The following is a 461,373-nucleotide window of genomic DNA, read 5'->3' on the forward strand; positions in this document are numbered from 1 at the left end:
CGATGAATTCCTCTACGCCTGTGAGCCGCTGTAAATCCAGCAACTGTTCACGAACTGTTTCTTTGGAACCGCGGGTGACTTCCGTCGTTTTCTCTTCAATGGTGTAGGGCTCATTCGCCTGTCTGCCGAATTCCTCCGCTTGCTCCAGCGTACCTACCGTCGCTTTCTTACCGCTGGCCAAATACACTTTGTAGTGCTTCTGCTCGAAAGCAAGCTCATGTGCTGCTTGATCTGTGTCGGCCACAATGACGGACAAAGCAAGTATAGCCTGCGGTGATCGATTGGACTTTCGCTGAAAGTTTGATTTATACACCTGTATAGCTTCAATTGCGGCTGATCTGTCCCCGTTAATCGATAAGGAAAAAACATAGGGAAGGCCCAACGAAGCGGCAAGCTGTGCGCTATCGAGGCTCGCTCCAAGCAAGTAAACATCAGCCGGAATGCCGGCAACAGGCGATACTTTAATCCCATACAGCGGATGACTTTCCGGAACTTGGTTGTTCACGTACGCCTCAAGCTCTATAAGCTTTTCCGTCAGCGTCTGCGGTTCCGTCACGCCACGCTGCAGCGCCTGTGTGCTGCGAGGCAAGCCGCCCGGCGCTCTCCCGACGCCCAAATCGACTCTTCCCGGTGCAAGGGAAGCCAATACATTGAAATTCTCAGCAACTTTATAAGGGCTGTAGTGCTGCAGCATGATGCCGCCTGATCCGATGCGGATTCGCTCTGTTTTAGCTAACAAGTGTGAGATCAGCACTTCCGGCGAAGATCCGGCGAGAGATTCGGAATCGTGATGCTCCGACACCCAAAATCGTTGGAAGCCGAGCTCCTCCGCTTTTTGAGCTAACCGAATGGTTTGGGCAAGCGCTTCAGACGCTGTACTCCCGGGGTAGATCGGACTTTGATCCAATATGCCTATCGATATCGTCATAGGGGTGCCTCCTAGATGGAATATGAGAGTTCTGGACGAATGCGGCTCAGAAACTGTTTGGTCCGCTCTTCTTTGGGACGGTTAAACAGCTCGTTCGGCTTCCCTTCCTCAACGATGGCGCCTTCGTCCATAAAAACCACGTGAGAAGCGACATCCTGCGCAAACGTCATTTCATGGGTAACAATAATCATCGTAATGCCTTCTTTGGCAATCTTCCGTATGACAGCGAGCACTTCGCCAACAAGTTCAGGATCTAGTGCCGACGTCGGCTCATCGAATAAAATAACTTCAGGATTTAGCGCTAATGCTCTTGCTATGCCGACTCGCTGCTGCTGTCCGCCGGACAGTTGAGAGGGATAGGCATCCAGCTTTTCCCCAAGGCCGACCTTTTGCAGGAGTTCAACGCTAATTCTCCGAGCTTCTTCTTTGGGAACCTTTTTGACAATCAGCAATCCTTCCATCACGTTCTCAAGCGCTGTCTTGTGGCGGAACAAATTGTATTGTTGAAACACCATCGCCGTCTTAAGGCGCAGCTGGTGAATGTCCTTTTTGGTTGCTTTTTTGCAGTCCACGCTAAAATTATCAATCATGATCGCGCCGTCATTCGGCTTTTCCAAATAATTCAAGCATCGAAGCAGTGTCGTTTTCCCTGAACCGCTCGGCCCCAAGATGGCGACGACTTCGCCTTTGTTAACCGTAAGATTGATACCTTTGAGCACCTGGTTGCGACCGAACGATTTGGTAATATTGGATAAATGAATCATGAGGGGCCTCCTTTCCCTGCGCGATCTCTTTTAAACATATAATTCCGATGTAATTACTAAGAATTTAACCTGATCTAACCTTATCATCCTTTTTAAGCTCTCGTCTAATAGAGTTCTTCTATACATCGATTCAACAATTCAATACACCTTTGCGAAATGCCGGGATCTTGCTTAGACGACACCATTGCGATTGTAGGTATTTAAACGTTTTTCCAATAAAGTGGAGATATTTTCGGCCAAAATGGTTAAAATCCAGTAAATCACAGCTGCTGCGATGTAGGCTTCAAGATACTTCCAATTCCTCATCGCTACGATGTGCGCAGTGCCGTTCAATTCCTGCAGCGATATCATAAAAGCAAGCGAAGAGCCATGCAGCAAACCGATGAATTTGCTCAGCAGGTTCGGAAGGCTTACGTGCAGCGCTTGGGGAAGTACAATACGCCTCATCCCCTGCCAGGTTGTCATGCCAACCGAGTAGCCGGCTTCGAGCTGGCCTTTGGAAACGGACAAAATACCCGAGCGGATGGTTTCCGACATATAGGCGCCGATGTTCAACGTGAACGCCACGAAAATGAACAGGATGAGCGGGATCACACTCGAGCGCACACTCCAGCCATATCGGACTGCGAGGTAATCAAAGATCATGGGAATAGCAAAATAAACAAGCATAATATGCAGCAGAAGCGGCGTGCCCCTGAAGAAGGAAACATAAAACTGCGCCAAGCGGTGAATATATTTAATTCTGTACATGCGGATAAAAGCGACAATCACACCGACAATGAACCCCGAAAACAAGGGGACAATCGAGATAACCAGCGTTAGCGGCAATGCCTTCAACATGGCTCTAAAAGCTTCAAACATAAACGTGAAATCGATATGAATGGCCGCCTCCTCCTTTTCCTTTAATCAAAAGCCGTGACAGCTTGCTCAAAACGTTGAACCCTGCGCTCGAAACGATGGTACAAAAATTCCATGAATAGGACGACGACATAGTAAATAATCGACAATGCGATCCAGATTTCAAGGAAATGATAGGTCGTACCCAGCATCTCCGCTCGCCCCACCAGATCCATAACGCCCAGCGTGTAAGCAAGCGAGGTATCCTTCAGTGTGCCGATCGTCAGATTGGCCACATTCGGCAGTGCTACTCTCCACGCCTGAGGCAAAACGATTCTCGTCAGCACGGCGTAGCCGCTCATGCCGATCGAATAGCCGGCTTCCGCCTGCCCGCGATCTATGGCGTTGACCGAAGAGCGGACAATTTCAGAGAAATAGGCTGCGAAATGAAGCGCATAAGTGAGGATGACAAAGACCAAGGGCTGAACATCGCTTACATCAATTCCGACGGCTTTAAGCAGTTCCGGCACACCGTAATAGACAAGAAAAAGCTGAATCAGTATAGGCGTGCCTCTTGTATAAGAAATATAAATAATTACGAGCCGATTAAGGAGGGGGATCCGGTATAGCCTTGGCAGTGCAATAACGAGGCCAAGCAGTACGCCGCATACAACGGAGGCCAGTACAATGAACAACGTGACATGCAAGTAAGACAGCAGCTTCGGCAAGTACACCCAAATCAGTGAAAAATCAAACGCTTTTCCCATTATTGTGTCACGGTGAAATCTTCACCTAACCATTTTTTGCTGAGGCTTGCTAATGTGCCGTCTTTTTTAATTTCTTTTATCGCCTCATCGATCTTGCTTTTCAGATCCGTTTCGTCTTTGCGCAGCACATAGTAAATCTTGGATGTGTAAAGGACTGGGCCAACAACTTTTTGCTGCGCATCCGCATCTTTATTGCGGCCTGCTACTTGGAACGGCGTCGATATGGTTGCGTCTACACGGCCTGTTTTTATCTGATTAATCACATCATTCGTTCCGCCGCTGCCGGAGAAGACCAGTTCAAAGGGGTTTCCTTTGCTCTTATTGTAATCCTGCAGCCAGACGGCGCCATTGCTCCCCGGAGAGGTGATCACTTTTTTACCCTTAAGGTCTTCAATCGAATTCACCGTGTTGTTGTCTTTATTCACAACGACTTTGCTCGGCCATACGTTATAGGCTTCGTCGTTGAACAAAAACTTGGCTTGCCGTTCGCTGTTCACTTCGTATTGATTTACGGCCAGATCGACTTTACCCGCTTCCAGGCTCAGGAGGATATTGGCGAATTCCATCGTTTTAAATTCAAACTCATAGTCAGGCAGACGCTTATCAATTTCCTTCGTCAATTCGATATCATAGCCGGTTAAAACGCCCTTATCATCGAGGAACGTCACGTCTTTAAAGGTGCCGCTCGTACCGACCACAATTTTTTTCACCTTCTGTGGCGCTGCGGCGGCTGGTGCTGCTGCCGGTGAGGCTGCTGGTGAAGCCCCGCCTGCTGCTGGAGAGGCTGCCTTTTCTTCTTTAGCTCCGCAACCTGCGAATAGCAACGCGGAAGCCAGGATAAAGCTCGTCGATTTCAATAATTTCATAGATACATCCTCCTATTTATTTATGAAGTTTGGACTGTAGCCAGCGCCAAACGATAGGCTTCAACCACCGTCGTTTGGTCAGCTGCGAAGAAATCGTACAGGGGCTCGCGCTCGAAGCCCAGCCTCAGATATAGCCGTACGGCGTCGGGCATGCGGCTCGACGTGTGCAAGCCAAGATAAGAGTACCCTCCTTGTTTGGCACGCCGGGCACATTCTGCGAGCAGCGAGGTAGCAACGCCTTTGCTTCTCGCAGAAGGATGTACGCCGAGCAGGCGGATTTCCGGATACGGAATCGTCTCGCTCAGCTTTTCATACAACCCCTCTTGAGGCGGGTACAAAAGCGCCGCCCCTACGAGCTTATCCTCCTGCTCGGCGACAAGACGCCAAGTAGGTTCCGTGCGCTCCCACTGCGCTTTAATATTGCTTATGTACTGTTCCCAGAACGCGGGACCAAAGCCTGACTCATACTGGCGGTATGCCTCCACAGTTAAAGCAACAGCCTTCTCCCGCTCATCCAGTCTGGCCTCCCTTACCGATACATCGATCGCGGTTGACATGTTAGTTCCCCCTTACCGCTTCAGCCTGCCGGATATAACGGTTCTCGGGAACATTCAACCCCAAGTTGCCCCGCAGCGTGTCACTTTCATATTCCTTGCGGAATATTCCGCGCTCCTGCAGCACTGGCACAACCAAATCTACAAAATCAGCGAGTCCGTTCGGTACGACCGTTCGAATGTTAAAGCCATCGGCAGCCCCTCCCTCGAACCATTGCTGGATGAGATCAGCCACCTTCTCCGGGGTCCCGATGAAATTGCTTCTCGGCGTGGATGCCCGCAGCGCAACCTGACGAAGTGTGAGTCCCTGCTCCTTGGCTTCCTGCTTAATGCGGTCTGTCGTACTGCGGAAGCTGTTGCTGCCGAAATCGCCAAGTTCCGGAAACGGCTCATCCAATGCATGCTGCGAGAAGTCATAATGCTCAAAATAACGCCCCAAATAGTTCAATGCCTGATCAATGGTGACAAGTTCAGCAATTTCCTGATATTTGCGCTCGGCTTCCTCTTCCGTTCTTCCGACAATAGGTCCGATACCCGGGAAAATCAAAATATCATCCGGCTGGCGGCCATAGGCAGCTGCTCGGTCTTTGACATCCTGATAAAAAGCTTGCGCTTGCTCGAATGTTTCGTGTCCCGTGTAGACGGCATCCGCCGACTTGGCTGCAAGATCTTTGCCGGAATCCGAGGATCCCGCTTGGAACACGACGGGGTATCCCTGTTTGGAGCGTGCGACATTCAGCGGACCTTGAACCGCAAAATGTTTGCCTTTATGGTTCAGGGTGTGAAGCTTGGCGGAATCGAAAAATACCCCGCTTGTTTTGTCTCGTACGAACGCATCGTCCTCCCAGGAGTCCCAAAGTCCTTTTACAACCTCAAGATGCTCCTCAGCAATCTCGTAACGCAGCGAATGATGGGGATGCTCGCCTTTGCCAAAGTTAAGCGCCGAACCTTCCAAAGGCGATGTGACAACATTCCAGCCCGCTCGGCCTCCGCTAAGATGGTCGATGGAAGCAAACTGTCTAGCAACCGTGAATGGCTCACTATAGGAAGTAGATAAAGTTGCAACCAGCCCGATATGGCTAGTCGCTTCGCTTAAGGCTGACAGCAGTGTCAGCGGTTCAAAACGGTTCAGAAAGTGCGGATTGGACTTTTCGTTAATGAATAAGCCATCGGCGATAAACAAGAGGTCGAATTTCCCCTGTTCCGCTTTGCGAGCCTGTTCTTTATAGAACGCTAAATTGACGCTCGCATTGGTTGGCACTTCAGGATGCCGCCAGAAGGATATACTGTTTCCGACTCCGTTCAAATTAGCTCCCAGCTTAAGTTGTCTCTTGGACATTGAAGTCACTCCCCTTTTAACCATTAATACCGATGTGTATAATCGGATTTAATTTCATAGGAATACTATATCCCAACAGATGGCCGCAGTGTATATCGCATTCTTCTATTCATCTATTCAAAAGTTCTATAGGAGAGAATAAAAAAGTCGTCAGATTCAATTTCTGAAGATCCGCAATTCAGCGAAATTACGGACTGTAGTTCCTTTTACTCCTCCCATTCTAGTGCAGCAACACCTGCTACTCCCCCATGAAGAAGCGGATCCTGTTCCAAGTCATACAGTTCCTCCGGAACGTTAGGTAGGTTACACGAATTTCATGAAAAAGGAGCCCGCTAAATGAGCTCGGCCCCGATTGAAACTTGCATTTATCACGCGCTGTACCAGTTCGTCTCTATCTTCGTCGAAACCGGAGTTACCGCAAACTGACTGCCGGGATACGGAAGCTCGTAGTGATCACGAAGGGTCGTACCCGTGTACTCCGTTCGGAACAATCCTCTGCGCTGCAGCTCGGGAACGACGAGGTCCAAGAAATCCTCCAACCCGCCTGCCATCAGCTGCGGCATAATATTGAAGCCGTCTGCAGCTCCGTTCTTGAACCAATGCTCCATCACATCGGCAATTTGCTGAGGCGTACCTGTTATTGTCCGATGACCGCGTCCTCCGGCCAGACGTTCCAGCACCTGGCGCAGCGTCAGATTCTCGCGATGAGCCATCTCGACGATCAAGCTGGTGCGGCTTTGATGGCCTCTCACTTCTTCAACCGGAAGCTGCGGCATCGGGCCGTCCAATGGATAACCCGTCAGATCAAAGCCGATCCGATTGGATAGCATCAACAAGCTGAGGGCCGGGTTAGAGAGCTCCACGAGCTTCGCTTCCTTCTCTTTGGCTTCCTCCTCGGTGCGCCCGATAATTGGGCATATTCCCGGCAGGATGACGATATGTTCCGGCAACCGATTCAGCTGAACCGCCCGCTGCTTCATATCTTTATAGAACGACTCCGCTTCCTCAAATGTTTGTTGAGCCGTGAAAATCGCCTCCGCATACTCCGCAGCGAAATGTCTGCCATTCTGCGAAGAACCGGCTTGGACGAGCAGCGGCCGCCCCTGTGGTCCACGGGATATGTTCAATGGCCCCTTCACGGAGAAGTGGTCCCCTTTATGGTTAAGCTCATGAACCTTGGAGCTATCGGCAAAAACGCCTGCTTCCTTGTCTCTGACAAGGGCATCGTCTTCCCAGCTATCCCACAACTTCGTAGCTACGTCCAAAAACTCCCTCGCTCGCTCATAACGCGCAGCATGTTCCGGGATTTGCTCATAATTGAAATTTTGCGCTTCCGCATCCGTTCCGGATGTAATGATGTTCCAACCGGCGCGGCCGCGGCTAAGATGGTCGAGAGAGGCAAACCTCCGAGCCAGATTAAACGGCTCGTTGAAGCTCGTGGACACGGTCGCGATCAGACCGATTCGCTGCGTGACCACGGCAAGTGCCGACAGAAGCGTCAGCGGTTCATACCCGCCGATCGCCCCATACTTGGCCGCGTTCGGACTGGTCGCTACCCGGTCCGCAAAAAACAGCGAATCCAGCTTCGCTGCTTCCGCTTTTGCAGCCAGACGCTGGTACAAAGAGAAATCAAGCAGCTGATCGAGGTTCGACTGCGGATGCCGCCAAGCAGCCTCATGGTGTCCCATTGGGGAAACGAACAAGTTCAGATGAAGTTGACGTTGTTTTTTGCTCATAACGATACCACCTTATGTGTGAAATTAGAAAAGGCTCCCGACTAAGGACAACCGCACATGGAACTTGTACGGAGGCCTTATGTTAGGGAGCCTTTGGTTAACCAATTGGCAGATAACGATAATTCTCATAATTTTACAACAGTTATTCCGATTATACAAGTGGGATAAATATGTTTTGGTTTGGGCATATAAATAGGGGAATAGTAAGTTAGTCGTACAGATCTCATACAAGCAATTAAATTAAAAAGGCTAGGTGTAATAGGTGGAAAATAAAAAGTGGGACCTTGTATCAATTGCTTCTATACCACTTATTATGACACTAGGAAATTCAATGCTCATCCCTGTGCTGCCTTCCATTCGCAGCAAATTAGGAATAACGTCTCTCCAGGTGAGCTTATTGATAACGATCTACTCCGCCGTAGCCATCCTGCTTATCCCTGTCGCCGGTTATCTCTCCGATCGCTTTGGCAGGAAGATCATTATTATCCCGAGTCTGATCATTACTGGAATTGGCGGGCTAATTTGTGGCTTAGGCGCTTGGTGGATCGAAAATCCTTACTTGGTTATCATGTTAGGCCGATTCTTGCAAGGCATAGGTGCCGCCGGTGCTTTTCCAATCGTACTGCCGCTTGTCGGCGATATTTTCAAAAAAGAAAGTGATGTAAGCAGCAGTCTGGGCGTCGTGGAGACCGCGAATACCTTTGGCAAAGTGCTTAGCCCCATACTGGGATCGGCTCTCGCCTTAATGGTATGGTTTGCTCCCTTTCTTGCGATTCCTGTTCTTTGTGTGATTTCCGCTATATTAGTGGCATTTCTGGTCAAATCGCCTGCTAAAAAGAAAGACGAAAAGATCACCTTTGCCCAATTTCGAACCCATTTGAAACAAATTTTCATCGATAACGGAAAATGGTTATTGGCCATTTTTGCTATCGGATGTATATGTATGCTCGCTATCTTCGGAACGTTGTTTTATTTGTCTGACACGCTGGAGGATGAATACCATGTGAAAGGGATCATCAAAGGCTGTATTTTAGCCATCCCATCGACTGCCTTGTGCATAGCCTCATTCATTACCGGCAAACGAATTGGTAAAAATAAAATGCTGATGAAATGGATCACATTTGGAGGAATCACCTTAGCCGCCGCTAGTTTTATCATAAGTGGTATGCTGCATGGCATTGCTTGGCTGATAGGTTTAATTAGTGTGGGAGGAATCGGAATCGGTGTAACGTTGCCATGCATGGATGCCATGATCACGGAAGGCATTGATAAGAGTGAGCGCGGAACCATCACTTCGCTTTATAGCTCCATGCGATTTATTGGTGTGGCGATTGGTCCTCCGCTTGCTGCCATCCTGGTGAAAATCTCACCTCACTTTATGTTCTATACAATTACCGGTTTTTGTGTACTTGCAGCTGTTTTGGCTCTATTAACGATAAAACCTGATCCGGATGGGAGCGCGGCTTAACTGAAAAAAGGCAGCCGATTTATCGTCGACTGCCTTCCTGCTTTAACTAAACTGCCAGCAGCTTAAGCTCAAATTGCCATATTGATAGCTGCGATGAAGCAGCTTTGCCTGCCGGTTGGAGTCACCGGTCCCCATCGCAAGCAGCAATGGAATAAAGTGTTCGCTCGTCGGCACGGCTTCCTGGGCGAAAGGCGCAAGTTCGCGATACTGAAACAACGCTTCCGTGTCCCATGCCTCGAGCTTGTTTTGGAGCCAGCTGTCGAACTGCTCTGCCCACTCATCAATACCAGCAAACCGCCAATTCAATTTTCTCAAATTGTGGACGGTGCCGCCGCTGCCGATAATGAGAACATCCTGCTCTCTGAGCGCTGCCAATGCTTTACCAATTTGATATTGCTGTTCGTTAGGCAAATTCCGGTTCACGGATAAAGCGACGACCGGAATGTCCGCATCAGGATACAGCAGCTTCAATACAGCCCAAGCCCCGTGGTCGAGTCCTCGCTGCTCGTTTCGAACATTTTGAATGCCTTGCTGCTCAAACAGCTTTTGAATCTGTTCAACCAGAGAGCGGTCACTTTTGGCCGGATAAGTCATTTGATAAAGTTCATCCTGGAACCCGCCAAAATCATAAATGGTTTCATACGTTTCAGCAGCACTTACACTCTGCACCGTTTCCTCCCAATGAGCGGAAAAAAGGACAATCGCTTTAGGTTTAGGTGTATGCTCCTTAAAGTGCTTTAACAGTTGTGTATATGCGTTATCCTCAAGCACAATCGACGGCGCGCCATGCGCGAAAAAATAGGAAGGCATCATGCTTCTTCACGCTCCTTCGTAGTTATTAAATCAAGATCTTGTTTAAGCCAATTTAGAAAATCAAGCTGGTTTTCTTCCGATACGCCATGGTCCGTAGGATATAAATGAAACGTTAAGCGAGGCGTCTGATCTTGGAAATACGCTGCCGATTCATGGCCAATCCGAACAGGAAAAATGGAGTCGTACTCGCCATGCGAGACAAATACGGATACTTCCTTCACGCTTTTCAAAGCATACTCAGTCTTCACAAAATCAGGAATGTACCCGTTCAGCGCAACGATCCCCTTCAACTGATCACCCATCGTAAGCGCAAGCGACATCGATAGGATCGCGCCTTGGCTAAAGCCCAGCAAATAACGCTTGCTCTGGTCGATCGGATACTTTTCTGTTGCATACTGAATGAATGCTTCAAGGTTTTTTATCGCTTCGTCAAACATCACCCGAATGGGATTTCCTAAACTTTTCAAACTATAGTACTGATAACCGGAGCCAAGAGGCAGATTCCCGCGAATGCCGATAATAATGAAGTCGTCAGCTAGCGGAGCGACCAGGCTAAACATATTTTTCTCGTTGGAGCCCTTGCCATGCAAAGTAAAGATGACCGGATATTTCTTGTCTGGGTCTATATTCGCCGGTAGATGCACATCATATGGGTACGCCGGATTCATCATAATCCTCCTCTGTTGTATGTTACGCGCTATGTTTTCTCATAATAAATCTGTCGACTGAAAGTGGAGACGTGTCTGCGACAACTAAATATAACGAAATCAACAGAAAGCCGAGATCAAGCTCGTAGCCTGGCGACTGTGCATTGCCAAGAAGTCCAACGGAAAGCTTCGCGGTAATAATTGCGCCGATCAGCATCACTACGAACAAGCCCGATACATAACGGGTAAACAATCCTGCAACGAGCATAATCCCGCCCACAAGCTCAAGCCCCGCTACCGCATAGGCCATAAATCCAGGGATACCGATTGAACTGAACCATCCTTCTACATTGCTTAGTCCCATTTGAAACTTGGCAATTCCGTGGGAGATAAAAATAATTCCCATTAACACACGCATAATCATCGAAACAAGATCTGTTTTTGTCATTCTAATTATCCTCTCCTTAAAATATAAGTAATATAAAATTAAAGTTTATATGAGTAATTTAAACTATCATCCCCTAGCATGTCAACAGAAATTTTGCTAATATGTAATTAAGTTTTGTATTACTAATATTTGATGCGAGGTGCTGTCGGGATGGACATCGGCTCAACGATACGGGCTATTCGAAAGCGCAAGAATATTACGATTGCCCAAATTTGTGAAGAAACCGGCTTATCACAAGGCTTCATGAGCCAGCTTGAAACGAACAAAACTTCCCCCTCCATTTCTACACTTGAAAATATCGCACAGGTTCTAAAGGTACCTTTGGCTTATTTGCTCTTGAAGAAAGAGGACCGTATGCATATTGTCCGCAAGGATGAACGAAGAATTACGACAAGTGGTTCTGACCACTTGAAGGTGGAGCATTTGAGCTCTACAAAAAATGTCAGGATGATGTTGGTAGAATTTCCTGTGGGTGCCTCAACGGGAGAGTTGCCTCATGCTCACGAAGGTGAGGAGGTTCATGTCGTTATCAAAGGAAGAGTGCACGCGGAGCAGGGTGAAGATGCGGCAGAATTCGGAGAAGGCGATTCGTTCAGTTGGAACGCCTGCACGCCCCATGTGGTGAGAAACATAGGAGATGACATCGCAATCGTGCTGATCTCTATTTATACAGAGACTGACGGTGGACGAGAGTTTATTTAAAAAAGCCCTCAAACCTAGCTTACGGCCAGGTTTGAGGGCTTTCTTTTTTAGGAGGTCAATGATGTTAGTACCGCCTTCGGCAATTTGCAGACTACACTGTAAGCGGGGTTGAACATGTTCGCAATTTCATATTCAACGGCTTGCCCCATCAACAAGCTGGCTTCCGAAGAGGTTAAGCCGCAATCTTCCTGCAGCAGCCGTAACATCTCGGTCGTTGCATGTTGAAGCGCCTGATCAAGCGGCCGGGCGTTGCCGATACAAAACCAAAACGTGTCGGTTTCGCCCCGCGGCCAGGTGATCGTTTTACCCTTTTGAACGCTGACTGTGAACCGAACATCCATGGATATTTCGAGACCTGTGCCGATGATTTCTCCATCACCTTGCAAAGCATGACCATCACCCAAATAAAACAACGCGCCTTCAGCCGACACTGGAAAATAGACGGTAGTGCCTGCGACCAGACCTTTGTAGTCCATGTTTCCGCCGTATTCGCCACTTGTAGCCGTTGAGATGAACTGCCCTTTGGAAGGCGCTACACCAAAACAACCTAAAAAAGGCCGCAGAGGCAGCTTCAATTGGGCCAGTCCCGGCGTTGGCTCCTTCAGATATGCAACTCCCTGAGCGACATCCACCGTCCAGTGCACGATATCCGATGCCGGCAATGTAGCCGCAACAGCTGGATCAATAACGGCTGGAGCAAGCATATTGGTTGTCCATGCCCACTCTCGGTTCGGTGTTATGGACTCGAATCGAATCGCTAGCGTATCGCCGGGCATCGCCCCTTCGACATAGAAAGGTCCTGTCATCGGATTCCCGCGATCAGCTGCGCTTTCACCATTTTTGTCCCAGCCTCTCGCATCGACTGTTGAGGTAATGACTGTATCCCCATCATGCACCGTCAATACAGGGGGATGATTGCCCATTGTATGATAATACAGCTGAGGGTTGAACGTATGAATCATGGCTACTCCTCCATCTCGATAGGATCAACTATTGATTCGACAGTTGTTATAAATTCCCTACTCGCGTATGGAACGATTTCGTCAGCAAGCTCGCTGTTTTTTGCGCAGGAAAGCCTTAGGGGAACTTTGTTCCCTTATTTAAGACAAAACGCGACATATCAGGGGTGTCTGGGGAACTACAGGGTTCTATTTCTTCTCAAACGTGCTACTTTCCTCCAAATTGGCGAAATAGCGGACCCTAGTTCCCTTTCCCTGTCCAAGTGGCAGATTTGGTTTAAATAGTGCCCCGTAGTTCCCCTCGCTCGCCAACGACACACCCTTGATGAACGACAGCCCCCGCCAGAGGCACCAGAGCACCAAAGTCAGCTCCTCACCAACGTGTTAGCTTCTAACAAATGCCACAACAAGCTTTTCTGAACATGCATTCTGTTCTCAGCCTGCTGATAAATAATAGAGTGCTCCGACTCAATCAAATTCTCTTCGATTTCATAGCCGGGATGAATGGGCATATCGTGCAGGATGTAAGGAGAATATCCGCTTAAATTTTGCTTATTAATTTGAAATGGCATCATGGTGCGAATCCTTCTATTTTTCTCCTCCTGATAGTCGGCATCATAAAAATGCTCCATATCAACCCAAGTGTCGGTATAAATAAAATCCGTTCTGCTAATAGCCTCAGACATACTGCTCAAAGTTTCAACGCACCCACTTGCATATGCCGTACGCATCAATTCCTCATCCCATGAAGCCTCATTCACGATCGGAGTTACTAAGAAAAGTTTAATACCTAATGTCACACAACCTGCTACCAAGGAATTGGCAACATTATTATGGATTCCTACATAGGTTAACGTTACGCCATCAAAGCTGCCTTTCACTTCGTAAATTGTCATCAAATCAGCTAATGCCTGACACGGGTGGTATTTATCACAGCATCCATTAATGACAGGGACACTCGAATATTTAGCTAACTCCAGTAAATCAGCATGCTTCTTTAAGCGTGCCATGATAACGTCACAGTTTCTTGAGGCATAACGAACTTCATACTGAATCGGGGACAGGCTAAAATTACTCGTATCCCAATCCATGGTTACAGCGTAACCGCCCATTTGGTTTATGCCAGACTGGAAGGACAAATTGGTTCGGGTCGACGTTTTCTGAAAAAGCATGAATAGCCCTTTTCTTTCGCATGAGTGGTAAAAATCCGTTGGATTGCGTTTGATCTCAATCCCTTTTTGAATGATGGCTAACAAAGCATCCTTATCGAGTTCTTTTAAAGACAATAAATGAGGAGTCACGTGATCACCGCCCTGTATATTAATACATAATAATGAATATAAATTCATTCTATTGTAGGAATAAACCGGTGTCAACGGTTGAATCATTACAAGCAATCCTAATCCCCCACCGTCGTCGGTGATTGCAAATTGAATCAACATCCCGCAGTCTCAAAAATCACTGGCTGATCTCCTCGCTTCATTTTAACCGAATAATAATGTTCTCCTAGCGGAGACCTCTGAATATGCTCGCCGGTAACTGTGCAGGTGCGCACCCAATCCGGCAGCTTGAGGACGGTATCCGTCTCCCGGTCAGCAGTTAGCTCCGCTCGGAACATCCCGGTTTCAGTGTCCCACTGGAGCGCGACTTTGCCCGTATGAAATCTCCAACGGGATAATTTCCCTCGCTTCAATCTTCCGGGCAGCGCAGGCAGCAGCTTGATAATTCCCGGCGATACCTGGAGCAGCATCTCTTGAATGGCATTCACCCAACCCAGATTGGCATCGAGCTGCACGGGCGCCGTCGGCATGTTCATCGACAGCCCCATCCCCCGCCAATCATTATGCAGCGTGAACAAGTTGGGCAGTAGGCTGGCTCTCGACATCATATCCAGGCAGTCCAGCGAGCCGTCACCATCGCCAAACCGAGCATAAATCGCAGCCATGTGTGCAAATGACCAACCGGTTTGCGCCCCAATTTCACGTTTTCTCACGGCCGTCTCAAAAGCTTGAAACAGGGCGGAATCCGTCTCCCTGGTCACTTCGTTCCCTGGAAACACAGGGTACAGATGTGACAAGTGCCTGTGAGCATACCGGTCCTCGAAGTCTGTATGCACCCACTCGCTCACCGCTCCGTCACCGTTCACCCGATAAGCAGGCAGACGATCCAACATCTCCTGCCATTCCTCAACTTCCTTCCGGTCATCCCCAACCGCTTGAACCGCCTCTATCAAATGCCGCAACAATTCCTTCAAAATGGCGATATCCATCGTCGCATTTATCGCTGTAGGCATCGGATGCGCCAGCGGCATGCCGTCCTTCGGCATGTAATTAAGCGGTGTATTTTCCGGTGATACAGAAGGGTAAATCTTATATTGGCCACTTTCGTCAAGGACAAGGAAATCTTTATAAAATTGCAGGGCTTCTCTCATGAACGGCAGCGCTCGCTTTTCCAGGAAGCCGGCTTCTTGCGTAAACTTAGCGTACTCAACATAATGTTGTGCCAACCATCCAGCCGCTCCCGTCCAGTTTAAAATAACCGGTACGATCTGACTGGGTACACCGACGCCTGCTGTCGTGCCTGCCGGTATGTAGATTCCACGGCAGCCGTACAGCTTGCTTGCATTATCGCGGAAATCCTCCATCAGCGACTCGTAATACCGGAATAGCGAGGGAACCAGCTCGCTTAATCCACCGACATGCGCATGCCAATACATCATCTGAATGTTCTCGTTAGCCATGTTATGGCTCCAGACCAGACGATAGTCTCCTCCCCATAATCCATACAAACCGAAGGGCTCAGCCTCCTCCGCCATTGAGGTGCCGCTAAGGAATAAATACCTGCCGTAAGCCCACATTTTCCGAATAAGAGTCTCAGAAGCTTCTCCTTCATAGGCATCGAGCAGCAACCGCTCGTTCGAGCGCGAATCCGGCTCTTCATCACCCAGAATAAGCTGCGCCGAGCGATAAAGCGGCCGATGCAGCGCGACATGCCGTTCCAGCAAGTGTTCGTAAACAGCGCCAGCGCCCATTTCCTCATCACGAAGCAGATCGGCAAGCTCCAACTTTAAACGAGGCCAGTCTTCCGCTCGCTTTCCATGTGTAAAAACTTTAACCAGCACGAGCACTCGACTTGCTCCCGTGAAACGGATTGCGCCCTCTGCTCCAGTGGCTTGTCCGGCATTCGTTTGTCCGCCTTCCTGCACAACTCTCAGCACAGCGCCAAAATCGGTTCCATCATCGTTAGCTGCCGAGTACCACGCATAAGCTTCATCCGCGCCTGTTTCCACGGAGCTCTCCAGCTCCTTGTACTCGGGCGTGTCCGCCCAGCGGTCGCTCGGATGAAGCTGCAAACCGATTTCGCCGGTTATGCCGCTCCCCCCTACTCCGTCAATCGCATATACGATGCAATCATCCGCACGGGAAACGAACAGCGTCCGCTTATACCGGCAATCCCCGTCCTTCCAAGCCACCGTTATTTCGCCGCTATCCATATCAAGCGTGCGGCTGTACCCGCGAAAAGCCCGCTTGCTGGGCATCGTCAGACGGATGGCGGCCAGCGGAAATCGGGAGGCCAACTTCGTCCCGTACCCCTGCTCCTTCAACGCATTCGCCAGCTGCCAACTCGCTTCTTGATAGCGCCCCTCATCCATCAACTTCCGCGTCCGCTCCAGCGTGAAGCTGACATCGGGAAGCTCATCTCGTTGTCCCCAGTGCCACAACTTCGCATGGTTCAGCAGCACCGTTTCCTCCTGAACACCACCGAATACGGACGCGCCAAGCACACCGTTGCCGGCAGGCAGCGCCTCGCGCCACATATTCCGCCACCAGGAGGCCGGGTAGCTCATCGTCAGCTTATCTTCGTTAGTATTTTCCAGTTGATCCGACATCTTATTCCGCACACGACTCACGCAGCTGCTCCATCTCAAGTGTGGCAAGCAGCAGCGGAGCAACCCCCATCAACACATCGCTTACGATCGTTTCGCTTAAATAATACGCGTAAGAGCCGTCCCGGTATTTACGGCCGCCAAGGCCCGCACCATGACAAATTTGATGCAGGTGCACACCCTGTTCATCTTCCGTCACGAAACGCTTCAAGATACCTTCATAAGCTCGCTCTACGACACTCCGGTCGATTTCCGCCAAATATTGCAGCCTGATTCCCTTCGCAATTGCATAAGTCAGCATACAGGAGCCCGACGACTCCAGATAATTCCCCTGCTGGCCATTACAATCCATGACCTGGTACCAAACGCCGCTTTCTTGATCCTGCGCACGTACAACGCTATTGACCATCCTTTCAAAAATACCCATGAGCTGCCCGCGTTTCGGGTGCCCAATTGGAAAATACTCAAGCGCGTCCACCAGCGCCATGGCGTACCAGCCCATGGCCCGTCCCCATACATGTCTCGATTGGCCTGTTCCGCTAGCGCACCATCGCTGCTCTTGGGTTTCGTCCCAAGCATGATGCAGCAGACCCGTCTGCGGATTGCGCGTATGTCGCTCGACCAGCAGCAACTGATGAGCGGCCTCATCGAACCAGCTGTTGTCTTGGAAGGTGTGGGCATATTCAGCCATAAAGGGCGAAGACATATATAAGCCGTCCAACCACATTTGGAAGGGATAGATTTTTTTATGCCAAAATCCACCTTCACTCGTACGGGGTTGACCAACAAGCTGCGTAATCAGCAAACGCGCTGCCGCCTCATATTTCGCTTCGCCTGTTTCCCTCCATAAACGGAAAAGGTTTTTTCCTTTATTAATATGATCAAGGTTGTAATCGTTAAGCTTGTAACCACGTATCGAGCCATCGTCTTGAATAAATACGTCCATATGCCGCTTGACGAAATCATGATATTTGGCCTCGCCCGTCCAATCCCCCAGCTTATCGATGGCTGCTAGCGCCATTCCTGCGACATATCCCCATTGGTTGGCCATTTTCGGGTGGTAACCGTCTTGACTATGCGACAAAATCGCTTCGCCGACCTTAACGGACATTCGTTCGATTTTCGTATCCAGCATGGAAGCCTTCATGGCTTATGCCCCCTCTCGCTTCATTTGTTATGGCGTGAATAACGGCAATACGGTAAAGTCCTCCGGAACATGGACTAAATACAAATTACCGTACCCGTTCTTGTCGCTCGTAAATAACACACGCTTGCCTTGCGCATCAAAACGCGGATGGGCATGTACTTTCTGCGAATGAAAGCTGCAGCGCAGCTCGCACAGCATACGAGGTCCGTCGTAAACCCCGTCCTGTTTTCGCCAAATGCTCAGCGTCTTCACCGCACTTTTGCCGTCAACGATGGCTTGCCCCAAACCGTCTGCATAACCATGCCACGTATCAAAATGAAACTCCGTTTCTTCCAGCTCTGTATTGTCATACCGGATGCTGCCGAAGAAATTCGTTCCGTTCGTACGGAACCCGTGGTAGCCAATCGTTACGCCGTCAGGATAAAAAAATTCGTGGCCGACCTTCTCCTCCGGCTCAAGACGCTCACGAATTTTCCACGCTTCGCCAGTGCGCAAATCCAGTCCCCAGATGCGGTGATCAACCAAATGCCATGGTCCCTCATGACAAAAAGTCATCAGCCAAGGCTCTTTGGGAGACGCATTGATATGCGTAATAAAACGATGTGCTTCATAAATGGTTTCTGCGCCGCCATTCACTGCGTCAATGCGTATGATCATGCTGTGGGGAGCCGCTTCCATAAGTTCTCGATGACCCACATAACCGTTGCCTAGGTCCAGTCGAATCCGGTGCGACAAGTCTTCTTGAACACAAGTACAGACATGCTGTCCGTCGGCGCTGGCGCTTACATTACCGAGGTGATATCCCTGTGGCGCTTCATAAACCACTTTTTCATCGAAATCTCCGAGTAAATCCAGGCGAATAATCCGCGTTCCGAGCTTAATGTATACAGCACTCCCATCCGGCAGCAAACAAGCATCGATATGATCATTTCCCGGGTAATTAGTCAGCTGCGTAATCTCTCCGCTCTCCACATGCATGCTGTACAAATTCGTGCTATTGCCACGATCCGAGACGAAAATAAGACGCTGTTCCTCGTCATACCAACCGTTTTCCGTAAAATATAAATGATGGCTGTGTGACTTATAATCCGTCAGCTGTATCACTTCAAGGCCAGTGAATCGATCCGTTGCCGATTTGCGTTCCGAGGGCCATATTGTTCCTTTTCCCATACGCTCTCCTCCTGATTATTCATTTCGTTCAACGTGCAAGGTGACTTACAACCAAGGCTTTAATCCATCCCATTTCACGTTCCAGCTGCCATCCTGTGGAAAACCCGGGTTATTCAAATTCGAGCCACCTTCCCAGCCGGCAGCCATCATCGCAACAGCCGTCAATAAACCTCCGTTACCTGGCAAATACGCAGACAAACCCGGCCGTTGATAGTTGTGACCATTGGTTAAATATGTATTTTTGGCAGCGTCCATCAGCAGGAAGTCGACTGCAAGATCCGGTTCACCCAGACGTGCCGCCGTCATGGCACACATCGGGAAGTCCCAGCCCCAGGCGGAGCCCCATTTCCATACTTCTTTCACCTTTAACAGGGTGTTAAGCATGACTTTGCGGTCAATCATCGTGCCAGGTAAAACGCCAAGCGCACCGAGCATGGATGGATGATCGTGATTCTTAGCTGTAAAGGTATCCGGACACAGCTCATGGGCCAGATATACCCCTTCAGCCTGTGGAGGAGTGGCCATCATTCCGGCAACCTGCACCCACTTCGCATGAGGCGTTTCCTGCAAAAGCTCCGCCCAGCGAATCGCAATCTCTAGGCCATATTTCCAGTACTCGAGCTCGTACGGAGGATTTTTACTGCCTGCAAGCGAGTGACACTCCTGCGCCGGGATTAATGGCGGGCCTAGATCAAAGACTTGCTTAGCTTCGTCCCAATGCACATAAGAAACCATGAAATCCGCCGATTCATAGACAATATCGCGGAAACGCTCCAGCAGCTCCCTCGTCGGCTGAGCTTTATAACATAGCTCCGCCAGCGTCATCGGGTGTGGCTGCTGCCAGATCAACCCTGGCGCGACAGGCGAAGGGCACGGTTTTCCTTCAAAGTCGACCATCTTGGGCCAGCGGGCGCCTTCATATCCTTGCGAATGAGCGAGCTCGCGAGCAACGGGTAAGATACGGCTGTACCAATCCATGCTTTTCAGCAAAATATTTTCCCTCCCCCACAATGGAAAATGCGCTCCGTGCCACCAGTGCATCTCCAAATGGGATTTGCCGAACCAGCTGTTGTACATAAGTCCCGTCTCTTGCGGCGGTAAAGAGCCACCACTGTGCATAGCGCACAGGAACTGTGACAGAACAACGCGTCGTTCAAGCTCGTAGGCTCTGGGATCGGAGCTGCCAGAGAAATCGATTGCCGCCCCGCCGAGCCAAAATGTCTCCCAGTGGAGCTTACTTGCTGCCATCGTCTCTTCAAATGACAGCGCAATTTGTGCCGATTCCGGAGCAAAAGTTGCAGAAAATTCAATCAATTCAACTTGCTCTGATGGAGGGAGCAATGTGAACTCATGTGCTCCTGTCCGCGTAAGGCTGCCGGCACTCCAAGCCCAACGCACCTCGTATTTATCTTCATCCATCGTACGTTCCAACAAGGCTTCGTTGCCGCTGCCTTCGCGCAGTTCTGTCCTGTGCCTATCGTCGTTCTCCCAGTCAGGAAATACCGCCTTCGCCCAACCTGTATTCGTCATATCGGGCGCCGGGAAACGCATGAACACCTGCAGTCGGCCTTGTGCAATTAAACCGGATTCCACTCGCACAGCAATCGCATCATTGGAAGGATGACAAGCCGTGGTCACATGAACCGAGACGCCTTGAATGGCATACGAGCTAGTCAATACGCCCGACCAGAGATCGAGCTGCTGGCTGATCGGCGTCACATCGGCCGCTTCTGCCACTTCACCCGATTCCAGCAGGAAGCGAAAAGAAACTCGGCCTAATTGCAGGCGATGCGGGTTCATCCTCAGCCAGTGATAAGCCTCCGCTGTACTCCCGGGTTTCATCGGGTAACCGACCAGTCTGCCGTGCGTTTCGAACATTTGGTATTCAACATCTTGATCCGTAAATCGATTTCGACCGCCCGTATAGTGCCAACCCCAATTGGACTGTGTGCCTAGCGGTACCTCATATTGATCCGGGAATGACTGTAGTCCAGTGATGTCCGCACTAAAGGCGAATTCACCGTTCCCTACGGAAAATGGGGACAAAGGGTCCCATTTGTTCAACTCGGGATTATGCCGTTGTACGATCTGTCGTCTGTCCATAGTTCCTCCTAGGTTCGCTTATCCAATACGACTGACGCCGCTTATCTATTCCAGCATCGCGTCCGTACGGGTTCTCATCATATCCCGGTATTTGCCCGGGGTTATATTCTTGAATTTGCGGAAACTTCGAATGAAGCTGTTCTCATGCTGGTAACCAACCATGACCGCAATGTCCGAAATCTTGTTTTCGGTCTTCAGCAGCAGGTCCGCCGCTCGTTCCAAACGCAGGCGCGTCAAATAGTTATAGATCGTTTCTCCCGTTTCTTGCTTGAAAATCTGACTTGCCAAGCTGCTGCTAATTCCCACATCGTCAGCAATCTCCGGGATGCCGATGGTCTCGCTCAAATGCTGCTTCATATAATCAATCATGCGGTGGCATGTAATAAAATCCTTGCTTTGAATAAGTTTGTGGAAGCGCTGAACCAACGGCTGAACCCGCTTACAGAGATCCTCTTGGATATCCCCTAGATGAAAGGTATCGTATCTCTCGACCGCGCTGCCCTCCGCACATTCGTCATCAGCTTGCCATAACTGCTCTATGCGTTCGAGCACGGCCCGTAAAAACGTTAAAGCCGCTGATGGATACCCGTATTGGCTACGCACATCGGAGATTAGACGTTCAACCGCTTCCAGCGATCCGGTCTCGTCCCCCGATTCAATCAATTGCGAAAGTTCTTCCAGCTTTCCTTCATCCACGACCGTCTCCCTAACTTCGTGCCCCGATACTTCATGAAACGGAATAACTTGCCCATATCCTTGATAAAGCCGATAATTCAGCGCATTCTCCGCTTCCAGCATCGCCTGACGCAGCCGGGCAACTTCCGTTTGAGGGGTGCTTACCCCCACCGAAACGCTGAACTTGAGCAATCTGGAAACAACCTCAATCGCTTCCTCCAGCTTGCGCTCAAGCACGATCCCCGCTTCAAGCGGTTGCAGCAATATCGCCATCTTGTCTTTGCCAAAATCGGCGCAAACAACCCGCCACCTTTGCTCGAACAGCTCGGCGACAATGTTCGCCATGGCGAATTTCAGCAACGATTGATCGTCGCCCGTATACTTCCGCGACCAATCCTCATATCGGTCGATTGAAATGACCGCTACCGTAACAGGCTCTGATGACCATTCGCCAAAATAACGATGCCACTTTTCCTCGATATCCCGCTTGCCGGTCAAATTCCCCGTGTACATATCGTAAAGCAGCTTGGAAGACGCCTCCGACATTGTCTCTCTGACGAGCTGAGACAGATGGGCATGGTTGCTAAGCAGTTCACCGGCCAATTTCTCCAAATCGATGCCTTCGGGATTCATGGACTTGCGGTCGTAGTTACTGAACAGCTGCATCAGCCTGCGAGCCGGTCGGAAAGCAGCGGCATTAATATAGAAAATCGTCGCGCAACCAAGCGCCAGTGCAGCCACGGAAACGGTCAACACGACATTGCGTACTTTCTTGGACTTGGCCAGCAAACTGTCCTGAACGACAATGGACACGTATTTCCAGCCCGTTACTGGCGAAACAAGCTGATTAACCAGCAGTTTGCGGTTCTGATGAGTAATGTCACTGCTGCCATCTTCCCGCAGTTGAGCAAGCGCCTGCCGAATGGACTCCTGATCGAAATCATAGTTGGAGACCGCGTACAGGATCTCATCATGCTCGTCGATGATGTAGCGCATCCGATTTAAATTATTGAGCACGGGAGGATTCAGCTTAGCAAACAATTCCTCATCCTTGAGATTGACAGTGACAATCCCCTTAAACTGGCCTTGAATCATAATTTTACGAAACAGCGTAACTTCGGAGCCCTTTCTACCCGCGCCTTCCGGCACCTGACGTTTTTTGATGACCGTCATCCCGTCGCCGAACTCGTCCACCACGTTAATCCAATCCGAATCGTCGAAGTTCAGCTTGTTCGAGCTGTAGCCCTGCGGAATCGCAATGAAGCTCCCTTTTGTCATGTCATACACATAGATGCTCTTGATATATTTCGAATTGCCTATTAGGGTTGACAGCAATTGATAAATGTCCGATATGTTGCCGTACGAATTCTGCACCTCACTGGTCAGAAACTTATAAATATTGGCGTTCAAAGCAACCTGAATGGCAGCCTTATCACTCTCTTTGATAGCGTCATCAATGACGTTCATATTCAATTGAAGCATTTGGCGCTGCGGCTCGCTGAGTTCTTCCTGCAGGACAGACTTTGACGTATAGTAGGATGTCAGGCTGACGGCCAGAATAATGAGAAACACCGATATGGTTAAAATGAGTACGAGTCGGGTCTGCGTATGGGCTAAATTGTATTTCAGCCATTTCTTCAAGGATTGCGTCACGTTAGGGTTCCCACCTTATTAGGAGATCTTACTATTATAACGCGATCTGTTCCCTCGCGACACGATCCTTTCCAATGATTCCCTCTCATCCTCACTCTGGAACACCTCAGCTTTTCATACCTAAGCTGTTCATCATGGCGTTCGCTTCGATGCCGGCCAAAAGCACAATGCCAATCCCGTGTGTGTCATTCAAGTTCCAGCCAAGCTCATGCTTATAATAAGCGTTCGAGTAGGACCAGCTGGAGCCTTTGCATACGCCGTACAAGTTCCCGTGCTTATCGATGACGCGAGCGCATAAACCATTCCAACCGGACATCACCGCCCGAGTGAATGCTTGTGGCTCCAGCAACCAACCGTGCCGCACGCCGAGTGCGAAGCCGTACATGAACATGGAGGTACACGATGCTTCCTCATATGACTCAGGATCAGTCAGCACCTGATGCCACAGGCCGTTTTTGCCCTGCAGACGGAGATACCCTTCCGCCAACTCCCGGTAAAAGCGGAGGATCTCCTTGTAGCTGGAATGCCCTTTCGGCAGCGCTTGCAATAACACGGAGAGCGAGAAAAAGACCCAGCCATTCCCCCGTCCCCAAGTCGTCAATGACGGCTTGCCGCTGCTTACGTCATACACATGAGACATGATTTGCTGCTCAGGCATATATAAATACTTTTTATACAAAAGCAGTTGACGGGAAGCTTCCTCTACATATCGCAAATCCCCGGATAGCTCGCTATAACGGCATAGGAACGGCACACTCATGTACATATCATCGCACCACATCGTATTATGCATACTCGGGGATACGCCGATACGGCGGTAAAGCGTTCCGTCTTCCAGACGGTCCTGTACATTCATGATGTAATGGGCGATGTCATCTGAAACCGCACGTGCTCCCTTCAGCTGCCGTAACCTGTTCGCTAGAATAGCAAGTGCTCCAAAGGACCCACAATCATCCAGGCTGTCAATATGCGATAACTGATTATTTAATCCTGCCGCTCCAAACTTCTTCCGATCCCAGAGGGAATACGTATAGGTTGACGTCGCAAATTCCACGTGGCGAGTTACGTAATCCGTCATGTCGCTGCGTGCTAGCAAACGGCTTGTCTCAAGCAACCCGAACAAGGTTACGCCAAGCGGATAGTTCCAACGGCCGAAGAGCTCATTCTCCAGAAAGGGTCTAACGAAAGCTTCAGGCTCATTCGTCGTCCAGAACACCTCACCTGAAGAGCCGGCCGCAACCGTATCCATCTTCATATAATCATTAGCGCGCAGCTCGGTATCAGCAGCGAACGGCCCCATATACAGCCATTTGCCTGCATAGCCATGGACTTTGACCGGCGAGTGCAGCACGGCATTCGTCAAATCCTCAAACAGCTGAAACCCCCAACTCTCCCCACTGCACGTGCTGTATGCCACGAGGCTTCCGCTTCGCCGGCACGATTCTAAATTAAAACTGAACGAGCCTTCTCCAGCAGCTTCATAAACCTTATGTCCATTCCAAATGAAGGTGACAGGTCCATAGGCGACCCCCGATACCGTTACAGGACCGGTCATCGCCGGGTCGACTCGGACGGACGTCCAAGAGATCGCCTTTAAACCCGGGGACAAACCGTAGAGTTGTTCCAACCTGCCTTGCCAGCCACTGATGTCTCTGCGCTTCGGCAGCCAAGACGCCGCACTTGCTACCTGTTCCCTCATCGTCGCAGCTGGCATTTGTGCAAGCGGACTATCCATCGGAGACGTATAGATCCAGCCCTCTTCCCCCTCACGCTCTAGTGAAGGTGCAAGAAAGGTATAAGGCTTATTCTTGCGATTGCCAGAGCCAAATTCCGCTCCGCATCGTCCATCTGCACGTTGGCCAAGCTCCAAAACAAAATGGTTCCAGCCCCGCACCATCCCAATCTTCAGTTTCAGCGGAGGTGCCCCTTCCGCTTCCTCCTCAGGGGCAGAGCCAAAACGCTGCTCCCCATTGTGATACAATCGGACAGGTCCGAGACAGCGAAGAAGAAAGATAAACTCTTGCGGCTCTTCGATCCACAGTTTCGCCCAGGCATACACACGTTGTCCCGCATGCATCTCCGGAAAAATACGTTCAATCGGAAACGAATACGTGTGATTTTCCAACTTGCGGATATCACTAGCGCGTGTCACTCTGTACACCGGACCGTGTGGCGGATGCTCGCCAATGTAACGCTGAGCCATTACGGTCAGAACATGGGGAATGTTGGTACCATCCGTTTGGGCGGCCATGCTTTCCTCTGGATCTATATAGCGGGTTAACGATGTCGTCATTGTCCTGCCACTCCTTTCCCGCTTAAACTGAGAGCCTTCTCAGAGAATCCACCGCTAAGCACTTCCTCGATGGTAACCGGACGGTGTTCCTTCACCGAGCGCCATACCGCTTCCCCAGTCGCCACGGAGAACGCGCCATCCACAGCTCCGGATAAAATTCGATAAGGCCGCCGGCGATCTTCGCCCATAAATAAATCCTCAAGCAATAGCGGGTCTCCCCCTCCATGCCCGCCTTCTCGGTGCACGACATGGATCGTTTCCTTAGAGCCAAACAGCGGGAAATAATCGATGGTCTGCACCGGTGTCGGAAATGGAGTGCGGCTCGGCATATGATACTCCACCGACTCAAGCCTCCCCTTCGTGCCGTTAATGGCCAATCGATACCCCTCGTACGGCAAAGAGAAGTTAACCGAATAACTAAGGAGTGCGCCACCGTTATATTTGACCGTTGCTGCATAGGTATCCTCAATATCAATTTGGGAATCGAAGATACATTGATCAGGCCGATAATCTGAGTAAGGAAACTTGCTTTTCACTGCACCAAGCGATCCGAGATGATCGTCCTGCACTTGAATATTTTTGCTCCGTGTGTTCCAACGTGAGTAGTAGTCGCATTCTGCCGTTAGCTCACAGGTCGTGCAGAAACGGCCATCCTCCTTCTTGGGGTTCGCTTCCCCTTCAGCTCCGTAATAATTCAAGGCGCCATATGCGAACACCTCGACAGGCTGCTGCCCAATCCACCAATTCACCAGATCGAAATGATGCGTGCATTTATGGATAGACAACCCTCCGGACAGCTCTCTAACTCGATTCCAACGTTTAAAATAACTTGAACCATGATAGGTATCGAGATACCAATTCAAGTCAATCGAGGTAATCCTGCCAAGCTTGCCTTCCAGTAGCATTTCCTTAATTTTCGTATGAATGGGCGCATATCGGTAATTAAAAGTAACGGTGACCGTCCCTTTACTTGCTGACTCCGCCTCCATTACACGCCTTGCATCCTCTCCTGTTGTCACCATCGGCTTCTCCGTGATCACGTCTAAATCATGCTCAAGGGCCGCTATAATATATTTCGCATGTGTGTCGTCACGCCCAGCGACAATGATAACGTCCGGGCGCGTCTCTTCCACCATCCGGTCAAATTCATGCTCGCCGTAAGTACGGACTTCCTGCTGCTCTGGAAATCTCGTTCGAAACAGCTCAAAGCGAGCTTGGTCGCGATCCAGTAAGCCGACGAGTTCGCTTCTAGCGGAGAATGTCGACGTAATGGGCTTGGCGAACATGCCGAGCGCTCGACCGCTTACCCCGCAGATTGCATATCGCTTTTTCATGAGCTACATCCCCTTCTATGGCTGCTGTCATTTATCTTCTCAGCGCGTTCGGGCCCGCAAGAGACTAAGACGTCTCTGCGGGCGGACCTTACGCCGGATACGTTATTACTTCTTCACTTTTGCGTACCACTCTTGGGCGCGCTGCGTGACCTTGTCGCCTCCCGATTTGTTCCAACGGTCCACAAACTCATCGAATTTCGCCATCGGCCATTCACCGATCACGATTTTGGTCAAATATTCTTGAAAAAGCTTATGCGATTGAATATCCGGGAAACCTTCGTATACCGTGTTCGGCAGTCCGTCTCCTGCGATTCGGCGGGCATCCGCTGTATTGACGGTGAAAATATCCTGCACCATCTTCTGCATGTTCTCTGGAATGGTTTCCTTGATCCGGATATCCATATCTTCTTTGGTCGTCAGGTTACGCATGCCGAGAGCAAGAGGGCGGCTGTCCTCCGGTGGCAACAGGACCTTTTTGCCATTCACGACTTGATGCTGAAGTCCTTCAATCCCAAACCGGATGAACTCATCGTTGCTTGTATCATAGAAGAAGTCGAGCAGCTTCAGAGATGCTTCGGCTTTGTTTTTTGCTGCTGCAGGAATGATCCATTCCGGCTCACCCATCGTTTTCATCGTAACAAATCCTTGGAAACCATCTACTTTAGGCACGGGCATGCCAACGATATAAGCATCAGGAGCTCCCTTCAGCATCGCTGTAAAGCGATCGCGCACACTTGCCGGGAGGTGGTACCAGCTGCCAACCAGATTATTGTTGATTTTGGCCTGCCATACGTCGCCTTTGTTAAGGAATGTCTCGTTATCGAGCAGCTTCTCTGCATACAACTCGCGGATATATCCGATGGCCGCCTTCATGTTAGGGGTAACGCCCGCATACTGAATTTTACCGTCATACAGATCCCACTCCGGACTTCCTTCCCACATGGCGACGCCGTACATGCCAAACAGGTGATCCATCCATTTGCCGAATTCCCGGCCCGAGGTTGGCAGCTCATCTTTTATTCCGTTGCCGTTTGGATCTTTGTCACGGAAAGCCTTCAGTACTTCCTTATAATCAGCTGCTGTCTTCGGCATAGGCAATCCGACCTTATCCAGCCAATCCTTCCGGATCATCGGTGCCCGCTCAGGGACGAGAAACACCTTCGGCACATAATAAATATGGCCATCGGACGAGGCCGAACGAACGACATCCCACGCCTCCTTGGGAATGTTTTTCCATACATTAGGTGCGTACTTTGGAAGAAGATCTTCCAATGGCAGCGCTCCGCCTTGTTTGATCAACGTCTGCTCAATGCCGCCAATCGGGCGTAGGATGTCCGGCAAATCGTTCGAAGCAATCATCAGATTGAGAAACTCTGTTGGTTCTGAGCCTGGAGGCGTGGTCGTCAGTTGGTATTCAACGCCTGTTTTCTCCGCTACATATTTGACGTGCGCGTTATTCGCATCCGGAATGGTGCCTACACCCATATGGCTTTTGAACACCTTTACCTGTACAAGCTTGTCGTTCTGGGCGCCGCCTTCTGCGACTGGGGTTTTGTCACCGGTTTGCGCACAACCCGCAAGGACTGTAACAGCAAGTAGCGAAACCGCCGCCGTAATCGCTCCCTTTTTCCCGAATAAACGTTTCTTCATGCATGTATCCTCCCTTTTTATAGCACATCATATGATGCAGCCAGCCGTATTGCGGTCTTTACTCCTTCAGCGAGCCTAGCATGGAACCCTTTACAAAATACTTCTGCAAGTACGGGTATACTAAAATAATCGGCACTGTTGCGAACAGTATTGTTGCCGCTTTCAATGTTGTCGTATTGAAATCGTAATCGCCAAGGAACAGATTCACAGCAGCCAATTCCTCCGGTGACTGCAAGTAAGCGCGCAGCTTCATTTGCAGCGGCCATTTGTTAGGATCACGGATGAACAGTACAGCCCTCTGGAAAGTATTCCAATATCCAACGGCATAAAATAAACTAACCGTCGCAAGCACCGGCTTGGATAAAGGCAGATAGATCCGGAACAAAATGCCTGCATCGGTGCAGCCGTCCATTCGCGCTGAATCATCGAGTTCCGCCGGGATGCCCATAAAAAACGTTCGAATAATAATCATGTTAAACGTTCCAATTAATCCTGGCAAAATAAGTGACCACAGGGAGTTCATCATGCCCAGCTCCCGAACGGTCAGGAAAAATGGGATCATCGGCGCATTAAAAATCATCGTAATGATTACAGCCAGCATAAATGGCTTGCGAATGAGAAATTCCTTGCGGGACAGCGGAAACGCTGTCAATACGGAGAACAGCATGCTCAGCAGGGTCCCAACTACCGTGATGTATAGCGTTACGCCGAATGCGCTCCATAATCCCTTATTTTGCAGGATATGCCCCCACGATGCCCAGGTAAATTCTACCGGTAGTAAGAATACTGTTTTCGAATCAGCCGCAAGGGGTGAACTGAGCGACACCGCCAACAGATGAACAAGCGGCATCAACATCGTGCCTGCAGCAGCGGCCAGGAACAAATAGTTGACTACTTGAAAAACCTTTTCTCCATACGTCTGTTTCATCACCACAACCCCTGTTCTGTCTTTCTGGCCATTCGGTTAAAAATCCACAGCAGCGCGAAACCAATGACGGACTGGAATAATCCAATAGCTGTCGTAACGCTGTACTGGCCCTGCAAAACCCCTGCCCGGTACACATACGTCTCAATGATATCACCCACGGAGTAGGTCATAGGCGTCAAGAGATTATAAATCTGGTCAAAACCGAGCTCAAGGAAATTGCCGATGTTCAGTAGGAATAACACCAGAATTGTAGGAAACAGGATCGGCAGCGTAATATGAAGCGTCTGCTTCCAGCGATTCGCCCCGTCCATCACGGCCGCCTCATACAAGTTCGGATTAATGCCGGCAATTGCGGCAAGGTAAATAATCGTGCCCCATCCGACTTCCTTCCAAATGCCCGACAAGACGACAATCGTACGAAAATAACTCTGCTGCTGCATGAACAAGATCGGCTCGAAACCGAACCATCCCCGGACCATGTTCGCCACGCCTTGCGTGGACAGTAGTTCAAAGACGATGCCTCCGACAACGACCCATGATAAGAAGTGCGGAAGATAGAACATGCTTTGTACAACCCGTTTGAACAGCATCAACCTCACTTCATTGAATAGAAGCGCTAGAATAATCGGTGCAGGAAATCCGAACACGAGGTGATACGTGGCGATCGTCGCCGTGTTTCTTAAAACATGATAGAAATCTTGATACGTGAAGATGAATTTGAAATTGTCCAATCCTACCCAAGAGCTTCCCAGCATGCCTTTGAAAATTTGATAATTCTGAAAGGCGATGACACTTCCCATGAGCGGCACGTATTTAAAAATAAGGTAATACACGAGCCCCGGGATGATCATGAGATAAAGCATCCAATGCTTTCGCATATTTAGGAGATATCGATTTTGCGCTAACCTCGCATGCTTCACATCGCTGTGTGTGATTCCGGGCTTAGCCTCCGTATACATCTTTGCCACTGTCGCAAGCCTCCTTCACGTCTAGTACCGCAATCTTACCTGCTGGGGAGATGCCGTGACAATCGTTCAATCCTCTATGGGATGAACCGATCCGCGATTCGCACATTTTTCCAGGATTTGAGAGCGGGAACAAGAAAGTGTTAATGCAAAAATGTCGCAATTCGAGGAATTGTGCATGCTTTGGAGCTTAGGTTCATTGCTAACCCTATCGCTAACCATATCGCTAACCATAAAATTCGCTCCTCGCGTGCTCTTTACAAGCTAAACTACGGAGGAGTAGTTAACTCCTCCAACAGTTTCTTCCTCCCAGCGATGGGCACAGCCAGCGTCGGTAGAAATTCGGCGATATTGAGACACTTGGCAGAGGGGGGGACCCCAGCGCTCAAGCGATAGCAGCAAACTAGCATTAGATTGCTCAGCGATGCATCCTTGAGGAACTACAGGGCGCTATTCTAGCAAATTTAGCCCGTTTCCGCGTTCAGCGGAACTACAAGGCGTTATTTGATCGACTAATCCCGTTTTCTTTAAGAAAACGGACAAATAGAGGCCTACAGTTCCCCTCCGCGCGAAAAAGAGCCTATTTCGATGAAATAGCGCCCTGCAGTTCCCTGCGGAGGAAAGGAGCGTTGGAGGAGTTAACTTCTCCTCCTTCGTTTAGCTTGTTAAGAGCCTGGTAGGAGCGAATTTTGGGGGTGGAGAAGATTCAGCGCCGCTAAATATTTAGCGTTACTGAGACAATTGGCGGAGGGGGTAACCTCATACTAGATGCGTTAAGTTGGTCAGCGATGCATCCTTGAGGAACTACAGGGCGCTATTCTAGCAAATTTAGCCCGTTTCCGCGTTCAGCGGAACTACAAGGCGTTATTTGATCGACTGATCCCGTTTTCTTTAAGAAAACGGACAAATAGCAGCCCACAGTTCCCCTCCGGCCGAAAAAGAGCCTATTTCTATGAAATAGCGCCCTGTAGTTCCCCTCGCTGGTGAATCGCCCGAGCGGTAGCAGCAAATGTCATGAGCCGGTGTGCAGGGAAGCTTCGCTTACCCCATACCCAAAAATAAAAGCCGCCGGATGATTCCGGCAGCTTTTGTTTTTGGGTATACGTCTATTCTAGTTTCCTATCACTTTGTCACCTTTACTTAAACAAATTAATTTTTCTGAGAATCTTATACATATCATCATAAATGATAATGTTACCTTTTGGATCAATAATAAATCGTTGCGGGGCAAGACCAAGCACAATCCGTTTGGGCTCAATTTTATCCTCTTCTTCAGGATGAACAAAAACATTTGGATTGGGTGTAGGATCAAACGTATTGGTCTTGAAATTATAAAGACCCTTATGATATTCGGCCTTGTCTAAATCAGCGTATTCTTCAAGTTTCCCTTTCACATCAACACGGTAGAATTGCTTGCCCCCCATTAAGTAGAAATTGCCTTCGTGCGCTATTGCAGATTTAATATCACCTACGTTAAGGGTTGCAACTACGCTCGCACCTACACCAGGAGTTACCAATTGAATCGTTTTGTTGTCCTGATCAAGTACGTACAATTGACCTTTATCCATGAGTGAAGTTAAGTGGTGCGTATGTATACTATCAATATTGGTATGGGTTGATAGAGCTTCTCCTTCATGTACCGTATAGATACTACCTTTGAAAGAGTTGCTGATATAATAGGTTTGCCCATCATCTGACGGTTGTATGAAGTCAAATTTACTTTTCAAATCACTAGATCTATCGTAGGCAATCAGTTTCACGCTAGGATAAACTTGATAAAATACCGTCAATTCTTGATTAAAGTCGTTTCCCATGACAAAGATTTTATCCGAATTGCGATCATAATATAAAGAGTTCGGGATGAATTGATCGTAATTAAAATCCCTCATTATTCCATTAGGGTCCTTATAATTAAAATTAAATTCTTTTTTACTGAAGGATACCAAAAATTGTACTTCTAATTCTTCGCCTTTATTTAAGCTCATTTTCTGAATGTTAAAACTTTGTGGAGAGCTTTCACCTAAAAGGTACAAATTGTTTTTGCCATCCGTAGTCATAACTACGCCTTCAGCGTAAGGGGCTTTAAATGAATACTTAGTACGATCAGTGAACTGAGGAATTCTTGTGATGGTTATGTTCGTCAAATTATCAACTGTTGGCTTTTCCAAACGCTCTGCAGCGGGCGCTACGTTATCTGGGATTGTTGACACCGCGGGTACGTTTACAATGCTTATCTCATGCGTTTGATCGTCAAAAGAAACGGTCTGATGGAAATTTTCCGCAATAAACCGAATTGGCACTAATGTCGTCTCATTTTGAATGACAGGCGGTTGTTCTAAATTGATAGAAGCATCATTAACTTTTGCTGCTGTACTTCCGATTTTCATGATAATGTGTTGTGAAGCAAATGTTAATTGCACACTCTGCGTGTTTCCATCCCATATGACCTCGGCGCCTAAAGCCTCCGTTACAAATCTCAGCGGAATCATCGTCGTGTTATTCACCAAGCGAGGAGCCATTCCAAGCACAACCGACTTGCCGTTAACTGAAGCTTGGGTATCATCTAATTTAAGCTTGATGACGATTTTGTCATTCGATACCGATGCCATAGTCGTTAAAGTGCCATAGTTCCAAACAAATACAGAAACTAAAGCAATCAAAACCATTTTTCGTAAGTAGATTCTAAACATGCTGTTCTTCCCCCAAATTCCACCATCCAGTAAATTACCATTATTATCTATTGAATCTAGTAAAAAGACAATAGATTTACAAAGTCTTTTATTACGCCCGTCTCTGTTTTTCTAAATACTTCAAATAAAACATAACTCCCGCCCTGTCTACACTGGAAAATTGATGGGGATCGTCCTTCATTAGTTGTCTTAATTCATCTACGGCAATCCATCTTGGGTTCTTAGTTTCATCACCTGATTGCACTAACTCCCCTTGCACTTTACAACGAAAGTAGACACCAACCGAATCAAAGGGTCCGTTAAGGGTCTGATAAGCCCCGAAGGGTTTTACACACTCCACTTCAAAACTCGGATCGATACCAACGGTATCAATTCTTGTATCTTCACCTTCAATTTCTACAATATCAAGGCCAGTCTCTTCCTTTACTTCTCTAATAAGCGCTGCTATTAACGATTCGTATTGCTCTATTCTCCCACCAGGTAGTTCAATCCGTTGAGGTTCACCAGGTTTATTTCGTGTCTGAACGACAATTTCGATTGTTCCTTCTTGCATTCTTTCAATGATCGCACGAGAATTAACTAAGAACATACGCCATCACTGCCCCTTTCTTTTTCCTCCACACTAATTTCTAGATTGCTCCAATAATCCCTTTACCTCACAGATGACCTTTGACAGCCTCATTTTTATCGATACGCATCCATTAACAGGAGAAAATCCATTTATTCATGCTATAGCCTGATTACGCCACTAAATTGCGGTAGTATTTCCCGCTAATCTTAGGCTAGGCTCTTAAAAGTTCAAATAGAAGGCGCTCCTTTGGGATGCAATCAGTCGGTTTGGGATTCAGCATGCCCTGCCAAATAAAAGCGACCTGCCACCCGCAGTTCCAAAGGAACACGCAGATTCACAGGCCGAGTACATTTTGGCCGTCAGGCCATTCCAAAAGCTCTAACCCCCAGTTCGCATGCGCTTCAGCTCACGCATTACCTTCCCCACTTGGCCGGAAGGTACTCCGAACGCCTCATGCATCGCACGATACTGGGCGTATAACCTGTCGTAAGCAGCCTTGTGCTCACGATTCGGTCGGATGGACTGCTCCTTCGTTTGTCCCATCGCGCGAATACCCTCACTCAGGCTGTCGTAGCCGCCTGCTTGGCTGCCCGCTGCAGCCGCTCCGCAGATAGCTGCGCCAAGCGCGACAGGTTGAGTCGACTTCGCCACCTTGATGTCCATCCCCAGAACATCGGCAAAAATTTGCATCAGCAGCTTATTTTTTTGAGGCAACCCGCCGCACGCATAGAGAGAAGCTATCTGCACTCCGCTCTCTTCAAAGGTTTCGATGATCCGTCTTGTACCGAAAGCTGCGGATTCCAGCAACGCGCGGTAGATCTCAGCGTGCGTTGTACTCAACGTCAGCCCGACAAGCAGCCCGGATAACGCTTCGTCCAGGATGGGCGAACGCCCTCCGTTCCACCAATCGAGCGCCAGCAGACCAGACTGCCCGGGACTTAACTGGCTGGCTTCACGCTCCAACCAGGTATGAACGCCGATTCCCTCGGCGGCAGCCTTACGCGTTATCTCTTCGGATACCGATGTGTTGACGAACCATGCAAACATGTCGCCAACGGCCGGCTGACCCGCTTCATAGCCGAACATGCCTGGCACAATGCCGTCCTCCACCACGCCGTTAACTCCTTGAATGAGATGTTCTTCGTCGCCGAGAACCATGTGGCACAGTGAAGTTCCCATAGCCAGAACCATACTGCCTGGGTCAGTGACACCACAGCCGAGTACGGCGGCATGTGCATCAATGATGGCAGTAGAAACAGCTGTGCCTGGGAGCAAGCCGAGCTCTTTGGCCATCCGCGGTTCCAATCCCCCTGCACGGGATCCCACAGGTACTACAGCTCCAGCCAACTTGGTTTGGTACAAACTTTCAAACCGCGGGTCCAGCTGCTTCAGGAACTCCGTGGACGGGTAACCTTCCAGCTTGTGCCACATTCCTTTGTAGCCCGCACAGCAACTGCTCCTGGCCAGCTCACCGCAAAGCTGCCAGACAACCCAGTCCGCCGCCTCCACGAAGCGATCGGCCGCCTCGAATACAGCCGGTGACTGTTCGGCCGTCTCCAGCAGTTTGGGCAGAAGCCATTCCGAAGAGATGCTGCCGCCGTAACGGGGAAGGAAATCTTCGCCTCTCTCTTTGGCCAAATGGTTTATACGTTCCGCTTGCGGGGCCGCCGCATGATGCTTCCAAAGCTTGGTCCAGCTGTGCGGATTGTTCCGATACTCCTCGAAGAAGCATATTGGAACGCCATCCGCATTCACGGGCAGCACCGTGCAAGCGGTGAAGTCAATACCGATGCCGATCACAGATTCCGGCGGAATTCCTGCCTGCTGAAGCACTGCGGGCACCGTTTGGCGAAGCACATCCAGATAATCCCCTGGATGCTGCAGAGCCCAATCTTTTGCAAGCATCACTTCCGAACCCGGCAGCTGGCGATCGATTACACCGTGTGCATAAGCGGTTACATGTGCCGCTATTTCCTCACCGGTCTGTACATCCACCAATACAGCCCGGCCGCTTTCCGTGCCATAATCGACGCCAATGGCGTACTTTTTGCCCCCACTCTCCATCATGATCTCCCCCTCGTTCAAAAAATACTTTTAGAGTATAATAAGTTAAAATTTGGATTTATCGCCCGCACTCAACTGTTACTCAACATCTCCATTGCAACAGATACACCTGCATAATCCCCAACTTGTTCCCCCAACCCGGCAGGTACGATCTCACAAACATCTAAGGAGAACGATAACGCCTCCTGCCTTAATGTTGCCATTACCAGGGGCTCCAGCAGCTTGTGCTGTCGTCCATAGATACTGCCAATTACAATTTTCTCCGGATTAAGCACATCAATTAACATAGCAATTCCTTGCCCCAAGCGGCGGCCTACCGTCTCATACACTTCAATCGCCATGGAATCCCCTGATTCCGCAGCCTTTCCTACCGTTTCCGCCGTCAAGCTGCTCAGATCGTTTATTGTTTGGCAATAAGAAGGTGGTTTGCCTTCCTGAATGGCTTGAAGCGACATTGTCCGAGCAAGCTTCGCAATACCGCCGCCACTGCAGAAGCCCTCAAATGAACCCGCCTTGCCATATCCCCAGGGGCCATTGGCTTCCAAACGAACATGCCCAACTTCACCTGCCATATCATTTTTACCTATATAAAGCTGGCCGTTAAGGATCAATCCTGCTCCCATGCCTGTGCCGAAAGTAAGGAATACCATATGGCGGCAGCCTTTTCCCGCTCCAAAACGCCATTCGGCTAAGGCGCAAGCATTCGCATCATTCTGTAATCCGACTGGAACACCGTAACGTACATACAAAGGAGATACGACATCAACATGATCCCAACCGGGAAGATTCGGAGGCGAGAGAATGACGCCCGCTTGACTGTTAAGCGGACCTCCACAACTGATACCTATGGCTTCAGGTGTCCGATCTGGATAACGCATTAACATCGTATCCAGAGATGTGCAGATTGCACCAATTGCCATCTCTGGCCCAGATGGGGTCGAAAAGCTTATTTTATCCACGAATACGACGCTATCCTTCTCGACAACAGCCAAACTTACTGCGCATTTTGTTCCACCAATATCGACTGCAGCAACAAGGGTCATTTTGGGAAAAACGCCTCCTCCAACATCAGGCATAACGCATGATAGATCGGCAGATGCCTCTCTTGAATGTCGAGGGTTTTCTCCCAAGGCACACATATCGTCACATCACATAAAGACTTCAATTTCCCGCCGCTATCCCCCGTGAAACCAATGGTTTTCAACCCTTGCACCTTGGCAACCTGCAGTGCCCGAAGGATATTCGTAGAGTTGCCAGATGTGCTGAATGCAATCAATACATCCCCTGAACGGCCGTAACCATACACTTGCTGGGCGAAAATCATTTCTGGATCAACATCATTGGCATAAGCACTTATCAAAGCTGAGTGACTTACGAGTGAAATCGCCGGCAGCGCCCCTTGGAGCTTAACAGCAAGATCCAACCCTTCTCCCGGAAATTCACGTTCAAAACGATCGCTTACAGATGCGGATAAAGGCCTTTTGGAGATAAATCCCTTCATCAGTTCGCCTACAACATGCTCACAATCTGCGGCACTTCCACCGTTACCACATAATAACAGCTTGTTTCCTTGATGAAACGAATGGTTTAGCAGCTCAAACCCCAATTCGATATCTGGTAAACAGCCTATTAATTCTGGATAACGTGTCGTCATTGAACTCAAAATAGCGTTCATTCCGTAGTACCCCCTTGATCAAGTTACTTTATTACTCGTGCAAGTGCTGTATTGTAAATCGTTTCAATCTCCGTTGCCCCTTTGTCTTTACATTGCTTGATAAAAGTATCCCAATCATTTAATGCCCCTTCACTGACAATGAATTTGTCCATATTTTGAGTTAAATAGGCATCCAATTGTGTGCGGAGTTGTTTAAGCCGATCTCGTTCTTGCTTATTAAATGGAGGATCATTGATCTCCCGGTAATTCATTCCGTCGGCCAGATCCTGGGTTGCCTTATCAGACCACTTAATTAGTTCCGGTGCAGAAGATAACAGAATCGGATGGTCGTCAGATTGAAACGCTAAGCCAAGATAACCGGTACCAAGGGCAGATTGCATCGAGCGGAAGGGATCTTGTTTATCTTTGAACTTCAGCTTCGTTGCATCCGATATCTGATATTCGCCGCCAACCAGCGTGTAATCCACATTTTCTACTCCGAAACTGGTTAGATTCGTCCCCTCTTCCCCATACATCCAGTCTATGAGCTTAATCACTTCTTCCGGATTCTTAACCTTAGCGCTTATTGCGTACATTTCACCAAGGTGATCCAGCTGATAAATGGTATTGCGTTTAACTCCTTTATTACTCGCCAGAGCAGGTAACAATTCGAACTTGGCTTCCGGTTCTTTCACCTGAAGTGTTTTATTAAAATTCGCTCCGAAACCATTGTTATCTTGAAAAAAGAACGATTTGCCAGAGCTTAATTTCTCCTGCCATATTTGTGAGGTTGCTACGGCATAATCTGGATCAAGCAGTTTTTCTTTGTAAAGTTTATGAAGATAGGCGATAGCCTCTTTGAATTCAGGGGCAAAAGGACCAAATTTATATTGCTGCGTCAGCGGTTCATAGTAAATTTTAGTTCCCGTAATATTCGTATAGCCACTTCCAAAGCCGAAAGCAATAGGATTGATCAAATTTTCTGTTCCTGTTTTACCATTCGCCGCTCTACTCGTAAAAGGATAAGACGCTGGATAAGCTTCTTTAAACTTCTTGAGTACCTGATATAGCTCTTCGTACGTCGTTGGCGCTTTTAAATGAAGTTTCGCTAACAAATCTGTGCGCATCATTGGCAACAAACCAGATTGAACGCTCCATTTCGTTACTAAAGGAAAACCGTACAGCTTGCCATCCACTTTCGTTTTATTGATTTCCGGCTTTTGCGCGATGAGCTTATGGAAATTCGGCATTTTATCCAAATACGGTGTGAGATCTAGAAAAATGTGGGTATCCGCGAAATCCGTAAGATCATTTTGATTGACCATCATGACATCGGGAATCGAATTTGTAGCCATTAAGGTTTTCTTTTTGTCCTCATAGTTACTCTGTGGAACGCTTTGTAAGGCAATCTTGACGTTTTTTCTTTTTTGAATTTCTTGAACAACGACCGAATTTGCATCTAACGCTTGGGAAGAATGCTCGTATCTCATCCATGAAAGCGTCATCGGATTGTCCGACGGTGAAGAGCTTACTCTCGCCGATGGCTTGACTGTACGATTTGGTATGTGATCACACCCCGCTACTAAACTCCCTACTACAACCAGCGAACAGCAGGCAGTTACCAATCTCCTGTTTCTGAAATCCATGGTGGTCCCCCTCCATAACCTGGATTTGTTCTGGCCATTTTTATTGTATAAGCGACTTGCCTCGCTTTAAAAGAACCAAATCAGCCTACGATGAACCATTCTTCCACTTGAGTCTCCATGATTCATTCTTCTACCTTGCCTGAATCGTCCATTTTCAAGCTATTTCTGCTTACCGCCGTGTATCTGCCGATATTCATTGGGTGAAATGCCTTCATGTTTTTTGAACAAACGCAAGAAGGTTGTGCGGCTGAAAATGCCGATCTGATCGGCAATATCACTAATCTTTATATCCGTATCGGCTAACAATTCTTTCGCTTTTGCAATCCGAATCAGGCTGATATAGTCCGAAATATTCGTCCCTGTCGTCTCTTTGAACATCCTGGACACATACTTGGCGGACAGACCGATCTCGTTTGCAATGACCTCCAGATATAAATCCTTTTCATAATGTTTCTCAATATAAGCTGTAATAAGCGATACGACCGTACCTGATTTGCTTTCGGGTTTATACAACGTTTCGGCGATCATTTTATCGTAGAACTCAAATATCATTTTCAACCTTGCATCAAACTCTGTCGGCAATATCTCCTTTTGACTCAAAAAATCATGCTCATTTGCCTCCAAAAAGTCATGCATACGAAGTCCTTTTTCGGTCAAATAACGGTTGCCTGTATGGAAAAACTCCACGAGCAAAGCCCCAAGAAAGTGATAAGAAACCCCTCTTGCTTTGTTCAAAGCAATAATTCCTTCCAATTCACCCCTTAAACCTTCCCGATCGCCTGATTTCAGTTTATTGACGATTTTGGTCTCATCCAGGAAAGAATAATAGTAGTTCTGATCGATATCCAAATGCGCTGCATCGACGATGACCGTCTTGGATGAATCTGTCCGCTTATCTATAGCCGTAATAGCATCACTATAAGATTTGGAATAATCCTCAATCTTGTCGTATCTTTTTCCTAAGCCAATAACTAATTCACAATACATGGTGTCGTAAGCAAAGGTCATTTTAATCATTTCCAAAGCTTGTTCCAGCTGTTCACGATCTGCCTCGCGCTTCAAATTGACCATGCAAACATATAAGTAGGGCTCATATTCCACCAAATAACAATTCACGTACTTTTTCATAATGCCCCATAGCACATTTTTCATCTTCTCGAAAATTAATAAGCGATCCGCTTCCAGAATGTCATGATAGAATTGATCCCTGAACATAAACACAAAACAGCAGCATAAATAGGTACCTGTATGAAAATCAATTTCTTTTAAAATCTGGTTAACCGCATACGGCTGTCCCCCTCGAACCCCTTTAATTAGATTCGTGAAAAACTGCTCAAGAATTTCCTCAGAGAAGGTATGAATTTTCATATTCGCGTCCTTATGCTGCTGGACCAATTGGCTGACGCTATTCCCAATCCGTTGAAGTTCGCCGCTGCGTGGTGTTTCTTGGTTGCCTTCTTCTATTCGTTCGGTTTTTTGTAAAATATCTCTGATATTTTTGATCGGGTTATACAGCCGAACGCTAAATATGGCAGAAAAGGCGATGCCAATGATGATTAAACTGATACAAATCCAGATGATCAAGCTAAAAATGCTCGAAGACTCCTGGTTAAAAGAGCTCACCGGCGTAATCGAATAATACTTCCATCCATATTCGGAGGTAGTTTGAACAATCCAATTCTGCTCTTGTCCGATGTTAAGCGCTCCGTTACTAGCTTTTTCCTTGGAAAAACCAGCAACAACTTGCTCCACATCCCTTGCTTCCAATTCGCTGCTTTGCAAAATGATCTGATTATCTTTATCCATAACAATATAGTGGGTGGTCGAGAAAATGGAGTTGTTTTGCAGCGTGGCTGCGATTGTAGGGATAGAAATGGTCGTCACCATCGTTGCCAAATGACCATTCAAATATTGGGTCGTAACACTCGGAATGACATCACGATTCGTGTTCATATTCGGATTCGCCACTCTCGTTGGCGTTAACAATTCGAACAGGCTGCTTTCGTGTAATTGTTTTCGCCAGAAATCTTTATTGTAACCATCAAATTTGTAAAAAGTGTCAAAGAAAACATCAAAGTCAACCATGCCATCACTAAAATAAACACGCTGATCATCCACAAATAGAAAGATATTGTCGACAAAGTGGCTTATCGTATTGCGATTCCCCGCAATGGATCTCACAATCGAAGGCAATTTAATTTTCTCTTCATCCGTTAGTAATGGATACGGTCGTAAGTATTGTTGAATGGTATCACTGAGCAGCAAGCTGTTGTTGGTTGACTGTGCCATACCTAAATAGATATCAATGGTTTTGGAGGAGGCAACCAAATTATCCGTAAGCTTTCCGGAGGCATCCTTCTTGATTAATTGATCCGCATTCAAATAGGCGATGACTCCGAGGATGACAATCGGGATCAGCAAAGAAAGGAAATAAAGCAGGATCTTAAAAAACAATCTATTTTTATTCAACGTTTGCTGCAAGTGTCTCCAATTCAAGTTTACTCCCCCAATATGAATGCTCTACCTTTTATAGTAAGCGGTTACAAATACTATTATTCTAATCTTTCTACATGAATCCTTCTTCTAAAGGGAAAATAAAAGGATAAGCAGGAAGCACGATAGTGTGCTTCCTGCTTATCTGTTAACGCTGGAATGAAAATTGCTGCGATAACTTCTTGGAGAGACGGTATAACTCATCCACTTCGAGTTTATTCGTGGCTGTGAACTCGTCATGATTTCTCGCGCGCGAGTGATAATTCGAACTGATGCCTTCCTTCATTTGATAATATTTCGCGTTAATCGGATATAACTGCCGCTCAATAAATGAAGCTACACTCAGCAAGTCGCTCAAATGCTGGGCTTCTTCAGGCTGCTCCTTCCAATGCTGCAGAAGCCAAGCATATAGATCCGGATGAAAGTTGGCCATAACCCCGCTGTAACCGTCAACGCCCAGCTTCAATGTTTCCAAGAGCGTAGCGGTATTGGCATTAAATAGCTTTAATGAAGTTCCTTTGATCACTTCCAGCTTTTCTTTGATCATCTCCACATCGCAAGAAGTATCCTTTAAGAAGAAAAACCTTCCGGTATCCGCACACCACTTCAATGTCGATGGCGTTAATAGTCGCTTATAAGGAAATGGACATTCATAAATCCCAAGCGCAATATGCTCCGGCAGTTGTTCAATCAGCTTCTGAGCATTAACCTTCCACACTTCATCCGACTCATCTTCGTCCGCCAATCGGTTCGAGATCAGGATAACCGCCTCAACGCCTGTTTCTGACATCGCCGTCACTTCTCGAACTTGGTCTTCAATCGAGTCTGCGGTGTGTCCCGACGCAATGACGGGAACCCTTCCCGCTGCCTTCTCCACGACAAAAGCGGCAAGCTTCACGCGCTCTTCCAAGCTCAAGAAAAACATCTCGCTGGACTGACAGACAGCAAATAATCCGTCCACTTTGTTTTGAATAAACCATTCAACCATACGTCCCATCGCATCAAAATCTATTTCGCCTGACTCCTTGTACAAAGTTATCATCGTCGGCCATACGCCGTTGGGGTTGTTAATCTTCATTGGATCTATCTCTCCTCCGTATGTTTCATTTCTATAAAATTCACTTCCTCAATCGGCTCATGCAGCTTGGAAGGCAGAAAGAACGTTTTGATCTCACATTTTCCAAATGTGCTTCGCCAGCTGCGATTCAAGGAAGGCAAGCTCAATTCCGTCTCTACTTCCCTTCCATAAATCTCTTGGCAGCGGAGAATCCATCCTTTCCTTTCCTCAGCCGGTTTGAAGGCTACTGCAATCACATGGTCTGAAGATATGGAAATTCCCTCCGAAATTTGCGGCAAATCTCCCTCGTGATACGTTTCCCACACTTGGAGCAGCGGATTATGTAATTCGTAGGCTTTACGTACAACTCCGCTATTTTGCCAAGAACCGCTATGAGCTGAAAGGACATACGAAAATTCCTGTACGCCTTGATCCATAAATTCCACTTCTTCATCGCGTTCGCCGAAATGGTCGGCATAAATCGGACTTCGTACCACCGTCATCCTCAGCTCATTGCCTTGTACATCGTATCCGTATTTTGCATTATTGATTAATGAAAGACCGAATGTCGTTGACTCCGTACTCTCCGTTATACCTGGCTTGTTGCCGGATAGATTCACCCACATCTGCCCAGGCACTTCATTCCCATTGGCAGGACGTTCGATATACCCATACGGAATTTCAAACACGGCTTTAGGCTGCTCCACGTTAACAGGGAAAGCCAGCTTCAGCATCTTATGCTGCTCTCTCCAGTCCAGCCTTACCTTCACATGCACATCAGAGCTGTCAGGCTGTATGCTGATATCCTGGCGAAGTACAGAACTCCCATAATAGCTGGTTACTCTGATCGTCGCTCGCAGCGGTCCATTCTCCAATACCTTTAATTCAGCGCCCCCGAATTGTCCGAGCTCATCGCGATAGTGTGTAAGACCGTGTCCCCAGGTATCGCTGTGACTCTCATCCAAGACAATTGGCACCGCTCCGTCGCCAGCTAGTACTTCTCTGCCGCCATTCAACTTGTCAATCCAACGACGGATATACCCCGTAGCCGGATCGAGTTCAAGGCATACTTGACTATTTTCCAGCAAGCATCCCTCTGCCCTGACGGCATCCGCTGGCTCTACAACGTTGAAGGCTTTATCCCGATAGACCCAAAATACTTGATAGCCAAAAGCCGGAACTTTCCCCTTAATGAAGGTATCCCATTTATCACTAGTATTAGTCCGAGAGGCCCTGACCGTTTGAAACGGCAGAGGAATGCCAGCAGCATCTGTCACACCAGCCACCTTCTTGTTCATGACAATGGGTGCCTCAACCTCCCACGATAAGGGGTTAAACACCACAAGAGGCGAGCCTAGATCATCTTGCTCCCAGAGCTGCCAGTCCTTCTCTTTACTTAATGATTTTATACCCGGTTTCATCGTATGAATGGACCAAGATATCTTTTGAAAAGCGGCGTTTATTGCTTTGGCTCCTATACTAGACGCTTCGCCGTAAAAATCCCGAACATCGTCAAAAGCTTCCTTAATACTGCAGCCGCCCATAATATCGTGAAAATGATTAAACATCACGTTTTCCCACGCGCGATTAAGCGCTTCCATTGGATACGGCAAACCTCGCATCAAATTAGCCAAGGAAGATATTTTCTCAGCCGTAAGCATCTGATGCTCGGCTCTGCGGTTAGCGGCCTTGGATTCCGAGTGCGTGGAATAACAGCCGACGGCATGCATTTGCATCTCATCCTTAATGACAGGAATATCCGGATTCATCTGCCTCATTTCTGAGAAATATCGATTCGGAGAACTTAACTGAATGCCGTCCATGTCAGGCCGTTCTTGGAGCTGGTGGATGAGCTCGAGATTCTGGATGGTCGGTCCTCCCCCATGATTACCAACTCCGTAGAAGGACATGAACGCATGCCCGCCTGCAACTGCCATAGCTCTGTGACTGCGAATCTTATCTTCCATGCCATTGCTCGCCCAATTGCCGTAACTGTCAGCTAGCCTGAACGTCATCACGCGGCTGCCATCTTCCGATTCCCACCAAAATAAATCGTGCGGCAGCGTCTTCTCATGAGCACCTGGACGCATAAATACATAGGAATCCATCCCGCCTAGCTTCAATAGCTGCGGCATCATGCCGTGGTGGCCAAACGAATCCACATTGTATCCGACCCGTGCCATCACGCCGAATTTTTCCATAAAATAGCGTTGTCCGTATAAACTGTGCCGCGCGAACGATTCGCCTGACGGCAAATTGCAGTCCGGTTGGATCCACCACCCGCCTGTAATGACCCATCTTCCTTCGGCAACACGCAGCTTAATTTCGGCAAACATCCCAGGGGCGTTCTCTTCCACCCATTTGTAGTACGCCGCGCAAGCACATGTAAATACAAAATCAGGATACTCATTCAATCGATCCAACGCAGAACGAAAAGTCGCCTTGATTTCCGCATATCCCTCTTGCCAGCGCCATAGCCAAACCGGGTCCAAATGAGCGTTTCCTATTAAATGAAGCTTCGTTTCGGCAGCCATGTTATCCCCCTAAATGAGTAGACTTTAACCTTTTACAGAACCAAGCATTGCTCCTTGTACAAAGTATTTTTGAACAAACGGGTATATAACAAGCACAGGCAAAATCGCAACGAACACGCAGGCATACTTAATGTTTTCCGTCATGACCGCCATCCCAGCCTCTGCTGCTCCAAGCTGTGCGGATTGAGTGGCCATATCTCCCGATATGACGATATTGCGCAAGATGATTTGCATCGGGTACAAACTTTTCTCATTTAAATAAATAAGGGCAGGAAAGAAGCTGTTCCAGTGAGCCACCGCGTAAAAAAGAAACATAGTGGCCATAACGGGCAAAGAAAGCGGAAGCACAATTTTGGTGAAAACTCGGAACTCTCCTGCGCCGTCCATGATGGCAGACTCGTGCAGCGCTTCTGGAATATCTTCAAAAAATGTTCTCATAAGAATCATATTGAAAACATTGATCGCAGTCGGAATTAATATCGCCCATACCGTATTGACCATTCCTAACGCATGAACCACCATATACCGCGGGATAAGACCACCATCGAAGAACATGGTGAATACCACGAACAAGGCAAGAACAGAACGTCCATACATATGCTTACGAGACAAAGGATAGGCGCAAAGAGCCGTCATCGCCAAGTTAATAAGCACACCGGCAGCCGTATAGAAAATGGTATTTCCGTAGGAACGTACAATCGCGGGATCATTAAAAATAACATTGTAAGCTTTAAAATTAATCTCTATAGGTCGCCAAAATACTTCGCCGCTGCTAACGGAAGATCCCGAACTTATGGAAATTATTCCCATATAGTAAAGTGGATAAAGCGTAATAAAGATCATAGCCAACATAAAAGCTAAGTTAATCGTATCGAAAACAGAAAAGTTTCGAAGTCGCATCTCAATTCCTCCTGCTAGAACAACCGGGATCCATTCAATTTTTTGGATATTTGATTCGCTGATATGACAAGCGCAAAAGCCAATACCGATTGGAAAATACCTACGGCTGCAGCGAAACTAAAGTCACTGTCGATCAACCCACGGCGATAAACAAATGTTTGGATAACGTCGGCCGTCTCATACGTGGGACCACTGTACAGTAATAAAATTTTCTCGAATCCAACGGAAAGCATTTTGCCCAACGTTAAAAGCAGCATGATCGTAACAACCGTTGAAATGCCAGGCAGTGTAATGTGCAGCAATTTACGCCAGCGGTTTGCTCCATCCATCGTTGCCGCCTCATAAAGTTGTGGATCGATCGTAGTCAAGGCCGCCAAATAAATAATGGAGTTCCAACCGATCCCTTGCCAGATTTCCGAGCCTACATAAATCGTTCGGAACCACTGCGGCATAGACATGAAGGTCTTCGCTTCTCCGCCAAAAAGCTTCACGACTTCATTAATAAGCCCGTCGATGGAGAGGAAGTTAACCAACATCCCTACGACTACAACAGTCGATAAAAAATGTGGGATATACGTTATGCTTTGGATAAACTTTTTGAAAACTTTTTGCTGCAGCTCGTTTAACAATAAAGCGAATATGAGCGATGACGGGAAATAAAAAATAAGAGAATACAAGTTAATAAGCACGGTATTGCGCACGACTTGCCAAAAATACGGATCCGTCAGAAATTGGCGGAAATACTTCGTCCCTGCCCACGGGCTATGAAAGAAGCCTTTGACGATCGAATAATCTTCAAATGCCATCAGATTCCCAACCATTGGCGCATAATGAAAAATGACAAAATAGGCAAACGGTAATAAAAACATGAGATATAAGGGCATGCTCTTGCGGATATTCTTTTTAATCTCAACAGCTGGTGTCAATCATTTCACTCCTTCCCGAAAAAGAAAGGGACAGGCCGCCAGGTATGCCTTAGCAACCTGCCCTCTCACGATATGAATTGAACTTTGAACTTTGAGCTTATTTCACGCGTGCTAAGGCATCGTTATAGATTTTGACAATATCGTCTGCACCCTTGGATTTGAGTTGTTTCACGAAGTTATCCCAATCCTTAAGCGCTCCATCTGTCACAATGAACTTATCCATGTTTTGAGCCAGGTAAGCGTCGAGCTGTGTACGGATTTGCTTCAGTTTCTCACGTTCGTCTTTGGTAAATGGCGGGTCGTTAACGAATTGCACATTCTCGCCTGCAGCCAAACCTTTGGATGCTTTGTTGTTCCAATCTACCCATTCCTTCGTATTGAACGGCAATCCGGCATGATCGTCATTGTTCAAACCAAGTCCCAGGTAGCCTGTGCCATACTCCGATTGCAGCGCATAGAATGCGCTCGGCTGTCTGTCCTTGTATTTATTCACGACAGCGTCCGTCAATTTGTAATCGCCATTTTCGCCAGTGAAATCTTCCCCTTTTACACCGAAGTTGGTAACTTCCATTCCCTCTTGGGAATAGAACCAATCCATGAATTGAACAACTTGTTCCGGATTCTTAACTTTCGCATTAATAACGTAGGATTCCGATAAGTGGCCAAGTGCGTAGATCAGGTTCCGTTTTGCACCGCTTGGCGTCGTCATAGTATCCAACATATCAAACTTCGCATTCGGGTCCTTCTTCTGCAGATTGATATTAAATGTGCTGGCGAAACCATTATTATCTTGGAAATAGAAGGATTTGCCCGAGTTTAGCTTTTCTTGCCAAATTTGCGATGTAGCCGTAGCATAATCCGGATCTAGAAGTTTTTCTTTGTAGAGTTTATTCAACCAAGTAATAGCCTCTTTGAACTCTGGCATCGCCGGACCGAATTTGTAAGTTTTATCTTTTGGCTCGTAGTACACCTTCGTGCCGTTAAACGTTGTGTATCCGCTACCAAATGCGAACGAAATGGGATTGATTAAATTTTCTGTGCCCGTAAGTCCATTGGCGGCACGAGCCGTGAACGGATAGGAATCCGGGTTCGCTTCTTTCATTTTCTTCATCACTTGATACAATTCATCGTAAGTTGTTGGCTTTTTCAAACCTAACTTGTCAAGCACATCCATACGGATCATCGAAAGCTGGCCGCCAACCCCCTGCCAATTGGCTACGAGAGGGAATCCATACAGCTTCCCGTCAATTTTGTTTTTATTGATTTCCGGCTGCTGGGAAATGACCTTTTTCAGATTAGGCATTTTGTCCAAATAAGGTGTCAAATCAAGGAAGGTTCCCGAGTCGGCAAAGTTCTGAATATCGTCTTGTTTGACGAGCATAATATCAGGCAGGGTATTCGTTGCGATCAATGTTTTCTTTTTATCATCGTAGTTGCTCTGAGGAACACTTTGGAGATTTAATTTGACATTTTTACGCTTGGCAATTTCCTGTACAGCTTTGGAATTCGCCACAATCGCTTGCGACGGGTGTTCGTACCTCATCCAGGTCAGCGATAGCGGTTGGGCCGCTGCCGGTGTGCTTGCCGCACCAGCTGTCGTTGCCGGAGCCGAAGTCGAAGCATTATTGGTTGAAGCTGGCGAAGTGGTTGAACTGCTTCCACAACCGCTAAGCACACTTGATAACAAAAGCAATGAGCCGGTTACTGTCATAATCCCCTTTTTTGCTTTCATCGAATATATCCTCCTATGTAATTGGATTGCCTTACACGAGGATCATAGCACACCATTTTTGCCCAAATGAACGTCCAATTCGGCGTTTAAAGTGCCGTTTTTCCGCTTATCCGGCAATGATTCATTTCTCCGCTATGATGCAAATAGTCAACATGGCGGGTGGGACGGATCAGGCCGGGGTGGGGCGGCAACTCCCCTCGGCCGGCTAACGGACACAGATGCTCTTATTTGGCGAAATATAGCCGTTTTGAAAATCTAACGGACTCCAGCGCTGTTATTTGCTTGTTTCTACCGTGATTTCGTCTCGAAATTGGCAAATAAGGACTCCTGTGTCCGTTAGAAATGAAACAGGGCGATATTTACGATAATAACGGCTGTGGAGTCCGTTAGAGTTTGCTGGCAAGTTCGAGCCCAAGGTGATTCCCTTAGATAGGAACGCATCGAAGCACGGGCGGCGCTAATGTCACTGAGGCACACGACGGTGCAGTACAAATGAGACCGAAGCGGACGCAAACGGGGTTTGCCCGGAGCTGGGCTACTTGGGTCGCAAGCTTGGCAACTCCCCCCGACTGATCTAACGGACACAGATGCTCTTATTCGGCGAAATATAGCCGTTTTGAAAATCTAACGGACTCCAGCGCTGTTATTTGCTTGTTTCTACCGTGATTTCGCCCCGAAATTGGCAAACAACGCTTCCTGTGTCCGTTAGAAATGAAACAGGGCGATATTTACGATAATAACGGCTGTGGAGTCCGTTAGAGTTGGCCGGCAAGTTCGCGCCCAAGGTAATTCCCATAGATCGGAACGCATCGAAGCACGGGCGGCGCTGATGCCACTGAGGGACGCGACGAATTAGGAAGGACGGGCGAGCGGGTCGGACTAGACGGGTCAGGCAGGATGAGACGGAACCGGATGCAATCAGGGGTTGCCCGGCAAACATGGCTTGCAACTCCCCACGGCTGGCTAACGGACACAGATGCTCTTATTCGACGAAATATAACCGTTTTGAAAATCTAACGGACTCCAGCGCTGTTATTTGCTTGTTTCTACCGCGATTTCGCCCCGAAATCGGCAAATAACGCTTCCTGTGTCCGTTAGAAATGAAACAGGGCGATATTTACGATAATAACGGCTGTGGAGTCCGTTAGAGTTGGCTGGCAAGTTCGCGCCCAAGGTAGTTCACCTTGGAACCGTACTTGGACTACCTGGGTTACTTGAGCTACTTGAGCTGCTTGGGTTACTCGGGCTGCTTGGACTACTTGGGTTACTTGAGTAACTTAGGCTACTTGAGCTACTTGGGCTACTTGGGCTACTGGGGGCTTCTCGGGCTGCTGTGGCTACTCGGCTACTTGGGATACTCGGGCTACTTAGGCTACTTGAGCTACTTGAGCTACTTGAGCTACTTGAGCTACTCGAGCTACTCGTGCTACTTGGGCTACTGGGGGCTACTTGGGCTTCTCGAGCAACTTGGGCTACTGGGGGCTACTTGGGCTTCTCGAGCTACTCGGGCTACTGTGGCTACTTGGGCTTCTCGAGCTACTCGGGCTACTGTGGCTACTTGGGCTTCTCGAGCAACTTGGGCTACTGGGGGCTTCTCGGGCTTCTCGGGCTTCTCGGGCTTCTCGGGCTTCTCGGGCTTCTCGGGCTGCTTTGGCTACTCGGCTACTTGGGCTACTCGGCTTCTGGGGTTAATAGGTTTACATGGTAAACAACCCCGCCACACAAAAAAGATGTCCCCAACTTACACGGGGACATCCTCTCGCAATTAGTTTAGCAATTTTAAAACGCGATAAACAATTGTTGCCACTTCAGCTCTTGTTGCTTTGCCTTCCGGATTGATTAGGTTGTCGCTGCCCTCAATGATTCCAGCCTCCACAAGTAAAGCGACGCTTTCTTTGGCATACTCCGCAACGCTGGATGCATCCTTGAAGGAATTTAGTTCATCAAGGTTGCCTTTAGACAGCAACTTTCCTGCTTTTTGAAGGGCTCTGGAAACAAGCACCATCAAGTCTTGTCTGCTAATTTCCCCTTGAGGATTAAAGGTATTACCGCCTACCCCATCCGCAATTCCCAAAGCTTTACTAATTGCCAGCGCTTCATAATAATAATCGCTTTTGTTCACATCATCGAAGTTACTGGAAATATCAGCTTTCAGATTAAGCGCTCTGACAACCATGGTCATAAAGTCAGCTCTCGAAATATTTTTCTCAGGCGAGAACGTCGTCTCCGAGGTACCGTTAACGATTCCTTTGCTGGCCAAAGCTTCTATAGCTTCTTGTGCCCATAAGTAGTTGTCATTTACATCTGTAAATACTGGCTTTGGCGTTGTGTCCGGCTGCTTCGTCGGTGGATTCACAGGAGGTTGCTCCGTTACAGGCGGCACTACAGGCGGAGTTGTTGAGTTGCTGCTGCCAGTGCCACTGCCCCCAGTGTTACCATTGTTACCATTGTTACCACCGTTACCGCTACCACCACCGCTGCTTCCCAGTACTTTAACCACCGCCGTTCCAGACGCTATGTTGCTTCCATCAACAACTTTTGCGGTAATAATTGCTTGACCAACACTCTTCGCTGTAACTTCCCCTTTGTCATTCACTACAACAACTTTCTCATCGCTTGAACTCCAGTTGATGGATTGAACCGTTGAGTCATCCGGCGTTACTGTTGCTGCCAAAACACTGGATTGTCCGCTATTTAGCGTAATTTCGCCCGGTGTGACTGTAACGCTTGCAGCAGGGATTCTTACTTCCACATTAGCTGTCGCAGTAAAGTTACCGTCAAGTGTTCTCGCCGTGATGACAGCCGCTCCTTTATTAACAGCCGTAACAATACCGTCCGTATCTACTGTAGCAACACTGGAATCGCTTGAACTCCACAGCACTGTCTTATTCGTGGTTTGACTTGGGAGTACTGTCGCAATTAATGCTTCAGACTGCCCCTTGAACAGAGCAAGGTCATTTTTATTTAACGCCAAACCTTGGGCCGCAACCGCATTAGGATCATTGTAGAGATATACCCTCAAAGGTGCTTTGAAAAATGGCAGCATATCGCTCGTTATCCCCTGCGGCAGCTTGCTCTCATCCACAACGCCGGTAAGGTTGCTAATCAAGGAATTAAGCTTATAGTTCGCTTTAATAGCAGCAACATCCCAAACCACCGGCAGATCGACGGAAGGAAGTACCGCATTTTCTGCACCAGTTTTATAAGAGGTATAAGCTTTAATGGTAGATGGGAAAAGGGCCTTAATCGCACTATCGGATGCCTTACTGATATTGAAAGAAGCAGGTACGGCAACTTCTCGATCGATGCTTTCATATTCTCTGATAACGGTTAAAGGGTCACCTTGCTTAATCCAGTCCTCTGTTATTCTGGAGAACGTAATGTTCTTGTAGCTGCCCAAAGATTGATTGGCAGAGTCTGTATCAAGCGACGAGAAAAACCGGCTGAAGCTGATCAGGATATCTCCGTTATGCGCTTGCGTAATGGCAGGGTAATGGTAGCTTCCCGTGCTGCTTCTTGTATCCAAGGCAAGATGTCTTCTGTATTTCCACGTTTTACCTTCGTCATCCGAAAGGGCGACAGCCAATGTGTTCCGGTTTGATTCCGTATCTACGTGAACGAAAGCCCAATTACCGTCCTTAAGCTGCAAAAGATCATGTCCTACACCCGGATCCTGCAGTTCCGGCACATCCTTGACCATTGACCATGTCAATCCTTTGTCTCTGGACTCGGAAGCCACCACACGATAAGGTCTTGGTCCGTTGTCACGCATATAAGCTACAATGGTGCCGTCTTTTCTTTGAGCCATCGTGGCCTGAATGTTGGCAATACCTACGATGGGCTCACTCATCTCCCACCGAACCGAGTTGTCCGCAAGAGGCTTGGAAGGGTCATACTCTGTAAAAGCCATAATGCTCATTTCCAACATGTCCGAATAGAGAGGCAGGATCAGACGAACTTTGCCGTTGCCTAAATCGACGGCAAAAGGCTTATCTTTGGTTTGCCAGCCGAGTCGGCGGGCGTACGGATAACCGGAACGGGGTTCCGTAATGGTGTCCGCAACTGTAGGAGCATACAAATATTTGGTTGGATCGCCGCCAATTAATTGCATGGTTTCCGTGACTAGACCGTCAAATTCAGCTTCATTAATTTTCCGGCTCATCCCTGCTCCGCCATCTGCAATCGGTTTGAACAAATACTCTTTTTGCTCATCAAGCTTGGCCTTTACCGTATTAACGAAACCTTTGGCCAACTCTGGACGCGCGACAACAGGCGCTGTAGCCCAAGAAGGTCTTGATGTGGCTCCTGCTCTATCATCGAGCGACTGGCTAATATTATCGTCTGCGCTGCTTGGATTGACTACACCGCCAATATTTTTACCAAGTTTAATGCCGACATTTTCTGAGAAAGTCCAGTTCGGCGCTTTGTTGCCAACCTCCTCAAGCTCATAACTGCCTTTTTCAGCATACGCATAGCGAGGTTGGGAAGTTTGCCATCTACCTGCCAAGACCGGATACCAGAAAAACCAGAGGCGATCCCCGGCATCAACGTAGACGACAGGATTAATGTCAGCGATGTCTTGAGCGTCGGTGACTACAAACGGCTTCAGCCATGTTTTTCCACCATCGGTTGAACGTGCTCCCATAATCCGTGTCGTAGTCGCATCCCGCTCGCCATTTCCTTGAAACCATACGCACAGCAACTCTCCGCTTGGTAATTCTACAATGCTGGAGCCATGTACGTGATCACCTGTAGCCCCATTATCCTTAATTGGTTTAAAAATACTTACCGTTTGATCGGAAATGGTGAATGTTCCCGGACTTGCAGCCAAGGCAGGAATTAGACTTGTTGCAGATATCGCGATACAAACCGTCATCGAAATTAATAGCTTGAATTTCCTGTTCATCTGCATGACTCCTTTCATTGGGTAACCTTAACGATGAATTTATAGATAGTTCCGTATTTATTGCTTACAGCCGTTACCATTGCCGTTCCTGGTTGAATGGCCGTGACGGTTCCGCTTGTGTTAATTGTAGCTACTGCAGACAGATCGGATGTCAAAGTAAGTGTATCCATTGTTGCATCAAACGATTGTCCACCTATTGCTAGGTTGTAGGTCGTTTGTGTACTTTGTCCTACGTTCAGTTCCATTGTCGGCAACTTGACAACACTATCAAAATTCAGCGAATTTCCAGCGCCATACGTTGCAGTTATTACCGAATCAAACAAACTCCCCATCTCGCTGCTTGCAATTTTGGAGAAGCCTATCGTAGCCCCAGCCGAAGGGATTTTGTACGTATAGTTCATCAAAGCGTTCCCAGCTCTGTCAACGAGAACCGATGGGTATTCGTAGCTCTCGCCATTATTCATGCCATCCTTGATCATGATCGGTTTCCAGTTCATTCCTTCATCGGTAGAGAGCAATAAGCTGAAAGAATTTCTATTTCCGTCCAGCGTTTTCTTAACTACACTGCGTGAAGTTTCTTGATTGGTAGCTATCAACCAGTCACCGTTCGGAAGCTTCGAAAGTTCAAAGCCGCCGTCATTTTTTAAATAAGGATCAACTTTCGGAACACTCCACGTTACGCCGAAATCCGTAGACTCCGAATAGGTCGTGTGCCAAGCCATGCGTCCGTTACGGCCATCTAACTTACCGCTTCTAAAATAACCACGAAGGGTGCCATCCTTCTTTTGAATCAGCGAGCCTTGGATCGTTCCTGATCCTACAATCGGGTCACTAAATTTCCAGGTGATGCCGTGATCATCGGTGTACGCGCAAACGGAATTCGCCAATGAATCGGAATACAACGGCAAAATTAGTCTTTTGGTGACGCCATCTGCAAGCGTAACTTCAATCGGCTTATTTTTGGTTTGCCATCCAAGCCTGCGGTAAATCGGCCCCCAAGTATTGACATCGTTATCTGCGCCGGATGAACGCTCAATTGAATTTTTAATAATGGAAGGCTCTTTTACGGAGACTCCCGTGATCAGCATCGTGATAATTTCATCCGTTCTGCCCGCATAGACATCATCGTATGGCTTGGCGGATTTCAAATAAGCGACATACTGATCATATTTATTTCTCATCGAAACAACGAAGCTGTCTGTAATAAAACGGGTAGCGCCGCCAAACCTTGTCGTGACCGGTACATATTGAGACGGATCCAAGTAAGTTGCTGCCGTCACAGAACTTGGATTTACAAACTTAATTTCAGCACCCTTGATGCCATAGTTCCACTGTCCATTGGAGTACTTCCCTTCGCCAAACATGCCTTCCCCTACGTTCGTGTACAAGGGCTGTGGATAGTGCCACTTTGCATTTCCGCCATTGCGAACGGCATACTCATAGTTGCCCATATCGGCATACATAAATTTAGTTTGCGTTGATACCCATTGGCCATTGTAGATAACGCCGTAGAACAACCATAATCTTTGTTGACTGTCGACGAAAAGAACCGGGTTATTATCGGGGAAATCCCATGTATCATAAACAACAAAAGGTTCAGTCCACGTTTTCCCGCCATCCTTCGAACGAGAACCGATAAGTTTGGTTAAATTCCCATCTCTTTCTCCAACTCCATTAAACCATACCGAGAAAAGCGTGCCATCTGGCAGTTCTACCATGGTGGAACCGTGATTGGCAATGCTGTCGACGGGCATCATTCTAGCATGACTAATGCCCTCTGGCGCTGCAGCATCCGCAACTACCGTATTAAACATGCTAAGAATTAACATTAAGGATACTAGCAGGGTTACTTGCTTCATCTTCTTCAAACAGGGTCACGTCCTTTCAATTGTTAATAAAACCTACCCTTTAAGTCTTGTTTTTCACAATTGTATACGTTTACAAATAATGAATGTAAATCAACATCACCCGTTTTATTTCATAGAATAAATCCTCCCATGTCATTGGTTTGTCTTACACGAGGAGCATAGCATACCATTTTTGACCATTTGAATAGCCAAAATGGCGTTCAAAGTTCCGTTTCTCCGCTATTTGGACCATGATTCATTTCTCCGCTATGATGCAAAAAGTCATATTGCCCTATAAATCCACTATGAAAGAAAAATAAAACAGCCTTCTGTGTTTACACACAGCCAGGCTGTTCAGGAATTAATTGATTTAAATTAAACTCTTCATACCGCGAAGCCAGTCATAAAACCCATCATCGAAAAAAAGATCCGGGATGTATGTCTGCGTGTAGTTGCAATTAGGGCATAGAAGCACCAACCCTTGTTCAAGCACTTTTGGGTATAATTTCTCGTGGCTGCTGTTGTTCCCACAAGTAAGAGATTTTACCCCTTCTGCCTGCTGGTAATCCTTAATACGCTGCTTAACGTCTTCTTCGTTCATTTCTATCTCCTTTAAATGCTGAGCTCATCACTAATGTAGATCATTTATGCATATTATTCTAGCTAAAATAATTAATTCCTTCCGAATGAAATCTCCTATTTCGCCACTTACAAATGAGAGCCTCCACTGGCGTCAATCAATTGCCCTGTTACCCAGCGGCTGTCGGAAGAGGCCAGAAAAGCTGCTATATCCGCGACATCCTCCGGTTGCCCCCATCTGCCAAAGATAGAAAAATCAGCGCCATATTGGTGTGAGGCAGGATCTTGCAGCATGGCGGCATTCATATCCGTAGCAACGAATCCAGGTTGGATGGCATTGATCGTAATTCCACGTGAGCCGAGTTGATTGGATAAAGCAAGCGTTAGCGTGTTGATTGCCCCCTTGCTCATACTATACGCAGGAATAGCAGGCAGTGAAATTCTTGTTATAGAGGACGACAAATTAATAATTCGACCTTCATTTCTCAAACGCGGCAAAGCATGTTGTGTTAGGAAAAATGGCATTTTTACATTTATTTGCATCATTTCTTCGTATGCCTCTTCTGTTGTATCCTCAATTGGGGCTACCAGGGCAATCCCTGCGTTATTCACCAGGATATCAAAATGGGTGTCACCTGTACGCTCCTTCAATAACTCATCCAATGTCTGAAAAAGGCTCTGGATGCTCTCGATCGTACCGAGTTTCGTGCCAATGGTAAATGCAGTCCCTCCATTTTGCTCAATATCTCGCACTACTTCTTCGGCTGCGTCCTGGTTTGTGCCATAATGAACAGCTACTAAGGCTCCTTCTTGTGCTAACCGTGTTGCAATGGCACGACCAATCCCCCGGCTTGCACCCGTAACCAAAGCAACTTTACCATGTAATCTACTCATATCTTAATCTCCTCCTGTGTCAAATAAGTACACGATAGTTATAACACAAGGGCAATTATGAAATGTTGCTCTCCCATTCGTAGAACTCAAAAGGAAAAAGACAGCCATTATTGGCCGCCTTAGTATGTTCATTTATTAAACTGTTGTACTGCGTTAATTTTGCTCCTCGATTACCTGTTCAATCCCCAACAGAATCAGCTTTAAGCCAAATTCAAACGACTTATCTGTCCCTATAAGCTCGAACAGCCCGCTTTTGTACATGCTCCGGAACAGCCCGGCATCCGCCTCGCTCATAGCGTCCAGAAGACGGATCATCTCACCTCCGAGTTCCTCTTCCTGCTCCTTACTGACCGTGGAGAAAAGACGCTGATGCTGATAATTATCCAGCACGAAGTAGAAGACATAGTTCACTAGCGTAAGAACCGCTTGTAATTTCTGCTCTTCTTCCAGGGGTGTCGACTCCACGCAGAGCAGCATACGGTTGCTAAACCGGACCATGTCCGGCTCGATGGGTATCGTTTGCATCATGAGCTGCGTTGAGCAAGGGTACCGACAGAGCACACTCCGCACGGTTACCGCAAACGCAGTCAGTTGCTTTTTCCAGTCCCCTTCGGAGTGGAACTCCTCCACGATCATTTTCGATACCTGATTGGCCAGACGCTGAAAGAGATTCTGCTTGCTCTTGAAGTACCAATACAGAGACGGAGCCTGAATCCCAAGACGTTCGGCTAATCGTCGCATGCTGAACTTCTCGATGCCATCCTCTCCAAGAAGCTCCCACGAGGTTTCCAAAATCTTATCCTCCGAAATCTGAGGCTGCTGCTTTTTCATCGGTATCCGCCCTTTATCTAACAGTGTAAGATTGTGCTTTACAGGTGCATACGCATATGATAACATCTAACACTGTAAGGTTCAATCTAACACTGTAAGATTGGATCGATCCCATCTAATAATACATCAGAAAGTGGTGACGCATATGGAGACAGAAAACCTTCATTATTTTGAAAAAGCACCCATCGCAAAAGCCGTAGCTCACTTTGCAGTACCCATGATGCTGGGCATGTCAATGAGTGTCATATATTCCATCTTGAACGCCTTTTTCCTTGGCACACTCGACAATACAGCCATGTTAACCGCACTCGCACTAACATTGCCGTTATTCGCGGCTATTATGGCCTTAGGCAACTTGATTGGCATGGGCAGCAGTGCATTCATTTCCCGTTTGCTGGGAGAGAAAAAATACGATGATGCCAAACATGTGTCTTCGTTCGCTTTTTACAGCAGTATAGTGCTTGGCCTTATCTTGATGGCCTTCGGTCTCCCATTCATCGATTCCATCGTTCATGGCTTGGGAGCGACGCCTGACTCTTTTGGCTTCACGAAGGATTATGTCACACTTATGATTGCAGGCTCCCCATTTATCGTCTTATTTTTCACCCTTGAGAATATCGTGCGCGCGGAAGGCTCAGCAATCACGTCCATGGTCGGTATGATTCTCAGTGTTGTCGTCAATATTATTCTTGATGCGCTAGCCATCTTCGTCTTCCAGTGGGGTGTAATCGGAGTAGCTTCTGCTACCGTCATTGCTAACTTGGTTGCGAGTGTATTCTATGCCTTCCATATCGGATATAAGAGCCAATTCTTAACTGTTTCCTTAAGATGGTTCAAGGCTTCCAAAGATATACTAAGCAATGTATTCAAAATCGGAGTTCCTGTCTTTATTATGAGTATCTTCTTGGGTGCAATGTCGCTTATCTTTAACCGTTATCTGGTCGAATATGGGGAGCAGGCCGTAGCGGCATTCGGAATTTCATCACGTTTATTGCAATTTCCTGAGGTTATTTTGATGGGCTTATGCGAGGGTGTCGTGCCGTTGATTGCCTTCTCTTTTGCAGCGAATAAATTACGCATGAAACATACCATTCAATTCACAATCAAAGCAATTGTGGCGTTAGCCGTCTTTTTCGGTATCATCGTTTTTCTAATTTCCGACCACTTGATTGGTCTTTTTACGAATGATCCGCAATTAATTCAAATGGGCAGTTATATTCTGCATGTGACGTTTTTGTCCTTGTTCATAACAGGAATAACCGCGTTGTTTACAGGAATTTTCCAAGCAACAGCGCAAGGAACCGCCGCATTTATTATGTCCATTATTCAAGGGGTTACGTTAATTCCTGTGTTATATATCGCCAATCAAATGAATGGTTTCCACGGAGTTGTCTGGTCGCTCGTCATCTCAGATGCCGCCGCGTTCCTTGTTGGTGCCGTCATGCTGTATATTCTGCAGAATAAATTGCAGCCGGACTTAGAGAGTCTGGCCCAGTAAACGTGTTTTTTGTTGTTTCAATGACCACATTGCGTTGAATAATAGCTTCCTATCTTTTTCCTTATTTAAAATATACTCAAGTGCTTCTGATGCTCTGATATCGTAGGGTTGATTGCCCAGCATATGAACAGCACTGCGTCTAACCGCAATACTTGTATCCTTCATCACACGTTCGATTAATAACGCGATGATGTCCAAGCATAACGTTTCATCTTTACAAGATTGACAACCAATGCTATGCACGGCATGCCTCCTGACATCCGCATAGGAATCAGTTAATCGGGCGACCAGGGGGGCTATGGAGCGTTGATCAGCATTGTGATCCAACAAAGCCGTGCACCATTTCCTTATTTTCCAGTTTTGATTTTCAAGACCTTCCAGAATATCATCTAAAGCTAATTTCCCGGCTTGGTCTAAAATGGCGTATGCTGCTTGCCAGCCTTCTTTTGTTGCTAATAGTGGAATGTACCGTTTGTAATCTCCCATAAGATCCCTCCACATAATAATCGTTAACCTTATTATATATATAAGTTCTAACCCTTTATAAGGTGGGGTCTGTAGATTATTTCCCGTCATAGTGACCGCTAACGCAATGAAGCTGCCGATCATATCGGCAGCTTCATTGTTTTAGCCAAAAACCCCAGCTCGCAGCAGCGCTCGCGTATACGCCGTCTTTGGCTCATCGAGCAGCGACCGTGTGTCGCCTATCTCCTGAATGACGCCGTCCTTCATCACGGCGACCCGATCGGCGAAGCCGGCAATCGTCTCCAGCCGATGCGTAATATACAGAATCGTCATGCCTTCCGATTGCTTAAGCGACAACAACAGCTGCTGCAGCTCATGCTCGGTGGAAGGATCCAGCGCCGATGTAATTTCATCGGCCACCAGCAGCTGCGGCGACATAGAGAGCGCTCTCGCCACGGCGATTCGCTGCTTTTGCCCGCCGGAGCACTCGAACGGGTACCGTTCCAGAAACTCGGCGGGCAGCTTCACCTTACCGAGCAGCGACTCTGCTCTGGCGTAGGCTTGCTTACGCGGCAATCCGCTCAAACGCAGCGGTTCGGTGACGATGTCTTTGACACGCCAGTAAGGATTCATGGAGCGGTCCGGATTCTGAAAGACGATCTGCATGCTTGAAACTGGCGAGTTCTTCTGCTCATTCGCCCACTTAATCGAGCCGCTAGTCGGGTGCTGCAGGCCCACGATCAGCTCGGCCAAAGTCGACTTACCCGAGCCGCTTTCTCCGATCAAGGCGAAAATTTCGTTCTCCTTCAGGCTGAACGTTACGTCATCCACTGCCTTGACAACCTGCTCCTTTCGGCTGCCTCCATACTGTTTGGACACCTTTTCTAAGTGTAACAAGGCGCTCGCCTCCTGCCAGTTATTAAACAGAAACAGCTTGCTGAAACAACTGCTTCCCGTTATGTAAATAGCGCTGTTTTTGCTCGCCCTGAAGCTGAACACCGTCTTGCAGCACGATGATTTCATCCGAAATATGCAGCGCCGCAGGCAAATCATGCGTGATGAGAAGCAGCGTCAACTGGTGCTCTTTCACTTTGCTCACCAGCAGGTCGAACACTTCCCTCTTCACAATCGGATCCAAAGCACCCGTCGGCTCGTCAGCAATGAGTACCTTCGGTTTATTCACCAGCGCCAGCGCGATCAAAGCTCTGCTAAGCATTCCGCCGCTTAATTGATGCGGATATAAAGCCAAAACATGCTCGCCAAGCTGAACTTCCGCCAACGCCGCAACAGCCGCTGCCCTCTTCTCACCTAAGCTCGTTTGCAGCCGCATAGTCTCATAGAACTGCGAGCCGAGCGTCATAATCGGATTAAAGCTGCTTCGCGGATCCTGAAAAATATAAGCGGCATCTCCCCATCGCTCCAGGGTACTTGGCTGCCCATCCGAAGGATACACGGCATGGCCATTCACCACAATGCTTCCACTCACCGATTCGGCAGGCGTCAACCCATAGAGGGTGCGCGCCATCGTTGTTTTACCCGAGCCAGACTCTCCTACCAAGGAAGTGATCTGACCCCTTTTTACCTCAAAAGAGATAGGATAAATGATCGTTTTCGCGCCATAATTTACCTGCAAATCACGAACGACCACCGCAGATGGATGATCTCCCGCAGGCTGCTGCGGCAATGACGTCCTCCGCTTGGCCCGGCGCTCTTTACCGGGAAGCTCTACACCGCTGCGATTCGCCGTCACGGCTTTTTCCCCAATCAGCGCAAGCGCAACAGTCACGAAAAGAATGACCAAAGCAGGCGGCACAATACTCCACTGCCAGGCATCGTTCAAAAAAGTTTGCGTGCGCGAGAAAGCGTCCTGAAGCATTTTACCTAAAGAGACTGTACTTGGATTCCCGACACCCAGAAATGACAGGCTGGCTTCCATCGCAACCGCTGTTTGGAAAGCGATAATGAATTTCGTACGCACCAGCGGCCAAATAAACGGCAGCAAATGATGGTACAGCACATACCAGGTTTTCCCCTGATAAAGTTGGGCGGCTTTGACAAACTCCCGTTCTTTTAACGAAAGCACCGAAGCTCGAATCAGCTTCATATAACCCGGCCACGTAAGCAAACTTAGGGTTAAAATCAGCTGCCAAGTCCCTCCTCCTGTAAAAGAAGCGACAATGAGGATAAGCAGCAGCGACGGCAGTACTAGCATCATATTCGCCAAACCGTTGATCGCCAGTCCCAGTCTGTTGGAATAGCCGGATAACAAGCCTAGACTTGCACTCAAGAAAGTGCTGATCAAGGCCACCATGAGGCCAATGTAGAGCGTTGTTCTCGACCCGTGCATGAGCTGGCTGAAAAGATCCTGTCCGATGGCGTTCGTCCCGAGCCAATATTGTTCGGACGGCGGCAGCAGCCGCTCTGCGTCAATGGCAAAAGGAGAAGCCGTGTGGATCAGAGGCCCCGCAAGGGCGAACACGACAATCAAACCGAACAATAGCATGCCCACGCGCTGAGACGCCGTAAGTTTTGCCAACCATGACTTCATCTCTGCACACCTCGATTCCCGGCAATTCGCGGATCCAGATAGGGGTAAATCAGATCAGCAATCCAGTTCAGTAACAACACAATCAGTGTCATCATCAAAAATAAACCGTGCAGCAGCGGATAATCACGCCCCAAAATGGCTTCCTGCAGCAGTTTCCCAACACCCGGGTAGGCAAACACAGTTTCCACCAAAATGGAGCCTGCCATCAGCGCACCCATACGAATAATGATCAGGGTGACAAGCGGTAAAGCGGCATTGCGGGCGATATGCCGGAAGAGGATGCCGGAGGTCCTTATCCCTTTAGCCGATGCGAATTCAATGTAGGGTTCATGCCGCACACGGACCGCCTCATTGCGCATGAGCAAGTAGATGCTCGCTACGCTTCCAAGCGTCAAAGTAAACGCGGGCAGTACGGCATGGCGAGCAATGTCCAGCGCATGATCAAGCCATAGATCCGAGCGCATAAAGGCGGTTTTGGCTCCGCTCAGCGGGAACCATTTGACTTTGACGGCCATGGCGATCAGCAGCACCATACCGATGAGAAACTCGGGAATTGTGCTTAGACCTAGCATTGACAAGAATAAGCTGCGGTCGGTTTTGCCAGGATAACGCCAGGCCGAATAGAGCCCAGCGAGCAACCCGATGACGATCGAGCACAAGCTGGCGATCCCTAGAATGAACAACGTCCAAGGCAAACGTTCCAGAATAATGTCGTACACAGGAGCTTTATACAAAATGGAGGAGCCGAAATCAAATGTAAAAAGACCTTTCATATAGGCAACAAACTGTGCGCCCAGGGAAGCGTCCAAATGATAATACTGCTGCATCGCTGTCTTTTGCGCCTCCGTCAAAAAGACAGCGCCGTCTTCGCCGCCGCCCGCAATAGACTCAATGGGCCCCCCAGGCAGCAACCGGGGGAGCCAGAAATTGAGTACAATCACAAATACCAGAACCAAGAGGTAGGAGCGGTATTTGCTATTTTTTGGCATCGATCAGGAACGCCTTGTTTTCCCACAGCGGCATGCCGTCTGCGATTCCGCCGAACGTGTTTTTCCAACCGTCAAACTTATCGGCTTTATGAATCTCATAGAACGGGCGGTGGTACAGGACAAGCGTAGGCAGCTCTTCCGCTAAAATATCCTGCATTTGGTTCACGATTTCATGCCGTTTCGTTTCATTCATTTCTTGCATTTGCTGATCGGCAAGCTTGTGGAACTCATCCAGCTTCAAGCTTTTACCGCGCGAGGAATACGCATTAGCCGCTTTGCCGGAGAACCATAAGCGCAGATAATCCGGATCTCCGCTTGCGCCAACATGGCCGGTTATCGCAATATCATACTTGTTCTCACCCATCGCAGTAGTGAATGCGGCGTTATCCAGCTGAACCAGCGTTAATTCGATGCCTACTTTCTTCAGCATCTCTTTCATCATCGTCGCATCCGGCATCGCCGAGGAAGTCATTAACTTCAGCTTCAGATCCTCGCGAATCCCGTTCGCATTTTTCTTATAGCCAAGCTCGTCCAGAATTTTCTCCGCTTGGGCCGTGTCATAGCCGTATTGCTTCACTTTCGGGTTATACCAAGGGGAATCGGTCGGAACGACACCGGCACTGCCAACCATCGGCTTCCCGCCTGTGACTTTGGCCGAAATTTCTTCACGGTTAAGCGCATAAGCCAGTGCTTGACGCAAGCGTTTGTCACCCAGCTGAGGGTGCTCTAAATTGAACGAAATCCGCACGACACTGCCGGTCGGCTCACTCTTGATCGTCTTGAGTCCCGCTTTCTCCGCAGTCTGAACATCGGCGTAGCTTACACTATAGGTCTCATCAATTTCACCGCTTTGCAGCGCCAACAGTTTATTCGATGCGGTGACATAAGCGATTTCCTTCACAAGCACCTGGCCTTTGAAAAACTTATCGTTCGCCGTATACAAATACTGGCCGGAAGCGGAGTCGTACTTGGTCAGCTTATACGGACCCGTTCCAATCAGTGCAGCCGGATCACGGTATTCTGCCGGTTTCGTCACCTTTTCCCAGACATGCTTTGGAATGATCGGCACAATACCGACTAAGTCACTAAGAAATGGGGCGTATTTATTATTCAGCGTAAATTTCACCGTCAAATCGTTAACTTTTTCTACGCTATTAATTTGGCCAATGTCGCCGTTCCAGTTAAATGGATACGTTTTGTAGTAGTTGAAGCTGAATACGACATCGTCCGCTGTAAACGGCTGATCGTCATGCCACTTCACATTCTCCTCCAGCTTAAACGTGTATGTCAGGCCATCGCTGGACACCTCCCACGATTTGCCCAACCACGGGATGACGCCTTTGTCATCTTTCCAAGTCAGCGTATCGAAAATAAATGAGTTGCGTAAATAGCCGAAAGGACCCGACGAGCTAAAAGCAAACGGAGACGGGTAACCGTTGTTGCTGCCTGCAATTTTAAGCAGATCCACCGTTTTTACCGCAGGAGCTGCAGCGCTGGCCGCTGGAGTTGCTTGAGCTGGGGAACTGCTCGGTGCAGCGCTTTCCTGTTTGCCTGTCGAACATCCGGACAGGAGTGCAAGTAAACTTGCCATCGTTAACGCCGTAAGTTTAATTTTTGTCTGTAACATCCTTCTTTTCTCCTCATCTATTATTAAATGCGACCCGTTGCCAGCCATGGCAAGAAACCGTCTAAAAACCGTTCCGTAGCCGGCATAAAATACGAACCGTAATGATACTCCGGATCTAGCGTCGTCACCACGAGAGTTCCTTGCGTGCTTTGCTTATCCACATAAAAGATGGAGCCGTCCCGCTCGATATCGATCAAGGACTCAACTTTTTGCTCCGGGAAAAAGACGCCGTGATAATGCCAAGTGGCATCCTCCAGCTGAATATGGCTGAACAGATCGTGACTTGGACTGCTCATCACTAAACCGCTTTTGGCGCCGGGCTCCAGCCACCACCAGAAATTCGTCGGTCGATGCTCCCAGTTGTGGCCGCTGAACCAGTCGTTAGGCTGCGCGCCCAAAGCCACTACCACTTTGCCGCTGTTCAGAAATTCATGAATTTGCGGCAGATGACGCGTCACCAAACCTTGATGAATCTGCGAAGGAATGATCAGCACGTCGTACGCATGGAGATCAATTTCAGCCAGCTTCGGCAAATACAAGAGATCGGCAATATACTGGCGATATTTCGGTTCTGTAAAAGAACGATGCTGATGCGAGCTGCCTGTGTAGAGTACTGCGATTTTTCTCATACGGAGGCCCTCCTTTGCTTTTGCTGGAGCCTCTCGTGCTCTTCATACAGGAAGCGATGGAACTGCTCCCCTATGCGGCCTGTACTCGTATCTGACTGGCGATAATTAAGCAGATTGCGGCCAGCATGGACGACGATGGTGCCTTCGCTGCTTTGGCGGTCGATATACGTAATCGGCTCTTCTCCGGCAAGCCTTAGCAGAATTTCCGCGCCTTCCGGCACTGGATGGTGACCACGGCTGAAAAAGCCCGCAACCCCTTTGTTATACGTAATGTCTTCGGAACGCACACCCTCAAAAATCGGATGATCCCCTACTGTAACCAGATAGTCATGGTGGCTATGTATTGTTTTCGGAATAAAAGCCGAGGCCCCCGGAATCCAGGAACGGAACAAATGCCCGCCAAAGGACAAAATATTGCCCTGGTCTAAAAAAGCGCGAATCCGTTCTCGTTGCTGGGCCATGAGCTCCTGATCGATAAACTCGTCGATGATGAGGAACTTGTGCCCCGCTCCAAGCAAATCGTACGAATGCAGGTCGTATTGGTCCAGCACCTTGGCACGAGGATTGCTTTCTCCTCCGCGAACCGTCTGCTCACTGAAAATGGCCCCCGAATCCAGCATTAAAAAGTCCATTGTCATGGTTGCAGGATTTGTCATGACAAACGTTTAACCTCGAATAGCTCATCTTGCGGCAGCGCAAGGGCTTTCTCGCATAAGTCTGCTTTCAGCTTTTCATTGGTCGCTTTGTCCTCAGGCGTCATGGTGCCTTCTCTTCCTTTTTTTAAATAGTCATAGAAAACTCCTGGCAGGAAATTCTCTTTCAGCGCCACTTCGACAGAAGCTCCTTGTGAATCGGAAATGACAAAGGCATACGACTGTGCCCGGTGCGGATCATATTGGGCTACGGGATAATCCACATCAACGATGTAAGCTCCCCGAGTCACGGCACGTGTCGTATATTCGAACGCATCGCGAAAGCCCGGTCCAGCATGACCGGAGCGAACGGTGAGCGAGCTTCGCTCCACAGACTCTTCTCCATATAATTCTTGCAATGCTGCCTTTACCGCGCGGAAGCCTACCCCAATCGCCATCAAGGCCAGATTTCCGTGATAGTTGCGAAGCTCAGCGAAGTTCAGGGTTAACGCTTCCCCGCGATCCATAATTACTAGTGGTGACATGTTTTCGTCCACCTTTTCTTTGATATTAGTGTTGTTGGTGCTGGTGCTAGTGATGCTAGTGCTGCTGGTGATGTTGGTGATGCTGATGGTGCTGGTGATGCTGGTGATGCTGGTGATGCTGGTGATGCTGGTGATGCTGGTGATGCTGGTGATGCTAGTACTGCTGATGGTGCTGGTGATGCTGGTGGTGCTAGTGATGCTAGTGCTGCTGGTGATGCTGTGGTGCTGATGGTGCTGTACGCGATAACACTTTCAATGATAATGATTATCATTATTACAATGTCTTTATTATACTACAGTGAAAATGATTATCAATGTCATTTAAAGGCAATTCACCTGATTTATATGTCGTTTCTATGAAGGGAATAATTGGGTTTCCACCCACTAGTTTCAGCCCAAGCGCTTCCAAGGGAACTGGCGTCCGCTATTTGGCGGAAAACATGCTTTTCCCCCTCCCAATGGGAACTACAGGGTCTTATTTGTCTGCAGTAGCGCGTTATCCAGATGAATTCAACAAAATAACGGCCCATAGTTCCGCTTCGACGTGGAGAGTGTGCCTTTTCAACTAAATAGCGGACGCCAGTTCCCTCCAAACCCATGAACCCTCTCAAGAGTAGAGGCGCTCCCCCACATCCTGAATGGATTGGATCTGAGCAGCTCTAAATGGGCAAGCCTTAAATTTCAAAGGGAAAAAGTACCGCTAATTCGCTCATTTTTGCCACTCTCAAGCTAATAGGTGGAAATCATGCAGCTAATTCCTCAAGTTTCTTCAGAATTGAGGCGAATCGTCTGAAATAACTGCACAACTTCCAGTTATTTCTTTAAATACTTACTCCGCGCCACTTTTAACAGTAGATATTCCAGTTAATCCGCCTACAGTCACTAATAAGGGTGAGAGTTAGAGTTAAGGTTAGCTATGCTTCCCCCTGGCATGAGCAAATTGGCATAGTACTCCTATATAACAAAAGACGCCTCCAATTAGAAGACGTCTCCTTCAAGCTATTTCAATTCCGCAATAAGCCTATCCACATCACCGGTCGGCGTAGGGATGGTTTCATAAACTTTAACGGATATATTGGATTGGACCTGGTCTTGCGTAAGGTTGCTGAAGGTCAATATTTGGGAACCGTTGACCAAACGATTTGCCCCGGTGAAAGGAAATGAATTCGAGCCCAGCGAACGTCCTGATGCATCCACCAATTCAAACTTCAACTTGGAAAAGGCATTATCCAGGACCACTTCGGATTCCCGCTGCATGTCCATATCCAAACTCAATTTATACGTGTAGGCAAATCCAGTGGTCCCCATCGCAGTCAACTGCGATAACGTCCAACTTTTCAAGTTTAGCTTGAATGGAAACAACGAGATGTTGTTATGATCGTTCTCACTCTGAACATTTACAGGATAGCTGGCAATTGTAGATTTGTAGGCAGAGTTTGATAACACTTCTTGTACATTCAATTGAAACTGTTCACTTTGCTCCGTCGTTGGAAGGGTGAAGCCGTAGCTAACGACGATTCCTGTCCCTGGCGCAATATCAGCAATGCTTACTGTCTGGCGTTTTCCTGCGTACGCGTTGCCATCTTTCCCCGCCAATTCGGCTCCAAAAGCCGGCACCGGAATAGGTTTATCGCTTTTATTGAAAAGCTTAAATTTAGCCACTCCCGTTTTATTTCCTGTTTCTTCGTTATCTGTGACATGCAGCTCTTCCAGCGAAATATTTAAGCTCGGATTAATGAAATCATTCCTTGGCGTGAATGCGATCGGCGTGCCAAAAACATAGCTACCTGCAGCTGTTCCTGAAACGTTACCTTCGTTCGCAGGGAGTCTGAATCCTAGGCGTCCTGTGAAATATTGAACCGGAACAGTCTGACCTTGTTTCAAGAAGCTCTCAGGTGAAAGCACATAGAAGGCTTGCAGTGTCGTATTCGTATCGGTTGTAATCGCAAAATGAAGGGACTTCTTGGCTCCAGCATCAAGACGAATTGGCGTCTCCTCCACCCTTTTGCCGACGAAGGATTGCCCCCCTGATTTCCCGCTCAAGGTAAAATCCGGGATAGTTTCCGCATAGCTTCCTTCGTTTTCCGCTTGAATTTCCACGATATAGCTCGGTGTTTGACCCGTAAACTGCTTCGACAGCTTCACCGCAGAATATTTCAAATCGGAATGGATGCCAGGAAGGGAGAATCTTGCGCCCCAATCGCCTAACCGGGAGGGATCGTCTATTTTGGCATCTTGACCACGCCATATGATAGAGCTGATATTAGCATCGGCTAGTACTCTCTCTACCTTAGGGTACACTTTTTGATCGACATCTACCCAAAGAAGATTCGTCAACTGGACATCCTTGTTCACACCGATTTCTGTCATATAGCTTAAAGTCACATTCCCCTGCGGAGGTATGGAACGAGTATTGCTTGCGCTCGCTTGAAGCGTATAAACGGTCCCTTCCGCCGTTTGGATGCGAAGCTCATAATCGGGAATTCGGTTTGTTGATCCGGATGTGTTAGTTAATGTAAGGACAACGCCGACTCTCCAGCCGTCTGCCGATTTTTCTTGGGTGACACTTTTCACTTGAGCTTGCGTATTTTCGGTCAGATAGTAAGCTTTCATCTCTTCTACGGGAAGCTCAGCTACAGCCGGTGTCACAGGGACATACAGGCGCTTAGCTTCATAAGAAGAGGTAACTAATAGTTCTCGCATGGCTGGCGTCATTCCGCCGAACTTACCGTCCGTTTGATTCCCCATCAAATTCATTTGCACAGCCAGTGCGACATACCCCTTAGCCCAGCTGGATACCGTGCTATCATTCGTTGCTGCATCCCGTTTCACTTCAGCCTCTTTATTCAAACCCCGGATCAAGAATGCGGCTAATTGCTCTTTGGTTACCTCACCAGCGGGATTATAGGTGCCTTCGCCAAACCCATCGGTCAGATTGGCTTTTTTCAATGCCTCAATATACGGAAGCGCATAGCCGTTAGCCGGATCCGCAGCGCTCACATCGCTAAAGCTGGAAGTGCTGCTTAAGGTGTCCACCTTCAAGTTGAAAATCATGGCAGCAGCTTTCGCGAACTGGGCACGGTTCATTTTGTCATGGAGACCAAATACCCCCTCGCTCACACCATCAAAAATCCCTGCGGCAATCATGGTATCAAATTTAGCTTTCGTACCCGCATCCAATTGGCCCAAATCATTGAAATCTACAGAGGATTTAGGCGAAGCGGCACCTTGTGCAGCCACAGATAACAGGCTAGAGGCCATGCACGCGCTGATTATAACAGTTAAACTCTTTTTCATTGACTTGTGCCTCCCGATGAATTCTTTCATGCTGTTACTCTTTTATTTCAACTGGTGTTTTTCTCTTAATAAAAAATAGAACGAAAGGAATACATATAAAAGCCGGAATGGCTGAGATGTAAAAGGTATCCGCAATAGACCTGACATAAGCTTCTTTCTGCATAAAACCGGCAAGGTAAGAACTCGCTGCACCGGCAGCCGTAGCCCTGTCTACCGCCCAAGCATAAATCTCCCCGGTGAGTGCGGATACGGTGTTATTTGCCATAACGGAATCCACAGCTACACTCTCCGAAATGTGCTGATAATGCACGATCTGACGGTTGCCCATGATAGCGGTAAATATCGCAATGCCTAGCGAACCCGCTACCTGCCTTAGAACGTTGGAAAGCGGCGAAGCGTTACTAATTTGTTCCGGAGCCACTGCGTTCATTCCGGCAGAGGTTAGCGGCATCAGGCAAACACCAATGCCAATCCCACGGATCGTTAATAGGGCATTCAGCCAATGATTCGGCGTATCAGCCGTCAACAGATGCAATTCCGCCGTCGTGATCCCGAGTACAGCCAGACCGGCAATACAGATGGGAACAACCCCGAATTTCTCAACCAGCTTCCCGCTAATCGCCATCATCACTGCCATGGCAATCGATTGCGGCATCAAGAGGATTCCCGTCTGCATGGCATTAAGCCCTTGAATACTTTGCAAATACACAGGGGCTAAAAATGTTCCGCCCATCATGGCCATCATGACCAAACTGCCTGAGATGACGCTAATCGTAAACTTAACATTTTTGAATAAATTCAAGTCCAGAACAGGCTGCTTGGCTCCTAGCTCCACCCAAATTAAGAGCATTAAACTGCAGATAGCAACAAATAGCAGGCTGACGATGAACAATGAAGTCCAACCTTCGGACTGCCCTTTGCTCAAAGCCAGCAGCAAGCTCCCGAAGAACGTCATGGATAAGATAGCCCCTGGCGTATCAAATTTTAATCCTGTTGTGCGAGGTGATTCCTTCATAAGTATCTTGCCCAGCACGACAGCCAGAATTCCGATCGGCACATTGATGAAGAATAGAAGCCGCCAGCTGAAATTCTGGATCAAATACCCGCCGAAAGTCGGCCCGAGCGCGGGAGCCACCATGGCTGCAATCCCCCATAGTCCCATGGCCGTACCTGTCTTTTCCTTCGGAAACGTGGTGAAAATAATCGACATCCCGACCGGCATGATGAAGCCGCCGGCAAACCCTTGAATAATTCGAAATATAATCATGGTATTGGCGCTCCACGCCAAACCGCATAATACAGAAAAAATCGTAAACCCAGCTACAGAGTAGATAAACAAATTCTTATTGCCGAATCTTCCGCCCAAATATCCACTCATCGGAATAACCATGGCGGAAGCCAGCGTATATCCGGTAATAATCCACTGCATGGTCGTGAGATCCGAGCCGAATACGGCAACGAATTTATTCATGGCTACGTTCATCAAGCTGCTATTCAATACAGCGACAAACGTACCTGTGACGATAGCAACCAGCGACAGCCACATCTGGCCATTGCCTTCTGATTTCTGTTGTGTAACCACCGATTCATCAGCCATTGTAGCGCCTCCTATTCGGCTTTGACCTTCGTGCCTTCAGCCAAGTTATCGGTAGGCTTCACGATGATTTGTTGATTGGCTTTGATCTTATCGTTAGGCATCACGTAGAGCCAATCCTGGTTTTTCTCTTCTGTTTTCACTTCAACGAGATGCGCTGTGCTGCCCTCTGCGGTGAACAGATATTCTTTTTGATCCTTTTTGACCACTGCGCTCTTCGGCACTTCCAGACGACTTATCTGTGCAGCATTCAGCTGGACTTCCGCCACCATGCCGGCAAATAACAAACCGTCTTTGTTATCGACTTTTACTTTAACTGGAAATGTGTTGCTGTTAGTGTTGGCTACCGGGCTGACGAATGAAATCACGCCTTGAAAACTTTTATCCGGCACATTCTGCACCTTCACTTCTACGGTCATGCCTTCTTTCACTTGTGTAATCTGGCTATCCATCACACTAAGCTCTACTTGGACTTGATCCATATTAACAAGCGAGAGGATCTGCACCCCGGCCTGTGCCAACTCACCTGGCGAAATACCTTTTTTCACAATGACTCCGTCGATTGGAGCTGTAATTGTCGCATTGCTTAGCCCGCTATTCGCAAGCTCAAGCGTAGCATTCAACCGCTCAACATCCGCTTGGAGCGCTTTAATCGTATTTTCTGTCGGGCCCACTTTGGCAAGCTCCAGCTTGGCTTCGGCCCCTCTCAATTGGGCTTCGGCAGATTTCTGTGCGCCTAAAGCCTGCTCGTAACCGGCTTTTGCCTTTTCATAGTCGAGCGTCCCTTTATCCAAATCATCTTGCGTTACACTGGAACTGCTCTCGAACGCATTACGAAGACGATTATAACTGCTCGTAGCAAGATCCAAGCCTGCTTTAGCTTGCTCTACGGCCGCTGTTGTCTGTTGGTAAGCCCCACCCGCTGCAAGAATAGAACTCTGGAGTCCTGTAATCTCTTGTGTACGGGCACCCGCTTGCGTATCAGCCAGCTTAGCCTGAGCTGCGGTGGAAGAGTATTCGGCTTGTTTAACCTGTTGGGTCAACTCGCTGGTCTCCAACTGAACAAGCACATCCCCCTTTTTCACCTTGCTGCCCTCTTGCACGCGAACTTCAGCTACTTTACCGGACGCCTTCGAAACGATATTAATGCTCTGATCAGGAATGATTTTGCCATTCAGGCCAGCCGTTGCTCCTTGCCCCAGCTTGATGACTTGAACAGGAACGCCTGACGCTCCAGATTCTTCTGCTTCAATCGCCCCGCATGCAGGTAGAACAGTAAGGGTAGCAAGCACGAAAACAGCGGGAACTATTAATTGATTTAATCGATTCATTTGAACTGGCTCCTCTTTGTTTAATTGCTCTTCAAGTGAATTTTGATGGTTGTGCTGATTCCCGGCAATAGGTCAAGCCCTTGATTGTCTTCAATCGATATTTTGATAGGAATACGCTGAGTGACCTTAGTGAAATTCCCGCTTGTGTTCGTTGAAGGCAGCAGCGAGAAGGTCGATGCGGTAGCTTTGCTTATTTCTTTTACCTTCCCTGTTAAGACCTTGCCTGGGAAATTATCCAGTTTAATATCAACTTTCTGTCCTTCATGAATCTTATTGATGGCCGTTTCCTCTATATTGGCTGACACAAATAGCTTGGTAGGGTCTACAATCATCGCGACAGCCTGGCCGACTGACGCCACTTCGCCAGTCTTAATCAAAGTCTTGATCACCGTGCCTTCGATCGGAGATCTTAATGCCGCTTGATCCAAGCTGCTCGTGGCCAAATTGTTACTATCCTGTTGTCCGACAATCTGATCGGCAAGCACATGCGCACCTTCATCGACCTGCAGGGACGTCACTTTCCCTGTAATACGTGGCATCACTTTATAGACATCGCCGGCCAGTCGGGAATCCTCGGTCGAGATGAAGTTCTGTCCTTCATACCAGAAATACCCGGCAATACTGCCTCCGCCAAGAACGATAACGGTTAAAATGACATACAGCATAATTTTTCGTTTCATGTTTTCTCCTCTTTCTTATTTTCCGTTTAACACTTGTTTTTAACATTCGTTTTTAACAAACGTTAAACTCTATGGTCGTTATTATATGACCTCGGGATTAGAGCCGTCAATGAAAATTTTTCCGACAATCGATTTCCCAAAAATGAAAGAACCCGCACTCCTTTTTAAGGAATCACAGGCGTTTGACTATTGTGATATTCTCCTATAAAATTCGTTAGAACAGGTGTTGCTAACAACTGTTATACGGAGGTGCAGTTGAATCCTACATGAACAAACAAGAAATCGATGTTAAACAAAAAATTATCATATCTGCCAAAAAGCTGTTCTCCGAACAAGGTTACGAAGGGACAAGCGTCAGAAAGATTTGTGACGAGGCCGGTGTATCATTGCCGCTGGTTTCGTATCATTTCGGAGGCAAGGAAAACGTATTTCTGGCTATTCTTGAACCGCTCGAGAAACTGCCCTTTTCTGCCGAAACCGGGGACCCCAAGCAAGATTTGCAGAAATATCTAGAGGTTATGATGGCTTTTTATCAACAGGATCGGGAAATTTCATTAATTGTTAGACAAGAACTTGCCATGAATAGCACAAGAGCGGACAAAATCATTACGTTTATTCAAAACTCTACAAATAAATTAAAGAGTATTCTGGAGAACGGACGGGATCAAGGTGTTTTTCAGTTTGAATCCATATCGAATGCTTTGCGTTTCATCCTTGGATGCATGAGCATGATTTCGGTCTCCAATACGGGGATGCTCGAAGTGATCATTGGTGAAAAAGAGGTCGGCGACTATCCGATTGAGAAAGAAGTCATTGAATTTATTTACAAGGGAATTCGAAGTTAATAGCTGAAACTACAACGAGAGCCTCTCCCATCTGTCAGGGTAAGGGGCTTTTTGTGCGCAATGAAAAAGGAAAAACACTGCTCTTTGTCCAATTCTTTTAATATGGATCTTACGTCATTTTAGGAGGATATATGGCAAAGAATTTGGATGTTTCACAGCCCGAACTGTTCTCTCAAGTATTCAAATACTCCCCGATTGGCATAGCTTTACTCTCCATGCAAGGAAAATGGCTGAAAGTGAATGCATCGTTATGCCGAATTACGGGTTATACGGAATCAGACTTCCTTGACATGACGATTCAAGACATCCTTCAAATGGATGATATAGACAAAACGTGGGATATAAGGGATCAAATTTTAGATGGCAAAATGGATAATTTCCAAATGGAGAAACGATTTATCCACAAAAATGGTTACACCGTATGGGTATTATTGGCTATCAATTGCATGAAGGACGAAAGTGGACAGCCCTTATATTTTATAACGCAAATTAAGGACATTACGGAAAGAAAGTTAGCCGAAGAGGATCTGAAAGCGAAAACCGAGCAATTGGAATCATTTATTGAAAATAATGCGGATGCCATTCTAATTTTTAATAACGAAGGTTTTGTTCAGCGGGTAAATGAAGCATTTGTCCATATTTTCGGGTGGTCGAAGGAAGAAGTCATTGGCGTTGAATTACATCTCCTCCCCTTCATTCCTCCTGAATGTTCAGAGGAGTTCAAGCATAGCCGTGAGCAAGTGCAGACCGGGCGGTCCGTCAATGGTGTCGAAACGAAACGGTTGCATAAAAATGGGAATCTGGTGAACGTGTTATTGACCGCTTCGCCTATTCTAGACGGGAAAGGGAAACAGATTGGTTGGTCCGTGATCTTCAGGGATATTACAGAGTGGAAAATTGCCCAAGAACACCTTCAAAATTCCGAGAAATTATCCGTAGCCGGGCAGTTAGCCGCTGGTATCGCTCATGAGATCAGGAATCCTATAACGTCCATTAAAGGGTTCATTCAATTGATGAAGTCAGGGTTTGGAGAAAAACCCATCTATTTCGATATCATGACGTCCGAAATCGAACGGATCGAATTGATTCTAAGCGAACTGTTAATACTGGCGAAGCCGCAATCAATTAAATTTGAGAGAAAAGATATTCGGGTGCTGCTGAGCCAGGTTATGACGCTTTTGGATTCACAAGCGATCCTGAACAATGTTGAATTTCTGGCTGAATTCAAGCCGGGAGCTACACATCTGTACTGCGATGAAAATCAGTTGAAGCAAGTATTTATCAATTTTATCAAAAATTCCATTGAATCCATGCGTGATGGCGGTAAAATAACGCTTGAAGTCAGTAGTGAAAATGATCAAGAGATGATGATTCGTCTAGCTGACCAAGGCTGCGGAATTCCCAAAGAAACTCTCTCCAAGCTAGGTCAACCTTTTTATACAACCAAAGAAAATGGAACCGGCCTGGGTTTTATGGTCAGCAAAAAAATCATAGAAAATCACGCCGGTAAAATCAAAGTTGAAAGTGAAGTCAACAAAGGCACTCTCATCGAAATAACGCTGCCTTTTTCCAATTAAATGAATCTACGAATAAAAGACCGCCTCATACCTGTGAGCCGGTCTTTTAGCAATGGACTATTCCTTACTTCTGATCTTCGGACCGTATAAATCGCTTCGTTACTTTCATCAACATGAACCCGACCCCTAAACCAATTGGCGCGCAAATCATAGGAAGCCATATAGGGCCTAGCAGCACATTTTTTATACGGAATGTTGTGGAATACATCACACCGACCGTAACCAAGTAGGCAGAGAAAGCGAACGGTATATACATGAATGGCCTTTTTTCACCAATCGCATCGCGATAAGCGTCCCACATAGCAAAGAAATAGAGACAAGGATAAAACATTAGCCATTGATAATTGGATAGCTGCGCTGCTTCCTCCATTTTCCCTTGAAAACTTAACATGATAGCTGTATTAAAATTGGATTGAACATTGATTAATATTTCTAATCCAATGAAAAGAACGCCTTTTGCAATCTTGCCATCCAAAAGTTGAGGGAATCCTGGCAGTGCGATGCTCCATAAAATTTTCTCAAGTTCATCTTTTGTCATAGGGGTCTCTTCTTTATTTGTTTTTACTGCTTGATCAGTTGTTTGCGGTCCTCCATTTGCGGCGGTTCCTCCAACCAACCATGTTTAATCATCAGCTTAATGCCATCGTGGGTATAGACATAGATATCCTTGGCAAGTAGTCCTGCCTTTAAATTCAAATCATTTCGCAACGTGAAAATAGTGCCAAAACTGCTGCTGACCATGCCGAACGTATTAAGCAGGTGAATGCAAAACATCATAAGTTTCTCTGAAAAAGGGGCCATTGTCGAAGTTGTTACGGTACTCCCAGAAGTGGCCGAGAGCTGAATATTGCTCTGAAGGAGGATATCTTCAAAGGTTGTAATTTGTTTCTTTGCAAGTTCCATGCCCTTCACAAAATATTCCTTTACTTCCGGGGTATTCGCACATTGGGCAAAGCCTGAAATGAGCTGCAACCCCACATTGTTTGTCTCAATCCCATGATGCAGAATGCCGACTTCGATTGTATTTAAAGCCCTTTTATCCCCAAAGAGATTGAATCCGCTTAAATAGTCTTTGCTCTCAATAAACTCATTGGCAATAGGCATCGTCACTTTGGGCGGCGTCGTGAGAATCCCTTTTTTCAGCAGATATTCGGTCGATCTTTTATAGATATTTTGAGTAATGACGGTTAACCCCTCATAAATATCCATCACCTCGCCTTGGTAGGACATATTTAAATTGAGCGTATACATGCCCATGCTTATTTCTTTCAAAATGCGAAGAAACATGATATCAAATCCATTGTCGTACAGTTTCGGCGCCTCTAAATTGACATCCCCTTTGGTAAAACCAACAGGTACGACAATGCCTTGATTTTCAAACAAGTTGATGATTTTATTCACATAATGATCGAGATCCTGCCATAAGCCACCCATAATATTTCTTGCTTCATGATCATCCGTTTTCGCTATGAAGTAATCCAACACTCGAAGAATGAGTGTCTTTTGCTGATAGGTAAGCCAAAGTGTCCCGAGCTCTGATGAGCTTATGGAGTCTGCTTGCTTTATCATAATGTCATCTCCAATTAAAGAGCAGTCTTGTGGAGCTCTCTATTCATCTTATTTTCTTTTTGTTCCTGGCATTAAAATTGATGACCAATTCCCGATCGACGTTAAAATGGAGCACGTTGCTCTGAGTCAGGTCAACGAATCCCTTTACCAGAATTGCAATGGGAACTAATACGATGAACGACTGCCAATAGGACCATCTCATAAGCTGATACATACCGAGGGATACGAAGAGGGGCTCACCGATATACGAAATGACTAGCGAAGCCACTACATCAGCAATCAGAAATGACTTCCAGCTGGAAAACCTCTGATACAAATAGGCAAAAATAGAGGGAACCACAAAAAAGTCGACGGCATTTAAGTTCTCAGTAAATGGGATTAGCTGATGCGGGTAACGCCACAAGTCGAAAAACTTGCCGATTTGGTCGACAGCCCCGACAATAATAAATGCCGTCATAAAAGCTAATACGGTGCTGAGTGTCCTTTTGCGATCTATTAAGATCAGCAGCAGCGCAAAAACTACCAGATTAACAATGACGATAACCCACCACTGGAATGAAAAAACGTCTTGTTGCAGCCAGTAGTCGAACTCCATTCGGCTCTCTTTAACGTTTAATTCCTCTATTTCATTAGGCATATCTTTCTCCCTGTTCGCTACAAACTTAAATTCTTGTTCTTTATTATTAAACAGGAAGACAAAAATATGTATCGTTGGGAAATGTTATTTTGGCCAAATAAAACTGTTCATGCCCTTATGCGCTTCATGTCTTGTCTAGGCGGAAAGCCAAACATGCGAGCATATTCGCGGCTGAATTGCGAAGGGCTTTCATAGCCTAACTTCTACATAAGTGCAGTAAGAGGATTAGGCAATAATCTGGCATGAATGAGATAACGGTCCCCTGTCCATCTGTTGCATAATAAGGGTATCCCCCTGGAACAAAGGAGCGAAACATGACATGGAATATGTGAAACTTGGAAATACTGGCTTGGATATATCTCGACTTAGCCTTGGCTGTATGAGCTTTGGTGATGCAGAGCGTTGGCATCATCCATGGATACTTGATGAGGAGCGCAGTCGCCCTATTATAAAAAAAGCCCTTGAATTAGGCATCACTTTTTTCGATACCGCGAATGTGTATGCAGATGGAACCAGCGAGGAAATCATTGGACGAGCTCTGAAGGATTACGCTAATCGGGATGAAATCGTCCTCGCGACCAAAGTGCATGGACGTATGCACAAGGGTCCCAACGGCGCCGGGCTTTCCCGTAAAGCTATTCTGAGTGAAATCGATAAAAGTCTGAAGCGGCTTGGAACGGATTATGTGGATCTATATCAAATTCACCGTTGGGATTACCAGACTCCCATTGAAGAAACGATGGAAGCGTTGCATGATGTGGTGAAAGCGGGTAAGTCCCGATATATTGGCGCTTCCGCCATGTACGCATGGCAATTTCTGAAGGCGCTGCATGTAGCCGAGAAAAATGGCTGGACCCGGTTTGTGTCGATGCAAAATCATTTGAATCTGATCTACCGTGAAGAGGAAAGAGAAATGATGCCGCTTTGCCAAGCCGAAAAAATCGGTGTGATTCCCTATAGTCCAGTTGCCTCAGGAAGGCTGGTACGTGATGAATCCGTTACCACGCTTCGTTCCCAAACCGATCACATGCAAAAGAAGAAATACGATGCGACAGCGAATACGGATCGCTACATTATAGAACGTGTAGCAGCCATAGCCGAAAAACGCGGTGTTCCCCGTATGCATATCGCACTTGCTTGGCTGCTGCAGAAAGAGCCCGTCTCGGCTCCTATCATCGGCGCTACGAATGTGTCTCAGCTCGAAGAAGCCGTAGGCGCTTTATCCCTGAAGTTAACGCCTGATGAAATTACATCATTGGAAGAATTGTATGTTCCCCATCCCGTAGTTGGAGCGATTTAAACCTGTAAACCTAGAGGATTTCATATGCAAAAAGTAAAGTTGAACAATGGCGTTGAGATGCCGATTCTCGGATTTGGTGTTTTCCAGATTGCAGCTCGACTATTTGGATTTGTATTTAATTCATCAGCCATATGGCGATGTGTATGGTTCATGGCGTGCTATGGAGGTATTGTATCGCGAAGGAAAGGTCCGTGCCATTGGCGTTAGCAACTTCCATGAAGATCGCCTGATCGATTTGATCATTCATAACGAAGTCGTTCCTTGTGTTAATCAGGTCGAAACGCACCCTTTTAACCAACATATTGAACATGCACAATTCATGAAAGAGAATCAGGTTCAGATCGAATCCTGGGCGCCTTGTTCGGAAAGAAAGAATCATCGAAAACTTCAACATTTTTGATTTTGAATTGAGCCAAAAGGATATGGATTTGATTTAGGATGAAGGCCAAATAGCCCGCGGAAACGAATCCCCGGGCTATTTGGCTTGCTATATGTTTAGATCGAAAAACCTTTCATTAACGGCATGATAAATGAAATGGCACCCATGCCAAGTTTCATAAAGCTGCCTATATTGCTAAACAAACCGCCAGATCCGCCTGCGCCTTTGGCAGCACCTTGACCGAGCCCTCCCAGTAATCCACCACCTGTGGAGCCTCCTCCAAATAAACCGCCAAGTCCTCCGCCGCCAAGAAGCCCAAGTATGTTACCTAAACCGCCAAAACTGGATATATGCGCTTTGGATCTAACTTTTTTTCGTGGAATCTTCTTGTCGCCTTTAAATCCTTGAAGGATAACTTGACTAACCTGCACTTCTTTCAGAACGCCATAATAGACAGAACCGTCCTTGAGTACTACGCATACAGGTGTTCCTAGATTAGCCGCAGCTTGAGCGGCGATCGTTGACGACGATGCCAATCGTCCTTTCTGTCCGACATTTACGCGGCCGTGCTTTCTTGTGGGGTGAGGATAAGTTTTCATGCTGCTCGCACATCCTTTTCATGGTATCCCTATCTTGTCATCATATGTTGAGAAGACAAGATCCGAATGTGCGCTTCACAAAATAAATGTCAAATTCGCTTAATGGCAACGGTTCTTTGTTCCAGTCGGGATTGATCGGCTGCGAATCCGATGAAGTGCCCGTGCAGCGACTTCTCCAGAGAGGTGGAGGAGATCGATGGCACGGCTCCCTTCAACACTTTGACGAAGTCGTCGACAAGCAGCAAGTCTCCTCCGCCGTGCATATCCTCTGACACGCCCACCTTGATCTGCTGCTCGGAGTAGATGTGGCCTTTGCGGGCATCGGGATGTCGGATGACATAGGAACCAGCCTCCATATCCCCTTGAATTTCGCCTTTAGTCCCCACAATGTGGATAGATCGGCCTGGCTTGGAAGTACCGCCGGTCATCACATGGGTCCCTGTACTGCCATCCTCGAACTCTACAATCACCGTCTGATGGTCGACCACATCGTTATCGCAATGCCAGACGCAGCGGCCGTACGGGCTGTCTTTTCGCAGGGATTCCGCCAATTCCTCATCGCTCATTGTAACGCCTAAATGGGTATTATAGGTTACATAAGCCGTCCACAAACGCTGCTCAATGTAATGTTTCCGTGCAGAATAAGGGCAAGATTCTTCAATAGAGCAATCGACCAGGCACCGCGTGCCTGCCCCTGAAGGCGCCTTCTCAGGCCGGAATTGCAGCAGGCTTCCGAAGCTGCTTACTTTCACCGGCTGGATATCTCCCTTCATCCAGGCCAAGACGTCCAGGTCGTGGCAGCTTTTGGCCATCAGCATGGAGGAACCGCCTTTATCGACACGCCCCCATTTTCCTCTGACATATGCCATGGCCATGTGGTGATAAGTGACGTTCTCGGTCGTCGCCAAACTAACAATATCACCGATGATGCCATCGGCTATCGTTTGGCGAATTGATTCGTAGAATGGTGCATAGCGCAGCACGTGACAAATCATGACTTTCCTGCCAAGGCGCTTTGCTTCTTCATACAGCTCCAAAACTTCCTCCCTACTGACGCCGATCGGTTTCTCCAGCATGATGTCATAACCAGCCCTTAACAACGGGATCGAAGAAGAGACATGCAGATGATCCATGGTTCCGTTAATTACGGCATCCGCAATCTTGGGTTTACTGACGAGTTCCGTTACATCGGCAAAACAGTTTTCCTCTGATAATCCGAAACGCTCTTTGGTTAAATGTCTGCGCTCGCTATCCGGCTCTACCACTCCGACAATTTTGAAACGTTTCGGATAAACCTCTGCAAAAGAAGCGTAAATTAAGCTGCGGTGGCCGGCCCCTACAATTATAGCCGTAACAGGAAGCTCGTGATGATGGTTATGCTGAAATTCAATATCTACTGATAATTGGTTGCTCATTCTACATTTCCCCCCAAGAATACGAAACGTTTATTTTTTATTTTTTTGATACCATTGGGTCGCCTCTTCAATTGCTTTGTTGCCGCCACGCGCTTGCCAGTCTGCAACGAATTTATCAAAGTAGTCGATACTTTCCTGGCCAACAATGATTTTCGCTGCCGTTTCCATAAACAATCCGTTTTTGGCGAGCTCAGGTTGCGACAACATAATGGAAGGAAGCGGCATATCAAGTCCATCATTCACCCGGCCTTCACTGTTTGCAACTTTCGCAGCGTTCGTAATCAGATCACCGTGTGGGCGGCCTTTCATGAAATCTTCGTTCGTGATATAGGGTTGGCCGGTAATTTGCAGGAACATCAAGTGCATATTTTCCTTGTTAATGCCATCCGCCGTTGTCTGATATTTATAGTCGATCTTCCCGTTGTTTACGGTATAGTCATCCCCCTCAATGCCATAAGTCAGGAATGTATTCGCTTCTTTCGAGTAAAACCAATTCAAAAATTTAATAACGTCCTCGGCTTTTTTACTGCTGGCAGGGATCGCATAAGCCGATCTGATCGGGGAAACAATGTCCGCTCCGCCTTTTCCGTCTGGACCAATGGGCGATGGGATGTTGATAATTTCAGCGGTAGGCTCCCCTTTCTGTACCTCGGCCAACCACTTGTCGGGATAACCCGGATCATGTATCCACATGCCTACACGTGCAGCGCCCTTAATCTTCGCATCCCAATCCTTGCCTTCTTGTACAAACACTTCATTATCAAGGAGCTTTTCTTTGTACATAGACTGATAAATTTTCAAAGCATCTTTCATTTCCGGCAAAATGAATTTAGGCACCAGTTTGTTATCTTTGTACTTCCAAGTACCCGCAGAGATTCCTTCGCCAGGATTGACATCATAGGCTCCAAAAAATGCCTCGGCAACTCTTAAATTTTTGCGTCCCGAAAATGGAATTTCATCCTTTTTACCGTTGCCATTCGGGTCCCTATCGCGAAATGCAGTCAATACATTGATGTATTCTTCTATCGTTTTGGGTACCTGTAAGCCAAGTTTATCCAGCCAGTCTTTCCGCATAAAGACAACCTGGTTACGCGTCGTGCCCGACATGGCCGGTATCGCATATATTTTTCCGTCCTTGCTTATTGTCGGGGAATCCCATACTTCTTTCGGGATATTACTTTTAAGATTAGGACCAAATTTATCGATCAGATCGTTCAGTTCCGTGAAAGCTCCATTATTTACAGCAGGTGAGGACACTTTCGTATTAATGGCTGATATTTCAAGAAGGTCTGGCAGTTTTTCATTGGCAGCAAGCAGTAAATTCAGTTTTTGATCAAAGTCCGTTGCCGGAATGATTTCGATATTGAGATTTGTTTTGGATAGTTCCTCCAGCTTTTTAACATAGATGTCTTCATTAATATTAGGAGAAGCTTCAACATAAGGAAGTGATCTGGAGTTCATTGTAATTTTTATGGAGGGAATCCCCTGTCCATCCGGCGAACTTTTGCCTTCCTCGGAATGATTACTACAAGCGGAAATCATGGCAGTAACCAAAAGTGTTCCAACTACTTTTTTGTTTGCTTTCATTCGGTCCCACTCCCCTGTTATCTTATTTGTTAACCTTTGACAGAACCAATCATGGCGCCTTGGATAAAATGTTTCTGGATCAAAGGATAAATCAATAAAATTGGCACAGTAGCAACAATAATCGTTGCCATTCGTATTCCTTCAATGGACATCAGCATACCTGATCCCATGCTGCCCGCATCATTCTCTACAAGTAGTTGGCGTAATTTCACTTGCAAAGTGAAAAGACCAGGATCTCTCAAGTACATAATGGCATTCATGTACCCGTTCCAATAACCAACGGCATAGAACAGGCCAATCGTCGTTAAAGAAGGTAAAGAAAGCGGCATAATGATTCTTCCAAAAGTATGAAATTCATCACATCCATCAATGGTTGCCGCATCTGTAAGTCCCTCCGGTATGCCTTTGAAAAAGGTTATCATGATGACCAGATTAAACGCGCTAATTAAGCCGGGAATAATGAGAGCGCTTAATGAATCCAATAGGCCGAATGACTTCACAACAAGGTAGGACGGAATCAGTGGAGCTGGAAAAATCATGGTGATAATAACCATAATCATGATGAAACCGCGGCCTTTTAAGTGGGACTTGGATAATCCATATCCCATCAGCGAAGTGAACAAAAGACTTAAGCAGGTGCCGGCAACCGTTACCCATACGGTGACACCAAAAGCTTTCCAAATCGCCTTATTATTCATCACAGCCAAGTAATGATCGAGTGTAAAGTTGACAGGAAAGATGGAGACCTTACCTTGCAGAATGGCCTGCCCGCTGCTGAAAGAGCCTGCCAATATGTTGAGGTAAGGAACAAGCATGAACAAGCTGATACCAGTCAGTAGGATCGCATTCATCATCGGGAATATAGATCGCCTTTTTCTCATCTCTTCACCCCTGTTTAATATAAGGTTTCTCCGGTCGTTCTTTTACTTATCTGGTTAAAACTGAGGATAAGCATCAAACCAACTACGGATTTAAAAATCCCGATTGCCGTTGTATAACTGTATTGCCCGCCTAGTAAACCAACGCTATAAATATACGTGTCGATAATCTGCCCTTTATCTGCAACGAGTGGATTGATCAGCATATAAATTTGTTCAAATCCTAAATCTAACAAATGTCCAATTCTTAGCAGGAACAAAATCATAATGGTTGGTAATAACGATGGCAATGTAATACTTATCATCTTGCGGAATCTGCCGGCACCATCTACGTCGGCTGCCTCATACATCTCGGTGTTGATGCTAGCCAGAGCGGCGAGATAAATAATGGCGTTCCAACCGACTTCCTTCCAAATACCTGAAGCAACGACGATAGATCGAAAAAATTCAGGCTGCTGCATAAAAAATTTTCGCTCCATCCCCAAAAATTCCAAAAGCTCATTGATAATGCCGTAATTTGGCGATAACACATTGATAACTAAGCCACCTACGATTACCCAAGACAAAAAGTGCGGGAGATAAACGATGGTTTGTACAGAACGTTTGAACCACATTTTCCTAACTTCATTCAAAAACAAAGCTAGTATAATCGGAGCAGGAAAACCAAACACAAGCTGATATATGCTAATGAGCACGGTGTTTTTGAGAATTTTCGCAAATTCAGGATACGTGAACAGCGTTTCGAAGTGCTTTAATCCAACAAACGGGCTTCCCATGATCCCTTTGTAAACATTGTAATCCTGAAAGGCAATCACACTTCCCAGAATCGGGACATACTTAAAGAGAAGGAAAAACACGATCCCAGGCATGATCATGCCGTATAATTGCCAATGTTTTAAATAATAAAGTCTGCTCCTTTTTCTTCTTGCTTCCATGTTAATCAAATGAATTGGGGGCGCTTTCGTATTCATGGGAACCTCCTGATGTCCTATTTGATAACTCCATACTAGAAGAAATCAGGAGGCACGTACATGGTATTCCTTCTGCTAGTTGTGTTTTTATAAGGTAATGTATGCGCTTTATTTTTGTGCCCGAAACTCACGTGGTGAAATACCGAAGTACTTTTTAAAGCTTTTCGTAAAATGGGGATAATCCGTATAGCCAATATGATCCGGGATTTCATAGGCCTTGCAATCAGGTTCGGATAATAGTTGCTTCGCCTTCTCCATACGCGTTTGAATGAGATATTGAGAAAAAGAGATGCCTGTACTCTGTTTAAATACCTGACTGAGGTAGGGGACGGATAATTTGACTTGGTCGGCGACCATCTGCAGGGAGAGTTCACTATTCTTATAATTATTTTCGATAAATGCGGTAACTTGTTTGATGCTCAGATGCGCGCCATAATTCCGGGTTTCACGCACCGCTTGAAGCCACGTGCTGATAATAAGCTTATTTAAAGCTTGTACTTCCTCCCTACTTTTTTCAAAAAGAATTGTTAATTTATTATCGTAATCAAATCTCTTGGCTCCGAAATCATTGCATAGACAGGAATAGATTCTGCTTAAAAGTTCAATGCTCCGCACTTTATACTGCGAATTCACTCCTTGGCGCTCTATCCATTTCTTATTAAAATCATCAATCGTCTTCATAACCTCGGTTTCATTCACATTCCATATGAAGTGTGCCATATTCTTCGCTTCCTCCGTACAATAAAGCAGCCACTCGCTATACTCGTTCAAATCAATCTGATGCTTTTCCACTTCGACTTTGACTTTATGTAAGGTTTGCCTGAGTTGTTCCGGCCGTATCGGTTTAAGCAAATAATCACTGACACCATAATGTATCGCTTCCTGAGCAAAACTAAAATCGCTGTAACCGGACAATATGATAAACTCGCAGTGAATTCCTAGTGATTTGATGTTTTTAATTAAGTCTAATCCATTCATCTGCGGCATTTTTATATCTGTAATCAGTAAGTCGGGACGAGCACTTTTAACCAGGTCAAAGCCTTCAACACCATTAGCCCCCTCGCCTATAACATCAAAGCCAAGAGAAGATTCCGAAACCAATTTACTTAAACTTTTCCGAATTAAAGCTTCGTCCTCAATAATGACGGTACGGATCATGCGGATTCATCCTTTCTTCCTTGTTCTAGAGGTATAACAACCTCCACGATGGTCCCGGTAGGATTCGATTTCGCGATGTGTAAACCGTAAGGGTAACCAAACGTCAATCGTAACCTGGAATGAACGTTCATCAAGCCGATATGACTATGTACGCCATCATTCCTATTGTCATGATCGTTGTATGGCTCTTTAAATGCCGAATTGAATCTGCCCCGTACGTCATCCGGCATCCCTCCACCGTGATCGGTAATCCTGATCACATATTTTCCATTCTGAATATCCCCTGTAAGCCTAATAAAATCAGGTGGAAGCATTTGATTCTCATAAGCATGAATAAAACAATTCTCGATTAAGGGCTGTATCGAAAGCCGGCAAATGGAAATCGATGAAGCAGCGGTCATGTCAAAAAGAAATTCACACGTTAATTCGGGAAATCTTTCCTTTTGAATTTCGAGATACGTACGGATATGTTCTAATTCCTCTGTCAAGTTGACAACTTGCATCGAATCTTTCATGCAATACCGAAACATATCGGCTAGTGCAGTAGCCATTCTACTAACAGGCATTACGCCTTGGAGAATAGCATGAGAATTAATAATCTCCAGCGTATTGTATAAAAAGTGCGGATTGATCTGGGACTGAAGCGCTCGTAACACAGACTCTTTTTGCCGCAGCAGCAAATCTTTCTCTCGCAATTGTCCGGCATGCACTTCCAGGATAAGGCGCCGAAGCTCCCCGATCATTTGGTTAAAGCCTACGAACAGGCTGCCTATTTCTTTTTCCCGGCGGTGCGGAGCTGCAAGGAGCAGATCCCCATCCTGTGCTTTGCGCATAAGCCTTTCCAAGATGCTTAGTGAATTGGTGAGATAAAAAGCATAGCCGCCAATAATGATACAGGCCACAAAAGTGATCATTAACAGAATCCAGATCGAATGGTCCCTTAGTACAATCAATCCTTTGCTAAACTCATGGATCGGGAATTCAGATACGATCGTCCAGCGAGTAGATTCAGAAGTATTGTAATTAACGATATTCGTTACCCCTTTTTCATCATGCAAAAAGGGTTCATCCGGTTTCAAGGCTTGTATCCCTTGGCTAAACCAATCCGGCATATTAGAGCCTAATTTGTCATAATGACCAGCGTCGTAAATAACACGATGGTTGGCATCGAGGATCCACAACTTTCCTTTCATACCGGTTTGAATGTTATTCACTTTATTCCATATTTCATTAAGCCTTATATTAAACACTAAAACCCCACTTGTCTGATACAGTGTGGTATCCGTAAACTTCCTCGTAATGGTAAGCAATGGAGTGTTATTCATCCATCGAATCCCCATGACATTGTAATTCCCCAAGTTTGTATTTCTTAGATAGCTTTCATAATCATCCTGACTTGGCAGCGCGACATGATTGGAGATTTGCAAACCATTAGCAGAGTAGATCGTTAGGGAATAAACTTCTGGACGACCAAATACAATTTGTTGGAGCAATTCATTTTGAATATCTCTAGTTAAAATAAACTGCTTGTAAGCTTGATCCGGTTGAAGAAGCATAAATTCTTTCACCAGCGGGTGAGCAATTAAAGGCATTGTGGATCGCTCCAAATCTTGAAAATAATCATTGATTTGATTATTTAGCTGCCTGACAAGCTGCTCATTAAATACTTTGGACACGTCCACGATGGTATCGGATGTTCGGTCAAACCAGATTTTTGAAAGTATCAGTGATGGCAGCAATAGAAATATAATAAATAAGGCAATCAATTTTTTCCTCACAAAAACTCACCGTCCACCGCCACATCATGGCTGAAATAGAAAGGAAAAATGACGACAATGACCCTTCCGCCCCCAATCGCTTGGGCAGAAGGGTCTTCTTTTTGTTGTCGCTACTTCGGTTATTAGCAAGCAATCAGAAATTATCGGCGTTCCAAAACACCGATGAAATTTCCGGGAAAAGTACACTTAGATATGGCATGCCCTCGGTAGACTGGTCTTCTAAGGTGCTGTATCCGTTCAAAAGCAGCATGATCCATTGAGCCTCGTCAAGCTGCAGCGAAATATTATACGCTGTAGACGCCAATGCCCTTACAACTTCCACCTCCTCCTCCCGCATGCGAATCATCAACTCCTGATCCCCAAGCCCCACCAGAAGCGCTGCAGGCAAAACCAAGTTGTCTTTTGCCTGGCCTTGCAGCATTCGTCGAGAAAATTCGGGAGCGAGCTTGCTAAGTAAACAGCCAAAATCAACAATTTTCCACATGCTATTGGTTTCTATTTGGAGATTGCCGTGTTGGCGGAAACATGCCTCTAGCGCGTGGCGATCAGGCAAATAAGCGCTTATGCTCGAATCTTCAGGATGCTCTGACACAGCTCGACATAGCAAAGAGCGCGCAGCCTCCTCATGTCCGGGCAAGCAGCAGCAATCCGCTAACTGCATCTGATTTCCATTGCTTTTTTTATATCGCAAAAAGGCTACTACAGTTCCCTCGGTTTCAGCCACCAGAAACTGATGGGGTTGGACCGTTTTCCATTGTTGCTGGCCGAGCCAATATGATTTCGGGCGGATAACGCTTCCGTACAGCTCTCTGTTCGCCTCTTCATACAACGCCATGATCGATTCAAGATCGGTATCTTCATACCTTCTTATCGCGTATAAGGTCAAATGATCAAGCTGCATGATGTTTTCAGCCTTGGCTCTCCATACTTTTTTCGAATAAGGAAACCAACCCACCTGCTCGTAAAAGGATAGAATATTGGTATTCAGAAGTGATAAATCGTAGCCATTTTGTTTCATATACTCCGATATCCTGCGTAGAATGCACTGTGCCAGACCTCGCTTTCTGTATGCAGGCAATGTGGCCACGCTGCCTATGCCACCAAGCTTTAATTCCAATGATCCGAAGCGTATGCGAAATGTGAACAACTGGATTGCCGCAGCTATTACGCCATCTACAACCGCAACCCACGTTGTATCTGTGGAATAGGTGCTATCAAACTCCAATCGATCTTGAAAGAAGCTTTTTCCTCGCGGAAAGACCGTATCCCATATCTCGTAGATTTCTTCCAATTCCTTATGTGAATGGACAGTTCGAACATGGATTTGTTCCATACTTCAGTACCTCCTTTCGTTTATGACATAACCTCCGTGTAGTCCTGTAGAAACCGGTCGTAGATTTGATTCGGCAATTCCAGCAGATCATTCGTAGCTTGCATATGCTCACTCAAATGCAGCAGCATTTGTTCAATTCGCTCGCGGTAACACTGCTCCTGAAAGGCAAGATTCTCTCTCTCCTGAGGGTCCTTGATTACGTTGTACAGTTCTATGTACGTTTCATTTTTAAACATATCGACGATCAGCTTGTAATCGCCTTCGACGATACAACGCCCAAAGTTGCCCCTTCCACCATTGCCATCGTATTGAATGAAGATTCTCTCGCGTCCTGTCGTATTGCCAGCAATTAATGGCATGAGTGATTGACCGGACATAGGAGAACTCAGCTGTATTTTTGCATAATCGCATAGGGTCGGCAGCACATCGATACTGCTGACCAATGAGCGGCAAGAGGTTACAGCCGGTTGGAAATCAGCTGGAAATTTCATAAACAGCGGTGTACGAACGGATTCTTCATACATGCACATTTTTTGCCACAATCCGTGAGAACCAAGCATTTCACCGTGGTCACTCGTAAAAATAATCAAACTTGTATCATAAAGATCTTCTCGCTTCAATTCCTCGATAATCTGGCCGACGCATTGATCCAGCAGCGAGACCAAACCCAAATAGACCTTCCATATTTGCTTCCAATCGTCCCTTGTGTATCGAGTTCCTATAGCGCCCGTCAAATTATATAACTGAAGCGGTGACTGAGTCCGGCACCACTCCCCGACATTCTCAGGCAAATCCACCGATTTGATCAAATCAAACCAAGGGGCGGGAATTTCTAAAGGGGGATGGGGAGCGTGGAACATCGCGTTAAGCAGAAACGGTTTACTGCGATCTCGATTTCGAATCGCTTCCACAGAGTCTCTGGCGATAAACTCGTCAATGAAGAATTCCTGACCTTCTTCGTACAAACCAACCGCAGGTATGGAATACGATCTAGGACGCGTTATCTTTCCATATGCCATTTCCGGCACGATCCCCCGATAATTCGGTCCACCAGGCACTCGTTTAAGATTTTCCTTCAAAAAAGCTTCGTACCTGCCCTCAAGTTTTCTCCAGTTCGTTTGGCTGTCAGGAGATTCATCCACGCCAGGTTTCATCCGCAGATGTTGTTTTCCGGTATGCCAGCTGTCCCACGTATGATCCATAAGCCTGTATAAATGGTCGATGTCAGGCCTTACCAGGGCGTACATATCCTCCCCCCGGTTAATTAAACAACCGTTTTCGTTAGGATACATGCCGGTAAAGAAGGCTCCGCGTGCAGGGACACAAATAGGAGAAGCGCAATATGCTCTTTCAAATACGATGCCGTCTTCCTTCAGGCGATTGATGTTTGGCGTATGGGCGCCGATGGCATCCAGTCTCAATTGATCCGCCATAATGAGGATGACATTCGGTTTTTCATTTCTCATCCGCGTAACCTCCATCTAAGCAAGTTTATGGATTCTATTTCCAACTTAGACCAAGCCCGACAAGTCAGCTATAAATACACGGCGGGTACCATCTACATATCCATTAAAAACAAGATGCTTATTGTCCGGCGCCCAAGCAGGGTGTGGATCAACGCGAAGCACGCCTGATACTTTCGTTCCCGGATTGCCGATAGGGATTCGTACGATAGTCGCTTCGCTTTTTTCCTGAAGATCGATAAGGCGCAAAGGAACGGTACCGTCACCGAAAGCCACTTTCTCGTGCTCATAGGAGTCGGTCACGATATGTCTTCCGTTAGGATGGACCGTCGGGTGCCCGGATCCTGGAATCGAGTCGATGATTTTGCCAATATTCGTGCCATCCTTATTCACTTGAACCAGATACAGCTGTTTGTCGCCATCGAGGCACAAATTCATCGAAAGCCGCTCGCCGTCAGGATACCAATTAATATGATGGCCTCCCTTATCCCATTGTTCTGGGCCTACTGCAACACGGATATCACTGCCATCCGCCTTCATCGTGATAACCCAGTACTTCAACCCTTGAGAAATCATGTTCCACGGCTGCTCCTGTTCCGTATGAAACCATCTCATCGTAAACAGGATGCGATCGCCTTGCGGATTAAATTTGCAATGAAATCCATAACATTCGCCATGCTCATACAAAGCCTTATCAATAGACGGTTCGGCACGATCGAATACATCCTTTATCGAAACCAGCAGCTTCCTCTCCCCGGTTTCCGTATCCAGGGCATAGAGACCATCGTCATCTCGAAAACCGTAGTTGCGCGGAATTTGCTCATCAGGAACGATAATGCCGTATCCTAATTGCGTTCGCCGCATCCTCTTCGGACAAGCGGAAATAATCGTTTTGCCATCCGGAGATATTCGGTATATACTTCCCGGCATCAACCGCTTTTCTCCGGTATGCGGATTTAAACGTACGCAAAGCGGTTCCCACGTCGTCGTATTCACATCATTGTAAAAAATGGAGTTGTCATCCGCTCCCCAGTTGATATTAGCTCCAAGCTGCGGCTCCCAGCCGCATGTTTGCGAGACAACCCGCTCTTCTGCCGTATGTAAATCGACGAGTACGATGTTGGCCGCTTCTCCCGGCTCAGGAAGACGATGCTCCTGAGGCATCTGCAGCAAGGCGACATAACGCCCGGACGGACTCACCGGCGATGTATCAAAAAACCGGTGAAAACAGCCCTCTGTTCGTGGCGTTATACATTTTACAGGGACAAGCGGACTAAAATCGGTGTATGCGGGAAAATGCTCAGAAATTTTCAAATAAACCACTCCTTTAATTAGCGTTTCGCTTGGCTAAATCGATATCGATATCCAGTGCAAGATGATCACCTGTTCGTTTCATATGTTCCTTCAGCATGGCGACAAGCTCGTTCAATTCATGGGCATGATCGCCGGAAACGGCCAAATTCGTTGTCTCCTGCGGATCGTTCACGACGTCGTATAGTTCCAGAAACGTTTCGTCCTTGAACAGATCGACGATCAGTTTATATTTCCCTTTGACGATACACCGTTGGAAATTTCCTAATGACCCGTTTCCGTCATATTGAATATAAATGGCTTCCCTGTCTTGTTGCCCACCATGAATCAGCGGCATTAAGGACTTGCCGGACAAAACTTCAGGCTTATCCAAACCGAGAAATTCGCATAATGTCGGTAAAACATCCATCGAGCTGACCGTCTCATTCACTTCACGGACCGCAGGATCAAACGTTTTTGGAAATTTTATCCATAATGGTGTTCGCACCGATTCCTCATACATACAAAATTTTTGCCATAAACGATGGGATCCCAACATTTCCCCATGATCGCTGGTGAAGATGATGAGCGAATTGTCGTAAAGGTTCTGCCTCTTCAACTCATCAATCACACGGCCGACGCCATCATCGAGCAAGTTGACCAAACCGAGATATTTGGCCCAGATGGACCGCCATTCCTCACGCGAGTAACGGGTTCCCAGCACGCCTGTCAAATTGTACATTTGCAAAGGCGATTGGTCCGGATACCAGACTCCGACATTGTCAGGCAGTTCGATCTCTTCCTCCCCGATCATGGAATACCATGGCTCTGGAAGGTGATACGGCGGGTGAGGAGCCAAATACATGGCGCTTAAAAACAATGGTTTCTCCGTGTTTCTAGAAGTAATAGCCTCTAATGAACGATTAGTAATGTATCCGTCAAAAAAATAGTCCAACCCTTCCGTATAGCGGTCCATTGCGGGAATGGAGTAGCTTTTGACCGTGGTACGCTGACCGCTTACCATTTCAGGAACAAGCCCCTTGAACCTCGGACCTCCTGGAGCTTGTTTCCCATGCTCCTTCAAGTACTCCGTGTAATTGTCTTCAGTATCCCAATGGGTTAGCGATTCAGCTTGCTGTTCAGGCTTAACCGAATAAAATAAATGCTGTTTCCCGGTATGCCAGCTGTCCCAATCTTGCTCCATCAGCTGATACAGATGGGGAGTCCCTTCCTTAACCATCCCGCTCATCCGATCCTGCTGCGCCCAAGGGTTGATCAAGCACCCGGTTTCGTTGGGATACCTCCCCGTAAAGAATGCTCCCCGGGCGGGGACGCATATCGGAGAAGCGCAGTAGGCTCTGTTGAAAACAACGGAATCCTTTTTTAAATCATTTAAGTTAGGCGTATATGTTCCTATGGCATCATATCTCAATTGATCAGCCATAATGATAATCACGTTAGGCTTTTGCTGCGTCATGGGATCTATTTCCCCCATTTCTTCGTATTTTGTTCGACGGCTGCAGTCAGCTTGCTTAACCCGGCATCATTCATCTCTTTCACATATTGAGCCCAGTTTGCGTTAATATCCTTGGCCCCCGTCACAAAATTGATCATCCATTCATTGTATTTTTTATCAATGGACGGCACTAAATCTTTCGAGGTTCCGTAAGTCAAGGCTGTAAACGGCGGTGCAATACCGGATTTCAAGGAGTATTCCACGTTTTCCTTCAATGCGCCTTCTACGTCTTGTGCCGCTAACGAATAATCTGTGGTCATGGCTGTTAAGTGCCCCAATGACGGAATGATGTCCCGTTCATAGAGCGCCGTTCTAACCATCTTGCCGTTTTCCATTTTATAATGGACCCCTTCTATTCCGTAGTTGAGTATCTTTATCCCTTCTTCAGAATGGGTATAGTCAATGATAGCGGCAACTCTTGCCAGAAAATCTTCATCCCTGTCTTTCTTAATGACAACAATAGGCTCCGTATTGCTAGCATCTACTCTCCCCGTATCTCCAGCCGGCCCTTTAGGCATCGGAATGAGCAGCGACAGTTTGGCATTTTTATTGGATTCTGCCAAATCCTTTTCAATCGCCACGTATCTTTCCGTAGGAGCGACGATGACCCCGGCACTTCCGGTGATAAATTTAGACTTGGCTTGAGCTTCATTCGAGGTAAACACTTCCCGGTCGATTAAACCTTCGCCATACAATTCACGAGCAAATTGCAGGAAGGATTGATACTGCGGCATAACAGCTTCATAGGACCATTTGCCGTCTACTTTCCCCCAGTTGTTAGCTCCGGTAAAGCCAGTAGATAAACCCAGAAATGCCCCATATCCGAGCGCAAACGTTACGGGCACAGTATTGGCGCCACCCATTTTATTGTCTTTGAAAGCCTTGAGCACCGATTTGAATTCGTCCATCGTCGTGGGCTTCTTCAATCCAAGTTGATCCAACCAATCTTGACGAATCACCATGACATTGGGAACGACGGAGGCTTTGCGAGACGGTAACTGAAATACCCCGTTCTCCTCACGGAATTCCTCTGTCCCGGGTCGGTCTATATAGGACTTCAATCCTTTCAAGTCATACTTATCGGCGTACTCTGTGAAATTCATCAAGAATCCGTCTTCCTTCAGCTGGCTGTAAATATGCGCTCCAGAGCTAAGCGAATATCGAAACACATCCGGCATATCACCTGCCGCAATTTTTAGCTCCAGGTTTTTCTGGTATTCTTTGGCCAAGATCCGTTCTACTTTAATATTCACATTAAATTTTTCGTTCAAATATTTGATAATGGCGTCATCGGGTTGAATATCGCGTGGTCCCCATTGGAACCACTTGATGTCATACTTCTTCGCTAAACTTATTTTACCGGTTCCTGCAGCGGAATCCGGATTCTTGGTACCAGTAGACTCCGGATTTGCAGAGTTATTCGAACACCCGAACAGAGAAATCGCCAATACGGGGATTAGCGTTAGAGCGGTTATTTTTCTTGCAATCATACATAAACACCCTTTCTTGTCTCTAAGTTTTGGAGAACTAACCTTTCAAAGACCCCATCATGATGCCATTTACGAAAAATTTTTGTAAAAAAGGATAGACCGTGATAATTGGCAACAAAACCATAACGATATTCGCAAAACGAATTGTCTCTGCACTAAAACCTTCTTCTCCCGATTCAGCCAGCATAATAGATTCCAAATCCTGTGTACTGGTAATCATTTTTTGCAAATATTCCTGAACTGTTTTTAACTCCTTGTCGGTAATAAAAAAGACCGATTGCATATAGGTGTTCCAGAAGGACACCATGAAAAACAATCCGATTGCCGCCAATATCGGCTTGGATAACGGTAAAACAATCGTAAAGAAGATACGGAAATCATTACAGCCGTCGATACGGGCTGCCTCCTCCAATTCTTTCGGGAACTCCATAAAAGTTGATCTCATAATAATTAAATAAAAGGTATTGATCATATAAGGGAGTATATATACGGCAAAATGATTGATTAGCCCTAGCTCCTTGTAATTCATATAATCAGGAATTAAGCCGGCATTCATGAACATCGTCATGACGATCAGAAACATAATGATTTTGGAACCTTTGAACGGCTTGGATAATCCGTAAGCGGAATATGCGGTCATAAATAACGCGACGACCGTACCTATTACCGTAATTAAGAACGTCACCCTGAGATGGATGAAGATTGTACCGTCTTGAAAAACCTGTTTATACGAAGCTAAAGTGGGCATAGTTACAATCATTTTGAAGCGCGAAGTTAAGTACTCGGATTCCGACATGAAGGAAGCAACTACGGTCTGCCAGAATGGATAAAGCATGATGGCGCACAACAATAACATGATGATGATGTTCAATGTATCCCCTGTTGAATGTTTACGAACCAGGCTCGTATTAGCCATCAGATAATCCCCCTCTGCCCAATAACTTTGGCCAACCGATCCGCCGAATAAACGAGAATAGCTGCCACCAATGTTTTGAAAAGCCCGGCCGCAGTGGCTAAACTATGTTTGCCTTCTTGAAGCCCTACCCGAAATACATAGGTATCGATAATATCTGCCACGCTTGTGACCATGGGATTACTCATCACCAGAATCTGCTCAAAACCTACATCAAGTAAATGACCGATATTGATGATGAACAGCACCACGATCGTTGTTGAGATGCCTGGCAGCGTAATATGCCACAACTGCTGTGAACGAGAGGCACCGTCAACACGGGCTGCTTCGTACAGCGACACATCGATGCGGGTCAAAGCAGCCAAATACAAGATGGTTCCCCAGCCCATCGTCTTCCATACCTCCGACGCAACCAGAATCGCGCGAAAATATTCCTTGCTCCCCATAAAGTAGATCGCCTCGTGACCGAACCCTTTCACAATTTCATTGACTAGCCCATCATGGACAGATAATAAACTGTAAATGATTCCTCCTAGGACCGACCAAGAAATAAAATGGGGAAGATACAAGATAGACTGGCTAACTCTTTTGAAAATTGCGTTTCTCAAACCGTTCAACATCAACGCTAAAATGATTGGCGCCGGAAAACCAAACAAGATCTTATAGAAACTGATAATCAATGTGTTGGCCAGCGCTTGTTGAAAATCGGTCGAATGGAATAAGGTCATAAAATGGTCAAATCCGACCCATGGACTTTGCTCCAAAGGACGTGTAATTCTATAGTCCCTGAAGGCGATCTGGATAAAGTACAAAGGTTTGTACCTGAAAACAAAGTAGTACAGGATAGCCGGGATAATAAAAAGAAAGATTTGATACTTAGCATACAGCCCCTGAATTTTATCCATTTTGTTTAGCTTCATCTTATCTCCCCTTTGGTTGTAACCGCATACATTTCATGATCCAAGTATACGTTTACCTACCAATGAAAAACAGAAGGTGAAAACCGGATAAAAGGTGGGTTATTTTACAATCCTATTACCCTCCATTGAATTTGTTATGCTTACGATACTCCCTTGGCCCCGTATTTTTTATTTGTGTGAACAGCTTGCTGAAATGCTTCTCATCCGAATATCCTACTTCATTGGCAATCTCGTAAACTTTCATTTCCGTTCCAACTAGCAATGTACATGCTGTCTCGATCCGTTTGGTCATTATATATTTGGAGAATGTCATGCCGGTGTACTCCTTGAACTTCGAGGATAAGTAGCCGGTGCTGAAATAAAACTGCTTGGCGACGTCCTCCAGGATCAAGTTGGTCCTATACATCTCATCCACGTATTCTTTTACAGCCGCTATGCTTTCGCTCTTCTGCAGCTGCATTCTATGACTAGCCGTAACGCATCTCTCTTTTATAAAAAGGATCATGTAAGCTTCCAGCTCCACGAGCGAATCAAATTCATGCAAAGAATTGAATGCCATCTCATGATCTTTCGTCATTTTTTCAAATTGTGCAGCGATTTGGACACATAAGTACTTCATATCCGATAGCGTTATTTGTTTGTTTACGCAGGCTTCGGCAAATACCATCTTCATCCAGCTGATCAGATTAATATCGTCTCCCGAATAGACCCAGTTGACCCAATGCATATCGGGAATCCTGCTAAAATTGAGGCTTATATCCTGTCCACGCCAATCTTCGTAAAACAATAGAGATCGTTCCGAGTTTTCCGGATCTCCGTGTCTCAGATAATCGATCGTCTTCATCGCTTCTCTGTACAATTGAGGAATCTCCGCTACTTGAGGCTTGAAACTGCTAATTCCGACTTTGTAGGCGGTGATCGCATTATCGTTTAACTGCGTCTCCAGTATGCGGATCGATGTAACCAATTTCTGATGAAAGAACTGTTTCTCTTCTTCGGCCATATACAATATAAGGTGAACATAACCGTTCCCCTGTTTCATCAAAAGCTTTAAAGGGAGCGAGATTCGGCTAATAACATCCGGGAGCACGGATGGAAGCGAAGGAAGCCAGATACTAGCTACATAATAATAAGATTCCTGCGCAGCTTGATTAAGCTCGATTGGTGTGATTCCCTTCATTAATTGCTGAAATAGATAGTCATTTTTCAGCAACAGAAGCTGATTATATTTCCTGGTCTCATCCAATCTGTGGGACAAAGCTTGATGCAGTTTCTTTAAAGATTCCTCCAGCTCCGGAAACATATAAAGTTTAATGATGTAGTCGAACGCGCCTTCCTGAATGCCCTTTTTGGCATATGCGAATTCGTCGTAGCCACTGAGGAGGATAACCTCGGTATCGGGATGCTCATACTTAAACTTCTCCAACACTTCAAGTCCGGACATGACAGGCATATGGATATCCATAATAACGGCTTGAGGCTTATGCGCTTGGAAAAGTTCTATGGCCTCTTCCCCGTCAGCAGCCGCCGCTACCACCTCGAATCCCAGTCCCTCCCAATTTATAGAGTTTTGCAACCCATCTCTGATTATTTTCTCATCATCTACGATCATCAGTGTAAACTTGTCCATCGCTCCAGCCTCTCCATTTACAAAATAATTTTCATTCTAACTTGTGTGCCTGCCCCGTATACGCTCTTGATTTCTAATCCGTAGGCCTCGCCAAATTCGAGGTTCAACCTTTCGTGGACATTGGATAAACCACAATGAACAGATTGTTTGTTATTGCGCATCATCTGAATGGTGTTTGCCAGCTGATCCGGATCCATTCCTTTGCCGTCATCTTCGATCATGATCATTAAGTTTCCACTTTCCATTTCGCTGGAGATTTTGATCGATAATAACTGGTTTTTCTCCATCGCATGATGAATAGCGTTTTCGACAATCGGCTGAAAAATAAACTTAGGAATTAAAACTTTATAGTAAACTTTGTCCACTTCAGCGTAAAAAAGCAGCTGCCGATCGAACCGAATGTTCTGAATTTGCACATAATGATGGACATGCTCGAGTTCCTCCTCAAGGGTTACCAAATCCCTTGACCCGGATAAGCCGGATTTCAAAAACTTGGCCGTTGCAACAAGCATGCTGCTCGCTTCCTCCGACTTCCCTGTTCTGAGCAGCAGCATGATGGATGTGAAAATATTTTGAAGAAAGTGCGGGTTAATTTGCGACTGCAACGCTTTAAACAAGAGCTTGTTGATTCTTTTCTCCATAGCCAGGTTTTCGTTTTCTTTCCTGACTAATTCCGTCGACAATCCCTCCAGCCTGCTTAACATCTTGTTGAACGTGACCGCCAGAACGGCGAATTCAAAATCATGTTCTGTTTCACGCAGCCGAATGGATTGATCTTGCGGATAGGTCTCCATCAGATGAATGGCCCTGCGTATAGGCGCAGTCATTCGCTTTCCTGCTAACATCGAGATGATAATAATGATGGCTAATACACAGCCAATCTCAAACGAGTATAACAGGATAAAAATATAATGCTGCTCTTCCCAAGACACCGGAACAAACAAACCCAAGTTCCATTCTTCCTTGTCAACAATAGGGATCGTAGAGAACAACGTTTGTACACCTTTTACGGTTATGTATTTATAATCAATCGGATCGCCTATCATTTCCTTAGCGTGATTGCGAATATATTCCGTATAGGGATGATCCATGGGTGAACTGATCATTTGGAGATTTTCGCTGCCAGTTTTACGGTTCATGAGAACTACGGCCGATGTACCGCTTGCATGCTGCTGGTTGTCCAGCACACTGTTAATTCCGAATTCAATATATCCCATATACTTGAACAGGTTCGACTTATCGACCTTACTGCCTAAGTATTTTATTTCCTTTTTCATCACGAATAAAGGTTGCTCAGGAGCAACCGACGGTGTATTTTTCGAATTCGAGAATACAAGCCGGTGATTGGCATCATAGATGGAAATGTAACTTAAGCTCTTATCGATGATACCTTTCCTGATTAAAATATCTGCAAATTCCTTAGTCCTTGGCAACGATTCTCCGTTTACTTTGACCATTAGCTCCTGTATCTCTCCGTTAAGAATCAAATACCTCATATAGGAGTGATACGATTGCAAGTTATTTTCAATGTTTTTAGCGGTTTGCTTGAAAAGTTGGATGTGATCCTGCCGGGTGTTCGCTTCAATAATTTGCACAAAATAATGATAGGAAATCAGTATGGTGCAAAGGGTAGGAATCATAATCATCGAGAAAAACAGAAACAGCTTTGTATAGGCGCTGGAATGCTCTTTGTAGGTCGTAATATAGCGGTGAATCGAATCACGCTCTTCAAATCCTTTGACCTGCTTGAGTTTCGATATGAAATCATAAACAGGTCTCAGAATTAACCCCGAGTTGATATGGGAAATGACTGCAAATAGGATGAAAATCATCAAACCGTAACCGACCAGCCGCCAAATGATTTGATTGATGCTGCGGTCAACTTGACTAATCTCCCTCCATAAAATGTACCTGTCCCCCTGTTTATTCATGATCGAGACAATATGATTTTCATACCGCGATGTATGAATAGCCCCCGAGTCCGGGAGCTCCATGAATGGTTTGTCAGGAACCGCTTCGAGCTTCGCTTGTTCCCCATAAACCACTTGATTTTTCGCGTTAATCTTGATTAATTTCAGATCGCTTTGCTCGAGCAGCTTCTGATAATCCAATATCGCAATGATGTAGGCGCCATCTTGTATCGGTGCAATGAGTAAGTTTTCTTCATAAAAATCGCTTTGTCCATATTTCCCATCTTCTTTCAATTGCGTCCATATGTATTCATTGATCGATTGAGAAGCCGCTTTTTCATCCATGTTGTCTGTATAGGAAATCACTTCATCCGCCAAGGAAGTTCCTATTAATACTTGATTCTGGTACAAAAAGAGACCTTTGAACTCTCTATTCGAATACAGAAACGTCCGCAGCTCGGAATTGAAGTCAAAGGCCTTTTTTATTAACATATTGTCGTCTGTGATAGCGTTATCATAATAAAAATGAAAGTCATCCATAAATAATTGGAATTTTTCCTTGCTTTTATAAATGGCATTGTCCATCGTTTCTAGATTAATAGACAGTTCGCTTTCGTTCGAAAGCATCATGTTGCTGATATTCAAATGTTTGGAAACAAGATAACTAATGAAGGAGGAAATTGCCATGAAAGCAAGCATAAATCCCAAAAACAGCGCATTTAACTTCTTTCTGAATGACATGGAATTCCTCCTTTAACTGCCTACCACAAAAATAAATCATTTCCTTTTAATTTGAAAATAGCTTCCATGAAATAGTAATCTCCGTATATGATTGCCGTATGACGCTCAGGGTGGTGATAGGCGGCCGAGCCGTGAGTCAGTATACAATCGGAATCCGTTGTCCAGTCGCAGCGCGAATTGTCCAGCGTTTTCAACAACTTCAATGCGGCGTTCATATAAAAATCTTTTTCGTGCTGACCGACGATCTTGGCAAGTTCAATTAATCCGCATGCGGCAATGGCTGCTGCCGTGGAATCTTCGTACTCAGGTTCTTTCGGCTGTCTGAAATCAATCGGAATGATGCCGTTCTCCGGAATGTTAGCCATAAAATAATGTGCGACGCGTTTGGCCGCATGCAAATATTCTTCCTTCTGCGTATGCATGTAGCTCAAGATGAAGCCATATAACGCCCACGTCTGCCCCCGCGTCCAAGAGGAACCTTCTTCGTAGCCTTGTCCGCCGTAAGTTTTCACTACTCCCCCATGAAAAGGGTCAAACTCAACGATATGGTTAACCGAACCGTCAGGTCTGATAAATGCGTTCATACAGGTATCGGCATGCTTCATGGCTATTTGTTTGAACCGCGGGTCGCCGGTTTCTTCCGTGGCCCAGTACAAGAGAGGTAAATTCATCATACAATCTACAATTGCCCAGCCGCGGGTATCTCGGCCGCCAGATTCAGATTCATTCCATGCCCGGATGAACCCGCCTGCCAGATTAAAGCGACCAGCAAGCAGATTGGCAGCATGCATCGCTCTCTTGCGAGATTCCTGATTCCCCGTTACCTTATAATTCGCTACGCTGGTAGGCAGCCACATAAATCCTACATCATGATGCAGCCCATAATATTGACGGAAACACTCGTCCAGCGCGTCTTCCGAGTAATTGGCAATTTCTTTATAGGTTTCATCGCCGGTTTGGTGATACATGAGCCACATCATACCACCCCAAAATCCATTCGTCCACCAGTTAATCCCATTCGAAACGATACCTAAAGGGTTGTCCACGATCCGATTGTCATGCGTGCCGTTCACCGTGGTATAGGGGATCTTATGTCTTGATTTTTCACTTACCCGGTCCATCTTCGTTGTCATTTTACTAATGACTTGTTCCAACCAAATTTGATCGCTTGTCTGCAACATGCTATCTCCCTACTTTCTTTGAGTTCTTGCTATACCCAGTTTACTTTGGAATCGATGCAATTTGTTTGCGATTATTGGGTGATTTATTGCGATTATTGAATTGTTAACGTATATTAAATATATGGCAACTGTGCAACTGGAAAGGGACCTCTTATGACGACGAATTCAAAATATTACCAGTCTTTAGAAGCCGATTTGTTGGCGCATTATTCGAATTCTACCTACGTCCCCACGAAAGACTTTCATTTTCATGACAGCTACGAGATTTTTTTGTTTTTGAACGGTGAAATCAATTTGTTTATCGATCAATTTTGCTATCCGCTGCAAAGAGGCAATCTGATAGTCATTAATAATCATGAGCTTCATAAAGTTCATAATCTCACATCACAACCGTATGAGCGCATGACGGTTCATTTTAAACCGCGAATTGTGCTGCCCTTTTGCTCATCCGAAACGAACTTGCTGTCTTGCTTCCAGAATCGCCAACCTGGCCTCAACAATATCATCCAGCTAAACGAAACGCAGATCGAAGCGTACCTGTCCATTGCATCGCGTTTATCCGATGTGCTCCATCAAAAGACATATGGCAGCGACGTGCTTTCCTTTGCTTATCTGACACAACTCCTCGTTTTTACGAACGATGTTTTCCGAAGAACGAACTTTGCTGAACCTGGCATCACCTCGACGTTGATTCAATCCGTCATGCATTATATCGACGATCATCTGCTTCATGAACTCACACTGGATCAAATCGCCAAAGCGTTATCCGTGGACAAATTTCATCTCAGCCGCACCTTTAAGCTTCAAACGGGCGGGACCATTTATCGTTATATTTTGTTAAAACGGGTGGCTCAGGCCAAACAACTGTTATCCACGGGGCATTCGGTCTCCGAAACATGCCATTTGTCTGGCTTTAATGACTATGCCAATTTTATTCGTACGTTTAAAAATATTACTGGAATTTCTCCTGGTCACTATGGGAAGCAATAAGCAAAAAAGACAACCACAAGGGTTGTCTTTTTCTTTTATCTATTTGCTTCTCTTGGCATCCAGCATTTTGCTAATCATGGCGGCTGCCTCTTCTCTAGTAATCTGTGCCTTCGGATGAAGCGAGCCGTCCGGGTATCCGCTAATGACGCCTAGCTTCACAAATATGGACACATACGGCTTTGCCCAGCCGGGGATAGCTTCAGCATCGGTGAAGGAATCCTCTGCACCACCCGCCGCAGCTGTATCCACCTTCATCATGCGGCCGATGATCGCAATGGCCTCCGCTCTGGATATCGGTACCGTAGGGTCCAGATATCGTTTCCCATCTCTCGTCGTACCTCCGAGCCATCCTTGTTCAATGGCCGCTGTGACATATGGCTTTGCCCACGTAGCGACAAACTCTTGATCCACGAACTCAGGTGAGATCTCGCGTGAGGTGGAGACGGACGTTGTGCCCTCGGCACCCACGGCGATTTTGGCAAACTCTTGCCGCGTAATGGAACGCTCTGGTTCAAAGGCTAAACCACTGCCGGAAGGCACGCCATTCACTACTCCCATTGAAGCTAATCTGTACACCATATCATGGGACCAATGCGCTTCAGGCATATCCTCGAACATCGGCAAATCACCGTTATACATCAAGGCATATTTGCTAAAATGCGGCAACGCAGCGGTTATCGTGCCTGCTGCCGGGTCTACGCGACCACCGACATATTCCCACTTATGCGTCTGTTCATTATACCAGTATATCGCCGCTCGACTTGGATCCTGAAGTTCTTCCAGACTATAGCGAACAGTCAGTTCCGCCGGCTTTTGAAGCACCGTAGGTTTATCGAACTTAAACTCATAAATGTCGCCAATCACTTTCAGACGACCCGCCTCATATTTCTTTGGATCTCGCACGGCGCCAATGCCCAGTCCAACGCTTTCCTGAAGCGGTTGAGCCGGTATGCGAATGACGGCACGATTGCGAATTTTAACCACACTTTCCTGATTGCTGGTAAGAATGGCAGAAGTAATGTAATCAACACCCTGCTCCTGCTCTATCAACCTTTGTAGAATTCTTTGCAGCGTATCTTTTACAGGTGAATCTGTGGACTCACTGCTACTGCCACCGCCATGCTCGGACTCACCGGACGTTGGCGGCACGTACCAATCATCGTATTGAACAGGAGGAGTCTCCGGCGCTCCACGCGGTTTGGTTACTTTTACAGCGATCGTATCCTCAAAAGCAAAATCTCCCGCCACCGAATAGGAAGCTTTGATGACCATGTCTCCTTCATATTCAGCCTGTAGGCGTCCCTGCTCTGTAATGTCCCCGTTCGTTTCACCCAAGAGGATGCTCCACTTCACACTGTTAGGATCAATGCTGAACGATTTTCCGTCTTTATCTGTCCCTATGAGTTCCAACGACTGTTCACTGCCCGCTTCTACCTGCAGCACACCGTCATTCATCAGTCCCTCTTTCGCACGCAGCTCCACTTTGGTTAGTGAGCTCAGTTGACGATTGACAACTTCGGCATTCAGCATGTTTTCATTCCCTGCGATATCCTTCGCCGTAACAACGACAGGCTTGGACAAGTAGCCCTCCATAAGTATCGATTTCTCAAAGGCGCCACTCGTTTGAACGTCAATTGGCTCCTCATTTATCGTTACCGTACTGCCCGGCTCCGCCATCCCTTTCACGACGACCGTTTGCTGGTCGGATGCGGTGCGTACACTTTCCACTTTTAAATCAGGCACAGTCGTATCGGAAATCACACGAACGCTGGAAGCTGTGATATCGCCTTGCGCATTCGTCGAGAATAGTTGGATGACGTTCTCCCCTTCATTTAACGAAATGGATCGTTCCCAATCGGCCCCTGATTGCGGCTCTTGCTTCACATTATTTACAATGACGTCGGAAGATACAGCTTGATCCGCATGCATTTGCAAGAGCGTACTGTTTTCATTCGTGATATAGGTTGTCGTTCCATCCTGCGAATACGTATTGGTAATGGGCTCATGATTGGCATGAAACACCGACAATTGTATATGGGCAGGCTGTGGTTCCGGTAAAAGGACTGCATCCGTAACCGCAGGCTCGCTGTAGACTTTGATGCCGCCAACTAATGTGTAAGCGCCGATGGACATTTTGTAAGAGGAGCCTGGCAGCATACCTATTTTTTCACCGGCTTCGTTACGCAATGTCCCTCCAATATTCGCCTTGTGAGCGTCGCCAGCCAGTTCAATGGCACCCAAGCTAGGGATGGCCTCCCCATTCTCATCCAGCACTTGTACGGTGTATCCATCTACCGCTTGCTCATTCCAGGAAAGCTCGAACAGTCCATTGCCTGCCGGGCGCAAGTGAACCTGACTTGGAGAAGCCGGTTGATGCGGATTCACCATGTGCAACGGTTGGCTGCTGTATTTGCTGGTTACATTCGTATCGCCCTGTGACAAAACTGCCTTCACATAATACGTACCGCTAGGCGTCGAGTTCGGCAAAACGATTTGCGCAGAACCTGCGGAAACGTCAAGGTCTTGAACAAGCAGACTGCCAGGGTCGTTCTCATTGTTGGTGCTAAGGAATAAAGAAACCTTTTCATTCGTCGTATGATCACTTTGCCAATTCACCGTTATCTGTTGCGGATTCGTGGCGTCCGGTTGTTGAACATCGACATCGGTGAATGTTGGAGGTACGGTCACATTTTCAAGTGTCCACTCCAGTTCACGATCTGTCGTTACACGCCAGGTGCCGGGCATGGGATGCTTCATCGAGATCAAAACGCTTTGCTCACGCTCTCCGGAAACAGCTTCTTCAGCCGGAACTTCCTGAATGTCGTAATTTTCGCCGGAGACAAGCGAGTACGGATTGCCGGCTGGATCCGTGACTTGAAGCTCAGCGGGATCCCCTGAGTACGTAATGTCCAGTAAGGCCATCTCTTGCTCCGAAGATACCGGAATGGAGTACACATTCGGACTTGCAGCTTTCAACAGTCTTCTCGTTGGCTGCTGCTGTACATTACTCCTTGGCCCTGAGCTGGCAACGGGCTTCATGTTTGTTCCGAAGCTCATCGTTCCGGAAACACTCCCTGACTCATCATAATACGTCTGTTCGATGAGGCTTTTAGCTGGCTGCTCAGGGGCCGTTGCTTCGTTGCTTGGTGACTCCACTCCAGCCATTAGGCTTCTGCTGCTCATTAAGTTACGCTTGCCCAACGTGATGGACGGCTTTTTGTCGCCCCATTCATACTCAAAGCCCCAAGGAATACCAATAAATTCTACGTTTCCTGCCACTTTCTCCGAGCTAATTTCGCCTTCGGCCGCTGCAAGCACCACCCCTCTCGGAAGCTTCACCTGCAAATTGCCGCCGCCAGCCAAATAAACAGGTCCGAGCTTGCCATGCTGTTCCGGATCATACCGGAAGACAACATAGACTTCGCCGGTGAGCAAGTTTTTGATATTAATTTTGGCTCCAGCCTTGAGTTCAACGCCAAACTGCGAAAAGGAGTCCTTGAGCAGTACGCTTCCGTATACTTCTTCCAGGAGCTGTATCCCGAGCACCTCGAATGCGCCGGAGAATTCAACACCTCGCATCGATAGCCCTACCGTGGCATCATCCGCTTTAAACACTTTGGCGATGCTCAAGCCGCCAGTCATTTCTAATTTAAGAGGAGGCAGAAATTGATAATTGCCCATTAACGTATCGTAGATGTTATAAATTCCGCCTCCACCCTTCGTAATATAGGCAACCGGAGCGATTGGAATCAGCGGAATACCCGGTTCCCCACCGACAACGAAGCGGAAATTATCGATAATCGGAAAATTCGTGTCGGTTAATCGTATGGTCAGCATTCCGTTCAACTCGACCACTTTAAATTGCACATTGGCTTCAATTTCATATTTCTTCTCGAACGTATCTACCCGAACAACACCGTCTACCCCCAGATCAAGTCCCGGGACCAGATTTTTCGGCAGCCCGGCTTCTCCTTCGGCTCGCAAACCCAGAAACCCGAATTTACCCGCGGGCCCAAAGGCATTGTCCAATTGCCGCACACCGAACTTGGCCTCATCCAAATCAACGGAGACCAACACTGAGCCTGCCCCGTCGTCTTCGCCGTCTACATTTTCCGTCACATCTGTCGGTGGATTCGACGGTGGATTCGACGGATTGCCTGAGTCCCCGTCTTTCCCTGTATCTTTCTTAGGGCCTGGCTCGAAGTCCAAGGCAAGCCGGCCACCGAAGGACACGCTTTCTGTTCCAATGACAGCGTTTTTGATATTGAGTTGAAACCAAGCAAGTCGTTGAATAATCGATAACCCTTTTAATACGTCCCACTTGATTTCAATCTTCTGTTCCTGCTCATCTTCCTTGGCTTCCAGCGCGTATTTTTTACCGTCCTCCAACTCAACGCTGAAAGGTCCATAGGCAAATTTGAAGTTCGGGATGGAAAGTGCCCCATTCCCTTTCAAATTGATATAATCCTGAGCGTGCGTGCTATCCTTGGCGCTCTTCTGAATGGTTATCTTTTGCGAAGCCTCTCCGAAGATAGCGGTCAACATATCTGTTGTGTCGTGATGAATGACAGAGTTGATCGTCGAACCTTTATCAATTTCATAAACAACTTTCCCGCCATCGCCGTTTTTCGCCAGGATGGAACCTCGAATTTCCAGCAGCGAAACTTGGCGGCCGCCTGATCGTTCGAACTCCATTTTATAATTCGCAAGCTCGGTTTCACTCTTAACAGGCAGCAAACTGTAGGTTTGCCCCGTCTCTTGCGTCATGTTATCGCCAACGACCAGCAGGATACCGTAATCTTTCGATTTAAAGCTTTTATCCAGCGTAAACTCGATTTTTTTCTCAAATATTTTGCTGCCTGCTGTCAACCTCACCGTATAGGAGCCCACTTCGAGCTTATGCTGCTTCCACAGGTCGCTGGTTAAATTCAACTTGGCCGTAATTTGCTTATCATCTTGAATGGATACGTCCGAGGCAGGAATCGCTACACTTGCTCCATCGCGATCCCGGATAACATCCAAGTTCCAACCTGACGATCCTTTCAAAATCTCAAACCCTGCTCCTTGCAGCGTTAGCGCAGGTTTCTCATCGAGCGTGTACAGTTTTCTCGGGAAAACCTCCATCAGCTGCATGCTGGGAATTTCCCCCGTTAAGGCAGGGAGAACAACATAAGAAGCTTGAATGCTTTCCTCTCCGCCTGCCGCTTGGGCGATAACTTGAAATTGCGCTGCTTTATACGCCAGCTGCACTTTAGGTTTTACGCGCCATGTAACGGATTGAGTCTCGCCGACCTTCATACGGCCTACTACTTTCGTTATTCCCTGTCCGGGTGTGAGCTCCAGCTCATCAGGCAATCCAAGAGTGACCTGTACGCCCTCCATATTTACCGAACGGTCAATGGCATTATCAATATCCACGCGTATCTCAAACTCATTTTCGTTGTAGCCGTTACGATTATCGTTAAGCGTCAGCTGCTTGGGCGCACCAATTTGCAACCGGTACGTGGCTTCTTTCTTTGATGTGAAAAAGCTGCCTAGACCGTAGTACGTCTCGAATACAGCCTCACCACCCGGGGCAATGGTAGCCGGGTCCCAATAAAGGGCAACTGCACTATCGGCAGAACCGTAAGCGTTCTGCTTATTCGTAAAATCGAGCAGCGGATTTACGGTGTAATCCCATTTAGTCTGGGAAATACCATTCCAATGGGCAATAATCATCTGATTGGGGGCTTTATTTCCCCAGCCTTGCATAAAGCCGTATGACATCACCTTTGGATTGATGGGATTATCCGTCGCACTCCAATAATAAGGGAGCTGCCCTGTGATAACCTTCTCATTGGAAATGTACGTATTCCCACCAGCTACCGAAATAGGGGAAGCGTCTTGCGGTCCGAGCATCGTATCCAGCAAGATCCGGGAGCCCACACTCTGATTCTGGTTGGTTTTATTTTTCACTTGATACGAAACTTTCATATTGCCTGCGTTAGGATTCGTCGGATCGTCGACGAGTGTTAGCGTCTGCGTGATGTCCAGACCTTCGATGTTCCATACCGACTTATTCGTCAACCCCTGATTTGCCGGGGAGGAGGTAAAACTTCCGTTCGATCCTAGGAAGCCATACCCGTTGCCGAAAATATAATCTTTCCCGTTAATGCGAAACGTCGTGAAAGAAGTCTCCGGCAGCTTTTCCTTGAAAAGCAGCGCCTTGTTATCGTCGCCGCTCTTTAACGGGGAGCCTTGCTTGGTATTGACACTGAACCTTCCGGTCTCTTTATTCACGCTTACTTCCATGAATGTATTGGAAACTGTAAGTGGTGTCAGCTCATCTTGTGCGGCCAACGCCAACCCGCTTCCAATAGGAAAGAGCAGGACAAACGCGGCTCCAATGAGCGCTATTTTTTTGCCTATCTGAAATCGATCCTTGATCATTGCTCACACTCCTAAGAAGCTTGTCTTGGTAAAATATACACACGAATGAGCTTCAACTGACGTTCTTGATTTTGAATGAGTAACGTGTAATAGCCATATTCCGTTATAGGTAAAATACCATTGGTTAGCAGATTGGCATTTGCCTTGAAATCTCCGATGCTCTTCGGTCCTTTCGCCCATTTCACAGAGCTCGCTCCTTGTATGCCGAACAACGAAAGTTGAATCGCATCGCCGTACACAACCACATCGGTATCCTGCACTTTCACGGAATTGACGTAAACGGTGAACTCCGTCGGTGCGATGACAATCGCTTTCCGAGTCACTACCGCTTCATTGCCTGCACGATCCTTCACTTTATACACGACCGCATATTCACCAGGTACTTGGGGATTGATCGTATTTTGAGTTAAGCTGATCATTGCTGTCATATCGCCGTCTACATTATCTGTCGCAGTGACATCTGCCAGTGGTTTCACCACGGCTCCCACTTCAAGCAGCAAGGGCTCGCCGCCGATAAAGGTAAACTTCGGTACTTCGCGATCAATATTGCTTACATCAATACGTAACGCATATTTATTCCCCAGCGTATCTACAGCGTCAAGCCAACGTGTGCCGTTGCTCGTAAAAGTGACTAGATTTCCACTCATACCTGTGAAAGTAAGTGCTTGATCGGATGTAATGGTTACATTCACATTATTTTTCGTTGGTGCTGTTTCACTATAGGTATAGGTCACTTTTGCCTTTGTTTTATTGATGTTATTTACCGTAGCTTGAATCTCCGTCAAATTTCCTACAACGTCCTGCAAATAGAAGGTGAACGTACCGTTATCCTTAAACACAACCTGCTTCGCACGGTTATTGTTCAATACATAGAACGGCTCGTCCGCATCTACCGTTACAATGACATCATCCTTTGTAGCTGCTGTCGTACTGTAAGATAATCGCGGTGTGGGTGGTGTTCGATCAATATAATTGACCGTCGCCTGAACAAAACCTTGATTGCCGGCCCGATCTACAACGACGAATGAATACGTTCCATTGCTTGTAAAATCATAAGCCGTGTTGCCATTATTGCCGATCACGGTGATGGGCTCATTCGCTAGAACGGTTGCCCGCACATCTGATCGCGTCTTTGTCGTTTCCGAATATTGAATGGAAGCGACAGGCGGCGTCTTGTCGATCCGATCAACGGTGGCGACCAACTCACGCTCGTTTCCAGCAATGTCTTGGAACACAAAAGTAAACGACCCATTTTGCGTAAACGTATGCGTGTTGCTCCCCGTACTAAGAATCTGTACAGGTACGCCCGAGTTATCTGTAGCGGTCAATGTTGCCACCACATCTTGATTCGTCCACCCTATATGGCTGTAGGTAACAATGGCCTCGGGAGCTTCTCGATCGATATAGGTAACTGTAGCGACCGTCTGTCCTTCATTGCCTGCAGCATCGCGATACTCAAACACGAACGTACCATTGTCTGTGAACGTATACCGCTTACTGCCCCCATTGTTCGTTATTGTCACGGGAGATTGATCCGTGAAGGAAATTTCTACGTCGACATTATCCTTGGTCCAAGTAGACTTGCTGAAACTGAGCTCTGCCTGAGGCGCCTCTTTATCTATCCAGCTCACCACTGCTGTCCGATGGCCGATGTTGCCTGCCTCATCTTCGTAATCAAATGTGAATTGCCCGTTCTCTGTAAAGGTATACCAAGGGCTTCCGCCATTATTGAGAATCGTAACTGTCCCGTTATTGTCATCATAGGTGATCAGCGTAACGGTAACATCCTGATTCGTCGGCCTTTCCGTGCTGTAGACCAACTCGCCCGTTGGCGGCTGCCGATCGATTTTGTCAACGATGACCTCATCATTGCTTACGATGCCTGTGCTCACATTACGTACTTTATAGTGGAGAGATCCGTTCGTCGTAAATTCATAAACAACCTTCGTCACCGTCTGGCTGATCACTTGCGCTTCACCTGTGAACGTCAAGTCCAGTAATTCACGCTCAGGACTTCCTGCCGCATCGATCGTGACGCGAACAGGTCCGTTCGTCCAGCCGCTCGGAGTGAGCGTGACATCGGAGGATGGCAAGCTGCGATCAATCCACCCAACCTCAGCCATAGCGACCCCAACATTCCCCGCTGCATCCTTAAATTCAAACTGAAACTGGCCGTTATCTGTAAATACATGCTCTTTTTTCCCAAGCTCCGTATTCGTTACGACGACAGGCTCGTTGGTGGTGAGCGTCGCCGTCACATTATTGGCGGTCAAGCCAGCAGGCTTGTAGGATATTGTACCGATCGGACTTGTGTTATCGAGCAGAAACGGATTGCTGCAGAATGTCGTCACATTCCCCGCTTTATCGGTTACTTTTACCCATAAATACCAAGTGCCGGTCACTTCACTTTTATCCGCTTTATGATCTGTGCCGAGCGGCGTCCACGTTGTTGGCTCCGTCGTATTGGACGTCGACCAGGCATGCGCATACGTGAGTTCACTCTGTGGAGCCCCCGAATCCGTCGCATAAACAATTGTGCTCACAGATTTCTGCTGGGATGATCCATTGGTGCTCAACGTGATGACCGGCTTGGTCTTATCAATCCAGGTTACGGTTGCTACAGCCGTATTCACGTTGCCAGCCTTATCTCGGAAATTGAACGTATAGGTGCCATTGGTCTGAAAAACATAGGTCAACCCTGTAAGCCCATCGACCGTTATGTCCGCAGATGGCGTCACATTATCGGTGGCTGACAATGTCGCAGAAACAGGCTGATTCGTCCATGCGGTTGTGCTATAAGCAATATTCGCCAATACAGGTTTCGTAGTATCAAAAGTTACCGTATCCGAATATGTCGTTGAGATGTTGCCCGCTGAATCCATAAACTGAACTGCTATCGTTCGCGTGCCTTGTGTGGCAGGGATCGTGATTGTTTTGTCAGTTGTAAACGTCTCCCAACTCCCCCATACACCGCTATCCACGGCGAATCTCATCTTATCCACCGTACCTTGCAAATCCGTGGCACTCAGCTGGATAGGCACTGTCGTAACGTTCGTGAACTTTTTCGGGATGCTTACAGCACCAGTTGGCATTTCATTATCCAGCTTATAGGGTCCACCGGTTGCCAACGTCCAGTTGCCTGCTTCGTCATAAACCTTGGTATGAATATAAAAAGTGCCGGTCTGATTCGTTATCGAAAGAGTCCTGATCGTAGACGTTGCCCATGTTGAATCGTTCCCATCCGTTGTTGATTGCGTTGTAACCGCATATTTGATCACAAAATTCGCCTGGTTTGTTGTCATGTTATCCGTCACATTCAAATCCGTTGACAGCGTCTTACTGTAGGCTGCAGTGCTAGGAAGCGTAAACGTTACAGTAGGTTTCGTATTGTCGAGAACAAAGCCCTGCGTTGTTTTCGCATATCCAATGTTGCCTGCACTGTCGATTGTCTTGATATGCAGATATTGCGTACCGTTAGCGCCTGCGGGCGAAGAGAGCGTTGTTGTTAACGTTGTTTTGCTGCCGGTTCCATCAAAAAACATCTGCCAACCGGAATCATTCGCTGCAGGTGTCGTTACACTGGTTCCCCACAAGTAGAAGGCTTGCCCTAACGTACCTTGCGAATCCAGCAATGTAACGCCAACTTGGCGGGCAGTTCCTGGCGCGCTATTGCCCTGCGCTGTAAAGGTAACATTCGGTGCTGTCTTATCAATGATAAAATTGAAGCTTTCCAATGTGCCAACGTTATTCAAATTGTCCGCAGCCGTTAGCTTCAGCTTGTAGCTTCCTTCCACACTGTTCGGTACATTGAGCGTACCACCGCTGATGCTCCCCGTCCCGGTTGAGTAAGAAACCCCATCTTTGAACCATTCGTAGTTGACTTGTTTCACTCCGGAATGCGGATCTACGACGGTATAGGTTAATGTATGGCTCGTCTTGGCTGTTCCCGATGTCGGATTCATGCTGATGGTTGGCGCTTGGTTATCGTAATTAAAAGGTCCCGCTGTTTTTATGACCGTATTCGCTGCAAGGTCTACCGCTTTTGCATGCAAATAATAAGCGCCTGTACCCGTCGGCTCAATGGGGGCGGCCCCGTTAATAAGACTTCCTGAAATACCTGATGCCGCTGGTGGCGTTGCGCTCTGGGACCACACATAGAAGAGACTCGTGTTCGCTGTTTCCGGTGTGTCGGAGGTCGTAACTGTCACACCATGGCTCTTTTTATATGTGGCATCCGATTGTTTGCCGAAAGCGAGCGTTGGAACGGTGTTATCCAAATAAAAAGGCCCTTTGGTTTGGATCACTTCATGACCTACTACGTCTACCGCTTTGGCGTATAAAAAGTAAATGCCAGGTACTGCAGGATCCACAGCTGCAGCACCGCTCGTGATAACCGTATTAATGTCTGCCGCAGCGGGTGTTGTCTGGCTTTGCGTCCACGTATACGTAAGCTTAACGTTTTCGTTCAACGGCAAGTCACTGGCGGTTACGGTTATTCCTAACGTTTTCTTATAGTTCGTATCTGCCGGCAGATTGCCGAACGTGATGGTAGGCAGCGCGTTGTCGATATAAATGGGCGTCTGAATTAAGCTTTTGAAATAAACCACATTATTCATGGACGTGCCATCGGTAAAATAAGTCGTCCCATTCGAGGTTGCGTTCCACATATTCGTAGGCATGTTCACGCCATCCGAAGGACCGCAGCCATCCGGGCCTCTTTGAATATCTACAAGCCCCGAAGGCATTTCCGCGGTAATCCCTATGGCATAGACTGGAGAGGAGTACCCCTCAAACACGGCATTATACAAACGAATCCAGTCTTGCGTACCGTTCATGGAAATGGGAATCGTTGATTCCATATCGCATTTCACAGAGGGGCTCGACGATTCGAAGGGAACACTGATCTTGATCGTCTGTCCTGCTGTAAAAAAATATTTGCCGTTTACCGGAGAAACCGTCGCTCCGATTGAACTGATCGTGGCAGCTGTAGGCTGCTTGACAGCCCCAGCAGGCGCTAAGGTTGCCGCCTTTACTGTTATCGGATAGGGTAAGACGACACCTGCCAATAGCATCATGCTTGTGAAGAGCCCCCAAATTTTTCTCATAAAGCCTCCTTTTAATCGAACCTGCTTACTTGGAACCCCCACATTCTACGCGAATTTCGACAAATATCGATAGTACCAAAGGTCATTTTCCCGAAATAAAAGATGAGAAAAGACCTAATATACACTGGGATTTCCTGGAAAATAAAATGAGCTAAGCAGATAAAGATCCGCCTAGCTCATTTATAAGTTACCGCTATCTTGTTACTCCCAAATATTCCAATCCTTCGCCTTTGCAACCGCCTGTGTACGGCGATTCACTTGTAGTTTGCCATAGATGGACAGCGTGATGTTTTTGACTGTGCCTACGGCGAGTTCAAGTCTTTGCGCAATCTCTGGATTCGATAAGCCTTTCACCATCAGCTGCATAACATCCTTCTCACGTTCGGTCAGCGATTGGGTGAGCAGACTGGTATCCAGCTTCGGCTTTCCTGTATCCATCACAAGCGGCTCCGTTTTCACAACGGTACCCTCACTCGCAAAGCGATTCAGCACAGCCAGTTGGGCAGACATCATCTGCATCAACTCCAACCGTTGGCTGGCTTGCGCCCCGGTCACCGCTTCATTTTCCAAATAGACGATTCCGGCTAGTCGATCCAGCTGCTGAACGGGCAAGCAAATCATCGATCGCGGGCGAACGCTGCGAATGTAAGGATCCCACGCGAATAAGTCGTCCAGATGCGCATCCTCCAGGACAAGCGGCTGCTTGGTTCTGGCTACGAAGCGGATCACGGAAATCGGTAAATCAAAGCAGCTTTCAAGCGAAGCGGAGTGACCGCTCTTGGATATGTTGCGATTAATGTCATGTTCGGCTTCGATCCACAAATCGCCGGCTTTATTCACGATCCAGAACCCTTTGGCTGCTCCCGCATTTTCCATGAGCGTCACTAAGTAGTGGCCGAGCAGCTGTTCGAAACCGTACGCTTGCGTTAGACGGGCTGCCGCTTTCTTGAACATATCCCGCTCCACTTCCACGGAAGGCTCCTCGCTTCCATCCTTGTAGTCCGTTTGCGTGGACTCGCGTGTGAGCTTCAAATCTTGCTCCCATACCCGGCCATCCTCACTCGACCGTTCAAATAATTCGGAATACTGCTCGCGAAGCTGCAAGCACTTTTCGTTAGCTCCCCACACCTTAAAGCCATGATACGCATCCAATAAGTATGTTTTGGCGAACTTCTTTTTACCGATGGCTAAAAGTAATTTACCGGCAAGCTCGCATGAAATAGCTTCCAGATGGGTATATCCATTCTCACTCGCCGCGTCTATCGCCTCATCGTAACAGGTTAAAGCTTGCTCCCATCGCCCTTTCAGACGGGCTGCTTCTCCCTTCATCAGTAAAAACTTAGGCAGGAAGTGACTTGGCCCTAATTCGGACCATTTTCGCATTTGCCCCAGCATGCTCCGCATCTTTCCGTCCGCCAACTCCTGTTGCTTCGCCGATTGGTCACAATACACACTGGACATGGCTAAAAAGCCGTACAACATGCCCTCAGGCAAATGCGAATGATACTTGTAGTATCGCTCGCTGTGCTCTGTCTGTTCCCAAAGCTCCGCAGCTTCTTGATAGCTTCCGAAGATGTACAGCAGTTGAATTTTGCAAATGTAATATTCAAACACAAGTCCAATACGGGTCTCTGCAGGACTCATCGATTGAAGAAAAGAATCCTCATCGAACGCATCATCATTCATCGTCAGACGGTCTGCCGTCTCTCCCTTTAGGCATTTGGCAAATTGCTGATATAACGTGAACGATTTCATGAGGAAAGGATCTTTTCTATGAAAAGCGCCGCCTTGGACTTGGCAAAACTCGTACAGTTCTTCCAGATGTCCACCGAAAAACAAACTGAACTTCATGCCGCGAAGCGAAAAACCGGCATAATACATATCGCCGCTCGCGAGACTAAGCCGATGAGCTTCTTTAAATAACGGCCACGTTTCCTGAGCGCTCATGCGCCAGAAGTGGGATAACCCATAAATAAACGCAAGCTTCGCCTTCACTGGCGAATGAGCCGCATCACCCAGATGCCGTGCTGCTTCCGAAAGCTCGCATCCTTCCTTATGCCTCCCTTCCTCACTGGAAATATACGAGGCAAAAATCGCAATGATTTCCGGAAATCGGTTCGCCGCATGGTGTTCAAGCATCAGACGTATACTTCGGCAAATGATCACGACGAATAGATTCATATCTACAAAAGAGGAAGCTCGCGCTACGAGCTGCAGCAGCTGCAGGATGGCCACTTGGAGCGGTGACGTTTCCTCCCTGCGTTCAGCATCCAGCTGTTTCACTATTCCTTCGCGAAGCAATCTGCGCGTTTGACTCAGTTCCTTTTGGCGCTTAGCAGCTCCAACTTGTTTGGGAAGCTCTATGCCCAATCTGCCCAGCAGCTGCACACCAGCGTGGAATGCCTCTCTGGCATTGCCGCGATTGATATCAAGCTCCAGTTTCACCGCATAAGTCCGCAGCTCCTCCAAACGGGTATGCGAGTGGGCCACGAGCTGCTCGAATAACAGCTCCCCTGTTTCCACGTGACCGCATAACACCTCAGCTTGCATGCGTTCCATAAACAGGTCATAAGTTAACGCATGATGCTCCTCCCAATTCATATCGGTCAGAAGCTCTGTACCGAAGGCAAGATACTTCGCTGCCGATAAGTACGCTGCCGACTTTCTAGCTTTACGGCTGGCCTGTAGCGCCATTTCGGCGACAAGTCGTTTTTCCTCACGGTCCGTCAATTGATTTTGCCCAAGCATAAAATGATTTAACGCCGTATACATGGGGTCATCCGACTTGTCATTCGATTGAAGTTCGCATTGATACCGGCCAATTCTCGCGTGAATTTTCTCTTTCTCTTCGGCCGTTACGGCATCATAGGCAGCCTGCCTAATCGTATCGTGAATAAATACGAACCATACATTAGGATCTGCCGAGTCCAATAACGAGAAATCCGAGAAATCCGCAGCCCTATTCAGCCCATGCCACCTTTCACGTTCTCTGACGGGAAGAACTAAACCTTCCGTCAGCGCAGGCTCCAATTGTTCCATGACTTGCTCGGCAGATTGCAGGCAAATAGCAGCCAGCGTGTGCAAATCAAACGCATGGCCAATACACGCGGCCATGCGCAGCACAGATCCCGCTTGATTGGGAAGCTTGTCCAGCATCAAGTCCCAAACATCGTCAAGCGAATCCTGTTTGTGGATTTCGTCTGTATCCCACAGCCAAGTTTCTGCGCGCGTATCGAAACGCAGCCATTTTTGAGCATAAAGCGTCTGTACGAATTGCTTCATATAAAGGGGATTGCCGGCAGTCTTCTGGAAAATCGCTTCAGCCAGCGACCGCCCCCTGGACGCTTCCAACTGTAACGTTTGGCGCAGAAATCGCTCCGTCTCCAGTAACGTTAAGGAAGAAAGCATAATCCGCCGATGGTCAAATTCCGCCCGATGAGGATGACTCAACCAATGTCCAGGCTGCAGGTCTTTGTCACGATAAGCGAGTATACATAAGAAATACCCTAGATCCCGACTTTCTGACATGCTGCGAATAAAATCCAACGTGGCTGCATCCGCCCAATGTGCATCATCAAGAAACAAAATAAAAGGCGATCTTTTTCCAGCAAATGTACGAATCATCACTTGAAAAGCAAAATGAAGCCGGTTTCTAGACTCCATCCACGGCAATGTCTCAGCATCCGGCTGCTCGCCGATAATCAGGCGCATGTTCGGAATAATCTCTGCCACAATGCCTGCATGGTCACCAAGTGCCGCAGTCAGCTTGTCTTTCCACCGTGATAACTGTTCCGCACTCCCTGAAAGGAGCCGATGAATGAGTTCTTGAAAGGCTTGAATCAGCGGTGCATACGGGACCTCCCTAATGAGCGGATCCGCTTTTCCCGAGATGAAATAACCTCTCTCTTGCTGCTGCGTTCTGTACCATTCACGAATAAGCGTCGTCTTCCCGACGCCTGCGCCCCCGCTAACGACAGCAAACGCCGTCTTCCCATTCAAGCTTTCAGCATAAGCGTCAGTTAAGGCCGTCATTTCCGCTTCTCGTCCGCTCAGAAAAATTGGCATTCGCAAAAGGCCTGCAAAGTCCTTGCTTCCCAGTGCAAATGCTCCAATAACGCCTTTTTGTTCCCATTCACTTCTACTTGTTTTGAGATCATATAAAAGACCATACGCACTCTGATACCGTTCTTCAGGTGCTTTGGCCATCAGCTTGATGATAATGTCGCCGATCTGCTGCGGTATGCGGTGATTTACCTCACTAGGATGCGGAGGACGTTTCGCCAAATGAGCATAAATCCATTCCGTCGGCTCATCCGCCTGGTACGGAAGCTCTCCCACCAGAAGCTCGTAGTAGATCACCCCTAGGGCATACAAATCCGTGCGTTCATCCGTGTCTCGCTTCACTCGACCCGACTGTTCCGGCGCACGATAAGCCCAGGATGTTTCCAATATTTCACTGCTCAGAGTGATGCTGAGTGAGTCTTCAATTAAAATCGTATCCGGGCTCAAGCGGCGATGAACATGATCTCCGTTATGCAAAGCCATAACCGCTTCCGTAATACCTTCTGCGATAGGCAGAAAACCAGATATTTCTCCTTGCTGTTTTTGCCAATATTTATGAAGAGGGACGTTCAGTCTGTTATTCGTTACCATTACTGCCTCCCCTGTGCGTAGCCATAACAAGTTGTTTTTATAAGCAAATTATATGATTTCCCCCCCTGCCAAAGCAATTAGATTCCTCGAATCGCCTACTTGGGACCAAATACTGGTGCTAATCTGGATGTAGACAACTGCTCGCCTAAACCAAAATATTCGCAAAAATTCATGATCATCGGCTTCCACCGTGCCGGGTCGATATAATTGGGATGGCCTTCCACCTGCAATTGTTCATCGATGTGAACCCGGACAATGCGCACCTCCATGGCAACCAGAGAGCTTGGCTGCTCAAACGGATGTACAGCTTGCAGCACCGCCTCCAGCTGAACGGGACATTCCAGAACCCGCGGAGCCCCGACCTGATGCGAGGGCACCGGTGTCAATCCGGCAATGCCGAACTTATCCCCTTCATACCGATAACCGCGCTCAGCCTTACTTGCGGGAACCGGATTGCTGCCCGTTAGCAGCGTCAATTGCTCGATGGCGGGAATAAGATCGATAGATGGCAAATTCAACACACATTGTTGCGTGCGAATCAGGTTTTGGACGGTTTGCGACCTGCTGCTCATCCCTAACATGCAAGACTGATTTAACCACCAGCCAGATGACATTGGAGCCAGATTAGAAGTACCGTCCTCATTTAAAGTGCTAATTAGAATAACCGATGTGCCAAAGTACATGATTTTCGGATCAATTACGGTATGCATCGCTTATCTATCTCCTTTGACATTTCTCTATGTGTATAAACCGACAACAGCGACAGGACCTCATTGTAGCAAAAGGTTTGCTCAAAAATAAGACGGTTCGAAGATGACAGCAAGATTTCGAAACCTCCCTTTTCTGGATATGCAAAAAAGCATAGCGATGAATCGCTATGCTTGATATTTAGATGAAATTACGCAAGTTCCGCGATGCTCATTTCCAGAATATCCAGGGCTTCATTGAGCTGATCTTCCGTAATGATCAAAGGAGGTGAAAGCGTCAGAACATTCCCTTTGGACACTTTGAAATTAAGCCCTCTGCTCAAGCAGCTATACATGACGCGCTCTGCCTCTTGTACGGCAGGTTCCTTGCTCACACGATCGGTTACTAGCTCGACAGCAACAAGCAAACCGATTTGGCGAATATCGCCAATAAGCGGATACGTCTCCATCATGCTTTTCAAACGCTTCGCCATGAGCTCGGCCATACGGCCCGCATGTTCCAGCAAGTTCTCTTCCTCGATGACTCGGATCGTCGCCAGCCCGGCAGCAGCTCCTACCGGCGATTTCTCATGCGTGTAATGCCCGATCGACATTTGCTGCGCTTTGTTCAATTCTTCCTTCACGAGTAAAGCCGCCATCGGGAATACGCCGCCGCCCAAGCCTTTTCCCAGCACCATCATGTCGGGTTCAATCCCGTAATGCTGGTAAGCGAACATTTTCCCTGTTCGGCCAAAAGCCGTTGCCGTCTCATCAACGATCAACAAAGCGCCATAGCGGTCGCAGAGCTCTCGAAGCTTTTTATAGTATGCGACAGGCGGAATTTGCACATCTGTATTTCGAATGGTTTCGATCACTACGGCACCAATCTCTCCATCTTGTTCGAGCACATACTCAATAGGCTTCAAGCATAGGGAGTGCGCTTCATCCTGACAGCCAAACACACAGCGATACGAGTTAAAAGGGATCACATGCTCAGCGCCGGGAAGCAGCGGACCTAAGCCACGGCGGAAAGCCCCTTCTCCGCCTACGGATATTGCATCCAGCGATGCTCCGTGAAACGCTCCCCACATCGATAATGTTTTGTATTTACCGGTTACTGCGCGCGCAAGCTTAAGCGCCATGCCGATCGCGGATGTCGCTCCTGGCGCGAAGAGAACTCGTTGCAGGGCTCCTTCTGTTAAAGCAACTAATTTATTAGCAAGCTCGATGGCAGGCAAATTCGTGTATCTTCTCGTACAGAAGGATAACTGGTCCAACTGCTGCTTCACGGCTTCAATAACGGCCGGATGACCGAAACCTAGCTGATGCACATTATTGCCATGGAAGTCCATGATTCTGCGCCCTTGGCTATCTTCGACATAAATTCCTTCACTGGAGGAGAGTACATTCAGACAAGGTGTAGACAACGTTTGGTGCAAAAAGACATCCTCATCCTCTTGCAAATGAGCTCGTGCTGCCTCATCAATTTGAGCTGTCCACCATTCACTTCTTGCTTCCGTTAAATTAATATCGCCTTCCGTTTTCATGAATGCTTGCTGCTCTTGTTTGGTTGGCATATGTTCACCTCTAGTTGGATTTGGTTGTTTCTATATGGACATCTTACACTTGGTTTGTCATCATAATGTTAAATGTAGTTTAATTTTGTGTATTTAATTTGTTTTTATTTGTTTTTGTTGTTAACAGGAAAAAATGCTGTTAATTTGTTCATTTCGGCTGCTCTCGTAGCCAATAGATGGGGATTATACAGTTAATTCAGCCATGTTCGTCAGAAATGAGATAAAGCGACTGAATTAGCTGCACAAATTCCAGCTATTTCATTAAAGCCCTGCGCCTTGGTATGTTTAACGGTAGAAATTCCGGTTACATGGCCAGCGAAACTTCGTCACCCCATTAGGATGATTGCGGTTGTCAGGGTAGAGCGAAGTGAACTTGCGCGGCATTGGATGAAATCCACTGACAGCGCAAAGCAACGGCCATTGCTTTCTCTATGCTGCACTTTGTGCAGCATAGAGGCCTCAGATCGGCCGCTGCCGGCTTCTAGGTTGTACATAGTACAACGTAAAGGGCAGAAAAAGGAGGTTTTCACGCTATTTTGACCGAATTCGTTGTACTTTGTGCAATGAAGATCGGGGTGATGGGGTTTAAAGCAGTTCTAGATTGCACAAAGTGCAATAGAACTGGAGCGAGAGGCCTTGGCGTGAAGCGGTGAGGCGGCGTGGTTTGGTTACTTGGCGCGAGGCGATCATGCAGAGCGTTATGGTTACTTGGTGCGAGGTGATCGGGCAGAGCGCTATGATTACTTGGTGCGAGGCGGGCAGGCAGCGCGATCTGGTTACTTAACACGAGGCGGCTAAGCTGAGCGGTTTGGTCATTTGAAGCGAGAACTTTACGCGACACGCTTAATCAGCGTTCTTAGATAGCAAAAAAAGCCACCAATATAGTGGCTTTCCATAAACAACGGCTTATCTATTTCCTATCTCCGATCGAATAGCAGCTCGTTCTGTCGAAGGCAATGTTTTTAAATGCTTCAAGTAAACATCGAAAAGCGCTGGAATCGTATCGTGCACATTAAATTTGTCCTCAACAAATTTACGGCCTACCCATCCGAGATCTTCCCGTTCACGTTCTTTCAGCTCCAATACCGACTTAATGTCGGATTCGAACTCTTCAACCGTCCAATGCTTGCTCGGCCCGTGATCGCAGAACCAGGTTTCCCATGCTTTGGCATACAGTTCCTTGCTCATAACCCCCATATAACCGGTAGCTCCTGCAACAATCGTAGGACATTCGCAGGCAAGTGCCTCTAACGCAGCACGCCCTGTGCCAATAAAGCAATCGCTTGCGGAGTAATAAGCGCACATATGCAGAGATTCTCCTGCCAGTTGTATAAAATCGACACCGGCTTCTTCTTGAATTCGCGCCATTTCTGTTTGAACTAGCTCCTTATGATGCCCGCCACCGACAATAATCAGCTTGAGTTTCGGATAATCCCCTGCAATCAGTCGGCGGCAAGCTTCCATAATCGCAAGTGAAATATCCGCTTTCTCAAACGACAACCTTGCTGCATAAGTGACGACTGGAGCGTCATGGTCGATTCCCCAGGATGCACGCACATAAGGTTTGGTCGACTTGTGAGAGGAAAACTCCGACACATCGATCCCATTTTGCAGCAAGATAGAGGTAACGTGATTAGCCTTCAATGTTTTAACAATCGATTGGCTTACAGCCAGCACGGTGTCGCATTGTTTGACTAATGGAATTAAGGCATCATCTACGAATCCATGCACCGTAAACACGACTGGAATGTTCATTTCCTTCCCAGCCTGTACGGCGAAAACGCCTGATGGCCACTGATGAGCATGCAAGAGGGAAATATTTTCGTTACGGATAATAAGCTTTAAATAATCGATAATTTCAGCTTTTTTCCCCGTATTCTCTTTGAACTCATCGGTTACAAAATCGACGGTATACACCGGACAGCCCAGAGCAGCAAAGGCGTCTAACATTCTTCCGGTCTTCGCCGCAACGACCACATGCGCACCATTTCTCATTAGCTCACGAGCTAAACCTAATGTATGCGTCTCGGTTCCCCCTACGTTAAACTGGTCGATGACCAGAAGGACTCGCAGATGTTTCTGCATTCTGCGAATTTCCGAAGCAGGGAGCTGCACCATCTGCGGCTTGCCTTCAAAGCGGACAACATCCTTCAAATGAATAGTACCGCTTTTTTCATTTTTAATGACAATCACATTTTGATTCTGGGAAGATGGTTTCTTCCTGGTTGGTTTGCGCAAGGAAGAAATTACTTTTCTCTTCGGCAACGGCAAAATCCTCACTCCTTCCATGTGCGCTCGCACCGGGGCTGTTTGTCTTGTACTCCTATAATGTATGAGAAGAGGACGATCTTGGCATGGTTGCTTATAACGATTACTTAAATTTCCATAAAACCCATTTTTTCAGCTCCATGCCTGAAGGAAAGGAGAGCGTAAGCTTGTTTGATAAGCAGCAATGTTAGCTTGCAGGCGATGTCTATCGAGTTTCCAATTCTCTAGAATGTGAGATGAGGTTTGTTCTAATTTCTCCGCAAGCCGCTCTTCGTCCGTTGAAACAACAGAGGAGTGCAGCCCGATCGACTCTACGAAATCAAAGGTTTTCATCCGATAACCCAGTGCGATGAAGGGAACTTCGGCCGCAGCTGACATGACATTGGCGTGCAGTTTGAAATTCACCGTGAATGCGCAGCGCTTCATAATCCTCATCAACGCCTGCGCTGAATAAACCTTCGGTGCGATCCGCACAGCTTCCGTGCTGCCGATCTTATCCGCCAACCTTGTCAACGCTTCTCTATCAGGGTTCCATACGTAATATAAATATAACTTGTAGCCCGCTTGTATCCACATCTTGCAAGCTTCCGCTAATTGATTCTCCACATGCTCTTCCTGACCCCCATAAATCCGGTTATAGGAAGTCCCCCAGTTGATCCCCACAACCTTCTCATTAGAAGGCCACATTTTGGTATTAATAGGCGGCTCCAAGTCATCCGAACGCAGCAATACACCCGGATCTCCGCTTACAATGAACCTATCGGCATCCACGTCAAGATATTCCAGCAGCTTTTTGGTAAGCGGTCCCCGCACGCCGGAGAATATAGCATTTTGGCTTATGTTCTTCAGCATTTTCCTATGTTCAGGCGTTGCTTGATACTGAATCTTCCCTGTATCTCCGCTTAATAGACTTAACATATCTTTTTTAGTTATCCAATCGACGCCACTTCCCCATACAGCCACTTGCTTCCCTTGCTTCAAAGCATGATGCAAGACGTCCACATAACCTGGAATAAGCAGGGAACCCCCGCCAAGTACCACGACATCATAATCAGCCACATCCTGCAAACTTACACCGGGCATGGAGGGTACGACCGTAATAGTTTGTTCGGGCATCAAGAGATCAGCACTTTCACGAAAAACATCCCACATTAAATCGTCCCCGATATTACCGAAACCGATCCAACCCACATAGAAAACTTTTCGCATCCTAGTCTCCCTTCCTGACTCTTCATGTCAGATCATTCCTATTTTCGGAAAAACTCTCTTGAGCGTTGGTTTTCGTGTCTCCTGTAGAAATACAGAGTTTCTTTCAGATTGTCCACCTTCATACCTGCTGCTATACACCTAGCAATAAAATCGTAATCCTCGACGCCGACACCACGTCTAATCGGTCCTCCGATCTGATCGAACACACCGGCACGGAATAATATCGTTCCATGACAAACACAATGACCACCGTTTTTATAGACAGCATTTATTTTAGAAACGCCATAGCTGAGCCATTGCTCCCGTTTACGGCTTTCGAAATGACCATCCTGAAAATATTCATAGGAGGTTCCAATCATATCAAGGGATGGATGCTCGCGCATGGATTGGACTTGCCTCATAATCCTTCTGGAATGCGATAAATCGTCTGAATCCTGCATGGCAATAAATTCGCCTTTGGCCAAATACATGCCCACATTCACCGCTCCCGCATAACCTGTATTGCGCGGCAGCTTTACGGCATAGAAACGATCTTCAAACGAGAACGTTTTTGCCGTTTGTTCTTTGATCTCCTTCCACCTATGAATCTTGTTCCAAGTTAAGTCCGTTGATCCATCATCCACAACAATGATCTCTATTTCCTTATAGGTCTGCTTAAAAACACTATTCAAACACGATTGCACATAAGCTTCCGAATTATAGCAAGGAACGATGATACTTACACGGTCTGGTATCACTTCTCTCATCATCCATCCTCCGGCTTCATCTCTATACTTCTAATAGATGCACCCTATCATGAGATGGAAAGGGGCAGATGACGGATTGGATATACCTATTATTAAGAAATCTAGTTATATGAATCCCTAGCAAACATACATTTTAGAAGATTTAGACGCATGTTGGAAGAGTTTGGTAAATCATGAACATATGATATGGCAAGTCTGAAAAAGGAGGAGGTGCAACTAAAATGTCTCTAAATTTAATTCAAAACTTTTCCTTTGAAACTGGTATTACTCCATGGCAAACAGCTGGTACAGCTGGTACAGTAAATCCCTTAACAGGCGCATTCGAAGGCAGCTTTGTCGGCACATTAGGTCCACTTGTCGCACTACTTCCCGGCAATGCAGTCATAAGCCAAGCATTCCCAGTAGCTGCTGATGCCGTTAACCTACGTGTGAGCTATGCGCTTCGTAGACTTGTGGCGGTAGCTCCGATCGTAAACGGAAATATCCAAGTTCAAATCGTATGGCAACGAGGAGCAGATGGCGCTTATGCTCCGATATCCACCGAAGTTCTGGAAAACATGCCAGGTACGGATATCGATCTTTCGGTAGATTGGGAAACGCACGTTGTTGTGACAGGTCCTAAACCTGCCCTAGCTGAGCAAGCCAGAATTCGCTTTATCCTGTTTGCCTCATTAATTGAATTAGGCGTTGCTGGCACTTATATTGATGAAGTTGTCGTTACAGCTGAGTCCTAAAGTTAAGCAATGAATGCCTATCAGGCTGTCGACTACGTGTCGACAGCCTGATTTCTATGAATATATAACATATGTGTAAACATTGAATATGATGTAGTTGTAGCAACTTTTTCTGAACGGAGGTCACATCTTGGCCAAACTATTATATTTGGGTGAAATTGGGTATCGAAATGCAGGAGACGAAGTCATGTGGGACATCTTCAAGCAGGAAGCTAGAAGATTCATCCCCAATGAATTGAGCTTATTGGAAGCTTGCAGGCAAGAGTATGCGCATATCTCCGGCTACGATATCATCGTCCTTGGCGGCGGTTCTCTGCTTGCTCCAAGTTATATCTCCTTGCTTAACAAAGCGATGGAGCTGAACAAATCAATTTATATTTGGGGCTCAGGAATCGATAAAATTGCCGGAAGAGCCGGTCTGGACAGCTTATTACACAAGAAACAACTGCCAGTGAATTTTGTCGATCCAAACATCGTCAACCAATTAAATAAAATCATTTCATATTCTCGCTACACAGCAGTCAGAGGGCCACTAAGCCACCGATTTCTACAATCCATTGGCGTGAATACAGCGAAAGTCCAGATCAGCGGAGATCCCGCTTTCTTACTGCAGCCGGGTGACAGAGCCAAAGGGTTGTTTACGCAATATTTTGATCCGCAGGAAGCGGTTGTCGGCATCAATTGGGGAACGGCAAACAATCAAATTTTTGGAGGCAAAGAAGACATAGTCGAAGATCAGCTTGCAGCGGCCGCTAAGTTACTGATTCATAAAGGCTACTCTATTCTTTTATATAATGTATGGCCCGAAGATATCCCCGCTAGCAAACGGTTGTTCAATAAAATTAACAGGCCCGGGAAAGTGAAGCTCGCGGATACGGTGTATCCTTATCAGCTCATGGCCTTAATTCAGAAGTGCCGCTTTACCATCAATTTAAAGCTGCACGCCGCTATTTTCTCTGCCGTTATGCAGGTTCCGTTTATCTCACTTGGTTATCGCTTCAAAATGTTTGACTTCGCAGCCTCGATCTCCATGCTGCCTTTTGTCATACCGACTGATAACTCTGCCGTAAACCTTGAAATCCTGCGTTTATCCCAAGACATTGAAAGAAACCACACTACTCTAGTTCGTACCCTGAAGAAAGAGATCAACAAATATGCAGGAAGGCTGTCAGCTGCCTTTTTTGTAAACTCTTTAAGAGAGGAGCTGCGCAATGGACGCCCCTGAACTAGCAAAACCGCAACCTGCCCTATTAATGTGCTACGGAAAAACTCCGTACACGCCAGGAAGATACTTAGAAGACGCTCTTCGCCGAATTGGTGTCCGAGTCGTTCGAATGGAAGAAACCGTTGATTTTGCGGCGATTAACATGAGCTCCTATCTGGGCGTACTCTTTGTTGAAAGTCCCTCTCGCCCGAAAGTGCTTGTCAAAAACATACATCTCGTTACCATTCCGAAGCTGTTCTGGATCCATCACGGCGAAAATCGCCTTAACGCGAACATTGAGATGTGCGGATGGTATAAACCGGATCTGCTGCTTATGGCTCACTCCCTTCATCTCGCGCATCAGTTCCCGTCTCCGGTTCGTTTCTTCCCGTTCGGCGTCGATCCGCATATTTTTCACTCGGCGACTCCTTTGGTAGAACGGCCGGTTGACATTTCTTTTGTCGGTGGACAAAGCGCCTTGTACCGTACACGGGAGGCCAGAATGAAATATATGGAAACGGAGCTCAAGGGCAAACGAACGGTTTCTTTCAATAAAAAAGTCTTTCTCCACGATCTGAGCTCACTTTACGGTAAATCCAAAATTGTGTTTAATCATACAGCTGATTCGATTAAGGCTTTTAATATGCGAATTTTTGAAGGAATGGGCTGTGGGGCTTTGGTTTTTTCGGACTATGCGCCCGAGCAGGAAATGTTGTTTCAGGACAGGACTCATTTCGTGTTGTATCAATCGAGGAATGATTTGATGAATAAAATCGATTACTACTTAAATAACCTGCAAGAAGCTCAGCTTATTGCGGGTACAGCGCAAAACTATGTACGTCAATTCCACACCTATGACCATCGAGCCGCTCAAATTATAAATTGGATGAAAAAGCTTAGAGCATAGTCCATCCCTAAATCATCGCAGATGAGGGGCACTTGTTTAGAAAAGCATTGAGGCAAGCGATGCCCCTCATCTTCGAACGATATTTTTACAAAGTCTGCTAGAAACGGTGGTTGGTCTTGTGCGGGACCACATCAGCCGTTTCCTGATAAAAAGTCAACATCCGGTCCTTCAGTTCGGCGAGTACGCCGGCGAAAGAAGGATCATTGATCCGATTGACCGTTTCGCCGGGATCGCTTTGCAGGTCGTAAAGCTCATCCGACTCATATAAGCGCCTTACATACTTATGTGTTTTAGTGCGGCACATGACGGCCTTCGTATGTTCCGCCTCTTCACTCTGCTGCAATCCTACTCGTGGCCAGTACAAGCCGGTTGGCGTCGTTTGGGTGACACTGTCCTTCTCCATGCAGTGAATTTCGCCATGTATTCTGCCGCCCTCGCAAAAGACGGCATCGCGGTGCTCATCCGTTTGTCCAGCCAGAAGCGGCAGAAGCGAGCGTCCGAAATGGGTGTGCTCCGGTTTCAAGTCAAGTAACGCCTCGACCGTAGCGGGAAAATCAATTAATTCCACCAAAGCGTCGCTGACTCGCGGTACAATGGGAATGTGTTTGGGCGGTTTAATAACAAAAGGTACCCGGGTTAACGTATCCTCAAACGTATTCTGCGTTTTCTCCACGATCCCGTAATCTCCTGTGAAATCACCGTGATCGGAGAAGAAGAATACCGCTGTTTCGTCATAAATACCCGCTTCCTTCAAAGCATCGAGAAGCAGCCCGAACTGATGATCCACTCGGGAGCACATACCGTAATAAGTCGCCCGCAGATCGTCCCAGCGTTCCTCCGTCCATATTTGAAGATTCTGCCTTTCGTAAATCCCCTTAAGCAGACTCGGCTTGCCGTCCCAATTGTCGGGTGCCGGAATCCTCGGCGGCAGCTTCTCCCTGTCAATCTGGCTGAACCAAGGCTCCTCCACACCGTAAGGCGGATGAGGGTAAAGCAGTGGCAAGTAGAGGCAAATCGGCTGATCCTCGGGAGCATTCTTGATAAATTCAATGGCTCCTAACACATTCGCCCAATCGTTGTCATAATAAGCTTCCTCGGTTGGATCCTTCTCAAGTTTGCCGGCATAGAAAGAGTAATAGTTGTCCCCTTCCGGCTCGCCTCTCCACTGATCATATCCGTGCAGATTCGTCTCCGGACGCGGCTGCTTCTCCGGTTTATATTTAATATCACAGTAAGCGTCATAGCCATTCTCCGCTGGAACCAAGTCGTTCTTCCCGCCCCACCATACGGAGTAGCCCTGCTCCTTTAACGTGCGCAGAAGAACCGGTTCATCCGGCTGCATCATATGGAACATGGTGCGATGACCCCGCACATGAGGATACCAGCCGCTCATAAACGAGCATCGGCTTGGCGTGCACACCGGGTTTTGGCAAAAGGCGCTGCGGAACGAAACGGCCTCTGTCTCCACCAATCGGTCGAGCACCGGCGTTACCGCCGCAGCGTTTCCGACATGCCCAAGGACGTCCCCCCTCCATTGATCAGGATTGAATATAACGATATGCGGTTTTTTCTCCATTCAGAGCAACCTCCCTGGCTAAATTTATTATCCTTTGACCGAACCGGAAATACCTTCTATGAAATATTTCTGAAATGCAATAAATACGAGGATAACCGGCACCAGCGAGATGGATGCGCCCGCAGCCATACCGGACCAGTCTATCGTATGCTCTCCAGCAAACGAAAACATACCAACCGCAAGCGTACGCAGCTCGGGTTTATTCAGTGTAAACACCAATGGAACAAAAAACGAATTCCAGGTCCAAATGAACTGCATAATGACCGTAGTCGCGATAATCGGTTTTGATAGAGGCAGCATGATCTGCCAAAAGATCCGGAAAAAACCGCTCCCGTCCATCTCCCCGGACTCCTCCAATTCCTTGGGTAAGCCATGGAAATAAGCCATGAACAACAGGATGAACAATACATGGGCACCGGAGGATTCCGCCAAAATGACACCGGGCATCGTATTGAGGAGTCCCAACTGCTTCACGATCAAATACACCGGAATAATGGTATATCCCTTCGGTATAAACATTGTAGCACTGAAGATAACTATAAGCAGCTTTCTTCCCGGGAAATTGACGCGACCGAGCGCATAGCCAGTCAACATGCACAGTAAGGTAACAATAACAACTGTCGATACCGTCACGATCACCGAGTTTATGAAATAATCGGAGAAGTGGCCAACCTTCCAAGCGCGTACATAGTTCATCCACTGCATCGATTCGGGAAGGAGCTTCAAGCCCGAGGTAATATATTCCTGATTCGTTTTCAAAGAAGAGAAGATCATCCAAATAAAAGGATAAATCCAAATGAAGCCGAAGACCGTCAGCAGAATATGAAGCAATCCATTCGCCAGATGACCTTTTTTTCTTGTCATCATCCCCTGCCTCCTGCCTGCTGCAGCCACTTCACAAGAAGACCGAGAAGTGCAGTCAAAATAAAGATGGCAACGCCAAATACAATACCAGCTGCCGATGCATACCCGATCTGTGGGAAGCCGCTTGTGCTGAAGGCGAAATTGTAAATGTACAGATCCACCGTCTCTGTCGCATAGAAGGGACCTCCGCCCGTCAAGGTTTTGACTAAATCGAAGACATGCATACTGTTGACTACTGTTAGCAAAAGAATAACAGCGCCTACCGGGGCAAGCAGCGGAAGCGTAATGTGCCGCAGCGTTTGTACGCCATTCGCCCCGTCTGTTTTCGCCGCTTCGTAAACATCCTTCGGCAGCGACTGAAGCCCCGCAAGCCAATAGACTAGCACCATGCCGAAAAATTTCCACGAGCCGATCAGAATCAGCACGAACATTGCCGTATCGGCCTGACCCAGCCACGGAATCGGTTTGGAAAGGACCCCCAGCCCCATCAGTGCCTCGTTAACTAACGCATTTTCGTTGCCGAAAATGAATTTCATAACGATCCCCACAGTCGAGGTGGTTGTTACAACCGGTAAAAAATATACCGTCCGGTAAAATACCTTGCCTTTAAATAGCGCCTGGTTCAAAACGAGAGCAAGCATAAGCGTAGTCGGCAATAGAATTAATGTCTTAGCTGTCATATAGATTAGGCTGTTGCGAAAGGCATTCCAGAACGCTTGTTCATGAACTAACTTGATGAAATTATCCCAACCGATATAATTTTCAAGAGGACCGAATCCGCTCCATTCGTAAAAAGAGTACACATAGCTCATCACGATAGGATACACGGTGAACGCGAGGAAAAATAACACCTGCGGTCCGATCAAGGCGTAGGCCCATAAGTAGCGGATTCGCATCCGGCGGGAAGCCGGCCATCGAATCATGGATGCAGTGCGACTCACGGAAGTTCCTCCTTCTGGGCTGTAGCTCACAGCAGTAATCAGGCAGCCTCGGGCGTAAGCCCTCCACTGCCTCTGCTGTCAGTCGCACGCGCTTATTTTTTCAACTCGTTATATTTGTCTGTCGAATATGGTTGCAGCGGGGTCCAGTTGGGGAATTGGTAATCCGACGGCTGCACCGGGGTTCCGGATTTATTCACTTTGTCTATGGATTCCTGCAACGCTTTGTTATAACCTGACGTCAATTGCGAAAGCTGGGCTTTCACATCCTTGACTTGACCGGCTAAATATCCCTCCAGAATTTTACCGACCGTTTCCTTCGGCTTCTTCCCATTCAGTTCCGTATTCACTTGGACGGCTGCACGGTTACGCGTGAACGGGTGCGGTGAAAGGACAAATGTTTGGTCCTGAATTTTCTGGGCTTCAACAAATGGAGGATTATCAATCTTCACCGTCTTGTTCTGTTCGACAATCGGTGACCCCTCGACGCCAAGCTCCAGCTGTTTCGTGTAGTATCGATCCATGTAAAACTGCAGGAACAGCTTGACTTCCTCATAGTGCTTCGTATTTTTGCTTACATGAAGCGTCGCCTTCGTTTCTCCCTGGAACGCATAATATTGAGGCTTTCCGTCCTTCGTTGGCAATGGGGCGACGCCAAAATCGTTAAATTTGTTGTTTTGCTGCAGCTCTGAGGACAAAAACGTGCCGTCGATGACGAAAGCCGCCTTGCCCCCGGCAAATAAACTGGATGCTTCCCTATAATCGATAACCAGACTATTTGGATGAAGCAGCTTATCGTCCTGAAGCTTTTTGATAAACTCGATGCTCTCTATATACCCCGGAGAATCAAATTCATACTGTCCTGTTTTCAAATTAAAACCGTCATTAGGAACGACCTCCGGCTTAATCGCCGTCGCCATTTGGCCTAAATAACCACTGGCCAGCCAGTCGGTTTTAATTCCCAAAATTAGTGGATATACATCACTGCCGCTTTGTTTGATTTTGGCACCGACCGCCACCAAATCGTCCCAGCTCTTCGGCACGTCTTTCTCGGATAAGCCTGCGTTTTTCAGCACATTTTTATTGTAATAAAGTACGTGAGCGTAACGGCGCGGTGTGAAATGAGGCAAGGCATAAACTTTTCCATTCAACGTGGTAAAACCCTCAGTCCAGGTTCCCTCGTAAAACTTATCCTTATAACCTTGTACAACATCGTCAATATCGTGAATGAGACCAAGACGATTCAGTTGATCGACAGGAACCGCATTGGCGTTGGCGAAAATATCCGGCAGGTCGTTGCTTGCCACTGCAGCCTGCAGCTGGGTTGCATATTGAGAAGATGCGATCGCGGGCAGCTCTACCTTAATATTCGGATATTTATCCGAGAATTCTTTGATTGCCTGCTCCAAAGCTTGCTGTGACTCCGGCCAACGGTGCCAAAACTTGATCGTAACCTGCTCTTTGCTTGGACCTTCTACCTTCTGCTCAGTTCCACTTGTGCCATTATTCGAGCAGCCGCTGATGGCCATCCCTGCAGCAAGCAGCAATACAAAGCTAGTTAACCCTCTTTTTTTCATAGATCTAACCCCTCCGACAAAATTATTCACATCGCCGGTCTTCCGGTAGACATCCTATTAAAACACATTGGTATACTTGGTTTTAATGTAATCTCATCATACGGCATTTAAAGACGGCTAACAGCGAGAAAAATTTAGCCTATAGGCGAATTTTTTAGCCGTTTATTTTTCTCCAATGCTTGATCCATGCTGTTTCCGGTAGTCCCCCGGCGTCATTCCCCACTCATTTTTAAATAAGGATGTAAAATATCGATGATCTTGGTAGCCTAAACTTTCTGCAAGCTTCGCAATTGGCTGATCGCTGGAAATCAGAATCCGCTTCGCCTTTTCCATTCTCTTCCTCGTCAGGTACCTGACAAAACTTAGCCCGGTTTGCTGCTTAAACATACGGCTTAGGGTTACGGGATGTACGCCGACCTCCTCCGCCAGCGATTCCAAGGTAATGTCCATGTCGGCGCGCAGCTCCAAAAGACTCAATGCCTTTTCAAACCAATCAGCAGAGCCTCTAGGAACAGTCACAGGATGCAGCTGTTCAAAGCGCTTCATCACCCACTCCTGCAACCAGGTCCTCAGCTCCTGCCAAGTCGCATAGCGCTCCACCTCCCGCAGCCATGTCTCCTTAGGCCCATACTCCAAAATGTTAAAGGTTTGCCCTTCGGTTAAGTCCGAATCGAGTAGAGAAACCAGCTTCGCGCATTCCTCCCGAACCACATTGGCCTGCAAACTCTGCAGCTCCTGGATCCACAGGGACAGATCTTCATTCAACTTCTCCCGATCCGCTGTCTTCACCGCTCGAACAACACCCAGCCTAAGTCCGCCTGCTGAATCCGCATTCAATCTGAATCGTCCACGATACAAGAAATCTTTATCAAAAAACCGTTTCGTTTGCCAGGTTTTCCACTCCACCGGCCAGAGTCGGGTAAGTTCGCCCGAATCCCGAAAGCTCCCTCCACTGTAAGAAGGCTCTACCGCCACAATCAGGACTCTCTGCCCTTGGCATTCAAATCCGCAAATCGCTTTACCATGAGTTTCGGCATGAACCACTTCATCTTCGAATATAATCGACTTTCGAACACGATCGTCGAACCAGTAAGTAATGTTCCTGTAAAATAAACCTTCGATCATCGTTGTTCCCAGCGCGCCGTTAAGTTCGATTCCCAGCTGTTGGGTCAATCGATCGTAGGTCAAATGCACGAGCTGCTTGATTTCATCGACATCAGCGGGTTTAAGCAAATAGTCGGATGCACCGAAATGTACCGCTTTCTTCGCATACTCAAAGTGGTTGTAGCCCGTCAGCATGATAACTTTTGTCTTAGGCAGCGCGTTCATCACATTCGCCAGCATCTCGAGACCATCCAATTCAGGCATTCGAATATCCATAAAAACGAGTTCGGGACGTATGAGCTTGATTTGCTCCAATGCCTCGTATCCATAACCTACATCAAAGACATTGGCATAGGGGTGGGATTCCGTTAATTTCATGACGATGCTGTGCCGAACCTCTTTCTCATCATCCGCTACACAAATTTTCATATGAAGCCACCTCAACAGCTATTTTTATTGTAAACTAACAGAGAATCCGCCATCAAAACTACAAATAGCCCCCCGGAAGGAGAATGCTTTGTGCGCAGCTCACTCCGAGCCCTGCCACTTTCACTGAAATACAAAATTTTAGTGATTGTGCTTATTATTACAATTATCCCTATCCTACTCGCCAGTTTAAGCTGGCACTATCAAATGGTTCGCTCCAGCCTGCTTCATTCTTCAGCCGTATCATCGGAGTTCGCCCGCTATGCTGCCAGGAAGTCTCGCAATCGGTTCAAGAAATCAACCAATCCCTGGACCCGCTTGTGATTGATTCGAGTTTTCAAAAGTATATGAATATCCCTAAAGACGATATCGTCAGTCAAGCCGGCAGCATCCTTACTTTTCGCCCGAAGCTAGACCCCTTGCTCCAATCCCATCCGGAAATTGAGGGCATCATTTATATGGATAAGGAAGGTAAGATATTATACAATTCCAATCAGAAAAGTATGAATTATAGTTATGACTTTGCTTCGGATCCGCTTTTTATGAAAGCAGCTTCCGTGTACAAACCCGTACTGAGCCAACTGCATCAAACACTCTATACACTTGGCCCTCCCCAAGAAAGCATTTCACTTATTAGGCCGGTTACTTACCTGATCAGTGGGGAAATTAATGCGTGGCTCATCGTTGACATCAAAGCTGAACATTTTCGAAGCCTCATGAATGGGACTTACGAATCTGGTGACGGTCAAATCCTATTATATCACCCCGCTAGTGGAAACGTCATATCCAAACAAGATCTTTCCGGAGAACTTCATGACGATCTCGAACGCGCCCTTCATAAAGGCGGAGCACCGAACGAAGAGCTCTTATTTGAATCAGAGGGTGAACACTTCGAAGTTATTGCCCAAGAAATTGCTCCTACAGGCTGGCAAATGGTGTTATTAACCCCCTTCGACGCGATAACGCAGGGTATTAAGGAATCCAGGCTGTGGAGCTTGCTCATTGCCTTTCTTAGCATGATCGCCGCGTGTTTTATCGCGTTTCCGTTGATTTCCGGGCTGCGACGGGTCGAACACCAACTGTATGCATCCAAGGTGAAAGAAAAAGAAAAAGAGCTGCTGCTGCTTCAGGCACAAATCAATCCGCACTTTCTATTTAATACGCTTGAAACGATTGAATCTTTGGCAATGAAACGGGATGGTGAAGCCGTTCGCAGCGTGGTGCAGAGCGTATCACGCATGATGAGATATAACGCAAAGAGTGATCACGGCTGGTCTACCCTGCGCGATGAAATGGCTTTTGTTACTCACTTTTTAAAAATTCACCGGCACCGAAACGGTGTAGAGGTCGCTTGTGATTGGGAAGTGAGCCCGGATCTATTGGACTTGCCGGTTATGAAGCTCGTCATCCAACCGTTTATTGAAAATGCTCTTAAATATGGTTGGACTCCTGTCATGAAGGCAGATGATTTTCAGTTAACTGTTCGTATACATAGGCAAGAGACCTGGCTCTTTTTCCGCATTGAAAACACAGGCAACTCCATAAAGGATACGGATTTAGAGAAAATCAACAAGATGACTCGTGGAGAAATGGACGACGATGATCCTTATTTTCATCAGCATACCGGGATATCCAATGTTTATCAACGGCTCGTGTTCTCTTACGGCGACTCGGTCTTGATGCATTTCTCCAAGCTGCCTGATCAGGGCACCGTCGTAGAATTTCAGATTCCTTTCCATACCTGAACCACTGGCTAAGTCTTACTGGAACTACAGGGCTAGGTGGAATAACGTCTTCTGTGTCCGTTACAAATAATTGCTACTGGGGATGCGGGTGGTTGAGATGCTGTTGGTGGGTTTGATGGCACTTTAACTAGTTGGATTCTATTGGTGGGATCACGCTACTTTAACTATTTAGCTACTTTTGGCGGGATCACACAGCTAACGGACTGAGATGACCTTATTCTCCATTTTCCCAGCAGAAATAATATCTAACGGACTCCAGAGACGCTATTGGCCAAGAAACTACCTCATTTAGCAGTAAATTCAATAAATAACGGCGCTCCAGTCCGTTAGCTCATCAAATTCAGCCGAATAGGCGGAATAACGTCTTCTGTGTCCGTTACAAATAATTGCTACTGGGGATGCGGGTGGTTGAGATGCTGTTGAGGGTTTGATGGCACTTTAACTAGTTAGATTCTATTGGTGGGATCACGCTACTTTAACTATCTAGCTACTATTGGCGGGATCACACAGCTAACGGACTGAGATGACCTTATTCTCCATTTTCCCAGCAGAAATAATATCTAATGGACTCCAGAGACGCTATTGGCCAAGAAACTACCTCATTTAGCAGTAAATTCAATAAATAACGGCGCTCCAGTCCGTTAGCTCATCAAATTCAGCCGAATAGGTGGAATAACGTCTTCTGTGTCCGTTACAAATAATTGCTACTGGGGATGCGGGTGGTTGAGATGCTGTTGAGGGTTTGATGGCACTTTAACTAGTTAGATTCTATTGGTGGGATCACGCTACTTTAACTAGTTCCCGCTATTGGAGAAAATGGTTCATTCGTTAAGGAATAGAGGATCGTAGGTCCCCTGCTTACGCTCGGACAAACTGTTGCAATATATTTTTTGCAAAAAAGCCGCCCCTACGGTCATTATAGACCTTCGAGACAGCCTTATTCCCTACAAAATCCAATACAACGGAATAACAAGCAACGAAATAAAAATCCCGGTCGCCGCCATGGCGAAACCGCTGACACCGGCCTGCAGCTCCGATTCCTTGACCAGCCTGGCGGTTCCGATCCCATGAGAAGCCGTTCCGATGGCGGTTCCGATCGCGATATCGGCCCTGACGCCACACAGCCTTAACAACTCGGGGCCAATCATGCTCCCTATCAGGCCTGTTAACGTAGTCACGATAACGCCTAGCTCGGGAATGCCGCCCAAATGGCGGACGATCTCTACTGAGATCGGTGTCGTAACCGACTTAGGGATCATCGTTACCCAAATGTTTTTCGCTGCTCCCAAGCTCCACGTGATGCCACCCGCGCAGACTAACGCGCTGATGGAACCGGTTGTAAGCCCAGCCAGAATAGCCGGCAGATTACGACCAATCGACCTCGTCTGCTTGTAAAGCGGCACGCCCAAACCTACCGTAGCCGGACCTAGCAGCAGCGCAATATAATCCCCGCCAACCCGATAAGATTCATAGGGAATGCCGCATATAAGCAATATCGCAATAATGCCCGCCGATGTGATGAAAAGGGGATGCACCTTGTTCCACTTTTTGTGCAGTCCCTGCGCGATCGCATACACGATAAGCGTTAATGAAACGCCAAACATCGGCTGTTGAAAAAAGGCATTATCCACCTGACGAAGCCTCCCTTTTCTTCAGCATAGCCGATGTCACCCAGCCGCTGACGAGCAGGCCGACGAGCGTACTGACCACGAGACTGAGCGCAATCTGAAGCAGCATGCTTTGGAGCAGCGGCCATATGGCCAAGATCCCCACGATATAGGGAACAAAAAAGGCAAGCATATGGCGCAGCAGAAACTGCGTACTGGTTTCCACCCATTCCAACCGGACGATGCCGCTAAACAGAGCCAGGGTAAACAGGAGCAAACCGATAACATTACCGGGAAGCGGAATGTAGGCGAAATGCTGGAGCGCAATTCCCAGCATGTTGAATCCCAGCAAAATGGCAAAACCACGCATTAAAATAACACCTTCTTATTTTTCAAATCGACGTGCCAATTCAATATCTGCTCTTACATCTTCCAAGTAATAAGGATACCCGAAGGTGCGTTTGACTCGAGCCATAAAGTAAGGCTTATTATGCAAGCTCCAGTAATGACCAAGTTTCTCCCAGTGTACAGCTGCCTGCTCCAATTGCGTTACTGCCTCGGCCTTATGCTCTGTATGTTCGCTCAGTCTAAAGCGATTAAGCTCCAGAGAGGCTTTGAATTTACAGGCATAATACCTGGACATCTCTACGTAGGCAAAAAGATCGTGAAGTGTGCATGCAGCATGACTGCAGCATAGTTCACCAAGCTCGTTGGACAGCTGGATAGCGACACGTTCGGTTTGATCGGCAGCCTCTTGCAGCAGCTTCAAGATATCAGCAGGTGTTTCACGGTACTCTTCAAGCAGTCCCTCTACGCTGTCTCCCCGTTCTGCTTTTGCATATTCGGCTATGGACATAACACCGACCCCAGGCATAGGTACAGCGTTTACGAAATCCAGGATTGTCTTGAATCCGCTGACTTCTGATAAGCAGCTTTCAGCATGCCACTGGAAGTCATAATCGATCCAAAACAAGCGGTTGACAGCAGGTATAACCGAAGATGCGCTTCGCAATCCTTCCAAGAATAGAGGAGCATGAACTGGACCATAATGGGGCTTCAATAGATGCACCCAGACATCGTCACTTGTCTCAGGGTCGTACGACAATCGGCCCCAGAGCTGGAACTGGAAGATATGCCGTTCAAAATCATACTTCCATGTCTTGTGCCCATGCTCAACATGTTGAAAATCGTTGCCCCACAAGTAGCCGTCTGCTCCCCAGTAGAAGCCTTTCACATGTGGCTTGATCATTCCTTTGACATAAGCGCGGACGTAGTCGGGGTCTCCCCAACGATGGGTGAACACATCATCGTTACGAACCGTGTACAGAATGTTGGTCTTCTCCAGGTCGATGCCCTCCCAAGCACCCCAAAGACGCTCAAACTGGGGCTCCGGATGGGAATAACAATGAGCATTTGAATATTTCCAGCTGATATAAAATTGGTTGGAATCGAATTGGCTCTGCACCATTTCTTTGATTTCTTTGCCCGCATTCTGCATATTGGTACGGTGAATAAACGGAATGTCTCTTCCCGACTGTTTGATCGCCTCCACATACGTCTCGACAATCCACTTCTCCCGCTCATACCCGTTGCCGTCCATCCATTCGCTGGCCGAAGTCCCTAACCCTTTCAATTCAGGGTACGTGAGCAGCAGCTGAAGCACCATTTCACGAATGTAATCTCTAATCACTTCTGATGCACCGCGAAAGCGATTCAGCGGGTATCCCACCCGATGGATCAGGTTATCGTACATATTGCCGAAATCTCCTACAGCTTCAGGGAGCCCCAGACCTCTCGCCACTTCCGGGGTTATACGAATGTTCCACGTAAAGAGATAAATGTCGATCCCTCTGCTGGCGGCATAACGGAACATCTCCCGGAAGAACCGAATATTCTGATTGATTTCCGGATCACTGTACGGATTGGCGTCTCTGAATTTCGGAGAGACAACCATTCGATCGTAGGGATGCTCTGACCACAAACTTAAACAGTTGTACCGGTTTAGGGCGAGCATATCGATATAGGCTTTCCAAAAAACAATATCCATGCACGTTCCCTCATTCAAGACGAAGGGATCTCCCGAGTCGAAAGGTGCGTACGGCAAATTAAATTTAATACCGCGCAAGCGCATTGCCGGCTTACGGTACATCTCTTCCCCATCCGCCAATTCCGCTCCACGTGCCAACCGTTCTGCGTATTCTAGGCAACCGTACATAAGTCCACGCGAATCAATACTTTCAATGCGGATCAGTTCCCCTTGGCGGGACAGGCGAAAAGCCTGTTCTTCGCCAGAGGATTCCCCTTTCTTTACAGGTAGTTTCTGAACGAGGATTCCCCGTTCAGGCGTCAGTACCAAGCCCTTGCCATTATACTGCTCGACGAAAAACTGTCCCTTCGCATCCAAACTCTTCTTGATTTGATTCATCCCGAACAGGACCATCTCATCCTGGTGGTCATAAACGAGTTTCATAGACGTCCCTCCGCTTCATTAGAAAATCTGGCAATTTTAACGATATATTTTGACCAGTGCCTGCGTACCGCTGCTCTCTTCTCCTGCCGCAGCCAACTTCTCATACAGCTTCTTTGCCAGCGATAACCCGTATGCCTCAAGCCCCATAGCCTCAGCGGACTGCAAGGCAATGCCCAAGTCTTTGATCATATGCTTGACATAAAATCCAGGCTCATAATTGCCTTGAATAATCCTTGGTGCAAGGTTGCTTAACGACCAACTGCCGGCAGCTCCGGTTTCTATGCTTTTTAGCACCCTGGCAGGATTCAAGCCCGATCGTTCAGCATAAACCAGCGCTTCGGAAACACCCATCATGTTGGCTGCAATCGCGATTTGATTGCACATCTTCGTGTGTTGACCAGCGCCTGCTGCTCCTTGATAAACGATATTGCTCCCCATCGCCTGAAAAACAGGCAGGACGGCTTCGAAAGCCTCTTCGTCACCGCCAACCATGATGGATAGTTTTCCGTCTCTTGCCCCAATATCTCCGCCCGAGACTGGTGCATCCAGCGATTGTAGTCCTCTTTGCCGAGACTCCTCGTAAATTCGCGCCGCCAATGCTGGACTTGAGGTCGTCATATCAATCAAGTAGGAACCTGGTTTCGCAGCAGCTACGATTCCTGAATGCCCTAGGAAAATCTCCTCCACATCACTCGGATACTCAACCATGGTAATCGTCACATCCGCTTGGCGGGCTACGTCTGCAGCACCTTCTTTCCATATAGCACCCTCGTGCAGCAGGTCTTCCGCCTTGCTTTTTGTTCGGCTGTATACGTACAGGTCATATCCGGCCTTCATTAGATTTCGCGCCATGCTTTTACCCATTACACCCAGACCGATAAAACCGACTTTGGCTTTTCCTGCTGATGCTAGTTCATTCATTCTTATACCCATCCTTTGACATTAAAATTTGTTAGACAGATTAACCTGCGATCACCCTTTGACAGAACCCAGCATGACACCTTTGGCAAAATGCTTTTGCAAAAAAGGATAAACAAGCAGGATAGGAGCCATAGCCAGCATAATAGCCGCCATGCGGATCGTTTCCTGAGGCACAATCCTGTCGTCTCCGCCTGCGCCCGCTTGTCCGACACCCGTGGAGTCCGAATCGATGACAAGGGATTTAATCAACACTTGCAGCGTCCACTTTTTGGAATCCGAGATATAGATGAGTGCGTTGAAGTACGTGTTCCAATGGGAGACAGCAAAAAACAGCATAAATGCGGCGATTGCCGGCATCGACAGCGGGATGATGATACGCAGAAATACCCCAACCTCCGTGCACCCGTCAATGCGTGCGGATTCCTCCAGCTCCGGAGGGTGCGACTCCAGAAAGCTTTTAATGACAAGCAAACTCCACGCACTGGTAAGCGTTGGCCAAATTAGCGACCAATACGAGTTCAGCAGTCCCAGTTGCTTGATGAGCAAGTAACTCGGCAATATACCCGCATTAAACACCAGCGTGAAAATGACGGCTACCAGTAAGATCTTTCTTCCCGGAAGTGTTTTCTTGGTCAGCACATAAGCGAAGCTGAAAGAGACAATGAGATTCAAGATTGTACCGATGACCGTGACGAATACCGTGCTTTTCAGCGCATGGATAAAGCTGTTGGTCGATAAAATATATTTATAAGCGGACAGTGACCACTTGTCTGGAAACAAATAAAATTTCAGCGGGATGTACACCTTGGGATCCGTGAAGGATACGCTAAACACATAAATAAATGGAAACAAACACACAATCGAGATTAAGGCCAACAGAGAATAGTTCACATAATCAAACATGGTTAGTTTCTTTTTGGCAACAAAGCTCATCGTTCCATCCTCCCTTTTTCAACCCAGAATCACCTCAATATATTCCCTCGTGCCCCAGCTTCTTCACAATATAGTTGGAGACCAAGACCAGTACCAAACCGACCACGCCTTTAAACATGCCAACCGTCACACCGATGCTGACTTTCCCTTGCAATACGCCAATGCTGTAGGCATACGTATCGAAGACTTCCCCTACGGAAGAAACAAGTGGGTTCATCATGAGAAGCACCTGCTCGAAGCCGACATCCGCCATATGCCCGAGACGCAAAATCAATAAAATGATAATCGTAGGCCGGATGGCAGGCAATGTAATGTGCCAGATTTGTCTCCAGCGGCTTGCTCCGTCTACGACGGCTGCTTCGTACCGTTGGGGATCTACCCCGGCCATGGCAGCCAGGAAGATAATCGTTCCCCAGCCGGCTTCCTTCCACATATTTTGTGCGGTAATAAGCGCCCAGAAATAATTCGGATTGGATAAGAAGGCGATCGACTCATGCCCCCAGCCCGTAATGACTTTGTTCACGATCCCCACATCCGAAGACAGGATGAAGAAGGTTAGACTGACAACGACAACCCAAGACAAGAAGTGTGGCAAATAGACGATAGATTGGTTAAATCTCTTAAACGCCTCATGTCGCACTTCATTCAGCATCAGTGAAAGCACAATGGGAACGGGAAACATGAAGATCAAACCAAAGATGTTGATCGCAAACGTATTTCGCAGCATGATATAAAAGTTGGGATCCGAAAACAGCTCGACGAAATGCTTCATCCCCACCCATTCACTTCCGCTGATTCCTGCATAGGGATTATACTCGGTAAAGGCCAGCACCAACCCCCACATCGGAGCGAATTTAAAGACGATGAAATAAAGCACGCCTGGTAAAGCAAGTAAATAGACATATTTGTGCCGGGCCAAATTTGTCCAGCTGCGGGAGTGGGTCTTCGCCATAGGTTTGGTCGTTAACTCTGCTGTCGACGGCATCATCTTGCACCTCTCTTTTTATATTCCTGGATGTTCTGATGTTCTACGCTTCGATTCATGTAAACCCTTTCATTACAATACCTACTATATAACCGGACTGTTAGGCATCCTATAGACAATTCTTGAGAAGCCTGGGCAGGCGGTTCAAACGTCAAAAATTGTCCTTGCAGCAAAATTTGTCCGGTATCCAGGGAGGAACCACCCAACCAACAATTTTCATGGGCTGGAGGTGCTCAACACAAATATAGGGGTAAGCTTCGCTTACCCCAGCACCCAAAAGAGGCTGCCCCCGCCATTGCCATGGCTTTCGGAACAACCTCTAGCTGCTATTAACGTTGACGTGTCCGAAAACTACTCGGAGACATTTTGATAAACCGTTGAAAGATACGGTTCAGGTTACGCTCGGAATACCCCACGGCCAGCGCGATCTCACTTACGTTTTGATCCGTTTCCGTGAGCAGCCTCTTCGCCTCATCGACCTTGCACTCCACAACGAAATCAAGGAAGTTCACACCCATCTCCTTTTTAAAAAGACGGCTTAAATACGAAGGGCTAAGCCCTACTTGCTCGGCGCATTGCACCAATGACAAATCGCTGCCGCAGTTCGCCCGAATATGCTTGCATACCTGCTGGATAACGGATTGGCCGGATTCATTCCGGTAATTCGTTGTCAGCCAGATGTACATCGGAAATAAGCTGCCTGCAAACCAATCCGCGATTTCCTGCGACGTCTGCCTGGTGTGAAGCTGCCCAAACCAGTCGTGATCCAAGATATCGAGAAGTGTGGCCCCTTGCTTTTCCAAAGATGAGATGAGCGTGGACAGCAGTAGATGATAGCTTTGATAAATAAAACGATAGGACTGGGAAGCGCGAATCGCTTCAGAAAAAGCAGCCAAACCTTCCGCTGCCAGCTCCAGCTCCCCTTTATCCAAGGCGTCAATAATGGCGGTTTCGAATTCCCGAGGGTAGCGGAAAGCCGTCTGCTTCTTCTCATTTTCCAAATGTTCAATAAACAGGACGTTTTTCGTATGGTTAAATATGCGATACTGCAGCGCGCTTTCCGCCTCTTTACAAGAAACGGGCACATCTTCGATATGAAAGTAGAATCGGCCGACACCAGCCGTCGCCTTCATCGACAGATGCTCCTTCAAGGAGTCGCAGACGGATTCCGCATATTCTTCTGTAAGACGAAGCATCTCTTCTTGCTCCGTATCCGCCCTGAACTGCAGCAGCGCTACCCCCCGGCCTCTGTCAGGAATCACATACCCGCGCACGCTGGGATAAGTCTGAATGATTTCTTGCATGACATTGGAGATGACAAAGGCAATGATCCCCTTTTCATCCGGCCGAAAACGCTTCTCCCTCGCAATATTATCGGCATCCACGATGATGACAACATTCGTCGCATGTACGGTAATGCCATTGGCTTCAGAATCACGAAGCAGCGGTTCTTTTCTTAAGTATTCGCCGTTAATCAACTGCTGAAGAAATTTCTCCCTCAGTGTAGGTTGAATGCTAGCCATAAAACCACCTAGCTTTTCCGTTTCCATGTTTAGAAAATCCAGACATTCCTTGATATAATCGAGTTCGTTTTGTTTATTTTGGATTTGCCCGATTCTAAGCGCCTTGCTATGCTTCATCAACTGCCCGATGGGGTTATAAGCCCATTTGGAATTGAAATAAGTCAATACGACTCCGAAAGTAATGAAAATAAACAGAAATAGAAGGGTTACATTGCGTATCCAGTTCAGCTGGCCGGCAATGGTTTTTTCAGGTACGATGGTAACGTAAATTCGCCCGTATATATTTTTGGTATATAAAAAATGCGCTTGTTCCCCATCGATGCCTTTGCTCAGGAAACTGCCTGTATTACTGCTTCTATCCTTGATACCGTCTATGCTGCCCAAACCTTTCATTAAGGAAAGAACCTGATCGTAGCTCAGCTCCTCACTGCCAGGAATAACCTTATGATGAATGACGAACAAATTCTGTCCCATCGGCAGTAAATACGTGTCGGAATCCAGAAATTCACTAATCGCAGACTTTTCAATTTCAAAAGCGAGAATACCTTGCGCTTGACCGTCCCCCATATTAGGAAGCCGGCGGGCAAATGTCACATAACCGTCCTTCTGCGCAGAAGGCAAGTAGGCCCACTGAGAGAGCTCTCCGCTAGCGATGATCGTATCAATATCATTTTTATAGGGATAACTCTCTTTTTCGATAACTCCGTAACGGTTCGATAACACCACATTTTCCACGGTATTGTAAAAATAAACTTCATCAATAAAGCTGTCGCTATTTTTGACCAGATTGATTTTATCCAGGAAATCCCGATGCCACAGCCAGCTGTTGTCTTGATTCGGGTCTAGGAAGAAGCCTGTTAAAATAGGATCAACTGCGAGCTGAAGCGATTCCTGCTCAATGGTCTGAAAAATTCTCTCCGCACGATCCTTCATGCTCGATAACGACGAATTGCTTTCGTTCATGATTTGCTCCTGCGCCCGGTTCATAGCGAATTGATAGTACACTGCACTAGCCAGTATTAAAGGAATGCAAACAGAAATGCATCCAAGCCAAATCAGCTTATACAAATACCTACCATGACTGGTGACATGTTTGGAACCTGACTGACGAATGTGTTTTATCCAGTTAATCATTTTGCCCCCCACATCCATTTGCATGTTTATACGGTCTGAGTATACTTCGCTTTGTCATAGGACGAACCCTTTGGCAGCAGGTATTCATTTAAGCCCTTTCATAATAGCAAAGAGGAGTCTAAGGCCTTAGCCTGCGATCTCCTCCAGCTTATTCTTATTTGCCGAAATACTGCTTGTAGCTTTCCGCAAATTCCTTGTAGGCCTTTTTCAAATCCTGATTTTCGTTCAGTTTATCTACATAACTTTTGTACTCTTCCATCGTAATCTGGCCAACAATCGCTTTCGTTGCCATTGCTTGCCATTCCTTCTCATATTTTGGCCACACGTTAGTCCACGTATTGGAATTGATAATTGAGAATGGATTCAGCTTTCCTACTTGTCCGTAGACTTCGACTTCTTTCATTTTGGCATCGTTGTAAGCTTTTGGCGCTGATGGATTGAGCACTTTCATCTTGTTGTTAAACGCCAGTGAAAATACCTGATTCGCATTGGTGGTAACCTGCTTGACTCCCAAATCCGTCAGCTGCGGTTGGCCATCTACGACTTTATTGTGCACACCTTCGATACCGTAGTAGTTAAAATCCGTATATTCAGCCGTCGTGGTTTTCTCAAAATAATCAAGAATTTGCTTCACTTTGGCTTCTGGCACCTTTTTGGAAATATAGAATGCGCCGAATGTCGGATTCGCCAAACTGACCGTCACACCGCCAGGCCCTTTAAGTGGCGGGAGGGTAATGACTTTCGCATCGGGCTGTGTCTTCTGGTTCATCTGCTCCCATGTATAATCGCGCCAGATATTTCGTACATAGGAGGCGGCGCGCCCAGTTGCGTACATTTCTTCCGCTTGTGTTTTCTTCATCGAAGAGAATTCTTTCGCCAGAATGCCGTCTGCATACAGTTTGCGGAGCCATTCGACCATTGCGGTATAATTAGGCGTCAATTGATTTTTGATCAAGCCGCCGTCTTTATCATAAACAGGGTCAAGCGCGCCGAAGGCCCCTGAATACGTATCATCACCGTCAGCCAGTAGGAAGCCGTGACCGATGATGCCAATCGTATCCTTTTTACCGTTGCCGTCTACGTCACTGTCCACAATCTTCTTCAGATCTGCCGCATACTCGTCAATCGTTGTAGGGATAGGCAGGTTCAACTTATCCAGCCAATCTTTGCGCATCTTAATGCCCAAATCGATTTGTGGACGGTTGCGAGGAATGCCGTATACCTTTCCATCTAATTTCATATAGTTCCACACGTTAGGCCCGCTATTATTTTTCATGTTCGGGTATTTGCTGAAATCGCCGAGGAATGGCGTCAAATCCCAGAATGCTCCTTGATTGATGGCCTGAAGCAAAGTAGGTCGGGTCATATTGGTGGATACAATGATTTCAGGCAAATTCCCCGATGCCAGCACCAGGTCGAATTTCGTATCATAGTCGCCAGATGGAACCCATTCCACATTTAATTGGGTATTGGTTTTCTTCTGCCATTCCGTCCAATACTCATCATTCATGTTCGGCACATCCGCATAAGAAGGAACGAGGAATTGAAGTTTCAACGGCTCCGCTGATGCTGGTGTTGCCTTGTTCGAATCCCCCTGTTTCGCCGCATTGTCTGCACCTCCCGCCGGTGCACTGTTCTCCCCACATGCTGCCAAAATGCCAACGGAAAGCATGCTAGCCATTATCATACTGAAACACTTTCGATAAAACTTCGACATCGGAACCCCTCCTCAAGTTATTTCGAATCGCGTGACCATTCGCAAGCACGCTGTATTTCGGTAACGCTTACATTCTTTATTCTAGCTTCTCATCCGGAAGCACGTTAGTGACACTTCTTGTTCTTGCGGCCATTTGGAGCCAACCGCAAATTTTGTCCGGGCAGCAATAATCTGTCTGCTCCCCATTGTAGCACGGGTTGCAAGCCTCTTAATAGCGCGAAGTTACCATCTTCTTACGGGTGTAGAATTCAACCCCGTCTCTGCCATTGGCATGCAAATCCCCATAGAAGGATTTCTTGAAACCCGAGAATGGAAAGAAAGCCATCGGCGCAGGCACTCCGACATTAATGCCCAGCATGCCCGCATCGATCTGCTCGCGAAATTGCCTGATCGCTTTTGCACTGTCTGTATACAGACACGCGCCATTGGCAAATTCCGAACGGTTGGCGATCTCAATCGCTTCCTTCAAGCTGCTTGCGCGAACAATGCTTAAGACCGGTGCAAAAATTTCATCCTGCCAAATTTTCATATCGGTTTGGACCCCGTCAAAAATCGTCGGGCCGACAAAAAATCCGCTCCCCTGTGCCGCCGCCACATCTCGTCCGTCCACGACCATTGAAGCTCCTTCGCGAATACCCGCTTCAATATAGTCGATCGTCCTGTCTTTATGGGACGACCGGATAACGGGACCGAGGAAGACATCGGGTTCAAGCCCATTGCCAATCTTCATCCGACTTGCTGCTTCCTGCAATTTATTAACCAGTGTGTCAGCGATGTCTCCTACGGCTACGACGACGGAGCAAGCCATACACCGTTCGCCGGCCGAGCCGAACGCTGCGCCCAAGATATTGCTGACCGTAAGTTCCAGATCGGCGTCAGGCAGGACAATGCTATGATTTTTGGCTCCTGCCAGCGCTTGAACTCTCTTGCCATGAGCGGCGGAGGTTTTGTACACATACTCCGCAACAGGCTGCGAACCTACGAACGAGATCGCCTGGATGTCCGGATGCTCGATCATCCCGTTCACGATCTCCTTCGAGCCGTGCACTATGTTAAGCACGCCATCCGGAAGCCCCGCTTCCGTGAACAACTCTGCCAAACGGTTCGCTAACAGCGGAGTTCGTTCCGATGGCTTCAGAATAAACGTGTTCCCGCAAGCAATCGCCAACGGAAACATCCAGCATGGCACCATCATCGGAAAGTTAAAGGGCGAGATGCCCGCAACGACACCAAGCGGATACCGGTACATGCCCGATTCGATACCTGTCGCAATGTCGGGCAGCTGGGAACCCATCATCAGCGTTGGTGAACCCGCCGCAAACTCGACGCATTCGATCCCGCGCTGCACTTCACCATAGGCTTCCGTGTAGCTTTTGCCGTTCTCCTGCGTAATAAGCCGGGCAAGCTCCTCCCAGTGGTCTACCAAGAGCTGTTGGTATTTAAAAAGAATGCGCGCACGCTTCGGTACCGGGGTCTCTCTCCAGGCAGTGAAGCTGCTGCGGGCTGCTTCTACTGCCGCATGTAAGTCACTGCGCGTAGACAGAGGGACTCGCGCAATAGGTTCTCCTGTCGCCGGGTTCGGCACGATCTCATAAGAGGAGCTATCGGACGGAACCCATCTGCCCCCGACATAATTTTGTAAAACCGGAATCGTTGTCATCGCGCCGCTCCTTCTTCTTTCTTTAATTCGTAATCGTAACAAAATCGATATAGAGCTTCAATTTCACCTGCGGTTACAGCTCTCGGATGATTGCCGGGACTTCCGCTAGCTATCGCGTCAGAAGCCATCTGTGGAATCGCCTTTTCAAACGCCTCGCGCTCGATTCCCCAATCACGTAAATTCGGAATTTTCATGAGGCTGCATAGTGTCCGAACCTCCTCCATGACAGCGGTTGACAGCCTGTCTCTTCCGCTATTAACGAGGTCGGGTCGCATCACGCGCCCGATCTCAGCTATACGCTCCTGCGCATAACCTGATGTAAATTCAAGCACGGCGGGCAGCAGCATCGCGTTGGAAATTCCGTGAGGAACGTGGAATAGTGCTCCCAGCGGTCGGGACATCCCGTGAATTAAGGTCACCGAAGCGTTGGAGAATGCGGCACCTGCTAACATAGAGCCAAGTGCGATTTGCGCGAAGTCTTCCGCATCCCCCTTTTTTGCATAACAAACGGGCAAATGTTTGATCAGTAAGGCAGTGGCTTGCAGAGCCCAACCGTCACTCAGTGGATTGGCCTTCCTGGACCAGTACGCCTCGATGGCGTGACACAAAGCATCAATACCTGACGATACAATGACGGACGGAGGGCACGACATACACAGCAGCGCATCTATGATCGCAACTTGCGGCACCAGCTCCGGCTGGGCGATCATCATTTTGACATCCCTGCGGGTATCAATGATGACCGTCACTTTTGTGACCTCAGACCCTGTACCCGCCGTCGTCGGTATGGCGATTAACGGCAATGGCCGATTCTCGAACTTTTTCATACCGCCGACATAGTCTCCGATATATCCTGTGTTCGTCATCATGGCAGCAGTCGCCTTGGCCGCATCGATGCAGCTGCCTCCTCCCAAAGCGACAATCACATCGCACTGCTCCTGCCGGCAGATGGCGAGTGCTTCATCCACATGCCGGTCGGTTGGCTCCGTCTCAACACCGCTATAGATCGCACAGGAGAAGCCTGCTTGTTCCAAATAGTTCCTGCATGTCTGGACGTGGCCGATTTGAGCCATAACGGGATCGCTAACGATTAGGGCTTTGCTTCCCAGACTCGATGCATAGGAAGCCACTTCCGAGAAAGCACCTAATCCTATACTGATTCTCACCGGCATCAAAATCTCATGAATCATGCTGAGCACCCCCCTCATTCAAAAACAACGACATCATAATCCAGGATGCTGGACACGACGACAGAAACAGCATCTCCTTCTCTGGTCATCGTTAACGGGCTATGGTCGGACAGCCTGATAGCTCGCTGTGGCTCGAAACCATCACCTAACGGTAAACGAATCGTCACGTCACGGGCCGGAATGAGTTGTCTAAACATTCTCCGTCCGCCATTCACATTCACAAGATGAACCAGACGCCGTTTTTCTTGAACCCTTAATGTGGCCAACAGCGTGTCCGGACCCTCCACCTGCAACGGCAAAGTCTCCCTTGTCGTCCATAACACCGCATTCACCAGCAAAAGCGCCCAATCCGGATAACCGTATCGCGCAAACGCCGTATCCTGTTGTCCCGGAAAATAGACCGTTCTGCCGCCGCCAGCATGCTCTCTGGCAATGAGCATAGGCATTCCGGTATCCGGTTCCAGCGTGTACGACTGCCCCTCGGGGAACACACGGAATGGCGCGGACAACGTCAACGGAACGTCGGAGTCTTGGTCTGCGGCGACTCGGCAATAAGCGTTTGAAGCCGGAATGACCGAGGTATCCCCAAGCCTATCCAGCAAGGGATGTGAGGAATTTTGCACATTCAGATAGCTTTGCTTATATACGCCATTCTCCTCTCCCATCACGGAATTCGTGCTTATATAGGAGGCGCCTAATAAATTGGCCAGTAAAAAGTCTGAGCGCTTACTGCCATCCGTATCAAACAAGGAAGTTTCAAACGTGGCGATGACACTGCCGCCGTTCTTCGCATATTGGCTGAGTGCAGCAGCTGTCTCTTCCGACATGCAGGCAGTGGAAGGCAGGATGATCGTCCGGTATTTGCCGAGATTCCCCTTCTTCACGACGGCATCCGAGATGATATCAAACGGAATATGATGATCCGACAACGCCAATTCAATTCCTCTGATCGCGTCGACATAGTTAAGCTTTGGCTTCTCTTTTCCGTAGTAAAAGAGGGTATCCTGTGAGTATACGATGGCTACGTTTGCACCAGATCGGTCATCGTTATAATATGCTTGATTGTCGGCTACAAAGTGATATAACGATTTCACAGCCGGAAAACCTCTCTGATCCTGATGCCCCTGAATTGGCCCTCCGGATAGATTCAAGATGGCATTGCCCCCGTTAGCGTAAATCTGGGCCATATACACCTTTTGCTCAGCCGGTGGTACAGCATTTCTACGCCACGGCCACGCTTGGAAATAGGAGGCCAGCACCCAAGGCTGATGATCGCTGACATTGTCCAGGAAGTTCGCTTCCTCCGCAGGCCACAGCAGAAAGTCCCAATGGCTTGACTCCCCTTCCACACGAATCCGGGTTTGCGCTTCCACTTGAACCGCGTCGATATAGGCCGCCATTCCTTCAATATCTAACGCGCCTTTGGTCGTCCATCCCGTTTCCCCAAAGCACACGCTGTTACACATCACCGGCATATTCGGATCAAGCGACTTCACTAAGTCATACAAAAATTTGGAGCGCTCCACGACACGCTGCTGCCGCCACCGTTGGAAAGTTCCCCAGACAGGATCGTTCCAATCCTCCTTCACCGGAATCTGGCTGCCGGCATAAGCTCCGAATGCTTCTCTGCAGCGGGCACAATGACAAATGCCGTTGCCATAAGAGGAAAAGCCGTAGCTTCCTCCGCCGAATTTGATGCCGTCGACGTCGTAGCGCATCACGATTTCGCGTAAAATTTCCGCTAAATATTCATTTTGATATCCGCTTAGCGGACATGCGATATAAAAATCGCCCAAATCCTGATTTGCTTTATACGGCTTGCCTTCATGGTCACAGGAGCACCAATCGGGATGTTCTAACGCTGCATTGCCTGGAATCAGACTTAGGTCCATTGCCGCCACTGCGCGGATATCATAAGATTGAACCGCTTTCACAATTTCCCCTGTCAGATCCCGATCGCCCAAAAAAGGGCTTTTTCTGATCGACAAGTTGGTAGGATGCACCGTCACATACCCTGCGCAAAAAAACGATAACACATTTACACCGAGTTCATTCAAATCTTTCGCAAAACGCTCCGTGTCAAAATCAAGACAATCGATATCCCTGATTGTCAGATGTACGCCTCTGCTTCGCTTGCTCAACCAATCCGATTTTGCCATATTCATCCCCCAATATGCGTAGTGTGAACTCTGCCCAATCTGATTATAGATACGGTTAATGCCGCATCCTATAGACACATTTTGTTACGATGCCCCTGCTCTTGCTCAGCGCAATATTTGTCCAAGAAGGCATAATCTGTCCTTCCGTTGTTAAGCAAGTAGAAATCATCTACTGGCAGACATCTGATTACCACCGGCGTGTACAAAGGCAATATCTTCAAGTACCTGCGGACGATACAGCTCCCATGAGAAAGGTGTCTTGCCGAGGTGCATCAAGGGATGTTCTACATAGTGCGCCTTGGTTACTGTGATCAGCTGCTCCCAATGTCCGGCTGCATGCGGCGCCTCCAGAAGCTGAATCGCATGAAGACGTTCAGCTTCATCTCCAGTTCTTCTATACAACTCATACGAAACGGCTGCCCGCAGTTTATCTGCAAAATAAAAATTCAGATGAGCCCATGCTTCAATGTCTGCCTTTTCACAACAGAGTACAGGGGTATCGGCTTTAATAGCCGCCAACCATTCGAGCCCACGATTCGCATCCGCCTCTAACGTCTCTGCCAGCTTAAGGGGTGAAATTCTGTCCGATGTTTGGCCTTCTAAGCGTTGATTCACATATTCGGACACAGATAGATACTCAGGATTGAACGTTTTCCGCACCAGAAGATCCTGCAACGAAATAAACGATGCGCCTCCATCGTATTCCGCTTCGTCCGTGGACATGAAACCTTCGGCATACAAGGTGAAATCCCATGTGAACGAGTACATGGACGCGAGAGCCATTGGCATTTTACAAACAGCTGCATACGCTTTCAATAATGGCACTCCAATCGGTGCACGATGGCGCTGTTCAATCGCTTTCTCAAATACACGGTCGGGTGTATCCGGTTCATACAGCAGCCTTCCCCACAGCATGTAATAGAGCCAGTTTTTTTCAAATAGATAGGTCCAGTCCATATGATCGCTATCCTTCAAATGGGCGTAATCAATGCCGGGAATCATGCATTCCGACCCGATATAGTAGCCCCCAACGTAGTCCTGCCCGTTCTCTGAAATATGCTCCCGGATGAAATCCGGCTGCGCCCAGCGAAGCGTGAAGAAGTCCTCGTTGCGGACCATCCAGGTGATTTTGTAATTCGTTGGCGATGGTTTCCAATACCCCTCCATCCCATTCGAGCCTCCATGCGTCAGCAGCAACTTCGAAGAGGAGTAGGCATGCGACCAATTGAATTTCACTTCCACCCATACCGGTTCAGGCATGAAGCCGTTGCTTTCTATCGCATTTCGCGTGATGGAAGGATCTACGGAAAACGGTGCGCGATGAATGAATTTTACCGGCCGGCTCGCTTGCTTCATCCCCTCAAAATAAACGTCATTCACCCAATCCTGCCGACTTTGCGGCGTCATATCGTTCATTCTTTCCCCCAGCGAAATGCCGAGTCCAGTAAGATCCGGATACTCTTCAATCAGCTGAGTGACACATTCCCGGGTATACTGTTTGATCATGTCTGTGGAGTAAGAATCTCCATAATGATAAAAGGTTTCGTCGCTTATCGCTTGTGGATCGTAATGCTCCCGATAGGCTTCCGATACGAAAATGTTCCAATTGACCATATACGTCTCGATTCCACGTTCTTTGGCCATCCGGAATAAAGCGGTCCAATACTGCTTCCACTCCATTAGTTCTTCCTCATTGAAAGGGCATGCCTTCGGGAAATGTACAGGACGAATCATGTAGGGAAACGGATGCAGATTCCACAACGTCAGAACGTTATAGCGGTTCTCAGCCATCATATCGAGAAACTTTTGCCAGAAGGCAAGATCACGGACCGTGTCTTTTTGAAGCTCAAAACACGCATTCTTCCGGTAGCTTGACCAAGGAAGATTGAATTTGATGGCACGGAATGGAAAGCGAGCATTTATGATGCACTCCGGGATGGCCATCAGTGATCCATAATTCCGGAGTCGCTCTTCCAGTTCCAGCGTTCCGTACATGGCCCCCGCTTCATCACCGGCCAAAATGTACCAAGTTAAGGAACCATGCCCTTCCCGCTTACGGAGTTCGAAACCCTCTGGAGCGACAGAGTCATCTATGGTTACGCCATGTTGACTGGCGGCTTCCTCCCTATCGGAGATGACCATTACGCTCGTAGATATAACGTTAGCTGCTAAATCCAAAGGTTTAACCGGCCCCTCAATTCTTGCAATGGTGTCTAGCAGCTTAGAAGCTGCAAAACGGATCATGGATGAATCCTTGTGATACACAACGGTCGTAGTCACTTTCAGCTCACTCCTTCCCCTCATTAAGGCATTATCGTTATCGTTGCTTCCAGCTTGATTGTAACAAGTGATTTCGAGGCATAGAACCGTCAGTTCTTGATGTCCCCTTCCTGCTTATTCAGGGACAATAATTGTCTTCCTGATCATTTTTTGTCCGTAACCGCTCAAGCGATAGCAGCAAAAAGGCCAACCGGATAAATTCCGGTCGACCTTATCTTAACTAATCGGCGTTAACTTGCGTTCTGCGAATTTCGAGCCTCTAAACTCAGGCGGTATTCGACGTGCAACTCCTGTTTGAATGGCAGCCTGCACCACTTGATCCCGAATTTCTTGTACGACCTTCTCATTAAAAATGGAAGGAATAATATACTGTTCATTTAACTCATCATCTGTGACCGTGTAAGCAATGGCCTTCGATGCAGCCAGTTTCATTTCTTCATTAATCTGGCTCGCTCTGCAATCAAGCGCCCCTCGGAATATACCTGGAAAACATAGTACGTTATTGATTTGGTTCGGAAAGTCGCTACGGCCCGTGGCGATCACTCTGACAAAAGGAGCAGCCGCTTCCGGATCGATCTCAGGCGTTGGATTCGCCATGGCGAAAATGACCGGATCGTTAGCCATACGATGTACCTCTTCCAGCTTCAACACATTCGGTCCGGATACACCAATGAAAACGTCGGCGCCATTCATCGCATCCGATAAGCTGCCTTTTGTGTTCTCCTGATTGGTGTTCCGTGCCACCCAGTCCCACAATGGATTCTCGTAGGTGTGGTCACGTGTCAAAATGCCCTGGCGATCCACAGCAAGGATGGTCTTCGCCCCAGCTCCCAACAGCATTTTAACGATGGAAACCCCCGCTGCACCAATCCCCACAACAACAATTCGGATATCCTCAATTTTCTTTTTGGTTAACCTTAGGCTATTGATTAGTCCGGCTAAAACAACCACCGCTGTCCCGTGCTGGTCATCGTGAAACACTGGAATGTCCAGCTCTTCTTTCAGGCGGGTCTCAATTTCAAAGCAGCGCGGAGAACTGATATCTTCCAAATTAATTCCACCAAAGGCCGGCGCCATATTCTTAATGGTTCGAATAATATCTTCCGTATCTTTGGTATTTAAGCAGATGGGGACAGCGTCCACACCTGCCAATTGTTTAAACAACATCGCCTTTCCTTCCATCACCGGCATCGCTGCTTCAGGACCGATATCCCCTAAACCTAGCACAGCTGTACCATCGGAGATCACAGCAACAGTGTTGCGTTTAATCGTCAACGTAAAGGCTTTTTCCGGATTTTCATGAATCGCCATGCAGACTTTGGCTACGCCAGGTGTATAAACCTTTGATAAATCATCCCGATTTTTCACCGGTATTTTGGGCTGGATTTCAATTTTGCCCCCTAGGTGCACTAGGAACGTAGGATCCGAGATATGATGCAGAATAACACCCGGTAGCATTCTGATTTTATCCGCAATCAATTCCTCGGCTTGTTCACCCAGATTGACGGTAATATCCCTCGTGGTCGATTGCTTATCGGAACGAATCACGTCAATGGCGACGATATCTCCACCGGCACGACTTACCGCATTCGCCACTTCACCGAAAGTGGTCACCTTCTGATCCAATTCAATACGCAAGATGAGGCTGTTAGATGAAGATTTCACTATACTTCTCCCCCTCCGTAATACGGAAATTCTTCTTTTCCTGGCCAATAACGTCTTTATCTATTTGAAGCCGGCACCATTGCTTTGAATTCCCTGCGTCTGCGATGCAAGATCGGTTCTGTGTAACCGCTTGGTTGTTCATACCCTTTGAATACCAGCTCACACGCAGCTTGAAAGGCTACCGAGTGATCCAAATTATCGGCCATTGGACGGTAAGCAGGATCTCCGGCATTTTGCTCATCGACCACCTTGGCTAAACGCTGCATAGTCTTAAGAATTTGCTCCTCTGTACAAATGCCGTGATGAAGCCAGTTAGCCAAGTGTTGGCTGGAAATACGCAACGTGGCGCGGTCTTCCATCAGTCCCACATTATTGATATCCGGAACTTTGGAGCAGCCAATTCCTTGCTCTACCCAGCGGACAACATAGCCTAGAATACCTTGAGCATTATTGTCCAGTTCCTGTTGAATTTCTTCAGGAGTCCATTGCGGTTTTGCTTCCACAGGAATATTTAATATCTCATTCAGATAATCTTTCCCGCTTGCTTTTAATTCGTTCTGGACTTCCTTTACATCCATTTGGTGATAATGAAGTGCGTGTAACGTCGCTGCTGTAGGTGACGGCACCCATGCCGTATTGCAACCAGCCTGTAGATGAGCAATCTTTTGATGCATCATATCCTTCATCAGGTCCGGCATAGCCCACATACCTTTACCAATCTGAGCACGACCTTGCAAGCCGCACGCTAACCCTATGGTAACGTTTGATTTCTCATAGCCTTGCAGCCAACGGGAAGACTTCATATTATTTTTGCGAACCATAGGTCCTGCTTCCATTGAGGTATGCATCTCGTCGCCTGTACGGTCTAGGAACCCTGTGTTAATAAAAACAATGCGATCCTTCACTTCGCGAATGCAAGCCTTCAAGTTTACGGAAGTACGGCGTTCCTCGTCCATCACACCGATTTTGATCGTATTGCGCTCCAACTCGAGCATATCTTCCGTCCGATTAAACAAAAGATTAGCAAAAGCCACTTCCTCGGAGCCGTGCATTTTTGGTTTTACAATATATACGGAGCCTTTAAGCGAATTTTGATACGCACTATTTCTCAAAAGATCGTGTTTGGCAATGAGGCTGGTTACAACGGCGTCCAATATGCCTTCGGGAACTTCCTGCCCGTTCTGGTCTAATACGGCATCAATTGTCATCAGATGTCCTACATTCCGGACAAATAGAAGCGAACGACCAGGCAAACTAAATTCCTCGCCTGCAAGAGAAGTATAGATGCGGTCAGGATTCAAAGTCCTTGTAATGATTTTATTTCCCTTCGGTACGGAAGCCGAGAGATTTCCTTTCATTAGTCCCAACCAGTTCCTGTACACCAGTACTTTATCCTCAGCATCAACTGCAGCAACAGAGTCTTCACAGTCCATGATCGTTGTTAGCGCTGCTTCCATCAGGATGTCTTTCACGCCTGCCAGATCATTCTGGCCAATAAGATGTTGGCGGTCTATTTGGATTTCAACATGGATCCCGTTATTTTTCAGCAAAATAGCAGAAGGATCGTCTGCCAGTCCTTGATAGCCGATAAGCTGAGATGCGTCCTTCAAACCCGTCGTTTCCCCATTAGCCAGGGAGACGGACAATTCTCCATTCACGATCGCGTACCGAACAGCATCATGATGCGAGAAGTTGGACAAAGGTGCTGCTTGATCCAGGAAACCTTTGGCATACGCAATAACTTTATCTCCACGAACGGCATTGTACGCAGCAGTGCGCTCGGCACCATCCTCTTCATCAATAACATCCGTTCCATATAAAGCATCGTAAAGACTTCCCCAACGGGCGTTCGCCGCATTTAAGGCATATCTGGCATTGTTGACGGGAACAACTAACTGAGGGCCTGCTTGATAAGCAATTTCCTCGTCTACCCCTTGCGTAGTAATTTGAAAACCCTCGACTTGCGGTTCCAAATAACCAATTTCTTGTAAAAAAGCTTGATAGCTTTCGGCGTTAAAATTCTCTTTATTTTCAATGTGCCATCCATGAATAAGGTTCTGCAGCTCATCTCTTTTAGCTAATAAAGCTTTATTATGAGGGGCAAGGTCGTGAATTAACGTATTAAAATCTGCCCAGAACTTTTCACTTTTTAGCCCGCTGCCAGGAAGTACCTCTGAATTAATAAACTGATAAAGCACCTCAGCAACTTGTAGGCTTCCTACGTTTACATATTCGCTCATTTGGATGTCTCCTTTGTAAGTGTGGATTATGATTTTTGAGCAATGACAGGATTTTGCAAGTGACCGATTCCTTCAATGTAACAATCCACAACATCCCCATCCCGAACTTGATCCGCACCGGCAGGTGTTCCAGTCAGAATGATATCTCCTGGCATGAGGGTCATGAACCGGCTGATGTACGCGATCATGCTATCAATTGGCGTAATGATGCGTTCCATAAGAGCATCCTGCTTAACGATTCCGTTCACGGTGGATTGAATGCGAGCCGAGTGGTAATCGAAGTCAGTTACAATCACAGGACCCAGCGGGCAAAATGTATCAAAGGATTTGCCAATCGTCCAATGACCTTCCGGATGGAAATAATTGAAGGCCCCCAAGTCGTTGGCTACCGTGTAACCAAAGATCACTTCGTGGATGTTTCTCGGGTCTATGTTTCTCGCTTCTTTCCCGATAATGACGGCAAGCTCCGATTCGAATTTGATATCGTCCGTTCCAAGTGGCAGAACCACGGCGTCTCCGGGTCCGACAACAGTGGTCAATGGCTTGAAGAACAGAATCGGCATTTCCGGCACCTCTGGTTTTGGCGCACCTTCGCCAACAAAATTTCTACCGATACCGATGATATGCCTTGGTGTCAGAGGGGCTTTCAGTTGAACATTGTCCAATGAGAATGTCTTCCCGGTAAGAATACGGGAGGTGAAGATATCACCTGTAAATTCATGAATGTTAGATTCTTCTATGATTCCACTGCGTATCTCTGATTCTCCAGAAACGATAAAACGAGCTAGTTTCATACGAAAGGCCGCCTTTCTTGTTCATCATTATGAACAACGTTCTATATTTTGTATTTAAATTGATCTTCCCATAGTTTTTCGTTTGTGTCAATGGGATTTTTGCCGAATTCTTTTCGCACCTCGGCATACAAAAAATCCCGATTCACCTAAGTGACCCGGGACCCCTATCCTCATATATTTGTTGATAATCGTTTTGCTAAAGAGCAAATTTCACTGATGCTTTCGTCCTTCTTCCCTTCCCAATGATGGATGGGCATTGAACAACTGACCGCTGCAACTACGGTACCCAGACGGCGAATCGGTGCAGCCACACAACAGAACCCCATGACGCCTTCCTGTATATCCAAGGAATACCCTCTTTGACGCACGGTCTCCAATTCTTGCCAAAATGCTTCTCGGGAACCGATGGTATGGACGGTTATCTTATGGAGCGATTCCTGAGGGAATACCCGGCTGACTTGCTCCGCATCCATATCGATCATAAGCGACTTGCCAAGGCCGGTCGCATGAGCAGGGATACGAACGCCCGGCCCCGAAACCATCTGAACCGGTGTCGGTGCTTCCACTTTTGTCAGGTAAAGCACTTCGCTGCCATCCAAACGAGCAAGCTGCACGGATTCTTGCAGCTTGCGCATAACCGGCTCGGCCATTCGCCTGAATTCTTCAATCAGGTCATACTGGCGGAAATAAGCGCTGCCCAGATCGCCAACCGCGCTGCCCAGAGCGTACGTCTCATTTCTATCTCGATTGATCCACTGCAGCCGCTCCATGGTCTGAAGTAAAGAGTACAGTGTACTCTTGCTGATCCCCAAGTGCTTGGACAACTCGGATAACTTCCATTTGTAGGGCTCCTCCGTCAGTAAGGTAAGTACAGCATGTGCCCGATCTAGCGCTGGGACGGAATACTTTTGCTCCATTTTGTCACGTCCTTTATATGATAAACATCGTTCGATATATTGATCGTATTATCCCTAGATGCTACCATGCGTGCAATGGCTAGTCAATGTAGAATAACAGAAAGTGCCCATTCCTTCCCCCGCTGCTTATGAGCCGGTGAATGAATGGGCACATCCTAAATTAGTTAACCTTTGACGGAGCCTAGCATAACTCCCTTGGCAAAATGCTTTTGCAAAAAGGGATAGATGATTAAAATCGGCACCATAGCCAGCACAATCGAGGCCATACGAATCGTTTCCTGCGGCAATACTCTGTCATCACTGCCGACAGATCCTGCACCGCTGGCATCGGAATCGATAACCAACGACTTGACCAGCACCTGCAAGGTCCATTTCTTGGCATCGCTCAAATAAACCAGGGCATTGAAGTACGTATTCCAATACGAAACGGCAAAGAACAGAACAAAAGCGGCAATCGCCGGCATCGATAAAGGAATGACAATGCGCCAGAAGACGCCGATATCCGAGCAACCATCAATCCGGGCAGCATCTTCCAACTCTGGAGGTAAGGAATCCAGAAATCCTTTTATCACAATCAAGCTCCATGCATTCGTAAGACCTGACAAAATTAATGACCAGTGCGAGTTTAACAGGTTCATATCCTTCATTAATAAGTAGTTAGGCAAAATCCCTGCGTTGAACACCAATGTAAAAATAACGCCGCCGAGCATCCATTTCCTGCCGGGTACATGTTTCTTGGTTAAGACATACGCAAATGTAAACGAGAGGAGAATACTTAGCACAGTCCCTATTCCTGTAACGAATACGGTGCTTTTCAGGGCATTGACGAAGCTATTTGTTGATAAAATATATTTGTACGCAGACAGCGACCATTTTTCCGGGAATAAATAAAATTGCAATGGCACGTAGACTTCCGGATCGGTGAAGGAAACGCTGAATACATAAATAAATGGAAATACGCACGCTATAGAAATGATTGCAAGCAGCGAATAGTTAACATAATCGAAAATCGTCATTTTCTTCGTTTTTACGAAACTCATGGGTACTCCTCCTTAATATATCCCCTCTTGCCCTAGCTTCTTCACGACGTAGTTGGACAGCATAACAAGGATTAAGCCCACAACACCTTTGAACATCCCCACCGTCACACCAACGCTGATTTTCCCTCCGAGGATACCGATCGTATACGCATACGTGTCGAACACCTGGGAAACCGAAGTGACCAGCGGATTGTTCATCAATAAGATTTGTTCAAAACCGACATCTGCCATATGCCCTAATCTTAAAATCAGCAAGATAATAATCGTCGGGCGAATGGCCGGCAGCGTCACATGCCAGATCTGCTTCATTCTTGACGCCCCGTCTATAACGGCTGCTTCATATTGTTGGGGGTCAACGCCTGCCATTGCAGCCAAGAAAATAATCGTCCCCCAACCGACTTCCTTCCACATGCTTTGGGCGGTGAGCAGCCCCCAGAAAAAGTTCGGGTTAGACAGAAAAGATACCGTGTCGAAGCCCATATTCGAAATCAGTTTATTGATTAGCCCTACATCGGTTGAGAGCATAAAAAACGTCATACTAGCAACAACGACCCATGACAAAAAATGTGGCAAATAGACGATCGACTGATTGATGCGTTTGAACGTTTCATGCCGGATTTCATTGAGCATCAAAGCCAGTACAATCGGCAGCGGGAACATGAATATGATGCCGAAAATATTAATCGCAAACGTATTTCTCAGCATGAGATAGAACACTTCACTATGAAATAACTCGGTGAAATTGGTAAAACCAATCCATTCGCTCCCCCAGAGGCCTTTAAAAGGATTGTATTCCTTGAAGGCAATCAAGAGCCCCCATAAGGGCGCGAATTTAAATATTAGAAAATACAGGATGCCCGGCGCAGCCAGGGCGTACATCCATTTACTCTGCACCATGGCCGCCCATAACCGTGACCGTTCCTGAACGCGCGTACTTTTTACAGTTGTTTGTACCTGTGTTTGCATATGTGAAGCACCTCGCCCGTTTATTCGCTCACTTGATACTCGGCTTTTTCAAGCCATTCCGGCCGTACCGTGATGCCCCAGCCTGGTCCTTGCGGAACCTGCACCGCACCGTCCGAAACTTTCAACGGCTCTGCAAAAAGTCCATTCGTCCAAGCATCCTCTTCAATCGTATATTCCATGTATTTCCCTGCGTTCGGAATAGCTGAGACCATATGCAGCGTAAAGACGGTCAACATCGATAAATTCGCAGCATGCGGTGTACAGGTCATTCCCGCTGCTTCGGCCATCCGAGCGACTTCCAGTGCGCGGCTCAAGCCTCCCACATAGCAAATATCCGGTTGAACGATATCGACGGCACGCATCTGAATCATCCGTTTGAACTGTGCCAAATCCGTATCCTGTTCCCCGCCGGTTACCGGAATATCCAGGGCGTCGGCTACCTGCTTCGTCCACTCCAGCTCCATGTAAGGGCAAGGTTCTTCAAAATGACACACCCCGTATTCGGCAAGCATCTTGCCTGTTTCAATCGCCTTAGCCGGCGTAAATCCACTGTTCGCATCGACATACAGCTGCGTTTGGTCACCGATGGCAGCTCTTACAGCCCGGACAACCTCTTCCGAACGGCCCGGATAGACGTCCACATCACTCGCAAAGTTGTTGGCAATCCTGATTTTGAAAGCCTCGATCCCCTGCGTTTCTTTGAGGCGCAAGATCCGGTTAGCTTCCTCCTGCGGTGAAATGTTACGCTTCATGCTGGAGCCGTAAATTTTAACTTTGCCGGGTTTTCCTCCGAGCAATTCACTAACACTTTTGCCCATGCGTTTTCCCTTCAAATCCCATAATGCCGTGTCCAAACCTCCGACTGCTCGGCAAATATAAGAACCGGGAAACTTATGTTCTTCCCTAACAACCTTTTCAGCCAAGGCTTCGATTTCATTCGCATCTGCACCGAGTGCGTGCGGAGCTACTTGCTGATGCAGCACCAGCGCAGAAATATTAGCATGGTAAGGAGCGATTTGCCCATAACCTTGCAGCCCATCTTCCGAAGTGACGCGGACAACGGAAAGCTGGCGGGTTGTAAAAGTCTCGATACGCTTAATTTTCATCCTATCGTTCTCCTCTTTTCATTGAATCTCTTCCTACCTGAACTGGGAGCGGAATTGCCCCGGTGTCATCCGTACATGTCGTTGAAAAATGCGGATAAAGTTGCGCTCGGAGTATCCAATTGCGGTGGCTACTTCGCTGATGCTTTGATCCGTATCTTTCAGCAGGCGCTCGGCCTGACCAATCTTCGTTTCCACCACATACTCCAGAAAGTTCTTTCCTACCTTTTTCTTAAACAACCGGCTCAGATAAGAGGGGCTTACGCCTACCCTCTCGGCACAATGCACCAAGGACAAATCATTTCCATAATTGTTATGAATGTATTGACACACCCACTGGATCGCGGATTCACCGGAGGCTTCCCGATCATTTTTCGTTAACCACAGGTACACCGGAAATAACGACTCCTCGAACCAATCGGTCATTTCCTTCGACGTCTGCTTATTTCTTAACTGCCCGAAAAAATTATGTTCCATAATGTCGACGACATTCGCACCCTGCTTCTCCACAGACACGATAAAAGCCGATAGGAAGATATGATAGCTTTGATAAATAAATACATAGGATTGTGAATGGCGCAGGATTTCCGTGAATTTCTCAAAATGCTGAATCGCTGTAGGTAAATCCTCCTGCTCAAGGGCATGAAGAATCGCTTCTTGCAGCTCTACCGGGTACCGAAGCAGTGACTGCGTTTTCCCATGCTCGAAATCATCAATAAATAATAACGGTTCTGCGTCCCGGAATATCCGGTATTGCAGAGCATGAATCGCTTCCTTATAGGAAACCGGAACGTCTGCAATGTAAGGATAGAATCGTCCGATGCACACGTTGACTTCAAAGGACAAATACTTATGAAACGCCTCGATCATCGCATAAGCATAGTTCGAGGTCAGCTCCTTCATGGTTTGCTGCTCCATCTCGGGCTTGAATTGCAGGATGGCCACGCCTCTGCCTTGATAAGGAATCACATAACCTTCAAGACTATGCTGATTCAGCAACTCCTGCATGACATTGGCCAAGGAAAAAGCGACAATTCCTTTCTCTTCCGGCAAAAAACGCTTCTCTTTATAAATATGGTCGGCATCGACAACCAGTACGACACTTGTAAATCCAACACCTATGCCATACGCTAAGCAATCCTGCAGCAGCGTCTGATTAGCCGTATAATCACCGCTTAGCAGCTTGAAGAGAAACTTCTCGCGCAAGGACGGCTCCATATTTTGCACATAACTTTCCAATTTCTCCGTCTCATTACTTAAATAATCCAAAGACTCTTTAATGATATCCAGCTCGTCTTCCTTCGGCTCAACACCATGGCCACGCAGAGAACGGCTGTGACTAATCAGTTGCCCGATTGGCGTATAGGCCCTCTTGGAGGTAATATACGTCAGAAGAATGCCGACACCCACAAATACTAGAACAATAAGCACCGTCATTTCACGAATCCAGCTTAATTGGTCAGTAATGACCTGTTCAGGCGTCACAGATACGTAAGTTCTGGAAAATACATTTTTCACGTAGTGATATTGTGCCGGTTTCCCATCAATACCCTCTGCGACAAATATGCCCGAGTTCTGATCCGATGCCTTGATCATCGCGATGCCTTGTAATCTGGCCGTTTCTTCGGCCTGGTTCACTTGGGGGTTTCGCTCGATCCCAAAAGGGTCGTTCAGCTTCACGATCATTAAACCTTGATCACCGGTCAACATGACGGCATCTGTTTCCATAAATGTGCTCAGCTTGGCAGCTTCAATCTCAAAGCCGAGGACGCCCTTGGGTCCTTCCGTACCAATCAATGGCAGCTGTCTGTAAAAGGTGATATATCCTTCCTTGCCCTTCAGCTGTGTCCATTGCGTAGGACGTTTGATTGCAAGTAATTCGTCAATATTTTGTTTATATTTGTAATATTCTTTCTCAATGGAGCCGTATTCATTGGAAATGACCTCATTGTTTGTGCTGTTATACAAATAAATTTCGCTAATAAAGCTATTGAAATTTTTAACCAAAGCAATTTTTTTCAGTATATCAAGCTTCAAAAGACCGCTTTCATCCTGAGGGTTCGTAAACTCTTGCTGAATAAAAGGATCATTGGCTAACTGGAGCGAGTCCTGCTCAATTTCCTGTAAAACCGTTTCGGCGCGGTCCTTCATGATCGTCAAGGACGAGTCGCTTTCCGCCTGTATGTATTTCTGCATCCGATGTGTAGAGAATTGATAATACGCTACGCTAGCCAATATCACCGGAATACATACGGAAATACAGCCAAGCCAAATGAGCTTGAAGAAATACGTTCTCGTGTTCGTTCGCCTCTTTTTGCCTAGTTTATTCAGAAACATGCTGCTCCAGTTAGCCATAAGTCCTCCCCGTCTTCTTAAGAAGCCCCATTGTCATACCACTCACTCATTCACACAGGTGGTTCGTGTGTTAAGCATAGGGAGCGGAGCCGCAAAAAGCAAGCGGAAAGAAACTCACCTCTGGCTGTTTATTTGGGAAACTTCTCCTTGTAATCTGCTGCGAATTCCTTATAGGCCGTTTGGAAATCCGGATTCGCATTCAGCTTTTCAATATAAGCCTTGTACTCATCCATTGAAATCTGCCCTACGATCGCTTTGACGACCATCGACTGCCATTCCGATTGGAACTTCGGCCAAATAGACGTCCACGTATTCGAATTAATGATTGAAAAAGGATCAATTTTACCTACTTCTGCATAAACAGCCACTGATTTTTCCTTGGCATCGTTATACGCTTTGGGAGCGGCAGGATTAATAACTTTCATTTTATTATTATAGGCTAGTGGGAAAATAGCTCCTGTGCCGTTAGCGGTTACTTGTTTTACACCAAGTTCAGTGAGCTGCTGCTGGCCATCTACCATCGTATAATCGACGCCTTCGATTCCGTAGTAGTTATAGTCCGTTTGTTCCGGCGTCGTCGTTCTCTCGAAAAAGTCCAGGATTTGTCTTGCTTTCTCCTCCGGCACTTGTTTCGAAATATAAAACGCTCCCGAGAATGGAACCGACAGCTGAACACTGGAACCTCCTGGACCTTTCATCGGTGGCAAAGAAATGACATTCGCGTCAGGTTGCACTTTCTTGATCGTTTGTTCAAAGTTGAAATCGCGCCATGTATTTCTGCCATAAGAAGCGGCCCGTCCTGTGGTAAACATTTCTTCCGCCTGGGTTTGTTTAATGACAGAGAAGTCCTTGGCCAGAACGCCGTCGGTATACAATTTGTGGAAATAGGAAACCATATCCGTGTAATTTGGTGTCAAATACTTGTTAATCATACCTCCGTCTTTCCCATAAATCGGATCGAGGCCTCCAAATGCCGCCAAAAAGCTTCCATCGCTGTCGGCGAAGAAATTGCCTGTGTTGCCTTGGCCGATCAAACCAACCGTGTCTTTCTTACCGTTCCCGTCAGGGTCTCCGTCTACAATGGTTTTAAGGGCAGTTGCGTACTCATCCAATGTAGTCGGCACAGGTAAATTGAATTTATCCAGCCAGTCCTTTCTCATTTTGAGGCTGAGGTCAATATGCGGACGATTTCGTGGAACACCGAAAATTTTGCCATCCGTACGGACATAGTTCCACACGTCTTTATATCCGTTTTTCTTCAAATTCGGATACTTGCTGAAGTCACCCAAGAGTGGCGTCAAATCCCAAAATGCCCCTTGCTTCACTGCATTTTGCAGCGTAGGACGCGTAATGCTGTTCGCAACAATAACCTCTGGTATGTTGCCGGATGCCAAAACCAGGTCAAATTTTGTATCGTAGTCGCCTGAAGGGATCCAATCTATATTTAGTTGAACTTTATTATCTTTTTGGAACTTCGTCCAATATTCATTGTTCATGTCTGGAATGTCCGCAAATGACGGTACCATAAACTGAACTTTCAGATCAGATTTTGCAGCTGTAGTAGCCTTGGGCGTCTCCTTACTCTCTCCACAGCCTGCCAACACTCCTAATAAAAGCGGAGCGAGCATAGTCAAGCTGACCCTTTTTGTTGTCAATATTTTCATAATAGCCTCCCTGTTGATGTTTGTGTATCGCCGCTGTTCAAGTGTCCGGAACTAACAAGACAACGTGTTAGGCTTTATTATAGGAGCATCGCCCACTGCAAGTAAGTGACAATTCTTGTTCTTGTTGTCCTGGTAGGCAGCATATCAAATTTTGTCACATCCCAAGCCAGCGCTGGATTCCAGCTGCCAGACGTAAGACAAAAAACCGGAACCCCCCGGGTCCCGGTCTTCATCCTCCACTTTTGCATCATTCACGAAAGAGACAAAGATTTTTGACAGAATCATGAGTGTTTGCAGAAGCAAGACACAAGAGTGACTTCTATATGGTAACCTATACATAAGGTTAATTTTCTTGGAAGGGTGTGTTAGCGACATGCGTGTTCAAAGCAATACGGTTAGCATCCAAACAGTTCCAATCTCATTCACGAAGGTACTCTTCGAAACCATAAAGATTGGCATTATTAAATCCAACCTCATCGCCATGATCGCAGGGCTTAGTGTGGCCTTGTTCGTACATCAAATACCGCTAATGGATAAAATCGGCAACATGACGTTAGCGCTAATCGGATCTTCCCTCGTGATTGGAGCGGCTGGTATTTTTAATAATTTATACGACCGTGATATCGATCGCATCATGGAACGAACGAAAAACAGGCCGACGGTTTCCGGCATCATTGATATCCGAAGCGGACTGTTCCTTGGGATTTGGATCGCAATCGGCGGTCTTGTCTCCTTGTATCTGGCGTCGCCTCTATCTGCTTTTGTAGGTTTCCTCGGGCTGTTCTTATATGTCGTGCCGTATACGATGTGGACAAAACGCAGAACGATCTACAATACAGAGGTTGGCAGCTTGTCTGGAGCAATTCCTCCGTTAATCGGTTGGGCCGCGATCTCACCGGATATTTTACATCCCCATGCCATTGCGCTGTTCCTGTTGATGGTTATCTGGCAGATGCCTCACTTCTACGCAATCGGAATTCGGCGCATGGAGGAATACCGAGCGGCTAACATTCCCATGCTGCCGGTGGTCAAGGGCATTCGCAGAACTTACGTGCAGATGAACGTATATCTGGTTGCGTTATTCCTGGTCAGCTTTTTGTTCTGGTCCTTTAATCCGTATATCGCTATAGCGAATGCGATCTTAAGCCTGGTCTGGTTAGTGATGAGCATCAACGGATATAAGCGGAAACCAGAGGACAAGTGGGCCCGTTCGATGTTCATCTTCTCGCTTAACCATATCACAGTGCTGCTGTTGATGATTGTCTGCTACTCGTTAGGTGCTCTTTTGTTATAACCTAATATGAAGTATTATCTTCACTCATTTAAATTTCTATGTGTGTGTGGACTTGCATCCCAGAATGGCCGGAGGAAACTCCGGCCATTCTTTTTATTTCGCTTGCCCACAATTATTCTGATCGGCGTGCAACTTCATTTACTTTTGCCAGCAGCTCTTTGAACTGACCTAGCGATTCTACATATTTTTCAAAGGACCCGCAAATTTCTGCAAAAATGTCTACTGATACACTCTGCATTTGGTTTTGCAGCCCTGCACCTTTTTCCGTTAATGCGACCTCAACCTTCCGCTCATCCTCCACAGAACGTTTGCGAACAACCAAATCCGCTTCTTGAAGCCGCTTCAGCAGCGGTGTCAACGTCCCCGAATCCAGCAGCAATCTGTCGCCAAGCTCCGTCACCGTGCTGGTCCCTCTTTCCCATAACACGACCATGACTAAATACTGTGGATACGTAAGGCCAAACTTCTCCAGAATAGGCCGATAAATGCGCGTTAATTCACGGGAAGTTGCATAGGCCGTGAAACAGAGCATATCCTCTAGCTTCATTACAGCTGCCTCTTTCATCCTCATTCCCCCTGTTATTTCGATATTGTACATTGTAACTCACCCTGCCTATTTCTCAAAATTTAATTTCAAACAATATATAGGCCCTCCTTTTACATAGAGCAAACCTAAATTTACTAAAATTATATTTAGCACAATCTAATTGACAGAAATGTAGTTCAAGGTTTATACTCAGGTACATAAGGTTTTGAAAAATTAAATTTCACAAAATTCAAATCGAAGGGAATGTGTCCTATGTCCATTTATAATTTCAATGTTAAAACAGCTAAAGGAACTCAGAAATCAATCGGTGATTACCGCGGTAAAGTCATGCTGATTGTGAATACAGCTAGCAAGTGCGCATTTACTCCACAATTTAAAGAGCTTCAAGAGATCTATAAGCAATATAAAGACGAAGGTCTTGAAATTCTCGGCTTCCCGAGCAATCAATTCGGCAGTGGCGAGAAAGGGAACAACGAAGAAATTCATAGCTTTTGCGAGATTAATTTTGGCGTAACCTTTGAGCTTTTCAACAAAATCGATGTGAATGGCTCCAATGCTGATCCCCTGTATAGCTTTTTGAAAAAAGAAGCCAAAGGTGTGCTTGGTTCTGAATCAATCAAATGGAATTTCACGAAGTTTCTTGTTGACCGAGATGGTAATGTAATAAAACGCTACGGTTCCACAGACAAACCTATGGCGATCGTAGAAGATTTGAAGAAACTGCTGTAATTTAAGCGGTGATCACCCCCTAACTACAGGCTCTTATTTGTCCGCGACAGCCCATTATGCAGCTGAAACCTGCAAAATAGCGGAACATAGTTCCCTCAACCTAAAACAAAAAACCACCTTCATGGTGGTTTTTTTGTCTATTTTTGCGCAAAATGACATTACAGGACTCGCTTGAAGCTGCTCACCCTTGGTGCCTTAACTTCTTCTTAATTCTTCCAGCAATAAGCTCAAGCAGGATAGCAAATGCTAGAATGAGGTAGGTAATTGCTCCAATTTCCCTTACATCATAATAATAGGTGCTGGCCATAAACATATCATACCCGATTCCCCCGGCACCAGCTGCGGCACCCATAGCTAACGCTACGGCGAAATTGATCTCAAATCGCATAAATGTCCACGAGATTAAATAAGTGATAGACGAAGGCAGAACGGCTTGACATACGATTTGAACCCAATTGGCGCCACTTGATTTCAAAGCCTCAATAACGCCTTCATCTAACTCTTCGAATGACTCCGAGTAAGTTTTCACGAGATAACTAACCGAATGGAAGGTCATGCCGATGACAGCCGCTACGCTGCCAAGTCCCGCTGCAACCGCAAAAATCAACACCCATAGAACAGTAGGAACCGCTCTTATAAAAGCTACTGCACCCTTTATGGCAAGAGATAGTTTAGGATTAGATAAATTGTTGGCTGCTAATAGGCCTAGAACCAGCGCGATGATGGCGCCGAATAATGTCGTTAGAAAAGCAAGACCAAGCGTAATGACCAGATGTTCAACGGCTCCCAACAAGGAGATGTGTTTAAAAAGCGGCTGGAAAAACATCGTTTTAACCGTATGAGATGTCGATATGACAGCATCTACCAGCTGTATGTCTTTATAGTCAAATGTTGCAAACGCATACAGTGTCAATAGGACCAATGCAGCCAAGGTGAGCCGGATCGCCATCGCTTGTTTATTGAATGGCTTTTTCATTCTGCCGGTGTCTTGGTCGGAGACGTCTATCAAGCTCGATTGAAATCTCATTTTACAAAATCACCTTTCGTAGATAGTTAGAAATCGCTTCAATGGAGAAAATAGCTAGGACAAGGACAATTACGATCAGTGAGGCGGCGCTGTAATTCAGACTTTTGTAATATAAGCTGAAAAGAAAACCGATACCGGTGCCGGTCAAAATACCGATTAAAGTAGCCTGCCGGATGTTTGTTTCCATCATGAACAAGATCCAACTGATTAGCTGTGGGATACAGGACGGAATTACGGATTGACATATAATCGAAAAATAGCCTGCCCCCGTTGATTTTAATGCCTCGACAGAGCTGCTGCTTACTTCATCGATCGACTCCGTGAAGGCGCGGGTCAAAAAGCCGAAGGAGCCGAAGAACAACGCGAAATAGCCGGTCAGCACATTTTGGCCAAAAGAAATCAGCAAGATCATCGACCACGCAGCGACATCAATATTGCGAAATACCGTCGCGATCGATCGGCTTACAAAGCCAAGCACACCTCCTGTTCCCGTCGTATGAGAGCCTGCGATCGCGAACATCAAGGCAAACAAGGCAGCTACAGTGGTTGCCGCTATAGATACAAGTACAGTCTCGGTTAAGCTGCTAATAATAACGGGCAGCCGTTTCAATGCCTTTGCGTCCGGATAAAAATTATTGAACGCCCATTCGGCCGCTTTAGGAATCGAGGTAAAACCTTTGATGACATTGTAATTCGTAATCAAAACAGCGATAACCGTCAATGCTAGTAATAAACCGCAAAATAACAGCGTATTCATTCGCTTTCTGGCAAAGAAATCAGGTTGCATAACGACCCTCCAGCTCCTCCTGATGCTCATGAAGCTCCGTGCCGTAAATACTTGCTAACTGCTCGCGATGAATTCCGCTCGGGGGGCCGTTATAAACGATAGCTCCTTTGTTCACGCCAAGTATCCGGTCTGAATATTTCAGTGCCACATCCACTTGATGCAGGTTAACGATAACCGTAATCCCCATGGTGGTGGAAATATTACGCAGATGATCCATGATGACCTTGGAGGCATTCGGGTCCAAGGAAGCGATCGGCTCATCGCAGAGCAGCATCTTGGGATTCTGCACAAGAGCTCTGGCGATCCCAACCCGCTGTTTTTGACCGCCGCTCAATTGATCGCATCGCTTATACACTTGTTCTTCCAATCCAAGTGTTTTCAGAATCGCATAGGCTTGATGCTTCTCTTCTTTGGTATAAATTCCAAACACACCTTCCAGTGTGGATTTGTAACCAAGTCGCCCGTGCAGGACGTTTTCGATGACCGACAACCTGTTCACTAAGTTATAATGCTGGAAGACCATTCCCATCTGCGTTCGCAGCCGTTTCAGCCCGCTCCTCTGGAGCTCAAGAATATTACTCCCACTAAATATAATTTCTCCATGACTTGCATCAATCATACGGTTAATACAGCGAAGCAGCGTCGACTTACCGGCCCCTGACGGGCCGATAATCGAAACAAACTCCCCTTCTTTCACAGTAAAATTAACATCTGTTAACGCTCTTGTATCCGTACCATACTGCTTTGATACCTGCTTGAATTCCAATAACGTCGTCATAGTTGCTCCCTTAATCGGTTTGGCATTGTTTCCTACCTTTTAGTTGGACAGCATTCGAACCGGACTGAAGAACCCATCATCCACGGTCAGAAATCTCTCTTTGCCGCTCTTCTGCTTGAACATGCCTGTCTCCTTCGAATCTTTAGGCAAGAAAATCAGAGGGTTATTCGTTACCGCATCGGATGTGAATGTATCCACTAATTTCTTCTTGTCTTCTGCGCTTACCGTACCTGTGTTAATGGCAAATGGTTGATTCAATACCGGCGTCACGGAGATCAGCGTAAATTCTTTGCCAATCATCGTATTAAACGGTTCACTTGCCCCCTGCTTCACTTTATATACCGCTCCTGGCGTGTTGGCCTTTCCTGAGCTCAGCTCGACATAGTTTGCAACGCAAGTATCACAGAAAGCGGCTACATCAGCTTTCCCCGTCAACAGATTCATCGCCGAACCTTGGTGCGTTCCACCGAAAAGCACTTCACTAAAGAAATTATTTTTGCCTCCCAGAATTAAATCATCAACGGTCAAACTTTTAGTCTTCTCTTTTTTGCTAAAATAATTAACGATGCCCGCAGAAGGAATTTTAAATCCGGATGTGGAGGAATTGGATACGAATGAGAACTTTTTGCCTGCGATATTATCAATCGAATAGCCGTCGCCGCTTTTATACGCTTGCTCCTCGCCTTTACGCACGTTTAACCAGCTATAGTAAACCGCATCCTCCAGCGTCCCTGACTCTCCACTCGGAATGACCAACGGTAGGACCTTCGGGTTCTTTTTATTGGCTTCGACATAACCTTGCGCTCCCGTGTAGACGATGTCCGCACTGCCGCTGGCAATGGCTTCAATGGCAATCGTATAGTCCGTCGTCGTTTTGTGTTCCACCTTTTTACCAGTTGCAGCGGCAACCACTTTACCAATTTCGTCCCGGGTACTTTTCATTTCTGCACCGGATTCATTGGGATACCACGCAATCGTGAGCGTATCCTTCGTCTTCACAGCTGCCGATCCGTTCTGCGCATCACCGGCTTTCGTACCGCAACCTGCTGTTACCGCGATCAGTGATAATGAAAGCATAAGCGTTACTATTTTTTTCATTTTAAAAAGCCTCCCTAGTATTTGATCCAACCTACTGCTCTTATAAAAGTGAAACGAGGATACGCTCGAGTTCTTCAGGCAATATTTCAACAGGATTATTATCCATTCTTCCCTTCGTGTACGAGAGAGAAACCAAATGACGGATTCCTTCAACTGTAGCGCCATATTGGCCCAGACGGCTTGACACCCCATAGAGGTTATAAATGCTTTGAATGAATTGATCCACTTCGTCCACGTTCGCAGCTCCAAATGCTTGCATTAACTTGTCCGGTTCAATTAATGCAGCAAAGTTATGCCTCATAACCGAAGCTAGTGTTAGGCTGGCCGCAATACCATGATCAATCCCATAAAGCATCGTTAGCGGATAGGAGATGGAATGGCAAGCTGTTGTTCTCGTGTTGCTAAAAGCCAATCCAGCCAGCAAACTTGCCAAGGACAGCTGTTCTCTCCAAACCAGATTCTCCGGTTCCTCGTTTAATAAGGGGAGAGTTCGCCGAATTCGTTCGATCGCTTGGAGCGAGTATACTCTGGTAATGGCGTTGGTATGAACGGACCAATACGCTTCGGTTGCATGGCATAAGGCATCCAGTGCAGTAGCTACGCTTAAACGCAGCGGCATCGTAACGGTCAACTCCGGAAGAATTAAAGTTGCGCTTGCATATAACCGCTCATCGCTCACGGAATATTTGCTGTCGTATTCTTCATCCCATACCGTTGCCCAACAGGTGACCTCAGAGCCTGTTCCCGATGTCGTCGGTATCCCGACCCATGGCGTATAAGACGGCTCTTCACGGTAACGTTCACTTGTAATCGCTGCACGAACTTCGTCTACGGTTTGATACGTCTTGCTTTGCAAGGCCGACAACACTTTGGCTGCATCCATGACACTGCCTCCGCCGATTGCCACAATCAGCTCATAGTCGAAAGGCTCGATCTCCTGCTTCAGCTTCAAAATATCTGCCACATTGGGATTATTCAGCGTAACTTCCACCAAATTAGTTTCTTTCGTGGAAAGCATGTTCATGACGGGCTGTAAACAATCGCTTTTATCAACGCCCGCTCCCCTCGTAAGCAGCAGGACCCTCTTGATGTCTGGGTAGCGTTTTTTTAACAAATCGGCAAATGCTTGTGCAGAGGTTGCTCCGAAAGATACAGCTACCGGATTATAAAATTGGTTCATCTCATTACCCTCTCCAAACCGCTGCGCTCAAGCTCCTCAATCACTGCCGGAAGCTGAGCAATCGATCCGATGATATAGTCTGCCCCTGCTTGCTCAAACGTTAATCTCGTTTGATTCATTCGTTCAGCCAATTCTTCCTCCGTCATGCTCTGGGCTTCGGCCTGTGTTAAACCAAGCTCACTGCTTCCTAGAATGACAGCGACCGTCCAAACCCCGGCATTTCTGCCTTCGTGAATGTCAGACACTGTATCTCCAACCTTAATGACGGATTTCGGAGGATAGATGCCTAGCTCCGTTAAGTTCTGAAATATCATATACGGATATGGCCGTCCTGCTTTTACTTGATCAGAAGCGATCATGAAGTCTGGCGAGTATCCCTTCCGCTTGGCTTCCGGTACGATGACCTCCATCATGCCTGAGGTGTAACCGGTCGTAGATCCGATGGCAATCCCCGCTTCGCGAAGTTGACTCACTGTTTCCAACGCTCCCGGAATCGGATCCGTGTACATTTTCAACGATTCCATCAAAATAGCTTCGAACCGCACATATAGACGATCAATATCTTCTTTGACTGGTTCCTTGCCGAACGTTGCCACCCACTTGTTCTGTACTCTTTCCATCTGCAAAATAGCTTGGATGTGATCCCATTTCAGAAGGCCCATCGGAATTCTCGCTTCCCGACTTGTGATCGGCACTCCCGCTTCTTCAAAAGTTTGAATAAAGGCATGCATAGGCGCGAAGCAACCATAATCAATCACGGTTCCAGCCCAATCGAAAATTACTGCTTTAATGCGTTCTTTATACGTCATCGTTACTCCTCATTTCTTAATGTCTTTTGATAGTTCTGATTATAGAGGGTTATGACGCAAAAACGCAATACATTTTGCAATATTTTACGTGATATTTACATTTACATGCTGTTATATGCTGTTTTTAACACTTAGAAAACATAATAAAAACGCAAGCTAGGATACGCTTGCGTTTATGATCGAGATATGATGTTTTTTATAGGTATCCAACAAGTCCCTATCCATGAAAGAATCCGTTACAATGGAATCAATCTGATCCAATCCGCAAATGTTAAGATAAGAGACAGTTTCGAATTTGCTCGAGTCCGCTACCACGATCTTCCGCTTGGCGCCCTTTAGCATCGCATTAATGACCTCAGCTTCACCTTGGCGGAAATCAGTCAACCCTTTCTCCAGGGAAATCGCATTGATACTGATGAATGCAAGGTCGATATTGAAATTCGTGATTTCTTCCTCAATCGATCGCCCATACAAGGAGAACTCCTCATGGTTCAAATAACCTCCCGGAATAATCACCGTGAAGCCCTTCTTCTGCGATAAAATATCCGCGATGCGAAGGGAATTTGTTAAGACTGTGAGTTTCTCGAAGCGAGCAGCAAGCCGCTTGGCGAGTTCAATATTCGTCGTGCCGGCGTTGAGAGAAACAGCTTGATACTCCTTCACCAGCTCCACAGCATACGTGGCTAGTTCCTGCTTTCTTTCATTTTGCGTAATTTTACGCTTGAGGAAGGCTTGATTCGTAGCTAACTCATCTCTTTTGGAAACCGCTCCTCCGTGCACGCGTTGAAGCTTATCCTCTTGCTCTAACCGTTCAAGATCCCTGCGAACCGTATCCAGGGACACTTGCAACAGCGATTTCAATTCCACGACGGTGACTTGCCCTTTGGATTCCAGTTCCAATAATATTAAGCGATGCCTCTCCGGTGCAAGCATTTCATATCTCCTCCGTGATTTTGCGTTTTTTAGCTTTATTTTCTTTTAAGATTACCAAAAAAACAGCATCGAGTAAATGTTTTTGAAAATTTGAACTCCTAATCGTAGATCTGAGTCTAAGTATTTGTTTCAGGAATCGACAAATTAGGGGAGCTAGCATCATGAAGGAAGTCAAACAAAATCATCCACGCTATATGCCTGGATTGGATGGGATCAGAGCACTGTCGGTCCTTGCTGTAATTGCGTATCATCTCAACTGGGGGTGGGCCTCGGGGGGATTCCTGGGAGTAAGTGTATTTTTTGTACTCTCCGGTTTCCTGATAACGGATATGCTGTTGGAAGAGCGCAAAAATAAAAATCGCATCGATCTAAAAAGATTTTGGATCCGCCGCATTCGCAGATTGCTTCCAGCCATGTTGTCAATGATCATCGCTGTCGCCATCTTTCTGGCGATTTCAAATCATGCCAGACTCATATCCATACAGGGGGATATTTGGTCGGCGGTAACCTATACTAGCAACTGGTACAACATCTTTCATCAAGTCTCCTATTTTGAGAGCTTCGGCCCTCCTTCACCGCTCGGGCATCTTTGGTCGCTCGCCATTGAAGAGCAATTTTATTTATTATGGCCTCTGATTATCATTGGCTTGAGTCGTTTCTTTAGCCCGACTCGTGGCAAGTTTGTCTTACTCACCCTCGCTGGTGCCATTCTTTCTTATCTCGCTATGGTGATTTTATATGAGCCCGGTACTGACCCTAGCCGGGTATATTACGGGACGGATACAAGAGCATTCGGGCTCTTGATCGGTGCAGCTCTTGCTTTTATATGCCCAAGCCGCAAACTTCTCGACCCTAACTCACGCAAAAATCGTTCATGGATAAATGTGACGGGTATCATTGGTCTTCTGGTTATCATTTACATGTTCCTTCAAACCGGAGAATACGATCAATCGCTGTACACCGGCGGTATGCTTGTCCTTTCGATTGCAGTCTCTTTCGTTATTGCAGCAGCAGCAAGCCCCTCTAGCTTTGTTAGCAAAATTCTCGGTTGGAAGCCTCTACGGTGGATTGGCGTTCGTTCTTATTCCATTTATCTTTGGCACTATCCTGTGATTGTATTAACAAGTTCGACTAGTCCTAATACGGATGTAAGCTATTTTCTTCAAATGATACAGTTAATACTTAGTATCGGATTTGCGGCTTTATCCTACACCTTTATCGAAAACCCGTTCCGAAACGGCAATTGGCGCATATGGACCCAAATTCCCGCATTTCGGTCGGAGGGACGTGCAAATCTGCTGCAATTTAAGTTTTTTATTCGACTCGTACCGATTGCCATTCTCATACTGATCTTCGTTTCCTGCATGTTCAATCGGAGCAGCACAGAGGTGGCACTCAATTCTCAAAGTCCAACGAGTACTAATGCGATTTCTTCGCCTTCTGATCAATTGACTGATGTAAAAAACGGTGTCTCGACAGCTACTCCTACCGTTGATACGACGCCTGACGTCATTGAAGCTGTTCCGACGCCTTCTCCCAAAGGCAAGAATATCCCTGTTTCGGCAAGCCCTGCCCCGACAGCTTCTCCTGAAGGTACCCCTTCGCCGGAACAGACGATTCTTGTCCCAACAGCAACTCCAGTAGTGGAAAATTCAGCTGCTCTGGCACCCCTTACCCCAGGGGCAACAAATCAGGATAACATCACACAGAGTGAGAAAAAGACGGCAACCTCGACGAACTCATCCGGTGCTTATACACGGGTTCCGTTAACCCAGAGGGTTACAGCTGTGGGGGATTCCGTCATGTTGGGCGCAGCTCCGGTTCTGGAGAAAATGTTTGAAGGGATTGTCGTTGACGGGAAAGTCGGTCGGCAACTGTCGCAGGCTACGGACATTATTAAGCAATTTAAGTCCGATAAGACACTAGGCCAAATTGTTGTCATTCACCTCGGAACGAACGGCCCTTTTACAACAGATCAGCTTGAAAAACTTCTCGATTCGATTGGGGAAGAGCGGAAAATCCTTCTCATTAATACACGTGTGCCTCGAAAATGGCAAGATACGGTAAATGATACGTTAGCCGATACAGGTAAAAAATATCCGAATGTCAAGCTGCTCGACTGGCATTCATTTAGTGAAGACAAGCCCGACTGGTTCGCTGGCGATGGCGTTCACTTGACGACCAAAGGTGCTGAAGCTTACTCCAAGTTTATTCTTGATTCAGTTACTTCTATAAAAAAGATATGATTGGTAAAAAGCCAGGAGCCCCTGTCAGATCAAGGATTCCTGGCTTTTATCATCACTGCTTTCTATAAAAAGGCAACCTGGCCAGCGGCACCTCAATCTCCAACTTAGCAGGACCTGACACCGTTGTACCGTCATCTCCAACCCATGTGCCCGTCGGAAAAATGACTTGGCGAGCTCGTGCCCCTTGGACGACAACAGGAGCAACCAAAAGTGAATGGCCCAGCATAAATTGATCTTGAATCATTTCCAAACCCTCTCCGGGAAATTCATAGGCCATATGACGAAGGATTGGCTCCCCAGTCCGTGAGGCATGTTTGGCAAGATCAAGGATTTCTTCGCCAAAGGCGGCATGAAGTCGGGCTGCTTCTACACAATAGCGCAGGTGCTCATCATTCAAAACCCGCCAAGGCGCTGCCGAGAACTGCATCATGGGGAATAAAGCCGAGCATTGAGCCGAACGAACAAATAATTCCGAATCCAATTGGTCAACTGAAAAGCTCGTAAACTCGCCTCCGCCGATCATATCCGGGCACGTATACGCATAGCCGAGAAGACCTTGTGCCAATCCATCCGGAATTAAGCAATCAAGCCCATTGTCCTCCCATCTATGCTGCTTGTCTTTCAGCCTTTGGACTAATGGCTGCCCCGCAAGCTTCCAACAAGCGCGATACTCATTGAGCGGATATTTCAGTCCAACTTTCGCCCAGGCTTCGCTATGACCGTTGCGTGTTGTTTTCTCATAACTCAAATCATCCGACTCATAGAACTCTAAATCGCCAGCATCCAGCTTAAAACCATCAATTCCGAATTGCGACTGCAAGGAATCAAGCTGCTCATGAATCCACGCAACAGCTTGCGGATTCGTACAGTCGAGAACGGCGCTGTATCCGTTCCACCATTTGCGAATCGCCGTTTTCCCCTCACCATCTTTTAAAAAAATCCCAGCCGGTTCCAGTTTACGAAATGTGCTGGAGTCCGGGCTAATAAACGGACAAACCCAAAGCATGACTTTAAATCCCCAGGCATGCAGTTCATCAACCATCTGCTTAGGCTGAGGAAAACGTCCTGGATGAAACGTCCAGGTGCCATAGGGTTCGTGCCAATTGTCATCAATCATGATGACGCCGGGCGGCATGCCATTTGCGAGCACATCTCTTGCATATTGCAATACTTTCTCTTGCGTTGGATTATAGAGCAGCTCGATCCACAGGTTATACTGCGGTGCAGTAAACAGCAGCTCTTCTGGCAATGTTGGAACTGCCGGGAAGAATGCACGGGCCGCATGACGGTATGCTCCGGCTAAAGTCTCATGCCCCTCTTCAACTTTCAATAAGGCAACCTCACCGATCACCCTTAACTCCTTAGGATCAATCTGAAAAGCGAACGGCTCCTCGCTCCAAACATATCGCCCTTTACTGGATACAAGCAGTGGGCAAGCCTGATTGGCTCCGCTGCTCGCTGCCAAGTCAACACGAAATAACGATGTGCCATACGGCATACTTTTCCCGTCTGCGACACGGCCTCCCCACCAATACTCGTCAGGCAATAATTCAATGACTAACTCATTATTAACCATCCAACATTCGCTCCCCTCTTTATAATCATTGTATCTCCTGAAGTAATGAGGGGACAATCTTAATGTAATGACTTATAATATAACAAAATTGACTTTTCTTAAGGAGAATTCCAATGCTCAAGCCCGCTGTATACGGATTTCGAAACGATGATACCTCCATCCTCACGCTCGATTCCATTGGATGGCAAATGATCAATAGCCCTGAATACAGCTTTAGCGGAGAAGAGCGTCCCGACTGCGGGCATGTCATTTTTCAATATACGATGAGTGGACAAGGTTATCTTGAGTATGAACAGCAACGTTTCCCTTTGACGAAAGGAACAGGTTTTTTAGTGAAGGTGCCTAGCAGCCATACATACTTTTACGGGGATCAAAAGGAACCATGGGAGATCATCTGGCTAAACTTGCGGGGAGAAGAGGCGAGTCGGATATGGGATTACGTGATGGCGTTGGAGGGGCCAGTCATCCAGAGAGATTCGGACACGCCTCTCATTCAGGGCCTTTGGAAACTCATGCGCATGGTCGCTGAAGATAAGGTCACCGACAAATATCACCTGTCCCTCGGCGTATATGAATGGATGCTCACACTCGTGCAATCCAGCCGAGAAATGACAAAAGACGTTAGCGCAAGCTCGAGCACGCTCATTCAGACAGCAAAAAAATACATGAGAGATCATTTTACAGATCCGCTCACATTGGATATGATCTCCGAGCATTGCGGAATTAATAAGCACTACCTCTGCAGGCTGTTTCAGCGGTCTGAGCAATCCTCGCCGCTGGCCTACCTAAGGGATCGGAGAGTCGAGGCCTCCATCGCCCTTCTCCGAACCACTGACCTGCCTGTTCAGGACATTGGCCAAACATGCGGCTTTGACAGCCCCAGCTACTTCGGCAAAATCTTCCGCCAATACATGCATATGACGCCAAAGGAATATCGAATGAAGAAGCTGGAGTTTCCTTATGATGCGATTTATTTGGAGTGATTAGGGGGAAGTATCACGAACCAAAGTTACTTCCTTTGAAATTAACAATTCTTCGATTCGCTGCAATTTTAACAGGTCATTATTCTCAATTGCCTTGTGCTCTCTAAGTTCGTTAAAATCTCCATTTATAAGGTGAAGTGTGAAGGGTGACGTAGCCCCAAAACCTCCATAGAAACAGTCTTCAAGACTGTCTAGAGTAAAACCGTAGTACCCTCCTGGCCCATTCATTGCCTCACCGAAAGCACAATAAAAGGAGAGCGGATCAACTACATTTGTCATATCCAAGTAAAAGTGATTTTCCTCAACAGATCTAAATCTATTTTGGTTAAAGAGAGAGTGTAAACGGACCACTTCCATCCAACCTTTTCTTTGCTTCTGCGTTAGAGCAACCCAATTATTACTAGTTAACGGTTTTGAGGTTACCCATTTATTCCAAATCTCTGAAGCTTCAATAGATGGTGTTGTTGCGAACCCGCCAAATATTGTCAAATTAATCCTTTCCCGATTAGCAGCATCCTCTTTATTAAATCGATATGGTTTTTCAGGAACGAAGAAATATTCTCCAATTGGCTCCTTTCCCTGAGAAAGTATGTGTATATGCATCCCGCCCATTCTAGATTTGGTAGTTAAACAGTGTTGAATATAAGTTTCTCTGAACTGTAAACCTACAAACGTTATTTCATATATGTAGCAAGCAATTTTCTTGCGCCCATCTAGAAATCCAATAATATCGTTGCATTCGCCTATGATAAGATTATTTTCATCTTCTACAAGTAAATATTTATTCATGAAAGCCTCCGAAACTTAGAAAAAACAGTTTATTAGATGATTTTCTCAACATTATCAATGATTTTTTTTATAATCGACTTTTTGGTGTTAAGTGTCTCTGAATCATGAATTCTCATTAAAAAGTCCACAAGTTTTTCCCTGTTCGGAACCCCATAGACCTTTAATTGCATGAGATCATATGGTTTCTTTCGTTCACGAATCATTTCCTCTAACGCATGAATCAGTGTTAACTGATGTCGAGTTTCCATTTCTGACCACTTATTAATGTCTTCCCATGTCGGTGATGAAAATGCGAATAGTTCAGCCCAACCATTTGTGGCAGGTAGTCGACCATTCTTCTCAAGCCAAGTTATTACGCGATTTGATTGGAATACTGACAAATGCTTTAATGCTTCATAAGGATTAACCACAGTTTCTGATATTCCCTCTAAGTATTCGATAACTAAAGGATAACCTTCCTCAAATGGCAAACACCTAGCGGTTAAATACGATCTGTCAGCAGGATCCAAATAACTTGACTCTAACCATTGCTCTCTGACCCATGCTTCAGCGTTGTTTTTAACTACCTCTCCGATTATTAAACATAAAACTTTCGATTCTTTTGCATGACAATTAGGCAGTCGTTTTAGCACATTTTCAAGAATTTCCGAATGATCGAATTGACGAAGTGCGTTTACTTCTCTTGCTTTGACTTCCCCATGGTACAAAATATATTGGAATAAGGATTCAAGTAATTCACTGGCATCTTCAAAACGCAAGCTCTGAAATGAATGAAACCAATTCTTCCATCGGTCTGCTTTTTCCGATTTAGTTTCAATCCCATGGGGGCCTAGAAAGTCTTCATATTGCCATATCTCTGCACCAATACAACTGAGTTCTGTCATGTTATTAAGATATTCCATAAAGGAAGCCGCTATAGGAATAACATTGTCTGTCTCATGATCCCAGTATACAATAGGAGGATTAGAATCATTACTCAAATCTAAAGCTAAATAATCACCATTCCTGACTTGAAAAAAAGTAAGTTTCCCCTTCAAGTTGATCGCGTAATCTTCTGCCGAATCTTCTCCCCAATATTCCAACCCATCCAGACTCCAGCCGATTTCCCCACTAAATATTTCTCTAAATTCTTGGGGGAGTATAGCTTCTTCGGGTAACGACCATCTCAAATAAAGCTGTTTTGAATTTTCTAGAAAAACATTCTTTAACTCACAAGGGATATTGATTCCTAGAGTAAACTCTTTCTTTTTAATTTCCAAATCGCTTGCGGGTTCACTCTTAGCGAGTTCGATTATTTTACCACCATTGTTTTTTATCTTCTCTACTATTGAAGACCATTTTTCGATCAGTCTATCGACAACCATATTTACCTCCTGTTACTTGAGTGAAACAGGGAACAGCTGCCGCGGCGATCTGTTCCCTGTTTTTGTGCTTTAGACGAAAGGCTTATAATCCTGTTCGTACGATAATTTAGTTTCCTCATACGTTGGAATATCAATGAGTTCAACATTTTCTATATTCAATCCTAAAAAATCCTTTGCAATTATTCTCACGCTAGTCTTTATCTCGTCAATGTCCCAAGATATAGATAATTTTGTCCACATATCAATATAGACAGGTTTATAGCCGTCTGTATTCGTAGGAGCAGAATGAGGAACTTGACGAGAAACATCTTCTAAGTCTCTTGGGTATATATAATGATAATGAATATCTTCGTCACCATTTATAAAACTTTTAATTTCATCACAATATTCTTTATCATCGCCTATAATATCCATATCGTATTTTAAAAGATGCCTAAGACCTGTCACGGTTGTAAGCTCAAAATATCCTAAAAACTTTTTTTGCTCTTGATCGGAATAAAGTGTAATTTCATCATTACAGCTCTTGCTGCAAAAACCATAAACTCCATACCAAAATAACCAATGTCTCACTCGGGCGTATATTGTTTGGATATCAATCACCTACCTGAAAGTCTTTGATCGTCTTACTAACCGAATAACAAAATCAATGATAATCCCAATCAAAAAGAATGAAAAAAAATGTATAAGGTAGACACGATAATACAGCCTGATACTTGAACTATCAGCAGCTAGTTTTGCGCTCTCAAAATTAAAAATCCAGTGACGGAATGGCTCCTTATACACCATATAATTCAAGACTGGATTTAATCCAATGAGAAGTATGTTTTTGTCATCGTTTCCCCAGTAATTGTTTAAGCAGATTAGGATACTGAGTAAGCTGAGCCAAAATGTAAATTTCCTTAATAGAAACAGCGAGTTCACCTCCATTACCAAATAAAAGGAATTAAATGATAACGAATCTTTTTACAGTAATCTTCATACCCTGCTAACTCCTTTAACAATATCTTTTCTTCATTTAACAGCCTCAGCACAATAAAAATAATGATTAAAATTGCGGGAATCAATGCCCAAATTGAACCTAATGCAAGAGGAGTGAACAGGATAATGGATATTGCCCCGGTATACATCGGATGCCGCACCAAGGCATAAGGGCCTGTTGATATCACTTGCTGGTTCTCACTTACTTCAATAATGGCAGATGTAAATGAATTCTCTTTAAAAACTAAAAAAACAATGATAAAACCTAGCAAGACGAAGAAATCCGCGACGAATACAAGATAGAAAGGAACATCTGACCAACTAAATCTATAATCTAAACCTGGAAGCACTAACAATCCAATAAAAAATATGGCGCCAGAAATGGATTGGAAAATCTTTTGTTCCTTTTCTACTTCTTTAGCATGAACTCTTCGTTCTATGAGCTCAGGATCTCTTTTCAAGAAATAACGATTGATGTACATCGTTGATCCAAAAAAGATGGCAAAATAAATCCACGCTTCAGAGAAATGTAAAGACCCCGCGGGTAAAAATAAAAATGCAAAAAAAACGATTGCAAACAAGATCGTTCTCATATAAACGTTTTTCTTTAACACCACAGCACCTCCAAAGTTCTCAAATCGTGTTTAAATAGATATTCGATTATTGGGTTTATTTCCCTTTATTTGCATACTATTCTCTCTATGGAACAATGAGAAATTGATCTTTTCTACGCAGTAGGGTAAAATTTCCGATAAAGCGCTTTCAATATTTTCGTGAAAAGGATGGGATCTACATGATGGGATTCGAATATTTACTTCAAGTGATGATTGCCGGAATTTGCGGACTATTCATTGGATATGAGCGTAAAAACAGAATGAAAGAAGCCGGGATTAGAACTCATTTTGTTGTTGCTATTGGTGCTTCTTTGATGATGTTAGTTTCAAAATATGGCTTTTATGATGAACTAGGACAAACTGGCATAGCACTCGATCCATCAAGAATAGCAGCCCAGGTTGTAAGTGGTGTAGGTTTTTTAGGAGCAGGCATGATCTTTATGCAGCGTCATACGGTCAAAGGCCTTACCACAGCAGCAGGAATCTGGGCAACGGCAGGCATCGGGATGGCGATTGGATCCGGCTTATATGTTTTGGGAATTGGGGTTACCGTATTAATTCTTATTGCTCAAATCGTGTTACACAGACGGTTCACTTGGCTAGCTGCGCCTAAATCAGAACACCTGATTATACGTATTATCGACGAAGCAGGTTCTTTAGAAAATATGCAAAAAACACTGAAAGAAAAAAATATCAGGATCGTAAATTTTCAAAGTGAGAAATTAAGGGGAACCTCCGAAATTCTTTTGGATCTTACGATTAAGCTGCCTGCGGAATTAGATTTTGAACAAATGATTTCCCTCTTTCACAACATCTCTTTCGTTAATGCCGTTGAAGTCCAGTAATGCAGAGACCGGAACCCCTGCGGGTCCCGGCCTCTTTATTAGTTCGCAAGAATATCGTTTATCTTCTTCTCTAACGAAATCAAACCTTCCTCCGGGTCCAATCCGCCCAAAATAATGCTTTGCAGATCCTCCGACAACGTTGTGAAAATCGTCGCGTATTTGTCCGTTTTCGGCGCAAATTTAACTTGGCGCTGAGCTTCAATAAAGATATCCCGGTAAGGCATCTGCTGATAGGCCTGACTCTGCACGACAGCCCGATTGGCGGGAACATGCCCTGCTTGCCCCCAGAGGGTGCTGCCTACTTCTGAAAAATAGGTCATGAAGGCCATCGCCGCCTTCTGTTTCTCTTTAGTCACGTAACTCGGTACGACCAGTGTATGAGAGCTGCCCCAATGGACCGGGCTGCCGAATATGGGCGGAAGCGGCGCAACGCCGACCCGCAGCGATTTTTCGCTCAAGTGATGTCCTGCTTCCCAAACACCGCCGAACCATAACGCCGCTTTCCCGTTGTGAAAGGAGTCCCATGGCGTTTTGTCATTCAAGTCAGCCAGACGCTTCGCATACAGCAGTTGATAAAACTTCAACACTTGCAAAGCTTTGTCATTATGTATCGCGGCTTTGGAAAGATCCGGCGTCAGCAGATCACCGCCAGCCTCATAATATAAGTTCAGAAAAGGTTCCTGAAAGTAAGGTGTATTCACCGCAATGGGCTGAACCCCCGGCACTTTCGTCTGAATTTGCGTCAACATCTGAATAAAGCCTTCCGGCGATGTTTTACCGAGCTTAAGGGTCTCATCCTCATTCAGCAAATTTGCTTGTTTCAGAATCTCTTTATTGTAGTAAAGAACATGAAAATGCGTATCCAGCGGAATTGCATATGGCTTCCCGTTAAAGCTTACGCTTTGTACGTTAAAACTCTCAATTTCGTCAAAATGGAAACCGCTTTCGTTAGCCAAGGCATCCAACGCCAGTATTTGTTTTGCTTTGATAAAAGGAGAAATGCGATCAACGTGCGCCACGGCGACGTCCGGCCCTTTTCCTGAAGAGAGCGCCGTGCTCAGTTTTACATAATATTCATTGGACTCCAACCTAAGCTGCTTTACGAAAACCGCTTTCTGCGAAGTGTTAAAGCTCCGAATAATCTGCTCGACATAATCGCCTTCGCCTCCCCCAAATGGATTCCAAAAAGAAATTTCGACGGGAGGCATGTCCCCTTGTGCCAATTTCTCCTTGGCCAATTGCGGCGCATTGGTTTCTAACGCATTCGAGCATCCTGTGAAAGTCAGGTAAGTCAGGGCGATCCCCCCAATGCACAAAGCACGCAAGAACCGCCCCTTGTTTCTATGATTTAGCATAACATTCCCCCTGATATGGCATCTCACCTCTATCTCTTAGCGCGAGTTCTATACTCCGATGGAGAAACACCGACATTCTTTTTAAACACTTTGGAAAAATATTTCGGATCGGCAATACCTACCAGATGACCGATATCAGCCGTCTTCAGCTCCCCTGTGAGTAAAGATTTCGCCTTTTCAATGCGGATGCGTGTCAAATATTCCAGGAAGCTTTCGCCCATCTCCTTTTTAAACAAGTTGGCAAAATAATTTTTGCTCAAATGGACAAGATTCGAGATCGATTGAAGCGAAATTTCTTGCTGATAATACTGCTGGATATACTGCGTAGCTTTTATGATGCTGTTTCGGTCGCTGTTATAAATCTGAATCATATGCTGAAGCAGCTCCTGATAAGCTCCCATAAACCAGGTTTTGCTCTGACCTAGTGTTTCCAGTTTGGATAACTCGTCAAAATATTGCTTTTTTAACTGCATGATACTCATCTGATCGCTAGATACATCGGACCATAACGTTGTCAGCATAATCAAAAGCTCCAGCGAAATAATTTGCACAATGTCATAATCTTTGCGGGCGTCCAACTGCTCGAACAGTTCTTCCAGGTAGGACTGCAATTCCTTGGTTTGAAAAGCGTACACCATCGAATGAATATGGTTTGTGCTTATTTTTATCGGCTCACCTGCTGGATTCATTCCCGGCACATAATCGGTGCCATAGGCGATCACTTTGCCGCTGCCAACGAACATTTTAAACTTAACTGCCGCTCTTGCTTGCTCGTATGCGGTATGCAGCTCAGTTAATTCTTGAAATTCTCCGCTAATTCCGATGGTGAAACACAGGCCATAACTGGCGTCAAGCTGAGTTAGACATGCCTCCGCTGCCTCACGGGCAGCCTTCTGGCCCTGCCGATGGGGCATGCCGATGAGCAGCAGCACATTCATTTCCCCTTGCCGATCGGGGAACACCTCATAGGCAAGCTCCCGTGCCTGCAGCACGCTATCTAATACCTTTCGCAGAGCGGATTGTTCCTCCGCGAAACCCACATTCGTCGCATCCTTACCCATGTGGAGCAAATAAAAGGGAGCGCTTCCTGAATTTCTAAAGTTGTTCTGGAGACTGCTTATATCTCGCTGAGCCCCCTCGACAAGCTCCTGTAGAAGCTTCTCCTTCCACAACGGCTCCACGGCTGGTTCCTCATGGATCGCTCCGGTTGGTGAAGTGATTTCTATGGCTTCCTTGACCTTCAGCAAAGCTTGCTCAAAATCTCGTGGCATCATATCCGATTTAATTAAGTACTCCGAAACGCCGTTGCGAATCGCTTCCTTGGCATACCCGAAGTCCTCGATATTGCTGAGGATCAGAATTTTCATGTGAGGGTTTATTTTACGCACCTCTGAAATGAGGGCAATTCCGTCCATGAGCGGCATTTTAATATCGGTAATCAGGATATCCGGCATTTCCTTACTCATAAGTTCCAACGCTTCTTGGCCGTTAGAAGCCTCTCCCATAACGATTAAGCCAAGTTTCTCCCAATCGATCATCGAACGAATGCCAAACCTAACGATATATTCATCTTCTACAATGATGACTCGAAACATGTTATTCCTCCTACTCGATCACGGGAAGCCAAATCCCGATGCTCGTTCCTTCATCCAGCGTACTCTGAATATCTAAGCCGTACGGCTTTCCGCAAATCAGCTTGATTCGCTCATCAACATTGGCTAAACCGATACCACCCATTTTATCAGCGGAGGCCTCTTGAAACGGTGTCTGCAAACTCTTCACGAGACCCGGGTCCATCCCTCTTCCGTTATCTGCCACTAGAAAACGAATGCCCCCGTCCGGATGCAGCGAGCAGCGGATATGTATTTCTCCTCCGGACTCGCGGTCGGAGAACGCATGGAGTATCGCATTTTCCACAATCGGCTGCAAAATAAGCTTAGGTGTCTTCAGATTACGGACCTCTTCGTCAATTTGAAAATACGTTTGAATGTCGAAATTGAACCTGAATTTCTGAATCCCCAGATAGCATTGGACATGCTCGATTTCTTCTTCGACCGTGACTGTTTCTTCTCCCTTGCCCAGTGAAATTCGCAGGAGCCGCGAAAGCAAGCTGACCATCTCGGCAGCATTGTTCGCCTTCTGCAGGAGAGCCGTCCATTTAATTATGTCTAGTGTATTGTACAAAAAGTGAGGATTAATCTGCGCCTGCAGCGCTTTCAGCTCCGCTGCGCGCTTATGGCTTTGCTCCTCATAGACCGCTTTAAGCAGCTCGTCAAGCCGGGTCACCATGTAATTGAAATTTTCGCCCCATATATCAAACTCGTCATTACGCCGCTTGGCCTTGAAGCGCACGGTCAAATCACCCGACATCACCTGACGCATCAAACGGATCATTTTCAAAATCGGTTTCGAAATCGAATTGGCCAGAAACATCGCCGTCACGATCGAAAAACCGATACAAATCAGCGCAATCACGATGATGATTTGCAGCATGCGGTTAGAGTCTTTGTACAAGGCAGACTCCGAAATGACATTTACGACCATCCAGTCGTTGGTATGCAGCTTTTTGTAATTCACGATCCATTTCTGCCCAGCATGCTTAAGTGGAAAACCATTGGTTTCGTCAGAAGACTGCAGCAATTGGTTTGAGCCCTGTTCCCCCAGTACTTCCCGAACATTTTTCCCTAAAAATTGATTGTCTGGATAGGAAATAATTTGACCGCCGCCATCAATAATGAAACTTTGGAGATCGGAGGAGCTCTTCGTCACTTTGCTGACGATTTCCTTGAGTACATCTTCGCGAATATCAAGCACGGCGATGATGCCAACAGGGCTGTCGTCAGAGGTTTTATAAATCTGCTTAGCCAATGAGAACACGTGGACGCTCTGTGAATTCAAACTGTCGACATACGTCCCGAAACGGGTCGGGAACCATCGGAAGTTGCTGCCATCCTCAAGTGTCTTGAGAAACGGCGTTACGATGCCGGCGGAACGGTCGCTCCAGCGGTAAATACCCTTTATATAGTGCGTTTTCGTTAGAAAGGAGATCGATTGAAAATCTTGATTAATCGCTATAATGGTCGATAGCTTCGTCGTTAAGGATAAGCTGTCCAAATCATACTGTCCGTTATCAACCCGATCGAGCGTGCGCAGCATGGAAACGATTTCATTATTGTTTACGACTTGCATCATCATGTCTTTATAGATGCCAAGCCGTGTATCGATATTATCGGCAGTTTGCTTGAGCAGCTGCTCGGAATATTCGGTGACTTTATTGTTGATGGTTGATTTCGAGATGGAATAAGAAATAAATCCCATTGCAACCAGAGGCGTCAATGAGAACAGAAATAAAAGCAGCATCCATTTATAACGTATGCTGCTCGTCCATATGAGTATCCTTTTATTTTTCTTTTCAGGTCGTTTCGCCATGATGGAAATCCCTTCTATCTATCCTTTAACCCCTGACATCGCCACGCCTTGGACAATGTGTCTTTGTAGCAGAATAAACACCACGATGGTTGGGATTGCTGCAATTGAGCTTGCCGCCATAATCATATTCAGGGACATTATATTATTCGACAAAAACGTTGGAAGTCCTGCCGAAAGAATCATGTTCTCTTGCGAGGTAATGGATAGGTAAGGCCATAAGAAGTTGTTCCAGGACAGAATAAAATAAAATATGCCGACGGACACCATTGCCGATTTCGTAAGCGGTAAACAGATGCGCAGCCACAAGTTGATACTCCTGCAGCCGTCAATCTGCGCTGCTTCAATATAATCCTTAGGGACACCGTCCATAAACTGCTTCAGCAGCAGAATACCGAGGGGATTCGTCAAGCCAGGGAGAATAATCGCCCAGATATTATCGATTAGTTTCAAGTGCAGCGTTGTCTCATATAGCGGGATCAGGATGGCCTCCGTCGGGATGAGCAGTCCTGAAACGATGAGCAGATAGAACAAGCCTTTGGATTTAAAAGGCAATTTGGAAAAAGAGAAAGCTGCCAGCGAGCTGAATAATAAGGAGACCACGGTGGTTATTACACCAATCACTGCCGAATTCCAGGTCCATCTCAGGATCTGGGAATCCTTCATCACTTTGGCATAATTAGCGAAGGTCAAATCAGACCATTTTATCCAATCACTTAAGGTATAGACATTGACGCCATTGGGCTTTAATGACACCAGAAGCATCCATATGAGGGGAAAAATAAACAATAGGGCAAGAACGACGGCGACGGCATTCAGCGTAATTCGTTTTATTGGCATTGGGACCTCCGTTAGTCTTGACGATCTGTCAGTTTAAATTGAATCAGGGCAATGAGCAGCATCATGAGACAAAAAACAATGGACTGAGCGGAAGCAAGGCCGAACATATCCTTTTTAAATCCTGTCACATAAATGTATCTGATCATCGTATTCGTCGAATCGCCCGGACCGCCGCCTGTCATGATTTGAACTTGCCCGAATAGTTTCAGACACGCAATAACCTGATAAAACACCTGTATTTTCATGACTCTAGACAAACCCGGGAGCGTAATATGCCAAAATTGCTTCCAGGCGCCTGCGCCATCTATTTTCGCAGCTTCATAATGATCCGTGGGAATTTCTTGTAACCCAGCTAGAAACAAAACCATGACGAACCCAACCGTCCACCAATTGGTCGTTATCGTAATCGCCCACCACGCAAAATTTTTATCCGTTAACCAGTGAATTTCTCCAGGGATGCCAATAAGCTTTAAAAAAGCATGGATCGGTCCGTACTTGGAGTCGAACATACGCAGCCAAATAAAACTGATAACAGAAACCGAAAGCACATACGGCAAGAAAAATATAGAACGAATCGTTGTTCGGAATACAATTTTTTGATTGATCAGCAGCGCCAATACCAGTCCAAGTACAATAACCGCCGGCGTACAAATCAAAACGAAGTAAACCGAGTGCCACATATACAAGTAAAAGTCTGAATCGGTAAAAATTTTCTTGTAATTCGCGAAGCCAACAAACTTTTGCATGCCTTGAATGTTCCATACGTGCAGGCTCATCCACGCCCCACGACATACCGGCCAGAGGTAGAAAATCGTAAAGGGAATGAGGAACGGTATCAGGTACAAAATCGCTTTCCAGTCATTAAGAAAAGGCCAAACGTAGGTTTTTCGAAGGACAACCGTCCCCTCGTTCTCTCTCACTTTAGTCTCCATAGGGTATACTCCTTCAATCTTTGCTCTGTACTCCAAACTAAAAAACCGGGTGAAGCCGCCTTTCTTGTTGCAGCCTCACCGGTTGGCATACGCAGGCTAGTTGGTTAAAATGTCGTTAATTTGCTTATCCAACGTTTTCAGCCCGTCTTCAGGGGATTGCTTGCCGAAAATAATGTTTTGAAGCGATTCCGAAACTGTCGTGATGATCGTCGTGTATTTATCGGTTTTCGGTGCGAATTTCACCGTTTTTTGCGCTTCGATGAAGTAATTGCGGTAAGGCAGCTTTTTGTATTCATCGCTTGTTGTTACAGCGCTGTTCGCCGGCACGTGGCCTGCTTGGCCCCAAGTTTTGCCGCCAACTTCCGAGAAGTACTTCATGAATTTGGCTGCCGCTTCTTGTTTCTCTGGTGCTACGTAGCTTGGAATGACGAGCAAATGTGAGCTTCCCCAATGCGTTTGGCTGCCGAAAATGGCCGGGAGCGGCATAGCGCCGATATTTGGCGATTTTTCGCCGAGCAGTAGACCCGCTTCCCACACGCCGCCGAACCAGAATGCCGCTTTGCCGTTGTGGAACGAATCCCATGGGGTTTTATCATTGAGATCTGTATATTTGTTGTTATAAAGGTCCATGTAGAATTTCAAAACATTGAGCGCTTTCTCATTATTAATGGCCGCTTTGTTCGATTCTGCGTTCAGCAAGTCGCCACCCGCTTCATAATACAGGTTCAAGAAAGGCTCTTGGAAATACGGCGTATTTACAGCAAGTGCTTGCACATCCGGCACTTTCGCATGGATTTGTGCGAGTGTCTTCTTGAAGCCCTCCGGTGATAGGTCGCCGAGCTTAGGCGTGCCGTCATCGTTCAGTAGTTCCGCTTTTTTCAGCAAATCTTTATTGTAATAGAACATATGGAAATGCGTGTCTAGCGGAACTGCGTAGGGCTTGCCATCGTAAGAGACGCTTTTGATATTCGAGTCGGAAATTTGTTTTAAATCAAAGCCGACCTTGCTGGCTAACTGATCCACCGGGACAATTTGCTTCGCTTTCACAAACGGTGAAATGCGGTCCACATGCGCGACGGCGACGTCCGGTCCTTTGGAGGAAGAAAGCGCTGTGCTAAGCTTCGCGTAATATTCATTGGACTCAAGGCGGAGCTGTTTCACGGTGACTTCTTTTTGGGATTCGTTATAACCTTTGATGATTTGGTCAACGAAATCTCCCTCTCCACCGCCGAACATATTCCAAAATGTGATTTCGACTGGGCTTGCCGGTTTGCTCGCAGCTGCTTTCTCTGTAGCTGCTGCTGTCGATGCCGCGTTGGTGGCAGCGCTTTCTTTTGTGCTCGAGCAACCGGAGATGACTAAGGTAAATGCTACACTGGCCATCAGCAAACTGGTTAATTTCTTTTTCATCGTACGTACAACCCTCTCTCTGATTGATGGATGATTTGCGAAAGCCTTTTCACTTGGCTCCCTTGGTTATTACTTTACAGGGTTAACGCCCCGGTCTAAACCGATAAAAGGATGATCATTGGGGAACAAATTTAAGATTGTAAGCGCATGCAGATGAAATGTAGTAGACGATCTTACGGTGGGTGTTCAAATGTACGATATGAATTCAACCTGATGCATCGTTTGCCACCTATCACCAATCACTCACTGAGTTATGGCTGCTGCAGCATTCTATGTTGTACTTTATGCAACCATTTGACTCTAATTGGGGGTCAGATCGCCTCTATATTGTACTTAGTACAACCATTCATGCACTAAACTGCTTATATCTCACCTTTTCGCAGCAAATGGTTGTATATTGTGCAACGAAAGACCGGATTCACGGTCAAAGCACGCCGTTATGTTGTATAAAATACAACAAGCCTTCTTATTACTTTCAGCTCCGCCAACGAACAACAAAAAAAGATGACCCCTATACAATTAGGGATCATCTCTAGTTACTAACCTTACGTCTGCCCTTGCAGTCTCTGAGCCAGCTTGCCCTGCACGAACCACGCATACACAGCAAACCCCGTCAGCAGCGCTATGGCCGTTAACAAAAATGGCAAAGCGTAATGATTGGCGGCCAAAATGTAACCCGCCCAATACGACGCAATCGTATTGCCGATACTCCGTGAAACCGTCCGCATCCCTGCAAATACATTGCGGTCTTCTTCGGCAACGGCGGACATACATTCGCTGTCCATCATGTTGTTCAGCATCGTAAAGCCAGTGCCTCGAATCATCAGCAGCACGGCGAAGACGGAACTAGGCATAGTAAGCGCCATCAGCCCTACTACTACGATGTTATACAGAAACAGAAATACAAAAGCATTGCGGCTACCCATACGCTCCAATAGATACGGAACGAGAAGTGAACCGACAAAAAAGAACACACCGGAGAGAGCTAGCAGTCCAGAGATGCTGCTGTCCTCCATTCCAAATCTAAACTTCAAGATGACGTTGAGGAACGGACTCAACAGTCCAAAGGTAAAGCCTGAATTAAAGATAAGCAGCGCAAGCAGGAACATGAGCGAATAGGCATGCGCTTTCTTGATCTTGACTGAAGACGGAGTTCCGGAGGTCTCTGACTTCTCGGTTGCAACGGCTCGGTCGTTGGCAGACGGAAGCAGCAAGCCCCTTAGAATACCGGAGAGCCCCAAACAGCCGCCAGCCACGAAAAAGGCGTATTGGTACAGCGTGCTGTGCCCTGGCAGCCACAACGGGAGATAGCCTCCCAACCATGTGCCAATGCCGGTGCATAAGGTAAAGATTGCAAACAGCAGCGAGTAAGCGCTGGTCTCTTCTTTTTTCGTGCGGCAATATTGAAAAATCAGCTGGATTTCCGAATTCACAATGGCGCTAATACTAAGGGACCAAGTGAGCTGTGCGGTGGTAATCATGCCGACACTGGTACCGAATCCAAAGATGATCAACGCTAAAAAAGCCAGCAGCATGCCGATAACAAGCATCGTTTTACGGCCTATGTATTTGACGACGATCCCTGCCGGGAGACTGGTTAACCCCACGGTCAGTGCTCCCAGCGAGGTGATGCGCCCGACGTCCTCTTTGGAAAAGCCGAGGTCCAGCAGATGTAAGTTTAAAATCAAGTTGAAAATACCAGCGCCGATGCCAAATAAGCTTTCAGTGGCAATAAATCGTTTGACGCCAGGGGATAAATCACGGAATAAACCGACTGTGTACGACCACATAGCTGCTCCCTTCCTCTTGCTGTATGAACCTATCTTACATGTCAGGGGCGCAGGGTTCAACATGAATCATAAAAACCGGAACCCCCACGGAGTCCCGGCCCTCTTATACCCAATCCATCAATAATACGTAAACATTTGCCTAATATCCACCCTGCCCGAAAGATTGTCACAAATAGCCACATTTTTCCGGACTTCCTCAGCATTTCGCATACCGATTAAGGCGACATCGACATGAGGATTAGAAAGCACAAACTGGATTAATGCCTCGGTATAATCAAAATGGTTTTCCGGATGCACCATCGCCATCCAACGTTGAAAAACACCCGAAGTAAACGCCCGCATAACCGCAATACCCAGGCCTGCTTTTTCCGCTTCAAGTATACTGCCAAAGGGTCTATTCGGATCATAGGGATGCTGCATCAATATATTGTAACAAATCTGCATGATATCAAATTGCCCGCATTGGATGAAATCATAGACAGCTCTGTTCGAATCTTCACTCGTAAAGCCAATAAAACGAACCAATCCCTCCGCTTTGAATTGCAGCAGTTGCTCCAATATCCCGCCGTGCAAAACCTGTTGCACATCTTGATCCTTGTAACTGGTACCGTGAAGCTGAAAAAAGTCCAATCGGTCGGTCTGCAGGCGCTGCAAACTCTGTTCAAGGGATCGCCTCAGATCATCGGGAGGGCATATTTTAGCTTTGCTCGCCAAGAAAACAGCGTTGCGGTTGCCCTTCAGAGCGTATCCCATCAGCTCTTCGCTTTTTCCGTTTCCGTATCCCGGTGCCGTATCGAAATAATTAATGCCTGCTTCAAGTGCGGCATCAATGGCTGCGATAATGTGGTTATTGTTTTCCGGCAAATCGGGATTGTACTCCCGCAAATAATTCCTTAATCCCGCTGGAGCTCCGCCAAAGCCGATCCGACTTACCATGACATTTGTTTTTCCGAACGCTACATATTCCATGTTTTTACACTCCTTATTCAAGGTATATTCCCATCGTCAGTTAAAAAACAAAGAGGCAAGGATCACCCTTACCTCAAGCAAATAATTTTAATTCTGAGCTAGACGTTTTTTGTACTCGGCATTAAACTCTTCCGTAATTTTTTGGTAGTTTGGATCTTTTTTCAACGTGTCAATATATTTATCCCAATCTTCCAATGCAATTTTCCCGATGATGACTTGCGTTTTCATGTCGGCGATTTTTTTCTTGTAGTCGGCACCTAACTTAATATCCGTATCCGATACAAGACCAATTGCCGGATTGCCAACGGAAACCTTCGCTCTTTCTTCCGTGATTTTCATGTTTCGCTGATAAACCTCTTTGGGCATGCCAGCCGCATATTGCCACAAATCAACGACTGGTGTACTGAACATTTTCCCCCATGTAGCTGTTCCAACGCTGTCTGCCACCGCTTTATCATTCGACACTTTTAAACCATCCGTAAGTGTATAATGAACGTCTTTAATCCCATACAAGGTCAAATCAAGCCCTTCGCCACCGGAACCGTAATTCACGAAGTTTAAAATAGCTTTCATTTTTTGTTCTGGAACCGATTTCGGTATAGCCAGTACACCATTCATCCCTGTACCTTGGGGCACATAAGGCTTGCCTCCCGCTTTGGGAGCTAAAGAGACCATCGGCGTCCATTCGACCTTCGGATCTTTTTTCCATTGGTCCATTGTGTATCTGAACAACGCCTCTGGCGTCTCATTCGTAATTCCGGCTCTACCGCTTGTAGCGAGCTCCCAATATTGGTTTTCTTTCAAAACCGGGAAGTCCTGCGGAATTAATCCTTCTTGGTACAGCTTACGCTGGTAGACCAGTGATTCTCTCATTTCCGGTTCAAGATACATGTTAACCAGCTTACCGTCTACAGCTTTCCACATGCCAACTGTTCCCAGGAATACTTCGTCAATGGTTGCTGATCCCCGCATCGTAAAACCGATTGTATCCTTTTTGCCATCTGGCGCATTATCTTTAAACGCTTTCATTACCGTATAAAGCTCATCCATATTGGTCGGCATCTTCAGCCCAAGCTTATCCAGCCAATCTTTACGAATGTCGAAAAATCCGCCCCCATCCAAAGGCCTTCCTGCTGGAATGGCATAACTTTTGCCATCAATTTTGGTATTGCTCCACGTTTTCGGATTAATGGACACCAGGTTCGGATAATCCTTGATATACGGCGTCAAATCCCAGAATGCTCCCTGCTTGACCATTTGCCGGAATAAAGCAGTCGTAATGTCCGGAATTTTGATCAAATCTGCAATATCGCCTGCGGCCAGTGCCACATTGACGCGGTCCGCGTAATCGCTCCCTGGAATCCATTGCACCGTCAGCTTCGTATTCGTTCTTTTCTCAAATTCTTTCAGAACCGGATTATCGGCACCCGGCGGCTGAGTGATCGTAAAGTCGGTCATGACTTTAATTTCCGTAGGCTTCGCTGGCGCTTTGGTCTCTTCCTTCGTTGTAGTCGTCCCTCCATCTTTCGCCGGAGCCGAAGAAGGTGCTGAGGAACAAGCGACTGTAAGGGAAAAGGATACAACTAACGTAGATAACACGAGAAGTTTTTTCATATTTAACTCATCTCCCATAAATGTAGTTGATAGACCGGTTCACCTTGCCTGAATTATACCGTCCAGCCACGTTCACTAACTTTGCTTGTATAATAAGCGTCGTCAATGTGTAAGCCGAAGCCGGGAGTTGAAGGAACGGTGATTTTACCATCCTTGATGCTATAACCGGAAGTGTCGATACCTGGAGTCTGCGCCTCATCCCATTCAACAAACATAAACCCTTCAATAGCTGGATACACCTGAGCGGAAGCAAAGTTACCATAGAAACCACCGTAATTGTGTGGTGCTGCTTTTACTCCGCTTTTAGCCAATCTTTTGGCTAATTTCAACCAGTTCACAATGCCATAATCCTTCAAATCGTATTGAATCGCGTCGATCAGGCCTTGTTCCGCCCATTCCACAATCGGTTCGGCCGCTAACCCTTCACCGTCTGTGATCAGCACGTTCAATTTCTCCTCGCGCAGCCACTCCTTCAGATTACGGTAGAGCCTGTCATCTTCGTGAAAAGCTTCCTCTATCCACAACAGATTGGACTGTGCCGTTTCTTTCAACACATGTTTGGTTAAGTTCAAATTGTACCCATTATTCGCGTCAATGGAAATGTTACATTGTGGACCGACCACATCTCTAATCCCGTTCACAACAGCAATATCTCTTTTGGTGCCTTCCATTAAATCCATATGCATCGCGCCACGGCCTACTTTAATTTTGAAACCGCGGAAACCTTCGTTATAGCCTTGCATGGCTTCTTCCTGGAGCAGTGCGACCGCGTCCCGCTCTGAACTCAGGTGCAAATCATCGAAGTACAAGGATGTATCATAGCAAGGAACCGTTAGTGGGGATGTCCACTCTTTTTGGCTCAATAGTTTATACACAGGCACTTCTCTTACCCTTGCCAGCCAATCAAACAGTGGGAATTGAATGCTTTGAAACCGGTCTTTGATCCATTGTTCTTCACAAAATATTTCACTGACTGAAGCTCCGATCATGACTTCGGCTGCTTCCCGAGAAACGCGAGACCAGCTGTAACCCGTGATGCCCCCAATCGTAATTCGCACCAGCGGAAAGCTTACTTCTTTTCCATGCACACCAAGCCTTGCATTGCAGCCAGCCAATCTTCTGCGTTCACCCTTCATCATCACTTGCTCGATTTTCTCAATCTTCCAATTTTTATCCAAGTCAGAAAAGTTGTTCATGCTACTCAAATCTCCTTTATGATTATATTTATTTGTTTAACAAGCCTGCCGGAATAATCCGTTGCGATTATCCTTTAACAGAGCCCAACATAACACCTTTGGTAAAATGCTTTTGCAAAAACGGGTAGACCATCAAAATAGGAAGCGTAGACACGACAACTGCGGCCATCTTGATCGTTTGAGTAGGCAGCTGCTTATCCGAAGCCATCTCTACCGCGAGTGCTCCGCCGACCGAAGTATCGGAATCAATGAGCATGTTGCGCAGGACAATTTGTAAAGGCACCTTTGTAAAATCATTAATATACAACACGGCACTAAAGAACGTATTCCAGTAGGCCACGGCATAAAACAACCCGAATGCGGCCAGCGAAGCGACAGAAAGCGGTAAAATAATTCGGAAAAAGATGCTTAGGTCATTACAGCCATCAATCATTGCAGCTTCTTCCAACTCGACAGGAATGCTGTCAAAGAAGCTTTTCATCAAGATTACGTACCAGCCGCTAGTCAAAACAGGGACAATCAACGCCCACACACTGTTTATGAGCCCCAAATCGCGGACTAATAAATAAACAGGGATAATGCCCGGATTAAAAAGGATCGTAACCATCACCATGATCATCATGACTTTTCTTCCGCGCAGTCTTTTACGGGATAGTCCGAATGAGAAGGCTGCTGTTATCATGAGGCTTAACAGGGTTCCCACTGTTGCCAGAAAAGCACTGACCCCAGTTGCACGAATGAAAGCAGAAGTGGAAAGCAAATATTCATAAGCGCCCACACTCCATTTGCTCGGGAACAGGACAAAGCCGTATTTCTCTATGTATTCACTAGGTTCCGTAAAGGAAACAACGAATACGTAATACAAGGGAAATAACGTAATAATGCCAATGACAACAAGCAGCAGAACAATCGCCATCCCAAATATTCGGTCTCCAAAGCTTTCTCTCATTGCCTTCCCTCCTCGGAATTTTCGTTTAATACACACCTTCTTCACCGAAGCGTTTGGCCAGCCAGTTAGCCCCGATAACAAGCACAAGTCCAATCACGGATTTAAACAAACCCGCTGCCGTTGTATAGCTGAATTGACCTTGTTGAATCCCATTTCGATAGACATACGTTTCGAAGACGTCGGCAACGTTCGCAACTGCGCCATTGCTCATCAGAAACACCTGTTCAAAACCAACATCCATGATTTGCCCCAAACGCAGAATTAAAAGAATAATGATGACGTTACGGATACCCGGTAAGGTGATATGCCACATTTGTCTGATCCGGCTGGCACCATCGATTTTCGCCGCTTCATAAAGCTGCGTGTCAATGCCTGTCATGGCTGCGAGGAAGATAATCGTTCCCCAGCCTGTGTCTTTCCAAATGTTTTGGCCGGTAAGCAGCCCCCAGAAATAATTTTCATTCGTCAAAAAATCCATTTTGGGAAAACCCGCATGTTCGAGCAGCATATTCACAATCCCATTCGATTGCGAAAGCAATAAAAAGGTAATCCCTGCGATAATAACCCACGAAAGAAAATGCGGTAAATAGACAATGGATTGAATTACGCGTTTAAAATATTTGTTGGTTACCTCATTCATGCAAAGCGACAATAAGATAGGAAGTGGAAAGAAAAAGACCAGACTCAACAAGCTAATCATCATGGTATTTCGAAACAATAGAAAGAAGCTGGGATTTGTAAAAAAGCGAACAAAATTTTCAAAGCCTACCCAAGTGCTTTTAAAAACGCCCATATAGGGGGAATAGTCCTGAAAGGCGATAACCAGCCCCCACATCGGGTAATATTTGAAAACAAGAAAATACAGGATGCCTGGAAGAACCAGCAGATATAAATACTTGTCACGTTTGAATTCGGACCATAGTGAAGTTCTTGCCTTTCGTTGAATAAGTTGCTCGTGATTCGCCTTCGTCACTTGGATGCCCATGTACCAATCCTCCCTTACAATGCTTGTGATCAGCTGATGGCCTAAATGTAAATCACCAGCCTACTTACCGCAATAATAATAAATTTTTACTATGTCTCGAAAAATTTCCGGCTATCGTCTTTTTTTGAAATGAACAAAAAAAGCCCCTCAAACATGAAGAAGGGCCGCTTTGAGATGGATATTTTACTACATCGATTGCGTGTGCTTTTCCCGATACTGCCGTGGAGTGATGCACTCACTCTTTTTAAACATTCGGATCAGATAGGACGGTTGATAGTGCAGCTGCTCCGCGATATCGTTGATTTTCATATCCGTTGTCACTAACAGCTCCTTGCATTTCTCAATTCTCATCCGAACCATCGTATCGATAAAATTGATTCCGTTGATTTGCCTGAACACCTTGCTTAACTTAGAGGGACTCATCTGCAGCTGATCCGCGTACATCTCAAGCGAAACGTCGAGTAAGATGTCCTTCTGCATTTGCAAAAGCAGATTATCAATCATTTCCCTCAAATTGCTATCGTAGGTTATCGTTAACGCTTTAACAAAAGGTCTTATCAGCTTGAATTGAAACCATTCCAGGATTTGATCCGGCTCGGACAACTGCATAAGCTGCTCATAAAGATGAACCCCTCCATATAGGGAGAAAAGATCCACTTCGTGCTTGATCATCGCATTATGGATCGTTCCGAGCAGTTTCATCATCCCTTGGTGAACCATGAATTCAGTGCTATGATTGGTTTGCAGTTCAAGCATGAATTGCTTGATGAGCCGCATGGCCTCCTCTTCAAGCCCCATACTGACGGTATGCACAATCTCTCTTTCCAGCTCAAAAGGGAACTGATTCTGGCTTGTATTCGTCAGCATGAACTGATTCATATCCAACATTTGATTGGACGTATGGTGGTCACGAAAACGGAGAGCTTTTCTTGTCTGCTCCAGAATCTTGGGGATGTCCTTTATCGAGTCGGATATTTTACTAGTCACAATCGTAACTTTCATATGCAGAACATTATTAACCGCCACGATGTAGTCATGGGCAAGTTTGTTGAAATTCGCTTTAATCGCTTCATTGGACTTGTCAGGATCCAGAACGAAAAATACACCAATGGATAAATCCTGAAAGTTAATGATATGCACCATATCCGATATCTCCGTGCACAGCTCTTTAATGATATTAGAAGCCGCGAAGGTAACCAACTGGGCATCCCGCTCTGAAAATTTACCGCCTAATTCAGAAATACCGTGAAACTGGGCGACCATAATGGCAAATCTTTTCGATTCAACATCCCAATCCAGCTGCTTCAACTTCTGAATAAGCTCAGATTCCGTGTGTGAGTACAAATTGCCTTGTGAAAATTGCAGTAAAAAACTTTCTCTAAGCGCAGGAATGGACTGCTTAATTTGGATAGAAAGCTCTTGCTCTGCTTGAAGCTGCAGCCTCCATTGATGCTCGATATACGTAATTTCGTTTTTTTCGTTCGATCGGTTTGTTCTGGAATTTTCAAAAAGACGTTTTACCCGATAAATGGGATCGTATATCTTGTTGGAGGCAAACCATGCAAGCAGCAACCCGATGATTAAGCCAAACATACTAATCCAGACAATAAGAGTGGATAAGGCAGTTACAGGCGCTACGATTTGCGATACAGGCGTAGCAGTGACAACCGTCCATTTACTGCCTAACTTAGAAATACTCCCATACGATACGTTATATTTTTTGTGGTTCCAATCGAATTTGAACATATTCTCATTGGCATTTTCTACAGATATTTGACTTTTTAATGCATCTTCCAGGGTCAGCAGCTCTTGACTGTCTTCTTGTCTTGGCGGAGTCGTTAAGTAGTCTCCATTTTCATTAAAAAGAAAAGCGACTCCTTCGCCTGAGACGAGTTTCTGAACCATTGTGTTTAATTTATTTTGATCCAGGTAAATAATGAACATCCCGAAGGAACCATACATTTGTCCACCGGGGAGCTTAATTATGATCGCTTTATTTATCGTGTCCGGCATATTTATTTTTTTTAAGGAATAATCCCAATAGATCGTTCGCTCTTGATCCAGCAAAGAATTCAACAGCTCGCGATCCTCATCGGTTCGCACAGATTCAAACCCGGCCTCATCACCGATGATCTTGTCTGAATCACGCAAGTATAGGCTTACACTGTTAATAAGGGAATTCGACTCCGTAATAAGTGAAAACGATTTCATAAGTTCGTTTGTTTTTTGAAAATCCTGAACGAAATCCAACTCCTTCAGAGTCTCGTCCAAACTCCGGTCGAAAGCAAGCCGCACAACGGAATGCTCCAGATTGGCCATATAGTCATTCAATTGCTGGATCGAGGAATGGAGCTGATTCTGATGCGCCTTATTCACTTCGGTTTCGATCCGATCTGTTCCGATATAGTAAATAATGACGCCTATAAAAGCAATAGGAATGCAAGTAATTAACAGTACAATACCTAGATTTTTCCAAAATATAGTTCCCCTGCTTTTACTCATTTGCTTATTCATCCGTTCATCTTCACACCCATCGCCTATTTTGGTTGTATTGAACAATTAATTCGTCACGCTTGTACATATTCCTCCAGCAGTTCCCTTTTTATACCATTCAAACTTCTTATGGAAAGTTTGATTTAAGCTATTTTATCCCACGATTTTCAGACTGAATTGGCATAAGATAAGGGTATATTAGCCGTATAGATGTACAAAGGAGAGATTTTAATGTCTGAGGTCGTTCTTAACCAGTAATTTCATAGTGCAACCCGTTTTGTTTGGCGTACGCGAGTAAACCGTTCAATTGGACAGGTTTGTTTTGTCGTGCACTACGGGCAGGTTGCATGTGAAGCTGTTAAGAACATCATTTTCTCCCTGAGCGGACTGGAAACGATTGTTGTTTCCAGTCCGCTTTTTTTTGTATCCAAAAGGAGGCATTCAATTGAACAAGTCCACTTATCAACGTTTGGAATACGACCGCATTAAACAGCGTTTGGCCGACTTTGCCATGAGTTACTTGGGCCGCGCCCACATTCAGAACATGGAACCAGTACTTGAAATGGCCCTCGTCGCAACCCTGCTTCAAGAGACCGAAGAAGCGTTAAGTGTTATTGCCCACGGAGCCAGTGCGCCGATCCCGTCCATGGAAGGCATTGAGCCGCTTATAGGCACTTTCGGGAAAGGATTTATTTTTACACCGCAGGACTTTATGCACTTCGCCAGATTCATCGAAAGTTCACAGCAGCTTAAGAACTTTATGAAAAAGAAGGAATCCGTCAGTCCGCGCATCGCTTCCTACGCGCTATCCTTATACGAATTGCATGAGCCGCTGGCCGAGATTCGGCGCTGTATCCGCAACGGTCAAGTCGATAACGAGGCGAGCGCCGCCTTGTCGCGTATCCGCAAAAAAATGAACATCCTCGACGACCGCATTCGCAAGAAACTGGACACCGCTTTGTCCAAATACCGCAGCTATTTGCAGGATAGCGTCATCTCGACAAGAGGAGGCCGGTACGTGTTGTCCGTGAAGAAGGAACACCGCAAACAAGTTGGCGGCGCGGCGCTGGACGAATCGGCAAGCGGCCAGACTGTCTTTATTGAGCCGGCAGATATCGCCGATCTGCATGGCGAGCATTTACACCTGCAGGCCGAGGAAGCTGCGGAGGTAACAAGAGTGCTCAGCGATCTAACGGATCTTATTGAGCATAGTAAGTATGAAATTTCAATCAACTTGGAAACGATTGGCCATTACGACTTTATGTTCGCAAAAGCTAAATACGCGAAAACAATCGACGGACGAACGGTCAAGCTGAACGATCGCGGCCGGATCTCCATACATGGCGGCCGTCATCCGCTGCTCGGCAGGCACTCGGTGCCGCTTGATATCCGCATCGGCGGCGATTATCGCGCGCTTGTTATTACAGGACCGAATACGGGAGGCAAAACCGTTTCACTGAAAACTGTCGGACTGCTAACACTTATGGTGCAGTCGGGTCTGCTCGTTCCGGTAGGAGAAGGAAGCGAATTCGCTGTATACAGATCCGTTATGGTCGATATCGGTGACGGACAAAGTCTTGAGAATTCGCTCAGCACCTTCTCTTCGCATGTCAAGAACGTGATCGGCATCCTCAAAGAGGCTGGACCCTCGTCGTTGGTCCTTCTCGACGAGCTTGCCTCAGGAACCGATCCTGGCGAAGGAATTGGCCTATCGATCGCTGTGTTGGAGGAACTGTACCGCCGCGGGGCTACGATCATGGCGACGACACATTTTAACGAAATCAAGAAATTTGCCGACGCTGCGCCCGGCTTCGAGAATGCGCGTATGGAATTTGATTCAGAAACGCTTGAGCCCCTTTACAAGCTAACGATTGGTCAAGCCGGCTCCTCTTATGCCTTCTATATCGCGCAAAAACTCGGTATGCCGCCTGCGCTCATCGAAAGATCGAAGATGATCACTTACGAGGCGACGCTGCGCTCGCCCGAAGCGCCAGCAATAGCTGCAGCGTTTACAGGAGAAACACCTCCTATAAACGTCCCGTTGAAAGAAAAAAAAGAGCGAGCGCCGATGCCGAATTTCGCTATTGGCGACTGCGTCTGGGTACACTCGCTGCGCCGTACAGGCATTGTGTGCAGCGAGCCGGATCATCGCGGAAACATTACGGTGCAAATCCAGAAGGAGAAAGTGCGCATCCATCGCAAGAGAATGTCTCTTTATATCGAGCGCAGCAAGTTATATCCAGAAGGAGACTACGATATGGATATCGTAGTCGAATCGAAAGACACCCGAAAGAAGCGAAAGCAGATGAGTAAACGTCATGTTGAGGGGCTAACGATTGAGTATAAGGAGAATGAGTAACTGAGTGTCACAATTAAATTACAAAAAGCCCATGAGTCATTAGGCTCATGGGCTTTTCTTAACTGGTAACGCGAAGTTAACTGACTCTCTGTCCCTATACGGACTTTTGTCTATTCAACTACCGGAGCAAGATTCCCTTTCGTTTCAAAATTAGGAATAATCCGGGAGGAGATAAAGGCGACAATGGGTACGGTAAGAACAACCCCGAAACATCCAGTTATTCCTTGAATGACTTCAACGGTTATCATATTCATGTTCAGTAATTGATTAATGGTTACCTGTGAAACATATATAATCATTAGAGAAGCTAGTGTAGTTCCCGTGAAGGCAAGAATCAGGGTATTCGCCATGGTTCCCATCATATCTCGTCCTACATTAATACCGGACATAAAGAGTTCTTTTTTGCTGAGATTAGGATTAGTTACGTGTACTTCATAAACGGATGAAGCAATGGCAATGCCTACGTCAATAATAGCACCAAGTGAAGAAAGTAAAATCCCTGCGAATAGCAAGCCCTTAAGCTGCATACCGGTTTGATCGGCAACAACGATTAAAATTTCCACTTCCGCTGTACTATACCCTGAGATATGGGCTAGATTACCAGCTATATAAGCAATGATTCCAGCGATGATCATCCCAACTGTCGTTCCTATTATGGCAGCGACAGACTTTGAGCTCCAGCCGTTTAATAATAGTAAGGTAACACAGCTTGTTAAAATAACAATCAGGACAGAGGCAAGTATAGGAGAATACCCCCTATATAACATAGGGATGAACAAGTAAATAATACAAGCAAAAGTAAATACGATGCCTGCCACTGACATTAGCCCTCTTTTTCCGCCAAGCCACCACAAAGTAGCAAAGAAAAGTAGAGTTAATGTGAATAAAAGTGGAGCTCGATAATAGCTGTACACGCTGACCAGGTAGTTTTGAGCATCCGCCGTGTCGACACTCACGATAAGTGTTTGTCCTGCTTTTGCAACCACGTTTAAATATACACTCACGTTGTTGGTAATGGTGTGAACGGTACCTTTATGTTCTCCAGAAAGTAGTTTAACCTCCAGCTCCTGAGACCCCGAATATAAATCTCCTCTAGTAGAATCCTTGACTAACTCTTCGTTAAGGACTTTTAATACCTTTGCTTTTTCATATTTTGTATAGGATGTATCACCATGCTCATTGTACTTGGCCTCGGGCATGTGATTAAAAAAGTACATAAATAAAATAACGAGCAACAAAAACAGGATAAAGAAAACTACTCTTACTTTCTTTGTTCTAAGCATTTGAAACCTCCAACTTAGTAGCTCTGTAGTTGTATGCCGATTCTATAAAAATGTTTGTCCCCGAGGTTTCCTTCCTTAAATTGTCATTACCCGTTCCAGCAGCCAAATGGCCCCTAAAAGAAGAGCAACACTTGAGCAGGCGACTACGATACGTCTTGCATATTTATAACGGTGCATGAAATAGAGCAGCGGCACAAGCAATCCGACGATTAAGATCTGAACCGTTTCAATTCCCAGGTTAAAACTGATTAAATCAATGGCCAACTCACTTCTAGGAATACTCATTTCTTTCAAAATGTCGGCGAACCCCATACCGTGAATAAGCCCGAACAAAAAGGTCAACACCCAGCGATGGCTAACCGAGGGACGCCTGATATTATCAATAGCGACATAACAAATGCTAAGCGCGATGGCAGGCTCGACAATCATAGGAGGCACATGAATGATTCCAAGAACTGTTAAGGTTAGGGTGCAGCTATGAGCAATAGTAAAAGCCGTAATCATAGTTGCATACTGTTTAAGCGTTTGGCGGGCAATCAGCAGGGAAAATAAGAAGAGCAAGTGATCATAACCACCCAATATATGGCTCATCCCCAGCTTGAAAAAGGAAAACCAACCGTTTATCGAATTTGTATGCTCCGATTCAAAATCCTTATCCGTTAAGGCCATGTTCCATGTACGAAAATTACCGGATAGAGCTTCAGTGCTTTTCTGGTCACCATGATTGATCGTTAAGAGGTTGACGTAATTCGTTTTCGCATCCTTTGTGTAGAGGTTATCGATGAAGGATACAGTCATCGAAGGCGATGCCGGAGGATAAATCGCTTTTAACACCAGCTTTGTCGCGCCCCCTTGCTGCTCAAGCCCTAAGCTTACCACTTGGGTCCAAGCCTTCGGTTCCCCGTTCATGGTAAAGGTTAAATTCTCTTTTAAGATGGCTTCCATCCGCTCTTTCACAGCACTGAACTCTTCTTGATCCAGCTTGTTATCCGAGTTGCTATCACCATTCATTAGCTCGATGACAGATAGTTCGTCCAGCATGTAGATCATCTCGGTTTGTGATTGGCTTAAAGTCAATGTTGTATATCCCGCACTATAAGCATGGGCATATGCAGCTTGTGCGAAAGGAAAAACCAGCGCAAATGCTAGAGTAAAGAAGCACAATATCATACGCCTATGAGCATAAATTTTGAACATATGTTGTTCCTCCAGAATTTTCATAATAAAGGACAAAACCCTCCCTATCTGCAATTAAAGGAGGATTCTGTCATTCCAGTTACGGCTTATTTCGTTAGAAGTCTCTCAATGACTACCGCTGCTTGAGCACGTGTTGATGAATCATTTGGTACAAAGTTATCATTGTAACCCTCTACGATGTCTTGACTTGCGGCTAATGCAACACCAGCTGCAAGAGAGGAATTGATAGAGCTACGATCTTTAAATTTACTTAAAATTGTCTCCATGTCTGTCTCGTGCTTGTAGCCTTTGACAGCCACAAGTGCATTCGATGCAATTGTTGCCATTTCCGCTCGGCTAATTTTTTCATTTGGTGCAAATTGGTCATCCGAACGACCCTGGATAATTCCTGCTTTGGCAGCAGAAGCGACTACGGATTTAAACCAGTCCCCATCGTTTACATCACTGAAAGATTCGGTAGCTGTCTCATCCTCCAAATGAAAAGTTTTTACGATCATTGCAGCGAATTCTGCGCGTGTGACTTCAGCATTTGGCGCAAATTCGCCTTCGCTGCGGCCTTGTACGATTCCTTGAGCAGCTGCAATGCCAATCGATTTACCTGCCCATGCTTGAACGTCAGTGATATCTTTAAACGTTACTTTGTTCTCAAAAATAGCATACGTAGAAAATGATTTGCGTTCACCTTCGGAGTAGTTACCTGCTGCATCATAACGACCGCCATAAAACTCCAATTTATCGTCAACTATTTTGGCTAGAGAGAATAGATCCGAATTCAATCCTTGTACCGTAATTGGGAATCTAATAATGACAGGTTTCGTAAAGGTCGTGTTTGTCCCTGAGTTATTAATAAACTCAAAATTGTATACATCCGATGCCATTTTCAGGTTTGTATTTAAGTTGCCTGCCGGTTGTTTTTTAATAGTTAGAGTCGTAATGCCTGTAAATTGATCTACGCCAACTGCTAAGGAAACACCATTTATTTTAAACGAAATAGCATCAATTCCGGCCTCTTTGGCTTTCGTTACTAGATCAGTAAGAATTGGGATCTCTGCATGATTTACAGCTTGTGCGCCTAGATCAAGTGTTGCAGTTACTTTAGCTTCAGCATTTGGATCGAATGCTTGTAATTTATCATTCATCATCGCTGCTTGATTCTTAATAGTTTGGAACAAATCAGTGAATGCATTGACGTTTAATTCAACCTTGGCTGTGTCGCCATCCACCTTAACTGAACCGGAAATATTCAATGTCGATTGTTGTTCTATCCCCTTTTCAACCACAGCGATAGCTTGTTTAAGTGCCGTTTGTGCATTGCCCCCATTGTTTTTGGTGGCTAATAGCTCAGTCAGCTTTTGGTCCGCATTTTGAGCAATTACAGCAAGTTCTTGTGGTGTAATCGATGTCACAGGGGTAGCGGATGGCGCTGATCCCCAAGAACCTCCCGAGGAGCTATTAGGCGGATTCCCCACACTTTCCCTGTTTACATTTAGAACAAGACCAGGTGTAATACTTTCCTTTGTTGCCCCACCGTTTTCGGTCGTGGTCGTTACATTCGTTTCTTTCATTGTTACTTTCGCAGGATCATTGCCCGTATAATTGAATATCACGTTACAGACAGTTACTTTTCCATTGTAAATATTTTTGTTATCAAAGAAGCCAAAATAATGAACTCCGTCTTTTTCGGTGTCCACTTTATTATTGCTAGTAATAGCGCTTGTGTACGTTACTGATTTAATTTGGATATTACCTTCAAGACCTAAACCAAACTCTGCGCCACTAAACATCGCATTGTTCGTAACAATGATCCCCACTGAAAACTCGTTTGTACTGGTGCCGACAGTAACATTTGGCTGTGAAAATTCTACACTTTGAAGATGATCAGCTGCAAATGCATGGATTTGCAAGGATAGGATGCATATAAGAACGAAGATCGTCATCATTTTCATTTTCATTTTTTACAAGGCACCTCGCTAGTTTAAAATCCAGGAAAAGGCATAAAGCCTTTTCCTGTGAAGGTCGATCAATGAATTTCCAGGTATCAATGATTATTCAAGAATCTGCCTTAAGATTAGAGTGAAGTCTGTAATATCAACAACATTATCTGAATTGATATCTGCAAACTTAACAGCATTCCAGTTTGTATCATTTGAAGTAGCTCTGTAATACTGTAGTGCTTTTGACAAGTCGGAAGCCGTTAATAGACCGTCGTTATTAAAGTCGTAATAGCTGATAACGGAGCCTGTCTTCCCAGTGATCGTAGATTTCGTATCCTTATTCAACCCAACTGAAGAAGTAGATGAGCTAAGTAGATTTAAATCTGCTGACGCCACTTTCTGCGGTCCAGGAACTAACTCAAAGGTAAGTTTAACAACATCTGTAGGTGCAATTGTCGAGATAGCTGTTGTTAAGCCTGCCACAACCCTAACTGAGTTACCTTCTAATTTGCTGTCAATTACTCCAGCGTTAGGAGATACTAGCTCAGCTTTCTTAAATTTGATTCTTGTGCTGTCAAAGCCGAAAGTTGCATCTACGGTGTTTACATAATTGCCGTTTGTGAGTGCATAGTAGTATTCAAAGGTAGACGGATGAACATCCTGCGTTTGTTTAGAATATACTTTGGCTTCCGTATCTTTAACCATTCCATAGGAATCAACGACTTCCATTGTATCGGTTCTAAACGTTTTAACCGTAATGCTTGTTGGACTTACATCAATCGTAGAGAAGGTCGGAACACGAAGTTGGCTTCTAACTGCGGAGTACACTTCTGGAGTTGTCTGTAGCGAATAATATTTACTGCCGCTTGATGAGTTGGCCGTGAAGTAAGTGGAACCTGTAGGGTTTACATCTCTTCCTTGACTGTCAACCAGCTGGTTTTTTTGAGGTTTGTCGCCTTTCATAACAAATGTTCTAACATAAGAGTGGTCATGTCCCATGAAGATCATGTCGATATTCAGCTCGTCAAACGTTGGGAAAAGGCCTGCTCTCAAATTTGTAATCGAAGACTCTAAAGAATGAGTTCCCGCTCCATAAATATCATGGTGGAAAGAGACAAACTTCCATTTGGCATTTGGAACAGCAGCAACGGTTTCTTTCATAAATTGGACATGTGCTGCTGCGCTGCTATTGTTTGTATTCAAAACCATAAACAAAGTGTCGCCTTTGGTGTAATAATAGTCGCCTGGGCTAACCGTCGTGGCACCTAAAGTAGACTGGTTCGGCTGAGTGAAGTGGTAAGCATAATTCGCACTGCCATCGTGATTACCAACAACAGTTGCAATAGGCAAGCTTTTAAGCACACTTGGACTTAAGAAAGCATCATATTGGGCTTCACTGTTATTCGTTTCCACCTGATCGCCTGCAGACATAATAAAACTCATCTTAGGGAACATAGCAACTGCTTTGTTAAGAGTGTTAGTCCAACCATATGTATCATTGGTTACACTCCCGGATGAGCCGATTTGAGGATCTCCTACAAACATAACGCTGTAGTTATATGGATCTTGTGATGAAAAGTAGTAAATCGGACTCCAATTGGTGCCGTCTCCTACACGGTACGCAAAATCTGTATTAGGTGTAATACCTGTAATCGTTACTTTATTCGAATAATAAACATTCGATGAAACTGTCGCTGCTTCGGAAGACGCTCCTGTGAAGGTCACTGCGTTAGAACCGCTAGGGAAATTACCGCCTACCACGAGAGCCTTATACGTTACTTGAACTTTAGCTGCGACTGGATTTACGTTCGTGTAATACGTAACATTCATTTCGGACTCATTTTTCCCTGGATTGAGTACAACGTCTGAAATCGTATAACTACTTGCATCTGCATTGACGACTGAATTCAGCTTGAACTTATCAGCGAACCCAGAAGGCAGAAGAGAAATGAGGAATAGAAGGGCCAAGACTAGTACAGTGATAGTGGTAAGTCGTCTTTTAGAATCAAATAAACTTAACATATATGAACCACTCCTATCAGATGATAGTGCCTCACCGCGCGGTTAGTAATTGAAAGGCACTCCTCATACTTTAACCTAGAACTGTAAAGAGAAATATATTTTTACGTGTGTTAATTGTAAACGTAAAGTATACAGTTCATGGTAACAATAGATTCACTGGTTAGTGAAATTACATTGAATAGCCCCTAATAAATCCTATTAATCCAAGCAATGAGAGTAGAATTAAAATAGTAGGAGTAGCCCATTTGATCTTGCGTATCGCAGACATTAGCGGATACAGAATAAGCACAATGATAGCCAAACTGATGATAATACCTGTACTATATGCAATTAATGAGGATGCAACGTGTTGTCCATTACTGCTCATTTTACGCAATACCTCGGCAAAACCAAAACCATGAATCAAGCTAAAGCAGGATACTAACCACAAATTTTGTTCCTTATTCTTGTTTAATAGAAGGTTCAAGGCAATATATAGGATACTAAGTGCAAGGCCAGATTCTACGAATTTATTCGGAAGCATCGGGATAGACAGACTAGCCAAAATCAAAGTCAGCGACTGAGCTGCTGCAAAAATACCTACAAATACTAGTAGCTGTTTCCTAGATTTCACGCTTATAAGAAGACCTAATAGAAACAAAAGATGCTCAAAACCAAGCAGCAAGCTCTCAGCACCAAGCTGAAAAAATGTACGGATGGCATGCCCAAAGCTCAATTGACCTACTTGAACCTCACGGAGATCTTTAACTAACACGGCATTATGCTTAAACTCACCCAGCGCTAGGGTTACATAATTGACATGCCACTCATCCATATCAAAAACCAAATCGTAATTCAATTTAAAGTGTTGAGGATTTGTTTTCACTGGGTACTCCAAAATCACTTCAGCAAACGGTTGATTGTCCTTCTCGAAATAGGTAAGCTGCGTCAGCTTGCCATCAAGCAGTAAATTATCTGCATACAATTTGATTTGAGAGAGCAGATAAGTTTCCACTTCCTTTTGTGAATTTGTAACGAATCGATTTAACACTTCAGGAGTTGTAAACTGTCTGTTAGGGTCATTTTGTGTTGCTCCTGCACGCATATCGTACATATCGAGTTGCAATTTGTACGTTATAACGCCGCCTTTCATTGAAATATCGGAATAGGCCAGGCTGTCACCGTCATGAGCATAGGTAAGAGGAACCCATAGAATGAATAATACGAACGATAATGCAAAGAAACCAACCCACTTTTTCACCATTTATATCCCCTCCTGATCTGCTGCAAATACCTATGCTAACATCTGCTTATCAATATAAGCCCATTATGTTAGAGGAGAATCGTGATCATATATATTTATTGTGAAGGAGTCTATTGGTTGGGTCTATGAGTCTATGAGTCTATAAGATGTCCTTTTAAAATGGATGAAGGGCCGCCCCAAGATGGGGCGGCCCTCATTTATCACTTGCTTAAGCTCTTAAATCTTTTAACCTGCTCGGTAATGGCAATCTCGGTAGGCAAGCGCTCCACGCTGGAGGCCCCGAAGAAACCCGCTATCCCGTTGGTTTTGCCTAACACATACTCAACATCCGCCGGTTCAGATATCGGACCACCGTGACAAATGACCAAAATATCCGGATTAATTGACTTACCGGCCTCATAAATACGTTGAATGAGATCCGCCGATTCATCAAGCGAAAGCGCCGTCTTGGCTCCGATGCTGCCCTTCGTCGTTAGTCCGACATGAGCGACAAGCACGTCCGCACCGGCCTTCGCCATTTGAATCGCATCATCCTCATTGAATACATAAGGTGTAGTCAATAAATCCAAGGCATGAGCTTTACGAATCATCTCGACCTCCAGCTCATAGCCCATCCCCGTTTCCTCCAGGTTTTGCCTGAAGGTACCGTCGATCAAACCTACGGTAGGAAAGTTTTGCACACCCGAGAAACCCATCTCTTTCAACTGCTTCAGATATACATCCATTAAACGGAATGGATCTGTCCCGCATACCCCGGCCAATACAGGAGTATTCTTGACAATAGGCAGAACCTCGCCGCCCATCTCCATAACAATCTGATTAGCATCCCCATATGGCATTAATCCGGCTAATGATCCCCGGCCTGCCATCCGATAACGCCCGGAATTATAAATAATAATCAGATCGACGCCGCCCTCTTCCGCACATTTCGCCGATAACCCCGTTCCCGCTCCTGCTCCTACAATGAAACGGCCTTGTTCAATTTGCGACCGCAATCTACTTACTATTTCCTGTCTTTGCATCGCCATTGTTTGCTTACCCTCTCTTTTTTCGTTCTAATAATTGAAGCAAATTATTCGCAATTACCTCAGCTACGGCCGGATCGTTAATATCTTGTTCCATATCAATCATCGGAATGTTCGATCTGAGATGCTCTTTTATTCCTTCATACAACGCCTGACGTTCTTCCTTACCTTCAAAAGGCTTGGCATCCATATCCAGCAGAGAAACGCCGTCTTTAGGAAACACGACAATAGTCGGAGCTGTACCCGCGTTCAGTTTTGTCGCCAATAAACGGCCCAGTTCTCTGTTCTCCGCTAAGGTCGTTCTCATCAATGTTGTTGTCGGGTTATGCTGGTAAAAGATTCGCTCCTTGAATTGCGCCGGTACGGTCTCCGGTGGACCGAAATTGACCATATCCAAAGCCCCAACCGAAACAACCTGCGGAATACCCGCTATTCCGGCTGCTTCCAGACGGTTTGGTCCGGCATCGAATATACCGCCAACCAAATGATCCGCCAATTCCGTGGTTGTTATATCCGCAACGCCCTGGATATACCCCGCCTTGATTAGCTCCTCCATCGCCAATCCACCTGTTCCGGTGGCATGGAAGACAAGCAGATCGTAACCACGCTCCTCCAGAATCTCTCGTACGCGTGTCGCACATGGAGTCGTTACCCCGAACATCGTGATGCCGAGCGTAACCTTATCTTCAGCAGTCCCCTGTTCCGTCTCCATATAATTCATCATTCCTGCCAACGCGTGAGCTGCATTGCTCAGTATTCGACGGGATAACTGATTGATTCCCGCTATATCAACGACGGAGTACATCATGGTTACATCTTTGATGCCTATATAGGATTTCGTATTGCCCGATGCCACAGTGGAAACCATTAGCTTAGGAACCCCAATGGGTAAACCCTGCAAGGCAGATGCCGCCACTGTCGTACCCGCCGTCCCTCCCATTCCAAAGGCTGCACCTACAATTCCCTGTTTTTCGAGGCCGGTAACGATTTCAGCAGCGCCTCGGGTCATAACCGCAATAGCTGTTCCCCGATCCTTACCACTCCTTAGCTCCTCAATGCTCGAACCGCCAGCTCTTGCAACTTCATCGGCGGATACATCGGGTTGAAATAACGGATTACCAAGTACACCAGTATCTACCGTGAACGTTTCCACCCCGCAAGCTTCCAGTTTTTCTTTTACAAATAGAAACTCTTGACCTTTCGTATCCAAGGCTCCGATAAGAACTGCCTTTTTACCCATCGTTACCAGCACCTCCAGGCTCTGATTTTCAGTTCAATCGGCTCCTCATAAACGCATAGCAGTCCTTCATACCTTCGATTACGCTGCCACCGCTTTCCTCATCCGCAGAAATCCATCCTTGATAGCCGATCTCATGAATCGCTTGGAAAATGGGACCAAAGTCAATAGAACCTTGACCGAGCACCCTCCATTCCCCTTGATCAAAATCCTTAAGATGAAAATTATCGATGACGTGTCCAAAGCTGCGTATGATTTCTGCTGCATCCTCGATACCAGATTTCACCAAATGAGCCGTATCGACTGTGAGTCCAATGGAGTGTTCTTTAATTTGATTGAAAAAGATATCAAAATCATCGCGATGCATAACGGGATTATTAAAATGATGGTGAAGTGATAGCTTCAGACCCCGCTGTTGCGCCTCAAGTCCCAAATCCGAAAGAACGTCCGCATATCTGCGAATGTCTGCCGGGGTCACATTGGCTCTAGGAATCCCATGGCAGTAAACAATAAGTTCCGTGCCGACCGCCGAAGCGAAACGAAACACATTACGCAGCTTCTCAACACTGGCACCATCCAAATTTCCGCCTGTTATTAAAGCTGAACTGCTGCCTGATAAACCGCCCCAAGCTTCTATGAAACTTTCCGGTTTTAGCAAAAAAGGGGCATATTGGGCTTCCTTTAATTGAAGTCCGTCATAACCAACGGCTCTGTACTGTTCAAAAAGCAAAGTTTGCTCCTCCATCGTGGAGGTAGGTCTGGAAAACGCCAATTTGATCGTCATATCTATTCTCCTTCTAGCTAGATCTCATCGATTCAATTGATCACAATACCCTCAGCGAGTAACTTCAGTGCTCCAAAAGCACCAAGTAAAAGAACAAGCCGCTGAAAGTAAACTTGAGGAATTAAAGGCAGCAGCTTGATACCTGCATAAGCTCCAATTGCTATTAAGGGAATGGTCCAAATACCAATAAGGAGAGAATCGGACGTTATCATTCCCAGATGGATGAAAAAGGGTACTTTCACGAGGTTCACGAGTAAAAAGAACCATGCGCCCGTGCCTATAAATTCTTGTTTAGGCACTTGTTTTGCAAATAGGTAGATAGCAATGATAGCGCCGGAAACGTTGCCAATTGTCGTTGCAAAGCCAGCAAGGATCCCCATCGATGCAATAAACCACATGGAAGATGGAAACCTGGAATCAAATTTTGCTCCCATGAGATCCCTCAGGACTTGAAGAAGGATCAATCCGCATATAAGCGCACCCAAAAGAAGCTTCAATTGATTGTTATCGACCTTTAGCAGTACGAGATAACCACCTATAACTCCGATAAGTGCCCAAGGCATCAGGCTGATCAGATGATTTTTTATCACTTTTTTACGGTAATACGCAACCGCTATGATATCACCTATAATTAGCATCGGCAGCAAGATGCCTACAGACATTTTTGCCGGAAAAATAATGGTCACTAACATCGCATTGAAGATGCCCATGGTCGAAATACCGGTTTTCGCAAATCCAACAAATATACCGGCGAAAATAAGGATTACGATTTGCAAATAGCTCAGTTCAAACATAGATTTACTCCGTTAAAAGGAATTATTCTCCTACTGTCTGGCGGTCAGGAGCCGAGTAAGCGATAATCATACGGCATGGCTCCCAACTTGTGGTTGTTGCATTATGAGGGACATTCCGTGGGATGCGCAGCATCATGCCAGGCTCCAGATGGAAGGTCTCATCGCCAAGTGTATGATCACACTCACCGGAAAGAATGAAAATGACTTCTTCACAATTAGGGTGTACGTGTCTTGGATTGGAATCCCCCGCATGAATATAGACCATGCCGAAGGTCATTTCACTGGCTGGATCAATATCCTGGCCGCAAAGCCATTGAATTTTCCCCCAACTTTGGTTCAATACACGTGATTCATCCTGTTTTCTCAAATCTGTTATAGTCGCCATTCGCTCATTCTCCTTTTGTTAGTTTACTTAGCTGCCAGACGCTCTTTATAGGATGCGTTCATTTCCTGGATAATCTTCTGATAGTTGGCATCTGTTTTTAGACCTGCAACGAATTTATCCCATTCCTCTATACTTACCTTGCCCATGACAACCTGTGTTTTAATATCGTTAATCTTCTTGGTATAATCGGCTCCGTATTTAATATTCGTTTCCGAGTACAACCCGATATCCACTCTTGGTGTGCTGATTTTCGCTTTGGCATCAATAATTTTTTTATTTCTTTCAAATATTTCTTTCGGCATGCCAGGTGCGTAGGCATACATATAAGGGTCATGCTTCATAAACAGCTTGCCCATTGCTCCAGGCCCCAGGCTATCTTTAACCGCTTGGTCGTTGGTGACATAAAATCCGTCTTCTTTTTTGTAATGAGTGCCTTCAATGCCATAATTGGATAAAATGTGGCCTTCTTCGGAAGCGCCGAAATCGAGCAGCGATAAAATTTTACGCATCTTCGCTTCCGGAACACTTTTGGGAATCGCATAAACGCCTATGAAGCCGCTATTTTGCTGTTGGAAAGGCCCTTTATTCGCTTCCAACGATACGATCGGTTCCCAATTTACCTTTGGATTCCGCTTCCATTGATCGAATTGCCAACGCCACATGGCCTCGATCGTTTCCGTCGTTATGCCCGATTTTCCGCTTGTCGCCAGATCCGTAATATCATTGCTTTTCATTACGGCGAAATCCGCTGGAATAAGCTTTTCGTCATACAGCTTTTTCTTATAAAGCAGCGCTTCTCTCATCTCGGGCTCTAATGTAATATCAATCAGGTTTCCATTCACAGGTTTCCACTTGCTGCTGGCTCCCGCATAAATAAATTCAATTTGATCGTGTGTGCGCATCGTGTAGCCAACCGGGTTATTCGTGCCATCAGGATCCTTCTCTTTAAAGACCTTCATTACGTTGTATAACTCATCTAGTGTTGTAGGCATCTTCAATCCAAGCTTATCCAGCCAATCCCGGCGAATGTAAAAGGTAGTCCCGCCCTCCAGCGGGCGCACAATGGGCACGACATAATTTTTGCCGCCAATTTTCGTATTGTCCCAAATAGCCTTTGGGGAATCCATCAAGTTCTTGTAGTCCTTGAGATAAGGGGTTAAGTCCCAAAATGCACCTTGCTTCACCATCGTTTGAAACTGGGGAACGGTCGAATCTGGAAGTCGGATCGCGTCCGGAAGGTCGCCTGAAGCCAACAATACGTTTAACTTGTCATCAAATACAGGATCTGAAACCCATGTAATATTAAGCTTCGTATTCGTCTTTTTTTCGAATTCTTTGATAACCGGATTATCCGGCCCCGGAGGCTGAGTAATCGAGAAATTTGCGAAAATATTGAGAGCTACAGGTGCGGACTCCTTACCGGTTTCACCCGGTTTCGGTGCCGAAACTTCTGTACTATTGCCGGTACATGCTGTAGTCAATACCGCTAAAGCGGATAGCATCGCGATAAGCACACTCTTTTTTTGAACCATCTTCATGCCGCCTAAACCCCCTTATTAAATATAAACTTGGGTTAGCCTTTGACTGAACCGAGCATGACGCCTTTGGCGAAATGCTTCTGTAGGAACGGATACACCGCCAAAATAGGAACCGTCGCAATAACCACCGCCGCCATCTTAAGCGTCTGGGTCGGCAATTGATTCTCGGACATCATTTCAACCGCTGCTGCTCCGCCTGTCGTTGTATCCGATTCAATTAACATGTTCCTCAGTACAACCTGTAAAGGCACTTTTGCGAAATCATTGATATACAAAATAGCATTGAAGAACGTGTTCCAGTACGCCACTGCGTAGAACAAGCCGAAAGCAGCTAAAGCTGGAGCCGATAGGGGAAGCACAACACGGAAAAATGTACCCAGGTCCGTGCAGCCATCAATCATGGCCGCATCCTCCAGTTCTACCGGAATGCTGTCAAAAAAGCTTTTCATCAGAATGACATTCCATCCGCTAACCAGCACCGGAATAATAAGCGACCAAATGCTGTTGATTAAACCAAAATCACGGACCACAATATAGTTCGGAATAATGCCCGGATTGAACAAAATCGTCAATAAAACCATCATCATCATGATTTTTCTGCCTCTTAGCCTTTTCCGAGACATCCCGAACGCCATTGCTGCTGAAAAGATTAAACTTAAACCGGTTCCGACTGTGGCAAGAAAGGTGCTGTTCAACATCGCAACTTTAAATGCATTTGTATTTAACAAATATTTGTAGGATACAAGCGACCAGTGCTGGGGAAACAAAACAAAACCATTTTTCATCAAGTATTCATGGGGTTCGGTGAAAGAAATAACGAAAACATAATACAGCGGGAACAATGTGACGAGTCCAATGACAACTAGCAAGATCGTATTAAAGCCGTTAAACAGCCGTCCTGCGAGGCTTACTTTCATTAATAGACACCTTCCTCACCAATCCGTTTGGCCATCTTGTTTGCCAAGACAACGAGCACAAGACCTACCACTGATTTGAACAAACCAACGGCCGTGCTGTAACTGAATTGCCCACTCTGGATGCCATTGCGGTATACATACGTTTCAAAAACATCCGCATACTTGGCGACAGCCCCATTATTCATCAGGAAAACTTGCTCGAAGCCTACGTCCATAATATGTCCAAGTCTCAAGATGAGCAGAACCAGGATGACGCTTCGGATTCCCGGGAGTGTTACATGCCAGGCTTGCAGCCATCTGTTGGCACCGTCTATTTTGGCAGCTTCGTATAGCTGCGTGTCTACACCTGTAATCGCCGCCAAAATGATAATGGTTCCCCAGCCGGTTTCTTTCCAAATATTTTGTGCAACGAGCATTCCCCAGAATGTATCTGTATTTGTCAGAAAATCATATTTGTGAAAGCCCAAGGATTCGATCATCAGGTTTATGATGCCGTTCGACTGAGACAGGAGTAAAAATGAGATTCCTACAATAATGACCCATGACAGGAAATGCGGGAGGTAGACAATCGATTGGATGATTCTTTTGAAAAATTGATTGTTCACCTCGTTCAACAGCAAGGACAGCACAATAGGAAGCGGAAAGAAAAATAACAGATTTAATAAACTAATGACCATTGTATTGCGAAAAAGAAGATAGAAATCAGGATTGGAGAAAAAACGTATAAAATGCTCCAATCCTACCCACTCGCTCTTCCAAACTCCCGCATAAGGCGAGTAATCCTGAAAAGCAATCAGGATGCCCCACATGGGAAGATATTTGAAAATAAGAAAGAAAAGTACACCCGGTAAAACCAACAAATAAAGGTATCGATCTCGTTTAATATCTAAAAGAAAAGGCCTGGATTTCTTGGGGGTATCCACACTAACGGATGTTTTCAAAGATGAGGACTGTGTGGTCATATTAAATGAACAATGCGCTGCTCTTCAGCGGATACATAGGCAGCATCGAGAAGGGAAACCGTTTTCAAATTATCTTGAGAACTGTTCGGTGCTTCCACGCCTGTTTCAATGGAGGTAAACAAATGGTTTATCCCTTCGAAAGTGGCCGTTTCTCTGGAAACATTGTTTTCCCATGTTTGCTCAGGGTTTTTTTCACGAGGGCGATACAAATGAATTTTTCCGTCAACGGCAATGATCGTCCCTTTTTCGCCAATAACGATCATTTCTGTTCTGCCTATGGCACTAGAGAAACTTTGGATGTAAGTCACGACCGCGTCGTTCTCAAACACAACTTGAACAGTGCCATCGGTTTCCCCGACACAATGGATTGCAGAGGAAGAACGGTTCTGAGCAACAACCGACTTGGCTTCAGATCCGAGAATTAAACGGAACCCATCAAACCAGTGAATTCCCATAACAGATAATGCGTGGCGGCTTTCTTCTAGCCTCCAACCTGCGTCCTGTCTAAACATGAGATTTGTAAACAAGATGGACGTTACTTTCCCAATCCGATCCTCGGCAACAATCCCCTTGACCAGTTCAAAAGGAAAATGGCGCCGGAAATTTTGGTTAATCGAGATGGGTACGCCATGCTGCTTCGCCTTCTCTGTAATCTCTTTTGCTTCAGCCAATGTATCCGAAAAAGGTTTTTCACAGAAGATGGGAATTCCTGCTTCAATAATCGGGAATAGGATTTCTTTGCGGATAGAAGTAGGTGTACACACGACAACAGCATCAACACCACTATGCTGGATAAAATCGTTCAACTCCGTAAATCGCTGAGCAACACCATATTTATCAGCTTTGGCATGTAACGCCTCGGGATTCGGATCACAAAGTGCCGTTACCTCAATTCGTTCCGGATGATCCTTATACCCCACGAAATGCAATTCAGTTACTCCACCAGCACCAACAATACCAACTTTGTACTTTTTCATTACGATCCAGCCTCCTGATTTGGTTTTGAACAGCAATCCATGACTAACCCTTCTAACCACTTCATGTGAAGAAACAACGCTGCCTGTAAGTTAAATGAATTTACTTTAAGTCACCTAAATTGTATTAAATTCAACTTGGTTGAATAAGCTCAGTATACCTCACCCTGCCAATTAATGCAATCGCTTTCTTTTCAAAAAATTTAAAATTTAGGGCAGAAAAAAAGACCACATACTCTAAGCTAGAATACGTAGTCCGTTATCTCTTGTTTTATTGGAAAACCTGGCTTCTCATCAACCTGACATTCAGAAAATGACTAAGTATCGCTTACCTTCGATTGCGTAAACACAGCCACATATTTCACTTCGTCTGTAATTGCCATTAAGGAATGTTTCTCAATAGAATCGAAGTAAAGACTATCCCCCGGCTTCAATGTATACTCCACGCTGCCCACTTTGTACTTCATTTCGCCTTCCAAAATGTATATAAACTCTTCACCATTGTGGCTGTATTCATTTTTGCTATCATTATCTTCCTTCCGGGATATGAACAGAAAAGGCTGCATCAGCTTTTCTCCACGTTCAACGGCAAAAGTAAAGAAAGAATACCCTTTATCCGTTTTGGTCATTCTTGCTTCGCATGTTTCCTTTTTCGTATAAATCGTTCCCGCTTGCTCCTGGTCGTCCAATAGAATGGACACTTTTGTACCTAACGCATCAGCAATTTTCACTAATGTTGAGATAGGCGGGATGGTTTTCCCGTTCTCTATTTTGGATAATAAACTTTTGGAGAACCCGCAAACATTAGCAATATCCATCAAGTTTCGGTTTTGTTCCGTCCTGAGCTTTTTGATTTTATTCCCTAGATCCATCATATGGTTGTCCCCTAATTTAATGTCATTCAACTAGGTTTATTCTAACGAAACTTGTCTGTTCAGTCAAGCCTGCTGGCGATTTACACGGCACAGAAGCGCTGTGGATGTGTGTGGCATTGGAGGAGTCCAATGTCAGCCCCATAATGGCCTCGATGCCTTCTGTATGTTGCACTTTGTGCAGCATACAAGCCTCAGATCGGCCGTGTCGCCTTCTATGATGTACAAAATACAACGTAGAAGGCAGAATTGAGCGGTTTTCAAGCTATTTAGATTGAATTCAATGTACTTTATGCAATGAAGATCGGGGTAATGGGGCTTAAAGCTGTTCTATGTTGCACTTTGTGCAGGCCTGTTGATTATCCACTAAATAGCAGGTAAAAAGGCCGCTCATTCGGTAAACTGTTTGTACACCTACAAACCTCACTTCACGATTCAAGGATAAACGACTTCGTCGTCCTTTTAGGACGAGCGTGTTTGTCAAGGTAGATGCGAAGCAAAAGTATAACACTTATACTTTCTTATACTACTCAAAAAAAAGCATGGATTCAGCATCCATGCTTCCTGTTCAGAATGAGATATATAGGTGTAACTCAACTTAACTGTAAAGCTTTCTCGATCGCTCCAGTTGCACCAAAACCATCATGGTAATCAATCTTTTTGCCCATTTTTTCTGCGAGCTCTCTCACCGCCCACATCGAAGTATGTTTGATTGCGCCTTTTAAAATAATAATAACATCCGCCTGATGAATGATTCGTTTGAAATGATTTTCAACGGAGCCTCCACCCGTTTTACCCGTATGGTGCTCAACAATCAGACCTCGCTTCTCACCCATTTTTTTGAACGTATTCGTTTGACTTCCGCCAATAATCGCAACCGTCTTCATGTTCGACTCCTCCATTCAATTCGAATCTTCGTTCCACGATTCTATTATCTGTTATAAATATCCTAACCGATTATACAATAATGTCAATAGGTTTAGTCGGAATTATTATTAAAAAGAGAAATCCTGACTCCTTAAGAAACCTCAAGAAGTCAGGACTTATAAATTAATTGATTGAAGCCTCTTCGCTGCGATCGGTTGCGATCGGAGGATCAATCGACAATGCCGTAACTTCTTTACGCCATTCATTCGTGAAATCCAGATCCACCGCAGCTAGTGAGGGCTCTAACTGTTCCACACTGCGCGCACCAATAATCGGCGACGTAATCGCCGGGTTGCTAAGCACCCACGCAACCGCTAATGTAGCTGGATGAATCCCCTTCTCACGCGAATGCGCTGCGAATCTATCTGCAATATCGTAGTAGGCCTCGTCACCATAACGCTTCGTATAGTTGCCCTGATCCACCAGCCTGCCGGTTGCGGGCTTTTTGCCATTCCCATACTTGCCTGTCAATAGTCCCCCGCCAAGCGGGCTATAACTGATGACGCCAAGTTTCTCGGATTCAGCCAGCGGCAGAATCTCGACTTCTGCTTGTCGTTTGACGAGATTGTACATCGGCTGAATCAGCTCAAAGCTTGCCAAGCCTTCTTTGGCGGAAATGCCAAGCGCCTTGGCAATTTGCCAAGCAGCCCAGTTGCTGACGGCGGGATACAAGATTTTCCCTTGCTTTCGCAAATCATCCAGAGCACGCACAGTTTCCTCAATGGATGTCAGTGAATCAAAGCGATGAATGAAATAAAATTCAATGCGGTCTGTTCGAAGCCGTTTCAAGCTTTGTTCTACGGATAAAAACAAATGCCTGCGCGAGGCTCCGCGTGCGTTAGGATCGGAACCAAACGGGAAACCCGCCTTTGACGTAAGGACCAGTTCATCACGTTTGCCCACGATCAGTTCCCCTAATATTTCTTCAGCCGCTCCGCTGCTGTAAACGTCGGCGGTATCAAAGAAATTAATTCCTTTGTCCAAACAGCGATAAAACAATTGTTTGGATGTTTCCTTGTCGGCGTTGCCGCCAAAAGACATCGTTCCGAAGCAGAGCTCCGAAACTTGTATACCCGTTTTTCCAACTGTCTTGTACTTCATGTGATCTTCTTGCCCTCCTTGGCTCTATCTCGTATATTCAAAGTTTCTCCTGTACTGCGCCGCAGGATGGCTAACCGGGAGCAAGCGTTTCCCCGCTCCAAACAGCTTCTCCCTAAGCGTCCCCGCTTCGTAGTCTAGTTGATATACGCCACGACGCTGCAGTTCTGGTACGACTTGATCAACAAACTCACGTAGGCTGCCAGGAGTAATCAGATGCGCAAGATTAAACCCGTCCAGACCGGTCTCCTCTACTTGTTCCTGCATGTAGTCGGCGATTTGCTCTGGTGTACCCACGAGCAAGCGACCCTGTCCCTTGTCCAGTGTCCCGATACGTTCCATGACTTCCTTGACGGTGAGGCGATTCTGGACTTGTTTAGTATACTGAGCCGCCCGGCTCTGGCCATGGTCGGTTGCCCGGTACTCCAGATAAGAATCAGGATCATAGGCTGATAAATCATATCCGCTCGAGCCGCCGAATTGTGCAAGCGCCGCCTCCCGACTCCACATGCCGGCGTATTCCCGCAGCTTAGCTTCGGCTTCCTCCTGCGTCGTTCCAACGATGACGTTCAAGCCCGTAAACATTTTGATACTTTGCGGATCCCTGCCTAATTGCTCCGCTTTGTTCCTTATATCTTGAATGTTGGCTTTAAGCGATTCCTTGGAGTTGCCGCCGACGAAAACGCATTCCGCATGCTTAGCGGCAAACGCCCGACCTCTTTCCGAGCTCCCCGCCTGGTACAGAACAGGCGTACGTTGCAAAGAAGGCTCGCTTAGATGTGGTCCAGGTACACGAAAAAACCGGCCTTCATGATCAATGCGGTGAACCCTCGCCGGCTCTGCATATACGCCACGGGCAATGTCACGCACTACGGCTTCGTCTTCCCAACTGCCTTCCCAAAGCTTATAGGCAACTTCCAAGAATTCATCCGCAACCTCGTACCGGTCGTCGTGCTTGATCATTTTATCCAGACCATGATTCAAAGCCGCGTTGGGCAAATAGGAGGTCACGACATTCCACGCGATTCGCCCGTTAGTCAGATGATCGAGTGTAGTGAACCGCCTGGCATGCGCATACGGATGTTCATAAGTAGTCGTCACCGTAACGGCAAAACTCAGATTTTCCGTGACACTCGCCATCGCAGGAACGATGAGTGCTGGATCGTTTAGCGGCACTTGAACGGCATCTCTAATAGCCGGATCCGCGCTCGCCTTATAGACGTCATAGATACCGACGACATCCGCAAGAAACAGCGCATCGAATTTGCCGCGTTCAAGCAGCCTGGCCATCTCCGCCCAGTATTCCAAATCCGTATAGTGATGCCTTTCATTATCTGGATGTTTCCATAAACCGTGTGAATTGTGCATCGCACTGTTCATATCGAATGCGTTCATGATGATTCGCTTGGCCATAGTCCCGTGTTTCCCTCCTTCCATTATTACCATCACATCTTATATTCATGATAAACCCCGTTGAGAAACCACTTGCCGACATGATGCAGCTTTAACCGAGCCGGATCGTGCAGAGTATGAATGCGAACATTCCGCCAATGGCGGTCGTAATTATGCTTGCGATCCATCGAGGAAGTACCTGCAACCTCGAAAAGAGCATTCGTAATCTCGATCGCCGTTTCCGTAACGAGCCATTTGGCCGAATCAACCGTCAGTGCGGCCTTGCCGGCGGTTTCCGCATTCAACTCCTTGCGTGCGTAGTCGATCGCATCGGCAGCCCGATCCAGCAAAGCTTCCGCCGCTTGCAGACGAATGCCTAGCTCACCGAAGCGGCGAATCAGATCGGGTTCCTCGTTCGCTCGCGTTACGCCGCTGCCGAAAGCCGGACGCGTGTAATCACGAACGAAGGCCGCTGCGTCTTCTAAGGCTGCTTGCGCAATACCGATATCAATGGCGGCGTGCATGATTTGCCCGAACGCAGAAAAGTATTGGGGACCTTCAAATATTTGAAAATGGGGCAATAAGCAGCTCTCCGGTACTTTCACGTTTCTGAGCACAACGCTGCCACTTGCTGTCGTCCGCTGGCCGATGCCAGACCAGTCGTCGAGCACCGTTACCCCAGGCGCGTGTCTCGGAACGAAAGCGGTCATTCTTTGTTCGTCTTCGTTCATTGCCGTAACCGGAATCCAATGCGAATAGAGTGCACCCGTCGTATAATATTTACTTCCATTTAGTACGAAGCCTTCCTCGCCATCCAGTTTACGAACTGTTGTCGTGATCTTTCTTGCCCCTTTGCTGCTGCTGCGTTCCGCTAAACCGTTACCAAACTGAGCGCCATTTAATACTTCCTGGAAAAAGAAGCTTTTCTGTTCCTTATTGCCAATTAACTCTATCGTTTTTACGAAAAAATGATGATTTTGTGGAATTTGCCCAATGGCCCCGTCAGCGTGCGAGATGATCTTAAAGATGTCCACAAGCGTTCTAGTGGATACATCCGGACCTCCATATTCCTTCGGCACAACAAGCCCAAGCAAGCCTAATTCTGCCAAACGCCGTATCTCGCGCAAAGGCAGCTTTCGCCCGCGGTCCCGGTCCGAAGCGCCGGGGCGAATTTCCTCTGCAAACAATCGCGCTGCCGCTAACGCTTCCTCGTCGCCCTGAAGCCGATGAGCCCTTGGGCGCTCATTGAAAAAAGAAAGCGGCAGATCGCGCTCAGCATATTGCGAGAGCGACTCCCTTTGGGGATGCTCGAGTTCTCCGCTATCAACCAGCAATTGCACGTTTTGAAGGATAGCCCGATCAAGCGATTCTTCCAGAGGAAAATCGCCTTGCAGACATCCGTGATCTTGCATCTCCTTCTTGAGATTGACAAGTCTGCTCCATTTATCGTCCGAAACGTTAACTCCTAATTGCTTATGCAGGTCATCAGAAAAAATGAAAGGAATGGCATTCTCGGATATTCCGAGCTGTTTGGCTGCAAGCCGATGCGCTTCCGTGGGATGATTGACAGCCCACTCGGAAGCTAGGGATATATGGGCGAGCAAACGTTCAACCTCAACGGAATGCTCTTGAATCAGAGTCGCCCCCGCCGAGACAGTCAGTACTGTCAACACGGGAGTATAAAAGCTGAAGCCTTCCAGTTCACGAAGACCCAGAAGCCGTCGGGACTCTTCGGAGAGTGCCCAGTCGGCATACACGGCATCGACTTCCTTGCTCAGCAGAGCGTGGAGCTCCCTCCTCCCAGGATGGATTCCGTCCGCAGCCTGTTTGCTTTGAAGCTCGATCCATTTTGGCCGTGCTCCCGCAATTCCCACTTTATGCAGAGCAGCGTCCACGAGGTTTGCCGCATTAAGTTTTCGAAGGCTGTCATCCGGGTTGATCCTCGCAGCGATCCCAAGCTTCGCCGCCTTTAAATCCGCAGCTGTTCGTAACGGTGAGTCCGAATGCACGAGAATGCCACTTCGTCGATCCTGCTGCTGAAGCCCGATAATGTGCAGCTCCTCTTTCAAGGCTAACCGCTGAAGAACAACCGATGCCGGATCCATTCGGAGCTCCAATTCATCGGCTGTCCCCGCCTTCATCCGTAACCTGCCGGATCCAGCATCCCGCAAGACCGGAATGCCTCTTCGCCGCAAATCGAACGGCAGTTCTCCCAATTCATAGGCGAGATCAATGGCATTCGGAATGTCCGTCGCTGGCTGCGGTAGAGCATCTATTTTTATTGACATACTTATCCTCCTATCAGGTCAAAGTAGGCTGCTTACGGTAGGCGGCGCCGGGATGATCTTCAGGCAATCTGTTTACACCAGAACCAAACAAACGTTCTCTTAGCGTCGATTCCTCATACTCTTCCCGAAACAAACCTCTACGCTGCAGTTCAGGAATCACGAGCTCCACAAAATCGCGCAATGTATCCGGGGAGATAATCTGCGTGACATTAAATCCGTCGATCCCCGTCTCTTCTATCCAAAATTGCATTTTGTCGGCTACCTCTTCCGGCGTCCCGACGACAAATAATCCCCGTCCACCAAGCGTCCCTAAGGTTTCCATGACTTCCCGTACTGTCTTCGGACGCGGGCTGTCCTTCGTAAATTGTGCTGCGGCTGTCTGCCCATGGTCCGTTTCTGTGTAAGCAAGCACGTCTCCCGGTTCGTATGCGGACAAATCATAGCCGCTTCCTCCCCCATAATGAGCCAATACGCCTTCCAAACTGTACAGTTTTTGAAAACTCTCAAACTTACTCCAAGCTTCCTCTTGCGTTCGTCCTACAATAGCCAGCAAACCAGTCATTAATTTGATATGATCTGGATCACGGCCGAAGGCGATGGCCTGTGCACGAATATCCGCTGCATATCGTTTCAGTGTTTGGACGTTCCCGCCGCCAAGAAAGACGGCTTCCGCATGCTTCGCTGCAAATGCGCGCCCGCGTGCTGAACTGCCGGCCTGATAAATAACCGGCGTCCGCTGTATGGAAGGTTCGCTTAAGTGCGGTCCGGGAACTTTGAAATATTTCCCCTCATGATGTATGTGATGCACTTTATTCGGGTCCGTGTATACGCCATTTTCGACATCGCGAATAACGGCATTGTCTTCCCAACTTCTTTCCCAAAGCTTATAGGAAACGTCTAAATATTCTTCAGCAATTTCATAGCGGTCATCGTGCTTGATCATTTGATCCATCCCGAAGTTACGCGCAGCGCTCGGCAAGTATGAGGTCACCACGTTCCAAGCAATTCTGCCCTTCGTTAAGTGATCGAGTGTCGACATCCGCCTCGCATGGCTGAAGGGCTTCTCGTATGTCGTGGAAAAGGTGACAGCGAAGGCCAGATGTTTGGTAACAAGCGCCATCGGCGGCACAACAAGAAAGGGATCGTTGCAGGGAATTTGCACAGCTTCACGAATTGCCGTCTCCGGTCCTTGCTTGTAAACATCATATACCCCGACAACGTCAGCTAAAAATAAAGCGTCAAACTTCCCACGTTCCAGCAATTGCGCCAACTCCGTCCAATAACGGATATCTGTGTAGCGATGCCGGTTGCTGTCGGGATGCCGCCATAAGCCGTGTGCGATATGGCCGACGCAGTTCATTTCAAAGGCATTGAGGTGGATTTTTTTGGGCATGTTGATTCCCCCCTTCTTTACAACCGTTTATCCAGTTTGCGTACAATATAGTTGCCAGTGAATTGAAAAACTTGCACGAACAGCACCATAATGACGATCGTAACGAACATTACATCCGTTTGATAACGGTAGTATCCATACCGGATGGCAAAGTCACCGATGCCGCCGCCGCCGACTAGTCCCGCAACCGTAGAATAGGAGAGGAAGCTGACGGTAACAATCGTAATCGCATTTGCAATACCGGAACGGGCTTCCGTATATAACACTTTCCAAACGATCTGGAATTTGCTTGCCCCCATCGATTCAGCTGCTTCTACCACACCGCGATTGACTTCCAGCAAAATTTGCTCGATAAATCTCGCAAAATAAGGTACCGCATTGATGATCATCGGCACGGTGGCCGCTGTTGTACCAAGCGCCGTTCCGACGACAAGCCGAGTAAAAGGAATGATCGCAATCATCAAGATTAAAAAAGGAAACGAACGAATCAGGTTGACGAATCCATTCAGAATGAGATAAAACTTGGGCCATTTGAGAAAAGAGTCGGGCCGTGTCAGGAATAAAATCGTCCCTAGCGGTGTACCGATGGCGACGGCAATTGGAATTGTCAAAATAAGCATATATAGTGTTTCCAGCAGCGCCTCAATAAGCTCAGGCCAAGCAGTCGCTATGTTATCAAACATAGTTGGCCTCCAGTTCTCTCTCCAGCGAGATTTCGTTGTTGAACAAATACTGTGCGATGTTGGATTGAGGTACGATATTTTTTTCGCTCAAATCAAATTTCTCTACAATTTTCCCATGCTCCATGACCGCCACTTTATTGCAAATTGCTTTCACGACGTTCATCTCATGAGTAACAATGACTATTGTGATGCCCAGATTGCGGTTAATTTCCTTCAATGCAGCCAAAATACTGCCTGTTGTCTGGGGGTCAACCGAAGAAGTCGGCTCGTCGCACAGTAGAATTTTCGGGTTGTTGGCCAGCGCCCGGGCAATTGCAACCCGCTGCTTCTGACCTCCGCTCAGCTTCGCTGGATACGCCTTTGCCTTGTCGGTTAAGCCGACCATTTCGAGGCAGCTTTCAATGCGTTTATGCCGTTCGGCCTTGGGCACCTTGGCAATTTCAAGCGGGAAGCTCACATTGTCATACACATTTAAATTGTTAAGCAAATTGAAATGCTGAAAGATCATGCCAATCGAAAGCCTTTTCTTCCGAAGTTCACGCAGCTGAAGTTTCGTCAATTCCTCACCGTCAACTATGACATCGCCTTCGTCAGGCCGCTCCAACAGATTGATCGTACGCAGCAGAGTGGATTTCCCCGCTCCACTAAACCCGATCAGTCCATAAATATCGCCTTCTTCAATTTGCAGCGAAGCGGAGGATACCGCATGCAGCGGTCCTCCGGCAGTAGTGAACGTTTTGCTTATATTTTGCAGGGTGATCATGGACAACCCTCCCCTTCGTCATTTATTCAAACTTTCCAATGATTCAATGGCATCTCCGTATTTTTCCTTATAAAAATCTTTTATTGCCTGGCTCTCATAAGCTTTTTGCAGCGCTTTGACTTTGGGAGTGCCTATTAGCTTGTTATTCACTGCCACGATTCCTTTATAAGGCAAGTCTTTTCCTGTCTCCAACGCCAAAGCATCCTGTTTTGGTTTATAACCAATCTGAACCGCAGTTCCGGCAAACAAGAAACCTACGTCAACGTCGTCAAGCGTCCTCTGCAGCATTAATTGGTCGACTTCTTTAAATTTGTACTTATGCGGATTATCTGTAATGTCTTTAAGCGTCGCATGGATGACATCCACACCATCCTTCAATTTCAGGAGCCCCAGATCGCGAAGCATGAATAGAGCGCGTCCATTGTTTGCAGGATCGACAGGAATACCGATGATTGCGCCGTCGGGAACGTCTTTGAAAGATTTATATTTCTTAGAGTACAAGCCTGAAGGGGTGAACGTTGTGTAAAAAGCTCTCGAGATGTTCTTAAGGCCCTGATCCTTCACGAATTGATCAAAATACGCCTCGTGCTGAAACGAATTCGTATCCGCTTGGCCGTCGTTGACGATTTTATTGGGTTGGATAATGTCGTTTACAATGACATAGTCAAGCGTATAACCGTCCTTGGCTAGTTCCGCTTTTAATATTTTGACAATCTCTCCGTTGAACCCCGCATCACTCATCACATGATGAATCACCTTATCTTCGGGATTAGCGGTCGCTGCAGCTTTCGAGCTGGCAGCAGGCTGAGCAGCAGCGTTCGTGCTTGCCTTATCCGTTGTCGAGCAAGCCGCAAGAAGGAACGTGAGGGCGAGGATAACGAACATGGTGGTGCGTATGGCTGGTTTTTTCATCTTTTTTTTACCACTCCTTTGATCTGATATTTTATATAAAAAAAGAGACTAGGACGGCGGCTTCAGCCGAACGTCGTTGTCCCCAGTTGTCTGGTCGGTATTTGATGGTTCGCCTATTCCTGTTTGCCAAGCGAATGGCGGCCGCATGCCGTTAACAACGTAATCACCTATAATACGTTCTTTATAGATTAAGGGGTTATGTGAGGCGATCGTCCGGGCATTCCGCCAATAGCGATCAAGCGCCTTCGATCTGGCTGTTGCCGAAGCGCCCAGCGCATCGAAAATTGCGACAGTGGCCTCTAGTGTCAGTCTCGCGATAATCGTCTGAGCCTGAGCTACTTCAACCTCCGCTTCGACATTCACCCGATCCGCGTACCCGGCGTCCTCCGAGGACTGGGCGTCGTAAGCGCGCTGCACAGCTTCGGCCGCATTCAGCACGATCGCACCCGCAGCGTAAGCCTGACTGTGCGTACGTCCCACAACTTGCAGCACTTGAGGATCTTCGCACGCTCGGGCAGCTGATGCGTGCGAGTACGTTCTCCGCCGTTCAGCAACCGCAGCTGCAACGTCCCTCGCAGCGGCTCTGGATATGCCAGACAGCGTTGCAAGATGAACCATTTGGGCAAACGCGGTGCCATACTTGGTGTAGGTTTCCCGGTCGAATACATCCTCTCTCTCGACCGGTGTATTAACGAACTTCGTCGTGCCGCTGCCTGTCAGCGTTTGCCCAAAGCCAGCCCAATCATCGACAATGTCAACGCCTTCCGCAGCAGCTGGAACCATAGCTGAGACGATGTCCTCTTTTCCAGCCGTCGCGCTAACTACGATCCAATCCGCATAAATCGTACCTGTGGAGTAATATTTAACCCCATTTAAACGAAGCCGATCCTCCGTCTCGGACAACGTGGTTGCGTAGCTTCCCACCTTGTTTTCTCCGATCTCCGTCAAAGCATTCCCGACAATCGCACCGCCTGCAATACGCTTTAACCATCGTTGCCTTCGTTCTCCATCCGGCAAGTTTAATACTCTTTCGACGAAGCCGAAATGGATCCGCAGCGCTTGTGTGACGTTGGAATCCGCTTCTGACAACTCGATCAGCAGTCCAAATAATTCCGGAAGCGTAGCACCGAACCCGCCATCCTCCTGCGATATGCGAACGGTCCCGAAGCCGCACTCCCTCAGCCACTCCATCTCTTCATGTAAAAGTTTACGGCTCATTTCCCGATCAACAGCCCCTTCGCGAATTCGTTGAAAGGTCGGCCGGAAACGCTCAGCCAGTTTCTCGTAGTTGTCCGACGGGCTACCGCCCCAAACACCTTCGGTTCTTCCCATTTTCCTCCTCCTTGTTCCCAATCTATACGGTGCCCTCAAGCTTTCAAGAGGATGCTAGCGACCTATTATCCGCATTCGGTAAAATATCGTTGGCAACCATTTCGCCAAATGGACTGACGAACGCATATTTCTCTTTCGGCGACTCCCTGTTGCTCAGTGGAAGTTTGGGAAAAAGCAGCTCTTCCACTCGGTAAGCTTCTTCCAAGTGGGGATATCCGGACATAATGAACGTTTCTATCCCCAGCTCACGGTACTCCAGCATCCGCTCCGCCACCGTGTCCGGATCGCCGACCAATGCCGTCCCTGCCCCGCCTCTAACGAGGCCGACACCTGCCCAGAGATTAGGGCTGATCTCGAGCTTGCTGCGATCCCCTCCATGCAGCTCTGACATCCGCCTTTGTCCGACGGAGTCCATTTTGGCGAAGGACGCTTGTGCTTTAGCAATTGTCGCGTCATCCAAGTTCGAAATTAAACGGTCTGCAGCCGCCCAAGCCTCCTCTTCCGTTTCTCGGACAATGACATGCAGCCTAATTCCGAAGCGAACTTTCCTTCCACTTTTTGCAGCGAGCTCCCGAACCGTCTCGATTTTTTCTTTTACTTGTTTAGGCGTCTCACCCCACGTTAGATATACATCCACATGATCCGCAGCGATTTGCTGAGCGACAGGCGATGAACCTCCAAAATAAAGTGGCGGGTAAGGCGTTTGAACCGGCGGATATAAAATTTTGGCATTTTCCACCGTGATATGAGATCCATCAAAGTCGATCTGCTTCCCCTGCATAAGCTGTCTCCAGATCGTCAAATACTCATCGGTAAGCTCATAACGAGTATCATGATCAAGCAGCAGTCCGTCGCCTCTTGCTTCGGAGGTATCTCCGCCGGTAACGATATTGATGAGCAATCTCCCTTGGGACAACCTGTCAAAAGTGGCCGCCATCCTTGCCGATAAAGTAGGTGACATCAGACCTGGCCTCAGGGCGATAAGAAACTTTAACCGCTTTGTAGCCGGGATTAACGCAGAGGCTGTTACCCAAGCATCCTCGCATGATCTTCCGGTTGGCAGCAATACGCCGCTGAAGCCAAGCGTGTCAGCCGCCTTGGCAATCTGGGTAGCATAGTCCAAATCTACCTCTCTTGCTCCCTCTCCCGTGCCCAAGTATCGTCCGTCTCCATGTGTCGGTATAAACCAGAAAATTTCCATTTCACAATCCATCCTTTCATCAAATTAAAAAGGAGACCTAATCCGCCTTATATGGCAGAAGGTCTCCGGTTGTCCGGTTGACAATACGTATAATCAATCAACTTCCATTCGCAGCTCCCCGCTTTGCCGACTCTTTAATGAGTTTCCAAATCGGCGCGGTTAAACTTTCTTTATCGTGAGTCAAATATTGATTCGCAAAACCTCGTACAGGATCCCCGGCGTAAAATCTCTCATACAGTTCATGTCTGGAACCAAGCGGGCTCCCCACCAAATCCCAGGCGAGCTTGAACAACTGCACCTTTTTCTCAGCGCTGACCGTGGCTCCCTCGAAGTACTCGCTCATTAACTCAGATATGGTGCCATAGAAATCTTCAATACTAGAGGGGACTTGAACAAACCCGCCACCGCCAATCTGCTGTAAAATCTCAACAGCACGTGGATAAAATTTTGTCCCTATATTTCTGGCCGTGTTTATATAGGACAGCTCTGGAACCAAAACGCCATTCTCATCATATTTGGCTTGTGCCTCAGAAGCAATGACAAGCGCCTTCATGGTATCGATTTGCGTCAACAACTCGCCAAGCTTCTCTTGAATGTGGAGAAACCCGCCTACACCAATCGCTTCCGCAACAGCAAATGTAACGCCGGTAATAAATTCGAGCTTCGCAACATAGCGCACGACATTCTGATGAAACGCTAGTGCATTTGCCGTCGTATTCGCCCTAAGCGCCATGACCTTATCCGCATCACCGTACATGAGTACGCGTTCCCAAGGAATCAAAACATTATCGAAGAACAAGACGGCATCCATTTCGTCATATCTTGCGCTAAGTGGGGCATCATGCGCTTTATCGCTCGCATAGGATTGCCGGCAAACGATATGAAGGCCTGCAGAATTCGCTGGCACTATTAGGACATGAGCATGCTCTCTGTGGGCTTGTTCCAATTTGAGAAAGGAGAAAATAACAAAGTCATGCGTATACGGCGCACCAGTCGCAATCATTTTAGCTCCTCTGACTACAATTCCCTCGCTTGTCTCCCTAACCACATGCAGAAAACGGGATGCGATTCTGTTATCGTCCAATCCGCTCGATCTGTCAATTTGGGGATCAATGATGGCTGTCGTCAAAAAAAGATCGTTGTCCCTGGCCGTTTCATAGTAAGCCGTAATTTTTTGTGCAAAACCCGGTTCTAATCGATCGAGCTCGTGGCGTGCAGCATACCATCCGGTGATGAAAGAACGGGCATAGTCAGAGAGCCGGCTCATCATGCCATTGCATTGTTTGGACCAAAAGGCAAAGGATTGGCTTCTCTTTGCAAGCTGCTCCGGGGTATAGGGAACAAGGAAGGAACTGTGGGCATAAGCCTCCCTGCCCTTGATTCGATAACCTACCTGATCTCGAAGCTCGGGGTCGTCAAGCGAATCAAACAAACCTCGTATTGTTGATAATGTTCCGCGAAAGGCAGGATGCGTGTCGAGATGAGTGACTTTATTGCCACCCAGCCATACCGTTCGCCCATCATTCAAACTTTTTATAAACCTTTCGCCTCTCAAGCTCTCACTCCTACCTTTTCGAAATTCCATAATTCCGATGAATTAACTCAGGTATTGACTTCATCATATCCATCCAACGCAGCCCGGTCAACAAACAAAAAGGAATAAAATGAAGCTTTTCGGACATATTAAATGATTTTGACTCGTTTATTTCATCAAACCAAACACAATCCTTTCAATTGTGCACCTATAAACTCATAGCCTGATAGAAGCCAATTGATGCTATTCTGCTTAGTTGAATTGCCATATAGTTGGGTGAATAAATCATCCCTTGTTTTAACCAGTTTAAGATCATACCAACAATCCAAGATGCCATGCTTACCAGCAAAATATCCAATGGAATCGGCTGCTTCTGGTCCATTCGATTATTATCAACCCTTTGACCTATCGTGTGCTGGATCGTTTCACTCAAACGATCTTCAAACCGTGAATGTGGCAACCGGAAAAGCAGCACACGATAAATGGGTGCTTGCTCGGACAAGTGCATGAAAAGCAACAGGAAGTAAGGATCAGGGACTTCATGATGCGGTACATATCTCAATATTTGCGTTTTATTGTTTTCGTATAAACGGAATAACTCAGCAAGCTTATCTTTCATGATTTTTTCAAGCAGATCGTACTTGTCTTGAAAATGGGTATAAAAGGTGGATCGACTGATATCCGCAGCATCTGTAATATCCCTCACGACAATGTCCTCGAAATCTCTCTTATCACAAAGCGTCAAGAATGCATGGGTAATATGTTGTCTCGTTTTATGAACTCGGCGATCTGATCGTAAAGTAGTCATGCTCATCTCCCCCTTTACAACTAAATAATTGACACTTTAGCGAATTTTGTCCGATAACGGACATTTCCTGGAATTATGTTCCTTTCCTGAATTTGTTATATGTTATCATAGAATATAATTCATAGTTAATCAATTGGAATTATATAATTTAACAGGGATAAATGACTTCGTCGCCCACCTTAGAGGAACTACAAGCCGCTATGCTAGCAAATTCAAACCGTTTCCGCATTCAGCGGAACTACAGGACCTTATTTGCCCGCCTAAACCCGATTTCTTCAAGAAAACGGACAAATAACGGCCCACAGTTCCCCTCCGCGCGAAAAAGGCGCTATTTCGTTGAAATAGCACCCTGTAGTTCCCACTGGGGAGAAACCGTTGGAGGAGTTAACTTCTGTCAGGAAGAAACCGTTGGAGGAGTTAACCTCTCCTCTGTAGTTTAGCTTGTTAAGAGCCCGATAGGAGCGAATTTTAGGGGTGAAGATCACCCAGCGCCGCTAAAATTCAGCGTTACTGAGACATTTTGGCGGAGGTGTAACCTCATACTAGCGTTAAGTTGGTTACGATACACCTTAGAGGAATTACAAGCCGCTATGCTAGCAAATTCAGCCCGTTTCCGCATTCAGCGGAACTACAGGATCTTATTTGCCCGCCTGATCCCGTTTCCCTTAAGAAAACGGACAAATAACGGCCCACAGTTCCCCTCCGCGCGAAAAAGGCGCTATTTCGATGAAATAGCGCCCTGTAGTTCCCGTTGGGGAGGAATCGTTGGAGGAGTTAACTTCTCCTCTATAGTTTAGCTTGTTAAGAGCCCGGTAGGAGCGAATTTTGGGGTGAAGAACACCCAACGCCGCTAAAATTCAGCGTTACTGAGACATTTGGCGGCGGAGGTAACCTCTTAAGCCTTCTTGCGATTTAAATGAACAAACGTAATCGCTAAAGCAAGCACCAGCACGCCGCCTTTGACAATGTCGAAGCCAAAATAAGGGACATTTAGCATCGTCAAACCATTCAGCAAAATACCGATCAAAACAGCTCCGAAAAACGTCCCAATCACATTCGGCTTTCCAGCGCCAAGCACGGAATAACCCACAAATACGGAAGCAACAGCTTCCATCAGCAAAGGAGCACCCGCGTCAATTTGACCGGAACCTACACGAGAAGCATAGAGGATCCCTCCGAACGCAGCAAAAATCCCCGATAGCACGTACGCAGCCAGACGGATTTTATTCACGGAAATGCCTGATAAACGGGCAGCTTCGCGATTTCCGCCTGTCATGTACATTTGCCGACCCCAACGCGTATACGTCAGAAAAATATGAACGGCGATTACAGCCACCAGCATGAGAATAACCGGCACAGGCACACCGAGCAGCTTGCCTTGGCCAATCCATAGAAACTCCGGCGTAAACTTCCCTTTGGCTACGGTCCCATCTTGGAAACGCATATTGTTATAGATGGAAAAACCTTTCGTATAGGTCTTTTGGACACCACCAATGATGTACATCACAGCCAAAGTCGCGAGCAAATCCGGAATCCGTACCTTCACAATCAGGAGTGCATTCAAAAGCCCAATAACGGCTCCAATGATAATCGGAACGATAATGACAATAATCAAAGGCTGTTGGTACCAGACCATCAACGCCGCCGCACCTACCGTCGCCAACGAAACTGTCGAGCCTACGGACAAATCAAAGCCGTCTACAATTTGCGATAACGTCACCCCGATAGCAACAAACATGACAATTGAAATGGAACGCAAAATATCGGCAATATTATCATAGGTCATGAAATTTTCATTAATAATCGAAAAAACGACGATGACCAAAGCAATAATGAATAACGCGCCATATTTAAAGGAAAAATCCAAGCTTTTTTCTTTCATGTTATTCGGCCTCCCCCGCACTCGCATACGTTAAAATGAGATCCTGCGTCGCTTCCTCTCGGGTGAGCTCCTTCACGACTGAACCATAACTCATCACTATAATGCGATCAGCAATTCCTATAATTTCATTTAGCTCGCATGATAAATAAATAATGCCTTTGCCTTCTGCCGCCAGCTGCCCGATGAGGCGGAAAATATCGCTTTTCGCGCCAACGTCAACACCTTTGGTCGGCTCGTCAAACATATAGACGTCGGCATTCGTCGGCAGCCATTTGCCTACGGCAACCTTCTGCTGGTTGCCTCCGCTTAAATGTTTGACGACGCGGTTCGGGTCGTTCGGCTGCACGCCGAGCTGCGCCACCATCTTCGCGGCGTGTTCGCTTTCCTCGCGCTGCCGCACGAAGCCCAGCGAGCTCAGCTTGCGCAATATCGGCAGCGACAGATTGCGCTTCACGGTCTCCTCTACGAGGACGCCCTGCTTGCGGCGCTCCTCGGGCACAAGCGCGATGCCGGCACGCACGGCATCCTCCGGCTGGCGAAGCGCAAGCTTGCGCCCGCTGAGCCACACCTCGCCGCCGTCCGTGGCGTCGGCGCCGAAGATCAGCCGGCTCAGCTCCGTCTTGCCGGCGCCGACCAACCCCACGACGCCGAGGATTTCACCTCGGCGGAGGGCAAAGCTGACGCCGCGCACCTTCGTGCCGCGGCGCAGTCCCTTCACCTCGAGGAGCGTTTCGCCAATGGGCACATTGGCTTTGGGAAACTCCTCGGTGAAGGTCTTGCCCAGCATCGCCTCGATCACACCGGCGATGTCCATATCAGCGGCCGCCTGCGTGAGCACCTGGCGGCCGTCGCGCATGATCGTGATCCGGTCGGACACCCGGAACACTTCCTGCAATCGGTGGGAGATGAAGACAATCCCCACTCCCTCCTGCTTCAGGCTATCCATAATGCGAAATAGCCGCTCTGATTCCTCCAGACTGAGAGGCGCCGTCGGCTCATCGAAGATCATGATTTTCGCTTTGTGCGCCATCGCTCTGGCAATCAAAACAAGCTGCTTCTGCGAAATGCTCAGCTCATCTACTTTACGCCGTACCGAGAACGTTGCGCCGATCTTCGCAAGTATCGCTTCAGCTTCGCTATGCAGCTTGCGCCAGCTAACCCAAGCGCCGCCATGAACCATGCGGTCCATCATCACGTTTTCGGTGACAGTAAGCTCAGGAACCAGCGCTGTATCCACTTCCTGATAAACGCAGTAGATGCCCTGAGCCATCGCTTCCTTGGGTGCTTGAATCGATTGCGTTTGACCGCCTATGGCAATTTGACCGATGTCGTACGTGTAGGCACCGGATAAAACTTTCATCAATGTGCTCTTCCCAGCTCCATTCGCACCTAACAAGGCATGAATTTCACCTGCATGCAGGTCAAAATCAACCTCCTGCAGTGCCTTCACACCGGCAAACGATTTGGAGATGCCACTCATTTGTAATAAAGCTGCGCTATCCTTCCTCGACATCCGCCTTCACCTCTCTTGGCAATCTGAAAGTCCCATCGCAGATTTGGCGATGGGACCCCGTTGTTCCGATTATTTTTTTTCTGCTGCTTTCAACCAATCCGTATAGCCTTGTTGGCTTCCGCCCCAGCCTTTTACATATTCGCTAAGCTGCGTTGTATTCACTTGTTTGTCTTTCGGCAGTTGCTCTCTGGAAACATACACTGGATCCAAAACAACTTTCTCTGGCGTTTGATCACCGTGCAGCTTTTGGTACAAGTAACGAACTTGAACGCGTCCGATATCTTTTGGATCTACGGCAGCAGAAGCTACCCAAGGGCTTTTTGGATCTTGCAGAAGCTGCAAGTCTTCATCGCTAAGATCGATACCGTATACTTTAATTTCCGTACGGCCTGCTTGTTGAATCGCACGGGTAGCACCTTTTGCAAACTCATCCCAAGCTGCCCATACCGCTGTAATATCGCCTTTGTTCGGGTACTTTTTAAGAATCGCTTCCATTTGTGTTTGGGTATCCAAAGCAGGGTCTTTGGCCGTTCCGAATGCCGCTACTTCTTTAATATCCGGATATTTCTTCTGGAAAGCTTGGTAGGCTTCCTGTCTGCGCTCCATAGGTGCGAAACCGGCAACCCATACTTTCACGATATTTCCTTTGCCGCCTGCATCTTTGGCCAATTGCTCCAAGGTTGCTTCGGCCATTTTTTGGTCGCCTTGCTCCAGGGAAGTTACGCCTGGCACAGTGAGGATAGAATCAAAGCTAACAACCGGAATTTTCTTTTCGACTGCTTTTTTCACACCAGCCTCAAGTGCTTCAGCTGTACCGTGGTCAATTAAAATGCCATCGAATTTTTGGTTAATGGCTGCATCCAGATTGGAAGCCATTTTGGCAAGGTCCGTATCGGCAACGAATACCGTAACTTTCCCGCCTAGCTTTTCGACTTGCTCTTTCACACCTTCAACATATTGAGATGAGAACGTGCCTGTATTGAATTGCATAATAAGTGCAATTTTCTTTCCGCTTAAATCCGCAGCACCTTTCGCCGCTTCCGTTGCTTTCGTGCTTGCCGCTGGGCTTGCTGTCGCACTGCTGCTCTCTTTTTGTCCGCAGGCTGCAAGCAAACTACCGAACACAGCTAAAATAACAAATAAACTGACCAATCTTGTTTTTTTCATGATTACCCTCCCGATCCTTACTTTTCCTATTTCCCCTATCACTTGTCGGATAAAATATACCAAGTTATCCACTAGGAATTAGTTTATATTAGCATCGGTTGGATATCTCGTCAATAGTTTTGATTGAATTTTGTCCATTGATCAATTTACTTTGGCTCCATGTGAGATTGCGAACAACACGGCTTGCTCTGTATCCATTCGTAACCCCTTGAGCGTAAGGCTTTTGAAATCCACGCCATCCATTTTAGCTCCCCTTACGTCAGCTCCCTGTAATTTTGCTCTAGCTAACAATGTTCTCGTAAGATCACAATTTCTTAAGTCGGCTTTTTCTAAATTGGCTTCCGTTAAATCTGATTCTAAAAATTTAATCCCACGTAAATCTTGCTTAACCAATCTGGCTCTTCTCAAATTCGTATAAGACCAATCTCCTTGAAAGATGGTGATTCCATCTAATTGGGCACTGGAGAAATCTGAACCTGTCATTTTGCATGTTTCAAACTTTGAGACAAATAAATTCGCTTCGGTAAAGTTACAATTCTCGAACGCGGTTTCCTTATGAACGGAGCTATTTAACGAGGCCCCTCGAAAATTACATTCAACGAAACGGCAGTTCCTTGTTGTAATCTCTTCTAATGATCCGTTAGCAAATATGCATCGATGAAATGTGCAGCTGATTAGCTCCCCATACCTTAAATCTTGATTGCTAAAGTCTATTCCTTCATAACTTTGATTGATATGTTCAAACATGGTAATCCTCCTTTAAATCTTTTAACGTATACCTCTCTACCATTTCTTTCAAATAATCTCGAAACTCTTCAACATAGGCTTTCGGCTCTATGATTTCCAGATTTGTCCCGAAGCCCGCTAAAAATTGAAAGCCAATACTATTTTGAGGAACATAAATGGTGGCCAAAAAGTATTCAGAACTATAGGTTTCAATGCTCTTTCGACCGTACCTTTCAAGAAGTTTATCTTTTATGCTCGGCGAAATCAACGCCTTAATAGCGACTAATTCCGGTTGATAGCTTGCTTCATGTTCCTGTTCCAATAAATAATCTCTAGGGTTAAAGGTATTTTCATCCATAAGAAGATGATCGATCCGTGATAATTTAAAAGTTCTATAACTCTGTCGATGTAAACAGAATCCTTTCAAATACCAGCTCGATTCACTAAAATGAAGCTGATAGGGCTCGACAACTCTATTCGTTGTGGTGCCATTTTTATCTATATAATCAAAGGTTACTAACCTATTCTTTAATATCGATTCTTGGCATATCTTCAAGGTTTGAAGTATCTCAGACCTTCCCTCCCATTCATAAAAGGACAGTTGGATTGAACTTTTCGGAGATAACGGGCTAACCATGGCTTCTATTTTTTTTATGGTCACTTCAACTTCTTCGCTAATCAGGATTTGTCCCAATCCACCGAGAGCAGTCAATATATTCTCCAAATCTGAGGTGCTTAAAAGACGTTTATCAACCTTGTATTCATCCATAATGCCGTAACCTCCATGAATTCCATTGACCGAATAGATCGGGATGTTTGATAAACTCAGGGTTTCCATATCTCGAAGAATCGTTCTTTTGGAAACGTTAAATAATTGTGCAAATACTTTTGTTGAAACGATATCTTTTTTCAGCAATATCATGATGATCGATAATAATCTCTCAACCTTCTCCATATTTCCCCCTCCATTTTTGTTCCTTTATTTTAAAAAGGTGACATACGTATGTCACCACTTATCTAGTATACTTCATTTATCACAAGAAAGAGGAGTGGTTTTATGGCAGCTATTGCCTATTTAAACTTTGATGGAATCACAGAACAAGCCATTGAATTTTATTCGAAGGCTCTACATGCAACCGAGGTAAAAAAAGTAAGATTCAGCGATTTCCCGCAAGATCCAAACTATCCATTGCCAGAAAATGAATTAACTATGATTATGGAGTCTTCCATCGAATTTGCAGGCGGGAAAATCATGATGTCGGATATATTGCCTTCGATGAAGCGTGTAACGGGCGAGTTGGTTAAAGGCAACAATATCCTGATTACTATCGTTATCGATGACACGCAGCTACTAGAAAATTACTTTGCTAATTTGTCTGTAGGTGGTCATGTTATCATGCCGTTATCAGAAATGCCTTGGTCTTCCTGCTTCGGAATGTTGGTTGATAAGTTTGGAGTTGCTTGGAAGTTTAATAGTGACGCAGATAAGTTCCTTGATAAAGTTATATCCAACAAACGGTCATTCAGTGGAAATTGAAAATTTTATTCCAGTAGAATCGAGAGCAGATTTCAGAATATGGCTGCAGAACAATGGCAAATCTGAAAAGTGCTGCTGGGTCCTGGTTAGTATGACGCCCACCACCGATGTGTTGTTATATTTGGACGCAGTCGAGGAATCTTTATGCTTTGGATGGATCGATGGAGTCAAGAAGAAGATTTCCGAAACGGAGTTGGCTCAAAGACTATCCCCTAGAACTAAAAAAAGTTCATGGACTGAATTAAATAAAGAACGGGTCCGCCGCCTCGAGAAGTTGGGGTTAATGAGGGACGAAGGAAGAAGGGTTCTTCCTGATATGAATCACAATTCTTTTAGAATAGATGAAGAGATAGAGATCAGGCTTAAAAAGGAAAAGCAAGTATATGATAATTTCATGGCATTTCCTGAACTTTATAGAAGAGTTCGAATCGATACCATACAAAGCATTAAAAGTCAGCCAGAATTGTTCAAGAGCAGACTCGACAAATTTATAACCAATACTAGAGAAAACAACATGTACGGTCAATGGAATGATCAAGGACGTCTACTAGATAATTAGATGCTCTGGACAATTTAGTTGAATGTACGCCCATCGAAAAAAAGGCGGTGCCCGAAGTAGGGACACTGCCTTTTTCTATTTCTTTTTCTACTTCACAGCGCCTTGCGTGATCCCATTAATAATCCACTTTTGAGCAATCAAGTAGACGATGACCATTGGGGCAAGCGCCAGCAGGTACGAGGCAAAAGCCAAGTTGAAATCCGTGCTGAATTGGCCTTGAAACACGTACTGCACAAGAGGAAGCGTGTAGGATTCCGGTTTGCCTAAAATAATAAGCGGCAGCATAAAATCATTCCACGTCGACAAGCAGCTTAAAATGGCGATAGTAGCATTAATCGGTGCAAGAAGAGGGAATATAATGCGCCAGAAGGTGCCATACGTGGAAGCACCGTCAACCGTAGCGGCTTCTTCCAATTCAATCGGTATCGTGCGGATATACCCGACATACACAAAAATGTTAAAAGCAAGTCCGTACACGATATAGAGAATAATTAATCCCGGCATATTGTTCATATGCAGATTCGTTGTCAGCTTTACGATTGGAAGCATAATAATTTGAAAAGGAATGAACATCGCACTGATGAAATAAAAATATAAGCCTTTAAAGAACTTGTTGTTCATATTTCGCGCAATCGCATAGGAAACAAGTGAATTGGTTAAGAGTATGAAACCAACGGAACATACAGTGATCACAAAGCTGTTTCCAAAAGCCGTGAAAAAGTCGGTCGCTTCAATGGCATTTGCGAAGTTTTCAAAATGCAATCCCGTCGGCAGCGAAAAGACTGATATCGCCATTTCCTCCGGATTCTTTAGAGCAATGGCAACCGCCATATATAAAGGGAACAAAATAAGTAATGATCCCAGTGCGATCAAAGTTGTGACGATCCAGTTCGTGGAGTGTTTGGTCATTAGGCTTCCATCTCCCGTTTCTGCAAAAATTTAAGCTGTAGGACAGAGATGACGACAATCACGATAAAGTAGATGACAGCATTCGCGGATTGGTAGGCAAATTCTCCGCCTTGGAAGCCGCCTTGATAAATCAAGAAAGCAATGGACTGCGTCGCGCGTCCAGGTCCGCCTCCTGTCAAAGCAACGATCTGGTCAAATACCATAAGGGATCCCTTCATGGCAAGCACCATATTGATCGTGAAAAAGGAGGAGATCATGGGAAACGTAATTTTCCAAAACGTCTGCCATTTACCGGCCCCATCCAAAGAAGAGGCTTCATAGATATCTTGTGGAATCGTTTGAAGTCCAGAGAGATATAGAATCGTATTAAACGCAATGCCTTGCCATACAGCTACAATCACGATGCCGATCCATGCCCATTGTTCATTGCCCAGGATGTTGGTGGAAAGAAACTCGATTCCTAATTTCTCCCCCATGGTAGGAACAACGTTGGAAAATAGGTAGTTGAAGATATAACTGACAATAAGTACGCCAAGCACGTTAGGGAGAAAATAAACACCTCGGAAGAAATTACGGTATTTAATACGTGAGTTAAGACCTAGTGCAATGAGCAAGCTTATTACATTAATAAATATAGTAACGACGATAGCGTATTTAAACGTAAACAAATAGGAGTTAATGACATTGTCATCCTGAAAAAGGTTAATAAAATTCTTAAAACCTATAAAATCGTAACCTTCACTATACCCATCCCAATTGGTGAATGCATAATAAATGCCTTGTAGAGCTGGAAAGGTATGAAAAGCGAAAAACAGTAGCAACGCTGGTATTGCCATACTGTAATACGCCGCTTTTTTTGAAACCATGATGAACCTCCTTTATAAATAGGGAGAGAGCACCTTACGGCGCTCTCTTCTATATGTGTCGGCGCTTACTTGCGGTTAGCAACTTTATCCCACTCGGTATCAAATTGTTTCACATAAGCATTGACATCTTTCTTCTGCAGGTAGCTTTGGATAATCGTATCCGCTTTAACAGCACCAGGAATGTAGTGATCGGAGAAGTCCTCAATGGCGCCGCTCGTGAACGAAGCATTCAGATCCTGTACACTGGCATCGGTTTGATTCACATTTTTCACGGCAGAGAACGCTTTTTGCTCATCAATGTAAGTTTGAACGTTTTCCGTTTTCAGCATGAATTCAATAAATTTCTTGGCCTCTTCAGGGTGCTTGCTGCTTTTGGAAATGGTCAACAGCGTATCCACGCCGGAAATAACTTTATTTTTAGCCGGGTCATTCGTCGCCGGGAATGGGAATACACCCAAATCTATGCTAGGATTCGCTTTTTTGATTTCTGGAATAGCCCATACCCCTTGCAGATACATGGCAGATTCACCTTTCGCGAAAGCCGTGTTACCATCGTTATAACCCTTGCCCATCATATCTTTTTGACCAAAATCAAGAAGCTTTAATTGCTTGTCAGCTACTTCGCGGAATTCCGGGCTGTCAAACTTCACTGAGCCTTTGGATCTTTTATCATAGAAATCAATACCCAAGATGTTGGTTGACAAGGAGTTAAATGGCACCATCACCGTCCAAGAATCTTTGATCGTCAAATAGATCGGAGTTTTACCGGCATCCTTCACTTTTTGCGCAGTAGCCAGCAATTCATCCCAGGTTTTCGGAACGCTTAGACCCAGCTCTTTAAACATCGTTTTATTGTAAATAACGCCACTTGCATTCGCTGTAAAAGGAATCGCGCTAAGTTGATCGCTTCCTGTCAGTTTTTTCAACATGTTTATGTAGGAAGGCTGGATATTGGCTGTCAGAGAATCGTTCGAAAAATCTGCAAATAATCCGCTCTTGGATAGCTGAGCATACGTATCCGTTGCTCCGAGACCAATAACATCAGGCACATCTTTTTTGGCAACACGCGTTTTCAGAACCGTTTCCGCATCCGGCGGGTTTACTTGAGTCACGACAATGTTCGGATTCGCATCGTTAAACTTTTTCACCAGCTCATCGAAGGAGGCTTTCGCTTCCGCTTTATTCTGGAAGAACTCGAGTTTCACTTTCTCTCCGGATGCAGCTGAAGTTGCCGGATTGGAAGCAGATTCACTGTTCGTCTTCCCGCCTCCACAGCCTGCTAGGACGGAAAGAGCAAGGACACTTGTACAAATCGTTGTAACTGTTTTTTTCATCGAAGAAACCTCCATTTTATAAAAGAATAAATATGAGTAAGACTAAGCTTCAGTAAGAGTAAACGTTTACTTAAGGGAGAAAAAAAAGAACGAACCAACTTGCTTCACATCACCACCCATAAAAAATGAAACTTGTTCAATTTTATGACTCTAAGCCCTTCATGTAGCAGCCATCTAGGTTAAACGTTTACTTAAAATTCTGAAAAAGAAGCCCTTTTCAAGGCTTGGATCGCACGGTTTGTCTTTCCACCAATTGATGGCTTACGATGCTGCTCGACACTTGCATTTCACTTTGTTCAATTAAAGAAATCAGCTTCTCTGAGGCCAAACGTCCCATCATTGTCAGCGGTTGATGGATGGTCGTCAGCGGCGGGTAAACCATTCTCGCAAATTTTAAATCATCATACCCTATGATCGAAAGATCATCCGGAATCTTGATCCCTTGTTCAAAAGCATAATTCATGGCGCCAATGGCCATCTCATCGCTTGCCGCGAACACAGCTGTAAAAGGTGGCGCTTCTGTCAGCAGCTTCTTCATAGCATCCCTGCTGCGCTCCAATTGAAAACCGCCAATGGCTACGCGCGATTCGAGGTATTCAATGCCATTGTCAGCCAAAGCCTGACGGTACCCCTCCAAGCGTGGATAACCCGCTATCTGATCCTTAAGCGAACCGCTGATCATGGCGATCTCCCGGTGTCCCTTTTGAATGAGATAGTTGGTCGCATGGTAAGCCGCTTGTCGATCATCGACTTTGACATACGGGATCATATGTTTTTGGGACATTGTATTTACAAGTATAACGGGAACTCGCATTTCCTTAATTGCTTGATAGTATTCATCCTTCAGCACTTCGCTTGTGAAAACAATGCCATCTACCTGCTTCTCCCTTAGAACTTGCAGATACTTCATGGTCCGTTTGCCTTCTTCAGCCGTGTTGCACACAATGACACTGAACCCTTTTTCTTGAGCAGTCTCCTCAATACCATGAAGAATATCGGATGAGAAGCTGCTGGACACATGCGGAAACAAGACGCCAATGGTCTGAGTCCTCTTATTAACGAGCCCTCTTGCTATGGCGTTAGGTTGATAACCCAGCTCTTCCACCGCTTGCATAACCTTCTGTCTGGTTCTGTCCGAATAGCCGGCAAGGTTATGAAGCACCCGGGAAACCGTAGCGACAGAAACATTCGCTGCCTTGGCCACATCTTTAATTGTCGGAGGATTCATACGGTAATTTCCCTACTTTGCATAACATCGAATGGATTACGTAAACGTTTAAGTAGTTTTAGAATAGTCTCCTGTGCAGGATTTGTCAATTAGTTTTTAAATCGCTTACAAAAACTGGACAACACCTTGATATAAATACCGGATATGCGTATACTAATAAAAGTACTAATAATTTTATAGGCGATGGAGTTCGCCATTAACCGCCTTTGCGCTAATAACTCCTACCAGTTTATTTGGCATGAAACTGGTAGGAGTTTTTTGTTTATACCTGCACAATAAAGGAGAGACAGCAGTTGAAACGTTATTTCCAAGGTCATACGTTAAGGATGAAGGGTTACGCAGAAAGGTGGATTCACTTTGGCATCCTTGCATCCATGCTCAAGTGGATTGTAATTGGTGGACTTGTCGGTATTTTAACAGGTTCTGCGTCTGCCCTGTTTTTGGCAAGTTTGGATTGGGCAACGAACACACGGACGAACCATTCGTGGCTGTTATGGCTTTTGCCTATCGGAGGAGCTGTGGTCAGTTACCTATACGTTAAATTTGGCAAAGATTCGTCCAAAGGCAATAACCTCATCTTGGAGCAAATACACGAAGGCAATGGAAAGATCCCTTTCCGAATGGCGCCACTCGTTCTATTTGGGACCCTCGTCACCCATTTGTTCGGAGGTTCGGCAGGCCGGGAAGGAACAGCGGTACAAATGGGGGGAAGTTTATCCGAATGGATTGGTAAAATTCTTAAACTCCATCCATTCGATCGTAAAATCATTTTGATGTGTGGAATCAGCAGTGGTTTTGGCTCTGTTTTCGGTACTCCCCTAGCGGGCACGGTATTTGGCCTTGAAGTTCTTGTGATTGGCCTCGTCCGGTACGAAGCATTGATCCCTTGTTTTATTGCAAGTTTCGTAGCGGATAAAGTTACCACAGCTTGGGGAATCCATCATCTTCACTATTCCATGGGGGCAGTACCGGATTTTAGTACACTTCTCTTGTTGAAAATTGTGATGGCTTCCGTCTTGTTTGGATTAGCAGGCCTGCTCTTCAGCGAACTAACCCATCGCCTAAAAGCATTATTTACGAAAGTTTTCAAGAATCCGGTCATGAAGAGCTTTTGTGGCGGATTCGTCATTATCGGAATGGTATACCTCTTTGGTACAAGAGATTATCTCGGCTTGGGGATTCCGCTGATACAGCAGTCATTCAGTGAGAGTGTGGCCCCTCTTACCTTCTTGCTTAAAACCATCTTTACTTCGGTCACTTTAGGTGCAGGTTTTCAAGGCGGAGAAGTCACCCCATTATTTGCAATTGGCTCGACTCTGGGAAGTTCGCTAGCTCAATACCTACATCTATCTGCTCCGTTCCTGGCGGCAATTGGATTTATCTCTGTTTTCAGCGGCGCAACCAATACACCAATTGCTTGTTTTATTATGGGCATCGAACTATTCGGGGCGGAAGGTGCTGTGTACATGTTCATCGGCTGCATCATCAGCTTCTTGTTTTCAGGTCACACCGGCATTTATACAGCCCAAAGGATCGGTATATCAAAAAGCAGGAGTGTCATGATAGAAGAAAATGCTACTCTTGGTTCTCTTCACAACAAAAAGTAATAACAGAAAAACAATAATTCTATTCTTCCATTACATTCTGGCTTGTCCGCGAACGCTGTACGTACCTTTTGATGATGGAAATTCCCCAATAAATGAGCGGGGAACATTCGACAAAGTAGGCAAAGTTCACCCAGGAATGCAAGATGAAATCATTAAGTTCGATTAAGTTTTTTACGGAATGCATCGCCATGCCCACCGCTATCGCGCCAAAAGAGAAGGATAACGGTCGTGAGTCTTTGAGCTTCAATAGTTGGGAGGATATAAAAACCGCCATGTAAAGTAAAATGCTGATTTTAATAAATAGTCCTGCCATCCATATGGCAACTACAATGGGGTCTAAATTTTCCAGGAAATCCCCAATGCGGATAAACCGCAGCATTTCCAAAATGGGATATGTGAAATGGGCCATTAGCGGCGCATCAAATAACAAAATACATAACAAAAAGTAAACTTCAAAAAATAGGGTACTTATTAACGAGGACCATAATAAAGTCCGAACCGTTTTCTCTGCCTTTGCAAGAAAGGGAAAGATGAAAATAACTAAAAACATTTCTCCAAACCAAGGGACGAACGGGTAACTCGTATGTATCAGATCTCTCCAACTAAGACTGGTTATTAAGGCAATTGTCCGGTCATAGTTTAATTCTTTTCCCACTAAAAGAGGGACAATCGAGGCTGTAGAAAATATGATAAAAAAGAATCCCGCGGCACATCGAAATATGGCTTCGATCCCTGATCTCACAGCGATAGAGATCACGAGACCAAATGAGCTTGCAATAACCCAACTTGGGGTAGAAGGCAAATAAATTTGGACCAAGAAATCCGTGGCTTGTCTAAGTACCATCCCTGCAAGATGAATAAAGAAAAAACAATAAATGATCATCATCATGAGATTCAGCCATTTGCCAACAACTTCTTTCCCATAATGAATGAAAAACTCGTTTGGCCGCTTCTTGGCATACCAAATCGATAAGCTTGCTATAAGTAGCCCACAGGCGTGGGCTATTATTACGCTTAACCACCCTTGATAACCTGCTACACCCGTGAGAGGACCTATAAGGAACCCGGCAGCCGTTGAGAAATTAAACAAAACAAGCATTAAACCTAACTCCACTTGACTGATCCGTTGCATGCTTGCTTTCATCCTCTCGTCAACAACTGGATTTATTGAAAATGAAATAGGTATTCAATCAATTGGTTAGAGCTTGGTAAATCCTGGTACAAATAAATAACCGTCAGATACAAATATGCCGCTACAATACATGAGCCCGTAATCCAATATGTTCTCGGTTTACGCTTGTGTCGAATTAAAAAGCTCATCTCATACGATGTTATCCCTATAAAAACAATGGTTATGCCAATCACAAGAGCAATCCTCCTATTCCTTATTGTTCCTGATGATTGCATTCTTTTCTGCTCCGGTCCGTTTAACGGAAATTTGGGTAACTACATGGAACTCGCATTTTTTATACTGTTCACGCCAATTCCCCTTCATTTGCTGCCATGCTTTGGGATATCTCCAACTAAGAATTCTTCCAAAGTTAAAGACGTCCACCTCTTCAGATTGCGTAGTTTGCAGCGTTCGTAAAATTCTGTCCTTCAATTGCTCCGAAAGCAGCTCCTCAAGAGCTTTTATTTGTTTTGGATCCATCAGATCGATATCAGATTCAGATGACAGAACATCATCATCCGCTTTAATATGAATATCAAAACCAATCTGATCACCATTGATCAATGGTTTAATGGAAGATTTGGATGTTTGAATGAGAAAAGAGATCGTTTTGCCATCCGTTGGGGATTTGATTGAGTTCATAGAGCTGCTCATTTTTCCATTTAACCAGAGTCCTGCCCGCATACCTATGACATCCAGCGTTCCAACCATGACACCGCTTCTGAAAAGAGCTGCCCCATCCGTTCCAACCCATGTGCTCATCTTTCCTTCTTCACTGATCATTTCCATTTGCCTAATTGTCAGCAGTCCGGTCACCATATCTCCGCCCGATGCCTCCGCTTCCAAAAAGTCTTTGACCGTCGCGCCCAGCGTCACATTCCTCTGGGCAAACTCACGCAGCACTTCTGACGGCAGCCGTTCAAACACAGGAGTCAATTTGGCAATATCAAGACCTTTTGTTGGGGATACAAATAGGAAAGATTTCGTATGGAAATTCGGCTCACGTGCAGTAAACTCTAACAACTGATCTATCCCAAATTCCGCCATTCTCCGACCAACGACAATGACGCGACAGTGACCCCAAGATATTTCTCTTGAAAGATCCGATCGGATTTTACGAATAGCTACGGGGATACTCTCGCCTCTTTTCGTCACAATGGAATAAGGGTTACCTTTGGGAGCACCCGTTAGTCCCAGACCGTTAGACATCCGATTGGGGAGGGGAAATCCTAATGAAACTTCATAAACACCATCTTCCGAATAATCAATAAACATGGCCGTCACAAAGGCATGATCATTGATTTCAATCCTGGACCAGCAGCCAGTTAGAAGTAATAAAGAGATAAACGCAGCAAAATACCTTGCGCTTTTTAAGTTCGAGCACAGTTTAATCACCATCATCTTCAGGAATTTGCGGTCTGGGCTTATACGTCAATCTTTGATCGCCTTCTGTGCCGTATAGCGCTGGCCTTCTCTTCATCATCCACATGGGAACCCGAATCAGCACATCCTTCCAATCACGAAATACAATCGGTGCCGTTGGGGAAAGGTACGAGGTACCAAATGAACGAAGTGTCACCAAGTGAAGATAAATAAGGATAATGCATAGTATGACGCCGTAAAGTCCCAGGGACGCTGCAAGAATCATCACCGGAAACCTCAATAAACGGAAAGTCAAGCCCAAATCAAAATGCGGAATAATGAAAGAAGCTATGCCCGTAATAGAGACTACGATGACCATTGGAGCGGAAACAATACCTGCTTGCACAGCTGCCTGCCCGATGACTAAGGCTCCGATAATGGATACCGTTTGTCCTATTGGCTTCGGAATTCGCAAACCCGCTTCTCTCAACGCTTCAAATGTGATTTCCATAATAATTGCTTCAATAATAGCGGGAAAAGGGACATTTTCCCTTGCTGCGGCTACAGCAATCAGTAGATTTGGCGGAAGCATTTCAGGATGGAAGGTTGTGACCGCAATGTAAACGGAAGGAAGCAAAAAAGAAATGAGCAAAAAGAAGTACCGAATCCATCGTATCCATGTACCTGCTACAAATCTTTGATAGTAGTCCTCAGCAGATTGAAGCAGCATATACAAGGTAACTGGAATCAAAATCGGTACAGGCGTTCCATCAACAAGAATAGCAACTCTTCCTTCAAGAAGCGCTGCACACACGGTATCCGGCCTTTCTGTATACTGCACTTGAGGAAACGGAGAAAAGGGATTATCCTCGATAAATTCCTCAATATAACTGCTTCCCAATACACCGTCTATTTCTATTCTCGATATTCGTTTTTTTACTTCGTCCACCAATTTTTGTTGGCAGATCCCTTCGATATAACACACGGTTACATAAGTGTTCGTGTACTCACCATATTGAAACTTCTCAACCTTCAAAGCCGGATGTTTGATGATTTTGCGGATCATTGTCAGATTAACCGATAGATCCTCAACGAATGCCTGCTTCGGTCCGCGAATGACATTCTCATTTTCCGCTTGTTGAATCGCCCTTTTTTCGACGGATTTCATTGGAAATAAAACCATCTGGGGCTCATTTTCGATTAATAAAACAATCGTGCCTTCAAACAAGCTTTGTAATACAAGACCTACTTCCTTACTGCTGCTTAAGGAGGAAACCGGGATTTGCTTAAATTGAAGAATGTGCTGAACGAGTTCCTCTGTCGACGCTACGCTCAGTTCATATAACATCGGAGCAATAACTTGCTCCTGAAGCATTTGTTGATCGACAAGACCCTCAATAAAAATAAATACACAAGAGATGTCACCTATCAGGCATTCATGAAAACAGATGTCAGCACAATTTTTCAATTGTTCTTGGAACCATTGACGTCTTAAAGATAACTCAACCTCAACATTAGGTATGGGAGACAAATTAGCGAGTGAACGGGTTGGCCGTGCACTTCGCTGCCTTTTTAACCAACTGGGAAAGCGCATAAATACTCCAAGTTTTTTCTTTTTAGCATGCAATATAACGGAGTAATTTATTCATAAATTTGGAAATTCCCCCAAGGGCAACTATACAAACCTTTCAAGCAGTTTCGACATCTACTGTACTATTAGAGGAGAGGAGCGTTGGTTGTTCATGTCAACAAAGCGAATTACATTATCAACCGGTATTTTGCGCAGACCTAAGAAAACAAAATTTGCATTAATAGACATCGTTAACTTAAATAAAATGCGGTCCCGCAGAGTGACGGTACAAGTTTTCGACTGGTCTAACGGCTCTCCAGTACCTTTGAAGGTAAGTCCTTGTGGCAGAAAAATATGTACAGTAACGATTGCTCCCAATAAATCTGTTTTCCTGTTTGCTGACGTGTCGAAGGTAGGCTTTAAGTATGAAGTGCGAATACAACAAAACGAAGATCCAAAACTGATTACAAATGTAACAGGTGTTACGAATACTCCTTTCACCCCACAACCAGGAGATACCGTGCTCCAACGAAACTTAGTCAGAATAGGTTAGCAATTAGACCAATCCGCATAATAAAAAGCGGCAGCTAGAGACTTGTAATAAGTTCTAGACTGCCGCTTTTTTATTTGATTTGTCCTATCAGCCCACAATCCGCCTTAATTTCGCCGGATAATCCGTAATAATTGCCGAAACACCACAATCCAGCATCCGTTTCATTGCTTCTTCCTCATTCACTGTCCAGACGATGACCTGTCTGCCGCTGTTGCGAATCGCGATGACATCCTCTCGTTCAACCATCGCATGATGCAATGAAACCGCTTCTACCTCCAATTCAAAATCCTCAATCAATCGAAGCGGACGCAGCAGCTTGCCGGCATAGACAAGGCTGATTCGGGCTTCAGGTGCGAGCTGCTTGAGGCGGTATAACATGCGATGATCGAAAGAGGAAAAAATGACTGAGCTTAGCCGCCCGTATTCGCGCAGCAAGGCAACGACCTTGTGCTCAATGCTGCCGCCATAGCTAAGCTTCAGCTCCACATTCAAGCCGATTTCCGGAGGCACCAGCTCAAGGACTTCACGGAGTAAAGGGACATGCTCCCCGGCATATTCATCTGAAAACCAAGTGCCCGCATCTGCCTGCCGGATGTCGGCGAGCGTCATCTCGCCAATGCATCCACGCAAATTCGTGGTCCGGTCCAGCGTTTCATCGTGACAAACTACGATTTCTCCATCCTTCGTGAGATGAATATCCAGCTCAATCGCATCGCATTGCTGTTGAAGCGCTAACCGAAGAGCAGCCAACGTATTTTCAGGTGCTTCACTTGCCGACCCACGGTGAGCCAAGACCAACGTCTTTTCATTTTGCCAATTCATTTCAATACCCCCTATTATTTAATCCCCGAATGCATGAAGCTTTCCACAAACTGACGTTGGAATACGAAAAAGGCCGTTAAAAGAGGCAGGATCACTAATACCGTAGCCGCTGTTACAGTCCCCCATTGCGCTCCCGTCTCAAACGATTGGGCAAAAATCGCAATTCCTACCGTCAACGGTCTCGTTTCAATGGAATTCGTAACAATGAGCGGCCACATGAAATCATTCCAATGCGCACTGACGGAGATTAAGCCAAAGGCCAAATATGTTGACTTGGCGGAAGGTAAATAGACGTGCCAGAGGATTTGCCACCAACGGCATCCGTCCATTCTCGCAGCTTCGTCCAAATCCATCGGGATTTGCTTAAACGTTTGCCTAAGCAGGAACACACTGAACGATGAGGCCCAATAAGGCAGCATAATCGCCAATTTGGTATCAACAAGGCCTAACTCTTTCATGATCGTGTAATTCGGAAAAATGAGAATGTCAGGCGGAATCATAATTTGAACAAGAAACAACATGAACATGAAGCCTCGTCCTGCGAAATTCAATCGGGCAAACGCATAAGCGGCAAGGGTTGCCGTTATCAGCTGTGCAGCCAGCACGCCGAAGACGATGATGATCGTATTGGAATAATAGCGTAGAAAAGGAATCGTGTGCCAAGCGGTCATATAATTTTGAATGGTGGGATGCTCAATGGCAAAGGGATTTACACGGGTGATGACCTCACTGGACGGTGTAAACGAGGTGAAAACTGCCCAAACGAGCGGAACTGCAAAAACGATAGCCAGCAGCGCAATGACAAACCGGTTGGTGATCTTAACGACCATGACGCTGACCCCTCTCTAGTAATGGATACGTTTATCCAGAAATGCATAGTTAAAGATCGAAATACTCAGTAGAATAACGAGTAGAACGACGGTAAGGACTGAAGCTTTTCCCATATCCCAGAAACTAAAAGCCGTCTCATAAATATGGTACAACAGCAAGTTGCTTGCGTTGTTCGGGCCGCCTTTCGTCATCACATACAGGTGATCCACCAATTTAAAAGAATTCGTCGTGGCAATAATCATAACGAATAGTGTTGTCGGCATTAAAAGCGGGAACGTAATCCTTCTGAAGGTCTGCAGAGGGCTTGCCCCTTCCATGGCTGCCGCTTCATAGACTTCCTTCGGTAAATTCTGCAAGCCAGCCAAGTAAAAAATCATAAAAAAGCCGGCTTCCTTCCAAATCACCATGAGCATCATCGAAAACAAGACCCATTGCGGATCGCCCAGCCAATGCGGAGCCGGTATGCTAAATACGCCAAGAAACTTATCAAGCAAACCATAACTGGGTGTATAAATAAACAACCATATATTTGCTATTGCGATCATCGGAATGACTGTCGGGTAGAAAAATAGCGCACGAAGCAAGCCGGTACCTCTGAGCTTATTGTTCACCCAAATGGCTGCATACATGGCCAACAAAATACTCACAGGAACTGTACCAATAGCAAGCAGTACATTATTTTTCAAAACCTTGAGGAAAATATCGTCCTGAAAAACATGCGCATATTGGTCAAACCCGACAAATGTCTTGTCGGTGAAATCAGAGCTATAGAAACTCCAATAGATCGACTTCAGAATAGGGTAAAACGTAAATACCCCTAAGAACAGCAGTGAGGGCATGAGCAGCGCATAGGCGAAACCATGTAATTTCCAGTTGATCTTGCTTTTTGTACGAAGTGCCGGTTGCATCGAATAGATCCCCCTTCTATCTCACAAACTCGTGAAAGCGAGCGGAAGGGAAGTGTTGGCCAATAACAGGGAGTTAACCTCCATTAGCCGAACACTTCCCTTTCGTTTTCGCTATCTAACGCTGTTATTTTTGAAAGTTTTTCAAAATGTCATCCGCTTGCTGCTGCGATTTGTCCAATGCCTCTTTCGGCGTCATCGTTCCTAGCAGCGCTGCCTGGATATTATCGTTAAATAGCTTTGTTACTTGACCATTCTGATAGGTAGAAAGCTCGCTGTCTGCATATTTCAGTTGATCCCTTGCTACGGCAGCTTGCGGGAAATCCTTAATGTAGTTTTTCAGCTTGTCTGTCTCATAAGCAGCTTTTGTCGTACCTACATAACCTGTATCAATTGACCACTGTGCGACTCGATCAGGCTGCGTCAGGAATTGAATAAACTTGACGGATGCTGCTTTGTGGTCTTCAGGAATATTTTTGAACACATACAGGTTGCCGCCGCCAGTCGGTGAACCATACTTTTTATTGGCTGGCAGGAACGCTACGCCAAAGTTGAATTTCGCATCTGTTTTGACTTTTGTCAGATTTCCTGTTGTGTGGTACATCATGGCCGTTTTTCCGCTAATGAAATCGGAAGGAACGGTTGCCCATTCGAGTGCACCTTCCGGCATGACTTTATCCTTGCGTCCTAAATCGGTGTAAAACTGCAAAGCTTCCTGAACTTCTGGTTTGTTAAAAAATACTTGCTTCCCATCGGCTGAAACAATGTTCGTACCGGTTTGCAGGGAAAGGGCTTGCGTCATCCAGTATTGATAACCCGTGCTAGGAATTTCAAGCCCCCACTGCGATTTGTCACTCGTCGTAAGCTTCGCTGCATACTCCTTCAGTTCCGTCCAGTTCGCCGGCGCCTTCTCCGGATCAAGACCTGCCTTCTTAAATAAATCCTTGTTGTAGTAGAGTACGATCGTACTGCGTTGGAACGGTACACTCCAAACCGTATCACCTGACTTCGTATTCCCCATAAAAGCTTCGTAGAATCCATTGAAATAATCCTTGGAGAAGCGAGGTGTCAGATCCTCAACAGCTTTCATGGAAAGCAAACTGTACAGGTCAGTTGAGAGCAATACCGCCAAGTCAGGTGAGTTCCCCCCTTGTACAGCTGTCGCAACCTTGGTCATCGTATCCTGATAGCTGCCACCATACACAGGTTTCACAGTAATTGTCGGATTTTCTTTATGGAAATCGTCAGCCAACTGATCAATCAGTTTCGTAATTGGTCCACCGACGGCTACTGGAAAGTAAAACTGCAATTCAACCGGTTTCGTACTCGCCGTTGCTGCGGCGCTTGCTGTCGGTGCTGCTGCCGTTTTGGTTTCTGTTTTGCTCTCTCCCTTCGCGCAAGCTGTTGCAACCAACGTGACCATAAGTAATGAGACTAGTGCTTTTTTCATTGTTTTTCCTCCTAAAGGTTTTTGGATTTAATTTCGCTAAGCTGATTTAAAATATAGTCAGGTTCAATCCCTGTTTGTACAATGTCTTTCTTAGAGTCCGCACCTGTCAGTACAAGAGCGGTGTACATGTCGTTTGAATTCCCGAACTGTATATCCGTGGATAAGCGATCCCCAACCATCAGGCATTGGGACGGCGGGATTTTCAGCAGATCAAAAGCTTTTTGCGCATAATATTTGGAGGGCTTTCCAATCACACGGACCGTTTTCTGCAGGCTGGCCGTCTCCAGTGCTTTCACAAGCGACCATGTATCCGGGATCACCCCATCATCAATCGGGCAAAAGGGATCGGGATTAGCTGCAATCAGCTTAGCCCCGTTTCGAAGAGCATTCACGCCAGCTGTTAGCTTCTCAAAGGTAAACTGTCTGTCCAAGCCGACAAGGACATGTGTCGCCAGCATCGGGTCCATCGTCATCTTGACGCCATACAGCGCCAATTCTTGTTCCATCGCTTGTTCACCAATCATGAGAACGCAGGCATCCGGCTCATGCTCTTGAAAAAATCTCCCAGCCACACATAAGGCCGTGAGCACCTCATTCACCTCGCAAGAAATGCCTAATTCGCTAAGCCTCATCTGCACGCTTTCCTTGGTACGAATGGTTGTATTCGTAACGAACATGATCGATTTGTCTTGCTCACGCAGCCAATTTACCGTATTCAACACACCCGGCAAAAGCTTACTTCCCGCGTAGATCGTACCGTCCAAATCGAATAAGTAGCCTTTAAATGCATGCAAATCCTTACTTCTTTTCTTCACATGTTTTCGCTGAAAAGGCACGATACCACTTTTATCATCGGTGCCACGCTCAGGGAATCTGGATGTTTCTGCCACAGCACTGCCTCGCTTTCAATAAAAATAACCCTTATCCGAAAAAACACGAAAACAAGCCTTCTCGGAGGATGACAAGCATGCTCCTGCTTATTTTCACATTTCCTGGACAAGGGTTTTCTCATGGTCTCGACCCTAAGTATCAGTTCTTGTGATAATCATAGTTCTACTATAGAGGAAGATTGTAAGCGGAAAATTATCGATATTTTAATCTTTTGTAAATCTATTGGCAACTCCACATGTTCGGATCTCCAATAGATATGAAGTCAGCCCCGCTATCAAGCGCTTCTACGATTTCTTTTTCATATCGAATAAGCCCTCCGACAATCAACGGTTGTTTAATCATGTTTTTCAATTCCTTGATCACTCTTGGCATTAAGCCTGGCATTAACTCAACTTCATCCGGTTGTATGCTGTTGATCATGCGGACTGCCGTTTGCAGCGCTGCCGTATCAATAATGAAGATTCGCTGAATGCTTTTTATGCCGGCTTGCCTAGCTGCTGCTATGGAGTTGGATTTCGTCGTAACAATCCCGTCCACTTTAAACTTTTCAGCTAAATACCCGACGGCATGTGCATCTCTGCCAAGACCGCCCACCATCTCCAAGTGCACATACACCTGTTTGCCTGCTCGGTGAAGTTGTTCCACAATAGATTCCAAATTGCCAATATGACCTGTCATTAAATTAACGCGAGTTACATCACTTTCTAAAACCTTTGCGAGCTGATCGTCTTTCGTCACGGATGCGATAATTGGATATTTACTAGACATGCGCATACACCCCCACTTTCACCTTAACAAACATTTATTTGCTAAGTGTTAACACCCCTCGGCCATCCGTCAAATGGATTTCGGAGGGAATGTTAACCTGTCCATTAATTAGAAAGGTTTAGGGCTTGCAGCATGCGGCTTAGCATCACAGCACTTTCCGCACGCGTGCCGGTACTTAACGGAGCAAAGGCATTGCCATCCCTGCCGTTGATAATGTGCAGCGTGGAAGCTACATGACTTGCATCCTTGGCCCACTCGGCGATATTCGCATCATCAGTGAACGTAGCTGAGTTATTTGGTTGCGGTTTTGCGTTGTAGCCTGCGAAGCGCAGTGATCTGTCAATCATAACTGCCATTTCTTGGCGGCTTATTGGCGCATCTGGACGGAAGGTATGATCTTCATAGCCGCCAACGAGTCCGAATTCTGCTGCAAGGCTAACCGATGCTGCAAACCAATCAGAAGCTTTGACATCCTTGAAGCTGTTTGCCATTGTGGCTTTGGATGAAGTTAAGCCAAACGATCTCACCAGCAAAGCAGCAAATTCCGCGCGAGTTACTTGGCGATCAGGTGCGAAACTTGAGGCCCCAACACCTTGGACAATCGATTTTGCCGCCATTCCTTCAACGGTTTGCTTGGACCAATGCTGTTCTAAATCATCGAATGTCACTGGGTTCGCGATAAGTAGATACGTGCTGTTCGTGCGGCTGAAAATAACAACTTCATTGCCTCGGATCATAAATGGAACCGGATTATAGACCGAATGGCCATTGGCATCTTGCTCTTCTCGTACGGCGGCCAAAGCTTTGGTATCCGTTCCGGCATCCAGCTTGATGGATCTTGCTATAAACGTTTTGAAACCAGAAACGTCTACGCTTTTCCCTTCTCCTGTTCCTACTCCTGCTGTAAGTGTAAAGTCAACGGCTTTCTTGACAGCTTTCCCGCCTGACGTTGCTTCTGCAGCCGATTTTTCATTCACTTTGATTTGAATGGTGAAGTTTAACTTATCTTGAGAAACCCCTAGCTTCTCTGCCAAAGCTTGCAAATCTACAGCTGACAGATTCAGCTCATAGGAACCAAGTTCGCTTTGAATATCGACTGTATGATGGCTTGCAGCCAACAACGTTTGAACGGCAGATGGTAACAGGATGGCAACAGCTTGATCCTTCTTCCCATTCAGAGGCACGGTTACGATCACCTTATCGTTCGTTCCCGATTGCTGGGTGGCCGATTGAATCATCACATCCGTCACTGTATACATAGGATTCTTGATTTCCGTACCTGTGTTTGTGCTTGTACCACTACCTGCTCCTGAGTCTGTTCCAGAACCTGATCCTGATCCTGGGTCTGGATCCGTTCCTGGATTCGTTCCTGGATCTGTCCCTGGATCTGTTCCCGGATCTGTTCCTGGATCTGTCCCCGGATCCGTTCCTGGATCTGTTCCTGGATCTGTCCCTGGATCTGTTCCTGGATCTGTCCCTGGATCTGTACTTCCAGAAGATACGTTCAACGTGATTGGTTGTGTATATAAGTCATACCTATTTCCGTCGTTCATCGTATAGGTGTATCGTAAAAGTCCGTGTGCAACCCCCGATTTCTTGGCAGTAATCTCCCTGCCATTCACATCCAATACCTCTTGTCCATCAAGTAAAATAAAGTCCGGTACAATTGTCTTCGTATCACCTTTGTACGATGTCACTTGTGCTTGAAGGAGAAGATGCTCATCTTTATTGAGCGTAAACTCCGTTTTCTCCGGTTTAATTCCTGCCGCCATATCTGCCGCCCAGTTGGCATAATCAGTCGTTAATCCCCATGCACCATTTAAGAAAAATTGATTAAAGGCCGTTCGATCATTCAGTGTCCAAGGTGAAATCAAGATGCCACGATGTTTAGCAGCTTCCATAAAACTTTGCGAAATACCACCGTATCCATTATTAAAGGTAGCATTCAATGGCTGAATCGAACTAAGTACCGTTCTCAGCATCCCTTTCACATTACTGCCTCCGGACAAGCTGGATAAAAGACCTGAAGGCATCGTCGGCATCAAGCTGTTCGTGCGCACAATCTGAGCGGCAACGAAGGACATGTTATCGATGTCAGCTTCGGCATTTTTGGCCTTCACCAATTGGACGAAAGCGTCAATGGCCGCCGGAGTTGATGTCTTGATTTCGTTCATGATCATTTTCCCGCGCTGTTGAACAAGATCAATTTGTTCCTCCAACGTCGGAATTTTCACATCCGGATAGCCCGCTGGATGAGACTTGTTGGCATTGAGCGCCTTAATTTCAGCCAATGTGTAGTTCTCGATATTTCCCGTACCGTTCGTCGTACCCGACAGTTCCCCATCGTGATGAATGACAAGATAACCATCTTTGGAAATATACACGTCATTTTCGATAAAATCCGCCCCGTTATCGAGTGCCAACCGATTACTTTCAATCGTATTTTCCGGTGCAGCCGAAGGTAATCCACGATGACCGATAATATATGGCTTACGGATCATTGTTTTGTTTTGGTTATACACGCCCAGTGCGGTGAAAGCTGCAGATGGCGTATCCGTTACGATGCCGTTCACTCCGGCTGTAATCAAAGTATGCATGGACAGATTTTTTCCGGCAGCCGCCGCTTCATCTTTTGCCCAGACCATGATCGTTCTCATTTGCAAATAATCCGTATTCTCTTTCGTAGCCGCCTGTTGTGGGAGCACAGCAATATGAGCCAGGTTGGCATTCGTTTTCTGGCGAATTTCCATCAATTGTTCTTGGCTAATATTCGACATGGCGCTAAAATCTACAATTCCGCGAATAATGGGATACGCTACTCTCGCTTTTTTAACCAAATCACCGTTGTCCGACATCACAAATACATCTTCGATTCGATTATCTTTCAAATAAGCGATCAGTTTATCGACGGTTACTTCATCCTTGAGATAAAATGCCGGCATCGTCTTCGTCCCGAAGGAATCCAAGATGGCTGCTACATCTCCAATGACTACTTCTCCTGTTGGATTGGTTACTTTAAGTTCGTTGTTCACGTGTAAAATAGCTGTAGCTGGTGTTGCTGTTGCCCCATCCGCCCATTTCGTCAAATCTGCCGCCTGGGTAACCTCCGTTACAATCGTAGAAGCCATCGCGATTTTAGTATCAGGCTCCGTTACACTGGCATAGCGATCAGTTGCCGTTGGTGGCAGGGCATCCTGCTGTAACGTTACCCGAATGTTATCAACCTTCATTTTGCTGCCGTTAGCTTGTAAGCCAATTCGACCTTTCATATACGAACCAGCATTATCTGTATCCACGACAACCTTGTCGTTAATCATTTCCATTACACGATTGTTGAAAGCTTTTACCGTATAGTGGTACATTTTGCTCGGATCTATGGCTTCCGTAAAAGCACCTGTATCCATAACATTCCAGGCATTAGCCGTGGTTCTTTCAGCAAACTCTACGCCATTTGCCGCTGTAGCGTCTTTTCTGACCGCCATTTGATAATACGGATAATCATTATTTTGAATACGATACATGATGGAATGCCATCTGGCCGTATCGTTCGCTTGCAAATGCGTGACATCCGCTTCGATTTTATAATTGCCAAATGTCCCTAGATAGTCTGGCAAAAGTACTCGCGAAGGATTGTCCGGCGATGCCGCCGCATCCATTTCAAAGCTTCCGGCTTTAACAACGGCTTTACTGGCTGTCGTCCCTTCTTTGCGAGTCCAACCTACAGGAAGTGTTCCTTCCGTTAGCTGATCAAAATTTTCTTCATAGAGGACATATTCCCTATCCGTTTCTTCTTTCGCTACGACTAGCATTGAAATGGAAACACCGTCTTTTTGGGCAGTTAAGGAGTATACACCTTTTTGAAGAACGTTCAGGCTGCCGCTATTCACCACAACGGAAGGGCCGTTGGACGTCCAGGTCAAATCATTTCCTGTCACGGTACCTGACGTAAAATCAGTAAAATCGGCTTTAAACGTAATTGAAGTTAAATCTACCGCTTGATTCACTGTGGCCAAAAAATAATTGGTATCATGCTTGAGGGAGCTGACTTTCGCTGGCACCATGCTAGGTGTTACGGTTACTTCTTGCACGTATTCCGCATTCTCATAAATGACTCTAACTTCCGCTTTCCCCGCTTTCACCGGGTGCAGCACATTGTTCGAGACTTTGATGATTGACTCATCAGAAGAGTAATATTTTAATGGTTTATTTAAAATGGATTCCGTAATACCGTCCGAATAGTACACACTGCCGGTAACACTTATCGGTCCAGTCAAGGCTTCGATCGAGCTAGGTACAACGAGGTTAAGGCGATCTGCTGTAATTCGCGTCACCTTCAAGTTGTCGAATGACACCTTGCTTTGATCCGCTTGAAGCCCTACCTTCCCTTTCTCCATCACTACCGTTGTTGGCAGGGTGGTATCCGTTACCATAGTATAACTTGGATCTGACTTGGCTTTCATGTATTCTTTGACATTGTTATCAAAAACGCGAACCTTCATCGAATAGTCGGCATTCAAGGTCAACGCTCTCCAAGTGCCGGAGATTGGCGTCGGTGAATACCAGTTGCCGTCCGCTTTCCGATAGGCGAATTCATAGGTACCATTTTGACGAATGGCCATTTGATTGTAAGGCACTTTTCCCGAAGAAGGCACCCTGAACATTAATGAAGCCCATCTTGCCGAATCCAGCACCGATTCAAATCGGATATCAGCTTCAACCGTGTAGTTGTCCCATTGGACTGGCGCAACAATTCGAGCTTGTTTACCCGAAGCTTTCCCATCAAATGTGACTCTGCCATTGCCATAAGTATCCTGTACGACCGTAAACGAAGGACTTCCTGCGTTTACATCACTAATCCAACCATAAGGTATGGTTCCTGCCGGAATCGCATCAAAATTTTCCTCAAGCAGCACCGGATTCACCGGATCTGTCACAGGATTGTTATCGATCAAGTTGATCACACCGAAGCCGGAGGTATCATTCCAGAACGAACTTGACTGATAGGCACTCCAATAGCTGTTTCTTTGCTGTGTTGCGTCCACCCCGTAGCGGTCCGTCACCCCAATTTCCAAACCCAATTTCTTGGTGAGATTAGGATCCATCTTCAACATTTCCCATGGTATAGCGGTCTCTAAGGACCACCCCGTCGACGTCTTCTGCATGGCTCTCAGAATCTTATTTGCATCTTTACTGCTTTGGCCGTTTGTTGCAGCTCCGAAATGAAACTCTGGTGACGTAGAATCCGCTTGGTACACAAATCCGAGCTGCATATCATCTGCCACGTAAGGGGAAGATTGGTGCATCGTAGGATCTAAAAAGAAATTAATATTATCCTGGTCAAACCAATTGCCTGATCCCGCCGCAGTCAGACTATCATCATCTGCCTTGACTCCTATGTATAGATACTTATTATCCCAGAGCATACCGAATTTACTATCTTTAAACGTACCGCTGCCTGTTTGTTTGGTTAAGCTTTGGTTAATTGACCATAGTGATTCATCCAATTTCCCGTCAATAACCGGAGCATTCACCGTTTTCCTCACATTTAATGTATTTCTAACGTCATCGGCTGCATGGGCCTGCTGCTCAGGCGAGAGACCAAGCGGTACGAAACTGGCAACTAGTGCAGCTACGATAAGACGATTAATAACTCTTTTATATCGTTTCATAGAATCAATCCTCTCTTCTGATAGGTATGGCATAAATCCGTGTTACATCTAGCATTTTTCCCTTACCTCGCTGCTCCTTTCTGTTTTTTGAGAACACAAAAAACCCTTCAAGCAAACAAATGATACAGCTAGCTTCCACTAGCCAATCAATTGCTGCCTAAAGGGTTTTCTCCTGGTCTCCTACCCCTGCCTATTCAATTCGGTTGTCCTATAAACAATACTAGCGAGTGATTGTTTATTAGGTGTTATCTATGCAATAAGAAATTGTAAAGTGTAACAGGCCCTATAAGACCGCTTGGTTCCTGCTGCACGAAGGACGACAAATAGTCGCGCTGATCCTTCACAAGAGTATTCGTCACTTCAATGACAAGACTGTTGCTCCCCTGCTTGATCAGTCCATGAACCTCCATCCGATACGGAGGACAGATACACACTCCCGCAAGCTCACCGTTCAACCATACTTCTGCTGTTTCATATACCTCACCCAGATCTAACAAAACGTTGTTCGTCGACTCACGCCATGCAAACTCCATTTCATAGCGAAAAGTTCCCGAAAAACGCGGTAAATAATCCGGCCTGCTCATATTCGTTAAAGCCGTTAGTTTTCCCCATTCCGTAAACTGAGGGTAATGTTCAGAATCAGCGGTTGAGACTCTCCATTCGCCTTGCAACTCAGCTTCCGATGAAACCGCGTAACGCGGTGATGCTGTATAACCACCCAGAGCAGCGCCGTTGAGCAGGATGATGGATTCGTATGGTGACAGTTCCAGCTGAACCCTTTTTGCCCCGTTCTCCTCTATGACATTCACATCAATCAACCGATTGGAGAAAGCATCGTAGGCGAATACATCATATTGGACGGGTAACGTAATTTTCGTCTGAATGGATTCATTGGGATGTTCATTAAAGAACATATAAACATCCAAATTCTCATGCACATAATGATAATTACGAAGATAGGGTTGGTATTGATCAACTTTAATCTCATAATGTCCATCTGCGAAAAGGTCTTGCGCCAGCATGTCCAAGGAAGTAAGTTTCACTTTCGGATGAGCGGCAAGCTGAGACTGTTCGTCAGAAACATCACTACCTTCACTCGACCGTAGCGGTAAGCCATCGATGAAGCGAATCATGAGTCCCTGATCGGCAAACTGGACTAACCGCCTGATCATTGCTCCCGGAAGTGCTTCCGCATAGGGCACGATGAGACACTCGTAATCCTCAACATGGACATGCAGCCTTCCATCTTTTACGCTGGCCATGTCCAAAAGAGCATCTACCGGAATCACATCACAGTCAATTTGGTGCTGCATCAATTGTTTTACCGGCTTTTGAAAATACATCGCTTCCCCGGACCATTCAGCCTCAGCGTGATACAAGACGGCAGCGGATGCCACATGTCTACCATCAGATATAAGATGAGAAATGCGATTCATATATTGATTCAAATACTTATAGTAACGGAACTGCGGATTTTTCCCATTCGCATACAGATGCGGCGGACAGTCCGGGTCTGGAAAAGCTTTTTGCGTAAAGGCATGGGGGACAAAATAGTTCACTCCGCGAACAAGCATATGGTCCGTAATCCACTTCATCAGCTTCAAGCCTTCCGCCCAACCATACGCGCCATATACCTCGCACATCGTCCTGCCCAGCTTTTTGGGATCGATGTGTCCAAGCGACACGCCAAGCTTGGCAAGGCCATAGTGATAAAACTCACCATCTGCGATCCCCGTAGCACTGCGGAAAGTCAGCTCATCAAAACCGGGGACAATCTGCCACAGCACCACATCAATGCCGGACATGTCTTGCCCCCAGAGTGATCGGAAGAAGTGTCCGGTGCTGGGGCCAAGCCTGGCATGAACGTTGTTGTCTTCCAGTACGTGTCCGATATAGGCTACTCCACGAGCCCTGCACCATTCCCCGATTTGGTTGCAGAAATTGTCCGCATATAACGTACTGACAATGTTCATGTAGGCATACCGCACTCTATTTGATTGTTCTCCGGCCTCATGCCAGAGGAGATGCAGGTGCTTGCGGTAGTCCTCACCTAACGCCTGCTCAAGTAAAACTGGCATTTCACTGCTCCAAGGGAGGACAACCCCTTGTTTTCCAGGTTTGGAATGGAAGTCGAAGGTCACTTTATCATTGTAAAATCCCGGTTCATCCGAGAAGAATCCGGCTAGTGTCTTGCCAAAGTCATCCTTGTAGCGCTCGTACACAGCCTCATATACCGTATCTATGAGAATTCGAACAGAATCCCGAACGAGTGGATTCAAATAATCTTCCTGGAGTTGGCTGCCGCCATCCTTGTTTTCTGACACAATAAAAACACGCCAATAGCCTTCGGGAATATCCCAGTAGAGGATGCCGTCTTGCACGAGATCCGTAATATCGATGCAGTCATTTGTTAAAGTTCCGTTTGTGGGATGGCGACGGACGGCGATAACGGAAATCAGCTTGTTTTTCCCGATCGCATAGTTGAGTTCTGAAAAAGTTGGGCGAAGCCCGCTCATCAGCAACGTATCCAACAGAAAAGATGAACCTTTAGCAGGACCCATGGTATCGATGAAACGTTCGCCTAAAAACTTGCGATGAAGCTCCTCCGGAGCCTCCTTCACTCTGCCTGCTGCATGTCCCGTAGGAAAATGATCATCATCAAGTATCCATACCTTCATGCTGCGCTTACGGGCTTCATCCATAATGATGTCCATATCCTTCCACCACTGTGGACCAAGAAAATCCGGATGAGGACGGGCCTCTACACACACAGCGCCAATTCCCGCTTCATGCACACGAGTTATTTCCTCCCTGATCACGTGCTCTTCCTCCCCATGCTGCCATAGAAATGGAAGGATGTAATTGTGTTCCTGACCCTCTAACACTTCCTTAAGACGATTGCTCATCGATCGTAGCCTCCTGTGTAAACAAAATACCCGCCCGTCTTTCACTCGACTTTGGGCGGGTTATCTGGGCAATGATTATTTCTTCACCTTCGAATACCACTCTCTAGCACGTTTCGTAACTTCCTCGCCACCCGTTTTGTTCCACTTCTCTACAAACTCATCGAATTTGCTGAGCGGATATTGCCCAAGAATAATCTTGGTTGCATATTCGATAAACAGAGTACGGTTGTTAATATCGGGAAAGCCGTCGTATATACTTGCTGGTATACCATCGCCGGCAATGGTTTTCGCATACTTTTGTGCTTCTTGCATATTTCTGTTGGTCTGATCAACAGCCCACATGCGATCTTCTGACGCTGTACTTTTGTTTAGTTCCGTCATAAAGTCAAGTGTCGACAGTTTGGAATATGGATCAAGAATAAGGTTCTCCTGTGTGCTCTTGTCATCCGGAAGTCGGACAGCTTTGCCATCCTTCATCGTATAGTGCATACCTTCTACACCAAGGAATAACGCGTTCCAATTTTTCTTGTCATACATATTGTTCAGCAGCTTCAACGTAGCCATCAGCTTCTTCTGATCCTTCGAGTTCTTAACAACCCACTGCGGCTCTAAAAATCTCTTCCACGTATAGAAACCTTTGTAGCCCGGAACTTCCGGTATCGGGAGGACAGCAAAGTCAGGTTTTACGCCTGTATTTTTATAGGTATTTTCCATGTATAAATAGCTGGTTTCTGCCCAGTGGAAGAAGTTCCCCGCTCTTCCGTCATTCACTTTTCCGTCCCACTTCGCCTTGTCGTTGAGGAGTGACTCTTTATCCAAAAGCCCGTCTTTATACAACTTGGCTGCAAATTCCAGGGCAGCTTTCATGTTTGGTGTGACTGCAGCATAACTCAGCTTGCCGTCGTACAGATCCCACTGGGGATATCCTTCGAACATAGCCACTCCATACATCGCGAATAAATGATCCATCCAGCGCGCTTCCTGACGGCCGCCTGTAGGAAGTTCATCCTTCAGTCCGTTGCCGTTGGGATCTTTGTCCCGGAACGCTTCTAATACTTTTACGTACTCATCTTGCGTTTTCGGCATCTGTAAGCCCAGTTTATCAAGCCAATCCTTGCGAATCATTCCTGCGTATCTGCCGTAGTCAACTACACCAGGGATAAAATAAATTTTTCCTTGGCCGGTAGGGTCGTTAGCTTTGACAATATCCCAAATATCCTTCGGGATGGCTTCCCAAAGATTCGGCGCATATTTGGGCAGCAGATCCGTCAGATCGGCGATCGCACCATTTTTAGCCAAACTATTCTCAATGCCCTCTTTTGGTAAAAATAAATCTGGTACTTCACCGGCAGCAATTTTCAGGTTCAACTGGTTCAAGTAGTTCGTGCCACCGTTCCACTCTACATAGGGATGAATAACGCCTACACCAAGCTTCTCTTTATATAATTCATATAGCTTGCTTCCTTTGGTTATCGGTTTGTAGCCGATGTTGGTCCCCCATACTTCAATATCAACTACTTCACTTCCATTCGCATCCTGAACCTTAGCGGAAGGTGCTGAACTCTCGGAGGTGCCATTTTTTGTGCTGCAAGCAGTTACAGCCGTTATCGCAAGGAGACATGCCGCAGAAACCAACCCTAGCTTTTTAATATTCATGTGTGAATCCCCCTCTTAATTGAAAATAAATGAATTCATATGTTCAAGGCAGATGCCAATAAACCAGAAATGTCCGATTACCCTTTTACTGAGCCAATCATAGCTCCTTTGACAAAGTATTTCTGAAGGAAAGGATACACCATCACAATTGGAATGATAGCGAAGATGACCGTGACAGCTCTTAAAGTTCGCTCGTTATAATTCAAGCCAGCCGTAGAAGCCGCCCCCACCATAATCACGTTATCATCTGTAATGAACTGCCGAATTTTAATCTGCAGCGGGAACCAGTTCGGATCTTGTAAGAAAAAGAGCGGATGCTGGAACTGATTCCACAGCACAACACCGTAAAAGAGTGCGAGTGTCGCGAGTACGGCTTTGGACAGCGGAAGCACGAATTGAAAGAGCATCCGGAAGTATCCACAACCTTCGATAAATGCCGCTTCCTCCAATTCCTTCGAAAACTGCTTGAAGAAACTTCTCATGATGATTAGATTGAACGGATTTAGAATATGCGGCACGATGAGTACCAATGGGTTATTATACAACCCTACACCTCGAACCGTCAGGAAGTAAGGGATAATCGGTGCTTTAAAGATCATCGCGATGACCACACCGACCATGATAACAGGTCCCCAACGGAATTCCGATTTCGACAGCGGATATGCGAGTAAAGCAGTCATTAACAAAGCAAGCCCCGTACCTATGACCGTCGTGACGAGCGTTAGAAAAAACGATTTCCACAGATCGGGACGGTCAATCATTTGCCCCCAGGAATCCAATGTAAATTGCTTGGGCCAGATGGTGACCAGGTTCATATCGACAGCACTTTTCGAACTTAACGAAGTGGAAATCACCGACAGCAGCGGTATGAGTGCCATAATAGACAATAAGATGAGAATGGCTGTAATGGCTGATACGAATATTTTTTCCCCACGTGATTCGTACATATCTACCAGAGCCCCCCATCCGAAACTTTCTTCGACAGCTTATTAAAGATAAACACCAAAGTGAATCCGATCACGGATTGAAACAAGCCAACCGCCGTTGCAAAACTGTACTGGGCTTGCTGAATACCGGTTCGGAACACATACGTATCGAGGATATCTCCTACGCTGTAGGTCATCGGAGTAAGCATGTTAAAAACTTGATCAAATCCCAGATCCAAGAAATTGCCGATTTCAAGCAAGAACAGGACTAGCACGGTAGGCAGCAGAAGCGGAAAAGTAATATGACGGATTTGCCTAAACTTCGATGCGCCATCGATCATAGCCGATTCGTAGAGCTGAGGGTCGATCGCACTGATGGCAGCCATATACACCACGGTTCCCCAACCAGCGTCTCTCCAAATGGATGAGATTACATAAATAGGCCGGAAATACACGCTCTCCTGCATCGCTAACACAGGTTCATGACCAAACCATCCAAAGACGATATTAAATAATCCGCTGATGGAAAAGAAGTCAAAAATGATACCGGCCACGATCACCCATGACAAAAAGTGCGGGATGTATAGCGCCGTTTGAATCCCTTTTTTCAGGGCCGATTTTCGAATTTCGTTCATCATTAGTGCCAGCAGGACAGCTACTGGAAACACTAAAACAATTTTCAACAGCCCCAAAATCATGGTGTTGCCGAACACCCTGACGAAATCAGGATGATGAATTAGCGTCTTAAAATGTTTAAGACCTACCCAAGGACTATCGATGAATCCTTTAAAAACCGAATAGTCTTTGAAGGCGATGACAGCGCCGGCCAACGGGATGTATTTAAAAATAACGAGAAACACAATTCCCGGAATCGCCATAACATACAACGGCCAATACACCTTCAATCGATTTAATGAGATTACATTCACTTTATTCCCCCCGTATTTTGCTGTTGATATCGCTTACATGTATAACTATACCGTCAGGGGGAACATCCCTCAATTGGGCAAATCCAAGTAAAAACAAGGTCATTTCTTAGAATATTGAAAAACCACTCCTCATCGGAGTGGCCAAATACGTTACAGAGTTGGTGTATTTTTTCTATACTCCCTGGGTTTGCATCCAGCTAACTTTTCAAATAACCTGGCAAAGTGCTGCGTGTCCGAGTATCCGACCATTTGGCAAATCTCATATACTTTTAGATCGGTGTTCTGCAGGAGTTCCTTTGCTTTATTAATTCGGATCTGCGTCAAAAAATTCACATAGGTTTCCCCTGTCTTTTGCTTGAAGAACTGGCTTAAATAATAGGGGCTGATGAAAAAACGGGCGGCCAGATCCGCAATTTTAATCGGTTCATGATAATGCTTGGTCATATATTCCTTGATTTCTGTAATAATGTCTTTCTTCTTTGGAATATTATGCTCCAACTTGAACGAAATAATTCCGCGAATCACTTTCACTGTCCATTCCTCAAGCTGCTCTAACGTCCGAGACCGGGAAATACTATCTAGCGACAGAATATGCCGGCCTAGGAAGTCGTTCTGCTGCAGCTGTTGAAAGGACATATTTCGAACGCTGGATAAAAGGATGTTTAAACACTGCGACTGTAGATCGGCCGGTCTCATACTCTTTTCGGCTTCCATCCTGCGAAAAATCTCTCGGATGATGTCCACACACCCCGCTTCGTCCATGTTGTCCAGTCCGGTTTCCAGCTTGTCTATCAGTTCTGTAGGAACAGCGTGGCTTGGTCCTGTTAGATTCGTGATCTCTGGAAACGGAATCACAGCGTTCGTTCCCTTTATGACTTTGTAGCTTAATGCATAACACGCTTCCTCAAAAGATTGACTGACTCCAACAACACGTTTCTGTATTGTGCCTATTCCGATCGTCATGGACAACTTCAGATCTTGATAAACGGCCTGCTTGAGAAGAACACAGGCCTGGACTACATCCTCATTTTTTATCGATTTGTCATTGGCCAGGATGACAGCCACTTGGGCCCCCGTATAGCGAAAGCGGAAAACCCCGCGATAGTGTTTAAAAGCACGGTCAATGTGGTCAAAAACAGGATGAAGCCCGAACTCCTTACTACCATCGACATTGCTATCGAATTCAAGAAGAACACTTCCGAAAAAGGCGCCCTCCATTGGAATTTGGGCAACCTGAAGCAGTTCTTCCACTAGTTCCGAATTGTCGTTGCCTAGATCGAGAACATCCCTCCAGGCTTTCTCCTGTTTACGACTAAGAACCTCTTGCTTCAATTCGTTTACTTCTTGAACTTTTGCTTTATCCGCCCGAATCGCGTCCATAACCTGATACACGCTTTCACGAAGCTGATCTATTTCCACCGGTTTGTTGATATAGAAGCGAACACCCAGCTGCATACCGCGCCGAGCATATTCAAAATCTGTATATCCGCTTAAAAGAATACATGGAATCGAGCTGCCTTCGTCCTTCAGCATGGAAATCATCTCGAGTCCGTCTGCCTGAGGCATCCGTATATCCGTAATGACAAAATCCGGCTGCAGGGTTTGAATAAGCTTGAAGCCTTCCAAGCCATTGTGAGCTGTACCAATAACCTCACATTCCGGTATATAGCGATTAACCATTCGCTTGAGACCTTCTACAATGCTCTTCTCATCGTCCACCAAGATGACCTTCATACGAAATAACCTCCCTTTTTCACATAGTTAACCCACATGGTTCGGCATGTAGATTTCAACGATTGTTCCACGCTCAATCCCTGAACGAATCGTCAAATAATACTGATCTCCATAATGGAGTTTAATGCGTTCTGCAATATTTTTAAGACCTAGCCCACTGCGCTCCGATGTGACGTCCTCTTCGAGTTTGTACTTGTCGAGCTCCGCATCCACCAATCCGACAAGCAGTTCCTGCTGCTTCTCGATGGACATCCCGCCGCCATCATCAATGATTCGAATGACGATCTCCCCTTCTTCGGTCCAGGCGCCTTCAATCTCAATATGCATAGGCTGGTTATAGTCCAGGAATCCATGATTGATACTATTCTCAACGATAGGCTGAAAAACGAGAGGGATAATCGTACATGCCAGCATCTCATCAGGAATCCTGATCTTCAAACTGAACATATTATCAAATCTGATGTTTTGAAGTTGCAGATAATTCGCTGTATACTCCAATTCGTTCTTCACCGAATGATGTTGGCCTCCCTTGCCTAAGACAAGCCGAAACATGCGAGCCAGAATCATGATCATCTCAGCGCTTTCATCATCATCTTTGGCCAATACCTTCATGCGAATGGATTCCAACGTATTGTAGAGCATATGGGGGTTAATTTGATTTTGGAGTGCCATGAATTTCGCTTGGCGCTGCTTGATTTCCGCAATATATACCTCTTCAATTAAGGTTCGAATCGTTAAAATCATTTTATTGTAACTATAGACTAGACTTCCAATTTCATCGTTCGCCTGCTCTTTCTCTATGGGCAAATATTGTCCCGTTTCCGCCTGCTTCATACTTCTGCGAAGTGCTTTAATAGGCCTTGTGATCGTGTAGCTTAATCCAAAAGAAATAAGCGTAATAATCAAGCAGCTTAGTAGAATGACGATGACCGTTATTCCTTTGATCCGGTTAATTTTCTGCAGCAGCTTTGAACGCGGTATCTCCGTTTTGATGGATAAATCCCCTTTTAAGGTACTGCCTGATAAAAGAATCAGATTTTCGTCTCCGGTATCCTTGATCGCATTCGTATCAAATCCGGATACCTGATCCCATGACAAACGCCCGCTAGCCGCATCGGAGTGGTACACAATCTCTCCTTGTCGATTGCTGATGATGACACTCATGCCATATTTATCACGGGCCAAAACAAAATCATGATCAAGCTGCAGCAAAGTGAAGGGGTCCAGGTCGATAAGAAGCATACCCGCATAGGCCCCATTGGAGCTGAACAGCACCCTCCCTACGGTTACGACCGCCCCGGCGCCTTTATCCTCGTAGTAGGAACGATCGTGTAACCCTGTAATGAAAAAAGGATCATCCGTATTCAGATACTTTTTATTCCACTCTTTGGCTTGGGCAAGTAATGCTTTCTCATTCACTCTGCTAGTTGTGGTCGTATATTGATATACGTTGTTATCACGACTAACCAGCATCAACGTGCTGATTTCGGATTTCAGCCAGGTGACTCGCGTCAGCATTCGTTGAACAGCTACCTTCTGGTTAATCAACTCTTCCATCGACAAGCTTTGTTCTTCGGCCAAATTGTAAATTAAACCGTTGTCGACAAGAACCGATTTGGTCACTTTGTCGTATTCGTCGATAAACTGATTCAAAGTGGTCCTGATCTGAGACGTATACAAAGAGGCAAACTCCTGGGACGAATCCTCAAGTCCCTTTGCCGATTGAGTAAATATGATAACGCTTACACCAATAAGAGGAATAACGCAAGCGAATAAATATCCGAACATGAGTTTGTTTTGAAATTTCATGTTTCTTATCATGACCACGATTTTTCGTGTCCAACGGCTGTTCATCATGACGAACCCATCCTTTTGTAAACATCTTATCGACTATTGTACATGCTTTTGTTTCCGTTTACACGAAAATATACCTAAATGGTTGATTGAAGTAAAGGGGGGATTTCTAAGTGTTTACAGGGGCATTTCATGGATATTTCAAAATGACTGAATAAGCCTCCCAATCCGGTTGCGGACTGAGAGGCTCAGTATCATTCTTTATTGCTAATTATTATTTAATCCAATCGTTTATTTTCAAATATATTGGCCAGAATGTCTCCCGGATTTTTGCCCGACATGAATTGATCAACGATTCCCTTCGTTGCACCTGCTTCTGACCATTGCTTCGTTTCTACCAAAACTTGTATCGCTTTTTCGAAGGTCTGGAAAAACGCGACTTGATTCTCCTGTGCGGTTTTCAGTTCTTCTTCGCTATTACGGATGCCTGACGATTCCGGCTTCCGCTCGTTAGTCGCTTGAGAAAGAGCTTTACGCATTTCTTCTGCGCCAAGGTCCGTGCAATAAGCAGGCGAACCGGGCTGTAGACGCCAGGATTCGTCAAGCCCGCCAGCATCGACAGGAGCAAAACCTGCCTCAGCTACCAACTGAGACACGATCGCCTTAGCTGCTGCATCATCGCCGGACACAGGTAAAGCAAAGCGGTGAGGAAGTTTTGACTGAACTTCTTCCGTCAAGTTATACCAATTCGTGGCACTGAACGCTTTGATAACCGAATGATTGATTTGCTGCTCAACCCAGCGGCTTTCGGGCAAACCTTGTTCAATAGGCTCAATAGCGCCATCACGGTGTAAAGGATAATAATTGCTGGTATCGATCACAATCGCCTCTGGTGCAACTGTATTGAGGAATTCCTTTGGCAAATCGAGAATTCTTTTGGTAGGAATAGAAAGGATAATAACTTCGGCTCCTTGAGCGACATTCTGAACCGTTGCGGGAGTTGCTCCCGTCTCCCTGGCTAATTCGTGTAGAGCTGGGGAATTACTTGAATTCGCGATAGTTACAGTATGCCCTTTTCGAGTGAAAATACGAGCAAGGCTTCCTCCGACATTCCCTGTACCGACAATAGCAATTCTCATATTGAACAACCTTCTTTCTTTGGTTTTTTATTTTAGTCATATGTGACCGAAGTCACTATACTGTAGTCATGTGACTGAAGTCATTATACTGCGGTCATATTTAATTTGTCAATTAGGATAACATGCGTTATAGTTTAGGTGTCGGGGGTGATATGCGATGGAAAAAAAAGAAACGAGTCGACAACTAAAAGGAAAATCCACAAAGAAAAAAATCTTCACGGTAGCGAAAGAACTTATCGTGTCCAAGGGATATAACAACGTTACGGTCGATGAAATTTGCGAAAAGTGTGAGATTTCAAAAGGGACTTTTTATATCTACTATAAATCCAAAGAGGACATCGTCAGAAAGTTGTTCAGAGACGACATGTCCGAGTATATGGAAGAGAATTTCGGGAAATATATTCAAGAGAACAAAGATGCTTCCCCTGTAGACAAACTCAAAACGTTTATCATGGTTGCGCTTGGCTTTCCTATAACTGTTGGCGAAGAACTTACTAGACTCACTTTCGTGGTCTACCTCTCCCTTAACTCAACCGAAACCTCGTTTTTTGAGGACTGCATCAAACAGGAGTTGTTATTTGAAGCTATTGAAGAAGGCAGGACGCAGTCCTTATTTAGAAAAGATTTAACAACGGAAGAAATCGTTAATTATGTTTACTCTTTTTTGACAGGGACCTGCATCACTTGGTGTCTATCTGAGACTAACTATGACATTGGCAAAAAGAATGAAAAATACGTGGATACTCTAATAAAAGGTCTCCGATGATAGATTCTTTCGAATAAAAAAGACCGTTCGGCCGAGTCGTGCTCGTTCGAATGGTCTTTTTTCATTTGTCTCAGCAATATTCGCGGTTAATCATTGTTACAACAGTCTTCACCTTCGTTCAAGTGTCCTGCTCGCTCGATTTTCGTTTTCAAATACTTCTCGTTATATTCAGAGACATCTCCCCAAAGCTGAACACGATCCTCTACTTCCAGACCCGCCTTTCTAAGCGCATCCAATTTCCTCGGATTATTCGTAATCAAGGTGACAGGCTTTGTTCGAAGCGTCTGCAAAACCTTGATGGCATCACTGTAATCGCGGGAATCATCCACGAAACCAAGCTGAAGATTGGCATCTACGGTATCAAATCCATTTTCTTGAAGAATATACGCAAGAGCCTTACTAAAGAGCCCGATACCTCTTCCTTCATGATTTGCTAGATAAAATAACGCTCCACTCCCATGTTCGGCAATATGTTTCATCGACTGTTTGAGCTGGTATCCGCAGTCGCATCGCTTGCTGCCAAAAATATCTCCGGTATGACAGATCGAGTGAAAACGGATCAAGGCATGATCGGCGTTTGAAAAATCACCATGGACAAGTACACTCGATTGTTGAAGCTCAGCTAAATTAGCAGCAGATAATTTGGCCACTATACGCTCAAAATCTTCCGTCACTTCATTGCAATTCAGCCAGCAATACCATTTAAACTCGACGGTTTCCCCTTGCAAGTTAACGGGTAATTTTATGGGGCCAACTAGATAGATAGCTCCTTTGTTTGTTTGAATCAGTTTTATTTTCTCTTGTAAAAGCGAAATCACTTTAGGATCAAAGTTTTTTACAGTCGGCATCATCGAATTGTCTCCCTTCGCCCTATATTTTTCCATTTTCAATCTATATTATTCTAACAGCCTTGAAATAAACTCCCCGCGGGATTACAAGTCGTAATCACACCTCAGTACGTCAGTCAATTTTGTAAAGACGCCCTCTTCGCGAAGCGATATAATTAAAAAAAGCAATTAATAAGTACATAACCTCCCCTGTTATAAGTTTTGTGTAAGAAAGGAAAATGTACAATGAACGATTGGAGTTCAGCCGAGCTGCTTGAACATTTATATGTTTCATCGATCCGGATTTATTGCAGCAATAAAGAGCGCCATGGACACATTTTGAGTAAAAGAACGATTCAGAGATATGCCATCTGCCTAATAACAAATGGTACTGGTGTGCTTTCTATTAATGAGGTTACCCATATAGCACGGGAAGGAGATATATTCATTTTATTGCCTGGAATGATTATCGAGGGCACATCCCAAGTGTTGGATCCCATTCACTATTCAGTTATCTTCTTCTCTTGCTTGCAAGTGAAGAAACATCGCAAAGAATGGCATATGGAGCCTCCCCATTTCCCTGTCAGCGGAAAGCATCCAATATCCTCTCAAGACCGTGCTGTAAAAGAAAGAATCGAGCGTATTCTGGCCCCCGTCACGAATCGCCAACTCTCTGAAAAGCTCGATTTGAAATATCAATTACACAGCCTACTTACTAAACTAATGATAATAAAGGGTACACAAGAGAAAGAACCTGAGACGCTAGTTGGCATGGAATATGCGCTCGCATTCATAAGTGAGAACTATATGAAAGACCTTAAAATTAGCCAGTTAGCTAAAATGGCCGGTTATAGCATCAATCATTTTACAAGAATCTTTAAAAATCATATGAATATGACTCCGACGGAATACTTTTTGCAACAGCGTATTAGAAAAGCCAAACAATTGCTATTTTCTTCTGAGAAAATGAAAGAAGTCGCTCAACAAGTCGGATATAAGGACGAACACTATTTCAGCCGGGCATTTAAAAAAGAAGTAGGGGTTGCTCCTACCCTTTACATGAAAGACAAGAGTCGTCGAATCGCTGCTTTGTACTATGGGCTTGATGATTATTTAATGACGCTGGGCCTGTATCCCGTTGCGTTTTTGTCCTATCAGGGCCGGGTATCCCAACATGATCCTGTTCCTTCGTTTGAAGCCTTTGGTCAAGAAGCTGTCCGACTTGAAAGTATCAAACTGAATTATAATAAGCTGATTCAAACCAAACCTGACCTCATCCTGACAAGTGATCGTTTTGAAATGGACGGATCCTTGACATGTATAGCACCGACCATCAAGTTAAGGCACTCCAACGATTATACAAAGATGTTGTCCTATTTAGCTTCAATACTGGGTAAAGAATCGCAAGCAGCGTCATGGAAAGACATGTATGCAGCTCGCAAAAATTCATTACAAAATAAAATAATAGAAAAATGGGGCTCACAAACTGCGTATTATATTCGAGTTAGTTCTGATTTTTATCGCATTTATGGCTCCCTTAATCAAACAGGAACCCTGCTCTATGATGATCTTGGACTGAAGCTTCCAATCGAATTTCCACATAAGGAATGGGCAATTGATTTTCAATTATCTGATCTGAAGTTATTCAATCCGGATCACATTTTTTTAATGACGGATCCTACAGAAATTGCAAGACAGCGGCTGCAGCAGCTCATGTTATCTGAGGAATGGTTAGCATTGGAAGCGGTAAGAAAGCAACACGTTTATGAGGCAAGCGATTTGCTATTCAAAACGTTAGGTCCAACTGGGAGGCTCTACGCCATGAATCAGATCGCAAGTCAATTACAAATTGATAAGGTGAAATAGTTCAAGGAAAAATAGGGAGATAATCCATTGAACCCGCTAAAGCGATTCCTTACAATGATAATGATTATTATTATTATTATTATTGTAGAGGGAAGAGGAATGATTACAAATGCTTAGGAACAAATATATGGGATATCTCCTGACCATCTTTATAATACTTATGTTATCAGCTTGCGGTACGGGGAAGGAAGCAGGCCAGCAAGTACAACCGAGTACAAATCCCAATTCACCTGCAGCTACAGCTGCTAATCAAACCACAAGAACCATAACCCATCTGAAGGGTACAACCGTCATCCCTGCTAAAATTAATAAGATTGTTGTCCTTTCAGCAGCTTATATCGACCACCTGTTAACCATTGGCGAAAAGCCGGCCGGCGTAAACAACGAAGTCCGTTATGGCGGAGATTATCTTCCATATTTATCTAAACAATTACAAGGTGTTCCCCTTGTTGGATCAGCAGACAAGCCTAATCTTGAGGCTATCTTGGCAATTAAGCCGGATGTCATCCTTGTTGAGAGCCGTACTGCTGCTACTACCTATGATCAACTTCAGAAAATCGCACCGACCATTGTGATGGGAAATGAGTGGCAAGAGTATGAGAGCAATGTTAATTTTTGGAAAAAGGATATCATGACGATCGCTGAAATGTATGACAAAGTGGATGTAGCAAAAGCGAAAATTGCCGAGCTTGAACTTAAAGTAGCAAAAGCACGTGACCAAATTAAAACATTGAAAAATAAGAATATGGCTTACCTGCGCGTTAGAGAAAAAAATCTTCAGCTATATGCACAAAATGGACATCCGACCAACGTATTGCTCTATAATGACCTAGGATTTACGCCGACTGCACTTACACCCAAAGATAAACGTATTGATCTATCTATGGAAAAAATTCCTGAAATCAATGCAGACTATGTTCTACTAGAGACGGATCCTAACGCCAATGACAATTTAAAGAATCTGAAGTCAAGCCCTCTCTGGAAAAACACCCCAGCCGTTACGACAAATAACATATATGAAACGGACTCTTTCTGGTTATTTAAAGGTTGGGGTGTCATCGGCCGTGGCGAAATTATCGATGACATCATGAAGATCATTAAGTAAATGATGATGAATAATAGCGACAGCGACGATGCATTTATTTACTCCATGCAAAAATATTTCGTCACATCTCTTCGCAACGGCAACGAATCGTCATATCCCTATTCAGCCATGGATCTATTGCAGGAATCTTCTCTTTCTTGCATCTTTACTCAGCAGTCTTCTCTGTTAGGTAATGCTGAACTCATTGTTACAGGCACTCTATTTGCTAAGCGATATTCCGTATTTATTAGGGGCCTCATTGCATCAGCAAGTCTTCATGATACTTTGCTATCAGCATCTCCCAACCACGTCAGGTTCCGTTTGACTCAGGGCGGTGCTATGGCATATGAGACGGAAATTTTGGAAAGATCTCTTCTACCTGCGTCTCTTACTCTGGAACGAGATCTCCAATTTAAAGAATATGTGCAAAATCTGCAAAATCATACGGAGTCACTTTTCCAAGCAATAGCCTTGCACACAGGTGCTAACATCAAAGTGATGTGGGCACTTGTCACTCATAATTTGCGGCAGCTCTATGTTCAGCTAATGAGCGATCAGAAGCACTGGCAAACAAAGAACCGTTTGGAACTAATACGGAGAGATCAGACGCTTGTGTTTGAACCACGAATCGATAATCGATTTGCCATTAAGTTAAATATTTTTGAGCATCCGGATTGGCAGGGTCCGATCTTGTATTTACGGCCATACTGCTGCTTGGCTTATCAAATTGATTCTGGTACAGCGACTCGTGATTACTGCACAACCTGTCCCAAACTAGATCCAGAAGAAAGACTACTTCTGCTCAACAACTAGCAACAGATAAAAGCCGAACTTGGGTAAATCCCATGTCCGGCTTTTATCACGTTTAAACTCTCACTTATTTACCATTCTGAGCTTTGTAATTCTTTATAAATTCGTCTTCAACTGCCTTCCCGCCCTGATCCATGTACTGTTGAACCAATGATTTGTACAAGCCATCGACTTCAGCCGGTTTAGCAACAATTAGTTTTGCAAGCATTTGTGCCGAAAGGTTCTTAAGCGCTGCGTTGTTTTTGGCATCAGCTGCATTCGGTATGGAATAGAAGTAGCCGGCATAATAGTCCACCATACTTACTTTCAAAGCATTCTCTGCATCCTTTTCATAACCAGGATATCCTGTAGAAATGGCTGCATCATTCTTTTTCTGATCACCAAGTTCAATCCCATTGGATAGGATGTCATAGTCCAGGTTGTTAGCAACCGTCATCATTTTATCTCCGGTATTTGTCGTCCCTGTCTGTTTTGGAACGTCATTCACCATGTTGTAGTCTACGCCTTCCTGACCGTTCTGAAGGAAGAGGGTTACCTTAGGGTCGCTCATCCAGTTGAGGTATTGTACGGCAAGGTCAACATTTTTGCTTGTTTTAGGAATGATGATATACATACCATTTGGGCTGTACCCGTTCTTAGGATGTTTGCCCGCATCATTTTGCCATGGATCGATTGGAACAAGTTGAGCACCAGGAACATTTTTAACCAAATTGGCATAGGTGCCGGGAGCCGTTCTGTACGGACCATCCCAGTTCGTTTGGAATGCTCCCACTTTTCCGTTGGAAATATCTGCGTCCAGCAGTTTTCCATCTTTGTCAGTTGCAAAGTTCGGGCTAATCAAGCCGGCATTATACATTTTGTTGACATACCCAACCGCTTTATCAAATCCCGGCATACTCCAGTTGGCCAACCAGATCGATTGCGGCTGAAGGGTAGCAAACTGTTCTTCCGTAAGATTAGATGGTTTAAAGGCTTCTGGTATGAAACTTAATCCGGGATTTAATGGCTGCAGGGAATAACCGTACGGGATGACACCGCTTACACCTCCAGGATTCTTCTCTTTAAATGCAACCATGGTGTCATAGAATTGTTGCGGTGTAGTAGGAACAGGAAGCCCCAATTTATCAAGCCAATCTTTACGGATAAAAGTGTTTGAACTTGCAAGAACAGTCCTCTTGCCCGGTATAGAATATTGCTTGCCATTAAACTTTCCATATTTTAATACATCATCGCCCAGATATTTTGTGAGTGTAGATCCATACTGCTTGAGAACTGGATCTAATTCTGCCAAGCCACCTTGCTGTACATAGTTGTAAACAACACCTTGATTGTACGTGAAGGTAATGTCAGGTGCCTGGCCAGATGCCATCAATACGTTCAATTTGTCTACTTCCTGGGCTCTAGGAACGGAAACAAATTTTACTGTGGCATTAAACTGTTTGCCGAAATTATCGTTGATATACTTCGTCCAGAAGTTATCATTCAAATCCGGCTGTCCGGGTTTACCTCTGTCGAAAACTTCGACAGTTAATGTGCGATGTTCTTTTGTAGCACCTGCTGCAGCCGTTTGTGTACCAGCGCTTGCTGTAGCAGTGGCGTTTGTGCCGGTTGGCGAACTACTCGTGCAGGCGGATAATGTAGAAGCAAGTAATAGGGCGGCCAAAGAAAAACCGATAGATCTTCCTGTCTTTACCTTCAAAGAACCCAACTCCCTTTTTTAAATTAATCGTATATAAACTCGCGAAACAGATGAAATCATCCATTTCACAAACCCATATCAGCCTTTAACGGCACCAATCATAATACCGGATACAAAGTATTTCTGAAGCCACGGATACACAAGAAGAATTGGAATTGTGCCAAACATAATACTTGCCGCTTTCAACGCCTCGGAAGGCAGATTTACAATAAGATTCTCGCCGGACATCTGCTGTGAGAGATTGATAACGTTATACAGCTTAAGCTGTATCGTATAGAATTTCTGGTCAGTAATGTAGAAAAGAGCATCCTGAAAATAGTTCCACCGGAATACGGCATACAGTAAACTGACTGTGGCAAGTGCCGGCTTGGAAAGAGGCAGCACGATTTTGATCAAAATCTGCAGCTCATTGCATCCGTCCAGGTGTGCAGCTTCCTCCAGACTTTCAGGCAAGCTTTGAAAAAACGATTTCAATATGATCATGTAGTATACGCTCATCATACCCGGGAGAATCAATGACAATGGCGAGTCCAAGAGGCTCAGATTCTTTACATTGAGATAATCCGGAATCAACCCGCCGCTAAAATACATGGTAAACACCATCAATAACAATAAAACATTTCTGCCTTTAAGCCTCTTTTTGGTCAACGGATACGCTGCCAATATGGTAACGGTCAAAGATACGAGCACAAATACGGCCGTCAGAATGATCGTATAAAACAAGGAGTACAACATACCAGCATCCCTGAAAACAACTTTATAAGCTTCTATATTAAAGTCTATGGGGTAGATGGTAACAGCTTGGGATATAATCGCCGTGTTAGAGCTAAGTGATTGGGAGAGAATATAAAGAAAAGGAACCAGACATATAAAAACCGCAATTAATATAACCGTTGCTGCTGTATAGTCAATCATTCTATTCTTAAACGTATGTGACATTGTCGATGCCTCCTCACCATATTCCGTTTTCCCCTAATTTACGGGAAATAAAATTAGAGGTTACCAAGAATATTAAGCAAATAACAGACTGGAACAAGCCCACAGCTGCACCAATTGAAAAGTTCGCAGATTGAATCCCTACACGATAAACATAGGTACTGATAACATCAGCATAATCCATAACAAGGTTGTTTTGAATGTTGAATGGACGATCGAAGTTAATAGCCATAATATTACCGAGCTGCAGGATCAGAAGGATCGCAATGGTTGGTCGGATACCTGGCAGCGTAATATGCCATATCTTTCTTAATCTTCCTGCTCCGTCTGCATCTGCGGCTTCATACAACTGTTTGTCAATTCCCGTCATAGCAGCAAGATACAAAATTGTCCCCCATCCTGCATTCTGCCATACGCCAATTAAAGAATAAGTTGCCACCCATACATATTTGTTCGTGAGGAATGGCAACGAATGCCCACCCATATGGCCAATTAAGGAGTTTAACATACCTGTGGGAGAAAGCAGCTGAGTAACAATACCGCCAATGATAACCCAGGAAAGGAAATGCGGCAGATACAATACGGTCTGGCTAATCTTTTTGAACTTATTCCATACCAGTTCATTTAATAAAATGGCCAAAATAATCGGCGCTGGAAATCCCAATATTAAATCCAAAAAGTTCAGCATCAACGTATTTCTAACAACCTGAAAAAATTGCGGTGATGAAAAGATTTGCTTGAATGTTTCAAAGTTATTCCAGGGACTCATGTTAACGCCCTGAAAAATGTTGTAATCCTTAAAAGCAATCTGTATGCCATACATAGGTGCATATTTAAATGTCACGATATATGCAATAGGGACTAGCAGCATTAGGTAAAGCATATAATCAAGTCTTATATAATACGACAAGCCTTTCTTTTTTTGCTGCGGTATGGCGACGCTCTTCTTCTTATCCAGAGCAACACTACTGTTCATTGCCTGCATAAACGACTACCTCCATTTCACTGGTTTCTCACCTTGCCCAGAACAGTTACTTCTTATAATCGCTGCCGAGAGTAATGTCGTTCTTCGAGAAGGAAACAACCGATGAGGTCTTCTCGTAAAAATGCGGTGCGTTCGCGAGCAAGCTGTCTCTTGAATAGAATACGCTGTCTTTCGTTAAAGGCAGGCTTACACTCTTGCCTGCAGTCGCCGCTTCATAGATGGCGGTAATGAGCTCGAGCGTTTTGCGTCCTTCACGGCCGTCTATGAGTACCTCCAGTGATCCGCTTTCGATCGCCTTCATCACATCGTCAATTTGTCCAGCGTGCCCGGTGTATGGGAGGTCTTCCATGCTGTTGTACGTGTTCTCAAGCTCTTCCTCGAGATCCGTGTTCCGAATCGGAAATCCGTTTTCCTTGGAGGTGGAGGCATAAACCTTCCAGGGTGCGGAAATTCTCGCCTTTTCCCCTTGGAATATAAGCTGCTGTTCTTCTCCGTGATGCACGACAGAGCTTGTTATTTGTGCCAGGCTTCCGTTACCGTAAGAAAGAATGGCTACGGAGATGTCCTCGACTTCCGCATTATCATGCGAAGTATTGCTCATCACCGCCTGGACTTTATCCGGCATCCCCATCGTCCACTGCAGCATGTCAATATGATGAACGGCGTGGTTCAGCGTACAGCCGCCGCCTTCCTTTTCCCAAGTGCCTCTCCACCACAAATCGTAATAGCAGTGCCCTCTCCACCAGTGGGAATCAACCTGTGCATGCACGACTTTGCCTGCCTTTCCGGTGTCGAGCGTGCGCTTCAGCCTCATGATAGGATCCCTGAATCGGTTCTGCCCGATAACGGACAGTATACGATTCGACTCTGAAGCCGCTTCCAACATGCGGTCGCATTCTTCCAAGGAAGAAGACATCGGTTTCTCTACCAATACATGCTTGCCAGCTCTCAAAAAGTCGATAGCGATTTGCGCATGCGTATACGGCGGGGTGCAGATCGAAACCAGATCAATATCGCTGTCCAGCAGTTCACGATAGTCCTCTTCGACCCTGCAATCGAGCTGGAATTTCTCTTTATGCCCAGCTGCCTTTTCCCTGTAAATGTCGCATAACGCAACGACTTCGCATCTTCCTTTGAACGAGTTTGCATACGCTTCCAAATGCGCATTTGCGATACCGCCGGCACCGATCACGGCTACTTTTATCATCGTCTTTCACTCCTTTGATTTATTTGAAAAATTTGGTGTGCTTCAGCTTCAAATTTTCTTTTTCAATCAAGAGCAGCTCCAAATGATCTTTTATCATTTTCTCCGCTTGGTCGGGATCTTTCTCCTTGATGGCACGAACAATGCCGTGATGCTGGGCCAATATTATTTTCCAGTCGGAATCGGAAGCAAGCCGTAAAATTCGAATGCGGTTGTCATGCGTTGCCATTTGTTGAATGAGTCCCCACGTACGGCCCCGGCCGCAGCCGATCATAATCGATTTGTGAAACTCTTCATCGAGCTCAAACAGACGCCCATAATTTTGTTCGGATTCGCATAGTTCTTGCAGCGAGATGAGATTTTGCAGATGAAGCACCTGTTCCTTGTCAAGCAGCTCACACGCTTCTCTAACAACGGCGGATTCCAAAGTTTTTCTAACAAATCTGGATTCTTCCGCATGCTGCAAATCGATCAGCGATATGATGGAGCCCTTCTGAGGAGTCGTTTCAATTAATTCTTCCTGAGTCAGTTTAACCAATGCTTCCCGAATTGGCGTCCTGCTCACTTGGAGCATTTCGACCAGTTCTTTCTCCGAGATAAACCGCCCCGGTTCGAGTCGCAGCTCCATGATGTTTTTCTTCAAGGTTTCGTAAACGAAATCCCGGATTAGTCCTCTTTTGTCTCTTGAAATGTCAATTTGAATACTCATAAGATTCCTCCAGCCCGACGAGCCGCCATTCATCTTTGAAGCACTTTCAAAAAAGCGCTTACAAAAATATAAGATGACTAGTTACCCTAGTATACCAGCTTGATTACAGTGAGCCGGATCGCTTTAAGAAATCGGCCACCCTCTGATTCGTTCATCCAGCCAGCAGATGCTGACGATGCCTTGCGATTACATAATTAGCTGCCTTTGACCTGTGATAATACTAACATACCACTACTATATTGGAGTTGACGATGCGCTAATCGTTTACAACATTTACCCATTTCTTGCATTCACTCCCGATTGAAAGCGCTGTATAAATGGTGTAGAATAGATCGAAAAGCAAGGGGGGACGTATACAATGTCTGAAATGATCGCCGATATGGTTGAAATAGGCAGGCTTCCCGACGTTCGAATGTCCTTTCACCTGATGGGGCTGCATGTTCGCGATGTGGGTCCCAGTTGGACCTATCCATCCCATGAACATCCGATGTACGAGCTTCATTGGGTGATCGAAGGGGACATGAAGATGATGATTGAAGGTCAAATTTATGATCAAAAAAAGGGAGATCTGCTTTTCATACGTCCGGGAATCATTCATTCATGCAAGTCCGCAGGCTCTCGTGGCTTCACTTATTTTTGCATCCATTTCAGCGTAGCAGATCCCGCTTTCTCCAAAGAGCTGGAGCGCCGTCAAGCCACCTGCTACGAAGCCTCCTCTCCCTTTGTCAAAGAATTGGCTCCATTTTTAACAGAATTATGCAATTTTGCCACTGAAAACAAAAATCGATCGCTTTCTGCTGCAAAAAACATGAAAATGTACGCAGCCGTGTTTGAGCTTTTGGGAACGTTGGTGGAACAACTGTCCCAGACCGACAACGTCGTGCTTACGAAAAAGGAATTACTGGCCAGCCGCATCGCCGAAAACATTGGATCTTCGATCCGAAGCAGCCTGCTTCATGGCCAAGTGGAAGACAACGAAAGAAAATTCGTCCAAGATATAGCCGAATCCCTGAATCTCAGTCCATCCCAGGTGAATCGGGTATTTCAACAGGTTTACGGGAAAGCTCCCCGCAAATATATGTCGGAAATTTTGTTAAGCGAGGCACAACGCCTGCTGCTTCAGACTGATCTGTCCATCGATCATATAGCCATGATACTCGGGTATAAAACAAGCGCCCACTTCAGCCGCCAATTCAAGCGTTGGATCGGAATTGCGCCATCTGTCTATAGAGGCACTGCCGAAATGGACGAAAGTCCCCCTCTGAAACCTCCATCTCCTCAGAAAACTTAATGATTTACATTCCCCAATGGCGATAACCGGCAGCCTCCTACACGACTCAAAAGGCTGTTAGCCTGCTAAATATCGCAGTCTAACAGCCTTGAAATAAAGGTGAAATTAATTGGCAGCAAGTAGTTCTGGAACCGTCACTAAGGTATAACCCTTTTGTCTCAGATAGGAGATAATTTGAGGAAGCGCCTCTACCGTGTTACCGAGTTTCCCATGCTTCCCGCCTGCAAAGTGCTGAAGAATTATTGCGCCTGGTCCAACTTCTTTTCGTACATTGCTTAGAATTTGCGGAACACTTTTCCCATCCCAATCTAACGTATCTACGGACCAACCGATCACTTGATGGCCAGATTTCATAGATGCATTAAGAACCTGCGGAGAAACCGCACCATAGGGTGCCCGAAATAAGGTAGGGGTTACACCTGTAATTTGCTTAATCATGTCATCCGTTGATCCAATTTCACCCTCAATCTTATCGGCAGTCGCGTCAGAAAGATTGACATGATCCCACGAGTGGTTACCGATAACATGACCTTCATCTACAACCCTTTTCAACATTTTCGGATGTTCTTTCGCATGTTCTCCGACTACGAAGAAAGTCGCTTTCACCTGCTCCTTCTTCAATATGTCCAAAATGAGCGGCGTATATTTTTCATCAGGACCGTCATCAAAAGTTAAAGCCACTTTAAGCCCGTCTTTTTTCACATTATTGATGACTACAGCACTTTCACTTTTTTGCTCACTATTAGAATCATCTATTTTCTTTATCACTTTTTGTTGGGGTTCTATGTGTACAGGTGAGATGACTTGTGTATTAGGTAAAGAAACTAAACTTTCAGGTTGCACGGAATGGCTGCACCCGGTCGTTCCTAATATAACAAATAGGATTAGTGCGGTTAGGCTAACTTTCATTTTTGTACCACTTCTTTCTGCCACTCTAATTGCTAAACTCAGACAACTAATTAAATATACTATAAATGCTTAAATTTATGTACTACATTTCTCATTTTCGATTGTATAAAAAAATGACCCTATCGAGTCAGGTATCTTCTCGATAGGGTACAATTTAGTTGGTATTACATCTAGTAACCACCAGCAAAACGGTCGGTGACTTGCTTGTCGGGGCGCGCCTGTCCCATCGCCCGCTCCATAAACCTCGTTCTTTTCTCCTGCGTAACGGCTGCTGCCAACTGTGCTTTATCCTGATCCCCTTGATGTACATCATTAATGATCCATTTTTGTCCGAACCCAGCATGAACGACCTCGTCTGCCCAATCGAAATCCTGAAACGTCGTCATCAACGGATCCTGAACCTTATCGCGACAAAACTCCCACTCTTCCCTCTTCCCCGGAGGATATTTCATGGCCGCCTTTTCTATGGCAATCGTAAGGTGGGTATAAGCTTCGTCAATACTATCAAATTCGTTTACGCACATTTCGTAAAATCCAATCCAATTTGGAATGTCGTAAATATTCCTTCCTTTTGCCCGTAACGCAGCTTCCCCGAACCAGGAATGACGGGCCTCGTCCCACAGATGGCGAGCCACATCGTAATGAAAGGCCCATGGCTTGCTATCCGCACTGAAATAGATGTATGCGAGTGCCTCGGTTGCCGTCATTTCATAAAACCGGTGCAGCATCATCGCCTCAAACCGGCCTGCGTCGTTGTCCTCGAACGTCATTCCGTCGAACTTGCGCCGGTTTGTCTTAAAACGGCTGTCCCGGATCGAAACATTCGGCAGCTCAAACGAAACGGCTAGTTCGGGCATTAAGGGCTCATGCTCCGTCCGTGGCTCCGTACCACTGACGCCACCAGCTCGCTGCAGCAAATTCTCGAGAAGAGATTTCCACTTCTCAGCATCCTGGCGTTCCTCTTCCGAGGCGGATTGAAGCAGCTCCGTGGCGGCTGATTGGCCCCAGTCGATTTGCATCTGCCGGTCAAGTTGCTGATGCCGGAGCATCGTGATGGTCGGCTCGTCGACAATAGGCTGCGCTCGCTGCAAATAATCGTCGATGGCCTCTAGCTGAGCCGGCTTCACCACTTCAAACAACGCAATTAACAAGGTTAATGTGCTTGCGGAATCGAGCACTTGATTCGTCAGCTGTTCGAGCGCGATGTCGGGACACTTGTCGAAAGCTGCCGTGCTCAGTCGCAGTTGCCTGCAGCGATTGCGGCATTGCTCATTGAAGGAAGCATCTTGCCACACCAGTCGGGCTAATGCGCCTTTGAGCTCATATTCCGGCCGGGCGATCAGATGGCCGGCTTCGATTCTTGCCAGCCGCCGATCGATGTAAGCGAGCCGGTGCAGCCGGTTGGCTGATTCGGCTACGGACATGCCAATTTTGTCCCACTGCTCTATTCCCATAAAAGGATGCATGGTATAACCCCCTTTAATTTATACAGTTTCGTGCAAATCAACGATATAGATATTGCCTTGTGTCCGTTCATTATGAGTATCCGAGGTAAAAAGAACGTACTGGTCGTTATGGCTGAAAATCGGATGCGGATGCACGTCCTGCACAGAGAAGCTGCTGTTGTGGAGACAGAGAAGTGTCATGTCCAGCTTGGCCTGCAGCCAATCTATCCGGCACAGATGAATACTGTGGGCATTAATAATGCCGTCAGTCACAAGCAGCGAGTCGTCTGTGCTTGTGGTGAAATGTCCATAAGCCGTCATATCAGGTGAAAAGCTTACTTCCATGTACTTCTCTTCCCGTGAACCCATATAACCGACAAAGCTGACAATCGGCTCTTGCTCTTTCGCTACTTCCTTCATCGCCGGGTCGTTTGGAACGCCACGGGTTCCGTGATAAATCACCGCATGATCTTGATTCGCCCACATTTCATGGCAAATCCACAAAGACGGTCCCCCGTTCGATTGATCCCTCACCTTCGAGATCTTCCCGTGATCATACAGCCAAATGCGCTGATCGACCATCCCGCCTTCATGGTTGAACAGGATGATTCGCGGATCGTTCGGGTGAAACTGTACGTGCGTCACCCAGCCCTGGTGCGTAAAATTGTAGAGCGTTTCCCCTGAGATCGTATCGATGACGACGACTTGTGAGCTTATGTTGTCCCGCTTCACCTTTTCCCGAATTAAGCTGAAAGGATTACCATCTCCAACCTCAAACGCTGCTGAATTGATATAAGGAACGCAAGCGTATCGTCCGTCACCAGACAAATGCGTAAATCCGGTCATCACGTTTGCCGGCAGTTGATAAATGACCCTTTCCTCCAGCCCGTTTACATCGAGCAATCGAACCTCGTTACCTTGAATATATAGCAAAAGACCTGTTGCAGGAGCAAAGCTAGGGCTTGCTTTGGCGAAACCGCGGTACGGATTGCCGTCATAGTACACATAACTTTTCATTATGCCGTCACTATTGTCTGTAAGTTGAACAGCAGAACCGTCTTCCAGCGACAGCTTGAACACATTCGGATTGCCGCTGCCCAGGTCGCTGATATATAGAATCTGCCGGTTATCCTCGGTAAAGCTGCTGCTCGTAAAATATAAATGATGATGATTTCCAGGCAGAGAAGTGAGCTGAGTCACAGTCCGCCCTGTTAACGCATCCTTGCGTTTCTGTAATTGATGTTTGAAAATGGTACCTTTGACCGTATTCACTGCTTCCACTCCCCTCTAGTTAAAAAAACGCGGCAGCCAGCTCCGATTCGCCCTTAGCAAGCTGTCAGCCAGCTCCCCGAGCTCGGAGAAATCAGCGAGCCCGCTAAGTGGATCAAGGCTTAACGCCTCGATCAACGTCTCCCGGCTGCCCTCCAGCGCCGCTTTCAATGTAAGCTCATGCACATCGGCGTGAAGCCTGCATAGACTGCCGACCGGACCGGGCAGATCACCCGAAGCCCACGGGTGAATCCCGCTTGCTCCAACAGTGGCGAGTGTCTCCACGATGACGTCCTTAGGCATGTTTCCGATTTGCCCTTCGTTCGGAACGTTAACAATCGCGGGCGTCTCGCCGCCAGTGACAACAGCCTTCATGATTTCCGTCATTTCTTCGCCGGATCGCTGCCAGGAAACCTCCTTCACGCCGCTTGCCAGCTGGCGGATCGTGTCCAGCTGATGCACCTTCGTCAAGCGCCTGGCGTCTACCGTCGTTTTAAGCACGCCGTATTTCATGCCGTACCCGTTTCTCACATTGCACAGACTTGGATAGAATTCGATCAGATGACGGTCGCCTGCCAGCGGCAAGTACCCAAACTGACGGCATAATGCAAGCTTCGCTGCGCTTTTGTTGTGAAAGGAGTCATTCTGTCCTGCTGCTCCTTCGTCTTCAATTTCCCAATGTTCACGGGCATATGCGCGGATTCGAGGCCGTACATCCTGGCCATTAAGCTCTGCCTTCGTCAGCCAGATGAAATGGTTGACCCCTGCAACCTTATAATGAAACCCTTGCTCCGGAAGCCAACGGTACAGATAATCGGTCACGTTCATGCCCTCAGGTTTGGGCAAACCAAGCATCGGGCCAAAATATTTCGGAGCCGCATGCAGCTCATGGCACATGCCGACGACCTTGACACTCTTGGCCGCCTTATTCATAGCCCTGGTGACGACGCTCATGGGATTCGTCACATTGAACAGCCAGGCACCCGGACATATCTCCTCCATTTCCTGCACAAGCTCGTAGGCAACTGGTGCCGTACGCAGCGAAGCGGAGATGCCGCATGGTCCAACCGTCATCGATACCGGCTGCCGGATGCCGTATTGGATCGGCAGCTCCAGATCATTCCAGAACGCATCCATCGCTCCTGGACTGAACGTCGTCAGTACGAAGTCCGCTCCTTGCAGCGCTTCCTTCCGATCATCCATAATGCGGATCTGGTATTCCTTGTTACGAAGTCTATTAAATGTGTGCAGCATAGCGGCTACAGCCTCAACATGCTCGCGGTTCGGGTCGACCAGTCTGATTTCGCCACCTTGAATCTCGTCCAACAAATACACGTCCCGCATGAGCCCCGCCATCCAGTTGACGCTCCCGCCGCCGATTATCGTTAAATTCATAGAATCCATCTCTTTCGCCTCCAGAGAGTAAGAGCTTGATATTTTCGGATTAAGCGTACCATCCGAGCCGTGAGAGCGTCTTCAATTATCTTGTTTTTCTCCCCATACATTCACCTATCTTGCTATAATATATTTATAGTGCTGTCGTTACTTAAGGAGGGAGCCTGCAATTGGACCGGACGACCATGTCGAACTACGATGTTCCTTATGACCGAACCCCGCCTTTCTCCATAAGCTATACGCATGATAGGGAAATCGGGAAAAAACCAGTCATTCACCATTATCATAATGCCTTCGAGCTTGATTTCTTTGTCAAAGCGGACCTTGAAATATTCGTAAGGGACAATAATTATACGATCCGGGACGGCGACTTCTTTTTCATTAACGAATACGAGATCCATCGGATCCACTACCAGCCGAACCGCCCCTATGCAAGATATGTGATTAATTTCAGCAAAGAGTTCATTCAAGGAATACTTCGAGAAGCCGGGCTGGAGCCCACCTTGGACTGGTTAATTCATCAAGGTCCACGTAAGGTGGAGACGAAGCTGGAGCAGCGCAGCGCACTCACGTCTCTCTTCAAAACGGTGGTGTCCGCGCATGAATTGAACGATTGCGATCCGCTAGCCGAGGCCAAGGTAAAGCTGAATTTACTTCAGCTGCTAATCCGATTTAAAGAGCTGGCAGACCAGCAGCAGCCGTCTCCTGCCTTTAATCCGCACATTAGGGGACTGATCCGCTTTATCGATGAACATTACGCTAAACCAATCACCCTGGAGCAACTCCAAGCCGAATTTGGGCTGAGTAAATATTACATAAGCCATTTGTTTAAAGAGACGACCCATTTTACAGTATTCGAATATGTGTTAAACCGAAGAATATTAGAGGCCAAAAAACTATTGGAGCAAACGGAGCTTTCCATTATTGATGTTGCCCTCGGCTCTGGGTTCAATAACCTGCAGCATTTCTATCGGATTTTTCAGCGTCATGTAAAGCAAACACCTCTGCAATATCGCAGAGGTGTGAGGTGAGATCCTAATTTTTTGAATGTATAAAGATCGAAGGGAGACAACTGTGTGGGCACGCTATGGAGACCGAATACATTCTTCTTCAAAATCTTTACAAGCTTTTCAATCGTCATTTTGCTTCTCGTTTCCGTGAATTACATCACTTCTTCTTACTTCCGAAGTAAAGTAGAAGGAGAAATCATTCGCTACAATCAAACAACACTGGATCAAACTGTCGATGGGTATGAAAACTATTTAAAAACACTAAGAGGTATGTTATCCAATCTGCTCTTTGACGATAAAATCTCGACCTTGCACAACCAATTTGCACAGAATTCTCCTCAGCAAGTGGATTATTTGAAGGTGGAAGAGGTGCTTGGACAGCTGCGTTCCAATGTGTCGAATTCTTCTTTTCATTTGGACAATCTTATCATCCTCTTCAACTCCGGCATTGTACTCGAAAAAGAAGGGATCAGCGCAAGTGATCGGATGTTCAGTCGTTTTTATGTCTCTGAGCATTACCCGACTTCTTTCTGGCTAGCGCAGCTTACGGAAAGCAACTTCAAGGCGAAGATGCTATCCATGGATACGTTTCAAATTGGACTTGCACCACAATCCAGCAATTTAATTCCGTATGTCGTTCAAAACGAACAAAATCACTTTATCATTATCGCGCTCATAAAGGCCAACAACCTATATGACGATCTTCAGCGGACAGTGAATTCCACCTTCGTCATCAAAGACGATCAACAACAAATCTTCAGCACAGATCGAGCCCCATCTACGGATCCGAGTACCCACTTTTATTCCTTTTCCGAAAAGGGTAAATTCTCAGGTCTCACTTATGACATGTATGTGCCAAATGAAAATATCCATGAGCAAACCATTCAGATGAATGTGACGCTAATCTTCATTTGCTTGATTGCCCTATTCGCAAGCCTGTTGATTTCCTATCTGTTCAGCACCAACATTCATCGGCCGGTTAAACAAATCTTGGTCTCCATGGAAGAGCAGTCTTCTGTACTTCCGCAAAGCAAAATCATGGAATTCAATGCAATCAGCCAGAAATTTCGTGATTTGACGGAGGAAAAGAGCGAAGTGCAGAAAGAATTAGTCAAAAAATCGAAATTACTGACGAATTACGGGTACATCAGTAAGCTGAAAAACATTCAATCGGATCTGAAAGAATGGAATGACTTCCCCGTCATCAGCGGCTCGATCCTCATGATTTTGTACCGCCTGGATTTCAGAAGTACGATGCCAGAGCAGATGACGGCTTTCACCGAAAAGGCAGCCGCCTACTACACCCAGTTCATCGACATGATTATGAAAGAAAACTTCAAGCTGTCGCATTCCTTCCAACCGGAGACGAACGAAATTCTTACGCTAATCTTTGCCGATACAAATCGGGAGCTAGTGCGCCAAACGATGAACTATTTCAAGCAAGTCTTCGATAAGGACAGCCACATATGTCTCATTACGATTACCGTCGGCTCGGTCTTTGAATCTTCCTCTGACATCAAGACCTCCTATCAAGAAGTGCTGGATATGGCGAATGGTGCCAAGCTGATGGAGGAGACACAAATCATCTATGAACATCCCGTTCATACGAATCCGTACGTCTTATCCGTTATTCAAGAGCAGCAATTTAATGCCGCCCTTCAGAACGGTGATCTTGCAGCTTGCTTACAGCTTGTGAATTCCATGTATGCCGTAATGGTTAATAAAGAAGCGAAATCACTGCAATACAAGCAATTTTCAGAAATGATGGTTGCCAAAACGATCCATAACATGGAACATTTGGTTATTAAATCCGACTATCTTTCTACGGCTAGCATAAATTCACTATTCAAAGAGCTCAAACATTGTGACACGCTCGATCAATACAAAGCATTTTTTGCTTCCTTTTTTCAAAAATCGATTGTCTTAATTCAAGATAAAAAGGCCGAAAAAGACGAAACCATCGATTTCATTATCAATTTGCTCGAAAACGACTTTACGCCAGAGCTATCGCTGGAATGGATTGCCGATCGGTTGAATCTTACCTCTTCTTATTTATCGCAATATATTAAAGATAAAACGGGCATGACCTTCAGCGATCACCTGAATCAGGTGCGTATTCGAAAAGCCAAACAACTTTTAGTGAGTACCGAGCTTAGTATTAACGAAATCAGCGAGGCCCTCGGCTACCAGAACGGGACTTCCTTTATTCGCATGTTCAAGAAATCAACCGGAGATACGCCTGGTGGCTATCGTAGAAAGAAAGGTATGGACACCGAATAATGTTATTTCCAGGCAGCGAACCCTGCGCGTTCTTTTCTTGCCATGTAATGCGGCGAAACAATCGGCGGGGCGCCGGCCTGGCATACAAGCCTATTATTTTCTACCAGTCCGGCATTCCGCTCATCCAAGATCACGATTAATTCCTGCCGCCATGTATCCAAGATCGAACTGTGATCCGCATCCCTCGCCAAGTCCCTGCACTCGCCCTTATCGACTTGCAAATGAAACAACTGTTCAGCGCCTGTGCGAGGGAACCAAATATATTTCCACTTGCCATCCGTCAAATAATGCATTTCATTGTCATCGGCATAGCAAGCACAGTGTTCGCCATGAATGAAGTTTCTTCCCTTCACTTGCTCTCCCCGCATAGCCCCCAGCAGATTTACGCCGTCCATACTGTCCGGAATGGCTGCACCGACGGTAGCCAAACAAGTCGGCATGATATCCTCCAGGCAGACCGGCACATCTGATCGGCTCACATGATTGAAGCCTTTGCCCCTCGGATACCGAATGATGAACGGAATGTGGGCAGAGCCTTCATAGGCATACGTTTTACGCCATAGATTGTGGTCTCCGAGCATATCTCCATGATCGGAGGTGAAAATAATTAATGTTTCATCTAATAAACCCGAGTTTCGTAAATAAATAAGCAGCCGCCCAATTTGGCTGTCGATATGCGAAATTGCGCCATAATAGCCCGCCCGCGCCCGATGCGTTTCTTCTCCGCTGCGCTTTCCACGCCATGCATCCGGTTTTGCAGCGTCCTCCGGGACGTCATGAAGGCATGACCAGTCACCGAGAAATGGCTGCGGCAGCTTTTTCGCTTTGAACAAATCGTAATAGAATTGCGGCGGATCATACGGCGAATGCGGACGCGCAAACGATGTTTTAAGAAAGAAAGGCTTCGCCGGGTCCCGTTCCTTCAGAAACTTAATCGATTCATTGACAGTCCAATTGGACGGATGTAAAAATTCCGGCGCATGGTACGGCCTTGCCATCCAGGAATTCCAATCAATGCCATGGTCTACGAAACCATAGTCGCCTGTTTTACTTTTTTCAAACCATTGCAGATAGTCCGATAGGAAGCCTACCGATTCCACTCGACCGGATTCGTCCAATACGGTATTGTGAAAGCCGTTCAGCGTACGCTGCGGCCAGAAATGCATTTTGCCGACTCCTTGGGTATGATAGCCAACTTTGGCTAGTTCGCCTGGCAGCGTATGCGCAAAGCCTACCCCCATCGGGCCTTGTCCTCGTCCCATCCCTAAAACACCGGTATGCCATGGCTTCATGCCTGAAATTAGCGACGCCCGCGCTGGCACACAGGAAGGCGATGTTGTATAGGCATGTTCAAACACCGTGCCTTCTGAAGCCAGCCAATCCAGATTCGGCGTATACGCCGCCTCGTTCCCATAGCAGCCTAACGTATCCCAGCGTTGTTGATCCGTCATGATTAAAAGTATATTCATTGGCTTCAATGCCGCACTTCCTTTCCTTTTTCGATCATCCTTTTACAGAACCGATTAATGCGCCTTTAACAAAATACTTCTGAATGAATGGATAGATAACGAGAAGCGGCAGCGTGGATACCATTATCGTTGCATATTTCAGCGCGTCTTCTGCAATAATCAGACTGTCGGAGACAGCCCCGCCATCCCCGTTAAATTGTCCGGCCAGAACAATCTGGCGTAAAAAAACTTGCAACGGGAACAGTTCTTCTTTTCTAAGATAGAGCAGCGGCCCCATAAAATTGTTCCAAATCCCGACCGCATAGAATAAACCGATCGTGGCCAGCGCCGCTTTGGACAGCGGCAGAACGATGCGCAGAAAAATTCCAATCTCCGAAAGTCCGTCCAGCTTGCCGGATTCCTCAAGCTCCTTCGGAATACCGCTGAAGAAAGTTCGAATAATGATGAGATTCCACGTGGTAACGACCCCGGGGAGAACCATCGCCCAAATCGTGTTGACGAGACCATAAGACTTGACGACAAGAAAGGTCGGGATCATCCCGCCGTTGACGAACAAGGTTGCAAGGACAATAAACGTAAACGTTTTATGGAAAACCATTTCTTTTTTGGAAAGCGCATAGCCCCCCATTGATGTTACAAGCAAGGAGACGACGGTCCCCAGCGCCGTATAAATAATTGTATTTTGATAGCCGGTGAAGATGCGTCCGTCTTTAAATACATACTTATACATGTCCAAGTTAATTCCTCTCGGCCACAACCAGACATCCCCCTGCAAGACATGTGCGTGATCACTTAATGAAATCGAAATCATATACAGAAAAGGATATAGCGTACTGACAGCAGCTAACGCCAATATCACTGTATTGCAGGCTTGAAATATTGAGAAGCGTCTATTCATTCGGATTCCCGCCTTTACCACAAGCTATTTTCACTAAATTTTCGGCTGATTGTATTTGCTGTATAAACGAAAATAATGCTAATAATGCCCGTGAAAAGATCAATCGCCGTCGCATAGCTGTAATTGCCGTCCACAAGCCCAACTCGATAAACGTATGTGCTGATGATATCCGCCGTCTCATAGGTTACTGGCGTCGAGAGCAAGTAGACGCGCTCAAAGCCGATTTCGAGCAGACTCCCGATATCCAAAATCAACACGATCACGATCGCTTGCGAGATGCCCGGCAGTGTAATATGTCTCATCTGCTTCCAACGATTCGCGCCGTCAATCTTAGCTGCCTCGTAGATTTGCGGGTCAATACCCGTGAGTGCCGCCAAATAAATAATAGTCCCCCAACCAGCATGCTGCCATATTCCCGACGTGACGAAAATCGTTCGAAACCATCCCGGCTCCATCATGAAGGTAATCGGCTCGTGGCCGAAGAAGCCCAAGACATGATTCACAATCCCCACAGTTGGTGACAGAAACGTCACGACCATGCCCGCGACGACAACGTTGGAAATAAAATGCGGCAGGTAAGTCGCCGTCTGTACAAAACGCTGAAAGAGGCGATTCTTGATTTCATTGAGAAGCAGTGCGAGTACAATGGGCATCGGGAACCCAAACAGAATATTGTAAATGCCCAGAAGAAGCGTATTTCGAATAATTTTGTAAAAATCAGGATTTTCAAAAAACATGATGAAATATTTGAAGCCGACCCAATCGCTGGCCATCACGCCTTTGAACAGATTGTAGTTTTTGAAAGCGATGATAATACCGAAGATGGGGACATATTTGAACAGGATAAAATACAGAAGACAAGGTAGAAATAACATCAATAAATATTTATCGCGTCTGATCTTGCTGAATATACTTCCAGCATGTGCAGCTTTCAAATCGCATCATTCCCTTTCTTAGGTCCCATGAAAATACCCGCCGCAAAGGCTAGATTACCAAGCTATGCAGCGGGTACGGTTTGGTTTTACTTTTGGAAGCTGAGCGCACGATCGTAAGCTGCTTTATAGACGTCCAGTACTTTTTGAACTCCCAGCTTATTCATTTCCGCGACATAATCATTCCATTCGGTCATTTTCTTTTGTCCAAGAATAAACTTGGAAATTTGTTCGTCTCTATATTTATTAACGCTTTGACCGACTGTCGAGATAACCTCAAGCTCTTTATCCGTAAAAGCGATGCGAGGCTGCGATTTCGTTTCGAAATTACCTAGCTGCTTGTAGCCTTCTTGCAAATTACTCGAATCCAGCGGCCAGTAAGCATTCACATCGAGAACGGTATACGAACCAACCGTGGCAATGCCGGACTGAATACGCAAATCCGTCAAGCTTTTGTAGTCAGGCTTCAATTGTTTCTGTCCGTTCACGAAGTTGAATGTTTCGTTCTCTTTGCCCCAGCTTGCGGTTTGAATACCTTCCGGCGAATACAGGAAGTCGATATATTTAAGCGTTTCATCCAAATGTTTGGTGGTCGAAGCGATGGCAAATCCGTTGGGCAAATACGCGCTGAATGGATTCTTCTGAACCCCGTTCGCTCCGCCTTTCGGTGGCGCCATAAAGGAGAGACTAAGCTCCGGGACGACGCTTTTGACTTGAGCCGGAATTTCATCAACGTTACCGATGTAGTTCGCCGCAAGGAACGCCTTGTTCTGCGCGAATAGGTCGACATACTGTTTCTGGGTCATTGCCATGAAATCAGGGGGGATCAGGCCCTCACTGTAAAATTTATTGATATATCCGATCATTTCCTTGTAGCTGTCCTCGATCGGACCGAAACGCCATTCTTTTTTATCAAAATCATAGTACTGGGTGTTCATCGTGCCGAAGTTCGAAGCGATATTCGTAATCGAAGACAGCTTATCGAAGAAGGCAATCGGGTAGCTGCTTGGATACAGCGCTTTCAACTTCTTCGCAGTCTCATAGAGCTCATCATACGAAGTAGGCGGCGTCAAATTATTTTTCTTAAATACATCGTCGCGGTAAACCCATGAAATTCTTGAACGTTTCTCTAGACCCGCCATTGGGAAGAAGTAGCTCTTGCCGTCTGCTGACATTACGGATTGCTTCACATCCGGATTGCTGTTGAGGAATGCTTCATAATTCGGCATTTTCTTGAGATAATCCCAAATATTAACCAATGCGCCTTGATTTCCGTATTTATTGGCGACTTGTGTACTTGGAACGACTAGAAAATCCGGCATGTCGCCCGAAGATACCGCCAGGCTGATCGCCGTCTCATAGTCATTTGGCGGAGTCTCTACATCCAGCGTCACATTGCTTTTCTCTTTCAAGTACTTGTATACCTGCCAATTTTTGTTATACGGCCATGTGGGGTGATTGCTAGTCATCATTTTCAAGGTAACGGCTTCCGCAGGCTTGGAGGAAACTGCTGTCTTGTCTGTTGCGGCTGATCCTGGATTGCTTTGTGAAGAACAACCGGTAACCATGGCGATAACTAACGCTGTCCCTGCAAGTTTGGCAAATCCTTTTCTCCTCATATCGTGTTGCTCATCTCCCTTTACATTTTCTGTTCGTCAACTTCCCCATTAGCGTAGTATAACCGTTCTAAGTTGCATATCGACAGTATCTTTGTTTATGTGCCGCAGATGCGATACCTGAAATATGGTCAGTTAGTGATAAAATTGTTCATTGGCATAGCATAGCTTCCCTATAAATGCAAGAATTTGATGAATATTTCCTGGCACAATTTAAATAAGAAAAAACGTCAGGAAGTTTATCCTGACGGTCCTTTATAGGTTGCACGCACATCGGCATGTTGTACTCATATCCTCGAATACCATTATAGTACTCTGGTTACATCGCTCCTTCACAGCTTTCACATGTACACTGTGGAGGAACAGTAGGATCTCCTTTACTCCAAGTCGTAAAACTGTATACTCTTTAATTCAATAACTGGTCGTTTTATGTAACGACCTACCATCATCTAGATACCTTAAATTAGCATTTGAATACCACAAATTGCTTGTCTTTCAAAAACGCAATTGTCCCTTCAACATCCACCGTTGCAGATAAATGCATTTCTTTCTCTAACATTTCACTTAAATAAAATGAAAACTTCGTCCTGTATAGCTCATAGACAAATGTAACATCTAATAGCTCGTAGGAATTCCAATGCTTCTTGGTAATTGACTCCAGCAAATGAACGATCCCATCTACTCTTCCTACCAGCTTGAGATGTCCCATATCATTGGTTGTCACTTGCATTCCCATTGCTCTCAACATCCACATCAATGTGTTAGAGATCATGGTCCCTGCAAACAATTCAATGAGGCTTTCATTTTTACCAAGAAAGATAACTCTCTGCCCAGGAGTTACACTAAGTCCGGTGTAGGTTTCACGCATTCCTTTTAAATCCTTTACCCCAACGTCGTTCAAATAAGAATAAGTTTGGCTTGAACAAAGTACCTCTTGCATTTTCTCGCTGATTTTACGATGAATGGTTCCTCTAGATCCAAGGAACACAGGTCTCTTCGCATCAAACGCAGGGGCCACATAAACTTTGTCCTTATTATGATCTACCGTTTCAATAGACCAAAGCTTTCCGGCAAGAATGAGGTTATTCCCTACTTCAACAGCGGGTGTTTTATCTACAGCCCCGATTCTTTGATTCATATGAAATACATTAAACTCTTCTTGAACGGAAAAAACACTATAGAATTCCCTGCTTCGTAAGATTCTTTCTCCTTCTAGACCAACAATAAACTGCTGTGATCCTGGAACCAGTTCAAGATATTCTCTTTTGACCATATGTTCTAATAATTCTACAAAATGGCCACTTGGAATGGCTTGATAAACGGGGTTACGTAAAATCGAGTCCATCAAATCATCTAGCATCAACCCATTGCGCTCACAGCACAAAGACAATAACTGATGGAAGAGTACATCATAAGGCTTAGCATAAGCAAGAGGTGGCTCTACCCATTTCTCAAGAAACAACTCCGTTACTGCAATGGCATGAAGAAGATGGCTGGCTTTTGTTGTATACATCTGCAAAATTTGCGGCATACCTTCTCTTCTACCAGTTCTGCCTATTCGCTGTTTTAGGGAGGCAACCGAAAAAGTTGAATCAATCTGAATGACCATATCCATATTGCCGATATCAATGCCTAGTTCAAGTGTAGCCGTGCAGACTACAGACTTCGGTTTCTTTGTCATCTTTAATTTCTTTTCCACATATTCTCGTTCAGACTTATCAATAGATGAATGATGAACATGATAGTCCCTCGAAGCTCCTTCATTCTCTGCTAAACGATTCAAGAAAACAGCTGTTTCCTCTACCAATCCTCTGTCATTAGCAAAAATCATACTTGAATACTCTTTCGTAAGATTCCTAATGTCCTGATATAACTCCAACGGAAATTTACCTTGCTCTTCATTCGCATAATGGTGCAAGGCATAGAAAATCTCTTTATCGCCTTCGTCAGATTGTAGAATCTTTACTTGCTCAGGGTTCTCAGGAGATAACCAATCAGTAACAAAACCGTTTGGATCATTTACTGTTGCTGATAAGCCAATAATACGGACCTGGTTTGTCGTATATTCCTGAACTCTAAATAGTAACGACCGTAATTGCGCCCCCCTCTCTGTAGCCAAGAAGACGTGAATCTCATCAATGACGATATACGTGACTTGTTTCCATAAGTTCTTCAGATAACTGGTTCTATTAATGAATAAACTCTCCAGGGACTCGGGTGTTATTTGTAAAATACCAGTCGGTTTTTGAATGATTTTTTTTTTGTCATTTCCAGTTACATCACCATGCCATTTATGAACCGGAACATTAACATACTCACAAAGTCTTTCAATGCGATCAAATTGATCGTTAATCAAAGCTTTTAGCGGAGCTATATACAGAACCTTTAGGTGCTCCTGGCCAGACTGCTCAATCTCACTTAGGATCGGCAAAAAAGCCGCTTCAGTTTTTCCCGAAGCGGTTGCAGATGACAATACCAAATGCTTTGTAGTTTCCAATATGGCTGGAATCGCTACTTCTTGGATGGGACGCAAGGCTGGCCACTTTAGATCCCATACTGCTTTTTTAATTTTAGGGGATAGCAATTCAAATGCGGACATCTTAAGTGCTCTCCTTACTGATTCGTCTTTTGAAATCTTTGAAGTACATTCGTAGTATGTTCCGAAGATTGATGCAGTGAATCAGAAACCTTTGTAAAGATCGTAGTCCGGTCCATAGATGGATTCTGATGTAGTACATTTAGGGCTCCAATAAAATCTCTCACAACTTCCCCAGGAGTAATCAAGTTCTCTGCACCCGGCCGTGAATAGATGGCTAATAAAAAGCCCTTCAAATCTTGTTCCATTATACTTTCTTGGTAGCCATGGTGAAACGAGTGTATATTCGTGATTTTCTGAAGCAAAACAAACAATTCTTCTTTCCGCAGTGTTGATAAACGGATAACAGGCTGTGTCAAATCACGAAATTCTGCCGTTTCAAACTTGTTGGTTACTAAACGCCTCTTTAATGCTTCGTAGCTGAAGAGTCCTCTACGTTCGTCTTCGAGAAATTCAGAGGTACCTGCAAATGTCACATACATATGATCGGCTTTCCCTTGCGTAATATCGTTGAAGAGACTTAATATAACTTCATAGTTCTTTTCTCTGGTTTGAGGATGGGTAATTTTATATAAATTAATGGCCTCATCGAAATTAATCACTAATCCTGAGTATCCTACATGCGTCACAAACATAGAAAAAAGCTTTAAGTAATCATACCAGTTCTGATCATCTATAATATCCCTTACACCAAGGTCGTTTCTTGCTTCGGTCTTAGTTGAATATTCTCCCCGAAGCCAACGAAGTACACATGTTTGAAGGTGACGATTATCCTGGATATAAGCATCAAAATAACAGGTCAGTATTTTGGCAAAGTCAAACCCACCCACTAAGTTCTCAAGTTGAGACAAAACACTACTAATCCTCATCTTTACTGCTGCTACAAAATCAGGATCTTCATAGTTGATATCTGTTATGTTTTTCTCTTGTTGCACCGTAAATTGTACATTTGTTATCCATTGTTCGATAATGGTTTGTAGTGCTCCCCCATCCTGCCGAGTTGCAGTGGACAAGTTTTTCATAAATTCAGAGTAAGTCGCTATGGCCTTGCCTTCCCCACCATATAAACGTCTTTCAGGCGTAAAATCAACGTCGGCAACAACGAACTTCTCCTTGAACGCAATATGTCTTACAATCGATAACATAAAGCTCTTGCCACTGCCAAAATCGCCAATAAAAAATTTGATAACCGAGGCTCCATCTTTAACTTGAGATAGCTCATTAATTACTTGCTCCGTCTCTTGTCGGCGCCCCACAATAATGTGCTCCAAACCTGTTCGCGGCACCACTCCTCCTGCAAGTGATTGTAGAATAGCATTGCTATCTTTTTTCCTTATCACACTCATCCACTCCTAGCTAATTACTTCATCAATAATATCGATAAAATCAACAACGACGATATAGTTGTCCCCATCTTCCTCTAACAGAACATCACCGAGATGCTCGACAGCTTTTTCATTAATTGCATGAATTAACGTATTAAGCATCATTCCTCGCTTTTTAGCGAAGGCCGTACAACTATCGATAGGTTCAACTTCATCTGTAAACATCGTCAGGAATTCCCGTTCAAGGTCTGTCAACTGCGAAGCAAATAATGTAACCTCTTGCGAGGCACCACTTCCTAATGAAGCTAACGGATTTTCACTATCTGCTTCTTGTAGAAGCTTTTCCGCTTCAACCCTTTCGGTTGAAACTGCTGCTTCTTGTTGGACTAAAATTTCCAAATCTTCAACTTGTAAAGCAGATTGAATAGCGTCACTATCGAGCTTTAATTGCGATATTAACTCTGTATCTAATTCAAATGATTCCGTAAGATTCACAGTAGGTTCTGGTGGTATAGTCGACGTTTTAACACCCGTTGCTGATTTTTGGACTAAAGAGAAGCGTTGTTCCAGTCTTTTCTTCAAAGCATCAGGGATCATATCTTCAGCCACCTTTATCTTCCTGTTAATACCCTGGTTTACCCGAACCAAATTCTCGACAAATCTAAGCAATGCATTCAATTCATGATGAGTTTGCGGCGTCGGCCCTCGGCGTATCACTTGTTTAGACACGGAAGATCTTTTACTTGTCATTACAGCAGAGCGGAACAAATGAGTAGATTCTGACCTTTGCTTAGGAAACCAATGATCGATTAGCGTCTTTCTATTAGCTTCAAGGTAGTATAGATTTGTCTCTTCTAACCCCTTTTTATAGGCTCTAGTAAGGAGCGCAGCATGCTCCTCGTTAAATTGATTTGCCCTGTAATAAATAAACTGTTTTTTCCAAAGTCGAAATGGAATCTTTACGAATAATTCAGCTGAATTAAACCGATCAAACGCCTCATATTGTCCGACATGTGAAGCAGATCGAACGGATGAACGGGCATACCACTCTGCAGACAGATCCTCCCTTCCACCCTCATAAAACAAATCTCCTATCCATTCAGGTAAGTATGTATTTAACTTCGTGTACCTTTCCTGATAAGCCTCATACATACGGATAAGTACTGCAACCGACTTGTTAGGGTTGGGCTCAAATGAGTATGCCATTAATTCATAGGCTAATAAGAAAATATAGCTTAGATCAGTATCCGGGTAGTTGCCGTTTACAACTTCTTCACGCCAATAAAAATACCACTGCTGTTGATACCTGGACATACTTCCAAAGGTGGGCCAGTACGTATGAAATGGTTCAAACGCAGCACTTTTTACAATATGATTGCGGTACTTATACGATTCGTCATAAAATTCATCAAACTGATAGGAGGAGGTAAATTCGACTTCATAACCGCTTCTGGAACGGACTTGAGTTTTGTGTCTACCACTAAGAATATCTGTTGGTAGAACCTTTAAATTAAATCCACCATCAGGCAGGTTTCTTTGTGCCACATCCTCTTTAATACGTGTTTGTCCTTTTACTCTCAAACTCTGTGTAGTCGTTTTATTTCTATTTTCTTCCAAGGAATAGACATTAGTAAGATTAAACCGACGAACACGTGAGGTTATAAATAGCAGTTCAATGAGTGAAATAATAAGCGGCACATACGTCCAGCAGAAAATAAGATAAAAGATACCAAGTTTGTATCTTCTAAGATAAAAATGATGAGCTCCGAAAGAACCAAGAAAAAAACAAAGTAAAAGGGCTATGGGTGTGCTTTTAGGAATTTGGTACATAGTAAGTGCCATCATCTCCTGTGTAGAATTAGTACTATTATACTACTCAGTAAATAGAAAGTCTCGGAAAAGGAAGAAAAAAATGGAGATAGACTGTGCAGTCTTCTCCACTATTGTTATACGACAACCTCAATATGACTACACATGTTTTCAAAAATCCATTTACATTAATCATCCACCGTTAAAACAACAAACAGCATTATTTTTTTGGTAATGGGCCTCATATCTATTTTAGCACTCCTCCAGCTGGTTACCCTCGAACTAGCCCATTATTGTATCTATCACCATTTGACATTCCAAGAGTAAAGTTATCAAATATAAGAATAATATTGATTTTACATACAATAAATTGTCCGAGATATCTAAACCTCTATACTAGAGGAATCGATAAAACGGACATTTTGTTGTGTAATATTTTATATTAGTATTCTCTAAAAAGTAGTATTTTTGCTCAGTACGTCTGCAAATAAAGAAAAGAAGGCAATTGCAAAAATAGCATATAATACAATAAAAATAGCCATCATTATTAAGCTCGCTTTGGCGTAATTAGACTTATTTTTGTTGGCACTGTCACCAAATGCCCAAACAAATAACATGACGATATTGGCGATTGGGATCATCAAAATTAAGCTAGTAATTAGCCAATTTTTCACCGTCATAACCTTTTCTCTTTGATCTAGCCCATAGTTTGTTGTTTCCATCGACATTTTAAAAATCCCCCTTAACCATCTTTGTATATAATTACCATTCCATAGTATATATGAAAAAGCACAAATGTAAAGGAATATTTTAACAAATAGAGAAAAAGACAGCGGTAGCCTTGGACGAGAAAATGACGTCCTAGACTGACGCTGTTCTATTAAGTATCATTCGCTGATAGTGTTACATTGTCCTTAGCGGGGCATGTAACCGTGTGTGACCATTAAGGTCATGGTCTTCATTTCATAGATTTTTTGGAGAGTATTGACATGCTTCATCTTCTCGTCATTAACTTCCGATTGGAGATACCCCTCTACGAGCCTGTACCCGAATACGAGAAGAATCATCTCGTAGACACAATGATCAGCAATTCGGGATACATGTGCATATTCTGAAAAGCCTTTGTAATACGCGGGGACACATCGCTGGTAGTATTCGACCATGTGATCGATATCCGGTTCATCCGCGATCAGGCTTGCGAGATCCTCGCCTAGGTGGCCCCATCCGCTGGTATCCCAGTCGATGAGCGCGATATTCCCTTCAGCATAGATCAGGTTAGATACCCAGAAGTCTCGGTGGCATAGCACGACGGGCAGTTTTTCGATACGGGCGAATATCTCGTCTGCTTGCTCATCAATGTCGATGAGCATTTGCCGCACGTGCAGCGGGAATTCGCAGTCCTCCGAACGGATATATTCGTAAACGATCGGCCATGACCGATAATGCAGGTACGTATTCTTCATGAGATCCGCATGGCTCAGGTTGGTCAAGCTCTGCAGTACAGCAGGCTGCTCCGCATACAACTTGCCTTGAAAGCGCCCTAACTCCAGCGCAGCCTTTTCATACATATCGTCGGTCAAGTCTACACCGGATACGCCATCAATATATTCCAGCCACAGCTGATATTCATTTTCTTCGGCATTGAGCTCGGCGTGATAACATATCGGCCAACGGAGGGTTTGCGAGAACGTTGCTCCCAAGTCAGACGAGTAGAGATCATATTCCCGACGCCAAGAGCCCGGATCGCCGTAACGCTCCCATTTATGCTGGATTTTCAGTACTATACGGTACGGCAATTTTTTGCCATCTATGCTTTCGGCGATCCCCGTTACCAGATACACATTTCCCACAGTTCCGCCCTTTAACGGCATAGTTTGGCAGTCGGCAAAGATGATATCCGTATTGAACTGTTGTCTTAAAACGTATATCAGTTTTTCAAGTTCTATATTCATTTATTCCTCCCTTTGCTTAAAAATAAGCTGTTAAAACACTAAGTACGACTCACATTTACCACCAAAATAATTTCTTCAGCGCTTTTAACGTTTCCGCTCTATAGGTTGTAGATAAAAATGCTGCATTAATCGCAGTTGATACTGCTAAAAAGACTGTGGCAAAATTACTGCCATAAAAGAGAACGTTCAATACAAGCATAATTATTGAACCTACTACAAGAGAAAAGGTCCATGCAAACATTGTATTACGATCACCCATAGCGTCACCTCAAAAATCAAAATTAAGAAATATATGAATTTTATACATTTACGATAGAGGCCTATTGGGACAGTACTAAAGGAGGAAACCGATGTTTCGTCGCTTGTTCGTAAGAATAAGCAAGTTTGATTAGAAGAGGTTCGCTATAAGCAGAGCCGGAAAAAACAATACCGAACGGTCCTTTCGTAATCCACCCCTCCGATGTCGTGCTTCCTACAGGTGCATACCCGGCTGGGACAGTAATTAAAGGGTATCCCGCCCTTCCCGCGATATCCGTGCCGTCGTAGTTACCAGGCAATAATAAGGCATCCAGATCGTGTTGTTCTAACACAGCGTCGATTCCTTGAGCACGGGAATACTCCTCATTTTTTCGTTTACTCTCCAGATATTCCGTATCCTCCAACGATCCGGATGTTTCATCACACCAGATTAGACGGGATTGGCCATATTTTAATGCGACATCCGCATGGTTTTGATTAAACGCTATTACTTCCGACAAAGTATGTACAGGTATGGATGCGGGCAGTCTGGCTAAGTAATCATTGACATACTTTTTAAACTCATGACGCTTAACATCAAAATTCCAGTTCACCAGCTCACAAGGAAGAGAAACAGGGTCAACAACAGTGGCGCCTTCCTTTTTTAATAGGGCTATGGCTGCCTCCATGATGGCTAATCTCTCTGGATCCAAGTTCTGATAATAAAATCTCGGTATACCAATTCTAGCTTTTTTCATAAAGCTATTATCGAGGAACTGCGTATAATCCTTATACGAGCGGTTTACACTTTCGAAGGTACTAGGATCCCGTTCATCAACGCCTGTCATTACTCCCAACAAAATAGCTGCGTCTTTTACCGTTCTAGTCATAGGACCCGGGGTATCTTGGCTATTCGAGATCGGGATGATCCCCGCCCGACTAATTAAACCGACAGTCGGCTTCAATCCGACGATTAAATTTTGACTCGCTGGACAAATGATGGATCCAGTTGTCTCTGTTCCAATAGCTGCAGCTGCCAAGTTTGCCGCTATAGCCGCAGCCGAACCTGAGCTGGATCCGCCGACAAAGAATTCCCCCGGCCCATAGGGGTTCAAAGTTAACCCGCCTCTTGAACTATAGCCTGCCCACATGGTGGAAGACATAAAATTAGCCCACTCGGTCATATTCGCCTTTCCAAGGAGAACAACGCCTGCTGAGCGAAGCTGCGCTGCCACCCATGAGTCTTCCACCGCATAGGAATCCGCTAGAGCTACAGCTCCTGCGCTTGTGTGCATGTTATCATGAGTATCAATGTTATCCTTCAATAGAAGCGGAATACCGTGCAACGGCCCTCGACTCCCCGTGCAAGCCCTTTCTTTATCTAATGCACGCGCGATGTCGATGGCATCAGGGTTGATTTCGATAATCGCATTTAGCCCAGAATACCTTTGGATACGTTCTAAATAAACGTTGATCAGATTTTCAGAAGTTATATTGCCTGAATCCATGGCTGTCTGCATACTATTGAAATCGGCCTCAATAATCCACTTATCTAGTAGGTCTTGCATGAAATCGCTCCTAACTCCAAGTGAAGTAGGGGAAATGGTTGACCTGAGCTGTCCAGTTCTGATCGTCCCACCTGATCAAATCCGACCCTTTTGTAAAATGCGTACGCACCTTCATTTTGCTCGTTAACATCAACCTGGAGATTCCTTCCTTTTAGTTTTACAGCATGGTTAATTAATCTGCTCCCTATACCCTTTCCGTGGTATTTGGGGTCTACAAACAACATTTCTATCTTTGTTCCGTCAAGCCCGATGAACCCTGTAGGTTCTGTATTTTCATTCATTTCCACCCAAGTTTCCACTTCTTTTAGTGCTCCATTTTTAACGATGTCATGATAAAATTGAATATCCTTTTCTGTCAGAAATGTATGGGTATGAACTACAGCTTTATGCCAGATATCCACTAATTTATCATGATCCTTATCTTGGTAAGCTACGATTTCATTTGACATTTATTTATCCTCCATAATTTAGCCTATCTGTTTCTATCTGCCCTTTAACTTATAGAATACATACTTCTCTTATCTTAGTAATGTGCAAAAATTGTTATAACCAAAATGCCCCGTTAGTTTAATCCTTTCTCCTCCAAACTCCCCCAGGACAAGGAACAAACCCACTAGCTGAGTAAAACGCAGTATGTTTAGAAGCGTAAGTCAAAGTTACAATATCTAACCCAAAACGGTCAGCCTCTTCAAGTAATTTCTTTACTAAGGCTTGGCCTATCCCTTTTCTCTGATGTTGCGGATGCACAATGATATCTTCCATATATCCGTGTTGCAATCCCATTCCAGCAATATAACCAAATGCTATTAATTCATTTTTCTCATCCCTAAGTCCGGCCCAGAAATTACAGCGTTCAAATAAAATGGGATAATCAGAATGCCTACCTTCCCAACCCACCAGTTCTCTTAAAGTTGGTACTTCATGAGGCTCTAACGGTAAATTAATGACGATCTCATGATTCAATTGACCATCTCTCCTTTGCAAATCATTATTATTTAAAAATTATCCATATGTTGGCACAATCCTGCCAGCTACTTTAATGAAAAATAGGAAACAATTGCCACGTCGATCTCCTCCCTAACGCTTTCCCCCTCCCCAAAGGAAAATAAAAACGCCGCCAGCTCCAATAACAAAGAGCAAGCAGCGCACACCTACCAATAGTTCCTCGCCTCGTAGTCCCTATCCTGCAATCCCCTACTGCACAGTCACATCATCGAATTTCGCATTTGCACGATGTGCGTTCAGCCCTATTTTACCTGAACTGAAGCTAGTATCTGTTGCCGACAATTCCAAATTGCCGTTCACCCAGAATTCGAGGTTCGCGCCATTAAGGACTGCCTTCATGTTGTACCACGTTCCTGTCGAGAACGCATAGTTTTTGGTGGCTAACGTTGTGAACACGCCGGCAACCTTTTTCTGGATTTTCAGTTCACCAGTGAGCTTGTAATACTGGAAGTTATAACTGTTATTCGCGTCTTGATAGCGTGCATCAATCCCTACACCTGCATAGCCGGCGGGATCAAAGGCATCTACTTTCACCTTGGTATTCAACGTGTAATTCGTCCAAGCTGCATTGCCATTCAGCGCATGGGTATCTGACGCCGCCGAGTTGCTTTGTTGATACACTTTGGACCCATCCGTACCCACAGCCCATGTTCCACCTGTCGTCGTCCAGCCACTTGCTGTTCCGGATTCAAAATTATCACTGAAAGCCGGTGTAGGAGGCGGTGTTGTCGTTGTATTGACCAGTTTAATCACATCAAAATACAATTGATAACCGGTGCTTGCTGCATTTTTACCCGTGACTGTATACTTGAACGTATGATTGCCTGCCGTTGTGAAGGTAACCGTTCCCATGTCTGTTTTCTTATAGCCTAAGCCATTTTGAGGATGAGCGGGTGAGGCTTCGAATAAAGATACGCTGCCTCCCTGATTCACTCCATCAATGGCGAGTTGGAAATCACCAGCACCTGGTCCCGTTGCATTATAGCTATACAATTTATAGGTCCCGGCCGTCGGCACGTTCACCGTTAATTGCACATAATCACCAACTGCTGTTGAGGTCATCCGCATACCAAACCCATAGTTTATCGAATATGGAACCGTATAATCCGAATAGAAGCCAATACCTGCCGTGTGCGTCTGATAAGGCCATTGATACGAGATGATGTATGTCAGAGGCTTCGGTGCAGGTGTTCCCGTAAAATTCCAATCCCACCCATAATTGTTATCCGGTACGGATTCCGCAGGATAGGTAGGCTCAATTACAGTCCGATTCGTGACTGTATTGGTGACGGTTAACGGCGCTGAACGCCTCCTGGTCAATTCGAGATAAATCGCATTACTACCGATAATATAAGGACTGAAGGTGTCCATATCAAGCGCCGTGGCATAGTAAAACCAAGTCATATCCGGATTCGTATACAAAGGTGTCCAGTCTTGCAACGTCAAACTTGTCGCCGAAGCAATCGTATTGTTATACACCATCAGATATTTCCCAATGACAGAGCTGTAGAACACATAGCCATTCGTACCATCGGCCAAATCTGAAGCATTTCCTCCTCTGCCCGGCTCATTCCAAGTCCCTAGGTAAAAGTTCTTCCACGCCGTCGGGTCACCGAGCTGACTGATGGGAGCACGTGCTACGCGTTCACTCTTAAACATCCCATCCGCAAAAGCTTGCGATCTCAGATCCGCCCACGCATGTGCATAGAAAATGTAGGCGTAGCCCCCGGCTTCATCAACGAAGAAATTATGGTCGCCTGCACCGAAATCATAGTAATTTCCTGTGTAATCCACATACCCATGAATATCAGAGTTATCGCTGGTAATGATGTCGCCAACTTTGGTTACCGTTGCTAGACCATCGGTTGATTTGTACATCTTGATCTTCCGATAATGATGCGCAGCAACACTGCCCAAGAAATAATCATATTCTACATGCGCCGTCACATAGAAGGTACTGGTCGCGTTATCATAGTAGAGGCCAACTACCCAATCCGCCGCATCCATCCCCGTTACTGTGTTTTCTGTCGCTGTCTCCAAACCTGCATAGGTCGTAGCTTTTCTCATTTTAAAAGCATTTCCTCGGCCCCATACGGAGTATAAATAGCCATTCGCCTTGGCAAATCCCGGTCTTGCGTCACCGCCGCCCCATGTCATATTCGTGATGGCGCCCATGGTCGTCTTGTATGGCGTATTAGCTGTCGTTGCGTGTGCCGTACCTGCCTCGAACGTAAACGTACAAACAAGGAAAACAAATAAGAGTACACTGGACCATAAACGGACTGCCTGATTCCTCACATTACATACCTCCTGATTTTTCATGACAATAAAATTTGAGCGGCGTCATCTATTTACTTATCCTTTTACAGCACCTAACGACAATCCTTTCACGAAATAACGCTGCAAAAAGGGGTACAACACAACGATCGGCGCAGAGGCTAATACGACGGTTGCCATTTGCGTTGAAACGGGCATCGGTAATGCTTCCCCTGCACTTAATTGGGAGTAGATATCGCTCTGCCCTATAAGAACGACCTGTCGCAATAGAATTTGCAACGGCCACAACGACGATTTGTTCAAATAAAGAATCGCTGAGAAATATTGATTCCAGTTGCTGACCGCGTAGAATAACGTAAATGTCGCGAGGGATGGAATCGAAAGCGGTAGTACAATTTTAAAAAAGATACCGAGATCATTACAACCGTCAATGGTAGCTGACTCGATGATACTTTCATGGATTGATTCGAAAAATTCCCGCATCACCAGTAAGTTAAAAGCGGAAACAGCTGTTGGAATGACAAGCGCCCATAATGTATTCATTAATCCTGTTGCTTTCACGACCAGATAGGTCGGGATCATCCCACCGCTGAACAGCATCGAGAATAACACCATGAACAGAAGCATTCTCCTTCCGCTGAAACGCTTTCTCGAACAGACATAGGCTAACAAAGATGTGACTGCTAAATTCACAATCGTACCTACCACTGTTATCCAGCCTGTATTTCGGAGGGACGAGAAGAACACGCCCGTGTTGAAAATGTAATGGTAGGCCTTCCAATCCAGCTGCTTCGGCCACAGAATGAAATTGCCTGATACAATTTCGTTCAATGAAGCAAATGACATGGCGACAACATTTACAATCGGCATCAGACATAAGAGTGTCAATAACGTCAAGATCACAATAACAGTCGTATCCATCAGCCTATTTGAGAAGTTGGACGTTCTCATTGCCTTGCTTTCCAAGCATCATTCATTTCGGTTAAAGCATCCTTACCGCCTCTGGCTTTCCAATCTTCAAACATCTGGTCTAGGTAATCCACTGGTTTCTCACCAACAATGATTTTCACTACGCCATCCACGGTATTCTTGTAGAGCTCCGCGCCTTTTTCCGCATATGTTTTGGAGAAAAGTCCCACATCCTGCGAAGAATATGCTTTACCTTGCATCGCTTTTGAGAACGAATCTTGCTTTAGTTTCGTCGTTTCCGGTGTATCTGCTGAGCTGAGAATCCATTCGCCTTCATTCGCATGATTCGTTAGTTGATACTTATTAGGGCCTTCCGTTTTACCAAGATCAGTAACGACCTTCTGGCCATTTTCCGTTTTGAAATGAACGCCATCGACGCCCCATTTGAAGAAATTAGCCCCATCATCACCAATCTGATCATCCAGAATCTTCAGCATTTTCTCCAGCTTGCCTGTATCCTTCAGCAGATCTTTATTCAGTGCGAATACACCGAAGAAACCTGCGCTTTTCACATAACCGCCCTCAGAACCATCCGGTGCCTTCAGTGGTGGAATGGCGATCAGTTGGAATTTAGGATCCGCTGCTCTCGCTTTCGCTAAACGCTCTGGCGTGAAGCCTGTATACCCCCAGTTCGCAACAACACCTGCTTTACCCAGCAAGAAGTCATCTTCCACCTGTTGATCCTTTTTAATAGCAAAATCCTTCGCGATCAAACCATCCTTATACAACTTGGCTAGATAACCGATTGCCTGCTTATTATTAGGCGCAAATTCACCTGGTATAATGCCGCCTTTGCCATCTTCCACCCAGCCAATGCTCGGCCCCGCTTTCATACTGGCCATCAGAGATACGAATGGATAAGCGCCATTCACGCCCGCACCGCTGTTAACACCAGCAGCTAATCCGTATGTATCCTCTTTGCCGTTGCCATCTGGATCTTTCTCTTTAAAAGCCTTCATCACAGTGTAAAGCTCATCATACGTCGTAGGAACTTGCAGACCTAACTTATCCAGCCAATCCTTGCGCATGACGATTGTAGCGCCAGGAATACCACGAAGACGAGGGATCCCGTAGATATGGCCTTTGTATTTGAGCGTATCCATGACGTCTTTGGGCAATTTGGCTAAATTCGGGTATTTCGCACTGTCAGATAGATAGCTTTCAAGCGGGATGAATTGATCACTGGAGATTGCATTGAAATAGACAGCGTCTAAGTAGGGAAATAACACCGTATCCGGCACATCACCTGAGGCCAAAGTAACCCCCATCTTGTTGTTGTACTCCCCGGACGCAACCGGTAAATAGTCAAATTCAATATTATAGCGGTCTTCAATCGCTTTCTTGCCCGTGCTTGTATCCGGTGGTGCCGCTCCATACAAAATATTCATCGCACGAATTTTATATTTTTTATCCACTTTTTGTGTCGCCTGCGCTTGCTGGGATGGCTGTCCTGTTCCAGCTGCATTTGCTGATTGTTCCGTATCCGCCCCTTTACTGCATGCTGCAACCAATGAGCTTACCATCACTACTGCGGTTGCTACAGTTAGTATGTTTCCAATGCTTTTCATATTGAAACCAGCCTCTCGCTTTTAAAATAGTAGCATGTCAATACACGCCTTTTTCACCGAATGCCCGCGCAAATTTGTTCGCTGTAACGATTAGTATCATACCAACAATACCTTTGAGCAGCCCCACTGCGGTTGTAAAGCTGAAATTTCCGTTCACAACGCCCATCCTATAGACATAGGTGTCCAGTACTTCCCCAACCTCCGAAACGGTCGAATTAAGCATTAAATACACTTGCTCGAATCCTACATCAAGTACCGTTCCTAAACGGAGGATAAACAACAAAATGATCGTTGAGCGGATACCTGGCAAAGTCACATGATAAATTTGGCGAAGTCGGCCGGCACCATCAATTTTTGAAGCCTCATATAACTCCGGATCAATCCCCGTCAAAGCAGCTAAATAGATGATCGTGCCCCAACCGGACTCTTTCCAAATCACCTGCAGGACAAGCATGCCTCGGAAATTATGTTCATTGGATAAAATATTGATGGGATCTAATCCCCAACTCACGAATAGATGATTTACTTGCCCATCACTCTGGAATAATAAATAGAAGATACCTGCGACTACGACCCAAGATAAGAAATGCGGTAAATAGAGCAACGTTTGAACGATCTTTTTAAAAAACTCCAATTTGAGTTCATTCAATAAGATGGCAATGAGGATCGGAACTGTGAAAGCGAATACAATTTGGTAAAAGCTAATAATCACCGTGTTCATAAAATAGCGTCCAATTTCCGGTGAATCAAATATGCGTTGGAAGTTGTCTAGCCCTACCCAATCACTTTTGAGAAATCCTTTGGACGGAATATATTTCTGAAAAGCAATGACGATCCCTAACATGGGGATATACTTATAGATTAAGAAATAAATGATGCCTGGTAAAGCCATTAGCCATAAATATCTTTCTTTTAAAAATCGTTGCCCCCATAAATGCTCTCGCTTTTCTTTCTGAATCTCCATGTTGTTTGCTTTGCTCCTCTCCACTGAATCATCTGTTCGTCACCCCCTTGCACCCAATCATAGGCAATGAGGCGTTAGCGGGCAATCCACCATTTTTACGCAAAAAAAGCTTATGAAAGAGAGGTGAAATGGGTCAGATAATGCCTTGCATACACTATTTTTGCAGGGAAATGAGGCTTCGGTAAAAAGAGTGTACCGCTGACCATCCAAGAGAACCACCGATCTGTGATATACTAATTTCAAAAAAGTGACATGCAAATGACAAGGAGCTTGGTTATGGATACTCACTCTTGGCGCCAGATTAAACAAATCCTCGAGATCAAGAAACCCGGTTGGAAACTAAAAAATCGCCTTCTCATTTCACTTATCCTCCTTTCCAGTATCCCCATTGCCATTATGGCGCTATCTTCTTCCTTCATTAGTAACCGCATTCTAAGTGACCAGACCGATCAGATGCATCAGGTTTTTCTGAATCAGGTTGAGAAAGAAATGAACAGCCAATTTAAAAAGTTTGATGAACTCATGCTGCAATATACTTATGATAATTCGGCTCTCAGCCGTTTTACGAAAGAGGACTTAACGTATCAGAACTTTCAACTGGTTAATGATTTATTCACCGTGTTAACGAATTTGCGAAGCGGTATGGAAAATGTCGTTGAGATCGATTTTTTCAGCACTTCCTATAATAAGATTGTGACATCGAGTGGACTGCTGCTGCAGCCAGATGACTTTCTAGATCCCCTAGCTATCGATAAATCACGTACATTGACCAAATACGGCGGATGGTTGGATACACGGAATCATTTGAACACGCGCTTGGATCGCCCTGTCATCACTTACATCAGACCCATGAACAGCGCAGGCTCCAATTTGGTGAATAGTTTCTTTATCGTTTATTTGGATGCCGCCACTTTAAGCAGTAAATTGAAGGCGAACGTGAGTGATCCTGCAACCTATCTCGTACTTAATTCGGATGGAAATGCGGTCATGCACTCGGATCCCACCAAGGTAGGCAGCTTTATTGACTCCCCTGACTTTAGGAATGAGCTTACGAAGGGTAAAAATATGCCCAACTATCGCTTCACGATCAATTTGGACGGCAAACCGTCTCTCATTAATACCGTTTATTCAGCAAATCGCGATTGGTATTACGTGTCGATCCTGCCGACGGCCTTGGTCGCGAAGGAAACGAATCAACTGCGTAATCTCTTATTCGGCGTCAGCTTTGCCTTTATTTTACTCGCCATTCTTATAGCGGTTCGCACATCTCAAAGGATTTATCAGCCCGTACATAAGCTAACTCAACGTGTATTTACTAACAAAGATGCATCAACATCAAAGGATGAAATCCATTACATCACAGAGCATATCCAGCATGTGGAAGAACACAATGACTTTTTGCAAAAAAACCTGAAGCAATACCAGACACACGCCGAGCAGTACAGCCTCATGAGTTTGTTAATTGGGAATTCGAGCGATACGACCTTGCAGCAGGAGATGTTCGAAAATAAGCCCATCTGCTTGTTTCTTCTAGAAACTGATCCGATTTATATGAAATCGCATTATTCGCGCAACGATCAGTTTCTCATGTACTATGCCATTGATAACATTGTCGATGAAATTCTGAGCACCAAAGGCACTACTCGCATCATGATGATTCAGCCCGGTTTATTCGCGATTCTCCATCAGCCCGAGCAAGCTGCTTTCCAACAACTACGTATATATGCCAATGAACTATTACATACGGTTCGCACTTATTTGAAGCTGAATTTCGTCATCTCAGCCGGCTATTCGGAATCAGGCTTACCTGGGATTCATGATGTATTTACCCAAGCCAAACACGCCCTTCGATACAGCTTCTCGCTGGGTGCTAATCAAGTTATTATCAGCGACGAGTTGGATCCATCCATTTCTGATCAGGCAGACGCCTTAGTTGAGGTGGAAAATCTTATTCTACAATCGCTCCATGCATCGAATTATGGCGAGGCGCAGGAGCTTTTCACGCAAATCATTCAATTACTGAAGGATGACAGTTCATTAACTTCGGAGTTAGTCAAAACCTATTGCTCACAGCTTCTTGGGGCAATGATGCATACCGTAGGGAAGGATTATCAGGGGGATAAAGAGTCGGTGAATATGAAACAGTTGACGATGGAATTGGAGAGCCAGCGGAATTTGCAAGAGATTGAACGTTTTTTCGCTCTTCATTTTTTTGATAAACTAATCGTATCCCAACCAGAGAAGTCGTCGATTGAGCGTCAACAAATTGAGGAAGTCGTCGCTTATATCCGAGCTCACTATGATCAAGATATATCGCTGCAACTGTGTGCAGATCTTGTTGGCCTCAGCAGTTCCCAGCTCAGCCGCTCTTTCAAGAAAATCATGGGCATTAATTTCGTCGATTACGTGATTCAGTTCCGGGTAGGGATTGCCAAAGAGTTGCTTAGCGATCCGAAGAACTCCATTCAGGCGGTAACCGATAAACTGAGATATACATCCGTTAATAGCTTCATTCGCATATTCAAAAAAATTACCGGTACCACGCCGGGCCACTACCGCAAAGATGCACAGGAGATGCGGCTGTAAGAGGCTGTTAGATCGACAATTCCGGAGATGATTGATCGGCATATCTGCGTCTCAAAGCATCTCCGTAAGTTGCCGCCGCTCACTCTCTTTAAGTAATCATTTGCTCCACTATTTGCCTGTCCACATATCGGAAACGTAGCCTTTATCAAAAAACGATTTTGGTAAATAAAAATAACCTTGATCGCCCCAGCCTGTTCCCCATGAATTTCTGACAATGATATAGACCGTTCCATTTATTTTTTTATAGCCCACAGCGAGAACAGCATGTCCACCAAGCAACGCTTCGCCATGTTTAGGGAGAGGGACCATCCCTGTGCGTGCGACATCGGCGGATTCAAAGCTGTCATACACGGAAATGCCTAGCACGACCGGGTATTCGCGGGCTAGTGCGGATTGCAGCGCGGCAAATGAGGTCACGCGATGATACTCACTGATTTTGAAAGCTTTGGCGTCCGCTTCGGCTTTGGCGGAAGGCGTTTCCGCAAATTTGGAAACATCATAAGGAAAATCAGCTTCTGGCGCGCATCCAATCGTCTGTAGAACCTTCATGCCATCGCGAATATACGCGCCTGCATCGGAAGAAATGGTGCCCTCCATCGAACGCTCATGCCAATAGAGGTATAAACGGCTTAACCGTGTTAAAGGCTGCCCGGCTTTCACTTCATAATATTCCCGCAGCCCGGAAGCAATCGCATTGGCTGTGCAGCTGCCCAGCGAGCCTTGATCCACCACAGGTGAGGTGAACTTTCGCAAATCGACACTTTCTGGGAGCATGGCAGCATCGATATGAAGGGAGCGGAATATGAAATCCCGCACATCTTCTAAGTCTTGTTTTAATGTGTATTTACGTTGAGTCATACGATCATCTCCTTATGCCTTTGCTATCAATATATGAGAATCTAGCAAGCTAGCAACGGCTGATAAGGAGATGGTTATAAAAAATAAGAGCCGCTAGAGTTGGATTCTAGGGCTCTTAAAATTATGTTTATTCCTGTAATGCCAAAGGCAGATAGTCAAGCTTAAAAATTTTCCCCATTGACCTTAGCGGTGAGATTTGCCCTTAATTCCGAAAAAACTTCTTCATGCGAATATCGCTTATCCGTAGACTTGGCCTCAAGTTCTGCTTCTTTAAGCTTGAAGTAAATGTCACTTTCAAATTGCTTTCGCTCATACGCTTCAATGCTCATAACAACCATATCGCTATAACCGTTCTTCTTCAAAATTACGGGTTCTGAGGTTTCATGTACACCCCTTGAAATTTCAGCAAAATTATTACGCAAATCCGAAACCGGTCTAATATGTGGCATGTCATCACCCCTCATTAATGTAGCATAATTTTATCATAATAATGCTAACACAAGAATGAGACGGCCCTATTTACCCCACAATCAAAGCATACACAATACCCGGTCCGTGAACCCCAATGGTCAAATCATTCTCGATATCAGCCGAGCGACTTGGTCCAGAGATGAAATGAATACCCGCAGGCAAGTTCTCACTTCCTACACGATCGAAATGAACTAATGTTTCGCCTAAACGTGTTTTCAGTCTATCTACAGGAATAATAGCCATCAATACAGTCGGGAGCAAACTAACCGATCTTCCTTTGTCCCGAGATGACAGGACAGTTATGGAGCCTGTATAAGCCGTAGCGTAATCCGCCATCACAATACCAAAATCCGCTTCAGCGGCGCGGGCTTTCCAGTGATTCTCTGGTTCACGGTTCCAAACCGATACGCTAGTACCTTTTAGCACGCCCTCCAAATCGAGAGCATCAAGCTCCGATTGGTTTTGCTGGATGATATATTTGGCGCTCATTTCCTGTGCTTTATTCACTATGAATTGTTTAGCATCTTCCATGGAAGATAAACGAGCCACATTTCCGCCAGCAGCTTGGAAATTTTCCGTAAATTTCTCAATTCTCTCTTCAAGAGGCCACTCGAATGTTTGCCAGAAATCAGGCGCCCCTCGGTAAGGCTGAGCAGGTTTCTCAGTCACCCGTACTCTACCAAGCTTGCTAGCGATGCCATTTATAAATGATTTCTGTTTAGCACGTGACTCCGCTTCAAGCTGATCTAACCATTCCTGATGCGTATCAGCCATGTTCATGCCCTCCTCCGGCTTTTCTTTCCTTGACAATGGCTTCCATTCGTTGACGCACTTGCGGATCCAGTTCCTTCAGCCCTTGGCGCAATTCCGCCTCCAATGTCCCCCACCCTTCACGGAACGATTGCTTAGGCAAGCTTGGTGTTACCCGATACGAGTTCCAGCCTTTGAGCGGACCCAGCTTTGTACGGATCTCTCCATTACGGACGACAAGTTTTTGACCGATCTTGCCGAGCTTCAGCACACCTTTGAAACGGCCCGAATTGCTCATAACCGCCGAGAAGCCTTTCATGCCAACCGCTTCAAGCTTGTTGCCATGGCCACTCTCCACCTTACGGCGTCGTAAAGAAACAAGCATATCGTGCAGAGGGATTTTGACGGGGCACGCTTCGTAGCAAGCCCCGCATAAGCTGGAGGCATTTGCAATATCGTCCCACTCGGCCACGTTTTTCTTTAATGCAGGAGTCAATACGGCGCCGATCGGGCCGCTGTATGTGCCCCCGTATGCATGTCCCCCGATATGCCGGTACACCGGGCAAGCGTTCAAGCAAGCGCCGCAGCGGATACAGTTCAGCAACTCTTGAAATTCGGGATCTCCCAGCTGTAACGAACGTCCGTTATCGACGATAATGATATGCATTTCCTCAGGACCATCGGCATCCTGTTCTCTTCGCGGACCTGTAATCCCTGACATGTACACCGTCAGCTTCTGACCTGTCGCCGAACGCGGCAGAAGCGTTGCCATGACTTCCAAATCAGTCCAGGAAGGAATAATACGCTCCATCCCCATTAGCGTTATTTGCGTCTTAGGAACCGTCGTTACCATCCGGGCGTTACCTTCATTCTCGAACAGCACCATCGATCCGGTCTCGGCAATCGCGAAGTTGCAGCCTGTCATCCCGATGTCGGTTTCAAGGAACTTCTCCCTCAGCTTCTTACGAACAAAACCTGCTAGGATCGAAGTATCCGGTGGCAGCGTTTCCCCAGCTTCTTTGGAGAGTAACTCTGCAATTTGATATCTGTTCTTATGAATAGCCGGAATGATAATGTGGGAAGGCGTTTCTCCCGCGAGTTGAATGATATACTCCCCTAGATCCGACTCAATAGCTTCTATCCCGATAGATTCAAGCGCTTGATTTAGATGAAGCTCTTCGGTTACCATGGACTTTGATTTTACAACCGACCTTGCAGATTTACGTTCCGCAATCGCCAGAGCAATTTTCACCGCATCAGCCGATGTATCAGCGAAATGGACATGAACACCATTGGCACGAGCGTTATCCGCAAACAAATTCAAATAATAATCCAGATGAGCAATCGTATGGAGCCGGATTTGTCGACCTCTCTCTCTCCACATATCCCAATTGCCGTGTTCTTCAGCAGCTTTCTTCTTACCTCCACGCAGACGCTCAGTCGTGAAGCGCACAGCATTGCGCAAAAACTCATCGTTAAGCGCCAGATCCGCACGTTCTTTCACGCTTGAAGCAGCAGAATTAGTCGTACTCAAGCTCGATTCACTCCTTCATGCAGCAGCTCTGCCAAGTGCATCACCTTGACAGGTTCGTTTCGATAGCGCAGGTTGCCTGCGATATTCATTAAGCAGGCCATGTCGAGACCGACGAGAACTTCCGCTTCCGTTTCTTTCACATGATTCACTTTCTCAGAGACCATTGCTCCTGAAATGTCTGCCATCTTGACAGCAAATGTCCCGCCGAACCCGCAGCAATCTTCAGCAAAAGGAAGCGGAACAAATTGTAACCCTTGGACGTTTTTCAGTAATTCCAACGGCTCATCTTTGACACCAAGGAGTCTGCTTCCGTGGCAGGATGGATGATAAGTGACTTTATGAGGGAACACGGCCCCCAGATCCGTAACCCCCAACACCTGCACAAGGAATTGAGAAAACTCGTAAGTTTTTTTCTGAAGCTCTATCGCTTTCTCCAAAAGAACGGGATCATCTTGAAAGAGATTCGAATAGTGATGAATCATGTAGGTGCATGAACCCGAAGGAGAGATAACAAAATCGCTATCTTCAAACGCTTGGAGAATTGTTTTGGCCGTGGTCCGTGCTTCATCCCAATATCCGCTGTTATAAGCGGGTTGACCGCAGCAAGTTTGAACGCTTGGAAACTCCAACTGAACCCCATATTTGGCTAAAAGCCGCACCATCGCTTCTCCTACTCGGGGATAAATCGCATCGCTAAGACAAGTAATAAATAATGATACTTTCATGGTGCACCTCTCATCTTTATGACCTATATCTTTATCAGATTGTCAGATATGTAAAGTAAAAGAACCTCAACGATCGAGGTTCTTACTATTTATTCTACTATTTCTCAGCAACCATCGTATTTGTTAACGAACCCAATTTTTCAATCTCAATGGTTACAACATCTCCCGGTTTTAAATAGATCTGCTTCTCCTTCGGATAGCCGAGCACAACGCCGGCAGGCGTTCCAGTTAGGATAATATCACCTGGAAGCAAGGTCATGTGTTGAGAGATGTAGCTGACAATCTCGTCGCAATGAAAAATCATATCGGATGTATGGGAATGCTGTCTAACCTCGCCGTTGACGATACAGCGAATATCCAGATTGTTCGGATCTCCTACTTCATCTGCAGTAACAAGGAATGGTCCTAATGGGCTGAAGCCATCGCATGATTTACCAAGCAACCATTGTTGCGTTCTCATTTGTAAATCTCGCGCGGACAAGTCGTTCACATTGCAATAGCCGAATACGTGATCTAACGCATGCTCTTTCTCCACATATTTCGCTTTTTTGCCGATCACAATCACAAGTTCCGCTTCGTAATCAACCTGCGACGACACTTTCTCCGGCAGTGGAACTTCAGCGCCGTGTCCAGTTAATGTGTTCGAAAATTTATTAAAAAGAATCGGATACTCCGGAATCGGCGCATTGGTTTCTTCAGCATGCTTGCGATAGTTAAGCCCTACACAAATGATTTTGCTTGGGTTCGTCACAGAGGGTCCATATTGGATATGAGTCTCATCCAACAAATAGGCTTCTCCCTCTGAGCCTGCTTCAAGCACAATGTTCACAAGACGCTGCAGCTGCGCAACCGCCGCCGTTCCGCCTTCTATGACAGCATGCAGCGTCGTCGGTAAGCCAATCGTTTGGTTCAAAGTCATTCCTTCAATTGCTGCGGCGACATCCAAAATGCCTTTATCCGTTTTAATACCAAGCTTAAATTGCCCGTTGTCGTTAAATGTCAGTAGTTTCATTGGTACATATTCTCCTCCAGCTAGCTAATGTTAGGCGTTCTTGCCGAAAACAACACCACCGTCAATGTAGAGCGGAGAACCCATCATAAACTTGGAATCATCCGATGCCAAGAACAATGCCGCTTTAGCAACATCCTCTGACTTGCCCAGTTCACCGCTGAGTTGGCGCTGTTTTAGGGATTCGATGGCAGCTGTAGGATCGTCATAGGAAGTCTTCAAATAGTTCTCTACGAACGGTGTAAAAATCGTACCCGGCAGAAGGGCATTCACCCGGATGTTGTAGGCTGCATAATCAACCTGCATCGATTTGGTTAAAGCGAGAACGGCTCCCTTCGTTGCAGCATAAGAAACCCTGCGCGCGAGTCCAATTTCCGCTACGCACGACGACATGTTGATAATCGAACCTGTTTTACGCTCCATCATGTAAGGCAATACATATTTCGAAGGCAGGAATACGCCTTTTACGTTAATACTCATAATTCGGTCCCAAGCTTCCGGCTCAATTTCATGCACGGCTCCGACGCCGCTGATTCCAGCATTGTTAAACAGAACATCGATGCGGCCAAACTCAGCAATAGCCGTTTCTACCATCGTTTTGACATGCTCAGGATTTGTTACATCCGCGTGGAGAAATAGCGCTTCGCCACCTTTGTCCTTAATTTCGCTCACGGTTTCTCTGCCCTTGGTTTCATCCAAGTCGTTCACGATAACTGTCGCGCCTTCTTGTGCAAAAAGCAATGCCGTGCTTTTCCCGATACCTGATCCAGCTCCTGTGATCAAAACGATCTTATCTTGTAATCGCATACTTCCACTCCTCTATGATTCAGCTTGAATGCCATAAAATTTTGCCGCTGTTCCGCCTAATATGGCAGCTCTTTCATGTTCCGAATAATCGGAAATTGCCTGATTGGTTTGCTCCCAGACTTTCTCAAAGTCCCCCGCCAAGTTGGCTACTGGCCAATCGCTTCCAAACAGGAGTCGATCCGCCCCAAAATGCTTTAACGCATAGTCGATATAGGGGCTCAAATCCTCTGAGCTCCAAGTATGCCAATCCGCTGCCGTATTCAATCCGGATACCTTGGCGTACACGTTCGGGTACTGAGCCGCAGCAGCAAATTGTTCCGCCCATGCTCCCATTTGCTTTTCCTTGATCGGTGGTTTGGCGAAGTGGTCTATGACCATTTTAAGATCCGGTATTTTCTCAGCCAAATAAGGGATATGTTTCAAATGATTCGGGAATTCGCCCACGATATCGAAGGTCAAGCCGAAGGAAGAGAGAATCTTGAGTCCCTCTATCACCGAATCGCGGATGACCCAATCTGGATCCTTCTCTTCGTGAATCAGATGGCGAACCCCTTTGAAGTAAGGATTGGCGGCGTATGCCTGCAGCTTTTTATCCGCCACTTCCGGAATATTCAAGGGTACCCACCCAACAACCGCGCCTACCCATTCTCTTTCGGCGGCTACCTTTAACATATAATCGGTATCCTCGTAGGAATTCATAGCTTGTACGATGACCGTTTTGTTAATGCCAGCCTTGCGAATCAGTGGTTCCAATTCATCCGCTTCAAAATTACGGCATATCGATCCGAAAGACGGATCCAGCCAAGGGTACGCAACCTTTTCCAAATTCCAGAAATGCTGATGGGCGTCTATGATCATGGGCGAAAGCTCCTTTGCTTGAACTTATCTCATTCGCTACTCTAAGCAAAACGATTTTCTTCAGGATCTTCCATATCATAGCCAAAGGCATCAAGCGCCGGCCATAGCTCAGGGGCAATCGGGTAATTCGCGAGTTCCAGCGTTTGAGCGATCCGTTCCGGTTTACTCATGCCGACGACCGTACTCGCGATTCGCGGGTCACGAAGTGAAAATTGCAGTGCCGCAGCAGCAAGCGGAACATTGTATTCCAAGCAAACCTTGGCGAAATTACGCGCTCTCTCCAATAAGACTGGCGGAGCTTCGCTATAGGCATAACGTGCGTATGCTTCCGGACCTTTCGCCAATATGCCGCTGCCATAAGGAGCAGCGTTAATAACCGCAACGCCCATACGGCTCGCGACATCAAGCAACGGTTCGGCAGCCCGATTGAGCAGCGTATATCGATTGTGGGTTTCAACCGCACTAAACGCTCCCGTTTCGACATAACGAATGAGCATATCGATCGGTCCGCCGGATATGCCGATGTGATCGATGACCCCCTGCTCTTGAAACTTTTGCAGAACTTCTAGCGGTCCGCCGGATCCCATCACATTTTCGAAGGTGGTATGTTCAGGATCGTGGATGTAGACATATTGCAGGCGATCAAGTCCTAATCGTTCGAGACTTCCTTCGATGGAACGTTTAATTTGTTCGCCGCTAAAGTCGCCGGTCTTAAGGTCGCGGTCGGCTTTGGTGGCCAACACATACCCTGCAGGAAGACCACCATTCGCATGAATGGCCTTACCGATTCGCCGTTCGCTCTCGCCTTCACCATAAGCTGCAGCCGTATCCAGAAAGTTGATTGGGCTTTCGAAGGCGGTGCGCAACGTCATTAATGCTTGTTCCTCCGACGTGCTGTATTGAAAGGTTTCCGGCATATCTCCAAGCGGAGCGGCTCCAAAACATAGCGGAGATATGAGTAGGCCCGTACTGCCAAGCGGTCTTTTGGATAATAATGCGTTCGTCATGGCGTGTTCCTCGCTTTCTGATATTGTCTATATTATAACGACACACCCAAAAAGCCTCGTGTCATTTGAAAATCGATATTCCCTTGCTGATAGAGACGCGGTACATAAGTATGTTCCAGAATTTCTTTGCTGCGCTCAAGAATTTGATTCACCCAGAAGCTCGGGTTACCCCCGAGTACCAAATCGACATCCTGCTTATGGTTAGGCAGATCAGCCTGTTCCGACGTCACTTGCAGCATAGGGACAAAAGGATGCGCCTGCATCGGACGATCACCGATCAGCGCGATGATTAACTCCACACCTGTGGCGGCGAGTCCTGTGATCGTCTCTACGCCATGCGTTGTTGGCGTTTCCATCACGTGGAAGCCGTTTTGGCGGACGTGTTCCCCATAGGCAATGGACGGCCGAACTGGAGACGAGCCAAATAAAGGCTGACTAAACCCGTCCTCGGTAAGCAATCCGCTGTTCTCGGGAACGACGACCAAGCCTCCGGCGCCAACGATCATCTTGGTTAGCAGCCCCAGCTGTTCGCCGGCCTCTTTGTGAATGGCACCAGCGCTTACAATCCCAATGCGCAGACCCTCTAGGCCGACGGTCACCTTCTCCGCGGGTTCGGCGGCCGCCAATTGATCGGCGAACCAGGCCTCAACCTTTTCGCTCACCTTGGCAATTCCCCCGTCGAGCTGGATGCTGGCATAACCAAGTCGGCTCGCATCGACACCCATCACATCCATCTGATGGCGCATATAGTCGTTATGCGTTTTCTCGCAGCCATGTTCCAGCAGCAAGCAATGCTCCACCATCGGATGTGTAATATAGCCGATCATCGTACGGGAAAACAGGGATTCAGCCGGCCCCCCCGAGGTGCCGCAGCCTTCCGTGTGCGCCAAGGTGACGAAGCGCGAGAGCTCAGGCTTCCCTGCTCCTTGCTCGTTCAAGCGCCGTGTGATCATACCCGCTACCTGTCCGGCGCAAAGACTCGTCGGCACGATCAAGCCGATATGATCACTGGACTGCCGATTGCGTTGCCGAGTAAAGGAGAATTGGATTGAATTAGCCGTCGGTACAGCATCATCTTCAATGGCGATCGGAGCTCCTGTCGGTACAGGAGTGTGAAGCAGCGTCTCCAGCTGACTCGCATCGTTCTGCTGCCAGTTGCGCCAAATTTGTACTTGGGCATGGCCCGCCTTCTCGCCGACGCTTCGCTGACCGGAGGCAATTTGAATCGCCAGCTCGAATACCTCCTGGCCCAGCTCATCCATCGATTTGCCTTCCAGATACTGCCCCGCGTTCACATCCATATCGTTCGACAGCAATTGGAACCGGCGAGTTGTCGTGACCACCTTGACCGTAGGTACATACGGGAAGTTGGTGATTGAACCATTTCCTGTTGTAAAAAAGATCATGTTACAGCCTGCGGCTATTTGTCCGGCGATACTCTCCAGGTCATTGCCAGGACTATCCATGAAATAGTAACCGCCATCCTTCATGAGCTCCCCGTACTCCGTTGCATAGTCGATCCGTGTTGTCGGGTCCTTCTTCATGGCAGCGCCTATAGATTTGAGATAAATATTGTACAAGCCGCGATACATGTTGCCGCCTGACGGGTTACCTTCCGCACTGGTGCCATGCCAGGACGTGCGCTCCTTAAATCGGTTCACAAGCTCCAGAAATTTACGAGCGGTTTCCACGTTGCGTACTTTTGACAGGACATAAGGCTCCGCCCCAATCAATTCATCCGTTTCGGCTAGACTAGCCGCACCGCCGTAGCGCACCAATTGTTCCGAAACCCAGCCAAGCAGCGGATTCGCGGATACTCCGGAAAATGCGTCCGAACCGCCGCACTGCAAGCCAATTCGCAAGTGGCTGATGGATTCAGGAGTCCGCTGCATCGAGCTAACCGCCCCTAGCCAATTCCGTACGATCGCTTCCCCTTTAACCAGCTCCTCTTCGAAGCTGCCAGTGAGCGACACGAACTTATGCAGCACTTCGTCGATCGGGTAACTATGCTCGCGTGCGTAAGCTTCCACCATCTTGTTCGTAACCGATTCATTGCCATAATCGACAACTAGTACCGCTCCGACGTTCGGGTTGATCATGAAACCTGCGAGCGTCCGCAGCAGCAAATCCACATTATTCGGTTTCTCTGTCCCGCCCTCTGTGTGAGCGACAGGAACGATCCCGTCTATATTCGAATCCTTGTTCCATTTGCCTTGCAAACGAGCAGCAAGCTCATTCACGTAGCTCCCCGTGTGCGAGGTGGTACCGAGCAGTACGACGTAGTTCCTGGTGCCAACCCCGCGATCTGCATGGCGGCGATATCCCATGAACGTACGCGTATCCTCATAAGCTGGCGATGCCTGAGCCGGCTGGAAGTTCTCTTCGTCAAGGATATAGGGAGAAATTTGATCCGTAAAATTGGGCTCCGCCGGCACAGCGAATGTCAACTGGCGCACACTGAGCGCTTCCCGTACGGTTTTGTTAATCACATAGTGACCGGGCTGAATCGGCTGAATCGCAACCCCGAAAGGCAAATGCCACGAAAGCAGATCTTCCCCAGGAGCAATCGCTTTCACCGCGAATCGATGACCTTCCATCACCGTGTAATCCAAGACGAGGAATTGGCCTTCATACTGAATGACAGTACCGGAGTTCAATTGTTGAATCGCAACGGCGCAGTTATCCCCGGGCAAGGGAAGTCTCGCTACTTCTTCAAATTGGTAAACGACGTCCATCGATGACTGGCTCCTTTTATTGAGATTTTCCGAACTTATAAAATAAATAGAGTTTCTTCAAGGTTAGTGCTGCTCAATATTATTGTATCAAGAATATGCCATTTGTTAATTCTTTACCTTTGCAAAAACATACTCTATTTTGATATTCTATAAATAAGAAAATAACGCAGTGAGATGATCTGTGGAGGTCCGAAACATGCAAAAACCGCTTATAAAGAACTTTATTAACGACCACCTCCTACCATTGGACATTGTATTTAAGGACATAAAGACACCAAATCGTGAACTGCCAGAGCATCTACATGATCGCTTTGAATTGGTTTATATTTATAGTGGAAATGGTACGTTTTTCTTAAACCAAATGCTCTATGAGATGAATGAGGGAGACCTCTTCATCATTCCTGGAAATACCGTTCATCAGGCGTTGCCAGATTCCGAATTTCCAATTACCGCCACTGCTGTCTATTTTGATCCGCAACTGATTGGGCATTATGCTGCAGGTGATTCCTTTACGAATAGGCAAGTTTTTGAGCGCGCCCGCAAATATAAGAGCTATAAGCTTGTTGTCCCAGCAGCGATGCGCCCTCAACTCGAAGAAAAACTCAAACACATACATGAAGAATTGGAACGGCACGAAGCCGGTTTTAGATACGCAGTTCAGCTACTTTTAAATAGCCTTCTCATCAGCATTAATCGTTTGATCTTAAAAGAATCCCATCATCAACTGGTCGCGTCCGATATCGGCCCCCCTTGGTTACTGAACATCCTTCAACACTTAGATCAGTTTCACACTGAACCAATTGCTGGACTTTCGTATTTGGCAAAGCACACTTCCGTCTCAGCCGCCCATTTATCCAGGGTGTTTAAGCAACTAACCGGGATGAACATCACCGACTATGTGAATGCCAAGCGAATTTCAACTGCAAAGGAGCTACTTTTAACTACCGACTTAGGCATTGATACGATTGCCCATAATTGCGGTTATGAGAGCTTACCTTATTTTCATAAGTTATTTAAGAAGTTTACCGGCGTTACCCCAGGCGTATATCGAAGAAAAGTAATGAATGAAATTAGCTCCCAATTAGAAAACAAGACATAAAGGTCACTATTCCTCCCTGCCTTCCGCCAAGAATGCCAAAAACCGCGATGCCTCAAGGCTTCGCGGTTTTTGGCTTTTTATCTGTAATTGCACGAACTAGCGAACTGTATAGAACGGTCAACTCTTCAGAAGGGCGAATACCTAGCTCCTGATGAAGCAGCCGAACATAATTCGTATACAGCACGGTCAATCCCTTTTTGTCCCCCGTCATTTCCCGTATCATCATCAAATGGTGGATAACCGACTCATCTAACGGATTGTACTCTTTAAGCTTAAGTAATAACTTTGAAGCGGAGCCTGTATCTCCCGACGAAATCAGTACGGCGACAAGGCGTTTGACGAATGAAGTGTACATTTGATGATAACGTTCCGTTTCGTGAATAGCCCATACATACGCTTTATCGCCAAACAAATCACCTGTATAAAGCCGTTCAACGCTTAGAGCATTTTCCACTTGGCTGGCATCGATTGTGTGCAGTTCTTTCACTTGCGATTCGAACACTACATAATCAATATTAGCGTCCTGCCACTCAAGTGCGTAACCATCGTTCTCTGAACGTATGACCTCGCGCATACCAAGCGGTTCCAGTGACTTGCGCAGTTGGTAAACAGTTGTATTCAAATAGCTTTCCGCACCTGCTTGCTCCACACCGCCAAAAATATCCGTAACCAACTTAGAACGTGGAATACGTCTACCTCGGTAAAGCAGAAGATAGGCAAATAGCTCTGCGCATTTTCGCGAGATCCACTTCACTCGGCCCGTTTCATTGCTTACAACAACGTCTCCGAGCACTGTAATAACAATCGCTTTTCTTTCCTGCGCCGGTGGTACCTGGATCGTTGGCGGATGGAAAGCCCGCCAGTTCTGAAGCGCACGGTGTACGGTTCGCTGCAGCCTCTCTTGAGAAACCGGCTTGACCAGATAGTCGATCACCGAAAGTTCATAAGCTTCTAGGGCGAAATCCTTGTGAGAGGTGACGAACACAATTTGAACCGGAGAGCCGGCGTTTCCTAACCTTGCAGCGAATTCCATCCCATTCTCACCTTTCATGGAGATATCAACGAATGCGAGGCCTATATCCGTATGCTCTTGTAAAAAGAAGGCAGCAGATTTCGTATCCGTGAAGGCGCCGACAACATGAACCTCTGGCAGCTTATGCAACATTTTGCTCAAAATTACATGCATTGTCGCGTCATCATCTACCAAAATAACTTTCATGCCTCTTCGCCTTCCTTCCGATCGTCAATGACATCCATCCCGTCTCTTGAACGGTGTAAAGTAAAGAAAAACGTCGTTCCCACTCCCGGCACGCTGTCAAACCACAGATTTCCTCCATGAATCGCAATAAATTCACGAGTTAACATAAGCCCAAATCTGGCATGCCCTGCACCTTGTTCGGGGTCCGGCACTTTGATAAATGTATCGTCACGGCGCAGCATGTCCACTGTCTCTTCGTCCATTCCTTCTCCATTATCGCGTATGGTCACAACAATCTTATCCTTGTCCAGTTCAGCCCCAATTTCAATCCATCCACCAATGCCTGTAAACTTGATCGCATTTGATAGCAAGTTCCGCAGAATGAGATCCAGCATCTCTTTATCCGCGCTAACGGTAAACTTCTCGTCAATTTGCTCACTCAGCACAATATGCTTCATTCCTGCCTTCGACTCTGCTAGTAACAGGGCTTGACGAACGACTTGCTGCAAATTCCAGCCTAGCGGTCGAAACACGACATTCCCTTTCTGGTTGCGATACCAGTCGAGCAAATTCTCGACAAGATAGAACGTGTTCTGTACTTGTCCCTGGAGTACTCCGAACAATTCGGCATGCTCATTTTTATCTGCAGCAAGTTCTTCACCAAGCAGTTCGGTTATACTGACCAAGTGCGCAATCGGATCACGAACGTCGTGTGCCACAACCGTAAACATCTTGTCCTTAAACGAATTTAATTCCAAAAGCTGGTTCGCACTCTCACGCAGCCTTGCCTCGTTTTCTTTCAACTCCGTAATATCATTAAAGAGAATCATTTTTCCAATTGGTGTGCCTGAATCATAGATGAACGATACACTGCATTGATAATATGTATTTTTATAGCCATCAGCTTGGGATCTGTAGAATGAGAACCGTTCGTTTCCGTGATGAGAGTCAAGAATGGGTTGAATCAATTCAGGATTGGCTGAGAGAACCTCCCCGACATAGGCAGGGTAATGTTTCGTCAATGTGAGTTCCGGCAGGACGCCTTCGGCCGCTTTGTTGTAACTGACAATTTGATCCTTGTAATCGAGCAGGATAACACCATCTCGGATGGTGTCGAACACTTGAGTCAGCGCAAGCGGTGTAAATCGGAGCAGATTGAATCGCAGAATTCCCCAGGCATAGACGATCCCAGACACTGCGAACCCGAAAGGCGTCAAATCGACCACCATTCCAAACCACAAGGTAATATTGAACAGTAGGGGCACTGCGGCTCCCATGGTCAGTACGATAATTTGCTTGCGAACGATGCTTGAAGACCGCCAATACATCGGGATAAATAGAAAAAATCCGCACAATAATACGAAGTAATTATACAGCGTATGTGCTTTATACCATGGCCCTTTAACTGTTATATACAACGGAAATGAACTAGACTCATTGAAGATATATTGCTCATAAAAAAGGTGATGCCACTCATTGGTCAAATGGGAAAAAAAGACCCCTACAGGGATAACGAAAAGTGCCAGCGCAAGGCGTTTTCGGTAACGCGAAGCCGTCCCAGAGAACTGAATAACCTGGAAGAGCCAAAGCGTCGTGACGAATGGAATGCCCACATATTCGATTTGAAGCGAAAGCTTAACTTCATATAAGTTGCGGCTTAACAACTCGAAAGCATAACCAGTTGCGTACCAAGCCGCTCCTATCATAATCAGAATCATCGTTCTAGCGACTGGTAAATGCCGTTGCTGATAGGACAGAAACGCAACGTATATCATGAATCCCGCTGCCAAAAAAAGCAGTACGGACAACCATTGAACTGTGCTCACTGCAGCGTCTCTCCTCACTATGGAACTGCCATGCGGGTCAGCCCTAAGTAAACCTCCTTTTCAATATACATGCTTATTCATCGAGTATCTACCCTTCTCCCTTAACATTTCGTCGACTAGTAGGCCCAAGAACTTGAGGATATAAAATAAAAAAGCCGCATCACATGCGACTTTTTCTGTAACCATATTTATTTAATAAAATGCACGTACTGTAAGAACCTTTTCAGTATAACTGCTGCCTGCGCCCTCGTTACATACTCCGTCGGGGCAAAACGTCCGTCTTCCATCCCATTCATAATGCCGACTTCCGAAGCTCGGACTGCTGCTTCTTGCGCCCATGAAGATATGGATTCTCGATCCGTGAAAGCGTCTAGGCGACCTCCCTTTTGCCCTTGCCCTTTGCTGCCAGTTCCATGGCTGGTCAAGGTTAAGGCGCTCGCGATCACAACGGCCATTTCTTCGCGGGTAATCGGGGCATTGGGAGCAAAAAGGCCGGTACCGACGCCGCTAACCAAGCCACTAGCCACTGCCGTATCTACTGTAGATGCATACCATGCAGATGCAGGGACATCCGCAAAACCGGCACTGCCTCCGCTCTCCTTCACGGATAGCCCTAGCCCGCGAACGAGCAAAGCTGAGAATTCCGCTCGTGTGATGGTTCCCTCTGGCGCGAAACGGTCGGCCGCCACGCCGTTCACCAACAACTTGGACGCCAGATACTCCACATCCGCTTTCGCCCAGTGATCTTTTAAGTCAGCGAACGTTCGTGCTTGCACTTCTACAACTGTGTACATGCTATTATGCGGCACGTTCAAAATCGCTTCTGTTGTGCCATCTGGACCGATTTCCATCTGCGCGGGAACAAAAACGACAGTACCGCTTGCCGGGATATACTGAACGGCAACCAGGTTACGGTTCATGTTCTCTCGCTCCAACTTAAGGGTCCGAATCGCGTACGATCCGCCAAAGTCATGCACCTCCAACGTTTGCCCTTTTGCTTCTGCCGTCACTTTGTAGTCAATGACGTCGGAGAAAACAACAAAACCTTGTGAAACTCCAATCCGATTAATCTCTTGTCGAACATTCTCGCCGACCTGCTCCTGTAGGATGTTCACGTTCAAATCCGATAGTTCCGTGTTGAGACGCTCCGCCAAGCCGGTCAGATCGATCGCGCTTATCCGCAATTGATAGCTGGAGTCGTTCAGCCTCACCTCGATAATTGCATTAGGATAAGCTTGGGCCACATGCGCAATCCAGTCAGCCGGAAACTGTGTTTGTACCGCTTGCTCCCGATTGCCAATTTGAATGCTGACAAACGGTTCCTTCGCATCTTTCAAGAGTTCCAGTACCCTCTCCCTCGTCCGTTCGGGGAAAATGACCTGTTCGACCATCGTGCCGTCTGAACGTGTGATCTTTTGGATGTCGGAAGGATCGACAAGAGCGGTAATCCCGCCGTTCATATTTATCTTCACGGTCGTCCCAGTCGGCACAGTCGTCCCCAATGTAATCGGTCCATTGCCATTATCCGATGAAGACGGGATTGAGATCCCAGTAACAGTGATGGTTTTTACTGTTTCATTGCCTGCTTTGTCTAGGGCATATACGGTATAGTCGCCGTTGGCCGTAATCGTGAATTGAGATGCGGCCAAAATATCGGTTCCTTTCGTTCCCCTAGCAAAGTCAGCCTCGTTAAGGCTTCCAGGCAGCCAACGGAGCTCTGTCAGCGTATTTCCCGCAGTCACACCGTACACACTTGCGGTTACGCTGATAGCGTTACTTGCCGAACCGTTCAATGCAGCCGTCAGGGCAACATCGGGCGGTATCGCCACGATACGTATTCCGCTCGCGTCTGGTGCTACGTAATTCAGCGAAGCCGCAAGTCCGTTGGAGGTGCGAACAATGCTTGCACCGTTCGGGAGGTCCAATGAAGCGGCGACTTTAATTCCGTCAACATCCGCGAGCCCTGCCGGAATTTCGTACTCGAAAGTAAGTTTTGTCAATGCTGTGCCGCGCTCTCCTGTATACGGGGCGTATACCGTCTGATATACCGTCTGAGTGACGGAATCATCTCCAATCATGATTGGAACGGTGGGTGTCCCACTCACGGTTACTTCGTATCCGTAAAATACCGTAAAGCGAAGCGTGTCGTTTGTTCCATACAAATCATTGGCCGATGCGGTTAACACCACCCCCACCCAAGAGGCTTCAAATACCGCCAAAGCTTCGTGCAAACTGACAGTGGCTTCATCCAATCGAGTCTGAGATTGATTCTTCGCATCGTCGGCAATAGCCTGCGCTGCATCTATCGCGGTCTGCAAGGCATCGCGGTCTTTTGCCGAAGTTTGCCCTACATCCGTGCCTTCTGGATGACTCGTCAACGCCTGCTGCGCTGCCGTGATCGCCGTGCCCAGCGCCGTCGGAATGCCCGCCTGTATAACAGCGGCATTAAACACTTGAACCGCCGAGTTTAACTGGTTAACGGCCGTATCCAGTTGATCCTGCGTGTAGTTGCTCGCGTTATTGAGTATCTGCTGCGCTGCATTGGACGCTGTCTGCAGTGCGGTGCGCGCTACTGCCGAAGTTTGCCCCACGTTCACCCCTTCCGGATGATCCGTCAACGCCTGCTGTGCTGCTGTAATCGCCGCACCCAGTGCTGTTGGAATGCCCGCTTGTATAACTGCGGCATTAAACACTTGAACCGCCGAGTTTAACTGGTTGACGGCCGTATCCAATTGATCCTGCGTGTAGTTGCTCGCGTTAGCGAGTATCTGCTGCGCTGCATCTATCGCGGTCTGCAGAGTAGTGCGGTCTCCTGCCGAAGTCTGCCCTACATCCGTACCTTCTGGATGATTCGTCAACGCCTGCTGTGCTGCTGTAATCGCCGCGCCCAGCGCCGTCGGAATGCCCGCCTGTATAACGGCAGCATTAAATACTTGAACCGCCGAGTTTAACTGGTTAACGGCGGTATCCAGTTGATCCTGTGTGTAATTGCCCGCGTTATTGAGTATCTGCTGCGCTGCATTGGACGCGGTCTGCAGTGCGGTACGCGTTACTGCCGAAGTCTGTCCTACATCCGTACCTTCCGGATGATCCGTCAACGCCTGCTGCGCCACCATGATTGCCGCGCCGAGGGCCGTCGGAATGCCCGCCTGTATAACAGAGGCATTAAACACCTGAACCGCCGAGTTTAACTGGTTAACGGCGGTATCCAATTGATCCTGCGTGTAATTGCTCGCGTTATCGAGTACCTGCTGCGCTGCATTGGACGCTGTCTGCAGTGCGGTGCGCGCTACTGCCGAAGTTTGCCCCACGTTCACCCCTTCCGGATGATCCGTCAACGCCTGCTGTGCTGCTGTAATCGCCGCACCCAGTGCTGTTGGAATGCCCGCTTGTATAACTGCGGCATTAAACACTTGAACCGCCGAGTTTAACTGGTTGACGGCCGTATCCAATTGATCCTGCGTGTAGTTGCTCGCGTTAGCGAGTATCTGCTGCGCTGCATCTATCGCGGTCTGCAGAGTAGTGCGGTCTCCTGCCGAAGTCTGCCCTACATCCGTACCTTCTGGATGATTCGTCAACGCCTGCTGTGCTGCTGTAATCGCCGCGCCCAGCGCCGTCGGAATGCCCGCCTGTATAACAGCGGCATTAAACACTTGAACCGCCGAGTTTAACTGGTTTACGGCCGTATCCAGTTGATCCTGCGTGTAATTGCTCGCGTTATCGAGTACCTGCTGCGCCGTATCCTTCGCAGTTTCCAGTGCGGCGCGCGCTCCCGCCGACGCCTGCCCCACGTTCACTCCTTGCGGATGATCCGTCAACGCCTGCTGCGCCGCTGTGATCGCTGCGCCCAGCGCTGTCGGAATGCCCGCTTGGATAACAGCGGCATTAAACACTTGAACCGCCGAGTTTAACTGGTTTACGGCCGTATCCAGTTGATCCTGCGTGTAATTGCCCGCATTATCTAGTATCTGCTGCGCCGCATTGGACGCTGTCTGCAGTGTGGTGCGCGCTCCCGCTGACGCCTGCCCCACATTCACCCCTTGCGGATGATCCGTCAACGCCTGCTGTGCCGCCGTGATCGCCACGCCCAGCGCTGCAGGATTGCCAGCTGAGATGATTACGTCTTCGAATGTATCTATCGCCATTTCCAAATGTGCCACAGCCACATCTAATTCGCTTTGAAGATATTGGGCAGCTTGATTGAAAATTTGCTGGGCTGCAGTGATCGCGTTTTGCAAAGCGCTGCGGTCTGCCGCCGAAGTTTGTCCCACGTTCACCCCTTGCGGATGATTCGTCATCGCCTGCTGTGCCGCCGTGATCGCCGCCGCCAACGCTGCGGGATTGCCGGCCTGGATAATGTCCGCATTGAATGCCGCAATGGAAGAAGTCAGAGGTATTGCGGCGTTTGCCAGGTCGGAAGCGCTGGTCGCATTCCCGATTCCGTCGATAAAAAGCTTAGCTGTGTCATAGGCTGCAGACAAGTTGTTGTACGTATTGGCCGGTACTTGTCCTACTCCGGTGCCCGCCAGATGACTTTTCAACAACGACTTGGCGCTAGCGACCGCTTGAAACAAAGTTGTTCCGTCCACAAACGTATGTCCGTTGCTTGACGCATAGGCAGATACGGGTGAATTCGCAATTCCGAATATTTTCAGATTGCCTGGATTACTTGCAAATACGCCTGTCCCAAAAGTTGTTGCATCGCCTAACACCGTTATGCTTGTCAAGTTATTATTATAAAATGAGCTGCTGTCGACTTTCGTTACACCTGCTGGGATGACTAGTTTCGTAATGTGATTGGTGTCGAAAGCTCCACCGTTAATCGTCTTCAAATTTTCCGACAATTTAATAGATGTCAAATTATTCATATAAAAAGAATAGTTTCCGATCATCGTCACACTATCTGGAAATACGACGGAAGTCAGCGGATTGTTTTCGAATGCGCTGGCGCCGATTGTTAACAAGCTGTCAGGAAGGTCTATGGAAGTGAGGCTAGTATAACGGAATCCATACGTTTGAATGACCTTCACGCTGCTCGGAATCACGACGCTCGTAATTTTAGGTTTGCCCGTACCGTATGTATCAAATGCTGATCTCCCGATCTCGGTTACCGTCGTCCCCGCATACGCAGCGGGAATAACCACGTTCAGATCCGTACCCTTGTAGTCCGTAACCGTGGCGCCATTGGAACCGACTGTAAAAGTAAAATCGCTCTCAGCTGCATACACAGGTCGAATCTGCGAAAATGAAGTCCCAAACACAAATAATACAATGAATAGGGATAAGACTAATTTTTTCATGGTTTGCTCCTTTAATATAACGGTTTCTGCAACTAGACATTCGCTATCATTCATTGTAAATAAGGCTAATGAAAGAATAATGAAAGAATCATTACGATTTCGCTGTCATTACTTCCATAAAGCACTAATCTTTACAATTGATTTTCTTGAAAACATGGAAATGTCAGGATAAGATTTTAGATAATAGGAGTCAGGAGGGACAAATAAATGAACTTTATTTTCTTTTCGCCGAATTATCCAAAGTATTGCACGGAATTTTGCTTTCAATTGAAAAAATGCGGAGTGAATGTCCTTGGCATTAGCGATGTGGATTATTACCTGCTTGACGAGAAGCTGCAGTATTCGATGACTGAGTATATCAAAGTAGATCGTCTGGAAGATTATGATGAAGTTCTGCGCGCGGTCGGTTACTATACCCATAAATATGGAGAAATTGATCGTTTCGAATCCCTTAACGAGCATTGGCTAGAGCTTGATGCGCACATTCGAACGGATTTCAACATTTTCGGGACAAAGCTCGATTTCATTTCCAATTTGAAACAAAAATCGAAGATGGAAAAGTTTTTCAAAAAAAGCGGTGTCGAGTCCATACGCTCCATAACGAAATTCGATCGTGCGAAGGCAAAGAAATTTATTGCAAAAATCGGCGGCTATCCCGTCGTTGTAAAACCGAATATAGGCGTGGGAGCGAACATGACTTACAAAATCACGAGCGAGTCGGATCTTGAGCATTTCTTGCAGACCAAACCGCCAGAAGTCGAATTTATCATGCAAGAGCATATAGACGGCGTACTGCAAACCTACGATGGTCTTGTCAACAAAGATGGAGAAATCCTATTTGCTGCAAGCCACGAATTTCCGCATAGCATCATGGAATCCGTAAATGCTGGAAATCATTTTAGCTACTATTGTCTAAAGGAAGTAAGCGGGGAAATTGAAGAGGCAGGTAGAAAAATCATCCACACCTATGGGATCAGAGAACGCTTTTTTCATCTAGAGTTTTTCAAATCGAATAGGGATGGAAATATTATTGCGCTTGAAGTCAATATGAGGCCGCCCGGTTCGTGGATGACGGATGCGATCAATTACACTTACGACATCGACATCTACGAACTATGGGCGAATATGGTAGTTAATAATCAGGTGGAAGGACCTTTTGTAGGGAAGTATTATACCGGGTTTGCCAGCCACAAAAACCACCTCCCCTACGCCCATGGGCACGAAGAGATCATGCAGCGATATCACCATCAGATTGTTCATCACTTCAGCATTGAGGATGTACAAAGTCAGTCTAGGGGAAATTATGCGTATTTATTTCGCTCAAAGGACTTTAATGAAGTGAAACGAATTGAAGCTTTTATCCATGCAGTAGAAAACAAAGTCGAGGTGTATGCATGAAAGTAACCTATCACAAGGTATATAGTGATAACTTGCATAGGGATATGGAGTACAAAACTTACGGACATCAAGGGAAGCCCGTTCTTGTTTTTCCCACCTCCTGCGGGCGGTTTTATCAATATGAAGATTCCGGTATGATCGGCACGTTGGAAAGTTATATTGATCAAGGGCAAATTCAAGTCTGGACATGCGACAGCATGGACGAAGAGACATTTTATGCCAAGAACTCGACGACCGATGAGAAAATGAAACGCTATGACCAATATGATGCCTATGTGAAAAATGAGCTCATTCCTTCTATTCTGCATCAAAGCAAGGAGAATAACGGAGGACAAACGCAAAAGATTTTGGCGACTGGATGCTCGTTGGGGGCTTATCACAGTGCCAATATGTTTTTCCGGCACCCACAATATTTTGACAGTTTAATTGCTTTAAGCGGTTTGTATTCGACCAATCGTTTTTTTGGAGAAGAGGTTCCTCCTTCAGCTTATTACCACTCTCCACTTCACTATTTGAAAAACTTGGAAGACGATTTCTATCTGAATCATTACAGGAACAGCAAAATCATCATTTGCACAGGCCAAGGCGCTTATGAAGATTTAATGCGATCGGAGACGCAGAAGCTCTTGGAAGTGCTGCAGGAGAAACACATCCCAGCAAACGTGGAATTTTGGGGGCACGATGTCAATCATGATTGGTACTGGTGGAAGAAGCAAATCTTGTACTACATGAATTGGTGCTTAAGTTAATCCAGTAGTTAAAAAGGCTGCCAATTTGCCGGCAGCCTTTTGTCGTTTTATTTCATTCTTATATTTTACAATTATAGTGAATTTTGTCTATGACATTCTTCCATAACAGCAATTTGCTGGCGCACTTGTGACGGTGTAATTTCCAGTTCTTTCCCATGTACGATCGTATTATAAATCATGTTATAGAAGTTTTGGGCCATCGAAGGAAATACATCTTTCCCCTGTTCGGCGGGGATGTCCCAGCTCTCCTCGTACCACTTTAGTTGTTCACGGCAGTAAGCCGGCTCATTTTTTTCGTTGACCATAGGCGTTGTCACTAATTTCAGTTCTCCCGCTTCCTCTTGTTTGAAATATTTCCAGTCCAGATGGGTTGTGCTCCCTTTGATTCCGCCTCTAGTCCCTTGGACATTATAGGTAAAACTCGGATATGCGCAGCAGGAGGAAATTTCTATATCAATGACGGGACGCCCGTGGCCATGCAGGATGATCTTTACATAGTCCTCGGCGTCTCCAGCCGTATTCGCGCGATCCATCATAGAAGTGATATGCGGCATTTCCTCGCTTCCGAAAAATTGGAGGGCTTGATCTACCGGATGTGGACCCGTATTTAAGAGATTGCCTCCATCATTCGCTTTTAAAGTCTGCCAATCCCATCTTCTTGCAAAATTGTTGTAGGCAATACTGACCTGAACCACGCGTCCTATCACGCCGGATTTGATAATTTCCTGCACTTGGCGATAAGCGGGTGCGTACCTGGACTGCTGAAAAATAGCAAGCAATTTCCCTGTTTTCTTCGCCGTATCCATCAAAATATCAACCTCATGTGCCGTTCGGGCAAGCGGTTTCTCAGACAGGACATGAAATCCGCTTTCCATAATTTCTTTAGAAATCGTGAAATGAAAATGGCTGGGCGAAACATTTACAATTAAATCAATATCGTTTCTCTTGAACAAATCACGGTAATCACGGTAAACCTCACAATTCAACTCTTTTTTGGCTCTCTCCAACCGCTCCTCCAACATGTCAGCTACTGCAACAATTTCATATTGCTCCTTCATCTGACTTAAGGAATTGGCATGTATATCACGACCGCTGCGTCCTTGTCCTATGATGGCAACTCTAATCTTTTTCATATCGTTACCTCCGATATTAACTTGCGCATGTATTGTACATATTGGGGAAAGGCAATTTCCGGATTTTCCAATTCAGGATGCCATTTTTTCTCCCATTCTAGGGTGAAATAACCTTGATAGCCTTCACGAATTAATAGCTTGTAAATGTCTTTCAGCGGTATATCTCCATCTCCGGTTAAACAGTATTGGAAATCTTCTCCTGCGGTTGCTCCGGCACGTGAATCCTTCACATGTGTGTACTCGATCCATTTCCCCAGTGTCTTCCAAGTTTCCTCAGGCTGCTCTCCTACCATACGATAAGGATGGTGTACATCCCACAGTACCCCGACGGCTTCCGTATCCACCTGCTCCAACACCTTTTTCATATTTATGCATGAAATCCAATCATCATGTGTTTCAATTAAAAGCTTAACACCGTGTGCCTTTGCGATTTTTGCCATTTCGCTTACATGCTGAGCGACCTGCTCAACAGCCATTTCCCGGCTAACAGCATCGCTAATTTTACCGCCAAACACACGAATGTAGCGTGTCCCGAAAATACGGCAAAGCTTCGAAAATTCCCTAATCTCCTGCATATTCTTCTCGAAGTTTTCAGCTGAGAATAAATGGACGGAGCTGGAGAAACAAGATACATGCAGACCGGCATCCGTGATTTTACGAAGTGTTTGTTCAACCTGCTCAGAAAACTCCGGAAGCTTGTAAATATTCATTTCACCAGTTAAGCCTCTAAAATCAATTGCATCAAATCCATATTCAGTCGCGTTGGAAATAATTTTGTCTAAAGGCCACTCGGGACACCCTAACGTGGTAAAAGATAATTTCATATAGGTTCACTCCAATTTGTTCACATATTTTAGACTTCTTTTCCATCCTATTGTCAGCTATCAAATTTCCAGTAATGTTCCTTCATATTTATAGTTTCTAAATCTCGGATTTATGCCGTGAAGCATCAACCCCTGTCCCCAGTTTACATGTTTATCATTCGTCGGCTGATCCTCGGGATCACGAACCTGGACAAGTATATTTCTACGCGTCCGGTCGCTGCGGTTGATCGGTGAGCCATGAATCGTTAAATAGTTAAAAAATAAGACGTCCCCGGATTCAGCGACACAAGGAATTCCGCTCTCAATAGGATATTCTTTATGATTCAAATAATAGCTTCCTACATGTGGTAATGGCCCCTGTTTATGCGATCCCGGAATAACATGCAAACAACCGTTTTCCTCATTCGTATGATCCAAATGGATGCTGGCGAGCATCATGCTGTGCTTGCTGTGCGGGAAATACGGATAATCCTGATGCATGGGGAAGGCTGCCCCCTTCTCTGGAGGTTTGACCATCATCTTGGTATGATGCAGTTGCACATTATCGCCAATCAATTGGGTGAAAATCGTGATCAAATTCCTTTGCGTGATCATGCGCATAAACTGGGCGTCATGATATTGAACATCATGGAAGCCTTTAAGCACCAGCTTCTTTAATTCTTCCGGCGGCAGGTAGTCTCCAGCCCAAGCATGGCTCCGGTCAAATTTAGATGCAGCCGCCCTCTTCAAGAATGTTTCTACCGATTCACGGAACGTTTCAACTTCCTCTGTGTCATAGACACCTTTTACAAGTAAGTAACCATTCTCATGATAAAACTTCACTTGATCTTCAGAGATCATGCCAATCCCTCGTTTCAACTTTAATAAGGGCCTATTTGATCAACCCTTCACAGCGCCTACCAAAACCCCTTTGGTAAAGTATTTTTGCAAGAAAGGATACACGGCAATGATAGGTAATGTGGCGATAATGATCGTACAATATTTAATAATTTCGCTAACCGCTTCTTTATCGCTCCCACCGGAACCGGTAATCATACTGTCGGTACTGCTGTTTATCAAAATCTCACGTAAGAAGAGCTGTAAAGGATAAGCATCTCGATCTCGTAAATAAATCATGGCGCTGAACCACGAGTTCCAATGGGCCACAGCGTAAAACAAAATCATAACGGCGATCACGGCTTGCGATAAAGGCATCACAATTCGAAACAAGATCGTTAGATCATTGGCTCCGTCAATACGAGCGGATTCTTCCAAACTATCCGGAATCGCCGCAAACGAGGTTCTCATGATGATCAAATTATAGGTGCTGATCGCCCCTGGTAGAATGAGTGCCCACATCGTGTCAAACATGCCGAGACTTTTTACAAGCAAATAGTTTGGAATCAAGCCTCCGCTAAAAAACATCGTAAACACAATCATCATCATGATGGAATCCCGCAGCATGACACCTTTTCTCGATAATACATAGGCACCGATCGAGGTAATCACTACGTTGATACTTGTTCCCACTACAACATAAATTAACGTATTGGTGTAACCCGTGATGATATTGGGATTCTTAAAAACACTGATGTAGCCGTCTACATTAAAACCCAATGGCCAGAGCAGCAAACCGGAATGACTCGCTAAACTAGAGGGGTTGCTTAAGGACGCCATAGTAACATATAGAAATGGATAAAGTGTAATTAAAGCTAGAAACAGCAAGAAGCATATATTAAAAAAACCGAAAATCGCTTCGGCCTTGCTTCGCTTTAGATTCATCGTCATCCCTCCCTACCAAAGACTGGTTTCATTGACTTTTTTACTGATTTTGTTGGTAGCTACCAAGAGCGCAAAATTGATCACCGAGTTAAATAAGCCAACGGCTGCGCTGAAGCTGTAGTTTGCTTCCAGAATCCCTTTACGGTATACATAAGTTGAAATCACATCTGAAGTTTCGTAAGTAACGGGATTGTATAACAGGAAGATTTTATCAAATCCGACGTTCATCATGCTTCCCATTCTTAAAATAAACAAAATGATGATGGTGGGCATAATTCCCGGCAGTGTAACATGCAGCATTTGCTTAAAACGTCCCGCCCCGTCAATCGTCGCAGCTTCATACAAGTCCTGATCGATGCCGGCTAAAGCAGCCAAATAGATAATCGAGCCCCAACCCACTTCCTGCCAAATATTAGAGCTCACATAGATGGTTCGGAATAATCCGGGTTCAAGCAGCATCGTTATTCTTTCCATTCCCATGAAGGCGAGTAAATCATTAATAATCCCGTTTCTTGCCGTAAAATCTACAATTAAACCGCATAAAACCAGAACCGAGATAAAATGCGGTAAATACGTCACCGATTGCACAAACCTTTTAAAAACATCATTCCTTCGTACTTCGTTTAATAGCAAGGCCAAAATGATTGGCGCCGGAAAACCAAAAATAATGTTATATACACTAATTAAAAGGGTATTCGTAAGAATTCTTCCGAAATAAACATCGTTGAAAAAATCGGTAAAATGCTGCATTCCCACCCAAGTGCTGCCCCAAATTCCCTTCATTGGGGAGAAATCTTTAAAAGCAATCGAGGCTCCATACATAGGAATATATTGAAAAATAATATAGTAAGCGACCACGGGTAAGGCCATGAAATAAATGATTCTGTTTTTATACAAGTCTCTTCGAAGTCTATGGACAAAGCTGCTTTGCTTCGTCGTCTGATAGACACTTCTGGCATGCGCCGCCTCACCAACCGTCACATTCTCCATCGTTTGTCCCCTTTGAGTGAAGAAATTCGCGCAGCGGGCATCCAGCACTGATCTAACTTTTGGAGGCGATCAAGTGCTGGCGCTCTGGCTGCTAGCCAATCCAAATCTGGTCAACGTTAAGGCTTATTGCCTTGCCATGTATCTGTCATATGCGGCTTGCTGAATTTTGATCGCATCTTCGATTCCCATAGCTTTTAATTTGCTCATATAATTATCAAACTCACTAAGAGGGACTTGTCCCATAATCATTTTAGAGAATATCTCATCCCTATACGTATTAACCGCAGAAGTAATGGAGGCCATTTTGGTTGATTCCTCAATGGTTGGCGTTACGCCCGGCGGCATGGTTCTGTCGTAGGAGCCTGCTTTCCATAAGCCAATAATTTGCTGTTGTTCAGGTAAAGCCATGCGCTGCTGCCAAATTTCAGGTGTCATGATAAAGGCCAGACCGCCGGAACCTCGGGAATATTTAGATAACGCCTCATCAATCGACAAGCCCTGTGGATTATTCGTAATCTCTGGAAGCAATTGAGGCGAACCGTTCACCATCTTGTAGCTCTCGCCTTCAATACCGAAGGTATTGAGCAGTGATCCTTCCGGGCTGTAGCCATAGTCCAGCCACATCGCAGCTTCCTTCGCATATTTACTTTTTGCGGATATCGCAACACCGCCGCCACTGGCAACCTTAATTTCATCAACATTGAAATTATAGGATTTCGTGCCTGTAACATAAGGCGGAACCGTTCCTGATAATTTTACCGACGGATCTTTCGCTTTCATCAATTGAACGAATCTGCCGAATGTTCCTGATGTCGATCCCGTCCATGAGCCTGCACGGTTACCCATAACTTTGGTATCGAATTGTTTGGCATCCGTAATTCCAAAATCAGGGTCGATCAAGCCTTCTTTATACCACTTTGCTAAGGTTGTTAGCGCTTCCTTATACTCCGGCGTGTAAGGTCCATATTTGACTTTATCGCCGTCATGATAAAACCCGTAGTTAATCCCCCATGCTCTGACCCAGTTCTGCAGGTCCCCTGCTCCCTTAGGTGCCAAAGGAATTTCGTCATTTTTACCGCTGCCGCTAGGATTTTTCGTTTTGAACGCTTTTAGCACTTCATACCAATCGTCAATCGTTTCAGGTGACTTTAAATTCAGTTTTTCCAACCAGTCCTGGCGGATCTGCCATCCAAAAGTCTGAAAAGCAGGATTCGGATTCGGGTTTACTTTTGCATATTGATTCGGCGATTGGGCCTCGGGATAAACATAGATCGTACCATCGTCTGTACGCAGCTGTTTATTCGCTTTAGGGTCGGAGTTCATAAATGCTTTAAGATTGGGAGAGTACTTATCTACCAAATCATTCAGCGGCAAAATGACGCCATCCTTGATCGCTTTATTGGGCCCGCCGTTATAATCGCCTATCCAGTTATAATAAATCAGATCAGGTAAATCGCCCGACGCGACCATAAGGTTAAACTGTTCTTTGATCGCTGCCCCATCCATAGATGCAGGATGAATGAACTCGATATGAATCCCTGTCCTTTTTTCCAATTCTTTAAACACAGCGATTTCATTATAGTTTTTCATCGTTGCCGCTACTTTGGCATCCATGGGCACAAACATTTTTAAAGTGATAGGCTTATTAACGATAGGAAGCGGGATTGAAGATAAACTTGCTTCATTTTTTTCTGACGTACTTGATTGCTTCGTAGCATTAGAGGTGCACCCCGTTAATACACTTGCGAATAATACAACAGAAAGAGATAAAGCTGAAACCATGCCAAGTTTCCCCTTCATTGATCGTTCCCCCTAGACATTTTGTGAGTTGATAAGACCTAACCCTGGGAATAGCTGATATCCATAAAAACATCCTGTCTCACTGTCTTCTTGTATTTGGAGCTTCGGATCAGTTCGTCCAGCTTCTTCTCGTATTCGTCGGCATCCAAAGGCAGCCTGATGGTTTGATCTTTGAACGAAGAAAGCATAATCGCGTTCGCAAGGGTTAGTCCATTGATTCCCTCAGGACCGTGTGCGATAAGCTCCCCGCCGCCATTTTGTATCGCCTCGATAAATTTCTCTGTCACAACTTGATGCCCTGTAGGCACATTCACGTTCACAGGAATTTCCGTGTACCAATTTTCAACATTGCCCATCCTGCTTTGCGATTCTTTGATAAAACGAAGCATCGACTCACGGGTGCGATAAAAAACAATTTGATTATCCTCATAAACCAATTTTCCGTACTCCCCCACGATCTCCATCCGGTTGGATCCAGGTGTTTCAGCGGTAGTCACGATAAAATGGCCAACCATCCCGTTCTCGTGCTCAAAGTAGGCCGTCACTTCGTCTTCCACTTCGATATCATGATATTTCCCAATATGTGCAAAACCGTTGATCCGTGACGGAAGACCGAATAACCACTGGTAGAGATCCAGATTATGCGGACATTGGTTGGTCAAAATTCCTCCGCCTTCTCCAGCCCAAGTTGCACGCCATTCACCGCTATCGTAGTAAAGCTGGGATCGGAACCATTTGGTATTAATCCAGGTCGCTCTGATTAATTTACCCAGCTCGCCGCCATCAAGAATGTCTTTGATCTTTTTATGGTGAGGGTAGGTTCTTTCTTGAAACATAATGCCAAACATTAGATTGGGATGGTGTTCCTTGGCGCTTTCATAAGCGTCAATCGTTTTTTGTGCATCATTGACATGCACCGCAATAGGTTTCTCACATAGAACATGGATGCCCTTATGGAACGCATCAATCGATATAGGCGTATGATCGTAATGGGGAACGGCTATTAATACAGCCTCTATCTCCGATTTCTCAAAAAGCTCCGTATGGCTGTAATAGGCCTTGGTTTGGTACAGAGCTGCTGCTTTATCAGCCTTTTCATGTACAACATCACAAACGGCTACGACTTCAACTGTCTCCATCCGTGTCAAATACTTGAGATGGCTGCTTCCCATTCCGCCTAAACCAATTACACCTAATTTCACTTTTCTTTTTGGACTCAACCAATACCCCTCCCCGTATATTAAAGTGCAGTTAAGCCTGACCGCAGGAAGAAAAACGAAGAATAAAGCGTTTTCTTTTGCTATTCTAAAATAATACTCGAAATAAGTCATAGTTTTTTGTGATTAAAATATCGTTTTTTGTGCAGGAATGGCTACTTGATTCCCTTGACGGTAGTCTGTAAAATAGTTTTGTATAAACTTCTTTAATATGGAAGTGTAGGAAAGGTTGGGGAGCACCGGAGTTTATAGAACATCAGATTGATTGCGGTCATTATTTCACCGACTGTCGCTGGATTGTAACCAGCATCAGTAACACTACAATTCACCTGAATCTTCAGGTATTTAAAGTGAGGTAATATGGATGAACTTAGCTTATGAAAGTATAGACGAATGCATCCGTTATGAACGTAGAATCTATAATCCCAATAAATGTAATGTTAACTTTCATTTGCACGAAGAGTTTGAGATTTACTTTTTAATCTCAGGTGATGTGAACTACTTCGTTGAAAAGAACATGTATCCAATTAAATTTGGCGATGTCATGATTACAAATAATCAAGAAATCCATAAACCTTCCTTCAAAAACGATAACGTATACGAACGAATAACGTTACAGTTTACACCACATATCGTTCGCAAATTTAATTCTCCAAGTCTCGACCTTCTAAGCTGTTTTCTAAACAAACCTAAAGGCCAACAAAATAAGATTACGCTTCAACCTAGCCAAATCAATGAATTTCTACGTCTTTTTAATCAAATTGAGAATCTTAAACCCCATGCCGGCTATAAGATTTTAAAGCTTAATTATCTCATTGAATTGCTAGTCTTGATCAATATTATATTCAAAGACGTTAATCGTTCGGACAACCTTTCTTCTATGCCGGAATTATTAACTTCTCTATTAGACTACATTGATATGAATTTGGAAAAGGATCTCACCCTTGAATCTCTTTCTACTAAGTTTTATGTGGATCGATTCTATATGGGGAGAGTTTTCAAGAAATATATCGGTAGTAACATCCATGAATATATTCTTTTCAAACGAATATCCAAAGCTAAACAGATTCTCTTGGAAGGCTATAGCGTCACAGATACCTGCGAACTGTGTGGATTTAATGATTATTCTAATTTTTTGAAAATGTTTAAACGCACCGTTGGCATCTCTCCCGGCAAATATAAGGGGAATTTAGGTAATATGGATATTGATTAATCTGTTCGAAGAGGAGCGACTACTATATCCATGAAATTATCAAATTCACAATTATTGGCTTTAGAGCATATTACAGAGTACGCAAAAAGCCACAAAGATGAAGCTGAGCAGGCAATGAAGGAAATTATTCAAATGTCTAATATCGCGTCTAAACCATTTGAAGAAGCTGTCGCCAAACTCAAGGCGCACGCAAAAATTGCCCTGCATTTTCATCCAGACAGACCGGATCCGACGATGAAAAGCGTTGCCGAGGCCCTGCTTGAGCAAGGAATTTATAAGAGCCAATTTGAAACATTATTATCAAATGGTAGTGTATCCGCTTACCCTGGCGGTCAACGCGACCTTTGGGAAAAAAAGATCTTTGGAGGCGCCTATCAACGAATGGGCTCAACCAATAGCCAGCGTCCCAAGTATGGCGCACTGGATTTGATGTTACATCCCGATGGTCCAGCACCGCGTTTCGGATCTTGCTATTTCCTTCTATCCCCGGAGGTCTCACATCGTAGTACATTCACTTATTTAGATTCTCATCAAGACCCAAAGGAAAAAGGTACTTATGAGGAGTTCGATATCATTATGGCCGCTCTCCTGAAAGAGGCATTCTTAAGAGATTTTGCTATCGGGGAAAAAAATCTGACACCACAGAAATTAATCAATCATCTGTCGGTTAATTTAGAGAGGCCATTCTCTGACCCAGGAACCAAAGAGCCTAGCCGCAATCTTAACCATTATATTGAGGCCCAGATACATGGAGATATTTCACTTAAGGAAGACGTGGAAGTGCTCGTTGCAGATCCTTCATTTAAAGGTACTCCTACGGGCCGGACTCTGGAGCAAATATGCCTCAAGTATTCAATTGATCTCTATTGGCATATGGGCTTTGCGCTTTTGGCAAACGAAGTTCCCTCCGATTTTAGAGGTCCCTCGATGCCTTCCTTGGCCAAACGTATTGCACGAAATGATTATATCGATGTGAGCATGATTGGATCGGCTGTAATGGACTTGAAACGCAATCCCGCTGCTTGGAGCGATCGCGGAACCTATAAAGAAGTACTTCAAGAGTTGAAACTTATGTGGCATGTTCTAGTGAGATATGGAAAGCCACTTTCGAAGTTTTAAACTATACTTAATGGCAAAAGAAAGAAGAGACAGCCGTTAGACGAGGCTGTCTCTTTTCACTGTATCAGAACTGGGCCGTTTTATTGATCACTATTTTTATCTAATTTAAATACTTTGGCAATCGCTCCAACTGAGCCTAATGTACTAACTACATCCGTTGGGATGAAGATGGTTGATGCTGCTCCATTGGCCATCTCGGAAAGTGCCTCAAAAGACTTGTAAGTAAGGATCTCCGAATTTAGACCGGCTTCATTTAGTGCTTCTATGCGTGAACGCTCTGCATTCGCAACAAGCTTAATAGCTTCTGCACGTCCTAAAGCTTCTAGTTCCTGGGACTTTTGCTTGGCTTCAGCGTCAAGAATTTGACGTCGTTTCTCCGCTTCCGCTGCAAGTATAACAGCGGACTGCTGCGCTTCTGCACGAAGAACGGTGGCTTGTTTTTCACCTTCTGCCTGTAAGATATTCGCCCGTTTTTCTCGTTCAGCTCTCATTTGTTTTTCCATGGAAGTTTGGATATCAATTGGAATCTCCAGTTGTAAAATTTCCACCCGATCAATTCTCACTCCCCAGTTCTCCGAAGCATTATCCAGGGCTTGACGCAGTTCAGCCTGAATGCGGTCGCGATTCGAAAGAATTTCATCAAGTTCCATTTTACCAATCGTGGAGCGTAAAGCCGAAGCAACAATATTATGAATGCCTTGCACATAATTGGCTATGCCATATGTAGCTAATTTAGGATCAACCACGGAGAAGAATGTTGCAAGCTCGACGCCAATGGCCACGTTATCTTTGGTAATAACGGATTGGGAAGGAACTTTCTCCTGCTGAATTCTTAAATCATGCCGACTGCGAACATTATCAATAATGGGGATGATGATGTTAATACCTGCATGCAGTGTTTTATAAAACTTCCCTACTCTTTCAACAATCGCTACGGTTTGTTGAGGAACAATCCTAATCCCTTTAATGATAACAACAACAATGAGAATAATAAGAAAAAGAAAGACGATAACCCCTACCATATTACACCTGCCCCTTTTTTACATACAGTTTCGTGACTTTAACATCTATGACAATTGCTTCTTCACCTACTTGAATCAGCTCATCTGCGTATGCACTCCACATTTCGGTGTTCACCTTAACCAAACCGCCTTCACCAGGTTTGATATCACTTATTACGAATGCCTTTTGACCTATTAATTGATTTGGTGATGGCAGCAATTCTTTGGATGAAGGTATTAACTTGCGTACAATAGGCAACAAAAAAGCATAAATCAAGAACGCACCAACCGTAAACACACATAGCTGTATCAGAAAAGAAAGATGGACGATTGCAGTGGTCATTGAAAGAAAAGCACTGGCTGCTAGAACTAACATGTAAAAAGTGCCTGTATAAAGTTCAAAAATCACAAATAACACGGCCAAAATAAGCCACAGTAACCAAAGCAATTTGTTTCCACACCTCCCTTTCACCATCAATTCCTTGTTAAGTTTTATGTGAAATCCGGCTTGACTATGTCATTAAAAAGTACAAAGAAAGCAGTTACTTATGAAAACGAAACATACAAAAAAACCAGTAAACTCAAGGTTTACTGGTTTTTTTTATAAACTAACAGCATTGTTAACTGCCTAACCTAGGCGTCAAGCTCCATATAATCAAAGAAGTCGAAGTCCGCATGCAGGCGAGTTCCGCGCAAATCCTGTGCGCAAAGACCAACGAAAGCGCCGGTAAAGGATAATTTGCTTTGGTAGCTGTCGGCAAGATTACCGGAGTACAAAGTCGGACCCATTGGCTGCCACGACTGGCCGTCTAAGCCATAAAAGAATTGAATTTGATCGAAATTCATTGCGGCTTTGAGATATACCCGTCCTTCAGGAATCGGCACATACGTGTCCAATTCATCATATTGCCCCTGATCGCTAACAACGATCGCCAGATGCTTGCCGAGCTGGTCATCGTGGGAGATGCGCAAATAGTAATGATCGGACTCATCATAATAAAGCACAAGACCCGCCATTTGTGTAAAAGCTTGCGGCTCATACTCCACACATGTCACGATCTCACAAGTGAAGCTTTGAATGCGTCTTGCTACTAGACTTTGGTGGTGCAAAGAGGTAAGCGACTCTCTCCCCTTGAGCCGCAAATAGCTAGGACGCTCAGATAAGCTTAACCATGACTCGTCAGCCGGGACGCGCAGTGTGTGCCAATGCACGCTGAGCTTCCGTTCATCAAAATCATCGCGGATCGGATCCGGATCAAACGGTTGCGGCGTCAGCTCTGTTTCAGGAATGTGCAGCTGCGGCTGCTTTCCGCCTGCGGCCAGCCGCAGCCAGCCTTCCGGCGTCCACGTTACTTTCTGCAGGGAGGTTTCTCGTCCTAGTGGACTGAGTTTGCTGCCGTCCGGAAGAGGACGGGAACAAATGAACACCATGTACCAGTCCCCTAGCTGCGTTTCCACCAAGGAACCGTGACCTGCATTTTGCAGCGGATGATCCGGCGTGTTTCTTGTTGTGATCATCGGGTAGTCCGGATCAACTTCATAGGGACCCCCTACGGAAGTTGCGCGCATAAGGGTGGCGGCGTGCATCGGACCCGTTCCCCCTTCAGCTACCAGTAAATAGTAGCAGCCATCCTTTTTATACACCATCGGCCCTTCTGTCACACCCAAATCTGTCCCTTCGGTAATCAGCATGATCTCACCGATCAGCTTGCTTTCATTTGGACAGAACTCCTGCATGATAATGCCAGCGAACCGTTTTTTGTTTTTGCGAAAATCCCACTGCATGTTAAACAGATACTTGCGGCCATCCGTGTCGTGGAACAAAAAGTGATCGAAACCGCTAGAATTCAGATAGATCGGTTCCGACCAAGGTCCATCAATCGAAGGTGCCGTCACGATATAGTTGTGCAAATCTTTATATACACCTTTTCTACCAACTACATTCGTAAAGCACAAGTAAAACGTACCGTCGCAGTAGCTTAAGGAAGGCGCCCAAATGCCGCCTGAACTTGGCACACCGCGCAGATTCAGCTGACTCACCCGATCCAAAGGACGCGTCAGCGGTTTCCAGTTCATTAAATCTTTGGAATGATGAATGAGCACGCCAGGGAACCATTCGAAGGTAGATGTTGCAATATAATAATCATCCTCAACCCGAATGATCGACGCATCCGGATTGAAGCCGCGTAGAATTGGATTTTGAATCATGCTGTTGTACTCCCCTGTCGTAATAACATGATCTCACCGCTAATACCAAACTTCACAAAATGAAACGCCTTCCCCAGCGTGTGATTGGGCGCATCAGGTGAATCTGCAAAGTTTTTGACGCCTTTGTACTGATCCGGGCTAGTCAGATGACGGTCCCCGTCCACATGCCGATGGGGACCGAACACATTAAATGTGCTAGGAATGAGCTGTATGACTAGTTCATGGCTGCCTGCTGAGATCTCATTTGGCAGAGCCAATTGCCAGTGTGGACCCCACGTCCAGCCTAGCTCAACACCATCTACAAAAAGTTGCGCCGCATCAGCGTTGATGCCCGTTAACTGCAAGGTGACTTGCTCAGCACACGCTCCTAGCTCCAAGCTTTTGGTAATCGTCACCGGCCACCCGCAAAACGGCAAGCCTGCTGAAACTAGATCATCCGCTGCCAAATCTGAAGTTGGCGAAAGCAGAAAAGGTCCCTCCGTCATCTGCTGTCTGGCATCCTTGTCATGATAAGACGACAAACTTCTAACTAGAAATTTTCCTTCAATGAACACGACAGGATTAGGCTCATCCACTTCAGCTAATTCCAGCTGGAGCTCCAGGCTCCCGCCTTCGGCAAGCAAACTGTGTGGAACACTGAAGCGATAGCGGTCATCCTTGCAGGAGTAATGGACGAACATACGACCGTTCACCGACAGCTCCTTCGGCTTATCCAAAAGGACAACCTCCATCTCCGGATTCGAGCTGAAAGCTGCTGCCTCCACACACGCAGTCAGTTTGCCGCCCTCTTTGGCCGTGAACTCTACGGCAAAGAGGTTCGCTGCGGGCATGGCTGCCGCCCAAGCTGTTTGCACAGGTGTTTCTGCAGGGTGCGAATTCGCAACCGGTTGCTCACTAAGCTCGGCGCTAGCTGCAAACACCTCTCCGGTACGCACTTCGACGCCAGCAGCTTGCATTCGATCGATGATCGTCTTGCCAGCTGTATTACGCGTCCAGCTGCAGCCGTTCGCAACGAGCACCTTGCGATATGACCGGTGCCCAACCGTTATACAGCCCTCATCTACGGAAGCGATCTCCTCCAGGGTGCGCTCTTCGGACAATTCATAGTGTACGCCAGTTGCATGAACCTGCTGTACAAGGGCAATGAATTGATTGCTCAATCTGCCGCTCACCGTATCTGGCACACCTTCCCCGTTATGCTCATTAATGACCATCGCATCTCGAGGGTCAAAGTGTTCCATGATGCCGCGTGTCGGTGTCACAATAAGCAATTCCGGCTGACTCGAACGAAGCTCCGGCAGTTCGGCAACCTTGCTGCGGATACCGTCCAGCACGGACGGCAGCGCATCCCGCCATGTCAGATGCAGCGGCATCGATGGCGGCCAGTCATGTACCGCTTCCGATTTCAAGCGGAATTGCGCGAGGTGAAGGACAAATTGCTCCAGGCCATGACCAGCCAACCACACGATATAATTCGTAAACGATTCAGGCGTCACACCCCAACCACTGCCGCCATGTGCTTCAACAAGGCAGCTTTCGCGGCCTTGCTGTACGGATACCGAGTGCACCATGCGAGGATAAAAATCATTGCCTGGGAAACGTTCCAACGCATCAATCGCCGGCATGGTCAGACCTTTTAACACATGGAAGCAGGATCCACTGTAAGACAATTGGAAGAACGGATTCTCCTCCCCTTTCAGATGCCCTGTGAAGAGCTTGCCTTGTGCTGCGCACCAATCCTGGATCGGCTTATAAAAGCCCTCGATGAGCGCATCTGTAATCAGCTCCCAATAGCGTACGCGAACCTCTCTGCTGCGTTCACCTTCTATGAATAACAAAGGCAAAAGGGGGAGCAGCTCCTCGCCAAATCGTGCTTGATACATCTCCGGCAGACGGCTGATCCAAGGAATGTCACCATGCTTCACGGAGACGCTGTGACCATCCAGAAACGCCACTTCATCGGTGAAAAATCCTGTCACATAAGCCCAAGCCTCCGGAGCTAGACCATTGCGATACCCTTCGTGTGTAATCTCTATAAACAATGCAGTCGCCTGAGGATCCAGCGAAGAAACGGCATTTTTGGCATAAAAATTTAACTTACTTTCGCGACCCGCTTCCTCCTGCCACTCTACCCATTCACAAATCAAATCAGGACGGCGAGCAATCACTTGTCCACTTGCTGTTCCCGACGGCCAACCGTTCTCGTCATAGATCCAGAAGCTCATCCCGATTGATTTCGCATGCAAAATCAGATCAGAAACGATATTCAAATAGGCCTTGCTCATATAGACAGGAGTATCCGGGTAATTGCGGGGATGGAAAACGACGCCAGTCATCCCCGTTGCTTGCATATCGTCCAGCTGCTGTTTCAGCCTGCTCAAATCCAAGTTATCATTGATGGCCCACAGCGCCATAAAGGTCAAACGGCTTACATCCATGCTGTTGTACTCCTTTTCATTACCATAAATACAAATCGTTCCCTTTAAGCTTGAAAATCGCTTCCATGAAATAATAATCGCCATAAATAATTGCGTGATGATGGTTTGCCGAATGATAGGCAGCTGAACCGAATTGAATCAGGCTATCACTATCCGTTGACCAATCAATTCGGGAACTATCCAACGTTTTGAGCAACTTCAACGCAGCACCGAGGTAAAGATCCTTTTCATGCTCGCCTACGGCTTTCGCAATTTCAATCAGACCACACGCCGCAATAGCTGCAGCTGTATCATCCTCCAGCTTCGGTTCCTTCGGCTGTCGGAAATCAACGGGAATCACGCCATCTGCAGGAATGTTCGCGATAAAATAGTTGGCAATCCGTTTCGCGGTTTGCAAATAGTCATCCTTTTGCGTATGAATGTAGCTCATCATGTACCCATACAAAGCCCAGGTCTGCCCTCTCGTCCAGGAGGAGCCTTCTTCATAGCCTTGTCCGCCATACGATCTGATCACGCCGCCTTCAAACGGATCAAATTCCACGATGTGGTTCACAGATCCATCTGCTCGAACAAACGCCGTCATCGCCGTATCGGCATGCTTCATCGCAATTTGCTTGAACCGCGGATCTCCTGTTTCTTCCGAAGCCCAGTACAGCAGCGGAATATTGAACATGCAATCAATAATGGCCCAACCTCTCGTATCGGAGCCCTCTAGATCGTTCCAAGCCCGAATAAAGCCCCCTGCCAAATTAAAACGGCCCGCGAGCAGGACAGCAGCATGCATCGCTCTCTTGCGAGATTCCGGATTCTGCGTCACTTTATAATTAGCCACACTCGTCGGCAGCCACATAAATCCAACATCATGATGCAGTCCATAAAATTCATCAAAACAACGATCTAATTCTTTTTCGGAGATTTGCGCAATTTCTTTATATTTCTCGTTGCCGGTTTCATGATACATGAGCCACATCATGCCGCCCCAGAAGCCATTCGTCCACCAGTTAATTTCATCTGTCTCCGTGCCTGTAGGATTATCGACGATACGATTATCATGTGTTCCGTTAATGGTTGTGTACGGAATTTTATGTTTTGACTTCTCGCTGACCCCGTCCATTTTCGTTGAAATCCTATCAATAACGTCATTCAACCAACCTTGTTCCTGTTCTTTTAACATATGCTTCTGCCCACTTTCCCCATTGTTTAGTGATTAGCCTTTGGTTGCACCTGCTGCAATTCCTTTGACAAAGTACTTCTGAAGCGCGATGAAAGCGATTAAAACAGGGATAATTGAAATCGCCGTGCCTGCGAAAACCATGTCCCACTGAGAAGCATATTCGCCGACGAAGCCGAAGATTTCGACGATCATCGTTTTGGGCTTATCCGAAGGCAGCACCAAGCTTGGCATCAGGAAGTCGTTCCAAATGCCGAGACCGTTCAGCACGACCAAGCTCGCCGTACACGGCCCAAGCAGCGGGAATACGATCCGCCAGAAAATGCCGTACTTGGAGCAGCCGTCAATTTCAGCCGCTTCCTCAATTTCACGCGGCACCCCTTTCAGAAAGCTTGTATATAGCAACACGCCGAACCCGACCGAGCCGGATATATAGATGAGAATCGGTGCGCTTAATGTGCCGTATAAACCTATCATTTTCATCTCTTTGAACAGCGGAATCATATAAACTTGAAATGGAATCATCATACCTGCTAGAAAGTAGACATATACCATATTCGTCCATCTTTTATTCGTCCGTTCAATGGCATATGCCGCCATGGGGATGACCGCAATCATCGCGATAATCGAGCATAATGTTAAAATGATAGAGTTAACCATCGCTCTAGGGAAATCTGTTTTGGTCCACAGATACACGAAGCTGTCCACGTACCAGCTGGTTGGAAATGAGATCGCATCTCGCAGAATGGCTCCATTGCTTTTAAAGGCGGAAATCAAGCTGAAGTAGATGGGAAAAAAGAAGATAATAGCAAGGACCAGCGTCAGGACAAAGAGGAGAATCTCCAGTATATTTTTCTGCTTTCTCATCTTATAACTGCACCTCCCTGCTGCGAAGCAGCTTAATTTGAATCAGCGATACGATCAAAATGAGAATAAATAAGACAAGCGATAGCGCTGTTCCGAAGCCTTGCCGCAGCTCGCCAAAGCCGACTTTGTAAATAATGTACGTCAGTGTTTCTGTTGCAAATCCAGGTCCACCGTCCGTCATGACGGCGATCTGATCGAATATTTTGAGGGATGCAATCATCGACAACATCATGCAGACCGTAAAGGCTCCTGCCAGCAATGGGAACGTAATATGGCGGAATTGCTGCCATCGGTTCGCTCCGTCAATGCTTGCCGCTTCCGTCAACTCTGGCGGAATCCCTTGCAGACCAGCCAAATAAATAATCATATAATAGCCGGCGCCTTTCCATACCGTTGCAAAAATGATGGAGATCAAGGCATAATCCGGATTTCCAAGCCAATCGACGTTCAAGAAGGAAAGATGGAGTTTAGCAAGCAATTGTGTAATCACGCCAAAGTTGTAATTCAGAATAATTGTCCAGACAAACCCCATAACAATCCCGCTGAGTAACGTTGGGAAGTAAAAAATGCTGCGAAACAAATTGCGGAACCATTTCACCTGATCTACGAGCATCGCCAGCAGCAGGGCCACGACATTTTCAACAATAACTAAGACAACAGACAAAATTAACGTATTTTTCAGCGCATTATGCACGCGCTCGCTATGCCACATCTCTACGAAGTTATCGAAGCCGATGAAGCGAATATCCGGACTAACACCGTCCCAGGAAGTAAAACTAAGATAAACACTGCTTGCTGTTGGGACCATGACGAATAAGGTATAAAGGATCAGTGCAGGAACAAGAAACACGATGGAAAAGTTTAGCCATTTTCTTTTTCTCTTAACAGGCTGTATGCTTGTCATTCTCTTATGCCTCCTATATGAATTTGAAGGCAGTAGCAGGAAAACCTCCGCAAGTGACGCAGAGGTTCTCCGTTTGCAGCCTTTTCGCTTTTATTTTTTCATAGCCTTCACTTCGGTATCCCACTCAGCATCCGCTTTTTTCAAATAATCTGCGCTGAAATCACCTTTCACTAACCAATCTTGAACGGATTTATAGAACCAGTTACGGAATTGCGGCGGGATTTGGTTAGCTCCCCAGAAGTTATTGATTTGAAGTGATTTTTTAACATTTGGATCCGCCATCATCGTCAACACTTCTTGCAATTGCGGGGAAGCTTCATAGTTCATTTTTTCCTTTGTAGATGGGATTGCGCTTGCTACTTTCAAGTATTTCGGATATTGCTCTTTGCTGAAGAAGAACTTAATGAAGTCCGAGATCGCCGCTGTTTTGTCGGCATCTTTCGCTGCATTAGCTGACAGGGACCAGCCTGCTGGTTGAGCAAGACCAACAACGTTTACTGCACCTGTTTGATCCGGTACCGGATACCAGCCGAAATCAAATTTCGGATCCGCTTGTGCAATCGTCGGGAACATCCAAGGACCGGAGAATAAGCTTGCTGCTTTACCGGTCACGAGCATGGAAGCCGTTTGGTTGTCCGCCGTACTCATGTAACCTTTATCTACGTAGCCTTTCGTAAATAGATCCGTCAATAGCTGCATCGCTTTCGCCGGACCTGGATCCGTAAAGCTCACTTTGCCTTCGGAACGCTTGGAATTCCAGTCCGCATCTTTGATGAACACTTCGTCGATCAAAAATTTATTGACCCAGAAGCCCCAGTGGAAAATGTCTTTACCGCCGACAACGATCGGTGAAATACCTTTGGCTTTCAGCTTTTCCTGCACAGCGATGAAATCCGCATACGTTTTGGGCTCATCGGTAATGCCTGCATCCGCGTACGCTTTTTTGCTATAAATGATCCCTTGTGGAGCAGGTAGCGCGATTGGCGCATTATATACTTTGCCGTTTACTTGTGGAACGTTTTCAAACAAGCTTTGTAGATCTTTTGGAAGTTCTGCCAGCTTGCCGGCATCCGCGAACAATTGCGTGTCACGCATTTCAACTAAATCCGGGAATTCCCCAACGGCATCTTTGGTTTTTAAGAAGTCCAGATATGCCGCTGTCGTTGTTTCGCTCAAATCTTTGATTTTAACGTTCGGGTTCGCTTTCGTGTAAGCGGCAATGGAATCAGCCACCGCTTGTTTGGTCGCCGGGTCGCCTGTCGCATAAATGACGCTGAAGGTTACATCTTTCTTCGGAGCTGCAGTCGCTGCAGCTGTGCCAGCCGGAGCTGCGCTTGATGCTGGAGTTGCGGAATCACTTTTGCTGCCGCAGCCTGCCACAATGAGTGCTAATGCTGTCGATCCTACGAGTACTTTGGAAAAAGTTTTAACCATGGTTGAAAGTAACCTCCCTTTAGTTGTAGCTTCTTTTGAACAACCCTTGCTGTGCGCTTTGTTCGTTTGAATTAAGACTAACATACGCCCAAATCGTTTAGAATGAAGTTTTTTAAGCTTGATATGCATGAATTTAAGAAGGTGAAAACGGATGCAATAACTTTCATCTACATGGAAAAACAGCCTCCGCTTAGGCTCCGAAACGAAGCTATGGCAGAAGCTGTCTTTAGGAAAAACAGATTGACTACGATTTATCCTTTAATTTGACTCTTATACTCATGCGGAAGCTTGCCATAGCTTTTCTTGAACATATCGCTGAATTGCCGTGGATTATGATAGCCAACCTGCTCAGCAATTTCATAAACGAGCAAATCCGTTTGCAAGAGCAGCCGGACTGCATTTTTCATCCGAATGTTCGTGACGTACTGCTTAAAATTCTCATTCGTATGCTTCTTAAAGAAGCTGCTAAAATAATACGGATTCATAAAAACTTGGGAAGCCATGCTTTCCAGCGTTATATTCTCGCTATAGTGCTCCTCAATGTATTCCTTAATCATCTTCATTTGCTGCGCTTCGCGGCTGCCGCCTGCGGTGCTTACTTGCTCCAGTATGTCCAAAATACGGGCATTTATAAAAGCAATAAGATCACCAAAACAGTTAAATTGATGCATCCGCTGCTGCCAGTCTTTCCGCTGCTCCGACGACACCTGAGGGTCAATCCCCACAGCCGACATCTCCTCCAGTAAGTCCGTCAGCATGGCGTATACGATTAAGATCGCCGATTCTTTGCGACCATTGGCGCCCGCTGCAGTATGCTCAAAGAAGTTGCCCAACAGCTCCTGCACCTGCTGCTTTTCCTTGGCGATAACCGCTTTAATCACGGCTTGCTTGGCATCTGCCAAGAGTTGATCTGAACCGCCACGCCGTTCATTCTGTGACCAAGAAAGAATCGTTCCATCCTTTTCAAAATAGCTATAGTTCATCGTCTCAACGGCCGACATGTAGGATTGCCTTATGTCCTGTAGACTGTGAGCCGGCATTCCGATACAGATCGTCACATGAATTTTCAGATAGTATAAAATCTTATCCCGCATTTCGCTCACAAGCCGCTGCAAATCATCCTCTACACGCATGTGGTTCACAATGACGCATAAATTTTCACCTTTACGAAAGACGAGACCGCTGCCATAAAGTTGGATCAGCTCATCAACCAGATTGGATACCGCAAACACGAGTAGACGCTTCTCATGCTCCCCCCACCTGCCATCCTGCAACTGTACATGCGCAAGCTTCACATACAACACACTGAAATACGGACCCGTAAACTGTGTGTTCAAAGCTTGAAGCTTACGCTGTGCTTCCTCCCACCGAATATCCCCTTGAGTAAGCCTGTCGAACAACTCCTCGAGCTGCGTCTTTTTATCTTTTTGTTCATAAACAGCGAGCTTACCCTTGGAGGATTGATCTTCATTCGCCTCCTGAAGCAACGTCATCGCTTTGCCCACTGCCTCGAGCAGCAGCCTCTTCTCAATCGGCTTCACCAAATAATCGACCGCACCGAAGGCGAGCGCGTCCTTAGCATAAGAGAACTCCTGATAGGCGCTGATGAAAATAATTTTCGTCCGCAGCTGCCGCCTTTGCACCTCTTTAATGACATCGATGCCTGATCCGTCCGGCATACTAATATCCGTGATGACCAGATCAGGCTGTTTGAGTTCAATCTGTTCCATCAAACCTCTGCCCGTCATCGCCTCACCTACGATTGCAATGCCGAGCTCTTCCCACGGTATGAGTTTTTTTAACCCTTTGATAATGATCGGTTCATCATCTGCTAGAATGGCGTTCAACACGGACGCTCACCTCTTTCGTTAAAGGAATGACAAGACGGACGGTTGTTCCAATATGTTGACTGCTATTGATCTCTACACCAAAACCTTGCCCATACAGCGCCACAATTCGCTCATGGACATTAATGAGCCCGATACTGCTGCCCGTATCCAGTGAGCTGCCCTTAGCCAACTTCTGACGAACAAGTTCAAGCGTATCCTCATTCATCCCTACACCGTCATCGTCCACCGTGACACTAAGCAGGTTGTCCGGCAGCTTTTCAATCGATATACGAATTGTACCTTTCCCTGGTTTAGGCATAATGCCATGATAAATGGCGTTTTCGACGATCGGCTGCAGCGATAACTTCGGAATCGCATAGTCCATTAAGTCCGCATCGAACCGGAAGTCAAGGCCTAGCTTATGCTCGCCGTACCTGATGACCATCAATTGAAAATATTGTTCGACATTCGCTTTCTCAGCCCGGATTGCAACCGATTCTTCGCCATAATCGAGGACATACTTAAGCTGATGAGATAACGATAGAATCATATCCCCAACCTCGTTCGCATCTTCCGCAACGGCGTTCATCCGAATTACTTCCAGTGTATTGTACAAATAATGCGGTCTGATCTGGCTTTTCAATGCATTAAGCTCCGCCTGCTTTTGCTTAATTTGCGCTACATACACAACATCAATGTATTCCTTCAGCCGTCCCACCATTTTATTAAAACCATGGGACAGTAAACCCAGCTCATCCGCCGTCTTGACGGTCACCTTCGTATCGAAATTACCGGATTCTACTTTTGCCATTTCTCGCGTAATGCTGCGAATCGGGGTGGAGAAGCGATTGGAGAACCAGACAGCTACCACAATCAACGAAATCATACACAAGCCAATGACGATCGTAATCGTCTTGATGAGCTGCTCGACTTTGAGAAACAATTCTTTTTTATAAAACTCACCAACAATCTTAATGTTATTCTCGGCTGTTTCCTGTTGTAGATGCAAGAAATCATCTGATGGATTCGCATGAAAAACAGAACCGATTAGCTCCGTCTGATTGCTATAAAGGATAATCCCCTGTTTATCAACGACATAAACGGTATCCCGGTTATTCAGAACCATTTGCTTAAAAATCTCATTAAACACGCCAAGCCCAACATCCATATAAAAGCTCCCGACAATCTCGCCTTCGACCTTCGAAGACCCCAGGACATCGGTTAGGTTGCGACCAAACGTCATCACTTGATCCGATGCCCCAAGAAAATAATCTTGCTTATGTGTCGAAAAAAAGCCTAGACCGTTACGATTAAGCTTCATCTGCTCTTGCCATTCCACCCTCGGATATTGATATTGGTAATCCAGGGCAACGTTGTTCTTGGATAAGCTTTGAAAAGTTCCGTCCGGCAAAACAAAAAAGACACTTTGCAGGTTACGTTCTGTATACAACACCGTTTGCAAGAAATCGTTAATCGTCATCGTCAAGCGAATGTCTTTCTCCTTGCTTTGCGCTGCAATCGCTTGTCCCAATTGGCCATAGAGGCCGCCAACTCCGTAGGAGTACATGAGTTTGGAAATGTTGTTGTATTTGACAAACATATCATCTACATTTCGGCTCGCAAACAGCAGCATTTGCTCATAATTGTTCGTCGCATAACGCTCCATAAAACCGCTGAACGTCTGCAGTGAAATATAACTGAGAATGAGCAGCGGGATGAGACCGACGGAAATGAAAGAGAGTGTAAATTTGGCAAAAATGCTTTTGTGCAGCCGAAAAGGGTTCGATGCCATCTGGGAGCCGCCTCATGCTTTCGATTTAGAATAAGTCTATTTTAACAGAATTCGCCCGCTAAACGAGCGATGATATTTCATGTGAAGGTGCGCTTTTTTAAGAACTTATTGAAGGGCCTGATCAACAGGAAAATAAACGGTATACGTCTCATCCTTGATTTCATATAGAGGAATAAAGCGTATTCCCTTATCCTGCCCTTTCGTTCGATAGTAGCCGACATTCCACCAGCTGTGGTTTCTTTCGCGATCAGCTACGAGCATCGTCTCTGGCAAATCGGGATTTCCAACCAATCTACGTTCATATCCAACCAACCCTGCCAAAACAATCGGGCCATCCATAAAAGCTATCATCTCCTTTGCGCCAGGAAGTGGCTCGGTTGTCAATGATTTTGGAAACGCAATCTGCACGATATCCCCATTGCTCCATGTTCTACGAATCCCAATAAATGATTGCGGTCTTACTGGATCTGTCAGTTGAACGCCATTCACGTAAATAATGGGATCTTCTTTCACCCAGCTTGGGACTCTAAGTTTTAGTGTAAATTCAACGTCCATGTCACAAGTCATTGTCAAACTATACTTAAATCGATCAGGTCGATGGACAGGGATTGGCGGCATATCAATTTTCGTTATCGCCGTCATGCCTGTAACATTCCAATTATTCAAAGGATAGACGCCGTATTGCCCGTCTTGTTTCAGACAAATGTTAATTACAGTATCATCCAGCTTCAATTTAACTTCAGCTGGTATCCACTGACATACGGTCACTCCCGCTATATCCTCCATGAAAATCTGCTGTTCATAAGAGGCATTCGCTTGAATAAGCGTTCCATGGCAGCACCAAAAGTGCTGTGTAGGAGATCCCCACTTCTTATGGCTCCCCGCGCCGATACCTAGAAAATACGAAATCATGCCTGTTTCTCCATGCTGATGAGCAAGAACTCCGTTATAAAATCTTCTCTCCCAATAGTCCGCATATTGTGGTTCTCCTGTCCATCTGAGCAGTACATGAGCAAGTCGCATCATGTTGTAATTCACACAATGTTCCTGTCCAACTCCCATTCTTTCCACCATCTGACCGGGCGGCACCCATAATTCACCATCATCTCCAGCCCCCGTACAGTAATATCCTCTATTCGTAACCGCGCATGTCCAGAACGCCTCCACGACCTCTCGAAAACGTCTTTCTCCGGTTACTTCCCACGCTTTAGCAGCTCCCAAAATTTCAGGAATCTGCGTATTCGCATGCTTATTCGTCAAGACATCTTGTCCTGTTAACAAGGCGTCAAAAAATCGGCGGCGATCATAACGATGGATTAATGCAAGGTGTGTTTCATCATGTGTTATACCATATAGGTCTGCCCAGACCTCCAACATCCCGCCTGTTTCCAAGTCCAGCAGATCATCCATTTGCTCACGGCTAAATGGTTCGGTGAAACGATGAAACCAAACGGCTAAACCGCGCATTAAATCGAGCGCTTGTTTATTTTGACCAATTGCGTACATGTCGTATAGTCCCATCAAAAGCTTATGAATCGTATAATGCGGTGCCCAGACATACTTTCCTTTGGCTATTCTGTTCACATAGGACTCTGGAAATGCAGCAAGCCATTCCCCTCCATTCGCCTCCTGACAACGCGCCAATTCTTGGACGATGTAATCCGCTTTGGCTTTAACCAGCAAATCTTCCGTTTGCGCATAGATCCGCGCTGCTGCAGACAGCCAATGCCCCATCATATGTCCACGCAACTCACAAGTCAGTGATTCCCATCCCCAATGCCAATGCTCGGGTCCGTCCATACTCGTTGTAGTCGCGCTTGTAGTTCCTCCATTTCCACTGTAGCTCCACAATCCTGCTTCCAGATAGAAATTACGAAGCAGATTTTCATTCGTTAAGCTTAAGACGTACTTCTTGTTCAGCTCGAAACGTGCTGTAAGGGGTCCTGCGGACAATTTAACCCGTCCTGCCTGATAATCATTCATTTTAGTCATACGCAATGGGATACCTCCATTTTTTTGTGCCCTAATAGTATTTTAAATCCCAATAAGTATCGATAAGAATGCATAAAACAGTATTTTACATATACTTTTTTTGGGTATAATCTATATACAAGCCATATAAGGGGGCAAGTAAGATGGATCCGTTCGTTTATTTAACTGGTGATCGGTTTCCCATGATAAGGGATATGGGGTGGAATCAAGTAGACGAAGTGTATACGCATCACGACCGCCTATTGGATTTTGATGTATTCGTATTTGTGACCAAGGGGAGCATGCAGGTCATTGAGGGGACCACGGAATATATCATTAACGAGAAGGAACATTTATTTTTGAAAAGAGGACTTCATCATTGGGGACGCCCTGAAACAGTGCCAGGAACAGCCTGGTATTGGGTACATTTTAACGCCCCTGTACATGACTACTCATCCTATAAAGAGCACTCCCCTCTACCTGAAATCGACTTTTTTTATCCTGATCACTATGCCTACCGATTCCCTATGCCCAAGCATGGAACTTCGCCTTTTCATAGAACCTTAGAAAACAGACTACAAATGTTAGTGGAGGATTTTCAAAAGCCTAAGGAGCATGGTATGGTCCAGCTAAGCATTCAAGTCTATCAACTGTTTTTGGAACTTCATAAATCAACGAAAGAGTATAACAGAGCTACTAAAAGTGTAGGAAAAGGAGCAACGGTTACTGGGAGAGTTATGACTTTTCTTAAGCAGCATACGGACGAGGACTTTGATTCTACCAAACTAAGCAGCCATCTGAATTTGAACTACAGTTACGTATCGGCAACCTTCAAAACACAAACAGGACTAAGCATTATTGAAGCGCATACGAAATTAAGAATAAACAAAGCGATCGATTGGATGCGAAACACTTCTCTCAATGTATCTGAGATAAGCGAGAGGTTAGGTTATAAGAATCCTTATTATTTCAGTCGCGTTTTCAAAAAAGTAATAGGGGAATCTCCTTCTTCTTATATGAGTAATTTCTATAGGAATAAGTAGAGTCAAAAATAAAGAGCTGCTTCTTAGCAGCCCTGTGGATTTGCGAATAGAGATAATTTTGCATAGAAATCTTCTAATATAAACCGTAGAACATTTATTTGAAATCAAACAAAACGCCTAAGATCGGAGGCCCCGACTTAGACGTTGTTATCAAATAATTCCGTTCTATACTTCCTCAACGCGCACCCATGCGCCTTTCTCAATCGACTGATCCACAGCTTCCAGTACTTGCTGACACTGCACACCATCATAGAAATTAGGCGCAAAATCAGTACCATTTACGATGCTCTGCATGTATTCATACACCAGATGGATGAAAGCATGCTCATACCCGATCGTATGACCTGGCGGCCACCAATTGGCGGTATAGGGATGCACGCCTTCTGTTACAAGGATAGTACGGTATCCTTGAAGGTGCGGCGGATCGTCTTTAAAGTAAACTTCCAATTCATTGAGTCGTTCCAAATTGAATCGTATGGCGCCTTTACTGCCGTATATTTCAAAGGTTTGGTAATTTTTCCGACCATAGGCAAAACGAGTTGCTTCGAATGTCCCCATTGCGCCATTCTTAAATTCAGCCAAAAATGACGTCGCATCATCCACCGTGACATCGCCCATCTCATCCGATGCTACGGCTGTAAGACCCTGGCTTGATGCGGGGATTGGACGCTTATGTACGAACGTTTTGCTGTGTCCGACTACGCGTTCAAAGTCACCGATCAGGAAACGAGCTAAATCAATACAATGGGCATTTAAATCCCCATGCGAACCTGAACCGGCGACCTCTTTATTGAGGCGCCAGGCTAATGGAAATTCGGGATCCGCCAACCAATCCTGCAAGTAGGTTGCTCTGTAATGATGAATATCCCCAATTTGGCCTTCCGTAAGGATTTGTTTGGCCAACTGTACGGCAGGCAGGAAACGATAATTGAAGCAAATTGCATGCTTGACACCCGATTGTTCTGCTGCCTGCAGCATCTCTCTAGCATCAGCAAGCGTCAAGGCTAGAGGCTTCTCGCAGAACACATGTTTACCGGCCTTAACAGCCCCGAGTACAATCTCTTTATGTGCATTGCTTGGAGCATTTACATCAATTAAATCAATATCATCCCTATGGATTAAACGCTGCCAATCGGTTTCATAACTAGACCAGCCGAATTTCTCAGCAGCAGCCTGTACGCCATCCTTATCGCGACCACAGATGGCTTGCATAGCAACATCTGCATCAAGTTCAAAGAACATGCCCACATCCTTATAAGCATGGCTGTGAGCCTTGCCCATAAATTTGTAACCAACCATCCCCACATGGATCACAGGTTTTAAGCCCACCACATTTCACCTGCCTGTTCACCGATGATGATCCCTTTCAGGAAATCCGCAGCTTTCTTGAAGCCCTCATCGGTCGACATCAAGCTATCTTCGTGTTCAATGCTAATCGCTCCGTCATAGCCTACCTTGCGCAACGTGCTGATGATTCCTTTCCACACATCCATATCGTTCCCATAGCCAATCGTACGGAAAATCCATGAACGTTCAAGCTCATTGCTGTAAGGCTTTACATCGAGGACACCATTTAACGAAGTATTGCGCGCATCGATCCTCGTGTCTTTGGCATGCACATGGAAGATCGATTTTCCGAGCTTCTTAATGCACTCTTCAGGGTCCATCCCCTGCCAAAATAAATGGGAAGGGTCAAAGTTAACACCGATATTATCACCGGTTTCTTGACGAAGACGCAGAGCTGTCTCTGTGTTGTATACAACGAAGCCCGGATGAGCCTCAATCGCTACGCGAACGCCATGCTGCCTGCAGAAGGCGGATTGCTCACGCCAGTAAGGAATTGTTTTCTGCGACCACTGCCAGTCCAGTACTTCGAGAAAGTCAGGTGGCCATGGACAAGTGACCCACGATGGACTCTGGGACGTGTCGGAATCACCGGGACATCCTGAGAAAGTGATGACCGTTTCAACACCCAAAGCTTCCGCCAGACGCACGGTATTCTGAAAATCTTCATGATGCTCAGCCGCAATGGCTGCTTTCGGATGAAGCGGATTTCCATGGCAGCTTAAAGCGCTAATCGATAGACCTCGCTGCTCTACCATTCGTTTCAAATCAGCGATCTTGCTTGCATCGCGTAAAATCTCGGAAGGCGATATGTGGGCTTTGCCCACATATCCCCCTGTTCCGATTTCTACGGTTTGCAATCCAGCCTTTTGAACAAGATCAAGAGCTGACTCGAGCGTTTTCTCGCCATATAGTACTGCAAATACGCCCAGTTTCATAGAAACACTCTCCTGCAAATTTTAGTAGTTTGCATCTGCTTTATAATATTGATCAACATTTTCCGGTGTAACTGGAGCGGCATCCAAAATAATATGATGAGGAATGCTTTTCTCCCAGAAGCCCTCGACACCTTTGCCCTCTAACAGCTTAACAGCCAAATTAACAGCTGAACCGCTCATCGTCGGTGAATACGTTAAGGATACAATCACATCAGGCTTTTGTTTTTCCTTCATCATTTGATAAATTTCTTTCTCGCCGCCTGAGCTTACAATAAACATTTCCTTATCACGCTTCGCATCACGAATAGCTTGAACGATACCAATCGTCATATCATCATCTTGCGAGTAAACGCCATCAATTTTCGCATTGGCCTGTAAAATATTTTCCATTGATTTCAAGGCTTTTTCTCTTGTAAAATCACCTGGCTGTGTAGCAACGATCTGAATACCTGGATAATCTTTGATGTAATCGCGGAAACCCTTCGATCTGAGATCGGTAACCGTAGATGGAACCCCGGAAATTTCTACCACTTTTCCCTCTGGTTTTCCATTACGCTTCGTCATCTCGGCTACCAAATACTTGGCATCCCCGAAACCAATCCCGTAGTTATCTCCACCGATATACGTACGATAGTTCTCTGTATTTACAGCGCGATCAATAACAACCAAAGGAATGTTGGCTTTTGCAATTTTATCAGCAGCTGGTGTTAATGCGGCGGACTCAATTGGCAGCATAACAATGGCATTTACTTTTTTCGTGATCAAATCCTCAATATCCGAGGTCTGTTTAGCAGGATCACTCGCTGTGTACATAATCAGCTTCACGTTTTTGTGCTTCTGTGCTTCCGCTTTCGCATTCGCTACGAGAGCACCCATCCATCCGTGGTCAGCTGAAGGCACCGAAATCCCTAACGTGTATTCGCCTCCAGCTGCCGTTACATTCTGCGTTTCAGTCGCTTTTTCCGCAGGCTCCGTTGTTGTAGATACCGCTTTATCCGATGTCGTACAACCCGCTAACACACCTGTTAAGCTAATCATGACAACTACGGTATGAAACCATTTTTTCTTTAACATAGTAGACCTCCTGAGAATAAATTTGGAATGGCTTGCTATTCTTTCTTTTGAAGCATAACGGCTGCGATAATAATCAGCCCTTTGACCACCCCCTGCAGATAGGGTGAAATATTAAGCAAATTCATGACATTACTCAAAACCCCTAAGATCAGAACACCAAATAGGGTACCAATGATGCGGCCCCGCCCTCCGGATAGGCTGGCCCCACCTATGATTACAGCAGCTATCGCATCCAACTCATACATATTCCCTGAGCTTGAAGTCGAAATTGAATTTAAGCGTGAGGTTTCTATGATCGAGCCAATAGCCGCGGTGAATCCACAAATCATGTAAGAAATGATCGTCACACGTATGACCGAAATCGCCGATAAACGTGCTGACTGTCTGTTGCCGCCCACGGCATAAATATGTCTGCCGAAGACTGTCTTTTCTAATACGACAAAGGATATGAACACAATAAACGCGAAGATCAACACAGGATAAGGAATTCCGAGTAAATAGCCGTTACCAATTTTTGCATAGTTTGCATTCATTCCTGATATCGCGCCTGCATCCGCATAATAAAGTGCGAGTGACCTCGCAATAGTCATCATAGCGAGCGTGGCGATAAAGGCTGTGATTTTGCCATAGGTAATCATAAATCCGTTAATGAGCCCGAGGATAATACCCATCGCCAAGCCTAGCAAAATCGAGATACCAATCGGCAAATGGTAAGTGACCTGCGCAGCCATAATCACCATACCGGATAACGCCAGGATGGAACCGACGGATAAATCAATGCCTCCTAAAATAATGACAAACGTCATGCCTACAGATATAATGCCTACGATTGAAATTTGTCTTAATACATTGGTAATGTTAGCCACACTGAGGAAATGCTCACTTAGAACAGAGGCCAACACAACAAGTACAATAAAAGCAAAAATGACACTGTATTGTTCCCAAATTACTTTTACCCCAAATCTGTTTTTAGAGGCAGGGGGTGCACTCAAATCAGCTACTTTTACCACTACATTCCCTCCGCTATTCCGGCTGCTAATGCCATTATTTTTTGTTCATTGGCTTCTGTATGATCTAATTCTCCATGAATAGTCCCTCGATGCATGACTAGAATACGGTTGCATAATCCAAGAAGCTCCGGCAACTCCGATGAGATGACAATGACTGCTTTTCCTTCCGCCGCAAATTGCGAGATTAGATGATAGATTTCACTCTTGGCTCCTACATCAATGCCTCTTGTCGGCTCATCCAGGATGAAGAGTTCACAGTCCGTTGCCAACCATTTGGCGATGACTACTTTTTGCTGATTACCGCCACTCAGGCTCTTCACAGGCTGGGTTACTTTATTTACTTTAATATTTAATTCCTTCACCTTCCGGTCTACGGTTTGATCCTCGGTTTTTCGGTTAATCACCTGCCATTTGCTCACTTTTTTCGGAACTGCGATGGTAATATTTTGCGCAATACTCATATCTAGAAATAACCCGGATTGTTTTCTATCCTCTGTGGCGAAACCAAACCCCAATGCAACCGCGTCTACGGGATTACGCAAATGGACCTGTTTTCCTTTCCAATACACCCTTCCCGTATCTGGCTTCCAATCGCCGAATAAAGTACGGGCCAATTCCGTTCTACCTGCGCCAACTAGCCCCGAGAAGCCTACAACTTCACCTTTGCGTATGCTGAAATTCACATTGTCGAAATAAGGCTTAAGTGACAAATTTTCTACCTTTAATACTTCTTCACCGAATTTTGAAGCTTTGGATGGGAATAATTCATTCAATTCACGGCCTACCATTAGATTAGCTATCGAACGTTCGGTTAGCTCTGACATCGGTAATGTCGTTACATGCTGTCCGTCGCGCATAACGGTTACTGTGTCACAGAACAGGCGCAACTCGTTTAAGCGATGAGAGATATAAATAATGGAGGTGCCTCTTTCTTTAAACTTGCGAATCAGTTCAAATAACCGGGCGCTTTCTCTTTCTTCAAGTACGGCTGTGGGTTCATCCATAATGAGGATGCTTGCGTCAAGCGATAGCGCTTTCACAATTTCAACAATTTGTTGTTGACCTATACTCAATGAATGAATCTTTGCGTTGGGGTCCAGATCCAAATGGAAGCTTTCCAGGAGCTGCCGCGTTTCGGCAACCATGTTTTCCTTATCCGTGAAAATGCCCAGCTTGCGAGGCTCTCTCCCCAAAAACACATTCTCTGCAACCGTCATATGGGAGATTAAATTCAATTCCTGATGAATAATACCAATACCCAGCTTCTGAGAACTCGTAGGAGAATGGATTTTCACCTGTTTTCCATCCAGCAGAATTTCTCCTTCATCCGGTTCATGAATGCCCGCGAGTATTTTCATCAAGGTAGATTTGCCTGCGCCATTCTCTCCCACTAATGCAAGTACTTCACCCCGTTTTAACACCAGATTCACGTTAGCAAGCGCGTTCATGCCATTGAAAGCTTTACTAATATTTTTCATTACCAGCATCCCTTGATTCTCCTCCTCTTCTCACCATCCATACTTTGATGATAGAGGTTTTGACCCTTGGCAACAATGAATAAAACGGTGTTAAAACTTCACTTTCCTGCGGAATCACAGACGCCTCTAATCCATTTTCTTTTGTTTGTATAAGACGGCCAGCATGAGGATTCCCTTAAGAATGCCTTGTAGGTAAGGCGACACATTTTCAAGATTCATGTAGTTGCTAATCATGCTTAGAATGAGCACACCGCAAGCGGTGCCCCAGATTGTCCCTTTTCCGCCCGATAAATTAGCGCCCCCAATGACAATAGCCGCAATGACATCTAGTTCATAGGTAGTTGCTGAGGAAGACGTAGAAATGGAGTTCAACCTTGAGGTTTCCAGAACGGCTCCAACTCCTGCCGCCAGTCCGCTAATACCAAAGGCAATGATCGTCACCCAGTGCATAGGTGTACCGGATAAAAAGGCTGCAATACGATTATTGCCAACCGCATAAATGTACCTTCCCAGTAAGGTGCGTGATAACACGACATGGGCCAAAATCGCGGCAAGAATAAGCGGAAATAGAATATTTGGAATGCCTAATGTATAGTCATGTCCTAGAGCTGTATACTGGCTATACTTGCCTTGCAGGGCACCGCCTGAAGCGTACCAAAGTGAAATGGATCGAACGGCGAACATCATCCCTAAGGTAGTAATGAAAGAGGGGACCTTCCCATAAACGACAATCACCCCGTTCAAGAGACCAAGAAGCATTCCCGCTATAACACCTGCAAGAATGGATAACCAAATGCCAAATCCATCGATACCTTGTAAAACCATAATGATGGATCCCGAGAAGACTAGAATCGAGCCTACTGAAAAGTCGACCATACCTAGTAAAATAACGAAATGGACGCCAAGCGCAATCATGCCGACAACGGATGCTTGACGAAACAAGTTCATCAGATTTTCCCAAGATAGGAAGTAATCACTCGACACAGAAGCGATGACGAAAAAAACGACGATAATGAGAAAGACATGATTCTTCTGTATGAACCTCCAGGCCAGTCCCGGTTGATTAGCTCTCAAAGGCAAGCCGTATCTCTTATTCAATTTCTTGTGCCTCCGATCTGGGTGTACGTGTCATACCTGATGCTGATTGGGTAATTCTTTCCTCCGTTGCTTCCAAGCGCGTCATTTCATCCACAATATGGCCTTCATGCATGACTAAAATACGAGTACAAATGCCCAGCAGCTCTGATAAATCCGAGGAAATGATGATCATGCCTTTGCCTTCCTCCACAAGATCGTGGATAGAGGCATACATTTCCGTTTTAGCGCCTACGTCAATACTTTGGGTGGGTTCATCCAGGAAATATAAGTCACAATCCGCAACCAGCCATCTGCCCAGGGTAACCTTTTGCTGATTTCCGCCGCTAAGGTACTTTACCTTCTGGTCTGGCCCTTGGATGTTGATGCTCAGTTGGAGGATCGCATCCAGAGCTTTGTCTTGCTCCTCTTTAAACAGAAGAAACTGCCATTTATGTAAATGGTCCAGACCTGATATGGTCAAGTTTTGGGAAATATTCATATCTGGAAACAATCCTTTACCTAATCGATCCCGATTCACGAAACCAAAACGATGCTGGATTGCTTCGCGTGGGCCACGAAAACGAACCTCCTTTCCCTTCCAGATCACCTCGCCGGAATCTCTTTTCAGCTCCCCGAAGATCGTCTTCGCGAGCTCTGTTCTTCCTGAACCGACCAAACCAGCAAATCCAAGAATTTCCCCCTCATACAACTGAAATTGTATATTCTTAAACCAGGGCTTGCGGGTAAGTCCCTTTACACGGAGAAGCTCTTTTCCTTTCTCATGCGTGACCTGTGGGAATAAATATTTCAGCTCTCTGCCAAGCATAAACCGAATAACATCATTTTCACCTAATCCTTTCAAATCGCGCGTAATCACGTGTTTTCCATCTCGAAGAATGGTAATCCGGTCACAGATGTTGTACAGCTCCTCCAAGCGGTGTGTAATATAGATAATGCCAATGCCTTCTTCCTTAAAAGAACGGATCAGTAGAAATAAACGTTCTCTTTCCATATCCGTTAAGCTAGCCGTAGGTTCATCCATAATTAAAATGCGCGCACGCTTTGATATTGCTTTTGCGATCGCAACAGCATGCTGCTCGCTAAGCGATAGATGGCGGACCAGAGTGCCGGGATGATGCATGTAGCCTAACGACTTCATAATGTTCTTTGCATCCCTTTTCATCTTACGATGGTTCGCAAATAGGCCAAAAACCCTCGGCTCCACACCAAGAAATATGTTCTCAGCAATACTCATATCTTGTACGAGCGCTGGATCCTGATAAATGATCGACACGCCTAATTGCTGTGCTTCAATGGACGAGTTAATATGAACCCGTTTGCCCTCGATTCTAATTTCGCCTTCATCGGGTTGATGAAAGCCAGAAATCATTTTCACCAGTGTTGATTTGCCGGCTCCGTTGCCGCCAATCAACGCATGCACTTCTCCATGCCCCAGATGAAAATTAACGCCATCCAGTACTTTAACCCCAAAAAATGACTTGTTAATATTTTGCATATCCAGGAGCATCCATCCACATCCTCTATATTCATCTTTATCTCAGCACCCTAGCCCAATGATCGGAAACTAAGCCGCCGAAGGTTGGGCTAGGATTGCTTTCTAAACTTTCCTGGCGATTCGCCCGTTGTTTTCTTAAACAGGAGATTAAAATAGTTGGAATTCGGGTACCCGACCTGCAAGGCGACATCCTGTACGGAAAGAGTCGTCCCCGTCAGCAATCTTTTGGCTTTATCGATTCTGCATTTAATCAAATATTGGATAGGTGAAATGCCCATTTCCACTTTAAATAAATGGGCCAAATGATACGGGCTTACATAAACAACGCTTGCTAAATCATTTAAGGAGAGATCCCTGACATAATTTTCTTCTATGTAAGCCTTTACAATTTGTGGAATAGAAATCGAAGTTGAGCGCGGTCTGTGGTCTGTAAATCGAAATAGCATAATGAGAAAGGTTTGAAGCAAAGAAGCAATAATCTCCGATGACCCTATCGCAGGTGTGCAAGCTTCCTTATAGATATCCGAGAAAAATCGATTGAAGTTGTCGAACTCTGTCTCCATTCTTAATAACGGCAGCGCATCCTGATCAAGCAGCCGACCTTCCGGCAAGCCTGAAATGAATACCCCAGAAATCGAAATTAAAATACCTCGAAAGGATGTACCCGTAGTTGGTCGCATACCATATTCCATGTCTGGATGAATGACAAGTAAATCTCCTTCAAGAATCGATTGCATTTGGTCGCCGTTATAAAACTCGCCACGCCCTTCTTGAAGTAAAAAGATTTCTGTGTGTGGGTTGGAAGAAAAAGAGAACTCTGCCAAGTGCTCGGAACGAACTTGTACGGCTGATAGGAAGCGAGGTGTATCTAAAAAAATGGTCCCCATCTGATTTGGATTTCCCCACTCCTTTTGTCATTTTTTGAATTCCCACAGCACCACAAGCTCATAATCCAATCCATAAACGTGAAATATAGAACTCGAAATTTCGGGGTTTCCCTCTCTATTTGATACATATTGTATCAAATAGAGAGGGATCCGGCAATTTATTCCAAGTTTCGTCACTTCACTAAAATCACGAAAATGAGATTGAATGGTTGATTCTCATTTCATATTCGCGTGTTCATGCCCATTCCCATGTTCGTGTCCTTTCCCATTATCATGTCCATCGTCATCTCCAAACTGGAAATGTTCATAGAATTCCTCATATTTCTTGTCGCTCTCATCGCCTTCAATCCATGCGATTAGCCAGCCTTTATTGTAATACGCTACGGCAGGAAGCTCCTTATAGAAATGGATGAGCGGCAAGCCCTTTTCATTTTTCAAGTCCAGTGCGCCGCTATAATTCGTCAAATTAAAACGATACAGCTTAACGCCCTTTTTCTCGGCAGCCGCTGAAATGACGGGCTCCAGCTTGGTGCAGAGCCCGCAATTTGATTTATACAAGTACACAAAGTTTTGATCGTCAGAATGAATAATGCGCTTTAATTCAGCGATCGCTTCACTGCTGCTTCCCGTAATTTCATTAGGGCCGTTTACTTGTGAATCAGCCCATGTCGTTTCTATCCCTTTCCATTGCCCTATACCGATAACTGCAACCAGCAGCGCTAAAGCGCCCGTCATGAACCAAAATGTTTTTCTTGCCATTTTGATAAAGCCCCCCGCTATTTCAATAATTTATAGGCCACATAGGCAATATCCAAAATATTGATTTTTCCATCCAGATTCATGTCGAGACGCTCATCAAATCCGCTGTCGGTGGAAGTTTTACCGTTAGCTTGAGCGATCCGAATCAGATCATTAACTGCCAGATGTCCATCCCCATTAATATCCGGATTGGCAAGAGCAACACTGCCCGCATAATCTGCTGCTGGGCTTTGGATGCCGCCGTTTGAGTCGGAGAACTTGCTGCCCTGACCGATAACAAAGCGCGATAAGCCATGCCCGTCTTTCGCTTTAAATTTCAATTCAACTAAGCCAACTTTACCGTTTACCCCTTGTTCAACACCTAATCGAGTACCAATGATTCTCATTTTTCCATCTTGGTCACTGTAGAATAGGGAAGCTGTCTGGTTCTGAACCCCAAAATCTCCATGCAGATTCGGCGAACCTTCCAACTGTACAAGCGCTGGATTGTAATCCAAATACATGTCAAACCCATAAAGGTCATCTGCCTCTGCCTTGATGACTAGACGGAATACTTCACCAGGCTCTGCAAGCTCAGTGTCCTTGTCAATAAAGAGCTGAAACTCCTCGGAAGGTACAGTCACGGACATTTGAAACTCCTCATTTTGCTTGAAGATGATTGGATTCCATCCGCCGTATACGCGAATACTCTTCAACATAAAGCTGAGCTCATCTCTTTCTTGACCTGCTTTATACTGAAAAGTGATATCACCGATTTTCCCGCTTCTCCCTTGGGGCTGCGAGGATAGCTCCGGACTTAAGACGACCAGCTTATACAAGTCTGTCGTAGTATCATAATTGTCTGCCGCGCTGGATTGGATGACCGTGTTATCCGTGCTAAAGATCCCGCTCTTCTCATCCAACTGCTCCGGAAGCTTCATCTCTGCCTGAAATCCGGTAAAATCCGCGCTAAGGTTCTGATAGGACAATGACAGCTTCACCTGATTCCCTTGCCGCAACCCCTCCACGACGATATGTCCATTAGCATCAGAGATTGTATGGGGGGCAGCTAAGGATAGACTGGAAAACGAGAGAAGAAAAATAAGCGACACTAACACGATTTTCCTTAACTGGTTCATGTGGAATGTTCCCTTCCTCTCCCATCGTTTCATTTCACGATTAGTTTAAATTCAGCATGTTTGCTTTTCGCATCATTCAAATTCAAATAGAAATCAATTAAATCTTGAATATCCTGCTTATCGAACACGCCATCCCGGTTGATATCATAGATGTACGCTGTTCCGTCAATTTGCGCAGCATCGATCTCATTCCCCGTGATTTTCAATTCCGCATGGCGATTTCTCATATCGTTCTTATCCAGATAATAATTAATCATATCGTTAACATCATTCATATCGGAGACAGCATCTTGGTTCACATCGTAAAGATAGGCGCCGGCGGGGATCACTAACGCCCGCTCTACAATCACGCCCTGGTTCTTCATACGTTTGAGCAACTCATTTGAATCCGATGAGACGGCAAAGCCTCGTTGATTGATATATTGCAGTTGAGCCAATTCACCAACGGGTGAAAGATGGGTTACCGGATTGTACGCTAATGAAAGCCATTGGAGTTGCCCTAACGACTCCATCCCGGAAATGTCCGTAATTTGGTTATCTTCCACATTGAGTGATTCCAGCTTGTCGAGAGCAGTTAATGGCGAAAGCTCATGAATTTGGTTTCCCGCTAGATTCAGCTCTTTTAATTGGAGCAAAGCTTCTAATCCAGCCAAGCTGTCAATTTGATTATTAGCCAAATACAGATGTTCAAGATGGCTTAAAGCGCTGACGCCGTTCAACCCAGTAATGTGATTGTTCATCAGCCAAAGAGACTTTAAACCAACCAGCTTGCTGAATGCATCCATATTTGCGATTTGATTGTTATTCAGTATTAATGTCTCCACGTCCGTTAATGAGCCAATTTTAGCCGCATCCTTGATTTCATTGCCCGATAAATTAAGAGACTTGAGATGAATGGCATATTCAATTCCGCTTATATCCTTAATCCCTCTGTTCGACGCATCAAGGTCCGTCAATCCTTGCATATCATCATCTGTGATATCCCCTGCAGACTTATTCAATTTGTCCCTCACGGCGGCTTCCAAGCTAACATCAACAAACGAAACCGTTTTTCCGCTGGCATAAGCCTCATTGGTTAGCCCGACCAAGACGGAACATACTAGCAGAAAACATACACTTTTCCACCTTTTCACGTTTCGTCCCCTCCTCTCCCTATTATTGTTCGACGACCACAGAACCCGTCATAAACGGATGTACCATGCAAAAATAACCAAATGTTCCTACATCAGTAAAAGTATAACTGAACCTCGTTTCACCATTCGGATCTATGGTACCGTTAAATGACATGTCATAGGCGGTGACGGTATGCATCATCGAACTCTTCAGCACCCATGTAACTTTCGTGCCCTTCTTCACTGTGATTTGGGCCGAGGAGAACTTGTCGTTTAAGACATCGACTATAACCTCAGGCACAGGCTTTATCGTATAGCTTTCAGTTTTAACATCGCTTGTATTCCCTGAAGTATCGATGCCAATAAATTTCAAAGTCGTATCCTTATCAATCCGTATCGGCGATGTGTATAATGCAGATGCATTCGAAGGTGTGGAGCCGTCAACCGTATAGTAGATTTTGGCATCCGGGTCGTTATCCGTAATCGTTAAGGTCACGGTTTGAGCCGTTGGATACGTTGCTCCAACCGGATCAGCCGTTACAACAGGTGTAGTCCCATCATGCTCAGGGCTCTGACATTCCTGTCCCGTTTTATACTCAATCGAGATCGTACCCGTAGAACCGTCTACACTCACCTTTGGGCATAAAAGGGTTGAAATAACGCTTAGCGGAACCATCGCTTTTCCTTCCACCTGCAAGAGTGGAGCAGGCAGCTCGATTTGCTGTCCATTCCTAATGGCTTGTTTTTGAATGAGCCATAACGACATCTCGGTATTTTCCGTCTTGTAGGTATAACTGCGATCCTCCGCGAGCGCCTGTAAGGTGCCGCCGAATTGATCGGCGATCAACTCGAAAGGTAGATAAGTCTCCCCTTTCAACTGAAATGGAGCAGTATCGAGCATGACGTGATCACCGTTCACCATCGCATGCATACTGCCAACTTGGAAGGAAATCATGCCACTGTTCGCATTTCCTGCCTCTTCAATATGCGTCATCGTATGTAAACCGCCTGGATAAACCCCATCATTCGTATTATCCAGAATTTTGTGACTATGAAATGGAAAGTGGCCGCTTTGGTCAAACACAATGAGAATATCCTTGGTTTCCCCTGGATCCACAGCCACGGTGTCCTTATCGATGGGCAAAGGCAACGGCACGCCATTCTCTGCAATGACCTGAAAATGATGCCCATGAAGGTGCATTGGATGTTCATCGAATCCCGGGTTAATCAAACGGACCAAAATTTTCTCCCCGACACGGCCATGAACCATTGAAGCTGGATCAGTCTCCACATCAGGATATGATTTTCCATTAATCGTCCAAAAGCGAGGATGAAACTTTTGACGATCATACACATTTCCGCCCTCTACAGCCGTGTGCCAATCTGGATCAATTTCATTCATGTGAAAGACATATTCTTTATCAAAACGCGGTCCATGTGTCCACGCTTGATTGACCGAACCCTTTGCTTTCACAATAAAAGGTCCATTCAATCCCATTTGTAACCCATATTTATCGGGATCATAGGAATAGTAGAAATGGGAACCTGCTTGATCAGCATGAATCAGCCGGGTATCGCTTTGGCCAACAGACAGCGCTGGACTAGCTTTGGCTTGATCATCAACGCCAACTACATGCAGCGAATGGACCTGGAAGTCAGCCCCGGCTTTTTCTGGACCAATATTCATTACCGTGACCTCGACGCTATCGCCTTCCTCCACTTCAATCTTAGGTCCTGGGAAAACGGCTGTACCTGGCTTGTTTTGGAGACTGTAACCCCATATATAAACCTGATTCCCATCCGCTAATGTCATATTGCCGTCCGTAGCGTACAGCTGGATCTTCTTAACAGTAGCTGCATGAGCAACCGCAGTTGTTACAACGAATAGTGTAAATAAAGCGGTGAGTATAAACCCCCATCTTATCCATGTAATACGAATCATCGCAGTCACCTCCTTCAAAATGCCTGTTACATTTATTTTGTCTGTCCATCGAACTGGGCAGGGTAGGTGCCTGCCTGATCAAATTTGACTAGAATATCGTAGCGTTCTGCTGATGCCAAAGTGATAGATTGCTTATCAACGGCTTGCTTTAAAGGTCTGCCATCTGATGCTACAACTTGAAAAGTACGCCCGTTCATATGAAAGGTGCGTTTTTCATATCCGGAGTTAATCAACCGGATCAAATAGGTCTCGCCGGCAAGCGCGCGAATCGAAGAACCCGCATGACTGGATTGGAATTCACCATTCATCGTCCAAAAATTCGGTTTAAACACCGTCCGGTCATACAGCTTTCTTTGTTCAACCGCCTCATGCCAGGACTGGTCGATCTCGTTCAGATGGAACACGACTTCTTTATCGTAGGACGGTCCTCCCGTCCACACTTGCTTGGCCCCGTGACTTGCTTTTACAATAAGAGCTCCTGTCATCCCCATCTGCAAATGCTCAACCGTATCTACGTGACAATGATAAAAATAAGTGCCCGCATGATTCGCTTTAAAATGGTAAGTAAAGCTTTGCCCCACCAAAACCGGTGCGGAGGTATGCGGAACCCCGTCGTTCATTTGGTCTGTGTCCAATCCATGGGAGTGGATGGTGTGCGCCACAGGAAGAATCCCCGCCTTCGAAGGTCCGAGGTTCGTGAGGTTAATTTCAACATGATCTCCCTCCTCTACTTCGATCGTTGGCGCCGGATAAACGGCACTGCCTTTCTTATTTTCTAAAGAATACCCCCAAATGTACATTTGACTTCCATCAGGCATAGGGACATACCCATCAGTAGCATATAAGGATATTTTTTTCGTGTGAGCTTCCTCCGCCAGCATCATCGGTTGAAACGTGCTGAACATTATGGCAATACTGAATGCAACGAACAAAAGGAGGGTGACTACGATCCGGGTCGAATTTTTACTCATCCGCTATGCTCCTCATTAAAGATTCTCATCCCTCTTCACACTTGAAGAGGGATACAGAATCTTAGTTTGAATTAAATTCCTAATTCATCCAACAGCTTGTAGATCATCGATGCTGCCTGGGACCGTGTAGCATTGGCATTTGAACGGAAGGTGTTGTCCTCAAAACCGTTAATGATTTCTTCCTTCACCAGATACGCAATGCTCAATTTCGCCCAATCTGGAATATCGTTCGCGTCCGTAAAGCTTAAGGCTTGCCCCGTTGGCGTTGTATGCAGCGCTCTTGTAATCATTACCGCCATTTCTGCGCGTGTGATCAGAGCATCGGCATCAAAATAAGTACCGCCGTCTGCTCCGGCACGTCCCTCGATGATTCCAGCATCAACAGCTGCTTTCACATATCCCTTGGCCCAGCTTGGAATTTGGTCTGTATCCGCAAAAGAAGGGGATGCGTCTTCTCCAACTGCCAAGCCTAGAGCGGATACTATCATGCTGGTAAATTCAGCCCTTGTCACATTGTTTTCCGGTCTGAAGGTTTGATCTTCATAGCCATTTATCACTTTCATTCCGACCAAACGATCAATGAAGGCAGCCGCCCAGTGGTTGTTTACATCGTTTAATTTCACGTTAGTCTCGTCGGTAAATACGGCAAATTTCGCAAAATGATCGATTTCGGTTGAAATTTCGCCCATCGCATGATGATCTTGTCCGCCAAGATAAATCCATTGCTTCCTATCTTCATGATAGTAGTAAATCGCTGGTTCTTTCCCGTTTATGATTTTATTCGGATCTGCCGTTAATGAAAGGGCCATTGGTTTATTCAAATTTTTATCGCCAGTTGTCGTGATTTCGTAAATACGACTTCCAATTTGCAGGACTTGCCCGCCCTCACTGGCCATATCAAGATCAGCAAGACGCCGGATCGTGATCTTCGCATCCTCTTTTAAGGCATGGGCTGGAATAACGACCTTAACCTTTGTTCCCAACTGAATGGTTCCGCCTGTTGCAGCAACAATTTGTACGGATACAAACTCAGGATCCTGTGAATTCACGGTACCACTACCCGTACCAGTTCCTGTGTTGCCACCACCGCCACCGCCTCCACCACCAGTACCTGTGCCAGGATTTCCGCCTGGATTTGTCGACTTTGTATAGGTGACCACAAACGTATTCTCTTGTTTATTACCGGCACTATCCGCAGCAATCAAGGTAAAAGAATTAGCTCCTTCCGTAAGGGTGAAGCTTTTCTCAAAGGTGCTATTGTTCAACGTTACCGGCGCACCATTAATGGTTAGCGATACCTTCGGATCATTATCCGTTACGGTACCTTTTAATACATACGTCGCGCTATTCGTCGCATTGCTGGATTGTATGAGAATAACTGGTTTTTCCGTGTCTACGGGGCCATTACCGTCGTCGTCATTTATCTTGATCTGCTTGGCATCCTGTGCATTTGTCGGAATTTTGGCATAGCCTGTAGTCGCTATAATTTCATCTATCTTGATCTCCGTGGAATCAGCAGCCTTCAGAGCTTTGAAATGTAAATCTGCTATCTTTATTTGGGGGATGGTATCCTTGCCAGGAATTTGACTCTTGATTAGCGCATATTTCAGAATGCCGTTTTGTTCATCAATGAGTATATTACTGTTCGCATCTACACTATAAAAGCCGCCGGAAAGTACCGTATCTCCTTCCATAAAGTCAAAGATTCCCGGATCATATTTAATGGCAAATTGCAGGCCCATAAGCTCTGTCGTATCGAGTGCCATGATAGGTACCGTAATGTCGTCCTTCACCTTGAAAGAAGTACCTAAGGAGCCTAGTTTAATCTGAGACATTTGGCCTGCTTCTTCAGCATGCACAAGGCTTACGTTGGCCCTGCCGGTTGAGAATATACAGGTCATCAGCACTGCCGCACTTAACGTTATAATAATCCTTTTAGAAAAGGCTATTCTCATTGTTTATCCTCCGTTTTTTGTTCAAAGAATGATGAATGGGATACCAGTCCCGTTACAGGACTGGTATCGGGAGAGCTGTGCCTACCTCTTAAAGCTACTCAAGCAACTTTCTAGCTACAAACGCAATGTCTTCGATATTGACAACTCCGTCATGATTCAAATCGTATCGCGGATCGAACGATGTTTTACCAAATGCTTTAGCCACTGCAACAAGGTCAGCAACAGTCAATTTACCGTCATTGTCTACATCAGGGTTGGTTAGTACAAATGCAATGATCTTATCCTCTTTCAATTGGGTCAATTTACCGTTAACATCGGAGAAATCGCTTCCCTTGCTCAAGGTTGCGGCCCCGTCTGCTTTAAGCTTAAACGTAATGTCAACCAAACCTACATTACCGTCGAAGCCTTGGAAATCTCCAAGAGCGGTCAAAACCATAGAAAGCTTACCGGTTTCTTCTTTGCGGACAAGAACAGCTGTATCTCCCTCTTTACCAAACTGACTGTTGAGGGCACTGCTGACATACTCAAGCTTGCTAGCGTCGTAAGTGAGCATCAACTTGGACGCAAACAGCTTCTTAGCATCTTTAGCAGATACCGTGACCTTTACTTCATCCCCTGCTGACAAAATTCTACCTGCCGCATCCGAAGTCAGGACAGCATCCAGTTCAACAACCGGTTGATCGGTTACTTTGATATCCATTTCATCGATCGACCAATAATTAGCGGTAGATGAACCTGTTTGTGTAATCTTCACGTATTGGGCATTCACCGGGCTGAAGGTTGCAACGACTTTCACGTCGGTATTGTTAGCATTCTCAGCTACCTTCTTCCAAGTTTGACCATCACTTGAAACTTCAATGATGTAACCGCGTGGATAGTCTTGAGTATGACCTGATGCATCAAGAACAACCTCGTTAATCGTGCTTACTGCTCCCATGTTGACTTGGAACCATTCACCTGGTTTTTGGTATTCGCCAGTATCCCAGCGTGTGTTCATCTTGCCGTCGATGACATGATTCACGTCGGAAGGATTGCTAGCATCGTTTCCGCCACCTCTTGGGAAGGTTGTAAATGTCCAGTTTTTACCTGGTGCAGCCGCTAGGAACACATACAGCTCATGGATGGATGCATACCAGGAATTTGTCGTATCGTCTTTCGTATTCACAATTCTTACATAACGTGCTTTTACTTCACCGAAGGTTTTGTCAACGACATAATCCGTGTTTGTATCCGCTGATGCCACTGTTGTCCAGTTCTCAGCATCTGTCGATACTTGAATTTGGTATCCACGGAAATAGTCCGGATGTTTGGCTTGCTGTGCCGTCGTCCACAGAGATCCGAAGTCTACAAGCACACGGGAAATATTCGTATCAGCCCCAAGATCAACTTGATACCACATGCCGGCTTTCATGACCGTTCCTGTACTCCAACGGGAGAACAATTCGCCGTCGAATGCACAATTCAAGCAGCTTTTCGGATCATCTGGCGGAGTACCGTTCGTATTAAAGTTCTCGCCATGGCTGGCCTTCGCTACCCAGTTCGTACGACTTAATGCACCTTTCGGATCATAGGTCGGATTGCCTCCAGTGCCACCATCAGGACCGCAGTCTTTGTTACAAACATAGCCTTCCGTAGGTGCTGCATCTCCCAGAGATGCAAATTGAATCCAGTTGATATTATTTCCACCTTGCGGGAAGACAAAGTACACATCATGGAAGTCACTATTGTCAGCAACCACTGCCAAATTAGCCGTCATAAGCTTGCCATACACGTTATTGGTTATAGTTTCATTATTTTCGGACTGACCATAAACGTTATTCGTTATGGACTCGCCATAAACGTTATTCGTGATGCTTAAAGCATTCTTCATTACGTTATGTGGAACATGAGTGACATCACTGCTGAATGTTTTCCAGTTTTGCCAGCCCTTCGTTGTAGCTTCCTTGATGGCAGCAACTTTTTCGCCAGTTGGACTATCCAAATGAACTTCCATGTTCAGGTTGGCAGAGTCAGATGCCATACGGAAATACATTTTATTAATCGTTGACATGTCGATATCTTTAAACATGAGCCAATCATTGGCTTCCGTGAACCCAACATTTTTACCGCCGTACATATCTTGCGTATCCTCTGTTTTGACGCCTTGATCCGCAGGTGAAGTCGGCGCGTTACCCCCAGTTGCTGCAAAGTCAGCAGCATGAAGACGCTTATTCTTAAAAGTAACGGATGCTGAACTGGTTAATGGCGTTGTTCCTGTCGCGCCATTATCGGTCACTGTTGCAGCGATATTCCAAGCAATTTTAGCCTCCGGTCCATGTCCATCATCAAATAATGTAAAGGTTGGCGTACAACCCGTTGCTCCTGGAAACGGATGGTAGTGAGCGTCATGAAGCAGGTTGACAGACCACTGGATCTTATCGCATGCAATCGGTCCATCCTCTTCATCCGTTGCGAATGCTGATGCTGTGATCGTCTCGCCATTCGTGAAGAAACTTCCGGTAGCAGGAGATGTGATTTTCACCACAGGAGCGGTGTTGCCCGCGCTAATTTTCGTGTTCCACACGGAGAATTTCCCGGTTCCATTGGTGACCGTCAATGTTACATCATAGTTTCCGTTGACCGAGTACGTGTGAGACGGATTTGCATCTTGAGATGTGGTTCCATCTCCAAAATTCCATGCAAAAGAAATCGTATCTCCGTCCAGATCGGTAGTTCCCGTTGTATCAAAATTAACGGTTAACGGCGTTTTGCCTGATACAACGCTTGCTTTCGCTTTAATAACTGGATTTCTGTGCAATTGGCCGTAGAATACCTTGGAAATACCATCGTCTTCATCGGATTCCCATGATTTTCCGAACTCGGCAATATACAAAGCACCGTCCGGACCCAATTTCATATCAATCGGAGCAAGCATTCCGGATAAGAAATCTTCGACTTTGACAATTTCCCCATTGTCATCTGTTGTAACCGCTTTAACCCAATTGCGGGTAAAATCATAAGCTAAAAACTTTCCTTTTAATCCAGGAATTGCGTTTGGTCCTGTGTAGTCATAAACGGGACCAGCCAGTGCCGTTCTTCCGCCTTGACCCCAAATTGGATCATTGGTATACGGGTAGAAAGCAATCGGTTTTTTCGTCGTGGCAAATTTCTCTGCATATAAAGCATCATTGATTTCATTTAAGTTATTGGCTCCAGCATAGTCTTTTTTGTTATAAACCTTATCCCCAATCCCATAAGGCCAGCCAAAGTTTTGACCAGGGGCCGTTATCGCATTAAATTCATCGTAGTCGCCGTTACTTCCGCCAGCAAAGGTACCGTCGGGACCCACATCTCCTTCGTAGATGATGGTTTTACCATTTCCTTTTGTGGTGTCAAAAGAAATGCGGTATGGGTTACGGAAGCCCCAAGCATAGACATAATCTCTTGCACCACCTTGCCCTGTAAAGAAGGGGTTGTCGTTCGATGCAGAACCGTCTTTGTTGAAACGAAGAATTTTTCCACGCATATCATCCAAGTTCTGAGATGTCTGAAAGGAACGGGTTTGTGGCCCTTGTGTAGGTGTGTTGTTATCTCCTATTGTCAAATACAGTTTGCCATCCGGCCCGAATTTAAGGTGTCCAGCTTGATGGCAGCAGGTCACATCGGACGTTACTTTTAACAGGTTCTTTTCTGTATTTCCACTAATTCCCCCGTTCTCGTAGGTAAACCGAGAAACATTGTTAATCAGCTGACCCTCTGCTGTTTTCACCGGATTTGTATAATACAGATAAATATAATGATTCGAATCAAAATCAGGATCAAGGGCTATACCCAATAACCCGTGTTCACCCTCCAAGTTGGTAGGGATGTTCAAAATTTCCTTCGTATCTCCTTCTTGAGAAACGGTATACACTTTACCGAAAAGGCTGATTACGAAAATTTCACCACTTTTAGAAATATCGATTCCAACTGGACTTGCGATCGTTCCTTTGACCAGAGAAACCTTCTGAAGGCCGCCTTTTGGAGAAGACTGATCGCAATCTGTATCGGTCGCTTCTCCCCATGCATATTTCAAACCTCCGAGAAGATGCTGTTGGAAATCCTCTTTGAACCAAGTTTCCGGATGATGACCTAATGCCGTATAGAACATTCTTCCGTTTTGAACCGGGCTGCACCAAGCATTCGGATGGTCCTCGAACGGTCCTCCCGTTACGCCATTGCTGTTCATATCCAAGCTTAAAAGAATATGTTTTCCTTTATCCCGTGGATTTTCTTTGAAATAGTACACTTCCTCAAGTGCTGTCCAGGAGGGACCCAAGTGGGCAGTAGCTGGATTATTGGAATCTTCTACATTGAACTTGACTGTTTGTGTCCATGGATGATTACTGAAGTACGCGCCTGTTAAGTCGCCATATTCTTGCCAATCATACCCGGTATCTGTAGCCGAATGTGCGCCTACATAACCTTTACCAGATTTGATGAAATTCATGAAATCTTGCTTCTGTTGATCCGTCAAACCCCAATCGCTAAAGTTGCCTGTCGTGCTGACAAAAAAGACAACATCATACTTAGCAAGATTAGCAGCGTTAATATCTGCCGCATTTTCCGTAAAGTCAATTTCAAAACCATATTTTTTTGCCATTTCAGGAAGTGCTACTTTAGCTCCTTGATCAATCGATGCATGGCGGAAACCTGTTGTTTTGGAAATAGCCAAAACTTTGTGCCCATGCTCTTCACCTTCATGTGCAGATGCTACCCCAGAACTTAAAACAGAACTAAGCGGTAATAAAATGGTAGATAAAAACATGACAAGAGCTAAAAATCCATACATCACTGAGCGCCGTCGACTCATTCCTTCATCCCTTTCGTTTCCTTTAATGAATTAAAAATAAGCGTTCAAAATTCGAATGGGCCTGCCTATTGCCCGGTTTTCGTACTGAATGTTGACATTTTAACCCCGCTTCCTATTTGTCATATAATCGCATGCAGTTTCCGATATCCCCTCCCTTCAAGAAGGTGACGTATCTTCTGTTTTAAGAAACTTCAAGCGCTTATCTATCATCAAGGCGGACTCCAGTTCATTATGTTAAGCGCTTTCATCTAGCTTCCTGAGCTATTTCTTCTATAGGTTTATCCTAATTGAAACCGTTCACACGAACAATTAACTAAGTTGAGATAAAAGTACATATTCTTGTGGTATAGAACTATCCTTTTATATAAATCTTGGATTCCGTATGATAACGAATCGATTCACGAACAAGGTCATCATCCACATAGGTGATAAAAGAGCCTGCTTCTTGATGAATCCTTCCCAGCCCGTTTAGTAGAACAAGGCCTGTTTTGCCCGGAACATAGCGTCTATATCCCTTTTTGTTATCGCGCAGCATGTATTTCTCAATGTCTGGAATCCACGAAGATGGGGGAATGACGTTAGCACCGATTAGCTCCAATAGCTCGTGATGCAGGTCCACTTCATTCTCTGTCAGGAGCCCCAACCACTTGGATACCGTTGACATGCATAGCATACCGAAAGCAATGGACTCTCCATGTGAATAGTCCCCATTTCCAAGCAATTCCACGGCATGCCCAATCGTATGTCCATACTCTAACACGACAGCATGATTTTTTTCATAAGGATCATCCTGCATAACCGTCATCTTAGCCTCAATACAAAACTCAATAAACTGTTGAAGCTCCTCCATTCGATACGTACTCGAGGGTCTGAGCAATTTTCGATACGTATCAATTTGTTCTGGAAGAATCGCCAATAAGTTTTTCACCAATTCACAAAGACCGGAACGGATTTCTCTTGCCGGCAAGCTATGAAGAAAAGACAGCTCGACACATACGACTCTTGGCGTGTAAAAAAAGCCGAGAATATTTTTCCCTTGATCCAGGTTGACTCCTTGCTTTAACGATAAGACAGAATCGGATGCGGCAATTAATGTCGTTGGTATATGAATGAGGGGTAACCCACGGCACAGCATCCCAGCGACCATCCCAGCAACATTACCTGAAACCCCGCCTCCAAGAGCTACGATAACCGTACGTCGATCGGCCCCAAGAGCGAGTGCCTTTCTGCACAAATTTTCAATAGTAATCAGATTTTTATTTTTCTCCCCCGGGGGAAAAGTCAATAAATAAGTCGTTCCCGCTTTTTCAAATGCAGCCATCGTCTGGGCAACAATAGGGTGGGGAACGCCGCTATCGCTAATAATCATATACTTATCGACCTCAAAGGGATTCAACCATTCCGTAACCTGGCCCAGTATGCCTTCGCCTGAAATGAAATCATACTGATGCGTACCGAATTGGATCTGTTTTTTGTAAATGGTTAACCCTCCATTCGTTGTTAAGATGCTTCAAAACTAGAAAGGGTCGTGTCAACATACTGCTTGGATTTACTTACATGAGAGAAGGGATCCGCTACAGAACGGTTGGGTTCGCCTCCGACGATCACCCATCCATCAAATTGACGATCGATTAATTTCTTGAAAATAGGCCTGAATTGAATCCAACCATCTCCAGGAACCGTAAATACGCCTTCATTCACGGAAGTTAAATAATCCAAAGATTTTCCTCTTACATGATTTAAGACGGACTGTCTAATATCCGTGAGATGGATATAGGGAATTCGATCATAGTAGTGGTTCAATAGAGCTAACGGATCACCGCCGCTATAGTACGCATGTCCGGCGTCTAACAGCAAATGGACAAGTTTCGGATCTGTATCCTCCATCAATTTCCCAATTTCTTTGACCTTTTCCACAATCGTACCGACATGATGCTGATAAACTAATAACATGCCGTATGCTTGACAGATTTCACCCGCCAAATGCAAGGTTTCTATGAAAAAGCGCCATTGATCCTCTGTTAATCGAATGACATCTTTATTGGGCTGTGTACGAGTCGGATCCCAGTGCATAGACCCCCCTACTTCACAGATGATAACGTGTTTACCATTCATTTCTTTTAACCATTCCACATGTTTCCGGAACGACTCAAGCTCGCTCTCACGTAATTCAGGTTTGGAAAAAATGACGTTTTTCCTTTGTGATGCAAACTGAAGATCATAATCATTCAACATTTGCTTGAATTGATTTGGAGCCATGGAAAATTGTTCACCATGCTCGATACCAACAAAACCTAGGGAAGACATCCTTTGCATGAAATCAGCAGCACGGAACAGTTCGTCCGAAAGCTCAGTATCCCCTTGGTTCCAGGGAACTGGGGAATACCCCAATCGGAAAGGATAGCATCTCCGTTCATTCATTTTCATTTCCCCTTTCTAAGAATCGTAGCCCAACATATTGAAAATGATTGTCGGAATATCCCTTGCACGCCACACGGCAGCTTGATTGATGAATTCATGCGATGGACCCACAGCTATGAGACTTACCAAGTCATCTTCGGTCGTCGGACAAACACCATGAGAACCTTTGATGAGCTCCGGCGTTAAAGGAATGGACCGCGTCTTATAATCCATGAACAGCTCTACCGCATCGTATCCAGGCTTACGATGAATATCCACGGTTGTGGCATACGGAGGAGCTGCATTCGGATCCTGCCACCAATAATAGGCAAACCAAGCGTTTCGCTCCGCAATCGCAACAAGTTCGCCTGCATTCGGATGGTGTAAGCTCCACTGCTTTTTGCCGGCTTCGCCAAGGACTTGCGCCACCCCATCAACCTCAAGCAGAACGCGTTTCACATCATCCATAATGACAGGATCATGGATATAAATATGTGCGATTTGATGATCCACGACAGCAAAAGCCTGGCTATGATAGGTGTCAAGATACTCTTTGCCATTCAGTTCAATCAAATTTAACCAGCCTTGCTCCCGAAAAATGCGATTTAAATACACCGGTGACTCCACAGGATGGAGCGCGTATTCGGAAAGAATGACCACAGTGGTATCCTCCATTTTTCCCATTTGCTCCAGCGAATCCACAAACTGTCCAACGATCTGATCAATCTCTTTTATCGCCTGCTGTTGTTGTTCACTTTCTGGGCCAAATCTCTGAGCTTGGTAATCAAGATTCGGCAAATAAGCGAAGGTTAGGGTTGGATGATGATCTTCAACAATATGGAGTGCGGCCTTCGCAATCCATTCACTCGATGCTACTCCTGCAAGGGGTCCCCAAAAAGAATGAAGCTTGAAAGGACCTTGCTTCTCTGCGATTTGCTCATACAACCCAGGAGGGTTCGAAAAGTACCACTCCTCCATCCCCTGTTCCAAGTGCATAGGAGACGGTGTAACAATAAAATCCGCGTTATCATATTTAATATGCTGCATAAATAAAACAGCCGATTTCGATTCAGGATGGAGTCGTTTTAAGGTTTCCCAGATCCGTTCTCCTTCCAGAGGAGCAATCGTCTGTTCCCACATTAAAACTTCTCTTTGCTTACGATCAAAACGTCCGTTACCCACAATACCGTGACCACTTGGTTCCTCACCTGTCGTGATTGTGGCTTGCATCGCTCCTGTGACTGCAGGAAAAACAGGCTTTATCTTAGATACACTGCCCCTAGCAGCGATACGATTTAAATTTGGCGTTAACTCTTTGTTCTCCAAGTGAGCAGGCGTTAAGCCCACCACATCAAGAACAACAACATGCTTCGCTTGTTTTTGCATATTTTCCCCACTTTCTCCTTTTGTGCTTCACTAAGTCATGGCGATGGTTCGTGCCATCCAAGAAGATACGACGATAAACAAAGCTACGATTAATGCGTGAAGCCCACCGTCCATAATGGAAACGATTGCTGCGTTTAATAGCAATAAAGACAATATTCCATATTTCACTCCCCGCTTAATGAAAGCAGGTTTAGGCTCACGTAGGGCCGGATACAAGGCAAATCCCTCTACAAAACCATATAAGGAGATAAAAAATAGCTCCATCAGCGAAAAAGAGTCCTTAAACATCCCAAAACCGATTAGCCATAAAAAGATACCAAAGGGAATCAAGGCGATTAATAAAATGCTTGTCCTTGTGTACCCGTAATTTTCTCCCCGACTTAACGCCGTTACTCCGATAATATGCAAGAAGGGAAGCAGCGCAAGAAATGCGAAATCCCAAAAATGCTCATGCAAAAAGGATAGTCCCAGCCATAAGTTAAGACCTCGGCATAAAGCCATCACCAGTGTGCCTGGAATCGCATATTTTTTTGCCCAAGTATCGTAAAGCACAATAGCAGACACCAAGGCCAGAGCAATATAAAAGGAAAACAGACTGAAGACAGCAGCTAGAGCTAAACCACCTGCCAAAAGCATACATGCCAGCATGAGTGCATGGCTTCTGCTAATTTTCCCTGACGGTATGGGCCGTTCAGGTCGTTCAATTTGATCTAGCGAGGCGTCCATCACATCATTTAAAACAACACCTCCCGCATAAAGCAAGATCGAAGAAACGAGCAACAGCCAAACCATACCGGAAAGACCTTGACCAACACTGGAAACAATAAACGCCCCAGCTAATACATCACCTGCGGAGGTGACTAAATTAGGAACCCTTAAAATTTGCAGATAGGCTTTCATCTTGAACCATTAATCGCAGTTTTTGTTCTAGCCAACTCTTGAAGGATGGGAGAAATATAGTCAAACGCTTTTTTCGTAGCCGGCACCGGATCTTCTTCATAAGGGTACAGCTCAATCGTAATAAACCCCTCATAATTCGTCTTTGCAATTTCATTCAGTACCGCTCTAAAATCAATGACCCCTTCACCTGGGACCAAATGATGATGAATTCTTGAATTCGCTATATCTTCCAAATGATAGTGTTTTGTATATGCCGCTAATTGACTGATCAATTGCACAGGATCTTCCCCTGCACAGTAGAAATGACCGATATCGAAATTGAGGCCAATCCAGGGTGACGATATACGTTCCATAAACTTAAGAAATTGTGCGGAAGTCTCAATTAATAACTCCGGCTCAGGTTCAATCATGACCGTTACGCCTTTTTTCTCCGCGTGTTCGGCAAGTTCGTGGATCGCTTCCTCAAAAACATCCAACGCCCAATCTTCCTTTGCCCCATCCAGCGGTCCTCCCGGCTCAATCGAAAGATGGGGAACCCCCCACTCTGCAGCAAGATCAATACAGCTCAACGTGTGGTTGATTCGTTTTCGCCTTTCGCTTGCTTCCTTTTCAATATAGGAAGGGCGCCAGCAGTCCCCGAGAGCATATAACATGAAGGCATTCAAATTACAGATCTTCAGCCCATTGTTCTCTGCTCGTGCTTTGATTTCTTGTCTTCTGGCCGGGGTTAAATCGGGTGGATAGGCGTGTGGGATATCACACAGAATTTCTAATCCATCAAAACCAATCTCTTGTAACGTATCCATGGTCGTTAATAAATCGAATCTTTTATAGGCATTTGCGCTGAAACCCAATTTCATTGAACTTCCTCCTCATCCTATTCGTACATTTCAATATTTAATTTTCCTGACATTTTGTAGAACTGATAAGGGTTGTCCCATACGACCTTTTGAATCTCTTCCTGGGCAAACCCGGCTTCTTTCATCTTTTTACACGTACGAGGAACACTTATTGGATCTGCCGGGCCCCAGTCACAGGCACTGTTAATCATAAGCCGATCCGTTCCATATTGCTGCATAATCGCAATCGCTCTTTCCGGTGTAATTTTCCCTGGGTATACGGTCATACCCGCCCAAGCACCATATTCCAATGCAAGGTCAACGGTTTCTTCAATATTGTGATCCAGCAATACCTTTTCAGGACGAATACCGATTTCATTCAAAACTCGAATCGTTCTTTTTGTCCCCTCCCGTTTATTAACGTGTGGAATATGAACCATCACAAGCATGTCTTTTCTTTTAGCCAACTCAAGTTGTCTACGCATCACTTCTTCTTCCGCATCCGTAATTTTGTCAAAGCCTATTTCGCCGATTGCAAGACATCTTGGGTGCGATAAAAATGGCTCCATGCCCTCAACCACTTGAAGCGCAAGTTCCAGATTATTGGCTTCTTTCGGATTTGCAGCTATACATGAATAATGTTCAATATCATACTTTTTTGCTCTTACAGGTTCGAAATTTAGGATATGGCTAAAATAATCATAATAGGTATGAACCGATGTCCGTTCACTTCCCAGCCAAAATGCAGGTTCAACGACAATTTCAATACCGCTTAACGACATTTTTTCGTAATCATCTACCGTTCTTGAATACATATGTACATGAGGATCTATAATACGCATACTCATCTCTCCTTTGTTTTTGTGGATTAACACGGGATGGTATAACTTAACATGTGTGCGAGTGCACGTTTTGCAGCTCCATCGGGATCGTCAGGATATGAATAAATTTCAAAAGTAATAAAACGGTCGTAACAGATAAATTGAAGCGCTTCCAAAACTTCCCCGAAATTGATATCGCCTTCTCCAGGCACGAGATGATAATGCTTGCGTCCTCGAATATCTTCAAGATGGATATTAAAAATTTTCTCACCAAAACGTTGGATGGTCCCTGCCAAAGGCTCGCCAAGAACTTCCGTATGGCCTAAATCCAAATTGATACCCAGCAATGGGTGATTGAGCTCCGCAATGACGCGCAGAACCTCATTTGCATTTTCAATTAACAGACCTGGTTCATATTCAATACCTATCCGAATATTTCTTTTTTCCGCATAAGGCAGTATTTGTGTTAAAGATTCTACTAATAATTGATAGGCTTGTTCCGGAGGATTTCCGGCAAGACACTTACCAGAAGTCACACTGATACAGGAGGCTCCCCATTCGGCAGCCAAATCTATACACCTTTCGGTATATCGAATTCTTTGAAGACGTACTTCCTCTATTCGATTACATAAGGAAGGCTCAAAAACGGTTTCTCCAATACGATGAATCGATGGATAGACGCTAACCGCGGTATTCGCATTTATATTACTAACGGACATTCCCCTTTGTTCCAACAAGCGAGTCACTTGTTTCACTTCTTGAGGCGTAATAGCAAGAGGAGAAATATGAGGGTGATCGGCTAGGATTTCCAATGCTGAATACCCACAATTATGAATTCGCTCAATGGCTTCGTTCAAAGAGAAACGAGTGTAAGCATTACTACTGATCGCGTAACGCATATAACCTCTCCTTTTAGTGCTAATTTGGATCTCTTGTAAATATGACGTAAGGTCAATAAATACCAGCTCGCAATTAAGCGTTTTCAAATAAATGAGTTGATTTCCCCTTCCTTTGCTTGGATGACTAACCGTCATATTGCTTCATCACATAATAAATTCTATTGAATTAACACTTATTAAACAATTAGCTATATTGCGCAATTCCTACCTTTACTTGCGATTCTTGCGGTCCCCCAAAAGAGAGCTTGTCGCGGAGGCGGGCGACACGCAGCGACGATCTCATGCTGCTCCCGCAGATCAACACGCAGATGACGCCAAGCGTGATGCAGCGCACAAAAGGCCGCCAAGAAGTAGAACTTTCTACTTCTTGGCGGCCTTTGTTTATTTCTCGCTACTGAACAATCACATCATCGAATTTCGCATTGGAACGATGTGCATTCAGCCCTATTTAACCTGAGCTGAAGCTAATATCCCTTTTTGCAGCTTCATTGATAGTGTTCGTATGAGCTGCTCACTCGCTTGCTCTAGCAATTCAGGTGCTTGCTTCATGGCTTCTTCTAATGGCATAGGACCGGTCATAATGCTATGAACACTATGAATACCAACATCGTACAAGCGTTCGATCCCTTGACCTACCGAACCAGCGAAGGCAATTGTAGGAACATTGAATTTTTGTGCCTCTTGAGCAATGCCCATCGGTGTCTTGCCAGATACCGTTTGGTTGTCAATCCGGCCTTCTCCTGTTATGACAAGCTCTGCGTCTACTAGGTGCTGACGCAATGAGGAATACTCGATAACAACATCAATCCCGCGTTGTAGCTTAGCAGGAAAGAAAGCAAGGAATGCTCCACCAAGACCGCCTGCAGCACCGGCACCGGGCTTATCATGCAGATGCATACCGGTATGTGCTTCGATAAGATCAGCCCAATGTGTCATATTTCGCTCGAGTTGATTGATCATTACAGGGGTAGCACCTTTCTGAGGGCCAAAAACATGAACAGCGCCTTCTGGTCCGATCATAGGATTCTGCACATCCGAAGCGATCAGAAATCGAGACTCGGCAATTCGTGAATCCCAGCCACGATTATCGATGGTCACAATCTTGTCCAAGGCCCCTCCACCCCATGAAACATCTTCCCCGGCTTCGTCTACTAGTCGCATACCCAACGCTTGCAGCATCCCTGCACCACCATCAAGCGTAGCACTCCCGCCAATTGCCAAGATGAATTCGCGATATCCGGCATCCAGTGCTTTGGAGATTAGTTCACCCGTTCCATAAGTTGTTGTTATTAGCGGATTTCTTTGATCTTGCGGTATTAAACAAATACCTGAAGCACAAGCCATCTCGATTACAGCGACCGAGCCAGACTTAATCGCACCGTAACGGGCTTCTATCCGATTTCCTAATGGCCCAGTTACGATTACCGGATTAGACACGCCTCCGATACCTTCAATCAGGCAATCAATGGTCCCTTCTCCTCCATCGGCTACCGGAATGCGTACAGTTTGAACATTGGGCATATATCTCCTAAACCCCTTGTCAATAGCTAGTGCTGCAGCGGCTGCACTCATGCTTCCTTTGAAGGAATCAGGCGCAATAATTATCTTCATTGTCTTCCCTACTTTCCAAATGAAAACAACATTCTATTCGGCAAGCACGATATCCCATTCATGAATCTCATAGTTGCGGGCTCCTTCAATAATATAAGGATCCTCTTTCACCCATGCCTCGACTTCCTCCAGGCTATTTGCTTTGTAGATAACCAATCCGCCAGCTCCGTCTGTAAATCGTCCGTTTGCCAGCAGCTTACCTTCCTCTCGCCGATTCGCTAGAAATTGTAAATGCTGTTCTCGAAACTTCACGCTTTTATCCGCATCTTTCATCGGTAGAAAAACGGCAAAGTGTTTCAGGGACTCTTTATTCTCATCCCGCTGAAGCTGAAAACCCAGCATAGCAGACATATCCTGCCCTGCGAAACCGTTTCGAATCGCGCCTTTCAGCAAGCCTCTTACGCGGTTGCCAACAGATAGATCTACGCCGCTTTGCTTGGCCATTTCGATTGCGAGGTCCAGATCTTTTCCAAGAAGCTTAATCGCAAAACCAGGCTTGTAGTCTTCCTTGGCAATGTGATTCCTATAGTGACGTTCAAGCATGCGGCTTCCTGCAAAGCTCGAACCTAAAATCTGCACAAGTTTCTCTTCTTCAACAGATGATTTCCTTCCAAGCGCCAAACCTTCACTAACCGCTTGAGTATGAATACCAACCATCAGTTGATTAATAAGTTTCACGACCGAGCCGCTTCCGCTGCTGCCAACGTAATCAACTTGCTTGCCGATTGCTTGAAGCACGGGGAGCGCTCGTTCAAAATCGTTCCTATCACCGCCGACCATAATGCTCAGCGTACCTGCTGCGGCACCTGTCGTACCGCCACTAACCGGCGCGTCGAGAAATGAAATGCCGCGATCTGCAGCAGCCAAGTATATTTTACGATTTAACTCCGGACTAACGGTACTGTTGTCAATCAGCATGAGACCCTCACGCCCATTGTTAATCAAACCATTATCGTCCAGATACACCTGTTCAATATCAGCAGGCAGCGGTAGACAAGTCATAATCAAGTCCATGTGAGAGGCAAGATCCGCGACCGTGTGGCCCGTATGTCCCCCTAATGCTTCAAGCTGCTCTTCAGCCGCTTTGCTTCTGTTTACCCCGTATACCTCATAGCCTGCTTTAATTAAATTTCGAGCCATGGGCAAACCCATATTACCGAGACCAATAAATCCGATTTTCTTCAAAATAGTACCTCCTCATCTAATAACCTTATCTATAGATATGGGGACCTTTTCTCCCCGTTTGGCGCTCTCAACCGCCGCAAAAACCATCGCCATGCTCACCAAATTATCGGAACAATCCGTTTCCGCTTTGCGGCCTTCATTCAGCGATGCCATCATCTCATCGAAACAAGCGTCATGACCTTCTTTGCCCGTCCAGATCTCGGAAGGTCCAACTGTTTCAAACTCCTGCATGCGAGAATCAGTCGTCACTTCACCCCGCAACACGTTGCAATACGGATCGTTGTCGCCATCCCATATGAGCGTGCCTTTCGAACCTACAACCCGCCAACTTCCTTGCCAAGATGTTGGAGCGCCATGTGCACACCATGATCCGTTGTACGAAAACACCGATCCATCCGACATCTCGAAAATACAGATTGCCGAAGCGTTTCCTTTATACCAGGAATACGGGGGGTTGAACTCATGACAATACACGGATATGGGATCAGCCTGAAGCAAATACCTGGCCTGATCGAACGTATGAATAGCCATATCCAATAACAAAGGATTATTCATGACATCACGAAATCCGCCGAAGTGCGGTCCCAAGAAGAAATCCGCTGTTGTTTGTCCCGGCTTTCCAATTCGATCTTGATCAATCATTCCTCGTGCTTCCCTGATCTGTTTCGAAAAGCGGCGATTCTGCATAACGGAATATGTCTTGCCATGCCGTCGTACAAAGGCATCCATCTCGATGGCATCCGCCATCGAAACGGCCATCGGTTTTTCTCCGATCACGTCGCAACCTAATTGTACCGCTTTCATTACGATTTGCTTGTGAACCTCGGGAATCGTCACATCGAAGACTAAGTTCGAATCCGTTTGGCGTATGGCGTAATCCAAATCATCGCTGCATAAGCAGTCGATCCCAAATTCCCTTGCCATTGCTTCCGCAGCCGATCTATTAATATCAACCAATGCGACGATTTCTATATCCGCACGAGACATCGCATATTTCACCCAGCGCTTAGCCATATTCCCACAACCGACTTGTGTAAGCTTATATGTTTTACTCACAGATGACATGATGGACTATACCTCCTGCTGCGACTTAAGCTTTTCTAACGGCTTGCGATTTCCGAAGTTAGGTGCCGGTCTTGTCGTCGGCGCTGCCCAATGTACAGCATTTCGAATAACCGTTCGGATTTGTTCATTGTAATAGGTCGGATAAGTTTCGTGCCCCGGTCGGAAGTAGAATATCTTTCCTTGCCCGCGCTGATACGTGCAGCCACTACGGAACACTTCTCCGCCTTCGAACCAACTGACGAATATAAGCTCATCCGGTGTTGGGATTTCGAAGCTTTCGCCGTACATTTCCTCTTGTTCCAGTTCAATATATTCTCCAATGCCTTCTGCAATAGGATGGCCAGGTGCCACGACCCACAGCCTTTCCTTCTCGTCGGCTTCCCGCCATTTCAGGTTGCAAGTTGTGCCCATCAGCTTTTTGAATATTTTAGAGAAATGCCCGGAGTGCAGAACAATCAGTCCCATCCCCGCTAATACGCGTTTATAAACGCGCTCCACAATTTCGTCCGTAACCTCGCGATGCGCTTTATGTCCCCACCAGATCAGTACGTCTGTTTCATTTAGCCTTTCTTCCGATAGTCCGTGCTCATCTTCTTCCAAAGTCGCGTAACCAATCTCCAGTCCACTACCTAAACCTTCCCCAATAGCATGATGGATACCCTTCGGATAGATTGCTTTCACTTTCTCGTTTATCTGCTCATGTCGGTATTCATTCCAGATCAAAACACGTTTTTTTTCGCTCATACAAATTCGCCTCCTGAATGTTCAATGCGTTCATCTACCTCCGATTATAGACACCTCCCCCAAACAAAAGATACGATCAAACCTGACCTCTTCTTCTCCAAAAATGACATCCATGATATACTGTTTCCGTAATTGCCTACAAAAGCGAGGTGCTCCTCATTGAAAATCCCTAGCCATGAACACGTGTCTCCCGTCAAAGAGGAAGTTGTCGACTATTTCAATCCTTCTCTATACTTGAAAATATGGGAGATAGATCTTGAGCCTCTCCAACCCGATATGGAGATCACTGGAATCTGGCATTTCCATAAAGAAGTCGAATTTCTGATCGTTACCGAAGGAAACATGGGTATTCAAACAAAAGATGAGTATTATTCACTGCAAAACGGAGACATTGTCCTTCTAGGTTCCTCCGAGCTGCACAGAACACATAGAACGAACATGTCTCCTTTAAAATTCATTGTTTTCCAAGTCGATATATTCCGGTATTTCGACCAAAGCGACCTTCCTTACCTGCATGGCTTCTCTGAAACAACTCGTGCGCTAAGTGAGCTTAATTATTTGCTGCGTGAATCTCCAAAAGTGCGCCAGGAGATATTCTCTCTTATTCAATCCATATACGATGAATCTCAGCAAAGAGAGCGCGGTTACGAGCTGTTCATAGGTGCCGCCATTAAGCGTCTACTTTGGCTTCTCGTTCGTCACGATACCCGTGGCCTTCTTCAGAATAACGATTCCTACGATATTCAACGACTCCGACCTGTCTTCGACTATGTCGAACGCAACCTGCATCAAAAAATTACGATTGAAGATGCATGTACGCTCCTTAACTTCAGTTACCATTACTTTATCCGATATTTCCGTTCCGTCATGGGATGTTCCTTCATAGAGTTTATTAACCATAAACGCATTAAAAACGTCGAGAGACTTCTTCTTACTCAAAATCTAAGTATTACTGAGATTGCCCATGTATCCGGTATACCCAGCACGGCGCAGTTTTACAAACTGTTTAATCGTTACAACAAATGTTCGCCAAAAGAATTCATAAAAAACATGAGTGGCAAGAGATAATTCGAACGATCTGCTACGGACTTTTCTTACACTTTTCCAAGTTTTCAAGCTATGATTCCCACATTCCACCGTATTCGCAAAGGACAATTATTTTCTCAGCAGCTGTATACAAGTAATGTCTCTATTCTGCCCTTTGAATGGAATTTATGATGAAGTTGAAGCTAGGGCGTTCATCATCACGCTGCGCTTCAACACTATTTCGGGGAGGATACGAAAGATGAACGTAGTAAAACGATTACCGGTTTTAATCACGATTCTCACAACAATTACATGCATAACGGCATGCTCATCTAACGTGGGGAACACACAAAGCAACTCGAAGGGCACTGAAAACGCTATCAATTCAGCCAAGGAGCCTCTCTCCATTCAAATGTTCGCGGGACTATACAATGAAGTCCCTGATATGAATGATGCTTTTTGGACAGAATGGCAGAAGCGGACCAATTCGAAATTGAATATGGAATGGGTACCTTCCGGGGACTTGGACACGAAATTGGATCTCTTGCTTGCATCGGCACAATTGCCGGAGGTGCTGTCAGTTCCAGACTTCAAAAGGCCGTCATTAATCGGCGCAATTAAGAGTGGGGCTTTCTGGGATCTTACGCCTCTGCTTGGCGATTTCAGCAAATATCCCAATTTGAAAAACAATGTTGGCGCGAATGCATTTAAATACAGAACGGTTAACGGCAAAATTTATTCTCTTCCAGGATCACGTTCTGCGATTGACCCAGGAATCAAGATTCGCGAAGACTGGCTCAAGAAGCTTAATATTCCCGTCCCTACAACGCTTGATGAATACGCAGATGCATTAGTCAAAATCACACAGGGCGATCCTGACGGAAACGGTCGCGCTGATACACTCGGATTAATCGGCGGAGGTGTTATCATCAGCGACGGCGACGCTTCATTTGCTTCCGGCTTTGGAGCCATGAATCCAACCTATAACAACGAAGGAGGACTTATTTACACCAACTTAAATCCTCAATATACAGATACAATCGCTTATTTCAGAAAACTCTATCAGTCTGGTGCGTTGTCTAAAGAGTTTGCTGTAACGAAACGTACCCAAGCACAAGACCTATTCACAACTGGACGCGCTGCTTCCTATACAAGAAGCATCTGGTGGGACAAGGAATGGGAGGATTTGATTAAGAAAAACGGTCAACCGGACGCAAAGATTCTTAATCTGACATTAAAAGGTCCGAAGGCTTATGCCGTTAACTTGACGATCGGCGGCACTGGAAGCTTCCTGATCTCCAAGAAAGTTCCAGAAGCCAAAGTCATCCAATTGCTTGACTATTTCGAGAAAACAGCCTCTACCGAAATGACCGACTTAGCTTATTATGGCATCGAAGGCGTTCATCACACCGTGATAGACGGACAAAAGGTTCTCAATGAGAAAGGGGTTAAAGAAGTAAACACCACAAGTAAAAACGCCGGCGTACTTGCCACCATGAAATGGGGAAAAGTCATCAGCGCATCGGGAGATAAAGCTTATAATGATGCCAAAATAGCCGAAGTAAAAAACTTTGACGAAGTCGGCAGTGTGGATCCGTTCAACTATCTCAATTCAGACACATGGAATGAGCTATGGGCAAAGCGCCAAGATGAGTGGAAATCCATGGTCACCAAAGCAATCGTTGGTCAAATTACGATGGAAGAATACCAGAAATATGTAGACACTATTAACAACTTGCCAGAAGCTAAAAAAGCCTATGCTGAATTCGCGACCCAGTATAAAGCGATAAAACCGTAATTTATACACGTACGCATTGATATAAAGGAAAGGAAGGTAATCAGAACTTATCCTGATTACCTTCCTTGTCTGTTTATTTCTAGCTCTTGTAGATCCACGGAGAGAGAGGGAATGCCATGATGAATTGGCTCAAAAAAATTCAACACCTATTTCAATACGCAATACCTCGAACGAATTACTTTAAACGCCTCGTCTGGTTGGGGTGTATTTCCGTATCTCTGCCTCTTATCATACTTGGTTCAGCCTATTATCAAATTTCCGTCGAGAAGCTTAAGCATCAATTTCAAGAAGATAGCCTTACTTCTCTTACGCAATTAAAAGATAGAACGGAAAGCGCAATGACAAGCGTGGAATATCAATCTTTACAGCTGCTTAACAACCCTTCTCTTCGTTCCGCGCTTGGACAGCCTACATTCTCTGAACAATTTGTTACGCAGCTGGAGCTCCTCGACTATATGCAGGTTCAGAAAAATGCAAGTCCTTTGATCCAGGATATCGTATTCTACAGCAGCATGTCCGATACAGTACTTACTAATTTCTATGGAAAGTCTACGCTTGAAAATTCAACACAGCAGAGTAGTATCCAAGCCGCTATGAATTTGACCAAAAGCGAGGGATGGACTTATTTTCCCGGCAATCGCCAAAACGGATATATTTCCTATGTTCGTCAACTTCCTGTCATGAGAACTGGCCCTTTGCAAGGCTTGCTGATCTATCAGGTCAAAGCCAGCGAAATTGAAAAACTTATCTTTCAATCCGTCACTAACAAGCTATCCGAATCTCTTATCGTAATCGACCCGGACAATACCATACTGCTCCATTCAACCGATTCCTCCTTACTAGGAAAATCGATGAATGACTTGCCTCTGTACCAGAACATTTTGAATTACAATGGCAAAAATCAATCCTTTATAACAACTAACGAATCCGGCGAGAAATTTCTAACCGCAATTAACAAATCTTCGTTGGGAAGAACCTATATCTCGCTCTGGCCGGAACAAGAGCTAACGAAACAGTTAAATTGGTTACGTCTGCTTATTGTGAGCTCCGTCCTTATCATTCTCATCTTTGGTATTATCCTTACAATCGCGTCTTCTAAATTCGCTTACAGTCCGATCGATCAACTGATTCGGTATGGAGGACAATTGCGAAACGGTACTCTAGGGCGTGTCTCAGGTTCTGGAAATGAGCTGGATTATATCCGCTCAAGTTTGGCCTATTTGAATGAGCAGGCCAGTTCTCTCCAGAACTATGTTCAGAAAATCCAACCAGCCTTGCGCGATCAATTTATGATGAAGCTTCTGCTTGCAAGCAATGTCGTAAAGCTTGCCGAAGTCGAAGAGGGTTGCCGGTCGTTTCAGCTGCCTATGAGTGGCAATTTTGCCGTGCTCATTGTGAGACCGGAAAACTTGTTTAAGGAAAAGCGTTTTTTTCCCAATGAAGGGCCTGTTATTGCCTTTGCTGTGAAAAACGTCATGCATGAGTTGATTGATCATGAACACATATCTGAAGGATTCGTTCTAGGCGAGGATGAAAGGGAATCCATTGCCGTCATACAATTTAAGGATTCAGCCAATGAAACAGATTGGAATCAGGCTCTTCTGGCTTATGCGACAAAAATTCGCGAAATTCTTCGAACGCATCTATCCTTCGATGTTTCAATTGGAATTGGTGCTTTGCGTTCTGAAATTGCACTTATTTCCGAATCCTACAAAGAGGCATCACGCGCTTTGCAGCAACGGTTATTCGATGATAACCGGACCATTTTTCAATATCAAAGTAAATCAGCTACAGCAGAGAAATTAACCCTATTTAATTATCCCAAGGATATTGAATTATCCATTACGGAGTACCTTCTTCAAGGCGATCATCTGATGGCGAAACAATCACTACAGCTTTTTTACGAACGAATACGTATCTCTGATTCTTATAATACAGCCATCTATTGCTACCATATCCTTCTGTCCTCCATCATTCAATCGCTTGAAGAAATGGGCTATGGCGTGCTCGACAATCTTGGGGATAATCTATTCGTACAGCTTAAGGCTAGACAAACCTACAGCGAAGTTCAGGAATGGTTCATCGAAGTTCTCTTCCCCATTCATAAACAAATTGCAGAACAAAGCCGTAACAATTCAACGCGCAAAGCTGTACAACTGGTCTGTCAACACATTGAAGCCAACCAAGGCATGCCTTCTCTCATTGAATGCGCAGAACTCGTCCAAATAAGTCCTTCCTATTTAAGTCGATTATTCAAGCAGGAAGCTGGAATGACCTTCATTGAGTATTTAATGAAATACAAAGTCGAACGAGCAAAAAAACTACTGGAAGAGACGAACTATAGCATAACGGAGATTGCTGAAATCATTGGATACTCGGAAAGGAATCTGAATCGGGCGTTTCAACGCCATGTCATGATGTCTCCTAACCAATATCGTTTATCATTAAGGTAAGAGATCCATGTTGGCAGAAAAAGCCCACACATTTTGGGATGCAGGCTTTTCTAATGTTGCTATATACAACTGTACCACTACTGAAATTCAATTAGCAGGCATTCCCAAATATCCAGCTTCGGCAGTTTAAGGACTAGATGATTCCCCTTTACCTCATACGCAATAGATTCACCGGATATCAACGGCCGTACATCGGCTATTTTCCGGCCTCTAAGCGCCATCTTTATTTCAATGTTATGAAGTGGAATGTTCGTTGCGAGCGGCCTTCTTCCGACTCCGTTAACCAGATGGATAAGCCACTGGCCGCTTTTCTCGAACATCGACATCTGCAAGCCATGATATTTGGTAACCTCGACCATTTTATCCTCGCCAAGTGCTATGTTCATGATATTGGATACTAATTCATAATGCTCACCCAACTTATACTCATTAATGAGGGCACTCAATGAAAAGGTGAGATAAACAGAACTTCCGAGTCCCGATCCATGATGAATGCAAAGTGGAATATCGGTATGGCTGACTGGTAATGATGCTCTTTCGGGCGGAGCACCGACGCTTTCTAACGGAGAGAACGGCGGAACCAACGTTGCCAGGACGCTCGATTTCGCGTTTGACGGCTTAGTATAATGAACCTTTCCACGATGCGGGATTAGCTCCGTATCCTCCATGCCAACCTGAAGCGGATTGTTCGCTCCTTCAAAACGTAGATATGCGGCCGTTAGGTATTCGCTGACGGATGACCTACCTACTATTCCTAACAATTTCCGCAACTCCGGTTGCTCCGATACTTCACCCTCGCTAATTAGATGTCCGCCTTCTTCTACAAACTTGCTCAGGATAGCCGTGAAATCATCGGTTACCTTCATACCTTCAGGCAAAATAAGTGCCTTATATCGCGTCAACCGTTCTGAAGTAGCCTGTTCTTGCAATAACACGTCAAACGGTATTTGACAGTTGATCAATCCGTCAGCCCAACCCTCTGCTGCAGCGTCAGCTGTCCACATTAACGCTACCTGCGCTAACGTTTGTGCCTTATCCATATACATCTCTACTTTACTGACATTGCGATTAAATTCAGTTACCGTTTCAATAATTCGTTTATCCGTGATCGTATCGGGGATGCCAGTCAGGGAATGCCAGATGCTTCCTCCATGAGAAGTAATTTGAGCCAACCAGAAGCGATATTCCGCCGGCGGTAAGCCCGTATGCCTCCACTCCATGCCTGGGCTTGAGTGAACGATTCCAAGCGGCGGCGGGTTGTCTGGAATCGAACGTCCTAGCTTTATACTAAGCGCAGGTTTCCAGAACTCCGGAATTCGATGATGCCCTTCGGACAAAATATCTTGCGGTTCCGTACATAAGATATCCGTAGTTTCCATACGGGCATACAGATTATCTTTGTACAGATTGTAATATAGAATCATAGGTACTTCCGGAGATTTTCGCTTAATAAACTTGTACATTTTCTCCATATTATCTCGGATACAGGAAGATGGCCAATCTACAGCAAATAAGTTTCGGTCAAGTGGAATTTCTACCCCATAGCGATTACGGTATTTATCCTTGCAGATTTCACAGTAACAAGGCACATAATGCGGTGCATTAAAAAATATGCCATCAACATCGTAATGGCTTAACACTTCCTCGAGCACAGGTATCGCCACATCTTCATTTCGATAGCCGCTATTTAAGCACGTACTCATAAGCAGTGACCAATTGCCAGGACGCTCAGCGCCAATAATTTCCGGCAATCCCGAAGGTTGTCTTACAAACCAGTTTGGCTTCCTAAGGTAAACAACATCTTCTGTCTTGCTGAAATCCAATCTTGCAATGAAGCGAATATCCTGTTCATGACAAGCCTCAATAACTTCCTTCAGTAGATCAGAGTCCTGAGGAAGATACTCATTTACTTTATGTCCGTCTATCTTCGATGGATACCACGCATAGATGCCGCCGACATTAAATACGAGCGCCGTAGCCCCCATTTCTTTCATTTGCGACGCTAATTTACGAGGATTAATGAAGTGGGTGTCCTTAATCTGCAAGTTGGTCTGTATAATACGTTGAGGTTTATCTAACCAATTTATAACGTTTTCTACCATTTTCAGCTCTCCTTCATATAAATTCTTGAGTTAACCTTTAACCGAACCAAGCATTACTCCTTTAGCAAAGTGCTTCTGTAGAAACGGATAGACAACAAGAATAGGTAACATGGCTAACACGATAGAAGCCATCCGTATCGTTTCTTGTGGAATGGATTTCTCATCTCCGCTAGCTCCTGCCATTCCGGCATTATCTGAGTCGATCACCAACGACTTTACCAACACCTGCAGCGTCCATTTTTTCGTATCCGATAAGTAAATGACTGCGTTGAAATACGTATTCCAATGAGCTACCGCAAAAAATAAAGTAAATGTAGCAATTGCAGGCATAGATAGCGGGATTACGATGCGCAAGAAAACACCAATATCTGAACAACCATCAATTCTAGCTGCGTCCTCAAGCTCAGAAGGCATGGATTCAAGAAAGCTTTTAATAATAATCAAACTCCATGCGCTTGTTAATACCGGCCAAATCAGGGCCCAATAGGAATTTAACAACCCAAGTTGCTTGACTAGTAAATAACTCGGAACGATGCCCGCATTAAATACAAGCGTGAAAATAATAAATCCCATCATCGCGTTACGCCCTGGCAGTCCCTTTTTTGTTAATGCATAGGCCATCGAGAACGATACAATCAAGTTTAATGCTGTACCTACAACCGTGATGAACGTTGTGCTCTTCAGCGCATTGATGAAACTGCCTGTAGACAGGATATAGGAGTATGCCGACAGCGACCATTTTTGTGGAAACAGATTAAACTGCAACGGGATATACACGTCCGGGTCTGTAAAAGATACACTGAACACATAGAGAAATGGAGCAAGGCAAATTAATGAAATTAGGCTTAGTAGACCATAGTTAATCCAATCAAATATGGCTATTTTTTTACGTGCGACTACACTCATTTTTCTTCCTCTCCCTTTTCATTAATAAATGCCTTCATGACCTAATTTTTTGACCATATAATTAGAGGTCATAACCAGAATGAAGCCGACAACGCCCTTGAACATACCGATCGTAATACCTGCGCTGATCTGACCTCGCAAAATTCCTTGTGTATACGCATACGTATCGAATACTTGAGCCACTTGCATAACAAGGGGATTCATCATTAGCAGCATTTGCTCGAAACCGACGTCTGTTATTTGACCTATCCGTAAAATTAATAGAATAATGATTGTCGAACGAATGGCGGGTAAAGTGATATGCCAAATTTGGCGAAACCGATTCGCTCCATCCACGACAGCAGCCTCATATCTTTGCGGGTCGACCCCAGCCATCGCAGCAAGAAAAATGATCGTACTCCAACCTACCTCCTTCCACATGGTTTGAGCCGTGATTAATCCCCAAAAGTACTTCGGCTCTGATAAAAAAGAGATGGTTTCGAAGCCCGCCGCGCTGATCAGCTTATTGACAAGCCCCACATCCGTCGATAGCACGAAGAAGGTCATGCTTGAAACAACAACCCAAGACAAAAAATGGGGCAAATATACAATAGATTGATTAAATCGCTTGAATACCTCATGACGAACTTCATTTAACATGAGCGAAAGTAAGATAGGTAATGGAAACATAAAAACGATACCGAACACATTAATGGCTAATGTATTTCGCAGCATGATATAGAAATTTTGATCAGCAAATAACTCTCTAAAATGTTTAAAACCTACCCATTCGCTACCTGTAAAACCTAAATAGGGACTGTAATCTTTAAACGCGAGTAGAAGCCCAAATAATGGAACAAGTTTGAATACAATAAAAAACACAATGCCGGGCAAGGCAAGCAAATATATCAATTTATATTGCATCATTCGCTTGCTCAATTGTTTCCAATACCCACTAGCTGTAAAAACCTGATCAGCTCTTTCGATCTTCAACATAGGTCGCACCTCTCCTTCATGACTGTTAACCAGATTATGCTTATTATTGTACGGCCATGGGAATGAGCAAAATAGGGACATAAATTGAAAATGACCGATACAAGGTATCGGTCCAATTGAGATGAAAGTTATGTCTGTTTCTTAATCGCCTTATCGGGTATGGGCGACTATATTTCCTGTACGATTTACAACTTAGCCTTGTAAGTAGAAAGAAATGTCTATCTAACAATCGCCTATCCCGAAACCTCACATTTGACATTGCGAAACATGAAGCAACGAAAATCCCTCTAAATCGCAATAAAGAGCTGCCAATTGGCAGCTCTTTACTCTTTTTATCACTACTCCCGCTTCAAAGTGCTGTACCTCTTGTCGGCACAAACAACCCCGACATATCGGCACCCTCCAATTCAAGCAATTTTACCTTTTTTTGAATACCCCCGGCGTAACCCGTCAAGCTGCCATTTGAACCTACAACTCGATGACAGGGAATGATGATTGAAATCGGATTATGCCCAACAGCTCCACCTACTGCCTGACTTGACATGCTTTCCTTGTTCATCTTTGCCGCCATTTTTTTTGCAATGTCACCGTAGGTGATTACCTCGCCGTATGGTATTTCACATAGCATGCTCCATACCTCTTGACGGAATCCACTGCCAATGGGACAGAGCGGCAATTCTGAAATATCGGGCTTCTCGCCTGCAAAATATTTGTTCAGCCATTTTTTTACGGTATCGAATATCGGCATGTCTCCACGCACGATCACACCTTCAGGTATAGTAGCCCCGTGATACTTTTGCCCCTCAATCCATGTGCCAACAAGACCATTTCCATCAGATGCAAGTGTGATGATTCCAACGGGGGACGAGTAGGTTGTCTGATAATACATGTTCCTGCCTCCTTAGAGCGAGTTCCAAAGGTTGATGGTGGCATAACTGCGCCACGGTCGCCATGCTTCCGCCATTTTCAGTAATTCCTTTGATGTGTAAGGCTGTAATGCTTTTTTAACGCCAGCATCTGTTTCAAGGAAAGCGTCCGGCCATTCCATAGCACGCATAGCGATGTACTGCGCTGTCCAGCTTCCAATACCGCGAATCGCCATCAGCTTTTTCATCTCTTCCTCCGGCTGGGTCGGGAGGTCAAAATCAATTTGCCTCTGTACGAATGCTTGTGCCAGTTCATAAATCGTATTAGAACGTGCAGAAGTAACCCCTAACACTCCGAAGCGATCTTCAATCGCTCCGTCTAAAGACAATATATTTTCGGGTAAAGGAAAGATATGGGTCAATCCCTCAATTGAGGTTTGTATAGGCACTCCGTAAGTTTGGACAATTCTTGTCGCCAATGTGCTTGCCGCTTTCACAGTAATTTGCTGTCCCAGCACCGCCCGAACCGCTATTTCAAACGCGTTGAAGCACCCCGGTACGCGAGCTCCCAAAACACAAAGACCGGGTCGAATGTCGTTCATTCCCTGAAGTGTTTCATACACCGCACCAGGATCGCAGTATAAGTCAAACAGATGACGTATCCGTGCTAATACTTGTGGCAGTACCGGCAGTAAAGTTGCGCTCACGGTTACGCTCAATGCATACTTTTTAGGATCATGCCCCACGCGCACCCAACCGTGCACAGGTTTTCTATCAACGTTTACCATCTGCACGGTACGCATGTATTCGCCGTTTTTTACAACTTCAATTCCTGCTATTGCGCGTCCGGCCAAAAAGTTCAGCATTTCGTCCCAAAGATAGGGCGGACGATAGCTTAATGATAAAGTGATGTTGTCTTTATGTTTTTTTTCTTCTGCCTTCCGTTTTCGTAAAGCCGTAGGCGAAAGTTTGTACTGTTTTTTAAAAAGGCCGTTGAAACGACGCAAGCTGCCGAAGCCCGCCGCCATCGCAACTTCCAGTACCGACAAATCTGTATCTGTGAGCAGGTTTTTGGCCAGCAGCAATCTGCAGGTTTGCAAATACTGAATCGGCGACACCTGATATTCTGCTGTAAAAACGCGCCGCAAATGTCGGTCCGTACAACCAAGTCGCCCGGCTATTTCTTCTAAACTTTGCCCGCTACCGCTGCTTTCTTCTAACATTCTTGCTGCTCGATAAACTAAATTAGCTGTAGCGTCGGTGATGGAAGTGCCAGGAGCAAGTTCCGGCCTGCATAAAAGGCATGGGCGATATCCCGCCTGCTCCGCTGACGCCGCAGTCACATAAAAAGTGCAGTTTTCCGGCTTCGGCTGCTTAGCCCGGCACACAGGACGGCAATAAATTCCCGTAGACGATACGCCTACAAAAAAGCGTCCGTCGAAACGTGCATCCTTTGCCTTGAATGCTGCATACAGAGCATCTTTGTTATCCGTCATCTGGTCACCCCTCTCCTGACCTATTTTTATTATATCATGTTGTCCCAAAAGGTCTGGCCATTTTCGGACATGGTTTTTGAGGAGATACTATGACGATAACGCCAAGCCACACCTCCACATTGAGCAAGGAGAGATGACGAACTTAAGCAGATTAGGATGACTGTCGTGAAGTATACGACAAAGCTAAATGCGTTTCATCTTGATCAACTATCCTCTCGTACCTTTAACGAAACCAGGGAGCAGCTACCGCGTGACGAGCTGCACGCAATCCATCCATGTTAGTCTAACGAGTAATATAATTGGCTTATGAATATTTTAATTAGCACAATGACAAAAGCTGCGAGCCAACCGAAAAAGAAAAGACCTAAACACGCACTAAACATTTGTTTCCCGAAACTTCTTGTTTTATCTGATATCTTGATCGTTAAGATATAACCTATAAATATTAAAAAGAATAAAGTCCAAAAGATACTCTGGAATAAATAGATGGCGCCACCGAATAAAAATGATGCTAGGATAAAATAAATTATCGATTTTTTCTTGTTCATTGTTCACCCTTTGATGTTTTTATGGCTAAATCTCCCACGGTGTATCTCATTAACTAGGATTGCTCAGTCGGAAGTAGCTCAATTGATTTATATATAAGTTTTGTTTATTTGGTAATTCCATATCTCTATGAAAGTGACCAAAATACCACTTTTTATAAGATAACCGTTCTTGTATTTGCTCAAAGTAATCACTTAACTGATCCTTATGAATACCCGAATGCTTAGATTCATTCAATGTATGCAAAGTTGATGTAGGGCACATATGCGTAATTACAAAGTCAACCTCCCAATTATGCTGCTCTAAATTCTTTATTCCTTCATTGTACTCTTCTAGTGATGGCATCTCTTCTGGCCACCAATTAATATTCTCTTTTCGATACTCTTTATCATGAGATTGAGCTCCTCCAAAAGTAAATATCTTATATCCCTTAATAGTAAAAATCTGTCCTCGCATTAAATGTATAATGCTTTCATTTATTCGATGTACGTTTCCACCATTCCAACACTCCACAGGGTAAGTATTAAGCAACTGGAAATTCTCATGATTTCCGTCAATAAATAAAGTCCTAAAGTTTTTTCGAGCTAACCATTTCCTCCAATATATTTCATCATTTTTATTGTCCCAGACAAGTCCAAAATCCCCAGCAATTATTACGAAGTCATCTTTACTTAACTCTCTATTTATAGGGAATCTCTTGGAATTCAATTTACCAATATCAATATACCCATGAAGATCACCGGTTACGTACAATGTAATTCACTTCCTTGTAGAAGTCTCGATTTAATAATTAACAGTTCATTTTCTCCATTCAACATTCTTTTCCTTTATTTCTAACAAACCTGCCCAATACGTGAATGAAAAAGAGACCCACAGCAACGGGCCGCGAGTCCAAGTTATATAAAAAAAAGGGGCTTGAAGTGCTATCGTGTCCCATTGTCTATCCGAATGTTGTTTGGGTCTCTTTCCCATGTAATGATGGCTCTAAAAGAACGATTAGTGTCCAAGTTTTTCCTCCTTTCCATATCCAATGGTTCAACCATCTTTTTCTTGTTTAACCCTTTGGGATTCTCTAAATGTACCGAGAACGCCTGTAATAAGACCGATTAACCCAAATGTAAATCCATATCCAGAAGAATCTTCAAAAGACAGCAAAACAATTACTCCGAACAGTATAATAATGACACCTAAAAGTTGAGCTTGAAGTGCGCTTGGATTAATAAAGTCCAAAAATACACATCCATAAAAGATCGCAACAGCTATTAGAGTTAGGACGATTAAAAAGATTAAGGCAAAACTCCCCATCTTGACCTCCTCAAGATTCAAATACACACCAGTTAAATAAGATTACCTTCCCAATCAACAAAATTCAGTTGATCTTTTGGAAATAGGCACCATTCGATAATTGTTTTAACAAGCCCAGGTGTGATAATACGATCATCCCAAATTGGAGTTTGTACTCTAACCCAACCTTGAAGAACTTGATTTTCTATGCCCCCAAACTCCTTACCCTGTATTACAATATGCGGAGTCTTATGATTGTCTGACTGCGCTACACGATATGAAACAATTAATTTTTTATCTTCTGAAACAATACTAAGATTGATTCTCCCATAATCTTCGTCATCTTCTTGGACATTCCAATAATACATCTTGCCGTTATACTCTAGCTTCCGTCTTCCTTTTGTTTTTACACCCACAGGCTTATTCCTCTCCTATTCATAATAAAACCTCCCATCAGTCCTATTTAATCTAGGTCTTTCTACTAATGAGAGGTTTTAATCTGCTATATTGAACTAACCTTCTATTCGCTGTGAGCGTATTTCTCTCTGTTGCTTTCATATTACTAGATAAATTCCAGAATATCTCACATATGTTTATTCAACGGTTGACTTCGTTATCCTTCCCTTTTGATCAACTATAATGATGTTGTATCGCTATTTATCCCTAATATTTCTCGGCATTTTCAACCCAACTTTAATTAAAAAACAAAGAAGCTGCCTCTTAGCAGCCCCTTATGGGCGCAACTCCATCAAAACTTAAGTACGCTGTTCAGTGAGATAAGTTTTAACCGAGGGAGCCGAGTAGGTCGAAAACTTCTCTAGAATAGCTTCCGGGGTATGCTCAGCGATGACTATCGAGCGATATTTCGGTTGCATGAATTGCTCACGTTCCATATTATCAAACATCGACACAAGTGGATCAAAATACTGATTAATATTCAGCAGTCCGCATGGCTTATTATGCAAACCCAACTGAGCCCATGTAAAAATTTCAAAGTATTCTTCCAATGTTCCAGGACCGCCAGGAAGAGCAATAAATCCGTCTGCCATATCGGCCATCTTAGCTTTACGTTCGTGCATGGAATTCACCATAATAAGCTCTGTCAGACCTTTATGCGCAATTTCTCGGTTTTGTAGAAAATGAGGGAGCACGCCAATTACTTGACCCCCTTGTTCCAATACAGCATCAGCAACAGCTCCCATCAGCCCCACATTGGCTCCTCCATATATAAGCGTAATCCCGCGTTTGGCAAGTTCTTGTCCTAGTTTAACTGCATTTTCTTTATATATAGAAGAGCTCCCTTCACTGGAGCCGCAAAATACAGCAATTGATCTCATTAGCTGAACTCTCCTTTCATTATTATGAGTAACGTGTTCCAAGCTTTTGTTTATGCATTTCGAATATATCTTCGAGGGAAATATTATATTCATTTGCAATAACAATTAGATTCCCTAGCACATCCCCAAGTTCTTCTGTTAGATGAGCTTTGTTCTCTTCATATCTTACCATATTAAGATGTCAACCGAGTACAAGTAACTTTTGACTAGTGGGAGTGACGACTTTTCTATTCAGTATTGATATTCTACCACGAAAAAGGGCTGCCATGCGGCAGCCCTTCCTCATACTAACCAATTTTATCCACTACAATAGATAGCGGTAATCTAGCCGCCAACCTCTATGCGTTATTTTCCAAAAATTGTTTCAAACGATCCAACTGCGATAAATGATGCCTGTAATGCATCTCTATAAGCAAAAACCACTCCTTGGCGTTTAGAGCGCCGAATCCGGGATGAAGAATTTTTCTGCTCTCGGGTACCGTATTCAAAGTGGATTCCGTATTTTTCATCCGCTCCACGATCCCGTGAAAACTCTCCTTCAGCTGCTCCTTACTTTCCGGTTGTTTCGGAGTGTATTGCGGTGAAGCAGGTACCCGAATCCGCATGGGAGGAAAACTCCCCAGTTCGAAGGCTCCCTTGCCCCTCTCTGTTTTTTCCTCCATAGCGTCTACTGTCTCTACACTTCCAGCCAAACATTGATCAACATTGTGCAAATGCATGAATTGTGCCGATTGAATTAAATGCATATACATTTCACCAATCGACCATTCCTCCTCGTTCGGTTTTTTTATCAGCTGCTCCATATCGAGGCTTTCCAGTTCTATTAAATAACGCCCCACTGTTGTCTCAAATGCCTGTAATGCTTCTGCTGTACTTCTCATGAATCAAACAACTCCTCATCATTCATTCTTGGATATGATCCAAATATAACAAAACGCTACTGACAATAGCGTGTCAGTAGCGTTTTAAGATTTTTTCGGCCTCTTCCCGAATCCGATGTCGGAGAGACTCCGGTTCCAACACCTCGACTTTCCCGCCCCAGCCCAGGATATAAGACAGCAGCTCCTCCGGCTTTCGGACAAGAAAGTTGACGAGAAGACCGTCCTTCCGCTCCTCAGTCGATTCCATATAATAATGACAAGTCTCAGCGATTTTGTCCGCAATTTCAGGATGAGCCAGAACCAACACCCGTTCGTTACGATCGTCCGACGGACGGTAGTTGTTAAGGTTAAAACAGTTTGGAATGAGAAAGCGATCCTCCAATACGGTTAGCCCCGTCATCCGCGACAACCGGAAATGCCGAATTTCTTGCCGCAAGTCACAATGTGCAATCAAAATCCAATTTCCCTGAACAAGCGCCAATCCGTATGGAGCGATCTCACGCGTGCTCTTCCGATTGCCGTCCGCTTCCGGCATTTTTTTCAGATAGGTCATACGTAATTTACGGCGCTCCATAATTGCCCGCCTCGCTTGTCCGAGATAGTCCTTTTCCCTCAAGCTAGTTACCGGCTCGCCGGCCTGAAGAAGTCGCATCGTTTCCCGAACGCGCATCGACTCGTCTTGCACTGTTTCTGGCAGAATAGCTTCAATTTTGCGTCGGGCCGCCTTAGCTGCATTTGCGTAATCGCCATCCAACCTCTGTTCGATAAAGTCAGTACCCATAAGCATGGCTACCGCCTCTTCAGCAGAAAACCCTACTGGTGGAAGAAAATAACCTTCCATTAGGGAGTAACCCTGCCCGGGAGCCCCAAGGATCGGAACACCCATTTCACTCAGAGCTTGTATGTCCCGATATATTGTCCGCACGCTAGTCTCAAATATAGATGCCAAGTCTTCTGCTCTTAATACTTTACTCCGTTGTAGTTCAAGCATTATGGCGAGCTGCCGATCGGTCTTGTTCATTACTGTTCCCCCCGTATCCGTCCTATCACTCCATCTACTTATTCTACCACAGCGAATTACACGTTAGCATGGAATTGACAGCCGATCGAGAACCCCTACAAAGTTATTTTTATTAAAATATTAAAAAAGCCCGCGAGATCTCGCCGGCTATCTACTCCTTGCTAACCTTTTCCCCTCCAGTTGTGATGCTTGCTGGATATCTTCCATACGTATATGACCATAAAATATTTCCCCATCTGTTGAACTTGACGATTCGGTTTATAAATGAAACAATTATTTATGAAAAATCGACACCAAACAAACGAGGTGATTATATGGAGATCCTGTCCATGCATTACGGGAAGCACTGCGTTTCAGAATGGAAATGGCATGTTCCCGTTGGTTGTCATCCAGGGTTTACTTTGTGGAGTATTTGGGGCGGAGAAGGTCAAATCATGCTAGGCAAGAACGCCTATAAATTAAGCATTGGTGATGTGTTTTTAATAAATTACAAAAAAGAGGTTAACGCCTATCAAAATGAAAATGTCAGCCTCGATGTACGGTATATAGATTTTACATTGCGTAATCCGGACATCTTGTCTGACTTGACTGAGCATCGTCATTTTGATCACTATCATTTTGTATTAGAGCTTTTTAATCGCTTTCGTTTAGCCGAAGAAAGAAATAGCTTGCCGCAAATGAAAATATGGCTGGAAGCTCTCATTACGGAATATCAACATCTAACACCAACACCTGCCGGAGTTTATACGTTAAAAATTGATGAACTATGCCGAGGGTTTCAACGACATCCGGAGCTCCAGTATGATATGAGTGAACTTGCCCAGAACTTTTCTCTTACGACAGATCATTTTATTCGTATTTTCAAACAGGAACGTGGCGTTACGCCTTACGCTTATTTACAGCGCTGCAGGCTCGAAACTGCCAAAACTCTTTTGCGCATGTCTACCCTCAGTATCACGGACATCGCAGGCAGCTGCGGCTTTTCTGACATCTATAATTTTTCTCGTTTTTTTCAATCTAAAACTGGAATGTCTCCTAGCAGATTTCGCAATTGAAGGCTTCTTCCATCATTCCCATTTGACCGGTGTGCCATTTGCTGCACTCGAGTAAACCATATCTAACATTTGAGTGATCTTAAGTCCCTGTTGAGGCGTGCAAGGTACCTCTTCATCATTAATAATGGCATTTAAAAACGCTTGCCGAACATTCGGCATCTTAGAAGTCTTCATAGCTTCTAATGGAATGTCATGAACTTCGCCGCCAATTTCTAAAAATACTTTATTGCAGGAATCGTTCCCATCTCCAACTACTCTATGCAGGACTGCACCGCCTTTGGAGCCATAAATCCGTGTTGTAATTACCTCGTTCTCTCGATTGCTGGCCCAAGATGCTTCTAACTCAATCATCAACCCGCCCGTCATACGAAACATAGCTACTCCCATGTCATCAAGCTCGAAATTCTGAATGCCTTTGCGTGCAGCCTCTTCCTTGGAGACCTTGCAAAACGTATTTCCAAGTACCCATTCCGGATCTGGATACCCGCAAAACCACATAGCACGGTCAAGCACATGCACGCCAAGATCTATGAGAGATCCACCGCCGAATATTTCTTTTCCAGATGAAAGCGGATACCACCACGGCACTCCTCTTCTGCGCTGCCATAGCGTTCGAACATAATAGATATCGCCTAGCTTGCCTTCGTCGATAACGGATTTTAACGTTTGACATTCTTGTAGAAAACGCTGATTGAAGTTAATCATCAACTTCTTGTTGTGCTTTATCGAGGCAGCAAGCATTCCTCTCCCCTCATCTGCATTCCTTGCCATAGGCTTTTCACACAACACATGCACCCCTGCTTCCATCGCCTGAATGGAAAGCTTCATATGCAAAAAGTTAGGAACTGCGAGGCTAATCGCATCCAGGTTTTCCTCTTTTAGCATCTTCTCGAAATCCGAATATCTTTTTGAAATGTTATATTTATCGCCTATTTCTTTCAGTTTTGATTCATTTAGATCGCACAAAACAATTTCCTGAACAGATTCGCTACTGGCGTAGTCTTTGACATGACTTGCACCTACAGTTAATCCGACAACACCGACTCTAAGTTTTCTGTCGCTCAAGCTAGTCCCTCCCTTATTTTATTGCTGAAGCATAGATCACAATAATTCTTAAATCTTCGGGACCGTTATTGATAAGACCGTGACCACCGTTTGCACGGCAAACACTTATGTCACCAGGGGACATCTCGTAATGGTTTCCATCAAGCTCCATAATTCCGTGACCAGAAATGCAGTAATACCACTCTTCCATAGGAGCATCACTGTTATGCTGGTGATAGCCGAAGGTAGAACCTGGCGGGATGATATCATCATGAATGAATTTGATGTACAGCTTCTCACTTGTTGACACCGTTTGAATAAGATCCTTTAGTTGAAATGGACCTTTGCCACCATGGCAATTTTGACGAGTCTCATACGTTTGTGATTTATTTTCGATAAAATCCGTTTTTTTCATAAAGTAACTCCTCTCCAATCATGAGTTATAAGAACATTTTAGCTAAATTAATCATAGGTTTGACTAACTGGATTGTAAATGTAAAAAGGCGATGATCATTTGTCGAAAATCGATGTGAACCAATTCTGATAAAATCAAAAACCGGAACCCCAACGGAGTCCCGGCCCTCACACTATTTTCTCAATTCTTCCTCGAATCTTTCGCCAGCCGCATTTTTAACTCTATGAATCGTTCCGTCAGGCTTCTCCTCCAAACTGTATAGACCGAAGGTAGCCAGATTCTCTTGAAACGATAACCCATTCGTCCGATAAGGCCAATCCACCATATCCAGAAAAGGAAACCACGTTACGCCATAAAGCTCAATTCCCTCCTCACTCATCTTCCAGCTTGCACGAATGAGTTCCTCCAACCAAGAAACGCGTTGTTCTACGCTGCCATTATAGCTGGTTTCCGTAATGAAAATGGGCTTTTTATATCGTTGATATAGATCCCTGGCAATATCGATCATATCCTCAGCTGAACCCATCACCGCGCGTGGGATTTGTCCTTGCTCGGCCGTCTCTTGGCCAATCACATTCAAGGAAAATTGCGGATAATAATTGACTCCGACAATGTCTAGATCAATCCGATTCTCTGCATACCATTCTAAATCACGATGGCTAAAATGATGATCCAATACCCACGTGTATAAAGGATGCGCCTGCTGAATGCGACCCTGTACGAGCTCCCACATGATAAACCGGATTTCATTCCATAAATGGGTTTCTTCCATATAAGATTCATCTGCGGCTATATACTTCTTTGAAGCCTCCACATGCACCATCACCGCATCGGGGTCGACTTGCTTTAAATGCTGAACCGTTAGGATGATTCCCTTACATAATTGATTCATAAGTAAGCCGAAACCTAGCAAGCCCGTTAGATATGGCGGCCAAGTTCCACTCCATCCACACCATTCCGCATTAACGAATGGCTCATTTAGCGGCGTGTAGTAAGAAGTTATTCCTTTGTATCTTTCCGCAAATGCCCTAGCATATCTAGCAACGAATTGCGGGTACTCCGCATTCATGAATTCATTCTTAAGCCATAGCGGCGTACCATAATGCATCAAGTCAATGATGGGTACTAATTCTCGATGCCGATCAAAGTAAGCCATTACCTTATCTGTCCATGACCAATCGAATACGCCCTCGCTCGTTTCAATCCGATACCAGGGAACGCCATAACGAATCATGGTAGCTCCCGAAGCCCTCACTCGATCTAAGTCCTCTTCCCAGAATTGATAATGCTGTGTAATTTCGAATTCATCTAGGACCCTCTCGCCTCTCGCCGTTTGACCGATGAATGTGTTCTCGATTCCTACAGCCCAAACCCAAGGATGTAATTTGCCCATGCAGTTGTTCTCTCCTTTTCCGTCAAATCTTTTCTCTATTCTTTCATGCCGGTAAATGCAACACCTTGAATGAAATACTTTTGTGCGAATAAAAAGGCAATGACAAGCGGTGCGGTAGCAATCGCTGCCCCAGCAGTTAAAATGCCATACTCCACAACATGCTGCCCCATAAATAAGGCAAGTCCAGCCGGCAGCGTTCTCATGTCCTCGGTACTTGTAATAATTAATGGCCACAATAAATCATTCCAGTTATACATCAAGTGGAACAGCGCCAGACTCGCAATAGCGGGCTTAGCAAGAGGCAAAATGATTTGCCAATATAGTCTAAATTCAGAGCATCCGTCTATTCTCGCTGCTTCATCCAACTCTTTGGGCAAACCTACAAGAAACTGTCTTAACATAAAAATGCCAAATGCATTCGTTGCACGTGGGACAATTAAACCCACAAACGTGTTGAGCCAGCCAAAATGGCTAAGCATGATAAACAACGGAATAATGGTTACTTGGACGGGAATCATTAAAGCAACAAGCACAAGAAGAAACAACTTATTTCTTCCTCTAAACGAAAGTCTGGCAAATGCATAACCGGCCATGGAGTCAAACAGGAGAGAGATCAAGGTAACACTGAACGAGAAAATAACGCTGTTTTTGAAAAACACCAGAAAAGGAATCCTACTCCATACATGGATATAGGAGTCTAAGATCATTTTGGATGGAAGCAAAGTAGGTGGAAAATGTACAATTTCGTTCTCTGGTTTAAATGATGTTAGCACCATCCATACGAAAGGAAAAGCGATGACGATTGCTGCCGCAATGAGCATAAGATACTGGAAATTGCGGGTTAAAGTTACCTTCATATCCAATACCCCCCTAATCCGTTTCATTGTAGTTAAACAACTTAAGTTGAGTTAGTGTAATTAAAAATACAAAAATAAACAAAATCCAAGCCGCTGACGAGGCATATCCCATATCGAGCAATTCAAAGCCTTGATGGTAAATGTAATAAACAATAGTTTCCGTACTGAACAAGGGACCTCCGTGCGTCATAACAAACACCTGATCAAATACTTGGAATGAGGCAATGAGGGAGATAATGATCACAAACAACGTGGTATGCCTTAAGGACGGCAATGTAATATGCCAAAATTTTTGGAACGTGTTAGCGCCGTCAATTTTTGCAGCTTCATATAAGGAAACAGAAATCCCTTGCAAGCCTGCCATAAAAATGACCATATTGAACCCGACATTTTTCCAAATAGCAATTAGAATAACAACCGGCATCGCCCATGTCGTATCCCGCAGCCAACCGGTCACCGAAAAGCCAATGAGATGAAAGTAATAAGAGAGTAAGCCTATATCCGGATCCATCAAAAAGGACCAAATAATCGAAAGCACGGCAAACGAAGAGATCACGGGAAGGAAATAAATCGCTTTAAAGAAACTCATACCTTTAAGCGTTAAATTGCACAATAGAGCGAGCAGCAGCGAACAAATAATACCCAGAGGGACTGATCCAACTGTAAAATAAACGGTATTTCTCACGGAGTTCCAGAAGCGCTCATCCTGCATCAATTTCATGTAATTACTTAATCCTATAAATGGATGGTCTGGTTCCAGCAGACTCCATTGATGAAGGCTTAACCAAAACGAATTCATGATTGGCCAAAATACAAATAATGATAATATCAGTCCAGTTGGCAATAAAAAGAAAAAGGCTGCCCGGCTTTGTTTTATCAAAGGCTTTCTGATCGTGCGTGTGCTTGTCATAACTACCTCCTGAACCGGGTTACTCTTAAACATAAGCGGCATGAGAAGCACCCTGTTAAACTGGTGTTTTCGCCCACAGTCCGTAGGGTGCTTTTTCACACCATTATGAACTATTTGCCTGATAAAAGGGCATCCAATTTCTTGCTTGCATCTGCCATTGTAGCTTCTACGGTACCTTTATTGTTGGTAATCGCTTGAATAGCCGGAGTAAAGATGTCGCTATCAATTTTGCTAAACTGTTCTAAGCCTGCTAGATAAAATCTAGAATCATTTGCAACCGCTGCAAATTGAGGAATAAGTGGATTCGATTTTACCTGCGCATTGTCATTTAAATCTGTTCGTGTTGGTGGGAATCCGCTTTTTGAAGATAGATAAGCTTGTGCATCCGCACTGTTCCAGAACTTCATGAACTCGTAAACCTCATCTTTGTGCTTCGTGTTTTTCCCGATAACCATGGCAACCGCATTCGCAAGCGTAGCCTTACCTGCAGGGCCTGCTGGAACCGGTGCAACTCCAAAGTTCACGCCGCTTAATCCACCAGCCATCCAAGGACCATTAATTTCCATGGCCGCTTTGCCAGATGCGAAGATTTTATCAGCATCTCCACCTGTGAGATTAACGGGAGAAATCCCCTTGTTTGCGACTAGGTCAGCCCATATTTTAAGCGCTTCCACAGTTTTGCTGTCATTTAACATGGATTTCTTATGATCGGTAGAAAGAATATCTCCTCCGTTACCCCAAATGAGAATTGGCCACATCGGAATTGTTGCATGGTCAGCGAGCACCAGCCCATATTGTTTATCAGTGCCGTTCGTTTTCGTTGTTTTAAGAATAGCATCCTGCCATTCGGCCCACGTCGTGGGAGGAGCGGTAATCCCTGCAGCTTTGAATAGGTCCTTGTTATAGTACATTAATAACGTTGCTGTATTGGCCGGCACTGCGTATAACTTGTCATTATATTTCATTGCCTCAACTAAGCTCTTCGCCATAACATTTTGGTCGATCCCCTTCCCGTAAATATCATCTACCGGAAGAATCAAGTTGCCTTTAGCATATTGCGGAATCAGCGACGAATCGAAAGAGGCGATATCAGGACCTTGACCCGAAGCTAATGATGTAGGTAATTTGGCAAGAAGTGCATCCCATGGAGAAATGTCCATCGTAACTTGAATATTGGGGTGTTTATCATTAAATTGTTTGACTAGTTCCTCATAGGCCGGACGATCCGGGCCTGTGAATCCATTCCAATAGGTTAACGTTACTTTTTGTCCAGAAGCATCTTTACTTCCTCCACATGCTGTCAAAACAACGGATAAAGTTAAAACGGATACGAACGAAATCACCCATGATTTTTTCATTAAAAAGTTGCTCATATTATTCCTCCTTTGGTTAAATGTAAGAGACCCCTGTTTTTTGATACCTCGGACAGCCATTTCACGTTACATCGCTATCACTTCCTTTCAAATTTAAATCGATTTAAATTTATTTTAAAAAAACGCTTATGTCCTATCTGCACCGCATGATTCGCGAATGATAAGATGTGTAGACATAATCGTTCTTTTTTCCTTTACTTCTTGGTTATTTAGGAAGGCGATTAATTTCTCTGCAGCCGCATAACCAATCTCTCTCATGGGCTGATGAATCGTCGTTAGCTCGGGACTGACAACTGTTGCCATATCAATATCATCAAAACCTACAACGGACACATCACCTGGAACCGAAATCTTGTTTTCTTTGTAAAATTTCAATGCGCCAATTGCCATAAGATCATTTCCTGCGAACACTGCATCATAATCAATTTGTTTATTCATTAATTCTGCTGCAGCTTCGTATCCAGACTCTCTAGAGAAATCCTTTTCAATGATTAAAGCTTCATCGTAGTGGATTTTATTATCTGAAAGAGCTTGCTTATACCCCTCTAACCGATCAATGCCTTCTTGATGGTCCAATGGACCTGTAATATGTACAATTCTCCTTCGGCCAATCCGTATGAGATGCTCTGTAGCTGTATAAGCCCCCCCCTTATCATCTCTTTCGACCGTTAGCACATTGTCATGGTGCCATTTCCCCAGATATACAACAGGAAAGCCTGATTCGACCATTCTTAGAATATTTCTATCATGAATGGAAGCCGATGAAAGTATGATCCCATCTGTACGGCGATTCTTCAATATTTTGTTGTACGCGGCAGATTCATCCTTTTCCGATGGGCTTGTCGATAGCATCAAATTATAATTATGATTATCGAGCACTTCGTTAATTCCTTCTAGCAGCTGAGCAAAGTAAGGATGAGTGAACACATGATGAGAGGTATTGGGGATGATAAATGAGATGGTTTCCGTTTTCTTAGCTCTGAGACTGCGGCCAATCTCGTTCGGAATATAATTCAGCTTCAAAGCTGCTTCTTCTACCAATTTCTTCGTTTTCACGTTTACCCTTGGATCTCCGGAGAGAGCTAAGGATACGGTCGCCGTTGAAACATTGGCAAGATTAGCAACGTCTTTTATTGTTACTGTAAAATTTTTCACTTGTTACCCCTTATCGTTTAAATCGATTTAAATTGTATAACCGAATAATAAATCGTTCTCATTATTTTGTCAATACTTCCTATTATAAAGCCCCCATTCCCTAAAAAGAAATTAGATGTCGATAAATCAAAAACCGGAACCCCAACGGAGTCCCGGCCCTCATCCTTTCCAATCTCGCTCAACTTCCCATCGCGAAAATGCACTACCCGCTTCGCATTCAACTTTTGCCTTAATCAATTTATCAATGCAACTAATCTAACCGCCATATATTGACGCCCAGGAAGTTCAACACGGAACGCCCCTTCAAAAATGCCTGGCACCTGGGTTATCGTCATATTCCAGGTATCAATTACTTCTACACGATAGGAGACACCGGCCTCTTGTTTGAAATGCCGGTAACGCGGCTGATTGAAACCAAAGTAGTACAAGTAGTATTCATCCTTCACACCTGCGCAAGGCAAATCCCAGGAAGAAGGCAGTGGATTCAGTATGCCACCTGGACTTTGTTCAATGATTCGGCGAAGGAATGCGATTCCCTCAGGACTCGTCCCCGTAAGTTCGCCTCCTTTTGACCACCATAGAACTTCCTTCTCATTGTAATAGGTCTCTCCATGACCAACATAACCGCCACGTACTGCACCTTCCCAGAATCGACGGGTTAATTCTTCCCCCGTGATGTTTCCCCACCCGTGTTCGATGTCTCCTTCATACGCACATTCATCTACGATAATCGGCTTATTCCACTTTTCACGCCATGCATTTGTTTCTTCTGCCGTTTTATACATGTCGATACGTTGTATACTACAATGAGTTACCCAAGATTTGCTGTAATCGTAGAATCGAAGGCAATTATGATTGGAAATGAGATGGCCGACCGGATCGGTTGATGTCACGATTTCAGCAAAGTGCTCCCAGTCATCCTCTTTTTTAGCATTCATTAAATCAAATTCATTGGCTAATGACCACCATACATTCCGGTATGCAGCAAGACGTGCTGTAAGATATCGAAGATATCTTTCATCAACTTCCAGCGGCATCTGTGAGAACCCCCATCGATCATACGGATGGAATAGAATGAGATCTGCCTCTATGCCGAGCTTGCCAAGATCAGCAATCCTCATCTCAAGATGCTGGAAAAATACCGGATTAAACCGGCTATAGTCCCATCCGTCCTCCAGTGAGCCCTCGAAAGGATAATAAATGGGCTCGTTCACATTAAACTGATAAGATTTTGGGAATACGCACATTCTCAGCTTATTGAACGGGGAAGCTTTCAACGTCGACAGCGTTTGTTCTTCAAGATTAGCCGGCTGATGCGTCCAGGCGTAGCACGTTGTACCTACCGGCAGATATCGGAGGCCGTCTGCGTATGCAAAGTGGAATGTATCACTTACTCGAACCGGACCATGATTATCTGGAGCTGATTCTACACAGACAAAGGTGCCAACCTGTCCATCGAGCACTGCTAAATTACTAGATGTACGATAACTCCAATCTCCCAAGGTTGTAGGCATGAATCGAATACGAAATACGCCTTCGCCATCATAAAATCCCATCACATTCACTGAATGGTCACCTGAGTAGAACTCGGCGGATAGAGATACTTCAATAAAAGGATTTCCATCATATAAAGCAAAAAACACAAGCTCAAACATATCCCATTGTTCAACTTGTTCGCTTGATGGCCTGTTTTGAGCGAAAGCCATAGGTCTTCCTCTCCTTTAAATATTACTTTCCACCTTATCAAATCGAAAAAAATCAAAATCAGCATGCCCGCCAACAGACTTGGTCGCATAATTAAACAACCCGATTCGGTAGCCCATAAAATGATCAAGCGTATACTTCATCTTCAAAGGGCAGCCGATTTGCTTCCATGCTTCACAGTCAGATGAATAGTAAAAGCTTGCAAGATCTGTACTATTTTCAAAATCGAAATGAATTTTCAAGTAAATCAAATTGTCCTCGTAGGGAAGCCGCTCGACCGTTTCTTCACTACCATCGCCTCGATTGATACACATTGCAACATATCGCTCGCCGTTCGCAGCGATTTGAATACCGACTGTCCCGAAATGATTTTGAAGTGCAACCATTCCCGCATGATCACCCGGCTTCATATGGGAAACATCCATTGCCGTAATGCCGATGCATACAGGGCCTTCCGTCCGCTGCGTTAATGTATTGCGTGCAAATAGGATACTGTCGGTAATATTCCCCGTCTCTAATCGCAACCAGCCAGGACGTGCGATAGCAGACCACAGGCGGTTATCCGGATTATGATTCCATTGCCAGTTAAGCAGCAATTTATTTTCGTTATAGTCGAACTCATCGCTAATGACCAATTGGGTAGACGCCGTAGGTGCGGTGTTCGGCAATTGCGCTTGGAATGAAACTTGCGCTTCTCCTTCCATCCCAATGACCGGCCATCCCTCCACCCAAGTAACTTGAAGCACAATAGGAATTCTCCCCACAGCATCATGATCTTGAAAGAATAAGGCATACCACTCATCCTGCGGTGTATCCACAATGCCTCCTTGAGCAATCCCATGATTGCGGTACCCCATGTCATCGTCAAGAATCACTTTATATTCATAAACACCGAGCAGCTCTCTAGATCGGTAACAAAGCTGCCTACGGCGTCGATTTCCGGTATTGGGCCATTCAATGAAAAATAAATAATAATAACCGTTCAGCTTATACGCATGGCATCCCTCGCAGCGCAGCATGATGCCGTCACGTTCCGTCTCGAAGAGCCGCTGATCAATACCTCCAGATTTTACTGTCATCACATCAGCCGTCAGTTCCGTAATGCGAATACTACCGTTGCCATGAATGACATAAACGCGGCCGTCGTCAAACAGAAGACTTGGATCATGATGGATGCCTGCAAGGACAGATCGCTCCCATTTCCCGTTCTCGATATCATCTGTCCGGTATATGTAGAACTGGTTCATATCATTACTTGAGAAACACACATAGAACGTGCCATTATGATGCCGTAAGCTTGCCGCCCATGACCCTTTACCGTAAATGCCTTTCCCATCCAGCAAATTATAGGCGTCGTTATCCTCTAAGATGTCATAAACGTAGTTCACGATTCGCCAATCCATTAAATTCTCACACTTCATAATCGGGCATCCAGGCATTGCATGCATGCTTGTGCTAACCATATAGTAGTCCGTTCCTACTCTAATAACGCAAGGGTCCGGAACATCCGCCCAGATAATGGGGTTCGTTATCGTCACATTCTTCATCGCTAACTCTCCTAATACTTAAAATGCTAGTTCCACTACTCTTACTTCCTTACAATCTCACGATACTCCGCAGGAGTCATTCTGGTTGATTTTTTGAAAAATCGAGTAAAAGAGTGGGGAGTTTCATACCCTACCTGAACACCCACCTCAGCAATTTTAAGTTCGTCCTTCTTGAGCAGACTTTTGGCTTTCTCCATTCTAACTTCATCAATATATTCAGATAGATTAATGCCACTTTCCTGTTTAAAAAGCCGCGATAAATAGGACGGATTGAAGTGTATCACGCTAGCTAACCGTACGAGAGACAAGTCTTCACACAGATGCTCCTCAATGTACAACCTGATCTTCTCTATCACGGCTGCTGCTCTATTCCGTTCTACACTTAATCGAAGATCGAACAAAGACTCTGCGGTCTGTTTCAAAAACTCATAGCTATCTTGCCAGGATGAATGCCTGTCTCTTTGCATAAGCCCGGTTGTTCCAACCTTATCGTGCAGTTCCCATCGGTTAATATAGGATAATAGGCAGAGAGCAATCGTGTAATACAATTCCAGGGCAAAAGGTCCGCCATTTCCTCGTTCATCGTATGCTGTTTTCATTAGTTCGTTGAACAGATGGAGATATCCCTCTCTATTTCCACCTTCTAGATGAATCGCCAAGGACTCCGCTTTTTCTCTCAACGTTCTTGAGTTGGCCGCAGTTCCAATGGTTTCCAAGGTGACTGTTTGCACCATCTGGGCGCCGTCGCCCGCTCGCCAGTACTGTTCACTTCTCATTCGATCGTATATCTCAGAGAGCTGCTTCCATTCGCAGGTATCGGCGCAAAGCGTGATGGCAAAAGAAATTCCCAAAGATTCATGACAAGCTTGCTGCATAAGCTCAAATTGTCCCTCTAGATATTTTACCGTGCGGGAATAGGCTTCGTCAGATTCACTAACTTGTGTAGGCTTGGGTTGAACAAGCCAGACGAGGTCGCCATAATGATCGATGACTCCAAGGTGGTTTGTGCGTTCTTCCAAAAATGTCTCTGCCAAAAATTTGACTGCAAGTGCTGCATTCTGACTTTCCGCAAAGGAAGGGTGCGTATTCGTTCGTTGCAGGTCAGCTAGCGCCACAAGAATGGGCCTAGTTGGATCAAGAGTTATGCCAAGATTACGGAAATCAACGACCAACTCTTCCGTTGTTCGTGTCCCTTGAAGTAAATAACGGAAATAATTCCCTTGAGCAAGGGTTTCGAGTGTAGTAAGCTTCTCTCGCGATTGTTTGACTAGATCATGGAACTTCAAACTGCTTTCCAGTTCATGAATCGCATCTGTTACTGCCTGAATAATCTTATCGTATTCTTCACTCTTAAGGAGATAGCTAACTCCGGGTGATTGAATCGCTTGGTACACATAATCAAAATCATTATATCCAGTCAAAAAAATGATTTTGCAATGCGGCCAACTCCTGCGTATGTTTCTCATTAGCTCGAGACCGTCCATCCCGGGCATACGAATATCGGACAACACAATGTCCACTCTCGTCGTATTCATCCAATCCAGCGCTTCTTCACCGGAATAGGCTTTATACAAATCAAGATTGAGATTTAGTTGGCTAAATATGTCAAACAGCCCGTCTGTTATGATCTCCTCATCATCAACGATCAGCATTCTAATCATGAGCATCACCACCTTGAAAAGGAATAGAAATGATAACTTTCAATCCCCCGAGCTCGCTTCGGCTTATTCGTAGACCGTATGCTTCACCGAATGTCATTTTGACCCGGCGGTGAATATTCACTAAGCCCGTCGTCTCTGCATGTTCGTCTCCGTTATCCAGCGTGTCCGAGATACGTTCCAGTGTCTCATCCGTCAAACTATCACCATTATCCTCCACAATGATTCGTATCTCACTCTCTGCCAACTCGAAGCGTATCATAATACAGCCACTGCGTTTCATTTGTTCCAAACTGTGTTCAAAGGCATTCTCGATAATAGGCTGCACAATTAAACGTGGTACTAACACCTGTTCAATTTCCCGTGGAAGAGCGTCGAATTGTACCCGGATACGCCGAGAAAAGCGTAATTCCTGAATCTCCGTGTACATTCTGGCATGGTGAATTTCCTGTTTCAGCAGCACTTCGTCAGAAGCATTTCTGGTAACAAATTGAAAATACTCACCAAGTTGTGTGACAAACTGTCCGATTCGTTCAACGTCTCCGATCCTGGCCATCGTTCTCAGGATAAAGAAACTGTTGTATAGAAAATGCGGATTGATCTGGGATTGAAGCTGCTTCAGCTCCGCCCGTTGTGTCATAATTTTCTGCTTATACACTTGATCGATCAAAGAGCCAAGATTCGTGACCATTTGGTTAAATCGGCCATACAAGTAACCGAGCTCATCCTTAGACTCGTGTTGAATGTTTACATCCAGATCCCCATTTTCCATACGCCGAAAGCTCTTAACTAGCGTTAACAACGGTTTGTGAATAAATTTGTAGGTAGAAAATGCATAAATGGCAATGATGACAATAGCAACGAAAATAAATAACCAGGCCCACAGATAAAACTTGTCTAGCGGTTTTTTAATAATTTGCTCAGGGATAAACCGGTAAATCGACATATTCAAATAATCAGAGCTTGCAATTGCGGTATAATAGCGGCTTCCCGAGATCGTGAAGGTCCCTGTGCCGTGAACCGGGTTTTGTTTGATTTGCGCAATGGTTTCCGGCATATCCTGCCATAAATGCTCCAAAGATCCACTCGTGAGAATAACACTCGTATTCTCCTTGGTCATCAATGTTCCGCTTCCAGGATAGGTGTTAAACTGGCCTAAGGCCTCCTGCAGTCTCTCTTGATCCAGTTCAATTTCAATTATGAACAACGGTTGATTCCCATTGGTTATTCCCTGCTTCGCGGCACTTAGGAACAATCCGCCATTCCACTCAATGATCTGATTATTCCTACTACTTAAAGCTGAGCGCAGGCCATTGTACCGTTCGGTATTAAATTCACTTGGGCCATTGGCGGATGAAATCGTTTTCGATATCGGATAAATATGAGCACTTACATTTTTAATATAAGGAGAGCTGTTTTGAATGGCATAAAGCCGTTTTCGCAGTGAGTTAATTTTTTCCGTGCGTTTAAACACATCCATCGTGTCCCAAGTCAGCGTCAGTTCATTGAGATCTTCATCATCAATAACGCCAAACTGCAGCAGCTTCATCCGTTCTATCTCTTTCTCAAGATCGTTGATATAGAAGGTTAGTTGGGATACGGCTGTTTTGGAGATGTCTTCACTTGCCGTCTGGACGATCCAGTTATACAGGTAGACGCCAAATAATAGAATAGGCAGCATGATAAGCAAAAAAGTGCTGAGCAGCCGAAGGAAAATCGTGTTTCGCAAAGTGAATGGTTGACGGTTGATCAAGGTACAAGCCCCCAACTTTTTTCTTCCATTATAGCCTGAAGCTTGTAAGTTTCCTAAGGATTTTCGTTAGGAAGCCATCTATCATGCACTACCCCTTAACGCTGCCAAGGACAATCCCTTTAACGAAATATTTCTGCAAGAAAGGATACGCCAAGATAATCGGAAGGGAGCCTAAGAAGATCTGTGAAGCTTTCAGCGTCCGATCAGAAATGAGGGCCATATTTACAGCTTCATCACGTGATATATTCGTTAAATTTTGTTGAATGACGATCGTTTGAATATAGCTCTGCAGCGGATAGTGACTAGGGTCTCCCATAAGCAGGAGGCCGTCAAACCAACTGTTCCAATGTTCGACCATGGAGAATAAGGCAAGCGTTGCAAGAGCAGGCATGGATATCGGCACATAGATTTTCCAGAGTGTCGTCCAATAGCTCGCACCGTCTACGACGGCTGCTTCCTCCAGCTCCTTCGGCACCTCACGGAAAAAGTTAAGCAGAAGAACCACGCTGAATACGGGAACCGCACCGGGCAGCACGAGCGCCCAAATCGTATCCAGCATATTGTACTGCTTAAGTGTAGAATACCAAGGGATCAAACCACCATGAAAGAGCATCGTGATGAAGAAAATCCAAGCATAAACCATTCGCATGCGAAAAGCCTTCGTCTCCTTGGATAAAGGAAATGCGACGAGAATGGTTAAAATTAAATTTAACGGCGTCCCGATCGCGATACGTTCCAAGGATACAAGCATGGATTGCCAAAATGCTGCTCGACTAGCCGTAAACTTGTAAGAGGCTAATGTAAAGTCAACCGGCCACAGCTTTACATGACCTGCTGCTGCTGCGGTACTTGAACTAAACGAGATCGCAATGATATGAATTAACGGGAGGACGCAAATTAACGATACAATAATTAGAAAGGAAACATTCAGAACGGAAAACCACTCGAATCGAAATCGACTGTTGGGTACCCGGATATAAGTATCTGACACAGAACTGGATGATGGTTGTACCACGGTTTTCCCTCCTCCTAGAAGATTCTATATTTTGCAAACCGATACGCCACAAAGTAAGAACTTGAAATTAAAATAAGCGAAACTAGCGATTTGAATAGTCCTACGGCCGTTGCAACACCGTACTGAGCATCCAATAATCCGATCCGATATACAAAAGTATCCAGAATATCGCCGCTTTCATACACCTGAGGGCTATATAAATTGAACACTTGATCGAAGCCTGCGTTCAAAAGCTGTCCTAAACTGAGAACCGACAACAAGACAATGACCATTCGCATCCCTGGAATCGTGATATGCCATATCTTATGCCAGCGGTTGGCGCCGTCAATCGTGGCAGATTCGTATAAGCCAGGGTCAATGCCTGTGATAGCCGCCAAATAAACGATAGTTCCGTAACCAAAATTTTTCCATATATCCGATGAAATGAGTGTAAACGGAAACCAATGATTGTCTCCAAGGAAAAATATCTTATTCAAACCGAAAGCACCCAACAATTGGTTAACAATACCGGTAGAAGGCGATAGAATATCAATAAGTATCCCCCCTAGAACTACCCAAGAGAGGAAATAGGGTAAATAAATGGTCGTTTGCACGCTTCTTTTAATGACCTCATTCTTCAATTCGTTAAGAAGAATAGCGAAAATAATCGGTACGATTAAGCCTAGAATAAGCTTAAGACTTGAGATAAAGAGGGTATTCCACAGGACCTGATTAAAGCTGGGCAGGTTCATGACATATCTGAAATTATCCAACCCGACCCATCGCTGGTCACCAAATAATCCCTTAGCAGGGATAAATTTTTGAAATGCAATGATAATTCCCGCCATTGGGACATATGAGAATAGCACAATCAGTACTAATCCCGGTAACATCATCAGATGCAGCGGAAGCTCTCTCCACATTTTCCCGATACCCATACAATAACCTCCATTATTTAATGCATAAAAAGCAGAGGAAGGATGGTGAACCCGTCCTCTGCCCGCATCTACTTCTTCGTTGCTGCATACCATTCATTAACTTCTTTTGTAATTTGCTCGCCGCCCAGCTTCGTCCAGTCTTTCACAAACTTATCGAACTCATCTACAGAGCCGCCCATAATAATTTTGGTGTAAGTCTCATTCATCAGCTTCTCTAAAGTTGATTTCCGCTCAACCATCGTTGGCGTAGGTGCGCCTACGAATTTATCCATCAGGAACTGACTATTTTTATCGTACTGGTCAACGACGCCTTCAGAGCCTTCCGGACCATAAATGCGTTCCCATCCCCACAAAGCAAACCCTTCTTTTGAACCCGAATTGAAAGCTTCTATCTTTCCTTGAATCGTTTTGGCTTCTCCCTTCAGGGTCGAGAAGTTGTTCGCTTTACGTGCAGCATCGATCGCTCTGAATGCCTCAACATTTTTCTTTACTGGGCTCGGAGTTACCGGCGACAGCTGCCATACGCTTTCTGCTTCAGGCGGTGCATAATATTTGTCAAACTCCGCTGTTTGGCCAAAGTTTTTCTCCAGATGCATATTAAACAACTTGATAACCGCCTCAGGATGCTTGAATCCCTTTTTAACCGCAAAAAACTTACTTGTACTGAACCTCAATGGAACTTTAGGTGTATCGCCGGACTCCGAAACGATCGGGAATGCCTGCCATTGTGCACTCGGGTCATTGTTGCGGTTCAATTGAAGCGGCCAGATGGAATTCCACTGTTCGCCATACTCCATTCCGATCTTGCCAGCAGCTATTTGCTCAGCTACCTTACCACCGTCTTTGATTCCGAATTCCTGATCAATTTCTCCGTTCTTAAACATCTCTTGAAGGGCTTGAAGCGCTTTCTTAACTTCCGGCTGAATACCGCCAAACATCAGCTTCCCGGAAGCATCAGTGATCCACATATTCGGATAAGCCTTATATCCTGCCATGAAGCCCTCTAAGCCTACAGCTCCTCCCCACAAGGCTTTGTTTAGACCGAGGCCAAATGTATCTTTTTTCCCATTGCCATCCGGGTCTTTCTCGGCAAACGCTTTGGAAATGGTTTGTACATCAGCCATCGTCTTCGGCGGCTGCAAACCTAATTTCTTAAGCCAATCCGTACGAATCCAGATAAACATAGCGCGTTCAAGCGAAGAGTCGACCTGCGGGATCGCCATCAATTTGCCATCAATCGTTGCAGCATCGAAGGGACTTTTTCCCTCTTGCGATAAAATCTCTTTGGTGAGAGGAGCCGCATATTTCTCATACAAAGCTGTCATATCTTCAATTTGGTCGGAATCCGCTAATTGTTTTAATTGAGTTGCATTCACAGGAATAATATCAGGCAGATCGCCGGAGGCTAACGTTACATTCAGTTTCTGTAAATACTGATCAGAAGTATCGCTTCCTTTGACCACCCAATTGTTTTTAATATTGATTCCGAGCTGTTCCTTATATAGACGTGTCCATCGGTTGTCTTCGAACGTTTCGCCCTTTAGCACACCGAGTACGTTATTCTCAACAACATCACTGAGGTTTCGGACAAACGACACCTCAATTGGTGGATCATACTTGCCAAGCGGATCTGTATTTGCACTTTTCACATCGGTAGTTCCGGCGGTACTCACTGCTTCTTTCTGTTCAGTATTCGTTGTATTGTTCTGGCTGGTGCATGCCGATACGAGCGTTGCTACAGCGAGCAAGGAAGCGGATAACGCTTTCATTTTGTGCTGGTTTAGCTTCATGTACATCCCCCTATATTGAGTATTTAAAGCTATCACTGCAGTGATGTGGTTATGTTTTCATTATAGGGTTAGTATAACGTCTAAACAATGTACATCTCTTTACTTTACTTACCAGATCTTGTTGTTTTGTAAGCGTAATCATTGTGTGTATTGTCCTATAAAACCAACGGGTACTACTCAGCATTCTTTTCCCTTTTTTCTAACATCGTAAGCAGCTCCCCTGTAATCTAACGGCTTCTCCACTACTCGCTTCTCAAACTCTCTCAGGAAATGATGGTAATGCACGTAACCGACTCCCTCTGCAATGGAACGGATTGTGGCAGCAGATTCCGTCAGCAATTTCTTGGCCTCATTGATTCGAAGATCATGGATATATTCAATAATACCAACACCATACTTCTTTACGAACGCATGACCCAGATAGACGGGATTCATATAAAAGCGTTTTCCGATTTCCTTGATCGTTAGCGGAGACTTATAATTCTCTTGGATATAACGTTCGATTCCAAACAGTGGATGGCCCGAGCTGGATTCCCTCCGCTCTCTTAATCTTCGCATATATTCGGTCAGATAACTCCACACAGATTGCTCCAATGTCGTCAGGGATTTAGGCCCGTTTTGCAGCTCATTGCGGAATAACGGCCACATATCCATGGATACTACTTCCAACTCCCGCAGCACATCCATACTCTTCAGGACCACATGTACACAGAGCATGCGCACCATTTCCGGAGCTATCTTGTTGTTCTGGAACAAAGCGAATACTTGTTTTAAGTAACCGGCTGCCTCCTGTTCCTGTAGCCGTTCCGCAGCGCCAAGCAATTCCTCCAACTTTGCCATGATTCCGAGATTATAACTAAACTCCAACCTATCGGCATTCTCGTAATCAACAAGTCCCTCATGATCATAAAAAAAGTGGTGGACAGATGCCTCCACCGCCCCCGAATAGGATACATGCAATTCCCGAAGAGACCGAACGGGAGGCCCAATCGATACGTATATCGCCACGTCTTGCTGTCGAAACCTATCATAAACTTTACCGGCCAGTCCCCGAACGTCTTCCGCACAATCCACCACTAGACAAACTTGGCCAGGCATAAGGTCGACAAACATTGTTTTTATGGCACTTAGATAGGAACTGCAAGATGCCAGTTCCTCTTCATTCAACCCTTCTATCAGGATACACTTCCAGCCTTCAGCCTCCTGATCCAATTCTCCGATCCGCTTAGATACGCATTCATCCAACTCTTCCAGCTCTCCCCGGAGAATGGGAGCAATCATCATTGGAAGGAGTTGACTGATTGTCATTTCCTGTTGATGAAGCACCTGTTGTCGGGACGTAAGTTCCTCCATAACATCCCCCAAAGTGCTTTCCCATTCTTCATCCATAACAGGTTTGAGCAGATAATGACGCACCCCGTATCGCAGTGCTGACTGTGCATACTTGAAGTCGCTGTAGCCACTCATGATAATGAAAATCGGCTTATACGTCTCCGACAATAGCTGAACCTGACGAATCAGTTCCAGTCCGTCCATCACAGACATCCGAATATCCGTAATGACAAGTGAAGGTCGGCATTCCATAATTACTTTCAGAGCTTCTTCCCCGTCGGAGCACATGCCGCACACCTCAAACCCTAGCCCTTCCCAATCAGCCAGCATTCGGATTCCTTCAAGTGCAATCGGCTCATCATCGACGAACAATACTTTACACATGTTCAGCTGCCTCCTCCTGTGACAAGATTAAATGAATAGGGATTTGGATTGTAACAGTCGTCTGTTCATAGGCTTTGCTTTCTATTAAAAACAAGGAACGATCCTTGTAAAAAAGATTCAGCCGTTTATACACGTTTCTCAGGCCGATGCTTTTCCCTGCTTCTTCTTCCACATGCAAGTTCTGGAGAATGCTGTTCAGCTTGGCAGTGTCCATACCAATCCCGTTATCTTTGACCCTGATTATCAAGTAGCGGTCATCCAACCCTGCTGAAATATGAATCCTCCGGTCTCCCTTCACCGATTGAAGCCCGTGCTTGCAGGCATTCTCTACTAGAGTTTGAATGCTCATCTTGGGAATTCGACAGGATAATATCCTCGGTTCGATATCTATCTCATAGGTAAACCGATCCTGAAACCTGAATTTCTCAATCTGCAGATACATCTTAATAAAGCTAATTTCCTCTTCAATCGTCACCAGATCATCCTTCCAGCTGAGCAGCCTTCGCAAAATTTGCGAGAGGCTACGAATAATATCCGTAACATGCTCATACCGATGCTTCTTGCATACCACCAGGATAGCGTTAAGTGTATTAAACAGGAAATGCGGATCTACTTGGCTCTGCAGAAAATTCAACTCCGCCCGTACTCTTTCCAATTCCAAGTCCTTCTTCTGGATCTCCAGCTTATAGACATCATTAATCAGATTGCGGATTTTTACCGTCATCAGATTAAAGCTGCGCAATAATCCTCCAATCTCATCCTTGCCTTCATACATGTTAATAGGTTCAAAACGCTCATTCTTCACCCATTGCATATGTTTGGAAAGCCGTCTGACTCTCAGGTTGTAGGATTGCAGAATGGTAAAAACAAGTACCGTCGGAATTACTGTGCTGCATAAGGTGAGTAAAATTCCGAATTTTATGACCGCATTTTGCTTTTGTTGAAATCTCGCTTGTTCCGGAATCCCAATTAACTTCCAGCCGCTAAGGTAACTGGCAGCTCCCAAGCTGCTGATAAAATTGCTATTTGCCTTGTTATTCGATGCTAAGTAGTCTTTGGCTATTGGGAGTAAAAGATTATCCTCCCCAATGTAAGAGAGGTTCGAATCAAGAACAACCCGATTGTTAACGTCTACAAGTTTGAATTGCAGATAGTTCTGCTCCTTTTTAAAAAGCTCCTGCAGCTTATCCAGCTGCAAATCCACTCGTAAATACTTGGTGTAAGTCATCAAATCCGGAAAATTCTCCAGCTTGCGAATAATGCTCACATACACCCTCTGTTGCTGAGGGTTCATCGGGTTCATATCCAAGTAAGAGGCGACGACCACCTTCTCTTTCGTATCGGTCAGTTTCCGGTACCATTCGCTCTGTTTATCGCTGTCCTTCAGTACAAAATAGCTTCCTCCGCTTCCAATTGTCGGGTTCGTGGTAAACACGCCTAGCCATGAAATGTACGGATACTGATCCGTATATGGACGCAGCTTGTCACGCAAATAACTGTCATAAGTCTCGTAGTAGGTGGACAAATCGGAATAGGACGCTTCCAACTTTCCGTTAAATGTTCGATCTGCCGCTACTGTGTTACCAATGGCTACGCTTTCGTTCACGATCTGGGTGAGCTCATAAGCTGCCCGATCCAAAGAAATCTGCAGATTTTCCCTCTCCCGACTTTGCGTATCCCGGCTATTTTGCATGTAGAACAGGATATTGATACTCATAATTGGAAGTAAGACGCACAAAAGATAGATAAATAGAAACTTGTATTTTAGCGGTATGTCATTGACGATATGGCTGAAAAGCTTCCATTTTCGGTTCATTGTCGATCTCCTATCCGTTCTCAGCCTTTTTTGTACGACGAAGGGATTACACCGGTCAAAGCTTTGAACTTCGCACCAAACTGTTCAGGATCTGAATACCCCACCATGTGAGCGATTTCGGTTATTTTCATCTCCGTACGGAGCAGGAGTTTCTTAGCCTCCGTAATGCGAACGGTGTGCACGTACTCATTGAATGCGAGTCCGCGCTGCTTTTTAAAGCGTTGCCCCAAGTGAGCCGCATTCACATGTAGATGCTCAGCCACGTGTTGAAGCTGCAGCTTTCCTTGGAAATGCTGTTTAACGTATGCTTCAGTGGCAGAAACAATGTCGTCGATACGAGCACCTTTCTCCCTTGCGATCCACTCTGCCGCTTCCATAAACTCTTTCAACATGCTGTTTTTCAGTTCTCCCACATTCTTGGGAAGAGGTGATGCAAACCATCTCCGGGTCCAATTTTCCATATTTGCCCCTTGTTTGGCCAATTCCTGAAGAATCTCCAGCTTCAGCGTAGACAAATTTGCCGCCGCCCACGCTTCCGAAGAAGATAAATTGATAAATAAATCCAGCGTAAGAGTACGAACGGCATCTATCTGGCCATTGTTAACGGCATGGATCAGCGATGTCTTGGTTACCTCAGGGATCGATGGAGATTCCTCTGACATTTTATCCCGATAATAGTAGACCCTAGGGAGATTAGAGGGGAATTTGCACACCTCAGCTGTAAGCGCCTCCTGATAGGCTCTACTTAATGAAATAGCCCCTCTAACCTCACTACTGATTGCAAAAGTAAAGGTCTCTCCGCATTCTTTTCGCATATACAATATGAATTGATCTATGAGAGGGACCGTTAATACAGATTCCTTTGAGTCCACGGCAAGAATAAAACCACTCCTGTTAATGCCTAGTACGAACGGATGCACGCTCACATCGGTCAAGGCATTCGAATCCACTGCTTCCCTAAGACGCTGGAACAGGCTGATGCGCTCTTGTTCGCTATATTTCGAATTGCTGCAAGCAAGGTAGATACAGCGAATTCTCGATTGCTCGTTCAGTTTCAACAAGCTTCGTGCCTTGTCCACCCATTCCTTTCTGACGTCTCCCATCAAAAGCCGTGAAACCGTTTCAGCACGGCTGCGATCAAGGATAGAGCGCTGCAGAGCACGCCGCTCTTCCTCCGCACGAATGTCCTCCGCAACCGCAAGAACGGCGCTCTCTAATTCCGTCTCGTCCAAAGGCTTCGTCAAGTAATTGGACACACCGAATTTCATAGCCTGCTGCGCATATTGAAAATCAGCGTAGCCGCTTAACACAATAAATTTCGTATCAGGAAAGCGCATATAAACCTTTTCAATTAATGCCAAGCCATCAATGACGGGCATCCGAATATCCGTTATGATCAGATGAGGGCAGTTTTCCTCTACTAGCTGTAGAGCATCCTCGCCGTCTAGCGCCTCAGCATATATTTCAAATCCAAGCTTGTGCCAATCAACTAGAAAACGTAACCCTTCCAGCATGATCGGCTCATCATCGGCAATCAGAACCTTCAACATTCGCGTTTCACCTGATTTCCCTCTTGATATGAGATTATTATACGGTCCCACCCATAGATCCAGCAACGAAAAAGCCATTCTAGTCCTCGGACTAAAACAGCTTTTCCAATGCCCGAACTCTTATTCTTTAACACTTCCCAAATTTAAACCTACTACAAAGAAGCGCTGCAGGAAAGGGTAAACTAACAAAATCGGCACAGCAGTTACAATTGTAATGGCAGCCCGCACAGAAGCAGGTGTAACCATCCCTTTGGATTGGCCCGTGTTGACGCCATTTAAGAGCGCGGGATCACTGTTGCTGCTCATCGTAGAGCCTAGAAGCTTCATCATCTCGTACTGCAGCGTACTTAATTTAATATCGGAAGAAGCGTACAAGAATGTGTCGAACCAAGAGTTCCAGGAGCCAACTGCGATGAATAATGCAATAGTCGCCAAGACTGGCGTGCAGAGAGGAAAGATAATCCGCAGAAAAATGGTAAAATCTCCAGCACCGTCTATCTTCGCCGATTCGATTAAACTACCCGGGAGAGACTTGATATAGGTTCGGATAACGATCAGGTTAAACGCACTGACCATCCCAGGAAGAATGTACACCCAGAAGCTGTTCAACAATCCAAGTTGCTTGATCAGGAAATAATTCGGGATCAAGCCAGCATTAAAATACATGGTCAGCACGAATAATAGACCAATGATTTTACGAAACAAATAGTGAGGTTGAGCCAGCGTATAAGCTAGCATTGAAGTCAGAAACACACCTAACACAGTAAGCGTTACGGTTCGAGCGACCGAGATCCAGGCAGCATGATAAATTGTTCCCGAGATGAAAATGGATCGATAATTTTGCAAGCTCCAAATCCTCGGCCATAAGTAAAGTCCGCCTCGCAGCGTATCGTTGCCTTCGTTAAAAGATACCGTCAACGTATGAAGAAAAGGATACAGGGTAACGATGACCAGGAAAAGCATAAAAAATCCATTTAGTGTGTTGAATAGAATCGCTTCCAAGCGATTATTCTGGAAAGTAGCCGTTTTCATATCCAACCCCCTTATAACAACCGCTCTTCGCCGAGGCGTTTCGCGATATAATTCGCGCTCAAAACCATTACAATGCTGACGATCGTCTTAAATATGCCCGCCGCTGTCGCCAGGGAGTAGTTGCCAAGTGCAATTCCATATTTCAACACGAATATATCAATCGTTTGCGACCAGTCCACAACCAGACCATTCCCCAACAAGTACTGCACTTCAAAGCCCGCATCCAGGATATGTCCAACATTCATAATTAATAGAATAATGAACGTCGCTTTAATGCCCGGAAGGGTAACATAACGCATTTTCTGGTACCGGTTGGCTCCATCCATGGAGGCGGCTTCATAAAGCGAAGGATCTATGGAAGTAATCGCAGCCAAATAGATGATCGTGTTCCAGCCTACTTCCTTCCACACGTTTGCGGCACCGACAATGCCCCAGAAGTAATGTCCGATGCTTAACCACATAACCGGCTCTTTGATTATATGAAGCTTCATTAATACGACATTGACGATCCCATCCTCTACGGACAGTGTGGAAGCCACAATACCAGCCGCAATAACCCATGACAAGAAGTGGGGTAAGTAGGAAATCGTCTGGACTGTGCTTTTAAATATTTTGGTTTTGATTTCGTTAAGAAGAAGCGCCAGCACGATTGCTGTTACAAATCCCAGTACTAAATTGATCAAGCTCATGCCTAGTGTATTACGAAGCACCTGTAGGAAGACATCATCACCCATCAGAAATTTAAACTGATCAAAGCCCACCCATTTCTGTTTGAAAAATGGCAAGGCCGGGCGATAATTTTGAAAGGCCATTAACCATCCCCAAATAGGGACATAATTGAAAATAACCAAATAAATTAGAATCGGTACCGACATCAAAATTAACTGCTTTTGGCTTTTTATCGTTTTCCAGCTGAATTCTACGCCAATTTCCGGATCGATCCATTTCTTTTTCCTGACCGCTGCTTTGGCATCTTGTTTCTTCAGTATAGCTTCTTCCATTATGATCCCTCCCAAACCGAAACTTGTCGTCTATAAACGGAGAAGACCTATTCGTCTTCTCCGCTCCTCGGTAAGTGAATATGAATTATTTACTGCTCCAATTCTTGATCCGCCATTGAATCTGATCGTTGATTCGATCTTCGTAAGCTTTGACGTTCGCTTTGGAAAGCTGATCGGTATACTCTTTCCATACTTTTTCGAAATCCGCTTCGCTCGCCAAGACGGCTTTCGGCAAATACTTCACTGCCAGATCGTTCATCTTGGTTTGGGCTACTTTCGCTGGGGAACCGTCGATCAAGTCGATGGACCACGCTGGATAATAAACCGGGTTATCAACAGGTGTTTTGAAGAACTCGGCCCAAGTCTTATGATTGTAAGCCTTCAATACTTCTTGATCCACTGGCTTCAAGCTGTCATAGAACTCCTGCGGCTGCGTGTTCGGGTCAGTCGCGTTCCCATCCATGTAAGTACCCTGCATTTTGGGCAAATTAAAGAAGAACGCTTCTGCTTTATTGGCTAACTTCCAGGTATTATCATTTTGCTGGTCACGCTGTTCAGGAGTGCGATAGTATTTGCCATCTTTCACTTGATAGTCCTGACCTTGAACACCCCATTGCAGCGTTTTCTGCCAATCTTCCGTCATCAAACTATCAAGGAATTTTATGATTGCGACCGGATCTTTGGCCTTAACTGAAATGCCATAACCGCGATTGATGGTTAAAGCAGGACGATCCCGGTAGTATTCCGTCGCACCCGGATAGAGCAATGGGAAACCTACGTAGGTGCTGCCAAAGTTACCCTGAGAAATCAACGACTTTTCGCCGTCACTAAAGTTCCAATGCTGGTCAAACATACCGATAACACGACCGCTTGCGATTTTCGCCAAATACTGATCATAGTTCTGCACAAGTGCTTCCTTGTCCAACAGTCCTTTACTGTTTATCTCGTTCAGCTTCTTGTAATAGTTTTTAGCTATATCCTTGTCGGCAAAAATGGATGCCTTGCCGTTATCTACAATTACCCCGCCATCGTTCGGATGGCCTGCCAAATGCTCTGGAGGATTCTGCAAAGGGAAGGTTCTCCAGTCAAAGTTCAGCGTCTCGAAACCGATCCTGTCCGGGTGCTGCTGCTTGGCCTTTTCAATAATAGCGAAGTAATCCTCCAGTGTCTTTGGAGTCGGCCAGCCCTGCTCCTTCAGAATGTCTTTTTGTAACCAGAAACCAGGACCCTCATAAGTCGTTTCGGTAAATGTTCCAGTGAAGGCATTGTAGCCCGGAAGTGCGTAGATATGACCGCTTGCCGGATCCTTAATCTGGTTCCAAACATCCGCGTAATGCTTCTTCAGGTTAGGTGCGTACTTCTCGATCAAGTCTTCCAGAGGTACGAATGCGCCTGCAGCAATCAGCTTGTCATCGCCCGTAATCACATCTGGATAATCGCCACCGGCAATCATAACACCTAGTTTCTGCGTCAGGTCGCCGACCAGAAATTCCATTTTTAAACTGACACCTGTTTTATCTTTAATCATCTTATAAATGCGATTGTCTGCCGTAGGCTGCTGATAGGAGTTGGCAATGAACATAGATATCGTCATCGGTTTAATAGCTTCCGTCCCCTGCGTAGCTACCGCGCTTCCAGTGGTAGTTGGAGAAATGCTAGAAACAGTTGAACCGCTGCCTGCGTCACTGCATCCTGATAAGATGACACCGAAAGTCAAAACAGGAACGATCAACCGAAGTGTAGTACGCTTCATTAGTAATGCCATTTTCTTGTTTCCTCCCTTTCATATCTCCCTTTAAACGCTTACATTTTGATATCTCTAATTATATCGACTTGGAATGCGCTTACAATTCATAAAATAAAGGTCTTCCCCCTATAAATTAAAGGTACTTTTTAATCTGGGGTTGCATTTGTTGCGTTATGCTGCCCTTTTCATGAGAAAAAGCAGCCGATTAGCTCGGCTGCTTGCTTTAGTGTTGATATTCATTTCTGCGAATCAATAGTTACATCCAACTTTAATAAAACTACAGAAGCTTTAGGCATTGTAACCGTAAGTTCAAATCCTTCTGGTGAAATGATCTGTTCCATCGGTGTAACTTTATAGGGTTCCTCAAAAGAATTGCCATCCATATGATTGTTAGAAGATAATACGACCATTCCCCCATTGCATGTAAATTGGCCGCCATTTAGTTTCAACATGATCTCTTGATCTTCATCCACGGATAAGTTCGCAAGTGTAACTGCTAGTATACCGTCCTTGACCGATGCTGAGCAGGAGATGCTTGGGATATCATACGAGTTTCCTTCTAGAGTATAGGTTATGTTTCTACAATTGACTTCCGTTTTAAGGCCTATTGCATGCTGGTGGATTTTAAACATATCGAACACGTAGTAGCTTGTAGTTGCCACACAGGCGTTCCCCTTGGCAAGAAACAGGGAATGGATACAGTTGACAAGTTGAGCCACATTAGCCATTACAACTTTATCACAGTGATTGTTGAAAATATTTAACGAAAGCGCAGCCAGGACCGCCTCTCTCATTGTGCTCATCTGCTCAAATAAGTATTTACCCGGCAACGGGTGCCTGCCATTCTGCTGATGCCACACCCCCCACTCATCAACGACGAGTCCAATCGAGGTTTCGGGCATCGCAGCGCGAATCATTTCAAACTGGGTTTGGATGAACGGTTCCATGTCCAGTCCGACTCGCATCATTTCATACCACTGCGCATCATTATACACCAGCTCCGTACCCATTCTTCCCGTATTCGTCACATAGTAATGAAGTGAGTATCCGAACATCGGGGCAACTCGCCCCACCGTGTACATCTGTTTATACTTGTCAAAAAATTTAGCTGTCCATTCGGGAATATCTTCATAGGGTCCGCATGCGATGAACTGAAGATCCTGCCCTACACTTTTGCTGATGATGCCGTACTTTCTGTAAATATGACAGTAATCCTCAGGTGTCATGCAGCCGCCGCCACCCCAATTTTCGTTGCCAAGCCCCCAATATTTAACGTTAAAAGGCTCCGGGCTTCCGTTCTCCTCCCGCTCCTGCGCCAGTGTAGTCGTACCTTGCATCATATTGCAGTATTCAATCCAATTTCTAGCTTCTAGAACAGTTGTTGTCGTTGCATTAACTGCAAAATATGGCTCTGCATTTACTAGATTGCAAAAATCAATAAACTCATGGGTACCCACCTGGTTAGATTCCAGCTTCCCGTCGTTCATATACCACCAATTAACGGTTGTGGGACGCTTCTCTCTTGGGCCGATGCCATCTCTCCAGTTGTACGTCTCCGCAAAACAGCCGCCCGGCCAGCGGATAACAGATGGGTTAATTTCTTTTAATTTCTCAATAAGCTCCTGTCTAAATCCCTTTATATTAGGAATATCGGAGTCCTCACCAACCCATATGCCGTCGTATACGACTCCGCCCAAGTGCTCAATAAAGTGCCCATAAATATTTGGATTAATGCGTCCTATCTCTTCATTCAGCCAAATGTCGATTGTCGTCATCATTTTTCTCCCGCTCTTACCATTTGGGAAATAAAGGATAGGGACATGCCCTATCCTTTATTTTAGTCCGTATTTGTACAAGACAACCGCAATATTTACACGTTCCTCCGTGTATATAACCAGTGCAGCCCTTACACTCAGCTAGCCGACTATGCCATGTTTCTTCATCTACAAGCTCAATGTGCCTTGAATGAATCAGCAATTGCAGCATTGCCTGAACCTTTTCCGGTGAGACATCTATCGTCTCCGAGCAGTCCTTGCAGGGACCCTGTTTATTAGCCATCGGATAGCTCCCTCCGATTTAATTGATCGTCAGAACTACAACAGACATCGGTGGGATATCCGTATGGAATCCTTCTTGATTCAGCTCTACACTTGTAAATGGCTCGGGCTTAACTTGAGTAGGATTTTCAAAAGAATTATGGCTGCTCATCGTAGACGAAACTAAAATTCTTCCCGTTACTTGTTTACCGCTCAATCCTCCAATATTGCAATCAAGGGGAGCAGCATTGTGGGGATCCGTATTGCAAATGGTAATATTCAGCTTGCCCTCAGCATCTACGGAAGCGGACGCGCTAAGCTGCGGCACCTCTTCCCCATTGCACTTGTAAGTACCGCACTGAATTTCAAGCGGCTGCAGGATGGCATCCTGATGTACCTTAAACATTTCGAACACATGATAGGTAGGGGTTAAGATCATTTTTTCCCCTTCTGTTAGAATCACTGCCTGAAGTACATTAATTGTCTGTGCAATATTCGCCATTCTTACGCGATCAGCGTGATTGTTAAAGATATTTAAGCTAATCGCTGCAGATACCGCATCTCTCATTGTATTTTGTTGAAAGAGGAAGCCCGGATTGGTGCCCGGCTCAACATCAAACCATGTGCCCCACTCGTCAATAATAAGCGCAACCTTCTTCTCGGGATCGTATTTATCCATGATCGCCGAGTGTTTCGCCACTAGTTCTTCTGTGAAATAAGCCGCCTTCATGATGCCAAACCATTCACTTTCCTCAAAGTCGACGGCTTGGCCTCTTACCGCATTCGGATCCTTTAAGTAAATTCGGTTACCGTCAGGATTTTGGATAACGATGCTGTGATCCTTCAGCCTCGTGTAGTAGTGGAGCGCCAGTCCGTCCATGAAATGGCCAGCTTCCCGCATCATCACTTCCGTCCAGTGGTAATTGTCCCCTCTTGGGCCGGCAGCAATTTTATAAATCGCATTCTCCCCATAATCTCTAACATATGTGCTGTATTGTCTGTAAAGATCTGCATAAAACTCCGCTCTCATCCGGCCACCGCAGCCCCAATTTTCATTGCCGATGCCGAAATAAGTCAAATTCCATGGCATTTCCCTGCCATTCGCTTTCCGCAGATCGGCCATCGGCGATTCGCCGTCGAAGGTCATATATTCGACCCACTGTTGCATTTCATAGACCGTTCCGCTGCCAACGTTCCCGCATATGTAAGGCTCAGTCTCCAGCATTTCGCACAAGTCGAAAAATTCATGGGTTCCGAAATGGTTGTTCTCAACCACACCGCCCCAATGCGTATTAATCATTCGAGCTCTGGATTCCTTAGAACCGATGCCGTCCTTCCAATGATATTCGTCCGCAAAGCACCCGCCTGGCCAGCGCAGGATTGGAATTTTCATATCTTTTAAAGCCTGAACGACATCATTACGGATACCTCGTGTGTTGGGGATGTCAGAGTCCTCGCCGACCCAAATCCCTTCGTATATACAACGGCCCAGATGCTCAGCGAAATGCCCGTAAATGTTTCTGTCAATTTTGTGAACCGCTGCTTCTGGATTAATCTTCATACTGCTTTTCATACTTATCTGCCTCCTGAGTAGAATGATTTATTTGGTTCTAGCCCTTAACACCGCCACTGGACAAGCCTGAAATAAAAGCCCTCTGATTGATTAGGAACAAAAGAATAACAGGAATAATAGCAAGCACGGCTCCAGCGATCAGCATGTCGTAATTGTTACCATAAGGTGACATCAGCGAAGCAAGACCTATAGGAATTGTGAACATCTTATTCGTACGCAGCACAATTAACGGCCATATAAAACTGTTCCAGTTCTGCATCGCCAATAGGATCCCCATTGCACCGAAAGCCGGCTTCATCAAGGGCGCCATAATTCGGATAAAAATCCCAAACTCCGAGCATCCGTCGATTCTTCCCGCGTCCATATAATCTTTGGAAACACCGGTTATGTACTGCCGAAAGAAGAAGATCGCCATAGGTGATACGACAAAAGGTAAAATAACTCCGTAATACGTGTTAATAATGCTCATTTTCACAATAAGTTTATAGAGAGGAAGCATAAGTATTTCAAGTGGCACCATCATGACAAACAGTACCAGCATAAAAACAATATTTTTCCCTCTAAAGTTATATGCCCCTAGGCCATAGCCAACTAACGAGGATAGAAACAGTGAAACTACAGTATGAAGAGCCGTAATGCCAAGACTGTTTCTATACCAGTACAAGTAAATACTGCCTTTACCTGAAAACAATAGCTTGTAGTTGTCAAGACTCATAAGACTCGGGATGATCCTGAAATCCATACCATTTCGGAATAACTCTTTGGAGCTCTTAAAAGAAGCCATAAACATGTAGTACAGCGGAAACAGGACAATAAAGCAGACGATGAGAAAGAAAATGATGATGAGCGCCGTCAACAGCTTTCTTCTTAGCTTAGTATTCATTGATCCGTTCACTCCTTATTGAAGAGCCCGAACAATTTCAGTTGCACCAGATTAACGGTGAGTACGATCACGAGGAGGGTAATGCCGATGGCCGATCCCATACCCATATCATTTCGCTGAAATGCCTGCTGGTAAATTAACCTCACGATAGTAAGCCCGATATCCCCCGGCATTCCTTCATTCCAGAATACATAGCTTTCTCCAAACATTCTGTATCCTTCGAAAATGCCTATCGTTAACGTGTAGATAATAATCGGCTTTAAGAGCGGCAGCGTAATCCAATAAAACTTGCGAAAGACATTGGCCCCGTCCATTTCAGCAGATTCATATAATTCTTCAGGGATACTTTGTAGACCGGCAAGGTAATAAATCATATTAATCCCTGCGACTCTCCACGTATTGAGAATGACCATCAGCATCATGCCTGTACTATAATTCAGAATCCAATTCTGCGGAGAAATGCCGAGTTTAGAGATAAAGGAATTAATCAAAGCCGTATCCGCTTCTCCGAACATAAGCCTGAAAGAAACACCGGCTACAATCACAGACGTTAAGGCTGGAATGAAAATAACCGACTTAAAAAATGATTTTCCCTTGGCCAATTTTGTATTCAGAAAAACGGCGAATAGGATCGGAATTGGTATTAACAATAATAGCGACAGAATGGTGTAGATCGTATTGGTTTGGAGCGCATTGAAAAAATGCTCATCAAACATTCTCCTGTAGTTGTCAAAACCTATAAATTTACTGCTGTTAAGCCCAAGTACCTCGTGAAAGCTCATGTTGATTGTGGATGCCGTAGGGTACAGAAAAAAGATGAGAAATGCTAACACAAATGGAGATACAAAAAAGTAAGGAGCCCACTTTTCTGAATAAAATAACCGATGATTCAAATCGCATACCTCCCTGCTTGACGGCTGCCGAAACCGTTTTCATTCCTTTGTTTCTGCAGCCGTCATTCCTACATTCTGCCCATTTGTTACTTCTTCTGCTTGCGAAGCTCGTCAGCAGCAGCCTTTAATGCCTGTTCTGGCGTTTGCGACTGATCCTTTAACGACTTGAACATCACATTGGAATTGACCAAATCTTGGGAAGCTGAGCTTAGCTCACTCATATTCGGCGATTTTATTTCCTCTTTCATGTCTAGAAGCACATTGAATATTTTCTCATTGTTGAAATAAGGATCAGGCTTCTGCAGCTCCGGATCACTCCAAACGTCCCATCTGATCGGATCGAATTTCAGTTCCTGCCAAATTCTTATATTCGACTCTTTGCTTAACTTCGCATATGCGAGGAACTTCATAGCGATATCTTGGTTCTTACTTTGCTTGGTAACGGCTGTACCTGTTCCACCCATACCTGCGGATCTTACGTCACCCTTTTCCCATACCGGCATTGGCCGCACCAATATTTTCCCTTTTAAATCAGGCATATACTCCAGGAATCTGCTCATATACCACATTGGCATGATAAGTGAAGCTGCTTCTCCCTTGTTCATGTAAGTGAAAAATTCTTCAGCCCCGGTATTGCCTCCAGGCATAGGAACAGCAATTTTATCCTTGTAGATCATATCCTTCATCGCCTGAAGGGTCTTAATATTTATAGCGTTATCGAGCGTAACGTTGCCGTCTTTATCTAAATAATCGGAGCCTCTTTGCACGATCATTGGCCAGAAAGGTCTTTGTCCGGTAACCTCAAAAGCGGTCATCACCTTTCCAGTCGCAGCGACAACTTTTTTTCCAGCCTCGGTATAATCATCCCAAGTTTTAATGTTATCCACGTTCACGCCGGCTTTGTCCATAAGATCCTTATTGTAGTAAACAACCGTTGCGCCTACATGGAAATCAATGCCGTAATATTTTCCACCTTTACTGTAAATATCGAATCTGGACTGGATGAATTTGTCCTTCTCGGGCTCGATCACCTTGTTTAATTCCACAAGCTGAATATCGCCTTTAAGGAAGTTTTGAAAGAAGTTGATGTTAATGTCGGCAATATCAGGCGCGCCCACGCCGGATTGCAACGCAATTAATAGTTTATTGTGCATTTCTGCATTGGGATACGTATCAATAGACAATTCAATGGGCTGATCCGGGTTGTTTTTATTCCAGAGCTCGGCGGTTTTTTCGTAATACTTCTTATGCAGGTCCTGGAATGTCCACAGCGATAACTTGACCGCGCTTTTGGCATTTGCTGTGTCTCCTTTTGACGGCCCCGTTTCATCGCTGCTGCAGCCCGACAAAATGGAAGTCAACAGGAACACTGAAGCAACCGCTGTACATAAAGCTTTTTTCATACACTCTTGCCCCCTTCATAATTATTTCTTGGTGACAGCTACTAATTGGGCAGCGCCACTCACCTGTTACCTATTATACAAATTGTGTTTCACGGTCGAACTCCAATATCTTGCACTCCACTACAACATTTTGCTATCCATAAAGAAACATTCGCTCGTTTATTTTCTGCACGTCTGCTCATATTCCAAGGGAGTCATGCCCGTCATTTCTTTAAACACCTTGAAAAAGTAGTTATAATTGTTAAATCCTACATCATTCACAATATCTTTCAGCTTTAATTCACCGTACTCCATATATTGCTTAGCATGTTCAACACGCACATGATTTAAATATTCGGTTATTCCCATCTGACACTCTTCCTTAAAAACCCTGCTGATATAAGAGCTGCTAACACCGGCGAATTCAGCTACATCCTGGAGCGAAACATCGTTTTTGTAATTATTCTGGATGTATTCCATAGCCTTATGGGTAATGGCGCTAAGTGAATCTCGGTATTTCATCCGGTTCAGGATTTCAATAAGCTTAAGATATAGATCCATAATCCAGGATTTAATATCCTGAAGAACCTCATATTTCTGCATTAAATTGTAAGGAATGTCCCCTGCCGTATACAGTTTCGACATCTCAATGCCAGCGTCTTTAGACGTTTTATTCACAATATTAATCAATTCCGCACAGATAATCTGGGTTGATTTGCTGCTAAGCCGTAAGCTCGAAATTTTGTTAAAAACGGCATCAATTAAGCTTTTCACCGTTTCGAAATCCTGATTTTTCAAGGCAGCGTAAATGGCTTTCTCATCTTTAATGTCCAGGCAGAAAAATCCTTGTTCCTGCTTGTTGGTTGTACTTTCCATAAAAATTCCATTCTTCCCTTTATGAAACTTGTCCTCCAGGATTAATGAGGCTTCGGAGTATGCTTGGTGAAGCTGTTTTATATCATGACATACCTTGCTTACACCAAAGCTGGCCGTGATATTCAAATATTTTTTGATCTCCGATCTGATTCGGTTGAGGAAGGTATACACCTGATTGTGGAAATACATCCAGCTATGGTTATGTCCCAGTGAAAAAATCATCGCAAACTTTCCTCTGCTTGTATGGACAATAACCGATTTGTCCCAATCATTAAGAATTTCTTTCGAAATATCGAGAAATGTTTGAATGAACACATCGACTTCTTTTGTGGTAAATCTCTCTTCAATAAAACGAAAATCGTCAATCTCCACAGCTGTCACGATCAAGTTTTCCGTGTCCATCGTTATGTCTAACAGGTTGATTTCGCTTACGATTTCCTCCCGTCCTGACAGACTGCCCTCCAGGAGCTTTTTAATAAACTCATGGCGAGAACGATCCTTGCCTATCAAGAGTTCATGATTTATCTCATTTTGTTTGTCACGTTCATTTCGATAGGCAAGAATCGAATCTTCTGCCGTTTTTAAAATATCGAGCAATACGGAGGCATTTAGCCTATGCTTCAGCACATAATCCATTGCTCCCCTCTTCATGCTCTGACGGACATAATCAAAATCGTCGTAAGCGCTTAGCACAACAATTCTAACCTGTGGATACTCACTTTCTAGCTGCTGTATCAACCCGAGCCCATTCATTCCAGGCATGTTAATGTCGGTAATAACGATATCTGGAACATCCTCTTCCATAAGCTGCATGGCATGAATGCCGTTATAAGCTTCACCGGAAATATAAAACCCGCAATTCTCCCAATCAAGCATCGTTTTCAAATCTGTTCGTGACACCGCATGATCATCGACTATAAGTACCTTCAGCATATTTCCCTAGATCCTCCTCTCCTACAGCAGGCAAAGTAATTTCTACGGTTGTGTACAGGTTCGGAATGCTTTGAATGGCAATTCCATATTTTTCTCCAAAGTACAGCTTGATTCTTTCATCCACATTTCGAATGCCAATCCCACTCAGGCCATGTTTTTTGTTGGATGATGGTTCCCCCATGAGATCATTTAACGTATTGTTATTTATACCGATGCCCGTATCGGTGATGATAATTTTTAAATCCTCTCCGATTCTGTAGCCTTTAATGATAATCAGTCCTTGGCCTTCCTTCGGCTCAAGCCCGTGAAGCAAACAGTTTTCCACGATCGGTTGGAGAATAAATTTGGGGACATGAAAGTCCATAATGCTTTCTTCCATTTCGTAATGTACCCTAAACTTATCATAATCCCGGAAGGCCATTATATTTAGGTAGTCTTTTACATATTCGATTTCTTCCTGCAGGCTGATCAGAACACTTCCTTTTCCCATACATCCATGAAGCAACTGAATCAAGGAAGTGATGATGCTCGAAATACTCTCTGCCTTCTGAATATTGGCCATCCACCTGACAGTGTTCAATGAATTGGAGAGAAAATGCGGATTAATCTGGGCTTGCAGTGTTTTCAGCTCTGCGACCCTTTTCAATTTTTCTTTTTTTGTCACCTCGTCAATCAGATATTTAATTTCAGCCACCATATGATTAAAATTTGTCGCAACCTTCCCTAGCTCATCGCTGCTGTTGTCTTCGATACGAGTAACTAAATTACCAATTTTTACATTATTCATTGAATTTAATAAATGCTTTAAAGGCTTCGAAATACTTTTGGAAACGTAGTAGGACAGAATCAACGCAAGCAAAAAACAAAAAATTCCCAAAAATATAATATAGATACTAGTCTTTATGGATTCATCATTTAAATACGTAAAAGGAATAATACTGATTACATACCAGTCGGCACTGGGTATATAGTTATAAGCGATCAGATTTCGTTTTCCTGAAATTGTGCCGGTGAAGGAATATGAATCATCTTCTTTGTTCTTTTTAAGCTCCTCTATCAACGATTGATCGAGATAAGGCTTGGCTGCTTCCATTTCCGGGTTTTGGCCCGAAATAACGGTTCCTTTGCCATTTACTATGAAAATATCTGACCCTTGTCCAAGATTTATATCTTTAAATTTCTTTAAGATATGCTTTTCGTCAATCCTCATAATCATGTATCCGATCGGAATCCCATCAAAAGATTTAAAGCTTCGAGTCAACAATATGCCTACCTTCCCGTAATTGGTGAACCGATAGTTCGACTCTCTTACTTCGTCTTCACTGCTTTCAATGGTCCATAGGGGAACACCGTTATTCGCTGCCGTTTGTACAAAAATACCATTCAAAAAATCCGAGGTAAGATTAAATTTGAAGCTGACATCGCCATAAGCGATAATTTTTTCTTTCTGCATTGTATATACAAGAACGTCCGAAACGCTATGATTAAATGAAAACCTTTTTGCTAGCATACTTTGCATTTTTAGCTCCGCGTCATTCCTCTTCCACTCATTCATCGTATTAAAGTCAGTTAACGTATTTTGTATGATGTCGGAAAATGCGATATCCACACTATCATTTTCAAGCTTCGTGAGTTCATTTTGGATATTTTCACTAACCTGATTCATTAACTGGATGGAGGAGGTACTAATTTTCGTTTTTATAGCCTGGCTTGACGTGTAGTAAGAAAAATAACCAGTAACTAATAGCGGTATCAAGGAAAGTATTGCGAAA

General features: G+C 45.6%; 350 protein-coding genes, 3 pseudogenes and 1 riboswitch (2 of these 354 cut by a window edge). Of the genes and pseudogenes, 42 read left to right on the forward strand and 311 right to left on the reverse strand.

All coding sequences use genetic code 11. The features are described 5' to 3' along the window. The 8 genes from ACKTT9_RS28615 to ACKTT9_RS28650 all read right to left on the reverse strand — a co-directional run. On the reverse strand, positions 1 to 928 hold the 5' portion of the coding sequence (locus ACKTT9_RS28615) for an LLM class flavin-dependent oxidoreductase (RefSeq protein WP_407868611.1). The gene continues 89 nt to the left of window position 1, outside the view; 928 of the gene's 1,017 nt are visible here — the first part of the coding sequence; it begins with the start codon at positions 926 to 928; its stop codon lies beyond the left edge, outside the window. 11 nt (positions 929 to 939) lie between these two features. Beyond that, positions 940 to 1,692, reverse strand: coding sequence for an amino acid ABC transporter ATP-binding protein (locus ACKTT9_RS28620; RefSeq protein WP_407868612.1), 753 nt, complete (start codon positions 1,690 to 1,692; stop codon positions 940 to 942). Between the two features lie 171 nt (positions 1,693 to 1,863). Continuing rightward, a complete protein-coding gene (locus tag ACKTT9_RS28625) occupies positions 1,864 to 2,532 on the reverse strand; it encodes an amino acid ABC transporter permease (protein ID WP_407868613.1) in 669 nt (222 codons plus the stop codon). 62 nt (positions 2,533 to 2,594) lie between these two features. Then, the gene (locus ACKTT9_RS28630) at positions 2,595 to 3,296 is read right to left on the reverse strand and encodes an amino acid ABC transporter permease (RefSeq protein ID WP_407868614.1); all 702 of its coding nucleotides are present in this window, start codon (positions 3,294 to 3,296) and stop codon (positions 2,595 to 2,597) included. Then, a complete protein-coding gene (locus tag ACKTT9_RS28635) occupies positions 3,296 to 4,162 on the reverse strand; it encodes a transporter substrate-binding domain-containing protein (protein WP_407868615.1) in 867 nt (288 codons plus the stop codon). The genes ACKTT9_RS28630 and ACKTT9_RS28635 overlap by 1 nt, the downstream gene beginning before the upstream one ends. A gap of 20 nt (positions 4,163 to 4,182) precedes the next feature. Next, positions 4,183 to 4,719 (reverse strand): GNAT family N-acetyltransferase, encoded by a 537-nt coding sequence (locus ACKTT9_RS28640; protein ID WP_407868616.1) that lies wholly within the window; start codon positions 4,717 to 4,719, stop codon positions 4,183 to 4,185. A gap of 1 nt (position 4,720) precedes the next feature. Beyond that, positions 4,721 to 6,055: an LLM class flavin-dependent oxidoreductase gene (locus ACKTT9_RS28645; RefSeq protein WP_407868617.1), complete on the reverse strand. Its 1,335-nt coding sequence runs from the start codon at positions 6,053 to 6,055 to the stop codon at positions 4,721 to 4,723. Between the two features lie 368 nt (positions 6,056 to 6,423). Then, on the reverse strand, positions 6,424 to 7,791 hold the full coding sequence (locus ACKTT9_RS28650; RefSeq protein WP_407868618.1) for an LLM class flavin-dependent oxidoreductase: 1,368 nt from the start codon (positions 7,789 to 7,791) through the stop codon (positions 6,424 to 6,426). Positions 7,792 to 8,053: 262 nt separating this feature from the next. On the opposite strand from ACKTT9_RS28650, the gene ACKTT9_RS28655 reads away from it, so the two are divergent. Further along, entirely contained in the window at positions 8,054 to 9,259 is a 1,206-nt protein-coding gene (locus ACKTT9_RS28655) for an MFS transporter (RefSeq protein ID WP_407868619.1), read from the forward strand. Between the two features lie 42 nt (positions 9,260 to 9,301). Here the strand turns inward: ACKTT9_RS28655 and ACKTT9_RS28660 are convergent, their stop codons facing one another. Genes ACKTT9_RS28660 through ACKTT9_RS28670 form a run of 3 tightly spaced genes read right to left on the reverse strand, consistent with a single transcriptional unit; the run spans position 9,302 to position 11,167 of the window. Beyond that, positions 9,302 to 10,072, reverse strand: coding sequence for a DODA-type extradiol aromatic ring-opening family dioxygenase (locus tag ACKTT9_RS28660; RefSeq protein WP_407868620.1), 771 nt, complete (start codon positions 10,070 to 10,072; stop codon positions 9,302 to 9,304). Then, on the reverse strand, positions 10,069 to 10,740 hold the full coding sequence (locus tag ACKTT9_RS28665; RefSeq protein WP_407873134.1) for an alpha/beta hydrolase: 672 nt from the start codon (positions 10,738 to 10,740) through the stop codon (positions 10,069 to 10,071). Before ACKTT9_RS28665 ends, ACKTT9_RS28660 begins: the two co-directional genes overlap by 4 nt. Before the next feature lie 22 nt (positions 10,741 to 10,762). Next, positions 10,763 to 11,167 (reverse strand): DoxX family protein, encoded by a 405-nt coding sequence (locus ACKTT9_RS28670; protein WP_407868621.1) that lies wholly within the window; start codon positions 11,165 to 11,167, stop codon positions 10,763 to 10,765. A gap of 150 nt (positions 11,168 to 11,317) precedes the next feature. Here ACKTT9_RS28670 and ACKTT9_RS28675 point away from each other — a divergent pair, with 150 nt between their 5' ends. Beyond that, positions 11,318 to 11,869, forward strand: coding sequence for a helix-turn-helix domain-containing protein (locus ACKTT9_RS28675; protein WP_127458782.1), 552 nt, complete (start codon positions 11,318 to 11,320; stop codon positions 11,867 to 11,869). A 47-nt stretch (positions 11,870 to 11,916) separates the two neighbouring features. Here the strand turns inward: ACKTT9_RS28675 and ACKTT9_RS28680 are convergent, their stop codons facing one another. The 25 genes from ACKTT9_RS28680 to ACKTT9_RS28800 all read right to left on the reverse strand — a co-directional run bounded on the left by ACKTT9_RS28680 (position 11,917) and on the right by ACKTT9_RS28800 (position 49,839). Beyond that, positions 11,917 to 12,831: an acetamidase/formamidase family protein gene (locus ACKTT9_RS28680; protein ID WP_407868622.1), complete on the reverse strand. Its 915-nt coding sequence runs from the start codon at positions 12,829 to 12,831 to the stop codon at positions 11,917 to 11,919. A gap of 362 nt (positions 12,832 to 13,193) precedes the next feature. Next, positions 13,194 to 14,270, reverse strand: a complete 1,077-nt coding sequence (locus tag ACKTT9_RS28685; RefSeq protein WP_407868623.1) for an ornithine carbamoyltransferase — start codon at positions 14,268 to 14,270, stop codon at positions 13,194 to 13,196. Then, complete coding sequence (locus ACKTT9_RS28690; protein WP_407868624.1) at positions 14,264 to 16,738, reverse strand: glycosyl hydrolase family 95 catalytic domain-containing protein; 2,475 nt, start codon at positions 16,736 to 16,738, stop codon at positions 14,264 to 14,266. Before ACKTT9_RS28690 ends, ACKTT9_RS28685 begins: the two co-directional genes overlap by 7 nt. After that, the gene (locus tag ACKTT9_RS28695) at positions 16,719 to 17,861 is read right to left on the reverse strand and encodes a glycoside hydrolase family 105 protein (protein WP_407868625.1); all 1,143 of its coding nucleotides are present in this window, start codon (positions 17,859 to 17,861) and stop codon (positions 16,719 to 16,721) included. Before ACKTT9_RS28695 ends, ACKTT9_RS28690 begins: the two co-directional genes overlap by 20 nt. Positions 17,862 to 17,888: 27 nt before the next feature. Next, positions 17,889 to 19,031 (reverse strand): oligogalacturonate lyase family protein, encoded by a 1,143-nt coding sequence (locus ACKTT9_RS28700; RefSeq protein ID WP_407868626.1) that lies wholly within the window; start codon positions 19,029 to 19,031, stop codon positions 17,889 to 17,891. A gap of 45 nt (positions 19,032 to 19,076) precedes the next feature. Further along, positions 19,077 to 21,134, reverse strand: coding sequence for a glycoside hydrolase family 65 (locus tag ACKTT9_RS28705; RefSeq protein WP_407868627.1), 2,058 nt, complete (start codon positions 21,132 to 21,134; stop codon positions 19,077 to 19,079). Between the two features lie 45 nt (positions 21,135 to 21,179). Further along, positions 21,180 to 23,462, reverse strand: coding sequence for a helix-turn-helix domain-containing protein (locus ACKTT9_RS28710; protein ID WP_407868628.1), 2,283 nt, complete (start codon positions 23,460 to 23,462; stop codon positions 21,180 to 21,182). 106 nt (positions 23,463 to 23,568) lie between these two features. Continuing rightward, positions 23,569 to 25,755, reverse strand: a complete 2,187-nt coding sequence (locus ACKTT9_RS28715) for a glycoside hydrolase family 105 protein (RefSeq protein ID WP_407868629.1) — start codon at positions 25,753 to 25,755, stop codon at positions 23,569 to 23,571. Continuing rightward, on the reverse strand, positions 25,752 to 27,089 hold the full coding sequence (locus tag ACKTT9_RS28720) for a Gfo/Idh/MocA family protein (RefSeq protein WP_407868630.1): 1,338 nt from the start codon (positions 27,087 to 27,089) through the stop codon (positions 25,752 to 25,754). Before ACKTT9_RS28720 ends, ACKTT9_RS28715 begins: the two co-directional genes overlap by 4 nt. A 105-nt stretch (positions 27,090 to 27,194) precedes the next feature. Then, positions 27,195 to 28,739, reverse strand: coding sequence for an extracellular solute-binding protein (locus ACKTT9_RS28725; protein ID WP_407868631.1), 1,545 nt, complete (start codon positions 28,737 to 28,739; stop codon positions 27,195 to 27,197). Positions 28,740 to 28,797: 58 nt separating this feature from the next. Further along, complete coding sequence (locus tag ACKTT9_RS28730) at positions 28,798 to 29,667, reverse strand: carbohydrate ABC transporter permease (protein ID WP_157318660.1); 870 nt, start codon at positions 29,665 to 29,667, stop codon at positions 28,798 to 28,800. Then, positions 29,667 to 30,626: an ABC transporter permease gene (locus ACKTT9_RS28735; RefSeq protein ID WP_407873135.1), complete on the reverse strand. Its 960-nt coding sequence runs from the start codon at positions 30,624 to 30,626 to the stop codon at positions 29,667 to 29,669. Before ACKTT9_RS28735 ends, ACKTT9_RS28730 begins: the two co-directional genes overlap by 1 nt. Before the next feature lie 1,142 nt (positions 30,627 to 31,768). After that, positions 31,769 to 33,322, reverse strand: a complete 1,554-nt coding sequence (locus ACKTT9_RS28740) for a copper amine oxidase N-terminal domain-containing protein (protein ID WP_407868632.1) — start codon at positions 33,320 to 33,322, stop codon at positions 31,769 to 31,771. Positions 33,323 to 33,413: 91 nt separating this feature from the next. Further along, a complete protein-coding gene (locus ACKTT9_RS28745; RefSeq protein ID WP_407868633.1) occupies positions 33,414 to 33,911 on the reverse strand; it encodes an NUDIX hydrolase in 498 nt (165 codons plus the stop codon). A 360-nt stretch (positions 33,912 to 34,271) separates the two neighbouring features. Continuing rightward, a complete protein-coding gene (locus ACKTT9_RS28750) occupies positions 34,272 to 35,960 on the reverse strand; it encodes a ribulokinase (RefSeq protein WP_407868634.1) in 1,689 nt (562 codons plus the stop codon). 68 nt (positions 35,961 to 36,028) lie between these two features. After that, positions 36,029 to 37,000 carry an ROK family protein gene (locus ACKTT9_RS28755; protein ID WP_407868635.1) on the reverse strand — a complete coding sequence of 324 codons (972 nt, stop codon included), beginning with the start codon at positions 36,998 to 37,000 and terminating at the stop codon, positions 36,029 to 36,031. Then, positions 36,997 to 37,632, reverse strand: coding sequence for an SIS domain-containing protein (locus ACKTT9_RS28760; protein WP_407868636.1), 636 nt, complete (start codon positions 37,630 to 37,632; stop codon positions 36,997 to 36,999). The genes ACKTT9_RS28755 and ACKTT9_RS28760 overlap by 4 nt, the downstream gene beginning before the upstream one ends. Positions 37,633 to 37,655: 23 nt before the next feature. Next, a complete protein-coding gene (locus tag ACKTT9_RS28765; protein ID WP_407868637.1) occupies positions 37,656 to 39,257 on the reverse strand; it encodes an extracellular solute-binding protein in 1,602 nt (533 codons plus the stop codon). A 159-nt stretch (positions 39,258 to 39,416) separates the two neighbouring features. After that, positions 39,417 to 41,753: a helix-turn-helix transcriptional regulator gene (locus ACKTT9_RS28770; RefSeq protein WP_407868638.1), complete on the reverse strand. Its 2,337-nt coding sequence runs from the start codon at positions 41,751 to 41,753 to the stop codon at positions 39,417 to 39,419. A 145-nt stretch (positions 41,754 to 41,898) separates the two neighbouring features. After that, the gene (locus tag ACKTT9_RS28775; RefSeq protein ID WP_407868639.1) at positions 41,899 to 42,828 is read right to left on the reverse strand and encodes a dihydrodipicolinate synthase family protein; all 930 of its coding nucleotides are present in this window, start codon (positions 42,826 to 42,828) and stop codon (positions 41,899 to 41,901) included. A 5-nt stretch (positions 42,829 to 42,833) separates the two neighbouring features. Beyond that, a complete protein-coding gene (locus ACKTT9_RS28780; protein ID WP_407868640.1) occupies positions 42,834 to 45,341 on the reverse strand; it encodes an alpha-mannosidase in 2,508 nt (835 codons plus the stop codon). A gap of 24 nt (positions 45,342 to 45,365) precedes the next feature. After that, positions 45,366 to 46,241, reverse strand: coding sequence for a carbohydrate ABC transporter permease (locus tag ACKTT9_RS28785; RefSeq protein ID WP_157318675.1), 876 nt, complete (start codon positions 46,239 to 46,241; stop codon positions 45,366 to 45,368). Between the two features lie 14 nt (positions 46,242 to 46,255). Beyond that, complete coding sequence (locus ACKTT9_RS28790) at positions 46,256 to 47,167, reverse strand: ABC transporter permease (RefSeq protein WP_379174455.1); 912 nt, start codon at positions 47,165 to 47,167, stop codon at positions 46,256 to 46,258. A gap of 97 nt (positions 47,168 to 47,264) precedes the next feature. After that, positions 47,265 to 48,899, reverse strand: coding sequence for an extracellular solute-binding protein (locus tag ACKTT9_RS28795; RefSeq protein WP_407868641.1), 1,635 nt, complete (start codon positions 48,897 to 48,899; stop codon positions 47,265 to 47,267). 643 nt (positions 48,900 to 49,542) lie between these two features. Further along, on the reverse strand, positions 49,543 to 49,839 hold the full coding sequence (locus tag ACKTT9_RS28800; RefSeq protein WP_407868642.1) for a hypothetical protein: 297 nt from the start codon (positions 49,837 to 49,839) through the stop codon (positions 49,543 to 49,545). Between the two features lie 244 nt (positions 49,840 to 50,083). Between ACKTT9_RS28800 and ACKTT9_RS28805 the strand changes: the two genes are divergently transcribed. After that, positions 50,084 to 50,668, forward strand: a complete 585-nt coding sequence (locus ACKTT9_RS28805) for a hypothetical protein (RefSeq protein WP_407868643.1) — start codon at positions 50,084 to 50,086, stop codon at positions 50,666 to 50,668. On the opposite strand, the gene ACKTT9_RS28810 is transcribed toward ACKTT9_RS28805, so the two are convergent. The 5 genes from ACKTT9_RS28810 to ACKTT9_RS28830 form a co-directional block, all read right to left on the reverse strand. Further along, positions 50,665 to 53,805: an exo-alpha-sialidase gene (locus ACKTT9_RS28810; RefSeq protein WP_407868644.1), complete on the reverse strand. Its 3,141-nt coding sequence runs from the start codon at positions 53,803 to 53,805 to the stop codon at positions 50,665 to 50,667. The genes ACKTT9_RS28805 and ACKTT9_RS28810 overlap by 4 nt on opposite strands. A gap of 14 nt (positions 53,806 to 53,819) precedes the next feature. Next, positions 53,820 to 55,664, reverse strand: coding sequence for an exo-alpha-sialidase (locus ACKTT9_RS28815; RefSeq protein ID WP_407873136.1), 1,845 nt, complete (start codon positions 55,662 to 55,664; stop codon positions 53,820 to 53,822). A gap of 358 nt (positions 55,665 to 56,022) precedes the next feature. After that, positions 56,023 to 56,253, reverse strand: coding sequence for a hypothetical protein (locus tag ACKTT9_RS28820; protein WP_407868645.1), 231 nt, complete (start codon positions 56,251 to 56,253; stop codon positions 56,023 to 56,025). A gap of 107 nt (positions 56,254 to 56,360) precedes the next feature. Then, the gene (locus ACKTT9_RS28825; protein ID WP_407868646.1) at positions 56,361 to 57,125 is read right to left on the reverse strand and encodes an SDR family oxidoreductase; all 765 of its coding nucleotides are present in this window, start codon (positions 57,123 to 57,125) and stop codon (positions 56,361 to 56,363) included. A gap of 153 nt (positions 57,126 to 57,278) precedes the next feature. Then, positions 57,279 to 57,956, reverse strand: coding sequence for a TetR/AcrR family transcriptional regulator (locus tag ACKTT9_RS28830; RefSeq protein ID WP_407868647.1), 678 nt, complete (start codon positions 57,954 to 57,956; stop codon positions 57,279 to 57,281). Positions 57,957 to 58,101: 145 nt separating this feature from the next. Between ACKTT9_RS28830 and ACKTT9_RS28835 the strand changes: the two genes are divergently transcribed. Further along, on the forward strand, positions 58,102 to 59,454 hold the full coding sequence (locus ACKTT9_RS28835) for an MATE family efflux transporter (protein WP_407868648.1): 1,353 nt from the start codon (positions 58,102 to 58,104) through the stop codon (positions 59,452 to 59,454). On the opposite strand, the gene ACKTT9_RS28840 is transcribed toward ACKTT9_RS28835, so the two are convergent. From ACKTT9_RS28840 to ACKTT9_RS28875, 8 genes are all read right to left on the reverse strand, one after another. After that, positions 59,434 to 59,940, reverse strand: a complete 507-nt coding sequence (locus ACKTT9_RS28840) for a HEAT repeat domain-containing protein (protein WP_407868649.1) — start codon at positions 59,938 to 59,940, stop codon at positions 59,434 to 59,436. The genes ACKTT9_RS28835 and ACKTT9_RS28840 overlap by 21 nt on opposite strands. Before the next feature lie 141 nt (positions 59,941 to 60,081). Further along, positions 60,082 to 60,816, reverse strand: coding sequence for an ABC transporter ATP-binding protein (locus ACKTT9_RS28845; protein ID WP_407868650.1), 735 nt, complete (start codon positions 60,814 to 60,816; stop codon positions 60,082 to 60,084). 22 nt (positions 60,817 to 60,838) lie between these two features. Beyond that, positions 60,839 to 62,467, reverse strand: a complete 1,629-nt coding sequence (locus ACKTT9_RS28850; RefSeq protein WP_407868651.1) for an ATP-binding cassette domain-containing protein — start codon at positions 62,465 to 62,467, stop codon at positions 60,839 to 60,841. Beyond that, complete coding sequence (locus tag ACKTT9_RS28855) at positions 62,464 to 63,456, reverse strand: ABC transporter permease (protein ID WP_407868652.1); 993 nt, start codon at positions 63,454 to 63,456, stop codon at positions 62,464 to 62,466. Before ACKTT9_RS28855 ends, ACKTT9_RS28850 begins: the two co-directional genes overlap by 4 nt. After that, complete coding sequence (locus ACKTT9_RS28860) at positions 63,443 to 65,083, reverse strand: ABC transporter substrate-binding protein (RefSeq protein ID WP_407868653.1); 1,641 nt, start codon at positions 65,081 to 65,083, stop codon at positions 63,443 to 63,445. Before ACKTT9_RS28860 ends, ACKTT9_RS28855 begins: the two co-directional genes overlap by 14 nt. Before the next feature lie 23 nt (positions 65,084 to 65,106). Then, a complete protein-coding gene (locus tag ACKTT9_RS28865) occupies positions 65,107 to 65,712 on the reverse strand; it encodes a hypothetical protein (protein ID WP_407868654.1) in 606 nt (201 codons plus the stop codon). Further along, entirely contained in the window at positions 65,709 to 66,368 is a 660-nt protein-coding gene (locus tag ACKTT9_RS28870; protein ID WP_407868655.1) for a phosphate starvation-inducible protein PhoH, read from the reverse strand. The genes ACKTT9_RS28865 and ACKTT9_RS28870 overlap by 4 nt, the downstream gene beginning before the upstream one ends. Continuing rightward, complete coding sequence (locus ACKTT9_RS28875) at positions 66,365 to 66,889, reverse strand: FmdE family protein (RefSeq protein WP_407868657.1); 525 nt, start codon at positions 66,887 to 66,889, stop codon at positions 66,365 to 66,367. Before ACKTT9_RS28875 ends, ACKTT9_RS28870 begins: the two co-directional genes overlap by 4 nt. 49 nt (positions 66,890 to 66,938) lie before the next feature. On the opposite strand from ACKTT9_RS28875, the gene ACKTT9_RS28880 reads away from it, so the two are divergent. Then, positions 66,939 to 67,118, forward strand: coding sequence for a hypothetical protein (locus ACKTT9_RS28880; RefSeq protein ID WP_407868658.1), 180 nt, complete (start codon positions 66,939 to 66,941; stop codon positions 67,116 to 67,118). A gap of 770 nt (positions 67,119 to 67,888) precedes the next feature. Here ACKTT9_RS28880 and ACKTT9_RS28885 read toward each other — a convergent pair. Genes ACKTT9_RS28885 through ACKTT9_RS28900 form a run of 4 tightly spaced genes read right to left on the reverse strand, consistent with a single transcriptional unit; the run spans position 67,889 to position 73,791 of the window. Continuing rightward, positions 67,889 to 70,186, reverse strand: a complete 2,298-nt coding sequence (locus ACKTT9_RS28885) for an S-layer homology domain-containing protein (protein WP_407868659.1) — start codon at positions 70,184 to 70,186, stop codon at positions 67,889 to 67,891. A 34-nt stretch (positions 70,187 to 70,220) separates the two neighbouring features. Next, positions 70,221 to 71,783, reverse strand: coding sequence for a DHA2 family efflux MFS transporter permease subunit (locus ACKTT9_RS28890; RefSeq protein WP_407868660.1), 1,563 nt, complete (start codon positions 71,781 to 71,783; stop codon positions 70,221 to 70,223). Between the two features lie 11 nt (positions 71,784 to 71,794). Next, entirely contained in the window at positions 71,795 to 73,111 is a 1,317-nt protein-coding gene (locus ACKTT9_RS28895) for an efflux RND transporter periplasmic adaptor subunit (RefSeq protein WP_407868661.1), read from the reverse strand. 20 nt (positions 73,112 to 73,131) lie between these two features. Beyond that, positions 73,132 to 73,791: an HlyD family efflux transporter periplasmic adaptor subunit gene (locus ACKTT9_RS28900; protein WP_127457017.1), complete on the reverse strand. Its 660-nt coding sequence runs from the start codon at positions 73,789 to 73,791 to the stop codon at positions 73,132 to 73,134. Positions 73,792 to 74,057: 266 nt separating this feature from the next. Between ACKTT9_RS28900 and ACKTT9_RS28905 the strand changes: the two genes are divergently transcribed. Both ACKTT9_RS28905 and ACKTT9_RS28910 read left to right on the forward strand, forming a co-directional pair. Further along, positions 74,058 to 74,636 (forward strand): TetR/AcrR family transcriptional regulator, encoded by a 579-nt coding sequence (locus tag ACKTT9_RS28905; RefSeq protein ID WP_407868662.1) that lies wholly within the window; start codon positions 74,058 to 74,060, stop codon positions 74,634 to 74,636. Positions 74,637 to 74,767: 131 nt separating this feature from the next. Further along, positions 74,768 to 76,213, forward strand: a complete 1,446-nt coding sequence (locus tag ACKTT9_RS28910) for a PAS domain S-box protein (protein WP_407868663.1) — start codon at positions 74,768 to 74,770, stop codon at positions 76,211 to 76,213. A gap of 64 nt (positions 76,214 to 76,277) precedes the next feature. On the opposite strand, the gene ACKTT9_RS28915 is transcribed toward ACKTT9_RS28910, so the two are convergent. From ACKTT9_RS28915 to ACKTT9_RS28930, 4 genes and pseudogenes are all read right to left on the reverse strand, one after another. Then, complete coding sequence (locus ACKTT9_RS28915; RefSeq protein WP_407868664.1) at positions 76,278 to 76,751, reverse strand: hypothetical protein; 474 nt, start codon at positions 76,749 to 76,751, stop codon at positions 76,278 to 76,280. Positions 76,752 to 76,774: 23 nt separating this feature from the next. Further along, complete coding sequence (locus ACKTT9_RS28920; RefSeq protein WP_407868665.1) at positions 76,775 to 77,782, reverse strand: DUF3231 family protein; 1,008 nt, start codon at positions 77,780 to 77,782, stop codon at positions 76,775 to 76,777. A gap of 43 nt (positions 77,783 to 77,825) precedes the next feature. After that, a complete protein-coding gene (locus tag ACKTT9_RS28925) occupies positions 77,826 to 78,419 on the reverse strand; it encodes a CBO0543 family protein (RefSeq protein ID WP_407868666.1) in 594 nt (197 codons plus the stop codon). Positions 78,420 to 78,526: 107 nt separating this feature from the next. Beyond that, positions 78,527 to 78,622 (reverse strand): annotated as a pseudogene (locus ACKTT9_RS28930) (AraC family transcriptional regulator); the annotation flags it as partial. A 116-nt stretch (positions 78,623 to 78,738) separates the two neighbouring features. Here ACKTT9_RS28930 and ACKTT9_RS28935 point away from each other — a divergent pair. Both ACKTT9_RS28935 and ACKTT9_RS28940 read left to right on the forward strand, forming a co-directional pair. Then, a complete protein-coding gene (locus ACKTT9_RS28935) occupies positions 78,739 to 79,719 on the forward strand; it encodes an aldo/keto reductase (RefSeq protein WP_407868667.1) in 981 nt (326 codons plus the stop codon). 85 nt (positions 79,720 to 79,804) lie between these two features. Continuing rightward, positions 79,805 to 80,153, forward strand: a pseudogene (locus tag ACKTT9_RS28940) (aldo/keto reductase); the annotation flags it as partial. A gap of 61 nt (positions 80,154 to 80,214) precedes the next feature. Here the strand turns inward: ACKTT9_RS28940 and ACKTT9_RS28945 are convergent. The 17 genes from ACKTT9_RS28945 to ACKTT9_RS29025 all read right to left on the reverse strand — a co-directional run bounded on the left by ACKTT9_RS28945 (position 80,215) and on the right by ACKTT9_RS29025 (position 102,871). Further along, positions 80,215 to 80,697, reverse strand: coding sequence for a hypothetical protein (locus ACKTT9_RS28945; RefSeq protein ID WP_407868668.1), 483 nt, complete (start codon positions 80,695 to 80,697; stop codon positions 80,215 to 80,217). A gap of 89 nt (positions 80,698 to 80,786) precedes the next feature. Then, on the reverse strand, positions 80,787 to 82,112 hold the full coding sequence (locus ACKTT9_RS28950) for a Gfo/Idh/MocA family protein (protein ID WP_407868669.1): 1,326 nt from the start codon (positions 82,110 to 82,112) through the stop codon (positions 80,787 to 80,789). Between the two features lie 30 nt (positions 82,113 to 82,142). Further along, positions 82,143 to 83,699: an extracellular solute-binding protein gene (locus tag ACKTT9_RS28955; RefSeq protein WP_407868670.1), complete on the reverse strand. Its 1,557-nt coding sequence runs from the start codon at positions 83,697 to 83,699 to the stop codon at positions 82,143 to 82,145. A 29-nt stretch (positions 83,700 to 83,728) separates the two neighbouring features. Continuing rightward, positions 83,729 to 84,580 (reverse strand): carbohydrate ABC transporter permease, encoded by an 852-nt coding sequence (locus ACKTT9_RS28960; RefSeq protein ID WP_407868671.1) that lies wholly within the window; start codon positions 84,578 to 84,580, stop codon positions 83,729 to 83,731. Positions 84,581 to 84,594: 14 nt separating this feature from the next. Next, a complete protein-coding gene (locus ACKTT9_RS28965) occupies positions 84,595 to 85,548 on the reverse strand; it encodes an ABC transporter permease (RefSeq protein WP_407868672.1) in 954 nt (317 codons plus the stop codon). 108 nt (positions 85,549 to 85,656) lie between these two features. Then, the gene (locus ACKTT9_RS28970) at positions 85,657 to 86,706 is read right to left on the reverse strand and encodes a response regulator (RefSeq protein ID WP_407868673.1); all 1,050 of its coding nucleotides are present in this window, start codon (positions 86,704 to 86,706) and stop codon (positions 85,657 to 85,659) included. After that, positions 86,703 to 88,484 carry a sensor histidine kinase gene (locus ACKTT9_RS28975; RefSeq protein WP_407868674.1) on the reverse strand — a complete coding sequence of 594 codons (1,782 nt, stop codon included), beginning with the start codon at positions 88,482 to 88,484 and terminating at the stop codon, positions 86,703 to 86,705. Before ACKTT9_RS28975 ends, ACKTT9_RS28970 begins: the two co-directional genes overlap by 4 nt. Positions 88,485 to 88,617: 133 nt before the next feature. After that, positions 88,618 to 89,817 carry a GNAT family N-acetyltransferase gene (locus ACKTT9_RS28980; protein WP_407868675.1) on the reverse strand — a complete coding sequence of 400 codons (1,200 nt, stop codon included), beginning with the start codon at positions 89,815 to 89,817 and terminating at the stop codon, positions 88,618 to 88,620. A gap of 20 nt (positions 89,818 to 89,837) precedes the next feature. Further along, entirely contained in the window at positions 89,838 to 91,283 is a 1,446-nt protein-coding gene (locus tag ACKTT9_RS28985; protein ID WP_407868676.1) for a sulfatase, read from the reverse strand. A gap of 45 nt (positions 91,284 to 91,328) precedes the next feature. Next, the gene (locus ACKTT9_RS28990) at positions 91,329 to 92,594 is read right to left on the reverse strand and encodes a TolB family protein (RefSeq protein ID WP_407868677.1); all 1,266 of its coding nucleotides are present in this window, start codon (positions 92,592 to 92,594) and stop codon (positions 91,329 to 91,331) included. 13 nt (positions 92,595 to 92,607) lie between these two features. Further along, entirely contained in the window at positions 92,608 to 94,047 is a 1,440-nt protein-coding gene (locus ACKTT9_RS28995; protein WP_407868678.1) for a sulfatase, read from the reverse strand. 5 nt (positions 94,048 to 94,052) lie between these two features. Further along, positions 94,053 to 95,576, reverse strand: a complete 1,524-nt coding sequence (locus ACKTT9_RS29000; protein WP_407868679.1) for an extracellular solute-binding protein — start codon at positions 95,574 to 95,576, stop codon at positions 94,053 to 94,055. Positions 95,577 to 95,613: 37 nt separating this feature from the next. Continuing rightward, the gene (locus ACKTT9_RS29005) at positions 95,614 to 96,492 is read right to left on the reverse strand and encodes a carbohydrate ABC transporter permease (protein ID WP_407868680.1); all 879 of its coding nucleotides are present in this window, start codon (positions 96,490 to 96,492) and stop codon (positions 95,614 to 95,616) included. Beyond that, positions 96,492 to 97,409, reverse strand: a complete 918-nt coding sequence (locus tag ACKTT9_RS29010) for an ABC transporter permease (protein WP_407868681.1) — start codon at positions 97,407 to 97,409, stop codon at positions 96,492 to 96,494. Before ACKTT9_RS29010 ends, ACKTT9_RS29005 begins: the two co-directional genes overlap by 1 nt. A gap of 115 nt (positions 97,410 to 97,524) precedes the next feature. Beyond that, positions 97,525 to 99,039: a response regulator gene (locus ACKTT9_RS29015; RefSeq protein ID WP_407868682.1), complete on the reverse strand. Its 1,515-nt coding sequence runs from the start codon at positions 99,037 to 99,039 to the stop codon at positions 97,525 to 97,527. A 17-nt stretch (positions 99,040 to 99,056) separates the two neighbouring features. Further along, on the reverse strand, positions 99,057 to 101,690 hold the full coding sequence (locus ACKTT9_RS29020) for a histidine kinase (RefSeq protein WP_407868683.1): 2,634 nt from the start codon (positions 101,688 to 101,690) through the stop codon (positions 99,057 to 99,059). A gap of 20 nt (positions 101,691 to 101,710) precedes the next feature. Next, positions 101,711 to 102,871, reverse strand: a complete 1,161-nt coding sequence (locus ACKTT9_RS29025) for a glycoside hydrolase family 88 protein (RefSeq protein WP_407868684.1) — start codon at positions 102,869 to 102,871, stop codon at positions 101,711 to 101,713. 153 nt (positions 102,872 to 103,024) lie between these two features. Here ACKTT9_RS29025 and ACKTT9_RS29030 point away from each other — a divergent pair, with 153 nt between their 5' ends. Then, positions 103,025 to 103,861 (forward strand): helix-turn-helix domain-containing protein, encoded by an 837-nt coding sequence (locus ACKTT9_RS29030; RefSeq protein WP_407868685.1) that lies wholly within the window; start codon positions 103,025 to 103,027, stop codon positions 103,859 to 103,861. A gap of 39 nt (positions 103,862 to 103,900) precedes the next feature. Here the strand turns inward: ACKTT9_RS29030 and ACKTT9_RS29035 are convergent, their stop codons facing one another. From ACKTT9_RS29035 to ACKTT9_RS29070, 8 genes are all read right to left on the reverse strand, one after another. After that, complete coding sequence (locus ACKTT9_RS29035; RefSeq protein WP_407868686.1) at positions 103,901 to 110,290, reverse strand: S-layer homology domain-containing protein; 6,390 nt, start codon at positions 110,288 to 110,290, stop codon at positions 103,901 to 103,903. Between the two features lie 11 nt (positions 110,291 to 110,301). Beyond that, positions 110,302 to 115,395 carry an Ig-like domain repeat protein gene (locus ACKTT9_RS29040; RefSeq protein ID WP_407868687.1) on the reverse strand — a complete coding sequence of 1,698 codons (5,094 nt, stop codon included), beginning with the start codon at positions 115,393 to 115,395 and terminating at the stop codon, positions 110,302 to 110,304. A gap of 201 nt (positions 115,396 to 115,596) precedes the next feature. Next, positions 115,597 to 120,048: an AAA family ATPase gene (locus tag ACKTT9_RS29045; RefSeq protein ID WP_407868688.1), complete on the reverse strand. Its 4,452-nt coding sequence runs from the start codon at positions 120,046 to 120,048 to the stop codon at positions 115,597 to 115,599. A gap of 95 nt (positions 120,049 to 120,143) precedes the next feature. Further along, complete coding sequence (locus ACKTT9_RS29050; protein WP_407868689.1) at positions 120,144 to 120,758, reverse strand: flavin reductase family protein; 615 nt, start codon at positions 120,756 to 120,758, stop codon at positions 120,144 to 120,146. Positions 120,759 to 120,946: 188 nt separating this feature from the next. After that, the gene (locus ACKTT9_RS29055) at positions 120,947 to 122,311 is read right to left on the reverse strand and encodes an aspartate aminotransferase family protein (RefSeq protein ID WP_407868690.1); all 1,365 of its coding nucleotides are present in this window, start codon (positions 122,309 to 122,311) and stop codon (positions 120,947 to 120,949) included. A 906-nt stretch (positions 122,312 to 123,217) separates the two neighbouring features. Beyond that, positions 123,218 to 124,582, reverse strand: coding sequence for a glycosyltransferase (locus tag ACKTT9_RS29060; protein ID WP_407868691.1), 1,365 nt, complete (start codon positions 124,580 to 124,582; stop codon positions 123,218 to 123,220). 129 nt (positions 124,583 to 124,711) lie between these two features. Further along, positions 124,712 to 125,788: a polysaccharide pyruvyl transferase family protein gene (locus tag ACKTT9_RS29065; protein WP_407868692.1), complete on the reverse strand. Its 1,077-nt coding sequence runs from the start codon at positions 125,786 to 125,788 to the stop codon at positions 124,712 to 124,714. 38 nt (positions 125,789 to 125,826) lie between these two features. Further along, the gene (locus ACKTT9_RS29070) at positions 125,827 to 126,537 is read right to left on the reverse strand and encodes a glycosyltransferase family 2 protein (RefSeq protein WP_407868693.1); all 711 of its coding nucleotides are present in this window, start codon (positions 126,535 to 126,537) and stop codon (positions 125,827 to 125,829) included. A gap of 218 nt (positions 126,538 to 126,755) precedes the next feature. Here ACKTT9_RS29070 and ACKTT9_RS29075 point away from each other — a divergent pair, with 218 nt between their 5' ends. The 3 genes from ACKTT9_RS29075 to ACKTT9_RS29085 all read left to right on the forward strand — a co-directional run bounded on the left by ACKTT9_RS29075 (position 126,756) and on the right by ACKTT9_RS29085 (position 129,379). Continuing rightward, a complete protein-coding gene (locus ACKTT9_RS29075; RefSeq protein ID WP_407868694.1) occupies positions 126,756 to 127,268 on the forward strand; it encodes a hypothetical protein in 513 nt (170 codons plus the stop codon). Between the two features lie 130 nt (positions 127,269 to 127,398). After that, a complete protein-coding gene (locus tag ACKTT9_RS29080) occupies positions 127,399 to 128,493 on the forward strand; it encodes a polysaccharide pyruvyl transferase family protein (RefSeq protein ID WP_407868695.1) in 1,095 nt (364 codons plus the stop codon). Further along, positions 128,480 to 129,379: a glycosyltransferase gene (locus ACKTT9_RS29085; RefSeq protein WP_407868696.1), complete on the forward strand. Its 900-nt coding sequence runs from the start codon at positions 128,480 to 128,482 to the stop codon at positions 129,377 to 129,379. The genes ACKTT9_RS29080 and ACKTT9_RS29085 overlap by 14 nt, the downstream gene beginning before the upstream one ends. Positions 129,380 to 129,476: 97 nt before the next feature. On the opposite strand, the gene ACKTT9_RS29090 is transcribed toward ACKTT9_RS29085, so the two are convergent. From ACKTT9_RS29090 to ACKTT9_RS29110, 5 genes are all read right to left on the reverse strand, one after another. Beyond that, on the reverse strand, positions 129,477 to 130,955 hold the full coding sequence (locus ACKTT9_RS29090) for a sulfatase-like hydrolase/transferase (protein WP_407868697.1): 1,479 nt from the start codon (positions 130,953 to 130,955) through the stop codon (positions 129,477 to 129,479). Positions 130,956 to 130,982: 27 nt separating this feature from the next. Then, the gene (locus ACKTT9_RS29095; protein ID WP_407868698.1) at positions 130,983 to 131,822 is read right to left on the reverse strand and encodes a carbohydrate ABC transporter permease; all 840 of its coding nucleotides are present in this window, start codon (positions 131,820 to 131,822) and stop codon (positions 130,983 to 130,985) included. Next, complete coding sequence (locus ACKTT9_RS29100) at positions 131,819 to 132,760, reverse strand: carbohydrate ABC transporter permease (protein ID WP_407868699.1); 942 nt, start codon at positions 132,758 to 132,760, stop codon at positions 131,819 to 131,821. The genes ACKTT9_RS29095 and ACKTT9_RS29100 overlap by 4 nt, the downstream gene beginning before the upstream one ends. Before the next feature lie 92 nt (positions 132,761 to 132,852). Beyond that, entirely contained in the window at positions 132,853 to 134,334 is a 1,482-nt protein-coding gene (locus tag ACKTT9_RS29105; protein WP_407868700.1) for an ABC transporter substrate-binding protein, read from the reverse strand. A gap of 162 nt (positions 134,335 to 134,496) precedes the next feature. Further along, a complete protein-coding gene (locus ACKTT9_RS29110; RefSeq protein WP_407868701.1) occupies positions 134,497 to 135,867 on the reverse strand; it encodes a response regulator in 1,371 nt (456 codons plus the stop codon). A gap of 83 nt (positions 135,868 to 135,950) precedes the next feature. Here ACKTT9_RS29110 and ACKTT9_RS29115 point away from each other — a divergent pair, with 83 nt between their 5' ends. Then, a complete protein-coding gene (locus ACKTT9_RS29115; RefSeq protein WP_407868702.1) occupies positions 135,951 to 137,609 on the forward strand; it encodes a sensor histidine kinase in 1,659 nt (552 codons plus the stop codon). A gap of 944 nt (positions 137,610 to 138,553) precedes the next feature. Here ACKTT9_RS29115 and ACKTT9_RS29120 read toward each other — a convergent pair. The 21 genes from ACKTT9_RS29120 to ACKTT9_RS29220 form a co-directional block, all read right to left on the reverse strand. Beyond that, the gene (locus ACKTT9_RS29120; protein ID WP_407868703.1) at positions 138,554 to 139,240 is read right to left on the reverse strand and encodes an LrgB family protein; all 687 of its coding nucleotides are present in this window, start codon (positions 139,238 to 139,240) and stop codon (positions 138,554 to 138,556) included. After that, positions 139,233 to 139,586 carry a CidA/LrgA family protein gene (locus ACKTT9_RS29125; protein WP_407868704.1) on the reverse strand — a complete coding sequence of 118 codons (354 nt, stop codon included), beginning with the start codon at positions 139,584 to 139,586 and terminating at the stop codon, positions 139,233 to 139,235. Before ACKTT9_RS29125 ends, ACKTT9_RS29120 begins: the two co-directional genes overlap by 8 nt. Positions 139,587 to 139,601: 15 nt before the next feature. Next, entirely contained in the window at positions 139,602 to 141,686 is a 2,085-nt protein-coding gene (locus ACKTT9_RS29130; protein ID WP_407868705.1) for a hypothetical protein, read from the reverse strand. Between the two features lie 36 nt (positions 141,687 to 141,722). Next, positions 141,723 to 142,607, reverse strand: a complete 885-nt coding sequence (locus tag ACKTT9_RS29135; protein ID WP_407868706.1) for an NAD(P)-dependent oxidoreductase — start codon at positions 142,605 to 142,607, stop codon at positions 141,723 to 141,725. A 51-nt stretch (positions 142,608 to 142,658) separates the two neighbouring features. Next, complete coding sequence (locus tag ACKTT9_RS29140; RefSeq protein ID WP_407868707.1) at positions 142,659 to 143,540, reverse strand: carbohydrate ABC transporter permease; 882 nt, start codon at positions 143,538 to 143,540, stop codon at positions 142,659 to 142,661. Positions 143,541 to 143,574: 34 nt separating this feature from the next. Next, a complete protein-coding gene (locus tag ACKTT9_RS29145) occupies positions 143,575 to 144,492 on the reverse strand; it encodes an ABC transporter permease (RefSeq protein WP_379172534.1) in 918 nt (305 codons plus the stop codon). A 362-nt stretch (positions 144,493 to 144,854) separates the two neighbouring features. After that, positions 144,855 to 147,182 (reverse strand): helix-turn-helix domain-containing protein, encoded by a 2,328-nt coding sequence (locus tag ACKTT9_RS29150; RefSeq protein WP_407868708.1) that lies wholly within the window; start codon positions 147,180 to 147,182, stop codon positions 144,855 to 144,857. A gap of 154 nt (positions 147,183 to 147,336) precedes the next feature. After that, a complete protein-coding gene (locus ACKTT9_RS29155) occupies positions 147,337 to 148,899 on the reverse strand; it encodes an ABC transporter substrate-binding protein (RefSeq protein WP_407868709.1) in 1,563 nt (520 codons plus the stop codon). Between the two features lie 208 nt (positions 148,900 to 149,107). Beyond that, positions 149,108 to 150,559, reverse strand: a complete 1,452-nt coding sequence (locus ACKTT9_RS29160; RefSeq protein ID WP_407868710.1) for a CoA-acylating methylmalonate-semialdehyde dehydrogenase — start codon at positions 150,557 to 150,559, stop codon at positions 149,108 to 149,110. Beyond that, positions 150,556 to 151,746: an iron-containing alcohol dehydrogenase gene (locus ACKTT9_RS29165; protein WP_407873137.1), complete on the reverse strand. Its 1,191-nt coding sequence runs from the start codon at positions 151,744 to 151,746 to the stop codon at positions 150,556 to 150,558. The genes ACKTT9_RS29160 and ACKTT9_RS29165 overlap by 4 nt, the downstream gene beginning before the upstream one ends. Positions 151,747 to 151,763: 17 nt before the next feature. Then, positions 151,764 to 153,908 (reverse strand): beta-galactosidase trimerization domain-containing protein, encoded by a 2,145-nt coding sequence (locus tag ACKTT9_RS29170; protein ID WP_407868711.1) that lies wholly within the window; start codon positions 153,906 to 153,908, stop codon positions 151,764 to 151,766. Positions 153,909 to 154,073: 165 nt separating this feature from the next. Next, positions 154,074 to 156,188 (reverse strand): hypothetical protein, encoded by a 2,115-nt coding sequence (locus tag ACKTT9_RS29175; protein WP_407868712.1) that lies wholly within the window; start codon positions 156,186 to 156,188, stop codon positions 154,074 to 154,076. 216 nt (positions 156,189 to 156,404) lie between these two features. Next, entirely contained in the window at positions 156,405 to 157,829 is a 1,425-nt protein-coding gene (locus ACKTT9_RS29180; protein WP_407873138.1) for an NAD-dependent malic enzyme, read from the reverse strand. An 80-nt stretch (positions 157,830 to 157,909) separates the two neighbouring features. Continuing rightward, on the reverse strand, positions 157,910 to 160,093 hold the full coding sequence (locus tag ACKTT9_RS29185) for a malate synthase G (RefSeq protein ID WP_407868713.1): 2,184 nt from the start codon (positions 160,091 to 160,093) through the stop codon (positions 157,910 to 157,912). Between the two features lie 26 nt (positions 160,094 to 160,119). After that, positions 160,120 to 160,887, reverse strand: a complete 768-nt coding sequence (locus tag ACKTT9_RS29190; RefSeq protein ID WP_407868714.1) for a fumarylacetoacetate hydrolase family protein — start codon at positions 160,885 to 160,887, stop codon at positions 160,120 to 160,122. A gap of 170 nt (positions 160,888 to 161,057) precedes the next feature. Then, positions 161,058 to 161,804 (reverse strand): IclR family transcriptional regulator, encoded by a 747-nt coding sequence (locus ACKTT9_RS29195; protein ID WP_407868715.1) that lies wholly within the window; start codon positions 161,802 to 161,804, stop codon positions 161,058 to 161,060. Between the two features lie 164 nt (positions 161,805 to 161,968). Continuing rightward, positions 161,969 to 162,844 carry a carbohydrate ABC transporter permease gene (locus tag ACKTT9_RS29200; protein ID WP_127454788.1) on the reverse strand — a complete coding sequence of 292 codons (876 nt, stop codon included), beginning with the start codon at positions 162,842 to 162,844 and terminating at the stop codon, positions 161,969 to 161,971. A gap of 12 nt (positions 162,845 to 162,856) precedes the next feature. After that, the gene (locus tag ACKTT9_RS29205; RefSeq protein ID WP_157318803.1) at positions 162,857 to 163,810 is read right to left on the reverse strand and encodes a sugar ABC transporter permease; all 954 of its coding nucleotides are present in this window, start codon (positions 163,808 to 163,810) and stop codon (positions 162,857 to 162,859) included. Positions 163,811 to 163,830: 20 nt separating this feature from the next. Beyond that, positions 163,831 to 164,916, reverse strand: a complete 1,086-nt coding sequence (locus tag ACKTT9_RS29210; RefSeq protein ID WP_407868716.1) for a mandelate racemase/muconate lactonizing enzyme family protein — start codon at positions 164,914 to 164,916, stop codon at positions 163,831 to 163,833. A 33-nt stretch (positions 164,917 to 164,949) separates the two neighbouring features. Then, positions 164,950 to 167,268, reverse strand: a complete 2,319-nt coding sequence (locus ACKTT9_RS29215; protein ID WP_407868717.1) for a helix-turn-helix domain-containing protein — start codon at positions 167,266 to 167,268, stop codon at positions 164,950 to 164,952. Between the two features lie 128 nt (positions 167,269 to 167,396). After that, a complete protein-coding gene (locus ACKTT9_RS29220) occupies positions 167,397 to 168,932 on the reverse strand; it encodes an extracellular solute-binding protein (RefSeq protein WP_407868718.1) in 1,536 nt (511 codons plus the stop codon). Positions 168,933 to 169,305: 373 nt separating this feature from the next. Between ACKTT9_RS29220 and cyoE the strand changes: the two genes are divergently transcribed. Further along, entirely contained in the window at positions 169,306 to 170,226 is a 921-nt protein-coding gene (cyoE, locus tag ACKTT9_RS29225; protein WP_157318808.1) for a heme o synthase, read from the forward strand. A 112-nt stretch (positions 170,227 to 170,338) separates the two neighbouring features. On the opposite strand, the gene ACKTT9_RS29230 is transcribed toward cyoE, so the two are convergent. Continuing rightward, positions 170,339 to 170,791, reverse strand: a complete 453-nt coding sequence (locus ACKTT9_RS29230; protein ID WP_127454798.1) for a MarR family winged helix-turn-helix transcriptional regulator — start codon at positions 170,789 to 170,791, stop codon at positions 170,339 to 170,341. A gap of 234 nt (positions 170,792 to 171,025) precedes the next feature. On the opposite strand from ACKTT9_RS29230, the gene ACKTT9_RS29235 reads away from it, so the two are divergent. Beyond that, positions 171,026 to 171,502 (forward strand): glutathione peroxidase, encoded by a 477-nt coding sequence (locus tag ACKTT9_RS29235; protein ID WP_407868719.1) that lies wholly within the window; start codon positions 171,026 to 171,028, stop codon positions 171,500 to 171,502. 181 nt (positions 171,503 to 171,683) lie between these two features. Here the strand turns inward: ACKTT9_RS29235 and ACKTT9_RS29240 are convergent, their stop codons facing one another. The 7 genes from ACKTT9_RS29240 to ACKTT9_RS29270 all read right to left on the reverse strand — a co-directional run bounded on the left by ACKTT9_RS29240 (position 171,684) and on the right by ACKTT9_RS29270 (position 178,114). Beyond that, positions 171,684 to 172,529 (reverse strand): PhnE/PtxC family ABC transporter permease, encoded by an 846-nt coding sequence (locus tag ACKTT9_RS29240; protein ID WP_407868720.1) that lies wholly within the window; start codon positions 172,527 to 172,529, stop codon positions 171,684 to 171,686. Between the two features lies 1 nt (position 172,530). Then, positions 172,531 to 173,316: a PhnE/PtxC family ABC transporter permease gene (locus ACKTT9_RS29245; protein WP_407868721.1), complete on the reverse strand. Its 786-nt coding sequence runs from the start codon at positions 173,314 to 173,316 to the stop codon at positions 172,531 to 172,533. After that, positions 173,306 to 174,094 (reverse strand): phosphonate ABC transporter ATP-binding protein, encoded by a 789-nt coding sequence (gene phnC / locus ACKTT9_RS29250; RefSeq protein WP_407868722.1) that lies wholly within the window; start codon positions 174,092 to 174,094, stop codon positions 173,306 to 173,308. Before phnC ends, ACKTT9_RS29245 begins: the two co-directional genes overlap by 11 nt. Positions 174,095 to 174,133: 39 nt before the next feature. Next, entirely contained in the window at positions 174,134 to 175,192 is a 1,059-nt protein-coding gene (locus ACKTT9_RS29255; RefSeq protein WP_407868723.1) for a phosphate/phosphite/phosphonate ABC transporter substrate-binding protein, read from the reverse strand. Between the two features lie 40 nt (positions 175,193 to 175,232). Then, a complete protein-coding gene (locus ACKTT9_RS29260) occupies positions 175,233 to 176,372 on the reverse strand; it encodes a phosphonoacetaldehyde reductase (RefSeq protein ID WP_407868724.1) in 1,140 nt (379 codons plus the stop codon). After that, positions 176,369 to 177,181 carry a phosphonoacetaldehyde hydrolase gene (gene phnX / locus ACKTT9_RS29265; protein ID WP_407868725.1) on the reverse strand — a complete coding sequence of 271 codons (813 nt, stop codon included), beginning with the start codon at positions 177,179 to 177,181 and terminating at the stop codon, positions 176,369 to 176,371. The genes ACKTT9_RS29260 and phnX overlap by 4 nt, the downstream gene beginning before the upstream one ends. 156 nt (positions 177,182 to 177,337) lie before the next feature. Continuing rightward, the gene (locus ACKTT9_RS29270; protein ID WP_407868726.1) at positions 177,338 to 178,114 is read right to left on the reverse strand and encodes a DeoR/GlpR family DNA-binding transcription regulator; all 777 of its coding nucleotides are present in this window, start codon (positions 178,112 to 178,114) and stop codon (positions 177,338 to 177,340) included. 161 nt (positions 178,115 to 178,275) lie between these two features. On the opposite strand from ACKTT9_RS29270, the gene ACKTT9_RS29275 reads away from it, so the two are divergent. After that, a complete protein-coding gene (locus ACKTT9_RS29275; RefSeq protein ID WP_407868727.1) occupies positions 178,276 to 180,360 on the forward strand; it encodes an acyltransferase family protein in 2,085 nt (694 codons plus the stop codon). A 52-nt stretch (positions 180,361 to 180,412) separates the two neighbouring features. Here the strand turns inward: ACKTT9_RS29275 and ACKTT9_RS29280 are convergent, their stop codons facing one another. Continuing rightward, positions 180,413 to 181,936 (reverse strand): glycoside hydrolase family 31 protein, encoded by a 1,524-nt coding sequence (locus ACKTT9_RS29280; RefSeq protein ID WP_407868728.1) that lies wholly within the window; start codon positions 181,934 to 181,936, stop codon positions 180,413 to 180,415. Positions 181,937 to 182,049: 113 nt separating this feature from the next. On the opposite strand from ACKTT9_RS29280, the gene ACKTT9_RS29285 reads away from it, so the two are divergent. After that, positions 182,050 to 182,919: an AraC family transcriptional regulator gene (locus tag ACKTT9_RS29285; RefSeq protein WP_407868729.1), complete on the forward strand. Its 870-nt coding sequence runs from the start codon at positions 182,050 to 182,052 to the stop codon at positions 182,917 to 182,919. Here the strand turns inward: ACKTT9_RS29285 and ACKTT9_RS29290 are convergent, their stop codons facing one another. From ACKTT9_RS29290 to ACKTT9_RS29305, 4 genes are all read right to left on the reverse strand, one after another. Next, positions 182,920 to 183,708, reverse strand: a complete 789-nt coding sequence (locus ACKTT9_RS29290) for a hypothetical protein (protein WP_407868730.1) — start codon at positions 183,706 to 183,708, stop codon at positions 182,920 to 182,922. Between the two features lie 32 nt (positions 183,709 to 183,740). Next, positions 183,741 to 185,072 carry an SMI1/KNR4 family protein gene (locus tag ACKTT9_RS29295; protein ID WP_407868731.1) on the reverse strand — a complete coding sequence of 444 codons (1,332 nt, stop codon included), beginning with the start codon at positions 185,070 to 185,072 and terminating at the stop codon, positions 183,741 to 183,743. Positions 185,073 to 185,141: 69 nt separating this feature from the next. Next, the gene (locus ACKTT9_RS29300) at positions 185,142 to 185,672 is read right to left on the reverse strand and encodes a hypothetical protein (RefSeq protein ID WP_407868732.1); all 531 of its coding nucleotides are present in this window, start codon (positions 185,670 to 185,672) and stop codon (positions 185,142 to 185,144) included. Positions 185,673 to 185,998: 326 nt separating this feature from the next. Continuing rightward, positions 185,999 to 186,664 carry a methyltransferase family protein gene (locus ACKTT9_RS29305; protein ID WP_407868733.1) on the reverse strand — a complete coding sequence of 222 codons (666 nt, stop codon included), beginning with the start codon at positions 186,662 to 186,664 and terminating at the stop codon, positions 185,999 to 186,001. A gap of 179 nt (positions 186,665 to 186,843) precedes the next feature. Here ACKTT9_RS29305 and ACKTT9_RS29310 point away from each other — a divergent pair, with 179 nt between their 5' ends. Next, on the forward strand, positions 186,844 to 187,509 hold the full coding sequence (locus tag ACKTT9_RS29310; protein ID WP_127454815.1) for an MgtC/SapB family protein: 666 nt from the start codon (positions 186,844 to 186,846) through the stop codon (positions 187,507 to 187,509). 38 nt (positions 187,510 to 187,547) lie between these two features. Here the strand turns inward: ACKTT9_RS29310 and ACKTT9_RS29315 are convergent, their stop codons facing one another. The 13 genes from ACKTT9_RS29315 to ACKTT9_RS29375 all read right to left on the reverse strand — a co-directional run bounded on the left by ACKTT9_RS29315 (position 187,548) and on the right by ACKTT9_RS29375 (position 205,477). After that, positions 187,548 to 188,864, reverse strand: coding sequence for an ABC transporter substrate-binding protein (locus ACKTT9_RS29315; RefSeq protein WP_407868734.1), 1,317 nt, complete (start codon positions 188,862 to 188,864; stop codon positions 187,548 to 187,550). Positions 188,865 to 188,893: 29 nt separating this feature from the next. Further along, a complete protein-coding gene (locus ACKTT9_RS29320) occupies positions 188,894 to 190,459 on the reverse strand; it encodes a response regulator (RefSeq protein WP_407868735.1) in 1,566 nt (521 codons plus the stop codon). 10 nt (positions 190,460 to 190,469) lie between these two features. Beyond that, complete coding sequence (locus ACKTT9_RS29325) at positions 190,470 to 192,293, reverse strand: sensor histidine kinase (protein ID WP_407868736.1); 1,824 nt, start codon at positions 192,291 to 192,293, stop codon at positions 190,470 to 190,472. An 18-nt stretch (positions 192,294 to 192,311) separates the two neighbouring features. Further along, a complete protein-coding gene (locus ACKTT9_RS29330) occupies positions 192,312 to 193,130 on the reverse strand; it encodes a carbohydrate ABC transporter permease (protein ID WP_407868737.1) in 819 nt (272 codons plus the stop codon). An 11-nt stretch (positions 193,131 to 193,141) separates the two neighbouring features. Further along, on the reverse strand, positions 193,142 to 194,062 hold the full coding sequence (locus ACKTT9_RS29335; protein ID WP_407868738.1) for a carbohydrate ABC transporter permease: 921 nt from the start codon (positions 194,060 to 194,062) through the stop codon (positions 193,142 to 193,144). A gap of 96 nt (positions 194,063 to 194,158) precedes the next feature. Further along, the gene (locus tag ACKTT9_RS29340; RefSeq protein WP_407868739.1) at positions 194,159 to 195,472 is read right to left on the reverse strand and encodes an ABC transporter substrate-binding protein; all 1,314 of its coding nucleotides are present in this window, start codon (positions 195,470 to 195,472) and stop codon (positions 194,159 to 194,161) included. A gap of 545 nt (positions 195,473 to 196,017) precedes the next feature. Then, positions 196,018 to 197,262 (reverse strand): MFS transporter, encoded by a 1,245-nt coding sequence (locus tag ACKTT9_RS29345; protein ID WP_407868740.1) that lies wholly within the window; start codon positions 197,260 to 197,262, stop codon positions 196,018 to 196,020. 117 nt (positions 197,263 to 197,379) lie between these two features. After that, a complete protein-coding gene (locus ACKTT9_RS29350; protein WP_407868741.1) occupies positions 197,380 to 198,231 on the reverse strand; it encodes an aldo/keto reductase in 852 nt (283 codons plus the stop codon). 87 nt (positions 198,232 to 198,318) lie between these two features. Beyond that, on the reverse strand, positions 198,319 to 199,845 hold the full coding sequence (locus tag ACKTT9_RS29355) for an extracellular solute-binding protein (protein ID WP_407868742.1): 1,527 nt from the start codon (positions 199,843 to 199,845) through the stop codon (positions 198,319 to 198,321). 53 nt (positions 199,846 to 199,898) lie between these two features. Further along, the gene (locus ACKTT9_RS29360; RefSeq protein WP_407868743.1) at positions 199,899 to 201,041 is read right to left on the reverse strand and encodes a mandelate racemase/muconate lactonizing enzyme family protein; all 1,143 of its coding nucleotides are present in this window, start codon (positions 201,039 to 201,041) and stop codon (positions 199,899 to 199,901) included. A gap of 67 nt (positions 201,042 to 201,108) precedes the next feature. Next, positions 201,109 to 201,990, reverse strand: coding sequence for a carbohydrate ABC transporter permease (locus ACKTT9_RS29365; RefSeq protein WP_127454831.1), 882 nt, complete (start codon positions 201,988 to 201,990; stop codon positions 201,109 to 201,111). A gap of 25 nt (positions 201,991 to 202,015) precedes the next feature. Next, the gene (locus ACKTT9_RS29370; protein ID WP_157318832.1) at positions 202,016 to 202,975 is read right to left on the reverse strand and encodes a sugar ABC transporter permease; all 960 of its coding nucleotides are present in this window, start codon (positions 202,973 to 202,975) and stop codon (positions 202,016 to 202,018) included. A gap of 186 nt (positions 202,976 to 203,161) precedes the next feature. Then, a complete protein-coding gene (locus ACKTT9_RS29375) occupies positions 203,162 to 205,477 on the reverse strand; it encodes an AraC family transcriptional regulator (RefSeq protein WP_407868744.1) in 2,316 nt (771 codons plus the stop codon). A gap of 436 nt (positions 205,478 to 205,913) precedes the next feature. Between ACKTT9_RS29375 and ACKTT9_RS29380 the strand changes: the two genes are divergently transcribed. Then, the gene (locus ACKTT9_RS29380) at positions 205,914 to 207,827 is read left to right on the forward strand and encodes an endonuclease MutS2 (RefSeq protein ID WP_407868745.1); all 1,914 of its coding nucleotides are present in this window, start codon (positions 205,914 to 205,916) and stop codon (positions 207,825 to 207,827) included. A gap of 110 nt (positions 207,828 to 207,937) precedes the next feature. Here ACKTT9_RS29380 and ACKTT9_RS29385 read toward each other — a convergent pair whose 3' ends face one another. The 32 genes from ACKTT9_RS29385 to ACKTT9_RS29540 all read right to left on the reverse strand — a co-directional run bounded on the left by ACKTT9_RS29385 (position 207,938) and on the right by ACKTT9_RS29540 (position 245,568). Next, entirely contained in the window at positions 207,938 to 209,110 is a 1,173-nt protein-coding gene (locus tag ACKTT9_RS29385) for a YibE/F family protein (RefSeq protein ID WP_407868746.1), read from the reverse strand. Between the two features lie 75 nt (positions 209,111 to 209,185). Beyond that, the gene (locus tag ACKTT9_RS29390; RefSeq protein WP_407868747.1) at positions 209,186 to 210,307 is read right to left on the reverse strand and encodes a HupE/UreJ family protein; all 1,122 of its coding nucleotides are present in this window, start codon (positions 210,305 to 210,307) and stop codon (positions 209,186 to 209,188) included. Positions 210,308 to 210,393: 86 nt separating this feature from the next. Next, complete coding sequence (locus ACKTT9_RS29395; RefSeq protein ID WP_407868748.1) at positions 210,394 to 212,259, reverse strand: S-layer homology domain-containing protein; 1,866 nt, start codon at positions 212,257 to 212,259, stop codon at positions 210,394 to 210,396. Positions 212,260 to 212,352: 93 nt separating this feature from the next. After that, positions 212,353 to 214,263, reverse strand: a complete 1,911-nt coding sequence (locus tag ACKTT9_RS29400) for a fibronectin type III domain-containing protein (protein WP_407868749.1) — start codon at positions 214,261 to 214,263, stop codon at positions 212,353 to 212,355. 169 nt (positions 214,264 to 214,432) lie between these two features. After that, positions 214,433 to 215,506, reverse strand: coding sequence for a HupE/UreJ family protein (locus tag ACKTT9_RS29405; protein WP_407868750.1), 1,074 nt, complete (start codon positions 215,504 to 215,506; stop codon positions 214,433 to 214,435). Between the two features lie 200 nt (positions 215,507 to 215,706). Further along, positions 215,707 to 216,534, reverse strand: a complete 828-nt coding sequence (locus ACKTT9_RS29410; protein WP_407868751.1) for a phosphoenolpyruvate hydrolase family protein — start codon at positions 216,532 to 216,534, stop codon at positions 215,707 to 215,709. A 7-nt stretch (positions 216,535 to 216,541) separates the two neighbouring features. Continuing rightward, positions 216,542 to 217,771 (reverse strand): Tm-1-like ATP-binding domain-containing protein, encoded by a 1,230-nt coding sequence (locus ACKTT9_RS29415; protein WP_407868752.1) that lies wholly within the window; start codon positions 217,769 to 217,771, stop codon positions 216,542 to 216,544. A gap of 28 nt (positions 217,772 to 217,799) precedes the next feature. After that, entirely contained in the window at positions 217,800 to 218,552 is a 753-nt protein-coding gene (locus ACKTT9_RS29420; RefSeq protein WP_407868753.1) for a sugar phosphate isomerase/epimerase family protein, read from the reverse strand. Positions 218,553 to 218,584: 32 nt separating this feature from the next. After that, complete coding sequence (locus tag ACKTT9_RS29425; RefSeq protein WP_407868754.1) at positions 218,585 to 219,346, reverse strand: sulfite exporter TauE/SafE family protein; 762 nt, start codon at positions 219,344 to 219,346, stop codon at positions 218,585 to 218,587. Positions 219,347 to 219,368: 22 nt separating this feature from the next. Next, positions 219,369 to 219,731, reverse strand: coding sequence for a cupin domain-containing protein (locus ACKTT9_RS29430; protein ID WP_127454844.1), 363 nt, complete (start codon positions 219,729 to 219,731; stop codon positions 219,369 to 219,371). Positions 219,732 to 219,754: 23 nt separating this feature from the next. Further along, a complete protein-coding gene (locus tag ACKTT9_RS29435; protein ID WP_407868755.1) occupies positions 219,755 to 221,269 on the reverse strand; it encodes an extracellular solute-binding protein in 1,515 nt (504 codons plus the stop codon). Between the two features lie 35 nt (positions 221,270 to 221,304). Next, positions 221,305 to 222,186, reverse strand: a complete 882-nt coding sequence (locus ACKTT9_RS29440; RefSeq protein ID WP_407868756.1) for a carbohydrate ABC transporter permease — start codon at positions 222,184 to 222,186, stop codon at positions 221,305 to 221,307. Then, on the reverse strand, positions 222,186 to 223,148 hold the full coding sequence (locus tag ACKTT9_RS29445; RefSeq protein WP_407868757.1) for an ABC transporter permease: 963 nt from the start codon (positions 223,146 to 223,148) through the stop codon (positions 222,186 to 222,188). The genes ACKTT9_RS29440 and ACKTT9_RS29445 overlap by 1 nt, the downstream gene beginning before the upstream one ends. Then, the gene (locus ACKTT9_RS29450; protein WP_407868758.1) at positions 223,145 to 224,125 is read right to left on the reverse strand and encodes a Gfo/Idh/MocA family protein; all 981 of its coding nucleotides are present in this window, start codon (positions 224,123 to 224,125) and stop codon (positions 223,145 to 223,147) included. The genes ACKTT9_RS29445 and ACKTT9_RS29450 overlap by 4 nt, the downstream gene beginning before the upstream one ends. A 314-nt stretch (positions 224,126 to 224,439) precedes the next feature. Then, positions 224,440 to 224,997 (reverse strand): helix-turn-helix domain-containing protein, encoded by a 558-nt coding sequence (locus ACKTT9_RS29455; protein ID WP_246069118.1) that lies wholly within the window; start codon positions 224,995 to 224,997, stop codon positions 224,440 to 224,442. 590 nt (positions 224,998 to 225,587) lie between these two features. Next, entirely contained in the window at positions 225,588 to 225,881 is a 294-nt protein-coding gene (locus ACKTT9_RS29460) for a DUF2325 domain-containing protein (RefSeq protein WP_127454868.1), read from the reverse strand. Positions 225,882 to 226,044: 163 nt separating this feature from the next. After that, on the reverse strand, positions 226,045 to 227,022 hold the full coding sequence (locus ACKTT9_RS29465; protein WP_407868759.1) for an aldo/keto reductase: 978 nt from the start codon (positions 227,020 to 227,022) through the stop codon (positions 226,045 to 226,047). Between the two features lie 24 nt (positions 227,023 to 227,046). Continuing rightward, a complete protein-coding gene (locus tag ACKTT9_RS29470) occupies positions 227,047 to 228,432 on the reverse strand; it encodes an LLM class flavin-dependent oxidoreductase (protein ID WP_407868760.1) in 1,386 nt (461 codons plus the stop codon). 32 nt (positions 228,433 to 228,464) lie between these two features. Next, positions 228,465 to 230,699, reverse strand: coding sequence for an SfnB family sulfur acquisition oxidoreductase (locus tag ACKTT9_RS29475; RefSeq protein WP_407868761.1), 2,235 nt, complete (start codon positions 230,697 to 230,699; stop codon positions 228,465 to 228,467). Positions 230,700 to 230,712: 13 nt separating this feature from the next. After that, complete coding sequence (locus tag ACKTT9_RS29480) at positions 230,713 to 232,092, reverse strand: LLM class flavin-dependent oxidoreductase (protein ID WP_407868762.1); 1,380 nt, start codon at positions 232,090 to 232,092, stop codon at positions 230,713 to 230,715. 17 nt (positions 232,093 to 232,109) lie between these two features. Then, positions 232,110 to 232,775, reverse strand: coding sequence for a methionine ABC transporter permease (locus ACKTT9_RS29485; RefSeq protein ID WP_315951911.1), 666 nt, complete (start codon positions 232,773 to 232,775; stop codon positions 232,110 to 232,112). Continuing rightward, entirely contained in the window at positions 232,768 to 233,538 is a 771-nt protein-coding gene (locus ACKTT9_RS29490) for a methionine ABC transporter ATP-binding protein (protein WP_407868763.1), read from the reverse strand. Before ACKTT9_RS29490 ends, ACKTT9_RS29485 begins: the two co-directional genes overlap by 8 nt. A gap of 18 nt (positions 233,539 to 233,556) precedes the next feature. Beyond that, entirely contained in the window at positions 233,557 to 234,450 is an 894-nt protein-coding gene (locus tag ACKTT9_RS29495) for a MetQ/NlpA family ABC transporter substrate-binding protein (protein WP_407868764.1), read from the reverse strand. Positions 234,451 to 234,498: 48 nt separating this feature from the next. Next, the gene (locus ACKTT9_RS29500; protein ID WP_407868765.1) at positions 234,499 to 235,782 is read right to left on the reverse strand and encodes an acyl-CoA dehydrogenase family protein; all 1,284 of its coding nucleotides are present in this window, start codon (positions 235,780 to 235,782) and stop codon (positions 234,499 to 234,501) included. 43 nt (positions 235,783 to 235,825) lie between these two features. Next, on the reverse strand, positions 235,826 to 236,983 hold the full coding sequence (ssuD, locus tag ACKTT9_RS29505) for an FMNH2-dependent alkanesulfonate monooxygenase (RefSeq protein WP_407868766.1): 1,158 nt from the start codon (positions 236,981 to 236,983) through the stop codon (positions 235,826 to 235,828). A 97-nt stretch (positions 236,984 to 237,080) separates the two neighbouring features. Then, positions 237,081 to 238,538 carry a 4-hydroxyphenylacetate 3-hydroxylase family protein gene (locus tag ACKTT9_RS29510; protein ID WP_407868767.1) on the reverse strand — a complete coding sequence of 486 codons (1,458 nt, stop codon included), beginning with the start codon at positions 238,536 to 238,538 and terminating at the stop codon, positions 237,081 to 237,083. 187 nt (positions 238,539 to 238,725) lie between these two features. Beyond that, positions 238,726 to 239,325: a TetR/AcrR family transcriptional regulator gene (locus ACKTT9_RS29515; protein ID WP_407868768.1), complete on the reverse strand. Its 600-nt coding sequence runs from the start codon at positions 239,323 to 239,325 to the stop codon at positions 238,726 to 238,728. A gap of 895 nt (positions 239,326 to 240,220) precedes the next feature. Beyond that, positions 240,221 to 241,207 carry an ABC transporter permease gene (locus tag ACKTT9_RS29520; protein ID WP_157318860.1) on the reverse strand — a complete coding sequence of 329 codons (987 nt, stop codon included), beginning with the start codon at positions 241,205 to 241,207 and terminating at the stop codon, positions 240,221 to 240,223. Position 241,208: 1 nt separating this feature from the next. Next, complete coding sequence (locus ACKTT9_RS29525; protein ID WP_407868769.1) at positions 241,209 to 242,720, reverse strand: sugar ABC transporter ATP-binding protein; 1,512 nt, start codon at positions 242,718 to 242,720, stop codon at positions 241,209 to 241,211. A gap of 69 nt (positions 242,721 to 242,789) precedes the next feature. Continuing rightward, complete coding sequence (locus tag ACKTT9_RS29530; RefSeq protein WP_407868770.1) at positions 242,790 to 243,887, reverse strand: sugar ABC transporter substrate-binding protein; 1,098 nt, start codon at positions 243,885 to 243,887, stop codon at positions 242,790 to 242,792. Positions 243,888 to 244,028: 141 nt separating this feature from the next. Continuing rightward, positions 244,029 to 244,634 (reverse strand): pentapeptide repeat-containing protein, encoded by a 606-nt coding sequence (locus ACKTT9_RS29535; RefSeq protein WP_407868771.1) that lies wholly within the window; start codon positions 244,632 to 244,634, stop codon positions 244,029 to 244,031. Then, on the reverse strand, positions 244,627 to 245,568 hold the full coding sequence (locus tag ACKTT9_RS29540; protein WP_407868772.1) for a helix-turn-helix transcriptional regulator: 942 nt from the start codon (positions 245,566 to 245,568) through the stop codon (positions 244,627 to 244,629). The genes ACKTT9_RS29535 and ACKTT9_RS29540 overlap by 8 nt, the downstream gene beginning before the upstream one ends. Positions 245,569 to 245,670: 102 nt before the next feature. Between ACKTT9_RS29540 and ACKTT9_RS29545 the strand changes: the two genes are divergently transcribed. Beyond that, on the forward strand, positions 245,671 to 246,150 hold the full coding sequence (locus tag ACKTT9_RS29545; protein ID WP_407868773.1) for a VOC family protein: 480 nt from the start codon (positions 245,671 to 245,673) through the stop codon (positions 246,148 to 246,150). Then, positions 246,140 to 246,709 carry a YdeI/OmpD-associated family protein gene (locus ACKTT9_RS29550; protein WP_407873139.1) on the forward strand — a complete coding sequence of 190 codons (570 nt, stop codon included), beginning with the start codon at positions 246,140 to 246,142 and terminating at the stop codon, positions 246,707 to 246,709. Before ACKTT9_RS29545 ends, ACKTT9_RS29550 begins: the two co-directional genes overlap by 11 nt. An 87-nt stretch (positions 246,710 to 246,796) precedes the next feature. Here ACKTT9_RS29550 and ACKTT9_RS29555 read toward each other — a convergent pair whose 3' ends face one another. The 4 genes from ACKTT9_RS29555 to ACKTT9_RS29570 all read right to left on the reverse strand — a co-directional run bounded on the left by ACKTT9_RS29555 (position 246,797) and on the right by ACKTT9_RS29570 (position 251,046). Next, positions 246,797 to 247,618: a carbohydrate ABC transporter permease gene (locus ACKTT9_RS29555; RefSeq protein ID WP_157318866.1), complete on the reverse strand. Its 822-nt coding sequence runs from the start codon at positions 247,616 to 247,618 to the stop codon at positions 246,797 to 246,799. Beyond that, positions 247,618 to 248,484 (reverse strand): carbohydrate ABC transporter permease, encoded by an 867-nt coding sequence (locus ACKTT9_RS29560; RefSeq protein ID WP_407868774.1) that lies wholly within the window; start codon positions 248,482 to 248,484, stop codon positions 247,618 to 247,620. The genes ACKTT9_RS29555 and ACKTT9_RS29560 overlap by 1 nt, the downstream gene beginning before the upstream one ends. Before the next feature lie 65 nt (positions 248,485 to 248,549). Next, positions 248,550 to 249,818 carry an ABC transporter substrate-binding protein gene (locus tag ACKTT9_RS29565; RefSeq protein ID WP_407868775.1) on the reverse strand — a complete coding sequence of 423 codons (1,269 nt, stop codon included), beginning with the start codon at positions 249,816 to 249,818 and terminating at the stop codon, positions 248,550 to 248,552. Between the two features lie 217 nt (positions 249,819 to 250,035). After that, positions 250,036 to 251,046 carry a LacI family DNA-binding transcriptional regulator gene (locus ACKTT9_RS29570; RefSeq protein WP_407868776.1) on the reverse strand — a complete coding sequence of 337 codons (1,011 nt, stop codon included), beginning with the start codon at positions 251,044 to 251,046 and terminating at the stop codon, positions 250,036 to 250,038. A gap of 170 nt (positions 251,047 to 251,216) precedes the next feature. Further along, positions 251,217 to 251,277, forward strand: a riboswitch (Fluoride riboswitch). A gap of 95 nt (positions 251,278 to 251,372) precedes the next feature. Between ACKTT9_RS29570 and ACKTT9_RS29575 the strand changes: the two genes are divergently transcribed. After that, complete coding sequence (locus ACKTT9_RS29575; protein ID WP_407873140.1) at positions 251,373 to 252,653, forward strand: voltage-gated chloride channel family protein; 1,281 nt, start codon at positions 251,373 to 251,375, stop codon at positions 252,651 to 252,653. Between the two features lie 19 nt (positions 252,654 to 252,672). Here ACKTT9_RS29575 and ACKTT9_RS29580 read toward each other — a convergent pair whose 3' ends face one another. The 3 genes from ACKTT9_RS29580 to ACKTT9_RS29590 all read right to left on the reverse strand — a co-directional run bounded on the left by ACKTT9_RS29580 (position 252,673) and on the right by ACKTT9_RS29590 (position 256,780). Continuing rightward, complete coding sequence (locus ACKTT9_RS29580) at positions 252,673 to 253,785, reverse strand: GerAB/ArcD/ProY family transporter (protein WP_407868777.1); 1,113 nt, start codon at positions 253,783 to 253,785, stop codon at positions 252,673 to 252,675. 246 nt (positions 253,786 to 254,031) lie between these two features. Next, positions 254,032 to 255,225 carry a Ger(x)C family spore germination protein gene (locus ACKTT9_RS29585; RefSeq protein ID WP_407868778.1) on the reverse strand — a complete coding sequence of 398 codons (1,194 nt, stop codon included), beginning with the start codon at positions 255,223 to 255,225 and terminating at the stop codon, positions 254,032 to 254,034. Beyond that, the gene (locus ACKTT9_RS29590) at positions 255,212 to 256,780 is read right to left on the reverse strand and encodes a spore germination protein (protein WP_407868779.1); all 1,569 of its coding nucleotides are present in this window, start codon (positions 256,778 to 256,780) and stop codon (positions 255,212 to 255,214) included. The genes ACKTT9_RS29585 and ACKTT9_RS29590 overlap by 14 nt, the downstream gene beginning before the upstream one ends. Positions 256,781 to 256,928: 148 nt before the next feature. Between ACKTT9_RS29590 and ACKTT9_RS29595 the strand changes: the two genes are divergently transcribed. Further along, positions 256,929 to 257,309 (forward strand): hypothetical protein, encoded by a 381-nt coding sequence (locus ACKTT9_RS29595; protein WP_407868780.1) that lies wholly within the window; start codon positions 256,929 to 256,931, stop codon positions 257,307 to 257,309. An 87-nt stretch (positions 257,310 to 257,396) separates the two neighbouring features. On the opposite strand, the gene ACKTT9_RS29600 is transcribed toward ACKTT9_RS29595, so the two are convergent. From ACKTT9_RS29600 to ACKTT9_RS29665, 14 genes are all read right to left on the reverse strand, one after another. Then, positions 257,397 to 258,131, reverse strand: coding sequence for a glycerophosphodiester phosphodiesterase (locus ACKTT9_RS29600; RefSeq protein WP_407868781.1), 735 nt, complete (start codon positions 258,129 to 258,131; stop codon positions 257,397 to 257,399). Between the two features lie 14 nt (positions 258,132 to 258,145). Continuing rightward, entirely contained in the window at positions 258,146 to 258,961 is an 816-nt protein-coding gene (locus ACKTT9_RS29605; protein WP_407868782.1) for a carbohydrate ABC transporter permease, read from the reverse strand. Between the two features lie 15 nt (positions 258,962 to 258,976). Further along, the gene (locus tag ACKTT9_RS29610) at positions 258,977 to 259,870 is read right to left on the reverse strand and encodes a carbohydrate ABC transporter permease (protein ID WP_407868783.1); all 894 of its coding nucleotides are present in this window, start codon (positions 259,868 to 259,870) and stop codon (positions 258,977 to 258,979) included. Between the two features lie 124 nt (positions 259,871 to 259,994). Next, complete coding sequence (locus tag ACKTT9_RS29615) at positions 259,995 to 261,317, reverse strand: ABC transporter substrate-binding protein (protein ID WP_407868784.1); 1,323 nt, start codon at positions 261,315 to 261,317, stop codon at positions 259,995 to 259,997. Positions 261,318 to 261,328: 11 nt separating this feature from the next. After that, entirely contained in the window at positions 261,329 to 262,207 is an 879-nt protein-coding gene (locus ACKTT9_RS29620) for an HAD-IIA family hydrolase (RefSeq protein WP_407868785.1), read from the reverse strand. A 220-nt stretch (positions 262,208 to 262,427) separates the two neighbouring features. Then, positions 262,428 to 262,976 (reverse strand): glycerol-3-phosphate responsive antiterminator, encoded by a 549-nt coding sequence (locus tag ACKTT9_RS29625; RefSeq protein WP_315951944.1) that lies wholly within the window; start codon positions 262,974 to 262,976, stop codon positions 262,428 to 262,430. 104 nt (positions 262,977 to 263,080) lie between these two features. Continuing rightward, a complete protein-coding gene (locus ACKTT9_RS29630) occupies positions 263,081 to 268,645 on the reverse strand; it encodes a glycerophosphodiester phosphodiesterase family protein (RefSeq protein WP_407868786.1) in 5,565 nt (1,854 codons plus the stop codon). A gap of 245 nt (positions 268,646 to 268,890) precedes the next feature. Then, complete coding sequence (locus ACKTT9_RS29635) at positions 268,891 to 271,551, reverse strand: glycosylhydrolase-like jelly roll fold domain-containing protein (protein ID WP_407868787.1); 2,661 nt, start codon at positions 271,549 to 271,551, stop codon at positions 268,891 to 268,893. A 75-nt stretch (positions 271,552 to 271,626) separates the two neighbouring features. Beyond that, positions 271,627 to 273,207, reverse strand: a complete 1,581-nt coding sequence (locus ACKTT9_RS29640) for an ABC transporter substrate-binding protein (RefSeq protein ID WP_407868788.1) — start codon at positions 273,205 to 273,207, stop codon at positions 271,627 to 271,629. Between the two features lie 77 nt (positions 273,208 to 273,284). Next, complete coding sequence (locus ACKTT9_RS29645; RefSeq protein ID WP_407868789.1) at positions 273,285 to 274,154, reverse strand: carbohydrate ABC transporter permease; 870 nt, start codon at positions 274,152 to 274,154, stop codon at positions 273,285 to 273,287. Between the two features lie 2 nt (positions 274,155 to 274,156). Beyond that, positions 274,157 to 275,011 carry an ABC transporter permease gene (locus ACKTT9_RS29650; protein ID WP_407873141.1) on the reverse strand — a complete coding sequence of 285 codons (855 nt, stop codon included), beginning with the start codon at positions 275,009 to 275,011 and terminating at the stop codon, positions 274,157 to 274,159. Between the two features lie 201 nt (positions 275,012 to 275,212). After that, on the reverse strand, positions 275,213 to 276,796 hold the full coding sequence (locus ACKTT9_RS29655) for a response regulator (RefSeq protein WP_407868790.1): 1,584 nt from the start codon (positions 276,794 to 276,796) through the stop codon (positions 275,213 to 275,215). A gap of 27 nt (positions 276,797 to 276,823) precedes the next feature. Then, on the reverse strand, positions 276,824 to 278,653 hold the full coding sequence (locus ACKTT9_RS29660) for a histidine kinase (RefSeq protein ID WP_407868791.1): 1,830 nt from the start codon (positions 278,651 to 278,653) through the stop codon (positions 276,824 to 276,826). 215 nt (positions 278,654 to 278,868) lie between these two features. After that, entirely contained in the window at positions 278,869 to 279,738 is an 870-nt protein-coding gene (locus tag ACKTT9_RS29665; RefSeq protein WP_407868792.1) for an NADPH-dependent F420 reductase, read from the reverse strand. Between the two features lie 148 nt (positions 279,739 to 279,886). On the opposite strand from ACKTT9_RS29665, the gene ACKTT9_RS29670 reads away from it, so the two are divergent. Continuing rightward, positions 279,887 to 280,495 carry a TetR/AcrR family transcriptional regulator gene (locus tag ACKTT9_RS29670; protein ID WP_407868793.1) on the forward strand — a complete coding sequence of 203 codons (609 nt, stop codon included), beginning with the start codon at positions 279,887 to 279,889 and terminating at the stop codon, positions 280,493 to 280,495. Positions 280,496 to 280,581: 86 nt separating this feature from the next. On the opposite strand, the gene ACKTT9_RS29675 is transcribed toward ACKTT9_RS29670, so the two are convergent. Further along, a complete protein-coding gene (locus ACKTT9_RS29675) occupies positions 280,582 to 281,343 on the reverse strand; it encodes a GTP cyclohydrolase II (protein ID WP_407873142.1) in 762 nt (253 codons plus the stop codon). Positions 281,344 to 281,568: 225 nt separating this feature from the next. Here ACKTT9_RS29675 and ACKTT9_RS29680 point away from each other — a divergent pair, with 225 nt between their 5' ends. The 3 genes from ACKTT9_RS29680 (at position 281,569) to ACKTT9_RS29690 (ending at position 285,085) form a co-directional block, all read left to right on the forward strand. Beyond that, a complete protein-coding gene (locus ACKTT9_RS29680; protein ID WP_407868794.1) occupies positions 281,569 to 283,188 on the forward strand; it encodes an AraC family transcriptional regulator in 1,620 nt (539 codons plus the stop codon). Between the two features lie 109 nt (positions 283,189 to 283,297). Then, positions 283,298 to 284,293, forward strand: a complete 996-nt coding sequence (locus ACKTT9_RS29685; protein ID WP_407868795.1) for an ABC transporter substrate-binding protein — start codon at positions 283,298 to 283,300, stop codon at positions 284,291 to 284,293. Beyond that, the gene (locus tag ACKTT9_RS29690) at positions 284,294 to 285,085 is read left to right on the forward strand and encodes a hypothetical protein (RefSeq protein WP_407868796.1); all 792 of its coding nucleotides are present in this window, start codon (positions 284,294 to 284,296) and stop codon (positions 285,083 to 285,085) included. 64 nt (positions 285,086 to 285,149) lie between these two features. Here ACKTT9_RS29690 and ACKTT9_RS29695 read toward each other — a convergent pair whose 3' ends face one another. From ACKTT9_RS29695 to ACKTT9_RS29715, 5 genes are all read right to left on the reverse strand, one after another. After that, positions 285,150 to 286,781, reverse strand: coding sequence for an extracellular solute-binding protein (locus ACKTT9_RS29695; RefSeq protein ID WP_407868797.1), 1,632 nt, complete (start codon positions 286,779 to 286,781; stop codon positions 285,150 to 285,152). Positions 286,782 to 286,859: 78 nt separating this feature from the next. Next, positions 286,860 to 287,720: a carbohydrate ABC transporter permease gene (locus ACKTT9_RS29700; protein ID WP_127454928.1), complete on the reverse strand. Its 861-nt coding sequence runs from the start codon at positions 287,718 to 287,720 to the stop codon at positions 286,860 to 286,862. Positions 287,721 to 287,733: 13 nt separating this feature from the next. Continuing rightward, on the reverse strand, positions 287,734 to 288,702 hold the full coding sequence (locus ACKTT9_RS29705) for an ABC transporter permease (protein WP_407868798.1): 969 nt from the start codon (positions 288,700 to 288,702) through the stop codon (positions 287,734 to 287,736). A 46-nt stretch (positions 288,703 to 288,748) separates the two neighbouring features. After that, a complete protein-coding gene (locus ACKTT9_RS29710; RefSeq protein ID WP_407868799.1) occupies positions 288,749 to 289,909 on the reverse strand; it encodes a Gfo/Idh/MocA family protein in 1,161 nt (386 codons plus the stop codon). A gap of 19 nt (positions 289,910 to 289,928) precedes the next feature. Then, entirely contained in the window at positions 289,929 to 290,615 is a 687-nt protein-coding gene (locus ACKTT9_RS29715; protein WP_157318893.1) for a GntR family transcriptional regulator, read from the reverse strand. Positions 290,616 to 290,973: 358 nt separating this feature from the next. Here ACKTT9_RS29715 and ACKTT9_RS29720 point away from each other — a divergent pair, with 358 nt between their 5' ends. Continuing rightward, the gene (locus tag ACKTT9_RS29720) at positions 290,974 to 291,906 is read left to right on the forward strand and encodes a helix-turn-helix domain-containing protein (protein WP_407868800.1); all 933 of its coding nucleotides are present in this window, start codon (positions 290,974 to 290,976) and stop codon (positions 291,904 to 291,906) included. A 105-nt stretch (positions 291,907 to 292,011) separates the two neighbouring features. On the opposite strand, the gene ACKTT9_RS29725 is transcribed toward ACKTT9_RS29720, so the two are convergent. The 4 genes from ACKTT9_RS29725 to ACKTT9_RS29740 all read right to left on the reverse strand — a co-directional run bounded on the left by ACKTT9_RS29725 (position 292,012) and on the right by ACKTT9_RS29740 (position 296,933). Then, positions 292,012 to 292,749 (reverse strand): polysaccharide deacetylase family protein, encoded by a 738-nt coding sequence (locus ACKTT9_RS29725; protein ID WP_407868801.1) that lies wholly within the window; start codon positions 292,747 to 292,749, stop codon positions 292,012 to 292,014. A 236-nt stretch (positions 292,750 to 292,985) separates the two neighbouring features. After that, on the reverse strand, positions 292,986 to 294,281 hold the full coding sequence (locus ACKTT9_RS29730) for a hypothetical protein (RefSeq protein ID WP_407868802.1): 1,296 nt from the start codon (positions 294,279 to 294,281) through the stop codon (positions 292,986 to 292,988). 18 nt (positions 294,282 to 294,299) lie between these two features. Next, a complete protein-coding gene (locus ACKTT9_RS29735; RefSeq protein WP_407868803.1) occupies positions 294,300 to 295,532 on the reverse strand; it encodes an oligogalacturonate lyase family protein in 1,233 nt (410 codons plus the stop codon). A 15-nt stretch (positions 295,533 to 295,547) separates the two neighbouring features. After that, positions 295,548 to 296,933, reverse strand: coding sequence for a hypothetical protein (locus ACKTT9_RS29740; protein WP_407868804.1), 1,386 nt, complete (start codon positions 296,931 to 296,933; stop codon positions 295,548 to 295,550). Between the two features lie 161 nt (positions 296,934 to 297,094). Here ACKTT9_RS29740 and ACKTT9_RS29745 point away from each other — a divergent pair, with 161 nt between their 5' ends. Then, positions 297,095 to 297,955 carry a helix-turn-helix domain-containing protein gene (locus ACKTT9_RS29745; RefSeq protein ID WP_407868805.1) on the forward strand — a complete coding sequence of 287 codons (861 nt, stop codon included), beginning with the start codon at positions 297,095 to 297,097 and terminating at the stop codon, positions 297,953 to 297,955. 45 nt (positions 297,956 to 298,000) lie between these two features. Continuing rightward, positions 298,001 to 300,214, forward strand: coding sequence for a helix-turn-helix domain-containing protein (locus ACKTT9_RS29750; protein ID WP_407868806.1), 2,214 nt, complete (start codon positions 298,001 to 298,003; stop codon positions 300,212 to 300,214). Between the two features lie 2 nt (positions 300,215 to 300,216). On the opposite strand, the gene ACKTT9_RS29755 is transcribed toward ACKTT9_RS29750, so the two are convergent. From ACKTT9_RS29755 to ACKTT9_RS29835, 17 genes are all read right to left on the reverse strand, one after another. After that, entirely contained in the window at positions 300,217 to 301,683 is a 1,467-nt protein-coding gene (locus ACKTT9_RS29755; RefSeq protein ID WP_407873143.1) for an arylsulfatase, read from the reverse strand. 34 nt (positions 301,684 to 301,717) lie between these two features. After that, a complete protein-coding gene (locus ACKTT9_RS29760) occupies positions 301,718 to 302,581 on the reverse strand; it encodes a carbohydrate ABC transporter permease (RefSeq protein WP_407868807.1) in 864 nt (287 codons plus the stop codon). Between the two features lie 14 nt (positions 302,582 to 302,595). Further along, complete coding sequence (locus tag ACKTT9_RS29765) at positions 302,596 to 303,516, reverse strand: ABC transporter permease (RefSeq protein WP_407868808.1); 921 nt, start codon at positions 303,514 to 303,516, stop codon at positions 302,596 to 302,598. Positions 303,517 to 303,602: 86 nt separating this feature from the next. Next, positions 303,603 to 305,132, reverse strand: a complete 1,530-nt coding sequence (locus ACKTT9_RS29770; protein WP_407868809.1) for an extracellular solute-binding protein — start codon at positions 305,130 to 305,132, stop codon at positions 303,603 to 303,605. Between the two features lie 460 nt (positions 305,133 to 305,592). Then, positions 305,593 to 307,728, reverse strand: a complete 2,136-nt coding sequence (locus ACKTT9_RS29775; protein ID WP_407868810.1) for a DEAD/DEAH box helicase — start codon at positions 307,726 to 307,728, stop codon at positions 305,593 to 305,595. 14 nt (positions 307,729 to 307,742) lie between these two features. Then, positions 307,743 to 309,071 carry an ATP-binding protein gene (locus ACKTT9_RS29780; protein ID WP_407868811.1) on the reverse strand — a complete coding sequence of 443 codons (1,329 nt, stop codon included), beginning with the start codon at positions 309,069 to 309,071 and terminating at the stop codon, positions 307,743 to 307,745. Positions 309,072 to 309,077: 6 nt separating this feature from the next. After that, positions 309,078 to 310,880: a TerB N-terminal domain-containing protein gene (locus ACKTT9_RS29785; RefSeq protein ID WP_407868812.1), complete on the reverse strand. Its 1,803-nt coding sequence runs from the start codon at positions 310,878 to 310,880 to the stop codon at positions 309,078 to 309,080. Positions 310,881 to 311,311: 431 nt separating this feature from the next. Continuing rightward, a complete protein-coding gene (locus ACKTT9_RS29790; protein ID WP_218033159.1) occupies positions 311,312 to 311,587 on the reverse strand; it encodes a hypothetical protein in 276 nt (91 codons plus the stop codon). Positions 311,588 to 311,773: 186 nt separating this feature from the next. Then, complete coding sequence (locus ACKTT9_RS29795; protein ID WP_407868813.1) at positions 311,774 to 312,811, reverse strand: aminoglycoside phosphotransferase family protein; 1,038 nt, start codon at positions 312,809 to 312,811, stop codon at positions 311,774 to 311,776. Between the two features lie 55 nt (positions 312,812 to 312,866). Beyond that, on the reverse strand, positions 312,867 to 313,070 hold the full coding sequence (locus tag ACKTT9_RS29800; RefSeq protein ID WP_407868814.1) for a hypothetical protein: 204 nt from the start codon (positions 313,068 to 313,070) through the stop codon (positions 312,867 to 312,869). Positions 313,071 to 313,131: 61 nt separating this feature from the next. After that, a complete protein-coding gene (locus tag ACKTT9_RS29805) occupies positions 313,132 to 314,616 on the reverse strand; it encodes an amidase family protein (protein ID WP_407868815.1) in 1,485 nt (494 codons plus the stop codon). Continuing rightward, positions 314,601 to 315,065 carry an acetyltransferase gene (locus ACKTT9_RS29810; RefSeq protein ID WP_407868816.1) on the reverse strand — a complete coding sequence of 155 codons (465 nt, stop codon included), beginning with the start codon at positions 315,063 to 315,065 and terminating at the stop codon, positions 314,601 to 314,603. Before ACKTT9_RS29810 ends, ACKTT9_RS29805 begins: the two co-directional genes overlap by 16 nt. A gap of 118 nt (positions 315,066 to 315,183) precedes the next feature. After that, the gene (locus tag ACKTT9_RS29815) at positions 315,184 to 315,579 is read right to left on the reverse strand and encodes a GNAT family N-acetyltransferase (RefSeq protein WP_407868817.1); all 396 of its coding nucleotides are present in this window, start codon (positions 315,577 to 315,579) and stop codon (positions 315,184 to 315,186) included. A 231-nt stretch (positions 315,580 to 315,810) separates the two neighbouring features. Next, positions 315,811 to 317,919, reverse strand: a complete 2,109-nt coding sequence (locus tag ACKTT9_RS29820; protein ID WP_407868818.1) for a family 16 glycoside hydrolase — start codon at positions 317,917 to 317,919, stop codon at positions 315,811 to 315,813. A gap of 57 nt (positions 317,920 to 317,976) precedes the next feature. After that, positions 317,977 to 318,849 carry a carbohydrate ABC transporter permease gene (locus ACKTT9_RS29825; RefSeq protein ID WP_407868819.1) on the reverse strand — a complete coding sequence of 291 codons (873 nt, stop codon included), beginning with the start codon at positions 318,847 to 318,849 and terminating at the stop codon, positions 317,977 to 317,979. After that, positions 318,846 to 320,435, reverse strand: coding sequence for an extracellular solute-binding protein (locus ACKTT9_RS29830; RefSeq protein WP_407868820.1), 1,590 nt, complete (start codon positions 320,433 to 320,435; stop codon positions 318,846 to 318,848). Before ACKTT9_RS29830 ends, ACKTT9_RS29825 begins: the two co-directional genes overlap by 4 nt. Positions 320,436 to 320,472: 37 nt before the next feature. Next, complete coding sequence (locus tag ACKTT9_RS29835; protein ID WP_407868821.1) at positions 320,473 to 321,399, reverse strand: ABC transporter permease; 927 nt, start codon at positions 321,397 to 321,399, stop codon at positions 320,473 to 320,475. Positions 321,400 to 321,675: 276 nt separating this feature from the next. Between ACKTT9_RS29835 and ACKTT9_RS29840 the strand changes: the two genes are divergently transcribed. After that, the gene (locus ACKTT9_RS29840) at positions 321,676 to 323,985 is read left to right on the forward strand and encodes an AraC family transcriptional regulator (RefSeq protein WP_407868822.1); all 2,310 of its coding nucleotides are present in this window, start codon (positions 321,676 to 321,678) and stop codon (positions 323,983 to 323,985) included. A gap of 108 nt (positions 323,986 to 324,093) precedes the next feature. Here the strand turns inward: ACKTT9_RS29840 and ACKTT9_RS29845 are convergent, their stop codons facing one another. The 10 genes from ACKTT9_RS29845 to ACKTT9_RS29890 form a co-directional block, all read right to left on the reverse strand. After that, positions 324,094 to 324,843 carry a C1 family peptidase gene (locus ACKTT9_RS29845; protein WP_407868823.1) on the reverse strand — a complete coding sequence of 250 codons (750 nt, stop codon included), beginning with the start codon at positions 324,841 to 324,843 and terminating at the stop codon, positions 324,094 to 324,096. A 161-nt stretch (positions 324,844 to 325,004) separates the two neighbouring features. Next, positions 325,005 to 325,292, reverse strand: coding sequence for a type II toxin-antitoxin system Phd/YefM family antitoxin (locus ACKTT9_RS29850; RefSeq protein ID WP_407868824.1), 288 nt, complete (start codon positions 325,290 to 325,292; stop codon positions 325,005 to 325,007). A gap of 70 nt (positions 325,293 to 325,362) precedes the next feature. Continuing rightward, positions 325,363 to 326,088, reverse strand: coding sequence for a lactate utilization protein C (locus tag ACKTT9_RS29855; protein WP_407868825.1), 726 nt, complete (start codon positions 326,086 to 326,088; stop codon positions 325,363 to 325,365). After that, positions 326,081 to 327,598 carry a LutB/LldF family L-lactate oxidation iron-sulfur protein gene (locus ACKTT9_RS29860; RefSeq protein ID WP_407868826.1) on the reverse strand — a complete coding sequence of 506 codons (1,518 nt, stop codon included), beginning with the start codon at positions 327,596 to 327,598 and terminating at the stop codon, positions 326,081 to 326,083. Before ACKTT9_RS29860 ends, ACKTT9_RS29855 begins: the two co-directional genes overlap by 8 nt. Then, on the reverse strand, positions 327,595 to 328,323 hold the full coding sequence (locus ACKTT9_RS29865; protein ID WP_407868827.1) for a (Fe-S)-binding protein: 729 nt from the start codon (positions 328,321 to 328,323) through the stop codon (positions 327,595 to 327,597). Before ACKTT9_RS29865 ends, ACKTT9_RS29860 begins: the two co-directional genes overlap by 4 nt. Positions 328,324 to 328,420: 97 nt before the next feature. Then, the gene (locus tag ACKTT9_RS29870; protein WP_407868828.1) at positions 328,421 to 329,335 is read right to left on the reverse strand and encodes a fumarylacetoacetate hydrolase family protein; all 915 of its coding nucleotides are present in this window, start codon (positions 329,333 to 329,335) and stop codon (positions 328,421 to 328,423) included. A gap of 30 nt (positions 329,336 to 329,365) precedes the next feature. Beyond that, positions 329,366 to 330,139: an SDR family NAD(P)-dependent oxidoreductase gene (locus tag ACKTT9_RS29875; RefSeq protein ID WP_407868829.1), complete on the reverse strand. Its 774-nt coding sequence runs from the start codon at positions 330,137 to 330,139 to the stop codon at positions 329,366 to 329,368. Between the two features lie 12 nt (positions 330,140 to 330,151). Beyond that, positions 330,152 to 330,997, reverse strand: a complete 846-nt coding sequence (locus tag ACKTT9_RS29880; RefSeq protein WP_407868830.1) for an amidohydrolase family protein — start codon at positions 330,995 to 330,997, stop codon at positions 330,152 to 330,154. A gap of 41 nt (positions 330,998 to 331,038) precedes the next feature. Then, positions 331,039 to 332,004, reverse strand: coding sequence for an aldo/keto reductase (locus tag ACKTT9_RS29885; RefSeq protein WP_407868831.1), 966 nt, complete (start codon positions 332,002 to 332,004; stop codon positions 331,039 to 331,041). A gap of 32 nt (positions 332,005 to 332,036) precedes the next feature. Next, positions 332,037 to 334,739 (reverse strand): UxaA family hydrolase, encoded by a 2,703-nt coding sequence (locus tag ACKTT9_RS29890; protein ID WP_407868832.1) that lies wholly within the window; start codon positions 334,737 to 334,739, stop codon positions 332,037 to 332,039. Between the two features lie 196 nt (positions 334,740 to 334,935). Here ACKTT9_RS29890 and ACKTT9_RS29895 point away from each other — a divergent pair, with 196 nt between their 5' ends. Continuing rightward, the gene (locus ACKTT9_RS29895) at positions 334,936 to 335,838 is read left to right on the forward strand and encodes an AraC family transcriptional regulator (RefSeq protein ID WP_407868833.1); all 903 of its coding nucleotides are present in this window, start codon (positions 334,936 to 334,938) and stop codon (positions 335,836 to 335,838) included. A 52-nt stretch (positions 335,839 to 335,890) separates the two neighbouring features. Here the strand turns inward: ACKTT9_RS29895 and ACKTT9_RS29900 are convergent, their stop codons facing one another. The 3 genes from ACKTT9_RS29900 to ACKTT9_RS29910 all read right to left on the reverse strand — a co-directional run bounded on the left by ACKTT9_RS29900 (position 335,891) and on the right by ACKTT9_RS29910 (position 344,162). Continuing rightward, positions 335,891 to 337,057, reverse strand: a complete 1,167-nt coding sequence (locus ACKTT9_RS29900; protein ID WP_407868834.1) for a response regulator — start codon at positions 337,055 to 337,057, stop codon at positions 335,891 to 335,893. Beyond that, positions 337,054 to 338,862: a histidine kinase N-terminal 7TM domain-containing protein gene (locus ACKTT9_RS29905; RefSeq protein WP_407868835.1), complete on the reverse strand. Its 1,809-nt coding sequence runs from the start codon at positions 338,860 to 338,862 to the stop codon at positions 337,054 to 337,056. Before ACKTT9_RS29905 ends, ACKTT9_RS29900 begins: the two co-directional genes overlap by 4 nt. 188 nt (positions 338,863 to 339,050) lie before the next feature. Continuing rightward, positions 339,051 to 344,162 carry an S-layer homology domain-containing protein gene (locus tag ACKTT9_RS29910; protein ID WP_407868836.1) on the reverse strand — a complete coding sequence of 1,704 codons (5,112 nt, stop codon included), beginning with the start codon at positions 344,160 to 344,162 and terminating at the stop codon, positions 339,051 to 339,053. A 207-nt stretch (positions 344,163 to 344,369) separates the two neighbouring features. Here ACKTT9_RS29910 and ACKTT9_RS29915 point away from each other — a divergent pair, with 207 nt between their 5' ends. Continuing rightward, a complete protein-coding gene (locus ACKTT9_RS29915; RefSeq protein ID WP_407868837.1) occupies positions 344,370 to 345,560 on the forward strand; it encodes an acetyl-CoA carboxylase biotin carboxylase subunit family protein in 1,191 nt (396 codons plus the stop codon). Beyond that, positions 345,557 to 346,309, forward strand: coding sequence for an esterase family protein (locus ACKTT9_RS29920; protein ID WP_407868838.1), 753 nt, complete (start codon positions 345,557 to 345,559; stop codon positions 346,307 to 346,309). Before ACKTT9_RS29915 ends, ACKTT9_RS29920 begins: the two co-directional genes overlap by 4 nt. A 71-nt stretch (positions 346,310 to 346,380) precedes the next feature. On the opposite strand, the gene ACKTT9_RS29925 is transcribed toward ACKTT9_RS29920, so the two are convergent. The 7 genes from ACKTT9_RS29925 to ACKTT9_RS29955 form a co-directional block, all read right to left on the reverse strand. Next, positions 346,381 to 347,442, reverse strand: a complete 1,062-nt coding sequence (locus ACKTT9_RS29925; protein ID WP_407868839.1) for a Gfo/Idh/MocA family protein — start codon at positions 347,440 to 347,442, stop codon at positions 346,381 to 346,383. Further along, positions 347,439 to 348,266: a sugar phosphate isomerase/epimerase family protein gene (locus ACKTT9_RS29930; RefSeq protein WP_407868840.1), complete on the reverse strand. Its 828-nt coding sequence runs from the start codon at positions 348,264 to 348,266 to the stop codon at positions 347,439 to 347,441. The genes ACKTT9_RS29925 and ACKTT9_RS29930 overlap by 4 nt, the downstream gene beginning before the upstream one ends. A 60-nt stretch (positions 348,267 to 348,326) precedes the next feature. Next, positions 348,327 to 349,106 (reverse strand): phytanoyl-CoA dioxygenase family protein, encoded by a 780-nt coding sequence (locus ACKTT9_RS29935; RefSeq protein ID WP_407868841.1) that lies wholly within the window; start codon positions 349,104 to 349,106, stop codon positions 348,327 to 348,329. Positions 349,107 to 349,145: 39 nt separating this feature from the next. Beyond that, positions 349,146 to 350,027: a carbohydrate ABC transporter permease gene (locus tag ACKTT9_RS29940; protein ID WP_315952017.1), complete on the reverse strand. Its 882-nt coding sequence runs from the start codon at positions 350,025 to 350,027 to the stop codon at positions 349,146 to 349,148. A 12-nt stretch (positions 350,028 to 350,039) separates the two neighbouring features. Further along, entirely contained in the window at positions 350,040 to 351,017 is a 978-nt protein-coding gene (locus tag ACKTT9_RS29945; RefSeq protein ID WP_407868842.1) for an ABC transporter permease, read from the reverse strand. Positions 351,018 to 351,140: 123 nt separating this feature from the next. Beyond that, complete coding sequence (locus ACKTT9_RS29950; RefSeq protein ID WP_407868843.1) at positions 351,141 to 352,817, reverse strand: ABC transporter substrate-binding protein; 1,677 nt, start codon at positions 352,815 to 352,817, stop codon at positions 351,141 to 351,143. Positions 352,818 to 352,855: 38 nt separating this feature from the next. After that, positions 352,856 to 354,037, reverse strand: a complete 1,182-nt coding sequence (locus ACKTT9_RS29955; protein ID WP_407868844.1) for a Gfo/Idh/MocA family protein — start codon at positions 354,035 to 354,037, stop codon at positions 352,856 to 352,858. 361 nt (positions 354,038 to 354,398) lie between these two features. Here ACKTT9_RS29955 and ACKTT9_RS29960 point away from each other — a divergent pair, with 361 nt between their 5' ends. Next, positions 354,399 to 355,247 (forward strand): AraC family transcriptional regulator, encoded by an 849-nt coding sequence (locus tag ACKTT9_RS29960; protein WP_407868845.1) that lies wholly within the window; start codon positions 354,399 to 354,401, stop codon positions 355,245 to 355,247. 30 nt (positions 355,248 to 355,277) lie between these two features. Continuing rightward, a complete protein-coding gene (locus ACKTT9_RS29965) occupies positions 355,278 to 356,366 on the forward strand; it encodes a DUF3626 domain-containing protein (RefSeq protein WP_407868846.1) in 1,089 nt (362 codons plus the stop codon). An 80-nt stretch (positions 356,367 to 356,446) separates the two neighbouring features. Here the strand turns inward: ACKTT9_RS29965 and ACKTT9_RS29970 are convergent, their stop codons facing one another. The 11 genes from ACKTT9_RS29970 to ACKTT9_RS30020 form a co-directional block, all read right to left on the reverse strand. Continuing rightward, entirely contained in the window at positions 356,447 to 357,388 is a 942-nt protein-coding gene (locus ACKTT9_RS29970; RefSeq protein ID WP_157318939.1) for an SPFH domain-containing protein, read from the reverse strand. Position 357,389: 1 nt separating this feature from the next. Further along, positions 357,390 to 357,815 (reverse strand): NfeD family protein, encoded by a 426-nt coding sequence (locus ACKTT9_RS29975; protein ID WP_407868847.1) that lies wholly within the window; start codon positions 357,813 to 357,815, stop codon positions 357,390 to 357,392. 185 nt (positions 357,816 to 358,000) lie between these two features. Continuing rightward, positions 358,001 to 359,575 (reverse strand): glycoside hydrolase family 43 protein, encoded by a 1,575-nt coding sequence (locus ACKTT9_RS29980; RefSeq protein ID WP_407868848.1) that lies wholly within the window; start codon positions 359,573 to 359,575, stop codon positions 358,001 to 358,003. Further along, on the reverse strand, positions 359,572 to 362,013 hold the full coding sequence (locus ACKTT9_RS29985) for a hypothetical protein (protein ID WP_407868849.1): 2,442 nt from the start codon (positions 362,011 to 362,013) through the stop codon (positions 359,572 to 359,574). Before ACKTT9_RS29985 ends, ACKTT9_RS29980 begins: the two co-directional genes overlap by 4 nt. 19 nt (positions 362,014 to 362,032) lie before the next feature. Then, positions 362,033 to 363,187, reverse strand: coding sequence for a glycoside hydrolase family 88 protein (locus ACKTT9_RS29990; protein ID WP_407868850.1), 1,155 nt, complete (start codon positions 363,185 to 363,187; stop codon positions 362,033 to 362,035). A gap of 33 nt (positions 363,188 to 363,220) precedes the next feature. Then, the gene (locus tag ACKTT9_RS29995) at positions 363,221 to 364,051 is read right to left on the reverse strand and encodes a carbohydrate ABC transporter permease (protein WP_407868851.1); all 831 of its coding nucleotides are present in this window, start codon (positions 364,049 to 364,051) and stop codon (positions 363,221 to 363,223) included. Between the two features lies 1 nt (position 364,052). After that, positions 364,053 to 364,955, reverse strand: coding sequence for a carbohydrate ABC transporter permease (locus ACKTT9_RS30000; RefSeq protein ID WP_407868852.1), 903 nt, complete (start codon positions 364,953 to 364,955; stop codon positions 364,053 to 364,055). Between the two features lie 90 nt (positions 364,956 to 365,045). Further along, positions 365,046 to 366,389 (reverse strand): ABC transporter substrate-binding protein, encoded by a 1,344-nt coding sequence (locus tag ACKTT9_RS30005; RefSeq protein ID WP_407868853.1) that lies wholly within the window; start codon positions 366,387 to 366,389, stop codon positions 365,046 to 365,048. Positions 366,390 to 366,640: 251 nt separating this feature from the next. Further along, entirely contained in the window at positions 366,641 to 368,239 is a 1,599-nt protein-coding gene (locus tag ACKTT9_RS30010; protein WP_407868854.1) for a response regulator, read from the reverse strand. Then, entirely contained in the window at positions 368,214 to 370,010 is a 1,797-nt protein-coding gene (locus ACKTT9_RS30015; protein WP_407868855.1) for a sensor histidine kinase, read from the reverse strand. Before ACKTT9_RS30015 ends, ACKTT9_RS30010 begins: the two co-directional genes overlap by 26 nt. A gap of 105 nt (positions 370,011 to 370,115) precedes the next feature. After that, complete coding sequence (locus tag ACKTT9_RS30020; protein WP_407873144.1) at positions 370,116 to 372,002, reverse strand: beta-L-arabinofuranosidase domain-containing protein; 1,887 nt, start codon at positions 372,000 to 372,002, stop codon at positions 370,116 to 370,118. Between the two features lie 143 nt (positions 372,003 to 372,145). On the opposite strand from ACKTT9_RS30020, the gene ACKTT9_RS30025 reads away from it, so the two are divergent. Further along, entirely contained in the window at positions 372,146 to 373,024 is an 879-nt protein-coding gene (locus ACKTT9_RS30025) for a helix-turn-helix domain-containing protein (protein WP_407868856.1), read from the forward strand. Between the two features lie 165 nt (positions 373,025 to 373,189). Here the strand turns inward: ACKTT9_RS30025 and ACKTT9_RS30030 are convergent, their stop codons facing one another. The 26 genes from ACKTT9_RS30030 to ACKTT9_RS30155 all read right to left on the reverse strand — a co-directional run bounded on the left by ACKTT9_RS30030 (position 373,190) and on the right by ACKTT9_RS30155 (position 406,886). Then, positions 373,190 to 374,323 (reverse strand): Gfo/Idh/MocA family protein, encoded by a 1,134-nt coding sequence (locus ACKTT9_RS30030; protein ID WP_407873145.1) that lies wholly within the window; start codon positions 374,321 to 374,323, stop codon positions 373,190 to 373,192. 20 nt (positions 374,324 to 374,343) lie between these two features. Next, on the reverse strand, positions 374,344 to 375,306 hold the full coding sequence (locus ACKTT9_RS30035) for a sugar phosphate isomerase/epimerase family protein (protein WP_407868857.1): 963 nt from the start codon (positions 375,304 to 375,306) through the stop codon (positions 374,344 to 374,346). Positions 375,307 to 375,327: 21 nt separating this feature from the next. Further along, a complete protein-coding gene (locus ACKTT9_RS30040; RefSeq protein WP_407868858.1) occupies positions 375,328 to 376,380 on the reverse strand; it encodes a substrate-binding domain-containing protein in 1,053 nt (350 codons plus the stop codon). 35 nt (positions 376,381 to 376,415) lie between these two features. Then, positions 376,416 to 377,390: an ABC transporter permease gene (locus ACKTT9_RS30045; RefSeq protein WP_407868859.1), complete on the reverse strand. Its 975-nt coding sequence runs from the start codon at positions 377,388 to 377,390 to the stop codon at positions 376,416 to 376,418. After that, the gene (locus tag ACKTT9_RS30050; RefSeq protein WP_407868860.1) at positions 377,390 to 378,877 is read right to left on the reverse strand and encodes a sugar ABC transporter ATP-binding protein; all 1,488 of its coding nucleotides are present in this window, start codon (positions 378,875 to 378,877) and stop codon (positions 377,390 to 377,392) included. Before ACKTT9_RS30050 ends, ACKTT9_RS30045 begins: the two co-directional genes overlap by 1 nt. Positions 378,878 to 378,994: 117 nt before the next feature. Beyond that, positions 378,995 to 379,966, reverse strand: coding sequence for an ABC transporter permease (locus ACKTT9_RS30055; protein WP_407868861.1), 972 nt, complete (start codon positions 379,964 to 379,966; stop codon positions 378,995 to 378,997). Further along, positions 379,959 to 381,473: a sugar ABC transporter ATP-binding protein gene (locus ACKTT9_RS30060; protein WP_407868862.1), complete on the reverse strand. Its 1,515-nt coding sequence runs from the start codon at positions 381,471 to 381,473 to the stop codon at positions 379,959 to 379,961. The genes ACKTT9_RS30055 and ACKTT9_RS30060 overlap by 8 nt, the downstream gene beginning before the upstream one ends. A 77-nt stretch (positions 381,474 to 381,550) precedes the next feature. Further along, a complete protein-coding gene (locus tag ACKTT9_RS30065; protein WP_407868863.1) occupies positions 381,551 to 382,348 on the reverse strand; it encodes a helix-turn-helix domain-containing protein in 798 nt (265 codons plus the stop codon). A gap of 216 nt (positions 382,349 to 382,564) precedes the next feature. Next, complete coding sequence (locus ACKTT9_RS30070; RefSeq protein WP_407868864.1) at positions 382,565 to 383,107, reverse strand: hypothetical protein; 543 nt, start codon at positions 383,105 to 383,107, stop codon at positions 382,565 to 382,567. Positions 383,108 to 383,124: 17 nt separating this feature from the next. Further along, a complete protein-coding gene (locus ACKTT9_RS30075; protein WP_407868865.1) occupies positions 383,125 to 384,225 on the reverse strand; it encodes a cohesin domain-containing protein in 1,101 nt (366 codons plus the stop codon). 29 nt (positions 384,226 to 384,254) lie between these two features. After that, positions 384,255 to 385,358: a leucine-rich repeat domain-containing protein gene (locus ACKTT9_RS30080; protein ID WP_407868866.1), complete on the reverse strand. Its 1,104-nt coding sequence runs from the start codon at positions 385,356 to 385,358 to the stop codon at positions 384,255 to 384,257. 22 nt (positions 385,359 to 385,380) lie between these two features. Then, positions 385,381 to 387,279 (reverse strand): stalk domain-containing protein, encoded by a 1,899-nt coding sequence (locus ACKTT9_RS30085; RefSeq protein ID WP_407868867.1) that lies wholly within the window; start codon positions 387,277 to 387,279, stop codon positions 385,381 to 385,383. A 32-nt stretch (positions 387,280 to 387,311) separates the two neighbouring features. After that, a complete protein-coding gene (locus tag ACKTT9_RS30090; RefSeq protein ID WP_407868868.1) occupies positions 387,312 to 388,250 on the reverse strand; it encodes a multicopper oxidase family protein in 939 nt (312 codons plus the stop codon). Positions 388,251 to 388,321: 71 nt separating this feature from the next. Further along, complete coding sequence (locus tag ACKTT9_RS30095) at positions 388,322 to 390,205, reverse strand: S-layer homology domain-containing protein (protein ID WP_407868869.1); 1,884 nt, start codon at positions 390,203 to 390,205, stop codon at positions 388,322 to 388,324. A 94-nt stretch (positions 390,206 to 390,299) separates the two neighbouring features. Then, a complete protein-coding gene (locus ACKTT9_RS30100; RefSeq protein ID WP_407868870.1) occupies positions 390,300 to 395,036 on the reverse strand; it encodes a ThuA domain-containing protein in 4,737 nt (1,578 codons plus the stop codon). A gap of 352 nt (positions 395,037 to 395,388) precedes the next feature. Continuing rightward, positions 395,389 to 396,543: a 2-deoxy-scyllo-inosose synthase gene (locus ACKTT9_RS30105; RefSeq protein WP_407873146.1), complete on the reverse strand. Its 1,155-nt coding sequence runs from the start codon at positions 396,541 to 396,543 to the stop codon at positions 395,389 to 395,391. After that, a complete protein-coding gene (locus tag ACKTT9_RS30110) occupies positions 396,537 to 397,457 on the reverse strand; it encodes a TIM barrel protein (protein WP_407868871.1) in 921 nt (306 codons plus the stop codon). Before ACKTT9_RS30110 ends, ACKTT9_RS30105 begins: the two co-directional genes overlap by 7 nt. 15 nt (positions 397,458 to 397,472) lie before the next feature. Then, on the reverse strand, positions 397,473 to 398,822 hold the full coding sequence (locus ACKTT9_RS30115; protein ID WP_407868872.1) for an alkaline phosphatase family protein: 1,350 nt from the start codon (positions 398,820 to 398,822) through the stop codon (positions 397,473 to 397,475). A 30-nt stretch (positions 398,823 to 398,852) separates the two neighbouring features. Then, positions 398,853 to 399,722: a UbiA-like protein EboC gene (eboC, locus tag ACKTT9_RS30120; protein ID WP_407868873.1), complete on the reverse strand. Its 870-nt coding sequence runs from the start codon at positions 399,720 to 399,722 to the stop codon at positions 398,853 to 398,855. Further along, complete coding sequence (locus tag ACKTT9_RS30125) at positions 399,719 to 400,582, reverse strand: sugar phosphate isomerase/epimerase family protein (protein ID WP_407868874.1); 864 nt, start codon at positions 400,580 to 400,582, stop codon at positions 399,719 to 399,721. The genes eboC and ACKTT9_RS30125 overlap by 4 nt, the downstream gene beginning before the upstream one ends. Positions 400,583 to 400,599: 17 nt before the next feature. After that, complete coding sequence (locus tag ACKTT9_RS30130) at positions 400,600 to 401,403, reverse strand: TatD family hydrolase (protein ID WP_407868875.1); 804 nt, start codon at positions 401,401 to 401,403, stop codon at positions 400,600 to 400,602. Positions 401,404 to 401,429: 26 nt separating this feature from the next. Beyond that, on the reverse strand, positions 401,430 to 402,281 hold the full coding sequence (locus ACKTT9_RS30135; RefSeq protein WP_407868876.1) for a sugar phosphate isomerase/epimerase family protein: 852 nt from the start codon (positions 402,279 to 402,281) through the stop codon (positions 401,430 to 401,432). A 444-nt stretch (positions 402,282 to 402,725) separates the two neighbouring features. After that, on the reverse strand, positions 402,726 to 403,892 hold the full coding sequence (locus ACKTT9_RS30140; RefSeq protein WP_407868877.1) for a glycerate kinase: 1,167 nt from the start codon (positions 403,890 to 403,892) through the stop codon (positions 402,726 to 402,728). Positions 403,893 to 403,925: 33 nt separating this feature from the next. Further along, the gene (locus ACKTT9_RS30145) at positions 403,926 to 405,077 is read right to left on the reverse strand and encodes an NAD(P)-binding domain-containing protein (protein ID WP_407868878.1); all 1,152 of its coding nucleotides are present in this window, start codon (positions 405,075 to 405,077) and stop codon (positions 403,926 to 403,928) included. A gap of 12 nt (positions 405,078 to 405,089) precedes the next feature. Further along, positions 405,090 to 406,142: a Gfo/Idh/MocA family protein gene (locus ACKTT9_RS30150; protein WP_407868879.1), complete on the reverse strand. Its 1,053-nt coding sequence runs from the start codon at positions 406,140 to 406,142 to the stop codon at positions 405,090 to 405,092. Between the two features lie 6 nt (positions 406,143 to 406,148). Then, positions 406,149 to 406,886: a ThuA domain-containing protein gene (locus ACKTT9_RS30155; RefSeq protein WP_407868880.1), complete on the reverse strand. Its 738-nt coding sequence runs from the start codon at positions 406,884 to 406,886 to the stop codon at positions 406,149 to 406,151. A gap of 159 nt (positions 406,887 to 407,045) precedes the next feature. On the opposite strand from ACKTT9_RS30155, the gene ACKTT9_RS30160 reads away from it, so the two are divergent. The 3 genes from ACKTT9_RS30160 to ACKTT9_RS30170 all read left to right on the forward strand — a co-directional run bounded on the left by ACKTT9_RS30160 (position 407,046) and on the right by ACKTT9_RS30170 (position 412,163). Further along, positions 407,046 to 407,954: an AraC family transcriptional regulator gene (locus ACKTT9_RS30160; RefSeq protein ID WP_407868881.1), complete on the forward strand. Its 909-nt coding sequence runs from the start codon at positions 407,046 to 407,048 to the stop codon at positions 407,952 to 407,954. Between the two features lie 217 nt (positions 407,955 to 408,171). Next, entirely contained in the window at positions 408,172 to 409,710 is a 1,539-nt protein-coding gene (locus ACKTT9_RS30165) for an ABC transporter substrate-binding protein (protein WP_407868882.1), read from the forward strand. Positions 409,711 to 409,826: 116 nt separating this feature from the next. Then, positions 409,827 to 412,163 carry a helix-turn-helix domain-containing protein gene (locus ACKTT9_RS30170; protein WP_407868883.1) on the forward strand — a complete coding sequence of 779 codons (2,337 nt, stop codon included), beginning with the start codon at positions 409,827 to 409,829 and terminating at the stop codon, positions 412,161 to 412,163. Between the two features lie 77 nt (positions 412,164 to 412,240). On the opposite strand, the gene ACKTT9_RS30175 is transcribed toward ACKTT9_RS30170, so the two are convergent. The 12 genes and pseudogenes from ACKTT9_RS30175 to ACKTT9_RS30230 all read right to left on the reverse strand — a co-directional run bounded on the left by ACKTT9_RS30175 (position 412,241) and on the right by ACKTT9_RS30230 (position 423,577). Continuing rightward, a complete protein-coding gene (locus tag ACKTT9_RS30175) occupies positions 412,241 to 414,265 on the reverse strand; it encodes an alpha-amylase family protein (protein ID WP_407868884.1) in 2,025 nt (674 codons plus the stop codon). Positions 414,266 to 414,295: 30 nt separating this feature from the next. Further along, a complete protein-coding gene (locus ACKTT9_RS30180; protein ID WP_407868885.1) occupies positions 414,296 to 415,171 on the reverse strand; it encodes a carbohydrate ABC transporter permease in 876 nt (291 codons plus the stop codon). A 21-nt stretch (positions 415,172 to 415,192) separates the two neighbouring features. Then, entirely contained in the window at positions 415,193 to 416,077 is an 885-nt protein-coding gene (locus ACKTT9_RS30185; protein WP_407873147.1) for an ABC transporter permease, read from the reverse strand. Positions 416,078 to 416,495: 418 nt separating this feature from the next. Then, entirely contained in the window at positions 416,496 to 417,035 is a 540-nt protein-coding gene (locus ACKTT9_RS30190; protein ID WP_407868886.1) for a methylated-DNA--[protein]-cysteine S-methyltransferase, read from the reverse strand. 12 nt (positions 417,036 to 417,047) lie between these two features. Beyond that, entirely contained in the window at positions 417,048 to 418,508 is a 1,461-nt protein-coding gene (locus ACKTT9_RS30195; RefSeq protein WP_407868887.1) for an AlkA N-terminal domain-containing protein, read from the reverse strand. Between the two features lie 597 nt (positions 418,509 to 419,105). Then, a complete protein-coding gene (locus ACKTT9_RS30200) occupies positions 419,106 to 419,807 on the reverse strand; it encodes a metallophosphoesterase (RefSeq protein ID WP_407868888.1) in 702 nt (233 codons plus the stop codon). A gap of 282 nt (positions 419,808 to 420,089) precedes the next feature. Then, positions 420,090 to 420,359: a hypothetical protein gene (locus ACKTT9_RS30205; protein ID WP_407868889.1), complete on the reverse strand. Its 270-nt coding sequence runs from the start codon at positions 420,357 to 420,359 to the stop codon at positions 420,090 to 420,092. Positions 420,360 to 420,391: 32 nt separating this feature from the next. Then, on the reverse strand, positions 420,392 to 420,754 hold the full coding sequence (locus ACKTT9_RS30210) for a hypothetical protein (RefSeq protein WP_407868890.1): 363 nt from the start codon (positions 420,752 to 420,754) through the stop codon (positions 420,392 to 420,394). 339 nt (positions 420,755 to 421,093) lie between these two features. Beyond that, positions 421,094 to 421,675, reverse strand: coding sequence for a TIGR00730 family Rossman fold protein (locus ACKTT9_RS30215; protein ID WP_407868891.1), 582 nt, complete (start codon positions 421,673 to 421,675; stop codon positions 421,094 to 421,096). 22 nt (positions 421,676 to 421,697) lie between these two features. After that, positions 421,698 to 421,838 (reverse strand): annotated as a pseudogene (locus ACKTT9_RS30220) (MazG nucleotide pyrophosphohydrolase domain-containing protein); the annotation flags it as partial. Between the two features lie 175 nt (positions 421,839 to 422,013). After that, positions 422,014 to 422,556, reverse strand: coding sequence for a DinB family protein (locus ACKTT9_RS30225; protein ID WP_407868892.1), 543 nt, complete (start codon positions 422,554 to 422,556; stop codon positions 422,014 to 422,016). A 73-nt stretch (positions 422,557 to 422,629) separates the two neighbouring features. Continuing rightward, positions 422,630 to 423,577: a helix-turn-helix transcriptional regulator gene (locus ACKTT9_RS30230; RefSeq protein ID WP_407868893.1), complete on the reverse strand. Its 948-nt coding sequence runs from the start codon at positions 423,575 to 423,577 to the stop codon at positions 422,630 to 422,632. Between the two features lie 329 nt (positions 423,578 to 423,906). On the opposite strand from ACKTT9_RS30230, the gene ACKTT9_RS30235 reads away from it, so the two are divergent. Continuing rightward, entirely contained in the window at positions 423,907 to 424,632 is a 726-nt protein-coding gene (locus ACKTT9_RS30235; protein WP_407868894.1) for an AraC family transcriptional regulator, read from the forward strand. A 12-nt stretch (positions 424,633 to 424,644) separates the two neighbouring features. On the opposite strand, the gene ACKTT9_RS30240 is transcribed toward ACKTT9_RS30235, so the two are convergent. From ACKTT9_RS30240 to ACKTT9_RS30375, 28 genes are all read right to left on the reverse strand, one after another. Further along, positions 424,645 to 425,697 carry a Gfo/Idh/MocA family protein gene (locus ACKTT9_RS30240; protein WP_407868895.1) on the reverse strand — a complete coding sequence of 351 codons (1,053 nt, stop codon included), beginning with the start codon at positions 425,695 to 425,697 and terminating at the stop codon, positions 424,645 to 424,647. A 13-nt stretch (positions 425,698 to 425,710) separates the two neighbouring features. Further along, a complete protein-coding gene (locus tag ACKTT9_RS30245) occupies positions 425,711 to 426,091 on the reverse strand; it encodes a cupin domain-containing protein (RefSeq protein ID WP_407868896.1) in 381 nt (126 codons plus the stop codon). 172 nt (positions 426,092 to 426,263) lie between these two features. Next, positions 426,264 to 427,484: a family 1 glycosylhydrolase gene (locus tag ACKTT9_RS30250; protein ID WP_407868897.1), complete on the reverse strand. Its 1,221-nt coding sequence runs from the start codon at positions 427,482 to 427,484 to the stop codon at positions 426,264 to 426,266. A gap of 35 nt (positions 427,485 to 427,519) precedes the next feature. Further along, on the reverse strand, positions 427,520 to 428,341 hold the full coding sequence (locus ACKTT9_RS30255; RefSeq protein ID WP_407868898.1) for a carbohydrate ABC transporter permease: 822 nt from the start codon (positions 428,339 to 428,341) through the stop codon (positions 427,520 to 427,522). A gap of 13 nt (positions 428,342 to 428,354) precedes the next feature. After that, positions 428,355 to 429,251, reverse strand: coding sequence for a carbohydrate ABC transporter permease (locus tag ACKTT9_RS30260; RefSeq protein ID WP_407868899.1), 897 nt, complete (start codon positions 429,249 to 429,251; stop codon positions 428,355 to 428,357). A 110-nt stretch (positions 429,252 to 429,361) separates the two neighbouring features. Continuing rightward, a complete protein-coding gene (locus ACKTT9_RS30265; protein ID WP_407868900.1) occupies positions 429,362 to 430,624 on the reverse strand; it encodes an ABC transporter substrate-binding protein in 1,263 nt (420 codons plus the stop codon). Positions 430,625 to 430,750: 126 nt separating this feature from the next. Next, a complete protein-coding gene (locus ACKTT9_RS30270; protein ID WP_407868901.1) occupies positions 430,751 to 431,779 on the reverse strand; it encodes a LacI family DNA-binding transcriptional regulator in 1,029 nt (342 codons plus the stop codon). Between the two features lie 233 nt (positions 431,780 to 432,012). Continuing rightward, positions 432,013 to 433,485, reverse strand: coding sequence for a DUF5605 domain-containing protein (locus ACKTT9_RS30275; protein WP_407868902.1), 1,473 nt, complete (start codon positions 433,483 to 433,485; stop codon positions 432,013 to 432,015). A 15-nt stretch (positions 433,486 to 433,500) separates the two neighbouring features. Next, entirely contained in the window at positions 433,501 to 435,030 is a 1,530-nt protein-coding gene (locus ACKTT9_RS30280) for a glycoside hydrolase 43 family protein (RefSeq protein ID WP_407868903.1), read from the reverse strand. 41 nt (positions 435,031 to 435,071) lie between these two features. Then, the gene (locus ACKTT9_RS30285) at positions 435,072 to 436,691 is read right to left on the reverse strand and encodes a response regulator (RefSeq protein WP_407868904.1); all 1,620 of its coding nucleotides are present in this window, start codon (positions 436,689 to 436,691) and stop codon (positions 435,072 to 435,074) included. Beyond that, positions 436,684 to 438,441, reverse strand: a complete 1,758-nt coding sequence (locus tag ACKTT9_RS30290) for a sensor histidine kinase (protein ID WP_407868905.1) — start codon at positions 438,439 to 438,441, stop codon at positions 436,684 to 436,686. The genes ACKTT9_RS30285 and ACKTT9_RS30290 overlap by 8 nt, the downstream gene beginning before the upstream one ends. 88 nt (positions 438,442 to 438,529) lie before the next feature. Next, positions 438,530 to 439,417, reverse strand: coding sequence for a carbohydrate ABC transporter permease (locus tag ACKTT9_RS30295; RefSeq protein ID WP_407873148.1), 888 nt, complete (start codon positions 439,415 to 439,417; stop codon positions 438,530 to 438,532). Positions 439,418 to 439,470: 53 nt separating this feature from the next. Continuing rightward, positions 439,471 to 440,373: a sugar ABC transporter permease gene (locus ACKTT9_RS30300; protein WP_079412691.1), complete on the reverse strand. Its 903-nt coding sequence runs from the start codon at positions 440,371 to 440,373 to the stop codon at positions 439,471 to 439,473. A 68-nt stretch (positions 440,374 to 440,441) separates the two neighbouring features. After that, entirely contained in the window at positions 440,442 to 442,163 is a 1,722-nt protein-coding gene (locus tag ACKTT9_RS30305) for an extracellular solute-binding protein (protein ID WP_407868906.1), read from the reverse strand. Between the two features lie 177 nt (positions 442,164 to 442,340). Then, positions 442,341 to 443,879 (reverse strand): response regulator, encoded by a 1,539-nt coding sequence (locus ACKTT9_RS30310; RefSeq protein ID WP_407868907.1) that lies wholly within the window; start codon positions 443,877 to 443,879, stop codon positions 442,341 to 442,343. Next, entirely contained in the window at positions 443,872 to 445,695 is a 1,824-nt protein-coding gene (locus tag ACKTT9_RS30315) for a sensor histidine kinase (RefSeq protein ID WP_407868908.1), read from the reverse strand. Before ACKTT9_RS30315 ends, ACKTT9_RS30310 begins: the two co-directional genes overlap by 8 nt. A 20-nt stretch (positions 445,696 to 445,715) precedes the next feature. Continuing rightward, the gene (locus tag ACKTT9_RS30320; protein WP_407868909.1) at positions 445,716 to 447,245 is read right to left on the reverse strand and encodes a response regulator; all 1,530 of its coding nucleotides are present in this window, start codon (positions 447,243 to 447,245) and stop codon (positions 445,716 to 445,718) included. 120 nt (positions 447,246 to 447,365) lie between these two features. Beyond that, positions 447,366 to 448,277 carry a carbohydrate ABC transporter permease gene (locus ACKTT9_RS30325; protein WP_407868910.1) on the reverse strand — a complete coding sequence of 304 codons (912 nt, stop codon included), beginning with the start codon at positions 448,275 to 448,277 and terminating at the stop codon, positions 447,366 to 447,368. 11 nt (positions 448,278 to 448,288) lie between these two features. After that, on the reverse strand, positions 448,289 to 449,278 hold the full coding sequence (locus ACKTT9_RS30330) for an ABC transporter permease (protein WP_407868911.1): 990 nt from the start codon (positions 449,276 to 449,278) through the stop codon (positions 448,289 to 448,291). Positions 449,279 to 449,363: 85 nt separating this feature from the next. Beyond that, complete coding sequence (locus tag ACKTT9_RS30335) at positions 449,364 to 451,043, reverse strand: sugar ABC transporter substrate-binding protein (RefSeq protein WP_407868912.1); 1,680 nt, start codon at positions 451,041 to 451,043, stop codon at positions 449,364 to 449,366. Positions 451,044 to 451,261: 218 nt separating this feature from the next. Continuing rightward, a complete protein-coding gene (locus ACKTT9_RS30340) occupies positions 451,262 to 452,803 on the reverse strand; it encodes an alpha-N-arabinofuranosidase (RefSeq protein ID WP_407868913.1) in 1,542 nt (513 codons plus the stop codon). A 13-nt stretch (positions 452,804 to 452,816) separates the two neighbouring features. Next, on the reverse strand, positions 452,817 to 453,083 hold the full coding sequence (locus tag ACKTT9_RS30345; RefSeq protein ID WP_407868914.1) for a DUF6171 family protein: 267 nt from the start codon (positions 453,081 to 453,083) through the stop codon (positions 452,817 to 452,819). A gap of 18 nt (positions 453,084 to 453,101) precedes the next feature. Beyond that, entirely contained in the window at positions 453,102 to 454,634 is a 1,533-nt protein-coding gene (locus ACKTT9_RS30350) for an alpha-N-arabinofuranosidase (RefSeq protein ID WP_407868915.1), read from the reverse strand. A gap of 37 nt (positions 454,635 to 454,671) precedes the next feature. Then, positions 454,672 to 455,517, reverse strand: coding sequence for a carbohydrate ABC transporter permease (locus ACKTT9_RS30355; protein ID WP_407868916.1), 846 nt, complete (start codon positions 455,515 to 455,517; stop codon positions 454,672 to 454,674). 8 nt (positions 455,518 to 455,525) lie between these two features. Continuing rightward, positions 455,526 to 456,410, reverse strand: coding sequence for a carbohydrate ABC transporter permease (locus ACKTT9_RS30360; protein WP_407868917.1), 885 nt, complete (start codon positions 456,408 to 456,410; stop codon positions 455,526 to 455,528). 86 nt (positions 456,411 to 456,496) lie between these two features. Beyond that, positions 456,497 to 457,813: an ABC transporter substrate-binding protein gene (locus ACKTT9_RS30365; RefSeq protein ID WP_407868918.1), complete on the reverse strand. Its 1,317-nt coding sequence runs from the start codon at positions 457,811 to 457,813 to the stop codon at positions 456,497 to 456,499. 159 nt (positions 457,814 to 457,972) lie between these two features. Next, positions 457,973 to 459,601, reverse strand: a complete 1,629-nt coding sequence (locus ACKTT9_RS30370; protein WP_407868919.1) for a response regulator — start codon at positions 459,599 to 459,601, stop codon at positions 457,973 to 457,975. Further along, positions 459,576 to 461,373, reverse strand: partial view of a histidine kinase gene (locus tag ACKTT9_RS30375; protein ID WP_407868920.1) — the 3' portion only. It continues 62 nt past the right edge of the window; 1,798 of the gene's 1,860 nt are visible here — the last part of the coding sequence; its start codon lies beyond the right edge, outside the window — the gene reads right to left on this strand; its stop codon occupies positions 459,576 to 459,578. Before ACKTT9_RS30375 ends, ACKTT9_RS30370 begins: the two co-directional genes overlap by 26 nt.

It is taken from the genome of Paenibacillus sp. P36 (genome assembly GCF_045866505.1).
Lineage (GTDB): Bacteria > Bacillota > Bacilli > Paenibacillales > NBRC-103111 > Paenibacillus_E > Paenibacillus_E chondroitinus.

What these genes read in the sequence shown, in the direction of transcription:
- ACKTT9_RS28620 (WP_407868612.1), bottom strand. Translation starts at nt 1,692, where the DNA reads ATGATTCATTTATCCAATATTACCAAATCGTTCGGTCGCAACCAGGTG.
- ACKTT9_RS28625 (WP_407868613.1), bottom strand. Translation starts at nt 2,532, where the DNA reads ATGTTGAAGGCATTGCCGCTAACGCTGGTTATCTCGATTGTCCCCTTG.
- ACKTT9_RS28630 (WP_407868614.1), bottom strand. Translation starts at nt 3,296, where the DNA reads ATGGGAAAAGCGTTTGATTTTTCACTGATTTGGGTGTACTTGCCGAAG.
- ACKTT9_RS28635 (WP_407868615.1), bottom strand. Translation starts at nt 4,162, where the DNA reads ATGAAATTATTGAAATCGACGAGCTTTATCCTGGCTTCCGCGTTGCTA.
- ACKTT9_RS28640 (WP_407868616.1), bottom strand. Translation starts at nt 4,719, where the DNA reads ATGTCAACCGCGATCGATGTATCGGTAAGGGAGGCCAGACTGGATGAG.
- ACKTT9_RS28645 (WP_407868617.1), bottom strand. Translation starts at nt 6,055, where the DNA reads ATGTCCAAGAGACAACTTAAGCTGGGAGCTAATTTGAACGGAGTCGGA.
- ACKTT9_RS28650 (WP_407868618.1), bottom strand. Translation starts at nt 7,791, where the DNA reads ATGAGCAAAAAACAACGTCAACTTCATCTGAACTTGTTCGTTTCCCCA.
- ACKTT9_RS28660 (WP_407868620.1), bottom strand. Translation starts at nt 10,072, where the DNA reads ATGATGCCTTCCTATTTTTTCGCGCATGGCGCGCCGTCGATTGTGCTT.
- ACKTT9_RS28665 (WP_407873134.1), bottom strand. Translation starts at nt 10,740, where the DNA reads ATGAATCCGGCGTACCCATATGATGTGCATCTACCGGCGAATATAGAC.
- ACKTT9_RS28670 (WP_407868621.1), bottom strand. Translation starts at nt 11,167, where the DNA reads ATGACAAAAACAGATCTTGTTTCGATGATTATGCGTGTGTTAATGGGA.
- ACKTT9_RS28675 (WP_127458782.1), top strand. Translation starts at nt 11,318, where the DNA reads ATGGACATCGGCTCAACGATACGGGCTATTCGAAAGCGCAAGAATATT.
- ACKTT9_RS28680 (WP_407868622.1), bottom strand. Translation starts at nt 12,831, where the DNA reads ATGATTCATACGTTCAACCCTCAGCTGTATTATCATACAATGGGCAAT.
- ACKTT9_RS28685 (WP_407868623.1), bottom strand. Translation starts at nt 14,270, where the DNA reads ATGTTGATTCAATTTGCAATCACCGACGACGGTGGGGGATTAGGATTG.
- ACKTT9_RS28695 (WP_407868625.1), bottom strand. Translation starts at nt 17,861, where the DNA reads ATGAAGGCTTCCATGCTGGATACGAAAATCGAACGAATGTCCGTTAAG.
- ACKTT9_RS28700 (WP_407868626.1), bottom strand. Translation starts at nt 19,031, where the DNA reads ATGGGAAAAGGAACAATATGGCCCTCGGAACGCAAATCGGCAACGGAT.
- ACKTT9_RS28705 (WP_407868627.1), bottom strand. Translation starts at nt 21,134, where the DNA reads ATGGACAGACGACAGATCGTACAACGGCATAATCCCGAGTTGAACAAA.
- ACKTT9_RS28715 (WP_407868629.1), bottom strand. Translation starts at nt 25,755, where the DNA reads ATGACGACATCGTTAACCCGCTATATAGATCCAGAGGAAAGCATGGCC.
- ACKTT9_RS28720 (WP_407868630.1), bottom strand. Translation starts at nt 27,089, where the DNA reads ATGAAAAAGCGATATGCAATCTGCGGGGTAAGCGGTCGAGCGCTCGGC.
- ACKTT9_RS28725 (WP_407868631.1), bottom strand. Translation starts at nt 28,739, where the DNA reads ATGAAGAAACGTTTATTCGGGAAAAAGGGAGCGATTACGGCGGCGGTT.
- ACKTT9_RS28730 (WP_157318660.1), bottom strand. Translation starts at nt 29,667, where the DNA reads ATGAAACAGACGTATGGAGAAAAGGTTTTTCAAGTAGTCAACTATTTG.
- ACKTT9_RS28735 (WP_407873135.1), bottom strand. Translation starts at nt 30,626, where the DNA reads ATGTATACGGAGGCTAAGCCCGGAATCACACACAGCGATGTGAAGCAT.
- ACKTT9_RS28740 (WP_407868632.1), bottom strand. Translation starts at nt 33,322, where the DNA reads ATGTTTAGAATCTACTTACGAAAAATGGTTTTGATTGCTTTAGTTTCT.
- ACKTT9_RS28745 (WP_407868633.1), bottom strand. Translation starts at nt 33,911, where the DNA reads ATGTTCTTAGTTAATTCTCGTGCGATCATTGAAAGAATGCAAGAAGGA.
- ACKTT9_RS28750 (WP_407868634.1), bottom strand. Translation starts at nt 35,960, where the DNA reads ATGATGGAGAGTGGGGGCAAAAAGTACGCCATTGGCGTCGATTATGGC.
- ACKTT9_RS28755 (WP_407868635.1), bottom strand. Translation starts at nt 37,000, where the DNA reads ATGACCCTTGTTGCTGCAGTCGATATTGGTGGAACAAAATGCGCAGTA.
- ACKTT9_RS28760 (WP_407868636.1), bottom strand. Translation starts at nt 37,632, where the DNA reads ATGAACGCTATTTTGAGTTCAATGACGACACGTTATCCAGAATTAATA.
- ACKTT9_RS28765 (WP_407868637.1), bottom strand. Translation starts at nt 39,257, where the DNA reads ATGGATTTCAGAAACAGGAGATTGGTAACTGCCTGCTGTTCGCTGGTT.
- ACKTT9_RS28775 (WP_407868639.1), bottom strand. Translation starts at nt 42,828, where the DNA reads ATGAAGATTAACAACCCCAACGGCGTATGGCCGACGATGATAACTTTG.
- ACKTT9_RS28780 (WP_407868640.1), bottom strand. Translation starts at nt 45,341, where the DNA reads ATGGCTGCCGAAACGAAGCTTCATTTAATAGGAAACGCTCATTTGGAC.
- ACKTT9_RS28785 (WP_157318675.1), bottom strand. Translation starts at nt 46,241, where the DNA reads ATGCGACTTCGAAACTTTTCTGTTTTCGATACGATTAACTTAGCTTTT.
- ACKTT9_RS28795 (WP_407868641.1), bottom strand. Translation starts at nt 48,899, where the DNA reads ATGAAAGCAAAAAAGGGGATTATGACAGTAACCGGCTCATTGCTTTTG.
- ACKTT9_RS28800 (WP_407868642.1), bottom strand. Translation starts at nt 49,839, where the DNA reads ATGTTTGCCGGGCAACCCCTGATTGCATCCGGTTCCGTCTCATCCTGC.
- ACKTT9_RS28810 (WP_407868644.1), bottom strand. Translation starts at nt 53,805, where the DNA reads ATGAACAGGAAATTCAAGCTATTAATTTCGATGACGGTTTGTATCGCG.
- ACKTT9_RS28815 (WP_407873136.1), bottom strand. Translation starts at nt 55,664, where the DNA reads ATGAAGCAAGTAACCCTGCTAGTATCCTTAATGTTAATTCTTAGCATG.
- ACKTT9_RS28820 (WP_407868645.1), bottom strand. Translation starts at nt 56,253, where the DNA reads ATGAACGAAGAAGACGTTAAGCAGCGTATTAAGGATTACCAGCAGGCA.
- ACKTT9_RS28825 (WP_407868646.1), bottom strand. Translation starts at nt 57,125, where the DNA reads ATGAGTAGATTACATGGTAAAGTTGCTTTGGTTACGGGTGCAAGCCGG.
- ACKTT9_RS28830 (WP_407868647.1), bottom strand. Translation starts at nt 57,956, where the DNA reads ATGAAAAAGCAGCAGCCTCAGATTTCGGAGGATAAGATTTTGGAAACC.
- ACKTT9_RS28835 (WP_407868648.1), top strand. Translation starts at nt 58,102, where the DNA reads ATGGAGACAGAAAACCTTCATTATTTTGAAAAAGCACCCATCGCAAAA.
- ACKTT9_RS28840 (WP_407868649.1), bottom strand. Translation starts at nt 59,940, where the DNA reads ATGGGAGATTACAAACGGTACATTCCACTATTAGCAACAAAAGAAGGC.
- ACKTT9_RS28850 (WP_407868651.1), bottom strand. Translation starts at nt 62,467, where the DNA reads ATGAAGTCATGGTTGGCAAAACTTACGGCGTCTCAGCGCGTGGGCATG.
- ACKTT9_RS28855 (WP_407868652.1), bottom strand. Translation starts at nt 63,456, where the DNA reads ATGCCAAAAAATAGCAAATACCGCTCCTACCTCTTGGTTCTGGTATTT.
- ACKTT9_RS28860 (WP_407868653.1), bottom strand. Translation starts at nt 65,083, where the DNA reads ATGTTACAGACAAAAATTAAACTTACGGCGTTAACGATGGCAAGTTTA.
- ACKTT9_RS28865 (WP_407868654.1), bottom strand. Translation starts at nt 65,712, where the DNA reads ATGAGAAAAATCGCAGTACTCTACACAGGCAGCTCGCATCAGCATCGT.
- ACKTT9_RS28870 (WP_407868655.1), bottom strand. Translation starts at nt 66,368, where the DNA reads ATGACAAATCCTGCAACCATGACAATGGACTTTTTAATGCTGGATTCG.
- ACKTT9_RS28875 (WP_407868657.1), bottom strand. Translation starts at nt 66,889, where the DNA reads ATGTCACCACTAGTAATTATGGATCGCGGGGAAGCGTTAACCCTGAAC.
- ACKTT9_RS28885 (WP_407868659.1), bottom strand. Translation starts at nt 70,186, where the DNA reads ATGAAAAAGAGTTTAACTGTTATAATCAGCGCGTGCATGGCCTCTAGC.
- ACKTT9_RS28890 (WP_407868660.1), bottom strand. Translation starts at nt 71,783, where the DNA reads ATGGCTGATGAATCGGTGGTTACACAACAGAAATCAGAAGGCAATGGC.
- ACKTT9_RS28895 (WP_407868661.1), bottom strand. Translation starts at nt 73,111, where the DNA reads ATGAATCGATTAAATCAATTAATAGTTCCCGCTGTTTTCGTGCTTGCT.
- ACKTT9_RS28900 (WP_127457017.1), bottom strand. Translation starts at nt 73,791, where the DNA reads ATGAAACGAAAAATTATGCTGTATGTCATTTTAACCGTTATCGTTCTT.
- ACKTT9_RS28905 (WP_407868662.1), top strand. Translation starts at nt 74,058, where the DNA reads ATGAACAAACAAGAAATCGATGTTAAACAAAAAATTATCATATCTGCC.
- ACKTT9_RS28910 (WP_407868663.1), top strand. Translation starts at nt 74,768, where the DNA reads ATGGCAAAGAATTTGGATGTTTCACAGCCCGAACTGTTCTCTCAAGTA.
- ACKTT9_RS28915 (WP_407868664.1), bottom strand. Translation starts at nt 76,751, where the DNA reads ATGACAAAAGATGAACTTGAGAAAATTTTATGGAGCATCGCACTGCCA.
- ACKTT9_RS28920 (WP_407868665.1), bottom strand. Translation starts at nt 77,782, where the DNA reads ATGATAAAGCAAGCAGACTCCATAAGCTCATCAGAGCTCGGGACACTT.
- ACKTT9_RS28925 (WP_407868666.1), bottom strand. Translation starts at nt 78,419, where the DNA reads ATGCCTAATGAAATAGAGGAATTAAACGTTAAAGAGAGCCGAATGGAG.
- ACKTT9_RS28935 (WP_407868667.1), top strand. Translation starts at nt 78,739, where the DNA reads ATGGAATATGTGAAACTTGGAAATACTGGCTTGGATATATCTCGACTT.
- ACKTT9_RS28945 (WP_407868668.1), bottom strand. Translation starts at nt 80,697, where the DNA reads ATGAAAACTTATCCTCACCCCACAAGAAAGCACGGCCGCGTAAATGTC.
- ACKTT9_RS28950 (WP_407868669.1), bottom strand. Translation starts at nt 82,112, where the DNA reads ATGAGCAACCAATTATCAGTAGATATTGAATTTCAGCATAACCATCAT.
- ACKTT9_RS28955 (WP_407868670.1), bottom strand. Translation starts at nt 83,699, where the DNA reads ATGAAAGCAAACAAAAAAGTAGTTGGAACACTTTTGGTTACTGCCATG.
- ACKTT9_RS28960 (WP_407868671.1), bottom strand. Translation starts at nt 84,580, where the DNA reads ATGAGAAAAAGGCGATCTATATTCCCGATGATGAATGCGATCCTACTG.
- ACKTT9_RS28965 (WP_407868672.1), bottom strand. Translation starts at nt 85,548, where the DNA reads ATGAATACGAAAGCGCCCCCAATTCATTTGATTAACATGGAAGCAAGA.
- ACKTT9_RS28970 (WP_407868673.1), bottom strand. Translation starts at nt 86,706, where the DNA reads ATGATCCGTACCGTCATTATTGAGGACGAAGCTTTAATTCGGAAAAGT.
- ACKTT9_RS28980 (WP_407868675.1), bottom strand. Translation starts at nt 89,817, where the DNA reads ATGGAACAAATCCATGTTCGAACTGTCCATTCACATAAGGAATTGGAA.
- ACKTT9_RS28985 (WP_407868676.1), bottom strand. Translation starts at nt 91,283, where the DNA reads ATGAGAAATGAAAAACCGAATGTCATCCTCATTATGGCGGATCAATTG.
- ACKTT9_RS28995 (WP_407868678.1), bottom strand. Translation starts at nt 94,047, where the DNA reads ATGACGCAGCAAAAGCCTAACGTGATTATCATTATGGCTGATCAATTG.
- ACKTT9_RS29000 (WP_407868679.1), bottom strand. Translation starts at nt 95,576, where the DNA reads ATGATTGCAAGAAAAATAACCGCTCTAACGCTAATCCCCGTATTGGCG.
- ACKTT9_RS29005 (WP_407868680.1), bottom strand. Translation starts at nt 96,492, where the DNA reads ATGGCTAATACGAGCCTGGTTCGTAAACATTCAACAGGGGATACATTG.
- ACKTT9_RS29010 (WP_407868681.1), bottom strand. Translation starts at nt 97,409, where the DNA reads ATGAAGCTAAACAAAATGGATAAAATTCAGGGGCTGTATGCTAAGTAT.
- ACKTT9_RS29015 (WP_407868682.1), bottom strand. Translation starts at nt 99,039, where the DNA reads ATGGACAAGTTTACACTGATGATCGTAGATGATGAGAAAATAATCAGA.
- ACKTT9_RS29020 (WP_407868683.1), bottom strand. Translation starts at nt 101,690, where the DNA reads ATGTCATTCAGAAAGAAGTTAAATGCGCTGTTTTTGGGATTTATGCTT.
- ACKTT9_RS29025 (WP_407868684.1), bottom strand. Translation starts at nt 102,871, where the DNA reads ATGTTGCAGACAAGCGATCAAATTTGGTTGGAACAAGTCATTAGTAAA.
- ACKTT9_RS29030 (WP_407868685.1), top strand. Translation starts at nt 103,025, where the DNA reads ATGACGACGAATTCAAAATATTACCAGTCTTTAGAAGCCGATTTGTTG.
- ACKTT9_RS29035 (WP_407868686.1), bottom strand. Translation starts at nt 110,290, where the DNA reads ATGATCAAGGATCGATTTCAGATAGGCAAAAAAATAGCGCTCATTGGA.
- ACKTT9_RS29040 (WP_407868687.1), bottom strand. Translation starts at nt 115,395, where the DNA reads ATGAGAAAAATTTGGGGGCTCTTCACAAGCATGATGCTATTGGCAGGT.
- ACKTT9_RS29045 (WP_407868688.1), bottom strand. Translation starts at nt 120,048, where the DNA reads ATGGTAACGAATAACAGACTGAACGTCCCTCTTCATAAATATTGGCAA.
- ACKTT9_RS29050 (WP_407868689.1), bottom strand. Translation starts at nt 120,758, where the DNA reads ATGCATACCGTAATTGATCCGAAAATCATGTACTTTGGCACATCGGTT.
- ACKTT9_RS29055 (WP_407868690.1), bottom strand. Translation starts at nt 122,311, where the DNA reads ATGCCAACCAAACAAGAGCAGCAAGCATTCATGAAAACGGAAGGCGAT.
- ACKTT9_RS29065 (WP_407868692.1), bottom strand. Translation starts at nt 125,788, where the DNA reads ATGCGAAAAGTTTTCTATGTGGGTTGGATCGGTTTCGGTAATATCGGG.
- ACKTT9_RS29070 (WP_407868693.1), bottom strand. Translation starts at nt 126,537, where the DNA reads ATGATGAGAGAAGTGATACCAGACCGTGTAAGTATCATCGTTCCTTGC.
- ACKTT9_RS29075 (WP_407868694.1), top strand. Translation starts at nt 126,756, where the DNA reads ATGTCTCTAAATTTAATTCAAAACTTTTCCTTTGAAACTGGTATTACT.
- ACKTT9_RS29085 (WP_407868696.1), top strand. Translation starts at nt 128,480, where the DNA reads ATGGACGCCCCTGAACTAGCAAAACCGCAACCTGCCCTATTAATGTGC.
- ACKTT9_RS29090 (WP_407868697.1), bottom strand. Translation starts at nt 130,955, where the DNA reads ATGGAGAAAAAACCGCATATCGTTATATTCAATCCTGATCAATGGAGG.
- ACKTT9_RS29095 (WP_407868698.1), bottom strand. Translation starts at nt 131,822, where the DNA reads ATGATGACAAGAAAAAAAGGTCATCTGGCGAATGGATTGCTTCATATT.
- ACKTT9_RS29105 (WP_407868700.1), bottom strand. Translation starts at nt 134,334, where the DNA reads ATGAAAAAAAGAGGGTTAACTAGCTTTGTATTGCTGCTTGCTGCAGGG.
- ACKTT9_RS29110 (WP_407868701.1), bottom strand. Translation starts at nt 135,867, where the DNA reads ATGAAAATTTGTGTAGCGGATGATGAGAAAGAGGTTCGGCACAGCATC.
- ACKTT9_RS29115 (WP_407868702.1), top strand. Translation starts at nt 135,951, where the DNA reads ATGCTTTGTGCGCAGCTCACTCCGAGCCCTGCCACTTTCACTGAAATA.
- ACKTT9_RS29125 (WP_407868704.1), bottom strand. Translation starts at nt 139,586, where the DNA reads ATGCGTGGTTTTGCCATTTTGCTGGGATTCAACATGCTGGGAATTGCG.
- ACKTT9_RS29130 (WP_407868705.1), bottom strand. Translation starts at nt 141,686, where the DNA reads ATGAAACTCGTTTATGACCACCAGGATGAGATGGTCCTGTTCGGGATG.
- ACKTT9_RS29135 (WP_407868706.1), bottom strand. Translation starts at nt 142,607, where the DNA reads ATGAATGAACTAGCATCAGCAGGAAAAGCCAAAGTCGGTTTTATCGGT.
- ACKTT9_RS29140 (WP_407868707.1), bottom strand. Translation starts at nt 143,540, where the DNA reads ATGAGCTTTGTTGCCAAAAAGAAACTAACCATGTTTGATTATGTGAAC.
- ACKTT9_RS29145 (WP_379172534.1), bottom strand. Translation starts at nt 144,492, where the DNA reads ATGGCGAAGACCCACTCCCGCAGCTGGACAAATTTGGCCCGGCACAAA.
- ACKTT9_RS29150 (WP_407868708.1), bottom strand. Translation starts at nt 147,182, where the DNA reads ATGATTAACTGGATAAAACACATTCGTCAGTCAGGTTCCAAACATGTC.
- ACKTT9_RS29155 (WP_407868709.1), bottom strand. Translation starts at nt 148,899, where the DNA reads ATGTCGAAGTTTTATCGAAAGTGTTTCAGTATGATAATGGCTAGCATG.
- ACKTT9_RS29160 (WP_407868710.1), bottom strand. Translation starts at nt 150,559, where the DNA reads ATGACAACGATTCCGGTTTTACAAAATTATGTCGGGGGCAGATGGGTT.
- ACKTT9_RS29170 (WP_407868711.1), bottom strand. Translation starts at nt 153,908, where the DNA reads ATGGCAAAATCGGATTGGTTGAGCAAGCGAAGCAGAGGCGTACATCTG.
- ACKTT9_RS29185 (WP_407868713.1), bottom strand. Translation starts at nt 160,093, where the DNA reads ATGAGCGAATATGTAAACGTAGGAAGCCTACAAGTTGCTGAGGTGCTT.
- ACKTT9_RS29190 (WP_407868714.1), bottom strand. Translation starts at nt 160,887, where the DNA reads ATGAAACTAGCTCGTTTTATCGTTTCTGGAGAATCAGAGATACGCAGT.
- ACKTT9_RS29195 (WP_407868715.1), bottom strand. Translation starts at nt 161,804, where the DNA reads ATGGAGCAAAAGTATTCCGTCCCAGCGCTAGATCGGGCACATGCTGTA.
- ACKTT9_RS29200 (WP_127454788.1), bottom strand. Translation starts at nt 162,844, where the DNA reads ATGAGTTTCGTAAAAACGAAGAAAATGACGATTTTCGATTATGTTAAC.
- ACKTT9_RS29205 (WP_157318803.1), bottom strand. Translation starts at nt 163,810, where the DNA reads ATGCAAACACAGGTACAAACAACTGTAAAAAGTACGCGCGTTCAGGAA.
- ACKTT9_RS29210 (WP_407868716.1), bottom strand. Translation starts at nt 164,916, where the DNA reads ATGAAAATTAAGCGTATCGAGACTTTTACAACCCGCCAGCTTTCCGTT.
- ACKTT9_RS29215 (WP_407868717.1), bottom strand. Translation starts at nt 167,268, where the DNA reads ATGGCTAACTGGAGCAGCATGTTTCTGAATAAACTAGGCAAAAAGAGG.
- ACKTT9_RS29220 (WP_407868718.1), bottom strand. Translation starts at nt 168,932, where the DNA reads ATGAAAATATTGACAACAAAAAGGGTCAGCTTGACTATGCTCGCTCCG.
- cyoE (WP_157318808.1), top strand. Translation starts at nt 169,306, where the DNA reads ATGCGTGTTCAAAGCAATACGGTTAGCATCCAAACAGTTCCAATCTCA.
- ACKTT9_RS29230 (WP_127454798.1), bottom strand. Translation starts at nt 170,791, where the DNA reads ATGAAAGAGGCAGCTGTAATGAAGCTAGAGGATATGCTCTGTTTCACG.
- ACKTT9_RS29235 (WP_407868719.1), top strand. Translation starts at nt 171,026, where the DNA reads ATGTCCATTTATAATTTCAATGTTAAAACAGCTAAAGGAACTCAGAAA.
- ACKTT9_RS29240 (WP_407868720.1), bottom strand. Translation starts at nt 172,529, where the DNA reads ATGAGATTTCAATCGAGCTTGATAGACGTCTCCGACCAAGACACCGGC.
- ACKTT9_RS29245 (WP_407868721.1), bottom strand. Translation starts at nt 173,316, where the DNA reads ATGCAACCTGATTTCTTTGCCAGAAAGCGAATGAATACGCTGTTATTT.
- phnC (WP_407868722.1), bottom strand. Translation starts at nt 174,094, where the DNA reads ATGACGACGTTATTGGAATTCAAGCAGGTATCAAAGCAGTATGGTACG.
- ACKTT9_RS29255 (WP_407868723.1), bottom strand. Translation starts at nt 175,192, where the DNA reads ATGAAAAAAATAGTAACGCTTATGCTTTCATTATCACTGATCGCGGTA.
- ACKTT9_RS29260 (WP_407868724.1), bottom strand. Translation starts at nt 176,372, where the DNA reads ATGAACCAATTTTATAATCCGGTAGCTGTATCTTTCGGAGCAACCTCT.
- phnX (WP_407868725.1), bottom strand. Translation starts at nt 177,181, where the DNA reads ATGACGTATAAAGAACGCATTAAAGCAGTAATTTTCGATTGGGCTGGA.
- ACKTT9_RS29270 (WP_407868726.1), bottom strand. Translation starts at nt 178,114, where the DNA reads ATGCTTGCACCGGAGAGGCATCGCTTAATATTATTGGAACTGGAATCC.
- ACKTT9_RS29275 (WP_407868727.1), top strand. Translation starts at nt 178,276, where the DNA reads ATGAAGGAAGTCAAACAAAATCATCCACGCTATATGCCTGGATTGGAT.
- ACKTT9_RS29280 (WP_407868728.1), bottom strand. Translation starts at nt 181,936, where the DNA reads ATGGTTAATAATGAGTTAGTCATTGAATTATTGCCTGACGAGTATTGG.
- ACKTT9_RS29285 (WP_407868729.1), top strand. Translation starts at nt 182,050, where the DNA reads ATGCTCAAGCCCGCTGTATACGGATTTCGAAACGATGATACCTCCATC.
- ACKTT9_RS29290 (WP_407868730.1), bottom strand. Translation starts at nt 183,708, where the DNA reads ATGAATAAATATTTACTTGTAGAAGATGAAAATAATCTTATCATAGGC.
- ACKTT9_RS29295 (WP_407868731.1), bottom strand. Translation starts at nt 185,072, where the DNA reads ATGGTTGTCGATAGACTGATCGAAAAATGGTCTTCAATAGTAGAGAAG.
- ACKTT9_RS29310 (WP_127454815.1), top strand. Translation starts at nt 186,844, where the DNA reads ATGATGGGATTCGAATATTTACTTCAAGTGATGATTGCCGGAATTTGC.
- ACKTT9_RS29315 (WP_407868734.1), bottom strand. Translation starts at nt 188,864, where the DNA reads ATGCTAAATCATAGAAACAAGGGGCGGTTCTTGCGTGCTTTGTGCATT.
- ACKTT9_RS29320 (WP_407868735.1), bottom strand. Translation starts at nt 190,459, where the DNA reads ATGTTTCGAGTCATCATTGTAGAAGATGAATATATCGTTAGGTTTGGC.
- ACKTT9_RS29325 (WP_407868736.1), bottom strand. Translation starts at nt 192,293, where the DNA reads ATGGCGAAACGACCTGAAAAGAAAAATAAAAGGATACTCATATGGACG.
- ACKTT9_RS29330 (WP_407868737.1), bottom strand. Translation starts at nt 193,130, where the DNA reads ATGCCAATAAAACGAATTACGCTGAATGCCGTCGCCGTCGTTCTTGCC.
- ACKTT9_RS29335 (WP_407868738.1), bottom strand. Translation starts at nt 194,062, where the DNA reads ATGGAGACTAAAGTGAGAGAGAACGAGGGGACGGTTGTCCTTCGAAAA.
- ACKTT9_RS29340 (WP_407868739.1), bottom strand. Translation starts at nt 195,472, where the DNA reads ATGAAAAAGAAATTAACCAGTTTGCTGATGGCCAGTGTAGCATTTACC.
- ACKTT9_RS29345 (WP_407868740.1), bottom strand. Translation starts at nt 197,262, where the DNA reads ATGTGGTCGTACACAGTCGGTTTATTCCGTGATTTATCCCCTGGCGTC.
- ACKTT9_RS29350 (WP_407868741.1), bottom strand. Translation starts at nt 198,231, where the DNA reads ATGGAATATGTAGCGTTCGGAAAAACAAATGTCATGGTAAGTCGGATC.
- ACKTT9_RS29355 (WP_407868742.1), bottom strand. Translation starts at nt 199,845, where the DNA reads ATGAAAAAACTTCTCGTGTTATCTACGTTAGTTGTATCCTTTTCCCTT.
- ACKTT9_RS29360 (WP_407868743.1), bottom strand. Translation starts at nt 201,041, where the DNA reads ATGAACAACTTTTCTGACTTGGATAAAAATTGGAAGATTGAGAAAATC.
- ACKTT9_RS29365 (WP_127454831.1), bottom strand. Translation starts at nt 201,990, where the DNA reads ATGAGAGAAAGCTTTGGAGACCGAATATTTGGGATGGCGATTGTTCTG.
- ACKTT9_RS29370 (WP_157318832.1), bottom strand. Translation starts at nt 202,975, where the DNA reads ATGGGCATCCAAGTGACGAAGGCGAATCACGAGCAACTTATTCAACGA.
- ACKTT9_RS29375 (WP_407868744.1), bottom strand. Translation starts at nt 205,477, where the DNA reads ATGAGTAAAAGCAGGGGAACTATATTTTGGAAAAATCTAGGTATTGTA.
- ACKTT9_RS29385 (WP_407868746.1), bottom strand. Translation starts at nt 209,110, where the DNA reads ATGCTTAGAACAAAGAAAGTAAGAGTAGTTTTCTTTATCCTGTTTTTG.
- ACKTT9_RS29390 (WP_407868747.1), bottom strand. Translation starts at nt 210,307, where the DNA reads ATGTTCAAAATTTATGCTCATAGGCGTATGATATTGTGCTTCTTTACT.
- ACKTT9_RS29395 (WP_407868748.1), bottom strand. Translation starts at nt 212,259, where the DNA reads ATGAAAATGAAAATGATGACGATCTTCGTTCTTATATGCATCCTATCC.
- ACKTT9_RS29400 (WP_407868749.1), bottom strand. Translation starts at nt 214,263, where the DNA reads ATGTTAAGTTTATTTGATTCTAAAAGACGACTTACCACTATCACTGTA.
- ACKTT9_RS29405 (WP_407868750.1), bottom strand. Translation starts at nt 215,506, where the DNA reads ATGGTGAAAAAGTGGGTTGGTTTCTTTGCATTATCGTTCGTATTATTC.
- ACKTT9_RS29410 (WP_407868751.1), bottom strand. Translation starts at nt 216,534, where the DNA reads ATGGCGATGCAAAGACAGGAAATAGTAAGTAGATTGCGGTCGCAAATT.
- ACKTT9_RS29415 (WP_407868752.1), bottom strand. Translation starts at nt 217,771, where the DNA reads ATGGGTAAAAAGGCAGTTCTTATCGGAGCCTTGGATACGAAAGGTCAA.
- ACKTT9_RS29420 (WP_407868753.1), bottom strand. Translation starts at nt 218,552, where the DNA reads ATGACGATCAAATTGGCGTTTTCCAGACCTACCTCCACGATGGAGGAG.
- ACKTT9_RS29425 (WP_407868754.1), bottom strand. Translation starts at nt 219,346, where the DNA reads ATGTTTGAACTGAGCTATTTGCAAATCGTAATCCTTATTTTCGCCGGT.
- ACKTT9_RS29430 (WP_127454844.1), bottom strand. Translation starts at nt 219,731, where the DNA reads ATGGCGACTATAACAGATTTGAGAAAACAGGATGAATCACGTGTATTG.
- ACKTT9_RS29435 (WP_407868755.1), bottom strand. Translation starts at nt 221,269, where the DNA reads ATGAAGATGGTTCAAAAAAAGAGTGTGCTTATCGCGATGCTATCCGCT.
- ACKTT9_RS29440 (WP_407868756.1), bottom strand. Translation starts at nt 222,186, where the DNA reads ATGAAAGTAAGCCTCGCAGGACGGCTGTTTAACGGCTTTAATACGATC.
- ACKTT9_RS29445 (WP_407868757.1), bottom strand. Translation starts at nt 223,148, where the DNA reads ATGACCACACAGTCCTCATCTTTGAAAACATCCGTTAGTGTGGATACC.
- ACKTT9_RS29450 (WP_407868758.1), bottom strand. Translation starts at nt 224,125, where the DNA reads ATGAAAAAGTACAAAGTTGGTATTGTTGGTGCTGGTGGAGTAACTGAA.
- ACKTT9_RS29455 (WP_246069118.1), bottom strand. Translation starts at nt 224,997, where the DNA reads ATGATGGATCTAGGGAATAAAATCAAAAAGCTCAGGACGGAACAAAAC.
- ACKTT9_RS29460 (WP_127454868.1), bottom strand. Translation starts at nt 225,881, where the DNA reads ATGAAGACGGTTGCGATTATTGGCGGAAGTCAAACGAATACGTTCAAA.
- ACKTT9_RS29465 (WP_407868759.1), bottom strand. Translation starts at nt 227,022, where the DNA reads ATGAAGTACAAGACAGTTGGAAAAACGGGTATACAAGTTTCGGAGCTC.
- ACKTT9_RS29470 (WP_407868760.1), bottom strand. Translation starts at nt 228,432, where the DNA reads ATGGCCAAGCGAATCATCATGAACGCATTCGATATGAACAGTGCGATG.
- ACKTT9_RS29475 (WP_407868761.1), bottom strand. Translation starts at nt 230,699, where the DNA reads ATGTCAATAAAAATAGATGCTCTACCGCAGCCAGCGACGGACATTCCG.
- ACKTT9_RS29480 (WP_407868762.1), bottom strand. Translation starts at nt 232,092, where the DNA reads ATGCCCAAAAAAATCCACCTCAATGCCTTTGAAATGAACTGCGTCGGC.
- ACKTT9_RS29485 (WP_315951911.1), bottom strand. Translation starts at nt 232,775, where the DNA reads ATGTTTGATAACATAGCGACTGCTTGGCCTGAGCTTATTGAGGCGCTG.
- ACKTT9_RS29490 (WP_407868763.1), bottom strand. Translation starts at nt 233,538, where the DNA reads ATGATCACCCTGCAAAATATAAGCAAAACGTTCACTACTGCCGGAGGA.
- ACKTT9_RS29495 (WP_407868764.1), bottom strand. Translation starts at nt 234,450, where the DNA reads ATGAAAAAACCAGCCATACGCACCACCATGTTCGTTATCCTCGCCCTC.
- ACKTT9_RS29500 (WP_407868765.1), bottom strand. Translation starts at nt 235,782, where the DNA reads ATGGGAAGAACCGAAGGTGTTTGGGGCGGTAGCCCGTCGGACAACTAC.
- ssuD (WP_407868766.1), bottom strand. Translation starts at nt 236,983, where the DNA reads ATGGAAATTTTCTGGTTTATACCGACACATGGAGACGGACGATACTTG.
- ACKTT9_RS29515 (WP_407868768.1), bottom strand. Translation starts at nt 239,325, where the DNA reads ATGACTACTTTACGATCAGATCGCCGAGTTCATAAAACGAGACAACAT.
- ACKTT9_RS29520 (WP_157318860.1), bottom strand. Translation starts at nt 241,207, where the DNA reads ATGAAAGAAAAAAGCTTGGATTTTTCCTTTAAATATGGCGCGTTATTC.
- ACKTT9_RS29525 (WP_407868769.1), bottom strand. Translation starts at nt 242,720, where the DNA reads ATGTCGAGGAAGGATAGCGCAGCTTTATTACAAATGAGTGGCATCTCC.
- ACKTT9_RS29530 (WP_407868770.1), bottom strand. Translation starts at nt 243,887, where the DNA reads ATGAAAAAAACAAGATTGGTCAGTTTATTTGTTATTTTAGCTGTGTTC.
- ACKTT9_RS29535 (WP_407868771.1), bottom strand. Translation starts at nt 244,634, where the DNA reads ATGTTTGAACATATCAATCAAAGTTATGAAGGAATAGACTTTAGCAAT.
- ACKTT9_RS29540 (WP_407868772.1), bottom strand. Translation starts at nt 245,568, where the DNA reads ATGGAGAAGGTTGAGAGATTATTATCGATCATCATGATATTGCTGAAA.
- ACKTT9_RS29545 (WP_407868773.1), top strand. Translation starts at nt 245,671, where the DNA reads ATGGCAGCTATTGCCTATTTAAACTTTGATGGAATCACAGAACAAGCC.
- ACKTT9_RS29555 (WP_157318866.1), bottom strand. Translation starts at nt 247,618, where the DNA reads ATGACCAAACACTCCACGAACTGGATCGTCACAACTTTGATCGCACTG.
- ACKTT9_RS29560 (WP_407868774.1), bottom strand. Translation starts at nt 248,484, where the DNA reads ATGGTTTCAAAAAAAGCGGCGTATTACAGTATGGCAATACCAGCGTTG.
- ACKTT9_RS29565 (WP_407868775.1), bottom strand. Translation starts at nt 249,818, where the DNA reads ATGAAAAAAACAGTTACAACGATTTGTACAAGTGTCCTTGCTCTTTCC.
- ACKTT9_RS29570 (WP_407868776.1), bottom strand. Translation starts at nt 251,046, where the DNA reads ATGAATCCTCCGACAATTAAAGATGTGGCCAAGGCAGCGAATGTTTCT.
- ACKTT9_RS29575 (WP_407873140.1), top strand. Translation starts at nt 251,373, where the DNA reads ATGAAGGGTTACGCAGAAAGGTGGATTCACTTTGGCATCCTTGCATCC.
- ACKTT9_RS29580 (WP_407868777.1), bottom strand. Translation starts at nt 253,785, where the DNA reads ATGCAACGGATCAGTCAAGTGGAGTTAGGTTTAATGCTTGTTTTGTTT.
- ACKTT9_RS29585 (WP_407868778.1), bottom strand. Translation starts at nt 255,225, where the DNA reads ATGATGGTGATTAAACTGTGCTCGAACTTAAAAAGCGCAAGGTATTTT.
- ACKTT9_RS29590 (WP_407868779.1), bottom strand. Translation starts at nt 256,780, where the DNA reads ATGCGCTTTCCCAGTTGGTTAAAAAGGCAGCGAAGTGCACGGCCAACC.
- ACKTT9_RS29595 (WP_407868780.1), top strand. Translation starts at nt 256,929, where the DNA reads ATGTCAACAAAGCGAATTACATTATCAACCGGTATTTTGCGCAGACCT.
- ACKTT9_RS29600 (WP_407868781.1), bottom strand. Translation starts at nt 258,131, where the DNA reads ATGAATTGGCAAAATGAAAAGACGTTGGTCTTGGCTCACCGTGGGTCG.
- ACKTT9_RS29605 (WP_407868782.1), bottom strand. Translation starts at nt 258,961, where the DNA reads ATGGTCGTTAAGATCACCAACCGGTTTGTCATTGCGCTGCTGGCTATC.
- ACKTT9_RS29610 (WP_407868783.1), bottom strand. Translation starts at nt 259,870, where the DNA reads ATGCAACCGGCACTTCGTACAAAAAGCAAGATCAACTGGAAATTACAT.
- ACKTT9_RS29615 (WP_407868784.1), bottom strand. Translation starts at nt 261,317, where the DNA reads ATGAAAAAAGCACTAGTCTCATTACTTATGGTCACGTTGGTTGCAACA.
- ACKTT9_RS29625 (WP_315951944.1), bottom strand. Translation starts at nt 262,976, where the DNA reads ATGTCTAGTAAATATCCAATTATCGCATCCGTGACGAAAGACGATCAG.
- ACKTT9_RS29630 (WP_407868786.1), bottom strand. Translation starts at nt 268,645, where the DNA reads ATGAAACGATATAAAAGAGTTATTAATCGTCTTATCGTAGCTGCACTA.
- ACKTT9_RS29635 (WP_407868787.1), bottom strand. Translation starts at nt 271,551, where the DNA reads ATGAGCAATCGTCTTAAGGAAGTGTTAGAGGGTCAGGAACACAATTAC.
- ACKTT9_RS29640 (WP_407868788.1), bottom strand. Translation starts at nt 273,207, where the DNA reads ATGAATATTAAAAAGCTAGGGTTGGTTTCTGCGGCATGTCTCCTTGCG.
- ACKTT9_RS29645 (WP_407868789.1), bottom strand. Translation starts at nt 274,154, where the DNA reads ATGTACGAATCACGTGGGGAAAAAATATTCGTATCAGCCATTACAGCC.
- ACKTT9_RS29650 (WP_407873141.1), bottom strand. Translation starts at nt 275,011, where the DNA reads ATGGCGATTCCGGGAATTGTGTTTCTCGTTATTTTTAAATACATCCCG.
- ACKTT9_RS29655 (WP_407868790.1), bottom strand. Translation starts at nt 276,796, where the DNA reads ATGAAGGTCATCTTGGTGGACGATGAGAAGAGCATTGTAGAAGGTCTC.
- ACKTT9_RS29660 (WP_407868791.1), bottom strand. Translation starts at nt 278,653, where the DNA reads ATGATGAACAGCCGTTGGACACGAAAAATCGTGGTCATGATAAGAAAC.
- ACKTT9_RS29670 (WP_407868793.1), top strand. Translation starts at nt 279,887, where the DNA reads ATGGAAAAAAAAGAAACGAGTCGACAACTAAAAGGAAAATCCACAAAG.
- ACKTT9_RS29675 (WP_407873142.1), bottom strand. Translation starts at nt 281,343, where the DNA reads ATGCCGACTGTAAAAAACTTTGATCCTAAAGTGATTTCGCTTTTACAA.
- ACKTT9_RS29680 (WP_407868794.1), top strand. Translation starts at nt 281,569, where the DNA reads ATGAACGATTGGAGTTCAGCCGAGCTGCTTGAACATTTATATGTTTCA.
- ACKTT9_RS29685 (WP_407868795.1), top strand. Translation starts at nt 283,298, where the DNA reads ATGCTTAGGAACAAATATATGGGATATCTCCTGACCATCTTTATAATA.
- ACKTT9_RS29690 (WP_407868796.1), top strand. Translation starts at nt 284,294, where the DNA reads ATGATGATGAATAATAGCGACAGCGACGATGCATTTATTTACTCCATG.
- ACKTT9_RS29700 (WP_127454928.1), bottom strand. Translation starts at nt 287,720, where the DNA reads ATGTCACATACGTTTAAGAATAGAATGATTGACTATACAGCAGCAACG.
- ACKTT9_RS29705 (WP_407868798.1), bottom strand. Translation starts at nt 288,702, where the DNA reads ATGCAGGCAATGAACAGTAGTGTTGCTCTGGATAAGAAGAAGAGCGTC.
- ACKTT9_RS29710 (WP_407868799.1), bottom strand. Translation starts at nt 289,909, where the DNA reads ATGATAAAAGTAGCCGTGATCGGTGCCGGCGGTATCGCAAATGCGCAT.
- ACKTT9_RS29715 (WP_157318893.1), bottom strand. Translation starts at nt 290,615, where the DNA reads ATGAGTATTCAAATTGACATTTCAAGAGACAAAAGAGGACTAATCCGG.
- ACKTT9_RS29720 (WP_407868800.1), top strand. Translation starts at nt 290,974, where the DNA reads ATGTCTGAAATGATCGCCGATATGGTTGAAATAGGCAGGCTTCCCGAC.
- ACKTT9_RS29730 (WP_407868802.1), bottom strand. Translation starts at nt 294,281, where the DNA reads ATGCATCCTTTTATGGGAATAGAGCAGTGGGACAAAATTGGCATGTCC.
- ACKTT9_RS29740 (WP_407868804.1), bottom strand. Translation starts at nt 296,933, where the DNA reads ATGGATTCTATGAATTTAACGATAATCGGCGGCGGGAGCGTCAACTGG.
- ACKTT9_RS29755 (WP_407873143.1), bottom strand. Translation starts at nt 301,683, where the DNA reads ATGAATATACTTTTAATCATGACGGATCAACAACGCTGGGATACGTTA.
- ACKTT9_RS29760 (WP_407868807.1), bottom strand. Translation starts at nt 302,581, where the DNA reads ATGAATAGACGCTTCTCAATATTTCAAGCCTGCAATACAGTGATATTG.
- ACKTT9_RS29770 (WP_407868809.1), bottom strand. Translation starts at nt 305,132, where the DNA reads ATGAGGAGAAAAGGATTTGCCAAACTTGCAGGGACAGCGTTAGTTATC.
- ACKTT9_RS29775 (WP_407868810.1), bottom strand. Translation starts at nt 307,728, where the DNA reads ATGTCCGCATTTGAATTGCTATCCCCTAAAATTAAAAAAGCAGTATGG.
- ACKTT9_RS29780 (WP_407868811.1), bottom strand. Translation starts at nt 309,071, where the DNA reads ATGAGTGTGATAAGGAAAAAAGATAGCAATGCTATTCTACAATCACTT.
- ACKTT9_RS29785 (WP_407868812.1), bottom strand. Translation starts at nt 310,880, where the DNA reads ATGTACCAAATTCCTAAAAGCACACCCATAGCCCTTTTACTTTGTTTT.
- ACKTT9_RS29790 (WP_218033159.1), bottom strand. Translation starts at nt 311,587, where the DNA reads ATGTCGATGGAAACAACAAACTATGGGCTAGATCAAAGAGAAAAGGTT.
- ACKTT9_RS29795 (WP_407868813.1), bottom strand. Translation starts at nt 312,811, where the DNA reads ATGAATATAGAACTTGAAAAACTGATATACGTTTTAAGACAACAGTTC.
- ACKTT9_RS29800 (WP_407868814.1), bottom strand. Translation starts at nt 313,070, where the DNA reads ATGGGTGATCGTAATACAATGTTTGCATGGACCTTTTCTCTTGTAGTA.
- ACKTT9_RS29805 (WP_407868815.1), bottom strand. Translation starts at nt 314,616, where the DNA reads ATGCAAGACCTACTAGATAAGTGGATTATTGAGGCCGATTTCAATAGT.
- ACKTT9_RS29810 (WP_407868816.1), bottom strand. Translation starts at nt 315,065, where the DNA reads ATGTCAAATGAAATCGTAGCTTACCAAGATAAGGATCATGATAAATTA.
- ACKTT9_RS29825 (WP_407868819.1), bottom strand. Translation starts at nt 318,849, where the DNA reads ATGAGAACGTCCAACTTCTCAAATAGGCTGATGGATACGACTGTTATT.
- ACKTT9_RS29830 (WP_407868820.1), bottom strand. Translation starts at nt 320,435, where the DNA reads ATGAAAAGCATTGGAAACATACTAACTGTAGCAACCGCAGTAGTGATG.
- ACKTT9_RS29835 (WP_407868821.1), bottom strand. Translation starts at nt 321,399, where the DNA reads ATGGAGATTCAGAAAGAAAAGCGAGAGCATTTATGGGGGCAACGATTT.
- ACKTT9_RS29840 (WP_407868822.1), top strand. Translation starts at nt 321,676, where the DNA reads ATGGATACTCACTCTTGGCGCCAGATTAAACAAATCCTCGAGATCAAG.
- ACKTT9_RS29845 (WP_407868823.1), bottom strand. Translation starts at nt 324,843, where the DNA reads ATGACTCAACGTAAATACACATTAAAACAAGACTTAGAAGATGTGCGG.
- ACKTT9_RS29850 (WP_407868824.1), bottom strand. Translation starts at nt 325,292, where the DNA reads ATGCCACATATTAGACCGGTTTCGGATTTGCGTAATAATTTTGCTGAA.
- ACKTT9_RS29855 (WP_407868825.1), bottom strand. Translation starts at nt 326,088, where the DNA reads ATGGCTGATACGCATCAGGAATGGTTAGATCAGCTTGAAGCGGAGTCA.
- ACKTT9_RS29865 (WP_407868827.1), bottom strand. Translation starts at nt 328,323, where the DNA reads ATGAAAGTATCATTATTTATTACTTGTCTTAGCGATGCGATTTATCCC.
- ACKTT9_RS29870 (WP_407868828.1), bottom strand. Translation starts at nt 329,335, where the DNA reads ATGAAACTACTGACATTTAACGACAACGGGCAATTTAAGCTTGGTATT.
- ACKTT9_RS29875 (WP_407868829.1), bottom strand. Translation starts at nt 330,139, where the DNA reads ATGCGATTACAAGATAAGATCGTTTTGATCACAGGAGCTGGATCAGGT.
- ACKTT9_RS29880 (WP_407868830.1), bottom strand. Translation starts at nt 330,997, where the DNA reads ATGATCATAGACGCCCATCAGCATTTCTGGAATTTGGAAAAGGTTGCG.
- ACKTT9_RS29885 (WP_407868831.1), bottom strand. Translation starts at nt 332,004, where the DNA reads ATGACGAACGCATTATTATCCAAAAGACCGCTTGGCAGTACGGGCCTA.
- ACKTT9_RS29890 (WP_407868832.1), bottom strand. Translation starts at nt 334,739, where the DNA reads ATGGACGTCGTTTACCAATTTGAAGAAGTAGCGAGACTTCCCTTGCCC.
- ACKTT9_RS29895 (WP_407868833.1), top strand. Translation starts at nt 334,936, where the DNA reads ATGCAAAAACCGCTTATAAAGAACTTTATTAACGACCACCTCCTACCA.
- ACKTT9_RS29900 (WP_407868834.1), bottom strand. Translation starts at nt 337,057, where the DNA reads ATGAAAGTTATTTTGGTAGATGATGACGCGACAATGCATGTAATTTTG.
- ACKTT9_RS29910 (WP_407868836.1), bottom strand. Translation starts at nt 344,162, where the DNA reads ATGAAAAAATTAGTCTTATCCCTATTCATTGTATTATTTGTGTTTGGG.
- ACKTT9_RS29915 (WP_407868837.1), top strand. Translation starts at nt 344,370, where the DNA reads ATGAACTTTATTTTCTTTTCGCCGAATTATCCAAAGTATTGCACGGAA.
- ACKTT9_RS29920 (WP_407868838.1), top strand. Translation starts at nt 345,557, where the DNA reads ATGAAAGTAACCTATCACAAGGTATATAGTGATAACTTGCATAGGGAT.
- ACKTT9_RS29925 (WP_407868839.1), bottom strand. Translation starts at nt 347,442, where the DNA reads ATGAAAAAGATTAGAGTTGCCATCATAGGACAAGGACGCAGCGGTCGT.
- ACKTT9_RS29930 (WP_407868840.1), bottom strand. Translation starts at nt 348,266, where the DNA reads ATGAAATTATCTTTTACCACGTTAGGGTGTCCCGAGTGGCCTTTAGAC.
- ACKTT9_RS29935 (WP_407868841.1), bottom strand. Translation starts at nt 349,106, where the DNA reads ATGATCTCTGAAGATCAAGTGAAGTTTTATCATGAGAATGGTTACTTA.
- ACKTT9_RS29940 (WP_315952017.1), bottom strand. Translation starts at nt 350,027, where the DNA reads ATGAATCTAAAGCGAAGCAAGGCCGAAGCGATTTTCGGTTTTTTTAAT.
- ACKTT9_RS29945 (WP_407868842.1), bottom strand. Translation starts at nt 351,017, where the DNA reads ATGGAGAATGTGACGGTTGGTGAGGCGGCGCATGCCAGAAGTGTCTAT.
- ACKTT9_RS29950 (WP_407868843.1), bottom strand. Translation starts at nt 352,817, where the DNA reads ATGAAGGGGAAACTTGGCATGGTTTCAGCTTTATCTCTTTCTGTTGTA.
- ACKTT9_RS29960 (WP_407868845.1), top strand. Translation starts at nt 354,399, where the DNA reads ATGAACTTAGCTTATGAAAGTATAGACGAATGCATCCGTTATGAACGT.
- ACKTT9_RS29965 (WP_407868846.1), top strand. Translation starts at nt 355,278, where the DNA reads ATGAAATTATCAAATTCACAATTATTGGCTTTAGAGCATATTACAGAG.
- ACKTT9_RS29970 (WP_157318939.1), bottom strand. Translation starts at nt 357,388, where the DNA reads ATGGTAGGGGTTATCGTCTTTCTTTTTCTTATTATTCTCATTGTTGTT.
- ACKTT9_RS29980 (WP_407868848.1), bottom strand. Translation starts at nt 359,575, where the DNA reads ATGATTCAAAATCCAATTCTACGCGGCTTCAATCCGGATGCGTCGATC.
- ACKTT9_RS29985 (WP_407868849.1), bottom strand. Translation starts at nt 362,013, where the DNA reads ATGGATGTAAGCCGTTTGACCTTTATGGCGCTGTGGGCCATCAATGAT.
- ACKTT9_RS29990 (WP_407868850.1), bottom strand. Translation starts at nt 363,187, where the DNA reads ATGTTAAAAGAACAGGAACAAGGTTGGTTGAATGACGTTATTGATAGG.
- ACKTT9_RS29995 (WP_407868851.1), bottom strand. Translation starts at nt 364,051, where the DNA reads ATGAGAAAGCAGAAAAATATACTGGAGATTCTCCTCTTTGTCCTGACG.
- ACKTT9_RS30000 (WP_407868852.1), bottom strand. Translation starts at nt 364,955, where the DNA reads ATGACAAGCATACAGCCTGTTAAGAGAAAAAGAAAATGGCTAAACTTT.
- ACKTT9_RS30005 (WP_407868853.1), bottom strand. Translation starts at nt 366,389, where the DNA reads ATGGTTAAAACTTTTTCCAAAGTACTCGTAGGATCGACAGCATTAGCA.
- ACKTT9_RS30015 (WP_407868855.1), bottom strand. Translation starts at nt 370,010, where the DNA reads ATGGCATCGAACCCTTTTCGGCTGCACAAAAGCATTTTTGCCAAATTT.
- ACKTT9_RS30020 (WP_407873144.1), bottom strand. Translation starts at nt 372,002, where the DNA reads ATGACTAAAATGAATGATTATCAGGCAGGACGGGTTAAATTGTCCGCA.
- ACKTT9_RS30025 (WP_407868856.1), top strand. Translation starts at nt 372,146, where the DNA reads ATGGATCCGTTCGTTTATTTAACTGGTGATCGGTTTCCCATGATAAGG.
- ACKTT9_RS30030 (WP_407873145.1), bottom strand. Translation starts at nt 374,323, where the DNA reads ATGGTTGGTTACAAATTTATGGGCAAGGCTCACAGCCATGCTTATAAG.
- ACKTT9_RS30035 (WP_407868857.1), bottom strand. Translation starts at nt 375,306, where the DNA reads ATGAAACTGGGCGTATTTGCAGTACTATATGGCGAGAAAACGCTCGAG.
- ACKTT9_RS30040 (WP_407868858.1), bottom strand. Translation starts at nt 376,380, where the DNA reads ATGTTAAAGAAAAAATGGTTTCATACCGTAGTTGTCATGATTAGCTTA.
- ACKTT9_RS30050 (WP_407868860.1), bottom strand. Translation starts at nt 378,877, where the DNA reads ATGCTGGTAATGAAAAATATTAGTAAAGCTTTCAATGGCATGAACGCG.
- ACKTT9_RS30060 (WP_407868862.1), bottom strand. Translation starts at nt 381,473, where the DNA reads ATGCTCCTGGATATGCAAAATATTAACAAGTCATTTTTTGGGGTTAAA.
- ACKTT9_RS30065 (WP_407868863.1), bottom strand. Translation starts at nt 382,348, where the DNA reads ATGGGGACCATTTTTTTAGATACACCTCGCTTCCTATCAGCCGTACAA.
- ACKTT9_RS30070 (WP_407868864.1), bottom strand. Translation starts at nt 383,107, where the DNA reads ATGGCAAGAAAAACATTTTGGTTCATGACGGGCGCTTTAGCGCTGCTG.
- ACKTT9_RS30075 (WP_407868865.1), bottom strand. Translation starts at nt 384,225, where the DNA reads ATGAACCAGTTAAGGAAAATCGTGTTAGTGTCGCTTATTTTTCTTCTC.
- ACKTT9_RS30085 (WP_407868867.1), bottom strand. Translation starts at nt 387,279, where the DNA reads ATGATTCGTATTACATGGATAAGATGGGGGTTTATACTCACCGCTTTA.
- ACKTT9_RS30090 (WP_407868868.1), bottom strand. Translation starts at nt 388,250, where the DNA reads ATGAGTAAAAATTCGACCCGGATCGTAGTCACCCTCCTTTTGTTCGTT.
- ACKTT9_RS30095 (WP_407868869.1), bottom strand. Translation starts at nt 390,205, where the DNA reads ATGAGAATAGCCTTTTCTAAAAGGATTATTATAACGTTAAGTGCGGCA.
- ACKTT9_RS30100 (WP_407868870.1), bottom strand. Translation starts at nt 395,036, where the DNA reads ATGAGTCGACGGCGCTCAGTGATGTATGGATTTTTAGCTCTTGTCATG.
- ACKTT9_RS30110 (WP_407868871.1), bottom strand. Translation starts at nt 397,457, where the DNA reads ATGAATGAACGGAGATGCTATCCTTTCCGATTGGGGTATTCCCCAGTT.
- ACKTT9_RS30115 (WP_407868872.1), bottom strand. Translation starts at nt 398,822, where the DNA reads ATGCAAAAACAAGCGAAGCATGTTGTTGTTCTTGATGTGGTGGGCTTA.
- eboC (WP_407868873.1), bottom strand. Translation starts at nt 399,722, where the DNA reads ATGAAAGCCTATCTGCAAATTTTAAGGGTTCCTAATTTAGTCACCTCC.
- ACKTT9_RS30125 (WP_407868874.1), bottom strand. Translation starts at nt 400,582, where the DNA reads ATGAAATTGGGTTTCAGCGCAAATGCCTATAAAAGATTCGATTTATTA.
- ACKTT9_RS30130 (WP_407868875.1), bottom strand. Translation starts at nt 401,403, where the DNA reads ATGCGTATTATAGATCCTCATGTACATATGTATTCAAGAACGGTAGAT.
- ACKTT9_RS30135 (WP_407868876.1), bottom strand. Translation starts at nt 402,281, where the DNA reads ATGCGTTACGCGATCAGTAGTAATGCTTACACTCGTTTCTCTTTGAAC.
- ACKTT9_RS30140 (WP_407868877.1), bottom strand. Translation starts at nt 403,892, where the DNA reads ATGAAGATAATTATTGCGCCTGATTCCTTCAAAGGAAGCATGAGTGCA.
- ACKTT9_RS30150 (WP_407868879.1), bottom strand. Translation starts at nt 406,142, where the DNA reads ATGTCATCTGTGAGTAAAACATATAAGCTTACACAAGTCGGTTGTGGG.
- ACKTT9_RS30155 (WP_407868880.1), bottom strand. Translation starts at nt 406,886, where the DNA reads ATGAGCGAAAAAAAACGTGTTTTGATCTGGAATGAATACCGACATGAG.
- ACKTT9_RS30165 (WP_407868882.1), top strand. Translation starts at nt 408,172, where the DNA reads ATGAACGTAGTAAAACGATTACCGGTTTTAATCACGATTCTCACAACA.
- ACKTT9_RS30170 (WP_407868883.1), top strand. Translation starts at nt 409,827, where the DNA reads ATGATGAATTGGCTCAAAAAAATTCAACACCTATTTCAATACGCAATA.
- ACKTT9_RS30175 (WP_407868884.1), bottom strand. Translation starts at nt 414,265, where the DNA reads ATGGTAGAAAACGTTATAAATTGGTTAGATAAACCTCAACGTATTATA.
- ACKTT9_RS30180 (WP_407868885.1), bottom strand. Translation starts at nt 415,171, where the DNA reads ATGAGTGTAGTCGCACGTAAAAAAATAGCCATATTTGATTGGATTAAC.
- ACKTT9_RS30185 (WP_407873147.1), bottom strand. Translation starts at nt 416,077, where the DNA reads ATGATGCAATATAAATTGATATATTTGCTTGCCTTGCCCGGCATTGTG.
- ACKTT9_RS30190 (WP_407868886.1), bottom strand. Translation starts at nt 417,035, where the DNA reads ATGTATTATCAGACAACCTACTCGTCCCCCGTTGGAATCATCACACTT.
- ACKTT9_RS30195 (WP_407868887.1), bottom strand. Translation starts at nt 418,508, where the DNA reads ATGACGGATAACAAAGATGCTCTGTATGCAGCATTCAAGGCAAAGGAT.
- ACKTT9_RS30205 (WP_407868889.1), bottom strand. Translation starts at nt 420,359, where the DNA reads ATGGGGAGTTTTGCCTTAATCTTTTTAATCGTCCTAACTCTAATAGCT.
- ACKTT9_RS30215 (WP_407868891.1), bottom strand. Translation starts at nt 421,675, where the DNA reads ATGAGATCAATTGCTGTATTTTGCGGCTCCAGTGAAGGGAGCTCTTCT.
- ACKTT9_RS30225 (WP_407868892.1), bottom strand. Translation starts at nt 422,556, where the DNA reads ATGAGAAGTACAGCAGAAGCATTACAGGCATTTGAGACAACAGTGGGG.
- ACKTT9_RS30230 (WP_407868893.1), bottom strand. Translation starts at nt 423,577, where the DNA reads ATGAACAAGACCGATCGGCAGCTCGCCATAATGCTTGAACTACAACGG.
- ACKTT9_RS30235 (WP_407868894.1), top strand. Translation starts at nt 423,907, where the DNA reads ATGCATTACGGGAAGCACTGCGTTTCAGAATGGAAATGGCATGTTCCC.
- ACKTT9_RS30245 (WP_407868896.1), bottom strand. Translation starts at nt 426,091, where the DNA reads ATGAAAAAAACGGATTTTATCGAAAATAAATCACAAACGTATGAGACT.
- ACKTT9_RS30250 (WP_407868897.1), bottom strand. Translation starts at nt 427,484, where the DNA reads ATGGGCAAATTACATCCTTGGGTTTGGGCTGTAGGAATCGAGAACACA.
- ACKTT9_RS30255 (WP_407868898.1), bottom strand. Translation starts at nt 428,341, where the DNA reads ATGAAGGTAACTTTAACCCGCAATTTCCAGTATCTTATGCTCATTGCG.
- ACKTT9_RS30260 (WP_407868899.1), bottom strand. Translation starts at nt 429,251, where the DNA reads ATGACAAGCACACGCACGATCAGAAAGCCTTTGATAAAACAAAGCCGG.
- ACKTT9_RS30265 (WP_407868900.1), bottom strand. Translation starts at nt 430,624, where the DNA reads ATGAGCAACTTTTTAATGAAAAAATCATGGGTGATTTCGTTCGTATCC.
- ACKTT9_RS30275 (WP_407868902.1), bottom strand. Translation starts at nt 433,485, where the DNA reads ATGGCTTTCGCTCAAAACAGGCCATCAAGCGAACAAGTTGAACAATGG.
- ACKTT9_RS30280 (WP_407868903.1), bottom strand. Translation starts at nt 435,030, where the DNA reads ATGAAGAATGTGACGATAACGAACCCCATTATCTGGGCGGATGTTCCG.
- ACKTT9_RS30285 (WP_407868904.1), bottom strand. Translation starts at nt 436,691, where the DNA reads ATGATTAGAATGCTGATCGTTGATGATGAGGAGATCATAACAGACGGG.
- ACKTT9_RS30300 (WP_079412691.1), bottom strand. Translation starts at nt 440,373, where the DNA reads ATGGGTATCGGGAAAATGTGGAGAGAGCTTCCGCTGCATCTGATGATG.
- ACKTT9_RS30305 (WP_407868906.1), bottom strand. Translation starts at nt 442,163, where the DNA reads ATGAAGCTAAACCAGCACAAAATGAAAGCGTTATCCGCTTCCTTGCTC.
- ACKTT9_RS30310 (WP_407868907.1), bottom strand. Translation starts at nt 443,879, where the DNA reads ATGTGTAAAGTATTGTTCGTCGATGATGAGCCGATTGCACTTGAAGGA.
- ACKTT9_RS30315 (WP_407868908.1), bottom strand. Translation starts at nt 445,695, where the DNA reads ATGAACCGAAAATGGAAGCTTTTCAGCCATATCGTCAATGACATACCG.
- ACKTT9_RS30320 (WP_407868909.1), bottom strand. Translation starts at nt 447,245, where the DNA reads ATGTTGAAGGTTCTGATTGCCGATGATGAGCCGATCATGCTGGAAGGG.
- ACKTT9_RS30325 (WP_407868910.1), bottom strand. Translation starts at nt 448,277, where the DNA reads ATGAAAACGGCTACTTTCCAGAATAATCGCTTGGAAGCGATTCTATTC.
- ACKTT9_RS30330 (WP_407868911.1), bottom strand. Translation starts at nt 449,278, where the DNA reads ATGGAAGAAGCTATACTGAAGAAACAAGATGCCAAAGCAGCGGTCAGG.
- ACKTT9_RS30335 (WP_407868912.1), bottom strand. Translation starts at nt 451,043, where the DNA reads ATGGCATTACTAATGAAGCGTACTACACTTCGGTTGATCGTTCCTGTT.
- ACKTT9_RS30340 (WP_407868913.1), bottom strand. Translation starts at nt 452,803, where the DNA reads ATGATGACGACAATCGACATTTGGCTGAATGAAGAGATAGGACGCATT.
- ACKTT9_RS30345 (WP_407868914.1), bottom strand. Translation starts at nt 453,083, where the DNA reads ATGGCTAATAAACAGGGTCCCTGCAAGGACTGCTCGGAGACGATAGAT.
- ACKTT9_RS30350 (WP_407868915.1), bottom strand. Translation starts at nt 454,634, where the DNA reads ATGAAAAGCAGTATGAAGATTAATCCAGAAGCAGCGGTTCACAAAATT.
- ACKTT9_RS30355 (WP_407868916.1), bottom strand. Translation starts at nt 455,517, where the DNA reads ATGAATACTAAGCTAAGAAGAAAGCTGTTGACGGCGCTCATCATCATT.
- ACKTT9_RS30365 (WP_407868918.1), bottom strand. Translation starts at nt 457,813, where the DNA reads ATGAAAAAAGCTTTATGTACAGCGGTTGCTTCAGTGTTCCTGTTGACT.
- ACKTT9_RS30370 (WP_407868919.1), bottom strand. Translation starts at nt 459,601, where the DNA reads ATGCTGAAGGTACTTATAGTCGATGATCATGCGGTGTCACGAACAGAT.